At 73.9% G+C, this 461373-nt stretch carries 388 protein-coding genes, 6 tRNA genes, 3 rRNA genes, 1 other RNA gene and 2 pseudogenes (2 of these 400 cut by a window edge); 252 read left to right on the forward strand and 148 right to left on the reverse strand.

All coding sequences use genetic code 11. The annotated features are described in order from the left end of the window. The 8 genes from F1D97_RS07690 to F1D97_RS07725 form a co-directional block, all read left to right on the forward strand. A protein-coding gene (locus F1D97_RS07690; protein ID WP_236123245.1) for an MFS transporter crosses the window boundary here: on the forward strand, positions 1 to 94 show its 3' end. 1226 nt of this gene lie to the left of the window's left edge; the window shows 94 of its 1320 coding nt (coding positions 1227-1320); the start codon falls outside the window, past its left edge; the stop codon is at positions 92 to 94. Beyond that, positions 91 to 1773 carry an arginine--tRNA ligase gene (gene argS / locus F1D97_RS07695; protein ID WP_236123246.1) on the forward strand — a complete coding sequence of 561 codons (1683 nt, stop codon included), beginning with the start codon at positions 91 to 93 and terminating at the stop codon, positions 1771 to 1773. Before F1D97_RS07690 ends, argS begins: the two co-directional genes overlap by 4 nt. Further along, complete coding sequence (gene lysA, locus F1D97_RS07700) at positions 1770 to 3134, forward strand: diaminopimelate decarboxylase (protein ID WP_236123247.1); 1365 nt, start codon at positions 1770 to 1772, stop codon at positions 3132 to 3134. Before argS ends, lysA begins: the two co-directional genes overlap by 4 nt. A gap of 264 nt (positions 3135 to 3398) precedes the next feature. After that, positions 3399 to 4709: a homoserine dehydrogenase gene (locus F1D97_RS07705; RefSeq protein ID WP_236123248.1), complete on the forward strand. Its 1311-nt coding sequence runs from the start codon at positions 3399 to 3401 to the stop codon at positions 4707 to 4709. After that, complete coding sequence (gene thrC / locus F1D97_RS07710) at positions 4709 to 5800, forward strand: threonine synthase (protein ID WP_236123249.1); 1092 nt, start codon at positions 4709 to 4711, stop codon at positions 5798 to 5800. Before F1D97_RS07705 ends, thrC begins: the two co-directional genes overlap by 1 nt. Before the next feature lie 7 nt (positions 5801 to 5807). Continuing rightward, positions 5808 to 6785: a homoserine kinase gene (thrB, locus tag F1D97_RS07715; protein ID WP_236123250.1), complete on the forward strand. Its 978-nt coding sequence runs from the start codon at positions 5808 to 5810 to the stop codon at positions 6783 to 6785. Positions 6786 to 7110: 325 nt separating this feature from the next. Beyond that, positions 7111 to 9093 (forward strand): transcription termination factor Rho, encoded by a 1983-nt coding sequence (rho, locus tag F1D97_RS07720; RefSeq protein WP_236123528.1) that lies wholly within the window; start codon positions 7111 to 7113, stop codon positions 9091 to 9093. Between the two features lie 149 nt (positions 9094 to 9242). Then, a complete protein-coding gene (locus F1D97_RS07725; protein WP_236123251.1) occupies positions 9243 to 9719 on the forward strand; it encodes a type II toxin-antitoxin system PemK/MazF family toxin in 477 nt (158 codons plus the stop codon). 26 nt (positions 9720 to 9745) lie between these two features. Here the strand turns inward: F1D97_RS07725 and F1D97_RS07730 are convergent, their stop codons facing one another. Together F1D97_RS07730 and F1D97_RS07735 are read right to left on the reverse strand one after the other, a co-directional pair. Next, entirely contained in the window at positions 9746 to 10342 is a 597-nt protein-coding gene (locus F1D97_RS07730; protein ID WP_236123252.1) for an NADPH-dependent FMN reductase, read from the reverse strand. Positions 10343 to 10391: 49 nt separating this feature from the next. Beyond that, positions 10392 to 11006 (reverse strand): DinB family protein, encoded by a 615-nt coding sequence (locus F1D97_RS07735; protein WP_236123253.1) that lies wholly within the window; start codon positions 11004 to 11006, stop codon positions 10392 to 10394. Between the two features lie 117 nt (positions 11007 to 11123). Between F1D97_RS07735 and F1D97_RS07740 the strand changes: the two genes are divergently transcribed. Beyond that, positions 11124 to 11492, forward strand: a complete 369-nt coding sequence (locus F1D97_RS07740) for a TfoX/Sxy family protein (protein ID WP_236123254.1) — start codon at positions 11124 to 11126, stop codon at positions 11490 to 11492. A 94-nt stretch (positions 11493 to 11586) separates the two neighbouring features. Here F1D97_RS07740 and F1D97_RS07745 read toward each other — a convergent pair whose 3' ends face one another. Further along, a complete protein-coding gene (locus tag F1D97_RS07745) occupies positions 11587 to 12753 on the reverse strand; it encodes a glycosyltransferase family 4 protein (protein WP_236123255.1) in 1167 nt (388 codons plus the stop codon). Positions 12754 to 12901: 148 nt separating this feature from the next. Between F1D97_RS07745 and rpmE the strand changes: the two genes are divergently transcribed. The 18 genes from rpmE to F1D97_RS07835 all read left to right on the forward strand — a co-directional run bounded on the left by rpmE (position 12902) and on the right by F1D97_RS07835 (position 27764). Beyond that, a complete protein-coding gene (gene rpmE, locus F1D97_RS07750; protein ID WP_048342972.1) occupies positions 12902 to 13114 on the forward strand; it encodes a 50S ribosomal protein L31 in 213 nt (70 codons plus the stop codon). A gap of 127 nt (positions 13115 to 13241) precedes the next feature. After that, complete coding sequence (gene prfA / locus F1D97_RS07755) at positions 13242 to 14327, forward strand: peptide chain release factor 1 (protein WP_236123256.1); 1086 nt, start codon at positions 13242 to 13244, stop codon at positions 14325 to 14327. Then, positions 14324 to 15259, forward strand: a complete 936-nt coding sequence (gene prmC, locus F1D97_RS07760; RefSeq protein WP_255701590.1) for a peptide chain release factor N(5)-glutamine methyltransferase — start codon at positions 14324 to 14326, stop codon at positions 15257 to 15259. Before prfA ends, prmC begins: the two co-directional genes overlap by 4 nt. Beyond that, positions 15256 to 16017 (forward strand): L-threonylcarbamoyladenylate synthase, encoded by a 762-nt coding sequence (locus F1D97_RS07765; RefSeq protein WP_236123257.1) that lies wholly within the window; start codon positions 15256 to 15258, stop codon positions 16015 to 16017. Before prmC ends, F1D97_RS07765 begins: the two co-directional genes overlap by 4 nt. Then, entirely contained in the window at positions 16014 to 17126 is a 1113-nt protein-coding gene (locus F1D97_RS07770) for an MraY family glycosyltransferase (RefSeq protein WP_236123258.1), read from the forward strand. The genes F1D97_RS07765 and F1D97_RS07770 overlap by 4 nt, the downstream gene beginning before the upstream one ends. Further along, a complete protein-coding gene (locus F1D97_RS07775) occupies positions 17123 to 17635 on the forward strand; it encodes a hypothetical protein (protein WP_236123259.1) in 513 nt (170 codons plus the stop codon). The genes F1D97_RS07770 and F1D97_RS07775 overlap by 4 nt, the downstream gene beginning before the upstream one ends. A 167-nt stretch (positions 17636 to 17802) precedes the next feature. Next, positions 17803 to 18597, forward strand: a complete 795-nt coding sequence (atpB, locus tag F1D97_RS07780; RefSeq protein ID WP_396022584.1) for a F0F1 ATP synthase subunit A — start codon at positions 17803 to 17805, stop codon at positions 18595 to 18597. 95 nt (positions 18598 to 18692) lie between these two features. Continuing rightward, positions 18693 to 18938 carry an ATP synthase F0 subunit C gene (atpE, locus tag F1D97_RS07785; RefSeq protein ID WP_317618973.1) on the forward strand — a complete coding sequence of 82 codons (246 nt, stop codon included), beginning with the start codon at positions 18693 to 18695 and terminating at the stop codon, positions 18936 to 18938. Continuing rightward, positions 18935 to 19519 carry a F0F1 ATP synthase subunit B gene (locus F1D97_RS07790; protein WP_236123260.1) on the forward strand — a complete coding sequence of 195 codons (585 nt, stop codon included), beginning with the start codon at positions 18935 to 18937 and terminating at the stop codon, positions 19517 to 19519. Before atpE ends, F1D97_RS07790 begins: the two co-directional genes overlap by 4 nt. Then, complete coding sequence (locus F1D97_RS07795; protein ID WP_236123261.1) at positions 19519 to 20331, forward strand: F0F1 ATP synthase subunit delta; 813 nt, start codon at positions 19519 to 19521, stop codon at positions 20329 to 20331. Before F1D97_RS07790 ends, F1D97_RS07795 begins: the two co-directional genes overlap by 1 nt. Before the next feature lie 55 nt (positions 20332 to 20386). Further along, positions 20387 to 22015, forward strand: coding sequence for a F0F1 ATP synthase subunit alpha (atpA, locus tag F1D97_RS07800; protein WP_236123262.1), 1629 nt, complete (start codon positions 20387 to 20389; stop codon positions 22013 to 22015). A 2-nt stretch (positions 22016 to 22017) separates the two neighbouring features. Continuing rightward, a complete protein-coding gene (locus F1D97_RS07805) occupies positions 22018 to 22917 on the forward strand; it encodes a F0F1 ATP synthase subunit gamma (protein WP_236123263.1) in 900 nt (299 codons plus the stop codon). A gap of 62 nt (positions 22918 to 22979) precedes the next feature. Then, positions 22980 to 24467, forward strand: coding sequence for a F0F1 ATP synthase subunit beta (gene atpD, locus F1D97_RS07810; protein ID WP_236123264.1), 1488 nt, complete (start codon positions 22980 to 22982; stop codon positions 24465 to 24467). Next, positions 24467 to 24745, forward strand: coding sequence for a F0F1 ATP synthase subunit epsilon (locus F1D97_RS07815; protein ID WP_236123265.1), 279 nt, complete (start codon positions 24467 to 24469; stop codon positions 24743 to 24745). Before atpD ends, F1D97_RS07815 begins: the two co-directional genes overlap by 1 nt. A 10-nt stretch (positions 24746 to 24755) precedes the next feature. After that, a complete protein-coding gene (locus tag F1D97_RS07820; protein ID WP_236123266.1) occupies positions 24756 to 25172 on the forward strand; it encodes a DUF2550 domain-containing protein in 417 nt (138 codons plus the stop codon). Positions 25173 to 25227: 55 nt separating this feature from the next. Next, positions 25228 to 25923, forward strand: coding sequence for an endonuclease NucS (gene nucS, locus F1D97_RS07825; RefSeq protein ID WP_236123267.1), 696 nt, complete (start codon positions 25228 to 25230; stop codon positions 25921 to 25923). Positions 25924 to 26006: 83 nt separating this feature from the next. Then, entirely contained in the window at positions 26007 to 26447 is a 441-nt protein-coding gene (locus tag F1D97_RS07830; protein WP_236123268.1) for a hypothetical protein, read from the forward strand. Positions 26448 to 26522: 75 nt separating this feature from the next. Further along, positions 26523 to 27764: an N-acetylglucosamine-6-phosphate deacetylase gene (locus tag F1D97_RS07835; RefSeq protein ID WP_236123269.1), complete on the forward strand. Its 1242-nt coding sequence runs from the start codon at positions 26523 to 26525 to the stop codon at positions 27762 to 27764. Positions 27765 to 27771: 7 nt separating this feature from the next. On the opposite strand, the gene tatA is transcribed toward F1D97_RS07835, so the two are convergent. Next, entirely contained in the window at positions 27772 to 28005 is a 234-nt protein-coding gene (tatA, locus tag F1D97_RS07840; RefSeq protein ID WP_236123270.1) for a Sec-independent protein translocase subunit TatA, read from the reverse strand. Between the two features lie 182 nt (positions 28006 to 28187). Between tatA and F1D97_RS07845 the strand changes: the two genes are divergently transcribed. Further along, positions 28188 to 28568 (forward strand): VOC family protein, encoded by a 381-nt coding sequence (locus tag F1D97_RS07845; protein ID WP_236123271.1) that lies wholly within the window; start codon positions 28188 to 28190, stop codon positions 28566 to 28568. Between the two features lie 2 nt (positions 28569 to 28570). Here F1D97_RS07845 and F1D97_RS07850 read toward each other — a convergent pair whose 3' ends face one another. After that, positions 28571 to 31501, reverse strand: a complete 2931-nt coding sequence (locus F1D97_RS07850; protein WP_236123272.1) for a glycoside hydrolase family 3 N-terminal domain-containing protein — start codon at positions 31499 to 31501, stop codon at positions 28571 to 28573. 424 nt (positions 31502 to 31925) lie between these two features. On the opposite strand from F1D97_RS07850, the gene F1D97_RS07855 reads away from it, so the two are divergent. The 4 genes from F1D97_RS07855 (at position 31926) to F1D97_RS07870 (ending at position 38092) form a co-directional block, all read left to right on the forward strand. Beyond that, a complete protein-coding gene (locus F1D97_RS07855; protein ID WP_236123273.1) occupies positions 31926 to 33593 on the forward strand; it encodes a type 2 periplasmic-binding domain-containing protein in 1668 nt (555 codons plus the stop codon). 104 nt (positions 33594 to 33697) lie between these two features. After that, a complete protein-coding gene (locus tag F1D97_RS07860) occupies positions 33698 to 34645 on the forward strand; it encodes an ABC transporter permease (RefSeq protein WP_236123531.1) in 948 nt (315 codons plus the stop codon). After that, complete coding sequence (locus tag F1D97_RS07865; protein WP_236123274.1) at positions 34642 to 35637, forward strand: carbohydrate ABC transporter permease; 996 nt, start codon at positions 34642 to 34644, stop codon at positions 35635 to 35637. Before F1D97_RS07860 ends, F1D97_RS07865 begins: the two co-directional genes overlap by 4 nt. 10 nt (positions 35638 to 35647) lie before the next feature. Next, positions 35648 to 38092, forward strand: a complete 2445-nt coding sequence (locus F1D97_RS07870; protein ID WP_236123275.1) for a glycosyl hydrolase family 95 catalytic domain-containing protein — start codon at positions 35648 to 35650, stop codon at positions 38090 to 38092. Positions 38093 to 38141: 49 nt separating this feature from the next. Here F1D97_RS07870 and F1D97_RS07875 read toward each other — a convergent pair whose 3' ends face one another. Then, positions 38142 to 39152, reverse strand: a complete 1011-nt coding sequence (locus tag F1D97_RS07875) for a LacI family DNA-binding transcriptional regulator (RefSeq protein WP_236123276.1) — start codon at positions 39150 to 39152, stop codon at positions 38142 to 38144. A 224-nt stretch (positions 39153 to 39376) separates the two neighbouring features. Here F1D97_RS07875 and F1D97_RS07880 point away from each other — a divergent pair, with 224 nt between their 5' ends. The 7 genes from F1D97_RS07880 to F1D97_RS07910 all read left to right on the forward strand — a co-directional run bounded on the left by F1D97_RS07880 (position 39377) and on the right by F1D97_RS07910 (position 48490). After that, positions 39377 to 41473 (forward strand): beta-galactosidase, encoded by a 2097-nt coding sequence (locus tag F1D97_RS07880; RefSeq protein WP_236123277.1) that lies wholly within the window; start codon positions 39377 to 39379, stop codon positions 41471 to 41473. A gap of 66 nt (positions 41474 to 41539) precedes the next feature. Then, complete coding sequence (gene yicI, locus F1D97_RS07885) at positions 41540 to 43843, forward strand: alpha-xylosidase (protein WP_236123278.1); 2304 nt, start codon at positions 41540 to 41542, stop codon at positions 43841 to 43843. A 156-nt stretch (positions 43844 to 43999) separates the two neighbouring features. Then, positions 44000 to 45445 (forward strand): glycoside hydrolase family 1 protein, encoded by a 1446-nt coding sequence (locus F1D97_RS07890; RefSeq protein ID WP_236123279.1) that lies wholly within the window; start codon positions 44000 to 44002, stop codon positions 45443 to 45445. A gap of 130 nt (positions 45446 to 45575) precedes the next feature. Then, complete coding sequence (locus tag F1D97_RS07895) at positions 45576 to 45917, forward strand: hypothetical protein (RefSeq protein ID WP_236123280.1); 342 nt, start codon at positions 45576 to 45578, stop codon at positions 45915 to 45917. Between the two features lie 14 nt (positions 45918 to 45931). Continuing rightward, entirely contained in the window at positions 45932 to 46816 is an 885-nt protein-coding gene (locus tag F1D97_RS07900) for an HAD family hydrolase (RefSeq protein WP_236123281.1), read from the forward strand. Between the two features lie 10 nt (positions 46817 to 46826). Continuing rightward, on the forward strand, positions 46827 to 47714 hold the full coding sequence (locus F1D97_RS07905) for an alpha/beta hydrolase (protein WP_236123282.1): 888 nt from the start codon (positions 46827 to 46829) through the stop codon (positions 47712 to 47714). Next, on the forward strand, positions 47711 to 48490 hold the full coding sequence (locus F1D97_RS07910) for an alpha/beta fold hydrolase (RefSeq protein WP_236123283.1): 780 nt from the start codon (positions 47711 to 47713) through the stop codon (positions 48488 to 48490). The genes F1D97_RS07905 and F1D97_RS07910 overlap by 4 nt, the downstream gene beginning before the upstream one ends. 21 nt (positions 48491 to 48511) lie before the next feature. Here the strand turns inward: F1D97_RS07910 and F1D97_RS07915 are convergent, their stop codons facing one another. From F1D97_RS07915 to F1D97_RS07930, 4 genes are all read right to left on the reverse strand, one after another. After that, positions 48512 to 48934, reverse strand: a complete 423-nt coding sequence (locus F1D97_RS07915) for a hypothetical protein (RefSeq protein WP_236123284.1) — start codon at positions 48932 to 48934, stop codon at positions 48512 to 48514. A gap of 139 nt (positions 48935 to 49073) precedes the next feature. Next, positions 49074 to 51380 carry a hypothetical protein gene (locus F1D97_RS07920; protein WP_236123285.1) on the reverse strand — a complete coding sequence of 769 codons (2307 nt, stop codon included), beginning with the start codon at positions 51378 to 51380 and terminating at the stop codon, positions 49074 to 49076. 530 nt (positions 51381 to 51910) lie between these two features. After that, a complete protein-coding gene (locus tag F1D97_RS07925; RefSeq protein ID WP_236123286.1) occupies positions 51911 to 52570 on the reverse strand; it encodes a response regulator in 660 nt (219 codons plus the stop codon). Further along, the gene (locus F1D97_RS07930) at positions 52567 to 54645 is read right to left on the reverse strand and encodes a sensor histidine kinase (RefSeq protein WP_236123287.1); all 2079 of its coding nucleotides are present in this window, start codon (positions 54643 to 54645) and stop codon (positions 52567 to 52569) included. Before F1D97_RS07930 ends, F1D97_RS07925 begins: the two co-directional genes overlap by 4 nt. 347 nt (positions 54646 to 54992) lie before the next feature. Between F1D97_RS07930 and F1D97_RS07935 the strand changes: the two genes are divergently transcribed. From F1D97_RS07935 to F1D97_RS17490, 14 genes are all read left to right on the forward strand, one after another. Further along, positions 54993 to 56015 carry an exonuclease/endonuclease/phosphatase family protein gene (locus tag F1D97_RS07935; RefSeq protein ID WP_236123288.1) on the forward strand — a complete coding sequence of 341 codons (1023 nt, stop codon included), beginning with the start codon at positions 54993 to 54995 and terminating at the stop codon, positions 56013 to 56015. A gap of 342 nt (positions 56016 to 56357) precedes the next feature. Beyond that, positions 56358 to 56735, forward strand: a complete 378-nt coding sequence (locus F1D97_RS07940; protein ID WP_236123289.1) for an RICIN domain-containing protein — start codon at positions 56358 to 56360, stop codon at positions 56733 to 56735. Between the two features lie 237 nt (positions 56736 to 56972). Continuing rightward, complete coding sequence (locus F1D97_RS07945) at positions 56973 to 59087, forward strand: hypothetical protein (RefSeq protein WP_236123290.1); 2115 nt, start codon at positions 56973 to 56975, stop codon at positions 59085 to 59087. Then, on the forward strand, positions 59084 to 60100 hold the full coding sequence (locus F1D97_RS07950; protein WP_236123291.1) for a hypothetical protein: 1017 nt from the start codon (positions 59084 to 59086) through the stop codon (positions 60098 to 60100). Before F1D97_RS07945 ends, F1D97_RS07950 begins: the two co-directional genes overlap by 4 nt. 73 nt (positions 60101 to 60173) lie before the next feature. Then, entirely contained in the window at positions 60174 to 61094 is a 921-nt protein-coding gene (locus tag F1D97_RS07955) for a tetratricopeptide repeat protein (protein WP_396022585.1), read from the forward strand. 816 nt (positions 61095 to 61910) lie between these two features. Next, positions 61911 to 63429 (forward strand): 16S ribosomal RNA (locus F1D97_RS07960). Between the two features lie 431 nt (positions 63430 to 63860). Continuing rightward, positions 63861 to 66966 (forward strand): 23S ribosomal RNA (locus F1D97_RS07965). A gap of 97 nt (positions 66967 to 67063) precedes the next feature. Further along, a 5S ribosomal RNA gene (gene rrf / locus F1D97_RS07970) occupies positions 67064 to 67180 on the forward strand. The 16S, 23S and 5S rRNA genes sit together here, the layout of an rRNA operon. A 111-nt stretch (positions 67181 to 67291) precedes the next feature. Further along, positions 67292 to 67747 carry a GNAT family N-acetyltransferase gene (locus F1D97_RS07975; protein ID WP_236123293.1) on the forward strand — a complete coding sequence of 152 codons (456 nt, stop codon included), beginning with the start codon at positions 67292 to 67294 and terminating at the stop codon, positions 67745 to 67747. A gap of 275 nt (positions 67748 to 68022) precedes the next feature. Continuing rightward, the gene (locus F1D97_RS07980) at positions 68023 to 70068 is read left to right on the forward strand and encodes a beta-galactosidase (protein WP_236123294.1); all 2046 of its coding nucleotides are present in this window, start codon (positions 68023 to 68025) and stop codon (positions 70066 to 70068) included. A gap of 102 nt (positions 70069 to 70170) precedes the next feature. Continuing rightward, a complete protein-coding gene (locus F1D97_RS07985) occupies positions 70171 to 71433 on the forward strand; it encodes a sugar ABC transporter substrate-binding protein (RefSeq protein WP_236123295.1) in 1263 nt (420 codons plus the stop codon). Positions 71434 to 71518: 85 nt separating this feature from the next. Beyond that, on the forward strand, positions 71519 to 73153 hold the full coding sequence (locus tag F1D97_RS07990; protein WP_236123296.1) for an ABC transporter permease subunit: 1635 nt from the start codon (positions 71519 to 71521) through the stop codon (positions 73151 to 73153). After that, the gene (locus F1D97_RS07995; RefSeq protein WP_236123297.1) at positions 73153 to 74061 is read left to right on the forward strand and encodes a sugar ABC transporter permease; all 909 of its coding nucleotides are present in this window, start codon (positions 73153 to 73155) and stop codon (positions 74059 to 74061) included. The genes F1D97_RS07990 and F1D97_RS07995 overlap by 1 nt, the downstream gene beginning before the upstream one ends. Before the next feature lie 217 nt (positions 74062 to 74278). Further along, positions 74279 to 77329 carry a glycosyl hydrolase 53 family protein gene (locus F1D97_RS17490; protein ID WP_317618974.1) on the forward strand — a complete coding sequence of 1017 codons (3051 nt, stop codon included), beginning with the start codon at positions 74279 to 74281 and terminating at the stop codon, positions 77327 to 77329. A gap of 96 nt (positions 77330 to 77425) precedes the next feature. Here the strand turns inward: F1D97_RS17490 and glgB are convergent, their stop codons facing one another. From glgB to F1D97_RS08035, 6 genes are all read right to left on the reverse strand, one after another. After that, the gene (glgB, locus tag F1D97_RS08010; RefSeq protein ID WP_236123298.1) at positions 77426 to 79615 is read right to left on the reverse strand and encodes a 1,4-alpha-glucan branching protein GlgB; all 2190 of its coding nucleotides are present in this window, start codon (positions 79613 to 79615) and stop codon (positions 77426 to 77428) included. 89 nt (positions 79616 to 79704) lie between these two features. Beyond that, positions 79705 to 80544, reverse strand: a complete 840-nt coding sequence (locus tag F1D97_RS08015) for a LacI family DNA-binding transcriptional regulator (RefSeq protein ID WP_236123299.1) — start codon at positions 80542 to 80544, stop codon at positions 79705 to 79707. Positions 80545 to 80554: 10 nt separating this feature from the next. Then, complete coding sequence (locus F1D97_RS08020; RefSeq protein WP_236123300.1) at positions 80555 to 83104, reverse strand: glycoside hydrolase family 2 protein; 2550 nt, start codon at positions 83102 to 83104, stop codon at positions 80555 to 80557. 53 nt (positions 83105 to 83157) lie between these two features. After that, a complete protein-coding gene (locus F1D97_RS08025) occupies positions 83158 to 83994 on the reverse strand; it encodes a carbohydrate ABC transporter permease (RefSeq protein ID WP_236123301.1) in 837 nt (278 codons plus the stop codon). Next, complete coding sequence (locus F1D97_RS08030) at positions 83991 to 84956, reverse strand: carbohydrate ABC transporter permease (protein WP_236123302.1); 966 nt, start codon at positions 84954 to 84956, stop codon at positions 83991 to 83993. Before F1D97_RS08030 ends, F1D97_RS08025 begins: the two co-directional genes overlap by 4 nt. Positions 84957 to 84964: 8 nt before the next feature. Then, positions 84965 to 86314, reverse strand: coding sequence for an ABC transporter substrate-binding protein (locus tag F1D97_RS08035; protein WP_236123303.1), 1350 nt, complete (start codon positions 86312 to 86314; stop codon positions 84965 to 84967). A 209-nt stretch (positions 86315 to 86523) separates the two neighbouring features. On the opposite strand from F1D97_RS08035, the gene F1D97_RS08040 reads away from it, so the two are divergent. Beyond that, positions 86524 to 87762 (forward strand): ROK family transcriptional regulator, encoded by a 1239-nt coding sequence (locus F1D97_RS08040; RefSeq protein ID WP_236123304.1) that lies wholly within the window; start codon positions 86524 to 86526, stop codon positions 87760 to 87762. A 34-nt stretch (positions 87763 to 87796) separates the two neighbouring features. Here the strand turns inward: F1D97_RS08040 and F1D97_RS08045 are convergent, their stop codons facing one another. From F1D97_RS08045 to F1D97_RS08055, 3 genes are all read right to left on the reverse strand, one after another. Further along, positions 87797 to 89146, reverse strand: coding sequence for a phosphotransferase (locus F1D97_RS08045; RefSeq protein ID WP_236123305.1), 1350 nt, complete (start codon positions 89144 to 89146; stop codon positions 87797 to 87799). A 1-nt stretch (position 89147) separates the two neighbouring features. Then, entirely contained in the window at positions 89148 to 90893 is a 1746-nt protein-coding gene (gene treS, locus F1D97_RS08050) for a maltose alpha-D-glucosyltransferase (RefSeq protein ID WP_396022586.1), read from the reverse strand. A gap of 71 nt (positions 90894 to 90964) precedes the next feature. Next, positions 90965 to 93178, reverse strand: a complete 2214-nt coding sequence (locus F1D97_RS08055; RefSeq protein WP_396022568.1) for an alpha-1,4-glucan--maltose-1-phosphate maltosyltransferase — start codon at positions 93176 to 93178, stop codon at positions 90965 to 90967. Positions 93179 to 93546: 368 nt separating this feature from the next. On the opposite strand from F1D97_RS08055, the gene F1D97_RS08060 reads away from it, so the two are divergent. Beyond that, positions 93547 to 94788, forward strand: coding sequence for an AGE family epimerase/isomerase (locus tag F1D97_RS08060; RefSeq protein WP_236123306.1), 1242 nt, complete (start codon positions 93547 to 93549; stop codon positions 94786 to 94788). A 4-nt stretch (positions 94789 to 94792) separates the two neighbouring features. Here F1D97_RS08060 and F1D97_RS08065 read toward each other — a convergent pair whose 3' ends face one another. The 3 genes from F1D97_RS08065 to glgX are packed head-to-tail and all read right to left on the reverse strand — an operon-like array spanning position 94793 to position 99408. Further along, positions 94793 to 96445, reverse strand: coding sequence for an FAD-binding dehydrogenase (locus F1D97_RS08065; RefSeq protein ID WP_236123307.1), 1653 nt, complete (start codon positions 96443 to 96445; stop codon positions 94793 to 94795). Positions 96446 to 96496: 51 nt separating this feature from the next. After that, positions 96497 to 97033 (reverse strand): flavodoxin domain-containing protein, encoded by a 537-nt coding sequence (locus F1D97_RS08070; RefSeq protein WP_236123308.1) that lies wholly within the window; start codon positions 97031 to 97033, stop codon positions 96497 to 96499. Positions 97034 to 97092: 59 nt separating this feature from the next. Beyond that, positions 97093 to 99408 (reverse strand): glycogen debranching protein GlgX, encoded by a 2316-nt coding sequence (gene glgX / locus F1D97_RS08075; protein ID WP_236123309.1) that lies wholly within the window; start codon positions 99406 to 99408, stop codon positions 97093 to 97095. 179 nt (positions 99409 to 99587) lie between these two features. On the opposite strand from glgX, the gene F1D97_RS08080 reads away from it, so the two are divergent. Beyond that, positions 99588 to 100367, forward strand: a complete 780-nt coding sequence (locus F1D97_RS08080; protein WP_236123310.1) for an electron transfer flavoprotein subunit beta/FixA family protein — start codon at positions 99588 to 99590, stop codon at positions 100365 to 100367. Between the two features lie 75 nt (positions 100368 to 100442). Further along, on the forward strand, positions 100443 to 101420 hold the full coding sequence (locus tag F1D97_RS08085; RefSeq protein WP_236123311.1) for an electron transfer flavoprotein subunit alpha/FixB family protein: 978 nt from the start codon (positions 100443 to 100445) through the stop codon (positions 101418 to 101420). A gap of 25 nt (positions 101421 to 101445) precedes the next feature. Here F1D97_RS08085 and F1D97_RS08090 read toward each other — a convergent pair whose 3' ends face one another. After that, complete coding sequence (locus F1D97_RS08090; protein ID WP_396022569.1) at positions 101446 to 102435, reverse strand: phosphotransferase family protein; 990 nt, start codon at positions 102433 to 102435, stop codon at positions 101446 to 101448. 105 nt (positions 102436 to 102540) lie between these two features. Between F1D97_RS08090 and F1D97_RS08095 the strand changes: the two genes are divergently transcribed. The 8 genes from F1D97_RS08095 (at position 102541) to F1D97_RS08130 (ending at position 111967) form a co-directional block, all read left to right on the forward strand. Further along, positions 102541 to 103785, forward strand: a complete 1245-nt coding sequence (locus tag F1D97_RS08095) for a cysteine desulfurase family protein (protein ID WP_255701592.1) — start codon at positions 102541 to 102543, stop codon at positions 103783 to 103785. Continuing rightward, a complete protein-coding gene (mnmA, locus tag F1D97_RS08100; RefSeq protein WP_236123536.1) occupies positions 103785 to 104999 on the forward strand; it encodes a tRNA 2-thiouridine(34) synthase MnmA in 1215 nt (404 codons plus the stop codon). Before F1D97_RS08095 ends, mnmA begins: the two co-directional genes overlap by 1 nt. Then, on the forward strand, positions 104996 to 106009 hold the full coding sequence (locus F1D97_RS08105; RefSeq protein ID WP_236123313.1) for a uroporphyrinogen decarboxylase/cobalamine-independent methonine synthase family protein: 1014 nt from the start codon (positions 104996 to 104998) through the stop codon (positions 106007 to 106009). Before mnmA ends, F1D97_RS08105 begins: the two co-directional genes overlap by 4 nt. A gap of 114 nt (positions 106010 to 106123) precedes the next feature. After that, positions 106124 to 106603, forward strand: a complete 480-nt coding sequence (locus F1D97_RS08110) for a hypothetical protein (protein WP_236123314.1) — start codon at positions 106124 to 106126, stop codon at positions 106601 to 106603. Between the two features lie 45 nt (positions 106604 to 106648). Next, the gene (ligA, locus tag F1D97_RS08115) at positions 106649 to 108961 is read left to right on the forward strand and encodes an NAD-dependent DNA ligase LigA (RefSeq protein WP_236123315.1); all 2313 of its coding nucleotides are present in this window, start codon (positions 106649 to 106651) and stop codon (positions 108959 to 108961) included. Next, a complete protein-coding gene (locus tag F1D97_RS08120; protein WP_236123316.1) occupies positions 108958 to 109788 on the forward strand; it encodes a GNAT family N-acetyltransferase in 831 nt (276 codons plus the stop codon). The genes ligA and F1D97_RS08120 overlap by 4 nt, the downstream gene beginning before the upstream one ends. A 160-nt stretch (positions 109789 to 109948) precedes the next feature. Further along, positions 109949 to 110416 (forward strand): hypothetical protein, encoded by a 468-nt coding sequence (locus F1D97_RS08125; protein WP_236123317.1) that lies wholly within the window; start codon positions 109949 to 109951, stop codon positions 110414 to 110416. A gap of 93 nt (positions 110417 to 110509) precedes the next feature. Then, positions 110510 to 111967: an SPFH domain-containing protein gene (locus tag F1D97_RS08130; RefSeq protein WP_236123318.1), complete on the forward strand. Its 1458-nt coding sequence runs from the start codon at positions 110510 to 110512 to the stop codon at positions 111965 to 111967. Positions 111968 to 112104: 137 nt separating this feature from the next. On the opposite strand, the gene nrdI is transcribed toward F1D97_RS08130, so the two are convergent. Then, positions 112105 to 112530 (reverse strand): class Ib ribonucleoside-diphosphate reductase assembly flavoprotein NrdI, encoded by a 426-nt coding sequence (gene nrdI / locus F1D97_RS08135; protein ID WP_236123319.1) that lies wholly within the window; start codon positions 112528 to 112530, stop codon positions 112105 to 112107. Between the two features lie 71 nt (positions 112531 to 112601). On the opposite strand from nrdI, the gene F1D97_RS08140 reads away from it, so the two are divergent. The 7 genes from F1D97_RS08140 to F1D97_RS08170 all read left to right on the forward strand — a co-directional run bounded on the left by F1D97_RS08140 (position 112602) and on the right by F1D97_RS08170 (position 124142). Beyond that, on the forward strand, positions 112602 to 113018 hold the full coding sequence (locus F1D97_RS08140) for a pilus assembly protein CpaE (RefSeq protein ID WP_236123320.1): 417 nt from the start codon (positions 112602 to 112604) through the stop codon (positions 113016 to 113018). Between the two features lie 21 nt (positions 113019 to 113039). Further along, positions 113040 to 113339 (forward strand): Asp-tRNA(Asn)/Glu-tRNA(Gln) amidotransferase subunit GatC, encoded by a 300-nt coding sequence (gatC, locus tag F1D97_RS08145; protein ID WP_236123321.1) that lies wholly within the window; start codon positions 113040 to 113042, stop codon positions 113337 to 113339. After that, entirely contained in the window at positions 113336 to 114850 is a 1515-nt protein-coding gene (gene gatA / locus F1D97_RS08150) for an Asp-tRNA(Asn)/Glu-tRNA(Gln) amidotransferase subunit GatA (protein ID WP_236123322.1), read from the forward strand. The genes gatC and gatA overlap by 4 nt, the downstream gene beginning before the upstream one ends. Further along, positions 114847 to 116355, forward strand: a complete 1509-nt coding sequence (gatB, locus tag F1D97_RS08155; RefSeq protein ID WP_236123323.1) for an Asp-tRNA(Asn)/Glu-tRNA(Gln) amidotransferase subunit GatB — start codon at positions 114847 to 114849, stop codon at positions 116353 to 116355. Before gatA ends, gatB begins: the two co-directional genes overlap by 4 nt. Positions 116356 to 116659: 304 nt before the next feature. Then, positions 116660 to 121720: an endo-1,4-beta-xylanase gene (locus F1D97_RS08160; protein ID WP_236123324.1), complete on the forward strand. Its 5061-nt coding sequence runs from the start codon at positions 116660 to 116662 to the stop codon at positions 121718 to 121720. A 175-nt stretch (positions 121721 to 121895) separates the two neighbouring features. Beyond that, the gene (locus F1D97_RS08165; RefSeq protein ID WP_236123325.1) at positions 121896 to 122465 is read left to right on the forward strand and encodes a GNAT family N-acetyltransferase; all 570 of its coding nucleotides are present in this window, start codon (positions 121896 to 121898) and stop codon (positions 122463 to 122465) included. A gap of 84 nt (positions 122466 to 122549) precedes the next feature. Next, positions 122550 to 124142, forward strand: a complete 1593-nt coding sequence (locus tag F1D97_RS08170; protein WP_236123326.1) for a peptide MFS transporter — start codon at positions 122550 to 122552, stop codon at positions 124140 to 124142. A 34-nt stretch (positions 124143 to 124176) separates the two neighbouring features. Here F1D97_RS08170 and F1D97_RS08175 read toward each other — a convergent pair whose 3' ends face one another. Beyond that, the gene (locus F1D97_RS08175) at positions 124177 to 125163 is read right to left on the reverse strand and encodes a LacI family DNA-binding transcriptional regulator (protein WP_236123537.1); all 987 of its coding nucleotides are present in this window, start codon (positions 125161 to 125163) and stop codon (positions 124177 to 124179) included. A 153-nt stretch (positions 125164 to 125316) separates the two neighbouring features. On the opposite strand from F1D97_RS08175, the gene F1D97_RS08180 reads away from it, so the two are divergent. From F1D97_RS08180 to ilvD (F1D97_RS08200), 5 genes are all read left to right on the forward strand, one after another. After that, the gene (locus F1D97_RS08180; RefSeq protein WP_236123327.1) at positions 125317 to 126642 is read left to right on the forward strand and encodes an ABC transporter substrate-binding protein; all 1326 of its coding nucleotides are present in this window, start codon (positions 125317 to 125319) and stop codon (positions 126640 to 126642) included. Positions 126643 to 126647: 5 nt separating this feature from the next. Beyond that, positions 126648 to 127688 (forward strand): carbohydrate ABC transporter permease, encoded by a 1041-nt coding sequence (locus F1D97_RS08185; protein ID WP_236123328.1) that lies wholly within the window; start codon positions 126648 to 126650, stop codon positions 127686 to 127688. Continuing rightward, positions 127685 to 128581, forward strand: coding sequence for a carbohydrate ABC transporter permease (locus tag F1D97_RS08190; protein WP_236123329.1), 897 nt, complete (start codon positions 127685 to 127687; stop codon positions 128579 to 128581). The genes F1D97_RS08185 and F1D97_RS08190 overlap by 4 nt, the downstream gene beginning before the upstream one ends. 21 nt (positions 128582 to 128602) lie before the next feature. Beyond that, positions 128603 to 130921 carry a beta-xylosidase/alpha-l-arabinosidase gene (locus F1D97_RS08195; protein ID WP_236123330.1) on the forward strand — a complete coding sequence of 773 codons (2319 nt, stop codon included), beginning with the start codon at positions 128603 to 128605 and terminating at the stop codon, positions 130919 to 130921. Between the two features lie 264 nt (positions 130922 to 131185). After that, positions 131186 to 133048 carry a dihydroxy-acid dehydratase gene (ilvD, locus tag F1D97_RS08200; RefSeq protein WP_236123331.1) on the forward strand — a complete coding sequence of 621 codons (1863 nt, stop codon included), beginning with the start codon at positions 131186 to 131188 and terminating at the stop codon, positions 133046 to 133048. A gap of 4 nt (positions 133049 to 133052) precedes the next feature. Here the strand turns inward: ilvD (F1D97_RS08200) and F1D97_RS08205 are convergent, their stop codons facing one another. From F1D97_RS08205 to F1D97_RS08215, 3 genes are read right to left on the reverse strand one after another with little or no spacing between them, the layout of a single operon-like run. Beyond that, positions 133053 to 133634, reverse strand: a complete 582-nt coding sequence (locus F1D97_RS08205; protein WP_236123332.1) for a hypothetical protein — start codon at positions 133632 to 133634, stop codon at positions 133053 to 133055. After that, positions 133631 to 134038 carry an ArsR/SmtB family transcription factor gene (locus tag F1D97_RS08210; RefSeq protein WP_236123333.1) on the reverse strand — a complete coding sequence of 136 codons (408 nt, stop codon included), beginning with the start codon at positions 134036 to 134038 and terminating at the stop codon, positions 133631 to 133633. Before F1D97_RS08210 ends, F1D97_RS08205 begins: the two co-directional genes overlap by 4 nt. Then, positions 134035 to 134706 (reverse strand): SRPBCC family protein, encoded by a 672-nt coding sequence (locus F1D97_RS08215; RefSeq protein WP_236123334.1) that lies wholly within the window; start codon positions 134704 to 134706, stop codon positions 134035 to 134037. Before F1D97_RS08215 ends, F1D97_RS08210 begins: the two co-directional genes overlap by 4 nt. 109 nt (positions 134707 to 134815) lie before the next feature. Here F1D97_RS08215 and ilvD (F1D97_RS08220) point away from each other — a divergent pair, with 109 nt between their 5' ends. Beyond that, positions 134816 to 136522: a dihydroxy-acid dehydratase gene (gene ilvD / locus F1D97_RS08220; protein ID WP_236123335.1), complete on the forward strand. Its 1707-nt coding sequence runs from the start codon at positions 134816 to 134818 to the stop codon at positions 136520 to 136522. Positions 136523 to 136536: 14 nt separating this feature from the next. Here the strand turns inward: ilvD (F1D97_RS08220) and F1D97_RS08225 are convergent, their stop codons facing one another. Beyond that, positions 136537 to 137793 carry a hypothetical protein gene (locus F1D97_RS08225; protein ID WP_236123336.1) on the reverse strand — a complete coding sequence of 419 codons (1257 nt, stop codon included), beginning with the start codon at positions 137791 to 137793 and terminating at the stop codon, positions 136537 to 136539. 54 nt (positions 137794 to 137847) lie between these two features. Here F1D97_RS08225 and F1D97_RS08230 point away from each other — a divergent pair, with 54 nt between their 5' ends. The 12 genes from F1D97_RS08230 (at position 137848) to F1D97_RS08285 (ending at position 151473) form a co-directional block, all read left to right on the forward strand. Next, positions 137848 to 139611 carry an alpha-glucosidase gene (locus F1D97_RS08230; protein ID WP_236123337.1) on the forward strand — a complete coding sequence of 588 codons (1764 nt, stop codon included), beginning with the start codon at positions 137848 to 137850 and terminating at the stop codon, positions 139609 to 139611. A gap of 9 nt (positions 139612 to 139620) precedes the next feature. Next, positions 139621 to 140289, forward strand: a complete 669-nt coding sequence (locus F1D97_RS08235; RefSeq protein ID WP_236123338.1) for a pyridoxamine 5'-phosphate oxidase family protein — start codon at positions 139621 to 139623, stop codon at positions 140287 to 140289. 119 nt (positions 140290 to 140408) lie between these two features. Next, positions 140409 to 141404, forward strand: coding sequence for an ABC transporter ATP-binding protein (locus F1D97_RS08240; protein ID WP_236123339.1), 996 nt, complete (start codon positions 140409 to 140411; stop codon positions 141402 to 141404). Continuing rightward, positions 141401 to 142417 carry a hypothetical protein gene (locus F1D97_RS08245; RefSeq protein WP_236123340.1) on the forward strand — a complete coding sequence of 339 codons (1017 nt, stop codon included), beginning with the start codon at positions 141401 to 141403 and terminating at the stop codon, positions 142415 to 142417. Before F1D97_RS08240 ends, F1D97_RS08245 begins: the two co-directional genes overlap by 4 nt. A 258-nt stretch (positions 142418 to 142675) precedes the next feature. Then, entirely contained in the window at positions 142676 to 143539 is an 864-nt protein-coding gene (locus F1D97_RS08250) for an ATP-binding cassette domain-containing protein (RefSeq protein WP_396022570.1), read from the forward strand. Then, a complete protein-coding gene (locus F1D97_RS08255) occupies positions 143536 to 144525 on the forward strand; it encodes an ABC transporter permease subunit (protein WP_236123341.1) in 990 nt (329 codons plus the stop codon). Before F1D97_RS08250 ends, F1D97_RS08255 begins: the two co-directional genes overlap by 4 nt. Positions 144526 to 144839: 314 nt before the next feature. Then, the gene (locus F1D97_RS08260) at positions 144840 to 146717 is read left to right on the forward strand and encodes an acetolactate synthase large subunit (RefSeq protein WP_236123342.1); all 1878 of its coding nucleotides are present in this window, start codon (positions 144840 to 144842) and stop codon (positions 146715 to 146717) included. Continuing rightward, complete coding sequence (gene ilvN / locus F1D97_RS08265) at positions 146717 to 147241, forward strand: acetolactate synthase small subunit (protein ID WP_094179497.1); 525 nt, start codon at positions 146717 to 146719, stop codon at positions 147239 to 147241. The genes F1D97_RS08260 and ilvN overlap by 1 nt, the downstream gene beginning before the upstream one ends. 76 nt (positions 147242 to 147317) lie before the next feature. After that, the gene (gene ilvC, locus F1D97_RS08270; RefSeq protein WP_236123343.1) at positions 147318 to 148346 is read left to right on the forward strand and encodes a ketol-acid reductoisomerase; all 1029 of its coding nucleotides are present in this window, start codon (positions 147318 to 147320) and stop codon (positions 148344 to 148346) included. 299 nt (positions 148347 to 148645) lie between these two features. Continuing rightward, positions 148646 to 149071: an ASCH domain-containing protein gene (locus F1D97_RS08275; RefSeq protein WP_236123344.1), complete on the forward strand. Its 426-nt coding sequence runs from the start codon at positions 148646 to 148648 to the stop codon at positions 149069 to 149071. Positions 149072 to 149144: 73 nt separating this feature from the next. Next, positions 149145 to 150203, forward strand: coding sequence for a 3-isopropylmalate dehydrogenase (locus F1D97_RS08280; RefSeq protein ID WP_236123345.1), 1059 nt, complete (start codon positions 149145 to 149147; stop codon positions 150201 to 150203). A gap of 160 nt (positions 150204 to 150363) precedes the next feature. Next, positions 150364 to 151473, forward strand: a complete 1110-nt coding sequence (locus F1D97_RS08285) for a branched-chain amino acid aminotransferase (RefSeq protein WP_236123346.1) — start codon at positions 150364 to 150366, stop codon at positions 151471 to 151473. A gap of 84 nt (positions 151474 to 151557) precedes the next feature. Here the strand turns inward: F1D97_RS08285 and F1D97_RS08290 are convergent, their stop codons facing one another. Continuing rightward, positions 151558 to 152211, reverse strand: a complete 654-nt coding sequence (locus tag F1D97_RS08290; RefSeq protein WP_236123347.1) for a DUF6069 family protein — start codon at positions 152209 to 152211, stop codon at positions 151558 to 151560. Between the two features lie 376 nt (positions 152212 to 152587). Between F1D97_RS08290 and cimA the strand changes: the two genes are divergently transcribed. From cimA to F1D97_RS08305, 3 genes are all read left to right on the forward strand, one after another. Further along, positions 152588 to 154240, forward strand: coding sequence for a citramalate synthase (gene cimA / locus F1D97_RS08295; RefSeq protein ID WP_236123348.1), 1653 nt, complete (start codon positions 152588 to 152590; stop codon positions 154238 to 154240). 123 nt (positions 154241 to 154363) lie between these two features. Beyond that, positions 154364 to 155251, forward strand: a complete 888-nt coding sequence (locus tag F1D97_RS08300; protein ID WP_236123349.1) for a sensor domain-containing protein — start codon at positions 154364 to 154366, stop codon at positions 155249 to 155251. A gap of 64 nt (positions 155252 to 155315) precedes the next feature. Continuing rightward, complete coding sequence (locus F1D97_RS08305; RefSeq protein ID WP_236123539.1) at positions 155316 to 156392, forward strand: lipoate--protein ligase family protein; 1077 nt, start codon at positions 155316 to 155318, stop codon at positions 156390 to 156392. Between the two features lie 28 nt (positions 156393 to 156420). Here F1D97_RS08305 and F1D97_RS08310 read toward each other — a convergent pair whose 3' ends face one another. From F1D97_RS08310 to F1D97_RS08320, 3 genes are all read right to left on the reverse strand, one after another. Further along, positions 156421 to 156750: a DUF202 domain-containing protein gene (locus tag F1D97_RS08310; RefSeq protein ID WP_236123350.1), complete on the reverse strand. Its 330-nt coding sequence runs from the start codon at positions 156748 to 156750 to the stop codon at positions 156421 to 156423. Then, positions 156747 to 157136, reverse strand: coding sequence for a YidH family protein (locus tag F1D97_RS08315; protein WP_396022571.1), 390 nt, complete (start codon positions 157134 to 157136; stop codon positions 156747 to 156749). The genes F1D97_RS08310 and F1D97_RS08315 overlap by 4 nt, the downstream gene beginning before the upstream one ends. 219 nt (positions 157137 to 157355) lie before the next feature. After that, positions 157356 to 158084: a YggS family pyridoxal phosphate-dependent enzyme gene (locus tag F1D97_RS08320; RefSeq protein WP_236123352.1), complete on the reverse strand. Its 729-nt coding sequence runs from the start codon at positions 158082 to 158084 to the stop codon at positions 157356 to 157358. Between the two features lie 113 nt (positions 158085 to 158197). On the opposite strand from F1D97_RS08320, the gene F1D97_RS08325 reads away from it, so the two are divergent. Next, positions 158198 to 158584, forward strand: a complete 387-nt coding sequence (locus tag F1D97_RS08325) for a YccF domain-containing protein (RefSeq protein WP_236123353.1) — start codon at positions 158198 to 158200, stop codon at positions 158582 to 158584. On the opposite strand, the gene ybaK is transcribed toward F1D97_RS08325, so the two are convergent. The 3 genes from ybaK to F1D97_RS08340 form a co-directional block, all read right to left on the reverse strand. Further along, positions 158585 to 159085, reverse strand: a complete 501-nt coding sequence (gene ybaK / locus F1D97_RS08330; protein ID WP_236123354.1) for a Cys-tRNA(Pro) deacylase — start codon at positions 159083 to 159085, stop codon at positions 158585 to 158587. It abuts the gene before it with no gap. Positions 159086 to 159107: 22 nt separating this feature from the next. Continuing rightward, complete coding sequence (locus F1D97_RS08335) at positions 159108 to 159674, reverse strand: VIT1/CCC1 transporter family protein (RefSeq protein ID WP_236123355.1); 567 nt, start codon at positions 159672 to 159674, stop codon at positions 159108 to 159110. A gap of 103 nt (positions 159675 to 159777) precedes the next feature. Continuing rightward, positions 159778 to 162336, reverse strand: coding sequence for a DEAD/DEAH box helicase (locus F1D97_RS08340; protein ID WP_236123356.1), 2559 nt, complete (start codon positions 162334 to 162336; stop codon positions 159778 to 159780). A 75-nt stretch (positions 162337 to 162411) separates the two neighbouring features. Here F1D97_RS08340 and F1D97_RS08345 point away from each other — a divergent pair, with 75 nt between their 5' ends. From F1D97_RS08345 to F1D97_RS08355, 3 genes are all read left to right on the forward strand, one after another. Continuing rightward, positions 162412 to 163146: a glutamine amidotransferase gene (locus F1D97_RS08345; RefSeq protein ID WP_236123357.1), complete on the forward strand. Its 735-nt coding sequence runs from the start codon at positions 162412 to 162414 to the stop codon at positions 163144 to 163146. A 33-nt stretch (positions 163147 to 163179) separates the two neighbouring features. After that, positions 163180 to 164076, forward strand: coding sequence for an oxygenase MpaB family protein (locus F1D97_RS08350; protein WP_236123358.1), 897 nt, complete (start codon positions 163180 to 163182; stop codon positions 164074 to 164076). Between the two features lie 105 nt (positions 164077 to 164181). Next, the gene (locus F1D97_RS08355) at positions 164182 to 165615 is read left to right on the forward strand and encodes a dihydrolipoyl dehydrogenase family protein (RefSeq protein ID WP_236123359.1); all 1434 of its coding nucleotides are present in this window, start codon (positions 164182 to 164184) and stop codon (positions 165613 to 165615) included. A 73-nt stretch (positions 165616 to 165688) separates the two neighbouring features. Here F1D97_RS08355 and F1D97_RS08360 read toward each other — a convergent pair whose 3' ends face one another. The 3 genes from F1D97_RS08360 to F1D97_RS08370 form a co-directional block, all read right to left on the reverse strand. Then, positions 165689 to 166690: a glycine betaine ABC transporter substrate-binding protein gene (locus F1D97_RS08360; RefSeq protein WP_236123360.1), complete on the reverse strand. Its 1002-nt coding sequence runs from the start codon at positions 166688 to 166690 to the stop codon at positions 165689 to 165691. Positions 166691 to 166761: 71 nt separating this feature from the next. Further along, on the reverse strand, positions 166762 to 167532 hold the full coding sequence (locus F1D97_RS08365; RefSeq protein WP_236123361.1) for an ABC transporter permease: 771 nt from the start codon (positions 167530 to 167532) through the stop codon (positions 166762 to 166764). Between the two features lie 28 nt (positions 167533 to 167560). Further along, positions 167561 to 168244 (reverse strand): ABC transporter permease, encoded by a 684-nt coding sequence (locus F1D97_RS08370; RefSeq protein ID WP_236123362.1) that lies wholly within the window; start codon positions 168242 to 168244, stop codon positions 167561 to 167563. A 106-nt stretch (positions 168245 to 168350) separates the two neighbouring features. Here F1D97_RS08370 and F1D97_RS08375 point away from each other — a divergent pair, with 106 nt between their 5' ends. Beyond that, a complete protein-coding gene (locus F1D97_RS08375) occupies positions 168351 to 169367 on the forward strand; it encodes an ABC transporter ATP-binding protein (RefSeq protein ID WP_236123363.1) in 1017 nt (338 codons plus the stop codon). A 33-nt stretch (positions 169368 to 169400) separates the two neighbouring features. Here F1D97_RS08375 and F1D97_RS08380 read toward each other — a convergent pair whose 3' ends face one another. Together F1D97_RS08380 and F1D97_RS08385 are read right to left on the reverse strand one after the other, a co-directional pair. Next, positions 169401 to 169856, reverse strand: a complete 456-nt coding sequence (locus tag F1D97_RS08380; RefSeq protein ID WP_236123364.1) for a DUF4265 domain-containing protein — start codon at positions 169854 to 169856, stop codon at positions 169401 to 169403. A gap of 75 nt (positions 169857 to 169931) precedes the next feature. Further along, positions 169932 to 171521: an aspartate:alanine exchanger family transporter gene (locus tag F1D97_RS08385; protein WP_236123365.1), complete on the reverse strand. Its 1590-nt coding sequence runs from the start codon at positions 171519 to 171521 to the stop codon at positions 169932 to 169934. Positions 171522 to 171695: 174 nt separating this feature from the next. Between F1D97_RS08385 and F1D97_RS08390 the strand changes: the two genes are divergently transcribed. Then, positions 171696 to 172277: a hypothetical protein gene (locus tag F1D97_RS08390; protein WP_236123366.1), complete on the forward strand. Its 582-nt coding sequence runs from the start codon at positions 171696 to 171698 to the stop codon at positions 172275 to 172277. Positions 172278 to 172414: 137 nt separating this feature from the next. Then, complete coding sequence (locus F1D97_RS08395; protein WP_236123367.1) at positions 172415 to 175066, forward strand: cutinase family protein; 2652 nt, start codon at positions 172415 to 172417, stop codon at positions 175064 to 175066. An 18-nt stretch (positions 175067 to 175084) separates the two neighbouring features. On the opposite strand, the gene F1D97_RS08400 is transcribed toward F1D97_RS08395, so the two are convergent. The 3 genes from F1D97_RS08400 to F1D97_RS08410 form a co-directional block, all read right to left on the reverse strand. Continuing rightward, positions 175085 to 175987, reverse strand: coding sequence for a 3-methyladenine DNA glycosylase (locus tag F1D97_RS08400; protein ID WP_396022572.1), 903 nt, complete (start codon positions 175985 to 175987; stop codon positions 175085 to 175087). 71 nt (positions 175988 to 176058) lie between these two features. Then, positions 176059 to 177225: a hypothetical protein gene (locus tag F1D97_RS08405; protein ID WP_236123368.1), complete on the reverse strand. Its 1167-nt coding sequence runs from the start codon at positions 177223 to 177225 to the stop codon at positions 176059 to 176061. Then, entirely contained in the window at positions 177222 to 177767 is a 546-nt protein-coding gene (locus F1D97_RS08410) for an RNA polymerase sigma factor (protein ID WP_236123369.1), read from the reverse strand. Before F1D97_RS08410 ends, F1D97_RS08405 begins: the two co-directional genes overlap by 4 nt. A gap of 110 nt (positions 177768 to 177877) precedes the next feature. Here F1D97_RS08410 and F1D97_RS08415 point away from each other — a divergent pair, with 110 nt between their 5' ends. Beyond that, a complete protein-coding gene (locus tag F1D97_RS08415; protein WP_236123370.1) occupies positions 177878 to 178264 on the forward strand; it encodes a DUF1304 domain-containing protein in 387 nt (128 codons plus the stop codon). Between the two features lie 6 nt (positions 178265 to 178270). Here F1D97_RS08415 and F1D97_RS08420 read toward each other — a convergent pair whose 3' ends face one another. Beyond that, the gene (locus F1D97_RS08420; protein ID WP_236123371.1) at positions 178271 to 179302 is read right to left on the reverse strand and encodes a heparan-alpha-glucosaminide N-acetyltransferase domain-containing protein; all 1032 of its coding nucleotides are present in this window, start codon (positions 179300 to 179302) and stop codon (positions 178271 to 178273) included. A gap of 170 nt (positions 179303 to 179472) precedes the next feature. Here F1D97_RS08420 and F1D97_RS08425 point away from each other — a divergent pair, with 170 nt between their 5' ends. The 4 genes from F1D97_RS08425 to F1D97_RS08440 are packed head-to-tail and all read left to right on the forward strand — an operon-like array spanning position 179473 to position 183436. Next, the gene (locus tag F1D97_RS08425) at positions 179473 to 180288 is read left to right on the forward strand and encodes a methyltransferase domain-containing protein (RefSeq protein ID WP_236123372.1); all 816 of its coding nucleotides are present in this window, start codon (positions 179473 to 179475) and stop codon (positions 180286 to 180288) included. Between the two features lie 19 nt (positions 180289 to 180307). Continuing rightward, positions 180308 to 181093, forward strand: coding sequence for a fumarylacetoacetate hydrolase family protein (locus tag F1D97_RS08430; RefSeq protein WP_236123373.1), 786 nt, complete (start codon positions 180308 to 180310; stop codon positions 181091 to 181093). A 37-nt stretch (positions 181094 to 181130) separates the two neighbouring features. Then, on the forward strand, positions 181131 to 182645 hold the full coding sequence (gene gltX, locus F1D97_RS08435) for a glutamate--tRNA ligase (protein ID WP_396022573.1): 1515 nt from the start codon (positions 181131 to 181133) through the stop codon (positions 182643 to 182645). Next, complete coding sequence (locus tag F1D97_RS08440) at positions 182642 to 183436, forward strand: HAD family hydrolase (RefSeq protein WP_236123374.1); 795 nt, start codon at positions 182642 to 182644, stop codon at positions 183434 to 183436. Before gltX ends, F1D97_RS08440 begins: the two co-directional genes overlap by 4 nt. 6 nt (positions 183437 to 183442) lie before the next feature. On the opposite strand, the gene F1D97_RS08445 is transcribed toward F1D97_RS08440, so the two are convergent. Genes F1D97_RS08445 through aroA form a run of 4 tightly spaced genes read right to left on the reverse strand, consistent with a single transcriptional unit; the run spans position 183443 to position 187450 of the window. Next, complete coding sequence (locus tag F1D97_RS08445; protein ID WP_236123375.1) at positions 183443 to 184222, reverse strand: class I SAM-dependent methyltransferase; 780 nt, start codon at positions 184220 to 184222, stop codon at positions 183443 to 183445. Between the two features lie 30 nt (positions 184223 to 184252). Next, entirely contained in the window at positions 184253 to 185050 is a 798-nt protein-coding gene (gene hisN / locus F1D97_RS08450; protein WP_236123376.1) for a histidinol-phosphatase, read from the reverse strand. A 22-nt stretch (positions 185051 to 185072) separates the two neighbouring features. After that, positions 185073 to 186149 carry a ribosome small subunit-dependent GTPase A gene (gene rsgA / locus F1D97_RS08455; RefSeq protein ID WP_236123377.1) on the reverse strand — a complete coding sequence of 359 codons (1077 nt, stop codon included), beginning with the start codon at positions 186147 to 186149 and terminating at the stop codon, positions 185073 to 185075. Beyond that, positions 186146 to 187450 carry a 3-phosphoshikimate 1-carboxyvinyltransferase gene (aroA, locus tag F1D97_RS08460; protein WP_236123378.1) on the reverse strand — a complete coding sequence of 435 codons (1305 nt, stop codon included), beginning with the start codon at positions 187448 to 187450 and terminating at the stop codon, positions 186146 to 186148. The genes rsgA and aroA overlap by 4 nt, the downstream gene beginning before the upstream one ends. Positions 187451 to 187500: 50 nt before the next feature. On the opposite strand from aroA, the gene F1D97_RS08465 reads away from it, so the two are divergent. Then, complete coding sequence (locus F1D97_RS08465) at positions 187501 to 188358, forward strand: hypothetical protein (RefSeq protein WP_236123379.1); 858 nt, start codon at positions 187501 to 187503, stop codon at positions 188356 to 188358. Between the two features lie 131 nt (positions 188359 to 188489). Here the strand turns inward: F1D97_RS08465 and F1D97_RS08470 are convergent, their stop codons facing one another. Beyond that, the gene (locus F1D97_RS08470; RefSeq protein WP_236123380.1) at positions 188490 to 188969 is read right to left on the reverse strand and encodes a DoxX family membrane protein; all 480 of its coding nucleotides are present in this window, start codon (positions 188967 to 188969) and stop codon (positions 188490 to 188492) included. Positions 188970 to 189055: 86 nt separating this feature from the next. Here F1D97_RS08470 and F1D97_RS08475 point away from each other — a divergent pair, with 86 nt between their 5' ends. Together F1D97_RS08475 and rsrA are read left to right on the forward strand one after the other, a co-directional pair. Then, positions 189056 to 189967 carry a sigma-70 family RNA polymerase sigma factor gene (locus F1D97_RS08475; protein ID WP_396022587.1) on the forward strand — a complete coding sequence of 304 codons (912 nt, stop codon included), beginning with the start codon at positions 189056 to 189058 and terminating at the stop codon, positions 189965 to 189967. Beyond that, positions 189967 to 190254: a mycothiol system anti-sigma-R factor gene (gene rsrA, locus F1D97_RS08480; RefSeq protein ID WP_236123381.1), complete on the forward strand. Its 288-nt coding sequence runs from the start codon at positions 189967 to 189969 to the stop codon at positions 190252 to 190254. The genes F1D97_RS08475 and rsrA overlap by 1 nt, the downstream gene beginning before the upstream one ends. A 105-nt stretch (positions 190255 to 190359) precedes the next feature. Here rsrA and F1D97_RS17545 read toward each other — a convergent pair whose 3' ends face one another. Continuing rightward, positions 190360 to 190434, reverse strand: a complete 75-nt coding sequence (locus F1D97_RS17545; protein WP_118766687.1) for a 50S ribosomal protein bL37 — start codon at positions 190432 to 190434, stop codon at positions 190360 to 190362. A gap of 176 nt (positions 190435 to 190610) precedes the next feature. Here F1D97_RS17545 and F1D97_RS08485 point away from each other — a divergent pair, with 176 nt between their 5' ends. Continuing rightward, a complete protein-coding gene (locus F1D97_RS08485) occupies positions 190611 to 191699 on the forward strand; it encodes a type IV pilus twitching motility protein PilT (protein WP_236123382.1) in 1089 nt (362 codons plus the stop codon). Between the two features lie 43 nt (positions 191700 to 191742). On the opposite strand, the gene F1D97_RS08490 is transcribed toward F1D97_RS08485, so the two are convergent. Both F1D97_RS08490 and F1D97_RS08495 read right to left on the reverse strand, forming a co-directional pair. After that, positions 191743 to 192966: an HAD family hydrolase gene (locus F1D97_RS08490; protein ID WP_236123383.1), complete on the reverse strand. Its 1224-nt coding sequence runs from the start codon at positions 192964 to 192966 to the stop codon at positions 191743 to 191745. Continuing rightward, the gene (locus F1D97_RS08495) at positions 192963 to 193667 is read right to left on the reverse strand and encodes a DUF2306 domain-containing protein (RefSeq protein WP_236123384.1); all 705 of its coding nucleotides are present in this window, start codon (positions 193665 to 193667) and stop codon (positions 192963 to 192965) included. Before F1D97_RS08495 ends, F1D97_RS08490 begins: the two co-directional genes overlap by 4 nt. A gap of 239 nt (positions 193668 to 193906) precedes the next feature. Between F1D97_RS08495 and F1D97_RS08500 the strand changes: the two genes are divergently transcribed. Continuing rightward, positions 193907 to 194716: a DUF4097 family beta strand repeat-containing protein gene (locus F1D97_RS08500; protein ID WP_236123385.1), complete on the forward strand. Its 810-nt coding sequence runs from the start codon at positions 193907 to 193909 to the stop codon at positions 194714 to 194716. Beyond that, entirely contained in the window at positions 194713 to 195315 is a 603-nt protein-coding gene (locus F1D97_RS08505; protein ID WP_236123386.1) for a PadR family transcriptional regulator, read from the forward strand. Before F1D97_RS08500 ends, F1D97_RS08505 begins: the two co-directional genes overlap by 4 nt. Before the next feature lie 66 nt (positions 195316 to 195381). Here the strand turns inward: F1D97_RS08505 and F1D97_RS08510 are convergent, their stop codons facing one another. Together F1D97_RS08510 and F1D97_RS08515 are read right to left on the reverse strand one after the other, a co-directional pair. Beyond that, the gene (locus F1D97_RS08510; RefSeq protein WP_236123387.1) at positions 195382 to 195975 is read right to left on the reverse strand and encodes a GDSL-type esterase/lipase family protein; all 594 of its coding nucleotides are present in this window, start codon (positions 195973 to 195975) and stop codon (positions 195382 to 195384) included. A gap of 111 nt (positions 195976 to 196086) precedes the next feature. After that, positions 196087 to 196245 (reverse strand): hypothetical protein, encoded by a 159-nt coding sequence (locus tag F1D97_RS08515; RefSeq protein WP_236123388.1) that lies wholly within the window; start codon positions 196243 to 196245, stop codon positions 196087 to 196089. 94 nt (positions 196246 to 196339) lie between these two features. Between F1D97_RS08515 and F1D97_RS08520 the strand changes: the two genes are divergently transcribed. Next, positions 196340 to 197332 (forward strand): GlxA family transcriptional regulator, encoded by a 993-nt coding sequence (locus F1D97_RS08520; RefSeq protein WP_236123389.1) that lies wholly within the window; start codon positions 196340 to 196342, stop codon positions 197330 to 197332. Positions 197333 to 197407: 75 nt separating this feature from the next. On the opposite strand, the gene F1D97_RS08525 is transcribed toward F1D97_RS08520, so the two are convergent. From F1D97_RS08525 to F1D97_RS08545, 5 genes are all read right to left on the reverse strand, one after another. Next, a complete protein-coding gene (locus F1D97_RS08525; RefSeq protein WP_236123390.1) occupies positions 197408 to 201205 on the reverse strand; it encodes a multifunctional oxoglutarate decarboxylase/oxoglutarate dehydrogenase thiamine pyrophosphate-binding subunit/dihydrolipoyllysine-residue succinyltransferase subunit in 3798 nt (1265 codons plus the stop codon). Between the two features lie 412 nt (positions 201206 to 201617). Further along, positions 201618 to 202424, reverse strand: a complete 807-nt coding sequence (locus F1D97_RS08530) for an ABC transporter permease (RefSeq protein ID WP_236123391.1) — start codon at positions 202422 to 202424, stop codon at positions 201618 to 201620. Beyond that, positions 202424 to 203437, reverse strand: coding sequence for an ATP-binding cassette domain-containing protein (locus F1D97_RS08535; protein WP_236123392.1), 1014 nt, complete (start codon positions 203435 to 203437; stop codon positions 202424 to 202426). Before F1D97_RS08535 ends, F1D97_RS08530 begins: the two co-directional genes overlap by 1 nt. 17 nt (positions 203438 to 203454) lie before the next feature. Then, positions 203455 to 204573, reverse strand: coding sequence for a sensor histidine kinase (locus F1D97_RS08540; protein ID WP_236123393.1), 1119 nt, complete (start codon positions 204571 to 204573; stop codon positions 203455 to 203457). A gap of 4 nt (positions 204574 to 204577) precedes the next feature. Continuing rightward, positions 204578 to 205399 (reverse strand): response regulator transcription factor, encoded by an 822-nt coding sequence (locus F1D97_RS08545; protein ID WP_236123394.1) that lies wholly within the window; start codon positions 205397 to 205399, stop codon positions 204578 to 204580. Between the two features lie 286 nt (positions 205400 to 205685). On the opposite strand from F1D97_RS08545, the gene F1D97_RS08550 reads away from it, so the two are divergent. From F1D97_RS08550 to F1D97_RS08565, 4 genes are all read left to right on the forward strand, one after another. Then, the gene (locus F1D97_RS08550) at positions 205686 to 207041 is read left to right on the forward strand and encodes a hemolysin family protein (protein WP_236123395.1); all 1356 of its coding nucleotides are present in this window, start codon (positions 205686 to 205688) and stop codon (positions 207039 to 207041) included. After that, positions 207038 to 208093 carry a hemolysin family protein gene (locus F1D97_RS08555; protein ID WP_236123396.1) on the forward strand — a complete coding sequence of 352 codons (1056 nt, stop codon included), beginning with the start codon at positions 207038 to 207040 and terminating at the stop codon, positions 208091 to 208093. Before F1D97_RS08550 ends, F1D97_RS08555 begins: the two co-directional genes overlap by 4 nt. Before the next feature lie 308 nt (positions 208094 to 208401). Next, positions 208402 to 210072 (forward strand): M15 family metallopeptidase, encoded by a 1671-nt coding sequence (locus F1D97_RS08560; protein WP_236123397.1) that lies wholly within the window; start codon positions 208402 to 208404, stop codon positions 210070 to 210072. Between the two features lie 52 nt (positions 210073 to 210124). Continuing rightward, complete coding sequence (locus F1D97_RS08565) at positions 210125 to 210571, forward strand: hypothetical protein (RefSeq protein ID WP_236123398.1); 447 nt, start codon at positions 210125 to 210127, stop codon at positions 210569 to 210571. A 44-nt stretch (positions 210572 to 210615) separates the two neighbouring features. On the opposite strand, the gene F1D97_RS08570 is transcribed toward F1D97_RS08565, so the two are convergent. After that, positions 210616 to 211554, reverse strand: coding sequence for an aldose 1-epimerase family protein (locus tag F1D97_RS08570; RefSeq protein ID WP_236123399.1), 939 nt, complete (start codon positions 211552 to 211554; stop codon positions 210616 to 210618). 284 nt (positions 211555 to 211838) lie between these two features. On the opposite strand from F1D97_RS08570, the gene F1D97_RS08575 reads away from it, so the two are divergent. From F1D97_RS08575 to prfB, 8 genes are all read left to right on the forward strand, one after another. Then, a complete protein-coding gene (locus F1D97_RS08575; protein WP_236123400.1) occupies positions 211839 to 213065 on the forward strand; it encodes a CpaF family protein in 1227 nt (408 codons plus the stop codon). Positions 213066 to 213067: 2 nt separating this feature from the next. Then, positions 213068 to 213928: a type II secretion system F family protein gene (locus F1D97_RS08580; RefSeq protein WP_236123401.1), complete on the forward strand. Its 861-nt coding sequence runs from the start codon at positions 213068 to 213070 to the stop codon at positions 213926 to 213928. Next, complete coding sequence (locus tag F1D97_RS08585) at positions 213925 to 214857, forward strand: type II secretion system F family protein (protein WP_236123402.1); 933 nt, start codon at positions 213925 to 213927, stop codon at positions 214855 to 214857. The genes F1D97_RS08580 and F1D97_RS08585 overlap by 4 nt, the downstream gene beginning before the upstream one ends. A 162-nt stretch (positions 214858 to 215019) precedes the next feature. After that, positions 215020 to 215280 (forward strand): hypothetical protein, encoded by a 261-nt coding sequence (locus F1D97_RS08590; protein WP_371860793.1) that lies wholly within the window; start codon positions 215020 to 215022, stop codon positions 215278 to 215280. 50 nt (positions 215281 to 215330) lie between these two features. After that, complete coding sequence (locus F1D97_RS08595; RefSeq protein WP_236123403.1) at positions 215331 to 215675, forward strand: TadE/TadG family type IV pilus assembly protein; 345 nt, start codon at positions 215331 to 215333, stop codon at positions 215673 to 215675. Further along, positions 215672 to 216178, forward strand: coding sequence for a TadE/TadG family type IV pilus assembly protein (locus F1D97_RS08600; protein WP_236123404.1), 507 nt, complete (start codon positions 215672 to 215674; stop codon positions 216176 to 216178). Before F1D97_RS08595 ends, F1D97_RS08600 begins: the two co-directional genes overlap by 4 nt. Next, the gene (locus F1D97_RS08605; RefSeq protein WP_236123405.1) at positions 216175 to 216654 is read left to right on the forward strand and encodes a hypothetical protein; all 480 of its coding nucleotides are present in this window, start codon (positions 216175 to 216177) and stop codon (positions 216652 to 216654) included. Before F1D97_RS08600 ends, F1D97_RS08605 begins: the two co-directional genes overlap by 4 nt. Positions 216655 to 216719: 65 nt before the next feature. Continuing rightward, entirely contained in the window at positions 216720 to 217835 is a 1116-nt protein-coding gene (gene prfB / locus F1D97_RS08610; RefSeq protein ID WP_236123406.1) for a peptide chain release factor 2, read from the forward strand. A gap of 45 nt (positions 217836 to 217880) precedes the next feature. Here prfB and F1D97_RS08615 read toward each other — a convergent pair whose 3' ends face one another. Then, positions 217881 to 218879: a LacI family DNA-binding transcriptional regulator gene (locus tag F1D97_RS08615; RefSeq protein ID WP_236123407.1), complete on the reverse strand. Its 999-nt coding sequence runs from the start codon at positions 218877 to 218879 to the stop codon at positions 217881 to 217883. Between the two features lie 301 nt (positions 218880 to 219180). Here F1D97_RS08615 and F1D97_RS08620 point away from each other — a divergent pair, with 301 nt between their 5' ends. From F1D97_RS08620 to F1D97_RS08665, 10 genes are all read left to right on the forward strand, one after another. Continuing rightward, positions 219181 to 220335, forward strand: a complete 1155-nt coding sequence (locus tag F1D97_RS08620) for a substrate-binding domain-containing protein (RefSeq protein WP_236123408.1) — start codon at positions 219181 to 219183, stop codon at positions 220333 to 220335. A 141-nt stretch (positions 220336 to 220476) separates the two neighbouring features. Continuing rightward, positions 220477 to 222033 carry a multiple monosaccharide ABC transporter ATP-binding protein gene (gene mmsA, locus F1D97_RS08625; protein WP_236123409.1) on the forward strand — a complete coding sequence of 519 codons (1557 nt, stop codon included), beginning with the start codon at positions 220477 to 220479 and terminating at the stop codon, positions 222031 to 222033. Further along, on the forward strand, positions 222030 to 223265 hold the full coding sequence (gene mmsB, locus F1D97_RS08630) for a multiple monosaccharide ABC transporter permease (protein WP_236123410.1): 1236 nt from the start codon (positions 222030 to 222032) through the stop codon (positions 223263 to 223265). Before mmsA ends, mmsB begins: the two co-directional genes overlap by 4 nt. A gap of 49 nt (positions 223266 to 223314) precedes the next feature. Then, on the forward strand, positions 223315 to 224517 hold the full coding sequence (locus F1D97_RS08635) for an ROK family transcriptional regulator (protein WP_236123411.1): 1203 nt from the start codon (positions 223315 to 223317) through the stop codon (positions 224515 to 224517). Positions 224518 to 224596: 79 nt separating this feature from the next. Next, positions 224597 to 225367, forward strand: coding sequence for an ATP-binding cassette domain-containing protein (locus F1D97_RS08640; protein WP_236123412.1), 771 nt, complete (start codon positions 224597 to 224599; stop codon positions 225365 to 225367). Between the two features lie 243 nt (positions 225368 to 225610). Continuing rightward, complete coding sequence (gene ftsE / locus F1D97_RS08645) at positions 225611 to 226300, forward strand: cell division ATP-binding protein FtsE (RefSeq protein ID WP_094179555.1); 690 nt, start codon at positions 225611 to 225613, stop codon at positions 226298 to 226300. A gap of 12 nt (positions 226301 to 226312) precedes the next feature. Further along, the gene (gene ftsX / locus F1D97_RS08650; RefSeq protein WP_236123413.1) at positions 226313 to 227227 is read left to right on the forward strand and encodes a permease-like cell division protein FtsX; all 915 of its coding nucleotides are present in this window, start codon (positions 226313 to 226315) and stop codon (positions 227225 to 227227) included. A gap of 2 nt (positions 227228 to 227229) precedes the next feature. Further along, the gene (locus tag F1D97_RS08655) at positions 227230 to 228621 is read left to right on the forward strand and encodes a peptidoglycan DD-metalloendopeptidase family protein (RefSeq protein WP_236123414.1); all 1392 of its coding nucleotides are present in this window, start codon (positions 227230 to 227232) and stop codon (positions 228619 to 228621) included. Positions 228622 to 228755: 134 nt separating this feature from the next. Then, entirely contained in the window at positions 228756 to 229226 is a 471-nt protein-coding gene (smpB, locus tag F1D97_RS08660) for an SsrA-binding protein SmpB (protein WP_236123415.1), read from the forward strand. Between the two features lie 43 nt (positions 229227 to 229269). Then, positions 229270 to 231180 carry a DUF2207 domain-containing protein gene (locus tag F1D97_RS08665; RefSeq protein WP_236123416.1) on the forward strand — a complete coding sequence of 637 codons (1911 nt, stop codon included), beginning with the start codon at positions 229270 to 229272 and terminating at the stop codon, positions 231178 to 231180. A gap of 6 nt (positions 231181 to 231186) precedes the next feature. Here the strand turns inward: F1D97_RS08665 and F1D97_RS08670 are convergent, their stop codons facing one another. Next, on the reverse strand, positions 231187 to 232251 hold the full coding sequence (locus tag F1D97_RS08670; protein ID WP_236123417.1) for an ATP-dependent DNA ligase: 1065 nt from the start codon (positions 232249 to 232251) through the stop codon (positions 231187 to 231189). 269 nt (positions 232252 to 232520) lie between these two features. Between F1D97_RS08670 and F1D97_RS08675 the strand changes: the two genes are divergently transcribed. Continuing rightward, positions 232521 to 232895, forward strand: a complete 375-nt coding sequence (locus F1D97_RS08675; protein ID WP_236123418.1) for a hypothetical protein — start codon at positions 232521 to 232523, stop codon at positions 232893 to 232895. 113 nt (positions 232896 to 233008) lie between these two features. Continuing rightward, positions 233009 to 233377, forward strand: a transfer-messenger RNA (tmRNA) gene (gene ssrA, locus F1D97_RS08680). Between the two features lie 120 nt (positions 233378 to 233497). On the opposite strand, the gene F1D97_RS08685 is transcribed toward ssrA, so the two are convergent. The 4 genes from F1D97_RS08685 to F1D97_RS08700 all read right to left on the reverse strand — a co-directional run bounded on the left by F1D97_RS08685 (position 233498) and on the right by F1D97_RS08700 (position 237140). Beyond that, positions 233498 to 234307, reverse strand: a complete 810-nt coding sequence (locus F1D97_RS08685) for a nucleotidyl transferase AbiEii/AbiGii toxin family protein (RefSeq protein ID WP_236123419.1) — start codon at positions 234305 to 234307, stop codon at positions 233498 to 233500. After that, positions 234273 to 235313, reverse strand: coding sequence for a type IV toxin-antitoxin system AbiEi family antitoxin (locus tag F1D97_RS08690; protein ID WP_236123420.1), 1041 nt, complete (start codon positions 235311 to 235313; stop codon positions 234273 to 234275). Before F1D97_RS08690 ends, F1D97_RS08685 begins: the two co-directional genes overlap by 35 nt. Before the next feature lie 124 nt (positions 235314 to 235437). After that, entirely contained in the window at positions 235438 to 235983 is a 546-nt protein-coding gene (locus F1D97_RS08695; protein WP_236123421.1) for a hypothetical protein, read from the reverse strand. Continuing rightward, positions 235980 to 237140, reverse strand: coding sequence for a serine/threonine-protein kinase (locus F1D97_RS08700; RefSeq protein WP_236123422.1), 1161 nt, complete (start codon positions 237138 to 237140; stop codon positions 235980 to 235982). Before F1D97_RS08700 ends, F1D97_RS08695 begins: the two co-directional genes overlap by 4 nt. 142 nt (positions 237141 to 237282) lie before the next feature. Here F1D97_RS08700 and F1D97_RS08705 point away from each other — a divergent pair, with 142 nt between their 5' ends. Continuing rightward, complete coding sequence (locus F1D97_RS08705; protein WP_236123423.1) at positions 237283 to 238434, forward strand: methyltransferase; 1152 nt, start codon at positions 237283 to 237285, stop codon at positions 238432 to 238434. Between the two features lie 40 nt (positions 238435 to 238474). On the opposite strand, the gene F1D97_RS08710 is transcribed toward F1D97_RS08705, so the two are convergent. Beyond that, positions 238475 to 239377 (reverse strand): nuclease-related domain-containing protein, encoded by a 903-nt coding sequence (locus F1D97_RS08710; protein ID WP_236123424.1) that lies wholly within the window; start codon positions 239375 to 239377, stop codon positions 238475 to 238477. A gap of 136 nt (positions 239378 to 239513) precedes the next feature. Between F1D97_RS08710 and F1D97_RS08715 the strand changes: the two genes are divergently transcribed. Further along, positions 239514 to 240410, forward strand: a complete 897-nt coding sequence (locus F1D97_RS08715; RefSeq protein ID WP_236123425.1) for an SDR family oxidoreductase — start codon at positions 239514 to 239516, stop codon at positions 240408 to 240410. Positions 240411 to 240429: 19 nt separating this feature from the next. Here the strand turns inward: F1D97_RS08715 and F1D97_RS08720 are convergent, their stop codons facing one another. Beyond that, complete coding sequence (locus F1D97_RS08720) at positions 240430 to 241815, reverse strand: hypothetical protein (RefSeq protein ID WP_236123426.1); 1386 nt, start codon at positions 241813 to 241815, stop codon at positions 240430 to 240432. A 248-nt stretch (positions 241816 to 242063) separates the two neighbouring features. Between F1D97_RS08720 and F1D97_RS08725 the strand changes: the two genes are divergently transcribed. Then, positions 242064 to 242540 carry a CoA-binding protein gene (locus F1D97_RS08725; protein ID WP_236123427.1) on the forward strand — a complete coding sequence of 159 codons (477 nt, stop codon included), beginning with the start codon at positions 242064 to 242066 and terminating at the stop codon, positions 242538 to 242540. A gap of 9 nt (positions 242541 to 242549) precedes the next feature. On the opposite strand, the gene F1D97_RS08730 is transcribed toward F1D97_RS08725, so the two are convergent. The 3 genes and pseudogenes from F1D97_RS08730 to F1D97_RS17550 form a co-directional block, all read right to left on the reverse strand. Then, positions 242550 to 242858: a DUF5808 domain-containing protein gene (locus tag F1D97_RS08730; protein WP_236123428.1), complete on the reverse strand. Its 309-nt coding sequence runs from the start codon at positions 242856 to 242858 to the stop codon at positions 242550 to 242552. Positions 242859 to 242900: 42 nt separating this feature from the next. Continuing rightward, the gene (locus F1D97_RS08735) at positions 242901 to 244430 is read right to left on the reverse strand and encodes a LuxR family transcriptional regulator (RefSeq protein ID WP_236123429.1); all 1530 of its coding nucleotides are present in this window, start codon (positions 244428 to 244430) and stop codon (positions 242901 to 242903) included. Between the two features lie 781 nt (positions 244431 to 245211). Then, a pseudogene (locus tag F1D97_RS17550) lies at positions 245212 to 245628 on the reverse strand (AAA family ATPase); the annotation flags it as partial. Between the two features lie 109 nt (positions 245629 to 245737). Here F1D97_RS17550 and F1D97_RS08740 point away from each other — a divergent pair. After that, entirely contained in the window at positions 245738 to 246823 is a 1086-nt protein-coding gene (locus F1D97_RS08740; RefSeq protein ID WP_236123430.1) for a class I SAM-dependent methyltransferase, read from the forward strand. Between the two features lie 53 nt (positions 246824 to 246876). After that, complete coding sequence (locus tag F1D97_RS08745) at positions 246877 to 249162, forward strand: alpha/beta fold hydrolase (RefSeq protein WP_236123431.1); 2286 nt, start codon at positions 246877 to 246879, stop codon at positions 249160 to 249162. 25 nt (positions 249163 to 249187) lie between these two features. Here F1D97_RS08745 and F1D97_RS08750 read toward each other — a convergent pair whose 3' ends face one another. The 3 genes and pseudogenes from F1D97_RS08750 to F1D97_RS08760 all read right to left on the reverse strand — a co-directional run bounded on the left by F1D97_RS08750 (position 249188) and on the right by F1D97_RS08760 (position 254681). After that, positions 249188 to 249925, reverse strand: coding sequence for a GNAT family N-acetyltransferase (locus tag F1D97_RS08750; RefSeq protein WP_396022574.1), 738 nt, complete (start codon positions 249923 to 249925; stop codon positions 249188 to 249190). A gap of 1811 nt (positions 249926 to 251736) precedes the next feature. Beyond that, positions 251737 to 253431 (reverse strand): annotated as a pseudogene (locus F1D97_RS17575) (hypothetical protein); the annotation flags it as partial. Further along, a complete protein-coding gene (locus tag F1D97_RS08760) occupies positions 253347 to 254681 on the reverse strand; it encodes an SWIM zinc finger family protein (protein WP_236123543.1) in 1335 nt (444 codons plus the stop codon). The pseudogene F1D97_RS17575 and the gene F1D97_RS08760, both read right to left, overlap by 85 nt. Before the next feature lie 95 nt (positions 254682 to 254776). On the opposite strand from F1D97_RS08760, the gene F1D97_RS08765 reads away from it, so the two are divergent. Then, the gene (locus F1D97_RS08765) at positions 254777 to 254971 is read left to right on the forward strand and encodes a hypothetical protein (protein WP_236123434.1); all 195 of its coding nucleotides are present in this window, start codon (positions 254777 to 254779) and stop codon (positions 254969 to 254971) included. A 42-nt stretch (positions 254972 to 255013) separates the two neighbouring features. On the opposite strand, the gene F1D97_RS08770 is transcribed toward F1D97_RS08765, so the two are convergent. The 4 genes from F1D97_RS08770 to F1D97_RS08785 form a co-directional block, all read right to left on the reverse strand. Next, positions 255014 to 255487, reverse strand: a complete 474-nt coding sequence (locus F1D97_RS08770; protein WP_236123435.1) for a hypothetical protein — start codon at positions 255485 to 255487, stop codon at positions 255014 to 255016. 376 nt (positions 255488 to 255863) lie between these two features. Continuing rightward, positions 255864 to 256448, reverse strand: coding sequence for a DUF6318 family protein (locus F1D97_RS08775; protein ID WP_236123544.1), 585 nt, complete (start codon positions 256446 to 256448; stop codon positions 255864 to 255866). Between the two features lie 233 nt (positions 256449 to 256681). Then, positions 256682 to 257197, reverse strand: coding sequence for a TM2 domain-containing protein (locus tag F1D97_RS08780; RefSeq protein ID WP_236120154.1), 516 nt, complete (start codon positions 257195 to 257197; stop codon positions 256682 to 256684). A gap of 156 nt (positions 257198 to 257353) precedes the next feature. Continuing rightward, positions 257354 to 259138, reverse strand: coding sequence for a lipase family protein (locus tag F1D97_RS08785; RefSeq protein WP_236120155.1), 1785 nt, complete (start codon positions 259136 to 259138; stop codon positions 257354 to 257356). A 98-nt stretch (positions 259139 to 259236) separates the two neighbouring features. Here F1D97_RS08785 and F1D97_RS08790 point away from each other — a divergent pair, with 98 nt between their 5' ends. Continuing rightward, positions 259237 to 260907, forward strand: a complete 1671-nt coding sequence (locus F1D97_RS08790) for a cation:proton antiporter family protein (protein ID WP_236120156.1) — start codon at positions 259237 to 259239, stop codon at positions 260905 to 260907. Between the two features lie 55 nt (positions 260908 to 260962). Then, positions 260963 to 261277, forward strand: coding sequence for a hypothetical protein (locus tag F1D97_RS08795; protein ID WP_236120157.1), 315 nt, complete (start codon positions 260963 to 260965; stop codon positions 261275 to 261277). 34 nt (positions 261278 to 261311) lie between these two features. Here the strand turns inward: F1D97_RS08795 and poxB are convergent, their stop codons facing one another. The 5 genes from poxB to F1D97_RS08820 are packed head-to-tail and all read right to left on the reverse strand — an operon-like array spanning position 261312 to position 267525. Beyond that, the gene (poxB, locus tag F1D97_RS08800; protein ID WP_236120158.1) at positions 261312 to 263033 is read right to left on the reverse strand and encodes a ubiquinone-dependent pyruvate dehydrogenase; all 1722 of its coding nucleotides are present in this window, start codon (positions 263031 to 263033) and stop codon (positions 261312 to 261314) included. Further along, positions 263030 to 263692: a TetR/AcrR family transcriptional regulator gene (locus tag F1D97_RS08805; RefSeq protein ID WP_236120159.1), complete on the reverse strand. Its 663-nt coding sequence runs from the start codon at positions 263690 to 263692 to the stop codon at positions 263030 to 263032. Before F1D97_RS08805 ends, poxB begins: the two co-directional genes overlap by 4 nt. A 42-nt stretch (positions 263693 to 263734) precedes the next feature. Beyond that, positions 263735 to 264742, reverse strand: coding sequence for a DUF2804 domain-containing protein (locus tag F1D97_RS08810; protein ID WP_236120160.1), 1008 nt, complete (start codon positions 264740 to 264742; stop codon positions 263735 to 263737). Positions 264743 to 264793: 51 nt separating this feature from the next. Continuing rightward, a complete protein-coding gene (locus F1D97_RS08815) occupies positions 264794 to 266497 on the reverse strand; it encodes an alpha-amylase family protein (RefSeq protein ID WP_236120161.1) in 1704 nt (567 codons plus the stop codon). Then, positions 266494 to 267525 carry a TIGR03885 family FMN-dependent LLM class oxidoreductase gene (locus F1D97_RS08820; RefSeq protein WP_236120162.1) on the reverse strand — a complete coding sequence of 344 codons (1032 nt, stop codon included), beginning with the start codon at positions 267523 to 267525 and terminating at the stop codon, positions 266494 to 266496. The genes F1D97_RS08815 and F1D97_RS08820 overlap by 4 nt, the downstream gene beginning before the upstream one ends. A gap of 110 nt (positions 267526 to 267635) precedes the next feature. On the opposite strand from F1D97_RS08820, the gene F1D97_RS08825 reads away from it, so the two are divergent. The 4 genes from F1D97_RS08825 to F1D97_RS08840 all read left to right on the forward strand — a co-directional run bounded on the left by F1D97_RS08825 (position 267636) and on the right by F1D97_RS08840 (position 273153). Then, complete coding sequence (locus F1D97_RS08825) at positions 267636 to 268121, forward strand: SRPBCC family protein (protein WP_236120163.1); 486 nt, start codon at positions 267636 to 267638, stop codon at positions 268119 to 268121. Positions 268122 to 268223: 102 nt separating this feature from the next. Further along, positions 268224 to 269708, forward strand: coding sequence for an APC family permease (locus tag F1D97_RS08830; RefSeq protein ID WP_236120164.1), 1485 nt, complete (start codon positions 268224 to 268226; stop codon positions 269706 to 269708). A gap of 406 nt (positions 269709 to 270114) precedes the next feature. Then, on the forward strand, positions 270115 to 271548 hold the full coding sequence (locus F1D97_RS08835) for a dicarboxylate/amino acid:cation symporter (protein WP_236120165.1): 1434 nt from the start codon (positions 270115 to 270117) through the stop codon (positions 271546 to 271548). A gap of 189 nt (positions 271549 to 271737) precedes the next feature. Continuing rightward, on the forward strand, positions 271738 to 273153 hold the full coding sequence (locus F1D97_RS08840; protein ID WP_236120166.1) for an HNH endonuclease signature motif containing protein: 1416 nt from the start codon (positions 271738 to 271740) through the stop codon (positions 273151 to 273153). 137 nt (positions 273154 to 273290) lie between these two features. Here F1D97_RS08840 and F1D97_RS08845 read toward each other — a convergent pair whose 3' ends face one another. Beyond that, entirely contained in the window at positions 273291 to 273788 is a 498-nt protein-coding gene (locus F1D97_RS08845; RefSeq protein ID WP_236120167.1) for an HNH endonuclease, read from the reverse strand. A gap of 761 nt (positions 273789 to 274549) precedes the next feature. Here F1D97_RS08845 and F1D97_RS08850 point away from each other — a divergent pair. Continuing rightward, positions 274550 to 274888: an STAS domain-containing protein gene (locus tag F1D97_RS08850; protein ID WP_236120168.1), complete on the forward strand. Its 339-nt coding sequence runs from the start codon at positions 274550 to 274552 to the stop codon at positions 274886 to 274888. Positions 274889 to 275153: 265 nt separating this feature from the next. Continuing rightward, entirely contained in the window at positions 275154 to 276635 is a 1482-nt protein-coding gene (locus F1D97_RS08855; protein WP_236120169.1) for an MATE family efflux transporter, read from the forward strand. 25 nt (positions 276636 to 276660) lie between these two features. Here the strand turns inward: F1D97_RS08855 and F1D97_RS08860 are convergent, their stop codons facing one another. The 4 genes from F1D97_RS08860 to F1D97_RS08875 all read right to left on the reverse strand — a co-directional run bounded on the left by F1D97_RS08860 (position 276661) and on the right by F1D97_RS08875 (position 282880). Next, complete coding sequence (locus F1D97_RS08860; RefSeq protein WP_236120170.1) at positions 276661 to 278316, reverse strand: ABC-F family ATP-binding cassette domain-containing protein; 1656 nt, start codon at positions 278314 to 278316, stop codon at positions 276661 to 276663. A 209-nt stretch (positions 278317 to 278525) separates the two neighbouring features. Continuing rightward, positions 278526 to 279548: a GmrSD restriction endonuclease domain-containing protein gene (locus tag F1D97_RS08865; protein ID WP_236120171.1), complete on the reverse strand. Its 1023-nt coding sequence runs from the start codon at positions 279546 to 279548 to the stop codon at positions 278526 to 278528. 55 nt (positions 279549 to 279603) lie between these two features. Further along, on the reverse strand, positions 279604 to 280848 hold the full coding sequence (dinB, locus tag F1D97_RS08870; RefSeq protein WP_236120172.1) for a DNA polymerase IV: 1245 nt from the start codon (positions 280846 to 280848) through the stop codon (positions 279604 to 279606). A gap of 103 nt (positions 280849 to 280951) precedes the next feature. Then, complete coding sequence (locus F1D97_RS08875; protein WP_236120173.1) at positions 280952 to 282880, reverse strand: DUF4914 family protein; 1929 nt, start codon at positions 282878 to 282880, stop codon at positions 280952 to 280954. Between the two features lie 213 nt (positions 282881 to 283093). Here F1D97_RS08875 and F1D97_RS08880 point away from each other — a divergent pair, with 213 nt between their 5' ends. Continuing rightward, on the forward strand, positions 283094 to 284452 hold the full coding sequence (locus F1D97_RS08880) for a glycoside hydrolase family 32 protein (RefSeq protein ID WP_236123545.1): 1359 nt from the start codon (positions 283094 to 283096) through the stop codon (positions 284450 to 284452). A 10-nt stretch (positions 284453 to 284462) separates the two neighbouring features. Here F1D97_RS08880 and F1D97_RS08885 read toward each other — a convergent pair whose 3' ends face one another. Then, positions 284463 to 286130, reverse strand: coding sequence for a hypothetical protein (locus tag F1D97_RS08885; protein ID WP_236120174.1), 1668 nt, complete (start codon positions 286128 to 286130; stop codon positions 284463 to 284465). Between the two features lie 133 nt (positions 286131 to 286263). Here F1D97_RS08885 and F1D97_RS08890 point away from each other — a divergent pair, with 133 nt between their 5' ends. The 3 genes from F1D97_RS08890 to F1D97_RS08900 are packed head-to-tail and all read left to right on the forward strand — an operon-like array spanning position 286264 to position 288936. After that, positions 286264 to 287739: a glutamate synthase subunit beta gene (locus F1D97_RS08890; protein WP_236120175.1), complete on the forward strand. Its 1476-nt coding sequence runs from the start codon at positions 286264 to 286266 to the stop codon at positions 287737 to 287739. 60 nt (positions 287740 to 287799) lie between these two features. Continuing rightward, positions 287800 to 288120 carry a DUF1905 domain-containing protein gene (locus F1D97_RS08895; RefSeq protein WP_236120176.1) on the forward strand — a complete coding sequence of 107 codons (321 nt, stop codon included), beginning with the start codon at positions 287800 to 287802 and terminating at the stop codon, positions 288118 to 288120. Positions 288121 to 288174: 54 nt separating this feature from the next. Next, positions 288175 to 288936, forward strand: coding sequence for an alpha/beta hydrolase (locus tag F1D97_RS08900; protein ID WP_236120177.1), 762 nt, complete (start codon positions 288175 to 288177; stop codon positions 288934 to 288936). An 11-nt stretch (positions 288937 to 288947) separates the two neighbouring features. Here F1D97_RS08900 and recD read toward each other — a convergent pair whose 3' ends face one another. Genes recD through recC form a run of 3 tightly spaced genes read right to left on the reverse strand, consistent with a single transcriptional unit; the run spans position 288948 to position 297639 of the window. Beyond that, the gene (gene recD / locus F1D97_RS08905; protein ID WP_236120178.1) at positions 288948 to 290786 is read right to left on the reverse strand and encodes an exodeoxyribonuclease V subunit alpha; all 1839 of its coding nucleotides are present in this window, start codon (positions 290784 to 290786) and stop codon (positions 288948 to 288950) included. Continuing rightward, complete coding sequence (locus tag F1D97_RS08910; RefSeq protein ID WP_236120179.1) at positions 290783 to 294214, reverse strand: UvrD-helicase domain-containing protein; 3432 nt, start codon at positions 294212 to 294214, stop codon at positions 290783 to 290785. The genes recD and F1D97_RS08910 overlap by 4 nt, the downstream gene beginning before the upstream one ends. Further along, positions 294211 to 297639: an exodeoxyribonuclease V subunit gamma gene (gene recC, locus F1D97_RS08915; protein WP_236120180.1), complete on the reverse strand. Its 3429-nt coding sequence runs from the start codon at positions 297637 to 297639 to the stop codon at positions 294211 to 294213. Before recC ends, F1D97_RS08910 begins: the two co-directional genes overlap by 4 nt. A gap of 60 nt (positions 297640 to 297699) precedes the next feature. Between recC and rlmC the strand changes: the two genes are divergently transcribed. Both rlmC and F1D97_RS08925 read left to right on the forward strand, forming a co-directional pair. Next, complete coding sequence (gene rlmC, locus F1D97_RS08920) at positions 297700 to 298818, forward strand: 23S rRNA (uracil(747)-C(5))-methyltransferase RlmC (RefSeq protein WP_236120181.1); 1119 nt, start codon at positions 297700 to 297702, stop codon at positions 298816 to 298818. Between the two features lie 137 nt (positions 298819 to 298955). Next, the gene (locus F1D97_RS08925) at positions 298956 to 300941 is read left to right on the forward strand and encodes a DUF7937 domain-containing protein (protein WP_236120182.1); all 1986 of its coding nucleotides are present in this window, start codon (positions 298956 to 298958) and stop codon (positions 300939 to 300941) included. Between the two features lie 22 nt (positions 300942 to 300963). Here F1D97_RS08925 and mtnN read toward each other — a convergent pair whose 3' ends face one another. Both mtnN and F1D97_RS08935 read right to left on the reverse strand, forming a co-directional pair. Beyond that, positions 300964 to 301701 (reverse strand): 5'-methylthioadenosine/S-adenosylhomocysteine nucleosidase, encoded by a 738-nt coding sequence (mtnN, locus tag F1D97_RS08930; RefSeq protein ID WP_236120183.1) that lies wholly within the window; start codon positions 301699 to 301701, stop codon positions 300964 to 300966. Further along, positions 301698 to 302162 carry an S-ribosylhomocysteine lyase gene (locus F1D97_RS08935; protein ID WP_236120184.1) on the reverse strand — a complete coding sequence of 155 codons (465 nt, stop codon included), beginning with the start codon at positions 302160 to 302162 and terminating at the stop codon, positions 301698 to 301700. The genes mtnN and F1D97_RS08935 overlap by 4 nt, the downstream gene beginning before the upstream one ends. A 118-nt stretch (positions 302163 to 302280) precedes the next feature. Here F1D97_RS08935 and F1D97_RS08940 point away from each other — a divergent pair, with 118 nt between their 5' ends. Both F1D97_RS08940 and F1D97_RS08945 read left to right on the forward strand, forming a co-directional pair. After that, positions 302281 to 304401: an acyltransferase family protein gene (locus F1D97_RS08940; RefSeq protein WP_236120185.1), complete on the forward strand. Its 2121-nt coding sequence runs from the start codon at positions 302281 to 302283 to the stop codon at positions 304399 to 304401. Between the two features lie 59 nt (positions 304402 to 304460). Then, the gene (locus tag F1D97_RS08945) at positions 304461 to 305246 is read left to right on the forward strand and encodes a hypothetical protein (RefSeq protein ID WP_236120186.1); all 786 of its coding nucleotides are present in this window, start codon (positions 304461 to 304463) and stop codon (positions 305244 to 305246) included. Here F1D97_RS08945 and F1D97_RS08950 read toward each other — a convergent pair. The 3 genes from F1D97_RS08950 to F1D97_RS08960 all read right to left on the reverse strand — a co-directional run bounded on the left by F1D97_RS08950 (position 305239) and on the right by F1D97_RS08960 (position 309370). After that, on the reverse strand, positions 305239 to 306306 hold the full coding sequence (locus F1D97_RS08950) for a glycosyltransferase family 1 protein (protein WP_236120187.1): 1068 nt from the start codon (positions 306304 to 306306) through the stop codon (positions 305239 to 305241). The two genes, F1D97_RS08945 and F1D97_RS08950, sit on opposite strands and share 8 nt — an antisense overlap. Next, entirely contained in the window at positions 306303 to 308960 is a 2658-nt protein-coding gene (locus F1D97_RS08955) for a sodium-translocating pyrophosphatase (RefSeq protein WP_236120188.1), read from the reverse strand. The genes F1D97_RS08950 and F1D97_RS08955 overlap by 4 nt, the downstream gene beginning before the upstream one ends. A 179-nt stretch (positions 308961 to 309139) precedes the next feature. After that, complete coding sequence (locus tag F1D97_RS08960; protein ID WP_236120189.1) at positions 309140 to 309370, reverse strand: hypothetical protein; 231 nt, start codon at positions 309368 to 309370, stop codon at positions 309140 to 309142. Between the two features lie 202 nt (positions 309371 to 309572). Between F1D97_RS08960 and F1D97_RS08965 the strand changes: the two genes are divergently transcribed. Both F1D97_RS08965 and F1D97_RS08970 read left to right on the forward strand, forming a co-directional pair. Next, positions 309573 to 310736: a GDSL-type esterase/lipase family protein gene (locus tag F1D97_RS08965; protein WP_236120190.1), complete on the forward strand. Its 1164-nt coding sequence runs from the start codon at positions 309573 to 309575 to the stop codon at positions 310734 to 310736. 55 nt (positions 310737 to 310791) lie between these two features. Further along, complete coding sequence (locus F1D97_RS08970; protein WP_236120191.1) at positions 310792 to 311706, forward strand: DUF72 domain-containing protein; 915 nt, start codon at positions 310792 to 310794, stop codon at positions 311704 to 311706. A 7-nt stretch (positions 311707 to 311713) separates the two neighbouring features. Here the strand turns inward: F1D97_RS08970 and F1D97_RS08975 are convergent, their stop codons facing one another. Then, entirely contained in the window at positions 311714 to 312088 is a 375-nt protein-coding gene (locus tag F1D97_RS08975) for an RNA-binding S4 domain-containing protein (protein ID WP_236120192.1), read from the reverse strand. A gap of 108 nt (positions 312089 to 312196) precedes the next feature. Between F1D97_RS08975 and F1D97_RS08980 the strand changes: the two genes are divergently transcribed. Then, the gene (locus tag F1D97_RS08980) at positions 312197 to 312649 is read left to right on the forward strand and encodes a GyrI-like domain-containing protein (RefSeq protein WP_236120193.1); all 453 of its coding nucleotides are present in this window, start codon (positions 312197 to 312199) and stop codon (positions 312647 to 312649) included. Between the two features lie 36 nt (positions 312650 to 312685). Here the strand turns inward: F1D97_RS08980 and F1D97_RS08985 are convergent, their stop codons facing one another. Then, the gene (locus F1D97_RS08985; RefSeq protein ID WP_236120194.1) at positions 312686 to 312994 is read right to left on the reverse strand and encodes a DUF2249 domain-containing protein; all 309 of its coding nucleotides are present in this window, start codon (positions 312992 to 312994) and stop codon (positions 312686 to 312688) included. Between the two features lie 91 nt (positions 312995 to 313085). Continuing rightward, positions 313086 to 313832 (reverse strand): helix-turn-helix transcriptional regulator, encoded by a 747-nt coding sequence (locus tag F1D97_RS08990; protein WP_236120195.1) that lies wholly within the window; start codon positions 313830 to 313832, stop codon positions 313086 to 313088. An 87-nt stretch (positions 313833 to 313919) separates the two neighbouring features. Here F1D97_RS08990 and F1D97_RS08995 point away from each other — a divergent pair, with 87 nt between their 5' ends. Together F1D97_RS08995 and F1D97_RS09000 are read left to right on the forward strand one after the other, a co-directional pair. Further along, positions 313920 to 315116 carry a hypothetical protein gene (locus F1D97_RS08995; RefSeq protein WP_236120196.1) on the forward strand — a complete coding sequence of 399 codons (1197 nt, stop codon included), beginning with the start codon at positions 313920 to 313922 and terminating at the stop codon, positions 315114 to 315116. After that, positions 315113 to 317878, forward strand: coding sequence for a multicopper oxidase domain-containing protein (locus F1D97_RS09000; protein ID WP_236120197.1), 2766 nt, complete (start codon positions 315113 to 315115; stop codon positions 317876 to 317878). Before F1D97_RS08995 ends, F1D97_RS09000 begins: the two co-directional genes overlap by 4 nt. 67 nt (positions 317879 to 317945) lie before the next feature. Here F1D97_RS09000 and pgi read toward each other — a convergent pair whose 3' ends face one another. Then, positions 317946 to 319625 carry a glucose-6-phosphate isomerase gene (gene pgi / locus F1D97_RS09005; protein WP_236120198.1) on the reverse strand — a complete coding sequence of 560 codons (1680 nt, stop codon included), beginning with the start codon at positions 319623 to 319625 and terminating at the stop codon, positions 317946 to 317948. A 129-nt stretch (positions 319626 to 319754) separates the two neighbouring features. Here pgi and F1D97_RS09010 point away from each other — a divergent pair, with 129 nt between their 5' ends. The 10 genes from F1D97_RS09010 to F1D97_RS09055 all read left to right on the forward strand — a co-directional run bounded on the left by F1D97_RS09010 (position 319755) and on the right by F1D97_RS09055 (position 329493). After that, positions 319755 to 320069 carry a hypothetical protein gene (locus F1D97_RS09010; protein WP_236120199.1) on the forward strand — a complete coding sequence of 105 codons (315 nt, stop codon included), beginning with the start codon at positions 319755 to 319757 and terminating at the stop codon, positions 320067 to 320069. Between the two features lie 132 nt (positions 320070 to 320201). Continuing rightward, positions 320202 to 321368, forward strand: coding sequence for an ROK family transcriptional regulator (locus F1D97_RS09015; RefSeq protein WP_236120200.1), 1167 nt, complete (start codon positions 320202 to 320204; stop codon positions 321366 to 321368). Positions 321369 to 321462: 94 nt separating this feature from the next. Continuing rightward, the gene (locus F1D97_RS09020) at positions 321463 to 322797 is read left to right on the forward strand and encodes an extracellular solute-binding protein (RefSeq protein WP_317618982.1); all 1335 of its coding nucleotides are present in this window, start codon (positions 321463 to 321465) and stop codon (positions 322795 to 322797) included. 252 nt (positions 322798 to 323049) lie between these two features. Next, positions 323050 to 323964 carry a carbohydrate ABC transporter permease gene (locus F1D97_RS09025; protein ID WP_236120202.1) on the forward strand — a complete coding sequence of 305 codons (915 nt, stop codon included), beginning with the start codon at positions 323050 to 323052 and terminating at the stop codon, positions 323962 to 323964. Beyond that, complete coding sequence (locus tag F1D97_RS09030) at positions 323961 to 324887, forward strand: carbohydrate ABC transporter permease (RefSeq protein WP_236120203.1); 927 nt, start codon at positions 323961 to 323963, stop codon at positions 324885 to 324887. Before F1D97_RS09025 ends, F1D97_RS09030 begins: the two co-directional genes overlap by 4 nt. Positions 324888 to 324891: 4 nt before the next feature. Continuing rightward, positions 324892 to 325929 (forward strand): ROK family protein, encoded by a 1038-nt coding sequence (locus F1D97_RS09035; protein WP_236120204.1) that lies wholly within the window; start codon positions 324892 to 324894, stop codon positions 325927 to 325929. Beyond that, the gene (gene nagB / locus F1D97_RS09040; protein WP_236120205.1) at positions 325929 to 326711 is read left to right on the forward strand and encodes a glucosamine-6-phosphate deaminase; all 783 of its coding nucleotides are present in this window, start codon (positions 325929 to 325931) and stop codon (positions 326709 to 326711) included. Before F1D97_RS09035 ends, nagB begins: the two co-directional genes overlap by 1 nt. Positions 326712 to 326808: 97 nt before the next feature. Next, a complete protein-coding gene (locus tag F1D97_RS09045) occupies positions 326809 to 327183 on the forward strand; it encodes a DUF3039 domain-containing protein (RefSeq protein ID WP_236120206.1) in 375 nt (124 codons plus the stop codon). Then, complete coding sequence (locus F1D97_RS09050) at positions 327180 to 328991, forward strand: DEAD/DEAH box helicase (protein WP_236120207.1); 1812 nt, start codon at positions 327180 to 327182, stop codon at positions 328989 to 328991. Before F1D97_RS09045 ends, F1D97_RS09050 begins: the two co-directional genes overlap by 4 nt. Before the next feature lie 355 nt (positions 328992 to 329346). After that, on the forward strand, positions 329347 to 329493 hold the full coding sequence (locus F1D97_RS09055; RefSeq protein ID WP_236120208.1) for a hypothetical protein: 147 nt from the start codon (positions 329347 to 329349) through the stop codon (positions 329491 to 329493). A gap of 121 nt (positions 329494 to 329614) precedes the next feature. On the opposite strand, the gene F1D97_RS09060 is transcribed toward F1D97_RS09055, so the two are convergent. Beyond that, complete coding sequence (locus tag F1D97_RS09060) at positions 329615 to 330982, reverse strand: nicotinate phosphoribosyltransferase (protein WP_236120209.1); 1368 nt, start codon at positions 330980 to 330982, stop codon at positions 329615 to 329617. 53 nt (positions 330983 to 331035) lie between these two features. Between F1D97_RS09060 and clpS the strand changes: the two genes are divergently transcribed. The 7 genes from clpS to F1D97_RS09095 all read left to right on the forward strand — a co-directional run bounded on the left by clpS (position 331036) and on the right by F1D97_RS09095 (position 336991). Then, complete coding sequence (gene clpS, locus F1D97_RS09065) at positions 331036 to 331329, forward strand: ATP-dependent Clp protease adapter ClpS (protein ID WP_236120210.1); 294 nt, start codon at positions 331036 to 331038, stop codon at positions 331327 to 331329. After that, positions 331299 to 332075: a DUF2017 family protein gene (locus F1D97_RS09070; RefSeq protein WP_236120211.1), complete on the forward strand. Its 777-nt coding sequence runs from the start codon at positions 331299 to 331301 to the stop codon at positions 332073 to 332075. The genes clpS and F1D97_RS09070 overlap by 31 nt, the downstream gene beginning before the upstream one ends. 10 nt (positions 332076 to 332085) lie before the next feature. After that, a complete protein-coding gene (gene murI, locus F1D97_RS09075; protein WP_236120212.1) occupies positions 332086 to 332901 on the forward strand; it encodes a glutamate racemase in 816 nt (271 codons plus the stop codon). A 61-nt stretch (positions 332902 to 332962) separates the two neighbouring features. Then, on the forward strand, positions 332963 to 333748 hold the full coding sequence (locus F1D97_RS09080; RefSeq protein WP_236120213.1) for an MBL fold metallo-hydrolase: 786 nt from the start codon (positions 332963 to 332965) through the stop codon (positions 333746 to 333748). Between the two features lie 65 nt (positions 333749 to 333813). After that, positions 333814 to 334596: a ribonuclease PH gene (gene rph / locus F1D97_RS09085; RefSeq protein WP_236120214.1), complete on the forward strand. Its 783-nt coding sequence runs from the start codon at positions 333814 to 333816 to the stop codon at positions 334594 to 334596. After that, a complete protein-coding gene (rdgB, locus tag F1D97_RS09090; RefSeq protein ID WP_236120215.1) occupies positions 334593 to 335240 on the forward strand; it encodes an RdgB/HAM1 family non-canonical purine NTP pyrophosphatase in 648 nt (215 codons plus the stop codon). Before rph ends, rdgB begins: the two co-directional genes overlap by 4 nt. Positions 335241 to 335269: 29 nt before the next feature. Then, a complete protein-coding gene (locus tag F1D97_RS09095; protein WP_396022588.1) occupies positions 335270 to 336991 on the forward strand; it encodes an ABC-F family ATP-binding cassette domain-containing protein in 1722 nt (573 codons plus the stop codon). 60 nt (positions 336992 to 337051) lie between these two features. Here the strand turns inward: F1D97_RS09095 and F1D97_RS09100 are convergent, their stop codons facing one another. Beyond that, the gene (locus tag F1D97_RS09100; RefSeq protein ID WP_236120217.1) at positions 337052 to 337606 is read right to left on the reverse strand and encodes an NUDIX hydrolase family protein; all 555 of its coding nucleotides are present in this window, start codon (positions 337604 to 337606) and stop codon (positions 337052 to 337054) included. Positions 337607 to 337742: 136 nt separating this feature from the next. Between F1D97_RS09100 and trxA the strand changes: the two genes are divergently transcribed. Beyond that, positions 337743 to 338114, forward strand: coding sequence for a thioredoxin (trxA, locus tag F1D97_RS09105; RefSeq protein WP_236120218.1), 372 nt, complete (start codon positions 337743 to 337745; stop codon positions 338112 to 338114). 73 nt (positions 338115 to 338187) lie between these two features. On the opposite strand, the gene F1D97_RS09110 is transcribed toward trxA, so the two are convergent. From F1D97_RS09110 to F1D97_RS09125, 4 genes are all read right to left on the reverse strand, one after another. After that, entirely contained in the window at positions 338188 to 339462 is a 1275-nt protein-coding gene (locus F1D97_RS09110) for a cellulose binding domain-containing protein (RefSeq protein WP_236120219.1), read from the reverse strand. 263 nt (positions 339463 to 339725) lie between these two features. Continuing rightward, complete coding sequence (locus tag F1D97_RS09115) at positions 339726 to 340727, reverse strand: substrate-binding domain-containing protein (RefSeq protein WP_236120220.1); 1002 nt, start codon at positions 340725 to 340727, stop codon at positions 339726 to 339728. A gap of 359 nt (positions 340728 to 341086) precedes the next feature. Then, positions 341087 to 341169: transfer RNA gene (locus F1D97_RS09120), tRNA-Leu, on the reverse strand. Positions 341170 to 341371: 202 nt separating this feature from the next. Then, the gene (locus tag F1D97_RS09125; protein WP_236120221.1) at positions 341372 to 341839 is read right to left on the reverse strand and encodes a peroxiredoxin; all 468 of its coding nucleotides are present in this window, start codon (positions 341837 to 341839) and stop codon (positions 341372 to 341374) included. Between the two features lie 208 nt (positions 341840 to 342047). Here F1D97_RS09125 and F1D97_RS09130 point away from each other — a divergent pair, with 208 nt between their 5' ends. The 5 genes from F1D97_RS09130 to F1D97_RS09150 all read left to right on the forward strand — a co-directional run bounded on the left by F1D97_RS09130 (position 342048) and on the right by F1D97_RS09150 (position 344101). Beyond that, a complete protein-coding gene (locus tag F1D97_RS09130; protein WP_236123546.1) occupies positions 342048 to 342344 on the forward strand; it encodes a GroES family chaperonin in 297 nt (98 codons plus the stop codon). Positions 342345 to 342506: 162 nt separating this feature from the next. Then, positions 342507 to 342707, forward strand: a complete 201-nt coding sequence (locus tag F1D97_RS09135) for a hypothetical protein (RefSeq protein WP_236120223.1) — start codon at positions 342507 to 342509, stop codon at positions 342705 to 342707. A gap of 66 nt (positions 342708 to 342773) precedes the next feature. Further along, positions 342774 to 342849, forward strand: a tRNA-Lys gene (locus F1D97_RS09140). Between the two features lie 133 nt (positions 342850 to 342982). Next, a complete protein-coding gene (locus F1D97_RS09145; protein ID WP_236120225.1) occupies positions 342983 to 343933 on the forward strand; it encodes an ATP-grasp domain-containing protein in 951 nt (316 codons plus the stop codon). A gap of 92 nt (positions 343934 to 344025) precedes the next feature. Beyond that, a tRNA-His gene (locus F1D97_RS09150) sits at positions 344026 to 344101 on the forward strand. Between the two features lie 76 nt (positions 344102 to 344177). Here the strand turns inward: F1D97_RS09150 and orn are convergent. From orn to F1D97_RS09165, 3 genes are all read right to left on the reverse strand, one after another. Further along, positions 344178 to 344756 (reverse strand): oligoribonuclease, encoded by a 579-nt coding sequence (gene orn, locus F1D97_RS09155; RefSeq protein ID WP_236123547.1) that lies wholly within the window; start codon positions 344754 to 344756, stop codon positions 344178 to 344180. A 99-nt stretch (positions 344757 to 344855) separates the two neighbouring features. Then, positions 344856 to 345149, reverse strand: a complete 294-nt coding sequence (locus F1D97_RS09160) for a hypothetical protein (protein WP_236120227.1) — start codon at positions 345147 to 345149, stop codon at positions 344856 to 344858. 203 nt (positions 345150 to 345352) lie between these two features. Continuing rightward, a complete protein-coding gene (locus F1D97_RS09165; protein WP_236120229.1) occupies positions 345353 to 345529 on the reverse strand; it encodes a hypothetical protein in 177 nt (58 codons plus the stop codon). 195 nt (positions 345530 to 345724) lie between these two features. Here F1D97_RS09165 and F1D97_RS09170 point away from each other — a divergent pair. Further along, positions 345725 to 345800: transfer RNA gene (locus tag F1D97_RS09170), tRNA-Arg, on the forward strand. Positions 345801 to 345846: 46 nt separating this feature from the next. On the opposite strand, the gene F1D97_RS09175 is transcribed toward F1D97_RS09170, so the two are convergent. Further along, positions 345847 to 346605 (reverse strand): endonuclease/exonuclease/phosphatase family protein, encoded by a 759-nt coding sequence (locus F1D97_RS09175; RefSeq protein ID WP_236120230.1) that lies wholly within the window; start codon positions 346603 to 346605, stop codon positions 345847 to 345849. Positions 346606 to 346678: 73 nt separating this feature from the next. On the opposite strand from F1D97_RS09175, the gene F1D97_RS09180 reads away from it, so the two are divergent. The 9 genes from F1D97_RS09180 (at position 346679) to F1D97_RS09220 (ending at position 358114) form a co-directional block, all read left to right on the forward strand. Beyond that, positions 346679 to 347398, forward strand: a complete 720-nt coding sequence (locus F1D97_RS09180) for a hypothetical protein (protein WP_236120231.1) — start codon at positions 346679 to 346681, stop codon at positions 347396 to 347398. 130 nt (positions 347399 to 347528) lie between these two features. Further along, the gene (locus F1D97_RS09185) at positions 347529 to 349346 is read left to right on the forward strand and encodes a GTPase domain-containing protein (RefSeq protein ID WP_236120232.1); all 1818 of its coding nucleotides are present in this window, start codon (positions 347529 to 347531) and stop codon (positions 349344 to 349346) included. After that, a complete protein-coding gene (locus F1D97_RS09190) occupies positions 349343 to 350947 on the forward strand; it encodes a P-loop NTPase family protein (protein WP_236120233.1) in 1605 nt (534 codons plus the stop codon). Before F1D97_RS09185 ends, F1D97_RS09190 begins: the two co-directional genes overlap by 4 nt. A gap of 138 nt (positions 350948 to 351085) precedes the next feature. Next, positions 351086 to 351613 (forward strand): single-stranded DNA-binding protein, encoded by a 528-nt coding sequence (locus F1D97_RS09195; protein ID WP_236120234.1) that lies wholly within the window; start codon positions 351086 to 351088, stop codon positions 351611 to 351613. Between the two features lie 134 nt (positions 351614 to 351747). Next, on the forward strand, positions 351748 to 353430 hold the full coding sequence (gene ettA, locus F1D97_RS09200) for an energy-dependent translational throttle protein EttA (RefSeq protein ID WP_236120235.1): 1683 nt from the start codon (positions 351748 to 351750) through the stop codon (positions 353428 to 353430). Between the two features lie 78 nt (positions 353431 to 353508). Beyond that, positions 353509 to 355425, forward strand: a complete 1917-nt coding sequence (locus tag F1D97_RS09205; RefSeq protein ID WP_236120236.1) for a dynamin family protein — start codon at positions 353509 to 353511, stop codon at positions 355423 to 355425. Further along, complete coding sequence (locus F1D97_RS09210; protein WP_236120237.1) at positions 355422 to 357053, forward strand: GTPase family protein; 1632 nt, start codon at positions 355422 to 355424, stop codon at positions 357051 to 357053. Before F1D97_RS09205 ends, F1D97_RS09210 begins: the two co-directional genes overlap by 4 nt. Positions 357054 to 357155: 102 nt before the next feature. Further along, a complete protein-coding gene (locus tag F1D97_RS09215; RefSeq protein ID WP_236120238.1) occupies positions 357156 to 357653 on the forward strand; it encodes an acyl-CoA thioesterase in 498 nt (165 codons plus the stop codon). After that, on the forward strand, positions 357650 to 358114 hold the full coding sequence (locus F1D97_RS09220) for a hypothetical protein (RefSeq protein ID WP_236120239.1): 465 nt from the start codon (positions 357650 to 357652) through the stop codon (positions 358112 to 358114). Before F1D97_RS09215 ends, F1D97_RS09220 begins: the two co-directional genes overlap by 4 nt. Here the strand turns inward: F1D97_RS09220 and F1D97_RS09225 are convergent. The 6 genes from F1D97_RS09225 to ptsP form a co-directional block, all read right to left on the reverse strand. Beyond that, positions 358059 to 359822 (reverse strand): SDR family oxidoreductase, encoded by a 1764-nt coding sequence (locus F1D97_RS09225; protein ID WP_236120240.1) that lies wholly within the window; start codon positions 359820 to 359822, stop codon positions 358059 to 358061. The genes F1D97_RS09220 and F1D97_RS09225 overlap by 56 nt on opposite strands. A gap of 58 nt (positions 359823 to 359880) precedes the next feature. After that, positions 359881 to 360882, reverse strand: a complete 1002-nt coding sequence (locus F1D97_RS09230; protein WP_236120241.1) for a DNA topoisomerase IB — start codon at positions 360880 to 360882, stop codon at positions 359881 to 359883. A gap of 10 nt (positions 360883 to 360892) precedes the next feature. Continuing rightward, a complete protein-coding gene (locus F1D97_RS09235) occupies positions 360893 to 363127 on the reverse strand; it encodes an MMPL family transporter (protein ID WP_236120242.1) in 2235 nt (744 codons plus the stop codon). 89 nt (positions 363128 to 363216) lie between these two features. Beyond that, positions 363217 to 364080 (reverse strand): acyl-CoA thioesterase, encoded by an 864-nt coding sequence (locus F1D97_RS09240; protein WP_236120243.1) that lies wholly within the window; start codon positions 364078 to 364080, stop codon positions 363217 to 363219. A 78-nt stretch (positions 364081 to 364158) separates the two neighbouring features. Next, positions 364159 to 364539, reverse strand: coding sequence for a globin (locus tag F1D97_RS09245; protein WP_236120244.1), 381 nt, complete (start codon positions 364537 to 364539; stop codon positions 364159 to 364161). A gap of 52 nt (positions 364540 to 364591) precedes the next feature. Further along, on the reverse strand, positions 364592 to 366208 hold the full coding sequence (gene ptsP / locus F1D97_RS09250) for a phosphoenolpyruvate--protein phosphotransferase (RefSeq protein WP_236123548.1): 1617 nt from the start codon (positions 366206 to 366208) through the stop codon (positions 364592 to 364594). A 225-nt stretch (positions 366209 to 366433) separates the two neighbouring features. Between ptsP and F1D97_RS09255 the strand changes: the two genes are divergently transcribed. Together F1D97_RS09255 and F1D97_RS09260 are read left to right on the forward strand one after the other, a co-directional pair. Next, a complete protein-coding gene (locus F1D97_RS09255) occupies positions 366434 to 366664 on the forward strand; it encodes a glucose PTS transporter subunit EIIB (protein ID WP_236120245.1) in 231 nt (76 codons plus the stop codon). Between the two features lie 20 nt (positions 366665 to 366684). Then, on the forward strand, positions 366685 to 367146 hold the full coding sequence (locus tag F1D97_RS09260) for a PTS sugar transporter subunit IIA (protein WP_236120246.1): 462 nt from the start codon (positions 366685 to 366687) through the stop codon (positions 367144 to 367146). 28 nt (positions 367147 to 367174) lie between these two features. On the opposite strand, the gene F1D97_RS09265 is transcribed toward F1D97_RS09260, so the two are convergent. Further along, positions 367175 to 368275, reverse strand: coding sequence for a mechanosensitive ion channel family protein (locus F1D97_RS09265; RefSeq protein WP_236120247.1), 1101 nt, complete (start codon positions 368273 to 368275; stop codon positions 367175 to 367177). Continuing rightward, entirely contained in the window at positions 368272 to 370461 is a 2190-nt protein-coding gene (locus tag F1D97_RS09270) for a prolyl oligopeptidase family serine peptidase (RefSeq protein ID WP_236120248.1), read from the reverse strand. The genes F1D97_RS09265 and F1D97_RS09270 overlap by 4 nt, the downstream gene beginning before the upstream one ends. An 83-nt stretch (positions 370462 to 370544) precedes the next feature. Between F1D97_RS09270 and malQ the strand changes: the two genes are divergently transcribed. Further along, entirely contained in the window at positions 370545 to 372695 is a 2151-nt protein-coding gene (gene malQ, locus F1D97_RS09275; protein ID WP_236120249.1) for a 4-alpha-glucanotransferase, read from the forward strand. Positions 372696 to 372699: 4 nt separating this feature from the next. Beyond that, a complete protein-coding gene (locus F1D97_RS09280; protein WP_236120250.1) occupies positions 372700 to 373272 on the forward strand; it encodes a P-loop NTPase family protein in 573 nt (190 codons plus the stop codon). Between the two features lie 18 nt (positions 373273 to 373290). Here the strand turns inward: F1D97_RS09280 and pepN are convergent, their stop codons facing one another. Continuing rightward, on the reverse strand, positions 373291 to 375882 hold the full coding sequence (gene pepN, locus F1D97_RS09285) for an aminopeptidase N (RefSeq protein ID WP_236120251.1): 2592 nt from the start codon (positions 375880 to 375882) through the stop codon (positions 373291 to 373293). Between the two features lie 213 nt (positions 375883 to 376095). Between pepN and F1D97_RS09290 the strand changes: the two genes are divergently transcribed. Together F1D97_RS09290 and F1D97_RS09295 are read left to right on the forward strand one after the other, a co-directional pair. Next, on the forward strand, positions 376096 to 376704 hold the full coding sequence (locus F1D97_RS09290) for a mycothiol-dependent nitroreductase Rv2466c family protein (RefSeq protein ID WP_255701563.1): 609 nt from the start codon (positions 376096 to 376098) through the stop codon (positions 376702 to 376704). Between the two features lie 186 nt (positions 376705 to 376890). After that, the gene (locus F1D97_RS09295; protein ID WP_236120252.1) at positions 376891 to 377400 is read left to right on the forward strand and encodes a DUF6636 domain-containing protein; all 510 of its coding nucleotides are present in this window, start codon (positions 376891 to 376893) and stop codon (positions 377398 to 377400) included. A 27-nt stretch (positions 377401 to 377427) separates the two neighbouring features. On the opposite strand, the gene F1D97_RS09300 is transcribed toward F1D97_RS09295, so the two are convergent. Then, positions 377428 to 379416: a M13 family metallopeptidase gene (locus tag F1D97_RS09300; RefSeq protein WP_236120253.1), complete on the reverse strand. Its 1989-nt coding sequence runs from the start codon at positions 379414 to 379416 to the stop codon at positions 377428 to 377430. A gap of 78 nt (positions 379417 to 379494) precedes the next feature. On the opposite strand from F1D97_RS09300, the gene F1D97_RS09305 reads away from it, so the two are divergent. Next, positions 379495 to 379941 (forward strand): ribose-5-phosphate isomerase, encoded by a 447-nt coding sequence (locus tag F1D97_RS09305; RefSeq protein WP_236120254.1) that lies wholly within the window; start codon positions 379495 to 379497, stop codon positions 379939 to 379941. Positions 379942 to 380037: 96 nt separating this feature from the next. Here F1D97_RS09305 and F1D97_RS09310 read toward each other — a convergent pair whose 3' ends face one another. The 9 genes from F1D97_RS09310 to F1D97_RS09350 form a co-directional block, all read right to left on the reverse strand. Beyond that, a complete protein-coding gene (locus tag F1D97_RS09310; RefSeq protein ID WP_236120255.1) occupies positions 380038 to 381303 on the reverse strand; it encodes a GNAT family N-acetyltransferase in 1266 nt (421 codons plus the stop codon). Positions 381304 to 381358: 55 nt separating this feature from the next. After that, on the reverse strand, positions 381359 to 381703 hold the full coding sequence (locus F1D97_RS09315) for an MGMT family protein (RefSeq protein ID WP_236120256.1): 345 nt from the start codon (positions 381701 to 381703) through the stop codon (positions 381359 to 381361). Positions 381704 to 381815: 112 nt separating this feature from the next. Beyond that, a complete protein-coding gene (locus F1D97_RS09320; protein ID WP_236120257.1) occupies positions 381816 to 382859 on the reverse strand; it encodes an LLM class F420-dependent oxidoreductase in 1044 nt (347 codons plus the stop codon). A gap of 100 nt (positions 382860 to 382959) precedes the next feature. Continuing rightward, the gene (locus F1D97_RS09325; RefSeq protein ID WP_236120258.1) at positions 382960 to 383877 is read right to left on the reverse strand and encodes a DUF1648 domain-containing protein; all 918 of its coding nucleotides are present in this window, start codon (positions 383875 to 383877) and stop codon (positions 382960 to 382962) included. Between the two features lie 188 nt (positions 383878 to 384065). Further along, positions 384066 to 384437, reverse strand: a complete 372-nt coding sequence (locus tag F1D97_RS09330) for a GntR family transcriptional regulator (RefSeq protein ID WP_236120259.1) — start codon at positions 384435 to 384437, stop codon at positions 384066 to 384068. A 41-nt stretch (positions 384438 to 384478) separates the two neighbouring features. Then, positions 384479 to 385063 (reverse strand): serine O-acetyltransferase EpsC, encoded by a 585-nt coding sequence (gene epsC, locus F1D97_RS09335; protein WP_236120260.1) that lies wholly within the window; start codon positions 385061 to 385063, stop codon positions 384479 to 384481. 112 nt (positions 385064 to 385175) lie between these two features. Beyond that, positions 385176 to 386111, reverse strand: coding sequence for a cysteine synthase A (cysK, locus tag F1D97_RS09340; RefSeq protein WP_236120261.1), 936 nt, complete (start codon positions 386109 to 386111; stop codon positions 385176 to 385178). A gap of 381 nt (positions 386112 to 386492) precedes the next feature. After that, positions 386493 to 388355 (reverse strand): bifunctional 3'-5' exonuclease/DNA polymerase, encoded by a 1863-nt coding sequence (locus F1D97_RS09345; RefSeq protein WP_396022510.1) that lies wholly within the window; start codon positions 388353 to 388355, stop codon positions 386493 to 386495. 40 nt (positions 388356 to 388395) lie between these two features. Further along, positions 388396 to 389031: an SGNH/GDSL hydrolase family protein gene (locus tag F1D97_RS09350; protein ID WP_236120262.1), complete on the reverse strand. Its 636-nt coding sequence runs from the start codon at positions 389029 to 389031 to the stop codon at positions 388396 to 388398. Positions 389032 to 389115: 84 nt separating this feature from the next. Between F1D97_RS09350 and F1D97_RS09355 the strand changes: the two genes are divergently transcribed. After that, positions 389116 to 389192: transfer RNA gene (locus tag F1D97_RS09355), tRNA-Pro, on the forward strand. 50 nt (positions 389193 to 389242) lie between these two features. Here F1D97_RS09355 and F1D97_RS17495 read toward each other — a convergent pair. Continuing rightward, positions 389243 to 392098: a helix-turn-helix transcriptional regulator gene (locus F1D97_RS17495; RefSeq protein WP_317618837.1), complete on the reverse strand. Its 2856-nt coding sequence runs from the start codon at positions 392096 to 392098 to the stop codon at positions 389243 to 389245. Beyond that, entirely contained in the window at positions 392095 to 392304 is a 210-nt protein-coding gene (locus tag F1D97_RS09370) for a hypothetical protein (protein ID WP_236120263.1), read from the reverse strand. The genes F1D97_RS17495 and F1D97_RS09370 overlap by 4 nt, the downstream gene beginning before the upstream one ends. Positions 392305 to 392577: 273 nt before the next feature. Between F1D97_RS09370 and F1D97_RS09375 the strand changes: the two genes are divergently transcribed. Further along, the gene (locus F1D97_RS09375; protein ID WP_236120264.1) at positions 392578 to 393129 is read left to right on the forward strand and encodes a DinB family protein; all 552 of its coding nucleotides are present in this window, start codon (positions 392578 to 392580) and stop codon (positions 393127 to 393129) included. A gap of 116 nt (positions 393130 to 393245) precedes the next feature. Then, on the forward strand, positions 393246 to 393923 hold the full coding sequence (locus F1D97_RS09380; protein WP_236120265.1) for a hypothetical protein: 678 nt from the start codon (positions 393246 to 393248) through the stop codon (positions 393921 to 393923). Between the two features lie 45 nt (positions 393924 to 393968). Here F1D97_RS09380 and F1D97_RS09385 read toward each other — a convergent pair. After that, positions 393969 to 394039, reverse strand: a tRNA-Gly gene (locus F1D97_RS09385). 266 nt (positions 394040 to 394305) lie between these two features. On the opposite strand from F1D97_RS09385, the gene tig reads away from it, so the two are divergent. The 6 genes from tig to F1D97_RS09415 all read left to right on the forward strand — a co-directional run bounded on the left by tig (position 394306) and on the right by F1D97_RS09415 (position 400680). Further along, complete coding sequence (gene tig, locus F1D97_RS09390; RefSeq protein ID WP_236120266.1) at positions 394306 to 395667, forward strand: trigger factor; 1362 nt, start codon at positions 394306 to 394308, stop codon at positions 395665 to 395667. A gap of 201 nt (positions 395668 to 395868) precedes the next feature. After that, on the forward strand, positions 395869 to 396465 hold the full coding sequence (locus F1D97_RS09395) for an ATP-dependent Clp protease proteolytic subunit (protein WP_236123551.1): 597 nt from the start codon (positions 395869 to 395871) through the stop codon (positions 396463 to 396465). A gap of 23 nt (positions 396466 to 396488) precedes the next feature. Beyond that, positions 396489 to 397193, forward strand: coding sequence for an ATP-dependent Clp protease proteolytic subunit (locus tag F1D97_RS09400; protein ID WP_317618839.1), 705 nt, complete (start codon positions 396489 to 396491; stop codon positions 397191 to 397193). 396 nt (positions 397194 to 397589) lie between these two features. Beyond that, positions 397590 to 398855 carry an ATP-dependent Clp protease ATP-binding subunit ClpX gene (clpX, locus tag F1D97_RS09405; RefSeq protein WP_236120267.1) on the forward strand — a complete coding sequence of 422 codons (1266 nt, stop codon included), beginning with the start codon at positions 397590 to 397592 and terminating at the stop codon, positions 398853 to 398855. A gap of 103 nt (positions 398856 to 398958) precedes the next feature. Then, positions 398959 to 399309: a chorismate mutase gene (locus tag F1D97_RS09410; RefSeq protein ID WP_317618983.1), complete on the forward strand. Its 351-nt coding sequence runs from the start codon at positions 398959 to 398961 to the stop codon at positions 399307 to 399309. Between the two features lie 168 nt (positions 399310 to 399477). Beyond that, positions 399478 to 400680 (forward strand): baeRF2 domain-containing protein, encoded by a 1203-nt coding sequence (locus tag F1D97_RS09415; RefSeq protein WP_236120269.1) that lies wholly within the window; start codon positions 399478 to 399480, stop codon positions 400678 to 400680. Between the two features lie 19 nt (positions 400681 to 400699). On the opposite strand, the gene F1D97_RS09420 is transcribed toward F1D97_RS09415, so the two are convergent. The 3 genes from F1D97_RS09420 to valS form a co-directional block, all read right to left on the reverse strand. Further along, on the reverse strand, positions 400700 to 402520 hold the full coding sequence (locus F1D97_RS09420) for an AMP-dependent synthetase/ligase (protein WP_236120270.1): 1821 nt from the start codon (positions 402518 to 402520) through the stop codon (positions 400700 to 400702). A gap of 96 nt (positions 402521 to 402616) precedes the next feature. Beyond that, positions 402617 to 403486, reverse strand: a complete 870-nt coding sequence (locus F1D97_RS09425; RefSeq protein ID WP_236120271.1) for an aldo/keto reductase — start codon at positions 403484 to 403486, stop codon at positions 402617 to 402619. Between the two features lie 105 nt (positions 403487 to 403591). Further along, the gene (gene valS, locus F1D97_RS09430; RefSeq protein ID WP_236120272.1) at positions 403592 to 406243 is read right to left on the reverse strand and encodes a valine--tRNA ligase; all 2652 of its coding nucleotides are present in this window, start codon (positions 406241 to 406243) and stop codon (positions 403592 to 403594) included. Between the two features lie 169 nt (positions 406244 to 406412). On the opposite strand from valS, the gene F1D97_RS09435 reads away from it, so the two are divergent. The 4 genes from F1D97_RS09435 (at position 406413) to F1D97_RS09450 (ending at position 409646) form a co-directional block, all read left to right on the forward strand. Then, the gene (locus F1D97_RS09435) at positions 406413 to 406706 is read left to right on the forward strand and encodes a hypothetical protein (RefSeq protein ID WP_236120273.1); all 294 of its coding nucleotides are present in this window, start codon (positions 406413 to 406415) and stop codon (positions 406704 to 406706) included. Next, on the forward strand, positions 406703 to 408259 hold the full coding sequence (locus F1D97_RS09440) for a hypothetical protein (RefSeq protein ID WP_236120274.1): 1557 nt from the start codon (positions 406703 to 406705) through the stop codon (positions 408257 to 408259). The genes F1D97_RS09435 and F1D97_RS09440 overlap by 4 nt, the downstream gene beginning before the upstream one ends. Further along, the gene (locus F1D97_RS09445) at positions 408256 to 408918 is read left to right on the forward strand and encodes a hypothetical protein (RefSeq protein ID WP_236120275.1); all 663 of its coding nucleotides are present in this window, start codon (positions 408256 to 408258) and stop codon (positions 408916 to 408918) included. Before F1D97_RS09440 ends, F1D97_RS09445 begins: the two co-directional genes overlap by 4 nt. A 77-nt stretch (positions 408919 to 408995) precedes the next feature. Continuing rightward, positions 408996 to 409646, forward strand: coding sequence for a hypothetical protein (locus F1D97_RS09450; protein WP_236120276.1), 651 nt, complete (start codon positions 408996 to 408998; stop codon positions 409644 to 409646). A gap of 106 nt (positions 409647 to 409752) precedes the next feature. On the opposite strand, the gene F1D97_RS09455 is transcribed toward F1D97_RS09450, so the two are convergent. After that, entirely contained in the window at positions 409753 to 410301 is a 549-nt protein-coding gene (locus F1D97_RS09455; protein ID WP_236120277.1) for a CGNR zinc finger domain-containing protein, read from the reverse strand. A 126-nt stretch (positions 410302 to 410427) separates the two neighbouring features. On the opposite strand from F1D97_RS09455, the gene F1D97_RS09460 reads away from it, so the two are divergent. The 3 genes from F1D97_RS09460 (at position 410428) to cofE (ending at position 413408) form a co-directional block, all read left to right on the forward strand. Then, complete coding sequence (locus F1D97_RS09460; RefSeq protein ID WP_236120278.1) at positions 410428 to 411480, forward strand: EamA family transporter; 1053 nt, start codon at positions 410428 to 410430, stop codon at positions 411478 to 411480. 139 nt (positions 411481 to 411619) lie between these two features. Beyond that, positions 411620 to 412591 (forward strand): TIGR03557 family F420-dependent LLM class oxidoreductase, encoded by a 972-nt coding sequence (locus tag F1D97_RS09465; protein ID WP_236123553.1) that lies wholly within the window; start codon positions 411620 to 411622, stop codon positions 412589 to 412591. 7 nt (positions 412592 to 412598) lie between these two features. Beyond that, entirely contained in the window at positions 412599 to 413408 is an 810-nt protein-coding gene (gene cofE / locus F1D97_RS09470) for a coenzyme F420-0:L-glutamate ligase (RefSeq protein WP_236120279.1), read from the forward strand. A gap of 82 nt (positions 413409 to 413490) precedes the next feature. Here cofE and F1D97_RS09475 read toward each other — a convergent pair whose 3' ends face one another. The 5 genes from F1D97_RS09475 to F1D97_RS09495 all read right to left on the reverse strand — a co-directional run bounded on the left by F1D97_RS09475 (position 413491) and on the right by F1D97_RS09495 (position 418959). Then, entirely contained in the window at positions 413491 to 415314 is a 1824-nt protein-coding gene (locus F1D97_RS09475; protein WP_236120280.1) for an HNH endonuclease signature motif containing protein, read from the reverse strand. Between the two features lie 84 nt (positions 415315 to 415398). Then, complete coding sequence (locus tag F1D97_RS09480) at positions 415399 to 415980, reverse strand: HhH-GPD-type base excision DNA repair protein (RefSeq protein ID WP_236120281.1); 582 nt, start codon at positions 415978 to 415980, stop codon at positions 415399 to 415401. A gap of 32 nt (positions 415981 to 416012) precedes the next feature. Next, positions 416013 to 416864: an ATP-binding cassette domain-containing protein gene (locus tag F1D97_RS09485; RefSeq protein WP_236120282.1), complete on the reverse strand. Its 852-nt coding sequence runs from the start codon at positions 416862 to 416864 to the stop codon at positions 416013 to 416015. Next, positions 416855 to 417898 carry a putative F420-0 ABC transporter permease subunit gene (locus F1D97_RS09490; protein WP_236120283.1) on the reverse strand — a complete coding sequence of 348 codons (1044 nt, stop codon included), beginning with the start codon at positions 417896 to 417898 and terminating at the stop codon, positions 416855 to 416857. The genes F1D97_RS09485 and F1D97_RS09490 overlap by 10 nt, the downstream gene beginning before the upstream one ends. A gap of 8 nt (positions 417899 to 417906) precedes the next feature. Further along, positions 417907 to 418959, reverse strand: coding sequence for a putative F420-0 ABC transporter substrate-binding protein (locus F1D97_RS09495; RefSeq protein ID WP_236120284.1), 1053 nt, complete (start codon positions 418957 to 418959; stop codon positions 417907 to 417909). Positions 418960 to 419304: 345 nt separating this feature from the next. On the opposite strand from F1D97_RS09495, the gene F1D97_RS09500 reads away from it, so the two are divergent. From F1D97_RS09500 to F1D97_RS09510, 3 genes are all read left to right on the forward strand, one after another. Then, a complete protein-coding gene (locus tag F1D97_RS09500) occupies positions 419305 to 420060 on the forward strand; it encodes an SDR family oxidoreductase (RefSeq protein WP_236120285.1) in 756 nt (251 codons plus the stop codon). A gap of 134 nt (positions 420061 to 420194) precedes the next feature. Then, complete coding sequence (locus tag F1D97_RS09505; RefSeq protein WP_236120286.1) at positions 420195 to 422084, forward strand: ABC transporter ATP-binding protein; 1890 nt, start codon at positions 420195 to 420197, stop codon at positions 422082 to 422084. Then, positions 422081 to 423916, forward strand: a complete 1836-nt coding sequence (locus tag F1D97_RS09510) for an ABC transporter ATP-binding protein (RefSeq protein WP_236120287.1) — start codon at positions 422081 to 422083, stop codon at positions 423914 to 423916. Before F1D97_RS09505 ends, F1D97_RS09510 begins: the two co-directional genes overlap by 4 nt. A 40-nt stretch (positions 423917 to 423956) precedes the next feature. Here the strand turns inward: F1D97_RS09510 and F1D97_RS09515 are convergent, their stop codons facing one another. Then, positions 423957 to 424727 (reverse strand): MerR family transcriptional regulator, encoded by a 771-nt coding sequence (locus tag F1D97_RS09515; protein WP_236120288.1) that lies wholly within the window; start codon positions 424725 to 424727, stop codon positions 423957 to 423959. A 91-nt stretch (positions 424728 to 424818) separates the two neighbouring features. Next, positions 424819 to 425469, reverse strand: a complete 651-nt coding sequence (locus tag F1D97_RS09520; protein WP_236120289.1) for an HAD hydrolase-like protein — start codon at positions 425467 to 425469, stop codon at positions 424819 to 424821. 119 nt (positions 425470 to 425588) lie between these two features. Here F1D97_RS09520 and F1D97_RS09525 point away from each other — a divergent pair, with 119 nt between their 5' ends. After that, a complete protein-coding gene (locus tag F1D97_RS09525; RefSeq protein ID WP_236120290.1) occupies positions 425589 to 426602 on the forward strand; it encodes an aminoglycoside phosphotransferase family protein in 1014 nt (337 codons plus the stop codon). Positions 426603 to 426667: 65 nt separating this feature from the next. On the opposite strand, the gene F1D97_RS09530 is transcribed toward F1D97_RS09525, so the two are convergent. Beyond that, a complete protein-coding gene (locus F1D97_RS09530) occupies positions 426668 to 427339 on the reverse strand; it encodes an HAD hydrolase-like protein (protein ID WP_236120291.1) in 672 nt (223 codons plus the stop codon). 330 nt (positions 427340 to 427669) lie between these two features. Between F1D97_RS09530 and ileS the strand changes: the two genes are divergently transcribed. Beyond that, positions 427670 to 430966, forward strand: a complete 3297-nt coding sequence (ileS, locus tag F1D97_RS09535) for an isoleucine--tRNA ligase (RefSeq protein ID WP_236120292.1) — start codon at positions 427670 to 427672, stop codon at positions 430964 to 430966. Positions 430967 to 431023: 57 nt separating this feature from the next. On the opposite strand, the gene F1D97_RS09540 is transcribed toward ileS, so the two are convergent. Continuing rightward, complete coding sequence (locus F1D97_RS09540) at positions 431024 to 432142, reverse strand: right-handed parallel beta-helix repeat-containing protein (protein WP_236120293.1); 1119 nt, start codon at positions 432140 to 432142, stop codon at positions 431024 to 431026. 139 nt (positions 432143 to 432281) lie between these two features. Here F1D97_RS09540 and F1D97_RS09545 point away from each other — a divergent pair, with 139 nt between their 5' ends. The 10 genes from F1D97_RS09545 (at position 432282) to F1D97_RS09590 (ending at position 444049) form a co-directional block, all read left to right on the forward strand. Next, entirely contained in the window at positions 432282 to 433676 is a 1395-nt protein-coding gene (locus F1D97_RS09545; RefSeq protein ID WP_236120294.1) for a bifunctional folylpolyglutamate synthase/dihydrofolate synthase, read from the forward strand. Between the two features lie 190 nt (positions 433677 to 433866). Then, positions 433867 to 434862: a dihydroxyacetone kinase subunit DhaK gene (gene dhaK / locus F1D97_RS09550; RefSeq protein ID WP_236120295.1), complete on the forward strand. Its 996-nt coding sequence runs from the start codon at positions 433867 to 433869 to the stop codon at positions 434860 to 434862. Between the two features lie 64 nt (positions 434863 to 434926). Then, positions 434927 to 435568: a dihydroxyacetone kinase subunit DhaL gene (gene dhaL, locus F1D97_RS09555; protein ID WP_236120296.1), complete on the forward strand. Its 642-nt coding sequence runs from the start codon at positions 434927 to 434929 to the stop codon at positions 435566 to 435568. 5 nt (positions 435569 to 435573) lie between these two features. Continuing rightward, positions 435574 to 436350: a dihydroxyacetone kinase phosphoryl donor subunit DhaM gene (gene dhaM / locus F1D97_RS09560; RefSeq protein ID WP_236123554.1), complete on the forward strand. Its 777-nt coding sequence runs from the start codon at positions 435574 to 435576 to the stop codon at positions 436348 to 436350. A 68-nt stretch (positions 436351 to 436418) separates the two neighbouring features. Continuing rightward, positions 436419 to 437162, forward strand: coding sequence for a TetR/AcrR family transcriptional regulator (locus tag F1D97_RS09565; RefSeq protein ID WP_236120297.1), 744 nt, complete (start codon positions 436419 to 436421; stop codon positions 437160 to 437162). Positions 437163 to 437243: 81 nt separating this feature from the next. Beyond that, positions 437244 to 439001 (forward strand): MDR family MFS transporter, encoded by a 1758-nt coding sequence (locus F1D97_RS09570; RefSeq protein WP_236120298.1) that lies wholly within the window; start codon positions 437244 to 437246, stop codon positions 438999 to 439001. Further along, a complete protein-coding gene (locus tag F1D97_RS09575) occupies positions 438998 to 439417 on the forward strand; it encodes a DUF4233 domain-containing protein (protein WP_236120299.1) in 420 nt (139 codons plus the stop codon). Before F1D97_RS09570 ends, F1D97_RS09575 begins: the two co-directional genes overlap by 4 nt. 106 nt (positions 439418 to 439523) lie before the next feature. Next, a complete protein-coding gene (ndk, locus tag F1D97_RS09580) occupies positions 439524 to 439949 on the forward strand; it encodes a nucleoside-diphosphate kinase (protein WP_236120300.1) in 426 nt (141 codons plus the stop codon). Positions 439950 to 440046: 97 nt separating this feature from the next. Then, positions 440047 to 443622, forward strand: a complete 3576-nt coding sequence (smc, locus tag F1D97_RS09585) for a chromosome segregation protein SMC (protein WP_236120301.1) — start codon at positions 440047 to 440049, stop codon at positions 443620 to 443622. Between the two features lie 91 nt (positions 443623 to 443713). Then, positions 443714 to 444049, forward strand: coding sequence for a hypothetical protein (locus F1D97_RS09590; protein ID WP_236120302.1), 336 nt, complete (start codon positions 443714 to 443716; stop codon positions 444047 to 444049). 57 nt (positions 444050 to 444106) lie between these two features. Here F1D97_RS09590 and F1D97_RS09595 read toward each other — a convergent pair whose 3' ends face one another. After that, positions 444107 to 445435, reverse strand: a complete 1329-nt coding sequence (locus tag F1D97_RS09595) for a pectate lyase (RefSeq protein ID WP_236120303.1) — start codon at positions 445433 to 445435, stop codon at positions 444107 to 444109. 220 nt (positions 445436 to 445655) lie between these two features. On the opposite strand from F1D97_RS09595, the gene ftsY reads away from it, so the two are divergent. The 18 genes from ftsY to dprA all read left to right on the forward strand — a co-directional run. Continuing rightward, positions 445656 to 446906 (forward strand): signal recognition particle-docking protein FtsY, encoded by a 1251-nt coding sequence (gene ftsY, locus F1D97_RS09600; RefSeq protein ID WP_236120304.1) that lies wholly within the window; start codon positions 445656 to 445658, stop codon positions 446904 to 446906. A 189-nt stretch (positions 446907 to 447095) separates the two neighbouring features. Next, positions 447096 to 448400 (forward strand): ammonium transporter, encoded by a 1305-nt coding sequence (locus F1D97_RS09605; protein ID WP_236120305.1) that lies wholly within the window; start codon positions 447096 to 447098, stop codon positions 448398 to 448400. Then, on the forward strand, positions 448400 to 448741 hold the full coding sequence (locus tag F1D97_RS09610; RefSeq protein ID WP_013884134.1) for a P-II family nitrogen regulator: 342 nt from the start codon (positions 448400 to 448402) through the stop codon (positions 448739 to 448741). The genes F1D97_RS09605 and F1D97_RS09610 overlap by 1 nt, the downstream gene beginning before the upstream one ends. Positions 448742 to 448746: 5 nt before the next feature. Then, the gene (locus tag F1D97_RS09615; RefSeq protein WP_236120306.1) at positions 448747 to 450564 is read left to right on the forward strand and encodes a [protein-PII] uridylyltransferase family protein; all 1818 of its coding nucleotides are present in this window, start codon (positions 448747 to 448749) and stop codon (positions 450562 to 450564) included. A 22-nt stretch (positions 450565 to 450586) separates the two neighbouring features. After that, a complete protein-coding gene (gene ffh, locus F1D97_RS09620; RefSeq protein WP_236120307.1) occupies positions 450587 to 452188 on the forward strand; it encodes a signal recognition particle protein in 1602 nt (533 codons plus the stop codon). Between the two features lie 19 nt (positions 452189 to 452207). Beyond that, positions 452208 to 453308, forward strand: coding sequence for an amidohydrolase family protein (locus tag F1D97_RS09625; protein WP_236120308.1), 1101 nt, complete (start codon positions 452208 to 452210; stop codon positions 453306 to 453308). 196 nt (positions 453309 to 453504) lie between these two features. Continuing rightward, entirely contained in the window at positions 453505 to 454026 is a 522-nt protein-coding gene (locus F1D97_RS09630) for a hypothetical protein (protein WP_236120309.1), read from the forward strand. Between the two features lie 200 nt (positions 454027 to 454226). After that, entirely contained in the window at positions 454227 to 454667 is a 441-nt protein-coding gene (gene rpsP, locus F1D97_RS09635; protein WP_236120310.1) for a 30S ribosomal protein S16, read from the forward strand. Continuing rightward, positions 454667 to 454906, forward strand: a complete 240-nt coding sequence (locus tag F1D97_RS09640; RefSeq protein ID WP_236120311.1) for an RNA-binding protein — start codon at positions 454667 to 454669, stop codon at positions 454904 to 454906. The genes rpsP and F1D97_RS09640 overlap by 1 nt, the downstream gene beginning before the upstream one ends. A gap of 120 nt (positions 454907 to 455026) precedes the next feature. Further along, positions 455027 to 455602, forward strand: coding sequence for a ribosome maturation factor RimM (rimM, locus tag F1D97_RS09645; RefSeq protein WP_236120312.1), 576 nt, complete (start codon positions 455027 to 455029; stop codon positions 455600 to 455602). A 5-nt stretch (positions 455603 to 455607) separates the two neighbouring features. Then, positions 455608 to 456381: a tRNA (guanosine(37)-N1)-methyltransferase TrmD gene (trmD, locus tag F1D97_RS09650; RefSeq protein ID WP_236120313.1), complete on the forward strand. Its 774-nt coding sequence runs from the start codon at positions 455608 to 455610 to the stop codon at positions 456379 to 456381. Positions 456382 to 456627: 246 nt separating this feature from the next. After that, positions 456628 to 456990 carry a 50S ribosomal protein L19 gene (rplS, locus tag F1D97_RS09655; protein ID WP_236120314.1) on the forward strand — a complete coding sequence of 121 codons (363 nt, stop codon included), beginning with the start codon at positions 456628 to 456630 and terminating at the stop codon, positions 456988 to 456990. Positions 456991 to 457140: 150 nt separating this feature from the next. Then, the gene (gene lepB, locus F1D97_RS09660; protein ID WP_236120315.1) at positions 457141 to 458121 is read left to right on the forward strand and encodes a signal peptidase I; all 981 of its coding nucleotides are present in this window, start codon (positions 457141 to 457143) and stop codon (positions 458119 to 458121) included. Next, entirely contained in the window at positions 458118 to 458984 is an 867-nt protein-coding gene (locus tag F1D97_RS09665) for a ribonuclease HII (protein WP_236120316.1), read from the forward strand. The genes lepB and F1D97_RS09665 overlap by 4 nt, the downstream gene beginning before the upstream one ends. Continuing rightward, complete coding sequence (locus F1D97_RS09670; RefSeq protein WP_094179733.1) at positions 458981 to 459304, forward strand: DUF2469 domain-containing protein; 324 nt, start codon at positions 458981 to 458983, stop codon at positions 459302 to 459304. The genes F1D97_RS09665 and F1D97_RS09670 overlap by 4 nt, the downstream gene beginning before the upstream one ends. 151 nt (positions 459305 to 459455) lie before the next feature. Beyond that, complete coding sequence (locus tag F1D97_RS09675; RefSeq protein ID WP_236120317.1) at positions 459456 to 459812, forward strand: YraN family protein; 357 nt, start codon at positions 459456 to 459458, stop codon at positions 459810 to 459812. A 1-nt stretch (position 459813) separates the two neighbouring features. Continuing rightward, positions 459814 to 461337, forward strand: coding sequence for a YifB family Mg chelatase-like AAA ATPase (locus F1D97_RS09680; protein WP_236120318.1), 1524 nt, complete (start codon positions 459814 to 459816; stop codon positions 461335 to 461337). Beyond that, a protein-coding gene (dprA, locus tag F1D97_RS09685) for a DNA-processing protein DprA (protein WP_236120319.1) crosses the window boundary here: on the forward strand, positions 461334 to 461373 show its beginning. 1115 nt of this gene lie beyond the right edge of the window; only the first 40 of its 1155 coding nucleotides appear in the window; its start codon is at positions 461334 to 461336; its stop codon lies beyond the right edge, outside the window. The genes F1D97_RS09680 and dprA overlap by 4 nt, the downstream gene beginning before the upstream one ends.

Consider the following 461373-nt stretch of genomic DNA (forward strand, 5'->3'; position numbering starts at 1 on the left):
CCGTCCGGAGGTCCTGGGGCACGTCCCGCGCGCGGCGCCGACGACGGACGCCGGGGAAAAGGCGCTGCGCGGTTCCCCTACCCTGGAACGGTGACTCCCGACCAGCTCTCGCAGGCCCTCGCGGCCGCTCTCGCCGCGGCCGTCGCCGACGGCACGTTCGCTCTCGACCCCGCCGACCTCCCGGCGACCGTCCACGTCGAGCGACCGAGGCAGCGGGAGCACGGCGACTGGGCGACGAACGTCGCGCTGCAGCTCGCGAAGAAGGCCGGGACGAACCCGCGCGCGTTCGCCGAGGAGCTCGCGAAGCGCCTGGGCGCCACCGCCGGCATCGCGTCGGTCGAGATCGCCGGTCCCGGCTTCCTCAACATCCGGCTCGACGCCGCGGCCGCGGGCGAGCTCGCCCGCAGCATCGTCGAGCAGGGTGTCGAGTACGGCCGCAACGAGGCCGAGGCCGGCCACGTGGTCAACCTCGAGTTCGTCTCGGCGAACCCGACCGGTCCGCTGCACATCGGCGGTGTGCGCTGGGCCGCGGTGGGCGACTCGCTCGCGCGGATCCTGCAGGCCGCGGGCGCGCAGGTGACCCGCGAGTACTACTTCAACGACCACGGCGCGCAGATCGACCGGTTCGCGCGCTCGCTGCTGGCGCGGGCCCGCGGCGAGGAGGCGCCCGAGGACGGCTACGGCGGCCAGTACATCGCGGACATCGCGGCGCAGGTGACGGCCGACGCCGCGGCGGCGGGCGAGCCGGACCCGGCGACGCTCCCGGACGACGAGGCCGCGGAGGTGTTCCGTGCGCGCGGCGTCGACCTGATGTTCGACGAGATCAAGAAGTCGCTGCACGACTTCGGCGTCGACTTCGACGTGTACTTCCACGAGGACTCGCTGCACGAGTCGGGCGCGGTCGAGCGGGCCGTCGCGCGCCTGCGCGAGCTCGGGCACGTCTTCGACGCCGACGGTGCGACGTGGCTGCGGACGACCGAGTTCGGCGACGACAAGGACCGCGTGGTCATCAAGTCGGACGGTGAGGCCGCGTACATCGCGGGCGACATCGCGTACTACCTGGACAAGCGCGAGCGCGGCTTCGACCGCGTCGTCATGATGCTCGGCGCGGACCACCACGGGTACGTGGGCCGCATGAAGGCGGTCGCGGCGGCGTTCGGCGACGACCCGGACGTCAACCTCGAGATCCTCATCGGCCAGCTCGTGAACCTCGTCAGGGACGGCGAGCCGGTGCGCATGTCGAAGCGCGCGGGCACGGTCGTGACCATCGACGACCTGGTCGACGCGGTCGGCGTGGACGCGGCGCGCTACTCGCTCGCGCGCTCGTCGACCGACAGTGCGATCGACCTGGACCTCGACCTGCTCGCGAAGGCGACGAACGAGAACCCCGTGTTCTACGTGCAGTACGCGCACGCGCGCACCGCGGCGATCGGGCGCAACGCGGCCGAGGCGGGCGTGCGCCGCGAGGACGGGTTCGACGCGAGCGTGCTGGACCACGTGACCGAGTCGGTGCTGCTGGGCCACCTCGCGCAGCTGCCGCGGGTCGTCGCGCAGGCCGCGAACCTGCGCGAGCCGCACCGCGTCGCGCGCTACCTCGAGGAGCTCGCGGGCGGGTTCCACAAGTGGTACGACGCGAAGCGCTACGTGCTGCCGCAGGGCGACGAGCCCGTCACGGACGTGCACCGCACGCGCCTGTGGCTGGTCGACGCGACGCGTCAGGTGCTCGCGAACGGCCTGGGTCTGCTCGGCGTGAGCGCGCCGGAGCGGATGTGACGACGAGCATCCCGGGCGAGCCCTGGTCGACGGGGGTCGCCCGGGACGGCTCGGGCGCGCTCGTCGTCGCCGGTGTGCCCGTCGCGCGGCTGGCCGACGAGGTCGGCACGCCCGCGTACGTGCTCGACGAGGCGGACCTGCGTGCGCGGGCGGCGGGCTACCGCCGGGCGTTCACCGCGGCGTTCGCCGAGGTGGGCGCGGGTGTGGACGTGTACTACGCCGGGAAGGCGTTCCTGTCGGTCGCGGTCGCGCGTTGGGTGCACGACGAGGGTCTGCGCGTGGACACCGCGTCGGGCGGTGAGCTCGCGGTCGCGCTGCGCGCCGGCGTGCCGGGCGCGGACATCGGTCTGCACGGCAACAACAAGTCCGACGACGAGCTCGCGCTCGCGCTGGACAACGGCGTGGGCCGGATCATCGTGGACTCGCTCGTCGAGGTGGAGCGGCTCGCTGCGCTCGTGCAGGCACGCGGGGGCGACCCGGCGCCGGTGATGGTGCGCGTGACGACGGGCGTGCACGCCGGCGGGCACGAGTACATCTCGACCGCGCACGAGGACCAGAAGTTCGGCCTGTCGGTCACGGCGCGCGACGGCCAGGACAGCCCCGCGATGACGGCGCTGCTCGCGGTGCTCGACCACCCGGAGCTGCGGCTGCTGGGCATCCACTCGCACATCGGTTCGCAGATCCTCGACCCGTCGGGCTTCGAGGTCGCCGCACGCGTGGTGCTCGAGCTGCGCGCGGAGCTCGCGCGCCGCACGGGCGTGCTGGTGGAGGAGGTCGACCTGGGCGGCGGGTACGGGATCGCGTACCTGCCGGGGGAGGTCGCGCTCGACCCGGACCGGATCGCGAAGGACGTCGCGTCGTCGGTCGCGGCCGCTGCCGCCGACCTCGGCACGCCGCTGCCGCGGTTCTCGATCGAGCCGGGGCGCGCGGTCGTCGGACCGGCGGGGTTCACGCTCTACACGGTCGGGACCGTCAAGCCCGTACGCGTGGACGACGCGACCGAGCGCCTGTACGTGTCCGTCGACGGTGGCATGAGCGACAACATCCGCCCCGCGCTGTACGGCGCGCGGTACCACGCGGAGGTCGTCGGGCGGCTGTCGTCGGCGCCGACGGTGCTCGCCCGGGTCGTCGGGAAGCACTGCGAGTCGGGCGACATCGTCGTGCACGAGGTGCAGCTGCCGGCCGACGTGCGCGCGGGCGACCTGCTCGCGGTCGCGGCGACGGGCGCCTACGGGCGGTCGATGGCGTCGAACTACAACCTGCTGACGCGCCCGCCGGTCGTGGCGGTGCGCGACGGCGAGGTGCGCACGCTGCTGCGGCGCGAGACGGTCGACGACCTGCTGGCGCTCGACCAGGGCTGACCGCGACCGGCGCCTGACCTGCACCAACCCGCCCGACCCGGGACAGGGGGCACGCGTCCGACGTGCGGGGTGTGCCCAAGGACCCTCCCCGGGGGGAGGTCGCGAGGTCCACGAGGAACGCGTCGCTCGTCGTGTCCGGACGATGCGCACGCGTCGCAGCAGCACGCCGCGTCCGGGCTCGTCCTGCCGACCGGACGTCCCGAACCGGCCGGCACGAGTGCGCCCTATCCTGTGCGCAGTCCCGACGAGAGCACCGGAGGTCGTGTGCCCGCCCCCCTGAAGGTCGCCCTGCTCGGTTGCGGCGTGGTCGGCACCGAGGTGGCCCACCGCCTCGTCGCGCACGCCGACGAGCTCGCCTCCCGTGTCGGGGCGCCGCTGCAGATCATCGGCATCGCGGTGCGGGACGCGGCGGTGCCGCGCGAGGGCGTCACCGGGACGCCGCTCGAGGCGCTGCTCACGACGGACGCGACCGCCCTGGTGCGCGGCGCGGACGTGGTGGTCGAGGTGATGGGCGGCATCGAGCCCGCGCGCACGCTGATCCTGCAGGCGATCGAGTCGGGTGCGTCGGTCGTCACGGCCAACAAGGCGCTGCTCGCCTCGGACGGCCCCACGCTGTACAAGGCGGCGGACGCGGCGGGCGTGGACCTGTACTTCGAGGCCGCGGTCGCGGGCGCCATCCCGATCGTCCGGCCGGTGCGCGAGTCGCTCGCGGGCGACCAGGTGCAGCGCGTCCTCGGCATCGTCAACGGCACGACGAACTACGTGCTGGACCGCATGGCGACCGACGGGCTCGAGCTCGAGCAGGCCGTCAAGGAGGCGCAGGCGCTCGGCTACGCGGAGGCGGACCCGACGGCGGACGTCGAGGGCTACGACGCCGCGGCGAAGGCCGCGATCCTCGCGTCGCTCGCGTTCCACACCCGGGTGTCGCTCGACGACGTCGCGCGCGAGGGCATCACGGGTGTCACGGCCGCGGACGTGGCGTGGGCGCAGCGCACGGGGCACGCGATCAAGCTGCTGGCGATCGCGGAGCGGAACGCGCACGACGAGGTCGCGGGCATCCAGGTGCGCGTGCACCCCGCGCTCGTCCCGCTCGACCACCCGCTCGCGGGCGTGCGCGGCGCGTTCAACGCGGTGTTCGTCGAGTCGGAGGCGGCAGGCGAGCTCATGTTCTACGGGCGCGGCGCCGGCGGTGCGCCCACGTCGTCGGCGGTGCTGGGCGACCTCGTGTCGGTCGCGCGTCACCGGGTGCTCGGCGGGCGCGGGCCGGTCGAGTCGTCGTACGCGGCGCTGCCGGTCCTCCCGGCGGAGGCGGCGCGCACGCGGTTCCAGGTGCGCCTCGACGTCGACGACCGCCCGGGCGTGCTCGCGCAGGTCGCGCACGTGCTCGCGGGGCACGACGTCTCGATCGAGGCCGTGCGGCAGTCCGCGGACGCGGGCGCGGGCGACGACGTCGCGCGCCTGCTCATCACGACCCACACCGCGCGCGAGAGCGCGCTCGCGGCCACCGTGGCCGCGCTCACCGACCTCGACGTCGTGCGTGACGTCGTGTCCGTCCTGCGAGTCGAAGGAGCCTGATGGCCCACCAGTGGCGCGGCGTCATCGCCGAGTACGCCGACCGCCTGCCCGAGCACCTCACGGCCCACCCGGTCACGCTGTTCGAGGGCGGCACGCCCCTGATCGCGGCGCCCGCGCTGAGCGAGCGCACCGGTGCGGACGTGCACGTGAAGTTCGAGGGCATGAACCCGACGGGCTCGTTCAAGGACCGCGGCATGACCACCGCGATGTCCGCTGCGGCGGCCCGCGGCGCGAAGGCCGTGGTGTGCGCGTCGACGGGCAACACGTCGGCGTCGGCCGCGGCGTACGCGACGCGTGCGGGCATGGTGTGCGCGGTGCTCGTGCCGGACGGCAAGATCGCGATGGGCAAGCTCAGCCAGGCGATCGCGCATGGCGCGACGCTGCTGCAGGTCGACGGCAACTTCGACGACTGCCTGATCGCGGCGCGCAAGCTCGCCGAGGCGTACCCGGTCGAGCTCGTGAACTCGGTCAACCCCGACCGCATCCAGGGCCAGAAGACCGCGTCGTTCGAGATCGTCGACGCGCTCGGCGACGCGCCGGACATCCACGTGCTGCCGGTCGGCAACGCGGGCAACATCACCGCGTACTGGAAGGGCTTCCGCGAGTACGCGGGCCTCGACGACGGTGCGGCGCACGGCGCGGTCGCGACGCACACGCCGGTGATGTGGGGCTTCCAGGCCGCGGGCGCCGCCCCGATCGTCCTGGGCCACCCGGTGAGCGAGCCGGAGACGATCGCGACCGCGATCCGCATCGGCAACCCCGCGTCGTGGCAGCAGGCCGAGGAGGCGCGTGACGTCTCGGGCGGCCTCATCGAGTCGGTGACCGACGAGGAGATCCTGCGCGCCCACCGCGTGCTGTCCGCGGAGGTCGGCGTGTTCGTCGAGCCCGCGTCGGCCGCGGGCGTCGCGGGCCTGCTGCGCCTGTCCGACGAGGGCCGCGTGCCGGCCGGTGCGCGCATCACCATCACGGTCACGGGCCACGGCCTCAAGGACCCGCAGTGGGCGCTGCGCCGCGCCGACGGCGGCGAGGTCACCCCGGTGCGCGTGCCCGCGGACGTCGTGTCCATCGCGGACGCGCTCGGCCTGGGCTGAGGCCGCCGTGCGACTGCGTGCCGACCGGGTGCGCGTGCGCGTCCCCGCGACGTCCGCGAACCTCGGTCCGGGTTTCGACGCGATGGGCGTGGCCCTCGCGCTGCACGACGAGGTCGAGGTCCGCGCGGTCGCCGCGCCGGGCGTCACGGTCGTCGTCGAGGGGGAGGGTGCCGGCGCGGTGCCGGACGACGAGCGGCACCTCGTCGTGCGCGCGATCCGCACGGCGCTCGACCACGTGGGTGCGCCGCAGGCCGGGCTGACGCTGACGTGCCGCAACGCGATCCCGCACGGCCGGGGTCTCGGCTCGTCGGCCGCGGCGGTCGTCGCGGGCATCGTCGCCGCGCGCGGGCTCATCAGCGAGCCGGAGGCGCTCGACGACGCGACGGTGCTCGCGCTCGCGACGCAGCTCGAGGGGCACCCCGACAACGCGGCGCCGGCCATCCTCGGCGGTGCGACGATCGCGTGGACCACGCCCACGGGCGCAGTGGGCGCGACGCAGGTCGAGGTGCACCCGGACGTGGCGCCGGTCGTGATGATCCCGCCGACGCACCTGTCGACGAAGGCCGCACGCGGCGTGCTCCCGGAGCAGGTGCCGTTCGCGGACGCGGCCCAGCAGGCCGGGCGCGCGGCGCTGCTCGTGCAGGCGCTCGGGCGCCGCCCGGACCTGCTGCTCGACGCGACGGTCGACCGCCTGCACCAGGAGTACCGGCGTCGCGTCATGCCGGACTCGCTCGCTCTCGTCGACGCGCTGCGCCGCCGGGGTGTCGCGGCGGTCGTCTCGGGCGCGGGGCCGACGGTGCTCGCGCTCGCGCGCCGGCTGCGCGACGCGGACGCGGCGGGTCACGGGACCGAGGACGTCGGCACGGACGCGGACGCCGCGATCGCGGACGCGTTCGGCGGCGTGCTGGGCGGTTGGGTGATCCGGCCGCTGCCCGTCGACCCCTCGGGGGTGCGGCTCGCGGTGGGCGACCACCCGATCGGGTGAGGACTGTCGAGGGAGGTCATCCGGGCCGGTCGTGAGGCCGACAGTGGTAGCATCGTCGCGTTCCCCCGGACCACATCCTCCGGGTCGCGTGCCCTCCCCGACCGGTGTTCCGCAGGACTCCGCGGGCCCGCTTCCCAGGCGAGTTGACCATCCGGGAACAACCCCAGCCTTGAACGCGTCGCCGACACGGTCGTGAGCCGCGCGTGGGCTTCCAGCACCGTCTCGTCGACGGACGTCCGTCTGACGAGACGACGGCCTCCTACCCCGTGAGGCCACCGACGAGGGGGAAGGGTCCTTCGTGACAGACACCAACCAGACCGGGTCCATGGCAGCGCTGCGCCTGCCCGAGCTGCAGGCGCTGGCGTCCGAGCTCGGCGTCAAGGGCATCTCGAAGATGCGCAAGGGCGACCTGGTCGAGGCGATCGACGCCGCGCGCGGCGGTTCGCGCCCCCGTGCCCTGGACGCTCGTCGCGAGCAGGCCGTCGCGCCCGTGCACGAGCCGGTGAAGGAGCCGGTGCGTGAGGCCGCGACGTCGCCCGCCGAGCCGGCCGCCGCGGAGCGTGACGAGGCCGCGCCGCGCACGCAGCGCACGCGTGGTGCGCGCCGGGCGCAGGGCCCCGCGCAGGACGCGCTCGCCGGACTCGAGGCCGCGATCGACGCGAAGATCGCGGGCGAGCCGGTCGACCGGCACGACCGGCATGACCGGCGGGGCGAGGGTCGTGACGGCCGGGACGACGACCGCGCGCAGCGCGCCGCCGAGGCGGCCGCCGAGGCCGTGGGCGAGGCGCTGGGCGAGGCGCTGGGCGAGGGTGGCGAGCGCCGCTCGCGCCGCGCGGGTCGCGGCCAGGGTGCCGCCGACGAGCAGGGCGAGGGCCGCCAGCAGCGCCGTCAGGGCCAGCAGGCGCAGGGCCAGGCGGGTCAGCAGGCAGGCCAGCAGCCGGGTCAGCAGCCGGGCCAGCACTCGGGTCAGCAGGGCCAGCAGGACGCCGCCGGCCAGGGCGACGACGAGGAGCGCGGCGGTCGTCGTCGTCGCTCGCGCGACCGCTACCGCGACCGGGACCGCAAGCGCGGCCGTGGCCGCAGCGGCCAGCCGGAACTCGCGGGTCTCGACGAGGTCGAGCTCGCGGACGACGACGTGCTGCTGCCCGTCGCGGGCATCCTCGACATCCTCGAGAGCTACGCGTTCGTCCGGACCACCGGCTACCTGCCCGGCCCGAACGACGTGTACGTCTCGCTCGGCCAGGTGAAGAAGAACGGCCTGCGCCGCGGTGACGCGATCACGGGTGCCGTGCGCCAGCCGCGCGACGGCGAGGCGGCGCAGGGTGGCCGGCCGAACAAGTTCAACGCGCTCGTGCGTCTCGACTCGGTCAACGGCCTGTCGCCGGAGGAGGCGCGCCAGCGTCCCGAGTTCCAGAAGCTCACGCCGCTGTACCCGCAGGACCGCCTGCGCCTCGAGACGCCCGACCCGGGCCGGCTCACGCCGCGCGTGATCGACATCGTCGCGCCGATCGGCAAGGGCCAGCGCGGTCTGATCGTCGCGCCGCCCAAGGCCGGCAAGACGATCATCATGCAGCAGATCGCGAACTCGATCACCGCGAACAACCCCGAGGTCCACCTCATGGTGGTGCTCGTGGACGAGCGGCCCGAAGAGGTCACGGACATGGAGCGGTCCGTCAAGGGTGAGGTCATCGCCTCGACGTTCGACCGCCCCGCCTCGGACCACACGATCGTCGCGGAGCTCGCGATCGAGCGCGCCAAGCGCCTGGTCGAGCTCGGTCAGGACGTCGTCGTGCTGCTCGACTCGATCACCCGCCTGTCGCGCGCCTACAACCTGGCCGCGCCCGCGTCGGGCCGCATCCTGTCGGGTGGTGTCGACGCCTCGGCGCTGTACCCGCCGAAGAAGTTCTTCGGTGCGGCGCGCAACATCGAGAACGGCGGCTCGCTCACGATCCTCGGCTCCGCGCTCGTCGAGACCGGCTCCAAGATGGACGAGGTCATCTTCGAGGAGTTCAAGGGCACGGGGAACATGGAGCTGCGCCTGTCGCGCTCCCTGTCGGACAAGCGGATCTTCCCGGCCGTGGACGTCAACGCGTCCGGCACGCGCCGCGAGGAGCTGCTGATGTCGCGCGACGAGCTGCAGATCGTCTACAAGCTGCGCCGCGTGCTCGGCGCGCTCGACCAGCAGCAGGCGATCGAGCTGCTCATCGGCAAGCTCAAGGAGACGAAGTCCAACGTCGAGTTCCTGCTCGGCGTGCAGCGCTCCACACCGGGCAGCTTCGGCGAGGAGAACGCGGGCCGCACGGTCTGACACACGCACGCGCGACGGCCGCATCCCGGGGTTCCGGGGTGCGGCCGTCGTCGTCTCCGGGGCGTCCCCGGCGCGGGCGACGGGGCTCCGCACCCGACCGCTCGAGGGCCCGCGCTCAAGAACGGTGACCCCCGCGTCGATGCCGGGGTGTGGAGTCGGTCGGGGACGCCGTCGCGTGGCTGACGGAGCGCGCGCGTGAGCTGCCGCCGTGGGCGCTCGCGGCCGCCGCGCTCGTCGTGCTCGCGCTCGTCGTCGCCCTCCTGCGCCGCGCACGGCGCCCGCGGCGGCGCCGGCCCCGGCCCGGTGAGCTGTGGTTCGCGCTCGTGCCGTACGAGGACCGGTCGGGTGCGAAGGACCGCCCGGTGCTCGTGCTCGAGGTCGACGGCGACGCGGTCGTCGTCGCGCAGCTCACGTCGCAGGACAAGAGCCGCCGGCGCGACCACGTGCCCGCGCCCGCACGGCTCACGGGCATGCGCAAGGACAGCTGGCTCGAGCTGCGGCGACGCACCCTGCGCCGCCGCGCGTTCCGCCGCCGGGCGGGTGACCTGGGCCAGGCGGGGCTCGTGTGGTTCGAGCGTGAGCTCGAGCGTGCCGGGCGCGACGACGCACCCGTCGACTGGCGCTGAGCGGCCCCTGGTCGGTCCGCCCGTCGTCAGGTCGGGTCGCCGATGTGGCCCGGTGCGGTGAGCGACAGCACGCGCTCGACGAACGCCGTGTACTCCGACATGTAGTGCCGCAGGAACTGCGCGGTGTCCTCGTCGGTCACCGTGACGCCACCCGCGCCGTCGTCGGCGTAGTGCTCCGGGTGGAACGTCAGGTAGACCTCGGGCGCGTTGAGCTGCGGCGCGTTGAGGAAGCTCAGGACGCTGCGCATCGACGACTGCATGACCGCGGTGCCGATCGCGCCGATCGACGCGCCCACGATGCCGGTGGGTTTGCGGGCGAACGAGTTGGTGCCCCACGGCCGCGACGCCCAGTCGATCGCGTTCTTCAGCGCCCCCGGGATCGACCTGTTGTACTCCGGCGAGACGAACAGGATGCCGTCGGCTGCCTCGACGGCCGCCTTGAGCGCGCGGCCCTGCGGCGGGTAGTCCTCGTCGTAGTCCGGCGAGTACAGCGGCAGGTCGCGGATGCCGATCTCCACGAGCTCGAGCTCGGGCGGTGCGAGGCCGACGAGCGCCCGCGCGACCGTGCGGTTGACGGACGTGCTCGACAGGCTCCCGACCAGGTAGCCGATGCGGTAGGTCATGGCCTTCCTCCTCCAGGTGGTGCGGGATCCGGGTGCCGCGGGTGCGACGTCAGGACGCGAACGAGTCCGCGACCTGCTGCAGGTGCGCGACGTAGCGCGTCCACTCGTCGGCGTCCTGGTCGGGCAGGTTCAGCGCCCCGGGGCGCAGGCCGGCAGCACCGTCGACGAGCTCGCGCACGATGTCCGCGTGCCCCGCGTGCCGGCTCACCTCGGTGGCGACGTGGACGACGACGTGCCGCAGCGTGACCGAACCCCGAGCCGCCGACCACCACGGCACGCGCCCGACCGTGTCGAGCGGGGCCGTGCCGACGAGCTCGTCCGCGAACTCCCACACGTCCCGGTACAGGCCGAGCACCGACTCCAGCGACTCGTCGACGTCGGCCCACATGTCCGCGTTCGCGGGCGCGTCGTCGGCCAGCCACGGCAGCTCGGGCCCCGGCCAGCGTCGCCCGAACACCTCCCCGAAGTACCCGATCTCGACGCCCGCGCAGTGCTTCACCAGCCCGAGCAGGTTGGTCCCGGTCGGGGTCAGCGGCCGGCGCGCGTCGCGTTCGGACAACCCGTCGAGCTTCCACACGAGCGACCGGCGCGCGTGGTGCAGGTACTCCTGGAGCACGCCGCGCTCGTCGAGCACTCCGCCCGGAGCCGTGGTGCCGTCCGTCATCGGTCCTCCAGCGGTGCTCCTGCGTCCTCGCGGTTGCCGCCTCCCACAGTGGCGCGCCTTCCCCCTCGGCGCACGCGGGGGCACGATGGTCCCGACGTGACGGGACGAGGGGGACCGATGGTCGACGAGGCGCTGGGGGCGCGGGTGCGTGCCGCCCTCGAGGACCACCTCGCGGGGCTCGGGCACGCGGGGGCGGACGACGAGCACGCGGTCACCGAGAAGCGCATGTTCGGCGGGCTCGCGTTCCTGCTCGGCGGGCGCATGGCGGTCGTCGTGAGCACGCGCTCCGGCGGGCTCATGGTGCGCGTCCCGCTCGAGGAGCGCGGTGCGCTCCTGGCGGGCGCAGGGGTGCGGCCGATGCGGATGCGCGGCTCGGACCTGCGCGGCTGGGTCGTGGTCGACACGGCCGAGCTCGCCGACGACGACGTGCTGCGGCACTGGGTCGAGGTCGGCGTGCGGACCGCGGCGGCGGCGCCTGTGCGCTGACGCCGGTGTTCTGACGCCCGTGTGCTGACCCGGGTGTGCTGACGCCGCACGCGCTCGGGCGATGCCCCGCGCTCGCGGGTGGGATACCGGGCGGTCAGCGAGTGCCGCGCGCGGCCGCGAGGGCCGCGCGGTAGGCGCGCTCGACCTCGTCCGCGATCCGCGGCGTGTCGAACCGCGCCGCCGCGACACGCTGGCGCTGCGCGACCTCGGCCCGCCCGTCCGGGTCGTCGACCCACCGGGCAAGCACGCGCGCGAACGTCGCGGTGTCGGACGGGTCGAGGAGCTGGCGCTCGAGGCCGGCCATCGTCGTGCGGTAGCCGGGGTTGTCGCCCGCGAGCACCACCCCGCGCGCGGCGGCGAGCGCCTCGACCACGGAGATGCCGAAGCTCTCCCCGCCCGTGGACGGCAGCGCGACGACGTCCGCGTCGGCCAGGAGCGCGGCCTTGTCCTCCTCGGCGACGAAGCCGGGCAGGTCGACGTTGGTCAGCCCCTCGCGCGCCACGGTCGCCGCGAGCTCGTCGTGCAGCGGCCCGCGGCCCGCGATCGTGAGCGTCCAGTCGTCCCGCGTGCCCGCGCGCGCCATGGCGACCGCCGCGTCGAGCAGCTCGCGCGGGCCCTTGCGCGGCACGAGCCGCCCGAGGAAGACGATGCGCACCGGGCGGTCCGCGCGCGCCTCGTCGGCGGCCGGCGGGAACCGCGTGACGTCGACGGGGTTGCCCAGCACCGCCGTCGGCACCCGGAACGTCGCGTGCGCGAACCGCGCCGCCGCCTCGGACGTCGCGAACACGTGCCGGAACCGCCGCAGGCGCCGCCGCTCGAGCAGCCCGAGCGCGCGCGTGCCCGCGCTCACCCACCAGGAGTGCGGGTAGATGTGGAACGTCCCGACGACGGCGGTGCCGGACGCGGCGGCCGACACGACGCGGCCCGCGAGGACGGGGGAGTACGGCATCTGCACGTGCAGCACGTCGAACGGCACGCGCGCCAGCAGGTCGCGCACCTGGGCGCGCGACGCGGGCAGCGGCGTGTTGAGGCGGTTGCCGTTGAACGTCACGCCCACGTTGCGTCCGACGACGTGCAGCGGCAGGTCCGTGCGCCGCGTCGTGGACGCGACGTAGTGCACGTCGTGGCCGCGGCGCGTGAGCTCGGCGCCGAGCGTCAGCACGTACTGCTGCACGCCGTCGGGGCGGTCGAGGTCGTCGTCGATCACGAGACCGACGACGAGGCGGCGGTCGTCGTCACGGGGACCAGCAGCAGGCGGCACCCCGGCATCCTAGGGACTGCACCCGGACGGGACCGCACGGGGAAGATTTCTGGGGACGGACGGGTTCTGGCACAATGGTCCGTTGGTCTGCGGTTCACCCGCGCGCGTCCGCGTCGGGACCCGGAGACACCCCACCAAGGAGATCCCCGTGAAGTCTGACATCCACCCGGAGTACGTGGTCACCGAGGTCACGTGCACCTGCGGCAGCACGTTCGTCACCCGCAGCACCGTGACGAGCGGCAAGATCCACGCCGACGTCTGCAGCGCCTGCCACCCGTTCTACACGGGCAAGCAGAAGATCCTCGACACCGGCGGCCGCGTGGCCCGGTTCGAGGCCCGCTACGGCAAGAAGGCCAACTAGCACCCTCGCAGCGCCGGTGCCTCGGCGCGGACGACTGCCCTCCATGGCAGTGTCCGCACCGGGCACCGGCGCTGCTGCATTACCCGAGGTCTCGACCCGACCCCGCCGACCCACGCAAGGAGACGCCGTGAGCGAGCAGTTCGCCGCCGCGCAGGCGCTGCTCGCCGAGCACGCGCAGATCGAGGCGCAGCTCGCCGACCCCGCGGTGCACGCCGACGCGTCGCGCGCCCGCCAGCTCGGACGCCGGTACGCGGAGCTCGGCCGCGTCGCGCACGCGTACGAGGCGTGGCGCAGCGCGTCCGGCGACGCGCAGGCCGCCGCCGAGCTCGCGGAGCAGGACGCGGCGTTCGCCGCCGAGCTGCCCGCGCTGCGGGAGGCTGCCGACGCCGCGGCCGCCCGGCTGCGCGAGGTGCTCATCCCGCGCGACCCCGACGACGCGCGCGACGTGATCCTCGAGATCAAGGCCGGCGAGGGCGGCGAGGAGTCCGCGCTGTTCGCGGGCGACCTGCTGCGCATGTACACGCGGTACGCCGAGCGCATGGGCTGGTCGACGCAGGTGCTCGAGTCCACACCGTCGGACCTGGGCGGCGTCAAGGACGTGCACGTCGCGGTCAAGGCGCGCGGTGCCGTCGCGCCCGAGGACGGCGTGTGGGCCCACCTGAAGTACGAGGGCGGCGTGCACCGCGTGCAGCGCGTGCCCGTCACCGAGTCGGCGGGGCGCATCCACACGTCCGCCGCGGGCGTGCTCGTCCTGCCCGAGGCGGAGGACGAGGGCGAGGTCGAGATCGACCAGAACGACCTGCGGATCGACGTGTACCGCTCGTCCGGTCCCGGCGGGCAGTCGGTCAACACCACGGACTCCGCGGTGCGCATCACGCACCTGCCGACGGGCATCGTCGTGTCGATGCAGAACGAGAAGTCCCAGCTGCAGAACCGTGAGCAGGCGATGCGCGTGCTGCGCGCGCGGCTGCTGGCGGCCCGCCAGGAGGAGAGCGCCGCGGCGGCCAGCGAGGCCCGGCGCAGCCAGGTGCGCACCGTCGACCGCTCCGAGCGGATCCGCACCTACAACTTCCCCGAGAACCGGATCGCGGACCACCGCACGGGCTACAAGGCGTACAACCTCGACGCGGTGCTCGCGGGCGACCTCGGGCCGGTCATCGCCTCGGCGATCGAGGCCGACGAGGCCGCGCGGCTCGCCGAGGCGGGCGCGTGAGCGCGGGCCCGTTCGACGCCGCGGCGACCCGTACGCCCGGCGTGCGCACGCTCGTCGAGGCCGCCGTGCGCGTGCTCGACGAGGCGGGCGTGCCCTCGCCGCGTGTCGACGCCGTCGCGCTCGCCGCCCACGCGCTCGGGCGTGACCGCCTCGAGCTCGCGCTCGCCCCCGACCCCGCGCCGGCGGGGTTCGTCGAGGAGTTCGCCGCGCTCGTCGACCGGCGGCGTGGGCGCGAGCCGCTGCAGCACATCGTCGGGCACACCGCGTTCCGGTACCTCACGCTGCGCGTCGAGCCCGGCGTGTTCGTGCCGCGCCCCGAGACCGAGGTCGTCGCGCAGGTCGCGGTCGACGAGGCCGCGCGCCTCGTCGGCGCGGGAGCGCGCCCGGTCGTCGTCGACCTGTGCTGCGGGACGGGCGCGATCGCGCTGTCGGTCGCCACCGAGGTGCCCGGCGCGCGGGTCGTCGCGGTGGACCTGTCGACCGGGGCCGTCGAACTCACGCGGGCGAACGCCGCCGCGGCCGGGGCGGCTGGGCTGCGCGTCGAGCAGGGCGACGTGCGCGAGCCCGGGCTGCTCGCGGACCTCGTGGGGACGGTCGACGTGCTCGTCTCCAACCCGCCGTACGTGCCGCCCGACGCGGTGCCGCGCGAGCCCGAGGTCCGCGACCACGACCCCGACCTCGCGCTCTACGGCGGTGGCGCCGACGGGCTCGACGTGCCGCGCGCCGTGATCGCCGCGGCGTGCCGCCTCCTCGTGCCCGGTGGGCTGCTCGTCATGGAGCACGCCGAGGTGCAGGACGCGCAGGCGCGTGCCGCGGCCGCCGAGACCGGCGCGTTCGTCGAGATCGCCACCCGGCCGGACCTCACCGGTCGGCCCCGGATGCTCGTCGCTCGTCGGAACCCGGGTCCGCACGTGGAAGGATCGCACCCGTGACTGCGCGCACCCTGTCCGCCCACGACCCGGCGACGTGGGGACCGGCGATCGACGAGGCGGTGGACGTCGTCGCGAACGGCGGGCTCGTCGTCCTGCCGACCGACACCGTCTACGGCATCGGCGCCGACGCGTTCTCGCCGCCCGCCGTGCAGGCGCTGCTCGACGCCAAAGGCCGTGGCCGGCAGATGCCGCCGCCCGTCCTCATCGGGGACGTGCGCACGCTCGACGGCCTCGCGACCGACGTCACCGCGCACACGCGCCTGCTCGCCGAGCGGTTCTGGCCCGGCGGCCTGACGATCGTCGTGCGCGCGCAGCCGTCCCTCGCGTGGGACCTGGGCGAGACGCACGGCACCGTCGCGCTGCGCGTGCCCGACCACCCGGCTGCGCGCGCCCTGCTGCGCCGCACCGGCCCGATGGCGGTCTCCAGCGCGAACCGCACCGGGCAGGACGCCGCGCTCACCGCGGCCGAGGCCTACCGGATGCTGGGCGACCGCGTGCGCGTGTACCTCGATGCGGGCGAGTCACCCGGCCAGGTGTCCTCGACGATCGTCGACGCGACCGGCCCCGAGCTGCGCGTCCTGCGGCAGGGGGCGATCTCGCTGGAGGCGCTCAACGAGGTCGCGCCCGTGCGCGGCACGGACGGTCGACTGCCCGGCGAGCCCGACGAGGCTGTGTCCGACGAGGCTGTGTCCGACGAGGCTGGGTCCGACGAGGCTGTGCCCGGGGGCGCCGCGACGGGGGACGGTGCCGTCGGGTGAGGGTCTACCTGCTCGTCGGCCTCATCGCGGCCGCGGTCGCCTACCTCATGACGCCGCTCGCCCGGTGGTGCGCGTTGCGCTGGGGCGCGATCACCGCGGTGCGCGACCGGGACGTGCACGCCGTGCCGACGCCCCGACTCGGGGGGCTCGCGATGTTCCTCGGCGTCGTCGTCACGATCGTCATGGCCGGCCGCCTGCCGTTCCTCGAGGGCGTGTACGACAACCCGCGCGCGCTCGTCGGGATCGTCGGGGGAGCGGGGCTCGTCGTCGCGCTCGGCGTCGCCGACGACATCTGGGACCTCGACTGGCTGACCAAGCTCATGGGGCAGGTGCTCGCCGCGGGGTTCCTCGCATGGCAGGGCGTGCAGCTCTACCAGCTGCCGATCGGCGGGGTCACCGTGAGCTCCGGCCGCATGTGGACGTTCCTCACCATCGTGATCGTGGTGGTCGCCATGAACGCCGTGAACTTCGTCGACGGGCTCGACGGCCTCGCCGCGGGTGTGCTGGCGATCGGCGGCGGCGCGTTCTTCCTGTACTGCTACCTGCTCACGCGCGCGACGTCGGGCGACTACGCGAGCCTGTCCGCGCTCGTCCTCGCCGCGCTCGTGGGCGCGTGCGTCGGGTTCCTGCCGCACAACCTCTACCCCGCGCGCATCTTCATGGGGGACTCGGGCTCGATGCTGCTCGGGTTCGTCCTCGCCGCGGCCGCGATCATCGTGACGGGGCAGATCGACCCCGAGCAGGTCTCCCGCCGGCAGTCGTTCCCCGCGTTCCTGCCGATCCTGCTGCCCATCGCGGTGCTGCTCCTGCCGCTGCTCGACATGGGGCTCGCGATCATCCGACGCACCATCCAAGGCAAGTCCCCGTTCCACCCCGACCGCCTGCACCTGCACCACCGGCTGCTCGCGCTCGGGCACAGCCACCGTCGCGCGGTGGCCATCATGTACGTGTGGACGGCCGTCTTCGCCTACGGCGTGGGCGCACTCGTCCTGTTCTCGACGGCGACCGTGCTGTGGATCTTCGCCGCAGCCGTCGTCGTCGCCGTCCTGCTGACCATCGGGCCGCTGCGCGGCCGGTCGCACCGCACCACACCGGTAGGAACCGCATGAGCGAGCCCACGAGCCCCGACCACGACGACGCGACGACCACCCCCTCGTCGTCGTCCCCCGACGCAGGCGTGCACCACGACAGCTCGGCCGAGGACGTGTTCCGCACGTCGCTGCGCACCATGCTGTGGCTGCTCGGCGCGCTGCTGGTGCTGGGTGTCGGCATCGGGTGGCTCGTCGCGGGCGCGGCGGGCGTGTGGGGCGCGTTGATCGGCGTGGGCCTCGCGCTCGTGTTCTCGGGCACGACGGTCGTCGCGATGTTGCGTACCGCACACTCCAGCGCGCAGACCATGGCGGCCGTCGTCATGGGGACGTGGCTCGCGAAGGTGGTCGTCGTGATCGCCGTGCTCGCGATCCTGCGGGGGCAGGACTTCTACTCGCGCGGCATCCTTGCGACCGTCCTGCTCGTGGGCGTGCTGGGCTCGGCGTACCTCGACTACCGGGCCGTCACGCGGGCCCGCATGCCCTACGTGGAGCCCGCGCAGGGGACGGACCGCGACACCACGCCGTGAGCCGCGAATCGTAGGACGACAGTCCCGGACGACGGCCTTCGGAGGGTCCTGGATAGGTTAGGCTTCCTCCGACCCGACGGCCCAGCGTCGAATGGCGTGCCCGCGAGGACGCGGCCCCCGACGCAGACGACCTCCAGGAGCGCACCCTGTCCAGCCTTGCGACCCTCCTGCCACTCGCGTCCGACGAGGGAGGCAACGGCTTCCACGCGCCGTCGATCGCGGACTTCTTCCCGGCACCCGTGCTGTGGGAGGGGACGATCTTCGAGTTCAACCGGATCCAGCTGATCCGGATCGTGGCCGCCGTCGCGATCACGCTGCTGTTCGTGCTCGTCGCACGCCGCGCGCGCCTCGTCCCGGGCCGTGTCCAGGGCGTCGTCGAGATGGGCCTCGACTTCGTGCGCGTCCAGATCGGCGAGCAGATCCTCGGCAAGGAGCGCGCGCGCCAGTACGTGCCGCTCCTGACGACGATGTTCTTCGCGATCCTCGCGTTCAACCTCACGTCCGTCGTCCCCGGCTTCAACATGGCGGGCACCGCGCTGATGGGGCTGCCGCTGCTGCTGGCCGTGTGGGCCTACGTCCGCTACCTGTGGGCCGGCGTGAGCGAGCACGGCGTGGGCGGCTTCCTCAAGATGAGCCTGTTCCCGCCCGGCGTGCCGTGGTTCATGTACGTGCTGCTGACGCCGATCGAGTTCCTGACGGTGTTCATCATCCGCCCTGCCACGCTGGCCATCCGACTCATGGCGAACATGGTCGCGGGCCACCTGATGCTGGTGCTCTGCTTCTCGGCGACGCAGTACTTCCTGTTCGACGCCGAGGGTCTGATGAAGTCGTTCGGGGCGCTCACGTTCGTCGCGGGCCTCGCGATGACGCTCTTCGAGATGTTCGTCGGCGCGCTGCAGGCCTACATCTTCGTCGTGCTGACGGCCGTCTACATCAGCCTGTCCGTCGAGCACGAGCACTGACACACCCGCACCACCCACCCCGGGGCCCGGCGCCCCACCCCACGAACGAGTAGCCGACCGACCGGTCGGGTACCCAACGGAAGGAACGAGCAACCGTGGCTCTTGCGGAGACCATCCTCGCAGCCGAGAACGCCGTCTCGGGCAACCTCGCGACCGTCGGCTACGGCCTTGCGGTCATCGGCCCGGGTATCGGCCTGGGCATCCTGATCGGCAAGACCATCGAGGGCATCGCCCGCCAGCCCGAGGTCGCCGGCCAGCTGCGTACCACCATGTTCATCGGTATCGGCTTCGTCGAGGTCCTCGGCCTCCTCGGCCTCATCACCGGGTTCCTCTTCCCGTGAGCGGCGCCGCGATCACCGCGGCTGTCCTGACGGCCGCGGAGAGCTCGGAGGCACCCGACGGGATCCAGCTCCTCCTGCCCGAGCCCTACGACATCTTCTGGTCGGCCGTCGTCCTGCTGATCATCGCCGTCCCGTTCTTCAGGTTCGCCCTCCCGGCCCTGCAGAAGGTGCTGGACGAGCGGACCGAGAAGATCGAGGGCGGGCTGGCCAAGGCCGAGCTGGCCCAGGCCGAGGCGGCTGCGGCACTCGACGAGTACCACCAGCAGCTCGCCGAGGCCCGCGCCGAGGCCGCGCGCATCCGTGAGGACGCGCGCACCGAGGGCGGCCAGATCGTCGCCGAGCTGCGTGCTCGCGCCCAGGACGAGGCCGCGCGCATCGCCGAGACCGCGCAGCGCCAGATCGAGGCCGAGCGTCAGCAGGCCGCGGTGCAGCTGCGCACCGACGTCGGCGCGCTCGCGACCGAGCTCGCGTCCAAGATCGTCGGTGAGTCGCTCGAGGACGAGGTGCGGCGCTCGCGCGTCGTCGACCGGTTCCTCGACGAGCTCGAGGCGACCACGGCGACGAGCGGCAAGGGGGCCTGATGCGCGGGACCTCTCGCGCGTCGCTGGCGGCGGTCGAGGAGCGGTTCGAGCCGGTTCTCACCGCCGCCGGGGCACAGGCGTCCGACCTGGGCGAGCAGCTGTTCGCGCTCGTCGACGCGCTCGACTCCTCCGGTTCGCTGCGTCGCGTGCTCGGCGACCCCTCGGTCGAGGGCGAGGCCAAGGCCACGCTCGCCGGCCGGCTCCTGGCGTCGGCCGACCCCCGGGTCGTCGCCGTCGCGCAGGACGCGGTGCGCCAGCGCTGGTCGGCGGACGCCGACCTGGCGGAGGCGCTCGAGCGGCTCGGCTTCATCGCCGTCGTCGCGCGTGCCGAGAACGAGGGCACGCTCGCGGACGTCGAGGACGAGCTGTTCCGGCTCACGCGTGCGCTCGCCGGGCAGCGCGAGGTCCGTCAGACGCTGTTCGACGCCTCGATCCCGGGCGCGGCGCGTGCCGACCTCGTGGACCGGATCCTCGCGGGCCGCGGCAACGCCGTGACCGCGATCATCGCGCGTCGTGCCGCCGCCGCCCCGCGCGGCCGGCGCTACGTGGCCACGCTCGGCCGCATCGCGGACCTCATCGCCGAGCGCCGCCGCCGTGAGGTCGCGACGGTCACCAGCGCGACCGAGCTCAGCGGCCCGCAGCGCGAGCGCCTGGCGCAGATCCTGCAGCAGGCGTACGGCCGCGAGGTGCAGCTCAACGTGATCGTGGACCCGCACGTGCTCGGTGGTCTGCGCATCCAGGTCGGTGCGCAGGTCGTCGACTCGACCGTGCTGTCCCGCCTCGCCGACGCCCGACGACGACTCGCCGGCTGAACCGGCACCCCAGAACGCTGAGCCTGCTCCGGCAGGCCCATGACAGGAGAGAGCAATGGCTGAGCTGACGATCCGGCCGGACGAGATCCGCGCCGCGCTGGACAGCTTCGTGAAGAGCTACGAGCCCACGGGCGCCGTCGCGGAAGAGGTCGGCCGTGTGACCCTGGCGGGCGACGGCATCGCGCAGGTCGAGGGCCTTCCGGGCGCGATGGCGAACGAGCTGCTGCGCTTCGAGGACGGCACGCTCGGCCTCGCGCTCAACCTCGACGTGCGTGAGATCGGCGTCGTCGTGCTGGGCGAGTTCTCCGGCATCGAGGAGGGCCAGGAGGTCCGCCGCACGGGCGAGGTCCTCTCGGTGCCCGTCGGTGACGGCTACCTCGGCCGCGTGGTCGACCCGCTCGGCCAGCCGATCGACGGCCTGGGCGAGATCGAGACCGAGGCGCGCCGCGCGCTCGAGCTCCAGGCGCCGGGCGTCATGGCCCGCAAGTCGGTGCACGAGCCGCTGCAGACCGGCATCAAGGCGATCGACTCGATGATCCCGATCGGCCGTGGCCAGCGTCAGCTGATCATCGGCGACCGCCAGACCGGCAAGACGGCGATCGCGATCGACACGATCATCAACCAGAAGGCGAACTGGGAGACCGGCGACCCGAGCAAGCAGGTCCGCTGCATCTACGTCGCGATCGGCCAGAAGGGCTCGACCATCGCCTCGGTGCGCGGCGCGCTCGAGGAGGCCGGCGCGCTGGAGTACACGACGATCGTCGCCGCCCCGGCGTCCGACCCGGCGGGCTTCAAGTACCTCGCGCCCTACACCGGCTCGGCCATCGGCCAGCACTGGATGTACGGCGGCAAGCACGTCCTCATCGTGTTCGACGACCTGTCGAAGCAGGCCGAGGCCTACCGTGCCGTGTCGCTCCTCCTGCGTCGCCCGCCGGGCCGTGAGGCGTACCCCGGTGACGTCTTCTACCTGCACTCCCGCCTGCTCGAGCGTTGCGCGAAGCTCTCCGACGAGCTCGGCGCGGGCTCGATGACGGGTCTGCCGGTCATCGAGACGAAGGCGAACGACGTCTCGGCGTACATCCCGACGAACGTCATCTCGATCACCGACGGTCAGATCTTCCTGCAGTCGGACCTGTTCAACGCGGACCAGCGTCCCGCGGTCGACGTCGGCATCTCGGTGTCGCGCGTCGGTGGCGCGGCCCAGGTCAAGGCCATGAAGCAGGTCTCCGGGACGCTCAAGCTGGACCTCGCGCAGTTCCGCTCGCTCGAGGCGTTCGCGATGTTCGCGTCCGACCTCGACGCGACGTCGCGCGCCCAGCTGGCCCGTGGTTCGCGCCTGACCGAGCTGCTCAAGCAGCCCCAGTACACGCCGTACCCGGTCGAGGACCAGGTCGCGTCGATCTGGGCTGGCACGAAGGGCCACCTGGACGACGTGCCGATCGAGGACGTCAAGCGGTTCGAGTCCGAGCTGCTGGACCACCTGCGTCGGAACACCGAGGTGCTGTCGACGATCGCCTCGACGGGCAAGCTCGACGACGAGACCGAGACGACGCTCGCGTCCGCCGTCGAGCAGTTCCGCTCGGGCTTCCTCAAGTTCGACGGCACGCCGCTCGTCGGCGGTGCCGAGGAGGACGCCGAGGTCGAGGTCGAGCAGGAGCAGATCGTCCGGCAGAAGAAGGCCTGAGCATGGCCGGTTCGCAGCGCGTCTACAAGCAGCGCATCAAGTCCACCCAGTCGCTCAAGAAGATGTTCCGGGCGCAGGAGCTCATCGCTGCGTCCCGCATCGGCAAGGCTCGCGACCGGGTGGCCCTGGCGTCGCCGTACTCGCGGGCGATCACGCGTGCCGTCTCGGCCGTGGCCACGCACTCGGACGTGACGCACCCGTTCCTCGCGACGCGGACCGACACGAACCGTGTGGCCGTCCTGCTCGTCGCGTCGGACCGCGGTATGGCGGGCGCCTACTCGGCGACCGTCATCCGCGAGACGGAGCGGCTCATCGAGCAGCTGCGCGAGGAGGGCCGCGAGGTCGACCTCTACGTCTCGGGCCGTCGTGCGGTCAGCTTCTACACGTTCCGCCAGCGCGAGCTGGCGGGGCAGTGGATCGGCCAGTCCGACGCGCCGCAGCTCGAGACCGCGCGGGAGATCGCCGACACGCTCCTCGAGCGGTTCGGTGCTCCCGCCGACGAGGGCGGCGTCGCCGAGGTGCACGTCGTCTACACGCAGTTCGTCAACATGGTCACGCAGCGGCCCCGGGTCATCCGGCTCCTGCCGCTCGAGGTGGTCGAGGGCGTCGCCCCGGCCGGTGACGGCGGCCCGCTGCCGCTGTACGACTTCGAGCCGGACGCCGAGACGGTCCTCGACGCGCTGCTGCCGCGGTACTTCCGGGCACGGATCTTCGCGAGCCTCCTGCAGGCCGCGGCGTCCGAGCTCGCCGCGCGCCAGCGGGCGATGCACACCGCGACCGACAACGCGGAGGACCTCATCCGCACGTACACCCGACTGGCCAACCAGGCCCGTCAGGGCGAGATCACGCAGGAGATCAGCGAGATCGTGTCGGGCGCCGACGCGCTCGCCTCGGCCTCCTGAGCCACGACCGACCGAAGACCACGCCGGGGTCGACCACCCCGGGACGAGAAAGCAGGCCAGACATGACCGCCACCACCGTCGACGAGACGGCCGCCGCCGCCGGCACGCCCGGCGTCGGTCGCGTCGCCCGCGTCATCGGCCCCGTCGTGGACATCGAGTTCCCGGCGGACCAGATCCCCGAGATCTACAACGCCCTCACGGTCGACATCGACCTGTCGAGCCAGGGCGAGGGCGAGGGCGAGGGCACGCTGCGCATGACGCTCGAGGTCGCGCAGCACCTCGGCGACTCGCTCGTGCGCGCCATCGCGCTCAAGCCGACGGACGGCCTCGTCCGCGGCGCGCAGGTGACCGACACCGGTGCCCCGATCTCGGTGCCCGTCGGCGACGTCACCAAGGGCAAGGTCTTCAACGTCACGGGTGACGTGCTGAACCTCGCCGAGGGCGAGACGTTCGAGGTCACCGAGCGGTGGCCCATCCACCGCAAGCCCCCGGCCTTCGACCAGCTCGAGTCGAAGACGCAGATGTTCGAGACCGGCATCAAGGTCATCGACCTGCTCACGCCGTACGTGCAGGGCGGGAAGATCGGCCTGTTCGGTGGTGCGGGTGTCGGCAAGACGGTCCTCATCCAGGAGATGATCCAGCGCGTCGCGCAGGACCACGGTGGTGTGTCGGTGTTCGCCGGTGTCGGCGAGCGCACGCGTGAGGGCAACGACCTCATCGTCGAGATGGAGGAGGCGGGCGTCTTCGACAAGACGGCCCTCGTCTTCGGCCAGATGGACGAGCCGCCGGGCACGCGTCTGCGCGTGGCCCTCTCGGCGCTGACGATGGCGGAGTACTTCCGCGACGTGCAGAACCAGGACGTGCTGCTCTTCATCGACAACATCTTCCGGTTCACGCAGGCCGGTTCCGAGGTGTCGACGCTGCTCGGCCGCATGCCGTCCGCCGTGGGTTACCAGCCGAACCTGGCGGACGAGATGGGCCTCCTGCAGGAGCGCATCACCTCGACGCGTGGTCACTCGATCACGTCGCTGCAGGCCATCTACGTGCCCGCGGACGACTACACCGACCCGGCCCCGGCGACGACGTTCGCGCACCTCGACGCGACGACGGAGCTCAGCCGTGAGATCGCCTCGCGCGGTCTGTACCCCGCGGTCGACCCGCTCGCCTCGACGAGCCGCATCCTCGACCCGCGCTACGTGGGCCAGGAGCACTACGACGTCGCGACGCAGGTGAAGTCGATCCTGCAGCGCAACAAGGAGCTCCAGGACATCATCGCGATCCTCGGTGTCGACGAGCTGTCGGAGGAGGACAAGACCGTCGTCGCGCGGGCGCGTCGCATCCAGCAGTTCCTGTCGCAGAACACGTACATGGCCGAGAAGTTCACGGGCGTCGTCGGCTCGACGGTGCCGGTGGCCGAGACGGTCGAGGCGTTCAAGAAGATCGCGGCCGGCGAGTTCGACCACATCGCGGAGCAGGCGTTCTTCAACATCGGTGGTCTCGAGGACCTCGAGAAGAACTGGGCCCGCATCCAGAAGGAGTACGGGGTCTGATGGCGGCCGCTCTCGAGGTCGACCTGGTCGACGCGGTGGGCAAGGTCTGGTCGGGCAAGGCCCGCCAGGTGTCTGCCCCCGCGGCCGACGGGGAGATCGGCATCCTCGCGGGGCACACGCCGATCCTGTCGGTGCTCCGCGCGGGCGAGCTGCGTGTGCGCACGGACGACGCGGGCGTGCTCTCGTGGCACGTCGACGGCGGGTTCCTGTCCGTCGACTCCGACACCGTCACGATCGTCGTCGACGCGCTGAGCGACCCGACGTCCTCCTCCCACTGAGGCCGGTCGCGTGCGCGGGGGGCTCGTCGTCGCGGTCGTGACGGTGGTGCTGCTCGCGCTCGTCGCCTCGCTCTGGCTCTCGCGACGGCACACGTTGGACCGCCGCGTGGGTTCCTTCCGCTGCGCGCTGCGCCACGGCACCCGCTGGCCGGGTGGCGTGGCGCAGTACGGCGCCGCGGCGTTCTACTGGTGGCGCTCGTGGTCGCTGGCCCCGCGCCCCGCCAGGCGGTGGGAGCGCGAGTCGCTCACGATCGTCGCCAAGCGCCAGGCCGACGTGCCCGGCGCTGCGGGTCAGCTCGTCGTGACGTGCCGCGCCCGGTCCGACGCGCAGCCGGTCGAGTTCGAGCTGCTGCTGTCCGCGGACGCGTACGCGGGCCTGACCTCCTGGATCGAGGCGACGCCGTCGCGCGTCGGCTCGGTCTTCTGACCCGTCGCCCGGCCCTCGGGCCGGGCTCGTCCCTCTCGTCCCGGAGGATCCTCGCGTGCGTCTGGTCGTCGCGTCCTGCGCCGCCCGCTACACGGGCCGGCTCTCGGCGCACCTGCCGCGGGCGACGCGGCTGCTCGTGGTCAAGGCCGACGGCAGCGTGCTGCTGCACTCCGACGGCGGCTCGTACAAGCCGCTGAACTGGATGAGCCCCCCGTGCTCGCTCGCCGTCGCGGAGCCGGACGACGAGTCGCGCGCGGCCGGCGTCACGCAGGTGTGGACGGTGCAGCACCAGAAGTCCGACGACCGGCTCGAGATCGAGCTGTTCGACGTGCTGCACGACAGCGCGCACGAGCTCGGTGTGGACCCCGGGCTCGTCAAGGACGGCGTCGAGGCGCACCTGCAGGAGCTCCTGGCCGCGCAGATCGGTCTGCTCGGTGACGGGCACGTGCTGGTGCGCCGCGAGTACCCGACGGCGATCGGCCCGGTGGACATCCTCGCCAAGGACCCGACGGGCGGCTCGGTCGCGGTCGAGATCAAGCGACGTGGCGACATCGACGGCGTCGAGCAGCTCACGCGGTACCTGGAGCTGCTCAACCGCGACCCGCTGCTGGCGCCCGTGCGCGGGGTGTTCGCGGCGCAGGAGATCAAGCCGCAGGCGCGGGTGCTCGCGACGGACCGCGGCATCGCCTGCCTGACGCTGGACTACGACGCGATGCGCGGCGTCGACGACGTCGACTCGCGGCTGTTCTGAGCCCGCGGTGGGCCGTTGCGCGTGCCTCGCGTCACGTGCCGAGGCCTTCCCCCGCCACGGCGCAGCCCGCCATGATGGGCGGCATGACGAGGACGACTCCTGAGGTCGACGTCCGACGCGCGGCAGCGGTCGTGTGGCGCGCACTCGTGCTGTCCTGGGTGATCGGCGCAATACTTCTTCTCGGCGCGGGGAGCGGCGGGTTCGGCCTGACGGTCGTGTCGGTGGCGGTGTCCGTCGCGGCGGTGCCGGTGCTCCTGGTCGGGGGCACGGCGTCGATGCTCGTCGAGCACCGGCTCGCGGGCGCCCGGTCGGCGGTGCGGGCGGCCGTCTACGCGCCGATCGGTGCGGTGGTGGCGTTCGCGTCCGCGGCGCTGGTCATGCAGTCCGGGTCGGCCTCGTGGCTCGGGCTGTGGATCGCGGCCGTCGGCGCGGTGTCGGCGTCGGGCGCGTCCGTCTGGGCGGACTGGTCGCGTCGGCGCGGCTTGGCCCGCCGTGCGGTCCACCCGGCGGTGCTCGGGGCCTGACGCCCGACGCCCGACGAGGCCGCGACCGGGCCCGGCGTCCCGGGCGACGGTGCTCGGGTGGGGGAGAATGGCGGCGTGAGCGACCTCCCCGACTCCGAGATCCTGCTGCGCGGCCGGGTGGTCACGCCGACCGACGTCCTCGAGGACGGTCTCCTCGTCACGCGTGGTGCGACGATCGCGTGGATCGGCCCGGCGGACGAGGCTCCCGCGCCGTGGAACGAGCGGCTGCCGGAGACCTCGGACGACACGGTGCTGCCGGGGCTCGTCGACCTGCACTGCCACGGCGGTGGCGGCGCGAGCTTCCCGGACGCGACGACACCGCAGGAGGTCGCGGCGGCCGCGGACGAGCACCTGCGGCACGGCACGACGTCGCTCGTCGCGTCGTTGGTGACCGCGCCGCGGGACGTGCTGCTGGCCCGTACCGCGCTGCTCGCGGACGCGGCGGACGCGGGGGTGGTCGCGGGCATCCACCTGGAGGGCCCGTTCCTGTCGCACGCGCGCTGCGGTGCGCAGAACCCGGGTGACATGCTGCCGGGCGACCCGGCGCTCGTGGACGCCGTGGTGCAGGCCGCGCGCGGGCACCTGGTGACGATGACGGTGGCGCCCGAGGTGGCCGGCGTGCACTCGACCGACGGGGACGAGGACGACGACGTGCTGGCCGCCCTGGTGCGCGGCGGCGCGCTGCCGTCGGTCGGTCACACGGACGCGAGCGCGGCTCAGGTGGAGGCGGCGGTCGACCGCGCGTTCGACCTGCTCGCCGCGGACCCGGCGGCGCGCTCGGGCCGACCGACCGCGACGCACCTGTTCAACGGCATGCGCCCGGTCCACCACCGCGACCCGGGGCCGGTCCTGGCGTGCCTGGCGGCCGCGGCGCGCGGCGAGCTGGTCGTCGAGCTCGTGGCGGACGGGACGCACCTGGATCCCGCGACGGTGGTGTCGGTGTTCGACCTGGTCGGCGCGGACGCGGTCGCGCTCGTGACGGACGCGATGGCGGCGGCGGGCATGGCGGACGGCGACTACCAGCTCGGCCCGATGGCGGTGCGGGTGGCGGAGGGGGTCGCGCGGATCGTCGACGGCGACGGTGAGCCGGGCGCGATCGCCGGGGGTGTCGCGCACCTGCTGGACGTGGTCCGGGCGACCGTGGACGCGGGGGTCCCGGTCGTGGACGCGGTACGCGCGGCGTCGCTGACGCCCGCGTCGGTGCTGGGGCTGCGGGACGTGGGCGGCCTGGTGGCCGGGCTGCGCGCCGACGTGCTCGTCGTGGACGGCGACCTGCGCCCGCAGCTCGTGCTGCGGGCGGGCGTGCCGGTCGGCTGACCGGCCGTCAGGCGGCGGGACGCTGCTCGGGGACGGAGCCGAGCGTCGTGGTCGCCGGCGCGGGCGCGGCCGGCTGCGCGGGTGCCGGCTCGTCGGCGGTGAGGTCCTTGACCTCGCTCTTGAAGATCCGCAGCGACTGGCCGACCCCGCGCGCGAGCTCGGGCAGCTTGTTCGCGCCGAACAGCAGCACGAGCACGGCCACGAGGATGACGATGTGCCAGGCGGACAGGTTTCGCAGCACGGGACTCTCCAGACTCGGGGCTTCGTCGTCGAAGCGCTTCAACGCCTCATCGTCGCGGAGGATGTCCGATCCGTCAAACATCGGCCGTCCGCACCGCTATTGACGGGTTCAACGGCCCGGCGTTCAATCGAATCGCCTCGAACGACCGACGTCGGTGTCGGTCCCGACGAAGGGGGAGCGCGATGGGCGCGACCGTCCCGTACATCACCGTGCACGACGCGAGGGCGGCGCTGGACTTCTACGCCGCGGCGTTCGGCGCGACCGTCGGCGAGCGGTACGACGACGAGGACGGCCGGGTCGGGCATGCCGAGCTCGACATCCACGGCGCGCCCGTCTACGTGTCCGACGAGTACCCCGACTACGGCGCCTACGCACCGCGCACCCTCGGCGGGCGGTCGAGCGCGGCGGTCGTGGTGTCGGTCCCGGACGTGGACGCGACGTACGCCGACGCGCTGCGGGCCGGCGCGACGCAGGACCGACCGCCCGCCGACATGCCCGGCGGTGGTCGCGGGGGCTGGCTCGTCGATCCCTACGGGCACCGCTGGCTGGTGCGCAGCTCCTGACCTCACGCGGTGAGCTCGACGGTCGCGACGCGTGCCGCGCCGACGAGCGTGACCCGCACGTCGGCGACCTGTGAACCGTCGGCGGCGACCGCCTCCGCGAGCGGCGCGTCGACGGCGTGCCACGTCCACCGGTCGCCGCCCTCGGGGACGTCCACGCTCGCGACCGTGCGCCACCCGGCGTGGCCCGCGTCGGCACCCCGCGCAGCCGCCGCGACCTCCATCTCGACCCGCGCGGGCCCGGGGGCGGTGCGTGCGACGACCGCGCGCAGGCCCCGCGCGCCGGTGAGCTCGCACGTGCGCAGCAGGACCGACCCGCGCGCGCGTCGCCGTGCGACCTGCACCGCGGTCCCGCGCTCGCGCGTCCGGGCCGAGAGCTCGACGTCGACGAGGTCGTCGGCGTCCGCCGCCCGGACGGCGTGCCCCACGACTGCTCGCGGCGGCACGGGCTCACCCGTGACGGTCACGGTCGTGGTGAGCGGAAGGGTCGCGGCGGACGGCCCGATGCCGAGGACGTACTCGCCGGGCTCGACCACGAACCGGTCACGCGTCACGTCCCAGGTGGCCAGGCGCGCGAGGGGGACGGCCACCTCGACGTCGCGCGACTGCCCGGGCTCGAGCACGACGCGCGTGTGCGCGACGAGGCGGTGGCCGTACGGCAGCCGGTGGCCGGGGGCGTCGGCGTAGACCTGCACCAGCTCGTGCGCGCGGCGCGCGCCGTCGTTGCGGACGGTGACGGTGACCGGGACGGTCGCCCGGCCGCCGCTCGCCAGGTCCTCGTCGGCATCCGCCGCTGCGACCGAGGCCGCCACCGAGGTGACCGACAGCGACGCGGCCACGTACGTCACGGCCCCGTACGTGAGCCCGTGCCCGAGCGCGTACCGCGGTGCGGCGGTCGCGTACCAGGTGGTGTGGCCCGCGGCGATGATGTCGTAGTCGAGCAGGTCGCCGACGTCCTCGACGAGTGCCGGCCAGGCCTGCGCGAGGCGCCCGGTCGGCTCCGCGTCGCCCACGAGCACGTCCGTGAGCCCGTGCCCGAGCTCCTGCCCGCCGTGCGAGGTCCACACGACGGCGTCGGCCGTGAGGTCGGCGGGCAGCACGTAGGGGTAGGACGAGACGACGAGCAGCACGTGCCGCGCGCCGGGCGCGGCGTCGGTCGCGACGCGCCACGTGTCGAGCATCCCGGCGGGGAGGGTGAGAGCGGGACGGTCCTGCGTCTCGCGTCCGCCCAGGTGGGGGTCGTTGCCGAGCGCGACGACCACGACGTCCGCTCCCGCGCACGCCGCACGCACGGCGGCGACGCCCGAGCCCACGACCTCGGCCGCGAACCGCTCGGCGTCGGCGAGCGTCTCGCCGTCGGCGACGAGCGTGCCCGCCTCGTCGTGCTGGACGCGCAGCCACCTGCCGGAACCCGCGTGCTGCAACGACCACGTGCCGTCGTCGTGCACGTGCCGACGGAACGTCTCCTGCGCGACCCAGCCGCCCACCCGCGTCGCGTCGGCGTGCGCGACCCAGCGCGCACCGCTCCACAGGAGACCGGTCGCGGCGACCTGGAACGTCCACATCCCGCTCTCCCAGAGCGTGGCGTCGTGCTGCGCGGCGGCGTCGCCCGCGTCGCCGTCCGCGACGAGCACGTGCGCGGGCCCGACGGCGCGCACGGCGCGGCCGGTGGTGGCCGAGCGCAGGACCAGGCGGTCCGCACCGTCGGCGACGCGGACCTGCGCGTCGCCGAGCCGCTCGCGCAGCGCGGTGCCGAGGCCCACGGTGTAGGGCGGTGTGCCGGAGTACCAGTCGTGCAGGACGCGCTCGGCGTGCGGCCCGACGACCGCGACGACCGCGTCGGGCGCGAGCGGCAGCGTGTCGTCGTTCTCCAGCACGACGACGGCGCGGGCGGCGGCCTCGCGGGCGAGCGCGCGGTGCTCGGGCAGGTCGATCGCGTCGGCGGGCACGACGAACGGGTCGAGGTCCGGGTCGAGCTCGCCCGTGCGGATCCGCAGCTCGAGCTGGCGGGCGACGGCCCGGTCCACGACGGCCTCGTCGAGCAGGCCGCGCTCGAGCGCGGCGGTGAGGCGCTGCGTCGTCGGGCCGGCGTCGGCGTCGTTGTCGGTGAAGGAGTCGATCCCGGCGCGCAGCATCGCGGCGTGCGAGGCGACGTGGTCGTCGTAGAAGCGCTGCAGGTCCACGACGAAGCCCGGGGCGGCGGCGTCGGACACCACGAACAGCTCGTCGGGCGTCGCGTCGCGCAGCAGGTCGAGCAGCTCGCCGGCGAGGTGGTTGGGCCGGCCGTCGACGAGGTTGTAGGCGGCCATGACGGCGCCGGCGGCCCGGGCGCGCAGCGGCCCGGCGAACGCGGGGAGCTCGTACTCGCGCAGCACGCGCGGGCGCAGCTGCGAGCTCGTGACGGCGCGGTCGGTCTCGTTGTTGTAGCCGAACGCGTGCTTGAGCGTGGGCACGGTGCGCCAGTACGTGGGGTGCTCGCCGCGCAGCCCGTGGGCGTACGCGGTCGCGAGCTCGGCCGTGAGGTACGGGTCCTCGCTGAACCCCTCCTCGTTGCGGCCCCAGCCGGGGTGCCGCAGCGGGTTGACGACGGGGGCCCACACGTTGAGCGAGACCGTGGGGTCGGCCGCGTGCTTGGCGCGCAGCTCGACGCCGACGACGTCCCCCACCCGGCGCAGCAGGTCCGGGTCCCACGTGGCGGCGAGCCCGACGGGCTGCGGGAAGACGGTCGCCGTGCCCAGCCATGACACGCCGTGGAGCACCTCGGCGCCGGTCGTGAAGGCGCGCAGGCCGAGCCGCTCGACGGCCGGCCCGCGCTGGTGCAGCATCGCGATCTTCTCGTCACGCGTGAGGCGGGCGACCAGGTCGAGGGCCCGCTCGCGGGGCGTGCGGGCCGGGTCGCGGTAGGGGGCCCGCTCGTCGGGGACGGAGGTGGTCACGTCGGGGTTCTCCTCGTCGGTGGTGCCGGGCGCCGGCGGGCGCGTCGTCGCGCAGGGCCGGGCCGTCGCTGTCAACGGCCCGCCGATCATTGAACCGATTCGATGACCTGGATCACAAGTCGGCTGGTACGGCCCGGTGCGCGAGATCCTCGCACACCGGGCGCGACGCCCGGGCGAACCGCCCTGACGTCCAGGTTTCGGACGGCGAACCCGGCATTCCCGGAGGTCCCCGCCTCGAACGCCAGGCATGGTTGCATTCCGCCCGCGCGGCGACTACGTTCCCCGTCGAACCGCTTCGACAGTTCGTCGACCGGTTCGACGGCCACCCGTGGCGCGACGATCGCACCGACGAGCGGCCGAGAAACCGCCTTTCCCGTGCACGAGGCGTGCACGGGCTCGTCCGCATCAGGGAGTGAGGACGCTCATGAACAGCTCCACCCCTCGAGCCGGCCGGCTCGCCGACGTCGAGGTCGGCCGCCGCGGGTTCCTCGGGATGATCGCCGCAGGCGCGGCGGTGATCGGTGTGCCGTCGCTGCTGTCCGCGTGCAGCAGCGGCGAGGGCGGCGGCGCGGCCGCCCCCTCCGCGCAGGCGACCGTCTCCGCCGAGGTCCTGCCCGCCTACTACCCCGTGGAGTACGCCAAGCCCGACGTCCCGGGTGTGGACGGGTCGACCCCGGGCTACACGACGATCCCGGAGTCGTTCGTGCAGTCCGTGCCGACGCCGCCGGGGACGGGCCTGACCTTCACGGCGATGACGCCGCTGTGGGGCACCATCCCGCCGGTCAAGGGCAACAAGTACTACGAGGCGGTCAACGGCGCCCTGGGCTCGACGATCGAGTTCCGGATCTCGGACGGCAACACGTACGGCGACAAGCTCGCGACCGTGCTCGCGTCCGCCAAGGACGTGCCGGACTGGGTCTGCGTGCCGACGTGGAACATCCCCCCGCGGTTCGGCGCGGAGATCGTGCCGAACCTGTTCCAGGACCTCACGCCGTTCCTCGCGGGCGACAAGGTCAAGGACTACCCGAACCTCGCGAACATCCCCACCGCCGCGTGGAAGTTCTGCGTGTTCGACGGCAAGCTGTACGGCCTGCCGTTCCCGGGCGAGCTCATCACGGACGCGACGTTCTACCGCAAGGACGTGATCGAGGCCAAGGGCATCACGGTCGACGTGCGCTCCGCGCAGGACCTCCTCGACCTCGCCAAGGAGCTCACGGGCGGCAACGTCTACGGTGCCGAGGACCTGTGGGTCACCGCGACGCAGATGTTCGCGGTCCCGCCCAAGTGGAAGCTCGAGGGGGACGCGCTCGTCCACCGGGTCGAGACCCAGGAGTACCGCGACGCGCTCGACTGGACCAGCAAGCTGTTCGCGTCCGGTGCCGTGCACCCCGACGCGGTCGCCGGCAACACCGGCGAGGCCAAGACCCGCTTCCAGGGCGGGCGCTCGCTCATCCTGAACGACGGCGTCGGCGGCTGGCACGAGGCGCTGCGCGACAACCTCGCCGGCAACCCGGACTACTGGCAGCAGCCGTTCGCGCCCATCGCGGCCGACGGCGGCACGCCGGTGCTGTTCCAGGGCAACCCGGCGAACATCTTCTCGTTCCTCAAGAAGTCGGACGACGAGGCGCGCATCACCGAGCTGCTGAAGCTCGCGAACCTGCTCGCGGCACCGTTCGGCACCACCGAGTTCGACCTCATCAACAACGGCGTCGAGGGCGTGCACTACACGAAGGACGAGAACGGGCTGCCCGTGCCGACGGAGCTCGCCGCCACGGAGCTGCAGCCCACGTACATGTTCCTGGTGGACCCGCCGGTCGCGCAGGCGCGCGTGCAGTACCCGGGCTTCGTCGAGGCGTACAGCACCTGGATGGCGGACGCGGCGCAGTACGTCACGGAGCCGCTGTTCTTCGCGATGCAGATCGTCGAGCCGGCGCGCTACGCGTCGATCGGCCAGCCGTTCGTGGACCTCGAGAAGGACATCGTGCGCGGCCGCAAGACGCTCGCGGACCTCGACACCGCGGTCGAGACCTGGAAGGCGTCGGGCGGCGAGGAGCTGCGCGCGTTCTACCAGGAGATCCTGGACCAGCTGTGACGGGTGCACGACTCACGCAGGGTGCCGCCGCCGCGTCGACGGCGGCGGCGCCCGCGAGCACGAAGGCCGCGGCGAGGGCCACGAAGACGTCCGCGCCGCGCGGCGTGCGCCGTTCGCGGCAGGCCGTGCCGCAGCGCAGCATCCCGTGGACGACGAAGCTGAGGCGCGACCGTTCGCTGCTGCTCATGACGCTGCCGGCCGTGGTGCTGCTCGTCGTGTTCGCGTACGTCCCGATGCTCGGCAACGTCATCGCGTGGCAGGACTACTCGCCGTACCAGGGGTTCGTCGCGAGCCCGTTCGTCGGGTGGGACAACTTCGAGCGGGTGTTCAACAACCCGCTGTTCCTCGACGCGGTCGAGAACACGCTCGCGATCACGCTGTTCCAGCTCGTGTTCTACTTCCCGGTCCCGATCTTCCTGGCGCTCCTGCTCAACAGCGTCGTCTCGCCGCGGGTCCGGACCGTCATCCAGTCGATCGTCTACCTGCCCCACTTCTTCTCGTGGGTGCTCGTCGTGACGATCTTCCAGCAGATCTTCGGCGGCGCGGGCCTGATCAACCAGACCCTGCGCAACCACGGCGTCGACCACGCGGTGACGTTCATGACGAACCCGGACACGTTCCTGGTGCTCATCACGTCGCAGTCCATCTGGAAGGACGCCGGCTGGGGGATCATCATCTTCCTCGCCGCGCTCTCCACGGTGCCGCCCGAGCAGTACGAGGCCGCCGTGATGGACGGCGCGAACCGGTGGCGCCGCATGTGGCACGTCACGCTGCCCGCGCTGCGGCCCGTGATCGTGCTGCTGCTGATCCTGCGCCTCGGCGACGCGCTGACGGTCGGGTTCGAGCAGCTGATCCTGCAGCGCGACGCGGTCGGCGCCCAGGTGTCCGAGGTCATCGACACCTACGTCTACTACCAGGGTGTCATCTACGGGGACTGGAGCTTCGCGGCAGCCGCGGGCCTGGTCAAGGGTGTCGTGAGCCTCGCGCTCGTCCTCGGGGCGAACAAGCTCGCGCACGTGTTCGGTGAGGCGGGGGTGTACCAGCGCTCATGACGGGTTCGACTCCGGAGATCTCCGCGGAGGTGGCGGTGCTGCCGCGCGACGTCGTCGACGACGCGCGCGACAGGAAGCCGCGCCGACCGCGCCGCAACAAGTACCGCGCCACGTGGGAGGAGAGGCCCAGCGTCGCGGGTCAGACGACGAAGGTCGTCGTGCTCACGCTCGTCGTCCTCGCCGTGCTGTTCCCGCTGTGGACGGTCGTCGTGACGAGCCTGTCCACCACGCAGGAGTCCATCGAGGCGGGCGGCCTCGTCGTCGTCCCCGGCGAGCTCACGCTGCGGGCCTACACGCAGATCCTCTCGGGCGGCGTGGTCACCCGGGCCGCGCTCGTGAGCGTCGGCATCACGGCGGTCGGCACGCTCATCTCGGTGGTCGTGTCGGTCCTCGCCGCGTACGGGCTGTCGCGGCCGGGGTCGTTCGCGCACCGGCCGATCCTGTTCGTGTTCCTCGTGACGATGTTCTTCGGCGCGGGCATGATCCCGACGTACCTGCTGGTCAGCTCGCTGAACATGATCGACACGTACTGGGCGCTGATCCTGCCCGGCGCGGTCTCGGCGTTCAACGTCCTGATCCTGCGCAACTTCTTCATGGGGATCGACAACGCGATCCTCGACGCCGCCCGGATGGACGGCGCCGGTGACTGGCGGATCCTCGCGCGCATCGTGCTGCCCATGTCGAAGGCCGTGGTCGCGGTCGTCGCGCTGTTCTACGGCGTCGGCTACTGGAACGCGTTCTTCAACGCGATGCTCTACATCAACGACAACGCCAAGTGGCCGCTGCAGCTCGTGCTGCGCTCGTACGTGCTGCAGGGCGTGACCCTGCCGGGCTCGGGGACCGGGCAGGTGGACGTCGGGACCGGGGCCGTGACCGGCATGCCCGTGAAGATGGCCGTGATGGTCCTCGCGGTCATCCCGATCCTCGTCGTGTACCCGTTCGTCCAGCGGCACTTCACCAAGGGCGTCATCTTCGGCGCGGTGAAGGGCTGAGGCGCGTCCGGTGGCAGGGGGTGACCGGCTCCGGTTCGCGGGGCCCGCGCGCCGGTGGGTCGAGGCGTTCCCGGTGGGGAACGGGCGGCTCGGCGCGATGGTCCACGGGGGAGTGCACGACGCGCGCGTGCAGGTCAACGACGCGACCGCGTGGTCGGGCCGCCCCGGGGGACCCGCGGCGGCGCTCGCGGACCTGAGCGCACGCGGCGTCGGGCCGGGCACGCTCGCGCGGCTGCGGGAGGCGGTCGCCCAGGGCCGGTACGACGAGGCCGCGTCGCTCGCGCAGGACCTGCAGGGTCCGTACGCGCAGGCCTACCAGCCGTTCGTCGACCTGCGCGTGGACGTGACCCGGCACGACGAGAGCGTCGGCGACGGCCTGCGGTACGGCGGGCGCGCCCTGGACCTGCGCGACGGCGTGGTCACCGAGCACCTCGAGGTGCCCGACGGTCCGGGTCGCCTCGACGTCCGTTGGTACGCGTCGGCCCCGGACTCGTGCCTCCACGCCCGCTGGCGCGCCACCGGCACCCGGTTCGGTCTCACCCTGCGGCTCGTGCCCGCCCACCCGGCGCCCGACGCGGTCGCCGAGTACGTGGCGGGAGGTGCGGTGCCCGGTGGCGCAGCCGTGCTCGTCGAGCTGCCGTTCGACGTCCCGCCCGGCCACGAGCCGGACCTGCCCGACCGCACCCCGCGCGGCGACGAGCCGAGCCTCGTCGGCGCGGCGGTGCTGCGCGTCGCGACCGACGGCCGCGTGACGTGGTCGCACGACCGCGCGGTCGTCGTCGGGGCGACGTGGGCCGAGGCGGTGCTGGCGACCGCGACGACGTCACGCTGGCCGCACCCCGGTCCGCTGCGCACCGTGCCGCAGGCGCGGGCCGACGCGAGCGCGCGGGCCGACGCCGCGCTGCCGGCGGACCCCGCGGCGGGCGACGCCGCCGAGCGTCGCCACGTCGCGGACCACCGCGCGCTCGCGGACGCCACGCGCCTGTCGTTCGGCGCGCCCGTCGACCTGCTGCTGCCCGACGCGCTCGACCGCGCCGCCGGCACACCGCTCGCGCACCGCGCGCAGGCCGCGTTCGCGTTCGGGCGCTACGCGCTCATGGCGTCGTCACGACCGGGTGCGCCGCCCGCGACGCTGCAGGGCGTGTGGGTCGACGAGCACCGCCCGCCGTGGTCGAGCGCGTACACCCTCAACATCAACCTGCAGATGGCGTACTGGCCCGCCGAGCCGACGGGGCTGGGTGCGTGCGTCGCGCCGCTCGTCGACCTCGTGCGGCTGGTCGCGGCGAACGGGACCGCGGTCGCGCGCGAGCTGTACGGGTGCGACGGCTGGGTCGCGCACCACAACAGCGACGTGTGGGGCTGGGCGCTGCCCGTCGGCCGGGGCCACGGCGACCCGGCGTGGGCCGCGTGGTGGATGGGCGGGGTGTGGCTGTGCCGCCACCTGTGGGACCGGTACGCGTACTCGCTCGACGAGGACGTGCTGCGCGACGTGTGGCCGGTGCTGCGCGGCGCCGCGGCGTTCGCCCTCGACTGGCTGGTGCCGGACGGTGCGGGCGCCCTGGTGCCGAGCCCGTCGTCGTCGCCCGAGAACGAGCGGCTGGTCGACGGCCGGCCCGTCGCGCTGTGCGCGGGCTCGACCATGGACGTCGCGCTCGTGCGGGACCTGCTGACGCACTGCCTCGAGGCGGTCGACGTGCTCGCGCTCGACGAGCCGCTCGCGCCGCGCTGGGCGGACGCGCTCGCGCGGCTCCCGCGACCGTCCGTCGGTCCCGACGGCCTGCTGCGCGAGTGGCCCGACGACGCGCCGGCGCGCGACCCGCACCACCGTCATCTCTCCCACCTCGTCGGGATCTTCCCGCTCGACGAGCTCCTCGGCGACGCCGCACGGTCGCCGCGGGAGCACCCGTCCGACCCCACCGTGCCAGGGGTCGGACGCCCCGTCGCCGAGGCGGCGCGCGCGAGCCTGGACGCGCGCGGCCCCGGGTCGACCGGCTGGTCGATGGCCTGGAAGGCCGCGTTGCGCGCGCGCCTCGGCGACGGTCCCGGGTTCGAGGAGGTGCTCGCGGACGCGCTCGTGCTGTCGCACGAGGACGGTCCGCAGGCGGGGGGTCTGCTGCCCAACCTGTTCTCCACGCACCCGCCGTTCCAGCTGGACGGCAACCTGGGCCTGGTCGCGGCGGTCGCGGAGGCGCTGGTGTCCGCGACGCGCACGCGGGTGCGCGTGCTGCCCGCCCTCCCGCGGTCGTGGCCGGACGGCGAGGTCGTCGGGATCCGCGCGGTCGGGGCGCTCGTCGTGGACGTGCGCTGGTCGGCGGGACGGCTCGTCGAGGTCGTGCTGCACGCCGCGCGCGACGAGGAGCGCGAGGTCGTGCACGAGGGGACGGTGCGTCGCGTGCGGCTGCGCGCGGGGTGCGCGACCCGCCTCGGGGCGGGGCTGGTGGACCGTGCGGACTGACGACGAGCGCGACGGCGAGCGTGCCGACGAGCGTGACGCGCGGCTGGGATCAGACGGCCGCGGGTGCCGCGCAGCTGCCGTGCTCGAACAGGCGCGGCGCGAGCAGCCGCGTCTCGACGGCCATGGGTCGCGCCTGCCGGTCGACGGCCATCGCGACCGCCGTCCGGCCGATCTCGACCGACGGGATGTCGATGACCGACAGCGGCACGGGCAGGTGCGCCGCGAGGCGCGTGGGGCTCACCGCGAGCACCGAGACGTCCTCGGGCACGCGCAGCCCCTCGCGGGCGAGCGCGTCGAGCACGCCGGGCATCGCACCCTCGTTGTGCACGACGAGCGCGGTGAGGCCCTCGACCTCGGCGCGCGCGCGGGCGACGGCGGCTGCGGCCTGCGGGTACGACTCCTCGAGGGGGACCACGGTGTGGCGCACGCCCAGGCGACCGGCCTCCTCACGGAAGCCCTCGATGATGCGCACCGCGTAGTTGGCGCTGCGCGCGAGGGCGGCCTCGCCCGCGCCGAGCAGCGCGATGCGCTGGTGCCCGTGCTCGGTGAGGTGCCGCACCGCGAGCCGGCCGGCGGCGGTGAAGTCGAGGTCGACGCACGACAGGCCCTGCGAGTCGCTGGGCACGCCGATGAGGATGGACGGCTGGCGCAGCGCGGCGAGCACGGGCAGCCGCGGGTCGTGCCGCTCGATGTCCATGAGGACGAGCGCGTCGACGCGCGAGCCTGCGGCGAGCCGGTGCACGTCCGCGACGTCCTCGTCGGTGAGGACCAGGACGTCGTCGCCGTGCTCGCGGGCGGCGGCGAGCACGCCCGCGACGATCTCCATGACCGTCGCCGAGTTGGTCTCGAGCGCGCGCAGCGGCACGACGAGGCCGAGCACGTTGGTCTGGTTGGTCGCGAGCGCGCGGGCGCCGGCGTGCGGGCTGAACCCGAGCTCGCGGATCGCGCGTTCGACGCGCGTGCGGGTCGCGGCGGAGATGGGCCGCTTGCCCGACAGCACGTAGCTGACGGTGGACGACGAGACGCCTGCGAGCTTCGCGACGTCGGCGATCGTTGCCATGCGCCGGATCCTAGCGGGACGGGCACGGTTGTCGAACGCTTTCAGCGTGGAAGTCGACTAATCGCTTCGATTCACCCGCGGACGGGGCGGACGGGTCGTTCTGTGCGGATGTGGCAGCTATGTGGACGCCGGACGTCCGCCGTGGCTAGCATCATCGACCACAGTGCGTTGAAGCGCTTCGACGATGCGCGGTCGACCGCGTTCCCCACCCGAGGAGGACCTCGATGACCGCCCCCGCGCGCCGCGGCCTCGCCTCCCTGACGCACCGCCCGGCCTGCCGGCCGGGCGGGCACCCGGGCGGGCACCCGGGCGGGCACCCGGGCGGACGCAGGGTCCTGTACGGCGCCGACTACAACCCCGAGCAGTGGCCGCGCGCGACGTGGCGCGAGGACGTCGCGCTCATGCGCGAGGCGCACGTCAACCTCGTGACCGTCGGGGTCTTCTCGTGGTCCGTCCTCGAGCCCGCGCCCGGTGAGTACGCGTTCGGCTGGCTCGACGAGGTCCTCGACCTGCTCCACGAGAACGGGGTGTCCGTCGACCTGGCGACCCCGTCCGCGTCCCCGCCGCCGTGGCTCGCGGCGCTGCACCCGCGGACCTCGTCCGTCGACGCGCGCGGGGTGCGCATGTCGGTCGGGTCGCGCAACCACTTCTGCCCGTCCGCGCCCGAGTACCGCGAGGCCGCGCTGCGCGCCGCCACGGCGCTCGTCGAGCGCTACGCCGGCCACCCGGCGCTCGCGCTGTGGCACGTGGGCAACGAGTTCGGCCAGGAGTGCTTCTGCGACCTGTGCGCCGCGGCGCTGCGCCGCTGGCTCGTCGCGCGGTACGGCGACGTCGACGCGCTGAACGACGCGTGGGGCACGGCGTTCTGGAGCCAGCGCTACCGCTCGTTCGACGAGGTCGTCCCGCCGCGCGCGGTGCCCTACCTGCACAACCCCGCGCAGCATGTCGACTGGCGCCGGTTCTCCTCCGACCAGCTGCGCAGCCTGTACCGCGAGCAGGCCGCGGTGCTGCGCGCGGGCTCGGACGCGCCCGTCACGACGAACTTCATGGGCTTCTTCGGCGGTGTCGACCAGCACTCGTGGGCCGCGGACCTCGACGTCGTGTCCGACGACCACTACGGCGACCCGCAGGACCCGGCGAGCCCGGCGCGCTCGGCGCTCACGCACGACCTGACGCGCGGCGTGGGCGGTGGCGAGCCGTGGCTGCTCATGGAGCAGGCCGCAGGCGCGGTGAACTGGCGCCCGCACAACGTGCCGAAGACGACCGCGCAGATGCTGCAGGACTCGTTGCGCGCGGTCGCGCACGGCGCGGACGGCGTCTGCTACTTCCAGTGGCGGCAGTCCACGGCCGGCTCGGAGTCGTTCCACTCGGCGCTCCTGCCGCACGCCGGCCCGGACACGCACCTGCACCGGGCGGTGCGCGAGCAGGGCCGTCTGCTCGCGGGGCTCGGCGACGTCGTCGGGACACGGGTGCCGGCGCGCGCCGCGCTCGTCGTCGACTGGCCGGCCATGTGGGCCGGTGAGCTGCCGGCGCGCCCGTCCGACCGGCTGCGCGTCGTCGAGCAGCTCGAGGCGTACCACCGGCCGCTGTGGCGCGCGGGCATCGCCACCGACGTGGTGGCGTCCGACGCCGAGCTCGACGCGTACGACCTCGTCGTCGTCCCGTCGCTCCCGCTGGTGTCCGACGCCGCGGCCGCGTCGATCGCGAGCGTCCCCCAGCGGGGCGGCGTGCTGCTCGTCGGCCCGTTCAGCGGTGTGCAGGACCCGACGACGCGCGTGCGCACCGGCCTGTTCCCCGGGCCGTGGACGGACGTGCTCGGCGTCGCGGGCGAGGAGTGGCGCCCGCTGCCCGACGCGGGCGTCACCGTGCGCAGCGCGACGTACGGCGATCACGTCGCCCGCGTGTGGTCGGAGCGGCTCACGGCGCGCGGTGCCGAGGTGCTCGCGACGTACGACGACGGTGACCTCGCGGGGTCGCCCGCCCTCACCCGCCGGGTCCTGCCCGGCGGGGGCCAGGCCTGGTATGTCTCCACGGTCCCGGACCCCGGCGTGCTGGAGCGCGTGCTGCTCGACTGCGCCGCAGCCGCGGGTGTGCACGGACCGCTGCCGCTGGTGCCCGACGGCGTCGAGGTCGCGCAGCGCGGCGACCTCGTGTTCCTGCTCAACCACGCGTCCGACGAGCGCGCGGTCGAGCTCGCCGCGCACGCGCGCGACCTGCTCGGCGCGCGCGTCACCGACGGCGTGCTGCGCCTGCCACCGGGCGGCGCGGCGGTCGTCGCGGGCGCCCGCGCGGGCGACCCGGTCGCGACCCCGCCGGGCTGACCCGCGCCCCACGAGACCCACCACCGCTTCGACACCCGCGTCGTCTCGACGAGAGAGAGCACTGCGATGAAGTTCACCGACGGCTACTGGCTCACCCTCCCGGGCGTGCAGGTGCTGCGCCCCCGCGACGTGGCCGACGTCCGGGCCGACGACGAGTCGTTGACGGTGTGGTCCTCGACCGCACCCCTGACGACGCGCGGCGACACCCTCAACCGCCCGCTGGTGACGGTGACGTTCACCTCCCCGCTCGACGACGTGATCGGCGTGCAGGTCGAGCACCACCAGGGCGCGGTGGACCGCGGCCCGCGGTTCGAGGTCGCGAGCTCCACGCCGGACCTGAAGATCACGCACGAGCCGGGCACGGGCACGGCCGAGGTGCGCTCGGGTGCGCTCACGGCGACGGTGCGCACCGAGGGCGCGTGGGGTGTGGAGTTCGCGGGCGACGGACGCGTGCTCACGTCGTCGACGCCGCGCAGCATCGGCATCGTCACGGACGCGACGGGCGAGGCGTACGTGCACGAGCAGCTCTCGCTGGGCGTGGGCGAGCACGTGTACGGGCTCGGCGAGCGGTTCGGCCCGTTCGTGAAGAACGGCCAGAGCGTCGACATCTGGAACGCGGACGGCGGCACCGCGAGCGAGCAGGCGTACAAGAACGTGCCGTTCTACCTGTCGGACGCGGGCTACGGCGTGTTCGTCGACGACCCGGGCCACGTGTCGTTCGAGGTGGGCACCGAGGTCGTCTCGCGCACGCAGTTCTCGGTCGCGGGCCAGCGGCTGCGGTACTACCTGATCTACGGGCCGACGCCCAAGGAGATCCTGCGCAAGTACACCGCGCTGACCGGCCGGCCGGCCCGCGTCCCCGCGTGGTCGTACGGCCTGTGGCTGTCGACGTCGTTCACGACGAGCTACGACGAGGCCACCGTGACCTCGTTCGTCGACGGCATGGCCGAGCGCGACCTGCCGCTGTCGGTGTTCCACTTCGACTGCTTCTGGATGCGCGAGTTCCACTGGAGCGACTTCGTGTGGGACCCGGCGACGTTCCCGGACCCGGTGGGGATGCTGTCCCGGCTCAAGGCCAAGGGTCTGCGGATCTGCGTGTGGATCAACCCGTACATCGCGCAGCGCTCGCGGCTGTTCGCCGAGGGCAAGGAGCGCGGCTACCTGGTGACACGCGCCGACGGCTCGGTGTGGCAGACGGACATGTGGCAGGCGGGCATGGCGCTCGTCGACTTCACGAACCCCGACGCCGCGGCGTGGTTCACGGGCTACCTGCGCGAGCTGCTGGGGCAGGGCGTCGACGCGTTCAAGACGGACTTCGGCGAGCGGATCCCCACGGACGTCGTGTGGCACGACGGCGGCGACCCGCACCGGATGCACAACTACTACACGCACCTGTACAACCGCGCGGTGTTCGACCTGCTCGAGGCGGAGCGCGGCGAGGGCGAGGCGGTGCTGTTCGCCCGGTCGGCGACCGCCGGCGGCCAGCAGTTCCCGGTGCACTGGGGAGGGGACTGCGAGTCGACGTTCGTGTCGATGGCCGAGGAGCTGCGCGGCGGGCTGTCGCTCGCGTCGTCGGGCTTCGCGTACTGGAGCCACGACATCGGCGGCTTCGAGGGCCGGCCCGACCCGGCGGTGTTCAAGCGCTGGGTGGCGTTCGGGCTGCTGTCGTCGCACAGCCGCCTGCACGGCTCGGACTCCTACCGCGTGCCGTGGGCGTTCGACGACGAGGCGGTGGACGTCACGCGCACGTTCACGCACCTCAAGCACCGGCTCATGCCGTACCTGGCGGAGCTGGGGGAGCAGGCGCACGAGCAGGGCGTGCCGGTGATGCGCCCGATGGTCCTGGAGTTCCCGGGCGACCGCGGCGCGGCGACGGTGGACACGCAGTACATGCTGGGCGACGCGCTGCTCGTCGCGCCCGTGTTCTGCGCGGACGGAGACGTGGACGTGTACGTGCCGGAGGGCACGTGGACGTCGCTGCTCGACGGCTCCCAGGTCACGGGGCCGCGGTGGGTGCACGAGCGGCACGGCTTCAGCTCGCTGCCGCTGTACGTGCGGCCCGGCACCGTCCTGCCGTTCGGCGCGCGCACGGACCGGCCGGACACGGACTGGGCCGACGGTCTGACCCTGCGCCTGTTCGACCTGCCCGACGGGCACCGCAGCCGCACCCGCGTGCCGTCGTCGTCGGGCGGCGCGCCCGTGTGGTTCACGGTCGAGCGCGACGGGACGCGCGTGCGGGTCGTCGCCGAGGGCACGACCGCGCCGTGGCACGTGAGCGTGGAGCCGGGTCGCGAGTCGGGAGCGGTGTCGGAGAGCGCACCCGCGGGCACGTCCCGGGTCGTGGTGGAGCTCGTCGACCCGGGAGCCTGACGTATCGTCTCGACGGACGGACGACCGCCGCTGGTCGGGCGGGGCACCCGTCGGGTATCGTAACGATTCGATCCGCCGGGACCGGTTCCGGCGGCCCGCGCGGCGTCGACCCCCTCGTCGCGCGGGGCACCTCTCAGCCACCCGAAGGACCCCGCCATGACCACGACGCGTCCGTCCGGCCGCCAGTTCCCTGCCGACTTCCTGTGGGGCTCGGCCACCGCGTCCTACCAGATCGAGGGAGCCGTCGACGTCGACGGCCGCGGACCGTCGATCTGGGACACGTTCTCCCGCACGCCCGGCAAGGTGCTGAACGGCGACACCGGTGACGTCGCCGCGGACCACTACCACCGCGTCGAGCAGGACGTCGCCCTCATGGCCGAGCTCGGCCTGCAGGCGTACCGGTTCTCCCTCGCGTGGCCGCGCATCCAGCCCACCGGCTCGGGCGAGTTCAACGAGGCGGGCCTCGCGTTCTACTCCGACCTCGTGGACCGGCTCCTCGCCGCGGGCATCAAGCCCGTCGTGACGCTGTACCACTGGGACCTCCCGCAGCCGCTCGAGGACGCGGGCGGCTGGGCCAACCGCGAGACCGCGCTGCGCTTCGCCGAGTACGCGCGCAAGGTCGCCGAGGTCCTGGGCGACCGCGTGCACCTGTGGACCACGCTCAACGAGCCGTGGTGCTCCGCGTTCCTCGGGTACGCGAGCGGCGTGCACGCGCCCGGAGTCACGGACGACGAGAAGTCGCTGCGCGCCGTGCACCACCTCAACCTCGCGCACGGCCTCGCCGCGCGGGAGATCAAGGACGTCCTCGGCGAGGACACGCCCGTGTCCATCACGCTCAACCTGCACGTGACCCGCGCCGCGAGCGAGGACCCCGCGGACGTCGAGGCCAAGCGCCGCATCGACACCATCGCGAACGAGGTGTTCCTGCGCCCCGTCGTCGACGGCGAGTACCCCAAGGAGGTGTTCGCCGACACCGAGTCGATCACCGACTGGTCGTTCGTGCTCGACGGCGACCTCGACCTCATCAAGGTCCCGCTCGCGGTGCTCGGCGTGAACTACTACTCCACGGGCCGGGTCAAGCACGGCACGCCGCCGGTCGGCGACGGAACCCCCGGCCCCGACGGCCACCGCTCGTCGGTCAACTCCCCGTGGGTGGGCGCGACGCACGCCGAGTGGCTCCCGCAGCCCGGCCCGCACACCGCCATGGGCTGGAACATCGAGCCCGAGGGCCTCGTCGAGCTGCTCGTCGAGCTGCACGAGCGCTACCCGAACCTGCCGCTCGCGGTCACCGAGAACGGCGCCGCGTTCTACGACACGGTCTCCGAGGACGGCCGCGTCCACGACGTCGAGCGCGTCTCGTACCTGCACGACCACGTCGACGCCGTGGGCGAGGCCATCGAGAAGGGCGTCGACGTCGTCGGCTACTTCGTGTGGTCCTTCCTCGACAACTTCGAGTGGGCGTACGGCTACGACCGCCGGTTCGGCGTCGTGCGGGTCGACTACGACACGCTCGAGCGCACCGTGAAGGACTCCGGCCGCTGGTTCGCCGAGCTCGTGCGCACGCGCGCCGTCCCGACGATCGAGTCCGCCGCGACGCTCTGACGCCCGCCGTACCAGCCGGCATACCACCCGCCGTGCCCGGTGACGCCCTGCGCGCCGCCGGGCACGGCCGTCGGCGGACGCACCCGGCTCCGATTCGTCGTCCACGGCCCGCATCGGGGAGGATCGGCGCATGGCCCGCCGCTCGACCAAGCGCCCGTACGGCGCCGAGCACGTCCCGCTCGACGTGCAGCGCGCCACGGGCGGCCGCACCGTGCAGGACGCGCCCGACGGCGAGTGGGTCGTGCAGCGCGTGCGCGGCGGCGAGCGCGACTACCGCTGCCCGGGGTGCGACCAGCTCGTGCCCGCCGGGACCGCGCACGTGGTCGCGTGGCGCACCGACGACTGGCGCGGCGCGGGCGTCGAGGACCGGCGGCACTGGCACGCGGCGTGCTTCGACGCCCGCGGCCGGCGCGCGCCGACGACGCGCGCGACGCCCCGCACCACGACCCGCCGCACGCCGCGGGGCGAGTGACGGTGCCGGTCCCCGTGCCTCAGCCTCGGCCCGGCCACGCCGCGACGTGGCCCACGCGTGCGCCGCGGCTGCTGGCGACCGACCTGGACGGGACGCTGCTCGACCCGGCCGGAGCCGTCTCGCCCCGCACGGCCGCAGCGCTGCGGGCGGCCGAGGACGCGGGGATCGAGGTGGTGTTCGTGACCGCGCGCCCGCCGCGCTGGCTCGCCGACCTCGCGCCGCACGTCGCCGGACACGGCGTCGCGATCTGCGCGAACGGCGCCGCGGTCGTCGAGGTCGCCACGGGTCGCGTGCTCGCCGAGCACGGCATGCCCGCCACGCTCGTCGCGTCCCTCGCGCAGTCGCTGCGCGACGCGCTCGGCGAGGTGCACCTCGCGGTCGAGAGCGTGCACGGGTTCGCGGCCGAGCACGGCTACGTCGACGCGCACGTGCTGCCCGAGCGCTTCCCCGCCGCGGCCCGCATCGAGGACGTGCTGACCCCCTCGACGCTCAAGCTGCTCGTCCGCACCCGCACCGACCACGGCGCGGGGCACGCGAGCGTCGTGCAGCGGGCGGTCGGGAGCGCCGCGCTCGTCGCCGACTCCGGGGCCGTCGGGCTGGGCGAGGTCAGCGCGCTCGGTGTCACCAAGGCGGGCGCGCTCGCCGCGTGGGCGCAGCAGCGCGGCCTGACCGCGCGGGACGTGTGGGCGTGCGGCGACGCGCCCAACGACCTGCCGATGCTCGCGTGGGCGGGACAGTCGTTCGCCGTGGCGAACGCGTACGACGAGGTGCGCGCGGGGGCGCGGCACACGTGCCCCGCCAACGCCGAGGACGGGGTCGCCGCCGTGCTCGAGCACGCCACCGCGCTCGCCCAGGGCGGGACGCGCACGACCGGTGGCCGCGTCGGGGAGCTGGCATAGGCTCGTCGCGATGAGCACGACGACCCCGACCGCGGGCCCCACCGCCGGCGGCACCACCGAGATCCGCTCCCTGACCGTCCTGCCCGCGCACCGCGAGGACGTCGAGCTGCACACGGCCGACGGCCTCACGCTCGTCGGCGAGCTCGCGCGGCCCCTCGGCCCGGACGGCGGCCCCGCGACGCCGGCCGCGACGCTCGTGACGCTGCACCCATTGCCCACGCACGGCGGTTACATGGACTCGCACGTCTACCGCAAGGCCGCCTGGCGCCTGCCGGCGCTGGCGGACCTCGCGGTGCTGCGGTTCAACACGCGCGGCACGTCGAGCCCGCGCGGGACGAGCGAGGGCGCGTTCGACGGGGGAGACGGCGAGCGCTTCGACGTGGCCGCGGCGATCGAGTACGCCGAGTTCCACGACCTGCCGCGCCGGTGGCTCGTCGGCTGGTCGTTCGGCACCGAGCTCGCGCTCATGCACGGGCACGACCCGTCGGTCGAGGGCGCGATCCTGCTCTCGCCGCCGCTGCACCGCGCGACCGACGCGGACCTCGACGCGTGGGCCGCGTTCGGCCGCCCGCTCGTCGTGCTCGTGCCCGAGCTCGACGACTACCTGCGTCCCGACGAGGCGCGGGCCCGGTTCGCACGCGTCCCGCAGGCCGAGGTCATCGGCGTCGACGGCGCCAAGCACCTGTGGGTCGGTGAGCCGGCCGTGCGCCGCGTGCTCGACGAGGTCGTCGCGCACGTCCTGCCGGGCCACGCCCCGCTCCCGACCACGTGGGACGGGCCGGCGACGACCGCGGCCGCCGTGGCGGCGACACCCATGGACGGCGCCGACGACCGTGCCGACGACGAGGCCGACGAGGCCGACGACGAGCGCGGCGACGCGGTCGAGGAGGACGCATGACGCTGCACGTGCTGCGGGACGGGGGAGACGGCCTCGCGGTCGTGCTCCTGCACGGCTTCCCGCTCGACCACCGCATGTGGCGCGCCGTCGCCGAGCAGCTCAGCGTGCCGACGCGCGTCCTGGCCGCGGACCTGCCCGGCGCCGGGGGAGCCGACGACGCCCTCCCGGAGCCGTCGATCGAGGCCGCCGCGGACCGGGTCGCGGCCGAGCTCGCGGACGCGGGCGTGACGCGCGCGGTCGTCGTCGGGCTGTCGATGGGCGGCTACGTCGCGCTCGCGCTCGCCGAGCGGCGCGCCGCGCTCGTCGCGGCTCTCGGGCTCGTCGACACCAAGTCGACCGCGGACACCGACGAGGCGCGCGCGAACCGCCTGCGCATCGCTGAACAGGCCGAGGCCACCGGGTCGGTCGAGCCGGTGCGCGGCATGGCGACCGCGCTCGTCGGCGAGTCGACGCGCTCCGCGCAGCCCGAGGTCGGCGCGCAGCTCGCCGCGTGGATCGAGGACCAGTCGCCCGCGGGCGTCGCGTGGGCGCAGCGCGCGATGGCGTCGCGCCCCGACCGCACGGACGTGCTCGCCGCCTTCGCCGGACCGGTCGCGGTCGTCGTCGGCGACGAGGACGCGGTCACGCCCGTCGAGGCGGCGCAGCACCTCGCGTCCGCCGCGCGGCAGGCCCAGCTCGTCGTCGTCCCGCGCTCAGGGCACATGTCGGCGGTCGAGCAGCCCGCCGCGGTCGCCGCGGCGCTGAGCGACCTGGTCCAGCGCGCGGCCTCGTCCTGAGGTCGCCCTCGGGACCGAGGCTCAAGACCCCGTGCGCAGCCGCGCGAGCGCGTCCTTCATGTCGATCGACTCGCCGTCCTTGCCGCCCGCACCGATGACGAGCGGCGGGTCCGACGGCTCCGGGCGCACGCCGCGCAGCCGCCCGACGACGCTCGGGGGCGTGCGCAGCACGTAGAACTCGCCGTCGGTGTCGATCGCGACGGTCTCGTCGAACCGCAGGTACCAGCCGAGCAGGGGCGTGCGGTAGCGGGCACGGCCGTCGTACGTCCGCACGCGCAGCGGCTCCGGCTCGGGGCCGTGCTCGCGCGCGTGCGCGAGGAACTCCGCGATCATCGCGCGGGCCTGCGTCGACTCCGACTCGCGGCGCCGCCGCAGGGCCTCGGCGTGCGCGTGCGCGGCCTCGCGGCGGTCCTCGCGCCAGCGCGCGGCGTCGGTGTCGCTCATGGAAGTCCTGATCGGTCGTCGGGCGCCCGGACCTGAGGCCGCGGGCGGGTGCGGGCCGAGCGGAGGTCGTGGTCCCGACGACCGCGCGGCCCGGGGTCGGTGGTGGCCGGCCCGGTCGAGCCGGCCACCACCTGGTGCGTCAGTGCGAGCCGACCTGCTCGTCGTGCTGCTCGGGCGCCTGCGCGTCGGCGTGCTCGGCGGGCGCGTCGGTGGTCTGCTCGCCGGGCTCGTCGGCGCTCGGCTCCGAGAGCTGCTCGGCCGTGCCCTCGGCGGTCTGCTCCGTGCCGCTCGCGCTCGCCTGGTCGGCCGGCTGCTCCGCCGACTGCTCGGCGGTCTGCGGCTCGTCCTCCTGACCCGCGGCGGGCTCGTCGGCCGGGGCGGCTGCCTCGACCGCGACGGGCGCGGGCGCCGCCGAGAGCGGTGCGGGCCGCGACTTCGCGCGGGCCTTCGCCGCGGGGCGGGCGGGTGCCGGGGCCTTGGCGGCCTTCGGGGCCGACGTCTGCTCCGCGGCCGGGGCGGGCGCTGCGGCTGCGGCGGCCGGGGCCTGCGCCGCGGGTGCCGCCTTCGCCGGGCCGTGCGCGGCCGCGAACTCCGCCTCGGCACGCCGGGCGCGCTCGACCGACGCGCTCGTCGGCTCGCTGCCGAGCAGGCCGCGCAGCTCGTCGAGGTACGTCGTGATCGACTCGCGCTGCCGGTTGAGGTCCTCGACCTGACGCGCCGCGGTGGTCCGCTCGCGCTCCGACTCGGTCATGGCCTCCGAGATCTGCTTCTCGGCGTGCTCGCGGGCCTCCGCGACCACCTTGTCGGCGTTGCGGCGGGCGTTCGCCAGCAGCTCCTTGGCGTGGGTCTCGGCGTCCACGCGGACCTTCTCGGCGTGCACGAGGGCCTTGGCCACGCGCTCCTCGGCGTCGGCCGCGTGCGCCTCGGCGTCGCGCACCAGGCGCTCGGTCTCGACCCGGGCCGCGTCGTGCCGGGCCGCGTCCTCGCGCTCGCTCGCCTCGCGGCGCGACGCGATCTCGAGCTCGGCGTCGGCGAGCCGCTGCTCGGCCTCGCGGACCAGCTCGTCGGCGCGGGCCTTCGCGTTCGCGAACGTCTCGGCGGCCGAGCGGCGGGCCTCGGTGAGGACGCGCTCCGTGTCGAGGCGCGTCTGCTCGCGCTGCTCGCGGGTCTCGCGCTCGGTCGTCGCCCGCAGCTCGGTGGTCTCCCGCGCGGTCGTCTCGCGCAGCTCGGTGGTCTCCCGCTCGGTGGTCTCGCGCAGGTGCGCGGCCTCGGACGCGGTGCGCTCGCGCAGCTCGGTCGCCTCGCGCTCGGCCGCCGCGCGGATCTCCGCGGCGTACTGCTCGGCCTCGGTGCGCGTGAGCGTGACCTCCTGGTCGGCCTGCTGGCGCAGCGCCGCGATCTCGTCGTTCACGCTCGCCCGCAGCTCGCCGGTCTCCCGGTCGGCCTGCGCGCGCACGAACGCCGAGTACTGGTCGGCCTCGGTGCGCAGCGCGGCGACCTCGGCGGCCACGCGCTGCTGCAGTGCGGTCGCGTCGCGCTCGGCGGCGGCCCGCGTGCTGTCGGCGAACTCCTGCGCCTGCGTGCGCAGCGTGGTGGCGGCGTGCTCGGCCTCCTGGCGCACCTGCGCGGCCTCGACGGCGACGGTCGCGCGCAGCTCGGCGGCGTACCGCTCGGCGTCGGCGCGCAACGCGGCGGCCTCGGCCTCGGTGCGCGTGCGCAGGTTCGTCGTCTCCTCGTCGGCCGTCTGCCGCAGGTCCTGCGCGTACCGGTCGGCCTCGTCGCGCAGCGCCGTCGTCTCGGCCTCGGTGCGCGTGCGCAGCTCGCTGGCGGTGCGCTCGGTCGCGACGCGCAGCTGCGTCGCCTCGTGCTCGACCGTCGCGCGCAGTGTGCCGAGCTCGCGCTCGAGCGTCGTGCGGCGCTCGGACTCCTCGGTCGTGATGGCGCTCTGGATCCGCGCGGCCTCACGCTCGGCGGAGCCGACGAGCTCCTCGGCCCGCCGCTGCGCGGCCACGAGCGTGCTCTCCGCCTCGGTCGCGGCGGTCGAACGGACCTCCTCGGCCTCGCGACGCGCGGTGGCGAGCAGCTCGGCGACCTCGTTCTCGGCGCGGGCGCGCAGCTGCCCGGCGGCGAGCTTGGCCCGCGCGAGCGCGTCGGCGGCCTGCGCGTTCGCCTGGGTGACGACGTCGGAGGACTGCTCCTCGGCGGAGCGCAGGAGCTGCTCGATGCGCGAGCCCAGGCCCGAGTAGGTGGGGCGCTCGGCCTCACGGAGCTGGCGGTGGGCCTCGGACAGCTCGCCGGCCATCTGGAGCGACTTGGCGTCGAGCGCCTCGACCTGGGCGCGGGTGTCCGCGAGCGACTGCTCGAGGCTCGCGATCCGGGAGTCGACCGCCTCGCGCTCGTACCCGCGGAAGTTGACGACGGGGAACTGCGGCCGGGCTTCGGGCACGAGACTTCCTCCTCGGTGGTGTGGGCCGGGCTGATGGCGGATGTCGCCGAGCCGCCGGCGCACGTGGACGGCAGCTCCGGGCCCTCGGCCAGGATAGTGGCTGCGCCTGCCGTGCCCCACGCTGAGCGGCTCACGCATGGCGCTCACCGCCAGCGTGGTCATCCGGTCGGGCCGGTGCCCGACCACCGGCCGCCGTTGACGACGACCGGTGAAGATCGGTGCCGAGCGTCCAGCGCCCGCCGAGGGTGCTCACGCGGACGGGCAGCCGACAGGGTCTGCTCCGGTGTCTCGTACCTCTCGCCTCGGGCGCCGGCGCCACCAGCACGTGTGCGCAGGGGACCGAGGTGACAGGCGTCGGCGTCAGAACCTTGCTGACGCGGTCCGGCCGGCCTGTTCCAGGCCCGAAGCTGACCTGCGCTGCACCGAGCCGATCGGAGCAGGCGGCCGCCCCTCGCGCGTTCGTGGCCCGGCGCGCGGCTCCGGCTCGAGCGCAGATCTGCCGACCGCGACGCAGTGAACGGGAACGAGGGTCACGTCGGCGTCCCTCGACCGAGGCCTGCCTCGCGCGCGCGGACGATGGCGTGCGCCCTGTCGGCGACCTGAAGCTTGGTGAGGATGTTGGAGATGTGGTTCCGCACGGTCTTGTCGCTGAGGTGGAGCTGGCGTGCGATCTCTCCATTGGTGCTCGCCCGTGCGACCAGGTCGAGGATCTCGCGCTCGCGCGACGTCAGCTCGGGAAAGGCGACTCGGGCAGGTGCGGACCGACCGCTGAAGGCGTCGAGCACCCGGAGGGCGACCGCGGGTCCGAAGATCGCCTCCCCGCGGCCGACGGCGTGGATGGCTCGCACGATCTCACTGGGCCCGGCTCCCTTGAGCAAGTAGCCCCGCGCACCCGCCTGGATGGCGGTGAAAACAGAGTCGTCCTCGTCGAACATGGTCAGGACGAGGACCGCGATGTGCGGGCTGGCCGACGTGATGGCCCGGGTGGCCTCGACCCCGCTCACCCCGGGCATCTTCAGGTCCATCACGATGACGTCAGGCTGGAGCTCCAGAGCCAGCTCGACGGCGCTCGCTCCGTCGGCGGCGTCAGCCACCACCTCGAGGCAGGCGTCGTCCTCCACGGCCGCGCGCAGGCCGTGGCGGTACATCGGGTGGTCGTCGACGATCAGCACGCGCATGGGCTCGGTCATGTCGGTGCCTCCAGAGGAAGTTCTGCGCGAACGTGAGTGCCCTGGCGGTCCGCACTGTCGATCTCGCACCGACCACCTACCTCGACCGCCCTCTCCACCATGGAGGACAGCCCGACGCCGCGCCGGTGCTCCGGCGGGACGCCGCGCCCGTCGTCGGTGATCTCGAGGTGGAGGCGGTCGTCAAAGCTCACGCTGACGATGCACCGCTGGGCGCCGGAGTGCCGCACGACATTGGTGAGGGCCTCGCCGACGATGCGGTACGCCGCCACTTCCACGGCGGCCGGAAGCGGCGGCGTGGTCGGCGGTGCGTCGACCCGGATCGACAGGGCTCTGGCGCCGGCTCCGGCCTCGGTCTCGAAACGCCGGGCGTCGCCGCGGATGGCCTCGACGAGGCCGAACTGGTCGAGCGCGGGTGGGCGCAGGTCGTGCGCGAGGCGCCGTACCTCCTCGATCGCGTTCTGCAGCTCTGTGCTCAAGCTCGCGAGCATGGCCGCGACGCGCTCCGGGTCGTCGAGCCGGCGGCGCGCCGTGTCGAGTCCGAGCGCGACCGCGGCGAGCGTCGGGCCGAGCCCGTCGTGCAGGTCTCGGCGGAGGCGTCGGCGCTCCTCCTCGCGGGTTGCCAGGACGTGGGCGCGCGAGCGGCGCAGGTCGTCGGCGAGCAGGTAGGCGTGCGCGGCCACGCCGGCGTGGCGTGCGAGATCGGCCAGCAGCCGTCGGTCCGGCAGCGTCAGCTCTTCGCGTACCGAGCGCGGGGCAGCCAGCAGCACCCCGACCGGCTCGCCCTGGTGCGTCAGGACGAAGCGCACCGGCGTGCCCTGTGCCTCGCCGTAGGCGACTCCCGGGAGGTCATCGTCACCGCGACGCGGTCTGATCGCGACGTACGGGAGCCTCAACGTGACGGCGACCGACCTGACGATGCCTTCGAGCACGGCGTGCGGATCGGCGGCGGCCTGCACCTGGTGACCGAGCTGCGACAGCACCTCGTACGGATCACCCCGGCTTCCGAACGTCAGCCGGTCGACCGCGCGTTGCGCCCGGGCCCGCACAGGCAGCACCGCCAAGGCGACCGCCGCCGTCGCCACCGCCTGCGGTACGCCTTCGACGTGATCGGCCAGCACCAGCGAGGCGACCACCACGACACCGAGGTACAGCACCACCAAGCAGCCGCTGACCAGCGCGTACAGCAGCGTCCGGTTGATGACCCGGTCGACGTCGTAGAGCCCGTGCCGCAGCATCGCGATCCCCACCGCGACCTGCAGGACGACGAACTGCGAGAAGAACACGACCGCGGTCACGAGCTCCGGCAGGGCGTCGCTCAGGAGAGCCGAGAGCACGAACGCAGGGGCGAACCACGCCGCTCCGAGCGCGAACCACTTCAGCTGTCGGCGCTGGACCGGGTCGGCCCTGCGCCATCGCAAGGGCACCGCGACGGCGGACGCCAGGATCAGACCGAACAGGACGACAACGCCCGCGTTCACGATGATCACGGCGATCTCGCCGAGCGCCCCGGAGGCGGCCCACGGAGAGGGCGCGGCGCCGTTCTGCGGGCCGGGTGTCAACGGGCCCGCCACGCTCGTCATCACGGCCGCCGAGAGGGCCGCCGGCATGACCCACCGCCAGCGTGGCGAGGGCGGACGGCTGTCGGGAAACAGGAGCAGGATCCCGATCACGCAGAGCAGCGCACCGACATACGACCAGCCGATCAGCATTCCGGATGCCCAGCCGAGCTGCGTGTCGGACGACGGCATCCGCGTCTCGGCGACGTCGATACAGGCGAGAAGACCGATCGCAGCCCCCAGGCCGAGCCACAGCCAGCCGTAGACCAGATGCGGGAACCTCGACACGATCAGGGCCCCGACGACCGGGGCGCCGGAGAAACCCAGGACACCCGCGACCTCCGCCCACCATGGTGGCGGGCCAGCGGGCTGTGTGATCGCGAGCACCACGCAGTCCGCGAGCACGCAGAGCACGGACAACCCGCAGACGGTCCACGCCGCGAGTCTCACGCGGTCGTCTGGCACCCGCCCGAGGACGCCGTGCAGCCCCGAGCCGGTCGCCACGGCATCAGACGCCATACTCGAAGGCTGTCACTGCCGCCGTCCCGTCGTCACGGGACACGCGTCTGCGGAACGGACGGGCCTCGTCCCGAGGTACGCGGGACATCGCCGTCCCTTGGCCGGGACAGCCTCCCGGCCCGGCAGGACCACGCGCCCTTACGGCTCTTCAGCCCAGCCGATGAGACTCGAGCATGCGCACACCTCATCCGCCCCGCGTGCTGGCGCTCGAGCCGTCGACCCGGACGCGTCGTCGGGCAGCAGCTGCTCCGGCTCTGCTCGTCCTGCTCTTCCTGCTCGCCTCGTCGTGCGGTGAGTCGGGCGGGGGACTGTCGGCGTTGGTCAAGGAGCGGTACCAGCTGACGATCATGACGCTGAACATCGCCGGCGCACTACCCGACTTCGGCGGGGACCCAGGCGTCGAGATGGCGTGGCGAGAACGGTACGCACGGATCGGTGCCGGGCTCCAAGAAGTGGGGTGGAGGCCCGACATCATCGCCCTGCAAGAGGTGACGGCACGCAAAGGGTGGTTCGGGGCGGGTGACGACCCCGACGACTACGAGGCGATGCAGGTCCTGATCCGTGGCCTGAAGGACGCCGTCGGGGTGGACTACCGGATCGCGTACCTCGGAGCGGTCGCCTCGAACCACCCCGGCCTGGTCCAGGGCCAAGCGGTGCTCTACAACGCGGCGCGCCTGCGGAACATCACCGCGCCCGGCATGACGTCGGTCCTCGAGGGCGACAAGCAGCCAGAGGTGCTCGGCGTGTACCCCCGCAAGAGCTACCCGTGCACGCCGTCGCAGGACGCACCCGACGCCTGCGCGCTCCTCGACGGGGCCGGGCTCTTCTGGACGTCGGTCTTCTTCCGGACGGATGTGAGGAAGAGGACCTTCGAGTCCGGCCACGTGCGCTTCGCGTTCGTCGCCGACGGCGAGCAGTTCACGTTCTACAACGTGCACCTGCATCCCCGGATCGTCGACGGCGCGGAGGTCAACGGCGCGTGGCGTGCACTACTCGACCTCGTCGAACGCGTCGAGGCCCACCCCTACTCGACCCGCGTGTACCCACCGATCGTCGCGGGTGACTTCAACGGAGGCGTCGAGGGCTTCCCGTCATTCCGGCAGATCGCGCCCGACGACGCCTCGGACCCCCTTCGGGGGAACGACATGGGCATCGACTTCGTCATCGCTGGCACACGGACAGGGCCGCCCACGACTGCCGGGACCACGTCCGGGACCGATCAGACGGACTACAGGTACGAGATCCGGGCCACCCGCACGGCCATCCTGCCCGAGCCGGACGTCGACGACCCGGACGGGCTGTGCGCTCCGCTCGACGTGGCGTGGTCCGACCACTGCGCGGTGCTCGTGCAGATCGAGCCGGCGACGTAGCGGTCGGTCCGGTGTCCCGCGTCCCGGGTCGGAGCCGTCCCGTGCGGACGCCCAGAAGTGCCCGGACGCTACGGGACTGCCGTCCGTTACCGACGGGATGCAGTCCTCCTCACGATCGGATCACGCAACTCACACCCAGGAGGGAACATGGCAACACACCGACCGTCGCTCGCCAGCGGCGCTCGTCGACGCACACATCGCGGCCGCGGTCCTCGGGTCGCCCTTCTCGCAGCCCTCTCGGCGCTGCTTCTTCTGCTGGCGATCGGCGCACCGGCACAAGCGGAGCCCGTTCCCGGGATCTGGTACCAGCTGGTCAGCCGCGACCGCAGCGAGTGCCTGACGGTGCAGTACGCCTCCCTCCGGCACGCCGCCGACGTACGGGTCGAGCAATGTCGCGAAGGCGCTCACCAGCAGTGGCGCGTCGTGCCCGTGGGGTACGGCTACTACCAGGTGCGGGCGAGGCACTCGGACATGTGTCTGGACGTCTACGACCGCCGCTGGGAGAACTGGACGAACGTGATCCAAGGCGTCTGCCAGGACCCCTACCTCAGCACCAGCTTCAACCAGCACTGGAGGCTCGTCGGAGTGGACGGCCACTACGAGCTCACACCCCGGCACGCAACCGGGATGTGCCTCAACAAGCACTACAACGACGCGATCATCTACCAGTGCAACCACGCGCCGTGGCAGCAGTGGCGCTTCGAGCGAGTGCCGACGTGAGCTAGTCGCACGACGCCGGCACCGCCCGTGCGGTGCCGGCGTCACGACTGCACGGACGAACGGCACCACGCATGGTCCGCACGGCTGCTTCGCGCGTCGACGCGGTGTCGGCGAGTCGTGAAGAGGACGTGCAGGTCACCTCGGATCCCGCCCGGTATCAGAGGATATGTCCGGTCATGTCGTCGTCCCGACCGGTCCTGCGCCTATCCTGGGCGTCTCCGCCCGAGAGGACTGTGCGTGCGCAAGCGAGTGATCACGGCCGCCGCCGGCGTCGTCGGACTGGTCGTCATCGGCCTCGGGGTCGCGTCCGCGACCGTGTGGCGCGCCGACGACGTCATGGTCGCGACGACGACCGCGTCGTCGCACGTCGTCGTGACCGACCCCGGTGTCCTCGAGCTCGGGGGCGACCCCGCGACCGTGCGGGTCACGGCGTCCGACGGCGCCGAGGTCGTCGTCGTGGTGGGCCGTGACACGGACGTCGACGGGTGGGTCGGCTCCGACGACTACACGCGCGTCACGGGTCTGTCGGCCTGGGACGCGCTCGCGACGACGACGGGCGCGCCCGACGCGGCCGCCGTGCCGACCGATGCGCCGACCGATGCGCCGACCGCCGCCCCGACCGACGCCCCGACGCCGGCCCCCAGCGCGGCGGCGACGCCCGCGCCGACCGGCTCCCCGACGGCGAACCCGAGCGCCGCCGCCACGGCAGCGGCGTCCGCGACCCCGTCCGCGACGCCCACCGCGAAGGCGACCGCAGGAGCCGAGGCGCCCGCCGTCCCCACGCAGGCGAGCCCGGCCGGGAACGACAACTGGGTCGCCCAGGCGACCGGCGAGGGCAGCGCCGAGCTCGTGTGGCCCGCGCAGCCCGGGCGCTGGAGCCTGCTCGCGGTGAGCCGCGGCGAGGCCGCGCCGACCCTCGAGATCTCGTGGCCGCGCGTCGTCACGACGCCGTGGCTGTGGCCGTGCGTGGTCGTCGGTGCGCTGATCGCCGCGGCCGCCGGCGTGCTCCTGCTGCGTGACTGGTCGTCGCGCCGCACCGGCACCTGGGAGCCCGTGCACACCGGCAGCGTCCCCGTGGCCGCGACCGAGGGGCAGCCCCTGACGCGCCGCCGGCTGCGCGAGGCGCAGGAGGCCGCGCGCACCGGTCGTCCGCCGACCGGACCGGTCCCGCGCGTGACCGGTCCGCAGCAGACCGTGCACGCCCCGCACGAGGAGGGACGGCACTCCTCCGCGCCGGCCCTCACACCGATCCCACCGCTCACGTCCGGCACGTCCCCGGTCACTCGGCCCGACGACGCGCGTTCCGCCTCGTCGGCCCCGGTCGGCTCGTCGGCCACGCCCCGCCCCGAGGCCTCCGAGCCCGGTGCGGCCGCGGTTCCGGGTCGGTCCGCGCCGACCACCCCGATCGGCTCGGTCGCGCCGTCGGGCGAGCAGCGGCCGCCGAGCCGCCGCGCGCTGCGCGGCAGCTCGACCCCGACGTCCGCGATCCCGGTCGTCCCCGAGACCCCGGGCCGGCCGGCTCCCGTCTCCGCGCACCCGGCGCCCGCCGCGCCCTCCGCGCCCTCCGCGCCCTCCGAGCCCCCGACGACCCGGGCCGGCCTCCTGGCGCCGCAGCCGGCGCCGCCGGGCTCGACGCCCTCCGGGGCACCGTCGAGCGCGACCCCGCGAGCGGGCCGCCCGGCACCGGTCGCGGCCACGGGGTACCCGGTGGGCGGCCCGTCCTCCCCAGCGCCGTCTCCCGCCGCGCCGCGTCCCGCGGGTTCGTCCTCCTCGGCTCCGAGAGGCTCGGCTCCCGGGGCACCGGCGCCGTCCGGGCCGGCTCCCTCCGCGCCGGTCTCGAGGGACGCGGCCGCAGCACGCCCTGTTCCCACGGGCTCTGTTCCCACGGGCCCTGTTCCCACGAGCCCGGATGCGTCCGGTCCGGCGTCGTCGGTCCCGCCCGCCTCGTCGGCGCGGCCCGCGGCGTGGTCGACGCCCGGAGTGCCCGCACCCGCACCAGCGGGCGCCGCCGGGACCTCGGCCGCGGACCACGCGGGCCGCACCCGCCCGTCCTGGCTCGGCGCCCGCACCCCCGGCGCGCCCTCGGGGACCCCGGCACCGCCTCCCACCGGCTCGACCGGCCCGGTGCTGCCGAGCCCCGGCGGCTGGGTCCCGCACACGCCGACCGCACCGACCGCACCCGGTCCGGACACCGGCGCCCGTGCCGACGGCCGGACCGGCCCCGACGCCGCCGCCGACGCGAGCCCGGGCGAGACCGCCGGGTCGCGCGCCGACGCCTGGCGCCGCGCCTGGGGCCTGCCGGCCGCACCCGGCACCGACGAGGGCGCGCCGACGCAGGAGGGACAGCGATGACCGCACCGCGCACGTCCGCGACCCGCCGCCTCGTCGGCGTGGCGTCCACGGCGACGCTCGCGCTGCTCGTCGGCGCCTGCTCGCCCGACCTCCCGCAGCCCGCGGCCCCCGCCGCGCCGGCCGTGGCACCCGCCGCGCTGTCCGTCCCGCAGTCCGAGCGCGTGCTGAGCACGCTCGGCGACGTCCTGTCGACCGCCGACGAGAAGCTCGACGCGACCGCGCTGAAGCCGCGCGTCGAGGGGCCCGCGCTCGCGATGCGCACGGCCGAGTACGTGCGCTCGTCGGCGACCGACGGCGCCAAGCAGCCGACGTCCCTGCCGACGACGGCGCTCGCGATGGTCGTCCCGCAGACGACCGCGTGGTCGCGCACGCAGCTCGTCGTGACCGAGCAGCCCGAGGACCTGCAGGCGCAGCGCATCCTCGTGCTCCGGCAGGACGCGCCGCGGTCGGTGTACAAGCTGTGGGGCTGGGCGCGCCTCATGCCCGGTGCGCAGATGCCGGCGACGGCACCCGCGGACGTGGGTTCCGAGCAGCTCGCGGCCGACGACGACAGCCTGCAGATGACGCCGGCGGACGCGCTCGAGCGGTTCATGGACGTCACGGCGAACGCCGACGCCTCCGAGTACGCGAAGCAGTTCGCGGACAGCCCGCTGGTCGACGAGATGGAGAAGGTCCGCGCGCAGGACCGCTCGTCGATGGGCACGGTCGGCGAGGCCGCGACGAGCTACACGATGGACCCGGTGCCCGCGACGTCGCTGCGGACGGTCGACGGTGGCGCGATCGTGACGGGCACGTTCTCCGCGGTCGCGCGCATGACGATCACGGGGGAGGGCTCGTCGCTCCCGCTGTCGGACCCGTTCTACGCGGCCCTCGCGGGAACCAGCACGGCGACCAAGGAGTTCAAGCGCACGTACACGGGCGTCGTCGTCCTGTACGTGCCGCCGGAGGGCTCGGACGCGCAGGTGCGCGTGCTCGCGGGCGAGCTCGTGGTGACGGCGGCGACCGCTTCCTGACACGATCGCGTCGTCCGCGGGCGACGCGTGGCGGACATTGGCACGACGCACGACGAAGGACGGCCCGATGGCGATGAACGACCCCCAGCGACCCCGGCTCGACGCGCGGGGAGCCGTCGACCTGTCGTCGCTCGCGAAGCCGACCCCGCCGCCCGGCTCGCCGGGCGGGCTGCCGACCCCGGGCGCGTACGTGGTGGACGTCGACGAGGCGTCGTTCCCGGAGCTGGTGCGCCAGTCGACGCAGTACCCGGTGCTGGTGGTGCTGTGGGCGACGTGGTCCGAGGCCAGCCAGCAGGTCGTCGCGGACCTGGGTGCGCTGGCCGACGAGGACGCGGGCCGGTGGCTGCTCGCGCGTGTCGACCTCGACGCGAACCCGCAGATCGCGCAGGCGTTCGGGGCGCAGTCGGCACCGATGGTCGCCGCCGTGCTCGCGGGCCAGCCGGTGCCGCTCTTCCAGGGCCCGGCGCCGCGCGAGCAGATCCGGCCGGTGGTCGACCAGGTGCTCCAGGCCGCGCAGGCCAACGGCCTGACGGGCACGGTCACCGCACGCGAGGTCCCGCAGGAGGCGCCCGAGCCCGAGCTGCCGCCGCTGCACCAGAAGGCGTACTACGCGATCGAGCGCGACGACCTCGAGACGGCGACCGCCGCGTACGAGCAGGCGCTGCGGGAGAATCCGCGCGACCACGACGCACGGGCGGGGCTCGCGCAGGTCGGGCTGCTCGCACGCACCCGCGACGCCGACCTCGCCGCGGTGCGGACCGCGGCGGCCGACCGACCGACCGACGTCGACGCACAGCTCGCTGTCGCCGACCTGGACGTCCTGGGCGGGAAGGTGGTCGACGCGTTCGACCGGCTCGTCGACCTGCTGCGCGCGACCGCGGGCGACGACCGCGAGCGGGTCCGGGTCCGCCTGGTCGAGCTCTTCGAGGTCGTCGGCGGCGAGGACCCGCGCGTCGTGGCGGCCCGCCGCGCGATGGCGAGTGCGCTCTACTGACCTCCACCGCCCTCGACCGTCACCGAGGTGCGCGACCGTCGCGCGATCCGTGCACGACCCCGCACGATCCCGCACGATCAGCCGCACGGCGCCGCCGGCGGCGGGCGTCCGACACGAGCGTGAGGCCGGCTCCTCCCGAGGAGCCGGCCTCACGTGTCTCGAGCCTCACGTGCGTCCTCCCCGGCCGGTCGGGGAGGGCCGACGAGGTGCTCCGGCGAGAGCGTCCGAGGGTCCGCCGAGGGGCGCGGGGCGGCCGCGGCCGACCGCAGGGAGGGTAGATCCGCGTGATCACGCGGATCAGGACGCGGTGACCGGCGTCACCACGTCACGGATTTGATCTGGGCGCCGTCCGCTGCGTAATGTTCTCGATGTCGCCCGGCAGGGAGGAACGGACACCGCGGATCGAACCGCGATGGCTGGTCCCGCAGGTGACACCCCCCCGGAGCTCTTCGAGCCGACGACCATGTCGCCGGCCATGAGAAGCGCGCCGGATGCGGGCCCGACCGATCAACGAACCCTCGAACACGGGGTTTGACGAGCGGAACTGGAACCGCTAAGTTAGAGAGGTTGCCTCCGGGCCGCGATCGAAAGATCGCGAACGGATGCGCGTCTGTTCCTTGAGAACTCAACAGTGTGCCAAGTAGTCGATGCCATATGGCTCGCTTCGCGTTTGCGGGGTGGGTTGATGGTTGAGATCTGGATTCCTGCGTCCACCCCGTGGATGTGGGGTCCTTTTTGAAGCCGAATCTACGCGGCCTTTCGGGGTCGTTCGTAATGTTTGTTGCTGGTGCTTTCGGGTGCTGGTGGCGTTGAACATTGACGGAGAGTTTGATTCTGGCTCAGGACGAACGCTGGCGGCGTGCTTAACACATGCAAGTCGAACGGTGAAGACCAGCTTGCTGGTTGGATCAGTGGCGAACGGGTGAGTAACACGTGAGCAACCTGCCCTTCACTCTGGGATAAGCCCTGGAAACGGGGCCTAATACCGGATATGACACTGCTACGCATGTGGTGGTGTGGAAAGATTTATCGGTGGGGGATGGGCTCGCGGCCTATCAGCTTGTTGGTGGGGTGATGGCCTACCAAGGCGACGACGGGTAGCCGGCCTGAGAGGGCGACCGGCCACACTGGGACTGAGACACGGCCCAGACTCCTACGGGAGGCAGCAGTGGGGAATATTGCACAATGGGCGCAAGCCTGATGCAGCGACGCCGCGTGAGGGATGACGGCCTTCGGGTTGTAAACCTCTTTCAGCAGGGAAGAAGCGCAAGTGACGGTACCTGCAGAAGAAGCGCCGGCTAACTACGTGCCAGCAGCCGCGGTGATACGTAGGGCGCAAGCGTTGTCCGGAATTATTGGGCGTAAAGAGCTCGTAGGCGGTTAGTCGCGTCTGCTGTGAAAACTCGAGGCTCAACCTCGGGCTTGCAGTGGGTACGGGCTGACTAGAGTGCGGTAGGGGTGACTGGAATTCCTGGTGTAGCGGTGGAATGCGCAGATATCAGGAGGAACACCGATGGCGAAGGCAGGTCACTGGGCCGCAACTGACGCTGAGGAGCGAAAGCATGGGGAGCGAACAGGATTAGATACCCTGGTAGTCCATGCCGTAAACGTTGGGCACTAGGTGTGGGACCCATTCCACGGGTTCCGTGCCGCAGCTAACGCATTAAGTGCCCCGCCTGGGGAGTACGGCCGCAAGGCTAAAACTCAAAGAAATTGACGGGGGCCCGCACAAGCGGCGGAGCATGCGGATTAATTCGATGCAACGCGAAGAACCTTACCAAGGCTTGACATACACCGGAAAAGTGCAGAGATGTGCTCCCCGTAAGGTCGGTGTACAGGTGGTGCATGGTTGTCGTCAGCTCGTGTCGTGAGATGTTGGGTTAAGTCCCGCAACGAGCGCAACCCTCGTCCCATGTTGCCAGCGGGTTATGCCGGGGACTCATGGGAGACTGCCGGGGTCAACTCGGAGGAAGGTGGGGATGACGTCAAATCATCATGCCCCTTATGTCTTGGGCTTCACGCATGCTACAATGGCCGGTACAAAGGGCTGCGATACCGTAAGGTGGAGCGAATCCCAAAAAGCCGGTCTCAGTTCGGATTGGGGTCTGCAACTCGACCCCATGAAGTCGGAGTCGCTAGTAATCGCAGATCAGCAACGCTGCGGTGAATACGTTCCCGGGCCTTGTACACACCGCCCGTCAAGTCACGAAAGTCGGTAACACCCGAAGCCGGTGGCCCAACCCTTGGGGGGGAGCCGTCGAAGGTGGGACTGGCGATTGGGACTAAGTCGTAACAAGGTAGCCGTACCGGAAGGTGCGGCTGGATCACCTCCTTTCTAAGGAGCATCTGGCAGCTGGTCGGCCCTGTCGTGGGGTCGGGGTGGTTGTCCAGGCCCATGCCCGTGCCGAACGTGTGCGGGGTGGTGCTCACGGGTGGAACATCGACTACGGCTCATCTGGTGGTGGGTGGCGTCTAGTACGCCTGCGGTCTTCGGGTCGCGGGGAGGGAACGACGTTCGTCTGGTTGCTGGGTGGGCTTGGCACGCTGTTGGGTCCTGAGGGAACAGCCGGTTGGTTGTTGTCTCGGGGCGATGCCCGAGCCGGCGCCCTTGTGTGGGGTGTCGTGCTGGGGGGTGGCCTTCGGGTCGTCACGGGTTCACGTACCACGCCAGCTCTTCGGGGTCGGTGTCGGCGGGGCCGGGTGTGGCGGGTCGGTCGTTGCTTGAGAACTGCACAGTGGACGCGAGCATCTTTGTAAAGTCTTTGTGGTCAAGTTTATAAGGGCACAGGGTGGATGCCTTGGCACTAGGAGCCGAAGAAGGACGTTGTAGCCTGCGATAAGCCTCGGGGAGTTGGCAAACGAACCGTGATCCGAGGATCTCCGAATGGGGAAACCCCGCCGCAGTCATGTGCGGTGACCCACACCTGAATATATAGGGTGTGTGGAGGGAACGCCGGGAAGTGAAACATCTCAGTACCGGCAGGAAGAGATATTCCGTGAGTAGTGGCGAGCGAAAGCGGATCAGGCCAAACCGATCGCGTGTTCAAGCCGGCAGGCGTTGCGCGTTCGGGGTTGTGGGACCTTTCAGTCAGGACTGCCGTCCTGGCAGGGAGTCAGAAAGTCGCGTCATAGTCGAAGGGCATTGAAAGGCCCGGCACAGAGGGTGGTACCCCCGTAGACGAAATGGCGTGGCCTCCCGAGAGGGATCCCAAGTAGCTCCGGGCCCGAGAAACCTGGAGTGAATCTGCACAGACCACTGTGTAAGCCTAAATACTACCTAGTGACCGATAGCGGACAAGTACCGTGAGGGAAAGGTGAAAAGTACCCCGGGAGGGGAGTGAAATAGTACCTGAAACCGTGTGCCTACAATCCGTCGGAGCCTCCCTAGCAGGGGTGACGGCGTGCCTTTTGAAGAATGAGCCTGCGAGTTAGTGGTACGTGGCGAGGTTAACCCGTGTGGGGAAGCCGTAGCGAAAGCGAGTCCGAACAGGGCGTTTGAGTCGCGTGCTCTAGACCCGAAGCGAAGTGATCTAGCCATGGGCAGGTTGAAGCGCGGGTAAGACCGCGTGGAGGACCGAACCCACCTGGGTTGAAAACCGGGGGGATGACCTGTGGTTAGGGGTGAAAGGCCAATCAAACTTCGTGATAGCTGGTTCTCCCCGAAATGCATTTAGGTGCAGCGTCACGCGTTTCTTGCCGGAGGTAGAGCTACTGGATAGCCGATGGGCCCCACCAGGTTACTGACGTTAGCCAAACTCCGAATGCCGGTAAGCCAGAGCGTGGCAGTGAGACTGCGGGGGATAAGCTCCGTAGTCGAGAGGGAAACAGCCCAGACCACCAGCTAAGGCCCCTAAGCGTGTGCTAAGTGGGAAAGGATGTGGAGTTGCACAGACAACCAGGAGGTTGGCTTAGAAGCAGCCACCCTTGAAAGAGTGCGTAATAGCTCACTGGTCAAGTGATTCCGCGCCGACAATGTAGCGGGGCTCAAGCACACCGCCGAAGCTGTGGCATTCACACTTTCGACAAGCCTTCGTGGTTCAGTCGTGTGGATGGGTAGGGGAGCGTCGTGTGGCGGGTGAAGCAGCGGGGTAACCCAGTTGTGGACGCCACACGAGTGAGAATGCAGGCATGAGTAGCGAATGACGGGTGAGAAACCCGTCCGCCGAATGACCAAGGGTTCCAGGGCCAGGCTAATCCGCCCTGGGTAAGTCGGGACCTAAGGCGAGGCCGACAGGCGTAGTCGATGGACAACGGGTTGATATTCCCGTACCGGCGAAGGACCGCCCATACCGAGCCCGGTGATGCTGACCGTCCGAGCCGACGCACCGCACCTTCGGGTGCACCGCGTCGGGGAGCACGGGACCCGAACCGGTAGTAGGTAAGCGTATTAACAGGGGTGACGCAGGAAGGTAGCCAAGCGTGGCGATGGTTGTCCACGTCCAAGGTCGTAGGGCGAGGTGTAGGCAAATCCGCACCTCATGAAGCCTGAGAGCTGACGGTGACCGCGATAGCGGGAATCTGGTGATCCTATGCTGCCTAGAAAAGCCTCGACGCGAGGTCCTAGCCGCCCGTACCCCAAACCGACTCAGGTGGTCAGGTAGAGAATACCAAGGCGATCGAGCGAATCGTGGTTAAGGAACTCGGCAAAATGCCCCCGTAACTTCGGGAGAAGGGGGGCCTGAAGCGTGAACCGACTTGCTCGGGGAGCGTGGAGGGCCGCAGAGACCAGGGAGAAGCGACTGTTTACTAAAAACACAGGTCCGTGCGAAGTCGCAAGACGATGTATACGGACTGACGCCTGCCCGGTGCTGGAAGGTTAAGAGGACGGGTCAGCCGCAAGGCGAAGCTCAGAATTTAAGCCCCAGTAAACGGCGGTGGTAACTATAACCATCCTAAGGTAGCGAAATTCCTTGTCGGGTAAGTTCCGACCTGCACGAATGGCGTAACGACTTCTCCGCTGTCTCAACCGCGAACTCGGCGAAATTGCACTACGAGTAAAGATGCTCGTTACGCGCAGCAGGACGGAAAGACCCCGGGACCTTTACTATAGCTTGGTATTGGTGTTCGGTGCGGCTTGTGTAGGATAGGTGGGAGACTGTGAAGCCGGCACGCCAGTGTCGGTGGAGTCATCGTTGAAATACCACTCTGGTCGCTCTGGATATCTAACCTCGGTCCGTGATCCGGACCAGGGACAGTGCCTGGTGGGTAGTTTAACTGGGGCGGTTGCCTCCTAAAATGTAACGGAGGCGCTCAAAGGTTCCCTCAGCCTGGTTGGCAATCAGGTGGCGAGTGCAAGTGCACAAGGGAGCTTGACTGTGAGACAGACATGTCGAGCAGGGACGAAAGTCGGAACTAGTGATCCGGCGGTGGCTTGTGGAAGCGCCGTCGCTCAACGGATAAAAGGTACCCCGGGGATAACAGGCTGATCTTGCCCAAGAGTCCATATCGACGGCATGGTTTGGCACCTCGATGTCGGCTCGTCGCATCCTGGGGCTGGAGTAGGTCCCAAGGGTTGGGCTGTTCGCCCATTAAAGCGGTACGCGAGCTGGGTTTAGAACGTCGTGAGACAGTTCGGTCCCTATCCGCTGCGCGCGCAGGAAACTTGAGAAGGGCTGTCCCTAGTACGAGAGGACCGGGACGGACGAACCTCTGGTGTGCCAGTTGTTCCGCCAGGAGCACGGCTGGTTGGCTACGTTCGGAAGGGATAACCGCTGAAAGCATCTAAGCGGGAAGCCTGCTTCAAGATGAGGTTTCCACGCCCTCAGGGGCGAGAGGCTCCCAGCTAGAACACTGGGTCGATAGGCCGGATGTGGAAGGCAGGACTAACGACTGCCGCAGCTGACCGGTACTAATCAGCCGACAACTTCACCACAACTTACTTGCTACGCGTCCACTGTGCGGTTCCCGAGAAACGAACGACACCCGTTCGACCACGGTCGAACCGGTTCCCGTTCACAACTCGACAAAGTTACGGCGGTCATAGCGAAGGGGAAACGCCCGGTCCCATTCCGAACCCGGAAGCTAAGCCCTTCAGCGCCGATGGTACTGCACTCGCCAGGGTGTGGGAGAGTAGGACGCCGCCGGACACCATTCAGAAGAAGCCACCCCACACGGGGTGGCTTCTTCTGTTTCCCGCAAGTTCCCGCTGCTGTTGGTACGGGTCGTTGTCGACGGTGTCGTTCGGGAACACTGGTGCCATGACGGTGACGGTGCGTGAGGCCTCGCCTGCCGACCGCGCGCTCGTCGGCCGGCTCCTCGACCTGTGCCTGCACGAGTTCTCCGAGTTCGACGGGCTGGACATCGGCTGGGATGGCTCGTACGCGTACCCGTGGCTCGAGGCCTACTGGGTCGATCACGACCGCCAGGCGTACGTCTTCGACGTCGAGGGGCACCCTGCGGGCTTCGCTCTCGTCCGCCTGACCAAGCCCGTCGAGCTCGCCGAGTTCTTCGTCCTGCGCAAGTACCGGCGGCAGGGTGTGGGGACCGACGCCGCGGGCCAGGTGATCGCCAGGCATCCTGGTCGCTGGGTCATCTCCCAGGCGGGCGCGAACGCGAGGGCCACGGCGTTCTGGCGCAGGGCGGTCCCGAGTCCGTTCGTCGAGCGTCGCGAGGCGGACGGCCGGGTCGTGAGGACGTTCGAGACGGTCTCGTAGGGCCGGGCGGCGCCGGCGCGGTCGCAGCTCGGGGCCGCGCCCGGTTCTCGGGTGCTCGGCGTCGTCGCGGTGTGTCCTGGCCCTCTAGATCGGACGGGTGACGCGCCGGTGCGGCGCCGTCCCCCGTTCGGACTGTGCACGATCACAGGATCGTAACGATGGGCTGCATTCGGCTGGACGGGTCTTTCGGTCACGTGGTTGCCGTGCTTGAGTTGTGCACGTTCACAGGCGGTGACCGTGCACAGCGATGTGCCGGGGCGATACGACGGAGTGTCATGACCTTTGCGAGCTGGCCCACGGGCAGCGCGATCTCGTTCGGCGGCGACTACAACCCCGAGCAGTGGTCGCGTGACGTGTGGCGCGAGGACATGGCCCTCATGCGCGAGGCGGGCGTCAACCTGGTGAGCGTCGGGATCTTCTCCTGGGGCCTCCTCGAGGTCGCCGAGGGCGAGTTCGACTTCTCGTGGCTCGACGAGGTGCTCGACCTGCTGCACGCGAACGGCATCGCGGTCGACCTCGGGACGCCCACGGCGTCACCGCCGGCGTGGTTCTTCGCGGCCTACCCTCAGGCGCGCGTCGTCGCCAAGGACGGCCAGGTGCTCGGGTTCGGCTCGCGCGGCATGGCGTCGCCGAGCTCGCCGGAGTACCGGGCGGCGGCGGTGCGGGTCGCGTCGGCTCTCGCCGAGCGGTACGCGCAGCACCCGGCGGTCGTCATGTGGCACGTGCACAACGAGTACGGCGCGCCGGTCGGCGAGGACTTCTCCGACTACGCCGTGGCCGCGTTCCGCGAGTGGCTGCGCGAGCGGTACGGGTCGCTCGACGCGCTCAACGCGGCGTGGGGCACGGCGTTCTGGGGCCAGCACTACACGGACTGGGCGCACGTCGCTGCGCCGCGCGCGACCCCGAGCGTCGCGAACCCCGCGCAGAAGCTGGACTTCGCGCGGTTCTGCGACCACCAGCTGCGGGCCTGCTACGTCGCCGAGCGCGACGCGATCCGGGCCCACGCGTCGCAGCCGATCACGACCAACTTCATGGCGAACGAGTGCCCCACGACGGACCTGTTCGCGTGGGCGCGCGAGGTCGACGTCGTCTCCAACGACCACTACCTCACCGCGGCCGACGAGCGGAACCACGTGGGCCTCGCGCTGGCCGCGGACCTCACGCGGTCGGTCGCGGGCGGCGCGCCGTGGATCCTCATGGAGCACTCCACGTCGGCGGTCAACTGGCAGCCGCGCAACGTGGCGAAGCGGGCGGGGGAGATGGCGCGTAACTCGCTGTCGCACGTCGCGCGTGGTGCCGACGGGGTCCTGTTCTTCCAGTGGCGGGCCTCGCGCTCGGGCGCGGAGAAGTTCCACTCGGCGATGCTCCCGCACGCCGGCACGTCGTCGCGCGTGTGGCGCGAGGTCGTCGAGCTCGGCGACGCGCTGCGGACGCTCGCGCCGCTGCGGGGTTCGCGCGTGCGGGCTCAGGCCGCGATCCTGTGGGACGCCGAGTCGTTCTGGGCGCAGGACCTCGAGTGGCGGCCCTCGGTCGACGTCCAGCACAAGGAGCGCGTGCGCGCGTATTACGAGCGGCTGTGGCGCGACGGCATCACCGTGGACTTCGTCCACCCGTCGCAGGACCTGTCGGGCTACCGTCTCGTCGTCGCGCCCGCGTCGTACCTGCTGCGGCAGGCGGACGCCGACAACCTCACGGGCTACGTCGAGGCCGGCGGGACGCTGCTCGTCTCGTTCTTCTCGGCGATCGTCGACGAGCACGACGCCGTGCACCCGGGCGGGTTCGCCGCGCCGCTGCGCGACGCGCTCGGCGTCGTCGTCGAGGAGTTCCTCCCGATGCGCGCGGGCGACACCGCGACGCTCCGCTGGGCGCCGCAGGGCGCGGAGCCGGTCGCACTGACCGCGGACGTGTGGCAGGACGACCTCGTGCTGCACGGTGCCGACGCCGTCGCGACCTACGTCGACGGCCCGGCCGCGGGCGGACCCGCGATCACGCGCCACGTCCACGGTGCCGGTAAGGGCTGGTACGTGTCGACCCGTCTCGGCGTCGACGAGCTCGCGCCGGTCCTCGCCGCGGTCTACGCGGACGCGGGCCTGACACCCGCCGGGCTGCCCCTCGACGTCGAGGTGGTCACCCGGCACGGCGAGGGCGAGGACTTCGTCGTCGCCATCAACCACACCGCGGACGAGGTCAAGGTCGACCTCGGTGCGGGCCAGGAGCTCCTCGGCGCCACTGCGGTCGCCGGGAACCTCGTCATCCCCGCCGGATCGGTCGCCGTGCTGCGCACGACGACCCCGCAGCACGGAGGTGATGGCCAGCCGTAGAGCCCCGGGCGCCCCGGGGCGTCCGTTGCAGTTCGGTTCACCACGTCGCAGCGTCGCGTCGCACTCCAGGGCAGCGCTGTGGCACCTACCGGAAGGACCCTCATGCGCAAGACCCTGTTCCGCACGGCGGCCGCACTCGCCGCCGTGACGATGCTGGCCGCCTGCAGCGGTGGCGGTGACACCCCGGCCGACCCGACGACGCCCGCGGCGCCCGAGACGAGCGCCGCCCCCGCCGGTGCGTCCGGCGCGTTGACCATCTGGGTCGACGAGAACCGCAAGCCCGCCGTGCAGGCCGCGGTCGACATCTACAACGAGACGAACCCCGACGTCGACGTCGAGCTCGTCGTGAAGAACTTCGAGGACATCCGCGCCGACTTCCTCGCCCAGGTCCCCACCGGTGAGGGCCCGGACATCACGATCGGTGCGCACGACTGGCTCGGCTCGTTCATCGTGAACGGCGTCGCCGAGCCCATCGACATGGGGGCGAAGGCCGCCGAGTTCGAGACGGTCGCCACGCAGGCGTTCACGTACGACGGCCAGATGTACGGCCTGCCGTACGCGCTCGAGTCGATCGCCGTCGTCCGCAACACCGCGCTCGTCGACTCCACGCCGGCGACCTGGGACGAGATGATCGCCAAGGGTAAGGAGGCGAAGACCAAGTACCCGTTCGTCATCAACACGAACGGCACGACGGGTGACGCCTACACGTACTACGGCCTGCAGACGTCGTTCGGCGCCCCCGTGTTCAAGCAGAACGCGGACGGCTCGTACACCAGCGAGATCGGCATGGGCGGCGACGCGGGGCTCGCGTACGCGAAGTTCCTCGGCGAGAACGGCATGAAGGGCGCGGGGAACTTCAGCACCGACTGGACGTACGACGTCGCGAACCAGGAGTTCGCGGACGGCAACGCGCCGTACACGATCGCCGGCCCGTGGGCCATCGCGACGTTCACGGGTGCGGGCATCGACGTCGCGGTCGACCCGATCCCGTCCGCCGGTGGCCAGCCCGCCGCCCCGTTCGTCGGGGTCCAGGGCTTCTACCTCTCGTCGCAGAGCGACAGCAAGCTCATCGCGAACGACTTCCTCGTGAACTACGTCGCGACGGCGAACGTCATCAAGGCGCTCTACGACGCGGACCCGCGCCTCCCGGCGATGACCTCGGTCGCGGACCAGGTCGCGTCCGACCCGATCGTCGCGGGCTTCCTGGCCTCCGCGAAGCAGGGCGCCCCGATGCCGTCGATCCCGGAGATGGGCGACGTCTGGGAGTACTGGAACGCGGCCGAGTCCTCGATCATCTCGGGCTCGGCCGAGCCCGAGGCCGCGTGGAACAAGATGCTGGCCGACCTCGAGGCGAAGCTCGGCTGACGGACCGGGTCGGCGGCGAGGCCTGAGGCGTAGCCCTCGCCGCCGACCCTTCCTCTCCTGACCCCTCCCTCCCCCCGGAGAAGACATGTCGACCCAGCAGTCGTTCAACGCCGTCGTCGCCGGCGACAGCCCGCCGCCCCCGCGGCGAGCCCGCGAGTCCCACGCACGGTCCTGGGACGGGCTCGGCGTCGGGTTCCTCGCGAAGCTCGGCCTCATGGCCGTCATCAACGCGCTCGGCCTCGCCGCGATCTGGTCCGCGTTCGTGGGCGGCGCCTGGGTCCTGCTCGGCGCGATGGTGGTCCTGCTCGTCGTCGCGGACTGGATCTACTTCACCAAGCGGCAGGTGCCGCTGAAGTACCTGTTCCCGGGCCTGGCGTTCCTCGCGGTGTTCCAGCTGTTCACCATCGGCTACACCGGCTACGTCGCCCTCACCAACTACGGCACCGGCCACAACGTGAGCCAGGAGCAGGCGGTCGACGCCCTGCTCAGCCAGAACGAGAAGAAGGTCCCCGACTCGCCGAGCTTCCCGCTGACGATCGTCCGGCAGGACGGCGAGCTCGGCTTCGCGATCGTGCAGGGCGGCGCCGCGAAGGTCGGCACGGCCGACCAGCCGCTCGAGCTCGCCCCCGACGCGACGATCAGCGACACCGTGGTGACCGCGGTCCCCGGGTGGGAGGTCGTCCCCAAGAACCAGGTCCTGTCCGACGCCGCGCTCGCCGACGAGGTGCTCGCGCTGCGCGTCCCGCTGTCCGACGACGCCGCGGACGGCTCGCTGCGGACCGGCGACGCGACCATCGGCGCCGTGTACCGCTCGGTCCTGACGTACGACGCCGCGGCGCAGACCATGACGAACACCGAGACGGGCGTCGTCTACCACGCGACCGACCAGGGCCAGTTCGTCGCCGACGACGGCAGCGCGCTCCCCGTCGGGTGGAAGGTGTTCGTCGGGCTGGAGAACTTCGGCAAGGCGTTCACCGACGACACGTACGCGGGCCCGCTGGTCAAGATCATCGCCTGGACGTTCGTGTTCGCGATCGCGAGCGTCGTCGTGAGCTTCTTCTTCGGCCTCGTGCTCGCCCTGATCTACAACGACCCGCGCGTGCGCGGCCGGGCGGTGCTGCGGACGCTGTTCATCCTCCCGTACGCGTTCCCCGCGTTCCTGTCCGCGCTGCTCTGGCGCGGCATGCTCAACGCCAACCCGGACTACGGGATCATCAACCAGCTGTTCTTCTTCGGTGCCCGCGTCGAGTGGCTCGACGACCCGACGCTCGCCAAGGTCTCGCTGGTCCTGGTGAACCTGTGGCTGAGCTACCCGTACTGGTTCCTGGTCTGCACGGGGGCGCTGCAGTCGCTCCCCGACGACGTGCAGGAGGCCGCGCGGATCGACGGTGCCGGCCGCTGGCGCACGTTCCGGTCGATCACGCTGCCGCTGCTGCTGGTCTCGACCGCGCCGCTGCTGATCGCGTCGTTCGCGTTCAACTTCAACAACTTCACGCTGATCTACATGCTCACGGGCGGTGGGCCGCGGTTCACCGACACGTCCGCGACGCTCGGTCACACCGACATCCTGATCTCGATGGTCTACCAGATCTCCGGGGTCTCGGGAGGCCGGGCCGACTACGGCCTCGCGAGCGCCCTGTCGCTCATCATCTTCGTCGTGATCGGCGTGATCTCGACGCTGATGTTCCGACGCACGCGCCAGCTCGAGGAGGTCAACTGATGAGCACCGTCCACGTCACGTCCCCGGTGATGGCGCGCAACGCCCAGCTGCGTGCGCGCGGCCGGCGCCGCCGGTGGCTCACCGAGGTGAGCTGGAAGTACCTGCTCGCGGTGGTCGTCGTGGTGTACGCGGCGTTCCCGCTGGTGTACGTGCTGTCCGCGTCGCTCGCCTCGGGCGGGACGCTCACGGGCTCGACCCAGCTGTTCCGGTCGGTCTCGGGGGAGAACTACCAGGCCCTCGACGCGACGCGGTTCTGGGACTGGGCCGGCAACAGCCTGCTCGTCGCCACGGTCACCGCGATCGGGTCGGTGCTCATGGGTGCCGCGGCCGCGTACGCGTTCTCGCGGTTCCGGTTCACCGGGCGCCGCACCGGGCTGACCACGCTGCTCATCATCCAGATGTTCCCGCAGATGCTCGCGTTCGTCGCGATCTTCCTGCTGCTGCTGTCGCTCGGCGAGATCGTCCCGGTGCTCGGCCTCAACAGCAAGCTCGCCCTGATCGCGGTGTACCTGGGCGGCGCGCTCGGCTCGAACACGCTGCTGCTGTACGGCTTCTTCAACAGCGTGCCGCGCGAGCTCGACGAGGCAGCCAAGATCGACGGCGCGTCGCACTCGCAGATCTACTGGACGATCATCCTGCGCCTCGTGACCCCGATCCTCGCGGTCGTCGGCCTGCTGTCGTTCATCACCGCGTTCGGCGAGTTCATCCTGGCCCGCGTCATCCTCACCTCCGAGAGCAACTGGACGCTCGCGGTGGGGATGTACGGGTGGGTGTCCGACCAGCTCAACGCCAACTGGGGCCTGTTCGCGGCGGGTGCCGTGCTCGCGGCGCTCCCGATCCTCGTGCTCTTCCTCGTCCTGCAGAAGTACATCGTCGGCGGCCTGACCGCCGGCTCCGTGAAGGGCTGACGAGCTCCCGGTCCCGCCGTCCGCCGCACGCCCCCTGATGTGCGGGCGGCGGGGCCGGGTTCCACCGGCGACGACGACGTCGTCGCCCACCACGCAGCGCGGTACGCCTCGCGTCGGCCGTTCCCCTCGTCGGACGACGCCCGCGGTGATGCAGTGCGCCGTCGCCCGTCGGGGACGGCCGTCCGACCGAAGACGATCGAACGAAGGGACACTCCCCGTGTCTGCACCGCTGAATGCACGATCTCGCCGGTGGGCCGCGTTCGCGGCCGCCGGCTCGCTCCTGGTCCTGTCCCCGCCGCTCGTCGCGGCCGCCGCCGACGGCCCGGTCCCCGCCGGCGTCGTCGTCGAGCCGGTTGCCGGCCTGCCCGCCGACTTCGCGACCGGGGTCGACGTCTCGTCGGTCCTGTCGCTCGAGGAGAGCGGCGTGGTGTTCCGTGACGCGTCCGGGCAGCCCGCCGACATCTTCACGACGCTCGCCGCCGCGGGCGTGACGGACGTGCGCGTGCGCGTCTGGAACGACCCGTACGACGCGCAGGGCCACGGCTACGGCGGCGGCACGGTCGACGTCGAGCGCGCGGTCGAGATCGGTGAGCGGGCGACCGCCGCCGGCATGGGCGTGCTCGTCGACTTCCACTACTCCGACTTCTGGGCGGACCCCGGCAAGCAGTCCGCGCCGAAGGCCTGGGAAGGCTTCACCGTCGAGCAGAAGGCCGACGCGATCGAGGACTTCACGGCCGCGAGCCTGCAGCAGTTCGAGGACGCGGGCGTCGACGTGCGCATGGTCCAGGTCGGCAACGAGACCACCAACGGCATGTCCGGCGTCTGGCTCGCGGACAACGACTGGGACTGGGGCGAGGTCGCGCAGCTGTTCGACGCGGGCAGCAGCGCCGTGCGCGAGGTGCTGCCCGACGCGCTCGTCGCGCTGCACTTCACGAACCCCGAGAAGGCCGGCTCGTACGCGTGGATCGCGGACGAGCTCGCCGAGCACGAGGTGGACTACGACGTGTTCGCGTCGTCGTACTACCCGTTCTGGCACGGCACGCTCGCGAACCTGACGGACGTCCTGTCCGGCATCGCGACGGAGCACGGCAAGCAGGTCATGGTCGCCGAGACGTCCTGGGCGTACACGCTCGAGGACGGTGACGGGCACGCGAACACCGTGCGCCCGGGCCAGAACGACGCGAACCCGCGCTACCCGTTCAGCCCGCAGGGCCAGGCGACCGCGTTCCGCGACGTGGTCGCGGCGGTCCACGCGGTCGGCGACGCGGGCATCGGCGTCTACTACTGGGAGCCGGCGTGGCTGCCGGTCGGCACCCCCACGCAGGACAACGCGTCGCTGTGGGAGCGGGACGGCTCCGGTTGGGCGTCGAGCTTCGCGGGGGAGTACGAGGACGACGCCGCGCAGTGGCACGGCGGCTCCGCGGTCGACAACCAGGCGCTGTTCGACTTCGACGGTGTCCCGCTCGCGTCGCTCGGCGTGTTCGACTACGTGCGCACCGGCTCGACCGCCCCGCGTGCGGCGTCGTCCGTCGAGACCGCGACGGTCACCGTCGACCAGGGCGACGAGCTCGCGCTGCCGGCGACGGTGCGCGTGCACTACAACGACGGTGACAGCGCGGACGTCGCGGTCACGTGGAGCGACTCGGCCGACTGGATCAGCGTCCCCGGCCGCTACACGGTCTCGGGCGTGACCGCCGACGGCGACGCGGCGACCGCGTCCGTGACGGTCGTGGCCGTCTCGTCGGGCGTCAACTTCGTCGCGAACCCGAGCTTCGAGACGTGGGGCTGGCCCGAGTGGGCGCTCACCGACTCCGGCACGGACGTCAAGATCGAGTGGAAGGACTCCGGCGACCCGTACGACGGCTTCTACGCCGTCAACCTGTGGTCCGGTGCGGACCACGCCGGGTCCGTCACGCAGGAGGTCACGGGCCTCGCGCCGGGCACGTACGTGCTGTCGGCGACGACCCAGGGCGACGGCGAGGCCACCGACGACACGTTCGAGCTGGTCGCGACGACCGCCGAGGGCACGGTGTCCGCGCCGTTCTCGCTCGACGGCTGGAAGGTCTGGAACACCCCGTCGGTCGAGGTCGAGGTCGGCGAGCCCGGCACGGTCACGGTCGGCGCTCGGTGGGACCTGCAGGGCGGCGCATGGGCGTGGCTCGACGCGTTCTCCCTCACGGCGAAGGTCGAGCCGTCCGACACGGCCGAGCTGGTCGCCGCGCTCGACGAGGCGGGCGACGTGCTGCGCGCCCGCCACACGCCGGCGACGGTCGCGGCGCTGGACCGCGCGGTCGAGATCGGCCGGGTCGTCCTCGCCGGAGGTGACCTCGCCCCCCAGGACGACGTCGACGAGGCCGCCGCGCTGGTGCGCGACGCGATCGCCGCGCTCGTCGTCTCGCCGGACGCGCAGCCGACGGTCACGGCGACGCTCACGTCGGCGTCCGTCCCGCTGGGCACGCGCGGCGAGGTCACCGTGCGCGTCGCGGCGGGCACGACGCCGCGCCCGACGGGCGACGTGACGGTCACGGTCGGCGGCAGCACGGTCACCGGCACCATCCGGCCCGGGCACGACGGCGAGATCACCCTGGCGCTGCCCGCGCTCGCGGTCGGCACCCACCCGGTGACGGTCGCCTACGGCGGCGACGTGCGCGTGGTGCCGGGCACGGCGTCCGCGGGGTCGCTCAAGGTCGTCAAGCTCACCCCGGTCGTCACCGGCACGCTCCGTGCGAAGACGATCACGGCGGGCCAGCAGCCGACGGTCGACGTCGTCGTCGACGCCGGCTCGGTGACGGCCACGGGCCAGGTCCGGGTCTCGATCGGCAGCTACAGCAAGAGCGTCACGCTCACGGCGGCGAGCAAGGGCAAGGCGTCGGTCACGGCGCCGCGCCTCGCCGTCGGGTCCCACGCGGTCAAGGTCCAGTACCTGGGCGACGCCAAGGTGTCCGCGCGGACGGTCTCGGCCGGCACGCTCAAGGTCACGAAGGTGACGCCGAAGGTCGCGCTCTCGCTCGCGAGCAGCACGGTGAAGAAGGGCGCCCCGATCGTGCTGACCGTCAAGGTCACGTCGGCGGGCGTCAAGCCCACCGGCACGGTGCGCGTGACGATCGACGGGAAGTCGCGTGTCGTGTCCCTGCCGTCGAACGGCTCGGGCGTCGTCACGGTCACGCTCGCGGGCCGCGCCGCCGGCTCGTACGCGATCGAGGCGCGCTACGCGGGCACCGACAAGATCGCCGCCGCGACCGGGAAGGTGACGGTCCGCGTGCGATGACGCACCGGTGACGCACGACGAAGGGCGGTGACCGCGTGGTCACCGCCCTTCGTCGTCCTGCGAGGGAGGACGCCGCGCGGCCGCCCCCGGACCGCCTCAGTGCTCGCCGGGCTGCAGGAGGATCGCGCCGTACGGCGGCAGGCTCACGAGCGCCGAGTACGGGCGGCCGTGGTGCGGGTCCGGCAGCGCCTCGACCGTGCCGAGGTTCCCGACGCCCGAGCCGCCGTACTCGTGCGCGTCGGTGTTGAACACCTCGCGCCAGCTGCCGCCTGCGGGCAGCGCGAGCCGGTAGTGCTCGTGCGGCGCGCCCGCGAAGTTCACGACGACGACCACCGGCGGCGTGCCGTCGTGACCCTTGCGGAGGTAGGCGAGCACGTTGTGGTCGGCGTCGTCCGAGTCGATCCACTCGAACCCGTCGGGCGTGTGGTCGAGCTGCCACAGCGCGGGCGTCGCCTTGTACAGCGCGTTGAGGTCCTTGAGCATGCGGTGCACGCCCGCGCGCAGCGGGTCGTCGAGCGCCCACCAGTCCAGCGAGTGCGACTCGGTCCACTCGTCGGCCTGCGCGAACTCCTGGCCCATGAACAGCAGCTGCTTGCCGGGGTGCGTCCACTGGTAGGCGTACAGCGAGCGCACGCCCGCGCACTTCTGCCAGTGGTCGCCCGGCATCCGCCCGTACACCGACCCCTTGCCGTGCACGACCTCGTCGTGCGAGATCGGCAGGACGTACTGCTCGGAGAACGCGTACACCAGCGAGAACGTGATCTCGCCGTGGTGGTAGCGGCGGTGGACCGGCTCCTCCTTGAGGTACCGCAGCGTGTCGTTCATCCAGCCCATGTTCCACTTCAGCCCGAAGCCCAGGCCGTTGTGGTCGGTGGGGGCGGTCACGCCCGGCCACGCGGTCGACTCCTCGGCGATCATCATCGTGCCGGGTGCGCGGCGGTACGCGGTCGCGTTCGTCTCCTGCAGGAACGCGATCGCCTCGAGGTTCTCGCGGCCCCCGTGGCGGTTGGGGCGCCACTGGCCGGGCTGGCGCGAGTAGTCCAGGTAGAGCATCGACGCGACCGCGTCGACGCGCAGCGCGTCCACGTGGAACTCGGTCAGCCAGAACACGGCGTTCGCCACGAGGAAGTTGCGCACCTCGTTGCGGCCGTAGTTGAAGATGTACGTCCCCCAGTCGGGGTGCTCGCCGAGCAGCGGGTCCGGGTGCTCGTACAGCGGCGTGCCGTCGAACCGCGCGAGGGCCCACTCGTCCTTGGGGAAGTGGCCGGGGACCCAGTCGACGATCACGCCGATGCCCGCGCGGTGCAGCGTGTCGATCAGGTAGCGCAGGTCGTCGGGGTGCCCGAACCGCGACGTCGCGGCGTAGTACCCGGTGACCTGGTAGCCCCACGACGGCGCGTACGGGTGCTCGGCCACGGGCAGGAGCTCGACGTGCGTGAAGCCCGTCTCGAGCACGTACTCGGTGAGCTGGTGCGCGAGGTCGCGGTACGACAGGCCCGCGCGCCACGAGCCGAGGTGCACCTCGTACACCGACAGCGGGCCCGAGTGCGGGTCGGTCTGCGCGCGGCGCGCCATCCACTCGTCGTCGCCCCACGTGTAGGCGGACTCGACGACGACCGACGCCGTCGCGGGCGGTACCTCCGTGCCCTGCGCCATCGGGTCGGCCTTCTGCCGCCACGAGCCGTCGGGCGTGAGGATCTCGTACTTGTAGCGCGCGCCCGCCGTCACGCCCGGCACGAACAGCTCCCACACACCCGAGTCGCCGAGCGAGCGCATCGCGTGCGCGGCGCCCTGCCAGTAGTTGAAGTCGCCCACCACGCGCACGGCGCGCGCGTTGGGCGCCCAGACCGCGAACGACGTGCCGTGCACCTCGCCGAGCGCGCTCGGGTACGTGCGCACGTGCGCGCCGAGCACGTCCCACAGCTCCTCGTGCCGGCCCTCGCGGATGAGGTGCCGGTCGAGCTCCTGCACGGTCGGCAGGAACCGGTACGGGTCGTCGACGAGCGTCGCGGTCCCGTCGTACGTGACCTCGAGGCGGTAGTCCGGCACCTCCTCGACCGGCAGGACCGCGACCCAGATGCCGTCCTGCTCGTGCCGCGCGGGCACGCGCGTCTCGCCGGTGATGACGACGACCGACTCCGCGAGGGGGCGCAACGTGCGGATCGTGACACCGCCGCCGCCCGGGTGCGGGCCGAGGACACCGTGCGGGTCGTACCAGGTGCCGTTCGCGACCGCGTGCAGCGTGTCGGGGGCGGCGGGGACCGGGGTGGGGGCGGTCGCGCTCATGCGCCTAGCCAACCACCCCGGCCGCGAGTGCGCAGGTGTACCTCGCCGCGTGACCTGCTCGGACGTGCCCGAACCGCGCGGACGGCCGCTCAGTCCGGGGCGGACGCGGTGCTGCCGCGGGACACGAGCCGCGGCAGGGGAGCGGTGTAGGAGCGCACCGGGCCGTCGGCCAGCACGTTGAGGACGCAGTCGGCGACCTGCATGCCCATCGCGTGCACGTCGAGGCTCATCGCGGACAGCGGGGGGTGCGCGAGGCGGCACAGCGCCGAGTCGTCCCACGCGAGCAGGGAGAGCCGCTCGGGCACCGGGACGCCCATCTCGCCGGCGACGTGCAGGCCGGCGATGGCCATCACGTCGTTGTCGTACACGATCGCCGACGGCGGCGTGCCGCGGCCGAGCAGCGAGCGCGTCGCGCGGGTGCCCGACTCCTCGAGGTAGTCGCCCTCGACGACCACGCCCTGCACGCCGAGCCGCTCGCACTCCGCGACGAACGCGTCGGTGCGCGCCTGCGTGTGCGCGAGCGTCGCCGGGCCGGACACGCGCGCGAGGCGCTTGTGCCCGAGCGCGGCGAGATGCGCGACCGCGTCGCGCATCGCGCGCGCGTTGTCGATCCAGACGTTCGAGAACGGCAGGTCGCGCGTGGGGCCGCCGACGACGACCGTGGGGATGCCGAGCTCGGTGAGCACGTCGAGGCGCTGGTCGACGAGCGCGACGTTCACGACGACGACCGCGTCGACCCCGCCCGACGCCCAGCGGCGGTACGCGGCGATCTCCGCCTCGTGGTCCGGCACGACGTGCAGCAGCAGCGACCGGCCCTCGGTGGACAACCGCTCCTCGATGCCCGAGATGAGCTCGGCGAAGAACGGCTCGATCCCGAGCAGGCGCACCGGTCGCGCCAGCACGAGCCCCACGGCGTCCGTGTGCGTCACGGGCGAGAGCCTAGCGGCGGGCACGCCCCAGACCGCCTCCTACCCGGACGGCCGGGACCACGACGTCGTTGGCGCTGCGCAGCACGGGCGGCGAGGTCAGGGCGTCGAGGTCGAGCACCGCACCGGTGCGCACGCGGAACGTGACGCTCGTGCCCGCGGGGAGGTCGACGAGCGCGTCGTCGACCGTCGCGTCCGGGTCGAGGCGGTCGACGAGCAGCGTCACGTCGCGCGCGAGCGCGTGCGCCGTGACCGTCACGGCGTACCCGCCGGGGACGGGGGTCGCGCTCGCGGTCAGCGGGTCCGGGTCGAGGTCGAGGTCGACGTCCTCGGCGAACAGGTGCACCGCGGCGGCGTCGTCGAGCCGCACGACGAGCGCCTCGCTCGCCGCGTCCAGCGGTCGCGCGACGTCGTCGGGCAGCGCCACGACGCGCACCTCGCGCGGCGGCACGTCCACCGCGAGCCGCGCGGACGCACGCTCGTCGCCGTCGAACGTCTGCCGCGACACCGCCAGGTGCCCGTGCCACGCGTCCGCGGTGTCGTTGACGACCGCGACCACGGGCGCACCGTCGCGCTCCTGCACCGTGAGCAGGCGCGGCGCGTTCGCGTGCCGCAGCGCCCACCACAGCGGCTTGACGCGCTCGTCGCCGTCCACCGCTGCCCACGACGTCACGGGCCAGCAGTCGTTGAGCTGCCACACGACCGACCCGGCGGTGCGCGGCCACCACGAGCGGTGGTGCGTCGTGGCGTACGCGACCGCGCGCGCCTGGTTGAGCTGCGTCGCCCAGTGCCAGTCCGTGAAGTCCTCGGGCACGCCGAGGTGCGGTGCGAGCCCGCGGTCGAGCTTGCCGTTGCCGTCCTCGGCCTTCTGGTGCGCCAGAAACGTCGGGTGCTCCTTGTCGACGACGAGCGCGCCCTGCTCGTCGCGGACCGCGCGGGTCAGCGTCGACCACGTGGGCGGGCCCTGGAACCCGAACTCGGAGCAGAACCGCGGCACGTCGTCGCGGTAGTGCGTGTAGTCGACGCGGTTCCACACCTCCCACTGGTGGTGGGTGCCGTGGGCCGGGTCGTCGGGGTGCACCTCGTCGGGCGCGAACCCGGGGGAGTACGGGCTGTTGTCGGCGTACGGGCGGCTCGGGTCGAGCTCCGCGACGACCGCGGGGAACAGCTCCGTGGCGTACCGGTGGCCCCACGTGCGGCCGTCGAGCTCGTCCTTCCAGCCCCAGTCCTCGTGGCCCCACACGTTCTCGTTGCCGCCGTTCCACAGCACGAGGCTCGCGTGCGACGCGAGCCGCACGACGTTCTCGCGCGCCTCCGCCTCGATCTCCTCGAGCAGCGGGGACTCCTCCGGGTACGCCGCGCACGCGAGCAGGAAGTCCTGCCAGACGAGCACGCCGCGCTCGTCGCACACGTCGTAGAGGTCGTCGGACTCGTAGATGCCGCCGCCCCACACCCGCAGCAGGTTGAGGTGCGCGCCGAGCGCCTGGTCGACGCGACGCTCGAGGCGCTCGCGGGTGATCCGGGTGAGCAGGTGGTCGTCGGGGATCCAGTTGGCGCCGCGGACGAACACCGGTCGGCCGTTCACGACGAACGTGAACCGCGTGCCGTGCTCGTCGCGGCTGCGGTCGACGCGCACGTCGCGGAAGCCGAGCCGCCGGTGCCAGCGGCCGAGGTCGTCGTGGCCCGCCGCCGCGAGCGTCACGGTCGCGTCGACGAGCGGCTGGTCGCCGTGGCCGACGGGCCACCACACGGGCGCGTCGGGGACCTCGACGACGAGCGTCGCCGCGTCCTCGTCGGGCGCGAGCGACGCGACCGCGACGACGCCCGCGACCTGCGCGCGGACCGTGAGCGGGGCGTCACCGCCGGGCAGGCCCGAGCGCTCCACGGTGACGTGCAGCTCCGCGCGGCCCGTGCCGTCGGCGCCCAGCGTGACGACGGGGCGCACCTGCGCGAGCCGCGCGACGCGCCACCGCTCGACGCGCACCGGGCGCCACAGCCCCGCGGTCTGCAGGTCGGGTCCCCAGTCCCAGCCGAACGAGCACGCCATCTTGCGCACCATGTTGAACGGCTGCGGGTACGCGAGCGGGCGGTGCCCCAGGCGGGCCTCCTCGGCCTCGGCGTGGTGCAGGGCCGAGGCGAGGTCGACCCGCAGCGTCGTGCCGGCGCGGCCGACCAGCGCGCGCACGTCGAACCGGTAGGAGCGGTGCTGGTTGGCGGTGCGGCCGAGCACGTGGGCGTCGCCCGCGACGACGAGCGAGGTCGTCGCGACCGTGTCGATGCCGTCGAACGCGAGGTCGACGCGCTCGTCGTGCGCGGCCGCGGGCTCGTCGAGCGGGCGCTCGTAGCGCCAGTCGACGTGCCGCATCCACGCGAGCGCCTCCTCGTTCCGGTCGAGGTACGGGTCCGGGATCAGGCCCGCGTCGAGCAGCGCCGTGTGGCTGGTGCCGGGGACGGCGGCGGGGACGCCCGCGGCCAGGGCGGCCGCCAGCGCCGGGTCGAGGTCGCCGGGCGTGCCCGCCGTGGCGGTCAGCAGCCAGCCGTCGGCGAGGTCGGTGAAGGTCATGAGTGTGCTCCGGGTGGTACGCGGTGAGCGGGTCCAGGTCTCGTCGTCGCGGGCTACTTGGTCGCTCCTGAGGTGAAGCCGTTGTAGATGAACCGCTGCAGGAACAGGAACAGGACGAGGATCGGCACGATCGTGATGACGACGCCCGCGCTGATGACCTCCCACTGCGAGCCGAACGGCCCCTTGAACGCGAACAGCGCTGTGGAGATGGGCCGCTTCTCCGGGTCGGTGATGTACAGGAACGGCAGGAAGAACTCGTTGTAGATGCCGATCCCCTTGATGATCACGACCGTCGCGATCGCGGGCTTGAGGTTGGGCAGGATGATCCGGAAGAAGATCCGCAGGTGCCCGGCGCCGTCGATCGTCGCGGCCTCGTCGAGCGAGCGCGGGATGCTGCGCACGAACTGCAGGAAGATGTAGATCGAGATGATGTCCGTGCCCATGAACAGCAGGATCAGCGCGGCCTGGCTGTCGTAGAGACCCAGCCAGTTGATGATCTGGAACGTCGCGACCTGCGTGGTGACGCCCGGGACGAGCGTCGCGAGCAGGAACAGGTTGAGCACGCCGCGGCGCCCGACGAACCGGAACCGGTCGAGCGCGTACGCGGTCGCCGCACCGATGAGGATCGTGCCCGCGATGGCCACCGTGAAGATGAGCACCGTGTTGACGAAGCCGCGCGCCATACCGCCACGGGTGAACGCCGTGACGTAGTTGGAGACGTTCGTCCAGCTCTCGGGTGCCGTGAACGGGCCGGTGGACAGGAACTCCTGGTTGGTCTTGAAGGAGCCCATGACGATGAGCACGATCGGCAGGATCATCACGAGCGACGCGACCACCAGGGACACGTACTTCACGGTGCTCGCCAGGCCGGCGGTCAGGGTGCGGGTCATGTCAGGTCCACCTCGTCGTCGGGGAGCACCTTGCGCTGGACCCAGGTGACGATCAGCACCACGACCAGCAGGACCACCGCCATCGCGGAGGCGAGGCCGACCATGTTGCGGTTGAACGCCATCCAGACCGTGCGCATGACGAACGTCTCGGTGCCGTTGCCGCCGTCCGTCATGACCTTCGGGATCTCGAACACCGACAGGGAGCCGGAGATCGCGAGGATCAGGGAGAGCCCGACGATCGGGCGGATGGACGGCAGGATGATGTACCGGAACTCGTGCCAGCGGCTCGCGCCGTCGATCTCGGCGGCCTCGTAGATCTCCGAGCTGATCGACTGGATCGCGCCCAGGAACATCACGAAGTTCAGCCCCATGTAGCGCCAGACCGAGACGCTCGCGAGCGTCGCGTTCGCGATGTCCGGGTCACCCGTCCACTGCTGGACGAGCGACTCGAGCCCGAGCGACATGAGCACGGTGTCGAGCCCGCCCTCGGGGCGCAGGAAGTTGAGGAAGATCAGGCCGATCGCGACGCCGTTGATGAGGTACGGGAAGAACAGGATGCCCTTCCACAGGTTCTTGAACCGGATCCTGAACGACAGGATCGTCGCGAAGTACAGCGCGATCACCATCTGCACGAACGACGCCACGAAGTAGTACAGGGACACGTAGAACACGTGCAGGTTCTCCGGGTCGGTGAAGACCTCGGTGTAGTTCTCGAACCCGACGAGGTTCTTCGTCTTGTCCAGGCCGTCCCAGTCGGTGAACGAGTACCAGAACATGTTCACGACGGGGACGTACGTGAGCAGCACCAGCAGCGCCACCGGCACGAGCAGGAACAGGTAGGGGACGATCCGGCGGCGCCAGCGGGGTCCGGCCGCGCCCCCCGGGGAGGAGGTCCCGGGGGCGCGGCCGGTCGGGGCGGCCGCCGTCGTCGGGCGCCGCACGCCCGTCTCGGCGGTGGTCATCCGCTTCCTCAGGCGCCGGCCTCCGCGCGGCCGTCGGCCCACGCGGCGTTGAGGTCGTCGAAGATCTCCTGCTTGGTGCGCGCACCGGAGCGGGCGTCGTCGACGATCTTCTGGCGGTACTTCGGGTCGGTCGTCACGATGCCGGACGCGGTGTCGATGTCCGCGAACAGCGACTCCTTGCCCGCGGGCGCGGGGTTCAGCGTGATGAGCTCGACCTCGTCGACGAAGCCCTGCAGCGCGGCCGGCACCTCGCCGTCGATCAGCGGCGACAGACCGACCTGCGACTCCGAGAACCCGGACTCGTGGTTGAACCAGTCGATCCACGCGCGCGCGGTGACCTTGTTCTTCGAGTGCACGTTGATGCCGAGGTTGTAGTCACCGCCGGCGACCGCGTGGAACGTGCCGTCGACCTGCGCGGGGAACGGCATGTAGCCGATGTCGTCCGCGCTGGCGCCCGCGGCCTCCGCGGCCGCCTGCATCTGCGGGATCGCCCACGAGCCGAGGACCATCGTGGCGATCTCGCCCGTGCCGAGCAGCTGCTTGGACTGCTCCCAGTTGGTGGTCGTCGGGTCCGCCTCCGTGAGGCCCTTCGCGACGACGTCGTAGATCAGCCCGTCGATGACGCCCGAGTCGGAGTCCTCGGTCCACGGCGTGTCGGTCGCCGTCATCTCGTTGACGTAGTCCGGGTTCGCGGTGACGGCGCCGCGCGCGCCGTTCCACTGGGTCAGCGGCCAGCTGTCCTTGTAGTTGGTGTAGAGCGGGGCGACCTTGATGCCCGCGTCCTTGATCGCCTGCAGGTCGGTCAGGAACTCCTCGGGTGTCGTCGGGAAGTCCGTGACGCCCGCGGCCTCCCAGACCTTCGTGTTGTAGACGATGCCCTGCACGTTGCCGACCACGGGGATGCCGTAGGACTTGCCCTCGAACGTCTTGTCCGTGATCCAGCGGTACTCCTTCGCCATCTCGTCGTAGTCGCCGAGGGGCTCGAAGAAGTCGCCGAGCTGGTCGGGGGTCACCGAGCCGGGGATCGCGAGCACGTCGCCGTAGTTGTCGGTGTTCATGCGCGTCTTCACCTCGCCCTCGTAGTCGGTGATGCCCTCGATCTTCACGTCGGTGACGTCGGGGTACGTCGCCTTGAACTGCGCGACGTACTCGTCGAACGTGCCGTCCTCGACGAGGTCCGTGCGCCAGGTGAGCACCGTGATGGCGCCCGAGGGCGTCGCGTCGGCGTCGGGCGTCGAGTCGGCGGGCGGGTCGTCGGAGGCCCCGGAGCACGCGGCGGTCAGGGCCAGGACCGCGCTCGCCGCGGTGAGGCCCATCGCGAGGCCCAGCGGTCGGCGGCGTCGGTGGTGAGGGAACATCGGTGATCCTCTCGTCGTCCCGGCACCTCGCCGTGCCGGCCGTGGGGGGTGGGCGTCGTCGCCCAAACGGGATCTTCCGACCCCGTCGACATTCTTAGACCAGTGAATAAAGTAAGTCAACGCATCGGTGTCGCTCAGCAGCCGGGCGTTCCCGGATCGTTACCATGGGGCCGCGCGCCACCGCCGTGGCCGGCGACGACAGGAGGGCTGTGAACAGCACCCAGGAGGGCATCGGCGCCGCGCACGCGAGCAGCAGGTCCGCGATCCTCGACCTGATCCGCGCCGCCGGCACGGTCTCGCGCGTCGAGCTCACGCGCGTCTCCGGCCTCACGGGCGCCACCGTCTCGACCGTCGTGCGCCGCCTCATCGACGACGGGCTCGTCGTCGAGGTCGGCCGCGCCGAGTCCACCGGTGGCAAGCCCCGCATGCTGCTCGAGCTCGACCCGTACGCGCGGTTCGCCGTCGGCGTGCACCTCGACCACGCGGGCATCACCTACGTCATCGCCAACCTCGGCGGGGCGGTCGTCGCGCGCTGGCGGCGGCCCGGCGCGGGATCCGACGACCCGCGCGAGGTCGTCGCGCGCATCGCCGCCGAGATCCGCGCGACCGTCGCGCGCACCGGCGTCGACCCCGAACGCATCCTCGGCCTCGGCGTCGTGTCACCCGGACCCATCGCCGCCACCACCGGCATGACCCTCACGCCGCCCGTCATGCAGGCGTGGACCGAGTTCCCGCTCGCCGCCGCGCTCGAGGAGGCCGTCGGCCTGCCCGTGCTGCTCGACAACGACGCGACCGCCGCCGCCATCGGCGAGTACTGGTCCGGGGGAGTGCCCACCGGCAGCGCGTTCGCGGCGCTCTACATGGGCACCGGCATCGGTGCGGGCATCCTCGTCGACGGCACCGTGTACCGGGGGTCGAGCTCCAACGCCGGCGAGGTCGGTCACGTCTGCGTCGCCGTCGACGGGCCCACGTGCTGGTGCGGCAGCAAGGGCTGCGTCGAGGCGCTCGCGGGCCCCGCGGCCGTCGTCGCGCAGGCGCGCGAGGCGGGCTTCGAGCTCGCGGGGCGCGGCGTGTCCGAGGACTTCGCGCAGATCGCCCGCGCCGCCGCGCGCGGGGAGGCCGACGCGATGGCACTGCTCGAGCGGTCCGCGCAGTACCTCGCGGTCGCCGCGCAGACGCTCGCCAACGTGCTCGACCTCGCGCACGTCGTCCTCACCGGGCCGTCGTTCGCGATCGCCGGGTCGCTCTACCTGCCCGTGATCCAGGAGCGCCTGTCGCGCACGTTCTTCGCGCGCGGCAGCCACGGCGTGCGCGTCGCGATCTCGTCCCACGCGCCCGAGGCCGCGGCGGTCGGCGCCGCCGCGCTCGTCCTGCAGGCCGAGCTCGCGCCCCGGCGGCGCGGCATGCGCATGGTCCTCGAGCCCGCCGAGGTCGTCGCGCAGGGCTGACGGGCAGGGTCGACGGGCAGGGTCGACGGACGGGTCAGCCCGCGAGCCGGTCCAGCCCCGCGAGCGGGATGGGCAGCCAGCTCGGGCGGTTGCGTGCCTCGTACACCGCCTCGTACAGCGTCTTGTCGAGCTCGAGCGCGCGCGTCAGGAGCGCAGCGTCCGCCGGGTCGACCGACGACGGCGGCGAGGCCTGCGCGTAGCCCGCGAGCAGCGCCTCGCGCGCGGCGGTGACCCAGCGCTGCGCCGCGTCCCCGGTCGCACCGCCCACCGCGGCGGCGTAGTCGAACGAGCGCAGCAGCCCCGCGACGTCCCGCACCGCGAGGTCCGGGCGTGTGCGCGCCTCGAGCGGGGCGAGCGGCTCGCCCTCGAAGTCCAGCACGAGCCAGCCGTCCGCGCCGTGCAGCACCTGGCCCAGGTGCAGGTCGCCGTGCACGCGCTGGCGCGCCGGTGTGGCGCGCAGCGCGCGCACCTCGTCGGCCGCGCGGACGACTCCCGCGTGGTACGGCTCGACCGCAGACGTCGCCGCACGCGCCCACGCGTACCGGTCGAGCAGCGCACGTGCGAGCCGCTCGGGCCCGTCCGGGTCCGTGACCGTCGGGAACGCGCGGGCGAGCGCCGCGTGCATGCGCGCGGTGACCTCGCCGAGCGCGTGCGCGTGCGCCGCGAACGGCGTCCCGGTCCCCGCGAGCTCGCACGCGAGCTCGAACCCGTCGCGCGCACCCGAGACGAACGCCGCCGCGACCCCGAGGTACCCCGCCGCCACCTCGCCCGTCGTGGCGTCCGGCCACGTCGCGCGCAGCCACGCGAGCGGCGCCGGGACGCCCGTGTACCCGTGCTCGACGAGCGCGCGGGGGACCTCGACGTCCGGGTTCTCGCCGTGGTGCAGCGTGCGCACGACCTTGAGGATCGCCCGGCCCGGGTCGCCCGGCGCGCCCAGGACGACGGACGAGTTGGACTGCTCGCCCGTGATCGCGTGCACGTGCGCGAGGTCGACGGCCGCGGGTGCGCCGCCCGGGCCCTCCGCCGCCGCGAGCCACGCGCGCAGGAACGCGGGGTGCGCCGCGCCGTCGAGCACCGTGCGGCCGTCGCCCAGCGGGGCGCCCGCCTCCTCGTCGCCGGTCACGACGACGAGCGGCACCTGCAGGAGCGAGGTCGCGCCCCCGGACCCTGCCGTGCCGGTGCCCGTACCGGTGCCCGTGCGGGCCGCGACCAGCAGCACGCGCACGTCCGCCGCGCGCCGCGGGTCGACCAGCGGGACCACGGCGTGCACCGTGAGGTCGGCCGACGCGCCCTTGACCGGGAACCACCGGCGCCCCGGCAGGTCGGCCGCGACCGTCGCCAGCAGCCGCTGGTCGGCGGACGTCGGTGCCTGCGCGGTGAGCACGTCAGACCGCCGGGCCCGGGGCGGGCGTCACGACGAGCCAGAAGAACTCGCGCGAGCCGAGCGTGAACCGCGTCGAGCCCGTCGCGTCGAGCGTCCCGAAGGACGCACCGCCGAACACGTCGTGCAGCTCGGCGCCCGCGTGGGCCGGCAGCGTGACGCTCGTCGAACGTGCGGTCGCCGCGAGGTTGGCGACCACGAGCACGGTCTCGTGCGCCGACGAGCGGGTGAACGTCAGCACCGAGTCGTTGTCGCTCGCCACGACGCGGAAGTCGCCGACCCCCATCGCGGGATGCTGCTTGCGGACCGTGAGCATGCCGCGCACCCAGTGCAGCAGGCTCGTCGGCTGCGCGAGCTGCGCCTCCACGTTCGTGTGCCCGTAGTGGTACACGAGCGACTGCACGAGCGGCAGGTTGAGCTTGCCCGGGTCGGCCACCGAGAAGCCCGCGTTGCGGTCGGGGGTCCACTGCATCGGCGTGCGCACCGAGTCGCGGTCCGGCAGCCAGATGTTGTCGCCCATGCCGATCTCGTCGCCGTAGTAGAGGCACGGGCTGCCCGGCAGGCTCAGCAGCAGCGCGTGCGCGAGCTCGATCTCCTTGCGGGAGTTGTCCAGCAGCGGCGCGAGGCGGCGCCGGATGCCCACGTTCGCGCGCATCCGCGAGTCGGGCGCGAACCACCCGTACATCGACGCGCGCTCCTCGGTCGAGACCATCTCGAGCGTGAGCTCGTCGTGGTTGCGCAGGAACGTGCTCCACTGGGCGCCGTTGTCGGGGATCGGCGGGGTGTCGGCCAGGATGTCGACGATCGACGTCGCCCGCTGGTCGCGCATCGCGTAGTAGATGCGCGGCATGACCGGGAAGTGGAAGCACATGTGGCACTCCGGCTCGTCCTCGGTGCCGAAGTAGTGCACGACGTCCTCGGGCCACTGGTTCGCCTCGGCGAGCATGATGCGCCCCGGGAACTCCGCGTCGATCATCGCCCGCACCGTGCGCAGGAACGCGTGCGTCTCCGGCAGGTTCTCGCAGTTCGTGCCCTCGGCCTCGAACAGGTACGGCACCGCGTCGAGGCGGAACCCGTCGATGCCCAGGCCCAGCCAGAACCGCGCGACGTCGAGCATCGCCTCGCGCACGCGCGGGTTCTCGAAGTTCAGGTCCGGCTGGTGGCTGAAGAACCGGTGCCAGAAGTACTGCCGCCGCACGGGGTCGAACGTCCAGTTGGACGTCTCGGTGTCGACGAAGATGATGCGCGCGTCCGGGTAGCGCGTGTTGTCGTCGGACCACACGTAGAAGTCCCCGTACGGGCCCTCCGGGTCGCTGCGGGACGCCTGGAACCACGGGTGCGCGTCGCTCGTGTGGTTCATCACGAGGTCGACGACCACGCGCATCCCGCGCCGGTGCGACTCGCGCACGAGCTCGGCGAACTCCTCGAGCGTGCCGTACTGGCTCGCGACCGCGGTGTAGTCCGCGACGTCGTAGCCGCCGTCCCGCATGGGGCTCGGGTAGAACGGCGGCAGCCACAGGCAGTCGACGCCGAGCCACTGCAGGTAGTCGAGGCGGTTGATCAGGCCCCGCAGGTCACCCGTGCCGCTGCCGGTGGAGTCGGAGAAGCTGCGTAGCATGACCTCGTAGAAGACCGCGGTCCGGTACCAGTCCGGGTCGTCGAGCAGGCCCTCCTCGGCCACCGGGGGCACGGCGGGCTGGCGGCCCGCCGGCAGGCGGATCTGCGACGTCGTCGGCGCGGGCTCCCGCACGCGCGGCAGCTGCGCCGTGGGCGGCTGCGCGGCGTGCCCGCCGGTCGTCGCCGACGTGCTCGTCGGGGGCTTCACGCGTGCTCCAGCACGACGACGTGCGCGGGGCGCTCCGCGGGGTCGATCCGCACGTACACCTGCGGGCCCCACTCGTAGTGCTCGTCGCGCAGCACGTCGTGCGCCGCGACCGGACCGTGCGCCGGGAGGCCGAACGCGGCGAGGTCGAGGTCGACCATGCCCTCGCGCACGTTCCACGGGTCGAGCGACACCACGACGACGACCGTGCTCGCGCGCCCCGTCGGAGAGTGCTCCGCCGCGAGGTGCCGGGAGAACGCGACGGTCGCGTCGTCCGTCGTCGGGTGCACGCGCAGGTTGCGCAGCTGCTGCAGCGCGGGGTTCTCGCGGCGGATGCGGTTGAGCTCGCCGAGCAGGGTCGCGATGCCGAGGTGGTCCGCGCGCGACCAGTCGCGTGGCTTGAACTCGTACTTCTCGTTGTCGATCTGCTCGTCGGCGCCCGGCCGGGGGACGTTCTCGAGCAGCTCGTAGCCCGAGTAGATGCCCCACGTCGGCGAGCCGAACGCCGCGAGCACCGCGCGCACCGCCCACGCCTGACCGCCCGCGCCCTGCAGGTACGGCGGCAGGATGTCGTGCGTCGTCGGCCAGAACGCCGGTCGCATCCACGCGCCCTGGTCGCCCGAGACCTCCGCGAGGTACTCGCTGACCTCCGTCTTCGTGTGCCGCCACGTGAAGTACGTGTACGACTGGTGGAACCCGACCTTCGCGAGGTTCTGCATCATCGCGGGGCGCGTGAACGCCTCCGACAGGAAGATCACCTCGGGGTGGTCCTTCGCGACGTCCGCGAGCAGCCACTGCCAGAAGTCGAGCGGCTTGGTGTGCGGGTTGTCGACGCGGAACAGCGTCACGCCGTGGTCGATCCACACCTGCAGCACGCGCCGGACCTCGGCGTACAGCCCCGCGGGGTCGTTGTCGAAGTTCAGCGGGTAGATGTCCTGGTACTTCTTCGGCGGGTTCTCGGCGTACGCGATGGAGCCGTCGACCCTCGTCGTGAACCACTCCGGGTGCTCGGCGACCCACGGGTGGTCCGGCGAGCACTGCAGCGCGATGTCGAGCGCGACCTCCATGCCGTGCTCGCGGGCGCGCGCGACGAACGCGTCGAAGTCGTCGAACGTGCCGAGCGTGGGCTCGATCGCGTCGTGCCCGCCGTCCTTCGAGCCGATCGCGTAGGGCGAGCCCGGGTCGCCCGGCAGTGCGCCGAGCGAGTTGTTGCGGCCCTTGCGGTTCGTCTCGCCGATGGGGTGGACCGGGGTGAGGTACACGACGTCGAAGCCCATCGCCGCGATGCGCGGGAGCTGCTCGGCGGCGGTGCGCAGCGTGCCCGAGCGCCACTCCTGGGCGCGGTCGTCCCACACCGCGCCGTGCGAGCGCGGGAACAGCTCGTACCAGGACCCGTACAGCGCGAGCGGGCGGTCGACGACGAGCGGGTACGCGGGCGACGCGCTCACCTGGTCGCGCAGCGGCTCGCGCGCGAGCGCCTCGCGCACGTGCGGCGACAGCGCCCACGCGAGCCGCTCGCCGGGGAACCGGTGCGTGTCCCTCAGGGCGGTGACGGCCTCGCGCAGCGTCTGCACGCCGTGCTCGCTCATCGCGTCCTCGCCCGTGCGGTCGGCCGCGCGCGCGAGCAGCCGCGCGCCCTCCGCGAGCATGAGCTCGACGTCGATGCCCGCCTCGACCTTGATCGCCGCGTCGTGCGCCCACGTGGCGTACGGGTCCGACCAGCCCTCGACGCGGAACGACCACAGGCCCGTGCGGTCCGGCTGCAGCCGCGCCTCGTACCGGTCCAGCCCGGGGGCGACGTCCACCATCGGCACGCGCTGGTGCACGTGGCCGTCGGGGTCGACGAGCACCGCGGTCGCGGCGACCGCGTCGTGCCCCTCGCGGAACACGGTGGCGCGCACGGGGAACGCCTCCCCGACGACGGCCTTGGCGGGGAACCGGCCGGCCTCGGCGACGGGGAACACGTCGACGACCGGGATGCGGCCGATCGGGGGTCCGACGACGACCTCCGCGACGGGTGCGGTCGCGGGGGCGGCGGCCTGCCGCGGGGTGGTCGGGGCGGGGTCGGCGGCCGTGGTCGGGGCCGGGCTCGAGGCCGCCGGCGAGGCCGTGGCGGCGGACGTCGCGCGGGGGGTCGCGGACGACGACGCGGGGCTCGTGCGGGCGGAGGGCTTCGCAGGACGGCGGCGCGGACCGGCGGGGGAGCTCGTCACGCTCCGAACCTACCGAGCGGGGACCGGTGTCAGCATCCGCAGCGCCGGACAGGTGCGCACGACCTGCCGCGCTCGGCCGACGGCGCACGAGCCGTGAGCCGTCCGGCGCCCGTCCACCGCCGAGGTCCAGCCCGGGCGCCGCGCCGCCCGGACATCCGCCAGGATGGGTCCGACGGCACCGACCGGATGCGGTCCGAGGAGCCTGTGGCGGGGGTCGTGGCGGTGGTCGTCGTCCCGCCGTCCGGCGTCACGGCGCCGGCGGGCTGCTAAGTTCGGCGCGTAAACAAAGTGCGGCAGGCTGCGGACGGCACCGTCGGGACCTCGACGGCGCCTCGGCTCGGGGGCCGCGGGAGACCTGCGGAGGGCACATGGGCTGGCTCGCGAGCGCCGCGCACGCGCGGTGGCTGGAGACCGAGACCGACCGCCTGCTCGCGTTCGGCCGGGCCTCGGCGCAGGGCGTCGGTGCGGGCGGCGCCTTCGCGCGGCAGGACGACGAGGGCCGGCCCGTCGACGGCCCCTGGGAGCTGTGGATCGCGTGCCGCATGACGCACGTGTACGCGCTCGCCCACCTGCTCGGCCGGCCCGGCTCGGCGCCACTGGTCGACCACGGCCTCGCTGCGATCACCGGGCCGCTCGCGGACCCCGAGCACGGGGGCTGGTTCGAGCAGGTCGGGCGCGACGGCGTTCCCGCCTCGTCGACCAAGTCCGCCTACCCGCACGCGTTCGTCGTCCTCGCGGCCTCGTCCGCCACCGCGGCCGGACGGCCCGGCGCGCGCGAGCTGCTCGCCTCGGCGCTCGCGGTGCAGGAGCGCCGGTTCTGGGACGACGAGGCCGGCATGGTGGTCGAGGAGTGGGACGCGGCGTTCACCACGCTCGACGGCTACCGCGGCGTCAACGCCAACATGCACACCGTCGAGGCGTACCTCGCGGCGGCGGACGTCACGGGCGAGCGCGTCTGGCTCGACCGCGCGGTGCGCATCACCGAGCGCGTGGTGCACGGCTTCGCGCGGGAGAACGCGTGGCGGATCCCCGAGCACTTCGACGACGGGTGGCGCCCGCTGCTCGAGTACAACGCGGACACCCCGGCGCACCCGTTCCGCCCGTACGGCGCGACGATCGGGCACTGGTTCGAGTGGGCGCGCCTCACGCTGCACGCGCGTGCCGCGCTCGAGGCGCGCGGCACGCCCGCGCCGGCGTGGATGCTCGACGACGCGGTCGCGCTGTTCGACGCGGGCGTCGCGCAGGGCTGGGCGGTCGACGGCGCGCCCGGCTTCGTCTACACGGTCGACTGGTCCGGCACCCCGGTGGTGCGCGAGCGCATGCACTGGGTCGCCGCGGAGGCGATCGGCGCGGCGGCCGCGCTGCACGCCGCGACGGGTGACGCCCGGTTCGAGGACCGGTACGCGACCTGGTGGGACTACGTCGACGCGCACGTGATCGACCGCACGGGCGGCTCCTGGTGGCACGAGCTCGGCACCGACAACGCCGTGTCCCGCACCGTGTGGGCGGGCAAGGCGGACCTGTACCACGCGGTGCAGGCCACGCTCCTGCCGCGCCTGCCGCTCACGCCCGCGCTGGCCCCCGCGCTCGCGGCGGGCCTCCTGCGCTGAGGGTTCAGTCCTTCGCGGCGAGCGCGCGCCCGACCGTGCGGCCGGTGAACAGGCAGCCGCCGAGGAACGTGCCCTCGAGCGCGCGGTGCCCGTGCACGCCGCCGCCGCCGAAGCCCGACGCCTCGCCCACGGCCCACAGCCCCGGCAGGACCTCGCCGTCGGGGCGCAGCACGCGGCCCTCGAGGTCGGTGTGCAGACCGCCGAGGGTCTTGCGGGTCAGCACCGACAGGCGCACCGCGAGCAGCGGGCCGTGCGCCGGGTCGAGGAGGCGGTGCGGCTTGGCGACGCGGATGAGCTTGTCGACGACGTACGTGCGCGCCTGGTTCGTCGCGACGACCTGCAGGTCCTTGGCGAGTCCCGAGGTGACCTGACGGTCGCGCTCGACGATCGTGCGCTCGAGCGCGGCGGCGTCGATGCGCTGGTCGCCCTGCAGCGCGTTCATCTTCGCGGCCAGCTCGGCGGGGGTGTCCGCCCACACGAACTCGGGCGAGTCCTGCGCGAACGCCTCGACCGGCCCGACGGCGCCGGGCTTGACGCGCTGCAGCAGCAGCTTGACGTCCTTGCCGGTCAGGTCCGGGTTCTGCTCCGAGCCGGACAGCGCGAACTCCGACCCGAGGATCGTCCTGTCCAGCACGAACCACGAGTGGTCGTCGCCGCGCCGCGTGACGTGCTGCAGCGCGCCCAGCGCGTCGAACCCGGGGAACAGGGGGACGGGCAGGCGGTGGCCGTCCGCGTCGAGCCACAACGACGACGGCCCGGGCAGGATGCGGATGCCGTGGTTCGTCCACACCGGCGAGTGGTTGGTGATGCCCTCGGGGTAGTGCCACATGCGGTCGGAGTGCACGACGGCCGCGCCCGCGTCGCGCGCCGCCTCGATCCCCGAGCCGTCCACGTGGTCCGGGACACCCGAGAGCATGCGCTCGGGCAGGCGTCCCGCGTCCGCGGGCCACGTCGCGCGCACGAGGTCGTGGTTCGCGCCGATGCCGCCGGTCGCGACCACGACCGCGTCGGACTCGACCTCGAACGTGCCCGTGACCTCGCGCGACGACGGCACGGCCCGGGCCACGCGGTCGTCGCGCAGCACGTCGCCCCGCACGCCCGTGACCCGTCCGTCCGTCACGACGAACCCGGTCACGCGGTGCCGGAACCGCACGTCGACGAGGCCCGAGGCGCGCGCGTCGAGCAGCGCGCGCACGAACGGCTCGAGGATGCCCGGGCCGGTGCCCCACGTGACGTGGAACCGCGGCACGGAGTTGCCGTGCCCGCCCGCGGTGTAGCCGCCGCGCTCGGCCCACTGCACGAGCGGGAACCACCGCACGCCCTGGCCGTGCAGCCACGAGCGCATCTCGCCCGCGGCGAAGTCGACGAAGCCCTCGGCCCACGCGCGGCCCCAGCGGTCGGAGCCGTCGTCGGCGAACTGCGCGGAGCCGAACCAGTCGGCGAGCGCGAGCTCGGCGCTGTCGTGCACGCCCAGGCGGCGTTGCTCGGGGGAGTCCACCAGGAACAGTCCGCCGAACGACCAGAACGCCTGCCCGCCGAGGCTCGCGGCGTTCTCGGCGTCCAGCAGGAGCACGCGGCGGCCCGCGCGGGTCAGCTCGGCTGTCGCGACGAGCCCGGCCAGGCCGGCGCCGACGACCACGACGTCGTGGGTACGCATGCCGCAGCCTAACCCGCTGGACGAGCGTCCAGAAGGGGGGCGGGCGAGGCGTCAGGCGCTGTGACCGGCGGGCGCCCCGACCACGTGCGCCGCGATCGACGCGCCCCACACGCGCGCCAGGTCGACCTGCGCGTCGGTGATGGTCGCCCGACCGCCGTCGCCGCCCTCGACGCCGAACGCCTGCGTGGGCGCCACGAGCTCCGCACCGCGGCGGTGCAGCAGCTTCTCGATGCGCGAGCCCGCCGACCCGGCGAACCGCGACCAGGACCGCGTGTCGAACACCGCGACCGCGCGCCCCTGCAGGCCCGGGAGCGCGTCGAGCCAGTCGTGCACGCCGAGCCCGGGCTCGGCGTCGGCACCGCGGGCACGGGCGAGCGCACGCGAGCGCGCCGTGCTCAGGCCGCGCATGTGCGTGGGCGCCCCCACGACGAGCAGCCGGGCGCGCGCCACGAGGTCGTCGTTGGCGAGCGCCTCGTCCACCGGCAGGACGACCGTCTCCAGGCCCGCGGACGTCATGCCCTCGGCGACCGCGGTGGCGACCGCACGCGTGCACCCGAACATCGACTCGAAGACGACGACCGCAACCATGTCACCAGGATCGCCGCGCGCGCCCGCAGGTGGGTGGGCCGGAGGTCCCTGCGTGCCGGTCAGGCCGCCCCGCCCGCGTGCTGCTCGGGCCTCGGTGCCGGCTCTGGTGTCGGCTCGGATGTCGGCTCGGGTCCGCTCGTCGCCGGCTCGGGCTCGAGCACGTACAGGCGCAGGCTCAGGGGCTCGAGGACGATCTCGTCGCCCGCCGCCGCGTGCAGCGCACCCGCGATGGCCGACGAGCGCGCCTCGTCGGGGTGGTCCCACACCGAGTCCCACGCGAGCCGCCACCGGTCGCCGGGCCGCCCCGCGAGCGTCACGTCGACCTCCTGCAGCGACCCGTTCACGACGACGAGCACGACGTCGGGCTCCGTGCCCGCGTCGTCGTCCGTCGCGCGCGCCATCTGCAGCGTGCGGATGCTCGGGTCGTGCCAGCGGTCGTGGTCGAACGACGTGCCGTCCGCGGCGAACCACGCGAGGTCCGGCCGCCCGCCCGGACGCAGCGGCCGGCCCGAGTAGAACCGCGTCGCCCGCAGCGCGCGGTGCTCGCGGCGCAGCGCGAGCAGGTACCGCGCGGTCGCGAGCAGGTCCTGGCGCCACGGGGACAGGTCCCACGACACCCACGCGAGCTCGGTGTCCTGGCAGTACGCGTTGTTGTTGCCGCGCTGCGTGCGCCCGAGCTCGTCGCCGGCCGTGATCATGGGCGTTCCCGCGGCGACGACGAGCGTCGCGAGCAGGTTGCGGATCGAGCGGCGGCGCAGCGGCAGCACCGCGGCGGCAGGGGAGTCGACCTCCACGGGGCCCTCGACGCCGTGGTTCCACGAGCGGTTGTCGTCGCTGCCGTCGCGGTTGCCCTCGCCGTTGGCGAGGTTGTGCTTGTGGTCGTACGCGACCAGGTCCGCGAGCGTGAACCCGTCGTGCGCGGTGACGAAGTTGACCGACGAGCCCGGGCCGCGCACGAGCGGCGGGTCGCCGTGCCCGAACAGGTCGACCGAGCCGGACAGGCGCGTCGCGAGGTCGCGCACCCGGTGCCCCGGCAGCCCGTGCGCGGCGCGCGCCGGGTCCGCGAGCCAGAACGAGCGCACCGCGTTGCGGAACCGGTCGTTCCACTCCGCCCACGGCAGCCCGAACTGCCCCGTGCGCCACCCGCCGGGGCCCACGTCCCACGGCTCGGCGACGAGCTTGAGCCCGTGCAGCGACGGGTCGGTCGCCGCGCCGACGAGCAGGGGGTGGCTGGGCGTGAACCCGTCCGGACCGCGCCCGAGCGTGACCGCCAGGTCGAACCGGAAGCCGTCGACGCCCACCACGTCCGCCCAGTAGCGCAGCGAGTCCAGCGTCATGCGCACCACCTCGGTGCGCCGGAAGTCGAGCGTGTTGCCGGTCCCGGTGACGTCCGCGAGGGTCGCGGGCACACCGCCGTCGTGCCAGTAGTACAGCGTGTTGTCGAGGCCGCGCCACGACACGTGCTGGCCCGGGTTGCCGCCCTCGCAGGTGTGGTTGTAGACGACGTCGAGGAGCACCTCGATCCCCGCCTCGTGCAGCGCGTGCACCGCGCCCCGCAGCTCCGCGAGCACCGCCGCCGGGCCGGCCGCGCGCGCCGCCGCGGTCGCGTACCGCGGCTCGGGCGCGAAGAACCCGAGCGTGCTGTAGCCCCAGTAGTTCGTCAGGCCCTTCTCCACGAGGTGCGGCTCGGACGCCGCGGCGTGGATCGGCAGCAGCTCGACGGCGGTGACGCCCAGCCCGACGAGGTGGTCGACGACCGCCGGGTGCGCGAGGCCCGCGTACGTGCCGCGCAGCTCGGGCGGCACGTCGGGGTGCAGCATCGTCAGGCCCCGCACGTGCGCCTCGTAGACCACCGTGCGCTCCCACGGCACCCACGGGCGGTTCGCCGCCGGGTCGGGTCCCGGCAGCGCGGCGGTGTCCACGACCACCGAGTAGGGCACGTGCCCCGCCGAGTCGCGCGGGTCCGCCGGGCCGTGCACGTCGCCGCGGCACCCGTCGTCGACCACGTGCCCGTACGTGTGCGGGCCGTACGACAGCTCGCCCTCCAGGCCGCGGGCCCACGGGTCGACGAGCAGCTTGGCGGGGTTGTGCCGCAGGCCGTGCACCGGGTCCCACGCGCCGTGCGCGCGCAGCCCGTAGCGCGTGCCCGGCGCGACGTCCGGCACGAAGCCCGAGAACACCCCGTGCACCGGCCCGTCGAGCGCGACGCGCCGCTCGGTCGTGTGCGGCTCGTCGCCGTGGCCGTCGAACAGGCACAGGTCGACGCCGGTCGCGTGGGTCGCGAGCACGGCGACCTCGACGCCGCCGCGCACCGGGTGGACGCCCAGGCGCGCCGGGCGGCGGGAGCTCGTCGGTCGCGCGTTCACGCCGGACATTGTGACGGACCGTCGTGTCGGGCGGGTGTCGTGGCCGGGACGTGGTGCGCGCGCTGGTCCGGGGCCCCGCGGGCATGGGCGCCGGCGGGCGGGCGGCTGACCTGCGACGACCCGTGGGGGCGTCCGGCAGGCGAGCAGCACCGGACGCGACGAGCCGTGCGACGGGTAACGTTCCGGACGTGAAGATCGTCGTCTGCGTGAAGTACGTCCCGGACATCCAGTCGGACCGCCGTCTCGTCGACGGCCGCACCGCCCGCGACGGCGGCGACGGGACGCTCAACGAGCTCGACGAGAACGCGCTCGAGGCCGCCCTGAGCGTCGTCGAGGCCGCGGGCGAGGGGTCGGTGGTCGTCGTGACCGTGGGCCCCGACGACGCGGTGGACGCCGTGCGCAAGGGCCTGCAGATGGGCGCCGACGAGGCCGTGCACGTGCTCGACGACGCGATCGCCGGCTCCGACGCGCTCGGTACCGCGCGCGTGCTCGCGGCCGCGGTGCGGCACGTCGGCGGCGCCGACCTCGTCGTGACGGGCATGGCGGGCCTCGACGGGCTGACCTCGCTCGTGCCGACCGCGCTCGCGTCGCTGCTCGACGTCCCGGCGCTCCCGCTCGCCGCGAGCCTCGAGGTCACGGGGTCGACCGTGCGCGTCACGCGCAACCTCGACCACGCGAGCGAGGTGCTCGAGGCGGACCTGCCCGCGCTCGTCTCGGTGACCGACCAGGCCAACGAGCCGCGTTACCCCAACTTCAAGGGGATCATGGCGGCCAAGAAGAAGCCGGTCACGACCCTGACGCTCGCCGACCTGGGGCTCGACGCGACGCTCGTCGGCGACGCCGGCTCCCGCACCGAGGTGCTCGAGGCCGCGCCGCGCCCCGCGCGCGAGGACCGCGTGCTCGTCAACGACACGGGCGACGCGGGCGTGAAGCTCGCGGCGTACCTCGTCGAGAACCAGCTCGTCTGACCCCTTCTTCTCCTGCGTGACCCCGCCACGAGCCGCCGCGAGCGGCGCGTGGCCCGGCAAGAACTGAGGACCACCGTGAGCGACACCCTCGTCCTGCTCGACCACACCGCGTCCGGCGCGCTGCGCACGCCCGTGCGCGAGCTCGTCACGCTCGCCCGCAGCCTCGGCGGCGGCGTCACCGGGGCATGGGCGGTCGACGGAGCCGAGCCGAGCGCGCAGACGCTCGCCGAGCTCGGCGCGCTCGGCGTCACGCAGGTCTACCGCGTCACCGCCGACGGCGCGGACCTGCACGCGGCCGCGGTGCTCGCCGAGGGCCTCGCGGGCCTGCTCGAGGCGACCGGCGCGAGCACGCTGCTCGCGACCTCGTCGTTCGAGAACAAGGAGGTCGCCGCGCACCTCGCGGTCGCCACCGGTGCGGGCGTCGTCACCGACGCGGACGCGCTCGAGCGCGTCGACGGGGCGCTCGTCGCCGGCAAGACGGTGTTCGCCGGCACGTGGACCACGCGCTGCGCGGTGCGCGCCGCGCTCGCGGTCGTGCTCCTCAAGGCGAACAGCGTGGTCGCGGCCGACGCGGACGCGCCCGTCGAGCCGCAGGTCACCGAGCACGCGTTCACCGCGTCGGCCTCCGCGACGCGCGTGCGCGTCGTCGAGCGGACGGAGCGCCCGGCCACGGGCCGCCCCGACCTGGGCAGCGCGCACATCGTCGTGACCGGCGGACGCGGCACCGAGGGCGACTTCACGCCGCTCGAGGAGCTCGCCGACGTGCTGGGCGCGGCCGTGGGCGCGACGCGCGTCGCCACCGACGAGGGCTGGATCGGCCACGACGCGCAGATCGGCCAGACCGGCGTGACGATCTCCCCGCGCCTGTACATCGGCGCGGGCGTGTCCGGCGCGGTGCACCACCGCGGCGGCATGCAGGCGTCCGGCACGATCGTCGCGATCAACTCCGACCCCGACGCGCCGATCTTCGAGATCGCGGACTACGGCGTCGTGGGCGACCTCACGACGGTCGTCCCGCAGCTCACGGCCGAGCTGCGGCGCCTCAAGGGCTGACGCGCGGTTCGTCGGGACGGGTTCGTCAGGTCCCGCGCAGCCAGTCGAGCGTCGCGTACGCCTGGGCGCGCTGGAACGCGCGCAGGTTCGGGATCCCCGGGGGAGCGGGCTGCAGGCTCGCGTGCGCGAAGTAGCCCGCGAGCCCCGCGAGGCACGCCCGCAGCTCGTCGTCGGACACACCGACCGACAGCGGGTGGTCGCGGAAGACGCGCGCCGGGTCCCCGCCGCCCTGCAGCGCGACGCTCGGCAGCATGAACGCCAGGTCCAGCCACGGCGCGCCGACCGACGCGTGCGGCCAGTCGATGAGCCACACCGTGCCGTGGTCGGAGTCGATCATCACGTTGTCGGCCCGCAGGTCGCCGTGCACCAGCGCGTCGCCCGCGCACGCCGGCAGCGCGTCCTGCTCGAGGAGCACGAGTCGCTCGAGCGAGTCCGCGGCCCAGCGGCCCAGGTCCCCGCCGTCGCGCGCGAGCGCGTCCACGTCCGCCCCGGGTCCCGCGGCGAGCCGGCGCCAGCCCTGGAAGTCCTCGGCCAGCAGGTCGTCGGTGCGCGGCAGCGCGTGGCCGGGCAGGGGCTCCGCCTCCGCGAGCCGGGTCAGCGTCGCGAGCACCTCGCCGAGGTCGTCCGGCCGCCACGGCAGCTCAGGCGAGCGCCCGTGCACGACCTCGAAGCCGAGGACGACCCACTCGCCGTCGTCGTCGGACCACAGCAGGCGCGGAGCGCTGGCCTCGGGTGGGAGCGCTGCCGCGTTGCGGATCTCGGCGCGCGCGAGCTGCGGCGAGTGGGGGTTCTGCTCGGGCGAGACGGCCTTGACGAACACGTCGAGACCGTCGGCGAGCTCGAGCACCGCGGCGAAGCCGGGGGAGAAGCCGCTCGTCGCGTCCGTCTCGGCGGTCACCGCGGCGCCGGCGAGCTCGCTGATGCGGGCGCGCACGTGACGGGGGAGGTCGCGCCAGTCCAGCCGCTGCCCGCTGAAGGCGAGCGGCATGGCCAGGACGTCGTCGTCGGCGCTCACGGCCGACATCCTGCCAGGTCCGGCCCCGCGGGTGCGTCCCCCGTCCGGGGAGCGCGTCGCTGCCGCCCGCGCCGGCGCCTCGGACGGGGTTCGTAGACTCCTGGGGTGACCGCTGCCCGCCCGACCGTGTACCTCGACCACGCGGCGACCACGCCGATGCTGCCGGAGGCGGCCCGCGTGCTCACCGACGAGCTCGCGCGCACCGGCAACCCGTCCTCGCTGCACGCCTCCGGGCGCGCGGCGCGGCGCGTCGTGGAGGAGGCGCGTGAACGGTTCGCGGCGGCGCTGGGCGCGCGCCCGAGCGAGGTGCTGTGGACGTCGGGCGGCACGGAGGCGGACAACCTCGCGATCAAGGGGCTGTTCTGGGCGCGCCGCACGCAGGACCCCTCGCGCCGGCGGATCCTCGTCTCCGCGGTCGAGCACCACGCCGTGCTCGACCCCGCGTTCTGGATGGCCGAGCACGCGGGCGCGGAGCTCGTGCTGCTGCCCGTCGACCACGAGGGCGTCGTCGACCTCGACGCGTTGCGCGCGGAGCTCGACGCGAACGCCGAGCACGCCGCCCTGCTGTCGGTGATGTGGGCGAACAACGAGGTGGGCGCGCTGCAGCCGCTCGGCGACGTCGTCGCGCTCGCGCGGCGGTACGGCATGCCGGTGCACGCCGACGCCGTGCAGGCCGTGGGCCAGGTGCCCGTGGACTTCGCGGCGAGCGGGCTCGACGCGCTCACGGTCTCGGGGCACAAGGTCGGCGGGCCGGGCGGCACGGGCGCGCTGCTCGCGCGCCGCGGCCTCGAGCTGACGCCCGTGCTGCACGGCGGCGGGCAGGAGCGCGGCGTGCGCTCCGGCACGCTCGACGCGGCGCTCCTCGCGTCGTTCGCGGTCGCGGTCGAGGAGGCCGTGGCGTCGCGCCAGACCGCGGCCCCGCGGCTGGCGGCGCTGCGCGACGAGCTCGTCGCGGGTGTGCGCGCGATCGACCCGACCGCCGTGCTGCGCGGCCCCGCCGACCCCGCGCGACGCCTGCCCGCCAACGCGCACCTGACGTTCCCGGGCTGCGAGGGCGACTCGCTGCTCTACCTGCTCGACTCCGCCGGGGTCGAGGCGTCCACGGGCTCGGCGTGCCAGGCGGGCGTGCCGCGGCCGTCGCACGTGCTGCTCGCGATGGGCGTCGACGAGGACGACGCACGCGGTGCGTTGCGGTTCTCGCTCGGGCGCACGTCCACGTCCGACGACGTCGCGGCGCTGCTCACGGCGCTGCCGGGCGTGCTGGAGCGCGCGCGGGCCGCGGGCCTGACGAGCGTGTCGCACGCGGCCCCGTCGGGGCGGGGCACGTCGCACGACGAGGAGGTGGCGTGATGCGCGTGCTCGCGGCCCTGTCCGGCGGCGTGGACTCGGCGGTCGCCGCCGCGCGCGCGGTCGACGCCGGGCACGACGTCGTCGGCGTGCACATGGCGCTGTCCCGCACGCGCGACCAGTTCCGCACGGGCTCGCGCGGCTGCTGCTCGATCGAGGACGCGGGCGACGCGCGCCGTGCGGCCGACGTCCTCGGCATCCCGTACTACGTGTGGGACCTGTCCGAGCGTTTCGAGGAGACGGTCGTCGCGGACTTCCTGTCCGAGTACGCGGCCGGCCGCACGCCCAACCCGTGCGTGCGCTGCAACGAGCACATCAAGTTCGCGACGCTGCTCGACAAGGCGCTCGCGCTCGGGTTCGACGCGGTGTGCACGGGGCACTACGCGCGCGTCGTCGAGCGGGCCGACGGCACACGCGAGCTGCACCGCGCACGCGATGCGGCGAAGGACCAGTCGTACGTGCTCGCGGTCATGGGACCCGAGCGCCTCGCGCGGTCGCTGTTCCCGCTCGGGGACGTCGCGTCCAAGGAGGAGACGCGCCGCGAGGCCGCCGCGCGCGGGCTGTCGGTCTCGGCGAAGCCCGACTCCTACGACATCTGCTTCGTCGCCGACGGCGACACCCAGGGCTTCCTGCGCGACCGGCTCGGCGCCCGGCCGGGCGAGGTCGTGGACTCCTCCGGCGAGGTCGTCGGCACGCACGACGGTGCGTACGCCTACACGGTCGGGCAGCGGCGCGGGCTCGCGCTCGGGCGGCCCGCCGCGGACGGGCGGCCGCGCTACGTGCTGCGCGTCGAGCCCGTGGCGAACCGCGTGGTCGTCGGGTCGGCCGACGAGCTCGTCGTCGACCGCGTGGTGGCCGACCGGGCCGTCTGGTACGACGAGGTCGGGCGCCTCGGCGGGGGCGCGACGCCGTCGGCCGGGCCCGCGGCGGAGCCCGTCACGGTGCAGGTGCGCGCGCACGGCGCACCCGTGGCCGCGTCGGTCGAGACCGCCGACGCCGGCCGCGTGGCCGTGCGGCTGCTCGAGCCGCTGCGCGGAGTCGCGCCGGGGCAGTCGCTCGTCGTGTACGCCGGCACGCGCGTGCTCGGGCAGGCCACGGTGACGTCCGCGGAGCGGACCCGGCCGGCCGGCGTGCCCGCTGCCGAGCCTGCCGACGTGCCCGCCGACCTGCCCGCCGACATGCCCGCTGACGATCACGCGGCGCGGGCCACCGCGTGATCGGGGTCAGCGGCCCCGGGGCGTGGCCCGGCGAGGACGTGCTCGAGGCGCAGACGACCGTGCTCGGCGACCTCGTCGACGTCCCGTCCGAGGTCCGGGGGCTGCCGTTCGCGGTCCACCTGCCCGCGCGCGGACCGTGGGCGACGCTCGCAGGGCGCACGGTCGGGCTGCTCGTCGACGTGCCCGCCGAGCTCGGCCCGCACGGCTGGAAGCTCGCGGACCGGCCCGGCGGGGACCTGGCGCGCACGCACGCCGTGACACGTGAGGACCTCGACGCGCTCGCCATCGCGGGCCACGGGTACGCGGGGCCGCTCATCGTGCCCGTGCTCGGACCCGTGACGCTCGCGGCGAGCGTGTACCTCGCGCGCGGCGACCGCGCGCTCGCGGACGCCGGCGCCCTGCGCGACCTGGCGGAGTCGCTCGCGGCGGGCGTCGCCGACCACCTGGCGGCCGTGCGGCGCGCGGTCCCGGGAGCCGAGCCCGTCGTGCTCGTGCACGAGCCGCTGCTGGCGCAGGCCGTCGCGGGTGTGCTGCCGAGCTTCTCCGGATACGCGCGGCTGCGCCGGGTGCCCGGCCCGCTGGCCGCCGAGCGCGTGGGGACCGTGGTCGGCGGGGCGCGCACGGGCGGTGCGAGCACGGTCGTCGTGCACGGCGGCGCCGCGTGGACGACCGTCCCCGCCGTGCGCGCGGCGGGTGCGGACGCGGTCGCGCTCGAGGTCGCGGCGCTCGACGAGCCGGGCTGGGAGCGCGTCGCGGAGGCCGTCGAGGCGGGCACGGGCCTGTGGGCGCACGTGCCGCCGCAGCGCTCGTCGCAGTGCGCGGGCCCGGACGCGGTGGGCCAGGCACGCACGCTCACCGAGCCGTGGCGGCGGGTCGGGCTGCCCGTGGCCGGGCTCGACGACGTCGTGCTGCTCGCGCCCGAGCCCACGGGTGGGCCCGACGACGCGCGCGGCGCGCTCGCGGGCGTGGTGCGAGCGGCGCGCGTGGTGGCTGAGGTCGTGCACGGCTGAGGTCGTGCACGACCGGCCCGCGGCGGGTCCGGGACGGGTCCTGGGGCTCACCGGAGGGTCGAGGATTCGTCGTACGCTGCACGGGCGCGACGAGCGCGAGAGGCGAGGAGAGACGTGGACCAGGCAGACGCGCGCAGCGCGACACCGGACGGCGCGACGGCGTCGGGCACGACGAACGGCAGCCGCCCCGCGGCCGGTGCGACGGGGAGCCCCGCGGGCGCGCGCCCGAGCCTGGTGCGACCGCTCGTGCAGCTGGTCGCGAGCGCCGCCGCGCTCGCCGGCATCGTCATGCTGCTGACCACCCTGATCACGCTCGGCTCGCAGTCGCTCGACGCGAGCGAGTCGGGCGACGTGCCGTGCCTCGAGGCCGTGAGCGGCATGGTCAAGGGCGCGTCCGTCGACAACGAGTACCTGCCGCCGCGCGCGACGTGCACGTGGCTCGTCGACGGCGCGCCGGAGACCGTCGTGGTCGCGCAGCCGTCGCCCGTGGTGTTCTGGGTCGGGCTCGTGCTGGCGGTCGGCGGCGTGCTCACCTGCGCGGGCGTGCTGATCGCCGCGCGCCGGGCCAAGCCGGGCCAGCGCGAGAAGCGCTGACGGGCGCCCTCGGCGCGTGTCACCGGTCGCCGCCACAATGGGCGGGTGACGCAGACGAACGAGGAGATCCCGCCCGAGGCACGCCACCGCTGGGACGAGCTCGCGGAGCGCATCCGCGCCGACCAGTTCGCCTACTACGTGCGGGACGCCCCGAGTTCGTCGGACGCGGAGTACGACGCGCGGCTGCGGGAGCTCGGCGAGCTGGAGGAGACGTACCCCGGACTGCGCACGCCCGACTCGCCGACGCAGCTCGTCGGCGGCACGTTCTCCACCGAGTTCGCCGCGGTCGACCACGTCGAGCGCATGCTGTCGCTGGACAACGCGTTCTCCGACGAGGACGTGCACGCGTGGGCGGACCGCGTGCAGCGCGACCTGGAGACCGACGAGCCGCCGCACTACCTGTGCGAGCTGAAGATCGACGGCCTCGCGATCGCGCTGCTGTACGAGAAGGGCCGCCTGGTGCGCGCCGCGACGCGCGGCGACGGGCGCACGGGCGAGGACGTGACGCTCAACGTCCGCACCATCACGACGATCCCCGACGTCCTGGCGGGCGACCCGGCCACGCACCCGGACCTCATCGAGATCCGCGGCGAGGTGTTCCTGCCGGTCGAGGCGTTCTCGGCGCTCAACGAGACGCAGGTCGCGGCGGGCAAGGCGCCGTTCGCGAACCCCCGCAACGCCGCGGCGGGCTCGCTGCGGCAGAAGGACCCGCGCGTGACCGCGTCTCGGCCGCTGCGGATGTACGCGCACGGCATCGGCGCGCTGCGCTGGGCCGACGGCGCGCGCCCCGCCGACCTCACGCGCCAGTCGCAGGTGTACGAGCTGCTCGCGGGCTGGGGCGTGCCCACGTCGTCGCACACGCGCGTGGTCCAGGGGCTCGACGGCGTGCGCGAGATGATCGCGTACTACGGCGAGCACCGGCACGACGTCGAGCACGAGATCGACGGCATCGTGCTCAAGGTCGACGAGATCGGTCTGCAGCGCCGGCTCGGCGCGACGAGCCGCGCACCGCGCTGGGCGATCGCGTACAAGTACCCGCCCGAGGAGGTCAACACGCGCCTGGTCGCGATCGAGGTGGGCATCGGCCGCACCGGGCGGGCGACGCCGTTCGCGGTCATGGAGCCGGTGTTCGTCTCGGGCTCGACGGTGCGTCAGGCGACGCTGCACAACCAGGACGTCGTGCGGGCCAAGGGCGTGCGGGTCGGGGACATGGTCGTGCTGCGCAAGGCGGGCGACGTGATCCCGGAGATCGTGGGCCCCGCGCCGCAGGCCCCCGACGACACCGTGCCGCGCGTCGAGTGGCACATGCCCGCGGACTGCCCGGAGTGCGGCACGCCGCTGCGCCCCATGCGCGAGGGCGACGTGGACCTGCGCTGCCCGAACGCCGAGACCTGCCCGGCGCAGGTGCGCGGACGGGTCGAGCACATCGGGTCGCGTGGCGCGCTCGACATCGAGGCGCTCGGTGAGGTCACCGCCGCGGCGCTCACGCAGCCCGACGTGCCCGCGACGCCGCCGCTGCGCACCGAGGCGGACCTGTTCGACCTCGTGGGCTACCAGACGGACGCGTCCGACGAGGAGCGCGAGCGCGTGCGGTCCGCGAGCCTCGCGAAGCTCGCGGAGATCGAGGTCGTCGTACGTGACCCGGAGACGGGCCTGCCGCGCGAGGACGAGGACGGCAACGTGCGGCGGCGCACACCGTTCCGCCGGCGTCTGACGTGGAGCCGCGCGCAGCGCACCGCCGCCGAGGCGGAGGGGCGTGAGCTGCCCGACTGGGAGCCGTCGGAGGCCGCGCGGACGTTGCTCGACCAGCTCGACCTGGCCAAGACCAAGGAGCTGTGGCGGGTGCTCGTCGCGCTGTCGATCCGCAACGTCGGCCCGACGGCGGCACGCGCGCTCGCGCAGGAGTTCCGCTCCATGGCCGCGCTGCGCGAGGTCGTCGAGGGAGACCCGCAGGCGGCGGCCGAGCGGCTCGCGGGCGTCGAGGGCGTGGGCCCGACCATCGCGCAGTCGCTCACCGACTGGTTCGCGACGCCGTGGCACGCGCAGGTCGTCGACCGGTGGCGCGACGCGGGCGTCGTCATGGCCGACGAGGCCGCCGCGGGCGTCGAGCGCACGCTCGAGGGCCTCACGGTCGTGGTGACGGGCAGCCTCGAGCGGTTCTCGCGCGACGAGGCGAAGGAGGCGATCCTGGTGCGCGGCGGCAAGGCGGCCGGCTCCGTCTCGAAGAAGACCGACTTCGTCGTCGTGGGGGAGAACGCGGGGTCCAAGGAGACCAAGGCGCGTGAGCTCGGCCTGACGATCCTCGACGAGGCGGGCTTCGAGCAGCTGCTCGCGGACGGCCCGGAGGGTCTCGCGTGAGCGCGCGGGACGTCGGGGCGGCCGCGCAGGTCGACCCGGCGCTCGTCCCGGGCGTGGAGACCGAGATGGCCACCTGGCCGCCCGTGCGCCTGGTCGTCACCGGCCAGGGCTGGCGCGCGGGGCTGTCGGGCGGGCTGACGCGGCGCGCGAACAGCGCGGTGGCGCTGGTGGCGCCGCCGGCGGGCGTCGCCGCCGCGGTCGACGAGGTCGAGGCGGTGTACGCCGACGCGGGCCTGCCCGCGGTCATGCGCGTCGGGCGGGCCGGGCTGCAGGACGAGGTGCGCGCCGAGCTCGACGGGCGGGGGTGGGTCGAGCGTTCCCTCGCCCACGTCCTCGCGCGCGACCTCGCCGGCCTCCCCGGCACGGCGTCCACGGGTCCCGCGCGGACCGTGGTCGCGCACGATCCCGACGACGCGTGGCTGGACCTGCACCTGGACGTCAAGACGGGCGGCGCGGCGAACCCCGACGACCGGCGTCGCGCGACGGCGCGGGCGATCCTCACGGGCGGCGACGCGTGGCACCTCGCGGCGTACGACGGTGACGCGCTCGTCGGCATCATCCGCGTCGCGCGCGCGGGCCGGTGGGGTGCGCTCTCGTGCCTCGCGGTGCGCCCCGAGCACCGACGTCGGGGGCTGGGGCGGCTCCTGACGCTGCGCGCGCTGGAGGTCGCGCGCGAGCACGGGGCGTCGCACGCGTTCCTGCAGGTGGAGGCGCACAACGCGGGTGCGGCGGCGCTGTACGGCGACCTCGGCTTCGACCAGGTGGACGTGTACAGCTACCTCGAGCGGCCCGCCCGCGACGGGTCGTCGACCGGCGGGGGCTGCTGAGGCGAAGGCCGTCGGTCCGAGGCGATCTGGGGAAATCGCCCACGGTCGCTCTTGGCCTCTGTCATACTGCTCCGTTACTCACGGCTGGGACGCTCTTCACGGACCGCCGCAGAGGACGCACGCCCCGCCATCCCCGGCGAGACAAGAGAGGTAGCTCCCCGTGACGGTCTTCTTCGTGGTCGGTGCCATCGGCCTCCTGCTGCTCGTGCTCTCGCTGGTCGTCGGCGAGATCTTCGAGTCGTTCGAGATCGGCGACGGCGGGATCTCCGGCCTCGCGGTGGGCATCGGCGCCGTCGTGTTCGGCGCCTCGGGCGTGCTCGCGCAGTCCGCGGACCTCGCGGACGTCTGGGCGTACGTGATCGCGGCGGCCTTCGCGGCCGTCGCCGGATTCGTCGCGCAGACCGTCATCAACAGGCTCTCGGCGTCCGAGGACGCCCCGCCGCCCCCGCTCGAGGGGGCCTTCGGGGTGCTCACGGCGACCACGGGGCCGGAGGGCGGCGAGGTCCGCCTCGAAGGGGTGCGGGACCTGGAGAGCCGGCTCGCGTGGGCGGACGAGGAGCTCTCGGCGGGGACGCGCGTCGTCGTCGTCGGGGTCTCCGGCTCGCGTGTGCACGTCCGCCGCGTCTGACGCGTCCGCACCACCAGCACCACCCGCCGTCCACCCTCACCCACGGCAGGGGCCGTGGGCCGACAGAGAGGAGCCCGGGGCGACCCGGACACCATGCCCGACTTCCTCAGCAGCGGTTCGGCGGTCCTCGCCGTCCTCGCGCTCGTCATCGCGTTCGTCGCGGTCATCACGCTCATCACCAAGCGCATCCGGCGCGTGCCGCCCAACGAGGCGCTCATCATCGTCGGCCGCGGCGCCGGCAAGAACGCGGGGGACGGCGGCCAGCGCGTCGTCGTCGGCGGGCGCGTCTTCGTGTGGCCCGTGCTGCAGCAGGGCTTCCCGATCTCGCTCGAGCAGCGTCAGATCGGCATCACGGTCGAGGGCGTCGACAAGAACCGCATCAAGCTCGCGATCAAGGCCTCGATCAACTTCAAGGTCCGCGGCGACGAGGAGGGTGTGCGGCGCGCTGCCCAGCGCTTCCTGTCGCAGCAGGCGACGCTGACGGATGTCATCAAGGAGTCCCTCGAGGGCTCGCTGCGCTCGATCATCGGCGACATGACGATCGAGCAGATCATCTCCGACCGCAAGTCCCTGCAGGACGCGGTCGTCGCGTCGACCAAGACGGACCTCGCGGAGCAGGGTCTGCAGGTCGACCTGCTCAACATCTCGGACATCTCCACGCCCGGCTCGGACTACCTGGCGAACCTGGGTCGTGCCGAGGCCGCTCGTGCGCGTCAGGTCGCCGAGGTCAAGGAGGCCGAGGCGCAGCAGGTCTCCGAGTTCGCGAAGATCGTCGCCGCCGAGGCGATCGCCGAGCGGCAGCGTGACCTCGCCCTGAAGCAGGCCGCGATCAAGGCCGAGACGGACCGCGCCAACGCCGAGGCGAACGCGGCCGGTCAGCTGGCGCGCGCCGAGCAGGACAAGCTCGTCGCGCTGCAGGAGCGCGACGCGCTCGCCGAGAAGGCCAAGGTCACCGAGGAGCAGCTCGACATCGACGTCCGCAAGCCGGCCGAGGCGTCCGCGTACGCCGCGGTCCAGCAGGCGAACGCCGAGCGCGACGCCGCGAACGCGGCCGCGGAGGCCGACGCGTACCGCCGCATGAAGGTCGCCGAGGCGAATAAGATCGCGACCGTCCAGGACGCCGAGGCCGCGGCCGAGGCGACGATCCGCGCGGGTAACGCCGAGCGCGACCGCCAGCTCGCCGAGGCGAAGGCGATCGAGGCGCTGGGTCTGGCCCGTGCCGCGGCCGCGAAGGCCGAGGGTCTCGCGCAGGCCGAGGCGACGCGCGCGCAGGCCGACGCGCTGCGCGAGCAGGGCCAGGCGGTCCTCGCGCAGCAGGTCATCGCGCTGCTGCCGGAGATCGTGCGGGCGGCGGCCGAGCCGATCGGCGCGATCGACCAGCTCACGGTCGTCTCGACGGACGGGGCGTCCGCCGTCACGAAGACCGTGGGCCAGGTGCTCGGCGAGGGCCAGGAGGTCGTGAAGTCCCTCACGGGTCTCGACCTCAACGCGCTCGTCGCGAGCATCGCGGGCGGGGCGGTGAACGGCACCCCGGTGAACCACACGAGCTGACGACGCACGACGAGGGCCCGGGCCGACCGGCAACGGTCGCCCCGGGCCCTCGTGCTGACCGCGCACGTCCGGTCCCGACTGCGCACGCACGGCGGGCGCGCTCGCGCAGGGACGTGCGCGCTCGCCGGGACGGGGGGTCAGACCGCGGGGGCGGCGGCGAGCGCCGCGTCGAGGTCGGCCAGGATCCGGCGGCACTCCTCGACGTCCCACGGGGTGCCCGCGAGCTCGAACTCGAACAGCACGGGGCGGCCCGACGCGCGTGCGACGTGCCGCGCGGCGTCCTGGTAGTACCGCCCGAAGTTCCGGTTCCCGGAGCCGATCACGCCGACGAGCCGGCGGCGGTTGACCTCGGAGCGCAGGAACCGGCGCACGGCCTCGGGGATGGTGTCGTTCGCGTCGTTGCCGGTCTTGTACGACGGCGTGAGCAGCACCCACGGCCCGTCGGCCTCGGACAGCCGGACGTCGCGCTGCGCGAGGTCGTGCACGGGGCGCTCGAGGCGCTGCGCGAAGGACCGCACGAGGCCGCTCGCCGACGAGTAGTAGTAGACCGGGGTGACGCGCACGTGCGTCAGGATCGCGCCCGGTCCCGGCGCGCGCGCAGGCAGATGGTCCCGGTCCACCCGATACTGGGCGCGTGATCTCACGCGACCTCGCCCTGCGGCTGCGGACCACCGGCCTGCACTGGCACCCGACCTCGGGCGACCGGTTCGGCATGCTCGTCGACGGGATGGACGAGGTCTTCACGGTCAGCGAGATGACGATCGAGGCGCACCACTACCCGACGGGCACGGTGCTGGGGTTCAACGGCACCACGGAGTGGGCCCTGGACTCCGTGGCGCTGCAGGACGCCGTGTGGCTGCCGCGTGAGGACCAGCTGCGCGAGCTCCTGGGCGGGACGTTCCGCTCGCTCGCGCGCTCGACGGACGGCAGCTTCCAGGTGCTCGTGGAGCGGGCGGGCCGCCCGGAGCAGGTGTTCACCGCGGCGCACGCGGAGGACGCGTACGCGCTCGCGCTCCTCTCGCTGATCGAGGCGGCCGTCGACCGGACCTGACGCACGTCTAGACTCCGTGGCATGTCCACCCTCTCCCGCGACGAGGTCGCGCGTGTGGCGGGGCTGGCCCGGATCGACCTGTCTCCTGCCGAGCTCGACCGGCTCGCGGGAGAGCTCGACGTCATCGTCGAGTCGGTCGCGCGCGTGAGCGAGATCGCCACCCCGGACGTGCCCGCCACCAGCCACCCCCTTCCGCTGACGAACGTGTTCCGCGCCGACGTGCCCGAGCCCTCGGTCGACCGTGACGCGGTGCTCGCCGCCGCGCCGGCCAGCGAGGACGGCAAGTTCCTGGTGCCGCAGATCCTGGGGGAGGACGCATGAGCGACCTGACCCGGCTGTCCGCGGCGGACCTGGCCGAGCGCCTGCGCGCGGGCGAGGTCTCGTCCGTCGAGGCGACGCGCGCGCACCTGGACCGCATCGCGGCCGTCGAGCCCGTGGTGCACGCGTTCCTGCACGTGTCCGACGAGGACGCGCTCGCGACCGCGGCGGACGTCGACGCGCGCCGCGCGGCGGGCGAGGAGCTGCACCCGCTCGCGGGCGTGCCGATCGCGGTGAAGGACGTCGTCGTCACGCGCGGTGTCCCGACGACCGCGGGCTCGCGCATCCTCGAGGGCTGGCTCCCGCCGTACGACGCGACGCTCGTCGAGCGCATCAAGGCCGCGGGCCTGCCGATCCTCGGCAAGACGAACATGGACGAGTTCGCGATGGGGTCGTCGACGGAGCACTCGGCGTACGGCAACACGCACAACCCGTGGGACCTGGAGCGGATCCCGGGCGGCTCGGGCGGTGGCTCGGCCGCGGCCGTGGGCGCGTACGAGGCGCCGCTCGCGATCGGTACGGACACGGGCGGCTCGATCCGTCAGCCCGCGGCGGTCACCGGCACGGTCGGCGTGAAGCCGACGTACGGCTCGGTGTCGCGGTACGGCCTGATCGCGCTCGCGAGCAGCCTGGACCAGGCCGGCCCGGTGACGCGCACGGTGCTCGACTCGGCGCTGCTGCACGAGCTCATCGGTGGTCACGACCCGCGTGACTCGACGTCGATCGCTGAGCCGCTGCCGCCGCTCGTCGCGGCCGCGCGCCAGGGTGCCTCGGGTGACCTGTCGGGTGTGCGCGTCGGCGTGATCACCCAGCTGCAGGGCGAGGGCTACCAGCCGGGTGTGCTGGCGCGGTTCCACGAGTCGCTCGAGCTGCTGCAGCGCGCGGGTGCCGAGCTCGTCGAGGTCTCGTGCCCGCACTTCGAGTACGCCCTCGCGGCGTACTACCTGATCCTGCCCGCGGAGGCGTCGAGCAACCTCGCGAAGTTCGACGGCATGCGCTTCGGCCTGCGGGTCGAGCCGTCCGAGGGCCCCGTGACGGCGGAGCGTGTCATGGCCGCGACGCGAGGCGCGGGCTTCGGCGACGAGGTCAAGCGCCGCATCATCCTCGGCACCTACGCGCTGTCGGCGGGCTACTACGACGCGTACTACGGCAGCGCGCAGAAGGTCCGCACGCTCATCCAGCGGGACTTCTCGGCGGCGTTCGAGAAGGCGGACGTGCTCGTCTCACCGACGGCGCCGACGACCGCGTTCAAGCTGGGCGAGAAGCTCGACGACCCGCTCGCGATGTACCTCAACGATGTCGCGACGATCCCCGCGAACCTCGCGGGCGTCCCGGGCCTGTCGGTGCCCGCGGGCCTGTCGGACGACGGCCTGCCGGTCGGGTTCCAGGTGCTCGCCCCGGCGAAGGCGGACGACCGCCTGTACCGCGTGGGCGCCGCGCTCGAGGCCCTGCTGGAGAACGAGTGGGGCGGTCCGCTGCTGGCCAAGGCCCCGGAGCTGGAGGTGGCGCGATGAGCCACGCGACCGCGGCCCTGGTCGACTACGACGACGCGGTGGCGCGCTTCGACCCGGTGATCGGTATCGAGGTGCACGTCGAGCTCGGTACGCGCACGAAGATGTTCGACGCGGCGCCCGCGGGCTTCGGCGAGGAGCCGAACACGTCGGTGACGCCGGTCTCGCTGGGACTGCCGGGCAGCCTGCCGGTGGTCAACGGCACGGCGGTGGAGTACGCGATCCGCATCGGTCTGGCGCTCAACTGCTCGATCGCGGAGAGCTGCCGGTTCGCGCGCAAGAACTACTTCTACCCGGACGTCCCGAAGAACTTCCAGACGTCGCAGTACGACGAGCCGATCGCGTACGACGGGTACGTGGACGTCGAGCTCGAGGACGGGACGACGTTCCGGGTCGAGATCGAGCGCGCGCACATGGAGGAGGACGCGGGCAAGAACACGCACGTGGGCGGCTCGACGGGCCGCATCCACGGCGCGGAGTACTCGCTCGTCGACTACAACCGTGCGGGCATCCCGCTGGTGGAGATCGTGACGCGCCCGATCACGGGTGCCGGGGAGCGGGCGCCGGAGGTCGCGCGCGCGTACGTGCAGACGCTGCGCGACCTGTTCCGTGCCCTGGAGGTGTCCGACGCCCGCATGGAGCGCGGCAACGTGCGGGCGGACGTCAACGTGTCGCTGCGACCCACGCCGACGAGCGCGCTCGGTACGCGCACGGAGACCAAGAACGTCAACTCGTTCCGGTCGGTCGAGCGCGCGGTGCGCTACGAGATCTCGCGGCAGGCCGCGGTGCTCGACGCGGGCGGCGCGATCGTGCAGGAGACGCGCCACTGGCACGAGGACACGGGCACGACGACGAGCGGGCGCGTGAAGTCCGACGCGGAGGACTACCGCTACTTCCCGGAGCCGGACCTGGTGCCGATCGCCCCGGACCGCGCGTGGGTCGATCAGATCCGCGCGGCGCTCCCGGAGCTGCCGGCGGCACGTCGTCGTCGCCTGCAGGGCGAGTGGGGGTTCGCGGACGCCGAGATGCGCGACGTCGTGAACGCGGGCGCGGTCGAGCTCATCGAGGCCACGGTCGCGGCGGGCGCGGCGCCCGCGGCGGCCCGCAAGTGGTGGATGGGCGAGCTGGCGCGCACGGCGAAGGAGCGGGAGGTCGAGCTGGGTGACCTGCCGATCACGCCGACGCAGATCGGCGAGCTGCAGGCGCTCGTCGACTCGGGCCGGATCAACGACAAGCTCGCGCGGCAGGTGCTCGAGGGCGTGCTGGCGGGGGAGGGCGGCCCGGAGCAGGTCGTCGTCGCGCGCGGGCTCGAGGTCGTCTCCGACGACGGCCCGCTCCTCGAGGCGATCGACGCGGCGCTGGCGGCCCAGCCCGACGTGGCGGACAAGATCCGTTCGGGCAACCTCGGGCCGGTCGGCGCGATCATCGGCGCGGTCATGAAGGCGACGCGCGGTCAGGCGGACGCCGCGCGCGTGCGCGAGCTCGTGATCGAACGGGTCTCCGTCTGATCGAAACTTTCTCCCACGGTCGCTCGGAACGGTGACCTGTGCTCGACGAAGACCCCGGTCGGCTGTCCGCCGTCCGGGGTCTTCGTCATCCTGCGCGTGTGCGCCGTTCGGGTGTTCTTGCTGATGATGACGCCGAACGCGGTGCTCCGCGTCGCCGTGGCGGCTGTCCGGTATGCGCCTTGTGTGTCGGCACCAGGTGTGGAACGGTATCGAAATCGTTACCGAAAGATCGTTCCCCCGGGTCGCAAGGTGACGTTAGCCTCGCGGCCACCGACATCGGTACACGTCACGCAAAGGAGCGTCGATGTCCCCAACCCCCACCAGGAGACGCGTCTCGGCCTGGACGGCCGTCAGCGCGCTCGTCCTGTCCTCTCTCACGGCGGTCGCCGCTGCCACCTCGGCATCGGCGGACGACGTCACCCTGCTCTCGACGGACTTCTCCGACAGCTCGTGGGAGGAGACCTGGCAGGCCAGCGGCTCGCCCTCGCTGTCGGTCGTCGACGTCGACGGCAACCCCGCGCTGAAGGTCAGTGGTCGCACGGCGGACTACGTCGGCATCCAGTCCGCCGCGGGCACGTTCACCGACCTCGTCCCGGGGTCGACCTACACGTTCTCGATGAAGGCGCGCCTCGCCGACGACGTCGCCGGCTCGACGGGCGTCCGCCTCGTCATGAAGCCCGCCTACGACTGGATCGGCAACACGACCATGTCGGCGGGCGCCTGGACCACGGTGTCCGGCTCGTTCACCGTGCCGGCCGGCGCGGCGACGGGTGACCTGCAGGTCTACGTCGGCACGGCCGACATCACCGGCCTGACGACCTACGACTACCTGGTCGACGACATCACGGTGACCGGCCAGCCGGCCGCGCCGCAGCTCGAGACCATCCTCAGCACCGACTTCTCCGACGAGTCGTGGTCGACGAGCTGGCGGCAGAGCGGCTCGGCGACCCTGTCGGTCGTCGACGTCGACGACAACCCCGCCCTCCTCGTGGCGGGCCGCGGCGCCGACTACGTGGGCATCGAGACGGTCCCGGGCGCCCTCGCGGCGCTGCAGCCGGGCAAGTCGTACACGTTCACGGGCAAGGCGCGTCTCGCGGACGGCGTCGAGGGCTCGACGGGCGTGCGCTTCGTCATGAAGCCCGCCTACGACTGGATCGGCAACACCACCATGTCGGCCGGCGAGTGGACGACGATCTCGGGTGTCTTCACGGTGCCCGCCGACACCAGCGAGCTGCAGCTGTACGTCGGGACGGCCGACATCACGGGTCTGACGACGTACGACTACCTGCTCGACGACCTCGCGATCGTCGGCGAGGTCGGTGGCGACGACTACGTCGAGACCGACCCCGACTTCGTGCCCGGTGGTGCGCTCAGCCCGAGCGTGACCCCGGTGACGTCGGCGCGCGGCACGGACAAGACGTCCGCGCTCACGTTCGACGACGGCCCCAACGGTGCCACGACGACCGAGCTGCTCGACTTCCTCGAGGAGAACGACGTCAAGGCCACGTTCTGCGTCATCGGCCAGAACGTCCAGGCGCCGGGCGGTGCGGACGTCCTCAAGCGGATCGTCGCCGACGGCCACACGCTGTGCAACCACAGCACCGACTACAACGGCATGGGCTCGCTGACGAAGGCCCAGGTCGCGGACAAGCTCAAGGCGAACCTGGCGATCATCCGTGACGCGCTGGGCGACCCCGAGGCCGAGGTGCCCTACTTCCGTGCGCCGAACGGCGACTGGGGCAAGACCAACCAGGTCGCGGTCGCGCTCGGCATGCAGCCGCTCGCGGTCACGAACCTCGTCATGGACTGGGACGGCGCCGAGAACGCGGGCGACGAGGCGAAGCTGACGGCGGCGCTGCGCGACGTGATCACCTCGAACCCCGGTGAGATCGTCCTGGTGCACGACGGCGGCGGCGACCGCACGGCGGGCGTCAACGCGGTCAAGACCGTCGTCGCCGAGCTCCTCGAGGACGGCTGGACGTTCACGCTGCCGGCCGGCGGCGCCGCGCCCAAGGGCGTGACGCTCGTCGAGTCCGACTTCGAGGACGGCACGCTGCAGGGCTGGACGGCGCGTGACGACGGCAACGGCGTCCCGACGCTGACCGTGCAGGACGAGGTCGCGCACGAGAGCACCTACGCGGCGCGCGTGTCGGACCGCGCCTCCCAGGGCCAGGGCCTGCAGTTCGACGTGACGGACACGGCCACCCCGGGCGCGTCGTACGACGTGTCGGCGTGGATCAAGTTCGAGGGCACGCCGGGCGACATGACGCTCTCGGCGCGCACCGCGACGGGCGACGGCCAGTCGTTCTCGAACCTCGCGCAGTTCACGGGCCTGTCCTCGAGCCAGTGGGTCAACGTCACCGGCACGTTCACGATGCCGGCGTTCGCGGACGCCGCGGAGCTCTACTTCGAGACGAAGTGGGACAACGGCGCCGCGGGCAACACCTCGACGTTCGTCATCGACGACATCTCGGTGAAGTCCACGCCGGTCTCGGAGATCCAGGACCTCACGCCGCTCAAGGACACGGTCGAGTTCCCGACGGGTGTCGCGATCGACTCCCGCGAGATGAACGGCTCGGCCTCGCAGCTGCTGCTCAAGCACTTCAACCAGGTCACGGCCGAGAACTACATGAAGGTCGAGGCGTGGTACTCGGGCACCAGCGTGGACACGTTCCGGATGCACCCCGAGGCGAAGGCTCTCCTGGACTACGCCCAGGAGAACGGCCTGCGGGTGTACGGGCACGTCCTGGTCTGGCACAGCCAGACGCCGGACTGGTTCTACCGTGACGCCGAGGGTGAGCTGCTGGACGCCGAGGCGATGCGCCAGCGTCAGCGTGAGCACATCTTCAACGTCGCGGAGGCCATCGCGGACGAGTACGGGCCCTTCGGCTCGGACACGAACCCGCTCGTGGCGTGGGACGTCGTCAACGAGGTGATCGACGACGGCACCTCCTACGAGGACGGCATGCGCCGCTCCACGTGGTACCAGATCCTCGGCGAGAGCTTCGTGGACTCGGCGTTCGAGTACGCGAACGAGGCGTTCAACGACGTCTACGCGGCCGAGGGCGCGGAGCACCCCGTCACGCTGTTCATCAACGACTACAACACCGAGCAGACCGGCAAGCGCGCCCGCTACAAGGCGCTCGTCGAGCGTCTCATCGCGCGCGACGTGCCGATCGACGGCGTGGGTCACCAGTTCCACGTCGCGCTGTCGACGCCGGTCAGCACGCTCGGCGCCGCACTCGACGACTTCGAGGGCATGACCACGGCGAGCGGTGCGGACCTCGAGCAGGCCGTGACCGAGCTCGACGTGTTCGTCGGCTCGGCCGACGCCGCGAAGTCCGTCGACCAGGGGTACTACCTCAAGGCGGCGTTCGACTCGTTCCGGGCGCACTCCGACTCGCTGTTCTCGGTGACGCTCTGGGGTCTGACGGACGGTCGCTCGTGGCGGGCGTCGAACAACGGCAAGCCGCTGCTGTTCGACGACTACTTCAAGGCCAAGCCCGCGTACTACGGCGCGGCCGGTCTTGAGCTGCCCGCGGCGATCCGCAGCGCGAACGCGTTCGCGGCCGACGCGGACGGTGACTACTCGGTCGGCTCGGACGAGTGGCGTCGCCTCCCGCTGCACCAGGTGGGCGAGATCGGGAAGTTCCAGCTGCGCTGGACGCCGGACGGCCTGGTGGTCTTCGTCGACGTCGACGACGCGACGGCCGACTCCGGCGACGCGGTCCTGCTCGAGACGCCGGACGGCGTGGTGACGGTCGCGCGTGGCTCGTCGGGTGCGGTGGAGCGTGACGGCGGCTGGTCCGTGGTCACGACCCTCCCGCTGACGGACGCCGCGAACGGCGACGTGGTCGAGCTCGACGTGCGCGTGGTCGACCAGGCCACGACGTCGGCGTGGAACACGCCGGGCGTGCTCGGCAGCGTCACGCTCGTCGAGGCGCTGTCGTTCACCGAGGTCCCGGCCACCACGACCGCCCCGACGATCGACGGTGACGTCGACGCCGTGTGGTCCGGTGCCGGCTCGGTCACGACCGAGAAGGTGACGTCGGGCGCGAACGGTGCGCAGGGCACCTTCCGCACGCTGTGGAAGGACAACACGCTCTACGTGCTCGCCGACGTGACCGACCCCGAGGTCGACACGACGGGCAGCGACCCGTGGACGAAGGACTCCGTCGAGCTGTACGTCGACGGCGGGAACTTCAAGAACGGCGCGTACCGCTACGACGACACGCAGATCCGGATCGACGCGACCGGTGCGGTCTCGTTCGGCACGGGTGACGAGACGTTCCAGCGCAACCGCCTGACCAGCGCCGTGGTCCCCACGGCGACCGGGTACCGGGTCGAGGCGGCGATCAGCCTCCTCGAGTACGGCGGCCTCGGGACGTTCCACGGCCTGGACTTCCAGGTCAACGACGCCGCGGGCGGCAGCCGGCACGCCATCACCAACTGGGCGGACCCGACGGGCACGGGCTACCAGTCGACGGCCCGCTGGGGCGTCGGCAAGCTGGTCGCCGCGCTCGAGCCCCCGGCCGAGACGGCGCCGGTCGTCACGACCCACCCGGCCACGACGACGGGCAAGCTCAACTCGACGGTGACGTTCACGGCGGCGGCGACGGGCAACCCGACGCCGACGGTGCAGTGGCAGCGCAAGCTGGCCGGCACGACGACGTGGACGAACCTGGCGGGTCGCAGGGGCACCTCGCTCACCGTCAAGGCCGTCGAGGTCAACGACAAGGCGAGCTTCCGTGCCGTGTTCACCAACAAGAACGGCACCGCCTACACGCGCAACGCCCAGCTCAAGGTGGAGCGCGTGGCTCCGAAGGTCACGGTGCAGCCGAAGTCGGTCACGGCTCCGGTGCGTTCGGTGGTCAAGGTGACGGCCCAGGCCTCGGGCTACCCGACGCCGCAGGTCCAGTGGGAGCGCAAGCTGCCCGGGTCGTCGTCGTGGACCAAGATCAACGGGGCGACCAAGACCACCGTGAGCGTCACGCTCACGCCCTCGGTCGACGGCGTCCAGATGCGTGCGGTGTTCAAGAACAGCGCGGGCACGGTCACGACCAAGGCGGCGACGGTCACGGCCAAGAAGGTCGCTCCGACGATCACGTCGCAGCCGACCTCGGTGGTGGCGAAGTCGGGCACGGTCGCGACCTTCACGGTGACGACGACGGGCTACCCGGCGCCGAAGCTGCAGTGGTACGTCCAGCCGAAGGGCTCGACGAAGTGGTTCGCCATCTCGGGTGCCACGGGGTCGACCCTGCGGATCAACGCGACCGCGTCGCGTGACGGCTCGGCGTTCCGGGCCGTCGCGACGAACGCGGCCGGCAAGGTCACGAGCAAGGCGGCGCTGCTGACGCTGCGCTGACCCGACGGGACCGGCGGCGTCGCCGCGGAGCATGGCTGAGCTCCGCGGCGACGCCGCCTCGTCGTCCCCGGGCCGGGTGCTTTCGGCGGGTCGTCGGCGGGTCGTCGGCGGGTCGGTGCGGGCGCGCGGACCGGTGCAATAGCCTCGCCTCACCGAGTCGGGAGGGGCGTCGCGCATGACCGAGCAGACGACGAGCAGCGAGAAGCCGACCCTGCAGGGCGAGATGCTCACGCTGCGGCCGATCCGTGCGTCGGACGCCGAGGCCGTCTGGGAGGTCGTCACGGACCCCGAGGGCAAACGGCTGACGGGCACCACCCGGACGTTCGCCCGCGAGGAGGTCGACCACTGGTGCGCGACGGTCGGCGACCTGCCGGGGCGCGTCGACCTCGCGATCACGCTCGCGGGGCAGGACGAGTACCTCGGCGAGATCGTGCTGAGCGACATCGACGAGGTGGTGCGCAGCGCGAACCTGCGCCTCGTCATGCGTCCCGGCTACCGGGGACGCGGGTACGGCACCGAGGCGATCGAGCTGGTGCTCGGGTTCGCGTTCGACGGGCTCGGGCTGCACCGCGTGGGGCTCGACGTGCTGTCGGTCAACGCCCGTGCGCTGTCGCTGTACGAGAACCTCGGCTTCCGGGTCGAGGGGCGGCGCCGCGACGCGTACCGCGACGGCGACCGGTGGTGCGACGCGATCGACATGGGCCTGCTCGAGGACGAGTACCGCGCGGGGCAGCTCAGCGCCTGACGCGCCGGGCGGCCGCCCGCCGACGAGAGCACGCACACCCGCGGTCGATTGGTGCCGTGCGGGCGCCGCCACCACGATGGGGGCATGAGCGCACCTGACGAGCCCACGGGCCCGGGTCGGCGCATGGAGCCCCCCGACACCGCACCCGGTGACGCGCACGCCGACGGGACGTCGGTGCGCGTGGGCGAGGCGCACGGCGTCGTGCCGCGCGACCGCGCGTTCTTCGGGCACCCGCTGGGCCTGATGACGCTGTTCGGCACCGAGCTGTGGGAGCGGTTCAGCTACTACGGCATGCGCGCGATCCTGCTGTACTTCCTCACCGACACGCTCGCGAACGACGGCCTGGGCCTGGCCGACGACCTCGGCAACGCGGTCGTCGCGGTGTACGGGGCGTCGGTGTACCTGCTGTCCGTCATCGGTGGCTGGCTCGCCGACCGCATGATCGGCGCGCGGCGTGCGGTGCTGTACGGCGGTGTCGTGATAGCGGCGGGCCACGTGAGCCTCGCGGTCCCGGACGCGCGGTTCTCCTACCTCGGCATCGTGCTCGTCGCGCTCGGCACGGGCCTGCTCAAGCCGAACGTCTCGAGCATGGTCGGCGAGCTCTACTCGCGCGACGACCCGCGCCGCGACTCGGCGTTCTCGATCTTCTACATGGGCATCAACATCGGCTCGTTGCTCGCGCCGATCCTGGTGGGCATCGCGCGCGAGATCGGCGGGTACCACGCGGGCTTCGCGGTCGCCGCCGTGGGCATGGGCATCGCGCTCGTGTTCTTCGTCCTCGGCCGCCCGCTGCTGGGTGGCGCGGGCGACGAGCCGCCGAACCCGCTCACGGGCGCGGACACCGGTCCCGTGCTGCGCCTCGTCGTCGCGGTGGTGGCGGGTTGCCTCGTGGCGCTCGGCATCGCGGTGGTCGTCTCCGGCGGCTTCACGACGACGACGTTCATCGACGCGCTGTCGTACATCGCGCTCGGGGCGCCCGTGGCGACGTTCTGGGTGATGTTCCGCTCGCCCAAGGTCACGCACGCCGAGCGCACCCGGCTGCGCGCGTACATCCCGCTGTTCGTCGCGGCGATGCTGTTCTGGATGATCTTCGAGCAGGCGGCGAGCACGCTCTCGGAGTACGCGCGCGACCACACCGAGCTGACGATCTTCGGCGTCGAGGTGTCGCCGGCGTTCTTCCAGTCGGTCAACCCGGCGGCGATCATCGTGCTCGCGCCCGTGTTCGCGTGGCTGTGGGTGCGGCTCGACGACCGGCCGCCGACCGCGGTGAAGTTCGCGATCGGGCTGACGTTCGCGGCGCTGTCGTTCCTGTTCCTGGCGGGCGCCTCGGCGGTCGCGGGGGACGGGCGCACGCCGTGGTGGGTGCTGGTGCTCGTCTACGTCATCCAGACGGTCGGCGAGCTGTGCCTGTCGCCCGTGGGCCTCGCGGCGACGACGCTGCTGGCGCCGCGCGCGTTCCGCGGCCAGGCGATGGCGTTGTGGTTCCTCGCGACGAGCGCGGGCAACGCGATCACGGCGCAGGTCGTGCAGGCGACGAGCGACGTGGGTCCGACCGCCTACTTCGGCTGGATCGGGGCGGTGGCGCTGGTGTTCGCGGGCGGGATGTTCGCGATCGCGCCGTGGGTCACGCGGCACATCCGCGAGGGCTCGCGCGAGGAGGACGCCGCGGTCGCGTGACCTCCCGCGCGGGCGCCGCGGCGGGTTCGGTGCCTCAGGCCAGCGCGCGGCAGGACGAGCGCTCCACGAGCGCCGTGGGGAGCTGCAGGTGCATCGGCGCGTCCTTCTCGTTCTTGTCGTCGAGCAGGTCGATCAGCAGGTGCAGCGCGCGGGCGCCGATGTCGCGCAGCGGCTGGCTGATCGTGGTGAGCGGCGGCTCGCACAGCGCGGACTCGGGGACGTTGTCGAACCCGATGACGGACAGGTCGTCGGGCACGCGCAGCCCGAGCTCGCGCGCGACCTCGATCGTCCGGATGGCCGAGAGGTCGTTGGCCGCGAAGACGGCGGTGGGGCGGTCGGGGCGGTCGAGCAGCTCGCGCGCGGGCTGCGTCGCGGTCTCCTGGCGGAACCCGCCGTTGACGACGAGCGCCTCGTCGACCGCGAGGCCCGCGGACCGCATCGCGGCGCGGAAGCCGGCCTCGCGCAGCCGTGCGGACTCCAGGTCGGGGCGTCCGCCCATGAGACCGATGCGCCGGTGGCCGAGGGAGATCAGGTGCTCGGTCGCCATGACGGCGCCGGCGAAGTTGTCGGAGTCGACGGTCGGCAGCCCCGTCGGGCCGGTGTGCGGGTCGATCGCGACGACGGGGATCACGCTGTGCGCGTCGACGACCGTGGGGGTGACGATGATCGCGCCGTCGATGAGCGTGCCGCCGAGCCGCGACAGGTAGCGCCGCTCCCAGCCGACGTCCGTGCGACGGCCGCCGCCCGAGTAGGCGAGCAGCTCGTAGTCGGTCGAGCCGATGGCCTCGGAGGCACCCTTGAGCAGCTCGGTGCTGAACGGCTCGAACTCGGCGACGAGGATCCCGACGACGTGCGTGCGGTGCGAGCGGAGGCTGGACGCGCCGAGGCTGGCCTCGTACCCGAGGTCGGCGATGACCTGCTGGACACGGTCCAACGTGGCCTGCGCGACCCCGTACCGGCCGTTGACGACCTTCGACACGGTCGCCACCGACACGCCCGCTTTCCGGGCGACATCGGACATCTTGACCCGACCAGAGTGCTCCACGCGGTGACTATATGGCATCGGTTTCATAACGGTGTCGATATCGGTTTCGATAACGATTGACACTCGCGTCGGAACTTTGGCAGTCTCATCGCCGTCCAGGTGGGTCAACGAAGACTGAAGGGACCGAACATGGCACGCATGCGCCGTGCGGGCGCCGGCATCGCGCTCGCGACGACGATCGCTCTCCTTGCCGCCTGCAGCAGCGGGGGCGACACCCCGTCGGGCGACGGCACCACCGCTGGTGGTGGCAACAAGGGCGAGGCCGTCACGCTGCAGTGGTGGCACAACTCGAACACGGGTGACGGCAAGGTCTACTACGACAAGGTCGCGGACGACTTCGAGGCCGCGAACCCCGGCGTCACCATCGAGGTGAACGCCATGCAGCACGAGGACATGGTCGACAAGCTGGCTGCTGCCATGCAGTCCGGCGACATGCCCGACATCTACATGGAGCGTGGTGGCGGCGAGCTCGCCGACCACGTCGCGGCGGGCCTGACCAAGGACCTGTCGGAGGGCGCCGCCGACACGATCGCCAAGCTCGGCGGTACGGTCTCCGGCTTCCAGGTGGACGGCAAGACCTACGCGCTGCCGTTCTCGATCGGCGTCGTGGGCTTCTGGTACAACAAGGCCCTCTTCGCCGAGGCCGGCATCGACAACCCGCCCACGACGTGGGACGAGATGTACGACGCCATCGACAAGCTCAAGGCCAAGGGCATCGCGCCGATCTCGGTCGGTGCGGGCGACGGCTGGCCGGCGGCGCACTACTGGTACTACTTCGCGCTGCGCCAGTGCAAGCAGGACGTCCTGGTCGACGCGGTCGGCTCGCTCGACTTCTCCGACCCGTGCTTCGTCCGTGCGGGCGAGTCGCTCCAGGAGCTGCTCGACGCGCAGCCGTTCAACGACGGCTTCCTGTCGACGGTGGCGCAGAAGGGTGCGACGTCCGCGTCCGGCCTCCTCGCCACGGGCAAGGTCGCGATCGAGCTCCAGGGTCACTGGGAGCCCGGCGTGATGCAGGGCATCACCGACGAGATCGGTGAGGCCGGCATCGGCGAGAACCTCGCGTGGTTCGCGTTCCCGGCCGTCACGGGTGGCGAGGGTGACCCCGCCGCGCAGCTCGGTGGCGGTGACGCCTGGGCCGTGTCCGAGAAGGCGCCCGACGCCGCGGTCGACTTCGCCGCGTACCTGCTGTCCGACGAGATCCAGAAGGGCTTCGCGGAGCTCGACATGGGTCTGCCGACCAACTCGTCGGCGTCGAAGTACGTGTCCGACGCCGCGCTGGCGAGCCTCCTCGAGGTCCGTGACGCGTCGCCGTTCGTCCAGCTGTACTTCGACACGGCGTTCGGTCCCGCGATCGGTGACGCGATGAACGCGAAGATCGTGGACCTCTTCGCCGGCAAGGCCAGCCCGCAGGACATCGTCGACGCCACGCAGGCGGCGGCTGACCTGGAGAAGTGATCGACGTGGCAGACGAAGCGACCGCCCGCCTGGGCGTCACCGCCTCGCCTGCGACGTCCACCCCGACGGTTCCGGTCGCCGGTCGCGCTTCGGCGCGGCCGGCGGCCGGCCGGCCGGGCGGACGCCGCGGGAATGGTGCATCCATCCGCAAGGGCCTCGAGATCACGCTCTTCGTGGCGCCCGCCCTCGCACTGCTCACGCTGTTCGTCGCGGTCCCGATCGCGAGGGCCGTCCAGATCTCCTTCTTCAAGTGGAAGGGGTACGGCGACTTCGAGAAGTTCGTCGGGCTCGACAACTACCGGCGCGTCCTCGAGAACACGGAGTTCATCGAGGCGTTCCAGCACAACATGATCATCGTGGTGGCCTCGATCGCCATCCAGCTCCCGCTGGGCCTCGCGATCGCGCTCCTGCTGAACCGCAAGATGCGCTTCCAGGGCACCATCCGGACGCTGATCTTCGTCCCGTACGTGATCTCCGAGGTCATCGCGGGTGTCATCTGGTACCAGATGTTCGTCCCGAACGAGGGCCTGATCGACACGGTCCTCGACAAGGTCGGCCTCAGCGGACCGCAGCAGGGCTTCCTCGGCACGCTCGAGACCGCGCTCCCCGCGCTCGTCGTCGTGCTGACCTGGAAGTACCTCGGCCTGGCGGTCATCCTCTTCCTCGCCGGCCTGCAGGGCGTGCCCGAGGAGCTCTACGAGGCCGCGCAGCTCGACGGCGCCTCGTGGTGGCAGATCCAGCGCCGCATCACGGTGCCGATGCTCGGCCCGACGCTGCGCACCTGGGCGTTCCTGTCGATGATCGGCTCGCTGCAGCTGTTCGACATGGTCTGGGTCCTCACGAGGGGCGGCCCGGCCAACGCGACGAGCACGATGGCGACCTTCCTGGTCCAGCAGGGCATGCAGCGGTCCAACTTCGGGATCGCCGCCGCCGCCTCCGTGATCCTGTTCGTCGTCGCCCTCGTCATGGCGCTGACCTACCAGCGCTTCATCATGAACCGCGACAACACCGTCACGGTCGTCCGTCGGAAGAAGGTCCGTCGATGAGCACCGCTCTCGCCGCACCCAAGGGTGCCGCCGCGGCAGCGGCCCAGAAGTCCGGTCACCGCGGACGTTCCACGAACGCGATGCGCGGCGGCAGCCCGATGATCTACTTCGTCGCGCTCGTCGTCATCGCCCTCTCGATCGGCCCCGTCCTGTACGGCGTGATCTCGGGCTTCCGCAAGAACGGCGACCTGATCCTCAACCCGTCCGGGATGCCGAACCCGTGGATCCTCGACAACTACGTCGGGGTCTTCAAGAACCCGCAGTTCTGGACGTACACGGGCAACTCCGTGGCGATCGCGGGGATCACCACCCTGCTCGTCGTGATCTGCGGCGTCATGGCGGCGTTCCCGCTGGCGCGCTACCAGTTCCCCGGGCGTGAGGCGATCTTCACGGTCTTCGTCGCGGGACTGCTGTTCCCCGCGACCGTGGGCGTCATCCCGCTGTTCATCCTCATCCGCGACCTCGGGCTGTCGAACACGTGGTGGGGCATCGCCCTCCCGCAGGCCGCCTACGCGCTGCCGCTGACGGTCGTCATCCTGCGTCCGTTCCTCGCGGCGATCCCGCACGAGCTCGAGGAGGCGGCGCAGCTCGACGGCGCCAGCCGGCTCGGCTTCTTCTGGCGGGTCCTGCTGCCCCTGTCGGGTCCGGGCCTGGTCACCGTGGGCGTGCTCGCGTTCGTCGGCTCGTGGAACGCGTACATGCTCCCGCTGCTCCTGCTGCAGGCCGACAACAAGACCCTGCCGCTGGGCGTCGCCGACTACTCGGCGGAGCACTCGACCGACATCGCGGGCGTGTTCGCGTTCACGTCGGTCGCGATGATCCCGGCGCTGATCTTCTTCCTCGCGATGCAGAAGCGGATCGTCAGCGGTCTCCAGGGCGCGGTCAAGGGCTGAGCCACGATGACGGAGAGCACCATGGCTACACCTGTGCCCACGACCGACCCGCCGACGGCGCCCGAGGGGCCCGTGTCGGACGCGGAGCGTGTCGCACGGATCCTCGAGCGGCTCACGCTCGAGCAGAAGCTCGCGCAGATCGTCGGGTTCTGGGAGAAGGGCGACGGCGAGGTCGTCGCCCCTCTCCAGGGCGAGTTCACGCGTGACGGCGGTCTGGACGACGCCGTGCGCGACGGGCTCGGGCACCTGACGCGGGTGTACGGAACGCGCCCGGTCGACCCGACCGAGCGTGCGGCGTGGCTCTGGCGTCGCCAGCGCGAGCTCGTCGCGAAGGTCGGGATCCCGGCGCTCGTGCACGAGGAGTGCCTGACCGGCCTGTCGGCCTGGCAGGCGGCGACGTTCCCGACGCCGCTCGCGTGGGGCGCGTCGTTCGACCCCGAGCTCGTGCAGCGCATGGCCGCCCTGATCGGCGGTTCGATGCACGCGCTCGGCGTGCACCAGGGGCTCGCCCCGGTGCTCGACGTCATCCGCGACCCCCGCTGGGGCCGGGTCGAGGAGTGCATCTCCGAGGACCCGTACCTGGTCGGCGAGATCGGCACGTCGTACGTGCGCGGCCTGCAGGGTGCGGGCGTGCACGCGACGCTCAAGCACTTCGTCGGCTACTCCGCGTCGCAGTCGGGCCGCAACTTCGGGCCCGTGCACGCCGGACCGCGCGAGATCGCGGACGTGCTGCTCGTGCCGTTCGAGATGGCGGTGCGTGACGGCGGCGTGCGGTCGGTCATGCACGCGTACACCGAGATCGACGGTGTGCCGACGGCCGCGGACCCGACGCTGCTCACGGACCTGCTGCGCGGGCGGTGGGGCTTCGACGGCGTCGTCGTCGCGGACTACTTCGGCGTCGCGTTCCTCGACATCCTCCACCACGTGGCGGACGGCCTGGGCGAGGCCGCGGGCCTCGCGCTCGCCGCGGGCGTCGACATCGAGCTGCCCACGGGTGACGCGTACCTCGAGCCGCTGGCCGAGGCGGTGCGCTCCGGGAAGGTGGACGAGGCGCTCGTCGACCGGGCGGTCACGCGCGCGCTCCTGCAGAAGGCGGAGCTCGGCCTGCTCGACGCGACGTTCGAGGGCGAGCCGCCCGCGGGCGTCGAGCTCGACTCGGCCGCGCACCGGCAGGTCGCGGCGCGGCTCGCGGCCGAGTCCGTCGTCCTGGTGTCGAACGACGGCGTGCTGCCGCTGCTGGGCGGTTCGCGCCCGGCGCCGCGGCGGGTCGCGGTCGTGGGGCCGAACGCGGACCAGCACGAGGCGATGTTCGGGTGCTACTCGTTCGTCAACCACGTGCTGGAGCACCACCCCGATGTCGAGACCGGCATCGACGTGCCGACCGTGCTGGCGTCGCTGCGGGCCGAGCTCGCGGACGTCGAGGTCGTCGCCGAGCGGGGCTGCGACGTGGACACCGACGACCGGTCGGGCTTCGCGGCCGCGGTCGAGGCCGCATCCGGTGCGGACGTCGCGGTGCTCGTCGTCGGTGACAAGGCGGGCCTGTTCGGCCGCGGGACCGTGGGTGAGGGCTGCGACCGTGACGACCTCGAGCTGCCGGGTGTGCAGCGCGAGCTCGTCGAGGCCGTGCTCGCCACCGGCACGCCCGTGGTGCTCGTGCTCCTGACGGGGCGGCCGTACGCGATCGGCTGGGCCGTCGAGCGGTGCGCCGCCGTGGTCCAGGCGTTCTTCCCGGGCGAGGAGGGCGGTCCCGCGGTCGCGGGCGTCCTGTCCGGCCGCGTCAACCCGTCCGGCCGGCTCCCCGTGAGCCTGCCGCGCTCGGCGGGGTCGCAGCCGTACACGTACCTGCACCCGGCGCTGGGCGGCGACGGCGACGTCACCAACCTGCCGTCGAGCCCGGTGCGACCGTTCGGCTTCGGGCTGTCGTACACGACGTTCGCGTACGACGACCTCGTGGCCGAGTCGGGCGAGGTCGCGACGGACGGGCGCGTGCGCGTCGCGGTCCGCGTGACCAACACGGGTGACCGGGACGGCGAGGAGGTCGTCCAGCTGTACGCCCACGACGTCGTCGCGACGCTCACGCGGCCGGTCGCGCAGCTCGTCGGGTTCCGCCGTGTGGCGGTCCCGGCGGGAGAGTCGGTCGTCGTGCGGTTCGACGTCCCGACGACGCGGGTCGCGTTCAGCGGACGCGACCTGTCGCGCATCGTCGAGCCAGGGGACCTGGAGCTGTGGGTCGGCACGAGTGCGGAACGTGCCGCCTCCACCAGCGTCCGCCTGGTCGGGCCCGTCCACACGGTCGACGACGACGACCGGTGGACGGCCACGGAGGTCCTCGCGCCCTGACCGTCCACGGTCGCGAGCCTCCACGGCCCCGCACCCCGCACCGCCACTCCTCCCACGGGTGGTGCGGGGGCGGGGCCCCCGCGTGTCCGGAACCTGTGCGGGACCGGGACCTGTGCGGGACCGGGACCTGTGCGGGACACGGCGGGTCGAGTGGTGGACGTCGTCCATCCGCGCGCTGAGACGGACGTAGTCTTTCCGCAGCGCACCGACCCCCGCGGTCCCCGACCCGTGCAGACCCAGGTGCGTGACGAAGGAGTGAACACGATGAGCCGTCCGCTGCGCTCTCGGACCTCGACCCACGGCCGCAACATGGCCGGCGCCCGCGCGCTGTGGCGCGCCACCGGCATGGGCAGCGAGGACTTCGGCAAGCCGATCATCGCGATCGCCAACTCGTACACCCAGTTCGTCCCGGGCCACGTGCACCTCAAGGACATGGGCGACCTCGTCGCCGGCGCGATCCGCGAGGCGGGCGGCGTCGCGAAGGAGTTCAACACCATCGCGGTCGACGACGGCATCGCGATGGGCCACGGCGGGATGCTCTACTCGCTGCCGAGCCGTGACCTCATCGCCGACTCGGTCGAGTACATGGTCAACGCGCACTGCGCGGACGCGCTCGTCTGCATCTCCAACTGCGACAAGATCACGCCCGGCATGCTCAACGCGGCGCTGCGGCTGAACATCCCCGTGATCTTCGTGTCCGGCGGGCCGATGGAGGCCGGCAAGGCCGTCGTCGCGGACGGTGTCGCGAAGACGCACCTCAACCTCATCAACGCGATCAACTACTCGGCCGACGACAACGTCTCGGACAAGGCGCTCGACGCGGTCGAGGAGAACGCGTGCCCCACGTGCGGCTCGTGCTCCGGCATGTTCACGGCGAACTCGATGAACTGCCTCACCGAGGCGCTCGGTCTGTCGCTGCCGGGCAACGGCTCGACGCTGGCGACGCACGCCGCTCGTCGTGACCTGTTCCTCGAGGCGGGGCGCACGATCGTCGAGCTCACGAAGCGCTACTACGAGGACGAGGACGACACCGCGGCGCCGCGCGGCATCGCGACGAAGGCCGCGTTCCGCAACGCGATGACGCTCGACGTCGCGATGGGCGGCTCGACCAACACCGTGCTGCACATCCTCGCCGCCGCGCAGGAGGCCGAGGTCGACTTCACGCTCGCGGACATCGACGCGCTCTCGCGCCAGGTGCCGTGCCTGTCGAAGGTCGCGCCCAACCACCCGGACTTCCACATGGAGGACGTGCACCGCGCCGGCGGCATCCCCGCGCTGCTCGGCGAGCTCGACCGCGCGGGTCTGCTGGACCACGACGTGACGAGCGTGCACACCCCGACGCTGCGCGCGTGGCTCGACGACTGGGACATCCGCGGCGGCAAGGCGACGCAGCGCGCGCATGACCTGTTCCTCGCGGCGCCCGGCGGCGTGCGGACCACGCAGGCGTTCTCGACGACGAACGTGTGGGAGTCGCTCGACACGGACGCGGTGAACGGGTGCATCCGCGACGTCGCGCACGCCTACACGGTCGAGGGCGGCCTCGCGGTGCTGCGGGGCAACCTCGCCGAGGACGGCGCCATCATCAAGACCGCGGGCATCGACCCCGACGTCTTCCACTTCGTCGGGCGCGCGCTCGTGTGCGAGTCGCAGGACGAGGCGGTCGAGAAGATCCTGTCCAAGCAGGTCGAGCCCGGCCACGTGGTCGTCGTGCGGTACGAGGGCCCCGCGGGCGGTCCCGGCATGCAGGAGATGCTCTACCCGACGTCGTTCATCAAGGGCCGTGGGCTGGGCAAGGTCTGCGCGCTCATCACGGACGGCCGGTTCTCGGGCGGCTCGTCGGGCATCTCCGTCGGGCACGTGAGCCCCGAGGCGGCGGCCGGCGGCACGATCGGCCTCATCGAGGACGGCGACGAGATCGAGATCGACGTCGAGACGCGGCTGATCCGCGTGAACGTCCCCGACGAGGTGCTCGCGGAGCGCCGCGCGAAGATGGAGTCCCGCGAGAACCCGTGGCAGCCGCTCGACCGCGACCGCTACGTGTCGCCCGCGCTGCAGGCGTACGCGGCGATGGCGACGAGCGCGGACCGCGGCGCGGTCCGCGACGTCAGCCGGCTGCGTCGGGGCTGAGCCCTCAGCACCGCTCCTCGGAGCGCTCGTCGAGCACCCAGTGCCCGGCGCCCGGGACGAGGACGACCTTCCCGCAGTCGCCGCTCGCGTACGCGACGTCGAGCACGGCGTGCTCGTCGGTCTCCTCGACCAGCGCGACCTCGACGTCGGCGGACTGGCCGACGGCGGCGTACAAACCCGCGGTCAGCTCGATCATCGACGGGCAGTCCGTGATGCCGGGCAGGCCCTGGGCGGTGAGCTCGCCGAGCATGCGGTCGGTGAGCTCGGGCGTCATGTAGGCGCACGCGGTCGCGGTGTCCGGCGCGCGGCTCGCGGCGAGCCAGGTGCGGAAGCTGTCCTCGGGTCCCTCGTCGCCCGCGGGCGCGGCGGTCGCACCGGCGGCGGGGGACGTGGTCGCGGCGACGGTGGGGGACGGGCTCGTCGTGGCCGTCGTGGGCGACGCCGTCGCGCCGGAGGAGGTCGTGGCCGCGTCGGTGGTGGCGGCGTCGGCGGGCTCGTCCGAGGAGCACGCCGTCAGCAGCGCGGCGCACAGGAGCGGGACGACGGTCCAGGTCAGGGGGCGGCTGTGGTGAGGAGTGCGGTTCACGCGGACATGGTGCCACCGGTTGCCGTAGGCGACGACGAGGCCCGACGTCGGGCGCTGCGGCCGCGCGCCACCTCGGTCGCGAGCGCGTCGAGCGGCTGGTCGATCGTCGCGAGCGGGTCGACGAGGTCGTCGAGCCAGGCGTGCACGCCGGCCACCGCGTCGAGGTCGAGCGCGTAGATACGGCGGGTGCCCTCGGCGCGCACCGTGACGAGTCCCGCGTCGCGGAGCACACCGAGATGCTGCGACACCGCGGGCTGCGACACCCGCCGCACCGCCTGCACGCCGCGGACGAGCTCGCCCGCCGGCCGCTCGCCCGCGGCGACGAGCCGCACGAGCAGCCGGCGGACGGGGTCGCCGAGCGCGTCGAGCGCCACCTCGGCGCGGGGCACGGGGCTGGTGCTCACCTCGCCTGACCGTCCGCACCGGGCTGCGGCTCGGGTGCGACGGTGTAGAACGCCACGGCTCCCTCGGACGCCGCGGCCATCGCCTCGGGGTCCTCGCCGGCGGCGACCGCGGCGGCGGTCCACGCCTGCGCGGCCGCCCGGACGAACGTGGTGCCCTCGGGGGTGAGCGGGTATCCCGCACCCTCGTCGGGGTCCACGGCCGCGCCGCTCGCCAGGTGCAGTCCCAGCCCGACGAGCGCGAGGTCCCACCCGATCCCGACGGCGCCCGGGCCGAACTGCGCCCACAGCTCGGGGTCGACGTGCGCCTCGTGCCGCAGCTCGAACGTGGTGCCGCCGGGGCTGGGCGTGAGCTCGACCTCGAGCCACGAGACCTGGGGGCCCATCTCCCAGGTGAGCGCGAGCAGGCGGGGTGCGTCGCACCGCTCGACCACGCCGGACGCGTTGCCCGCGAGCGAGTACCGGCCGCCGACGCGCAGGTCGCCCGTCACCGGCAGGAACCACCGGGGGATGCGCTCGGGGTCGGTGAGCGCGTTCCACAGGTCCGCCGGGTCGGTCGGGTACTCGCGCCGGGCGACGGCGATCTTCGTGGGGGCGCCCGAACGCTCGCTCGGACGGACCTCGCGCGTGACGAGGCCGGCGGTGGCCACGGGGTCGATGGGGAGCGTCATGACGACATCCTTTCGATAAGTAGACACTTATATTCGCACGCCGACGGTCGCGAGGGGAAGCCCGTCGTCTCGTCGCGCGCGCGAGCCGCACCCCTCCTACCGTGAGCGCATGGACCGAACCGCGGACGGCGTCGACATCAAGCCGCGGTCGCGGCAGGTCACGGACGGGATCGAGGCGACCGCCGCGCGCGGCATGCTGCGCGCGGTCGGCCTGGGGGACGAGGACTTCGCGAAGCCGCAGATCGGCGTCGCGAGCTCGTGGAACGAGATCACGCCGTGCAACCTGTCGCTCGACCGCCTCGCGCACGCGGTCAAGGCGGGCGTGCACTCCGCGGGCGGCTACCCGCTCGAGTTCGGCACGATCTCGGTGTCCGACGGCATCTCGATGGGCCACGAGGGCATGCACTTCTCGCTCGTGAGCCGCGACGTCATCGCCGACTCTGTCGAGACGGTGATGATGGCCGAGCGGCTCGACGGGTCCGTCCTGCTGGCCGGGTGCGACAAGTCCCTGCCCGGGATGCTCATGGCCGCGGCGCGCCTCGACCTCGCGTCGGTGTTCCTGTACGCGGGCTCGATCATGCCCGGCTGGGTCAGGCTCTCGGACGGCACCGAGAAGGACGTGACGATCATCGACGCGTTCGAGGCGGTCGGCGCGTGCGCACGCGGGCTCATGAGCCGCGACGACCTGGAACGCATCGAGCGCGCGATCTGCCCCGGCGAGGGTGCGTGCGGCGGCATGTACACGGCGAACACCATGGCCTCGGTCGCCGAGGCGATGGGCATGTCGCTGCCGGGCTCCGCCGCACCGCCCTCGGCGGACCGCCGCCGCGACCAGTTCGCGCACCGGTCGGGGGAGGCGGTCGTCAACCTGCTCCGCCTCGGCGTCACCGCACGGCAGATCATGACGAAGGAGGCGTTCGAGAACGCGATCGCCGTGGTCATGGCGTTCGGCGGCTCGACGAACGCGGTGCTGCACCTGCTCGCGATCGCGCACGAGGCCGAGGTCGACCTCACGCTCGACGACTTCTCCCGGGTCGCGCAGCGCGTGCCGCACCTGGGCGACCTCAAGCCGTTCGGCCGGTACGTCATGAACGACGTCGACCGCGTGGGCGGCGTCCCGGTGGTCATGAAGGCGCTGCTGGACGCGGGCCTGCTGCACGGCGACTGCCTGACGGTCACGGGTCGCACGGTCGCGGAGAACCTCGCGGACATCCGGCCTCCGGACCCCGACGGCAAGATCCTGCGGGCGCTCGACGACCCCATCCACCGCACGGGCGGCATCACGATCCTGTCCGGGTCGCTCGCCCCCGACGGCGCGGTCGTGAAGTCCGCGGGCTTCGACTCGGACGTGTTCGAGGGGACCGCGCGCGTCTTCGAGCGGGAGCGCGCGGCGCTCGACGCGCTCGAGGACGGCACGATCCAGGCGGGCGACGTCGTCGTGATCCGCTACGAGGGCCCCAAGGGCGGTCCGGGGATGCGCGAGATGCTCGCGATCACCGGAGCGATCAAGGGCGCCGGGCTCGGCAAGGACGTGCTGCTCGTGACGGACGGGCGGTTCTCGGGCGGCACCACGGGCCTGTGCGTCGGGCACCTCGCGCCCGAGGCCGTGGACGCCGGTCCGATCGCGTTCGTGCGGGACGGCGACCGCGTCCGCCTCGACGTCGCGCACGCGCGCCTCGACCTGCTGGTGGACGACGACGAGCTCGCGCGCAGGCGCGAGGGATGGGCGCCCCTGCCGCCGCGCTACACGCGCGGGGTGCTCGCGAAGTACGCCAAGCTCGTGCAGTCCGCGAGCCGCGGCGCGGTCCTCGGCTGACCGCACGGGCCCGCTCAGGCCAGGGCGGCGCGCACGAGGTCGTCGGCGACGAGCACGACCCACGCGGCGCCGTCGTCGCCGAGGTCGAGCCACGGCTCCCGCTCACCGGTCGTCGTCTCGACGAAGCACGCGGTGACGGCGCACGCCGACCGGCTCGTGCCCGCCTCGGCGAGCCGCCCCCCGACGTACCCGAGCAGGTTGCCCAGGTCCGGCACCGTGACCGGCTGCATGTCGCCCGTGACGACGTCGAGGAACACGTGGTCCGACGGACCGGTCCACTCCTCCTCCCACGCGAGGACGGTGCGCTCGTCGCGCCAGGAGTCGCCGTCGACGAGGTACGTGCCCGGCCAGAAGTGGCCCGGCCCGTCGGGCCCGAACACCCGCACGCCCTGCGTGTCGGTCTCCGACGTGCCCCAGCCCGCGACGAACACGTCGCCGGACGGCGCGTAGCGCGGGGGTGACTCGCCGGTGTACCCGTCCGAGTCCTGCACGACGCGCTCGCTGCCGTCGGACAGGTCGGTCTCGACGGCCAGGTGCCGCTCGACGAGAGGGTCGTGCGTGTCCCGGTCGACGAGCGCGCAGCCGTAGACGGCGAGGACCGTGCCCGCGGCCGCGTCTGCAGCGCGGCCGGCGCCGCGCGCCCAGGCCGCGCCGTGCGCGAAGCACTGGCCCCCGGCGTGCTCGCGCGGCCGGACGGAGGGGAAGCGCAGGGGGTCCGGCGCGGGCTCGAGCACGGTCGTCCGGCCGCCCGCGAGCGGCAGCACCTCGAGGTCGGGCGCCGTGCGCAGCAGCCGCGTGCCGTCGGGGGACAGCGAGACGCCCGCGTCGAGCCACACGTCCGTGGGCAGCACGAGCCGCACCCACTCCCCGGTGTCCGCGTCGAGCGCGACGGGACGGTCGGAGCCCACGACGACCGCCGCGCGCCGCACGGCGCGCTCCTCGAGCCGGGCGGGGTCGAGCGTGACCGGGCCCCGCAGGGCGGCGCGCAGCGCGGCGGCCGCGTCGTCGGACAGGCCGGTGGGCACCTCGTCGGGCGGCTCGTCGCTCGGCGTGCCCGTGGAGCTCGGCGTGCCCGTGGCGCTCGGCGTGCCCGTGGAGCTCGGCCTGCTCGTGGCGCTCGGCGTGCCCGTGGCGGTCGCGGCGGCCCCGGGCTCGTCGTCGTCCGTCGGCCACCACGGGGACGACCCGTAGACCGCGGCCGTCACGGCGACTGCGACCACGGCACCGATCGCGACCGCACGCACGTCGAACCGTCCGCCGAACCAACCCATGTCGGACCTGTCGGCATCGCGTGCGCCGAGGTTGAGCCGTCCCTACGGTGAGGCATGGCCTTCACGCAGCAGGACGCGCCGTGGTGGACGCGCGCGGTGGTCTACCAGGTGTACCCGCGCTCGTTCCAGGACTCGGACGGCGACGGGGTGGGCGACCTGCGGGGCGTCCTGCAGCGCGTCGACCACCTCGCGGCGCTCGGGGTGGACGTCGTGTGGTTCTCCCCGGTGTTCCGCAGCCCGCAGGACGACAACGGCTACGACATCAGCGACTACCAGGACGTCGACCCGCTGTTCGGCACGCTCGCGGACCTCGACGAGGTGATCGCGGCGCTGCACGCGCGCGGCATCAAGGTGCTCATGGACCTCGTCGTGAACCACACGTCCGACGAGCACCCGTGGTTCGTCGAGTCCCGCTCGTCGAAGGACAGCCCGAAGCGCGACTGGTACTGGTGGCGGCCCGCGCGCCCGGGCATGGAGCCCGGGACCCCGGGCGCCGAGCCGACCAACTGGGGCAGCTTCTTCTCCGGCCCCGCGTGGGAGTGGGACGAGTCGACGGGCGAGTACTACCTGCACCTGTTCAGCCGCAAGCAGCCGGACCTCAACTGGGAGAACCCGCAGGTCCGCCACGCGGTCTACGACATGATGCGCTGGTGGCTCGACCGCGGCGTCGACGGCTTCCGGATGGACGTCATCAACCTCGTCTCGAAGGCCGTCCACGACGACGGCTCGCTGCCCGACGGCATCACGCACGACGGCCGGCTCGGCGACGGGAGCCCGTTCTACACGTGCGGCCCGCGCATCCACGAGTTCCTCGCGGAGATGCACCGTGAGGTCTTCGCGGGCCGCGAGGGCGCGTTCCTCACTGTGGGGGAGACGCCCGGCGTGACGCTCGAGGACGCGCAGCTGTTCACCGACCCCGCGCGGCGCGAGGTCGACATGGTGTTCCAGTTCGAGCACGTCGGGCTCGACCACGGGCCCGGTGGGAAGTTCGACCCGCGTCCGCTGCGGCTCACGGACCTCAAGGCCAGCTTCGGCCGGTGGCAGGCAGGTCTCGCGGACAGCGGCTGGAACTCGCTGTACTGGGACAACCACGACCAGCCGCGCATCGTGTCGCGGTGGGGCGACGACGGGCTGTACCGCCGCGAGTCCGCGACGATGCTCGCGACGCTGCTGCACCTGCACCGCGGTACGCCGTACGTCTACCAGGGCGAGGAGCTCGGGATGACGAACGCGCACCTGACGTCGTTCGACGGCTACCGGGACATCGAGACGCTCAACTACCTGGCGCAGGCGCGCGCGTACCGCACCGACGACGAGCTGCTCGCGGCGTTCGCCGCGATGAGCCGCGACAACGCGCGCACCCCCGTGCAGTGGGACGAGTCGCCGCACGCGGGCTTCACCACCGGGACGCCGTGGATCGACGTCAACCCCAACCACGTGACGATCAACGCGGCCGCCGAGCGCGCCGACCCGCGCTCGGTGTTCCACCACTACCGGCGGCTGATCGAGCTGCGGCACACCGAGCCCGTGGTCGCGCTCGGCGACTTCACGATGCTGCTGCCCGACGACGAGGCGGTGTACGCGTTCACGCGCCGCCTGGACGACGTCGAGCTGCTCGTGCTCGGGAACGTCTCGGGCGACGAGCAGCTCGCCCTGGTCGACCCGGTGTGGACCGACGCGCCGGTCGTGCTCGGCAACTACGACGACGCGCGCGTCGTCGAGGTGCCCGTGCGGCTGCGGCCGTGGGAGGCGCTCGTCGTGCGGCGCACCGTCTCCGTCGGCGGGACGGGGGTCGGCAGCGGGGGCCCCGGCGCTTAGGTTCGCGGCATGGGAAAGGTGCACGAGCGGATCGACGACCGGCTGCGCGCGTTCATCGAGCGGCAGCACGTGTTCTTCGTCGCGACCGCGCCCAGCGGTCCGGACGGGCACGTCAACGTCTCGCCGAAGGGCGTCGGCGGCACGTTCGCCGTGCTCGACGAGCACACGGTCGCCTACGTCGACATCACCGCCTCGGGCGCGGAGACGATCGCGCACCTGCGTGACAACGGGCGCATCACGGTCATGTTCTGCGCGTTCGAGGGCCCGCCGAACATCGTCCGGCTGCACGGTCGCGGCCGGTTCGTGACGCTGTACGACGACGGGTTCGACGAGCTGCTCGGCCGGTTCGACGCGCCGCTCGACGAGTCGCAGGGGGTGCGCGCGGTCGTCGTGGTCGACGTCGAGCGCGTCTCCGACTCGTGCGGGTTCGGGGTGCCGCTCCTGTCCTACGAGGGGGAGCGCGACCTGCTGCCGCCGTACATGGAGCGCAAGGGTGTCGAGGGTCGGGTCGAGTACCGCCGCCTGAAGAACCGCACGAGCATCGACGGCCTCCCCGCGTTCGACATGGACCCCGAACCCGGCGCGCACGGGCCCGCGCCCGACGTCTTGCCGTCGGACGCCGTGCCGTCGGACGCCGTGCCGTCGGACGCCGTGCCCGCGCCGGACGTCGTGCACTAGGCGCACGAGATCGGGTGATCTGTCCGTTCACCTGCGCATTCGCGCCCGCCGGGGGTGCCCGACCCGCTACCGTGCGCTGACGCGCCCGACCGGGCCGCGGCACGACGGGGGGCACGGGCATGACGTTCACGGGCGAGCTCGCGATCTCGACGCGTGGTCTGCGCAAGACGTACCGGCGCCGCGGCGCGCGGCACGTCGCGGTCGAGGGGCTCGACCTGGACGTCCCGGTGGGCGGAGTGCACGCGTTCCTCGGCCCCAACGGCGCGGGCAAGACGACGACGATCCGCATGCTGCTGGGCCTGGTGCGCCCGGACTCGGGCACGATGCGGCTGTTCGACGAGCCCGTGCCCGAACGGCTGCCGCACGTCGTGGGTCGCGTCGGCGCGATCGTCGAGCAGCCGAAGTTCTTCCCGACGATGTCCGCGCGGCGCAACCTGCGCCTGCTCAGCGGCGCGATCGGCGCGGACGCGACGCTCGTCGACACCGTGCTCGCGGAGGTCGGCCTCGCCGACCGTGCCCGAGACGCCTACCGCACGTACTCGCTCGGCATGAAGCAGCGCCTCGCGATCGCCGCGACCCTGCTCAAGGACCCCGACCTGCTGATCTTCGACGAGCCGACCAACGGCCTCGACCCGGCGGGCATCAAGGAGATCCGGCAGACCATGCGCTCCCTCTCCGCCGGCGGCAAGACCGTGCTCGTCTCGAGCCACATCCTCGCGGAGGTCGAGCAGGTCGCGGACACGGTCTCGATCGTCGCGCGCGGGCGGCTCGTCGCGGAGGGCTCGGTCGCCGAGCTCATCGGCTCGGGGTCCGCTGCGAGCGTGCGCGTCGGCATCGAGGTCCCGGGCACCGCGGGCGCGGTCCTCGAGGCGCAGGGCTGGACCGTGCGCCGCGACGGCCACCACCTGCTCGTGGACGGCGCCCCCACGGCGGCGCGCATCACCGAGGTGCTCGCGCGCGAGGGGCTGTTCGTCGACGAGCTCGTGACCGTGCGCGCCGACCTCGAGTCGGTGTTCCTCGACCTGACCGCCGGACAAGGCCCAGGGACCAGGCCGCCGGACCGGGCGCCCGACGCCCTGCCGACCGGCCGACGCGCGGCCGGAGGTGCGGCGTGAAGCGGCTCGTGACGACCGAGGTCGCGCGCTGGTTCGCGCGCCGCCTGCTGTGGGTCGCGGGTGCGGCGACCATCGCGCTCATGGTGCTCGGGCCGGTGGGCGCGTTCACCGGCTCGCGGGCGCCGAGCCCCGCCGAGATCGCCGAGGCCCAGCAGTGGCTCGACGAGTGGGAGGCGCCCTCGCAGGCGGACGTCGACACGTGCCTCGCCGACCAGGAGAAGGAGCGCGAGGCGCAGGGCGACCCCACGATCGACTTCGGCTGCGTGTGGGAGGAGCCGAGCCTCGAGAACTACCTGCCGTGGCGGCAGTACTGGGACACCGACGCGTCCGCCACGCTCTGGGGCAGCGTCACGTTCCTCGCGCTCGCGTCGCTGCTCGCGGGGGCGTCGTTCGTCGCCGCGGAGTTCGCCACGGGGTCGATCGGGAACTGGCTGACGTTCGCGCCCCGCCGCGGGCGCGTGCTCGCGAGCAAGCTCGTCGCGACCGTCGTGGGCTTCGCGCCGACCGCGGTGCTCGCCGCGGGCGTCCTCGTCGGCGGGACGTGGACGGCGTTCGCGGCGAACGACGCGCTGCGCAACCCGCAGGTGCCCCAGGGGCCGGGCGGCGAGTACTTCGGGTTCACGGTCGCGGACGCCGTCGGAACCGGCGGACGCGCGGTCGTCCTCGCGCTCGCCTTCGCCGTGCTCGGCGCGGCACTGGCCTTCCTGCTGCGCCACACGGCGGCCGTGCTCGGCGCGGTCCTCGGTTGGGCGGTGGTCGTCGAGCTGATCGCGGCGTCCCAGTTCCCCGGTCTGAAGTCGTGGCAGCTCCAGACGAACATCGACGCGTGGGTCCGTGACGGCACCGCGTGGTACGAGGAGAGGTGCGCGTTCGACGCCGAGGTCGGCGACCAGGTCTGCACGTCGATCACGCACGTCGTGTCCCTGGGGCACGGCGCGGCCGTCCTCGGCGGGGTCGTGATCGTCGTCGTCGCGCTCGCGGCGGTCGTGTTCCGCCGACGTGACGTCTCCTGACGGCGGTGTCGTGACGGCGGTGTCGAGACGGCGCTGAGGCCCGCCCCCGACTGGTCCGGTCGGGCGAACCTGCCGCGAGCGGCTCGTGCCGCTCTCGTCGTGAGCCGTTGCAGGACGTGACGCACGTCGAGCACGAGGGGGCACGCCATCGCCGGCACACCCGCGGGGGAGCCCGCGATCTCGACGCGCGCGCTGCGCAAGACGTTCCGCCGGTTCGACCTGTCGCAGGTCGTCGCGGTCGAGGGCCTCGACCTCGACGTGCCCGCGGGCGGGGTGCACGGGTTCCTCGGGCCGAACGGCTCGGGCAAGACCACGACGATCCGCATGCTGCTGGGCCTGGCGCGGGCGGACTCGGGGGAGATCCGGCTGTTCGGCGAGCCCGTGCCGCAGCGCCTGCCCGCCGTGGTCTCGCGTGTCGGCGCGATCGTCGAGCAGCCGAAGTTCGTCCCGACGTTCTCGGCGCGGCGCAACCTCGAGGTCCTCGCGGCGGCGATCGACGTGCCCCGCACGCGTGTCGACGAGGTCCTCGAGCAGGTCGACCTCCGGGTGCGAGCGCGCGACCCGTTCCGCCGGTTCTCGCTCGGCATGAAGCAGCGGCTCGCGATCGCGGCGACGCTCCTCAAGGAGCCGGACCTGCTGATCTTCGACGAGCCGACCAACGGCCTCGACCCGGCGGGCATCCGCGACGTGCGCGCGACGATGCGCCGGCTCGGCGACGAGGGACGCACGGTGCTCGTGTCGAGCCACATCCTCGCCGAGGTGCAGCAGATCGCGGACACCGTCTCGATCGTCACGCGCGGGCGGCTCGTCGCGAGCGGGACGGTCGCGGAGCTCGTGCACGGACGCGGGCAGGTGCGCGTCGTGGTGCGCGACGTGGCGACGGCGCAGGCGGTGCTCGCCGCGCGCGGCTGGCGTGCGACGCCCGAGGGCGACGCCCTGCTCGTCGCGGGTGCCGACGACCCGGCGCTCGTCAACGAGACGCTCGCCCGGGCGGGGCTGTTCGCGTCCGAGGTCGGCACCGTGCGCGACGACCTGGAGTCGGTGTTCCTCGAGCTCACGGCGCACGCGGGCGTCGGCGGGACCGACCGTCCCGTCGCGGCGCCCGCCGAGGTGGGCGCATGAGCGGCCTGCTGCGTGCCGAGCTGATGCGTGTGCGCGCCCGGTCGGCGGTGTGGGGGACCGCCGTGGTCCTCGTGGTCGCCGCGCTCGGCTTCGTCGTCGCCGCGTGGGACGACACGCGCCCGCCGTCCGCGGCGCAGGTCGCGGAGGCGCACGAGCAGCTGGCGCTCGCGACGCAGGTGTGGGAGCACCTGCACGAGCTGCGCGAGCAGGAGTGCGCTGACGGGTCGGCGGACGGGGCGGCGGACGGGACGGCGGTCGAGTCCTCCTGCGAGCCCCTCGGTCCGCCGCCGCTCCTCGACGAGTTCATCCCGTACCGTCCGGGCCTCGTCGAGACGCTCGAGGTGCGCTACGAGCCGATGGCGGTCGTCGTGGTCCTCGGGCTGCTCGTGATGGGCGTGACGCTCGTGACGGCCGACTTCGGCTCGGGGGCGATGGGCACGTGGCTGACGTTCGCGCCGCGGCGGGGCCGCGTGCTGGTGAGCCGCGTCGTCGCGTCGCTCGCGGCGGCGGTCCCCGTGGCGCTGGGCGCGCTGGGGACGGGGCTGGTCGGGGTCGTCGTGGTGGTCGCGGTCAACGGAGCCACGGGGGACGCGTCGGGGGCGGTGCCGCTCGTCGCGCTCGCGACGGCCCGCGCGCTCGCGGCGGGCTTGTGGGCGACCGCCGTCGGTGTGGGTCTCGCGTTCGCGCTGCGGGTCGGCGCGGGCGTCGCGGGGCTCGTGGTGTGGTGGGTCGCGGCGTGCGAGACGGCGCTGCCGCTGATCGTCCCGGTGACGCGCCCCATGACGCTGGGGACGAACCTGCGGGCCTGGCTGGACGGCGGGACGACCTACGTGGTCGACGAGTGCGTCGACCTTCCGACGGAGACCGTGTGCGCGCCGGTCGAGCACGTCGTGGGCTGGACGCAGGGCGGTGGCGTGCTGCTCGTCGTCGCGCTCGTCGTCGTCGGTCTGGGCGCGCTGTCGTTCCGGGTGCGGGACGTCGCGTAGCCGGACCTGTCGTGCCCGCGCCGGACCGTCGGGCCACTTCCGCATGTCCGCATCGCGGTCGTGTGCACCACGATGTGAGACGGGGTGTCGGTGGCGTGACACGGAACCGACGGAGGCGTAACCTCGCTGCCGTGCAGACGATCCTCGTAGTACTTCCTGAGCGCGCCGGCTGAGGCCAGCAGCACAGGCTTCGTCAGCGCGCGCACCCCTCGCACCGTCGGTCCCGCCGACGCGAGGGGTTTTGTTTTACCCGGCTCGCACCGGCCGGCACTCGAGCACCACACGCAGCACCCACCAGCAGCAGGGAGACACCGATGGTCCAGGGCCCCCACCCGGCACCGCCGCGGACGCCCGTGAGCCCCGCCGTGGTCGCGACGCCGCGCCCGGCGCCCCCGAGCGCACCGACGCCGGTCGTCCCGTCCGACCGGGTCGAGCGCGTCACCGAGCAGGTGACGGGCGCGAAGTCGATCGTGCGCTCGCTCGAGGAGGTCGGCGCGGAGGTCGTCTTCGGGATCCCCGGCGGGGCGATCCTGCCCACGTACGACCCGCTCATGGACTCGACCCGCCTGCGGCACATCCTGGTGCGGCACGAGCAGGGCGCCGGCCACGCCGCGACGGGCTACGCCGCCGCGACCGGTCGCGTCGGCGTGTGCATGGCGACGTCCGGCCCCGGCGCGACGAACCTCGTCACCCCGATCGCCGACGCCAACATGGACTCGGTGCCCATGGTCGCGATCACCGGGCAGGTCGGCGCCGCGATGATCGGCACGGACGCGTTCCAGGAGGCCGACATCGTCGGCATCACGCTGCCGATCACCAAGCACAACTACCTGGTGACCGACCCCGCGGACATCCCGCGGGTCATCGCCGAGGCGTTCCACGTCGCGGCATCCGGCCGCCCCGGCCCCGTGCTCGTCGACATCGCGAAGTCCGCGATGCAGGCGACGACGACGTTCTCCTGGCCGCAGGACATCGCGCTGCCCGGGTACCACCCGGTCACCAAGCCGCACGCCAAGCAGATCCGCGAGGCCGCGCGTCTGCTCGCGACGTCTCGCCGCCCGGTGCTGTACGTCGGCGGCGGCGTGATCCGCGCGCGCGCCGCCGAGCAGCTGCGCAAGCTCACCGACCTGTCGGGTGCGCCCGTCGTCACGACGCTCATGGCGCGCGGCGCGCTGCCCGACACGCACCCGCAGCACCTGGGCATGCCCGGCATGCACGGCACGGTCGCGGCGGTGGCCGCGCTGCAGAAGGCGGACCTGATCGTCGCGCTCGGCGCGCGGTTCGACGACCGCGTGACCGGCCTGCTCTCGTCGTTCGCGCCCCACGCGACCGTCGTGCACGCCGACATCGACCCCGCCGAGATCGGCAAGAACAAGGCCGTCGACGTCCCGATCGTCGGGGACCTGCGCGAGGTCATCTCCGACCTGCTGCCCGAGCTCGAGCGCGAGCACGCGCACCACGGCAAGCCGGACCTCGAGGCCTGGTGGCGCCAGCTCGACGCGTGGCGCGAGACCTTCGGCCTCGGCTACGACGAGCCGTCCGACGGGCACCTCGCGCCGCAGCACGTCATCCAGCGCATCGGTGAGCTCAGCGGCCCCGAGGCGACGTACGTCGCGGGCGTGGGGCAGCACCAGATGTGGGCCGCGCAGTTCATCAAGTACGAGCGCCCGAACTCGTGGCTCAACTCCGGCGGTCTCGGGACCATGGGCTACGCGGTGCCCGCGGCCATGGGCGCGAAGGTCGGCGAGCCGGACCGGACGGTCTGGGCGATCGACGGCGACGGCTGCTTCCAGATGACCAACCAGGAGCTCGCGACCTGCGCGATCAACGAGATCCCGATCAAGGTCGCCGTCGTCAACAACTCGTCGCTCGGCATGGTCCGCCAGTGGCAGACGCTGTTCTACGAGTCGCGGTACTCGAACACCGACCTGCACACGGGCCACGGCACGCGTCGGATCCCGGACTTCGTCAAGCTCGCCGACGCGTACGGCTGCGTGGGCCTGCGCTGCGAGACGAAGGCCGACGTGGACGCGACGATCAAGCGCGCCCTCGAGATCGACGACCAGCCCGTCGTCGTCGACTTCACCGTCTCGCGCGACGCGATGGTGTGGCCGATGGTCGCCGCGGGCGTGAGCAACGACGACATCCAGTACGCGCGCGGGATCTCCCCGGCGTGGGACCGGGAGGACTGATGAGCCGCCACACCCTGTCCGTGCTCGTCGAGAACAAGCCCGGCGTGCTCACGCGCGTCGCGGGGCTGTTCGCGCGGCGGGCGTTCAACATCCACTCCCTGGCCGTGGGCCCGACGGAGCACGACGAGATCTCGCGCATCACCGTCGTCGTCGACGTCGACGAGCTGCCGCTCGAGCAGGTGACCAAGCAGCTGAACAAGCTCATCAACGTCATCAAGATCGTCGAGCTCGAGGACGCCGCCTCCGTGCAGCGCGAGCTCCTGCTCGTCAAGGTCAAGGCGGACGTCACGCAGCGCACCTCGGTGCTCGAGGTCGTCCAGCTGTTCCGTGCGCACGTCGTCGACGTCGTGCCGGACACGGTCGTCGTCGAGGCGACCGGGTCGCCGGGCAAGCTCGACGCGCTCCTGACGGCCCTCGAGCCGTTCGGCATCCGTGAGATCGTGCAGTCCGGCACCGTGGCCATCGGCCGGGGGTCGCGCTCGATCACGGACCGGGCGCTCGAGCGCGTCACGCGCTCCGCCTGATACACCGTTCCCAGACACGCAGTCCGCACGACCCGCTCGGGACCCCGAGCGACCCCATCTGAAGGAGAGACCCATCGTGGCCGAGCTGTTCTACGACGACGACGCCGACCTGTCGATCATCCAGTCCAAGAAGGTCGCCGTCGTCGGCTACGGCAGCCAGGGGCACGCGCACTCGCTCAACCTGCGCGACTCCGGCGTCGACGTGACCGTCGGTCTGCGTGAGGGCTCGCCGTCGCGTGCCAAGGCCGAGAACCAGGGCCTCAAGGTCGCGTCCGTGGCCGAGGCCGTCGCGGGGGCCGACGTGGTCGTCATCCTCGCGCCGGACCAGGTCCAGCGCATCGTGTACCGCGAGGAGATCGAGCCGAACCTCAAGGACGGCGCGGCGCTCGTCTTCGGCCACGGCTTCAACATCCGCTTCGGCTACATCCAGCCGGCCGCGGGTCACGACGTCCTCATGGTCGCCCCCAAGGGCCCGGGCCACCTGGTGCGTCGCGAGTACGTCGACGGCCGTGGCGTGCCGGTCATCGTCGCTGTCGAGCAGGACGCGTCGGGCGCCGCGTGGGACCTCGCGCTGTCGTACGCGAAGGCGATCGGTGGCCTGCGCGCCGCCGGCATCAAGACGACGTTCACCGAGGAGACCGAGACCGACCTGTTCGGTGAGCAGGCCGTCCTGTGCGGTGGTGTCTCGCAGCTCATCCAGTACGGCTTCGAGACGCTGACCGAGGCGGGCTACCAGCCCGAGGTCGCGTACTTCGAGGTGCTGCACGAGCTCAAGCTCATCGTCGACCTCATCTGGGAGGGCGGCATCACCAAGCAGCGCTGGTCGGTGTCCGACACGGCCGAGTACGGCGACTACGTCTCGGGCCCGCGCGTCATCACGCCGGACGTCAAGGCGAACATGCAGGCCGTCCTCGCCGACATCCAGAACGGCGCGTTCGCGAAGCGCTTCATCGACGACCAGGACGCCGGCGCGCCGGAGTTCAAGGCGCTGCGCGAGAAGGGCCAGAACCACCCGATCGAGCCGGTCGGCCGCGAGCTGCGCAAGCTGTTCGCGTGGGTGAAGCCCTCGGACAGCGACTACACGGAGGGAAGCGCTGCGCGCTGACCGGAGGTAGGGGTCGCGCGCAGCGCGGCACCTGCCGGAGGGCGGTGCGCAGCACTTCCCGACCAAGAAGTACGGAGGGAAGCGCTGCGCGCTGACCGGAGGTAGGGGTCGCGCGCAGCGCGGCACCTGCCGGAGGGCAGTGCGCGACGCTTCCCGACCACCAGGTACCGAGGGTTCTGCCGCGCGCTGATCCTCGTTCTCGACGAACGCCGCACGACTGCGCCTCGCGCGCGGACGTGTGGCGTTCGTCGTCCCAGGGCAGGATGGGCGCACCAACCGACTCCGGAGGGGGCAGGGCGATGAGCGAGCACGACGAGGGTGTCGACGAGCACGCGGAGGTCGCGTCGGACGGCGACCACCGGATCACGGCGTTCTGGCAGGCCGCGCGGGGCCACGTGGGGTTCGGCAAGCTCGAGGGCATCATCGGGTCGGTCCCGCTGGACGTGGTGCCGCCGCCGTCGTTCTCGTACGGGTCGGGTGCGGAGGCGGACGACGCGGCGCGGGAGATCCTCGCGGGGCGTCGGACGCGGACGACGAGCGCGCGCGGCGACTTCGCCGAGGGTGCGGACCTGCCGCGCGTGGGTGACCTGGCGATCGTGCTGGACAGCCTGGGGGAGCCGCGCGCTCTGGTCCGCACGACGCAGGTGACGGTGACGGACGAGGTGGTGGACGAGTCGTACGAGCTCGTCTACCCGACGCACGGGCCGACGCCTCCGGTCGACTGACCGGTCCACCTGAGCCGGGTCGGATCGTGAGATGGGTGTCCGGGTGCTGGGACGTCACGCGTAGGGTGGGGGCATGAGCAGCAACGCCACGCAGGTCAACCTCGCCGTCGTCGCGGGCGACGGCATCGGCACGGAGGTCGTCGAGCAGGGTCTCCTCGTGCTCGACGCGGCCCTGGCCGGGTCGGGCGTCGGCGTGAGCACGACGGAGTTCGACCTGGGCGCGCGCCGCTGGCACGCGACGGGCGAGACGCTCACCGACGCGGACCTCGAGGCGATCCGCACGCACGACGCGATCCTGCTGGGCGCCATCGGCGACCCGAGCGTCCCGTCGGGCGTCCTCGAGCGCGGCCTGCTGCTCAAGCTCCGCTTCGCGCTGGACCACTACGTCAACCTGCGCCCGGGCAAGCTGTTCCCCGGCGTGACGAGCCCGCTCGCGAACCCGGGCGACGTGGACTTCGTCGTCGTGCGCGAGGGCACCGAGGGCCCGTACGTCGGCAACGGCGGTGCGATCCGCGTCGGCACGCCGCACGAGGTCGCCAACGAGGTCAGCGTCAACACGGCGTTCGGCGTGGAGCGCGTGGTGCGTGACGCGTTCGCACGTGCCGCGGCCCGCCCGCGCAAGAAGCTCACGCTCGTGCACAAGCACAACGTGCTCGTGCACGCGGGCCACCTGTGGCGCCGCACGGTCGAGGCCGTCAACGCCGAGTTCCCGGACGTCACCGTGGACTACCTGCACGTGGACGCGGCGACGATCTTCCTGGTCACGAACCCGAGCCGGTTCGACGTGATCGTCACCGACAACCTGTTCGGCGACATCCTCACCGACCTCGCCGCCGCGATCACGGGCGGCATCGGGCTGGCGGCCAGCGCCAACATCAACCCGGACCGCACGGCGCCGAGCATGTTCGAGCCCGTCCACGGCTCCGCGCCCGACATCGCCGGCCAGGGCAAGGCGGACCCCACCGCCACCGTGCTCTCGGTCGCGCTCCTGCTGGACCACCTCGGCCTCCACACCCAGGCGAAGGCCGTCGAGGACGCCGTCGCGGCCGACCTGGCCGAGCGCGGCTCCGCCGAGCGAGTACGGTCGACGGCCGAGGTGGGCAAGGACCTCGCCGCGCGCGTCGCGGGCTGACCTCCTCCTCCCGCCGAGGCCGTCGTTCCCCGTCCCGGGTCCCCGGTGACGGGACGGCCGGCCCGTCCCTGACGCCCGTCGCACGCGACGTTCGTCGGGGCAGTGCACCAGGCCGCCACCGCCGGGTACCGTCAGACCAGCCCAGGTGAAAGGCCCCTCCATGAGCACCGTCGCTTCCACCACGTCCGCGGACCTCTTCGAGGTGCACGCGACGACGAACCCTGTGCCCGACGCCGAGCGCGCCGAGCTGCTCGCGGCGCCCAAGTTCGGCACCGTCTTCACGGACCACATGGCCCGCATCTCGTACTCCCAGGGCGAGGGCTGGCACGGCCGGCGCGTCGAGCCGTACGGTCCGCTCCAGCTCGACCCCGCGACCGCCGTGCTGCACTACGGCCAGGAGATCTTCGAGGGGCTCAAGGCGTACCGGCACGCCGACGGCTCGGTGTGGACGTTCCGCCCGCACGCGAACGCCGCGCGGTTCGCGCGGTCGGCCGAGCGCCTCGCGCTGCCCGTGCTGCCCGAGGCGGACTTCCTCGGGTCGATCGAGGCGCTCGTGCGCACCGACGCCGCGTGGATCCCCACGGGCGACGAGACGAGCCTGTACCTGCGCCCGTTCATGTACGCCTCGGAGTCCTTCCTCGGGGTGCGGCCGTCGCTCGAGGTGGAGTACCTCGTCATCGCCTCACCGGTGGGCCCGTACTTCTCGGGCGGCGTGAAGCCCGTGGCGATCTGGGTCGACCAGGAGTACCACCGGGCCGGTGCCGGCGGCACGGGTGCTGCGAAGTGCGGCGGCAACTACGCCGCGAGCCTCCTGCCGCAGCAGTTCGCGTACGAGCAGGGCTGCGAGCAGGTCTGCTTCCTCGACGCGTCGACCAACACGTACCTCGAGGAGCTCGGCGGCATGAACGTGTTCGTCGTGCGCGCCGACGGCTCGGTCGCCACACCGCCGGTCTCGGGTTCGATCCTCGAGGGCGTCACGCGCTCGTCGATCCTGCAGCTCCTCACGGACGCGGGCCACGAGGTCTCCGAGCAGCCGATCGCGCTGGCGGACCTGCGCGCGGGCCTCGCGGACGGTTCGGTCACCGAGGTGTTCGCGTGCGGCACGGCCGCGGTCATCACGCCCATCGGCCGCCTGAAGAGCACGGACTTCGACCTGACGGTCGCTGACGGTGGGGCCGGCCCGGTGACGTCGCGCACGCGCGCCGAGCTCACCGACATCCAGTACGGCCGGGCGACCGACCGGCACGGCTGGTTGCACCGCCTGGTCTGAGCCGGCCGGTCCCGGACCACTCGGCACGACGACACAGGGGACGCTCCGAACGGGGCGTCCCCTGCGTCGTGCGGCGTGGCCGCGTCAGGTCGGGACGACCGCGGTCGTGCGCACCAGCACGCCGGCGAGCAGGGACCAGATCGCGACGCCGACGAGGAGGTTCACCAGCCCCGTGCACAGCGCGGACGTCACGTCGTCGGTCCACGTGAGCGGCAGGAGAGCGACGACGACGATGGCGAGCGCCATGATCCAGCCGAAGAACGCGCGCGGGCGCGGCGTCGAGACGACGAGCAGGTGGAGCAGTGCGGCGGCGGCGAGCGCGGCGACGAAGCCGCCGAGCGCGTACGCGAGGTAGTCGTCGTCGACGCCCGCCGGGTCGTGCACGACGAGGTCGACGTCGAGGATCGACTGCAGCACGAGCACGCCCACGACGCCGACGAGCGCGGCGACGAGCGCGGTGGCGAGGGCGCCGCCCCAGAACGGTCCGGCCCGCAGCACGACGCGCGACTGCGGGGGCGGCGCGGACCCGGGAGCCCACGCCGGCGGGACCGCGGCCGCCGGCGTCACGGCGGGTGGGACAGCGGCGGACGGGACGGCGGCGGGTGGGACAGCGGCGGGTGGGACAGCGGCCGGGGGAGGGACCGACGAGGCGGGTGTGCCTGAGACGGGCGCCACCGGTGGCAGCGGGCGGGTGGCCGGGCGGCGCTCGGGCGGGGTGTCGGGGGGCAGTGCGCTCACGCGGGCCTCCAGGTGTGCGGACGACGGACGTCGTCGTCCGTTCACGCTAGTGACCCGGGCGCCGACCGCATCTCGAGCACGTGCCCACCCGGTGCCGACGGGTTCCGCGCGGACGTCCGGGGCGTCCCCGCTCCCGGACGACGTCCGAGGAGTGGAACCGGGCGCGCCGGGCGTGACCGCAGGCGGTGGCGTGTGTCACCATGGCCGCATGTCCCCGTGGACCTCGATTATCGACTAGCGCGTCAGCACACCCGCTGACGCGCAGACCTCCCGTACCCCGGGGGGTCTTTTTGTTGGTACGGGCCGGTCTCACGAGGACGCGCCCGTCCGACGAAGCCCGTCCCGCAGTCCCGCACCGCCTGAAGAGAGCACTCCCGTGACCGCACCGACTTCCGACGCGACCGTGACCCCCGCCCTGCCCGCGGGTGCGTTCCAGGTCTACGACACGACCCTGCGTGACGGCGCCCAGCAGGAGGGCATCGCGCTGTCCGTCGCGGACAAGCTCGTGATCGCGGGCCTGCTCGACGAGCTCGGCGTCGGGTTCATCGAGGGCGGCTGGCCGGGTGCGGTGCCCAAGGACACCGAGTTCTTCAAGCGCGCGGCCAAGGAGCTCGACCTGCGCAACGCGGAGCTCGCGGCGTTCGGCGCGACCCGCAAGCCGGGTCAGCGCGCGTCGCAGGACCCGCAGGTCCGCGCGCTCGTCGACTCCGAGGCGCCCGTCGTCGCGCTCGTCGCGAAGAGCGACATCCGGCACGCGGAGCGCGCGCTGCGCACCACGGGCGAGGAGAACCTCGCGATGATCGCCGACACGGTGTCGTTCCTCGTGGGGGAGGGGCGCCGGGTCGTCCTCGACGCGGAGCACTTCTTCGACGGGTTCCGGTTCGACGCGGCGTACGCGCGGGCCGCGGCGCTCACGGCGTTCGAGGCGGGCGCGGAGGTCGTCGCGCTGTGCGACACGAACGGCGGCATGGTGCCGTCCTGGGTCGCCGAGATCGTCGCGGACGTGCGCGCGGCGGTCGGCCCGGAAGCGGTGCTGGGCATGCACGCGCACAACGACTCGGGCTGCGCGGTGGCGAACACGCTCGCGGCTGTCGAGGCGGGCTGCCGGCACGTGCAGGGCACGGTCAACGGGTATGGCGAGCGCACCGGCAACGCGGACCTGCTCGCGGTCGTCGCGAACCTCGAGCTCAAGTACGGCCTGCCGGTGCTCGCGCGCGAGGCGGACCGTCCCTCGGGGCTCGCGGAGCTGACGCGCATCGCGCACGCCATCAGCGAGGTCACCAACATCTCGCCGTTCGCGCGCTCCCCGTACGTGGGCGCCAGCGCGTTCGCGCACAAGGCCGGGATCCACGCCTCCGCGATCAAGGTCGACCCGGACCTCTACCAGCACACCGACCCGGCGTTCGTCGGCAACGACATGCGCATGCTCGTGTCCGACATGGCCGGCCGCGCGTCGATCGAGCTCAAGGGGCGCGAGCTGGGCTTCGACCTGTCGCAGCGCCCCGAGGTGCTCTCGCGCGTGACCGAGCGCGTCAAGGACGCCGAGGCACGGGGGTACACGTACGAGGCGGCGGACGCGTCCTTCGAGCTGCTGCTCGTCGAGGAGATCGAGGGCGCGCGGCCCCAGTACTTCACCGTCGAGTCGTGGCGCACGATCGTCGAGCGCACCGGCGGCCGCGGCACGCCCGCGAACGCGGAGGCCACGGTCAAGCTGCACGCGGGCGGTGAGCGGTTCGTCTCGACGGGCGAGGGCAACGGCCCGGTCAATGCGCTCGACCACGCGCTGCGCCAGGCGCTCGTCGGCGTGTACCCCGAGCTCGAGGACTTCGAGCTCATCGACTTCAAGGTCCGCATCCTCGACTCGATGCACGGCACCGACGCGGTGACGCGCGTGCTCATCGAGCACACCGACGGGCAGGCCGTGTGGCAGACCGTCGGCGTGGGGCCGAACCTGCTCGAGGCGTCGTGGGAGGCGCTGACCGACGGGACCATCTGGGGGCTGCGTCAGCGCGGCGTCTCCCCGCGCTGACGCGCGTCCGGGGGACGGCGTTAGCGGCGCGGCGCGAACCGGCCTAGCCTCGGACCAGGCGGCCGGTGCGGGTCGGCCGGCGGGCAACGAAGAGCCTGGTGGACCGGGCGAGGAGGGACGCGCGTGACGAGCTCGGAACCGGTCGGTCCCGGCGTCCCACCCGCGCCCGACGACGAGTCGGGCGGCAGCCGCTGGTGGGTCGTGGTGACGCTCGTCGTGCTCGCCGTCGTCGCCGTCGCGCTGCTCGTCGCGCAGCCGTGGGTGGACCACGAGACCGAGCCGATCGTCGTCCCGACGAGCACGGGCGCGCCGTCCAGCCCCGCCGCCACGACCCCGCCCGCGCCGTCGCCGACGCCCAGCGCGACGCCGACGACACCGCCCGTCCCGGGAGCCGATGCCGTGTTCGACGACAGCAACGTCCGCAGCCTCCTCGTGCGCAAGGCCGACCTCGAGGCGGACGTGCCCGCCGCCGCGGACGGGATCGACGTCGGCATCCCGACCGGCGAGCTGCTGTGGGGGCTGCCCGAGGGCTCGTCCGTGGAGCCCGCAGAGTGCACGATCGCGGTGACGGTCGTGGCGACCGAGCCCCCGGGGTTCGTCGGGCGCTCGTACGTCAACGACCGCGTCGACTTCGTGCAGCAGGTCGTCCGCCTCGCGGACCCCGCGGCGGCTCAGGAGGCGTTCCGCGAGCTCGTGACGACCGTCGACGGGTGCCCGCAGTACTCGCAGGTCAACCCCGGCATCGACGGCGCGACGTGGACGGCGGAACCGGCGATCGAGGGCCAGGGTGTGTACCCGGCGGTCGTGCAGGAGGTCCTGCACAGCGCCGAGGGGGTCGACGCACCGTCGTACCGCGGCCACGTGCTCGTCGGGAACACCATCGTGACCTGGACGGCCACGGCGCTCGGCGAGGGGGACCGCGAGGAGCTGCTCGCGTCGCTCGGCACGCCCGAGTCGCTGTCGACGATGGTGCAGAACCGCGCGCACGAGGCGGTCCAGGCGCTCGGCTGACCCCCTCGTCGGTGTGCCCCGTGCGCGGACCTAGGCTGGTCCCGTGACGCCTGACGAGACCCCGCTGCACGGCGAGTACAAGGTGGCGGGCGGCAAGCTCGTCACGGTCGACCTGACGGTCCGCGACGGCGTGCTCGCCGACGTGCGGGTCGCGGGGGACTTCTTCCTCGAGCCCGACGAGGCGCTCGCCGAGATCGACGCCGCGCTCACCGGCCTGCCGCGCGACACGACGACGAGCCGCCTCTCCGACGCGGTGCGCACGCGCCTGGCCGACGCGCAGGACACCGGCCGACTCGTCGGACCGGTCGCGATGGTCGGGTTCGACGAGCGCGCGGTGGCCGTCGCGGTGCGCCGCGCGCTGGGGCTGTCGACCACGTGGGACGACCACACGTTCGAGGTGATCCGCCCGGGCCCGCTCCCGCCCGCGCTGCACACCGCGCTCGACCAGGTGCTCACCGAGGACCTCGCCGCAGGGCGCCGCGGCCCGACCCTGCGGTTCTGGGAGTGGGACGAGCCCGCGGTGGTCATCGGGTCGTTCCAGTCGCTGCGCAACGAGGTCGACCTGGAGGCCGCCGAGCGCCACGGGATCACCGTGGTGCGCCGCATCTCGGGCGGCGGGGCGATGTTCATGGAGGCGGGCAACTGCATCACGTTCTCCCTCGTCGTGCCCGTGTCGCTGGTCGACGGCATGACGTTCGAGGAGTCCTACGCGTTCCTCAACCAGTGGGTGCTGGGTGCGCTCGCGGACGTGGGCGTGCAGGCGTCGATCACGGGGCTCAACGACATCGCGTCGCCCGCGGGCAAGCTCGCCGGGTCGGCGCAGAAGCGCGTGGTCGGCGGCGCGGTGCTGCACCACGTGACGATGTCCTACGACATCGACGCGGCGAAGATGCTCGAGGTCCTGCGCATCGGCCGCGAGAAGGTGTCCGACAAGGGCACGCGCAGCGCGGCCAGGCGCGTCGACCCGGTGCGCTCGCAGACGCAGCTGCCGCGCGAGGCGGTCATCGACGCGTTCGAGGCGCACTTCCGCACGCACTACCCGAGCGTGTCCGGGGAGCTGCGGCCCGACGAGCTCGAGCGCGCCGAGGAGCTGCGACGCACGAAGTTCGCGGACCCGTCGTGGACCGCGCGCGTGCCGTGACCGGTGCGACCCCGCGCGGGACGGACGGCTAGACCAGCCGCGCCTGCCCGGACAGCACGACGAGCAGCGCGACCGCCCCGACGACCGCGGACCCCGCCGCGACGGTCGCGACGAGCCCGCCGCCCGCGGCACGCCACGCGTCGCCCGCGTACCGCCGCAGCGCGACGCGCACGACGAGGGCCGCGGCGACGAGCCCGAGCACCGCGACGACCCACGACACGGGCCCGACCAGCTCCTCCAGGAGCCGACCGGCGGCGACGGACCCGGCCGCGAGCCCCAGCGCGGTGCGGCGCCACGCGAGACGCGTGCGCTCGAGCGCGAGGCCGTGCTCGGACGTGCCGGGCGCGTGCCCGCTCATCGCAGCAGCAGCCCGAGCAGCACGAGCGCGCCGGCCAGCAGCACGCCCACGACGAGCGCGACGAACCCGACCGGCGCGGGCAGGGGCGCCCCGCGTCGCACCGCCCGCTCGGCCCGCGCCCAGCCCCACCACGCGAGCAGCGGCGTGAGCGTGCCGAGCACCACGAGCACCACCGCGGCCGCGAGCCGCAGCCGCTCCTCGACGGGCAGGTCGAGGGCCTCGAGCGCGACCCCGCCCGCGAGCAGCGCGAGCGACGTGCGGACCCACGCGAGGAACGTGCGCTCGTTCGCGAGCGAGAACCGTGCGTCGGGCTCGTCGCCCTGGCCGTACACCCAGGCGGGACGACGGCGGTCGGGTGCGTCGCTCACGCCGCCATTGTGTGCCATCGCGGAGGTGTCTGCGCTGGTCGGGTATCTGGACACCGGCACGGTGCCCCTCGTGTGCAGGAGTCGGCGGTCAGCCGACACGTAGGGGTCGAGGAGACGGAGGGGACCGATGCAGGAGAGCACGACGCTGGACCGCGAGCTGCGCCGGATGGCCGTGCTGCACGCGCGCGAGCTGGCGGCGATGCGCCGCACGCGCCCCCAGGCGCGACGCGCCCGCGTTCAGCGGGTGATCGCGGGCCGGCTGCCGAACACCGCGGTGCCGACGCGCACGATCGTCGCCCCGTGAGCGACGGCGACCTCCAGGTCGCCGCTCATGCCCATCGACAGCTCCACCGCGTCCGCCGTGCCCGGTGCGCCGCTGCCCGTGACCTCGTCGCGGATCGCCGCCAGCCGGTCGTAGCCCGCGGCGACCACGCGCTCGTCGTCGGACCGTGCGCCCACCGTCATGAACCCGACGAGCCGCAGCCCGTCCAGCGCCGCGACCTCCCGGGCGAGCGCGGGCGCCTCGTCGGGCGCCACGCCGCTCTTCGTCGGTTCGCCCGACACGTTGACCTGCACCATGACGTCCAACGAACCGGTCGCGCGCGCCGCGAGGCGCTGCGCGAGGTCGAGCGAGGCGACCGTCTCGACGCACGTCGCCCAGCGCAGCGCGGCGTTCACCTTGTTCGACTGCAGCGGCCCGATGAAGTGCCACGCGGGGGAGTGCTCGACGAGCGCGGGTGCCTTCGCGACGAGCTCCTGCACCCGGTTCTCGCCGAGCAGCACGGGCGTGAGCGCGGGGTCGGCCGCGCGGGCCGCGGCGTCGGCCTCCAGCACCGCGCGGACCGTCTCGAGCGGCTGCGCCTTCGACGCGAGCAGCAGGCGCACGTCGTCGCGCCCGGCGGCCGCGCACGCGCGCGCGACGCGCTCGCGGACCGCGGCGAGACGTGCGGGCAGGTCGTCCTCCACGGCCAGCGAACCTAGCCCACCCGGCGCCGCTGCGACCAACGCGCCCGGGACCGGGGACGGACCAGAGTGCTCACCGATCCCGTCGCGACCGCGCGCTGTGGGAGCCTACCGACGTGAAGACGCTGCTCAACGTCATCTGGCTCGTGCTCGCCGGGCTCTGGCTCGCCCTCGGCTACGTGGCCGCGGGCATCATCTGCTGCGTGCTGGTCGTGACGATCCCGTTCGGCATCGCGTCGTTCCGGATCGCCGGGTACGCGCTGTGGCCGTTCGGCCGCACGGTCGTCGACAAGCCCACCGCGGGCGCCTGGTCGACCATCGGGAACGTCGTCTGGCTCGTCGTGGCGGGCATCTGGCTCGCGATCGGGCACGTGCTCACCGCCATCCCGCTGTTCCTGTCGATCATCGGCATCCCGCTCGGCATCGCGAACCTCAAGATGATCCCGATCTCGCTCCTGCCGCTGGGCCGGCACGTCGTGCCGAGCGACCGGCCCTTCGCCTGATCAGTCCTTGGCGATGTCCGCGACGACCGCGCCCGTGAGGCGCACGAGGTCGCCGGGCGCGAGCTCCACGTCGAGGCCGCGTCGGCCGCCCGAGACGAAGACGGTGTCGAACAGCCAGACGGTCTCGTCGACGACCGTCGGGTGCGCCTGGCGCTGCCCGAGCGGGGAGATGCCGCCGACCACGTAGCCGGTCGCGCGCTCCGCGTCGGGCTTCGGGGCCATCGCGGCCTTCTTGCCGCCCGCCGCCGCGGCGAGCGCCTTGAGGTCGAGCTGCCCGGTCACGGGCACCACCGCGACCGTGAGCGTCCCGTCGACGACCGTCATGAGGGTCTTGAAGACCTGCTCGGGCGGCACGCCCAGCACCTGCGCGGCCTCGAGACCGTAGCCGACGTCGGACGCCGGGTCGTGCTCGTACGGGTGCGCGGTGTGGGCGACACCCGCCGCGGCGAGCGCGACGAGCGCGGGCGTGCCGGTGGGGGCGTGCTTGACGTTCTTGGCCACGCGACCAGGGTAGGGCGAGGCGTCAGAGCGCGAGGCCGACGAGCGTCCCGATGCCCCACGTGACGATCATCGCGACCGATCCGCCGACAACGTTGCGCCGCACGGCCGGCCACCGTGGCGACCCGGCGATGCGCGCGCTGACCGCGCCGGTCACGACGAGCGCCAGGACGACCGCAGCGAACACGGCGGGCACCAGCGCGGCGCCGCTCCACGGCAGGAGCGCGACGAGGAGCGGCACGACGCCGCCGACGAGGAACGCGCCCAGCGAGGCGAACGCCGCGTGCCACGGGTTCGTGAGCTCGTCGTCGGCCACCTGGCCGACGCGCTCGGCGTCCCGCTGCGAGCTCACCGAGACGTACTCGCCGGCCGCCATCGACAGCGCCCCCGCGACGAGGCCCGCGACGCCCGCGGTGAGGATCGCGGTGCTGCCGGGGTTCGCCCCGGCGACGCCGACGACGATCGCCGCGACCGACACGATGCCGTCGTTCGCGCCCAGGACGCCGGCGCGCAGGCCGTTGAGCCGCGCGCCGTCCACGCCGCCCGTGGTGGAGGCGGTGGGGTGCAGGAGCGTCGACAGAGCCGTGGTCATGCGGCCACGCTAAGCCGCCCCCGAGCTGCTGTCACCGTTGGAAAGGCTGGCCTGACCTGCGACGACGCAGGCATGCCTACCCTTGGTGACCCGTTCCGCGGGCCTAGAGAGCACCCACCTCGAGCACGCGCAGGACCACCTCGCCGGCCTCGTCGGACGCCGCCAGGTCGACCACGGCGTCGACGCGCCAGTCGTGGTCGCCCTCGGGGTCGTCGAGCAGCTGGCGCACGCGCCACGTCGTCGGGCCCGTCGTGACCTGGAACAACGCGGGACCGCGCGCGGGTGCGCCCGTGAGCACCTCGTCGTGGTCGTCGTAGAACGGGTCGAGGGCGGCCGACCAGCGCTCCGCGGTCCACGGCGCGCCCTCGTCGTCGACGTCGCCCAGTGCCGCGAGCGCGCCGTACTGCTCGCGCGCGACGAGCTCGACGCGGCGGAACAGCGCTCCGCGCACGAGCGCACGGAACACGCGCGGGTTGTCGGTGATCGGCTGTGGCGTGTCGTCGTCGACGCCGCCCGGGGCGTCGGCGCCGTGCTCGTCGAGCGGGTTCGCGAGGCGCTCCCACTCGTCGAGCAGGCTCGAGTCCGTGCGGCGTACCAGGTCGCCCAGCCACTCGATCAGCTCCCACAGCTCCTCGGTGCGCGCGTCCTCCGGGACCGTCTGGCGCAGCGCGCGGTACGCGTCCGCGAGGTAGCGCAGCAGCACGCCCTCGGTGCGGTCGAGGCTGTAGACGCTCACGTACTCGGCGAACGTCGCGGCGCGCTCGTGCATGTCGCGCACCACCGACTTGGGCGACAGCTCGAGGTCGGCGACCCACGGGTTCGTCGTGCGGTACGTCGCGAACGCCGCGGCCAGCAGCTCCGCGAGCGGGCGGGGGTAGGTGACGTCCTCGAGCAGCGCCATGCGCTCGTCGTAGTCGAGACCCTCGGCCTTCATCGCCGCGACCGCCTCGCCACGCGCGCGGTTCTCCTGCGCCGCGAGCACCTGGCGCGGGTCGTCCAGCGTCGCCTCGATGACGGAGACGACGTCGTGCGCGTAGCCGGGGTCCGCCTGGTCGAGCAGCTCGAGCGCGGCGAACGCGAACGGCGACAGCGCCTGGTTGAGCGCGAAGTTCGGCGGCAGGTCGTGCGTCAGGCGCACGCTCCGGCGACGTCCGCGGGGAGCCGACGCGTCCTCGACCTCCACGCGCTCGACGACGCCCGCGGCGCGCAGCGACCGGTAGACGGCGATGGCCCGCCGCACGTGCAGCCCGCGCGCACCCTCGGGCTCGTGGTTGTCGGTGAGCAGCCGCGTCATCGCCGCGACCGGGTCCTCGCCACGCGACCCGCGTGCGAGCACGTGCAGGACCATCGCGTGCGTCACCGCGAAGCTCGACGTCAGCGGCTCGGGCGGCGCGTCGCGCAGGCGCTCGAACGTCTTGTCCGTCCAGTTCACGTGCCCGGGCGGCGCCTGCTTGCGGACGATCTTCTTGAGCTTCTTCGGGTCGTCACCCGCCTTCGCGAGCGCCTTGCGGTTCTCGATGACGTGCTCGGGCGCCATGACGACGACCTCGCCGACCGTGTCGAAGCCCGCGCGCCCCGCACGCCCCGCGATCTGGTGGAACTCGCGCGCCGACAGGTGCCGCATGCGCTGGCCGTCGTACTTCACGAGGCTCGTGAGGACGACCGTGCGGATCGGGACGTTGATGCCGACCCCGAGCGTGTCCGTGCCGCACACCACGGGCAGCAGGCCCTTCTGCGTGAGGCGCTCCACGACGCGGCGGTACTTGGGCAGCATGCCCGCGTGGTGCACGCCCACGCCGTGCCGCAGCAGGCGCGACAGCGTCCTGCCGAACCCTGGGCCGAACCGGAACGCGCCGAGCTCGGCGGCGATCGCGTCGCGCTGGTCGCGGCTCGTGAGGTTCGCCGACAGCAGCGACTGCGCGCGCTCCACGGCCTCCTTCTGCGTGAAGTGCACGACGTACACCGGCGCGCGCCGCGTGGTCACGAGCTCGTCGAGCACCTCGTGCAGCGGTTCCACGACGTACGAGAACGTCAGCGGCACGGGGCGCTCGGCGTTCGTGATGACCGCGACCTCGCCGCCCGTGCGGCGCCGCAGGTCGTCGGCGAAGAACGTGACGTCGCCGAGGGTCGCCGACATGAGCACGAACTGCGCGCGCGGCAGCTCCAGCAGCGGCACCTGCCACGCCCAGCCGCGCTGCGGGTCGGAGTAGAAGTGGAACTCGTCCATGACGACCTGGCCCGCGTCGGCGTCCACCCCGTCGCGCAGCGCGAGGTTCGCCAGGATCTCCGCCGTGCAGCAGATGATCGGCGCCGTCGGGTTCACCGCCGAGTCGCCCGTCATCATCCCGACGTTCTCCGAGCCGAACGCCGCCACCAGCGCGAAGAACTTCTCGCTGACCAGCGCCTTGAGCGGAGCCGTGTAGAACGTGCGACGCCCGTGCGCGAGCGCGACGAAGTGCGCGGCCGTCGCCACGAGCGACTTCCCGGAGCCCGTGGGCGTCGACAGGATGACGTGGCTGCCCGTCACCAGCTCGAGGAGCGACTCCTCCTGGTGCGGGTACAGGCGCAGCCCCTGCTCGGCCGCCCACCCCGTGAACGCCTCGTACAGCGCGTCGGGGTCGGTGGGGTCGGAGGGGATCCGGTCGGCGAGCGTCACGGGCACCGGCCGATCCTCCCATCCCGCGCGCACCCGCCGCCTCGACCGGCGGGCGGCGCGGGCCCGACCTAGCCTCGGAGCATGAAGCCGTTCGTGCTCCTGGCTTCGCGCGCCGAGGACGACGCCGCCGACGACGAGTACGCGCAGGTGCTGCGCTTCGGCGGGCTCGACGAGGGCTCGCTCGTCCGCGTCCGGATGGAGGCCGGGCCGATGCCCGCGATCGACCTCGACGCGATCAGCGGGATCGTCGTCGGCGGGAGCCCGTTCGACGCGAGCACCCCGGCGGACCGCAAGTCCGCCACCCAGGTGCGGGTCGAGCGCGAGATGTCCGCGCTGCTCGACCAGGTGGTGCCGCGCGACGTCCCGTTCCTCGGCGCGTGCTACGGCGTCGGGACGCTCGGCACCCACCAGGGCGGGGTCATCGACCGCACCTACGCCGAGCCGATCGGCGCCGTGCGCGTCACGCTCACGCCCGAGGGCCGGCGCGACCCGCTGCTCGCCGACGTGCCCGAGGCGTTCGACGCGTTCGTCGGGCACAAGGAGGCGTGTCGCGTGCTGCCGCCCACCGCCACGCTGCTCGCGAGCTCGCCGACCTGCCCGGTGCAGATGTTCCGCGTGGGCCGCAACCTCTACGCGACGCAGTTCCACCCCGAGCTCGACGTCGCGGGCATCTCCGCGCGCATCCGGATCTACGGCGGGTACGGCTACTACGAGCCCGGTGAGCAGGAGCAGGTCCTCGCACGCGTCGCGTCCGCCGACGTGTGGGCGCCGCCGCGCATCCTCGCCGCGTTCGTCGAGCGGTACCGGCGTCGCTGAGCGCTCGCGGCCCGGACACCGCACGATGGACGGGTGATCCTCGAGTCGTCGCGCCGCCGTGCGGGCACTGCGCTGTTCCTGCGCGTCGCCGGCCCGGACGGGATCGCCACCCGCGAGCGGATCCACTTCACGCCCGGGCCGCGCTGGTTCGCGCCCGACGCGGCGATCCGCCGCGTGCACGGCGACGCGTCGATGTTCGTCGGCGGCCTGCGCGCCCTGCTGCTGCAGTCGCTGCACCCCGCCGCGATGGCGGGCGTCGCCGGGCACTCCGGCTACCGGGGCGACCCGTGGGGGCGGCTCGCGCGGACCAGCACGTTCCTCGCCGTCACGGCGTTCGGCACGGCCGACGACGCGCAGGCGGCAGTCGACCGAGTCCGGACCGTGCACGCCCGCGTCCGTGGGCGCACCCCCGACGGTGTGCCGTACCGCGCGGACGACCCCGAGCTGCTGCGCTGGGTGCACGTCGCCGAGGTCGACTCGTTCCTGCGCGCGCACCAGCGGTTCGGGGCGCACCCGCTCGACGCGGCAGGGGCCGACGCGTACCTGCGGGACGCCGCGGTCGTCGGGCGCGCGCTCGGGGCCGACGACCTGCCCGAGACCGTCGCCGACCTCGCGGCGGCGATCGACGCGTTCCGACCCGCGCTCGCGGCCGGCGACCAGGCGCGGGACACCGCGCGGTTCCTGCTCCACGAGCCACCCGTGCCGGCGACGCTGCGCGCGGGCTACACGCTGCTCAGCCGGGCGGCCGTCGCGACGCTGCCGCCGTGGGCCGTCACGGAGCTCGGGCTGCGGCGCCCGGGACCGGTGGGACGCCCGGCGGCGCTCGCGGGCGGGCACGCCGTGACCCGCACGATCCGGTTCGTGCTCGGGCCCGACGACGCGCGTCGGGTCACCCGGGACCGAGGCGCGGTCGCGCCGTCCCACGGCTGACGTCCCGGCCCGCCGGTCCTGCGCGAGCCCTTGCGGCCTGCCACCGGACGCGCGACCGTGTCGACGGGACCGGTCGACCCGGCCGGCGCGGACACGGGAGAGCCCATGACGCAGGCGCAGCGGACGTTCGACGTGGTCGTGGTCGGCGGGGGAGCGGTCGGGGAGAACGCCGCCGACCGGGCCTCGCGCACCGGGCTGCAGGTCGCGCTCGTCGAGGGTGCGCTCGTCGGCGGCGAGTGCTCCTACTGGGCGTGCATGCCGTCGAAGGCGCTGCTGCGCCCGGACGCCGCGCGGGACGCCGCGCGCCGCACACCGGGCGTCGCCGACCCCGGGGCGCTCGACGTGGCGGCCGTGCTCGCGCGGCGCGACGCGATCACGCACCACTGGGACGACTCGTCGCAGGCCGACTGGGTCGCGAGCGCGGGACTGACGCTGCTGCGCGGGCACGCGCGGTTCACGGGCACGCGCAGGCTCGTCGTCGAGTCCGACGAGGGGACGGTGCAGGTCGAGGCGCGGCAGGCCGTCATCGTCGCGACCGGCTCGCTGCCGACCATCCCGTCCGTCGAGGGTCTCGCGGCCGCGCACCCGTGGACGAGCCGTGACGCGACCGCCGCGCAGCACGTCCCCGCGCGGCTCGCGGTGCTCGGCGGGGGAGTCGTGGCGTGCGAGCTCGCGACCGCCTTCGCGAGCCTCGGCAGCGAGGTGACCGTGCTGGTGCGCGGCGAGCGGTTGCTCGCCGGGGCCGAGCCCTTCGCGGGGGAGGCGGTGCTGGGGTCCCTGCGCGGTCGCGGCATCCGTGTGCTGCTCGGGGCGCGGGTGAGCCGGGTGCACCGCGACGACGCCGGTGTGCACGTCACGCTCGACGACGAGGTCGTGACCGCCGACGAGCTCCTCGTCGCCACCGGCCGGCACCCGCACACCCGCGACCTCGGCCTCGAGACGGTCGGCCTCGAGCCGGGCGCGCCGCTCGACGTCGACGACGCGCTGCAGGTCCGGGGCGTCCAGTGGTTGTTCGCCGTGGGCGACGTGACCGGTCGGACGGGGACCACCCACCAGGGCAAGTACGACGCGCGCGTGGCCGGGGACGTCGTGGCGGCGCGGTTCGGGTCCGACGAGGCCGCGCGGGCCGCCGAGGCCGACGCCGGACCGTGGAGCCGGTACCGCGCGAGCGCCGACCACGCCGCCGTCCCGCAGGTGGTGTTCACGCAGCCCGAGGTCGCGTGGGTGGGGCTCACCGAGCACGCCGCGCGTGAGGCGGGGCTCGACGTGCGCGTCGTGGCGTACGCGCTGGAGGACGTGGCCGGGGCCAGCGTGATCTCGCCCGACTACGCCGGGCGCGCACAGCTCGTGCTCGACTCCGCGCGCGGCGACGTGGTCGTCGGCGCGACGTTCGTCGGGCCCGACGCGGCCGAGATGCTGCACGCGGCGACCATCGCGGTCGTCGGCGAGCTGCCGTTGGCCCGGCTGTGGCACGCCGTGCCGTCGTACCCGACGGTCAGCGAGGTGTGGCTGCGGTTCGCCGAGACCGCCGGACTCTGAGCGGGGCGCCCAGAGAGCAGGCGCACAGCGACCGGCGGCCCCGGCGACGTCAGCCGTCCGACCCGGCGGTGGGTCAGCCGAGCGAGCCGTCGCTCGACAGCACGAGCCCGATCGCGGCCTCGCCCTTGCGCACGGCCTCGCCGATGAGCGCGAAGTCGTACGCGGTGAAGCCGGTGAACACCAACCCGTAGGTCTTCTCGAGCCCCGGCTGGCAGAACGGACGCTCGGGGCACTCGGCGGGGCCCGCGAGGGTGAGCCCGCCCGCGCACGCCTCGGCGAGCTCCGACAGCGTGGTGACCCCGTGCTCGTCGGCGAACTCCTGCGTGACCGCGAACGCGTTCTGGTCCTGCGCCGCGGACGCCTTGCCCACGACGAGGCCGCGCTCGTCGGCGAGCGGCTCGAGCGCCGCGACGGTCGCGTCCACGTCGCCCGAGGCGACGGGCTCGGCGTCCGGGCCGTTGACCGTCGTGTTGAGGAACTCCGCGAGGGTGGCCGCGTACTCGGGGACCACGGCGAGCTCGCCCGACTCGAGCGCCGGCAGGTACGTCTCGCGCGCGCCGATCTCCCGGACCTCCGCGGAGTACCCCGCGCTGCGCAGCACCTCCGCGTAGATGTTCGCGAGCGTGCTGCTCTCGGAGAAGTTCGCGGCGCCGATGACGACCGACGTGCCGTCGCCGGACTGCTCGGTCGCGGCCAGGCCCTCGTCCGCGACGAACGCCTTGGCGACCTCGCTGGACGTCCGGCGGTCGATGTCGACGGCCTTGTTGAGCGCGATCAGACCCTCGGTGTCGAGCGCGTCGGAGACGGTGTCGAGGAGCGGGACGAGCGTCGGGTTCGCCTCCGCGACGGACGCGCTGACCGCCGGGATGACGTTGTCGGCGTTCTGCAGCGTCTTGTCGTCCTCGAGCACGACGAGCTTCTCGCCGGCGACGGGCTCGCACGCGCCGCCCGTGGCGGACGACGCGGGGGTGGGGTCGGCGACGCCGCCTCCCGATCCGGGGTCGCCGCACGCGGCGAGCGTGAGCAGGGTCGCGGCGACGGACAGCACGGCGAGGCGCTTGCGGTTCGGGGACACGGTGCCTCCAAGGCGGCGGATGAGCGGGGCGGGCGGTGCGTCGGGGGAGGGCAGCGGAGCAGCACGGGCGGTCATCGCGCGGTCCCATTCGAGCGGCGGCTGCCCGCGGCGGCAACCCCTGGGACGGGATCCGCGGCCGTGAGGGCGCGGCGGGTGCGTCGCGACCCGGTGCGTCGGGCCGCGTCGCGGACCCCGCGCGGCGTGACCGCGCGCTGCGCGAGTGCGAGCAGCCCCTCGGCGACCAGGCACAGCGCCGCGACCAGCAGACCACCCGCGAGCACCTGCCCGTAGCGCTGCGTCGCGAACCCCGACACGACGACCGAGCCGAGGCTGCGGCCACCCACGAGCGCGGCGAGCGGCACGGTCGCGAGCACCTGCACCACCGCCGTGCGCACGCCCGCGGCGACCAGCGGGACCGCGAGCGGCAGCTCGACGAGCCACAGCCGGCGCCCGCCGCTCATCCCGAGCCCGCGCGCGGCGTCGAGCACGTCGCGGTCGACGCCCGCGAGGCCCGTGACGGTGTTGGTCAGCAGCGGCGGGACCGCGAAGACCGCGCACGCGAGCACGGTCGCGGTGTTGCCGAACAGCCCCGCCGAGGCGAGCAGGGTCAGCAGCGCGAGCGTCGGCAGCGCACGTGTGGTGTTCGCGACGACCACGCCGAGCGTCCCCCCGCGCCGCGCGCGCCCCAGCCACACGCCCGCGGGCAGCGCGACGAGGCCCGCCAGCAGCACGGCGAGCAGGGTCACCTGCAGGTGCGCGGCGGTCAGCGCCAGCACGCCGTTGCGACCCGACCAGTTCAGGGGGTCGTTGAGCCAGGCGAACGCCTCGGTCAGCAGGTCCACGTCGCCCCCACGGGGTCGTCGGCGCGCCTCATGCGACCGCCCTGTCGACGCGCCACGCACGCCACGGCATCAGCAGCCGTCCGACGAGCACGACGAGCAGGTCCGCGACCAGCGCCAGCAGCACGCACAGCACCGTCGCGGTCATGATCTCGGCGTGGTAGTCGCTGCGGAAGCCGCGGAACATGAGCTGCCCCAGCCCGCCGTACCCGACGACGACGCCCACGGTGACCAGGGCGACGGTCGTCACGGTCGCGACGCGCACGCCCGCGACGACGCTCGGCAGCGCCTGCGGCAGCTCGACCTGCAGCAGCATCCGCACGCGCCCGTACCCCATGCCGCGTGCCGCGTCCGTGACCGCGGGGTCGACTCCGGCCAGCCCGACGAGCACGTTGCGCACGAGCACGAGCAGCGCGTACAGCACCAGCCCGATGAGCACGGTCGTGCGCCCGATGCCCGTGTACGGCGCGAGCAGCGCGAACAGCGCGAGCGACGGGATCGTGTAGAGCACGCCGGCGGTCCCGACGACCGGCCCCGCGAGCCGCGGCCGCAGGTGGGCGACCCCCGCGAGCGGGAGCGCGACGACGAGCGCGAGCACCACCGCCTGGACCGTGAGCGACACGTGCTGGCCGAGCGCACGCTGGATGTCGTCGGCGTTGCGCTCCACGTAGTCCCACGAGAACCACGGGTTGGGTGGCGCGTCGGTCGCGGACATGGCAGCGAACGTAGACCCGGGCTCCGACACCCGCCCGGCGAGCGTCCCAGCAGGGAGGCGTCGCGGGCGGTCGCGGTTGTCGGTGCGCGCCGTTAGCGTCCCTCGCGTGGACGACGAGCGGGCGATCCGGTTCGAGCACGCGGCCAAGACCTACGCGGCGGGCTCGTCGTCGGGCGACGCCCCCGCCGCGGTCGACGACCTGACGCTCGACGTGCGCACCGGCGAGGTGCTCGTGCTCGTCGGCCCGTCCGGGTGCGGGAAGTCGACCACGCTGCGCATGGTCAACCGGCTCGTCGAGCCGACGAGCGGGCGCGTGCTCGTCGAGGGCCGCGACGTCGCGTCCCTCGACGTGGTCGAGCTGCGGCGGCGCACCGGCTACGTCATCCAGAACGTGGGCCTGTTCCCGCACCGCACGGTCGCCCAGAACGTCGCGACCGTCCCGCGCCTGCTCGGGTGGGACCGCGCGCGCACCCGTACGCGCGTCGCCGAGCTGCTCGAGCTCGTCGGCCTCGCGCCCGACCGGTACGCGCGCCGGTACCCGCACGAGCTGTCCGGCGGCGAGCGTCAGCGCGTCGGCGTCGCCCGCGCGCTCGCGACCGACCCGCCCGTGCTGCTCATGGACGAGCCGTTCGGCGCGGTCGACCCCGTGGGCAGGCGTCGGCTGCAGGACGAGTTCGCGCGTATCCAGCGCGAGCTCGGCACGACGGTCATGCTCGTCACGCACGACGTCGACGAGGCGGTCCGCATGGCCGACCGCGTCGCCGTCATGAGCACCGGCGGCCACGTCGAGCAGCTCGCGGCCCCGCTCGAGATCGTCGCCCGGCCGGCCACACCCGCGGTCGCCGACCTCGTCGGCCGCGGCCGCACCGCGCGTCTCCTGGCGCTCGGCCGACTGACCCGCGACGACCTCGACCCCTCGACGACGGCCCCCGCGGACGCCCCGGTGGTGCACGTCGGCGACGAGCTCGGCGAGGTCCTCGACGCCCTCGCCCGTGACGGCGTGACGTCAGCCGCCGTGCACGCCGACGGCGTCCTCGTCGGCGCGGTCACCACCGCCCACGTCCTGACGGCCCTGCGCCGCCTCGTCACCCCCGCGCCCCAGGTGCAGACCACGGCTCCCTAGGTCGGCGCCGCGGATGCGCCGACGTCGTGGCGTTCAGCCGAGGGCGCGCCACTCGTCGTCGACGCAACCCTCGTCGTAGTACCACCGGCCATCGGCCTGGCCCTCGACCAGAAGCCGCTTCGCCGCCGCGCGGTCGATGCCCGGCCCGATGTCGAGCGCGACCAGCGGGTAGGCCGGGTCCGCGCCTTCTCCGGTCACTCCGAGCGGCGCGAAGGCGTCGAGAACCGCTCGGAGGTCGCCGCCCAACGGCCCGTCCCGCCGAGGGACCACGCGGGCGACGACTCGTCCGCCCATCTGCACGACGCGGACGAACTGCCGGTTCCCGTCCTCGTCCGCGGCGGCCTCCACGACGTCGTCGGGCGCGACGCCCGTGACGAAGAACGGTGCGTTGTCGAGCCGGTACAGACCCGGCCCGACCGGCTCGGCCCAGAGCCCTTCGGAGTACACGGGCGGCCAGCCGTCCTCGTCGGGCTCGAGAGGGAAGTGCACGCGGACCCATCCGCTCGGCGCCGGGGAACCAGTCACGCGGGTGATCGTCTCAGAGGCACCGGCCGCGCGGGACCGTCACAGGCCGCCCAGGATCCGGCCCACGACGATCTTCGTGATCATCGCCGCCGGGTACACCAGCGCGTACCCGAGCGCGACACGCGCGTCGTACTGGGTGCGCGCGTTGGCGAACGCGAGGATCGCGGGCTGGGTCTGCGCGCCGGACATGATCCCGGACAGGCGCGTCCCGCCGACGCGGAACACCCGCCGCATGACCAGGTAGAGGCCCGTCGACACGAACGTCGTGACGACGACGCCGAGCACGAGGATCTTCAGCCACTCGCCGGACGTGAACGCGGCGCCGATCTGCGTGCCGGCGCGCGACCCGGCCTGGGCGAGGAAGATCAGCAGGCCGAGCTCGGACATCGCCTGCGCGGCCGTGTAGGGCATCGCGGTGACGACCGGCCCGATGCGCCCGATCTTGCCGAGCACGAGGCCGACGAGCAGCGTGCCGAACGCCGACCCGATGGTGAACGCGCCGCCCGGGACGGGGAACTTGACCGCGCCGAGCAGGATGCCCGCGGCCATCCCGAGGCCGAGCACGACGGGCACGATGTCCGACAGCCCGCGCGAGGAGTCGCCGAACCACGTCGAGACCTCGGCCATGCGCTCGCGCGGGGCGATCACGCGCACCCGGTCGCCGAGCTGCAGCTGCAGGTCGTCGGTGGCGAGCATGTCGACGTCACCCCGTCGGACGCGCGAGACGGTCGCGCCGAAGCGGTGCAGCAGGTCCAGCTCGGCGACCGTGCGACCTGCGGCGTGCTCCGCGGAGACGGTGATGCGCCGCATGTCGAGGTACTGGCGGTCCGCCTCGAGGTGGTGCGACGACGTGTGGCCGAGCTCGCGCGTGACGGCGTCGATGTCCTCGGACGGTCCGACGACGGTCACGAGGTCGTCGAGCAGCAGGGTGTCGGTGCCGTTCGCGGTGCGGATCGGGGCGGTCTCGCCGTGTCGCACGCGCGAGAACTTGATGCGGTCGCCGTGCAGCTCCTCGAGCTCCTGGACGCTGAGGTTGGCGTCGACCTCGACGCGCACCGTGCGCGTCACGAGCATGGGCGGCGCGTCCGCGTCGTGCTTGCGGTGGCGCAGCGCGGCGGACACGCCGGCGAGCATCCCGACGACGCCGAACAGGTAGGTCACCGCGTACCCGATGGTCGGGCCGGTGTCGTCACCCGCGGCGTCGCGCGCGGCGGCGAGCGCGGGCGTGTTCGTCACGGCCCCGGCCCACGACCCGGCGACGACCGGCGAGTCGAGGTCCAGCAGGCCGCCCACCGCCACGGCGACGGCCGCGCTCGCGACGAGCACGCCGGCGACGGCCAGGATCGGCCCGAGGCTGCGCTTGAGCGACGAGAAGAACGTCGCACCGGAGATGATCCCGACGCAGAACGTGAACAGCGCGAGCCCGAGCGTGCCCATCGCCTCGGGGATCTCCAGGTCCACGTCGTACGACGCGGCCCAGGCGGCCAACCCGATCGACAGCAGCAGGACGGCCGCGGCACCCAGCCCGACTCCGCGCACCTTGAGGTGCCCGATCGCCGAGCCGATGCCGATGACGACGAAGAGGAGCAGCACGGGCTGCTGCGAGAGGAAGTCGAAGACCTGGGACATCAAGCGCTCCGGGGATCCGTGGGCGCCGCGCTGCGGCGACGTTGCCGACCTCATTCAAGACCGGGGCCGAGGCCGCCGAGTGGTCCCAAAGCCCTGGGTGGTGCCGTCGGGCTCAACCGCCGCACGTGCGCTGCCGATGACGTCGGCACCGCAGACATGAGCAAGGAGACCGCCGTGCGACGACGAACCGCCGTGCTGCTCGCCGTCGTCCTGGCGACGACCACCGCCGGCTGCACCCAGGACGACACGCGCGTACCCGACCCGACCCCGGCCGCGGGTATCACCGTCGAACCCCTCGCGCCGCCCGCCGACAGCACACCTCTCACGGTCGAGGGCGTGACCCTCGCGCTCCCCGCGGGCTGGCGCAGCGACCGCCAGGAGCACGACTCCGGCACGGGCGTCCGTCTGTTCGAGCACGGCGACCCGAACCCCGTCGTGTTCCTCAGCGCCGGCCCGCAGCCCCAGGCGAACGCGACCGCCGTCCGGGCCGCGCTCGACTCGGCGACCCGGGCATGGACCGGGGTCGCACGCGACGTGGTGCGCTCCCAGGTCTCGTGGGCGGACGCGCCTGACGCCGCGGGGATCGAGTTCCACTTCACCGACCCCAACGGCGTCCGCGGCGAGTGCGACGGCCTCATCATCGCCACCCGGAACCCCGAGGGAGACACCGTGGCCGTCGTGGGTGCCATCGCACCCGTCGGCACGCTCCGCGAGTCGGCTGCGTACGACGTGCTGCGCACCTTCCGCTTCCACTGACCGGGCCCGTGGTGGTGCGGGTGTCGTGGTCCCCGCGTCGCGCAACGTGCAGGAGCGGCTCGGGGTCGTTCGACAGGGGGACAGAGGTAGGCAAACCGCCGGGCTGTCGTTAGCGTGACGGCGTGCCGACCCTGCGCGTGAGAGCCGCCGCCCCGCTGGCCCTGTTCGCGCTGGTCATGGCGCTCGTCGCGGCCCCTGCGGCCGCCGCGTCGACCCCGGGAGCCGCCGCCGTGACGGCCGTGCCGCCCGCGCCCACGGGACGGTGCACGGACCTGCTCGTGCTGAGCGTCGTCGGGTCGGGGGAGTCGGCGGTCACGACGAAGACGAGCACCATCCGCGAGGCGTTCCTCGACGGCGTCGGCGAGCGGCGCACGACGACCGTGGAGACGCTGCCGTACCCGGCGGCGGCCATGTCCGTGCTCGCCGACGACTTCCGGCAGCTCATCGACTTCGGCCTGCCCGGCACGTCCGACTGGAGCTACTTCCGGTCGATCGAGACCGGTGCACAGCTGCTGCGTGAACGGTTGGGCACCGCTCGGCGGACGTGCCCGGACCAGAAGTGGGCGCTCATCGGGTACTCGCAGGGCGCGATGGTGATCAGCGAGGTGCTGCCCGAGTTCCCCGATCCCCGGCTGTACGCGGGCGTCATGCTTCTCGCGAACCCGTCACGGTCGGTGGGCGACCGGCAGGACAACCTCGGTACCGCGCTGCCGGGCAACGGGTTGAACTCGTGGGTACCGCCGGCCGGGCTCGGCTACGACGCGGTGCCGCACGCGCTCGCGGGCGTCACGACGGACCTGTGCGCCTCGCAGGACCTCGTCTGCGACACGAGCGGGCTGTTCGCCAACCTGGCGGCCCCGGTCACGGGGGTGCCGTGGGAACCGGTCGTCGGGATCGCCGCGCTCGTGGCGTACGGGGAAGCCGTGCACACCGCGTACGACACCCCTGAGCTGAGGACGCTCGCCGCACGCGCGGTCGAGCGGGCGCTGAGGTTCGCCGTGCCCGAGCACCGGACGGTGACGGTCCTGGCGTGCGGACCGTCGGGGGAGGTGTCCGCCGAGGTGCCTGTCAAGGAGCTGGGTGCCACGGGCGCTGCGGCCCAGCGACGGGCGGTCGTGCCCGCCTCGCTGACCGGCGCCCTGGCGGGCGCGACGTTCACCGAGCACGGCTTCACGCGCGGCCCGTACCGGCTCGACCTCGACGACGAGGGTCGCCTCACGGGCTCCCTGCCCGAGGGCCGGTGGGAGCTGGACTCCACCGTCACCACGGGGCTGGAGCCGGCCCGCACCATCCGCGTCGTCGTGCACGTCGACACCGACGGCGCGTGCGGGGGCGTGTCCGGGTACGTCACGGACTCCCAGGGGGAGCCCGTCGGCGGGGTCGAGGTCTGGCTCGAGCGGACGACGAGCGGGTGGGACGGCGAGTCGGACCGGCGCCTGGCGATGAACCGCACGACCAGCGACGGGTACTACTCGATCGCCGGCAGCTACGACGGTGAGTACCTGCTGTTCTTCAGCGACGGGCCGCCCACGGCGCGGACCTGGGAGGAGTCCGTGGCCGAGGGGTACGTCGACCACCTCGACCAGTACCACGCGACGCACACGCGGCTCAACGAGCTCGACGACCCCCGACAGGCGTCGCGAGTCCGCGTGGGCGGCTCGCTCGGACGGATCGACCAGGTGCTCCGGCGGGCGTCCAGCGTGCGCGTGCACGCCTTCGACGCGGCGACCGGCCGGGCGCTCGAGGGTATCGGGGTCAGTGGGACGGGGTGGCGTGCGACGACCGGTGGCGACGGCTGGGGCTTCCACGCGGGCAAGGCCGAGTACGGCGGGTGCCTCGGCTACCACGACTCGAACGCGGTGTACGTCCAGCGGGCCGCCTACCCGTGGGGCTCGCCCCGCGAGCTGTCGGTGCGCATGTCCCGGGGCAGCTCGATCTCGGGGACGGTGACGGACGAGAAGGGTCGACCGGTCCCGGGCGCCAGGGTCGACTACAACAGGGAGAGGTCCTGGGACCCGCAGGCGCCGGACGTCGACTGGGGCGCCGGTTCGGGCTGCTACGCGGGTCTCGGGACGGCCGAGAGCGGGTACGTGACCACGGACGCGAACGGCCGGTACCGCATCGGGGCGCTGTACGGCGGTGTGAGCCCCTACGTCGTGCACGCCGGTGTCGGCGGCACGACCCTCGGCTCCGCGTCGCTGACGCTGCCGTCGGCGCGCGACGCCTACCAGGACGTGACGCTCGACCTCGGGTTCAGGACGCTCACCGCGTCCACGCCGACGATCACCGGAACTGCCAAGGTGGGTGCCACGCTGACCGCCAAGCGAGGCAGCTGGACGAGCGGCACGACGTTCGCCTACCAGTGGCTGGTGAACGGCAAGCCGGTGACCGGCGCGACGGGCACGACGTTCAAGCCGCGCGCGTCCGACGTCGGCAAGAAGGTCACCGTCAAGGTCACGGGCGCCAAGAGCGGGCACACGACCGTGACCCGCACGTCCAAGGCGACGAGCGCCGTCGTCAAGGGCACGCTGACGACGTCGCGCCCGACGATCACGGGGACCGCCAAGGTCGGGGCGAGGCTCACGGCCCGCCGCGGGACGTGGACCGCCGGGACGACGTTCTCCTACCGCTGGTACGCGAACGGGAAGGCGATCAGCGGGGCGACCGCGACGACGTACAAGCTGAGGGCGGCCGACAGGGGCAAGGTCGTCACGGTGAAGGTCACCGGCACCAAGGCCGGCTACGTGACCGCGACGACGACCTCGAGCAGGACCGCCGCGGTCCGCTGAGCACGGCCGACGCCGCGGTCAGCCGAGCGTCGACGCGCCGGCGGAGCAGGCGTCCAGGAGTCGCTTCCGGAGCACGTCCGAGCGGGTCGCGTAGTCGCGCTGGCGGCGGACGTACTCCGCCTTGCCGTCCGGGGTCTCGATCGCGACGGGTTCGAGCCCGTACGACGAGACGTCGTACGGAGACGCCTGCATGTCCGTGACCCGGATCTCGCGAGCGAGCTCGAACGTGTCGAGCAGCAGGCCGCCGGGGACCAGGGGGCCGAGCTTGAGCGCCCACTTGTACAGGTCCATGTTGGCGTGCAGGCAGCCGGGCTGCTCCATCGCGGGCTGGGTCTCGCGCGACGGCTGCAGGGTGTTGCGGGGTGCGGCGTCGGGCGTGAAGAAGCGGAACGCGTCGAAGTGGGTGCACCGGATGCGGTGCGCCTCGACCACCTCGTCGGTGCCGCGGCCGCCGAGCCGCAGCGGCAGCGGGTGCCGGTGCTCGTCCTCGCGGTAGACCATCGCCCACTCGTGCAGCCCGAAGCACCCGGTCGCGGCGGGACGCGCGGCGGTCGCTCCGACGATCGCCGCCACGTACCGGACCGTGTCGCCCCGCTCGGCGAGGAACGCGTCGACGTCGAGGCGCGTGCGGCCCTCGTCGTCGACGGTGTACCAGCGCCACGCGGCGTGCGGGGCGGGGCCGTCGGGGCCGGGCTCGAGCGCGACGCCCGCGCCCGGGTGCCAGCGGCGCAGCAGCGCCGGCTTGGTCGGGTAGTACTCGAACAGGAAGTCCTCGATCGCGTGCCGCTCGTGGCGCGAGCGGCGTTCGCGGTGGCCGGCGGTGCACGCGTCGGCGCGCTCGGCGTGCGCCTGCGCGGCCGCGGTCCACGTCTCGTGCGGGAGCACGACGAGCGCGGGGGCGTCGGGTCGCAGGGCGGTCACCGCCCCAGGGTACGAAGCCCCGCCCCGGTCCGACGACGCGGTGCGTCGCGGACCGGGGCGGGACGGTCGACTCAGGCCCGGGGCCCTCGCAGGGTCACCTGGACCGAGCCGCCGACCTCCAGGTCGACCCGCGTGCACGAGGCCTGCGGGTCCTCGACCACGACGGTCGGCCAGTGGTGCTCGGCACCGATGGCCTCGGCCGCGATCTGCTCGGCCGTGGTGAGGTCGACGCACTCGTCCGCGATCTGCGCGCGCAGCGCGTCACGCAGCTGGTACACGAACGGGTCGGTCTGGTCCCGCAGGCTGTCGGGGTGCGGCCTGTGGTGCGGGATCACCGCGAGCGTGCGGGGGACCGAGGTGACCACGTCGTCGGTGGGCTGGGGCGCGGGGGCGCTCGACTCGTCGTCGGTCGCGGGCGAGTCGGTTCGCGCCGCGGCGGACGACCACGGCTCCGGGCTGGACGCGGGGTCCTCGTCGGCCGGCACGGCGACCGGCGTCCGGCGGGGGCCGGGGTCGGCCGGCTCCTGCTGCTCGGGCACGACGTCGAACGCGTAGGTGATCTCCGCGCACTCCTGCTCGGGCTGGCTCGGGTCGCGCTCCTGGACGCGGACCGCCCAGTCGTCGAGCCCGAGCCGGTCGAGCTCCGCGCGGGCCGCGACGACCGCCGCCTGCTCGTCGAGGCACTGCGAGCCGAGCCCGTCGACCTCGTCGCGCAGGCTCGCCTCCAGCTCGCGCAGCGCGAGGCTGTCCGGGTCCACCGGCTCGAGCGTCGCGCCGGCGGGCACCTCGCCGCGCGGCCCCACGATGAGCCGGCCGTCGACCCGGAACGCCACCGGGTCGGCGATCGCCGGCAGGCCGGTGAGGGCCTGGTACTCCTCGCAGTCGGCGATCGGGTCGCCGGTGAGCAGCGGCCCGCCGGAACGCTCCGTCTCCGGCGAGTCCCACTGCGTGAGGCACGTGAGGCCGTCGTGCGGGCCGGTGCCGCGGTTCCACTCCCAGCCGCCGACCGCCGCGTAGGCGACGCCACCGCCGACGAGCGCGGCGGCCAGACCGCCGGACAGCACGACCCGCCGTCGTCGGCGCGCGCGTCCCGCCCGTGCCTCGTCCTTCGCCTGACCGCTCGTGACGTCCGTGTGGTCCGTCGTCATGATCGCCTCCCGCATCGCGTCGTCGGCCGCCAGGCCGAGCCGCGCGGCCGGGTCCGCCGCCCGCAGGCGTCGCATCGGGTCCTTGCTCATCTCGCCTCCTGGGGTCCGGGACGGGCTGGTGCCCATCCGTTGCTGACGTGTCCGGCTTGCGTGGTGCGTTGCAGGGCGGGTGGTGGGTCGGTCTGCGCCGGCTCGAGCTCCGCGAGCAGCGCGGTCAGCCGGCGGCGCGCGCGGTGCAGGCGCACGCGCACGGTCGCGCGCGGGACGCCGAGCACGAGGGCGATCTCGTCGCGCGCGAGCTCCTCCCACGCGACGAGGCGCAGCAGCTCGCGGTCGTCGGGCGGGAGCCGGTCCATGGCCTGCAGCAGCACCGGGTCGTCGGGCTCGTGCGCGGGCACGGCCTCGACGACCTGCTCGCGCAGCCGTTCGGCGAGCGCGAGCCGCCGGCGCTCGCCGCGGTAGTGGTTCGCGAGGACGCGCCGCGCGACGCCGAACAGCCAGGGCCGTGCGGCGTCGGCCGGGTCGGCGACGCGGCGGACGGCGTACGCGAGCAGCGGGGCGTGGGTGCGGTCGAACAGGTCGGTGAACCGTGCGCGACGCGGGTCGTCCGGCGCAGGGTGTGGCGGGCTCACAGGCATCCCTCGGTGGGTGGACGGGTTCACCCGCCACGTGTCCGGCACCCTCACGGGCGTTACCGGCGCAGTGCTCGTCGCGCTCGCGACAGGCTGCCATGCTGGCGGACATGGTGGTCGTCGTCGCGGTCCTCGCGCTGCTGTCCGCGGTGCTGCACGTCGTGATCTTCGTGTTCGAGGCGGTGCTGTTCCGCCGCCCGGACGTGCACCGTCGGTTCGCGACGAAGCCGCAGGACGTGGAGGCGGTCGCGCCGTGGGCGTTCAACCAGGGCTTCTACAACCTGTTCCTCGCGGTGGGCGCGGGCGTCGGGGCGGTGCTCACGCTCGCGGAAGGCCCGCGAGCGCCCGGTCTCGCTCTGGTGCTGCTCGCGTGCGGGTCGATGCTCGCGGCGGCCGTGGTGCTCGCCGCGACCGACCGGCGCATGCGGCGCGCGGCGCTCACGCAGGGCGCGTTCCCGCTGCTCGCGGTGGTGGCGGCGCTCGTCTCGCTGGTGTGAGGCGTCTCAGACGAGCGGGGTCTCGCGCGGCACCAGCCGCTCGGCGACGCGCGTCGACACGCCGTGCAGGAGCCGTTCGAGCGGCCCGCGTCCCAGCCACGCGCGCCACGCCCAGCACACGAGCACGGTGCCGACGACGAACGCGACCCACGACTCCCACCGCGGCTCCCACACGACCGCCGGACCGATCACGGCGACCGCGACGACCTGCGCGGTGTACGCGGTGAACGCGAGCGCACCGACCGCAGCGACGGGCGACAGCACGCGCGGGACGCGCGCCGCGGCGGCCAGGCTCGCGCAGATCACGAGCAGCGCGACGCCGGTGTTCCCGACGACCTCGAACGTGCTCGAGGAGTGCGGCGCCGTCGAGGTCAGGGGGTGGTCGAGGACGAGCGTGCGCGCGAGCCACCCGCCCCCGTACCCGGCGACGACGAGCGCGGCGCCGAGCAGGGCGGCCCGGCGCTGCACGCCGGCCGACGTCAGGTCGCACCTGCCGAGCGCGAGGCCCGCGAGCAGGTAGGCGAACCAGACGAGCGCGGGGTAGTGCGGTCCGACGAGCAGCACGGCCAGGTCGCCGAGGAGCCCCGCACCCGGGTCGGTGTTCAGCTCGAACGCGCCGCGCACGAGCGGCGCGACGAGCGCGACCCCCGCGGCGGTCGCGACGAGCGTGCGCACCGGCCACGTGAGGACCAGGCAGCCCGCGAGGAACAGCACCGCGTACGTGGGCAGGATGACGAGGATCGGCGTGTCCAGCCGCTCGAGCAGGAGGCCCACGACCAGGACGACGACGGCACGCGCCGCGACGCGCACGCGGGCCCGCGTCAGGTCGCGCTCCACCACGGGCGACGGGCCGCCCGACAGGAGCGCGAGCGAGAGCCCCGCGAGGACGACGAACAGCGCGGACGGACGGCCGTCGGCGCTGTCGAGCACCCGGTCCAGGACCGAGCCCGGCACGGGCGCGTACGGGCCGACGTGCGCGGTGATCATGCCGAGGACGGCGATCCCGCGCGCGACGTCGATCCCCACGAGCCGTGCCACGCGTCGAACGGTACGGCGTGTGGCGCGTCCGCCGCAGGGGCGGTGGGGCGGGGGACCGCGCCAGGGCGCGAACTGCGCATCCGGGGCCGTCCGGCCACCCGCGTCTCGCATGATGGGCCAGCGCGTCCCGTGTCTTGATCATCCCCCCGCTCCCGCGCCTACCCTCGCGTGTGAGCACCCGCAACGACGTCTACGTGCACGGCCACCACGAGTCGGTCCTGCGCTCCCACCGCTGGCGCACGGCCGAGAACTCGGCCGCGTACCTGCTGCCCGTCCTGGAGAGCGGCTTCCGCCTGCTCGACGTCGGCTGCGGTCCGGGCACGGTGACGATCGACCTCGCGCAGCGCGTCGCGCCGGGCGAGGTGCACGGCATCGACGCGTCGAGCGCCGTCATCGAGATCGCCCGGAAGGCCGCCGCGGACGCGGGCGCGCTCAACGTGACGTTCGAGGTCGGCGACGCGTACGAGCTGCCGTTCGAGGACGGCGCGTTCGACGTCGTGCACGCGCACCAGGTGCTCCAGCACCTGACCGACCCGGTCGCCGCGCTGCGCGAGATGAAGCGCGTGACGCGCCCGGGCGGCGTGGTCGCGGTCCGGGACTCCGACTACTCCGGCATGACCTGGTACCCGCCGTCGGCGGGGCTCGACGAGTGGTCGGCGCTCTACCACGAGGTCACGCAGGCCAACGGCTCGGAGGCCGACGCGGGCCGTCGGCTGCTGCAGTGGGTGCGCGAGGCCGGCTTCGACCCCGCGGGCGTCTCGCCGAGCGCGGGCGTGTGGTGCTACGCGACGCCCGAGGACCGCGCGTGGTGGGCCGGCCTGTGGGCGGACCGCTGCGTCGCGTCGAACTTCGCGCAGCAGGCGATCGAGCACGGCCTGGCCGACGAGGTCGGGCTCGAGCAGCTCGCCGACGCGTGGCACGAGTGGGGCCGCCAGCAGGACGGCTGGTTCGCCGTGCTGCACGGCGAGGTCCTCGCCCGCGCCTGACGCCACCTAGGCTGGGACCGTGCGCATCGCCAGGTTCACCATCGGTTCGGATCCCCGCTTCGCCCTCGTGGAGGGGGAGCCCGGCTCGGAGGAGCTCGTGGTCATCACGGGCGACCCGATCTACACGCCCGTGCAGCCCACGGGGGAGCGCATCCCCCTGGACGACGACGCGGTGCGCCTGCTCGCCCCCGTGATCCCGCGGTCCAAGGTCGTGGGCGTGGGCCGCAACTACGCCGACCACGCCGCGGAGATGGGCAACGAGGTCCCGACGCAGCCGCTGCTGTTCCTCAAGCCGAACACCTCGGTGATCGGCCCGGACGACCCGGTGGTGCTGCCCGACTGGACCGAGGAGGTGTCGTACGAGGCCGAGCTCGCGATCGTCATCGGCAAGCTCACGAAGGACGTCGCGCCCGAGCGTGCGCTCGACCACGTCTTCGGCTTCACGGTCGCGAACGACATCACGGCGCGCGACATCCAGCGTTCGGACTCGCAGTGGACCCGCGCCAAGGGCTTCGACGGCTCGTGCCCGATCGGCCCGTGGATCGTCCCCGGGCTCGACGTCGACGACCTCGCGGTGCGCTCGCGCGTCAACGGCGAGACGCGCCAGGACGGCCGCACGTCGCAGATGGTGTTCGACGCCGCGTTCCTCGTCTCGTACGTGAGCGAGGTCTTCACACTGCTCCCGGGCGACGTGATCCTCACCGGCACGCCCGCGGGCGTCGGCAGCATCGTCGACCGGGACGTCGTGGAGTGCGAGGTCGAGGAGATCGGGGTCCTGCGGAACCCGGTGCTGCGCCGCCGCTGAGCACGGGGCCCCGACGCGCCCGACTACCCTGGGACCCGTGACCACCCCCGCTGTCGACGGCTCCGCCGTGCGTGTCCGCTTCTGCCCGTCCCCGACCGGCCTGCCGCACGTCGGCATGGTCCGCACCGCGCTGTTCAACTGGGCGTACGCGCGGCACACGGGCGGCACGTTCGTCTTCCGCATCGAGGACACGGACGCGGCGCGCGACTCCGAGGAGAGCTACCACATGCTCCTCGACGCGCTGCGCTGGCTGGGCCTCGACTGGGACGAGGGCGTCGAGGTCGGCGGCCCGCACGAGCCGTACCGGCAGTCGCAGCGCTACGACCTGTACCGCGACGTCGTCGCGAGGCTGCTCGAGGGCGGCTACGCGTACGAGTCGTGGTCGACGCCCGAGGAGATCGAGGCGCGGCACCGCGCCGCGGGCCGCGACCCGAAGCTCGGCTACGACGGCTTCGACCGTGACCTCACCGAGGAGCAGAAGCTCGCGTACCGCGAGCAGGGCCGCGAGCCGGTCATCCGCGTGCGGATGCCCGACGAGGACATCACGTTCACCGACCTGGTCCGCGGTGACGTGACGTTCAAGGCCGGCTCGGTGCCGGACTACGTGATCGTGCGCGCCAACGGCCACCCGCTGTACACGCTGGTCAACCCGGTCGACGACGCGCTCATGGGCATCACGCACGTGCTGCGCGGCGAGGACCTGCTGTCGTCGACCCCGCGCCAGGTGGTCCTGTACCGCGCGCTGCTCGAGCTGGGCCTTGCCTCCGTGATGCCGGAGTTCGGCCACCTGCCGTACGTGATGGGCGAGGGCAACAAGAAGCTGTCGAAGCGCGACCCCGAGTCGAACCTGTTCCTGCACCGCGAGAACGGCTTCACCCCCGAGGGCCTGCTCAACTACCTGTCGCTGCTGGGCTGGGGCCTGTCCGCGGACCGCGACATCTTCACGGTCGACGAGCTCGTCGCGGCGTTCGACGTGCACGACGTGAACCCGAACCCGGCGCGCTTCGACCTCAAGAAGGCGGAGGCCATCAACTCCGCGCACGTGCGCATGCTCGCGCCCGACGACTTCCGTGACCGCCTCGTGCCGTACCTGCACCACGCGGGCCTGGTCCCCACGGACTCGTTCGCGGACCTGTCCGACGAGCACCGGGCGCTGCTGACGAAGGCCGCGCCGCTCGTGCAGGAGCGCATGACGCTGCTGGGCGAGGTCGTCGGGATGCTCGGCTTCCTGTTCGTCGCGGACGACGAGCTCCACGTCGAGGAGGACGGGCGCAAGGCGCTGCGGGACGGGGCCGACCAGGTCCTCGACGCCGCGACCGCCGCGCTCGACGCGATCCCGGCCGACGGCTTCACCACCGAGGCGACGCAGAGCGCGCTGCAGGCCGCGCTGGTCGACGAGGGCGGGCTCGGCATCAAGGCGCGCCTCGCGTACACGCCGCTGCGCGTCGCCGTGACCGGCCGCCGCGTGTCCCCGCCGCTGTTCGAGTCGCTCGAGCTGCTCGGCAAGGGCTCGACGCTGGCCCGCATCGCGTCGCTGCGCGCGTCCCTGTGACGACGACCGCGCGGGACACCTCGACGACGGGCACGCCGACGGGCACGCCGACGGGCGCTCTCGTCGACGGGGTCCTGTTCGACATCGACGACACGATCGTCGACACCCGCAGCGCGTTCGTCGCGGCCCTCGCCGCGGTCACCGCGCGCTACCTCCCGCCGCTGCCGGCGGACGAGGCCGCGCGCCGCGACGAGGCGCTCCTGGCGATGTGGCGCGCCGACGTGAACGGCCACTACCGGCGCTACACGCGCGGCGAGATCGCGTACCTCGAGCAGAAGCGGGAGCGCGCCAACGAGCTGCACGCGGCGCACGGCGGCCCCGAGCTCGACGAGACGGCGTTCGCGGCCTGGGACGCGGTGTTCGACGCGGCGTTCCGCGCCGCGTGGGTCGCGCACCCCGAGACCGAGGCGGCGCTCGTCGCGCTGCTCGACGCGGGGATCTCGCTCGGTGCGCTGTCGAACGCGCAGACCTCGATGCAGACCGCCAAGCTCGCCGCCGCGGGCCTCGCCGACCGCGTGCCGCTGCTCGTCGCGGTCGACACGCTCGGCTTCGGCAAGCCCGACCCGCGCGTGTTCCTCGAGGCGTGCCGCCGGCTCGGCACCGACCCCAGGCGCACCGCGTACGTGGGCGACGAGGCGGACGTCGACGCGCTCGCGGCCCGGGACGCCGGCCTCGTCGGCGTGTGGCTCGACCGGCCCGGCTCGCGCCGGCACCCGGTCGACGAGCAGACCGTCACGGGCGTCGCCGTGATCCGTTCGCTCGCCGAGCTGCCCGGCGTCCTGGGGCTCTGAGGACCGTCAGGGCGCGGTGACCGTGCGTGCGCGCCAGCAGCGCGTGACGTACGGCAGCTCGGCGGACGTCCGGCCGACGAGGTCGGGGTGGGTGCGCCACAGCGCGTCGACCTCCGCGAGCAGCACGTCGCGGTCGGGCGGGGACATCGCGATGAGGTGGCTGCGGCTCGCGGCGAGCGCGCGCAGCTCCTCGGGACGGATGGTGCGCGTCCAGACGACCTCGGTGCGCTCCCACGGCCCGACCTGCGGACCCGCGACCGGGTCCTCGCGGCGCGAGTAGTCGAGCGTGTCACCACGGTGCACGATCTCGAAGTAGGCGTCCGCCCACGCGCTGACACCCTCGGCGAGCACGTTCCAGACGAGCGCGAGCGTGCCGCCGGGCCGCAGCACGCGCGCGACCTCGCGCGTCGCCGCCTCGGGGTCGAACCAGTGCCACGCCTGCCCGACGGTCACGACGTCCGCGCTCGCGTCCGGCAGACCGGTGTCCTCCGCGGTGCCGCGTCGCGCGTCGACGTCCGGCAGCGCCGCGCTCAGGGCGGCGCGCATGCACTCGTCGGGCTCGACCGCGGTGACCCGCAGCCCGCCCAGCGCGACGAGCCCGGCCGTGAGCTTGCCGGTGCCCGCGCCGAGGTCGACCACGTCGCGCGCGCCGGGCGGGACGAGCCACGCGACCGCCTCGGCGGGGTAGGAGGGTCGCGCCGCCGCGTACGCGGTGACGCTGCGACCGAACGACGTCGAGCGCACGCGGTGCAGGTCGCTGCGCCGGTCCTGGTCCGGCTCCGTCATCATCGCCCCCTCGACAGTCCCCGGACGGCCTCAGCCCGGCAGGTCGAGGCGTGCCACGACCTCGTCGTGCAGCAGCCCGTTCGTCGCGACAGCGTTGCCGCCGAACGGCCCCGGGACGCCGGCGACCGACGTGAACCGCCCGCCCGCCTCGGTGACGATCGGCACGAGCGCCGCCATGTCGTGCAGCGCGAGCTCGGGCTCGGCCGCGAGGTCCACCGCGCCCTCCGCGACCAGCACGTACGACCAGAAGTCGCCGTAGGCGCGCGTGCGCCACACGGTCCGCATGAGGTCGAGGACCTGCGGGAGGCGGTCCACGTCCTCCCAGCCGGTCAGCGAGGAGTACGAGAACGACGCGTCCTCGAGCCGGTCGACACGCGAGACGTGCAGCTGCGTGGCCTGCGACAGCGACCGCCCGGTCCACGCGCCGGACCCCTTCGCCGCCCACCACCGGCGCCCGAGCGCGGGGGCGCTCACGAGCCCGACCACCACCTCGTCACCGTCGAGCAGCGCGATGAGCGTCGCCCACACGGGCACGCCGCGCACGAAGTTCTTGGTGCCGTCGATCGGGTCGACCACCCAGCGGCGCGGCCCGTGCCCCGTGTCGGGCAGCTCCTCGCCGTGCACCGCGTCGCGCGGGCGCGTGCGCGACAGCTGCGAACGCACGAGCTCCTCGGCCGCGCGGTCAGCGTCGGACACCGGCGTGAGGTCCGGCTTGGTCTCCACCACGAGGTCCAGCGCCTTGAACCGCGACAGGGTCAGCGAGTCGACCTGGTCGGCGATCACGTGGGCGAGGCGCAGGTCGTCGTCGTACCCGGTCCGCAGGCTCATGGCGCCACCGTAGCGGTGCGGGTCACGGCGCCGCGGGCGTGTCCGCCTCGCTCGTGCCGAGCCGGCTCGCCAGGATGCGTCGGAACGAGTCGACGCGCGCCGCGCGCGCCGCCCGTTCGGTGTCGTCGTCCGCCGCGGTGACCCACTCGTCGAGCCCGCAGTCCGGCGCGTCCGCCGCGTGCGTGCAGCCGCGCGGGCACAGCTCGTCGGACGCCTCCCCGAGGTCCGCGAACGCGTGCAGCAGGTGGTCGGGGTCGACGTGCGCGAGCCCGAACGACCGCACGCCGGGCGTGTCGATGACCCACGTCGGGGCGTCCTCGCCGGGGACGCGCAGCGCGACCGCCGACGTCGACGTGTGGCGACCGCGCCCGGTGACGGCGTTGACGACGCCCGTCGCACGCTGGGCGTCGGGCACGAGCGCGTTCACGAGCGTCGACTTGCCTACGCCGGAGTGCCCGACGAGCACGGACGTGCGTCCGGCGAGCGCGGCGCGCAGGTCCGCGAGCCCGTGGATGGTGCGCGCGTCGCGCGGACCCTGCGCGTGCGTCACGACCGTGCGCACGCCCACGGGCGAGTACATCCCGACGAGCTCCGCGGGGTCGGCCAGGTCCGCCTTGGTGAGCGCGAGCAGCACGTCCATCCCCGCGTCGTACGCGGCCGCGACGCACCGGTCGATCATGCGCGTGCGCGGCTCCGGGTCCGCGAGCGCGGTGACGATCACGAGCTGGTCGGCGTTCGCGACGATGACGCGCTCGACGGGGTCGGTGTCGTCGGCCGTGCGGCGCAGCACCGTGCGGCGCTCGGTGATCCGCACGATGCGCGCGAGCGAGCCCTCCGCACCGGACGTGTCGCCGACGAGGTCCACCAGGTCACCGGGGACGACCCGCTCGCGGCCCAGCTCGCGGGCCTTCATCGCGGTCGCGGGCCGCTCGTCGGGACCGTCGGCGTCGACGAGCACCGCGTACCGGCCGCGGTCGACGCCCGTGACCATCGCGCGCTGCGCGTCCGCGTGCTCCGGGCGCTGCTTGGTGCGCGGCCGCGACCCCTTGCCGGGCCGGATCCGCACGTCGGACTCGTCGTACTGCCTCCGCCTCGTCACGAGGGGGCGTCACCCGCCAGCATCCGGTCCCACAGCCCGACGAAGTCCGGGATGGTCTTCGCGGTCGTCGCGACGTCCTCGACCTGCACACCCGGCACGCGCAGCCCGACCAGCGCGCCCGCGGTCGCCATGCGGTGGTCCGCGTACGAGTGCCACGCGCCGCCCGTGAGCGGGCGCGGCGTGATGACCAGGCCGTCGGCCGTCTGCTCCGCCTGCCCGCCGAGGCGCGTGATCTCGCTCGCGAGCGCCGCGAGCCGGTCGGTCTCGTGGCCCCGCAGGTGCGCGATGCCGCGCAGGCGCGTCGGGGAGTCGGCCAGCACCGCGAGCGCCGCGATCGTCGGCGCGATCTCGCCCGCGGCGTGCAGGTCGAGGTCGACGCCGCGGATGACGCCCGTGCCGGTCACGGCGAGCTCGTCGCCCACGAGCGCCGTGGTCGCGCCCATGCGCTCGAGGATCCCCGGCAGCAGCGCGCCGGGCTGCGTGGTCTGCGCGGGCCACCCCGGGACGCGGACCGTGCCGCCCGCGACCAGCGCCGCGCACAGGAACGGCGCCGCGTTCGACAGGTCGGGCTCGACGCGCACGTCGCGGCCCGCGACCGGCCCGGGTGCGACCTCCCAGATCGCGGGGCGCGAGTCGTCGACCTGCACGCCCGCGGCGCGCAGCGTCTCGACCGTCATCTCGATGTGCGGCAGGCTCGGCAGCGTCGGCCCGGTGTGCCGCACGACGAGGCCCTGGTCGAACCGCGCGGCGGCGAGCAGCAGCCCCGAGACGAACTGGCTCGACCCCGAGGCGTCCACGTCGACGTTGCCGCCGCGCACCGAGCCGTGCCCGTGCACCGTGAACGGCAGCCGCCCGGGCTCGCCCTCCTCGTCGACGCGCACGCCCAGCGCCTGCAGCGCCCGGATCACGGGGCCCATGGGACGCGCGAGCGCCTCGACGTCACCCGTGAACCGCACCGGGCCGTCGGCGAGCGCCGCGACCGCCGGCAGGAACCGCATGACCGTGCCCGCGAGCCCGCAGTCGATCGTCACGCCACCGCGCAGCGGACCCGGCGTGACGGTGACGTCGTCGCCCAGGGAGGTCGCCACCCCCAGCTGCCCGAGGGCCGCCGCCATGAGGCGCGTGTCGCGCGACAGGAGCGCCGAACGCAGGCGGCTGGGGCCGTCCGCGACGGCGGCCAGGACGAGGTAGCGGTTGGTGAGCGACTTCGACCCGGGGACCTCCACGCGCGCGTCGAGCGGTGCGGTCGCGGTGGGCGCCGGCCACAGCGGCAGGGACGTCGGGGGGAGGGTCGCGGTCATGGCGCCCAGGCTAGTCACGCGCAGCGGCGCGGACGGTCTAGGCTCACGCCGTGAACACGCAGAATCCGGACATCCTGCCCCTCGGCCCCGCCCCTCGTCCCACCGCGGACGACGACCTGAGCGCGCGGCTGCGCACCGCGCTGACCACGTCCGCGGGCGTCGAGCCCGCGTCCGCCGACCACCTGCGCGTGACCGCGAGCGTCGCGGGCGCGGACGTCCCGACGCTCGACGTCGACCTCACGGGCGTCACGGTCTCGCCGCGTGAGGCGCGCGCGTCGCGCGCGTCGGCGCCCGCGCTCGCTCCCGCCACGCGCGAGCGCGGCACCGTCGGCAAGCTGCGCGTCGAGGCGCACCCGGTGACGGTCGTGGGTGCCGCGGTCGACGTCGTGGTCGAGGCCGCGGGCGTGCCGTTCGAGTGGGTCGAGACCGCCGACGGGGCCCTCGGCCTCGCGTGGGTCGAGCCCGACGCGTCGAGCCCCGTCACCGGGTCCGCGCGCCTGGCGATCCCCGCGCACGCGATCCAGGCCGCCGCCGAGCGCGTCGCGGCCCAGCTCGCGGCCGCCAACGGCCTGAAGCTCGCCCGGCTCGACGTCGACCTCGCGCCGGCGGGCGGCAACGGCGTCGCGGTCACCGTCGAGGCGCAGGTGAAGAAGGCGCTGCTGTCGGCGACCGTCGAGGCCGGCATGACGGCCGTCGTCGACGACGCGCTGGGCGTCACGCTGCGCGACGTGCGCGTCACGAGCCGCAACCCCGTGGTCGCGGCCCTCCTGGTCGCGGCGCGCAGCCGCGTGGAGCGCTACGACGGGCGCCGGTTCGACCTGGTGTCCGAGCTGCCCGCCGGCATCCGGCTCGCCGACGTGCGCGTCACGGTCGGCGACGAGGTGGTGCTCACGGCTCGCGCGCAGTGACCCGTGACCGCGCAGTGACGTCCTGACGGCGACGCGCCGTCCGCTGGCCCCGTGCCGTGCGGGCGGCGCCTCCGTCGTCGTCGTGACTCGGCGGTGGGCCCGATCGCCCGGGTACCGGTGCGACCTCTGGGTCAGTCCTCGTCCGCCTTGGCGGCCACCCGGCGCTCGTGCGCGTCCTCGAGGCGCCAGCGCAGGCCGGGGCGGCCCTCGCGGTCGGCGGCGACGAGCACGGCGCCCGCGGCGAACGCCAGCGAGCGGACCAGGCGGTCCCGGCGCGCCTTCTTCTGGTGCGGCGTCCGCTCGGCGCGGTCCGGCAGGTTCACCAGGACGAGCGGCGCCGTGAGCCCCGCGAGCGCGAGCGCGGCCGTGCGCGGCGCCTTGCCGACCGCCAGCGCGAGCGCGGCCAGCGCGACCGCCGCCCCGTGCGCGCGGACCAAGGCGGTGAGCTGCTCGTCCGTCAGGTCGACGCGCGCGCTCGGTGCCGCGCTCTCGACGCGGTCGACCGCTGCCCGCGCCGCGGCGACGTGCGGTGCGGGGGAGCGCAGCGCGTCGATGCCCTCGGTCAGGAACCACGAGGCGAACAGCGGGCGGGCGATCCGGCGAAGCAGCACGGGGGGACCCCTTCCGACGGTCGGCGGTTGGCCTCACGCTACTGCGCGCGGGAATCGAGCGCCGCCCGCGCGTGTTGCGCCCTGACATGACGTGTGTCGCCGAGCCCGCCACGGAGCCCGCACCGGGGCCCACCCCAGCGGTCGTCGTCGACCCCCACGGCGGGACGTCCGCGTGCACCGGAACGGGCCGCGGCCTGGTCGGTGCCCTCGTCGACCTGGTGGCGGCGCTGTCCGTACCGCGACCCTCGTCCGGTGACGCACGGGTGGCGGGCATAGGCTCGGCCCCGATGAGCGACGACACGCCCGACCCCCAGCCGGTCGGCGCCACGAGCCCCGACGCCGAGTCGATGATCGAGCCGGTCATCGAGCCGATGCCCGCGGGCGGGTCCCGCGCGCCCGACGCGGAGGACGAGGCCGCGCGCGCCGCGCGGTTCGAGCAGGAGGCGCTCGTCTACCTCGACCAGCTGTACGGCGCGGCGCTGCGCATGACGCGCAACCCCGCCGACGCGGAGGACCTGGTCCAGGAGACGTTCACCAAGGCGTTCGCGGCGTTCCACCAGTACAAGCCGGGGACCAACCTCAAGGCCTGGCTGTACCGGATCCTCACCAACACGTACATCAACACCTACCGCAAGAAGCAGCGCGAGCCGCAGCAGTCGCACGCCGAGGAGATCGAGGACTGGCAGCTGGCGCGCGCGGCCTCGCACACCTCGGCCGGGCTGCGCTCGGCAGAGGCCGAGGCGCTGGACCACCTGCCGGACTCGGACGTCAAGGACGCGTTGCAGCGCATCCCGGAGGAGTTCCGGATCGCGGTCTACCTCGCGGACGTCGAGGGCTTCGCGTACAAGGAGATCGCCGAGATCATGGGGACGCCGATCGGGACCGTGATGTCCCGCCTGCACCGTGGCCGCGGTCAGCTGCGCGAGCTGCTCGCGGACTACGCGCGGGAGCGCGGGCTCGTGCCCGCCGCGCACGGCTCGTCGAAGGAGGGCGAGTGATGACCGGGAGCGACTGGACCGAGCCGCGGGTGTCGGCCACGGGCTGCGACTGCGACGAGGCGGTCTCGGAGCTGTGGGCCTACCTGGACTCCGAGCTGGAGCCCGTCGAGGCGGAGCGCGTCAAGGCGCACCTCGAGGGCTGCTCGGGGTGCCTGAGCGAGCACGACGTCGAGCTCGTCGTGAAGAAGCTCGTGCGTCGCTGCTGGCAGCAGGAGGACCAGGCGCCGGCCGAGCTGCGCGCGCGCATCCACGCGACGCTCACGACGATCCGCATCACGCAGGCCTGAGCGGTCCCGGACGAGGGACGTCACGCACGACGAAGGCCCCGCCACCTGGACGGTGTGCGGGGCCTTCGTACGGGTGCGTCGGCGGCGACCCTGCTGAGCGTGCGCTCAGGCGTTGGGGCGCTTGCCGTGGTTCGCCGCGCTCCCGGCGCGGGAGCGGCGCTTGCGGCCACGCTTGCTCATGGGGCTTCCCTTCGTCGGCCTCGGTCGCGGAGTTGCATGCCATCGTCCCACACCTGGCGACCCCTCCCGGACGGGTGCGCACTCGGTGGACGCGCGGGCGCACGTGGGCGGCGTCCGCGGTGCGGGAAGGTGCGTACCTCTCAAGTCGCTCGCGCGGCGGGCCGATGACATCCCTCGTGAGCGCGCCCACGCAGTCCGTCATCCCGTTCCTGCACGCCCTGGCCAGCACGGGCGGCTCCGACCTGCACTGCAAGGTCGGCTCCGCCCCGCGGGTGCGGGTCGACGGCCGCCTGCGCAAGCTGCAGGTGCCCGACCTCACGCCGCGGGACACCGAGGCGATGCTCGAGGAGGTCCTTCCCGACGACCTCGTGCAGGCGTTCCGGGAGTCGCACGAGGCGGACTTCGCGTACTCGCTGTCGGGAGTGGGTCGGTTCCGCGTCAACGCGTACCAGGCGCGCGGCACGTACGGCCTGGTGTTCCGGCGCGTCGCGGTGGGTGCGCAGCCGCTGGGCGAGCTCGGCATCCCGGAGGTCGTGGGGGAGCTCGCGCTCGAGCCGCGCGGCCTCGTGCTCGTGACCGGCCCGACGGGGTCGGGCAAGACGACGACGCTCGCGTCGATGGTGGACCTCATCAACAGCTACCGCGAGGTCAACATCGTCACGATCGAGGACCCGATCGAGATCCTGCACCAGGACAAGAAGGCGATCGTGTCGCAGCGCGAGGTGCGTCAGGACACGGCGGACTTCACGGTCGCGCTGCGTGCCGCGATGCGTCAGGACCCCGACGTCATCCTCGTCGGCGAGATGCGTGACATCGAGACGGTGCGCGCGGCGCTGTCCGCGGCCGAGACCGGTCACCTGGTGCTCTCGACGCTGCACACGATCGACGCGCCCGAGACGATCAACCGCATCGTCGACTTCTTCCCGCTGCACGAGCAGAAGCAGGTGCGTGTCGCGCTGTCGCAGGCGCTGCGCGGTGTCGTGTCGCAGCGTCTGGTGCGCAAGTCGGACGGCTCGGGCCGGCGCGCCGCGGTCGAGGTCATGGTCAACACGGGCCGCACGGCCGAGGCGATCCTCGACCCGCAGAACAGCCCGCCGCTGGTGGACCTGATCCGCGAGGGCGACTACTACAAGATGCAGACGTTCGACCAGCACCTGTTCCGTATGGTGCGCGACGGCGACATCACGTACGAGGAGGCCATCGGTGCGTCCTCGAGCCCGCACGACCTGACGGTCGAGCTGCGGGCTGCGGGGATCGTCTCCTGACGCTGCACGCAGTCTGCGCGGCGGCTCCGCGCGACCGAGGGCCTCAGGACGTCGATGTGCTTGCCGCCGTGTGCCGCCCGTCGACCCCGTGCGCAGCGAGGCGGTCCAGCAGCGCGTCGTGGCCCTCGCCGACCGCCCAGCGGACCGCGGTCATGCCCGCCGTGCGCGCGGCCTCGACGTTGGCGAGCGTGTCGTCGATGAACAGGATCGACGCAGGCGGCGCGCCGATGCGCCGGGATGCCTCGACGAAGAACCTCGCGTCAGGCTTGATGACGCCGAGGTCGTAGGAGTAGCAGCTGACGTCGAACACCGCGTCGTACCCGAGGGCCGTGCGCATGTGCTCCCCTCGTTCGCGCTCCTGGTTCGTACCGAGGTGGACGCCGTACCCGTTGCGGCGCAGCGCCTCGACGATGTCGAAGGTCGCCGGGACGCGTTCGATCCGGAGCCAGACGTCGGCATACACCTGCTCCGTCGGCGCCGTCACACCGAACTCGCCGAGGATCGCCTCGAGGTACGGCAGGTACGCACCTCCGGCGCCGGCGAGCAGCGGCTTCTCGGACTCCCACGCGCGGTGCAGCAGCTCGCGAGCGCGATCCCCGACATACGGTTCCATGGCGCCGTACCAGCCCACGTCGGGCTCGAGCTGGAGCACGCCGTCGGCGTCGAAGAGCACGTGCCGGATCGCCGACGCCGCGACCGCCCGCTGAGGACCCGCCGTCGTCGGCGTCTGCACAAGACCGGTGGGCGAGGGCGTCGGGTTCTGGCGCTCGGGCGGGATCACGCCGACCTGGAACTGGTCCTCGTAGACCACGGCACCGGGCTCACGTGTGCGGACGACGTCGAACGGGACGCCGTGAGCGCGCAGGATGCCGCACAGCTCGTCGACACGCTCCTGCGTCGCCTCGGGGATCGGCGTCTTGAACCACGTGATCGCGCCGATGGTGTTGCCGTTGCCGTTGCCGTTGCCGTTGCCGTTGCCGTTGCCGTCGGCGTCGAAGCCGGGGTCGGGCAGGTGCGCGATGAACCAGTCTGCGACATCGAGGTACGTCGCCTCCTGCGATGCCGACAGAACCCCGGCGCGGCGCAGGTGGTCGACGGCGTCGAGAACGCCTGCCTGGACGCCGAGACGTCCGCGGTAGGTCACCTGGACACGCAGGAACTCCTGACGGGCGGTCACGACGCGAGATCGTACGGGGTGCCGCTTCTCGACAGAGCACGGCTTGACGGTCGAGCTGCGAGCGCCCGGGATCGTCACCTGACGCGTCACGGGACCGGTGCGGCGACGGCCGGGACCCCGGCGGTGCGTGCGGGGGCGGCCGCGGTGACGAGCCGGTAGGCCGGCAGCCCGCGACGGCGGATGAGCCACTCGGCGACCACGAGGTTCGGCACCCAGCACAGGAATGGCACCGGTCCGCACGCGTTCGCGAACAGCGCCTCGACGTCGGGGTCGGGTCCGGCGCCGGGGAGCTGCACTGCGATCAGCAGGCCGGTCCACGTGCGCAGCGTGACCGCGGCGAACGTGAGCGCGTAGGTGCGCAGCATCCAGGCCTCGTGGCTCGCGACGTCGCCCCGGCGGATCGCGGCCAGCGCGCGCCCGCCGGAGCCCACCCACAGGACGGCGAGCGTGCCGAACCCGAACACGCCGGCGAGCCCGGCGCTGTTGGCGGGGAGCATGACCCACGACGACACGGCGCCGACGGCGACCGCGACGACGTAGGCGCGGCCGAGCACGCGGTGCCCGCGCGGGGCGCGGCGGCGCAGCCGGGCGGAGAGCTGGGGGACCCCGGCGACCAGCGCGAACGCCGCGGTCGCGACGTGCACGAAGAACGCACCCTGGACGAGCGCGGACTCGTCCGCGTACGTGGAGGCCAGGCCGGCGTCCTCGTCGGCCAGTGCGCGCAGCGACCCCTGGGCGTAGGTGGCGATCGAGACCAGCGCGATCGCGAGCGCGGACAGGGCGAGTACCACGAACCCGGCCCGCGCGCGGGGGCGGCGGCCCACGGGCGGGACGCGGTACGGGGGGCGGGCCGGGCGTCGGTCGACGCGGTGCCGTGCTGCGCCGGGGTCGGGCGTCGCTCGCTCATGGGGTTCCCTCGAGTCGGACCGAATGTGAACGACCTTCACCCCGAACGCGATATGTCTTGACCCTCGCGCGAACGCGATATAGCGTGACTCCACGACAAGACATATCGCGATGGGGGAGAGACATGGCCACCGAGTCCTGGGTCGTCGCCGGCCCGCAGATCATCGAGGTCGAGCAGATCACGTCCTTGCGCGTGCAGCTCGTCGGGGGGCGCGTCGACGTCGTCGCCCACGACGAGCCCGGCGCGCGCATCGAGGTGCACTCGGTCGACGGTCGCCCGCTCGAGATCGGGCTGTCCGACGGCGAGCTCCGCCTCGGCTACAGCTTCACGCTCACGGGGTGGGACGGCTTCCTGGAGAAGTTCCGCAACTTCCGCGACAAGGACCGTGCCGACGTGCACATCGCCATCCCGCGATCCGTCGCCACCAAGCTCGGCACGGTCAGCGCCGACGGCCTGCTGGTGGGCGTGCTCGAGGACTCGTCGGTCTCGACGGTCTCCGGCTCGCTCGTCACCGACGGCACACGCGGCCGCCTCTCGGCCAACACGGTCTCGGGCGAGGTCGTCGTGCGCGACCACGGCGGACCGATCAAGCTCAACTCGGTCTCGGGCGAGCTCGCCGCCTCCGGCGAGCTGTCGCTCGTGCAGGCCAACACGGTCTCGGGCGCGCTGTCGCTCGACGTGACCACGGGTTCGTCGTCCGTGACGGCGACGACGGTCTCCGGCGACGTGACGGTGCGGCTGCCCGAGGGCAAGGGGCTGCACGTCAAGGCGCACTCCGTCTCGGGCCGGCTCGTCGTCGACGGCGAGGAGCACAAGGGCGGGTCCGTCGGGCAGCGGCGCGTGGACCTCGCGACCGGCGACGGCGCGTGCTACGTCTCGGCGAGCACCGTGAGCGGGCACGTGACGGTGCTGCGGGGCGAGGCGGCCCGATGATGGCGCCGGTGTTCGCGCACGGCCAGCTGCGCCTGTACCTGCTGGCGCTGCTCGAGTCGGGGCCCAAGCACGGCTACGAGCTCATCACGGCGCTCTCGGACCGGTTCGGCGGCACGTACCGCCCGAGCGCCGGGACGATCTACCCGCGCCTCGCCCGCCTCGAGGAGGAGGGCCTGGTCACCCGGTACGACGAGGAGCGCAAGAGCACGTACGCGCTCACGGAGGCCGGGTACGCGGAGCTCCAGGCTCGGCGCGGTGACCTCGCGGACCTCGAGCAGGGCATCGCCGAGACGGTGCGCGAGCGCGCGTCGCAGGTGCGCGACGACGTGCGCGGGGCGATGCACGGGCTGCGTGCGGACCTCGCGGCGGCCGCGCAGCAGGCGCGCGACCAGGCGGTGCACGCACCGCACCCGGACCCGCACGCGTCCTCGCACGTGCACCGGGTCGAGGCCGAGCAGCTCCTGTCGCGGTTCCGCGACGAGGTGCGGGCCGAGCTGCGGCGCGCGGACGCGGCGGGTCAGGTCGAGCGGCTCACGGTCGACACGATGCGCACCGTGCTCGACAGCGCGTTGGCCGCCGTGCGTTCGACGCTGCGCTGAGGTCCGGCCGTGCTCCCCGCGTGGCGGTCGGCACCGCTGCTGCTCCTGACGCTCGCGCTGGTCGCGTCAGGCCGCGTCGTCGGGGAGCCCGAGCCAGGTGTGCCAGCCCGTGTGCAGGACGAGCCAGGCCATGAGCCCGTACCCGGCCTGCCCGGGCAGCAGCCCGTCGCCCGCGGCCAGGTCGGCGAGCCACTGCTCGTGCGCGGCGAGCGGCGTGTACGTGTCGACGTAGGGCACGCGCCGGCGCGTCGCGACGTCGCCGAACGCGCCCGACAGCTCCGCGAGGCGGTCGCCGTCCGCCGCGGCACCGGGCGGCGGGCCGACGACGAACGCGGGCAGCCGCCGCTGCTCGGCGACGTCGAGCACGTTGGCGAGGTTGAGGCGGCTGCGCGCGAGCGACAGGCCTGCGCCGAGGTCGGAGCGGCCCAGGCCGATGACGAGGCGGGTGTCGACGTCGGGCACGAGCCGGCGCGCGACCTCGTCCTCCCAGCGCTGCCCGAGCTCGGTCGTCGTCTCGCCGGGGACGGCGAGGGTCAGGACCGTGAGTCGGTCGTCGGTGCGGGTGCGGGCGGCGACGCGCCCCACCCAGCCGAGCGACTTGGGGTCGCCGGCGCCCGCGACGAGCTCGTCGCCGATCACCACGAGACGTAGCTCTCCCACGGGTCCTCCTGTCCGTCGTGCCGGCGCTCATCCTCCCAGCGCGGGAGGCGTGGCACGACGAGAACGGCGGGCGAGTCGCGGACCTGTGGGCGTGGTCGCGGGCGAACCGGGTCAGAACGGGTGGCTGGGCAGGCCGTGTGCGGCGTCGGACCACGAGGCCCGGGACGCCGGGGGACGCCGCGAGCCGAGGCCGTCGCGGCGGAGCAGGAACGCGAGGCGGATCGCCGTCCAGACGGCCAGCGCCACCAGCAGCACGAGGAAGAAGGTCATGGCAGAAAGTCTGCGCCCGTAGAACATCTGCCCGACAGTGGCAGATCTGCCGGTAGGCATTGATCTTCCGCCAACTCCCTGACCAGAATGGCCCATGCTCCGCACCGTGACCGCCGTGCTCCTGCCCAACGTCGCGCCGTTCGAGCTCGGCGTGGCCTGCGAGGTCTTCGGCATCGACCGCTCCGACACCGGCGGCCCGTCCTTCGACTTCCGCGTCTGCGCGCTCGAGCCCGGGCCCGTGAGCGTCAAGGGCGGCGCGTTCGGGCTCGTCGTCGACCACGACCTGACCGCCACGCAGGACGCCGACCTCGTCGTCGTCCCCGCGTACGGCGCCGAGCCCGCGCCCGCGCCCGAACCCGTGCTCGACGCGCTGCGCGCCGCGCACGCCCGCGGCGCGTGGATCCTGTCGATCTGCAGCGGCGCGTTCGCGCTCGGCGAGGCAGGTCTGCTCGACGGGCGGGCCTGCACCACGCACTGGATGCACGCCGCCGAGCTCGCCCGGCAGTACCCCGACGCGCGCGTCGACCCGTCCGTGCTCTACGTCGACGACGACCGCGTGCTCACCTCCGCGGGCACCGCGGCCGGCATCGACGCGGGCCTCTACCTCGTGCGCCGCGAGCTCGGCGCCGCGGCCGCCGCCACGATCGCGCGGCGCATGGTCGTGCCCCCGCACCGCGACGGGGGACAGGCGCAGTACGTCGACACGCCGCTGCCGTGCGAGGCCGACACGCTCGCACCGCTGCTCGCCTGGCTCGTCGACCACCTCGACGAGGAGCACACCGTCCCCGCGCTCGCAGCCCGCGCGCTCATGTCCGAGCGCACGTTCGCGCGGCGGTTCCGCGCCGAGACCGGTACGACGCCCGCCGCGTGGCTCACGCGCCAGCGCCTCGCCCGCGCGCAGGAGCTGCTCGAGCGCACCGACGCGAGCGTCGACGAGATCGCGCGCGTCGCCGGGTTCGGCAGCGCGGCCGTGCTGCGGCACCACTTCTCGCGGTCGCTCGGCACGAGCCCGCAGGCGTACCGCCGCACGTTCGCGTGCCGCGACGACGCCGCGTGCGACGACGTCGCCGACGAGGACGTCGCCTGAGCCCGCGCCGTCGACACCACGACGAGAGCCCCGCCCCTCACGTGGAGGGACGGGGCTCTCGTCGTACCTGCTGCGTCAGCGAGCGAACGCCTGCTCGATGAGCGTCGCCTGCTGCGCCTGGTGCTTCTTGGCGGTACCCGTCGCCGGCGACGCCGACTCGGGGCGGGACACCCCACGCAGCGGGCGGCCCAGCAGCGGGGGCAGGTGCATCGACAGGTACGGCCACGGGCCCTGGTTGTGCGGCTCGTCCTGGACCCACACGAGCTCGGCGCCGTCGAACGGCGCGAGCGCCGCGGAGATCGACGCCTCGTCGAGCGGGTAGAGCTGCTCGAGCCGGACGATCGCGGTCTGCTCGTCGCCCGACTTCACGCGGTGCGCGAGCAGGTCCCAGTAGACCTTGCCCGAGCACAGGAGCACGCGCGTGACCTGCCCGGCCTTGGCCTCGGCGAGCTCGTCGCGCACCGCGGGCCGCCACGTGCCGGTCGTGAAGTCCTCGACGGCCGACGACGCCGACTTCAGGCGGAGCATCGACTTCGGCGTGAACACCACGAGCGGCTTGCGGGGACGGTTGTACGCCTGGCGGCGCAGCAGGTGGAAGTACGACGCGGGCGTCGACGGCTGCGCGATGACCATGTTCTCCTGCGCGGCGAGCTGCAGGAACCGTTCGATGCGCGCCGAGGAGTGGTCCGGCCCCTGGCCCTCGTAGCCGTGGGGGAGCAGCAGCACGACCGACGAGCGCTGCGCCCACTTCTGCTCGGCCGACGAGATGAACTCGTCGATCACGGTCTGCGCGCCGTTGACGAAGTCGCCGAACTGCGCCTCCCACAGCACGAGCGCGTCCGGACGCTCGACCGAGTAGCCGTACTCGAAGCCCAGGCACGCGTACTCCGACAGCGACGAGTCGTACACCCAGAACTTCGCCTGGTCGCCCGACAGGTACAGCAGCGGCGTCCACTCCGCACCGGTCTCGCGGTCGTGCAGCACCGCGTGACGCTGCACGAAGGTGCCGCGGCGCGAGTCCTGGCCCGCGAGGCGCACGGGCGTGCCCTCGATGAGCAGCGAGCCGAACGCGAGGATCTCGCCGAAGCCCCAGTCGATCCCGCCGTCGCGCGACATCTGCTCGCGCTTCTCGAGCAGCTGCTGGAGCTTCGGGTGGACCGTGAAGCCCTCCGGCGGCCGCACGTGCGCGCGCCCGATCCGTTCGAGCACCGACGCCGGGACGGCCGTCTGCCAGCCGACCATGACGCCCGCGTCCTCGAGCTGCGACTCGGGGCGCTCGAGGCCCGCGACCGACTCGGTCGACGGCGCCGGCGGCGCCCAGCCGTCCTCGCGCGTCTCGGCGAACACGCGCTCGAGCTGCGACTGGTAGTCGCGCAGCGCCTGCTCGGCCTCGTCGATCGTGATGTCGCCGCGCGCCACGAGCGTCTCGGTGTACAGCTTGCGCACCGAGCGCTTCGCCTCGATGAGGTTGTACATGAGCGGCTGCGTCATCGACGGGTCGTCGCCCTCGTTGTGACCGCGGCGGCGGTAGCACAGCATGTCGATCACGACGTCGCGGTCGAACTGCTCGCGGTACTCGAACGCGAGCTCCGCGGCGCGCACGACGGCCTCGGGGTCGTCGCCGTTCACGTGGAACACCGGCACCTGCAGGCCCTTGACCACGTCGGTCGCGTACTGCGACGAGCGCGACGACGACGGGCCGGTGGTGAACCCGACCTGGTTGTTGATGATGACGTGGATCGTGCCGCCCGTGCGGTACCCGCGCAGCTGCGCGAGGTTGAGCGTCTCGAAGACCACGCCCTGCCCCGCGAACGCCGCGTCGCCGTGCACGAGGATCGGCAGCACGGAGAACCCGTCGCCACCCAGGTCGATGCGGTCCTGCTTGGCGCGCACGATGCCCTCGAGCACCGGGTCGACCGCCTCGAGGTGCGACGGGTTCGCGGCGAGGTACACCTTCGTCGTCGCCCCCGACTCGGCCGTGAACACGCCCTCGGTGCCGAGGTGGTACTTCACGTCGCCCGAGCCCTGGACCGACTTCGGGTCCTGGTTGCCCTCGAACTCGCTGAAGATCTGCGCGTACGACTTGCCCGCGATGTTGGCGAGCACGTTGAGGCGCCCGCGGTGCGCCATGCCGATCGCGACCTCGTCGAGACCGCTGTCCGCCGCACGCGACAGGATCGCGTCGAGCAGCGGGATGACCGACTCGCCGCCCTCGAGCGAGAACCGCTTCTGGCCCACGTACTTCGTCTGCAGGAACGTCTCGAACGCCTCGGCGGCGTTGAGGCGGCGCAGCACGCGCAGCTGGTCCTCACGCGGCGTGCGCGCCCAGCCGGACTCGAGCCGCTCCTGCAGCCAGCGGCGCTGGCGCGGGTCCTGCAGGTGCATGTACTCGATGCCCGTGGTGCGGCAGTACGAGTCACGCAGCAGGCCGAGGACGTCGCGCAGCGTCGCGCGCGACTTGCCCGTGAACCCGCCCGTCGGGAACGTGCGGTCCAGGTCCCACAGCGTCAGGCCGTGGTTCTGGATGTCCAGGTCCGGGTGCTTGCGCTGGCGGTAGGCGAGCGGGTCGGTGTCCGCCATGAGGTGCCCGCGCGAGCGGTACGCGTGGATGAGCTCGGCGATGCGCGCGGGCTTCGCGCCCTCGGCGTCGGGGTCGCTCGGCGTGTCGCGCACCCAGCGCACGGGCTCGTACGGGACGCGCAGCGCCGCGAACACGCGGTCGTAGAAGCCGTCCTCGCCGAGGAGCTTCTTCGACAGGATGCGCAGGAAGTCGCCCGACTGCGCGCCCTGGATGATCCGGTGGTCGTACGTGCTGGTGATCGTGAGCACGCGCGAGACGCCGAGCTCGTTGAGCCGGTCGTCGGACGTGCCCTGGAACTCCGCGGGGTACTCCATCGCGCCGACGCCGATGATCGCGCCCTGGCCCTGCATGAGGCGCGGCACCGAGTGGACCGTGCCGATGGTGCCGGGGTTGGTCAGCGAGATCGTCGTGCCCGCGAAGTCGTCGACCGTGAGCTTGCCGCCGCGGGCGCGCCGCACGACGTCCTCGTACGCGCTCCAGAACTGCGCGAAGTCGAGCGTCTCGGCCTTCTTGATCGACGGCACCAGGAGCTGGCGCGTGCCGTCCGGCTTGGCGAGGTCGATCGCGAGGCCGAGGTTGACGTGCGCGGGCTGCGTGACGCCGGGCTTGCCGTCGACGAGCGTGTACGCCGCGTTCATCGCGGGCATGTCCTTGAGCGCCTCGACCAGGGCGTACCCGATGAGGTGCGTGAACGAGATCTTGCCGCCGCGGCCACGCTGCAGGTGGTTGTTCACGACGATGCGGTTGTCCACCATGAGCTTGGCCGGCACGGCGCGCACCGAGGTGGCGGTCGGGACCTCGAGCGAGGACTCCATGTTGGTGACGACGCGCGCGGCCGGGCCGCGCAGGCGCTGCACGTCGTCGGTGGCCTCGGGGCCCTCGTCGCGCGACGGCTTCTGCGCGACGGCCGCGTACGGCGCGGTCGCGGGCTGGGCCGTCGCGACGGGCGAGGCGCCGTCGGCAGGGGCCGGCTGCGCGGGCACGGCGCGGGCGGCGGCCTGCGCGGCGGCCTGCGCCGACGCCTGCGCGGCGGCCTGCGCCGACGGCTGCGCGGGGGCCTGCGCGGGGGCGGGCGCCGCGGGCTGGAACGCCCCGTCGGCGGGCGGTGCCGTGGCGGTCGTCCCGCCGTTGCCCGTCACACCGTTCGCCGCCGGACGCTCGTCCGACCTCTCACCGGGCTTGTAGCCCTCGAAGAAGTCCCACCACGCGGGGTCGACCGCGTTCTTGTCCTGGAGGTACTGCTCGTACAGCTCGTCCACGAGCCACTCGTTGGCGCCGAATACGGCACGCATCGAGTCAGGCTCCGCCTTCTGGGACACGCGAGGATCGCCCACTTCCGCTGCGGCCCCGCAGGACCGCGTCGTCGCCGGTTCTGTCGATGACAACATTACGGGTTCCGGGACCTTCGGCCCGTCAGGGGGCCGCGGTCGTGGGCTCGCCCGCGCGGGGTCCTCGCACGCCGCCGACCCGCAGGTCAACGACGAGCAATGAGCGGCCGTCGCCCAGGGCAAGGTCGCGCCTCGTGGAGGCGAAGGATCGCCGTTCGCGACCCTTGCGCGGGTAGGCGCGGACCCTGGTGCGGGTCACGTCGGACGGGGTGGTCCGTCAGGGTGAATCGCACCACGTCGATCGTCCGGATCTCACGATGCGGACCGGTGTCCGATGTGCACTCCGCGGCCCGCGCGGCGGCGGCCCGCGGGCGGCTCAGGTGATGTCGCGGCGCAGCGTCGTGAGGCGCCCGACCAGCGACAGGACCGCGACGTACGCGACCATCACCAGCAGGCCCTGCCACCACGAGAGCAGGCCGCCGGTCATGCCCGTCGACGCGTAGAACGACCCGCCCGAGACGGCCTCGCCGGCCGCGCCCGGCAGGTAGGCCGCGACGTCCGCACCCCACGAGGTCGCGCCCAGCGCGATGCGCGCGATCGGCTCGACGAACTGCGTGAACGCGAGCGCGCCGACGACCACCGCGACCTGGCTGGTGACGACCGTCCCGACCGCCACGCCGAGCAGCGCCCACAACGCGAGGGCGACGGTCGACAGGCCGAGCGTGCGCCACGTGCTCGCCTCGCCCAGGAACGTCGGCTCGCCCAGGAGCGCGAGCACGCCGCCGCCCGCGGCGACGCACGCGAGCGTGCCCGCCACGCCGTAGACGAGCCCGAGCAGACCGCCCGAGACGAGCTTCGCGCCGAGGACCACGCCACGGCGCGGCTCGGACAGGTAGGTCGGCGTGAGCGTGCTGTGCCGCACCTCCGACGGGTACGACAGGCCTCCGACGACGAGCGGGAACACGTACCCGAGCGACACCGCGATCGTGTAGACGGTGCGCACGACCTCCTCGGGTGTGAACGTGACGTCCTCGCCCGAGGGCCCCTCCGCCTGGCCCTGGCTCAGCACCCAGCCCATCGCCCCGGCGAGGAACGCCATGTAGACGACCATCGTCAGCAGGAGGATCCACCACAGGCGCGTCGTGACGAGCTTGCGGTACTCGGCGACCACCGCGGCGCGCATCAGGCGGCCCCGTCCAGGTGAGCGGGCGCGGGCGTCCCGGGCTGGTCGTCCGTCGCTCCCGGTGGTGGTGCCGTGAGCTGGAGGAACACGTCCTCGAGGCCGACGTCGCGGCCATGGAGTCCGTGCAGCTCGACGCCCGCGGCGAACGCGGCGGCGCCGACTGCGGGCGTCTCGACGTCGAGGAGCCGGTAGGCGGCGCCGGCGTCGTCGCGCCGGACCTCCTCGACCTCCCAGCCCTGGTCCGCGACGAGCGCGTCGAGCGCGGCCGCGTCGGGGGAGACGACCTCGACGCGGCGCCGCGCGAGGCGCGCGAGGTCGCCGAGCGGCGAGGCGTGCACGAGTCGGCCGCGCGCGATGATGACGACGTCGTCGACGGTCTGCTCGACCTCCGACAGCACGTGGCTCGACACCAGCACGGTCCGGCCCTCGTGCGCGAGCGCGCGCAGGAACCCGCGCAGCCACGCGATGCCCTCGGGGTCGAGCCCGTTGGCGGGCTCGTCGAGCAGCAGGACGGGCGGGTCGCCCAGGAGCGTGGTGGCGAGCGCGAGGCGCTGGCGCATGCCGAGCGAGAACCCGCCGACGCGGCGGTTCGCGACCGCGGACAGGCCGACGAGCGCGAGGACCTCGTCGGCGCGCGCGTCGGGCACCCCGACCTGCGGCGCGAACACGCGCAGGTGGTCACGCGCCGTGCGGCCGGGGTGGAAGCTCGCGGCCTCCAGCGCGGCGCCGACGACGTGCGCGGGGCGCTCGAGCTCGACGTACCGGCGCCCGCCGACGGTCGCGGTGCCGCTCGTCGGTGCCACGAGGCCCAGCAGCGTGCGCAGGGTCGTCGTCTTGCCGGCGCCGTTGGGGCCGAGGAATCCGGTCACGCGGCCGGGCCGCACCTCGAAGCTGAGGTCGTCGACCGCGCGCACCGCCTGCGGTCCGGAGCCGAAGGTCTTGGTGAGGTGCTCGACGCGGACCGTCCGGTCGTCGTCGGAGGTCGTGGGTCCGCTCGTCGGGGCTGGCTGCATGGTGTCAACCTACAGTTCTAGTTGCGGTAGAACAATGTGTTTCCGCCCGCGGGTCGCCCGCCCGGCAGCGTCACGCGCATCGTGCAGCCGTCCGCGACGTCCGCCACCTCGATCGTCCCGCCGTGCAGCTCGACCGCCCAGCGCACGATCGCCAGGCCCAGTCCCGTGCCCCCCGTCGACACCTGTCCGACCGCGGGCGTGTTGCCGCGCACGAACCGCTCGAACACGTGCGCGCGCTGCTCCCGCGCGATCCCCGGCCCGTGGTCCACGACGTCGATCTGCACGTCCGTGCCCACCCGGCGGGCCACCAACCGCACCTCGTCGTCGTGCGGCGAGTGCCGCACCGCGTTGTGCAGCAGGTTCGCGACCACCTGGTGCAGGCGCTCCGGGTCGCCCTCGACCGTGAGGTCCCCGGGCTCCACGTCGACCACGAACCGCAGGTTCTTCGACCCGCCGACGAGCGCCGCGGCGTCGGCTGCCTCCCGCAGGAAGTCGTCGAGCCGCAGCTCGGTGAGCTGCAGCGGCACGTCGCCCGCCTCGAGCCGCGACAGGTCCAGCAGGTTCGCGACCAGCCGGCCCAGCCGCTCGGTCTGCGCGAGCGCCGCCTCCATCGTCGCCGGGTCCGCGGGCGTCACGCCGTCGACGATGTTCTCCAGCTCGGCCTGCAGCGCGGTCACGGGCGTGCGCAGCTCGTGCGACACGTTCGCGACGAGCTCGCGGCGGAACGTGTCCGACTGCTGCAGGTCGTCGGCCATCGTGTTGAACGCCTCGGCGAGCTGGCCCACCTCGTCGGCGCTCGTCGCGCGCACGCGCTGCGTGTAGTCGCCCGCCGCCATCCGCCGGGCCGCGTGCGTCATCTCGCGCAGCGGTGACGTCATGCCGCGCGCCAGGACCTGGGTGAGGACCAGCGAGATGGCGATCGCCAGGGGGAACGTGCGCGACGGCCCGAGCTCGTAGGACAGGCCGATCCACGTGATGAACGACGCGAGCGTCACCGTCGCCGCCACCAGCACGCCCAGCTTGATCTTGATGGACCGGAACCGGTCGAGCGGGCGCACGTCGGGCAGGCGGGACCGCACGGCGGCCCCGCGGCCGTGCCGGGGGTTCGGCCGCGCCGCGGCGCGCGCGCTGCTCATCGCGTCAGGCGCCACTGCCCTCGGACGCACTGCCCTCGGACGCACTGCCCTCGGACGCACTGCCCTCGGCGTCGCCCGTCGTCGTCCCGTCCGCGGGCTCGAACGCGTAGCCCACGCCGTGCACCGTGCGGATGAGGTCCGCGCCGAGCTTGCGGCGCAGCGCCTTGACGTGCGAGTCGACCGTGCGGGTGCCGCTCGCGTCGACCCAGTCCCACACCTCGGCGAGCAGACGCTCGCGCGTCAGAACCGTGCGCGGCGAGGACGCGAGTGCGACGAGCAGGTCGAACTCGGTCGGCGTCAGGTGCACCTCGTCGCCGTGCCGCAGCACGCGCCGCTGCGCCTTGTCGACGGTCACGTCGCCGATCACGAGCGGTGGGGCGGGCGCGTCGGCCGCCTGCAGCTCCACCACGCGCGCCGCGCGCTCGGTGCGCCGCAGCAGCGCCTTGGTGCGCGCCACGAGCTCGCGCATCGAGAACGGCTTGGTCATGTAGTCGTCGGCGCCCACGCCGAGCCCGATGAGCATGTCGGTCTCGTCGTCGCGCGCCGTCAGCATGAGGACGGGAACGGGCCGCGCGGCCTGCACGCGCCGGCAGACCTCGAGCCCGTCGATGCCCGGCAGCATGACGTCGAGCACGATCACGTCGGGCACGAGCCGTGCCGCGGCCTCGACGCCGGCGAGCCCGTCGCCGACCGCCTCGACGCTCCAGCCCTCGGCCGACAGGCGCCGCACGATCGCCTGCGCGATCGCCGGCTCGTCCTCGACGACCAGCACCTTCGTCGGTGCGGCCTTCGCCGCCGCGCTGCTCGCAGTCCCCAGCGTCGTCATGTGCCCAGAGTGGCACAGCGGGCCGGGCTGCGTGCCTCGGCACGCGACGGACGGCACCGTATGATGTCGCCACTATGAGCAGCTCAAGTAGCTGCCGGCGTCCCACCCCCGCCCCTGCACCGGTCGAGCACCGGCAGTCCGCACACGCGGAGCAGGCGGCGTCGGGGTCCGACGATGCCGGCCCCCACCTGAGACCCGGTGCCGCCCGCGCGCGGCACTCCCACCACGTCGTCGCGCCCGGCACCTGCCGCGGCTCCCGACGGCACGCCCCCCGCCGGGGTCGCACGTGCTGACCGAGTGGCTGCTCGTCGTCCTCGGCGTCGTGCTCACGCTCGGGACGGCGCTGTTCGTCGCGGGCGAGTTCTCGCTCGTGACGCTCGACCCGGGCGTGGTCGACAAGCAGACACGTCCCGACGACCGCCGCGGGCAGTCCGTCCTCAAGGCGCTGCGCGGGCTGTCGACCGAGCTGTCGGGCGCGCAGGTGGGCATCACCGCGACGACCGTCCTGCTCGGCTACACCACGCAGCCCGCGGTGCAGACCCTGTTCTCGGGGTGGCTGGGCGACGGCCTGCTGAGCACCGCGGCCGCGACAGCGGTCGCGGTCGTGCTCGCGGTCGTCGTCGTCAACGGGTTCTCGATGCTCGTCGGCGAGCTCATCCCCAAGAACTTCGCGATCGCCAACCCGCTCGCGACCGCGCGCGCCGTGGCGCCGCTGCAGCGCGGCTTCACGCGCGCGCTGCGGCCGGTGATCGCGTTCTTCAACGGCAGCGCCAACTGGCTGCTGCGCCGCATGGGCGTCGAGCCGCGTGAGGAGCTCTCCGGCGGCCGGTCGCCGTCGGAGCTCGCCGCGCTCGTGCGCCGCTCCGCGGAGGTCGGCACGCTCGAGCAGTCGACCGCGCGCCTGCTGACCAACTCGCTCGAGTTCGAGACGCTCACCGCGGTCGACGTGATGACCGACCGCCAGCGCATGGTCGCCGTGCGGCGCGGGGACTCCGCGCTCGACGTCGTCGCGCTCGCGCGGCGCACGGGGCACTCGCGGTTCCCGGTGCTCGGGGAGGACAGCGACGACATCGTCGGGCTCGTGCACCTGCGGCGCGCGGTCGCGGTGCCGTTCGAGAAGCGCGGCGAGGTGCCTGCGGCGGCCCTCATGGACGACGCGCCGAGCGTGCCCGAGACCGTGCACCTCGGCCCGCTGCTCGTCGAGCTGCGCGGGCACGGCATGCAGATGGCGGTCGTCGTCGACGAGTACGGCGGCACGTCGGGCGTGGTGACGCTCGAGGACGTCGTCGAGGAGCTCGTGGGCGAGGTCGCCGACGAGCACGACCGCACGCGTGCCGGTGTGGCGCGCTCGGCCGACGGGACCTGGCACCTGCCCGGGGTCACGCGACCCGACGAGCTCACCGAGCGGACGGGCCTCGTCGTGCCCGACGACGGCCCGTACGAGACCCTCGGCGGGCTCGTCATGGCCCGCCTCGGCCGCATCCCGGACGTCGGGGACGTCGTGGCCGTCGGTCACGTGCGCCTCGAGGTCGAGCGGATGGCCGGGCGGCGCGTCGAGCGCGTGCACGTGTGGTCCGATCCCGACGACGAGCCCGACGAGCCCGGCACCGCCGGCGGGTCGCAGGGGCGGGGTGCCCGATGAACAGCACCGTCGCCCTCGTCCTCGCCGTCCTGCTGCTCGCCGCGAACGCGTTCTTCGTCGGCGCGGAGTTCGCGATCATCTCCGCGCGGCGCTCGTCGATCGAGCCGCGCGCGCAGGCGGGGGACCGCCGTGCGCGCACCGTGCTGTGGGCCATGGAGCACGTGTCGCTCATGCTCGCGTGCGCGCAGCTCGGCATCACCGTGTGCTCGACGAGCCTCGGCGTGGTCGCGGAGCCCGCGATCGCGCACCTCGTCGAGGACCCGCTGCACGCCCTGGGCGTGCCGTCCTCCTGGGCGCACCCCGTGGCGTTCGTCCTCGCGCTGCTGATCGTCGTCTACCTGCACGTCGTGCTCGGCGAGATGGTGCCCAAGAACCTCGCCGTGGCCGGTCCCGACCGCGCGGTGCTGTGGTTCGGCCCGCCGCTCGTGATGGTCGCGCGCGTCGTGCGGCCGCTCATCGCCGCGTTGAACTGGCTCGCCAACCACGTGCTGCGGCTGTTCGGCGTCGAGCCCAAGGACGAGGTGTCCTCCGCGTTCACCGCGCAGGAGGTGCAGTCGATCGTCGAGCGGTCGCAGGCCGAGGGGCTCCTGGACGACGAGCAGGGCCTGCTCGCCGGCGCCATCGAGTTCTCCGGGCGCACCGCGCAGGAGGTCATGGTCGACCACGACTCCCTCGTCACGGTCGACCCCGACGCCACGCCCGCGCACGTCGAGCACCTCGTCGCGCGCACCGGGTTCTCGCGGTTCCCGGTGCTCGACGACGGCGAGCTCGTCGGCTACCTGCACCTCAAGGACGTCCTGTACGCCGAGGACGACGACCGCGAGCAGCCCGTGCCGCGCTGGCGCGTGCGCGCGCTCGCGGTGGTCGCCCCGGACGACGAGGTGGAGGAGACGCTCGCGGCGATGCAGCGCACGGGGGCGCACCTGGCGCGGGTCGACGACGACGGGCGGGCCGTGGGCGTCGTGTTCCTCGAGGACATCCTCGAGGAGCTCGTCGGCGAGGTCCGCGACGCGATGCAGCGCGGTGCGCTGCGGCAGCGGCCCGCGTCCTGACGCGCACGAAACCTTCACATGACCGGGGCCGGGTGCGAGGTATGTCCGCCTTTGACGGCCCGTTCCGGACACGAGCGCCGCGCGGCCCCGCCTTCGACGGCGTGTCGCGCGGCGTGTCGTCCGCCCGGGTGTGGGAGCGCGTTCGTCCGAACGACTGGACGGGCGTCCAGGGGCTTGGACGGGCGCGGGTGAGCCGTTATGGTTTCGTGATCGCCGGCGACGATGCGGGGCACGGGGCAGACCTGCAGGCCGGCGACAGTCGTGCAGGAGGTGCCCCACGGGGCACCCGAAGGCTTCCGGGAGGTGCTGTGGTCGAGTCTCACGCCGCCGCCGCGGCACCCCTGACGCGGCGGCAGATCCGTGAGGCCGAGCGCGCCGCAGCCGAGCGCGCGGAGCGCGAGCAGGCGGCCCGCCTGTCCACCCCGACCGCCCGCACCTCTCCTGCCTCCTCCGCACCGCGCGTCGCGCACTCCGCGTGGGACCCGCGCGGCGTCTCCGCGGGACCGGACACGCCCGGCACCGGCGTCGGCCCCGACGCCGCCGCGCACACGCCCAGCTGGGTCCCCACCGACCACCGGCCCCTCGCGCACACGACGGCACCCGCCTCCCGCGCCGCGGCCACGTCCGCGATCCCGACGACGCGCGCCCAGTCGGCGCAGGCACGCCCGGCCCCGACGGCACCGCGCCCCGCTCCGGCGACCGCGGCTCCCGGCGCGTCACGAGCCGTCCCGGCCCAGGCGCTCGTCGCCGCCGCGCACGAGCTCGGCACCCGCGAGCCCGTCGCGACCGCGCTGCAGCACTCGCCCGCGGCGCGTGTCCTGCGTGTCGCGGAGCCCGAGCGCCCCGCGCAGCGCGCGGCCGCCGCTCACCCCGCAGCCACGCAGCCCGCGGCATCGTCGCGATCGACCGTCGCGCCCCGCATGCTCGACGAGACGGTCGTCATGGCCGCGCCCGTCCTCGACGACGTCGACGAGCCCGCGCAGGCGTCGCACCGCACCGCTCCCGCACCCGCCGCGCCGATCGGCCCGTCGTGGGCGTTCACGGCGGCGTCCGCGCCCGCCGAGCCCACGAAGACGGTCGAGCCCGTCGTCGAGCGCCCGGCCGAGACGCGTCCCGCCGAGGCCCCGGCGTCCGAGGCTCGCCCCGCCGAGGCGCGACCCGCCGAGACGCGACCCGCGGACTCGCGTCCGGCCGCCCGTCCCGCCTCCCGCCCCGCCGGCGACCGCGTCGTACGGGTGCACACCGGCACGCGCGCGCTCAACCGCAGCGCGCGCCACGCGGTCCGCTTCGGCGTCGTCGGCGCGCTCGCCGCGGTCACGGTCGCCGTGCCGCTCGGCCGCGGCACGTTCGGCAGCACCGAGGTCCTCTCCGGCCTGCCGAGCGACCACGGCACGCTCCCGAGCACGGTGCTGGCGCTCACCGGGCAGTCGTCGTCCGACTCGCCGCCCGCGTCGCTGTCCACCGTGGACGACGCGATCCTCGCCGCCCGCGGCGCGGAGCTCGCGAGCCGCGACTGGTCGCGCGAGCCGATCCCCGGCTGCGACTCCTCCGCCCGTGCCGCCGGCTCCAACGGCCTGCTCGCCCGCGAGGACCTGTGCACCCTGTGGGACGGGCACACGCAGATGCGTGCCGACGCGGCCTCGGCCCTCGCCGAGCTCAACGCGGTGTACGTCGCGCGGTTCGGCGCCGACATGTGCATTGCGTCCGGCTACCGCACGCTGCAGGAGCAGTACGCCGTCAAGGCGAAGCGCGGCGGGCTCGCGGCCGCCCCCGGCAAGAGCAACCACGGCTGGGGCCTGGCGATCGACTTCTGCAGCCAGATGACCACCGGCGCGCGCTGGGCATGGCTCAACGAGAACGCCGGCACGTACGGGTTCGAGAACCCGGCCTGGGCGCGTCCGGGCGGCTCCGGCCCGTTCGAGCGCTGGCACTGGGAGTACACCAAGGGCGTCCAGGCCGACGGCGAGTACTACGGCTGACGACCGCTGGCGGGACGACCCGCCGTCGCCGCTGAGCGTGGACGGCCCGCGTGTGCCCGAGACGCGCGACGAGCTGCCCGAGGTGCTCACGCTCGTCGGCCAGGGTTGGGCCCTCGCCCCCGACGCGCCCGTGTGGTCGTTCCTGCCCGCCGTCTTCCCGCGCACGCACCGCACGTGGGTGCGCGACCGGTCGACGTGGTACTGGGAGGAGTGGGTCGACGGCGTGCACAGGGGGCGCAGCGTCGCGTCCGACGAGGACGTGGCCGACGTCTACCGGCTGAACGCCGACCACGCCGGCCGGTGCGGGTTCCCCGCCTGGGACAGCACGCGGATCTGGCTGCTCCGCACCGGGAACGGGCTCACCGTCGAGCGCGTCGTCGACCGGGTCGCGCGCGCGGCGAACCGGCGCCTCGGTGGCGTCGTCGCGAGCCCGGAGCTCGGGCAGGTCGCGGCCGACGTCGTCGCCCGCGCACTCGGACCGGCAGCGGCGCGCGGCTGACCAACCTGCCGCTCGTCAGCCGGGCGGCCGCCGCCGGGAGCCGGTCAGGACTGCTCGAGCCGCAGGCCCCAGCGGGCCTCGTGCGTCGCGCCGGGCGCGAGCTCGACCAGCAGGTCGCCCGTGCGGAACGCGTCCGCGATGCAGGTCATGGGCTCGACAGCGACACCGCGACGCCGGATGCCGGGCACGTGGTCGCCCGTGCAGATCTGCCACGCGTCGAACGACTCGTCGGCCCACATGGCCGTCGTGCGGCCGTCGGGCGTGGTCAGGCGCGCCCACGTGCGGCCGGCCTCGTCGCGCACGGGCGTGAGCCACGCGTCGTCCAGGTCGACACCGCGCAGCGCCCGGGGCTCGCGCAGGTCGAAGCGACCCTCGAGCTCCTCCGCGCCCGTGGGCAGCAGGCGGTTGTCGACGGTGACGTGCCGGCTCGCGTCGAGCTGCAGCGTGCACTCGTCGACGGCCGCGTCGCCGGGGGAGAGCCACGGGTGGAACCCGAGGCCGTACGGCGCGCTCGTCGTGCCGAGGTTCGTCGCGCGCGTCGTGACGGTCAGGCCGTCGTCGGCCAGCGCGTAGGTGACGTCGATGCGGACGGGCCACGGGTAGCCGGGGTTGGGGACGATCGTCGTCGTGAGCGTCACGGCGGACTCCGTCGGCTCCTGCGCGGGCGTGAACGGCGTGAACCCGACGAGGCCGTGCAGCGCGGTGAGGCGGTCCGGCTCGGTGATCGGCACCTGGTAGGTCCCGCCGGCGTAGCCGTACAGGCCGTCCGCGAGGCGGTTGGGCCACGGGGCGAGCACCGCGCCGGAGAAGGCGGGGGCGATCTCGTCCTCGGAGTACGGGAGCACCACGTCGCGCGTGCCCACGCGGTACTCGCGCAGGCTCGCGCCGACCGAGGCGACGACGGCGACCTGGTCGCCGTGGCGCAGGGTGTGCTGCGTACCTGAGGGGGAAGGGGTCCGGACGTCGTCGGCAGGGCTGGTCACGTGCACACCGTAGCCGTACCCGGCGACGACGACCGGGACCGGCGGCCCGGTGGGACGAGCGTGCCGGTGCGCGCGGTAGGCACGGTGCACGGCGTGCGGACGGAGGGGCGCCCGATCGGGTGCACCGCACCCGGACTGTGGACAACCGACTGCGGGGGCGAGCGCCTGTCCCGTAGGGTGCGCATGCCCTGGCAGAAACGGACATGTCGGGCGATGTGCCGGGCGGACCGGCGGGACCGTCGGGTGAGACGGCGTGCTGGACGGCGGACGATGCAGGGGGATGCATGGAAGGGCTCGGGATCCTCGAGCGTGAGGTGCGCGAGCTGATCCGTCGGCGCGGCATCGACCCGGTGCGCGACCGCCCGGGGATCACGTCGCTCGTGCAGGACGCGATCGCGGACTACGACGCGCGCTCGGTGCTCGGGGTCGTGCCGCCGCTCGTCGACGGCGCCGCGGCGCACAAGGCGGTGCTCGACGCGGTCGCCGGGTTCGGGCCGCTGCAGCGCTACCTCGACGACCCCGAGGTCGAGGAGATCTGGATCAACAACCCGCAGCAGGTGTTCGTCGCCCGGCGCGGCGAGCCCGAGCTGACCACGACGATCCTCACCGCGGTCGAGGTGCGCGAGCTCGTCGAGCGGATGCTCAAGGTGTCCGGGCGTCGGCTCGACCTGTCGAGCCCGTTCGTCGACGCGACCCTGCCGGGCGGGGAGCGGCTGCACGCCGTGATCCCGGACATCACCCGCAAGGACTGGGTGGTGAACATCCGCAAGTACGTCGTGCGCGCGGACCACCTCGAGGACCTCGTCGCGCTCGGCTCGCTGCCGCCCGACGCCGCGGCGTTCCTCGCCGCGGCAGTGCGGGCGGGGCTCAACGTCCTCGTCTCCGGGGCGACGCAGGCGGGCAAGACGACGATGCTCAACGCGTTGTCGGGTGCCGTGCCGGTGCGCGAGCGGATCATCTCGTGCGAGGAGGTCTTCGAGCTGCGCCTCGCGGCACGCGACTGGGTCGCGATGCAGTGCCGCCAGCCGAACCTCGAGGGCACCGGTGAGATCCCGCTGCGCCGCCTGGTGAAGGAGGCGCTGCGCATGCGCCCCGACCGCCTGCTCGTCGGGGAGGTGCGCGAGGCCGAGGCGCTCGACCTGCTCATCGCGCTCAACGCGGGCGTCCCCGCGATGTGCACCATCCACGCCAACTCGGCGCGCGAGGCCGTCACCAAGCTCTGCACGCTGCCGCTGCTCGCGGGCGAGAACGTCTCCGACCGTTTCGTCGTGCCGACCGTCGCCTCCTGCGTCGACCTCGTGGTGCACCTCGGTCACGACTCGCGCGGGCGGCGGCGTGTGCGGGAGGTCGTGGGCGTGCCGGGCCGCACCGAGCAGGGCGTCGTGGAGACCGCGGAGATCTTCGCGTGGCGCGACGACCGGCTCGTGCGGGGCGACGGCTTCCCGCCGCACGCCGAGCGGTTCGCGCGGCTCGGGATCGACCTCGCGGCGCTCCTGCGGGCGAGGGGCTGAGCGTGGACGTCGTCGTGGGGCTCGTGCTGGGGGCGGGCGTCGGGTGCGTGTGGTGGTCGTTCTGGCCGCAGGTCACGACGAGCGAGGGGCGCTCCGCGCGGTGGCGTGCGCGACTGCAGGACGACCTCGTGCAGGCCGGGGTGCAGGGCGTGACACCCGGCGGGCTCGCGGTGGCGAGCACGGCCCTCGGGATCGTGACGCTCGTCCTGGCGATCGGCCTGACGCGCGTCCCGACCGTCTCGCTCTTCTTCGCGGCGTTCGCCGCGGCGGCACCGCTCGCGGTCGTGCGGGGCAGGGCGCGGCGTCGGCGGTCGCGGCTGCGCCAGCTGTGGCCCGAGGTCGTCGACCACCTGGCGTCCGGCATCCGTGCCGGGCTCGCGCTGCCCGAGGCGGTCGCGCAGGTCGGCGAGCGCGGCCCGGAGGAGCTGCGCGCGCCGTTCCGCGCGTTCGGCGAGGACTACCGCGCGACCGGGCGGTTCGCCGAGAGCCTCGACCTGCTCAAGGCGCGCCTGGCCGACCCGGTGGCCGACCGCGTGATCGAGGCGCTGCGCATCACGCGCGACGTGGGCGGCACCGACCTGGGCCGGCTCCTGCGGACGCTGTCCGGGTTCCTGCGCGACGACGTGCGCACGCGCGGGGAGCTCGAGGCGCGCCAGAGCTGGACCGTCTACGCCGCGCGGCTCGCGGTCGCGGCGCCGTGGATCGTGCTCGCGCTGCTCGCGACGCGCACCGAGGCGGCGAGCGCCTACGACAGCCCTGCCGGGTTCGCGGTGCTGCTCACGGGCGCGACCTGCACCGTCGTGGCGTACTCGCTCATGCTGCGCGTCGCGCGGCTCCCTGAGGACCCGCGGGTGCTGCGGTGAGCCCGGCGGTCCAGGGCGGCCTCGCCGGCCTGCTCGCGGCGTGCGGCCTGCTCGTCATCATCGCGCGCGTGCGCAGCCGCCGGATCACGCTCGACCAGCGTCTGGCGCCCTACCTGCGGCCCCGCCGCGCCGGTTCCGGCCTGCTCGGTCTGCCGTCGGTGCGCGGGCCGGTCCCCGTGCTCGAGCGCCTGCTCGCGCCCGTCCTCGCCGATGGCGTGCGGTTCGTGACGAGGATCGGCTCGCCGACGTCCGAGCTCGCGCGTCGGCTGCAGCGCGCGGGGCGCGCGGAGTCGGTCGAGCAGTTCCGTGCGGGGCAGGTGGTCTCGGGGGCGCTCGGTCTCGCGGCCGGGCTCGCGCTCGCCCTGGTGCTCGCCGCGACGCGCGGCTCGCAGACGGCCGCGCTCGTCGTGCTGGTCGGGGTGTGCGGTTTCGTCGGTGTGCTGACGCCCGACTGGATGCTCGGCCGCAGCGTCCGCGAGCGCGAGGCGCGCATCGTCGCCGAGCTGCCGACGATCGCCGAGCTGCTCGCGCTCGCCGTGGGCGCGGGCGAGGGCGCGCTCGGCGCGCTCGAACGCGTCACGCGCAGCACGCACGGCGAGCTGAGCGTCGAGCTCGAGCGCACGCTCGCCGACGCGCGCGCCGGCCTGCCGCTCGTGCAGGCGCTGGACGGCCTCGCGGACCGGACCGGTGTGCCCGCCCTCACGCGGTTCGCCGAGGGCGTCGCGGTCGCGGTCGAGCGCGGTGCGCCGCTCGCCGACGTGCTGCGCGCCCAGGCGCAGGACGTGCGCGAGGAGGGTCGCCGCCTGCTCATGGAGACGGGCGGTCGCAAGGAGGTCCTGATGATGATCCCGGTGGTCTTCCTCATCCTCCCCGTGACCGTCCTGTTCGCGGTCTTCCCCAGTGCCGTCGTGCTGCAGGTGGGCCTGTGAACCGCCCGACGAGCACCACGAGCACCGGCATGACGAGCACCGGCACGACGAACGCCGGCACGACGGACAGGCACGACCAGACCACGACGCCGCGGCCGACCCGGCCGCGCGTCGCGACCATCGGCACCCCGCCGCACGGCGGGGTCTCACGAGGAGGTACGGATGACGACGCTGCGGCACGGGAGCGCGCGGGTGGCCCGGGTGCGGGACCGCGTGCAGGACTCGACGCTCACTCTGGCGGTGCGCACGCACGGCTGGTTCACGGGGCGGCTGCGGGCCGCGGGGCGGGACCGGGGAGACGTGCCCGGCTGGGTGCTCGTGACGCTCATGACCGCCGCGCTCGTCGTCGCGCTGCTGACGCTCGCCCGCCCGCTCCTGCAGAACCTGTTCAGCAACGCGGTCGACGAGGTCAACAACACCTGACGCGCCGCGCCGCCGGGGGTGCGGACGACGGTGCGGCGGTCGTCGACTTCGTGCTGATCGGCGGCCTGATCGTCGTGATCGCCCTCGGCATCGTGCAGCTCACGCTCGGGCTGCACGTGCGCAACACGCTGGTCGACAGCGCGTCCGCGGGCGCCCGGTACGGCGCGCTCGACGGCCGCTCGACGAGCGACGCCGCACGACGCACGCGGGAGCTGGTCGCCGGCTCGCTGGCCGACGGCTACGCGTCCGACGTGACCGCGCGGCGCGTCGTTGTCGACGGCGTGGAGATGATCGAGGTCGAGGTGCGCGCGCCGCTTCCGGTGATCGGCCTGATCGGCCCTGCGGGCCGGCTCACGGTGTCGGGCCACGCGATCGCCGAGGACGACCTGCCGTGAGCGGCGGAACGCCCGTGCCGCCGGCCCTCCGCCGGCTCGTCGCGCGCCTCGCGGCGCGGGTCCGCCACGGCGACGCGCGCGACGACGGAAGCGCGATCGTCGAGTTCCTCGGCCTCGCGTTCGTCCTGCTGCTGCCGCTCGTGTACCTCGTGATGGTCCTCGCGCGGCTCGAGGCCGCGAGCTACGCGGTCGAGTCGGCCGCGCGCGAGGCGGCCCGCGTGTACGTCGCGGCGGACGACGCCACGTCGGCGGCCGCCCGAGCCGCGGCCGTCACCGGGGTCGCTCTCCAGGACCAGGGCTTCGACGACGAGCCGGCCGAGGCGCTCGTCGTGACGTGCGAGCAGTCGCCGTGCCTGCAGCCCGACGCGCACGTCGAGGCACGCGTGCAGGTCGTCGTCCCGCTGCCGTTCGTGCCCGACATGGTGCGCGACGTCGTCCCGCTCGAGATCCCCGTGTCGTCGAGCCACGTCGCGGTCGTCGACGAGTACCGGAGCATCAGGTGAGCCGGGTCTGTGAAGCGCTGCGCCGCCGCCTGCGCCGCGCGGGCGGGGCCGACGACGGCCAGGTCATCGTGCTGACGTTCGGGGTCGTGGTCTTCGCGTCGATGCTCGTCCTCGTCGTGGCGTCGGCCGCACAGCTGCACCTCGAGCACAAGCGGCTGGTCGCGCTCGCCGACCTGCTCGCGCTCGAGGCGTCCGACTCGATCGCCGAGGGCGTCTACTACGGCAACGAGGGCAAGGCCCGCCTGGCCCTCACGGACGGCTCGGTGCGCAGCGCGGTCACCGAGTACCTCGCGGCGCACCCCGACGAGACCGCGGGCTGGCGCCAGTTCGCGGTCAGCGAGGCCGTCGCCGAGGGCCCCCGCACCGCTCGGATCGCGCTCGTCGCCCGCGTCCGGCCGTCGTCGACGGCATGGGTCCTGAGCGCGTGGACCGACGGCATCACGATCCGGGCCGAAGCCAGCGCCACCGCCGACTGAGGGAGAGCGGGAGGTTCCGTGGACGTGGCGGGTCGCCGTGGAGGTTGCGGGTAACCTGGACGGTCGTGGCCACCACCGACTTTCCCGCTGAGATCCGCGAGCTGCGCACCACCCTGGAGTCCATCCAGTCGGTGAGCGACCCGACCGCGCTGCGGGAGAAGATCGCGCGCCTGTCGGAGCAGGCCTCGGCGCCGGACCTGTGGGACGACCCGGAGTCGGCGCAGAAGGTGACGAGCGCGCTGTCGTCGGCGCAGAGCGAGCTCGAGCGGGTCGACAAGCTGAAGTCCCGCATCGACGACCTCGAGACCCTGGTCGAGCTGGGGCAGGAGATGGAGGACGAGGACACGCTCGCCGAGGCGGAGACGGAGCTCGTCAAGATCCGCAAGGACCTGGACCAGCTCGAGGTCCGCACGCTGCTGGCGGGGGAGTACGACCAGCGTGAGGCGGTCGTGACGATCCGCTCGGGCGCGGGTGGCGTGGATGCGGCGGACTTCGCGGAGATGCTGCTGCGCATGTACCTGCGCTGGGCCGAGCGGCACGGCTACCCGACGGCGGTGCTCGACACCTCCTACGCGGAGGAGGCCGGCCTGAAGTCGGCGACGTTCGAGGTCAAGGCTCCGTACGCGTACGGGCACCTGTCGGTCGAGGCGGGCACGCACCGCCTGGTGCGCATCTCGCCGTTCGACAACCAGGGGCGCCGGCAGACGTCGTTCGCGGCGGTCGAGGTGATCCCGCTGATCGAGCAGACGGACAGCATCGAGATCCCGGAGTCGGAGATCAAGGTGGACGTGTTCCGCTCGTCGGGCCCGGGTGGTCAGTCGGTCAACACGACGGACTCGGCGGTGCGCATGACGCACCTCCCGACGGGCATCGTCGTGTCGATGCAGAACGAGAAGTCGCAGATCCAGAACCGGGCGGCGGCGCTGCGCGTCCTGCAGTCGCGCCTGCTCCTGCAGCGTCAGGAGGAGGAGCGCGCGGCGAAGAAGGAGCTCGCGGGCGACATCAAGGCGAGCTGGGGCGACCAGATGCGCTCGTACGTGCTGCAGCCGTACCAGATGGTCAAGGACCTGCGCACGGAGCACGAGGTCGGGAACCCGGCGGCGGTGTTCGACGGCGACATCGACGACTTCATCGAGGCGGGCATCCGCTGGCGTCGCGCGCAGGAGACGCAGTCGGCCTGACGGCTCGGTGCCGGGCGGGTCGGTGCCGGCCGGGCCAGCGGGCGGTCAGCCGACCGTCGACGCTCGCACGGTGAACGACGTGGGCAGGATGATCGGCTCGTTCGGCACGGGCGTGCCGCGGAAGCTCGCGAGCAGGGCGCGCGCCGCGGCCTGACCCATCTCGCGGATGGGCTGGTGCACGGTCGTGAGCGGCGGGTCGGTCTGCGCGGCGGACGGCAGGTCGTCGAACCCGACGACCGCGACGTCGTCGGGGATGCGCAGGCCGGCGCGGCGCAGCTCGACCATGGCGGCGGCCGCCATGGTGTCGTTGTGCACGAACAAGGAGTCGAACTCGATGCCGGCCTCGAGCGCGCGGTGCACGGCGGCCTGACCGGACTCGTAGCTGAAGTCGCCCTCGACGGTGTGCAGGGGGTCGAGCGTGCGGCCGGCGGCGGCGAAGCCCTCGGCGAAGCCTGCGAGGCGGTCCTGCACGCAGCCGAACCGCGGGTCGCCGCTGATGACCAGGGGAGCGCGGCGTCCGATGCCGAGCAGGTGGTGCGCGGCGGCGAGCGCGCCGAGCCGGTTCGTCGTCGCGACGGAGCCGAAGCGCGGCTCGTGGCCGCGGTCGTCGATGAGGACGACGGGCAGCCCCTCGTCGTGCAGCCGGGTGATGTAGTCGAGCTGGCCCTCGGGCTCGACGACGAGCAGGCCGTCGAACGCGCGCGCGGAGACGTGCTCCGTGAACCGGCGCATCGACTCCTCGCCCTGTGTGGTGGTGAAGACGAGCATCCCGTAGCCCTCGTCCTCGACGGCCTCGATCGCTGCCTGGACGACCTCGCCGATCCAGGGCCAGGTGAGCGAGGGCAGGAGCATGGCGACGACGTGCGTGGAGCCGCGTGCGAACGCGACCGCCCGTGCGTTGGGGACGTAGCCGAGCTCGGCGATCACGGCGCGGACGCGTGCGGCGGTGCGCGCGTCGAGCTCGTCGCGGCCGTTGAGCACGCGCGAGACCGTCGTCTTGCTGACGCCGGCGCGTTGCGCGACGTCGCGGATGGTCACAGCCACGCGTCGATTGTCGCGGTCGAGGGGGCATCGCGGGGGCGCGTCGGGCCCGAAACCACCCAGTGTGACGTAGAGCACATAGGATGACTTCGGGTTGCGAAGCGAAGCCAATGCACCCAATCCGTGCGTCCTGTTCGACGCGCAGGACACGCTTTGATAACGGCGCTTGCGTTCGTGCTGGCTTTGAGTCTTGAATTCAAGCCATCACTCCGGGGCAGTGGGTCAAAGACGGCTCCACGCACGGACGGAGCGGCGGCAGCCGCACCGACGCGCCCCGGACGGTGTGCCAGAGGAGTAGACGACGATGTCCCAGACCTGGAAGAAGCTGTCGGTCGCCATCGCGACCGCCGGCCTGCTCACCGCCTCCCTCGCCGCGTGCAGCAGCGAGCGCAGCGGCGACGACGACAAGCCGACCGCCGGCGCGGGTGCCACGGGCGGCGCGGCGGCGGAGGAGGGCGGCCTCATCGGCATCGCCATGCCGACGAAGGCCCTCGAGCGGTGGAACCGCGACGGCGCCCACCTCGTGGAGCTCCTCGAGGAGGCGGGCTTCGAGACGAGCCTGCAGTACGCGGACAACAAGACCGACCAGCAGATCAGCCAGATCGAGAACATGATCAACGACGGCGCCAAGGTGCTCGTCATCGCCTCGATCGACGGCACCACGCTCGGCCCGGTGCTCGAGCAGGCCGCCGCGAAGGACGTCAAGGTCATCGCGTACGACCGCCTGATCAACGAGACGCCGAACGTCGACTACTACGCGACGTTCGACAACTACAAGGTCGGCCAGATGCAGGGCACCTTCATCGAGGAGACCCTCGGCCTCAAGGACGGCAAGGGCCCGTTCAACTTCGAGCCGTTCGCCGGGTCGCCCGACGACAACAACGCGAAGTTCTACTTCCAGGGCGCCTGGGACATCCTCAAGCAGTACGTCGAGAACGGGAAGCTCGTCGTGCCGTCGGGCAAGGCGCCCAAGACGGACGACCAGTGGACGAACATCGGCATCCTCGGCTGGGGCTCGGACGACGCCCAGGCCGAGATGGAGAACCGCCTCAACTCGTTCTACGGCGGCGACACCAAGGTCGAGGTCGTGCTGTCCCCGAACGACTCGCTCGCGCTCGGCATCTCGCAGGCGCTCACCGGCGCCGGCTACAAGGCCGGCGAGGGCTGGCCGGTCCTGACCGGTCAGGACGCGGACCAGGCGAACGTGCTCAACATGCTCGCCGGCAAGCAGTCCATGACGGTCTGGAAGGACACGCGTGCGCTGGGTGACGCGGTCGCCAACATGGTCAAGGAGGTCGTCGCGGGCGGCGACGTCACGGTGAACGACACGACCACGTACAACAACAACGTCAAGACCGTCCCGACGCTGCTGCTCGACCCGCAGGTCGTCACGCCCGACACGGTCGAGAAGGACCTGGTCGAGTCCGGCTTCTACTCGGCATCCGACCTGGGTCTGTGACCCGCGCCTGACGCGGGCCGCCGGCGCACCCTCGCCAGGGTGCGTCGGCGGCCGGTCGGGCCCGCCGCCCGGGGCAGGGCGGCACCGTCAGGGTCCGCCACCCGGCGGACCGGTCGTGACCGGGCAAGGACCGAGGACCAGATGGACACCACAGCAACACCCGACTACATCCTCGAGATGCGGGGCATCACCAAGCGTTTCCCGGGCGTACTCGCCCTCTCGGACGTGAACCTGTCCGTCCGCCGCGGCGAGATCCACGCGATCTGCGGCGAGAACGGCGCGGGCAAGTCGACCCTCATGAAGGTGCTCTCCGGCGTCTACCCGCACGGGACCTACGAGGGCGACATCGTCTTCGAGGGCAGCACCGCCGAGTTCCGCACCATCCGCGACTCGGAGCACGTGGGGATCGTCATCATCCACCAGGAGCTGGCGCTGTCGCCGTTCCTGTCGATCGCCGAGAACATCTTCCTCGGCAACGAGCGCGCGCAGCGCGGCGTCATCGACTGGAACCACACCAACTCCGAGGCCGCGAAGCTGCTCGAGCGCGTCGGTCTCGACGAGCGCCCCGACACCAAGATCATCGACATCGGCGTCGGCAAGCAGCAGCTCGTGGAGATCGCCAAGGCGCTCTCCAAGGAGGTCAAGCTCCTCATCCTCGACGAGCCGACCGCGGCCCTGAACGACGAGGACAGCGCGCACCTGCTCGGCCTGATCAGCGGTCTGCGTGACCTCGGCATCACCTCGATCATCATCAGCCACAAGCTGAACGAGATCGAGTCGATCGCCGACACCACGACGATCATCCGCGACGGCCAGACGATCGAGACGCTGGACATGCGCGCCGAGGGCGTGACCGAGGAGCGGATCATCCGCGGCATGGTCGGGCGCCCGCTCGACCACCGGTTCCCCGAGCACACGCCGTCCATCGGCGACGAGGTGCTGCGCATCGAGGACTGGACCGTGCACCACCCGCTCGACCAGGCCCGCAAGGTCGTCGACGGCGCGTCGCTCAACGTGCGGCGCGGCGAGATCGTCGGCATCGCGGGGCTCATGGGTGCGGGACGCACCGAGCTCGCGATGTCGGTGTTCGGCCGGGCGTACGGCTCGCACATCTCGGGGCGCGTCTACAAGGACGGCCGCGAGGTCCAGCTCCACACGGTGGGTGCGGCGATCGACGCGGGACTCGCGTACGCGACCGAGGACCGCAAGCACTACGGGCTGAACCTCATCTCGACCATCCGGGACAACATCTCGGGTGCCGCGATCCACAAGGTCGCCTCGCGAGGCGTCATCGACCGCAACGAGGAGCTGAAGGTCGCCGAGCGGTTCCGCAAGGACCTCGGCATCCGCACGCCCACGGTCGAGGCGCTCGTCGGGAAGCTGTCCGGCGGCAACCAGCAGAAGGTCGTGCTGAGCAAGTGGATCTTCTCCGACCCGGACGTGCTGATCCTCGACGAGCCGACGCGCGGCATCGACGTCGGCGCGAAGTACGAGATCTACACGATCATCAACAAGCTGGCTGACGCGGGCAAGGGCGTCATCGTCATCTCGTCGGAGCTGCCCGAGCTGCTCGGCATCTGCGACCGCATCTACACCCTGTCCCAGGGGCGCATCACGGGCGAGGTCGCCCGCGAGGACGCGACCCAGGAGCGACTCATGCACTACATGACCATGGAGAAGGACGTGACTCCCCGATGAGCACCGACACCAACCTCGCCCCCGCGATGCCCCCCGGTGAGCAGGCCCGCGTCCCGCTGAGCCAGCGCCTGTCGGGCCTCGGCGGGAACGCGCGCCAGTACGGCATCTTCGCGGCGCTCGTGCTGATCGTCCTGCTCTTCCAGGGGCTCACCGACGGCCGTCTCCTCAAGCCGGACAACGTCGTCTCCCTGTTCCAGCAGAACGCGTACGTCATGGTGCTCGCCATCGGCATGGTCATGGTGATCGTCGCCGGTCACATCGACCTGTCGGTCGGGTCGGTCGTCGCGTTCGTCGGCGGTGTCGTGGCCGTGTCGATCACCGACTGGGGCCTGCCGTGGTGGGTCGCGGTGCTCATCGGCGTCGCGATCGGAGCCGTGGTCGGCGCCTGGCAGGGCTTCTGGATCGCGTACATCGGGATCCCGGCGTTCATCGTGACGCTCGCCGGCATGCTGATCTTCCGCGGCCTCGCGCTCGTCGTGGTCAGCCAGACCATCCGCGTCAACGACGACGACTTCAACTCGATCGTCTCCGGCTCGCTGCCGAACTTCCTCGGCTTCAGCGGAGACATGGACGTCGTCACGCTCGTCATCGGTGCGCTCGCCTTCGCGGCCTTCGCGTTCGCGCAGTTCCGCGCCCGCATGCAGCTGCGCAAGCACGACCTGCACGTCGAGGCGTTCGGCCTGTTCGTCGCGAAGCTCGTCGGCATCGCGATCGCGCTCGGCTTCCTGTCCGTGCTGCTGTCGCTGTCGGCCGGCGGCATGCCGATCATCCTCGTGATCGTCGGTGTCCTGATCGTCGCCTACACGTTCCTCATGGGGCGCACGGTCTTCGGCCGGCACATCTACGCGGTCGGTGGCAACCGACCCGCGGCGAGCCTGTCGGGTGTGCGCACCAAGCGCGTCGACTTCATGATCTTCGTCAACATCGGCGCCCTCGCGGGCGTCGCGGCGATCATCACGACCGCCCGCGGCGGTGCGGCCGTCGCGGCCGCCGGCCAGAGCTTCGAGCTCGACGCGATCGCGGCCTGCTTCATCGGTGGCGCGGCCGTCACCGGCGGTATCGGCCGGATCTCGGGCGCCATCGTCGGTGCGCTCATCATGGGCGTGCTGAACATGGGCCTGTCGATCATGTCGGTCGACCCGTCCTGGCAGCAGGCGATCAAGGGTCTGGTGCTGCTGTTCGCGGTGGCGTTCGACCTGATCAACAAGCGTCGCGCCGGCACGAGCAGCTGACACGACGGAACTGGCCGGGTCCCGGCCCGACGGACACTAGGGTGCGAGCGTGAGCAGGCGAGCGAGCACGGCCGGCTCACAGTCGTCCCTGCGCGAGGCCAACCGCCAGCTCGTCGTCGAGACGGTCAAGCGGTACGGCGGCCTGACGCAGGTCGAGCTCTCCGAGGCCACCGGTCTGTCCCAGGCGACGGTGTCGACGATCGTCCGCGAGCTCTACGCCGCGGGGGTCGTCGACACTGTCGCGACCACGCGCAGCGGGCGGCGTGCCCAGATGGTCACGCTCGCCCGCCGCGTGGGTCTCGCGGCCGACGTGCAGATCGGCCACCGGCACCTGCGCGTCGCGCTGGGCGACTTCTCGCACGAGATCCTCGCCGAGCAGACGCTCCCGCTGCCGGTGGAGCACCGGGTCGACACGACGCTCGACCGGGTCGCGCTGCTGGTGATCGACCTGCTCGAACGGGTCGGGGCGTCGCTCGGCGACGTGGTCGGCATGGGCGTCGGCGTGCCGGCTCCCGTCGACCTCGCGACGGGGATGATCTCCGTCGAGGGGATCATGCCCGGCTGGGACGACGTGCACCTCGGGCAGGTCCTGTCCAAGCGGCTCGAGCTGCCCGTGTACGTCGACAACGACGCGAACCTGGCGGCCGTCGCGGAGTCCACCGTCGGCGCCGCGCGGGACCACGCGGACAGCCTGTTCCTGCGGGCGTCGTACGGCGTGGGCGCCGGGATCGTCCTCGGCGGCCAGGTGCTGCGCGGCTTCGCGGGCACCGCGGGGGAGATCGGGCACCTCACGGTGCGCCCCGACGGCGAGCCGTGCCGGTGCGGCCGGCGCGGGTGCCTCGACACGGTCGTCGGGGCGGGAGCGCTGCTCGACGCGGTCGGGCCCGTGCCTGGGATCGCGAGCCTGCGCGACGTCGTGCAGCGCGCCAACCAGGGCGACGAGCGCTGCGGCGACGCGATCGCGGAGGCCGGTGCGGTGATCGGGGCGGCGCTCGCGGGGCTCGTGCTGGCGGTGAACCCGCAGGTGGTGGTCGTGGGCGGGGAGCTCGCGGAGACCGGCGAGACGCTCGTGGCGCCGCTGCGCGCGGCGCTCTCGCGGCACGCGCTGCCGAACCGCATCGCGCCGCTGGAGGTGGTACGCGCGAGCCTCGGCACGCGCGCGGAGATGGTGGGGGCGCTGGCACTCGCGGTCCAGTCGACCGACGTGCCTCTGAGCGTCGACGAGACCGTCGACGTCGAGGGGTTGGGATGACGTCGATGGAGGACCGTTGACGACGCAGGAGTGGGAGACTTCACTGACCGCAACACGACGACGTGAGGCAGGTGAGCACATGGACGCGGTGCCGGTGCCTCTGCTGTCCATGCGCGGCATCAGCAAGAACTTCGGCGCGGTCGAGGCGCTCGCGGGCGTCGACATCGACGTGTTCGCGCACGAGGTCGTCGCGCTCGTCGGCGACAACGGGGCCGGCAAGTCGACGCTCGCCAAGGTCGTCGCAGGTGCGTACACGCCCGACGCGGGCCTCATCGAGATCGCGGGGGAGCCCACGACGATCACGACGCCGGCCGCCGCGCACCAGCTCGGCATCGCGACCGTGTTCCAGGACTTCGCGCTGTGCGACAACCTCGACGTGACGTCGAACCTCTTCCTGGGACGCGAGGTGCGCTCGGGCGGGCTGCTCGACGACGGGTACATGGAGGCCACCGCGCGCCGCGTCCTCGACAAGCTGAACTCGCGCATCCCGTCGGTCCGCACGCCGTTGTCGACCCTCTCGGCCGGGCAGCGGCAGTCGGTCGCGATCGCGCGCACGCTCATCGGCGAGCCGCGCATCGTCGTGCTCGACGAGCCGACCGCGGCCCTGTCGGTCGCGCAGACCGCCGAGGTGCTCACCCACATCGAGCGGCTGCGCGAGCTGGGTCTCGCGGTCATCCTCATCAGCCACAACATGACGGACGTGCGCGCGGTGTCCGACCGCATCGTCGTCCTGCGGCACGGCCGCAACAACGGCACGTTCGACGCGGCGACGACGAGCCACGAGGAGGTCCTCGCGGCGATCACGGGCGCGACGGTGCGCCGCCAGCCGCGCCTGCACGCGCTGCGCTGACACCGCGCGTGGCCGCGGCGCACGTGCCCGGCACGTCCGCGCGGCACGTCCCGTCCGGTTCGTCCGGATCGGTCGCGCCCGATCGTCGACCTTCACCGGACCTCCCCGCCCGCACGGCGTGTCGCCGGACCGGGCCCACGGCGGCGGTGCCTAGTCTCGACGCGCCGGACACCCGTCCGGTGGCCGGGTGCGCCCGGTCCGGTGGTGCGGGACCCGCCGCAGCGAGCAACCCGAGCGAGCAGCGTGATCAAGTTCGAGAACGTCACCAAGGTCTACGCGCGCGGCGCACGCCCCGCGCTGGACCGCATCACGCTCGAGGTGGAGCGCGGTGAGTTCGTCTTCCTCGTCGGCGCGTCCGGCTCGGGGAAGTCGACGTTCCTGCGCCTCGTGCTGCGCGAGGAACGCGCGTCGGCCGGCAAGGTCTTCGTCGCGGGCAAGGAGCTCGGCTCGCTGTCGTCGTGGAAGGTCCCGCAGCTGCGTCGCCAGATCGGCGCGGTCTTCCAGGACTTCCGCCTGCTGCCCAACAAGACCGTGTTCGAGAACGTCGCGTTCGCGCTGCAGGTCATCGGCAAGCCGCGGCACCAGATCCTCACGACCGTCCCGGACGTGCTCGAGATGGTCGGGCTCGCGGGCAAGGAGAAGCGCCGTCCGCACGAGCTGTCGGGCGGTGAGCAGCAGCGTGTCGCGATCGCGCGCGCGTTCGTCAACCGGCCGCAGATCCTGCTGTGCGACGAGCCCACCGGCAACCTCGACCCGACGACGTCCCTGGGGATCATGCGCCTGCTCGACCGCATCAACCGCACCGGCACCACGGTGGTCATGGCCACGCACGACGACGAGATCGTCGACCAGATGCGCAAGCGCGTCGTCGAGCTCGCGACCGGTGAGCTCGTGCGCGACCAGTCGCGCGGCGTCTACGGCTCGGACCGCTGAGGCGAGGGCGACATGCGACTGCGATTCATCCTCTCCGAGATCGGCATCGGTCTTCGTCGGAACCTGTCGATGACGATCTCGGTCGTCCTCGTCACGTTCGTCTCGCTGACGTTCGTCGGCTCCGCCGCCCTGCTGCAGCTGCAGATCGGCAAGATGAAGGACGACTGGTACGACAAGGTCGAGGTCTCGGTCTTCCTCTGCCCGGCGACGTCTCCCGAGCCGACGTGCGCGGGCGGTGAGGTCACCGACGAGCAGAAGGACGCCATCACCGCGGCGCTCGACGAGCCGGAGATCGCCCCGCTCGTCGAGGAGGTCTTCTTCGAGACCAAGGAGGAGGCGTTCGACTCCTTCAAGAAGCAGTTCGGCGACCAGTCGTGGGCGTCGGTCGCGACCGTCGACGACATGAACTCCTCGTTCCGCATCAAGCTCACCGACCCGTCGCAGTACGAGGTCGTCGCGGACGTCGTGTCCGGCAAGCAGGGCGTCGAGTCCGTGCAGGACCAGCGGCGCCTGTTCGACCGCCTCTTCCTGGTGATCGACCGCGCGACGCTGCTCACGGGCGGGCTCGCCGCCGTCATGCTCGTCGCCGCCGTCCTGCTCATCACCACGACCATCCGCCTGTCCGCGATGTCCCGCCGGCGCGAGACCGGCATCATGCGGCTCGTCGGCGCGTCCACGTGGTTCATCCAGCTGCCGTTCATGCTCGAGGGGGCGATCGCGGCGACGGTCGGGTCGCTCATGGCGGTCGGCGGGCTGTGGCTCGGCGTGGAGTACCTGGTCACGGACTGGTTGGGCGGTACTGTCTCCTGGATCCCGTACGTGACCACAGCCGACGTCCTCACGGTCGCGCCGCTCCTGGTGGTTGCCGGCATCCTGCTGGCTGCGATCTCCTCGCTCGTGACCCTGAGCCGCTACACGAAGGTGTGAGCATGCGCCGACGCACGCGACCGAGCCGACCGACCGCCCCGCGGACCGACCTGCGGACCGACCTGCGGACCGACCTGCGGCGGGCACGCACCCGCGCGTCTCGCCCGGGTGCGCTGCTCGCGATCGTGGGCCTCGTCGCGACGATCGTGCTGGGCGCGGTCGCGACGCCGGCGAACGCCGACGCGATCGACGACCGCCGCAAGGCCGCCGAGCGGCAGAAGTCCGCGAACGAGAAGGAGCGCTCCGACGCCGAGGAGGTCCTCGAGGGTCTCGAGGGCGAGCTCGGCGCGGTCTCCGACCGGCTGCTGGAGGTGCGGTCGCAGCTGCCCGCCGCGCGGCTCGCCGTGCAGGAGGCCGAGGCCGAGTACGCGAAGGCGAAGCGCGAGGCCGCGATCGTCGCGGCACGCCTGCAGGACGCGCGTGAGCAGGCCGACGACCTGTCCGCGACGATCGAGGCGGACTCCGACGAGTCGGCCCGCCTGCGTGAGGCGATCGGGCAGATGGCACGCGAGGCGTACCGCGGCGGCGGCGACGTGTCGGGCGTGAGCATGGTGCTCGACGCGGACTCGAGCGAGGACTTCATCCAGCGCGCCGACCTCATGAGCCAGGCGCTGCGCACGCGCGCGCAGGTGCTCGACGACCTGCAGGCCACCGAGTCCGGCAACCGCAACTCCGCGGAGCGCCTCGAGGCGGTCCAGACGCGCATCGGCGAGCTCAAGGACGAGGCCGACGCGAAGGTCGCGCAGTCCAAGGCCGCGAAGAAGGCCGCCGAGGACGCCAAGGCGAAGCTCGACGCGCTGCTCGCCGAGGAGAAGGAGAAGCAGGCGGCGCTGCTCGCGAAGAAGGGCGAGATCACCGCGCAGCTCGCGCGCATCGAGCAGGAGGCCAGGCGCATCGAGTCCGACCTGCGCAAGGCGATCGAGGAGCAGAAGAAGCGCGACGCCGAGCGGGCGAAGGACCCGGGTGACCCGCCGCCCTCGTCGGGCACGCTGTTCGTCAACCCGACGCAGACCCGGCCGATCGTCGTGACGTCCGAGTACGGCATGCGCTTCCACCCGGTGCTGAGGTACTGGCGCCTGCACGCGGGCATCGACCTGCGCGACTACTGCGGCAACGACGTGTACGCGGCCCGTTCCGGGACGGTGGCCTGGACGCAGTACCGCTACGGGTACGGCAACCAGGTGATGATCACGCACGGCACCGTCAACGGACGGTCGCTCGCGACGAGCTACAACCACCTGTCGTCGTTCGTCGTGAAGCCCGGTGCGCACGTCAAGGCGGGTCAGCTCATCGCCCGGGCCGGCAACACCGGCACCTCGGCGGCGTGCCACCTGCACTTCGAGGTGTACGTCAACGGCTCGACGACGAACCCGCGGCCGTACCTCGGGCTCTGAGCCCGTCGCCGGCCGGCGATAAGCCCGCGAGCTCTCGGCGGGTCGGCGGGTACGCTCGTCGGGCGCACGAGCGACGTGCGCGTGCGGCTCGTCGTGACGACGGGACCGCCAGGACGAACGAGGAGGGGTGCGCGGTGGCCAAGGACTCCGGGCGCAAGCTCGTGGCCGCCAACCGCAAGGCCCGCCACGACTACACGATCGAGGACGTCTTCGAGGCCGGCGTCGTGCTGACCGGCACCGAGGTCAAGGCGCTGCGCGCCGGCCGCGCGTCGCTGGTCGACGGCTGGTGCGAGGTCGAGGGCGGCGAGGCGTGGCTGCACGGGGTGCACATCCCCGAATACGCGCAGGGCACGTGGACCAACCACGCGCCGCGCCGCAAGCGCAAGCTCCTGCTGCACCGCGAGGAGATCGACCGGCTCGAGTCCCGCACCCGCGAGAAGGGGCACACCGTCGTCCCGCTCGCGCTGTACTTCCTCGACGGCCGCGCGAAGGTCGAGATCGCGCTGGCCCGAGGCAAGAAGGACTGGGACAAGCGCCAGGCGCTGCGCGAGCGGCAGGACAACATGGAGGCGCAGCGCGCGATCCGGGAGCGCCGCGACCGCTGACGGGTCCCGGTCGCCTTGCCGCAGGTCGCGATAGGTTGCGGCGGTGCACCGAATCGCGAGCCACTCCCTGCCGGCCGGGCGCGCCGCGCGCCGCGCTGGCGTCGTCCTCGGACTGTCCGGCGCCGTGCTCGTCGGCACCGCGCTCGCCGCGACCGCCGCGCCGGACCAGACGAACGGCCGCGAGATCACGCGGTACGACGTGACCGCGACGCTCGACGCGTCCGGGGTCGCGGACGTGAGCGTCGACTTCGACTTCGACTTCGGCGACGACCCCGGCCACGGCCCGTACCTCACGCTGCCGACCCGGCAGGGGTACGACGAGACGCTCGACCGCGCGTTCGAGTACAGCGGGATCACCGTGTCGAGCCCGTCGGGCGCGCCCGCGGACCTCCACCGCGAGGAGAGCGACGGCTGGCTCACGCTACGGATCGGCGACGAGGACGTCGACGACGTGTCGGGCGTGCAGTCCTACCGCCTGACCTACCGCGTCGACGGGCTCGTGAACCCCGCGAACGAGCAGCACTCGGGCGACGAGCTGTACTGGAACGTCATCGGCGAGGGGTGGGAGATCCCGATCGGCGACGTGAGCGCGACCGTCACCGGACCCGCGGACGTCGAGGGTGCCGTCTGCTTCGCCGGTCCGTCGGGATCGACGGCGCCGTGCACGTCCGCGTCGACGCTGGGGGCGACCGCGACGTTCACGCAGGACCTGCTCGGCCGGGGAGAGCCGTTCACGACCGTGACCGGTTGGCCCGGCGGCACGTTCGTCGGAGCCGAGCCGATCCTCGTCGAGCGGCCCGACCCGGCCGCCGTGTGGGCGCCCGCCTCGCCGCTCGGCGGCGTCGCGGTGCTCGCCGCGCTGGGCGGCAGCGCGCTCGCCGTGCGGCGCGTGCGGCGCACCGGACGCGACCGCGCCTACCTCGGTCTGACGCCCGGGCTGCGGCCCGTCCACGGCCAGGACGTCGGCTCGGGGTACCGCGACAAGCGCACGCCCGTGAGCGTGCAGTTCACTCCGCCCGAGAACGTGCGGCCCGGCGAGCTCGGCACGCTCGTCGACGAGAAGGCCGACCCCGTCGACGTGACCGCGACCCTCATCGACCTCGCCGTGCGCGGCTACCTGCGCATCGAGGAGGTCCCGCGCAAGAACCCGAAGAAGAAGCCGAAGGACTGGACGCTCGTGCGGCTGCGGCCGGCCGACGGCGCACTGCTCGAGTACGAGGTGCGGCTCCTCGACGACGTGTTCGACGACCGGTCGAGCGTCACGCTGTCCGACCTCAAGCAGACGTTCGCCACGTCGATGGGCAAGGTCCAGGACGCGCTGTACGACCAGGTGACGAGCCTCGGCTGGTTCCGCGCCAACCCGAAGTCCGTGCGCGGGGCCTGGATCGCCGCGGGCATCGCGCTGATCGTCGCCGCGGGGATCGCGCTGGCCGTCGCGATCGCCGTCGGGGGCTCGTCGTCGTCCGCGCCCGGGGGGCTCGCCCTCGTGCCGGTCGCGATCGGGCTCGTCGGGGTCGTCGTGCTCGTGTGCGCCAAGCACGCGCCCGCCCGCACCGAGGACGGCACCGCGGTGCTCGCGCAGGCGCTCGGCTTCCGGACGTACCTGACGACCGCCGAGGCCGACCAGATCCGGTTCGAGGAGGGGCAGGACGTCTTCAGCCGGTACCTGCCCTACGCGATCGTGTTCGGCGTCGCCGAGCGATGGGCGCGCGTGTTCGCCGAGCTCGCCGCGCAGGGCCGCGCGATCGCCGCGCCCGGCTGGTACGTCGGGTACTACGACCCGCTGCCCGGGGTGTTCTGGGCGTCGGGCTTCGCGTCCTCGATCGACCGGTTCCAGACGGTCGCGACCGAGTCGCTCACCGCGCCCACGCCCGGCTCGTCGGGGGACTCCGGGTTCTCCGGCGGCGGCTTCTCCGGCGGTGGCGTCGGCGGGGGCGGTGGCGGCGGCTGGTGACCGCGGCTACGCGCGCAGCCCCAGGATGTCCGCGAGGTCGAACCGGACCGGCTCGTCGAGCTGCGCGTACGTGCACGTCGCCGGGTCCCTGTCCGGACGCCACCGGCGGAACTGAGCCGTGTGGCGGAACCGGTCGCCCTCCATGTGGTCGTACGCGACCTCGACGACGAGCTCGGGCCGCAACGGCACGAAGCTGAGGTCCTTCGTCGCGTTCCACCGGCTCACCGCCCCCGGCAGGCGCTGACCCGCGTGCGCCTGCTCGTCCGCCCACTGCGCCCACGGGTGGTCCTCGACGCCCTCGCGCAGGGGAGCGAGCTCCTCGACGAGGCTCGCGCGGCGCGCCATCGGGAACGACGCGACCACGCCCACGTGCTGCAGCCGGCCCTCGTCGTTCCACAGCCCCAGCAGCAGGCTCCCGACGACCGGGCCCGACTTGTGCCAGCGGAACCCCGCGACCACGCAGTCCGCCGTGCGCTCGTGCTTGACCTTGAACATCGTGCGCTTGTCCGGCTGGTACAGGCCGTCGAGCGGCTTGGCGACGACCCCGTCGAGTCCCGCGCCCTCGAACTGCGTGAACCAGCGCTGCGCCTCGTCGAGGTCGGCCGTCGCCGGCGTCACGTGCACGCGGCCGCCCGCGCCCGCCAGAGCCTCCGTCAGCCGGTCCCGACGCTGCGCGAGCGGGGTCGACATGAGGTCGTCGTCGCCGAGCGCCAGCACGTCGAACGCCACGAAGCTCGCCGGGGTCTGCTCCGAGAGGAGCCTCACGCGCGACGCCGCGGGGTGGATGCGGTTCGTGAGGGAGTCCCAGTCCAGCCGGTCACCCGAGACGATGACGATCTCGCCGTCCAGCACGCAGCGCTCCGGCGTGTGCTCCTTGATCTGCTCGACCAGCTCGGGGAAGTAGCGCGTCATCGGCTTCTCGTTGCGGCTGCCGAGCTCCACCTCGTCGCCGTCGCGGAACACGATCGTGCGGAAGCCGTCCCACTTGGGCTCGACGTGGCCCGTGTCGGGGATGTCCTTGACGGACTTCGCGAGCATCGGCGCGACGGGCGGCATCACGGGCAGGCGCATAGGGGACATCCTGCACCGGACGGGTGACAAGAGCACCGGTCCCCGGGCGCCGCTCGAAACCTGTACGGCCTGTCCATGCTGGGACCTGGCGTCTGCGCGCCCGACGTGTGAGACCCGCTGCCTGAGGCAGGCGAAGTGACACGTGTCAACGTCACCCACGGCGGGGCGCCGTGTCCGATACGCGAGTGATCTTGTTGGAGTTCCCCGTCGCGCCCCTGGCCTGCATGGATACAGTCGCAACCTGCCAGCGACGACAGGGGGGACATGTCATGGTGGGGGTGGACGTCGTGCCTGCGCTCGAGCGCGCGGTCGAGACGAAGACGCAGGTTCCGGAGGTGCTCGCGCTCGTCGGGGTGCTCGCCGTCATCGGGATCCTCGCGATCCTGGCGGTGCGCCGGAACACCGTGCGAGGGCGCACGCACGAGCCGCTGCCGGACGTCGTGCACGCGCTCGCCGAGCGCGGGTACCTCGCGTTCGAGCCGTACGACGACGACGGCACGCCCGAGTGGCTGCTGCACCGCCGCCGCCTGCCGGACCGCAACCTCTCGTCCTGCGAGCACGACTGGTACTTCGCGATCTTCGGCACGCGGCTCGCGAGCTGTGTGGTGTGGTCCGAGGTGCGCCCGCCCACGTCGGCGTCCTGACGCCCGTCGCGTCATCGCTCGGGAATCAGGGCGACCAGGCGGCTGTTGGGCAGGTAGTCTGGACACGTCCCGCTGACGCTGGTCGTGAGCCGGACACGTTGACAACTCAACACGGGGGTGATCGGTTTCGACGGTGATCGTCGAGCCAGGAGAAGCGGGTCGAGGACGCACGGTTATCTCGTAAACGCTCCGCGCAAATCATAGGTGCCAATTCCAAGAGCACCGACTTCGCCCTCGCCGCCTGAGCGAGCCTCGAAGTCCGTCGGCCTAAGTACGCTCTCGACTTAGTTCCCGGCGTCATCTAGAGAGCCACTGCTGATCCTCATCGTCAGTGTGAGGATCGGGACTTCTAGCTGACTGGGCCTGTCCGCCTTCCCGTCCGTGGGAGTGGTGGAGGCCGAGAAAATCCATCACGGACTGCACCCGGAGAAGCCCTGGTTCCACGTCATCGGACGCGGGTTCGATTCCCGCCACCTCCACCACGACGCTGCTGCGCGAGCCGACAGGCGAGCATGCGGCACGTCAGATCGCACGTCCACGAACGGCCCGCCGACACCGGCGGGCCGTTCGTGCGTCCGGGATCCCTGCCTGCGACCGCGTCCTCACGGCCTGTCTCGGGTGCGCTCGCCGAGGCCCGCGCGGAGAGCGAGCAGGATCGAGACGTCGTCCGCGACGGTGGCGGGCATGTCGGCGGCGAGCCGGACCACGTCGTCGTCTCCCAGCACCGTGAGCAGCCGTGACGTCTCGGAGCCGAGGACACCGGCGACGTCTCGGCCGAGCCGGTGCGCCGAGGCGAGGTCGGGGTCGAAGTCGTAGGCCTCGAGCAGTGCGGCGTGGGTCTCGTACAGCTCGTCGAGCAGTGTGCCGGTCGCGTACCAGCCGATGATCGTCTGGAGGTCGACGGCGTCGCGACGTGTCTCGAGCCGACGGTCCGACCACGCCATGAGCTTGAGCAGCGTGACGCCCGCGACCGAGGGAACGCGCACGCGGACGCCACCGGGGAGGGCCGCCTCGGCCGCTGCGTCATAGGCCTCGCGCAGGCCGAACGCGCTCATGCGCCCGCCGTCTCGCCAGTCGATCGTCCGTGACGACGTCTCGATCCCGCCGAACGGCACGATGTCGACCGGGAGGCCCGCGACGCGGTAGGTGTGCTCACGCCTGCCCGTGCGATCGAGGTGTGCTGCGACCTCGTCGTACGCCTCCCACGACGGCACGGCGACGGCGATGTCGACGTCGGCCGTGGCTCGGCTCGGGGGCTCGCCCGTGAGGGCGACCGAGAGGATGTCGCGGGCTGTCGCCCCGATCACCATGAGCCGTTCCCGTCGGCCTCCGATCGCCGCGTGGACCTCGGCGAGGACGTGGCTCGCGACCGCGATCCTAGGATCGGTCGAGCGCGACAAGTCGATCGTCAACGGCGCGGATCCTCTCTGCGTGCTCGCGTTGCCGGGGGTCGCCCGACGACACGAGGTCGGCGTACACGAGCGGTGAGGGGACGAGCGCGCCGGCGTCGTCGGGCGCGTGCCAGAACCGTGCGCGGAAACGGATCGCGCCGTGGTCGTCGGGGCGCAGGCGGTGCTTCACGACGAGCGGGGCGGGGACCGTGTCGACGTAGAACGTCGCGGTCGTCGGGTGCAGGTGGGCGTCGATCCGGCTCGCGGCGAGCTCGCCACCGAGCTGCGCCCCCGCGTCGAGGAGGTCGGCTTCGAGTGCGCTCAGCCGGTCCGGGTCGGCGAGCGCGAACGACGCGATCGACAGGCGCCGGGCGAGCGTGACGGTGTAGGCCTCCGCCCAGCGGCCGAGGAGCTCGCCGCCCCGGTTCAGAGTGCGGCCGTGCGCGCCGCTGCGGAGGTAGCCTGCTCCCGTCAGGTCCTGGAGCACGTTGTGCACGGTGCCGACCGCGACGCCGCTCGTCGCGGCGATGTCCCGCACGGGCCGGCTGAGCAGGCCCGGCCAGCCGAGCAGGGCGAACGTCACCATCGATCCCGCGCGGGTGAACGCGCGGGCGGCAGTGCGGTCGACGGCGTGCCGCGGGGTCGACGCCCGCGGCGGGCGACCGCGCACGTCGATGAGCACCCCGTCCCACGCGAGTCGTATGTTCCCCGCGGTGTCGGCGAAGTCGACGCCCCTCGCGCGCAGGACGTCAGCTGCCGCGTCGCCGATGTGGGGTGCGAGCAGCAGGAGCGGGCGAACCGTCGGCAGGTCCAGGGCGGTCGCAAGTCGGGCGTCGAGGCGCTTGAGCGTCGTGATGGTGGGGTACGAGGCGCGGCTGCCGGTGCCGACGTCGATCCTCAGGCGGAGGTCGGCCGCGCCCGGCTCGTCGTCCGTCGGCTCGCTGGTGATCCCGGCGTCGTGGAGGGCGCGGGTGACGTCCAGGACGAGCGTGTTCAACTCGTCCGCATGTTCATTCACATTGAACATGCAGTGATTATGAACGGTGGCCATGACATGCGCAACCGACGTGTGCCGCGAACTCAGCCAACGTGCGAACCCTGGCCTGTCGACGAGCACGTGCCACCGCGAGCGGCGAGCCGGCCTCTGGAGCTCACCCGCTTGCGCGGTCGCCCGGCTTGTTCTTTCCCTCTCCGCCGACCTTCTTGCCCGGTGGCTCGACCTTGACGCCCTTCTTGGGCTTCTTGGGCTTCTTGGGCTCTCGCGGTGGGGCCGGCTCAGACTTCGACGGCGCGGTGGCCCTGTCGACGACTGCCTTCGTCGTGGCCTGCTGCGTCGGCGTCGCATCGCCGGCCGGGGCTGCCTCCTCCGTCGCGGCGGCCTCGGCCGCGCTCGCGCGCTGCTGGGCCGCAGTGAGCTCGCCCTCGACCTCGTCGAGGGCCGCGTCTATCGCGCGGTACCGCATCGCCGAGACCTCGCCCTGCTCGACACCCTCGTCCAGCAGTGTCCGAGCCGACTCGAGCAGCGTCGAGGCCTCGCGCCAGTCGCCCTGGGCCGCGGCCCGTGTGACCGCCAGCACGGACGCCTGGAGCACGCGACCACGCTCCTCGGCGAGCTCGGTGGTGCGCCCGCAGCCCGACGTGCCGATCAGCGCGAGCGTGAGGCCGAGCGCCACGAGGGTCGTGCGCAGACGTCTCATGGCTGCACGCTCTCCTGGAGCTCGGTCAGGGCATCGCCGAGACGTCCGTCGACTGCGGGGTACGACGGCGCGTCGGACGGCTCGTCCGACGCCGACACCTGCTGCGCGACGAGCAGGCCGCCGACAGCGAGCAGCAGGGCGGCACCGGCGGAAAGCAGCGCGCGGCGCGGGTGGCGCCGGCGAGTCCCGGTCGGCGTGGGAGCTGCAGGGACGGCGTCCGTCGACTGCTCCTCGCTGGGCGGTGCCGCGGCGGCGGGGAGGGCGAGCGTGCGGTCCGGCGACGCGAGCGCCGCGAGAGCCGCCGCGACCTCGTCGGCGCTCGGTCGCTCGTCGGGCGTCATGAGCGTCATCCGCGTCAGCAGCGCCGCCAGCTCGGCGTCGATGTCCTCGGGGATGCGCGGCGGGGAGACCAGGCGCGCGATCGCGGACTCCGTCGTGGTACCCGCGAAGGCGGGGCGGCCGGTCAGGCACTCGATGAGCACGAGACCCAGCGAGTAGATGTCGCTCGACGGGGCCAGCGCCTCCCCGCGCGCCTGCTCCGGGCTGAGGTAGAGCACGGTGCCGAGCGTCTGGCCGGTCATCGTCAGCCGGGTGCCGTCGATCAGTCGCGCGATGCCGAAATCAGCGAGCTTGACCGCGGGTTCGCCCGCGTCGCCGGTCTCGAGCGCGTCGGGGCCGGTCAGCAGGATGTTGCCAGGCTTGATGTCGCGGTGGATCACGTCCTGGGCGTGGACCACCGCGAGCGCCTCGGCGATGTCGCGGCCCACGCGGGCGGCCTGCGCGTGGTCGAGCGGGACGCGGCGCAGCCGCTCGGAGAGGGTGGGGCCGCCCACCAGCTCCATGACGAGGTAGTCCTGCTGTCCGCCGTCGGGTCGCAGGTCGGTCCCCGCGTCGTACAGCATGACGAGCGCGGGGTGGCTGAGCGCCGCGAGCACGAGCACCTCGGCGCGGTTGCGCATGAGCTCGTCCTCGCCGTGGACCTCCGGGAACACCTTGAGGGCGACGTCGCGCCCCAGGAGGATGTCGTGAGCGCGGTGGACGGTCGCCATGCCGCCGCGGCCGAGCACGCCGTCGAGCCGGTAGCGACCGTCGACGACGATCGGCTCCGGTGCGTCCGACGGAGGCACCGTCGGAGGCAGGTCAACGTGTCCCAGCATGTCCTCGACGCTAAGCACGCTTCGGGCGACCCGCACTCCGGGAGGCCCGATGTCGCCCGATAGGGGGTTGACACACGGCCCCGACGAGGGGGCGAGCTCTGCGCGTGCAGGGGCGTCGTGCCCGACGGGCTAGCCTCGGGCCGTGGACTCAGACGCGGGGGCGGAGGACCTGCTGACCCGGCTCCGGCGGTACCCCGATCTCGAGGCGCCGAACCTGCACGCGGTCGACGCGACCGACCGGCTGATCCTCGACGAGGCCTCGTCGGCGCTGGACTCCACAGCCGGCGAGGACGTCGTCGTGATCGGCGATCACCACGGCGCGCTGACGCTCGGTGCGATCGCCCGGCACGGGCTGTCCGCGGTGCGCAGCCACCAGGACCGGCTGCTGGGGGAGCGGGCGCTGCTCGCGAACGCGGAGAGGCTCGGCGTCGGCGGGTTCGCGTCGCTCGGGCTGACGCCGGACCTCGTCGCCGGGGCGCGGTTGGTCCTGCTGCAGCTCCCACGCTCGCTGGACGCGCTCGACGAGGTCGCGGGTCTGGTCGCCGCGCACGCCGACCCGGACGTGCTCGTCGTCGCCGGTGGGCGGGTCAAGCACATGACGACGGCGATGAACGACGTCCTGCGGCGGCACTTCGGTGACGTGCGGGCGCGACTCGCCCGGCAGAAGTCCCGTGTCCTCGTCGCGTCACGGCCGCTTCCCGCCGACGAGCGTCCGGCGTCGTCCTGGCCGCGGCGCGAGACCCACCCGGACCTCGGGCTGACCGTCTGTGCCCACGGCGGTGCGTTCGCCGGGACGGGGATCGACATCGGCACCCGTGCGTTGCTCCAGCACCTCGAGGCGATGCCGGCCGATGCGACGTCGGCGCTGGACCTGGGCTGCGGCACCGGGGTGCTGGCGGTCCTCCTGGCACGGGCCCGCGCAGGGCTGACGGTCACCGCGACGGACGAGTCCGCGGCCGCGGTGGCCTCCGCCCGGGCGACGGTCGCCGCCAACGGCCTCCAGGACCGGGTCGTCGTCGAGCGCGCCGACGGGGCCGACGTCCTGCCCGACGCGAGCGTCGACCTCGTCGTGCTGAACCCGCCGTTCCACGTCGGGGCCGCGGTGCACGCCGGGATCGCCCAGGTGCTGTTCGCCGAGGCCGCGCGCGTGCTGCGTCCCGGTGGGGAGCTGTGGGCGGTGTGGAACTCGCACCTGCGCTACCGGTCCACGCTCGAGCGCGTCGTCGGACCGACCCGCCAGATCGACCGCGACCCGAAGTTCACCGTGACGGCCTCCACCCGCACGACCCACTGAGCAGAGTGCCGCCCTGTGGTGGCTGCCGTAGCGGGCGGGCTCAGGCGACCGGGAACGCCTGGGCGAGCAGACGGTGAAGCTCCTCGACGGCGGCGGGCGCGAGCGGGCCGGGCGCCGTCAGGTGCTCGTAGGCCTTCTTCGGCCACAGGACGTCCACCTCGTCGATCTGGAACGCGCCCCCGATGAGTGGCCAGTCCGCCTCGACGAAGCACAGCATGCCGCGCACAGGAACCTCGCCGTGGCCGGCCGCGGCGAGGGCATCCTGCACCAGCCCGACCTGCTTGTGGACGCCCTGGACGAGAGACGTGCCGTCGCGCGAACCCACGACGAGCCGGGCAGTACGGGGCCGGAGGATGCCGCCCTCGACCCGCAATGTCGGCCGGCCCTTGTAGCGCTTCGCGTCGATGACGAACACGCCGGACGCGGTCACGGCGACATGGTCGATGTTGGCGCGCGTGCGTGGGATGCGGCGGTCGTGCAACGTCCGGACGCCCTTGTCGGCGAGCGAGTCGAGCCCACGCCCCAGCATCTCCTCGCCCTTCGCGCCGCGCGCCCATGCGGTGGTGCTCTGGGGTTCGTCGGACACCGCGAGGATGAGCCCACCCAGCCGCGGGTGCGCCTCGCGGATCCGCTTCTCGCGTGCGGCGCTCCGCCGCTCGTACTCGCGTCGCGCGCTGCCTCCCGCGTGCCCGGCGTCGACCTCGACCTCGACCGACGGAGCGGCAGCAGGTGCGGGCACCTCGACGGTCGGCGGCACCTTGCCGGCCGACGACGCGTCGGGCGCGGCGGTGACGCACGGCAGGCAGGTCACCGCCTTCGCGCTCGGGTCGTAGACCGCTCGCACGCCGGCCGCGAGTGCCGCTCCGCAGGCTCGACACGTCCCGGCGTAGCGCAGCCGCATCGTCTTCGGGGCCGGGGAGGCCGCGTCGTCGCTCGTCGCCATCCCTGGGCATCGACAGGTACCGGTCGTCGCTTGACCCGCCGCTCGTGGGTGACGATCCGGCCATCCGTCCAGATCGTCGTTATCGTCACCGCACGAGACCGGTGCCGCCGGCGGCCCTGCACCCAAGGAGACGACGATGTCCTCTGACCAGCTCACGTTCGACAACCCCGTCGAGCGGCACAAGCACATCAAGCCGCACGCCTCGTGGCAGCCGCTGCCGGGACTCGACGCGGAGCTCGACCCGAAGGCCGACCACGGAGAGACGAGCTACCGCGGCACGGGCCGACTGCCCGGCCGCAAGGCGCTCATCACCGGCGGGGACTCGGGGATCGGCGCGGCGGTGGCCATCGCGTTCGCGCGCGAGGGTGCAGACGTCGCGCTCAGCTACCTGCCCGAGGAGCAGGTGGACGCCGAGGCGATCGCGGCGGTGGTCCGCGCCGAGGGCCGCAGAGCCGTGCTGCTGCCGGGCGACATCCGCGACCGCGAGTTCTGCCGGACTCTCGTCGCCGACGCCGTCGAGGGGCTGGGCGGGCTCGACATCCTCGTGAACAACGCCGCGCACCAGGTGTACCACCCGTCGTTCGACGAGCTCGACGAGGCGGACCTGGACCGCACCATCCAGACGAACGTGTACGCGATGTTCTGGATCACGCGAGACGCGCTTCCGCACCTGCCTCCGGGGTCGACGATCATCAACTCCACGTCCGTGCAGGGCTACAACCCGTCGCCGATGATCATCAACTACGCGTCGACGAAGTTCGCGATCATCGGGTTCACCAAGGCGCTCGCGGCGGACCTCGCACCGCGCGGCATCCGCGTGAACGCGGTCGCACCGGGGCCGGTGTGGACGCCGCTGCAGGTGTCCGACGGGCAGCCCGCGGAGAAGCTGAACGGGTTCGGTGAGTCGTCGTGGCTCGGCCGCACGAGCCAGCCGGTCGAGCAGGCTCCGGCGTACGTGTTCCTCGCCTCGCCGGAGTCGAGCTTCGTCGTCGGGGAGGTCATCAACGTCAACGGCGGCGCGAACGTCCCGTGACGGCTGTGCGTGGCGTCCTTCAGGCGTCGACGGAGATTGCGGGAGCTCGAGAGTCGGCGAGCTCTGGATCGTCCTGGGACGAGAGAGCCGTGGAGACGAGCGCGGGTGGGACGCTCGGGTCCTCCGTCACGACGACCTCAGTCTCCGACCGCAGGCGAGGTGGCGCCGCGGCCCAGGCCTTGAGGTTCTGCACCACCTCGGCGTAGAACGTGTCGATCGCGGTGAGCACCGAGTCGATGAAACAGCCACGGCCACGTCCACGCTTCGAGCCCATCGGCGCGCTCAGCGCGACACGGAAGGACCGCAGGTCCTTGCCAGGGTCTGCGATCAGGAGAGCCGGGGTCTCGCGCACGTTCTTCAGGAGCTCCGCCGCGCCCGGGCCGCGCTCGTGCGCGGCCCGGGCTTCGATCCTGAGCGTCTCCGGCGAGGCCTTGAGCTGACGGACGAGCCAGTTGACCCGGGTCGTCGCCCTGCCCTCGCGGGGAGCGTCGATGTCGAGGTGACACGTGATCGTGCTAGCCCGGAGATCCGCGGTCACGACGATGTCACCAACCGTCGACGGAATCCTGATCGCCCCGGCGAGCTGGCTGGTCCGTGCAAGCTCGGCGACCAGGGTCTGGGTTCGCAGCGTGGGGTCGGCGAGCTCCTTCCGGGAGAGCACGGGTGTGACCTCGGTGCCGAGCTGTCGACCGAGGCTGAGGCACGCGAAGCGGAGGAGAGCGTCAAAGCGCGACGAGACCTCCTTGACCCCCTTGTCCGTCGCTCGCAACGTGCCTGCCTTCACCGCGTCGCGCACCGGCACCCAGTGCTCGCCCATGTCGCTGAACTCCATTGCCCCTGAGCGGGGGTGTTCGAGGTAGCGGATGAGTTCGCCGAGGATCCAGGCCTGGTCGGGGTCCGCGACCCCGCGGAACTCCTTCTGCAAGACCGCCTCGGAGAGCACCTGAGTCCACGGCAGGTGGTGCAGTGCGACCTTGCGGAGCTTTCGCTTGTCGACGGTGGTCGGATGCTGACCCGCGATCGGCGGAATCTCGTTCGAGATCGTGATGACGGCGTCAAAGCCGGCCTCGCGAGCAATGTCGAGGTAGTTCTCGATCTGCTGCGGTTCGAGTGGGTTGTCGCCCGTCTTGACCTCGACCAACGCCGTCCAGGACTTCTGACCGCGTGTTGCACGGACGAGCCCATCGGGAAAGAGCCGGCGCTCGCCGACGAGGAATGGGACCTCGACATAAGTCTCCAAGCGACCCGCGGGCGCTCCGAGAGGCTTGGTGAGTGCTCTGCCGAACTCGGTCACGGCTGACATGACGGCGAGCAACGCTGATGTCGCCCGTCGCTCCTGCTCGTCCGCGCCGTTGATACCCGACGTCGGGATCAACCGCGCCTCGTGCCACGACTCCTCAGCCATCTCATCCCCTTCGACGAGTTCCGCTGTGGGAGGTATCGGTCCTCGACACGCGGTCCATGAGGCCGAGGCGTGCTCCAGGGCGCATCGCCCCATGCTGCGTCAATCGCTCAAGATACAGCGGCCGTGCAGCACGTAGACGGACGGAGGTTCCCTGAGCGGTCCGCTACGACGGACCGTTGGTCCCGTGCCGACGGCAGGGAGCCGTCACTAGCGTCGGTCGGAGGACTCGACCGGCGTGGGGGCGGACGATGACGAGCACCAGGCAAGCGGCACAGCGTTTCCTCGACGCGCGGCGGATCGCCGTCACGGGAGTCTCACGGACCCCGGCGAACCACGGCGCGAACGTCGTCTACACACGGCTGCGGGACCTCGGCTACGAGGTGTTCGCGGTGAACCCGAACGCGGAGTCCGTCGAGGGGGACACGGCGTACGCGAGCCTCGCCGCGATCCCCGGCGGGGTCGAGGCGGTCGTGATCGCGACCGCTCCCCGGCACGCGAAGGCGACCGTGCAGGAGGCGATCGACCTGGGCGTGACGCAGGTGTGGATGCACCGCTCGGTGGACAAGGGCAGCGTCGACCCCGAGGCGACGAGGCTGGGCCGCGAGCACGGGCTGACGGTGATCGACGGAGGGTGCCCGCTGATGTACGGGCGCGCGTCCGACCCGGGTCACCGGGTCATGTGTCGCCTGTTCACGTGGACGGGCCGGGTCCCGCGCACGGTCTGAGGGGACGGCTCAGTCCGACGAGACCGCGCGGCGTGCCAGCGCGTACACGCGGCCCAGGTTGAGGGTCCAGCCGACGCCGAAGACTCGCGGGCCGATGAGGTGGTCGGACTCGGGGTCCCACACGCGCTCGCGGAACCGGGAGATCGTCGGCGGTCGCAGCTCGTACGGCACGAAGCCGGCCACGACGCCGTGCCACGTGCGTTCCGCGCTCGGCTTGCGCAGCTCCTTGACGACGGCGGCGACGGCCAGCGCCACCCCGACGGCCCGGACGACGTCCTTCGCACCGACCTTGCGCTCGCTCTTGCCCTTGCTGGTCATCGGGCCCCCTCGTTCGCGGTCTGCACGGCCATCATCCAGTGCTCAGACGCGCTCGGCCAGTGCGGTCGCGAGGTCGGTGCGGGTGCGGACGCCGAGCTTCGCGTAGACGTTGCGCAGGTGGTACTCGATGGTCTTGGGGGACAGGAACAGCGCGGCAGCCGCCTCGCGGGTGGTGCGTCCCGCGGCGAGCACACGGGCGACCTGGAGCTCCTGGGGCGTGAGGTGGTCGAGGCCGGTGAGGTCGCGGCGGTGCGCGGTCTCGCCGGTGGCGCGCAGCTCGGCGGCCGCCTGCTCGGCCCAGGGTGCGGCGCCGAGTGAGTCGAACGTGGCGAGCGCGGCGCGCAGGTGCCCGCGGGCGTCGGTCCGACGACGAGCGCGGCGCAGCCGGGTGCCGTACGCGAGCCGGGTGCGCGCGGTCTCGAACGTGTCGGGTGTGCGCGTGTGCAGCTCGAGCGCCGCGTCGAAGTGCGTGTCGAGCTCCTCGTCGGCGCAGGTCAGACCGCGCGCGCGGGCGGCGCGTGCGAGGGACCACGGCTGGCCCTTGTCGACGGCGCGGGCCGTCAGGCGCGCGGCGAGGGAGGCGGCCTCGTCGTGGCGGTCGAGACGGACGAGCGCGTCGACCATCTCGGCGGCGGGCCAGGTGTCCACGTCGTCGAACCGCAGGGACGTGACGTGCGCGTCGACGGCGGTGTACGCGTCGAGGGCGTCCTGTGCGCGCCCGGCGCCGAGCGCGAGGTCGCCGAGCGCGGTCAGCGCCCAGGTACGGAAGAAGCCCAGGCGGTGCGTCGCCGTGAGCTCGAGCGCCTCGTCGGCGTGCGCGCGGCACGCGGCCTCGTCGCCGCGGCGGGCCTCGAGCCACGCGAGGCCCGCGAGACCCGCCGCGACGTCCGTCGCCTGACCGGCCTCGCGGGCGAGCGCGACCCCCTCCGTGTAGGTGGCCACCGCGTCGGTCCACCGGTCGGTGGTCGCCTGGTCGCGCGCGACGAGGAACAGCAGGATCGGCAGCCCGCCGAGGTCGGCACGTCGGCGCAGGTTCGCGACGACGGTGCGGATCACGGACCGCTCGTCGCCGTCCTCCCGCAGGTACAGCGGGCCGAGGACGAGCCACGGTGCGAGCTGCGGGTCGGCGAGGAGCGACGGGTCCTGCGCGATCTCGGCCATCGCGGCGCGGATCCGGTCGGGGCCGCCCTCGCCGGTGATGACGCCCGCGACGCCGGTCGCGAGCGTGCCGATCCAGCGGGCACGCGGGGACCGGACGCGGGGGAGGAGCGCGTCGACGCGGGCGGCGGCCCGCGCGGCGGCGGCCGTGTCGCCCGCGTACTGCGCGGCGAGCACGCCGTCCGCGAGGAGCGGCACCGCGCGGTCCGGGTCGAGGTCGGCGACCGACGTGCCCGCGGCGATGAGCACGTCGCGCGCACGTTCGCTCGACCCCGTGCGCGCCGCGACCGTGCCCTCGAGCGCGGCGGTGCGTAGTCGGACCTCGGGCGGACGCGGCAGTGTGCTCGCCCGCGCGAGGAGGTCGAGCGCGGCCTCGGGCTGCCCGGCGCGCCACCGGAACTCCGCCGCGGACACCAGCCGTTCCGCGCGGTGCCGCGCCGTCGGGGGTGAGCCGGGCGGCGCGCTCGCACGACGCGGCGGCCACCGCAGGCGCGCCGCGTTCCCCGGCGCGTCGCGCGGCCGCGTCGATCGTCGCCGCGACCCGCTCGTCGGGTTCGGTCGTCGCCTCGCCCAGGTGCCACGCGCGCCGGTCGAGGTCCGCGGGCGGGACCGCGGCGGCCAGCGCGCGGTGCACCGCGCGACGTTCGGCGGGTGCCGCCTCGGCCCACACGGCCGAGCGGACCAGGTCGTGCCGGAACGTCACGCGCCCCGCGTCGACCGTCACGAGTCCCGCGGCGGCGGCCTCGTCGAGCTCGTCGGGACCCACCCCGAGCGTCGCGCACGCCGGGACGGTCGTCGCGAGGTCGCCGCCGGACGCGGACGCGACGAGCAGCGCCGTGCGGGCACCGGTCGACAACGTGTCCGCGCGGGCCGCGAACGCGCGCGCGAGCGACGCGGGCACCGGCAGCGGCGCGGCGTCCGGCAGGGCGTCGAGCGCCGCGTCGCCCGACAGCTCGAGCAGCGCGAGCGGGTTGCCACCGGTCGCAGCGAGCAGCCGGGCGCGCGCCAGGTCGGACAACCGCCGTCCGACCAGCAGGGCGGCCGCCTCGTCGGGACCCAGGCCGTCCAGCGCGAGCGTCGGCAGCCCCGCCTGCGTGACGACCGACACCGCCTCCTGCCGCACCGCGAGCGCGACCGCGACCGGGTCCGCGCCCAGGCGGCGCGCCGCGAACGTCAGCGCCTGGGCCGTGGGCGGGTCCAGCAGGTGCGCGTCGTCCACGACGAGCAGCACGGGCTCGTCCTCCGCGACGCGACTCAGCAGCCCCAGCACCGCCGCGCCCACCGCGAACCGCTCGTCGACCGAACCCGGTCGCAGCGCGAGCGCCGCCCCCAGCGCGTCGGCCTGCGGCGCCGGGAGCGCGTCGAGGTGCTCGAGCACCGGCCGCAGGAGCTGCAGCAGCCCGCCGAACGGCACCTCCCGCTCGGCCTCGACCCCCGCGGCCTCGAGCACGCGCATCCCGGCCGCAGCGGCCGTCGTCGCCGCGTCACGCAGCAGCGCGGACTTGCCGATCCCGGCCTCACCGACGACGACGAGCGTGCCGCCCTCGCCCACGCGCGCGGCCGCGGCCAGGGACGTGAGCACCTGGCGCTCGCGCTCGCGGCCGACCAGCACCTCGTCAGTCTAGGGAGCACCCCAGGGGGACCCCCTGATGCGAGCGCGCGCGGCGCCCGACGAGGGTCGAACCGGACAGATCGTCCACCGAACCCTCAAGGAGACCATCGTGACCCTCCAGGCGGACGCGCCGCAGCGCGCCATCGACCCCGACAAGCTCATGTCGTTCGTGTTCCGCGCCGTCGACGAGGTCGGCGCGACCCGCAACACCGCGCTCGTCGTCATGGGCGACCAGCTCGGGTACTACCGCGCCCTCGCCGACGGCCGCGCGGTGACCCCCGCGGAGCTCGCCGAACGCACGGGCACGGGTGAGCCGTACGCCCGCGAGTGGCTCGCCGCGCAGGCCGCGGGTGGGTACGTCGAGTACGACGCCGAGACGCGCCGGTACACGCTGCCCGCGGAGCACGCGGTCGCGCTCGCGGACCCGACGAGCCCCGCATACCTGCCGGGGTTCTTCCAGCTCGCGCACGGCACGGTCCGCGACGCCCCGGAGATCCTGGCCGCGGCGATCGACGGTGACGGCCTGGGGTGGCACGCGCACAACCGCGACGTGCACCACGGCTGCGAGCGGTTCTTCCGCACCATGTACAACGGCCACCTCATCGGTGAGTGGCTGCCCGCCCTGGAGGGCGTGGTCGCGAAGCTCGAGGCCGGCGCGCGCGTCGCGGACGTCGGTTGCGGGCACGGGGCGTCGACGATCCTCATGGCGAAGTCGTTCCCGAGCTCGACGTTCGTCGGTTCCGACTACCACGCGCAGTCGATCGAGGTCGCGCGTGCGCGCGCCGCCGAGGCGGGCGTCGCGGACCGCGTGACGTTCGAGGTCGCCCCCGCGACCGGGTTCTCCGGCACGGGGTACGACCTGGTCGCGATGTTCGACTGCCTGCACGACATGGGCGACCCGGTCGGGGCGGCCCGGTACGTGCGTCAGGCGCTCGCCGACGACGGCACGTGGATGGTCGTCGAGCCCATGGCGGGCGACCACGTCGAGGACAACCTCAACCCCGTGGGCCGCACCTACTACGGGTTCTCGACGCTGCTGTGCACGCCCGCGTCGCTGTCCCAGGATGTCGGGCTCGCGCTCGGCACGCAGGCCGGCCCGGCGCGCATCCGGGACGTCGCGACGACGGGTGGCTTCACGCGGTTCGGCACCGCGGCGGCCACGCCGTTCAACAACGTGTTCGAGATCCGGCCGTGAGTCCCTTCACCGAGAGTGGTGACCCGGGGGCCGTGGCGGCGCACACTGCCGGTGTGAGCCACGGCCCCCGGGTCGCCCCGGTCGTCCAGCCGACGGTCGTCGGCGGGGCGCCCGTGCGCACGGGTCACGACGAGCGTGCGGGCTCGTCGTCGGGTCTGCCGTCCGCGAGCCGGGCGGCGGACCCGGACCGCGTCGGGGTGGTGGAACGTGGGGCCGACGGTGCGGAGCCCGTCCGGATCGCGTACCGCGTCTACGGTGACGCGCGGCCTGGCCCGACGGTCGTGCTCGTCCCGACGTGGTCGATCGTCCCGTCGGACTTCTGGAAGCTGCAGGTCGGGTACCTCGCGCGGCACTTCCGGGTCGTGACGTTCGACGGGCGCGGCAGCGGCGCGTCGTCGCGTCCCCGGGGCGCCGCGGCGTACACCGACACCGAGTACGCCGCCGACCTGCTCGCCGTCCTCGACGCGACGACGACGAGCGCCGCCGTGCTCGTGTCGCTGTCCTGCGGTGCCGCGTGGTCGGTGCACGTCGCCGCGAAGCACCCCGAGCGTGTGCTCGGGCTCGTCGCGATCGCGTCGTCGTGCGGCGTGTCCGTCCCGACGCCGGGCCGTGACCACGTCCCGTGGGACGTCCCGCTCGACACCACCGACGGGTGGGCGAAGTACAACAAGCACTACTGGCTCGGCGGCGGCTACGACGAGTTCGTCGAGTTCTTCTTCGGCCGGATGTTCTCCGAGCCGCACTCGACCAAGCAGATCGAGGACTGCGTCGCGTGGGCGCACGAGATCACGCCGCAGGTCCTCGCGGACACCACCGCGGGGCGGCTCGGCTGCGACGGCGCCGTGTGCGAGTCGATCGAGCCGCTCGCGCGCGCCGTGACGTGCCCCGTGCTCGTCGTGCACGGGTCCGACGACCGCATCCGGCCCCTCGCGTTCGGCGAGCGGCTCGCGGAGCTCACGCGCGGCGAGCTCGTGGTGCTCGACGGCGCGGGGCACGGGCCGCCCGCGCGTGACCCGGTCAAGGTGAACCACCTGCTCAAGGAGTTCGTCGAGCGCGTCGCGCCGCCGCTGCCCTCGTCGGACCCCGCGTCCCCGCCGCCCGCTCGGCGGACGTGGACGCACGCCGCGCGCCGGACCCCGCGAGTGCTGTACCTGTCGTCCCCGATCGGGCTCGGCCACGCGCAGCGCGACGTCGCGGTCGCCGGCGCTCTGCGCGAGCTGCGCCCCGACGTGCAGGTCGACTGGCTCGCGCAGCACCCGGTCACCCGCGTCCTCGCGCAGCACGACGAGCACGTGCACCCCGCGTCCGCGTGGCTGCGCAACGAGTCGCGGCACGTCGAGCACGAGGCCGGCGAGCACGACCTGCACGCGTTCCAGACGATCCGACGGATGGACGCCGTCCTGGTGAGCAACTTCATGGTGTTCGCGGACGTCGTCGCGGACGGCGAGTACGACCTCGTCGTCGGCGACGAGGCGTGGGAGGTCGACCACTTCCTCCACGAGAACCCCGAGCTCAAGCGGTTCTCGTTCGCGTGGATGACGGACTTCGTCGGCTGGCTGCCGATGCCGGACGGCGGTGCGCGCGAGGTCGCGCTGACCGCCGACTACAACGCCGAGATGATCGAGCACCGGGCGCGGTTCGCCCGGGTGCGCGACCGTTCGGTGTTCGTCGGGTCGCCGGACGACGTCGTGGACGAGGAGTTCGGGCCCGGTTTGCCGTCGATCCGGTCGTGGACCGCGGAGAACTTCGACTTCGCGGGCTACGTCACGGGGTTCGACGCGGTGGCGGCCGCCGCCGGGGCCGCGACCGTGCGGGAGTCGCTGGGCGTGCACCCGGGCGAACGGCTGTGCCTCGTGTCCGTCGGCGGGTCGGGGGTGGGGGAGCCGCTGCTGCGGCGCGTGCTCGCGGCCGTGCCGGCGGCGCGTGCGCTCGTGCCGGACCTGCGGTTCGCCGTCGTCGCCGGACCCCGCATCGACCCCGCGTCGCTGCCCGTCCCCGACGGCGCGACCGTGCTCGGCTACGTGCCGGACCTGTACCGGCTGTCCGCCGCGTGCGACGTCGCCGTCGTGCAGGGCGGGCTCACCACGTGCATGGAGCTCACCGCGCTGCGCAAGCCGTTCGTGTCCGTGCCGCTGCGCCACCACTTCGAGCAGACGTACCACGTGCGTGCCCGGCTCGAGCGGTACGGCGCCGGCCGGTACCTCGACTACGACGACGCGCTCGACCCGGACGGCCTCGCGACCGCGGTCGCGGACGCGCTCGCCGGGGACGTGGAGTACCGACCGGTCGAGACCGACGGTGCGCTGCGCGCCGCGCGGCTGCTGGCCGACCTCGTGTGACTCGCGGGCGGCTCGGTCGTGCGAGTCAGTCGCGCGGGGCGCCCGGCGTGCGGACCACACCGAAGGTCGTGCGGCGGCGCAGCCGGAAGCCCAGCCGCTCGTAGATCGCGATGGCGCCCGTGTTGGACTCCGCGGCGTGCATCAGCGCGCGGTCTCCGCGCTCGTGCACGTGGTGCGCGACGTCCAGCACGAGTCGCGTGGCGAGCCCTTGACCGCGGTGCGCGGCGTCGGTGCACACCGCGCTGATCTCCGTCCAGCCGCCCGGCTGGAGGCGCTCGCCCGCCATCGCGACGAGCCGGCCCTCGCGCCGGATGCCGACGTACCGGCCGAGCTCGTGCGTGCGCGGCGCGAACGGGCCGGGCTGCGTGCGCTTCACGAGCGCGAGCATCTCGGGCACGTCGTCGGCGCCGAGCACCACGGCCTCGTCGTCGGGACGGGGCTGCAGGGCGTCGGTCTCGACGAGCTGCACGCCGCCGAGCTGTCGCTCGACCACCCAGCCGTCCGGGAGCGTCGGCGCGTCGCCCGAGACCGGGAACAGCGCGCCGGGACCGACGAGTTCGACGATCGCGTCCCACACGTCCGGGTGCCCCCAGTCGCGCACCGCGGTGAACGGCGACACCTCCGGGTCGTAGCGGAGCACCAGGTCGTTGCCCCGCGCGAAGCGCGCGTGCGCCCCGGTCAGCGAGTGCCACGCGGCGTTGTCGAGCACGTGGACGTCGCCCGCCGTGCGCTCGTCTGCTGCGCTCACCGTCTCGGTCGCCACGTGCATCCCCCTCGTGTTCGTGCCTGCTCCCGGGATGCTAGGCGGGGTCTCCCACGAGGCAACGGTCCGGACGCGACGTCCCGCGCACTGAGACGCGGGTCTCAGCGGTCGTCGAGCAGCTGGGCCACCAGCGCACGGGCCTTCGTCGGGACCGTGGACGAGCCGGGCCGGGCGGCGAGGTCGGTGAGACCCGGCCAGGACGCCGCGTCCGCGGGGAGCGCACCGCGGTCCGCCGCCTCGCGCAGCAGCGGGGCGTGCACGAGCGCGACGTCGAGGACCCGGTTGAGCCAGCGCGGCACCGTCCCGGGTGTCGCCGCGGCATGCCGGACGGACTCGACCAGGACCGGCCAGAGCACGGGCAGGAGCGCCGGGTCCTCGACGACCTTGGTGAGCCGCGCCGGGCTGAAGTCGGGGTGGGGGAGCAGCGCGCGCATCGCGACGGTCACGGACGCCGATCCGACGAGCCCGCTGCCCAGCAGCTCGCGCGGGTGGTGGACCTCCGCCGCGTCGTGGCACAGGCTCGCGAGCACGACCGCCACCATCGACGTCGTCAACGGAGGCACGGGACCGCCACCGGCCAGCGGACCGTCCGTCCCGCCGCGCCAGTTGCGGTGCGGGGAGACGACGACGCGCTCGCCCTCCCACCGCAGCCACACCCGGCCCGCGGCACCGGTCGCCGCGCACTGGCCCTCGGCCTCGAGGTCGTAGAACCAGCTCTTCACCACCCGGAACGGCCCGCCCGGCGTCCCGGGGAGCTCCACGTCGACCGCGAGCCACTTCGTCGACGCCGCCGGGTCCGCCCACTGCGCGGTGAGCGTCGCGCCGTCGTCGACCGCGGGCCGCGTGCCCGCGCCGGCGGGCCAGGCCTCGTCGAACGGGCGGGTCGGCCGGGCGGGCGGCTCGACGGGCACGGCCGGGCCGTCGGCCGCGGGCAGGAGCGCGACGACCGCGCGCGCCGCCGTCGCGGCACGTGACGAGCCGGAGCGGGCCGCCAGCGCGCGCACGCCCGGGAGCGCGAGCGCGTCCTCGTCGGCGGCGCCCGCCGCGACGGCCGCCAGCACGGCCGGGAGCAGCGACTGCACCGCCTCCGCGACCTCCGCGGTGCCCGCGACGAGCCGCGGTGCCCGCAGGGAGGCGCCCAGCAGCGCGTCGAGCACCGGCCACACGACGCTCAGCAGACCCTCCGCGGCGAGCTCCCCGCACGCCCGCGCGAGCGGGGCGAGGTTCGACGGTGCCTCGTCCCAGTCGAGCAGCCGCACGTCCGCGACGCCGGGGAGCAGCAGCCCGCGCTCCCACGCCTCGAGGACCGCGACGGTGCCGTCCGGCGCCGCGACCGGGTGGAACGAGCGCTGCGAGCCGAGCACGTTGACCGCCAGGCCGGGGGAGAGGGGCGTCGCGCGTCGGACGAGCTGGCGCAGGACGAGCCCCGCGCACGCCTCGCCCGAGCTGTGCGTGCTGATCCCGTTCCCGGCCGCGTCACCCCAGGTCGGGAACGTCTCCGGGCCGGGCATGTCGTAGCGGTCCTCGTCGCCGAGCCGCGCGGGGAACGCCGCGAGCGAGGCAGGCACCGCGAGGCGGACGGGCTGCCACCAGCGCCAGCGGCCGCCGGGCCGCACGGCGGGCTCGACGAACGGGTCGAGCAGGTACGCCCGGGCGGCCGGACCAGCCGTGAACGTCGCCTTGCTCCCGTCCTGGAGCACCACGGGCACGTCGAGCACGTCGAGCGCGGACAGCATCTCGTCGGACGCCAGGGAGACGTCCGTGCGCGTGAGCGCGAGGTACAGGTCGGCCTCGCTCACCGCCGCGCCCGCGGCCGCGTGCGCGCGCAGCCGGTCGACCAGGTCCGCCGGGTCGACCCGCAGGTCCACCCACGTCGGCGTCGACAGCAGGACCGGCGCCTCGCCGAGCCGCCGGACCACGGACGCCTCGCGGGCCGTCGCGGGCGGGTACACGAGCTCGCGCCCGTTCCACGCCCGGCGCGCGGGCCGGTCGACCAGCGACGACGCCTCGCCGGCGATCCACGCCGGCACGCAGCGCAGACCGTCGACCGAGGACCCGCGCACGCCGCCGAGCGCGGTGCGTGCCGCCTCGCGGTCCGCGTGCGCCAGCGCGTTCGCGAGCGCCAGGAACCGCTCGACCTCGACGTCCACGACGCCCTCGGGCCGTCCGGTCAGTGCGGCCGCCGCGGCGCTCACCGTCTCGACCGTCGCCTCGCCGACGACGAGCCGCGGCACCTCCCACACGGGAGGCGTCGCGCGCCACAGGTCGCCCGGCACCTCGGTCACCGCGGGCTCGTCCGTCGCGGCCGACAGGTCCCAGGCCGTCACCAGCTGCTGCGCGGCGCGCGCGAGACGACGGTCGGTGGCCGTCGTGCGCGGCACGACGAGCGGCGCGACCGATTCGACGACCGACGACGACGGGCGCAGCCGGGCCGCGGCGGCAGCGAGCACCGCGAGCTGGACCTTCTTGGCCCGCACGGGCAGCGAGACCGCGAGGACGTCGCCCAGCACGTCGTCGGGCGCGCCCGCGGGCCACGCGGCCAGCAGGCGCGGCGCCAGCGCCTCGACCACCGGGCCGTCCCCGTGCGCGAGGACCGTCACCAGGGCGTCGGCGTGCGCGACGAGCTCGTCGTCCGTCAGCCCGAGCGGGCCGGTCAACGCCTGCACCCACGCGCGCCGGTCGCCCGGGCGCTGCGCGGCGTCGAGCGCGGTCAGCACCAGGCGCACCGCCTCGTCGCGGTCGACCCAGCCCGCCGCGACGGCGTGCGGCACCACCGACCCGAAGGGACCCGTCGCGGGCACCCCCACCGCGACGCCCGCACGCAGGTGGTCGAGCGCGCGGCGCGCGACGACCTCCGGCGGGCACCAGCCGCGCTCCTGCGGGTACAGCTCACCCTCACCGGTCAGCGCGCCCAGCGCGTACACCGACCAGTCCTTGAGGTACTCCACCTCGTGCGGCACTGGCAGGTCCAGCGCGTCGACGACCCGCACCACCGCACCCGCGTACGCGCTGGTCGCGTGCTCCCACGGACGCCGGTTCGACCGGCACGCAGCCGTCACGAACGCCGCCCCGAAGCGCGCGCCGCGCTCCGCCAGCAGGCGGGCCGCACGCTCGTCGTCCAGGACGTGGCTGGACGGCAGGATCCGCGCGGCGCGCTTCGCGTCGACGCCCACCCGCACCGCGAACACCGCGAGCACGTCCGTGTCGACGTCGACCCACGGGACCCAGCCCCAGGTCGAGTCGCCGATCTGCCCGAACTCGCCCCACGCGCCCGTCGCGAGCCCGTCACGCGCGACGCGCTGCTGCTCGGGCGTGCCGAGGGGCCGCTCGAGGGCGTCGGCGAGGGTCGCCTCGCGCCAGCCCAGGTCCGTGAACACGTCGATCGCCGCGACGAGCCTCGCCGGCAGGGTCGGGGTCTCGGTCACGCGGTCTCCTCCAGGATGCGAACGGCGAGCAGGTGCGCGCACGGGCCGCGCCCGGTGCCGTGCCGCAGGAACCACGGGCACGTGCAGCGCCCGGACGACAGATGCCCGGACGACAGATGCCCGGACGACACGCGATGGTCGGGGCCGCCCGTGCGGCTGCGCACCGACCAGCCGCCCTCGACGGGCCTCACCGCACCGGCCTCGACGAGCCGGCGGGCGCTCACCAGGCGCGGGTTGTCCTTCTCGACGCGTTCCGGGTCGTGCGGCAGCTCGCGGTGGAAGTACGCGCCGTCGTGCAGGTCCCAGCCCACGCGACCGTCCGCCGCGAGCACGGCCAGCGCCGCGTGCACGCGCTCCTCGTCGAGGTCGGCGCCGCGCGCGAGCCGCGGCACGTCGACCACCGGCTCGAACGCGAGCAGCGCGCTCACCAGGTCGGCGTCCTCCGCGACGGTCGGCCCCGCGAGCGCGGTCAGCAGCGACCCCTCGCCGGAGTGACCCCGCCATGCCTCGTCGGTGAGCCCGAGCACCAGACGCGCACCGGGCAGCGCAAGCTCGACCACGACCGGCCCGGGCTCCGCCGCGCCGTACACGGTGAGCCCGGTGACGTGCGGGAGCAGGCGCTTGGCCGCGCTCAACCGGTGCAGCCCGGCGACGAGCACCCCGCCCGTCGTTCGTCGGTTCGACAGCCGGACGCCGACACGGTCGGGGACGAGCCACGCGGTGCGCGCCGTGCTCGTCGCAGCGGGCAGGCTCGCCACGAACGCCTTCGCCGGTGCGGCGCCGACCGTGAACGCGGGGTCCAGGCCGCGGTGCAGCTCCGCGACGTTGCCCAGCGCCCGCACCCAGCGCCCCGGCATCTGGACGGGACGCTCCGTCGCGGTTGCCTCCGGGCTCGACACCGTCAGCCCGCCGCGCCCCACGTCCAGATGCAGCAGCCGGTCGCGCCCCACGCCCGACAGCGCGACCCGCGTCTCGACCCCCACGTCCACGTTCGTCGTCCCGTGCGACAGCTCGCCCGAGTCGAACGCGTCGGGCAGCAGGTCGAGCCGCGCGTACACGCCGTTGCACGACGAGAAGCACTCGGCGCGCAGCCGGTCGCCGTGCGCCGTGAGCACCGGGTCACGCAACGACGAGGGCGTGTACTGGAAGTACCGGGTCGCCGTGACGTCCGCGAGCGTCAGCAGGCCGCGCGCGAGGACCTGCGGGTGCGCCGCGAAGCCGTGGAAGAAGCTCGGGTCCTCGACCACGCCCTCCGGCGTGAGCGCGGGCGCCAGGCCGAGCGCCACCCCGTCGCCGTCGACACGCGACCTGCTCGTGAACGCCCTGGTCATCACGTCGCGGAGTCTAGGGGCGGGCTCCGACACGATGGGGCGAACGGGACTATCCGAGACCGTGCGGGTGTTGCGGACGACGTGAGGAGGCTGACATGACGCAGACGGACACGACTCGGACGACGACCACCGGGTGGGTCGACCCGCGCGAGCAGATCGAGTTCAGCGTGCTCCTGGCCAACGGTCGGCTCGCGGGGCGCACGTTCTCCTCGCGCCGCGAGGCGGAGGAGTGGGCGCAGGACGACGAGCAGGTCGTCGAGTACAACCTCGTCTGCGAGTGCGCCGTCTGACGAGTCCCCCCGTCGGAGACGGACGACGCATCACCTGTCCGGTCAGCCCGTGAGGGTCGAGCGGAGCTCGATCACGTCGAACGGCGCGCTCCGGGACTCGGTCACGGCCGTGCCCTCGATCGCGCGCCACTTGTGCAAGGGATCGGCCGCGACGCGATACCGCCCGCTCCAGGACGTGGTGAGCCCGACCGTGCTGCCCTTCAGCGGAGCGAGGAGCGTGTGCGTCACGTCGAACGCCGGGTAGGGCGCGCCCGGGACGTCCGTCACGAGCCGCTCGCCGTCGTCGAACGTCCACTCCCACGAGGTCGGCTCGGCGACGATCTCCACGTCGAACCCGGAGATCGCGACCTCGAACGACTGCGCGTCGTCAGCCGTGAAAAGGATCGCCGGCTTGTTCACGAGCATCGCGCCGGCCGGCTGGACCCCCACATCCGGGGGCGCGATGTCCAGCACGCGGAAGTCCTCGACGCCGACGGGCGGAAGCTGGTGCTCCGGGCAGGACCAGCCGACGAGCATCTCCCAGTCCGACCAGTCCGCCTGGGGGTCGCCCGGAACTGGAACCAGAGCGGCTCGAGCGCCGGGCCGTCCTCGCACGGGGGACCGGTGATCTCGACCTCGGGCGGGACGTAGCACTGCTGGTCGATCCCGGGCTCGTCGATCCCGGGGTCGTCGTCGCACCGCGCCGCGCGCTTGTAGTTCTCCAGTCGCAGCTCGGGCGGGACTGCGGCAGCCTTCCACGCCCGTTCTGCCTGAGCGGCCGCGAACGCCCGCGCGTGCAGCGTCTCGTCGCCGGGCGCGACGATGACGACGTCCTCTCCTCGGGCCGCTGTCCCGGTTCCCCGCAGCAAGAGCAGCGCCACCCCCGCGACGGCACCGGTGGGCGACACGAACCTCACAGCGACTCGACTTTCCGAGGATCGACGCCGATCACGGACCAGGTCGAGCCGTCCCACGCCAGGGTGACCTGAGCCCGGACCCTTGTGGTGTCCGGGAAGTCCTCAACCACCGTGCCTGACCCGTCGAGTGCGCGCGATGGGTGCTGGACGAAGACGACCCACGCGAAGAACTCCTTGTCGTCGAAGGTGGAGGACCCGCGAGCCTCGAACTCGAACTGACCGCCCTCGGCGTGCCTGCCAACAGAGACCTTCGCGCTCAGGTCCGTCAAGGCTCCCGAGCAGTATCCGCAGCTCTCGCCGGCGAGGCGTTCCCACTCCGAGGAGTTCCCCGTCGCGTACATGTACGGGAAGAGGGACATGTAGTACTCGGCGACGGCGGCCGCGTTCTCCTCGGTCGGGGGACCGTCGAGGGCAGCGGGCGGCGTCGGTGCGACGGTGACGTCGGGAAGTCCGACCGTCGGCCTCGGTGACGGGTCGGGCGTCGGGGTCGGGGATGCGGTGGCGTCCGGGGTCGCGGCTGCCGAGGTGGTCGCTGGTGCTTCGGGAGGGCTTGAGGTCCCCGTGTCGGTGCATGCTGCCAGGACGAGACCGGCACCGAATGACGATCGTGGCTACGCGCGCGCGAGTCCTGCCCCCTGAGTGACCCATGGCGGGCAAAGCACCCGAAACGGGCAGGGGGCGGGTGTGGCGCGTACCGGGTTGTGGACAGCGTCGTGCCGGCCGCCCGACACCAGCCACGAGCGCAGACGAGGCGCAGATGACGAGGGCCGGTCACGCGTCGTTGCGTGACCGGCCCTCCGCTGGGAGCGGTCGGTCAGTCCTGGACCTGGACGACCGCCGCGGCGTTGTCGTTGAGGCTGCTGAAGTCCGGCGGGTTGAGCGCCGAGGACACGATGCCGAGGGCGACGAGCACGCCCGTGACGATCCACGCGAGCTTCTTGTGCTGCTCGTAGCCCTGCAGCGTGCGGCCGAACTTGTCCTTCTGGACGCCGGCGAGCACGAGGATCAGGTCGACGAGCGCCCAGATGCCGCAGCCGCCGAGCGTGAAGAGCTTCGCGAGGCCGGTGCCGACCTTGCCGAGGTAGAACCGGTCGACGCCGAAGATGCCGAGGAAGTACGCGAGGAGCCACGTCGCGATGAACGACTTGTCGGACTCACCGACGGGCGCACCGGGGTACACGGGCGGACCCTGCGGGGCGCCGTAGGCGGGGGCACCGTAGACGGGCGCGCCGTAGGTGGGCGCGCCGGAGGGGTACGCCGGCGGCTGGGCCGGGTAGGGCTGGCCGTCGCCGGGGGGCGGCGTCGGGGGGCCGGGGTAGTCCGTGGACACGTGAGCTCCGGTGGTCGTCGGTGGTGCCGCGGACCTGAGCGCCGCAGTCCCGCGGAACCGTAGCGGTCGGTGCGAGCCGCCGTGCGCGGTTCGGGACGCGATCGCGCGACGGTGACCGGATCGTTACCGACGTGCCGGATCTATCCGGCCCGGTGGTCAGCTGCAGTTCGTGGTTGCCGGCTCGCGCGCGAGCCGTGCGCTCGTCCAGGCGACCAGGTCGGCGCCGAGCGGGGAGTCGGCACCCAGCACGTCGAGGTGCGAGCGGCCCTCGTACGCGTGGGGCTCGACGTCCGCACCGGACGCGCAGAGCGCGGGCAGGTACTCCTGCGTGAGCCGGTAGGGCACGACCCCGTCGTCGGTGCCGTGCCCGACGAACAGGGGCGCGGACCAGGGACCCGTCGGGACGTTCTCGCGCAGCCGCTCGCCGATCGCACCGGTCGTGGGCGCCGAGCGCAGGATCGGCTGGTCGCGCGCGACGGCGAGGCCGGTGAGGACGGTGAGCAGGGTGCTGGCCTCGCTCGTGCAGCGGGTCGCGGCCTCGCGCACGATCGTCCGGGCGGACGGTGCGACGACCTCGTCGAGGTCGATGTCGGGGTAGGTCTGCGCGTACGCGGTCGCGACGAACGACACGGCGAGCGCGGTGCCCGCGCCGGGGTTGTCGTGGACGACCTGCGCGAGGGCGAGCGGGTCGGCCGCGGGGGACAGGGCGGCGGTCCCGACGACGTCGAGGTCGGGCGCGTACGACGACGCGAGCTGACCGGCCCACAGCGCGGCGTGTCCGCCCTGCGAGTGCCCCCAGACCACCGTCTCGTCGGCGAGCCGGACGCCGGGGACCTGCCGGGCGGCGCGTGCGGAGTCGAGCACCGAGTGCCCCTCGCCGGTCCCGACGAGGTACGGGAACCGGCCTTGCGTGCCCATGCCGGTGTAGTCGGTGGCGACCATCGCCCAGCCGCGCTCGGCGAGGGCGTCGGTCGCGGGGATGCTGTCCGACGAGATCGCGTCGCGTCGCAGCGAAGGTGCGCAGCCGCGCGCGACACCGACGGTCCCGTGCGCCCACGCGACGAGCGGCGCGGGCTCGTCGTCGGCCACCGGGACGGCCAGGACACCGGACGCCAGGGCGTCTGTACCATCGCTCGCCGTCGTGGTGTACAAGATGCGGTATCCGCGCAGACCCTCGGGCAGGTCGCCGGAGTACGCGTCCCAGCGCACGAGCCGACCGGGCTCCGCCGGGACCTCGGTGGGCGCGTCGTAGAACGAGTCCGCGACCGGGACGCCCGCGCGGAACTGGTGGCTCACCCACAGGGCACCGCCGGACACCAGCACGACGAGCACGCCCGCGGCCCACCGCAGCCCCGGCAGCCGCCTCCCGCCCTCGTCGGACCGTGCGGCGGGCCGCACCGACTCCCGTACGGTCGCCCGCCACAGCAGCCCGACCGCGAACACCACCGTGCGCGCGCCGAACAGGATCGCGATCACGACGAGCGCGACGTCCGGCCACCACAGCGCCATCACGCCCCACGCGACCTGCGCGAGGCCGAACAACGCCCCCAGCACGCGGTCGGCGGAGCGGTCACGCACCAGCGCGACGAGGTCGAGCACGCCCGAGACGACCAGCAGCACCGCGACCGCGGGCACGAGCAGGTCGACGTCCCGCCCGAGCCAGACCGCGACCAGGAGCCCGCCGACGAGCCACAGGACCCCGCCGACCCACGACCACCGCCCCGGACCACGCTCCAGCAGGTCCGCGACGCCGGAGGCCATCGCGCTCAGCCCGACGTACAGCCCGAGCGCCCCGAGCGCCGTCAGCGGACGCGCCACCAGGAACAGCCCCAGCCCGAGCAGCGCCACGCCCACCAGCACCCGGACCCACCGCGGCGCACCCGCGACGAGCCACGGGACCGCGCGCCACCGCTGACGCGCCGTCGGCTGCGAAGGGCTCACGTCGCGAGGCTAGCGCGCACGGGACCGGCGCCCGCGGCAACGACCTGCCCCGGCGGGACGGCAGAATGGGTCCACTGCAATGACGTCGAGGGGATCTCGTGGCCGATATCGCCCTGTACCTCGGTGCGGCACTCGCGGGAGGCCTCATCGCCGTCCTGCTGCGCCTGCCCCCGCTCGTCGGTTTCCTCGCCGCCGGCTTCGCGCTCGGTGCCGCGGGCGCGCCGCACCTGCCGTACCTCGAGCCGATCGCGGACCTCGGCGTGGTGCTGCTGCTGTTCGCGATCGGCCTCAAGCTCGACGTGCGGTCGCTGCTGCGGCGCGAGATCTGGCTGACGACCGCCGTGCACATGCTCATCAGCGTCGCGATCGCCGTCGGGCTGCTCGGGTTGCTGTCCGTCATCGGGTTCGGGTACGTCGCGGCCGAGTCGTTCGGCGCGCTCGCGCTCGTCGGCTTCGCGCTGTCGTTCTCCTCCACGGTGTTCGTCGTGAAGGTGCTCGACGACCGCTCCGACACCACGTCCCTGTACGGCCGCATCGCGGTCGGTGTGCTCGTCATGCAGGACGTCGCCGCCGTCATCTTCCTGTCGCTGTCGAGCGGCGAGCCGCCGAGCCCCTGGGCGCTGCTGCTCGCGCTCCTGTTCCCGAGCGCACGGCTGCTGCACCGGATCTGGGACCGCGTCGGGCACGGCGAGCTGCAGGCGCTGTTCGGCGTCGTCGTCGCGGTCGTCCTCGGGTACGGGCTGTTCGAGCTCGTCGGGATCGACGGGGACGTCGGCGCGCTCGTCGTCGGGGTGCTGCTGTCCACGCATCCTCAGGCGGGCGAGCTGTCCCGCTCGCTCATGACGTTCAAGGACCTCATGCTCGTGGCGTTCTTCGTGCAGATCGGTCTGCACGGCACGCCGCACCTGCTCGAGATCGGCCTCGCGCTGATCCTCCTGCTCCTGCTGCCGCTGCAGGTCGGCGCGTACGCCGTCGTGCTGTGGTTCATGCGGCTGCGGCGGCGCACGTCGTTCCTCGCGGGGCTCGTGCTGTCGAACTTCTCGGAGTTCGGCATCATCGTCGCCGCGGTGGGCGCGAGCACGGGGCTGCTCGACGAGCACTGGGTCGTCGTCGTGTCGCTCGCGGTGGCGTTCAGCTTCGGCGTCTCCGCGATCGTGAACCGCCGCGGTGTCGAGCTCGCGACGTGGCTGTCGCGCCTGCTGCCGTCGCGCGACGCCGAGCGCCTGCACCCCGACGACCGGCTCGTCGACATCGGCAACGCCGACGCGCTGGTGCTGGGCCTCGGCCGCGTCGGCGCGTCCACGTACGCGCGGCTGCGCGACGAGCACGGGCTGTCGGTCGTCGGCGTCGAGCACGACAGCACGCGGTACGCCGCGCTGCGCGACGAGGGCTACGACGTGGTGCGCGCCGACGCGACCGACCTCGAGTTCTGGGCCCGCGTCAAGCGCGCCGGACGGGTCAAGGTCGCGGTGCTCGCGATGCCGTTCCACAACGCGAACCTCATCGCGCTCGCGCGGCTGCACGCGGCCGGGTTCACGGGCAAGGTCGCGGCGATCGCGCGGTACGACGACGACGTCGCCGAGCTCGAGCGGCATGGCGCCGACTCCGTGTTCCACCTGTACGGCTCCGCGGGGTTCGCGCTCGCGGACCACGCCGCCGAGGTGCTGCTCGCGCAGCCGCCGGGCAGGTCGGGGCCGCACCCCGTGGTCGACCCGGAGGACGAGCGCGACGTGCTGACCCCGTTGACGCGGGACGTCGAGTCCGCCTGAGGGGCCGGTGAGACGGCGAGGGACGGGGCGCCGCCCGGTGCCCGATGCTGGTGCCATGGATCGCAGGGACGGCTCGTACGTCGCCGGCGCCGTGCTCCCGCTCGTCCTCGCGGCCGTGGTGCTCGGCGTCGGTCAGCTGGTCTGGCTGGGCGTCTCGTGGCGCACGGTGCTCGTGCTCGTCGCGCTCGTCGGTGCGGCGTGGTGCCGTACGCGGTCCGCCCGGGCGGTCGCCCCGCCCGCGCGCGTGACGCCGGGTGAGCCGGACCCGCCGCCGGAACGACCGGGAGCGGGCGTGCTGTGGGCGCTCGGCTCGGCGGTGCTGCTCCTGGGCGCGATCGTGCTGCTGCTGTCCGCGGCGTCGACGCGCTGAGCCCGGGGAGCGGGTGCTCCCCGGGCCCCGGGCGTCAGAAGACCTGGCGCAGGTTGGCGCGCGTGAGGTCGAGCAGCTCGTCGCCGCGCCCCGACAGCAGGGTGCGCAGCGCGTAGAGCGCGAAGCCCTTGGCCTGCTCGAGCTTGACCGACGGCGGGATCGTGAGCTCCTGCCGCTCGGTGACCACGTCGACGAACGCCGGGCCGTCGTACGCGAACGCCTGCTCGAGCGCCTTGCGCAGGTCCTTGGACCGCTCGACGCGGAACGCCTTGAGCCCGGCGGCCTCGGCGATCGCCGCGAGCGACGGGTTCTCCAGGTCGGTCGCGCTGGTGACGAAGCCCGCGGCCTTCATCTCGAGCTCGACGAAGTTCAGCGACGCGTTGTTGAACACGACGATCTTCACCGGGAGCTTGTTCTGCGTGAACGTCAGCAGCTCGCCGAGCAGCATCGCGACGCCGCCGTCGCCCGACATGGCCACGACCTGACGGCCGGGGTGCGACGCCGCGACCCCCACGGCCTGCGGCAGCGCGTTCGCCATGGAGCCGTGGATGAACGAGCCGATGACCCGGCGCTTGCCGTTCATCGTGAGGTAGCGCGCGGCCCAGATGACCGGCGAGCCGACGTCGGGGATGAACACGGCGTCGTCGGACGCGATCTCGTCGATCAGCCTCGCGACGTACTGCGGGTGCAGCGGCTGGTCTCCCTTGCGAGGGGTCGCGAGGTCGTCGAGCTTGGTGCGCGTCTTGGCGTAGTGCGCGAGCGCGTCCTCGAGGTGGTCGCGGTCGTCGTGCCGGCGCAGGAGCGGCTGCAGGCCGAGCAGCGTCTCGCGGACGTCACCGACGAGGCCGAGCTCGAGGTGCGCACGGCGGCCGAGGCGCTCGCCGCGGATGTCGACCTGGATGACCTTCGCCTTGTCGGGCAGGAACGGCTGGTACGGGAAGTCCGTGCCGAGCATGAGGAGCGTGTCGCACGACTCCATGGCCTTGTAGCCGGACGCGAAGCCGAGCAGGCCGGTCATGCCGACGTCGAACGGGTTGTCGTGCTCGACGAAGTGCTTGGAGCGCAGCGTGTGCACGATCGGCGCACCGAGCGTGTCGGCGAGCGCGATGAGCTCGGCGTGCGCACCCTCGGTGCCCGCACCGGCGAGGATCGTCACGCGCTTGGCGTCGTTCAGGAGCTGCGCGGCCTGCGCGAGCTCGTCGTCGGACGGGATGACGCGCGGCTTCGACGCGCGGACCGCGGTGGCGGTCTCGTCGAGCGCGTCGGCGAGCGCGACGTCACCGGGGATGACGACGACGGCGACGCCCTTCTTCTCGACCGCGGCCTGCATCGCGGCGCGCATGACGCGCGGCATCTGCACGGGCGACGCCGCGTACTCCACGTAGACCGAGCACTCGCGGAACAGCTCCTGCGGGTGGGTCTCCTGGAAGTAGCCGGAGCCGATCTCCGAGGTGGGGATGTGCGCCGCGATCGCCAGCACGGGGACGCCCGAGCGCTGCGCGTCGAACAGGCCGTTGATGAGGTGCAGGTTGCCCGGGCCGCACGAGCCGACGCAGACGGCGATCTCGCCGGTGAGCGCCGCCTCGGCGCCGGCTGCGAACGCCGCGGCCTCCTCGTGGCGCACGTGCACCCATTCGATCCCTGAGCCTCGCAGGGCGTCGGTGAAGCCGTTGAGCGAGTCGCCCGGGATACCGTAGACGCGCTTGACGCCTGAGGCGACGAGCGTGTCGACCATGTTCTTCGCGACGGTGGTCATGCGTGATCTCCTCGGTCTGGAGCCGGTGGTGCGGCGGGGTCTGCCGCGGGTCGTGGGGTGGCGACGGCGATCGCGGGCCAGACGAGGGTGCACACGGTCTCGGCGAGGTCGTCGTCGAGCGGGGCGTGCCCCCACACCAGCCTGTGGTACGCGGGCGCGAACAGCGCGTCGACGACGAGGTCCGCGTCCGCGTCGGGACGGATCTCACCGGCGGCGACGCCGCGCTCGAGGTGGTGCAGGGCCGCCTGGCGGCGGGGCTCCATCCACTGGTCGAGCAGCGCGGTGGCGGTCCCGGCGTCGGCCATCGAGGCCGCCATGAGCTGGCGGATCAGACCTCCGGCGGGGGTGTCGCGCAGCAGTCGCACGAGCGCGTCGACCTGGGCGGTCAGCGCTTCGCGCACGGGCATCGCGTCGTCGAACTCGATGCTCGCGTGGAACCGCTCGAGGAGCCCTTCGAGCAGCACGGCGGCGGCGGACGGCCACCACTTGTAGAGCGTGGTGCGGGAGACGCCGGCCCGCGTGGCGATCGCGTCGACGGTGGGGAGCGAGGCGCTCGAGAGTGCGAGCTCCGCCGCCGCGTCCAGGACGGCCCGTCGTCGTTCGACGGACCGCGGGCGGCCGCGCCGGGACGACGGAGAATTTGTGGACACGTCGTTCACTATATCCCTGCGGTGCGCGCGATGCCGGCCGCACGCCGGCGGTCACCAGCGCTGGGTGACGTCCTCCGCGGAGCCCAGGACGTCACGGACCTCCAGCCGCGTGCCGTCGTCGAGCGCGACCCACCCGGACCAGTGGCCGAAGCACTGGTGGGTCGACGAGCGCACGACGCGCAGGTCGGTGTGGGAGACCCGGTCGTGGAACGGCGTGAACGTCAGGTCCGCGCACGTGCCGCGCACCGTCCACGGGTCGGTCCAGCGGCCGTCCGCCCACGTCCAGGTCAGGTCCTCGCGCAGCTTGTGGAGACGACCGTCGACGACGACCGCGTTCTCGGTCGACCCCGTGCCGTCGGTCCACCGCCCGCCGAGCTGCAGCCCGACGACGCGCCCGTCGACCACGCCCGCACCGAACCCCCAGCTCCACGACAGCTCGCGCGGCCAGTACCCGCGCCCGTGGTCCAGCACCGCGAACGACCCCGCCGGGACCTCGTACGTCACGCCGTCGACCTCGAGCCGCCCGGTCACGGGCCGGGCGACGTCCTTGACCGTGTACTGGAACGTCCGGTCGTCCCACGGGACGACGACGCCGAGCCGCTCGTGACCGGCCGGCAGCGCGGCGGTCACGTCGAGCCGCACGCGGGCGGTGCGGGCGCGCAGGCGGGTGCCGCGCTCGTCGTCGTCGAACCTGGCGTTCACGGCGCGCGTCGACACGGTGGCCGGTCCGCCGCCCAGCGTGCCGGGCAGGTGCGTGCCGATCGCGAACGGCACGATCGCGACCGCGTCGACCTCCTCGCCCGTCGCACGGTCCAGCACCCACACCTGCGCGAGCCCCGCGTAGTCGAGCGACGAGATCGTCACGCCGACGACGTGCGTCGGCGTCAGGACCGCCCAGTACTCCCACCGCTTGGCCCGGCCCCAGCGCCGCGCCCAGCGACCGACGCGGTCGGTGCCGTGCAGGGGAGTGCGGGTCCAGCCCACCGCGTCCGGGTTGAGCCGCCCCGACGACAGCTGGAGCGGGACGGGGCGGGTGATCTCCTGCGCGTCGACGAGCACGGCGGGATCGTCGCAGACGAGCGAGGACCCACGCCGACGGCACGCAGGGGCCTAGACCAACCTGCGCTCCGTCTCGTGGACGACGCGCAGCCAGCGGTAGCCGAACCCCGGCAGCTCGAGCTCGACGCGGCCGCGCTCGTCGACGACGGTCTCGGCCGTCTCCAGCAGGTCGACGAGCCGCACCGGCGCACCCTCGCCCGAGCAGTCGTGCAGCTCGAGCGGCACGACCACGGGCTCGGGCGCGAGGTTGTGCAGCGCGACCATCGACCCGTCGTCCCACGTCGAGCGGTGCGCCAGCACCGCGTCGTGCGGCTGGTCGAGGATCTCGACCTCCCGTGCCCAGCCGAGCTCGGGGCTCTCCCGGTACCGCCGCACCAGGAGCCGGACGAACGCCAGCAGCGAGTCGGGGTCGAGCCGCTGCGCCGCGACGTTGACGTGCGCGGGACCGTACCCGTCCTCGACCACCGGTCCGGGCAGGCGCGACGGTGCCGCGCGGCTGAACCCGCCGTTGCGCTCGTCCGTCCACTGCATCGGTGTGCGCACCGCCAAGCGGCCCTCGGCGGCGAGGTTCTCGCCCATGCCGATCTCCTCGCCGTAGAACAGCACGGGCGTGCCGGGCAGCGAGAACAGCAGCGAGTAGACCATCCGGACGCGGCGCGGGTCGCCGTCGAGCATCGTCGGCAGCCGGCGTCGCAGGCCGCGGCCGTACAGCTGCATGTCCTCGTCGGGACCGAACGCCGCGAACACCTCCGCACGCTCGTCGTCGGACAGCTTGTCGAGCGTCAGCTCGTCGTGGTTGCGCACGAACGTCGCCCACTGCGCGTCGCGCGGGATCGTCGGGCGTGCGGCGAGCGTCGCTGCCAGGGGGCGGGCGTCGCGCCGCGCGAGAGACAGGTAGAGCTGCTGCATCGCGACGAAGTCGAACTGCAGCGTGAGCTCGGTCCCGTCGGCGGTGCCGTCGCCGTCGTCGTCGCCGAAGAACAGACGCTGCTGGTCGTACGGCAGGTTCACCTCGCCCATGAGCACCGCGTCGCCCGACCGCCGCGACAGGAACGAGCGCAGGTCGCGCAGGTAGTCGTGGGGGTCCTGCAGGTCGTCGCCCGGATGCTTGGCGGTGTCCTCCAGGAAGAACGGCACCGCGTCGACGCGGAAGCCCGACAGGCCCAGCTGCATCCAGTAGCCGACGACCTTCGCGATCTCGTCGCGCACCCGCGGGTTCGCGGTGTTGAGATCCGGCTGGTGCCGGTAGAAGCGGTGGCGGTACCACTCGCCGGTCGCCTCGTCGAGCGTCCAGATCCCCGACTCCTGGTCGGGGAACACCACCTGGTCGCTCGTGTCCGGCGGCTTCGTCGCGCTCCAGACGTAGTAGTCGCGGTACGGGGAGTCCTTGCTGCGCCGGGCGGAACGGAACCACGGGTGGCGGTCGCTCGTGTGGTTCACGACGAGGTCGGCGATGACCCGGATGCCGCGGTCGCGCGCGGTGCGGATCATCCGCACGAGGTCGCCGACGTCGCCGAGGCGCGGGTCGACACCGAGGAAGTCGGTGATGTCGTAGCCGTCGTCGCGGTCGGCCGTCGGGTAGAACGGCATGAGCCACAGGCACGTCACGCCCAGGTCCGCGAGGTGGTCGATGCGCTGCGTCAGGCCCTGCAGGTCACCGACGCCGTCGTCGTCCCAGTCCATGAACGTCTCGACGTCCAGGCAGTAGATCACCGCGGTCTTCCACCACAGGTCCCCGGTCTCGCGGATCCTCACGCCGACACCTCCCGCAGCATCGGCAGCAGGTGCTCGCCGGCCATGTCGAGGAACCGGTCCAGCGTCGCGTCGCGCGGCGTCGCCGTCGCGTCCGCGCTCGGGTGCTTGTCGTCCGACGGGCGCGGGTCGGTGGCCACCTGGTGCACGTACACGGCGTCGAACCCGATCCCGACGAGCGCGGCCAGCCGCTCGGCGAGGCGAGCCGGGTCGTGCTCGACGAGCACGCTCGCGCGCACCGCGTCGTCGGACACGTGCGGCGCGAGCGAGTCGAACGCCTCCGGGGTGTCCAGGTCCCACGCGAGCGGCGGGCCGAACACCTGCACGCCCCACTGCTCGCGCGCCACCGCGAGCGCCTCCGCCGGGTCGGGCGACCAGCTCACGTGCACCTGCAGCGCCACAGTCCCGCGCCCGCCCGCGTCCCGGTACGCGCCGACGACCTCGCGCAGCCGGTCCGGCGGCTGGTTCACCGTCACCAGGCCGTCCGCCCACCGCGCGTGCGCCGCGGCCGTCGCGGGGGAGACCGCCGGACCGATCAGCGCGGGCGGCTCGTCGGGCAGCGTCCACAGCTTCGCGCGGTCCACGCGGACCAGACCGTCGTGCGACACCTCCTCGCCCGCGAGCAGCGCCCGGATCACCGCAACCGACTCCCGCAGCCGTGCGTCGCGCTCGTGCTTGGGCGGCCACCGGTCGCCCGTGACGTGCTCGTTGACATTCTCACCCGACCCGAGCGCGACCCAGAACCGGCCCGGGAACATCGCGGCGAGCGTCGCCGCCGCCTGCGCCACGATCACCGGGTGGTACCGCTGACCCGGCGCGTTCACCACGCCGAACGGCAGGCTCGTCGTCGCGAGCGCGGCACCCAGCCACGACCACGCGAAACCCGAGTGCCCCTGCGTCGCGCTCCACGGAGCGACGTGGTCGGAGCACATCCCCGCGTCGAAGCCGACCTCCTGCGCGCGCTGCGCAGCGGAGAGCAGCCGTCCGGGATGGACCTGCTCGTGCGAGTGATGGAACCCGATCGTCACCATGGTCGTCGTTCCTACCTGCACTCGTCCGGTTTCGCGCGTCGAGAGCGTCCCGGTCGCGGCCGCACGGCCCGGGACGCACGATGGACCCCACCCGGACGGACCCAACCCAGATGGACCCACCCACGGGCACCGGCGGCGACGAAGGGGGAACGATGATCACGGTCGTACGACGCATGGACTGCGCACCCGCCGCGGTGCTCGACGTCCTCGCCGACGGCTGGAGCTACGTCGCATGGGTCGTCGGGGCGTCCCGGATCCGGTCGGTCAGCCCCGACTGGCCCGCGGAGGGTGCGCGGATCGAGCACTCCGTCGGGCTGTGGCCCGCGCTGCTCGACGACGTGACCGACGTGAAGGCGTGGGACCCCGAGAACGGCATCGACCTCGTCGCGCGCGGCTGGCCCGCCGGCGAGGCGGCCGTGTCGATCCGGGTCAAGGCACGGCCCGACGGGTGCGTCGTCCGCATCGACGAAGACGTCGTCGCCGGCCCCGGCACCCTCGTCCCGCGTCCCCTGCGCGCCGCGGTGCTGCGCGCCCGTAACACCGAGACCCTGCGGCGCCTGTCGTACCTCGCCGAGCGCCGCACCTCGTCGGACTAGCACGTCCGTCGCGACGAATCACGACAACTGTCGCGCATCGGTTGGGCTGCTGGGCCAGACTGGCTCGCATCCGGCGGGGTGGCACGGGCGAGGGGACGGCGCATGAGCTTGCTGCGGACGAAGACGATCGAGCAGTCGCTGGCCGACGCGGACGAGCCGGAGTACCAGCTCAAGAAGTCGCTCGGCGCGCTCGACCTCGTCGTGTTCGGTGTCGGCGTCGTCATCGGCGCGGGGATCTTCACGCTCACGGGCCGCGCGGCGCACGAGACCGCCGGACCGGCGATCGTCCTGTCGTTCGTCGTCGCGGCGGTCTGCTGCGGGCTCGCCGCCATGTGCTACGCCGAGTTCGCTTCGACCGTGCCGGTGTCCGGGTCGGCGTACACGTTCAGCTACGCGAGCCTCGGCGAGCTGCTCGCGTGGATCGTCGGGTGGGACCTGCTGCTCGAGATGTTCCTCGGCGCGAGCGTGGTCGCGCAGGGGTGGAGCGCCTACCTCGGGACGTTCCTGTCGCAGGTCGGGTACGACATCCCGGAGTCGATCGCGTACGGCGGGGTGGTCGACGTGCCGGCCGTGCTGCTGATCCTCGTGCTCGGCGGGCTCATCACGATCGGCATCAAGGAGTCCATGCGGGTCAACCTCGTGCTCGTCGGGATCAAGCTGTTCATCGTGCTGTTCGTGATCTTCGCGGGCATCCAGTTCGTCTCGACGGCCAACTACGACCCGTTCATCCCGGAGTCGCAGGCCACCGAGTCGACGTCGGGCCTCACGCAGCCGCTGCTGCAGGCGATGCTCGGCATCGAGCCTGCGGCGTTCGGCGTGGGCGGGATCTTCGCGGGCGCGGCGCTCGTGTTCTTCGCGTACATCGGGTTCGACGTGGTCGCGACGACCGCGGAGGAGACGCGCAACCCCAAGCGGGACCTCCCGATCGGGATCATCGGCTCGCTGCTCATCTGCACGGTCCTGTACTGCGCGGTCGCGCTCGTCGTCACCGGGATGGTGCCGTACGACGAGCTGTCGCCCGAGGCGGCGCTGGCGAACGCGTTCGAGGTGCACGGGCAGAACTGGATGGCCACGGTCATCTCGGCCGGTGCGGTCGCGGGCCTGACGACCGTCGTGCTGACGCTCATGATCGGCGCGTCCCGCGTGATGTTCGCCATGAGCCGCGACCACCTGCTGCCGCCCGGTCTCGCGAAGGTCCACACCACGTTCCGCACGCCGTGGGTCATCACGGCCGTCGTCACGGCGGTGTGTGCGGTCGTCGCCGGGCTGACGCCCGTGGGCGTCCTCGAGGAGATGGTCAACATCGGGACGCTGTCCGCGTTCGTCCTGGTGAGCATCGGCGTGATCGTCCTGCGGCGGACGCGGCCGGACCTGCCCCGGGCGTTCCGGGTGCCGTGGGTCCCCGTGCTGCCGATCGCCTCGGCCGCGATCTGCCTCTACCTCGCGCTCAACCTGCCGGTCGAGACCTGGCTCCGGTTCGTGGTCTGGCTGGCGATCGGGTTCGTCATCTACTTCGCGTACTCGCGCGGCCACTCGCGGGTGGGGAAGGCCGCCGCATCGGCGGACACGCCGGTTCGCCCGGGCTGACCTGGCCATTTGATGGGATGAATCGGGCGACGTACACTCGTCAGGCGCTGTCAATCCCGACAGGGATGACGACGCGCAGTCCCGACGAGTTCTCGACGAACTCCCGTCCCCCGAGGAGCTGCTCCGCGTGAGCGCGTGGAACCTGACCGAGCGCCGTGCCGTCGACCTGTCCCTGGTCGCCAGCGCGCTCTGTCGCCGCGCCCGGAGCTGTTGAGCCGTCCCGGCTCCCTCGTCCGCGCGCCGGCCTGACGTCGCGCCGCAGGACCGCGCCGACCCCGTCGGCTGACCGTCGTCCGCCGTGCCCTCGCACGGCCTCCGCACCCTCGTCGGGCCCCCTCCCGCCCCGGGTGACGTCCCCCTGATCGCGTCACGACGCGCGTCGTCGTGCGCCCTCGAAAGGTCACACGTGTCCGACACGACCATCCAGCAGCCCGCACGCAAGCGGCTGCGGTTCCCGTCCTTCACCGTCCAGGTGGTGCTCGGCCTCGCGCTCGGCGTGCTGCTCGGCTGGATCGCCCTGCAGGTGGGCCCCGTCGCGGACGGGTCCGCGAACTGGCTGACGACCACGCTCGAGACCATCGGCTCGTCGTTCGTCACCCTGCTCAAGGCGATCGTCCCGCCGCTCGTGTTCCTCGCGATCGTCGCGTCCATCGCGAACCTGCGGCACGTCACCAACGCCGCGCGCCTCGCCGGGCAGACGCTGCTGTGGTTCGCCATCACCGCGGCGATCTCCGTGGCCGTCGGCATCGGGCTCGGTCTGCTGTTCCAGCCGGGCTCTCGCTCCACGCTCGACCCGGCCACCGGCTCCGAGCCCGCCAAGACCGGCTCCTGGATCGACTTCCTCAACGGCCTGATCCCCGGCAACTTCCTCGGCCTCGGCGCCTCCACGCAGGTCGAGGACGGCGCAGCGACCACGTCGATCTCGTTCAACGTCCTCCAGATCGTCGTCGTCGCGCTCGTCGTCGGGATCGCCGCCCTGCGCTCCGGGAAGGCCGCCGAGCCGTTCCTCGCGTTCAACCGCTCCGCGCTCGCCGTCGTCCAGAAGGTGCTGTGGTGGGTCATCCGCCTCGCACCGCTCGGCACGCTCGGCCTCATCGGCAAGGCCGTCGCCACCTACGGGTGGGACCTGCTCTCGCCGCTCGCGACCTACGCCGCCGCGATCTACACCGGCCTGCTCGTCGTGCTGCTCGTCGTGTACCCCGTGATCCTGCGCGCCCACGGCCTGCACGTCCTGTCGTTCTTCCGCGGCGCCTGGCCCGCCATCCAGCTCGCGTTCGTCTCGCGGTCCTCGGTCGGGACGCTCCCCGTGACGCAGCGCGTCACCGAGCGGAACCTCGGCGTGCCGTCGTCCTACGCCTCGTTCGCCGTGCCGCTCGGCGCGACCACGAAGATGGACGGTTGCGCCTCGATCTACCCGGCCATCTCCGCGATCTTCGTCGCGCAGATCTTCGGGGTCGACCTCTCGGTCACCGACTACCTGCTCATCGCGTTCGTGTCCGTCGTCGGGTCCGCCGCGACCGCCGGGCTCACGGGGGCCGTCGTGATGCTCACGCTGACGCTCTCGACGCTCGGCCTGCCGCTCGCCGGGGTCGGCCTGCTGCTCGCGATCGACCCGATCCTCGACATGGGCCGCACCGCGGTGAACGTCGCCGGGCAGGCGCTCGTGCCGACCGTCGTCGCCCGGCGGGAGGGGATCCTCGACCTCGAGCGGTACCGGTCCGCGTCGGTGGAGGACCTGTTCTCCGACGACGAGCCCGCGTCGGTGGCCTCGGCGCCCGTCGAGGCGTCCGTCGACGCCGAGTCGACCCGTGCGTCGCGGGAGCCGGTCGCCGTGGCCTGACCTCGCCACGGTCTCTCCCGACGAGGGCCCCGATCGCATCCGTGCGGTCGGGGCCCTCGCGCATACCGGGGTGACGCCTGGTGAAACCGGTCATCCACAGATGTCGCAGGGGGCCTTGCGTGACTGCTTGACGATGGAACACTTGTTCGAGTCCAGTCGGAGTCGAGGGTGGTGGGGTGGATGGGTGTCGTGCTGGAAGCGCCCACGCGCGTGCTCGGCCCCGGGCGGACGCTCGTCGAGTGGCCGTTCCACCCGCCTCGGTTCCCGCGGGCCGGTGCGACCGCCTCCGAGCTCGCGGTGCTCCTCGACGCCGCTCCCGTCGGCGACGCCGACGACGTGGACCTGCTCGAGCAGGTCGTCGGGTGGCAACAGCTGATCGGGGTGGCGCTCGCCGCCCAGGCGCGTGCCGTGCGCGAGCTCGTCGCGCGCGGCCACGACGCGATGGGGTCGCTCTCCGACGAGATCGCCGCCGTGCTCGCCAGCAGCCGCACCGCGGCGCAGGTGCTCGTGTCCCGGGCTGCTGGACTCGGCGAGCTGCCCGCCGTCGAGACCGCGCTGCGTGACGGCGCGATGGACACCCGAAAGGTCGACGTGGTGCTCGACGAGCTCGCCTCGCTCGTCGTCGGGACGGATGCGCTGCCCGATCGCGACGCCGTCGACGCCGCCGCCGGCGCGGTGGCGCAGGTCGCTGCGGAACAGGCCGGCGACCTGACCCCGACGCAGCTGCGGCGGCTCGTGCGCCGCGAGATCATCGCAGCCGACCCCGCCGCCTCACGCGAACGGGCGCGGCGCGCGCTCGAGCAGCGACGAGTCGAGACCGGATGGGCGCCCGACGGCATGGCGTGGGTCTCCGCCTTCCTGCCCGCTCCCGACGCCATGCTCGTGCGCGCCGTGCTCGACGCGGCGACCGAGGGCGGGGACGCGCACGACCAGCGGTCGCGTGACCAGCGGCGAGCCGACGTGTTCGTCTCCGTGTTCCGCACGATCGCCGACCAGGGCTCGCTGCCGTGCGGCGCGCTCGTGCCCGCCAGGCGAGGCGCCGTGCCCCATGTCCAGGTCACGGTCGCCGCCTCGACGCTGCTGGGCCTCGACGAGAACCCCGCCGAGCTCGCCGGCTACGGGCCGCTGCCCGCCGACATCGCCCGGCACGTGGCCGAGGACGCCACCTGGCGACGCCTGCTGACCGACCCCGTCGACGGCACGCTCGTCGAACGGTCCACCCGCGCCTACCGCCCGGGCCGCGTGCTCGGCGGCCACGTGTCGGCTCGGGACCAGACGTGCACGTTCCCCGGGTGCGTCCGGCCGGCCTCGACGTGCGAGCTCGACCACGTCGAGCCATGGCGCGGGTCTCGGGGCGACGCCCCGCCGAGCGGAGACCCGCCCCCCACACGCGCCGACAACCTCCAGCCGCTGTGCAAAGGCCATCACGACCTCAAGACGCAGGGGCTGTGGAAAGCGCGACGCGACCTCGACGGCGGTGGGGTGGAGTGGACCTCCCACCTGGGCGTCCGCTACCTCGTCCGCCCGCAGCCCGTCCTCCCGGAGGCGCGGGACCCCGGTGACGGAAGGCGCCGGCTCGGACACGGCGGGGCCTCGCCCGACTAGCGCGGTCGTGTCGCGTACAGGTGGATCGGCCATGGCGTCGCGCCGACGTCGCGGGTGCGCGACCACTACGTCGCGCCGACGTCGCGGGTGCGCGACCCATGCGCCGCGCCGACGACGCGGGGTGCTCGACCTCTGCGTCAGGTGGAGGCGACGAGATCCTTCCAGCGGCGTCGGGAGGACTCGTGGTGCTCGGCGAGCAGGTCCGTCGACGGTCGGAGGTCGACCGGGACCTGCACGGGTGCGGCATCCAGGCGACCGAGCCCGGGGTACCGCTCGAGGAGCGGCGGCGCCACGACGGATCGCCACGTCAGCGGGTCGATCGTCACCAGGAGACGGTCGAACAACCGGTGCACGTCCGCGCGGAGGAGCAGGCCCCCGTCGACGTGGTGCTCGCCCCGGTCGGCATACGAGTACAGGTGTGCGGCGTCGAGGATCTCCCGCGGCTGCTCCCCGGTGACGGCGCAGGTGGTGCCGAACCGCGCGAACATCGCGTCGCGGAAGCGCGCCTGACCGACCCGCTGCCGCACGACCACGTCGACGTGCCCGCCCGGCAGCTCGACGTCCGACGCGAGCAGCTCGAGCTGGAGCATCCCCTCGACATCGCTGTGGAACGCGAGCATCTCGACCGCGCGCACGGGGTCGAGTCGGCGGATCGCGTTCTGTCGATCCCGGCCCTGGTAGACGCTCTCGAGTGCGCGGACGGGAGCGGTCGAGGCGAGGGGTGACCACCAGGCTCCGTAGCTCGCGGAGAAGACCGTGACCTCCTTCAGCTCCGTCCGGGGCTCGTCGAACTCTGCCTTGCAGTCGTTGCACCGGTATCGCGGGAGTGCTCGCTTGCGTTCCGAGAGGTCGGCCGAACGGCATCGGACGCAGCGCCGCATCGGCTTCTGGTCCGCGCGCGTCGTGATCTCGTCCTCGATCCCGATCCCAGGACCAGGTGCCCGTCGCGCAGGACGAGCACGTCACCGACCGACACCTGCGTGCTGTTCACGACGTGGGAGTCGTACTCGTACCGCGTGCCCAGGACGTCGCCGTAGAGGTTGGCCAGGGGGTCCGTGGCCCGTGTGAAGCAGCTCCAGAAGCTCCGGTCGGGTGACCCGAGGAGCTCGGCGAGGTGTGACGGGGCGGCTGCCACGTGTCGAGCTCAGCACGCGCGGGCGACGCCGGCAAGGAACGGCGCGGCGCTTCACCCGACGCGATGTCGGACCTGTCCGGGAACATCCGGTGCGTGCGAGGAGTTGAGCAGGTGTCGGCGTCGGTCGCGCATGCGTGTGACCGGCGTCGCGGCCGTTCCGATGGCGGTGCGGCGGCGAGCGCGTACTCTCGCAGCGGCCGTGACCGTGGTCGACGGCGAGAGGACCTGGCCCTGGGGGCCGACGACGGACGAGGAGACGATGTGGTCGCTGCGGGAGAGATCCGCGTCGAGGCCGAGCCCGGTCTCACGGTCGTCCGGATGGTCGGGGAGATCGACGTCGCGCTGCGTGAGCAGGCGAGCAGTTCGATGGTCGCGGCGCTCACGGGCGACGGGGCGATCGTCGTCGACGCGTCGGACGTGACGTTCATCGACTCGTCCGGCCTGGCGTTCGTCATGCAGCTGCTGCGCGCCGCGCGCGAGGCGGGCATCGCGGTGTCGCTGCGCGACCCGAGCCGCGCGGTGCGCGACGTGCTGGAGATCGTGGGGGCGGCGTCGCTCCTTCCTGAGTCCGACGACGAGGTTGCCGCGCCCGTCGGCTGAGCGCCGGCCGAGTTCGCGCCCGTTCGGCTCCGTGCTCACGGGGCGGGTGGCGCGAGTCGGGCGATCGCGGCCCGCTCGACCTGGTGCGCTTGTCGCGTGCGCGACATCCCAGGTCGTGGAGTCGAATCGTTGCGACAATAGCGGTCGCGGGCGCTAGGATCACGCCGGTCGAATCGATCCGATCCTGCTCGACGGTCGCGCGGGACGGGATCGCGCCGACCCAGCCCTCGCCCGCACGACTCACACCCCGGAGCGCTGTTCTCCCATGGCCAAGGTCCTCACGACCGGCCGCCCCTGGCGCGTCATCCTCGTCTTCTGCATCCCGCTGCTGATCGGCAACGTCGTCCAGCAGCTCTACCAGGTCGCCGACGCCCTCGTCGTGGGGCGCACGCTCGGCGTCGACTCGCTCGCGTCCGTCGGGGCGGTGGGCGGCCTGCTGTTCCTGCTGTTCGGTCTCGCGTGGGGCATGACCTCGGGGTTCGCGATCCCCACCGCGCAGGCGTTCGGCGCCGGCGACCCGGCCGCGGTCCGTCGCTCGGTCGCCACGGGGACCGTGCTGACCGCGGTCGCGAGCGTCGTGATCTCGGTCGCCGCCCTGCTCCTGGCGGGCCCGGCGCTGCGACTCCTGCAGACGCCGCCCGAGCTGTACGACGAGGCGTACACGTTCGCGTGGGTGAGCTTCGCCGGCGCCGCGTCGACGATGTTCTACAACTACCTCGCCTCGGTGATCCGTGCGATCGGCGACTCGCGCACGCCGCTCGCGTTCCTCGCGCTGAGCTGCGGGCTCAACATCGTCCTCGTCCTCGTGCTCGTCGGGCTCGCCGGCCGGGGCGTCGGCGGTGCCGCGCTCGCGACCGTCATCTCGCAGGCCGTGTCCGTGGTGCTCTGCCTCAGCTACGTCCGCCGGCGCGTCCCTGTGCTGCACGTCGGCCGGGCGGACTTCCGGCTGCGGCGCACCGACGTGACCGAGCACCTGCGGCTGGGGATCCCGCTGGGCTTCCAGTCGTCGGTCATCGCGATCGGGACGCTCGTGGTGCAGCTGCGCCTCAACGAGCTCGGCGCGGACGCCGTCGCCGCGTACACGACCGCGGCCCGGGTCGACGGGCTCGCGGTCGCCCTTCTCGCGTCGCTCGGCCTCGCGGTGTCGACGTTCGCCGCGCAGAACCTCGGCGCCGGACGGGGCGACCGGATCCGTCGCGGCGTCGTCCAGGGCGTGTGGATGTCGCTGGCCGGCGCGCTCGTGCTGGCGGTCGTGCTCATCGCGTTCGGGGCGCAGCTCGTCGAGCTGTTCGTCGGACCCGGCGAGCACGAGGTCGTGGAGATGGCGGCGCTGTTCCTCACGGTCAACGGCGGGATGTACGTCGTGCTCGGGGTCCTGTTCGTGCTGCGTGGCGCGCTGCAGGGGATCGGGCAGGCCGCGGTCCCGACGCTCACGGGCGTGGTCGAGCTCGTCATGCGTGTCGGCGCCGCGCTCGCCCTCGGGGCGACCTTCGGGTACGCGGGCGTGGTGTGGAGCAACCCGCTCGCGTGGCTCGGGGCTGTGCTCCTGCTGATCCCCGCGTACATGAAGGCGCACCGGGCGTTGGCAGCCGTCGTACCGGCAGCATCGTCGGGCGGGGCCCCCGACGTCGAGCCCGTCCTGGTGGAGGGGCCCGCGGAGGGGTCGCTCGTCGTGGAGGCCGTCCTCCCGCTCCCACGCGCACCCGAGCAGGACGCGTCCGACGACGTCCCGCTGCCCATGCGCTAGCGGTCGGGGCAGCGGGACGGCGCGGTCACGACGACAGGGCGACCTCGCGCAGCGCGCCGTCACGCCCGAGCTCAAGCACGCGGTCCAGGCCGAGCCGGCCGAGGAAGTGCTCGTCGTGGCTCACGACGAGCAGCGCTCCGCGGTACGCGCCGAGCGCGCCGACGAGCTGGTCGACCGTGGTGAGGTCGAGGTCGTTCGTCGGCTCGTCGAGGACGAGCAGCTGCGGCGTGGGGTCGGCGAGCAGCAGCCGTGCGAGCGCGACCCGGAACCGCTCGCCCCCGGAGAGCGTCCCGACCGGCCGGTGCACGGTGTCCCCGCGCAGCAGCAGCCGCGCGAGGCGGTTGCGCAGCTCGCGGTCGGGCACGGCGGGGGCCGCCGCGCCGACGAGCGTCAGGGCGCTCTCGTCGTCGTCCAGGTGCCACGACCGTTGCGGCAGGTAGCCGACGAGGTGCGTGAACCGGCGCACGCGCTCGGGGTCGACCGGCACGCCGGGCCGGTCCACCGCGGTGCCGACGAGCAGCTCGAGCAGCGTCGTCTTGCCCACGCCGTTCGCACCGACGATGCCGAGCCGCTCGGGTCCCTGCACCCGCACGACACCCCCCGCGACCTCGGGCGCACCGGGCAGCTCGGCGATGCGCCGACCGCGCGGCACGTCCGGGTCGGGGAGGTCGAGATGCACGGCCTCGTCGTCACGCAGCCGGGCCGCGGCCGCGTCCGCCGCCGCGCGGCTCGTCGCGAGACGTTCGTCCATCGTCCGCCGGTGGCGGCCGGCCGTGACCTCGGACTTCGCGGCCCACGCGTTGAGGACGATCGGCGCCGCCTTCGCGTTGGCTGCCATCGTCCTGCCCTGCCGTGCCCGGCGCGCGAGCTTCGTCTCGGCCTCGACGCGCTGCCGCTTCTCGACCTTGACCTGCTGCTCTGCGGCACGCACGGCGCGCGCCGCCGCGGCCTGCTCGGTCTCGAGCCGGGACCGCCACGACGAGTACGACCCGCCGTGCACGGACAGCCGGTGCGCGTAGAGCTCGGCGATCTCGTCCATCTCGTCGAGCAGCGCGACGTCGTGGGACACCACGACGAGCGCGCCGGGCCACGTGCGCAGCTGCTCGCGCAGCGCCGCACGCGCGTCGCGGTCGAGGTTGTTGGTCGGCTCGTCGAGCAGCGTGACCGCCGCCCGCCGCAGGCGCAGACCGGCGACCGCGACGAGCACGGCCTCGCCGCCCGATAGCGACGCGGACGCCCGGTCCAGGTCGCGGGCCTCGAGCCCGATCGGGTGCAGGGCGTCGGCCGCGCGGGACTCCACGTCCCACGCGTCGCCGACCGTCTCGAAGTGCTGCTCGGCGGTGTCGCCGGACTCGATCGCGCGCAGCGCGGCGAGCGGCGGGCCGACGCCCAGCAGGTCGGCGACGGTCGACGTGGTGTCGAGCGCGACGTGCTGCGGGAGGTACGCGACGTCGCCCGCGACGACGACCGTGCCTGCGGTCGGCGTGAGGCGGCCCGCCGCCAAACGCAGCAGGGTCGACTTGCCGGAGCCGTTGGCGCCGAGCAGACCCGTGCGGCCGGGGCCGAACGACCCCGTGACGTCGTCGAGCGTGACCGCGCCGTCCGGGTGGACGAACCTGACGTCGGTGAACGTGACGCTGGAGCGCGCGTGGGCGCGCGCGGAGGTGGTGGGCGTGGACATACGAGCTCCCGGGGTTCGACGTGTGCGCGAACCCGGTGCCCTCGCCGACGCGGCGGGGCCCTCGGGTCAGCGCGGCTGGTGCGGCGCGAACCGGGTGCCCGTCATGATCACCACCTAGGTCGACGACAAGGACGGCCGAGGCTCGCACGAGCGGGACACCGCGGGCCAGCGAATAACTCGAACCATGGCGGCGTCCGTCGCGAGCCGCCTTACTCGCAGGCGATCCCGTCGCCGTCGCCGTCGAGCCCGGCGCGGTAGCCCGGGTCGCCCGCGTGCAGGGGCGCGGCGCCCGCAGCGCGTGCCTCCGCGCAGCTCGCGAAGGGACCCTCGGGCGCGACCGTCGCGGCGGGGAGAGGGCTCGGCCCGGGGGTCCGCCGCGGCGTGACCGTGCTGACCGGCGGGAGGGGCTCGTCGGGGCACGTGTGCAGCACGCGCGCGATGGCGTCCCGCTCCGCCGTGGTCACCCACAGCCCGTACGCGTGCTTCACCGCGACCTGCCGCGCCACGTACGCGCAGCGGTACCCGCGGGCGGGTGGCAGCCAGGTGGCCGCGTCGCCCGAGCCCTTCGCGGAGTTCAGCCCGCCGTCGACGGCCAGCAGGTTGAGCGGGTCGTTGGCGAACGCCTGACGCGTCTCCTCGTCCCAGCGCTGCGCGCCCTTCTGCCACGCGTCGGCGAGCGCGACGACGTGGTCGACCTGCACCGCGGCGGACGTCGCCGCGCCTCGCTCGAACGGGATCGTCGCGCCGGAGTACGGGTCGACGAGGGTGCCCGCGCGCACCACGCACCCGCCGGGGCGCAGCACCGCGTCGTTGAGGTCGCGGCGCAGGATGTCATTGCGCGTGTCGCAGCCGTTGCGGTCCGCGTCGACGGCCCGGTAGCCGAACTCGTCGCGGTCGTAGCCGGTCAGGGGTGCGCGGCCCTTGACGGCGAGTGCGTCGAGGGCGGCGAGTGCTGTGTCGTGGTTCGCCGGCTGGGTGGCGGTCGACTGGGTGGCGGTCGGGTCGGTGGCGGCGGGGTCGGCCGTGGCAGGGTTGGTGGGCGCTGGATCGGCGGTCGCTGTCGCGACGGTCGGCGTCGGCGTGCTCGTGGCGGCATCCGGTGCGCCCGGGTGGGACCCGGCGAGCCCGACGTCGGCACACCCGGCGGCGGTGACCGCGGCGAGCAGCGCTCCGACGAGCAGACCCGTGGCGGCCCGCGCGCGCGACGTCCGCCCTGCCCTCCTGCCGCGCACCCGTCCCCGACCTCTCGACGCCCGGCGCGCTCACGCCCGCGCGCCACCCACCAGATCATCGACGCCGCCGCCCACCGTCGTGAGCAGGCGCGCGCGCCGACCTCGTCACGTCGTCCAGCTGAGGCGCCTCGAAGCCGTCGCCGACGACGAGCAGGCTCGCGCGCCGCACGGCGCGTGAGCCGAACCGGTCCGCGAGCGAGTCGACGGCGCGGTCGAGGGAGTCGTGCGCGGGACCGAGCGGCAGCGGCGGCTGCACGACGGCGTCGCCGGCCAGGCCGGTGAGCGCGACCCCGACGAGCGTGATCCCGCGCGTCGAGACGAGGTCCCGCGCGGCCTCCAGCAGCCCGAGCGCCGCGTCGCGCAGCTCGTCGCCCGACGCGGTGCCGAACGCGAGCGTGCGGGACCGCGTCGCACGAGTGAAGTCCGCGAAGCGCAGCCGCAGCACGACGGTCCGTGCGGTGAGGTGCCCCGCGCGCAGCCGACGGCACACGCGGTCGACGAGGCCGAGCAGCGCGGCGCGGACGGCGTCGGGGGAGTGCGGACCGCGCCCGAGGGCGCGCTGGGCGCCGACCGAGCCGCGCGTCCGGTCGGTGACGACGCGCGCCGGTGTCCGGCCGTGCACGACGGCGAACAGGTGCGACCCGGCCGCGGGTCCGAGCAGGCCGCGCAGCACGCGCTCGTCGAGCGCCGCGACGTCGCCGGCCGTGCGCAGCCCGTACCCGCGCAGCTTCGTCGCGGTGCTCTCGCCGACGCCCCACAGGGTCTCGACGGGCAGCGGCGCGAGGAACGCGTCCTCCGCGTCGGGCTCGACGAGCAGCAGCCCGTCGGGCTTGGCGACCCGGCTGGCGACCTTCGCGAGGAACGGCGTGCGCGCGACGCCGACGGTGATCGGCAGCCCCACCTCGTCGCGGACCCGGGCCCGCACGCGCGCGGCGTGCTCGACGGGTGTGGTCGTGTCGGCGCGCCGCAGCCCGCGCACGTCGAGGAAGGCCTCGTCGATCGACACGCCCTGCACCTGCGGCGTCACGTCCCGGAAGATCGCGAACACGTCGCGGCTCGCCTCGACGTACGCGTCGAACCGCGGCCGGACGACGATCAGGTCGGGGCACAGGCCGCGCGCCTGGCGACCGCCCATCGCGGTGCGCACGCCGCGCCGCTTCGCCTCGTAGGACGCGGCGAGCACGACCCCGCCACCGACGGCGACCGGCCGGCCCCGCAGGCGCGGGTCGTCGCGCTGCTCGACCGACGCGTAGAACGCGTCGAGGTCGGCGTGCAGGATCGTCGCGCACCCTGTGTCCACGAACGCATGTTCGACCCGACCGCCCACACGCGCCAGGGGCAGGTCGGGCAGAGCGAGGTGGCGGCGGGGGACACGTCGATGGACCCCGCCGCCACCCCGGGTCTCAGAGGTGCATCGGCGTGAGCGCCTCGTAGTCCTCGACCGAGCCGTCCTTGAGCACCACGTCGATGATCGCCCGGCCGAGCGGGTCGAGGTCGTCGGTGAGGTACTGCTCGAGCTCGGAGCGGAAGAACGCCGAGATGATGCGCGCACCCTCGTCGTACGCCTCGACGCCCACCTGGGACTGCATCTCGGGTGCGAGCCACGTGGGCCGCACGAGCTGCCCGTCGAGCTTCATCTCGCGCAGCGTGTAGCCGAACAGCGGGCAGCGCGCGGGCGTGAGCTGGTCGCGCCGCACCCGGCCACCGCCGCGACGGGCGAGGTACTCGCGCGTCATCCACTCGGCCGCGAAGCCGACCTGGTAGGCGCCGATGTGCTGGTTCGGCGTGAGGACGTACCGCGTGCGGTGCGCGTCGACGAGCTGACGCAGCAGCAGGTTCGCAGCCTCGACCTTGGTGCCGGTCGAGAACGGCCAGTACGACCCGACGCCCTCGGACACCATGCCGCCGTGCTTGATGGTCTTGCGCTCGGACGCGGACTCGCCGATCGACGGGTTCTTGTCGCCGCGCGGCGCGATGAGGCGCCACACCCACGCGAGGGCCGGCGGGACGAAGTGCGTGACGCCCATGATCCCGTAGGTCGGGTTCTCGCGGGTGCACGCGGGCATCCGGACGCCGAACGTGCGGACGTCGACGTGCTCGGGCTTCGACACGACGTTGCGGATCATCGAGCGGTCGATCACGACGCGCGGGTTGGGGCACGGCTTGCCGTTCGAGTCGAGCGTGTGCTCCCACGGCAGGACGGTCGAGTCGGGCACGCCCGCGATGTTGAAGAACACGAGCGGCTTGTCGGGGTGGATGCAGGCACGCTCGAAGTTCGGGTCCTCGCCGTACGCGCGCATGTTGTCGACGCGCACGAACCAGCCGGCCTCGGCGTCGGCGATGACGAGCCGCCCGTCGTTGTCCTGCAGCGACGAGTGGCACAGCGTCATGTCGTCGGTGACGGGGGCGAGCGCGCTCGACTCGGCGAGCGTGATGACGTACGGCTCATTGGTGACGACGTTGGTGCCGAGCAGGATGCGACCGTCCTCCTGGCGGCGGAACTCCTGGCACATCTCGGACTTGCCGCCGCCCGAGGCGCCCTCGTGCATGACGACGGTCTCGTTGTCGTACGGCGTGGTGACCCGCACCGACGAGGCGTGCGCGGTGATCCAGCCCTCGCGCTCGCCGATGTCGAGCAGCACGGAGAACACGCCCTTCTTGGCGCTCGGCCCCGGGTAGAGGTTGTACGCGAAGACCTCGTGCAGGTCGGGCGTGCGGTCGTGCACGACGACCTGGCGGCCGTGGAACGCGGTGTGCCGGAACGGCGGCGCGACGTACAGGATCGAGCGCGGGGCGAACTCGCCGTGCTGCTCCGTCAGCTCCTCGAACGTGACCCAGCCCTGCAGGTCGACGAGCGCGAGCGCGAAGAACGCGGCGTTGACGGGGACGAGCGCGAGGGACGGGTAGCCGAACGTGGGGCCGCCGGCCTTGAAGGGGACGACGACGAGGTCCTGGCGGCCGAGCCACTCGAGCGTCGCGGACTTGGTCGGTGCGAACTCCTCGCCGAAGACGTCGCGGTAGCGCGGCTTGTCGGTGGGCAGGTCGTCGGCGATGCGCATGCAGTCGGGGTCGCGCCGACGCATGTAGTCCTCGGGGTAGTTCACCGCGATGCCGTTGCGGCAGCGCGTGACCGTGGCCTCGACGATCCTGCGCACGCCCTCGTCGGTCTCGACGTCGTAGGCGACCTCGTGGATCGGCCCGCCCACGGGACCGAGCGTGAGCCGGTACAGCTCCTCGCGCGTCTGCGGGACGAGCACGCGCGGGCTCGCGTCGAGCGCGGCGCGCACGGCGGGCGGCAGGTGGACGGCGGACAGGGCCGAGAGGGTGTCCACGGGTGCTCCCTTCGTCGAGGACCGCCCGGGGAGCCCGACGAGGTCGGGCGCGACAACACCGGTACACGGTCCGCACTTGACTCGGAGATTACGTGGCGCGGATCGGGGCGAAGTGGGACCTGGGTCACAGGCGCGCCCGTTCCCGCAGGTCGGCCTACTGTGACTCGCAGCGGCACCGCCGGCGGACGCCGTCCACGAGAGGGGGTGGCGACGATGCCCTGGCCCGTCGCGCACTTCACCACCGGTCGGACCTGGATGAACGACCCCAACGGGCTGGTCCACCGCGACGGCGTGTGGCACCTGTTCCTGCAGCACAACCCGCACGGCGACGACTGGGGCTCGATCGGGTGGGGGCACGCCACGTCGCGCGACCTCGTGACGTGGCGGTGGGAGGGGCACCCGCTGCCCGCGACCGCGGACGCCATGGCGTTCAGCGGGTGCGTCGTGTCCGACCCGCTCGACACCGCCGGGTTCGCGCGGGACGACGACGGGCCCTGCGGGCCGATGGTCGCCGTGTTCACGAGCCACCACGAGCCCGGCTCGCCGCGGGCGGGCACCGAGACGCAGTCGCTCGCGGTCAGCCACGACGAGGGGCGGACGTTCACGCGGTGGTCCGGCAACCCCGTGATCGACGTGGGCCGCCAGGACTCGCGCGACCCCCAGGTCCGCTGGGACGCCGACGCCGGGCACTGGCGCATGGCGCTCGCGGACCCGCGCGGGCGGCGCGTCGAGCTGTGGACCTCGCCGGACCTGCGCACGTGGGAGATGGTGTCGACGTTCGGGCCGCAGGGCTCGGTCGAGGGGCAGTGGGAGTGCCCGGACCTGGTGCGGATGCCCGTGGCGGGCGCGGGCGGCGACGGGACGGCGTGGGTGCTGCTCGTCAACGTCGACCGCGGCGGACCCGCAGGAGGGGGCTCCGCGACGCAGTACATGGTCGGCGACTTCGACGGCACCACGTTCACCGCGGCGCACGACGAGGTGCGCTGGCTCGACCACGGGCACGACCACTACGCCGCCGTGACGTTCGCCGACGCCCCCGGCGGCCGCGCGGTGTCGCTCGGCTGGGCCGGGTCGTGGCTGTACGCGCGCGACCTGCGCGACGAGCCCTGGGGCGCGACCATGACCCTCGCGCGCGACCTCGAGCTCGTCCCGGCGGACCCGGGGTCCGAGGTGCGCTCGCCGGCCGACCTCGTCGTGCGCTCGACCCCGGTGCTACCCGCCGGCCCGCTGCCCGCAGGCCCTCTGCCCGGCGTGGCGGTCCACCGCGTGGACGTCGCGGCCGGGAGCGCCCGCGAGCTCGCGCTGCACGCCGCCGGCGACCCCGCGTTGCGCCTCGAGCTGCGGGTCGAGCGGGATGCGGGGCAGCGCGTGCTCGTCGTCGACCGCGCGCGCTGCTCCCCGGCCGCGATCCCGCCCGCGTACCACCGCACGGTCGTCGCGCTGCCCGACCGGGACGTCGACCTGCTCGTCGTCGCGGACGCGGGCCTCGTCGAGGTGTTCGCCGACGAGGGGCGTGTCGCGGTGACGGAGCAGGTGACGCGCCGGGCGGTGCTGAGCGAGCTCGCGGGCTGACGCCCATTCCTCACCCGTCGGCGGGTCCCACCGTGTCCGCGCGGACGCCGAGGAACGTCGGCCCACCCTTCTCCGGGACCAGGACGGCCACCGCGAGCACCTGGTGCAGGTCCAGCGAGCCGTGCCGGCCAGGCTGCCCGACCGCACGCGCGAACGCCTCGTCGCTGAACGCGAGCGTCGCTCCGACGTCCGTCGCCGCGTGCGTGTAGTCGACGCTGTACGTCGCGGTGACGAGCACGCCGCCGTCGACCGCCGCGACCTTCGGCGCGCCGTCACCCGGGTCGCTCGGGTCGTCGCCCGACCCGACCGCGCGGACCGCCGCGTGGATGAGCCGGGAGGTCTCGCCGTCGCCGACGATCTGCTCGCGCAGCTCCTGGAGGTCCTCGGGCACGGTGAGGTCGCCCTTCTCGCCGGTCTCGAGGTAGGCCGCCACCTGGTCCGACACCGCCTGCGCCCGCTTGACCTGCGCGGGGGTCGGCTGCGACGCCGCCCCGGGTGCGAGCGCGTGGAGCTCGGCGTCCTCGAGCGTGAGGTGCGTGCTCATGCGCCACGGGTCGAGCACGCCGTCCCGTTCGTACACGAGCAGCGCGCGCTGCGGCTTCTTCGCGTCGGCCTCGGCGAGCGTGCCGGTGACCGCGAACCACATGGGGTACTGCGTGAAGGCGGGCGCGACGAGCGAGTCCTTCTCGGGCGTCGTCGTCAGGGCCGTGCCCGGGGCCTTCGGCTCGCCGCTCTCCTTCGCGTACCGCGTGTCGTGCAGGTCGGTGCGCAGGATCACGCCGCGGTCCGCGGACGCCCAGCCCTTCGGGTCGTGCTCGCGCGACGCGAGGTCGATGGCCGCGTTGTTGCGCTCGTCGTAGGACGCCAGCGCCGCGGCGAGGTCCTCGCGCTCGATCCCGGGCCGGGTGATCTCCGGTGTCGAGACGCGCTGCGGGATCGCCGCGCAGCCCGCGAGGGCGACGACCGACACGGCGGGCACGACCCACCGCAGCGGGCGGTGCGCGGTGCGCAGGCGGGCGCCGACGGGCTCGGTCGTCGGCGTCGTGGGCTCGTCCACGGCCGAGGCGGCCCGCGCCTGCGCCCGCTCGCGCCGACGACGCCGACCGCGCGCGAGGAACGGCAGCGAGAGCAGGGCGAGCCCGACGACCGCCGCGACGACCCCGGCGACGAACGCGTGCGCGACGACGATCCCGAACGTCACCGAGACGGTCCCGCGCTCGCCCGCGGCGAGCACGACGACGCTCGTCGGCGTCCCGTCGAGCTCGAGCGTGAGCGACTGCGGCCCCTTGCCGTGCGCGGAGCGGTCCCAGAAGTCGGCCGACGACGCCGCGGCGGCGGGCTGCGGCGCGCTGCCGCGGACCGTCCCGGTACCGCCGTCCTGCGGCGTGACCGTCGTGACGCGCAGCTGCCGGGTGTCGGCCAGGTAGCTGTCGACGTCGATCGGGTTCCCGGTGCCGACGAACACCGCGCCGCCCGAGCTGCGGGCGGTGACACGCAGCGTGGCGTCGCGGTACCCGAGCAGGTCCGGGACGGTCGACGCCGCCCGCACGCCGCTCGGCAGCGAGGTCGCGGGGGCGTCCGCCGTGTCGTCGGGTCCGAAGACGACGGCGACGGCGGAGCCGACGACGAGGAGCAGGCCGCCGAGCACGGCGGCGAGGACGAGGAGCGTTCGACGCATGAGGTTCCCCCTGGTTGATGGTCGACGCCGGACCTTAGCCGGGATGAAAGCCGCGGATCGGGCGTTGTCCACAGGGGTGCGATCGGGACCTTCGGCGCGTCTCGCCGCCCGGTCCCGGGTCTACGGTCCGGCCATGGCCGATCCCCGTGGGTTCCTGCGCACGCGTGAGCGCGAGCTCCCGTGCGACCGCCCGGTCCCGGTCCGGATCCTCGACTGGGCGGAGGTGCACCGGCACCCGACGGGCGAGCCTGACGCGCTCGCGGTGCTGCACCGCCAGGCCGGACGGTGCATGGACTGCGGCGTGCCGTTCTGCCACCACGCGTGCCCGCTGGGGAACCTGGTCCCGGAGTGGAACGACCTCACGTGGCGGGCGCAGTGGCGCGACGCGTCGGACCGCCTGCACCAGACCAACAACTTCCCGGAGGTCACGGGGCGGGTGTGTCCCGCGCCGTGCGAGTCGGGGTGCGTGCTGGGCATCAACCAGGCGCCCGTGACCATCCGGAACGTCGAGCTGTCGATCGTCGAGGAAGCGTTCCACCGTGGCCTCGTCACGCCCGCGGTGCCGCAGCGCATGACCGGTCGCACGGTCGCGGTGGTCGGCTCGGGTCCCGCGGGGCTCGCCGCGGCGCAGCAGCTCACGCGCGTCGGCCACACCGTCACGGTGTACGAGCGCGCGCCCGCGCCCGGCGGCCTGATGCGCTTCGGCATCCCGGAGTACAAGCTGCCCGCGGCGGTGCTCGAGCGGCGCTTGGACGTCATGCGCGCCGAGGGCACGGTGTTCCGGTGCGGGGTGGAGGTCGGCCGCGACATCGGGGGCGACGAGCTGCGGCTGCGGCACGACGCGGTCGTCGTGACCGTGGGCTCGACGGTCCCGCGCGACCTCGACGTCCCGGGACGCGAGCTGCGCGGCGTGATGCCCGCGATGGACTACCTGGTGCCCGCGAACCACGCGGCCGTGGGCGAGCCGCTGCCGGGTGCGCCCGTCGCGACGGGGCTCGACGTCGTGGTCGTCGGCGGTGGCGACACGGGTGCGGACTGCGTCGGGACCGCCGTGCGGCAGGGGGCGCGATCGATCACGCAGCTCGAGATCATGCCGCCCGCTCCGCACGAGCGCCCGTCGGACCAGCCGTGGCCGACGTACCCGACGGTGTTCAAGATCTCGACGTCGCACGAGGAGGGCGGCGAGCGGCTGTTCGCCGTGAGCACCACCGAGCTCGTCGGGGACGACGACGGGCGCGTGGCCGGCCTGGCGCTCGTGGACGTGCGACGCGGTGACGACGGCGCGTTCGTCCCGGTGCCCGGCACGCGGCGCGTGCTGCCCGCGCAGCTCGTGCTGCTGGCGCTCGGTTTCACCGGGCCGGAGCGCGGTTCGCTCGCCGACGAGCTCGGGCTCGAGGTCGGCCCGCGCGGCGCGTTCGTGCGTGCCGACGACTTCACCACGGGCACGCCCGGCGTGTTCGTCGCCGGGGACTGCGGGCGCGGGCAGTCGCTCGTCGTGTGGGCGATCGCGGAGGGCCGCGCGGTCGCCGCGTCGGTGGACCGGCACCTGACCGGGAGCACGCAGCTGTCCGCGCCGATCGCGGCGAGCACGGTCGCGATGCGCGCCTGACCTGCCCGCGCGGTCGGCCCGGCGCGGTGCGTGTCGGACCCGCGCGGCATGATCGGGGCCGTGGACGTCGAGTTCGAGACCCGGTTGCGTCTGTGGGACGCGCGCAAGCACGACTCGTGGACCTTCGCCGACCTGCCGACCGACGTGGCGGACGACATTGCGGACGTCGTCGAAGGGTCGTCGCGCGGGTTCGGTTCGGTCCGCGTCGAGGCGACCATCGGGACGACGACGTGGCGCACGTCGATCTTCCCGGGAGCCGAGACGTACGTGCTGCCCGTCAAGGCCGCGGTGCGGCGCAAGGAGTCCGTCGAGGCGGGTGACCTGGCGCGCATCCACCTGCGGCTCGTCGACGTGGACGGCGCGCCCGACCGGCTGGGCTGACCGGGGCGTCCGCACGCGCATGGCAGGCTGGGGCTCTCGACCCGGAGGTCCGCGATGGCGCTGCTCACCTGCCACTTCTTCTCCGACGCGCTGCGCGTCAGCACGGCGGTCACCGTCGTCCTCCCGCAGGCCACGCAGGCCCAGATCGGGATGCGAGGCGTCGCGGACGACGCGCCGCCGCCGGTGCTGTACCTCCTGCACGGCCTGAGCGACGACGAGACGATCTGGACCCGTCGGACGTCGATCGAGCGGTACGCGGCACGTCACGGTGTCGCTGTCGTGATGCCGCGCGGCGGGCGCTCGTTCTACGCCGACGAGGTGCACGGCGGCGCGTACTGGACGCACCTGACCGCCGAGCTGCCGGCGGTCGTCGCGTCGTTCTTCCGGGTCTCGACGCGTCGGGAGGACACGTTCGTCGCGGGGCTGTCGATGGGTGGCTACGGCGCGTTCAAGTGGGCGCTGCGCCACCCGGAGCGGTTCGCGGCGGCGGTTTCGCTGTCCGGCGCGCTGGACGTGGTGAGCGACGCGCACCTGTGGGACGAGGAGGTGCCGCAGGTGTGGGGCGGGCAGGTGCCCGGCCCGGGCGACGACCTGATCGGCCTGGTCGAGCAGGCCGACCCGGCCACGCTGCCGGCGCTGTACGTCTCGTGCGGCGCCGAGGACTTCCTGCACGGCGCGAACCTCCGCTGGCTGGAGGCCGCGCGTGTGCGGGGGGTCGAGGTCACCACCGACGTCGACGGTCCCGGCGACCACGACTGGGAGTACTGGGACGCGAAGATCCAGGACGTGCTGGAGTGGCTGCCGTTGCGGGGCTGAGTCCCTGGGCCCTAGGCCGACGGTGACCCGAGCCCGGTCGCGCGCTGCACGCGGCGTCGTACCGCGGCGCGCACGGCGTCCTGCGTCCCGACGACACGCAGGTGCTCGCGCGCTCGCGTGACGGCGGTGTAGAGCAGCTCGCGCGTGAGCAGGGGCGAGGTCGCGGGCGGCAGCAGCACGCTCACGCGCGTGAACTGGCTGCCCTGCCCGCGGTGGACGGTCATCGCGTGCACGCCCTGGACGGGCGGCAGGCGGTGCGTCGGGACGAGCCGGTGCCCGTCGGAGGTCGCGAACGCGACGGCGACCCCGTCGGGCGTGGCGACCACGACGCCCGTGTCGCCGTTCGCGAGCCCGGTGGCCCGGTCGTTGCTCGTGACGATGAGCGGCCGGCCGGGCGGGAACGGCGCACCCGAGCGGCCGCCGGTCTCCTGCGCGACCCACTCCTCGGCGAGCGCCGCCCAGTGCGCGACCCCCGCCGGACCGCGGCGGTGCGCGAGCAGCAGCCGGTGCTCGCCGAGCGCCGCGAGCGCGCCGTCCGCGTCGCCCGCGCGCGCCGCGGTGACGAGCCGGCGGCCCGTGGTGCGCACGTCCGCCTCGAGCGTCGCGACCTCGGTGGGCGTGGCGACGTCGCCGACGGTCTCGACCCACTCGACCGACGGCCCGCCCGCGCGCAGGAGCGCGACCGTGCGCTCGTCGTCGCCGTCGCGGATCGCTCGGGCCAGGTCCGCGAGCGCGCGACCGAACCGGTGCTCGCGGGTCAGCTCGACGACGCCGTGCGGCAGCGACACGACGAGGTCGCCCAGCACCGCGCCGGCCTCGACGCTCGCGAGCTGGTGCGCGTCGCCGACGAGCACGACGCGCGCCTGCGGGCGCACGGCCTCGAGCAGTCGCGCCATGAGGGACAGCGACATCATCGACGTCTCGTCGACCACGACCACGTCGTGCGGCAGCCGGTGCCCGGCGTGGTGGCGGAACCGCGTGCTGCTGCCCGGACGACGACCGAGCAGGCGGTGCACGGTGCTCGCGCGCAGCTCGCCGACGCGCTCGCGGTCCGCGTCGAGCGCGAGCGCCGCGACCTCGGCGTTGACCGACTCCTGCAGGCGTGCGGCGGCCTTGCCCGTGGGCGCTGCGAGCGCGACGCGCAGCCCGGGACCGGCGACGTCCTGCAGCGCCGCGACCAGGCGCGCGACGGTCGTCGTCTTGCCCGTGCCCGGGCCGCCCGTGAGGACCGTGAGCCGGGACGTCGCCGCGGTCCGCAACGCGGCGCGCTGCCGCTCGTCGTCGGGGGACGGGAAGAGTCGGTCGACCGCGGCCTCGAGCCGTCCCTCGTCGACCTCGACGCGTGCGAGCCGCTGCGTGACCTGCGAACGGACCTCGACCTCGTCGCGCCAGTAGCGGTCGAGGTACAGGCGCCCGCCGGCCCACCGCAGCGGGCGGTCGTCGGGGCCGTCCGGGCCGTCGGCGACGGCCGGGCTGGCCCGCACGGCCGTGACCCACGCGTCGAGGTCGGGCCACGGCAGGTCGACGAAGGCGGTGGGGGAGACGGCGCCCTCGTCCTGCGTGTCCTCGTCCTGCGCGTCCTCGTCCTGCGCCGGTTCGACGAGCGTGCGGGCGTCCGCGAGCACGACGCACACCGACCCGGCGCGCAGCGCCCGCACCGCGAGGGCGGCCGCGAGCCGGACGCGGTCGTCGTCCTCGCCGCACAGGCCCGCGACCCGGCGCGCCACGTGCACGTCCGCCGAGGTGAGCACGCGTGCGGCGACGAACGGCGCGAGCAGGCCGGTGACGCGCCAGGGCACGTCCGGGCCGGTGTCGGCGCCGGGCGTCACGAGAGTGGTGAGGTCGCTCATCGGGATCCCGCCAGGAGGTCGGACAGCGCGAGCACGAGCGGCGTCGGGGCACGCCACGCGAGCACGCCCGTGGGGGCCGGGCCGGCCGGGCCGTCGAGCACGGGGGTCTCGGGTCCGAGCATTCCGCGCACGAACAGGTACAGCCCGCCGCCGAGGTGCGCGTCGGGGTCGTAGCCCGGCACGCGCCAGCGCAGTAAGCGGTGCAGCGCGACCGAGTACAGGACGAGCTGCAGCGGGTAGTGGTGCTCGACCATCGCCGCCAGCATCGAGGCGGGTCGGTAGTGCCACGCCGACAGCGGCTCCTCCCACGGGCCGAGGCGGTTGGTCTTGTAGTCGACGACGAGGTAGCGGTGCCCGCCCGGGGCGTCGTCGGACGGGACGCGCAGCACCGCGTCGATGCTGCCCGTGAGGTAGCCGCGCAGCGCGCTCGCCGCGAGCACGGGGTCCGCGAGCCGGTCGGCGTAGCCGGCGAGCGCGTCGTCGTCGGCCACGTGCGCGCGCCACAGCGCGGCGACGTCCCGCAGCGACGCCGCGGCCGGCGCGTCGGTGGCGGCCCGCACGCGGTCCCCGCCGGCGAGCGGCAGCTCGAAGTCCAGCTCGGGCAGCCGGTCGGCGGGCGCGACGTCCGCGAGCGTCAGCCCGTCGGCGAGCGTGCCGAGCGGGGTGCGCAGCGCGGGCAGCAGGCGTGCGGCGAGCTCGTCGGGACCCACCGGCAGCGCGCGGCCCGGGTCGGCCTCCGCGCAGCGCAGCGCGACCTCGGCGGTCAGGTCAGGGGCGCGCGTGTCGACGTTCTCGAGCACGTGGTGCACGAGCGTGCCGAACGCGGTCCCCGCGGGCAGGTCCGCCATGGGGGAGCCGAGCCCGCGCAGCGCGGCCTCCTCCGAGCCGTCGTCGGCCTGCGCGGTGTCCGACGACGCGAGCGGTGCGCCCTCGGGCTCGTCCTGCACGCCCGTCGTCTCGGGCTCCGACGACGGCGCGTGGTGGTGCGCGTCGTACGCCGCGGCCGTGAGACCGGAGTACGAGGTGCGGCGCCACGCGGTGTCGAGCGCCCGGTCGAACCTCGCGAGCTCGAGCCGCGGTGCCGGCACGGGCGGCGGTGACCACCGGGCCCGCGGCCGGGCCTGCGTGACGAGCTCGTGCACGAGCGCCCCGCCGGTGGTCGCGGCGAGGCCGGCGAACGCCTGGGCCGCGTCGTCGTCGGACGGCACCGGCACGACCGCGGCGGGCGTGCCGTCCGCGTCGCGCGTCGCGAGCAGGAGGCGGGACAGCGGGGAGCGTTCGGAGTTGCGGCTCGGTGCCCACCAGACGACGACCTGGCTGTGCGCACGCGTGAGCGCGACGTACGTCAGCCGCAGCTGCTCGCCCGCCTCGTCGTCCTGGTGCGCGCGCAGCCCCTCGGCGTACCCCGGGCTGCCAGGACCGCCCACGTGCAGCGTGCGCGCGTCGTCGCGGTGGAAGCGCAGCACGGGCGGGTCCGACGGCACCCACGTGTCCCACGCGAACGGCACGAGCGTGACGGGGAACTGCAGGCCCTTGCTCGCGTGCACCGTGATGACCTGGACGGCGGCGGCGTCCGTCTGCAGGCGGCGGCTGCGCTCCTCGGCGTAGTCGCGCGCGGCCTCGTCGATGCGCGCGCGCAACCACTCCAGCAGCGCGGACGCCCCGAGCCCCTCCTGCACCGCGACCGCGTGCAGCGCCTCGCCCACGTGCCGCACGTCGGTCAGCTCGCGCTCGCCGTCGGCCCGACGCATGACGCGCTCGCGGATCCCCGCGGCGGCGGCGGCCTCGAGCAGCGCGGCGACGCCGTGCGACGCGAGCGTCGCCGACCAGGTGCGCACGCGCTCGGCGAGCCGGTCGCGAGCCTCGTCGTCGGCCAGCGCGAGGTCGGCCGCGGTCCAGCCCAGGAACGGGGTGAGTGCCGCGCCCGCGGCGAGCCGTGCGTCGTCGGGTCGCGCGAGCGCGGACAGCAGCGTGAGCCAGTGCTGCGCGGAGCGCGTGCCGAACACGCTCGCGAGCCCCGAGATCACCGCGGGGACGCCCGCCTCGGCGAGCGTGCGCTGCACGGCCTGCGCGTCGCGGTTGCGGCGCACGAGCACCGCGACGTCGCCCGGCCGCACGGGTCGCTCGCCGTCGTCCTCCACCACCCGGTGCGTGCGCAGCGTCTCGACGACCTGCGCCGCGACGTCCGCGTAGAGGAAGTCGCGCACGGCACCGACCGGCGGCGCCTTCGTCGGCGACGTCCGCAGCGCCTCGCGCGTGACCTGCCGCAGGACGACGGGCGGCCCCCCGCGCAGCCGCCGCCCCGTGCGACGTGCCTGCACCGGGCGCACGACGATGCGCGGGTCGCCCAGCGCAGCGCCCTCGAGCACCGGGCGCAGGCCGGCGAGCACGTCGGGGTCCGCGCGGTGGTTGTGCGCGAGCGTCGCGCGGCGCGCGTGCTGCGCCGCGACCAGGTACGTCGCGACGTCGGCGCCGCGGAACGCGTAGATCGCCTGCTTCGGGTCGCCGATCAGGACGAGCGTGCGCTCGCCCGCGAAGGCCGCCTCGAGGATCTGCCACTGCACCGGGTCGGTGTCCTGGAACTCGTCGACCATGACCACGCGGTACGCGCCGCGCACGCGCTCGCGCGCCGCGGGCCCGGTCACCGGGTCGGTGAGCGCGTCACGCAGCAGGGTGAGCAGGTCGTCGTAGTCCACGACGCCGGACGCCCGCTTGCGCCGCCGCATCTCGGCGCGCGCGACGTCGGCGAGCTTGAACCGGTGGAACGCGCGCGTGCCCGGCTCGGCGTCGGTCGGCTCGAGCGCCGCGGCGTGGTCGGAGATCGCCGCGTGCATGAGCTCGCGCGCCTCCGGGACGGTGACGAGCGGCTCCGCCTGCGCCGCGTACGTGCGCAGGTACAGGTCGTCGACGACGTCCGCCTCGAGGTCCGCGACGTCGGGCACGAGCACCGCGTCGTGGTCCATGTCGGCCGTCGTGCCGAGCATCGCGAGCATCTGCTGGCAGAAGCCGTGCGTCGTCGTGATGGTCGCGGCGTCGAACTCCGCGACGGCCCGCGCCACGCGCGCGCGGCGCCTTTCGGCCTCGCCGGGCGGCACGTCCGCGAGCAGCGCCACCACCTCGTCCGACGACGAGCGCGCGGTCGCCGGTGCGCGCAGCGCGCGCTCGACCTCGACGAGACGCGAGCGCACGCGGTCGCGCAGCTCGGTGGTCGCGGCCCGGCCGAACGTCACGAGCATGAGCTCGGGCAGCCGCACGTCGAGCTCGGCGACGTACCGCACGGCGAGCGACGCGATGGTCCACGTCTTGCCCGTGCCGGCGCTCGCCTCGAGCACGACGGTCTCGACGCCGGGCAGCGGGCCGCGTACGTCGAACACCGGCACGTCGAACACCGGGACCTCGACGACGTGCCCGGGAACCGGCTGGCTCACACGGCCTCCTCGAAGCGCTCGTGCTGCAGCAGCGCGTCCCACACGCGGGTCGCGAGTGCCCCGAACCTCGTGGGTTCGTGCGGGCGCAGCGTCCGGTCGAGCTCGGTGGGTTCACCGAGCACGTCGTCGAGCTCGAACCCGTCGCCCCACGCGAGCACGTGGTACGCGTCGACCCGCTCGAACCCGCCGCGGCCGTTCTCGGCGTCGTCCAGGGAGCCGAGGCATCGGCGCGCCGCGCGCAGCGCGTCGGACGTCGAGCCGCGTTCCCACCGGCTCGTCGCGTACGCGTGGCTCGTGCGCGTGATCAGCGGGATCGGCGCGAGCAGCGCCTCGTCGCGCACCGCGACGAGCTCGCTCAGCAACTCGCGCGCGTGCTCGGCCTCGGGGGCGCGCAGCACCGACCGGGCGGCGTCGCCCCGGCCGCGCCCGATCGTCACCGCACGCCGCACCCGCGCGCCGCTCGCGGCGAGCGCGAGCAGGTGCAGCCAGGACGCGAGCAGGTGCTTGGGCGCGAGCCGGGAGTACACGACGCGGACCAGGTCCTCCCCGCGCAGCCCGGCCACCGTCCCGGTGACGGCCCGGCCCGCGTGGGGCAGCGCGACGCGCACGTCGCACGACGAGGGCTCGGCCGCGAGGTAGGGGGCGGCTGCCTCGAGGATCGGCCGCGCCTCGTCGAGGATCGCCTCGAGCGCCGCGCCGCCGAGCTCGCGCGGTGGCAGGTGCCCGCGGCGTCGCTCCGCGGCCGCCGCGGCGGCCAGGTCGGCGCCGTCGAGCGCCGCGGTGAGGATCCGGTCGCCGATCGCCCAGCGCGTCAGGGCGTCGGGCTCGAGCGGCATGCGGTCGTCGAGCTGCGGCTCGTCGCGGGGGAGCGTCGCATCGAGGCGCTGCGTGAAGAACGCGCGAGGCGCGTGCTGCAGCGCCGCGACGAGGTCGGTGAGGTCGACGTCGGCGCCTGCGTCCTCAGGCACGGGAAGCGGCGACGGGACGAGGACGTCGGACGCGGCGCGCGGGCCGGTCGCGGCCCGGGCCGCCGCGAGGTCGAGCGCATCGAACCCGAACGGCCCCGGCCGGCCGAGCGCGCCGGGTGTGAACACGCGCGGGTCGACGGGCTGCAGCGGGTGCTCGACGACGAGCGCGCCGCGCGCCCCGCCGAGCAGCTCGACGGCCTCGTCCACGGCGTCGAGCAGCTCGCCCACGGGCACGCACGGCGGGCGGTGCGCCCCGGTGCGCTCGTCGGCGCCGGTGTGCAGCACGACGAGGTGCTCGGTCGCCGACGTGACGGCGTCGAGGAACAGCTGGCGGTCCTCCTGCCGGCGGTCGCGCTCGCCGACGAGCGGGTCGCGCGCGAGCAGGTCGTCGCCGTCGCGGCGTCCGCCGCGCGGGAACGCGCCGTCGTCCATGCCGAGCAGCACGACCACGCGGTGCGGGACGGCGCGCATGGGCGCGAGCGAGCAGACCGTCAGCGCACCCGTGCGGAACCCGGCGCGCGTCGGCCGCCCCTCCAGGCGCGGCGCGAGAAACGCGACCACGTCCGGCAACCGCAGCACGCTCGTGCGGCCCGCGGCGTCGGTGCGCGCGTCGGCGAGCACGCGCTGCGCCTCGGCCTGCTGCCACCGGTCGGCCGGAGCCACGTCGGTGAGCAGCAGCAGCGCCCGGTCGATCGCGTCGAACCAGTGCGCGGCGGGGTGCGCGCCGGACAGGTCGGCGAGCACGCCGGTGAGCCGGTCCAGCAGCTCCGCGACGCGCCCGACCAGCGCGACGTCCGAGGAGCCCACGTCGTCGACCGGCAGCACGGCCCCGACGTACCGCTGGCCCTCCTCGGCCATCGCGACGCCCAGGAGCAGCCGGTCGAGCGCGGCGGACCACGTGCCCTGCGGGACCGACCCGAGCCGGTAGCGGGCGCGCCGCTCGACGTCCTCGCCCCAGTGCACGCCGGACTCGAGCGCCCACGCGCGCAGCCGGTCGAGCGCGTCGTCGTCCAGCCCGAACCGCCGCCGGACGGGGGCGGTCTCCGCGAGGTCCACGACGGCCGACGCGGTGACGCGGGAGCCCGCGAGATCCAGGAGCGTGGTGAGCACCGCGAGCACGGGGTTGGCGCGCGCCGGGGACCGGTCAGCGATGCGCACGCGCAGCGTGCGGCCCGGGTGCTCGGGCGTGGGGGAGCCGTCGGGCTCGTCGGGCGCCGGCCCGAACACCGCGTGCACGAGCGGCGCGAACGCCTCGACGTCCGGGCACATGACGAGCACGTCGCGCGGCTCGAGCGTCGGGTCGTCCGCGAGCAGCCCGACGACGACGTCGCGCAGCACCTCGACCTGCCGCGACCGTCCGTGGCACGCGTGCACCTGCACCGAGCGGTCGGCGGGGTCCGCCGGGACACGCGACGACGAGCCCGGTGGTGCGTCCGCGCGCACGCGCGCCTGCAGGGCGCCGAGCACGCTCGCGGCGGGCGGGGGAGTCGCGACCTCGTGCACGACCGGGTCGAGCGCCTTGACCCGCGCGGCGAGCTCGGACGCGTCGTTCGCCATCGAGCGCAGCAGCGGGTGCCGCGCGGGCGAGGTGGTCTTGCGCCGTCGGCGGGTCCCGTGGACCGGTTCGACCGCGCGCCACAGCGCGAGCGACGGCTGGGGGAGCCACACGTGCACGTCCCGCCGCGCCGCGAGCGCGTCGAGCACCGCGAGGTGCGCGGCGGGCAGCGACGTCGGTCCGAGCACGTGCAGCCGCTGCGGCAGGTCGACCAGCTCCGGCTGCTCGACGAGCCGGGCGACCGCGTCGTCGACGCGCAGCGCGGGCGGCGGGCCGAGCCGCTCGACGAGCAGGCGCCACAGCTCCGCCTGCCACGCGAGGTCGTCGGGCAGCGGACCGCCCGCGCCGTCGCCGGCCGGTGCCGAGCCCCAGTCGCGTGCGAGCGACGGCCGACGCGCGTCGTACGCCCACAGCAGGCGCGCGACGCGCTGCGCGAGGTGCAGCCGGCGCCCGGCGCGCAGCTCGTCGTCCTCGCCGCTCGTGCCGCTGGCGTGCGGGTGCGTGCCCAGGTGGTGCGCGACCGTCGCGAGCCACGGCTCGTGCGCGCGGGAGTCCAGCACGTCGAGCACGTCCCACTGCAGCGCCTCGGGTCGCCACGGGTCGGTGCGGCGGTCGACGCCGGCGACGGCCGCGAGCACGTCGGCGACGACGCGCGAGGGCGGGTCGAACCGCACGTTCGCGCACACGCCGTCCTCGGCGCCCGAGCCGCCCGCGCCGAGCCGGTGCGCGAGGCGCTGCGCGACCCACCGCTCGACGCCGCGGGTCGGCACCGCCACGAGGTCGGGCGCGAACGGGTCCGCGGGCGGCGTCCGGAGCTCGTCGGCCAGCGCCGCGACGAGCGCGTCGGCGCGCTCCGCGACGTGCACGTGCAGACGGCCTGCTGCGCTGCGTTCGTCGCCCACGTCCGCACCCTAGCCACCCGGACCGACGGTCGCCGGGACGCGGGCCCGTACCCTGTGGACGTGCAGTGCTCCTACTTCGACGCGGGGCTGTGCCGGTCCTGCGGCTGGATGGGACGCCCGTACGACGAGCAGCTCGCCGCCAAGGAGGCCCACGCGCGCGGCCTGCTCGCCGACCACCCCGAGACCCGATGGCTCCCTGCGGTCGCGAGCACCGAGTCCGGCTTCCGCAACAAGGCCAAGATGGTCGTCGCGGGCACGGTCGAGCACCCGACGCTGGGCATCCTCGACGCCGCCGGCCGCGGCGTGGACCTGCAGGGCTGCGGCCTGTACCCCGACGAGCTGCGCGCGGCGTTCCCCGCGGTCGCCCGGTTCGTGACCCGGGCCGCGATCGAGCCGTACGACGTGCCGGCCCGGCGCGGCGAGCTCAAGCACGTCCTGCTCACGCGCGCCCCCGACGGACGCCTCATGATGCGCCTGGTGCTGCGCTCGCAGGAGGCGGTCGCGCGCATCCGCAAGCACCTGCCGAGCCTGCTGGCGGAGCTGCCGTCCCTCGCGGTCGCGAGCGTCAACGTCCTGCCGGAGCACAGGGCCGTGCTGGAAGGCGACCTGGAGCTGCCGCTCACCGAGCGGCAGGCGCTCACGATGGACGTCGACGGCGTCGCGCTGCACCTGCGCCCGCGCTCGTTCTTCCAGACGAACACCGAGGTCACCGCCGCGCTGTACCGCCAGGCGGCCGCGTGGGTGCAGGCCGCGGCGCCGACGAGCGTGTGGGACCTGTACTGCGGGGTCGGCGGGTTCGCGCTGCACGTGCGCGCGCCGCACGTCGTCGGCGTCGAGACGAGCGAGGAGGCGGTCGCGAGCGCGCGCGCCACCGCGGCCGAGCTCGGCCGGAGCGCGACGTTCGTCGCGGCGGACGCGACCGCGTGGGCGCTCGCGCAGGACGCGCCGCCGGACCTCGTCGTGGTCAACCCGCCGCGGCGCGGTATCGGTCCGGTGCTCGCGGACTGGCTCGAGGGTTCGGGCGTGCGGCGCGTCGTCTACTCGTCGTGCAACGCGGTCTCGCTCGCGCGCGACCTGGCCGCGATGGGCTCGTTCGCGGTGCGCGAGGCGCGCGTGTTCGACATGTTCCCGCAGACCACGCACTACGAGGTCGCCGTCCTCCTCGAACGTCGCGCCTGAGCCGGGACCCGGACCGGACCTGACCGCCGGGCGGTCGGCCGATCGGGCGTGAACCGGACGAACCGGGCACCCGCGCACGGCTAGGCGGCTACAGTCACGTCGGCACCCGCCCGCGAGGACGACGAAGGAGCGCGACGATGAGCAGCCCGGACGAGCAGCCCGGCGGGCACCCGTACGCCCAGGGCGGCTACCCGCCGCCGCCCGCCAAGCGCCCGAGCGCGTTCGCGAGCGTCCCCGTGCGCGACTACCTGACCGACGCCCTCGCGCTTCTCCTGCTGCTCATCAGCCTCGGGCTCGGGTGGGACTACCGGTACACCGCGGGCGAGCGCATCGAGGTCGTCCTCGTCACGGTCGTCTCGATGCTGTCGCTCTCGCTGTTCTACCTCGCACGGTTCGGGGCGCTGCCGCGCGGTTGGACCAACCGCACGGTGCTCGGTGCGCGGGCGCTCGCGAACCTGCCGTACGTGCTGCTGGTGGCCGTGTACCTCGTGCTCGACACGGGTGTCGCGTTCCGCGAGCAGGTCGTGGGGGAGGTCGTCCCCGGCGGCATCGGTCCCGCGGTCGCGGTCGGTCTCGCGGGCGTCGCGGTCGCCGCGGGACCGCGGGTCGCCGAGCTCGGCAGCGCGCGCACGGTCGAGGCCGTCACGGCCTGGACGCGCCGCGCGCTCGTCGCCCTGCTGGCCGTGGCGGTCGCGCTGCAGGTCCTGAGCCTCGCCGAGCTCACGACGAACCTCGACCTCCTGCTGCGGGTCGACGGCGGGTGGGGTCTCGCGCTGGCCTCGTTCGTCGGGATCGTGCTGGTGACGGTGGTCGTGGGGCTGCCCCTCCTGCTCGTCGTGCGGCACTCCGCGCCGTGGCGGTGGGTGCTGCTGGCGGTCGCGATCACCGCCACCGTCTGGTTCGTGTTCTACGGCCCGTACCACGGCGAGCAGCCCGGCTCCGGCTTCCACACCGCGGCGTCGGTCGCGTCCGGGCACGTCGGCTACGTCGTGCTTCCCGCCGCTGGCGCGGTGATCCTGTTCCCCGTGTGGCCGCGGCTCGTGCGGCCCGTCGCGCCGCCCGAGCGCGAGTGGTTCGGCGTGGCCGAGCGGTCGTGGCTGTCCGTCGTCGCGGTCGCGGCCGGCTCGGCGCTCGTGCAGCTGCTGGTCGTCGTGACGTCCGGGACGACCGGTGCCGGGATCGAGGGCTGGCGCGTGGTGGCCGTCGTCGTGCTGCTCCTGGCGGGGCTCGCGGCGTTCGTGGCCCGGACCGTGCACACGGGCGACCCGGCCGCGGGCCGACCGGCGGCGATCGTCGCGACCGTCGTGGTCGCCGCGCTCGGGATCGTGGTCCTCGCGCTCACGGGCGAGGACCACGCGCGCGACATCGGCACGGTCGACCTGACCCTCCTGCTCGTGGCCTTCGGGCTGCCCGTGCTCGCCGCCGTCGCGCTGCTCGGCCCCGCCCCGGTGCGGGCGTGGTACGCCGTGCACGGCGGGGCCGTGCGCGAGCCGTGGACCGGTGAGTCGCAGCCGTCGTTCGCGCACCCGGTGCCCACGGGGGTCCCCACGCAGGCGTCCGCGCCGGTGGTACCCGTCGCCGAGCCCACGCCGGTCGCCGAGCCGGTGGCGGCGCCCGTGCCCGAGCAGGTCGACGAGCTGACGCACCCGCGCTCGACCCCGCCCACGGGGTCGCTGCCCGCGGTCGCGGACCCCGCGGCGCCCGAGCCCACCCCGACGGTCCCGCTGCAGCGCACGGAGCCGGACGTCGCGGGCGTCGGAGAGGTCGCCCAGCCCGTGCCCGAGGCGGAGCCCGTGCCCGAGGCGGAGCCTCTGCCGGAGGAGGAGCCGACCTGGTTCGACGAGTACGCCGACGTCGAGCCGGTGGGGGAGCCGCCGGTGGCCGCGCCCGTCGCCGCGCCTGTCGCCGCCGTCCCGCCCGTGGCGCCCGCGCACCCGTTCACGGCCGCGCAGGCGAGCGACCCGGCCACGGACCTCGAGGTGCTCGCCGCGATCGCCGCGCAGGCACCCGAGCTGCGGGTGCACCTCGCGTCGAACCCGTCGACCTATCCCGATCTGCTGGAGTGGCTCGGTCGGCTCGGGGACCCGGCGATCGACGCCGCGCTCGCGAACCGGCGCCGCTGAGGCGGCGCCGGTCCGCGAGCCGTCAGGAGTCGGCGGGCAGCGAGCGGAGCAGCTCGCGCACGACGGCCGCGGAACGGTCCGCGGCGTCGTCGACGTGCGTGGTGAACTCGCCGGCCTCGACGGGGCTGCACAGGTCGCTGATGCCGCGCACGGACAGGAACGGCACGCCGAACAGGTGCGCGACCTGCGCGAGCGCGGCGGACTCCATGTCGGTCGCCAGCGCCGCGGGGAACGCGGCGCGCACGCCCGCGACCCGCTCGGCGTCGACGAACACGTCGCCCGAGACCACGTCGCCGCGCAGCACGCGCACGCCGGGCTCGACCGGCCACGCGGGCAGCGTGCCGGCCGCGGCGAGCGCGCGGTCACGGAGCTCCTCGTCGGCCGGGTACGTCGCGGGCATGCCGGGCACCTGGCCGAGCGCGTAGCCGAACGCGCGCGCGTCGGCACCGGAGTGCGTGTGCTCGTCGCCGACGACGACGTCGCCCACCCGCACGCCCGCGCCGAGCCCGCCCGCGCTGCCGCCGCTCACGAGCACGCGCGTGCGGTGCGCGGCGAGCGCGACGGCCGCGGCGGACGCGGCGTTGACCAGCCCGATGCCGGCGCGCACGAGCAGCACCCGCCGTCCGCCGAGCCGCAGCGACGTGTGCTCGCCGCCGCCGGGGGCCAGCATCGAGCCGCCGACCTCGTCGGCCGCGTCGACGAACGCCTGCGCCTCGACGGGCATCGCGACGACGACGACCGCGTCGAGCCGTGCGCTCACGCGGTCACCGTCGACCACTCGGCGCGGTGCGCGAGAAACTCCCGCGCGGCGTCCTGCGCCCCGCTCAGCGTGTGGTTGGCGCCCCAGCCGCACTGCACCTCGTTGGCGGCGGGCACCTCGGTCGCGTCCAGGACGTCGCGCAGCGTCGCCTCGACGAGGTCGAGCACCTCGTCGTACTCCCAGCGCCCGGCGAGCGTGAGGTAGAAGCCGGTCTGGCAGCCCATGGGGGAGAAGTCGATCACCCGGTCCGTGTGGTTGCGCGAGTGCTCGGCGACGAGGTGCTCGAGCGAGTGGATGGTCGGCATCTCGAGGTGCGCGACGTTGGGCTGCGTGAAGCGCACGTCGTACTTCTCGATGACGTCGCCTGCGGGCAGCACCTTGGTGTCCGCGAGGCGCACGTAGGGCGCCGCGACGGTGCGGTGGTCCAGGTTGAAGGACTCGACGTTCATGCGGTCGGGCATCGGGGTCTCCCAGGGTCGACGACGGCCGCCATTGTCTCCCGCGCCGACGTGCGGTCCGGCCCCCGCGGTGCGTCGTCTCACCGTGCGGCACCCCGCCGCGCGGGGCTAGGGTCCCCGGGTGCCCGCTCCCCAGCCGCTCACGCTCGCCGAGGCCGCCCCGCGCCCGGCGGTACGCGAGCCTGCCTCACCGGGTGCCCCCGCGGGCGCCCGGCAGGGCTTCCGGCGCGACGTCCAGGGGCTGCGTGCGGTCGCGGTGCTGCTGGTCCTCGCGTTCCACGCGGGGCTCCCGGTGCCGGGCGGGTTCGTCGGGGTCGACGTGTTCTTCGTCGTCTCGGGCTTCCTCATCACGGGGCTCGTGGCCGACGAGGTCGCGCGCACGGGCCGCCTGCGGCTCGGGAGGTTCTACGCGCGGCGTGCGCGCCGCCTGCTGCCGGCCGCGGCGCTGACGCTCGTCACCGTCGTCGTCGCGACCACGGTGTGGCTGCCGGTGACGCGCTGGCGCGACGTCGCGGGTGACGTGGTCGCGACGTCGCTGTACGTCGTCAACTGGCGGCTCGCGGACCGTTCGGTCGACTACCTCGCGCAGGACGCCGCGGCCAGCCCGGTGCAGCACTTCTGGTCGCTCGCGGTCGAGGAGCAGTTCTACGTCGTGTGGCCCCTGCTCGTGGTCGCGCTCGTGGCGCTCGCGCGTCTGCGCGGGCGCCCGGCCTCGCGGCGGGGCCTCGTGCTGGGCGTCGCCGCGATCGGTGCGGCGTCGCTCGCGTGGTCGGTCGCGCTGACCGTGGCGGACCCGTCGCGCGCGTACTTCGTCACGACGACGCGCGCCTGGGAGCTCGCCGCGGGCGCCCTGCTCGCGCTGCTCACGCACCGCGTCACGCGCCTGCCGCAGCGCGTGCTCCTGGCCGGCGGATGGTGCGGGCTCGCGCTCGTCGCCGTCGCGGCGTTCACGCTGAACGGCTCGACGCCGTTCCCCGGGGTCGCGGCGCTCCCGCCGGTCGGCGGGACGGTCCTGGTCCTGGCCGCGGGCCTCGTCGGTCCCGGCCTGCGTCCCCTGACCGCACGCGTGCTGCAGCCCGTGGGCGCGACGTCCTACTCGCTGTACCTGTGGCACTGGCCCGCGGTCGTGCTCGCGACGAGCCTGACCGACGGACCGCCGCCGACGAGCCTGCTCGTGGTGGCCGTGGCGCTCTCGGTGCTGCCCGCGGTCGCGTCCTACGTGCTCGTCGAGAAGCCGCTGCACACGTCCGCGCGCCTGCGCGCGAGCGCGGGACGTTCGGCGGTGCTCGGCGTCGTGTGCACGCTCGTCGGCGTCCTGGCGGCGGGCCTGCTGCTGCGTGCCGTCGCAGCCGCTCCCGACCACTCCGCACCCGGAGCCGCGGTCCTGCGGGACGGCACGTGGACCGGACCGGACCAGGCCACCGACCTGCGCAGGCTCGTGCCGGCGCTCGCGGACGCGACGCTCGACGTCGCCGACCTCTACGCCGGCGACTGCCACCAGAACGCGCTGGGCACCGATCCCGCGGCGTGCACGTTCGGCGACGAGGACGCGAGCACGGTCGTCGCGCTCGTCGGCGACTCGCACGCGGGGCAGTGGCAGCCGCCGCTCGCCGCGATCGCGCGCGAGCAGGGCTGGCGCCTCGACACGTACACCAAGGGCAGCTGCGCGCTGACGTCGGCGCCCACGTGGCTCGGCACGGTCGACGGCCCGTACACGCAGTGCACGCAGTGGAACGCCGCGGTGGTCGAGCACCTGCTCGCCGACCCACCGGACGTCGTCGTGACGAGCAACAACCAGGTCGAGGTCGCGGCCGACGACGGCTCCCGGCTCACCGGGGCCGCGGGCGACGAGGTCGCGGTCGCCGGTCTGCAGGACACCTGGCGCACGCTGGCCGACGCGGGGATCACGGTCCTCGTCGTGGGGGACACCCCGTGGGTCGGCATCGACGTGCCCGAGTGCGTCGCTCGGCACGAGGGCACGTGGGCCACCGAGTGCAGCGTCCCGAGCGACGTGCCCGAGCGACGCTCGGGGCTCGCGCAGCAGCGCGCCGCCGCGGCCGCGGCCGACGTCCCGCTGCTCGACCTCACCGCGCACGTGTGCCCCGACGGGACGTGCCCCGCGATCGTCGGCGGCGTGCTGGTGTGGCGCGACGTGAGCCACGTGACCGCGAGCTACGTGCGCACGCTCGAACCCGAGCTCCGTGACTGGCTGCTCCCGCTCGTCCCGACGCCCACGGGGTAGACCCGTGAGCGCGCGTGGAGGGGGACATCCCGCGCACGTCGTCCGTTACCCTCGCGGGCGTGGCTACGGAGGACCTGGCAGGCGTCCTCGCGGACCGGTTCGCGCGGCTGCGGGCCGGCCCGGGGCGCCGCACGTGGACCGCGGCCGGCGCGGTGCTGCCCGTGACCGCCGTCGCGACGATCGCGGGGTGCTGCGCGGCCGCGGGTCTGGTCCGGGCCCCCGCGCGGCAGGTCGCGGTCGCGGCCGTCCTCGTCGTCGGCGTCGTGGTCGGTGCGCTGTGGCAGCGGGTCGCGGGCGTCGGCGCGGCGCACGCCCGTGTGGCGTCCGCGCGCGCCGCGTTCGCGCGGACGTGGCGCGGCGCGGGCCTCGATCCCGACGGTGCCGCCGACCCGCGCGACACGGCACTCGCACTTCCCCGCGGGTGGCAGGTCGAGGCCGCGCGCGGCAGGCTCCACCTCCCGGTCGCGGGCGTGCCGGTGCGCTGCGAGACGTGGGTGCTGCGCGCGCTGCCGGGGTCGCACCGCGCTCGTCGGCGCCGCGAGGTCGTCGTCACCCCCGCGCCCACGGGCGCGGCGCGCGTGTGCGTGCCGATCGGCACCGCTGCCGACTCGATGCTCGTGACCCCTGCGTGGGTCAGCGGTCGCGGGCAGGCCGAACCGGGCTGGCTGCCCGCCGTGCGCGAACGCGTCGCCCGGCATGAGGACCTGCTCGCGGCGCTCAGCGTCGGTGACGACCGCGTGGTCCTCCTCGCGCTCGACGACCCGAGGCCGGAGACGACGGTCGCGCGTGCCCGACTCGTGCGTGACGTCGCCGCCGTCGTCGGCGCGGACGGACGCGTCAGCTGAACCAGCGCTCGACGTGCTCGACGACCGCGTGGTCGAACGCGTCGTCGTCGTGGCGTGCGCGCAGCCACTCCTGGAACGAGCCGCCCGCGGCGTCGTCGAGCTCGCGGCGTACGGCCGCGGTGTCGGTGAGTGCGCGTTCGAGCATCGACTCGGCCTCGGCGGTGGTCCGGTAGAGCAGCGGGTACGACGAGGGAAGCAGCGCGCGCGCCCAGGGCCGGTCGGGGAACACACCCACCGCGCCCGCGACGAGCGCCTCGACGTACTCGAGGCCGTAGGACTCGTCGGTCGCGGTCGCGAGGAACGCGGTGGTGTGCGAGAGCGCCTCCCAGTAGTCGTCGCGGCTCGCGGTGAGCGGGCCGAGCCACACCCAGTCGTGCCGAGACAGGCGCATGGCCTCCTCGGACACCAGGTGCGACTCGACGAGGCGTGCCTCGACACGCAGCGGCACGCGCTTGTGCACGCGTTCGACGACGTCGACGAACACCTGCGGCTGCTTGCGCTCCGACAGCCAGATCGCGGGGTAGAGGACCACGGGGACCTCGGGCTCGTGCCGCGGGTGCACGTGCTCGAGCCGGATGCCGAGGTTGACCCACCCGATGCGCGCCTGCTCGGCGAGCTGCTGGACCGTCCACTGCCCGACGATCTCCCGGATCTCCGTCGCGGTGCGCTCGGAGTTGGCGAACGTGGGGAACAACGCGCACGACAGGCCGAGGCACGCGCGGTCGACCGGGTGCGTGAACTGCGAGGTGGTCCACCACACGAAGTTCATGACGCGCGGCTCGGTGCCGGTCCGGGCGGTTCCGGAGCGGGCGAGCGTGCGCCAGACCGCGGCGGAGTCGACGACGTCCATGTTGATGACGACGGTGTCGCTCGCGTCGAGGAACTCGAGCGGCAGGACGTCGAACCCGTCGCAGCGGCGGGGCCCGTCGCCCACGAGCACCGAGCCGGGGAACACCCGCAGGAGCCGGCGCACGAGCGTCGCTCCCGCGTCGTGGCCGGCGACGTGGCCGTCGGGGTCGACGAGGACGTCGCGGTAGCGGACCGCGATGCGCGTGCTCATGAGACGGTCGCCTCCTTCGTGGTGGGCAGCTCGTCGTCCAGCGGGCGGCCTTGCGCCGGGACCTCGGACGCGGCGGGCCCGGTGGTGCTCTCGTCGGCCGGGGGCTCGTCGACGGGCGCGGGGCGGGCACCCTCGTCGTCGTCCTCGAGCGACGTACGGATCCGCATGCCGTAGAACGAGCGGTGCACGAAGTACGCGGAGACCACGAAGAACACCGCGGCGAGGCTCACGACGAGCGTGCCCCGGCCCTCGTCGGTGAGCGACACCGCGAGGTCCACGGCGAGCAGGCCGAACAGCGTCGTGAACTTGATGACGGGGTTGAGCGCGACGGACGACGTGTCCTTGTACGGGTCGCCCACGGTGTCGCCGACGATCGTCGCGTCGTGCAGCGCGGTGCCCTTGGCGTGCAGGTCCGTCTCGACGATCTTCTTCGCGTTGTCCCAGGCGCCGCCGGCGTTCGCCATGAAGATCGCCTGGTAGAGGCCGAACGTCGCGATGGACACCAGGTAGCCGATGAAGAAGTACGGCTCGACGAACGCGAACGCCAGGGTCGCGAAGAACACGCCCAGGAACATCGTGAGCATGCCCTGCTGCGCGTACTGCGTGCAGATCTCCACGACGCGGCGCGAGTCGGCCTCGGACGCCTTGGTGACGCCGTCGAGCTTGATGGTGGTCTTGATGAACTCGACCGCGCGGTGCGCACCCGTGGTGACGGCCTGGATCGAGGCGCCGGTGAACCAGAAGATCACCGCGCCACCGGTGATGAGGCCGAGCAGGAACGGCGGGTGCAGCAGCGAGAGCTTCTCGACGCCGTCGGTCAGGCCCGCGGTGAGGCCCATGATGATCGAGAAGATCATGGTGGTCGCGCCGACCACGGCCGTGCCGATGAGCACGGGCTTCGCGGTCGCCTTGAACGTGTTCCCGGCGCCGTCGTTCTCCTCGAGCATGAGCTTGCCGCGCTCCCACTGCGGCTCGAAGCCGTAGTCGCGCTCGAGCTCGGCGTCGATGTCCTCGATGTCCTCGATCACCGACAGCTCGTAGACGCTCTGCGCGTTGTCGGTCACGGGACCGTAGGAGTCGACCGCGATGGTCACCGGGCCCATGCCGAGGAAGCCGAACGCGACGAGGCCGAACGCGAACACCGCGGGCGCGACCATGAGGTCACCGAGGCCCTGCTCGCTCATGAGGTAGGCGCCGCCCATGAGCCCGACGATCGCGATGCCCAGCCAGTACGCGGAGAAGTTGCCCGCGACGAGCCCGGACAGGATGTTGAGCGACGGGCCTCCCTGACGGGAGGACTTCACGACCTCACGCGTGTGCTTCGAGCCGGTCGACGTGAACGCCTTGACGAGCTCGGGGATGAGCGCGCCGGCGAGCGTGCCGCACGAGATGATCGTCGCGAGCTTCCACCACTGGTCGGCGGCCGCGGTGTCCGCGAGCACGAACCACGTCGTCAGGAACGTCGCGACGATGCACGCGGCCGACGTGAGCCACACGAGGTTCGACAGCGGCCGCTCGAAGTCCATGCGCTCGGCGTCGCGGTAGCGGCGCGCGGTCCACAGGTCGTTGAGCTGGTAGGACGCGGCGGACGCGACGATCATCACGGCACGCACGACGAAGATCCAGACGAGCAGGCTCGCCTGCACCGCCGGGTCGTGCACGCCCAGCAGCACGAACGTCACGAGCGCGACGCCGGTGACGCCGTACGTCTCGAAGCCGTCGGCGGACGGGCCGACCGAGTCGCCCGCGTTGTCGCCCGTGCAGTCGGCGATCACACCGGGGTTGCGCGCGTCGTCCTCCTTGATCTTGAAGACGATCTTCATGAGGTCGGAGCCGATGTCGGCGATCTTGGTGAAGATGCCGCCCGCGATGCGCAGCGCGCTCGCGCCGAGCGACTCGCCGATCGCGAACCCGATGAAGCACGCGCCCGCGATCTCGCGCGGCAGGAACATCAGGATGACCAGCATCATCAGCAGCTCGAGGCTGATGAGCACCATGCCGATCGACATGCCGGCCTTGAGCGGCATGCGGTGCAGCGGCAGAGGCTTGCCGCGCAGGCTCGCGAACGCGACGCGGCTGTTCGCGAGCGTGTTGACGCGGATGCCGAACCACGCGACCGAGTACGACCCCGCCATGCCGACGAGGCTGAACGCGATCACCACGGCGACGCGTCCCCAGCCGAACCCGACGAGGACCTTGTAGTACACGACGATGACCGCGGCGATGAACGCCCACAGCACGACGAGGAACTTGCCCTGCTGCGACAGGTACGCCTTGCAGGTCGAGTAGATGAGCTCGGAGACCTCACGCATCGACGCGTGCACCTCGAGCCTGCGCATCTGCAGGTACGTCGCCACGCCCATCGCGAGGCCCATGACGCACACGACGAGCCCGAGGCCCAGCAGCGCACGCCCGGACATCCCGCCGAGGACGGTGACCTGGCTCAGGTCGGGCAGCGCGAGGCTCGCCTCGCCGCCGTGGGTCGTCCCCTCACCGGTCGACGCCTGCCCGCCGCAGCCGGCCAGCAGCAGCGGCAGGGCGAGCAGCGCGAGCGCGCGGAGCCGTCGTGGTGGTGTGGACCCGGGCCGGGCGGGCGACCCGCCCTCGGCGGCGGCGATGGTGCGGGCTCGTGCGGTGCGGGCGGCGGTGTCCACGTTCTCCCCCGAGAGGTGAGGTGCTCTTGGGGTCGACGCTAGGAGCGCAGGTCAGGCCCGGCGTGAGTCGAAGGTCACACACACCCGGGTCGTCGCGTGCGATGCGGGTGGAACCACGAGAGCCGCCGCCCGGGGGACGGGCGGCGGCTCTCGGCGCTGGAGGACGTGCGGGGTGACGGTCAGCGGTCCTCGAGGGCCGGCACGATCGTCGTGGGGATGGCGAACGCGAGGCTCACCGCGGCGATGCCGCCGAAGAACACCCAGGCCTTCGCGGCGTCGGCCACCGAGAACGCGACCGCGAACAGCGCGAGGCCGGCGAAGAACAGCAGGAACGTGAAGAAGACGGTGACCGCACGCTCGGCGGAGCCGGAACGGTCGTCGTCACGACGCTGCAGGACGGGTTCGCTCATGCGGGCCAGCCTACCCGGGACCTTCGTCCCTGGTCGGCGTGTCCGGCAGGCGTGCTCGGCGCGCGGTTAAGCGATTCGACGAATGTCGTTCATCGAAGGAGGTGCGGGAACGTGCCCTGCAGGACCGGACGCGGATGCGGACGCGGCGAGGCGGTTCGACGCGACGCCCGCGACGGGGCGGGCCCGACAGCCGGAGGAGACCATGCGAACCACTCGGACGACGACGTCCGCGGCCCCGCGGCGGCTCGCGAGCACGCTCGCCGCGCTCGCGGTCGGCGCGCTGGCGGCGGTGCTGGGGCTGGTGGCGACCGCACCCGCGGGCAGCGCGGCGGACCCGGTGCGCATCATGGCGCTGGGCGACTCGATCACCGGGTCGCCGGGCTGCTGGCGCGCGCTGCTGTGGCAGCGGCTGCAGGCCGCGGGGATCACGGACACCGACTTCGTCGGGACACTGCCCGGTGAGGGCTGCGGCTTCGCGTACGACGGCGAGAACGAGGGCCACGGCGGCTTTCTCGTCACGAACGTCGCCGCGCAGGGGGAGCTCGTCGGCTGGCTCGACCAGACCGACCCCGACGTGGTGCTCATGCACTTCGGGACGAACGACGTGTGGTCGAACCGCTCGACGACCGAGATCCTCGCGGCCTACACGACGCTCGTGGACCAGATGCGCGCGAACAACCCCGACATGGTGGTGCTGGTCGCGCAGATCATCCCCGTGGCGCCCGCGACGTGCGCCGAGTGCCCCGCGCGCACGGTCGCGTTGAACCAGGCGATCCCGGCCTGGGCGGCGGGCCTGTCGACGTCGCGCTCGCCCGTGACCGTCGTCGACCACTGGACGGGCTGGGACCCGGCGGTCGACACGTACGACGGCGTGCACCCCGACGAGGACGGCATCGCGAAGATGGCGGACCGCTGGTACGCGCCGCTCGCCGCGGTGCTGACCGGCAGCACGCCCGAGCCGACGACGACCACGACGGTCCCGCCGTCGTACGAGCCCACCCCGGCGCCGACGATCTCGGCGCCGAGCACGTCCCCGTCGCCCACGCCGACCGCGACACCCACCCCGCCGCCGACGAAGGGCTGCACCGCGACCTGGACGGTGCAGAGCCGCTGGCCCGGCGGGTTCGTCGTCGGCGTGCGCGTGACCGCCGGCTCGTCGGCCCTCACGTCGTGGACGGTCACGGCGACCCTGCCCGACGGTCAGGTCGCGAACGCGTGGAGCTCGCAGGTGGTCCAGTCCGGTTCGACGGTGACCTTCACGCCCGCCGCGTGGAACGCCGGCCTGCCCGCCTCGGCGTCGACGGACGTCGGGTTCCAGGGCACGGGGGCACCCGAGGCGACGTCGGTGACCTGCACGGGGTCCTGACGCGTCGGCACGCGCCCGGCCTGCCGATCTCGGGGCGGGACGGCAGGCTGGGCGCGTGGCAGTGCGCATCGGGATCTCGGGCTGGCGGTACGCGCCGTGGCGCGGCGTGTTCTACCCGCGCGGCCTGCGGCAGCGCGCGGAGCTGGAGTACGCCGCGCAGCGCATGACGAGCATCGAGGTCAACGGCTCGTTCTACGCGCTGCAACGCCCCGAGAGCTACCAGGCGTGGGCGCAGCAGGTGCCGGCGGACTTCGTGTTCTCGGTCAAGGGTCCGCGGTTCGTCACGCACCTCAAGAAGCTCGCGGACGTGCGGACGCCCCTCGCGAACTTCTTCGCCTCGGGCGTGCTGGCGCTCGGGCCGCGGCTCGGTCCCGTCCTGTGGCAGCTCCCGCCGACCCTCGGCTACGACGCGGACCGGCTCGCGGCGTTCTTCGACCTGCTGCCGCGCAGCACCGAGGCTGCGGCGGCCCTCGCCGCGCAGCACGACGAGCGGCTCGACGACCGCGCGTGGACGACGACCGACGCCGACCGCCCCGTGCGCCACGTGCTCGAGGTGCGGCACCCGTCGTTCGAGGACCCCGCGTTCGTCGCGCTGGCCCGCGCGCACGGCATCGGGCTCGTGGTCGCGGACACCGCGGGCCGGTGGCCGGTGATCGAGGACGTCACCGCGGACCTCGTGTACGTGCGGCTGCACGGCGACACCGAGCTCTACACGTCGGGGTACGACGACGCCGCGCTCGACCGGTGGGCGCGCCGCGTCCGCACGTGGGCGGCGGGCGGCGAGCCCGACGACGCGCGCCGGCTCGGTCCACCGGCGCCGCCCGCGCTCGGCGGGCGGGACGTGTTCGTCTACTTCGACAACGACACCAAGGTCCGCGCGCCGGTCGACGCGCAGGGGCTCATCGCGCGGCTGCCGGGCCTCGAGCGGGACCTCGAGCGGGGCCTCGCTCGGGACCTCGAGCAGGACTGAGTGCGTGTCAGGCGCGGCCGCGCAGGCGGTCGAGCCGGCGACGGTCGCGCTTCGTCGGACGCCCGGCGCCGCGGTCGCGCACCCCGGCCAGCGCGACCTGCGCCTTCGGGACGGGCGCGGGGGAGCGGTCGAGGTAGCACTCCACGGCGACCGCGGCGCCCACGCGCTTGACGACGGTCCGGCGTACCTCGACGATCCGCTCGCGCTCACCGCCGCGCACGTGCACCTCGTCGCCCGGCACGACGATCGTCGCGGGCTTCGCGCGCTCGCCGTTGACCCGCACGTGGCCGGCACGGCACGCGGCACCCGCCGCGGACCTCGTCGGGAACAGGCGCACGGCCCAGCACCACGCGTCGACGCGCGCCCGCACCACCTCCGCCATGTCCCCAGGTTGGCACACGCCGCGGCGTGCCCGGCGCCGGCACCGGTGGCGCGCCCGTCCCGGGCGCGAGAGGGTGCGCGAGACGGTGCGCGGCGACGGGGAGGTGCCATGGACATCGAGCAGGTCGAGCTCGCGACGGCGACGCTCGCAGCGGTCCGCGAGCGGGTGCGGATGGACGCGCTCCCGGCGTTCTACGACCGCGCCTTCCGGCAGGTCGCCGAGGCGCTCGGCGCGGCCGGTGTGACGCCCCTGGGGCCGGCCGTCGGCTGGTTCGCGGACGCGCCGACCGACACGATCGACATCGCCGTGGGGTTCCCCGCGCCGCCGTCGGCGGTGCTTGACGGCGTCGAGCTCCTCACCGTGCCGGGCGGACCCGCCGTGGTCGGCACCTACCAGGGGTCCTACGACAGGATGGCGGACGCCTGGGGCGAGGTCGCCGCGTGGTGCCGCGAGCAGGACGTCCAGGGCCGCGGCGACTTCTGGGAGGAGTACGTCACCGAGCCGAGCCCGGGCGGCGACCCCGAGCAGAACGTGACACGGCTCGTGTCACCCCTGCTCTGAGGCGCCGCCCGGACCCCGTGGGCACGCGCCGAGGGATCAGGCGCGGCGCGTGATGCGCACCGTCCACGCCTCGGGGCCGTCGACGAGCACCTCGGTGTCGATGTGCGCACGCTCGGCGAGCTGCGCGAGCAGCGGGCGCGGCAGGTGCGGCGCGACGAGCACGAGCGAGCTCCCCGGGGCGATCGCCTCGAACGCGCCGAAGACGGTCGCGTGCCGGATGGCGTGCGGGATCGCGCGCACGTCCAGGACGGGGTCGGCCTCGTCGTGACCGCCGCAGCCGCACGAGTGCGGCTCTCCCGCGGGCTCGGGGGCGCTGGGGAGGATGTCGACGTCCTGCGTGGTCATGGCGACCTCCGGGGTGGCGGGAACGGTGTGTCGCCGACGAGGTTGTCACGGCCTCGGTCGTGGAAAAGGGGACCTACGGCCCTGGTCGACGTCAGCGCCTCGGGACGGACCCGTCGGCGCGCCGCAGCTCGAGCACGCAGTGCTCCCGGCCGACGAACGGGCGCAGCCGCTCGGCCGTCAGCGGTCCGCCCACCGTGTCGAGGACGCCGCTCGCCAGGCCCAGGTGCACGCTGCACACGACGTCCGGGCGCTCGCGCGCGAGCTCGAGGAACGGGCAGCGCCACAGGTCGACGCGCAGCGCCTCGTCGTCGCGCTCGGGGTCGAACCCGAGGCGGTCGAGGTGGCCCTCGAGCGCGTCGAGCTGCCGCTGCTCGGCGGCGGTCGCGGTCTCGTCGTCGACGTCGGACCCGACGTCGAGGGAAGGTTCCAGGACTCCTCCGGGAGCGGTGAGCGCGCGACCGGCCGAGCGGGCGGCGTCCCGCGTGGGGCCGAGGTCGCGGCCGAACCCGCTGATCAGCACCTTGGTGAGCGCGACGTGCGCGATCGACTCCTCGAGCCGCCCCATCGCGATCGGGTCGCTGCGCGCGTCGTCGGGCGACGCGATGCGGTAGAGCATGCGCGGCCGCCCGCGCACGGTGCGGCTCTCGGGCGCGCGCACCGCGTAACCGTCGGCGACGAGACGCGCGAGGTGCTCGCGCGTCGTGTTCTCGTGCAGCCCGGTCGCGGCGGCGAGCGCGCCGACGGTGTGCGACCCGCCGCGCTGCAGGATGCGCAGCAGGTCGACGCGGCTCGCCGCGGCGAGCGTGCGCTCCGCGGGGGTGCGTCGGGGTGCCGGCATGTCGTCAGTATCGGGCCACGCTCCCGGGGGGACGGGCAGGACCTCGGTCCCGCGCGTCCGGGGGAGCGGGTTAACTACGGTCCTGTCGTGGAAAAGACGTCACGACGCACGGGCCCCGGCGTGCGCCTGGCCCTGCTGCTGCCCGCGGGGGTCGCGATGCTCGCGGGCCTCGACGCCGCGCTCACGCTCCTCGGCCTGCCCGCGCCCGTCCCGTCCGACCGGCTCGCGGACGTCCACGGTCCGCTCATGGTCCTGGGCTTCGTCGGCACGCTCGTCGCGCTCGAGCGTGCCGTCGCGCTCGCACCCGGCGGCACCGACGAGCGAGCCCGCCCCTGGGCGTGGGCCGCACCGGGGCTGCTGGGGCTCGGCGGACTCCTGCTCGTCGCGCCCGCACCGCTCGTGGCCGCCCGCGCGTGCCTCGTCGTCGGGGCCGCCGTGCTGGTCGCGCTGTACGGCGCGGCCTGGCGGCGGCGGGCCGACGCCGCCATCGCGGTGCAGGGGCTCGGGGCGCTGGGCGCCGTCGGCGCGGCGGTCCTGTGGGCCGCGGACGTGCCCGTGCCCTACCTCGCGCCGTGGCTCGTCGCGTTCCTCGTCCTCACGGTCGTCGGGGAGCGGCTCGAGCTCATGCGGATCGTCCCTGTGGCGCCGCTCGCCGAGCGCGGCATCGTCGGCGGGGCGTGCGCGCTCGTCGGCGGCGCGGCGCTCGCGCTCGTCTGGCCGGGTGTCGGCACCGCCGTGCTCGGGGCGGCGCTCGTCGGGATCGTGGCGCTGCTCGCACGGTTCGACGTCGCGCGGCGGACCGTGCGCGGCACCGGGCTGCCGCGCTACATGGCGGTCGCGATGCTCGCGTCGTTCGCCTGGCTCGCCGTGGCCGGCGGCCTGTGGCTCGTCGCCGGTCCGACGACGAGCGGGGCGCGCTACGACGCGCTCCTGCACGCCGTGTTCCTCGGGTTCGTCATGTCGATGGTCATGGCGCACGCGCCCGTGATCCTGCCCGCGGTGCTGCGCCGGCCGCTGCCGTACCGACCCGCGATGTACGCGCCGCTCGCGCTGCTGCACGTGACGCTCGCGCTGCGCGTGGTCGGCGACGCGCGCGACGCCGCGGTCGTCGTGCAGGTCGGCGGGGTCGGCAACGTCGTCGCGGTCCTCGCGTTCGTGGTCGTCGCGGTCACGAGCGTGCTGCTCGGCGCACCGGCCCGGCCGGGTCGCGACCAGCGCGCCGAGCCACCCGCAGCAGCACCCCCGTCGCCCACGGCGGCGAACCGGCTGGAGGTCGTGGCATGACGCGCGCCACCTGGCACGTGCGGGCCAACGCCCTGGTCCTCGTCTGGCTCGCCGCGGCCGCGGCGCTCACCGTCGCGCATCGCTGGGTGCCCGCGTCGCAGTGGCTCATGGTGCACCTGCTGCTGCTCGGCGCCGTGAGCACCGCGATCCTGCTGTGGAGCCAGCACTTCGCCGACACGCTGCTGCGCTCACCCGCGCCCGGCGGCCGGCGCGGGCTGACCGTGCGGCTCGCGGCGCACACCGTCGGGGCGCTCCTCGTCGTCGCGGGGCTCGCGCTGCCCGCGTTCGCGCTCGTCGTCCCGGGCGGCGTGCTCGTCGGCGCCGCCGGGCTCACGCAGGCCGTCGTGCTCGTGCGGCAGATGCGCGGCGCGCTGCCCACCCGCTTCCGCCCGCTGGTGCGGTGGTACGTGGCCGCAGGTCTCACGTTGCCGCTCGGTGTCGCGTGCGGCGTCGTGCTCGCGCGCGGCGCGCTGTCGGACGTCGCGCACGGACGCCTGTACGTCGCGCACGTCGTCCTCACGCTCGTCGGCTGGGTCGCGACGACCGTGCTCGGCACGCTCATGGTCCTGTGGCCCACGGTGACGCACGCGCGCATCGAGGAGGCCGACGAGCGTGCCGCGCGCCGTGCGCTGCCCGTGGTGCTCGCCGGGCTCGCGGTGCTCGTGGCCGGGGCGGCGAGCGGGCTGCAGGCCCTCGTGCCCGTCGGGTCCGTCGCCGTGGCCGTCGGTGCCGCGTTCGTCGGCGCGGTGATGTGGCGGCAGCACCGTCAGGCGGTCCCGGTCGTCGCCGCGAACGCCGCCCGCGACTTCCCCGTGCGCACGGCACCCGTCTACGTCCCGCCGACGTATGCGCCCGGGTCGCTCGCGGCGTCCGTGCTGTGGCTCGTCGGGTCGCTCGTCGCGTTCGGCGCGGTCGTCGCGGCCGCACCCGGCTGGGACGTCGCCGCCGACCGCGTGCGCGGGCTCGTCGCGCCGTTCGCCGTCGGGTTCGCCGCGCAGGTGCTGCTCGGCGCGCTGTCGCACCTGCTGCCCGTCGTGCTGGGCGGTGGCCCGGCGACGGCGCGGCGCACCGCGGCCGAGCTCGAGCGCGGCGGCGTGGTCCGGCTCGTCCTGGTCAACGGCGGGCTCCTGCTGTTCTGCGCCCCGGTGCCCAGCTCGGTGCGCGTCGTCGTGTCGATGGTCGTGCTGGGCGCGCTCGCCGCGTTCGTCGTGCTCGCGGTGCGTGCCGTCGTCGTCGCGCGCCGGGCCGCACGCGAACCGTCCGCCGGCTCGCCGTCCGCGAAGGTCGCGTCCGAGGCCGCCGCGCCGGGCCCTCGCCACCGCTCCGGTGCGCTCGCGGTCGGGGTGGGTGCGCTCGCGCTCGCGCTCGTCGTCGGCGTCGCGACCGACCCGCCCGCGGCCGGAATCCCCACCGCGGCCGCGGTCGGGGCGGGCTCGGGCGACGTCGTCGCGAGCGGGCGGACGACGACGGTCCGTGTCGAGGCGCACGACATGCGGTTCGTCCCCGCGCGGGTCGAGGTCCCCGCGGGGGACCGGCTCGTGATCGAGGTGACCAACGTCGACGACGACGTGCACGACCTGGTCGTCGCGAACGGCGCGACGAGCGGGCGGCTCGCGCCCGGGGAGTCCGCGCGGGTCGACGTGGGCGTCGTCGGGGCCGCGCTCGACGCGTGGTGCTCGGTGGCGGGGCACCGGCTCATGGGCATGACCCTGGACGTCGTCGTGACCGGTGAGGCCGAGGTCGCGGCTCCGCAGGACGGGCCGCAGGAGATCCCCGCGCACGGCGACCACGGCACGCACGGCGACGACGGCACGCACGGCGACGGCACGTACGGCGACGACGCGGGGTCGGGCGCGACGGGCTCGGCCGCGGACCTGCTGGACCTCATGGCGGCGCCTGACGACGGGTTCGTCGCGCGCGACGCGGCGCTCGAGCCGCTCGGTCCCGACGAGGGGCCGGTGACCCACCACGTCACGCTCACGGTGCAGGAGGTCGTGCGCGAGGTCGCGCCCGGAGTCCGGCAGCGGCTGTGGACGTTCGGTGGCACGGCGCCGGGACCCGTGCTGCACGGACGCGTCGGGGACCGGTTCGTCGTGACGCTGGTCAACGACGGCTCGATCGGCCACTCGATCGACTTCCACGCCGGCGCGCTCGCCCCCGACGACGTCATGCGCACCATCCAGCCCGGCGAGTCGCTCACGTACGGGTTCACGGCCGAGCGGTCGGGCGTGTGGATGTACCACTGCTCGACCATGCCGATGTCGGTGCACATCGCCAACGGGATGTTCGGCGCGGTCGTCATCGAGCCCGACGGGCTCGCGCCGGTCGACGCGCAGTACGCGCTCGTGCAGTCCGAGCTGTACCTCGGCCCGCAGGACGGCGAGGTCGACGCGGCGCGCGTCGCCGAGCAGGACCCGGACCTCGTCGTGCTCAACGGCTACGCGAACCAGTACCGGGACCGGCCGCTGACGGCCACCGCGGGGCAGACCGTGCGGTTCTGGGTGCTCGACGCGGGACCGAACCGGCCCAGCGCGTTCCACGTCGTCGGCGGGCAGTTCCGCACCGTGTTCCGCGAGGGCGAGTACACGCTGCGCGACGGCGGCTCGACCGGCACGGGTGGTGCGCAGGTGCTCGCGCTGCAGCCCGCCGAGGGCGGGTTCGTCGAGGTGGCGTTCCCGCAGGCCGGCACGTACCCGTTCGTCACGCACGTGATGTCCGACGCGGAGAAGGGCGCGACGGGCCGGGTCGTCGTCACACCCTGAACTGAGCAACGGGTGGAGAAGCGCTCGTGAGGTGAGCGCTTCTCCACCCGTTCGTGGTGGCGGAACCTCAGTCGCGCAGCGAGAGGTACGTCTCGATCAGGTGCTTCGTCGACGGGTCCTGGGACTGCAGGGCCGTGGCGTCACCCTCGACCGCCGGGGCGATCTCGAGCGCGAGCTTCTTGCCCAGCTCGACGCCCCACTGGTCGAACGAGTCGATGCCCCAGACCACGCCCTGCACGAACGTGATGTGCTCGTACAGCGCGATGAGCTGGCCCAGCACCGACGGCGTGAGCGCCGCGGCGAGGATCGACGTCGTCGGGCGGTTCCCGGAGAACACGCGCGCCGGCACGATCGCCTCGTCGGTGCCCTCGGCGCGCACCTCGTCGGCCGTCTTGCCGAACGCGAGCGCCTTGGTCTGCGCGAAGAAGTTCGCCAGGAACAGGCCGTGCACGTCCGTGCCGCCGTCCTGGAGCGGGTGGGCGGGGTTCGCCACGGCGATGAAGTCCGCCGGGATCAGGCGCGTGCCCTGGTGGATGAGCTGGTAGAACGCGTGCTGGCCGTTGGTGCCGGGCTCGCCCCAGAACACCTCGCCCGTGTCGGTCGTGACGGGCGCGCCGTCCCAGCGCACCGACTTGCCGTTCGACTCCATGGTGAGCTGCTGCAGGTACGCCGGGAACCGGTGCAGGTACTGCGCGTACGGGAGGACCGCGTGCGTGTGCGCGCCGAGGAAGTTGACGTACCAGATGTTGAGCAGGCCCATGAGGACCGGCACGTTCTGCGCGAACGGCGTCGTCGCGACGTGCGTGTCGACCGCGTGGAAGCCCGCGAGGAAGTCGCGGAACGCGTCCGGGCCGATCGCGATCGCGACCGACGTGCCGATCGCCGAGTCCACCGAGTAGCGCCCGCCGACCCAGTCCCAGAACCCGAACGCGTTGGCCGGGTCGATGCCGAACGCCGCGACCTTGTCGAGCGCGGTGGACACGGCGACGAAGTGCTGCGCGACGGCGGCGGTGCGCGCCTCGTCGGTGTCCTCGATCGCGCCCGCGGCCGCGAGCTGCTGCCACAGCCACTCGCGCGCCAGGCGCGCGTTGGTCAGCGTCTCGAGCGTGCCGAACGTCTTGGACGCGACGATGAACAGCGTGGTCGTCGGGTCGAGGCCCTTGACCTTCTCCGCGAGGTCGGTCGGGTCGATGTTCGAGACGAACCGCACCTCGAGCCCGTCCTGCACGTACGGCTTGAGCGCCTCGTAGACCATGACCGGGCCGAGGTCCGAGCCGCCGATGCCGATGTTGACGACCGTCTCGACGCGCTTGCCGGTCACGCCCGTCCACGCACCCGAGCGGACCTTGTCGGCGAACGCGTAGACCTTCTCGAGCTCGGCCTGCACGTCGGTGTCGACGTCCTGGCCGTCGACGACGAGCGCGGGCGAGGCCCCGGCCGGGCGGCGCAGCGCGGTGTGCAGCACCGCGCGGTCCTCGGTGACGTTGATGTGCTCGCCGCGCAGCATCGCCTGAAGGCGGTCGGCGACCCCGGTCTCCTCGGCGAGGCGGACGAGCAGCGCGAGCGTCTCGTCGGTCACGAGGTTCTTCGACAGGTCGACGTGCAGGTCCGCGAGGCGGAACGTGAGCCGCTGGGCGCGCTGCGGGTCCGCGGCGAACCAGCCGCGCAGGTCCGGCGTCAGCGTCGACTCGTGCTCCGACAGGTCCTGCCAGGCGCTCGTCGTCGTGGGGTCGATCGGGGTGGTCACGGTGGGTCCCTCCGGGAAGTTGCGAGGGCTCCCAACCTAGTGCGCGGCCGCAGGCGGCCGCACGGGACGTCCATGGGACCCGCGGGCGCACCCGTGCTCGCGGCGGTGCGGTCGACGTAGGGTCCACGCGTGCACCGTCGAGTCCCCGTCGCCGTCCTCGCCGCTCTGTCGCTCGTCGTGTCGTTCGCCGTGGCGCAGCTCAGCGGCGTCCGGGCGCTGGGGGGAGCGGTGCTGGTGCTCGGCGCCGCGTGGTGCGTGGTGCGCGCGTGGCGTCCGGCCGGGCCGGCGAGGTGCGCGCTGCTCGTGGTGCTCGGCGCGGTGTGCTTCGTCGCGTCGCACGTGCTCGCGCGCACGGCGCTGGGGCCGTGGGCGTCGGTCGCGCTGGTCGCGGCGGTGCTGGGCGTCGTCACGTGGTTCGTGGTGGACGCGCGCTCGCGCGCCTGAGACCCCTGCGCCCGGCCTGGAACCGCCCTCCGCCGCGCGGTGTGAGTCGGGCGGGTGAACGGACGGTCACGATGTGATCACAGTCACGGCATCCCCTTGACCGCGATTAATAAGGAAGGTCTACTAACAAACATGCCAGCGACCACCACGCAGCCCGGAGCCCGGGGCCGAGCCCTGCGGCCCACCGCCAAGGTGCTGCCCGGGCACGCGCGCGTGCACAACCGGTCGCTCGTCCTCGCGCACCTGTTCCACACCGGCCCCTCGTCGCGCGCCGACATCGCGCGCAGCACCGGACTCACGCGCGTGACGGTCTCGACGCTCGTCGGCGACCTCATCGAGGAGGGGCTCGTCGAGGAGCTCGGCGTCCGGTCCGAGGGCAAGGTCGGCAAGCCCGCGACGCTCGTCGGGATGCGCACCCAGGCGTTCCAGGTGGTCGCGGTCGACCTCACCGACGACGCCACGATCCTCGGCGCGGTCCTCACGCTCACCGGCGAGGTCGTCTCGCGCCACGAGGCCCCGCTCGACGGACGCACGGGGGAGGCCGCCGTCGTCGCGCTCGAGGGCGTGTGCCGCGCGCTCATCGCCGCGGCCGACCAGCCCGTGATCGGCGTCGGCATCGCCTCACCCGGTGTCATCCGCACGGACGGTCACGTCGTGCAGGCACCCAACCGTGGCTGGTACGACCTCGACCTCGCCGCCCTCCTGCACCAGCGGCTCGGCGTCCCGGTGCACGTCGCGAACGACGCGAACGCCCGCGCGCTCGGGGAGTTCACGTACGGCAAGGCGTCCGGCTCGGGGTCGATGGTCGTGACCGTCGGGCAGGGCGTCGGCGCCGGCCTCGTCGTCGACGGCGCGCTCGTGCTCGGCCGCAACAACGCCGCGGGCGAGATCGGCCACGTGACGGTGGTCGACGCGACGACCCCCGGCGAGACACCCGCCGCGTGCGCGTGCGGCCGCGCCGGCTGCCTCGAGACCGTGCTGAGCGTGCCGGCGCTGCGCCGCCGCGTCGCCGGCCTGTCCCCCCAGGAGTCCGACGCCGCCCTGGCGTCGGTCGGACGGATGCTGGGCATCGCCCTCGCACCCGTCGTCAGCGCGCTCGACCTCACGGAGGTCCTGCTCTCCGGCCCCACGGAGCTGCTGGACGGTCCCCTGCGCGAGGCGGCGCTCACGGCCATCCGGACCCGGACCATGCCCGTCATCGGGCGCGGGCTCACGGTGCGGATGGGTTCGCTCGACGAGGACGGGGCGCTGGCCGGTGCGGCGGTGCTCGTCCTGTCGGGGCAGCTCGGGGTCACGTGACGACCCCGAGCCGCCCCCTTGCAGTGTCACGGCACCACCCGGCGAACGCCGCCCCGGCGCTCGCCTCGCACTCGGGAGGAACCCCAACGTGAAGATGCTACGGTTCGCGGCCCTCGGCGTGGCGGCGACGCTCGCGCTGACCGCCTGCAGCTCCGACACCGACGACCCGTCGGGCGCCGCGACGACCGCGGGCGGCGACGGCACCCAGGCCGCCGAGGCGGCCGACATCACCCTGTGGCTGGCGGGCGGCGACACCAACGCCGACCTGCGCAAGTACCTCGTCGACACGTTCGCCGAGGAGAACCCGGGGTCGACGCTGACCATCGAGGAGGTCGCGTGGGGCGACCTCGTCACCAAGCTGACGACCGCGCTGCCCGACGCGGCCAACACGCCCGACGTCGTCGAGATCGGCAACACGCAGTCGCCGACCTTCACCACGGTCGGCGCGTTCCGTGACCTCACGCCGCTGTACGACGAGCTCGGCGGCGACAAGCTGCTGCCGTCCTTCGTCGACGTCGGCTCGGTCGACGGCAAGAACTACGCGCTGCCGTACTACTTCGGCTCGCGCTACATGTTCTACCGCAAGGACATCTGGACGGCGGCCGGCGTCGAGGTGCCGAAGACGCTCGCGGAGTTCACCGAGGCGGTCGCGAAGCTCAAGACGGACACGCAGTCCGGCTTCGCGATGGGCGGCCAGGACTGGCGCAACGGCATCTCGTGGGTGTTCGCCAACGGCGGCGAGCTCGCGACGGTCGACGGCACCACCTGGACCTCCACGCTCTCCGACCCGAACACCATCAAGGGTCTCGAGCAGTGGCAGGAGGTCTACCGGACCGCCTCGAACCTGCCCTCGACCGAGCGTGACGTCGCGTACTGGGACTTCCTCAACGACGGCACGGACGGCACGGGCCCCGACGCGGTGACGATCATGGCGCCGGGCTGGGCGCGCTGGTCGATCGGTGACATCACCAAGAACGACGCGGGCGAGGAGGTGCGCGACGGCATGGCGGACGACACGAAGTTCGACATCTTCGCGCTCCCGGGCGTCGACGGCGGCATCGCCCCGGTGTTCGCGGGTGGCTCCAACATCGCCGTCTCGGCGAAGTCGCAGCACCCCGAGCTCGCCGAGAACCTCCTGCGGATCATCTTCTCGGAGGAGTACCAGACGATGCTCGGCGGCGCGGGCCTCGGCCCGGGCAACTCCGACTACGTGTCCTCGCTCGGCGACGACAAGTTCGCCCAGACGATGATCGACACGGCCGCCGCCTCGAAGCTCACCCCGGCCGCGCCCGGCTGGGCCGCGATCGAGGGCGCGTTCGTGTACGAGGAGCTGTTCCAGAAGATCGCCGACGGCGGTGACGTGACCGCGCTGGCGAAGGAGTACGACGCCAAGCTCACGCCCATGCTCAACGGCGGCGCCGCGGGCTGAGCCCGCCCCGCCCGAGCCACCGGTCAGCCGTCCGCGGGGGAGCCCCTGCACCCCCGCGGACGGCCCCGGGCCGCGACGCCTCGCGCCCGCGGCCTCGGACCCCAGGAGACCCCCATGTCGAACGACGCCGACCTCGGCGTGCCCGCGCACACCGCCGGTGCGCCCACCCCGCCGGCCACTGCGCCGGCCACTGCGCCGGCTACTGGGCCGGCCGCTGCGACCGCCACCGCGCCCGCCACCGTGCCTGCCACCGTGCCTGCCACTGTGCCCGCGCCGCGCCGGCGCCGGACGCCCTCCGCCCCCTACTTCCTGCTCCTGCCCGCGGTCGTCGCGCTGCTCGCCGGCCTGGCGTACCCCGTCGGTCGCCAGATCGTCATGTCGATGCAGAAGTACGGGCTCGAGCAGCAGTTCGGTCAGCCCCCGGAGTTCGTCGGGCTGGACAACTTCACGCGCATCTTCACCGACGACAGCCTGTGGGCGGTCGTGCTGCGGTCGGTCGTGTTCTGCCTCGTGAACGCGCTGCTGACGGTCGTCATCGGGCTCGCGCTCGCGCTGCTCATGCGTGCCGTGCACACCGCGGTGCGCCTCGCGCTCCAGGTCTGCCTGCTGCTCGCCTGGGCGATGCCCATGGTCGCGGGCGTCACCGTGTTCAAGTGGCTGTTCGACTACCGCACGGGCGTCGTCAACTGGCTGCTCGTGCGGCTCGGCCTCGACGGCTTCCACAACTTCTCGTGGCTCTCGCAGCCGTTCACGTTCTTCCTCGTCGCGACGCTCGTGATCGTGTGGATGTCGGTGCCGTTCGTCGCGCTGTCGATCTACGCGGGCCTCACCGCGGTGCCCGAGGAGGTGCTCGAGGCCGCGCGCATCGACGGCGCCAACGCGCGCCAGCAGCTGTGGCACGTGCTCCTGCCGATGGTCAAGCCCGTGCTGTCGATCGTCCTGCTGCTGCAGGTCATCTGGGACCTGCGCGTGTTCGCGCAGATCCGCCTGCTGCAGGACGCCGGTGCGCCCGTGTCCGAGACCAACCTGCTCGGCAACTTCATCTACGAGCTCGGCATGAGCCGCCAGGACTTCGGCGGCGCGGCCGCCGTCTCGATCTTCGTCCTGGTGCTCACGATCCTGCTGAGCTGGCCGTACGTCCGCAGTCTCCTGAAGGAGGACGCATGAGCGCCGTCGCGCCCGCCCAGCCGTCGCGTCCCGCCCCGGTGGCCGACCGGTCCACCGCCGCCCGCAAGCCCCACACCCCGGGCCGGACCCGCCGCCGCGTGCGCGCCGTCGCGCTCGGTGCGCTCGGCATCGCCGCCGCGCTCGTCTGGGTGTTCCCCGTGTACTGGATGGTGCTGTCGGCGTTCACGCCCGCGGCCTACCTGCGCGCGTCGACGCCCGAGTTCCTCCCGCTGCACGCGACCGGCGTGAACTTCGCCCGCGTGCTCGAGGGCGGCGGGTTCACCAACGCGCTGAAGATGAGCCTCGCGGTCACGTCGATCACTGTCGTCGCGGTCCTGGCGTTCGCGTTCCTCGGGGCGCTCGCCATCAGCCGGTGGCGGTTCCGCGGGCGGCGCTCGTTCGTCCTCGCGGTGCTGTTCATCCAGATGCTGCCCGCCGAGGGGCTGTTCATCGCGCAGTACAAGATGCTCGCGGGCGTCCACCTGCTCGACTCGGTCATCGGCGTCTCGGTGCTGTACGTCGCGGCGATCATCCCGTTCACGGTCTGGATGCTGCGCGGGTTCGTCGCGGGCGTGCCCGCCGAGCTCGAGGAGGCCGCGATGGTCGACGGGCTCTCGCGCACGCAGGCGTTCCTGCGCATCACGTTCCCGCTGCTCGCGCCGGGGCTCGTGGCCTCGGGCGTGTACGCGTTCCTGCAGGCGTGGAACGAGTTCACGGTCGCGCTCGTCGCGCTGCCGTCGCAGTCCAGCCAGACGCTGCCGCTGTGGCTGCGCGAGTTCCTGTCGGCGTCCGCGAACCGCGGCGTCGACTGGGGGCAGGTCATGGCCGCCTCGACGCTCATCGCCATCCCGGTGATCGTGTTCTTCCTGGTCGTGCAGGGCCGCATGACGTCGGGTCTGGTCTCCGGCGCGGTCAAGGGCTGACGCGATGACGGACCAGACGACGGCCGGCCCCGCCACGGGACGGCCCCCGACTCCCGCGCGCCCGTCCGCGCGCCCGTCCGTGGGCGTGGACGTGGGCGGGACGAGCACCGTGACGGTCGTGCTCGACGGCGACGGCCGCGTGGGCGAGCGTGACACCTCGCCCACGCCGAGCGGCGCCGCCGCGATCGCCGCGCACACGGCGCAGGCCGTCCGGCGCACCGCGGCGCGCGCGGGCCTCGCGCTCGACGACCTCGCGGGTGTCGGGATCGGTGTGCCCGGCGTGGTCGACCCGGGCCCGGGCACAGTCGCGAACGCGGTCAACCTCGGGATCGACGGCAGCGCGCCGCTCGCCGCGCTCGTCGCGACCGCGCTCGGTGCTGCCGGGCTCGGTGCTGCCGGGCTCGCCGACGACGGCGCGCCGCGCGTCGTCGTCGAGAACGACCTCAACGCCGCGGTGCTCGGCGCGGCGCACGTGCTGCACGAGCGGACCGGGACGGCGGTCGACGACCTCGCGTTCATCGCGCTCGGCACCGGGCTCGCCGCGGGGATCATGCTCGACGGTCGCCTGCGCCGCGGGCCGCACCGCGCCGCGGGGGAGATCGGCCACCTGCGCTACGTGCCCGACGGGCTGCCGTGCAAGTGCGGTCAGACGGGCTGCCTCGAGCGGTACGGCTCCGGCTCGGCGCTCGACGCCGCGTGGGGCCCGTCGCGCTCGGGCCGGCCCGCGCCCGTGGAGGTGTTCGAGGCCGCCGCCGCGGGGGACGCGTTCGCGGTGGGGGTGCGCGACGAGTTCGTCGCCGCGGTCGCCGCGGCGGTCCGGGTGCTCGTGCTCACGTGCGACGTCGGGCGCGTCGTCATCGGCGGCGGGGTCGCGCAGCTCGGTGAGCCGCTGCTGCGGGCACTCGTCACCGAGCTCGACCGGCAGGCCGCGTCGTCGCCGTTCCTGGCGGCCGCCGACCTGCCGAGCCGGGTCCAGCTCGCACCCGCGGGGCTGCCCGTGGGTGCCGTCGGGGCGGCGCTCGTCGCCCGGGGAGGTCGTTGATGGAGGTCGTCATCGCACCCGCGCCGCAGCTCGCGCGGCTCGCGGCCGACGCGGTCGAGCGGCTCGTGCGCCGCCGGCCCGCGGCCGTGCTGGGGCTCGCCACGGGGTCCAGCCCGCTCGCGGTGTACGACGAGCTCGTGCGCCGCCACCGCGAGGACGGGCTGTCGTTCGCGCACGTGCGCGCGTTCATGCTCGACGAGTACGTGGGCCTGCCCGCCGACCACCCGCAGCGGTACCGCACCGTCATCGAGGCCGAGATCGCCTCGCGCGTGGACCTCGCGCCGGGCGCCGTGCTCGGGCCGGACGGCCTGGCCGACGACCTGGCGGCGGCGTGCGCGGACTACGAGCGCGCGATCGCGGACGCGGGCGGCGTGGACCTGCAGCTGCTCGGCATCGGGACGGACGGGCACGTCGCGTTCAACGAGCCGGGCTCGTCGCTCGCGTCGCGCACGCGCATCAAGACGCTCACGCGCCAGACGCGCGAGGACAACGCGCGCTTCTTCGACGACGACGTGGCGCAGGTGCCCACGCACTGCCTCACGCAGGGGCTCGCGACGATCATGTCGGCGCGCCACCTGGTGCTGCTCGCGCAGGGCCGCGCCAAGGCCGAGGCCGTCCACCAGCTCGTCGAGGGTCCGGTGTCCGCGCTGTGGCCCGCCACGGTCCTGCAGCACCACCCGCACGTCACGGTGCTCGTCGACGACGCGGCCGCGAGCCGCCTGCAGCTCGCCGACCACTACCGCGAGACGTACGCCGCCAAGCCCGCGTGGCAGACGCTCTGAGGCGCGCCGGACACGCCCGGCTGCACGTCCCGGGCCCGTCCCGCTGCGCGAGACCGGCCTCCCGGTCGTGTCGGGCGCGCGACGTAGACTGCGCGCCATGAGTGAACCGCAGTTCCCGCCCGCCGGCCCCGACGACCCGTTCGGCCCGGACCAGGCGACGGGGACGAGCGTCCTCGAGCGCACGGAGACGACCGAGCAGGTCGAGCCGGGCGACCACGAGCGGTTCGCGCACTACGTGCGCAAGGAGAAGATCACCGAGTCCGCGGTGACCGGCAAGCCGGTCGTCGCGCTGTGCGGCAAGGTGTGGGTCCCGGGTCGGGACCCGAACAAGTTCCCCGTGTGCCCCACGTGCAAGCAGATCTACGACGGTCTGCGTCCGCCGCAGGACGGCGACGGGCAGTCCGGCGGTGACGGCGGCTCCGGTGGCTCGGGCGGCGGGCGCCGCTGGGGCTTCGGGCGCGGCGGGCGTTGAGCGCCGCCTTCGAACCGTCCACCACGCACGCGTCGACGTCGGCGGCATCGCACCTGCCGCCGGCCTTCCCGTCGCGTGCGCCCTGGGGGACGGCGGGCAAGCTGCGCGCCTGGCAGGCCGAGGCGCTCGAGCTGTACCGGGCGCGTGAGCCGCGGGACTTCCTCGCGGTCGCGACGCCGGGTGCGGGCAAGACGACGTTCGCGCTGCGCATCGCCACCGAGCTGCTCGAGCGGCGCGTGGTGCGCCGCGTGACGGTCGTGGCGCCGACCGACCACCTCAAGCGGCAGTGGGCGGACGCCGCCGCGCGCGTCGGGATCCGGCTGGACCCGAACTTTTCGAACGCGCAGGGGCGCCACGGTCACGGCTTCGACGGCGTCGCGGTGACGTACGCGCAGGTCGCGAACAAGCCCGCGCTGCACGCCGCGCGCACCACCGCGGCGCGCACGCTCGTCATCCTCGACGAGGTGCACCACGGCGGCGACGCGCTGTCCTGGGGCGACGGCGTGCGCGAGGCGTTCGAGGGCGCCGAGCGGCGCCTGGCCCTGACGGGCACGCCGTTCCGCTCGGACACCGCCGCGATCCCGTTCGTGACGTACGAGCGTGACGCGCACGGCATCCGCCGTTCGGTCGCGGACTACTCCTACGGCTACGGCGACGCGCTGCGCGACCACGTCGTGCGCCCGGTGATCTTCCTGTCCTACTCGGGCAGCATGCGCTGGCGCACCAAGTCGGGCGACGAGGTCAGCGCGCGGCTCGGCGAGGCCATGACCAAGGACATGACCGCGCAGGCGTGGCGCACGGCGCTCGACCCGGGCGGCGAGTGGATCCCCGCGGTCGTCCAGGCCGCGGACCGCCGCCTGACCGAGGTGCGTCGCAGCGTGCCGGACGCGGGCGCGATGATCATCGCGACCGACCAGACCGACGCGCGCGCGTACGCGGGCCACATCGCGCGGATCACGGGCACCTCACCGACCGTCGTGCTGTCCGACGACGACGGCGCGAGCGACAAGATCGACGAGTTCTCGGCCGGCGACTCGCGCTGGCTCGTCGCGGTGCGCATGGTGTCCGAGGGTGTCGACGTGCCGCGCCTCGCGGTGGGCGTCTACGCGACGAGCACCGCGACGCCGCTGTTCTTCGCGCAGGCCGTCGGGCGGTTCGTGCGCGCGCGCAAGCGCGGCGAGACCGCGTCGGTGTTCCTGCCGTCGGTCCCGCAGCTGCTCGAGCTCGCCAACACGCTCGAGGCCGAGCGGGACCACGCGCTCGACCGTCCGAAGACGGCGGAGGAGGAGGGCGCGGGCTACAACCCCGAGGACGCGCTCCTCGCCGCGGCGAACCGCGAGCAGAACGGTCCCGACGCGATCGGGTCGGACGGCCTGCAGGGCACGTTCGAGGCGCTCGAGGCGCAGGCGTCGTTCGACCGCGTGCTGTTCGACGGCGGCGAGTTCGGCACGGGTGCCGAGGTCGGGTCCGACGAGGAGCTCGACTTCCTGGGCCTGCCGGGGCTGCTCGACGCCGACCAGGTGTCCGCGCTGCTGCGCCAGCGCCAGGCGGACCAGCTCAAGGGCCGCCGCTCGGTGCGCACGGCGGCGCCGGACCTCGAGGAGATGGACCACCGCAAGCAGGCGGAGCTGCGCAAGGAGCTCGCTCAGCTCGTGGGCGCGTGGTCGCGGCGCAGCGGGCAGCCGCACGGCTCGGTGCACTCGGAGCTGCGGCGCCGGTGCGGGGGGCCGGAGGTCGCGCTCGCGGACCCGGCGCAGCTCGAGGCGCGGGTCGCGATGCTGCGGGGCTGGTTCGTCGGCAAGCGCTGAGGCTGCGACCCGGATCGGTCTGTCGCGCACCCGGCGCGGGGCCTAATCGCTTGACGTTTCCCCTGATCGGGCGACCACACAAGTACCGTCTCAAATCGTGGACGGCTCGCCGACCGCGACCGGCGGAGCGAACCCGCAGGTCAGGACGGGTGGACGCGCGTCCACATACCAGCGGCACCGTCGCCCGCAAGTCGTGCGCTCGACGTGCCGAACGGGCCGGGGCGGGGGAGTGTTGACGTGCTCGAGAGAGCGAGAACCACCAGACCGCTCCACCTGACGAACGGGCGCCCGGACTCCGGGGGAGCCCGCTCCCTCCCGCCGGCAGCCCCCTGCCGGCCGACGAAAGGGGTACGCGATGCCCTCGTGGCTCATCCTCGTCATCATCGGCGTCGTCCTGCTGATCATCGGCTTCAGCGGCGTCGGTCAGTTCCTCATCTGGATCGGCCTCGCCGTGCTCGTCGTGAGCCTGATCCTGGCCCTCGCGGGCCGCCGCCGCGTGTAGCGACGCGACCACGGCCGGAGCACCACGCCCGGCCGGCACGACTCGACGGACGTCGACCCTGCGGGGGTCGGCGTCCGTCGTGCGTCAGGGGGCGTGCCTCGGAGGTCTGAGGGGGTCGGCGTCAGGCCAACGTCAGCGCCACGGTCGGCACGGCCGCCTCGTCGGCCGACAGGCGACGCGCGCCGCGCGGCAGCTCGGCACGCGACTCGCGGTGCCGCTGCGCCGCGGCGGTGACGCCCTGCGGTCCCGTCCACCGGGCGTCGACCTCGCCCTCGACGACGAGCGGGACGTGCAGCGGGCGCAGCTCACCCGGGCCGTCGTCGCCGGCGAACGCCGCACGCGCCGCCTCCGCCGACGCCGAGACCTCGCGCACGCGCTCGTCGCGACCGCCGACCAGCACCTCCTCGACGTCGCGCCCCTCGACCGTGCGCCGGGCGGCGGCCTTGCGACCGCCGACGCTCGTCTTCGCGGTCGACGCCTTGGCGACCGGCTGCATGACGCCGTCGCGGTCCTCCCGCGCGACGAGCTTGTAGACCATGCCGCACGTGGGCGCGCCCGAGCCGGTGACGACCGACGTCCCGACGCCGTAGGAGTCGACGGGCGCGACGGCGAGCGCCGCGATGGCGTGCTCGTCCAGGTCGGAGGTCACGGTGATCTTCACGGACCGCGCCCCGGCGGCGTCGAGCTGCGCACGCACCTCCTGCGCGAGCGAGGCCAGGTCGCCCGAGTCGAGCCGCACCGCTCCGAGCGACGTCCCTGCGGCCTCGAGCGCCGCCGCGACGCCACGCTTCACGTCGTACGTGTCGACCAGGAGCGTGGTGCCCACGCCGAGCGCGTCGACCTGCGACGCGAACGCGGCCGCCTCGTCGTCGTGCAGCAGCGTGAACGCGTGCGCGGCCGTGCCGATCGTCGGGATGCCGTAGCGCCGCCCGGCCTCGAGGTTCGACGTGCCCGCGAACCCGGCGACAGCCGCCGCGCGCGCCGCCGCGACGCCCGCCCACTCGTGCGCGCGCCGCGAGCCCATCTCGAGGCACGGCCGGTCGAGCGCGGCGCTCGTCATGCGTGAGGCCGCGGACGCGACCGCCGAGTCGTAGTTGAGGACGGACAGCACGAGCGTCTCGAGCAGCACCGCCTCGGCGAACGTCCCGTCGACGACGAGCACGGGGGACTGGGGGAAGAACACCTCGCCCTCGGCGTACCCGACGACGGACCCGGTGAACCGGTAGCCCGCGAGGAACTCGAGCGTCGCGTCGTCGACCACGCGCTCGTCGGCGAGCCAGTCGAGCTCGGCCGCGCCGAACCGGAACCGCTCGAGCTCCTCCAGCACGCGACCCGTCCCGGCGACCACGCCGTACCGCCGACCGGGTGGCAGGCGACGGGTGAAGACCTCGAACACGCACCGCCGCCGGGCCGTGCCGTCACGCAGCGCGGCCTGGAGCATGGTCAGCTCGTACCGATCTGTCAGGAGTGCGCTCGTGGCCTGCGTCATGGCCACACGGTAGGCCGAAGCACCATCGCCGCGCGCTGCCTAGAGTGGTCCCCGTGAGCTCGGCACCGCACCTCGACGAGGCCGTCGCCTCCGACACGCAGGCGGAGGTCGACGACCCCTGGGTGACGATCGTGTGGAACGACCCGGTCAACCTCATGACCTACGTGACGTACGTGTTCGAGACGTACTTCGGGCACCCCCGCACGGTCGCGGAGCAGCTCATGCGGCGCGTGCACACCGAAGGCCGGGCGGTCGTGTCGCGCGGCACGCTCGAGGCGATGGAGGTCGACGTGCAGGCGATGCACGGGTTCGGGCTGTGGGCGACCCTGCAGCGCAGCGGACGCTGATGCGCGGGTTCGTCGCACGTCAGCACGAGTACGTGGCGCGGCTCGACGCCGACGAGCGCGCGGTGCTCGCGGGCATCGCGTCCGAGGTCGCGGTGCTGCTCGGCGCGGAGAAGTTCCGCACGGCGGGTCGGCTGCGCGCGGACGCGGGCACGGGCGCCGAGGGGTCCGACGAGACCGCCGACGACGACGAGCTCGCCGACGAGCCGCCGCTGCACGCGCTCGGCTGGCCGTGGCAGCGGCCCGTCGAGGCGCCGACGGACCCCGCGGTGCGCCGGATCCTGCCGGACGCGAGCGACGACCCGGAGCAGGCCGCGGAGTTCCGTCGGCTGACCGACGCGGACCTGCGGGCGCGCAAGATCGCGGGGCTGCGCACGTGGTGGCACGCGCTGCGCACGCCGGGCGGTCGGCAGGGTGACGCGGTGGCGATCACGGCGGCGGAGGCACCCGCGGTCGCGGCCGCGATGACGGACGTGCGGATCGTGCTGGCCGACCGGCTCGGGATCCGCACCGACGAGGACGGCGAGCGCATCTACTCCGAGCTGCAGGCCCCGTCGCCCGCCGACGGCCCGGGTCCGGACGGCGGGGAGGCCGCTGCGGTCCGACGCGCGTTCGTGGGCGTGTACGCGATGCTCTCGGAGCTGCAGGAGACGCTCGTCGTCGCGATGCTCGCGCGGGCCCGCTCACGTGACACGACACACGGCCGCCCGGGCTCCGGCCCGGACGGTCGCGCCGGATCCGCGGGCTAGGCTCGTCCGCGTGAACGACGCGCCCATCGGGATCTTCGACTCCGGCGTCGGGGGCCTGACGGTCGCGAGAGCGATCCTCGACCAGCTCCCGCACGAGTCGACGCTCTACATCGGCGACACCCTCAACACGCCGTACGGCACCAAGCCGCTGGCCGCGGTGCGCGCGTTCGCGCTGCAGGTCATGGACGACCTGGTCGACGCGGGTGTCAAGCTGCTGGTCATCGCGTGCAACACCGCGTCGGCGGCGATGCTGCGCGACGCGCGCGAGCGCTACACGCTGCGCCGCGGCATCCCGGTGGTCGAGGTGATCCTGCCCGCGGCGCGGCGCGCGGTCGCCGCGACGCGCACGGGTCGCATCGGCGTGATCGCGACGCGCGCGACGGTCGAGTCGCTCGCGTACGACGACGCGTTCGCGGTCGCCCCCGGGCTGAGCCTGATCACGCAGGCGTGCCCGCGGTTCGTGCCGCTCGTCGAGGCGGGCGTGACCTCGGGCCCCGAGGTGCTGGCCGTCGCGCACGAGTACCTCGACCCGGTGCGCGAGGCCGGCGTCGACACGCTCGTGCTGGGCTGCACGCACTACCCGCTGCTCACGGGTGCGATCTCCTACGTCATGGGCGAGGAGGTCACGCTCGTCTCGAGCGCCGAGGAGACCGCGAAGGACGTGTACCGCACGCTCGTCGCGCACGGGCTCGAGCGTTCGGTGGACGCGGGCCCGCCGCAGCACCGGTTCCTCGCCACGGGCGACCCGGACTCGTTCCGGACGCTCGCCCGCCGCTTCCTGGGCCCCGAGGTCGACGCCGTCGAGCCCGCCGGGGCGCTGCGGTGAGCGCCCGGACCCGCCCCACCAGTCCCGAGACCTGGCGCGACCGCGCCGCGGAGGCCCCGAGATGAGACTCGTCGTGATCGGCTGCGCCGGCTCGTACCCGTCGGCGGACGCCGCCGCGTCGTCGTACCTCGTGCAGGCCGACGACGCCGACGGGCGCACGTGGAACGTGCTGCTCGACATCGGCAACGGCGCGCTGAGCCCGCTCCAGAGGTTCGGCGACCCGGCCGCGCTCGACGCGGTCGCCGTGTCGCACCTGCACTCCGACCACGTCGCGGACCTCGTCGTGCTCAACGTGCTGCGCCGCTACCGGCCCGACGGCGCGCTGCCGCCCATCGACGTGTGGGGGCCGCAGGGGACCGAGCAGCGGCTCGCGGACATGGCCGGCAAGGACCCGGCGACCGAGCTCGACGGGCAGTTCCGGTTCCGCACGTGGGACCCGGCCGCGCCCGTGCACGTCGGGCCGCTGACGATCACGCCCGTGCCCGTCGAGCACCCCGTCCCGGCGTTCGGCCTGCACGTGTCCGGCCCGTCGGAGGACGACCCGTCCCGCGCCGTGACGCTCGGCTACACGGGCGACACCGACGAGTGCGACGGCCTCGACACGCTCGCCGCGACCGACCTGCTGCTGTGCGAGGCGGGCTTCCGGGACGGTCTGGACGACCACCTGCGGGGCATCCACCTGACCGGGGGTCGCGCGGGCGCCGCGGCGGCGCGCGGCGGCTCCGGGCGGCTCGTGCTGACGCACCTGACGGCGTGGGAGGACCCGCGCGAGGTCGTCGCGCACGCGGCGAGCGCGTACCCGGGTCGGATCGACGTCGCGCGTCCGGGCGCGCTGTTCACGCTCTGACGCCCGCGGCGTCGGCGGCAGCACCCACGGCGGGACGCGGGCGCCCGGGTCGTTAGGCTCGGGGCATGTCTGCCACCCCTGTGACCTCCGCGCGCCCGGACGGGCGTGCCGCCGACGAGCTGCGGCCCGTCACCATCACGCGCCGGTTCCTGACCGCGGGCGAGGGCTCGGTCCTCGTCGAGTTCGGCGGCACCAAGGTGCTGTGCGTCGCGTCGTTCACGGAGGGTGTGCCGCGCTGGCGCAAGGGCTCGGGCGAGGGCTGGGTCACGGCGGAGTACTCGATGCTGCCGCGCGCCACGGACAGCCGCTCGGACCGTGAGTCGGTGCGCGGGAAGATCGGCGGCCGCACGCACGAGATCTCGCGGCTCATCGGCCGCTCGCTGCGCGCCGTGGTGGACGTCGCGGCGCTCGGCGAGAACACGATCGTGCTGGACTGCGACGTGCTGCAGGCCGACGGGGGGACGCGCACCGCGTCGATCACGGGCGCGTACGTGGCGCTCGCGGACGCGGTGGCCTGGGCCGTCGGCCAGCGCATCATCGCGCCCGGCCGCCAGGTGCTGCGCGACTCGGTGTCGGCCGTGAGCGTCGGGATCGTCGACGGCGTGCCGGTGCTCGACCTGCCGTACGTCGAGGACGTGCGCGCGGAGACCGACATGAACGTCGTCGTGACCGGCTCGGGCGCGTTCGTCGAGGTGCAGGGCACCGCCGAGCACGCGCCGTTCGTGCGCGGCGAGCTCGACGCGCTGCTCGACCTCGCCCTCGCGGGCACGGCCCGGCTCGCCGAGCTGCAGGCCGCCGCGCTCGCGGCGCCGCCGTCGGACGGCTCGGCGACGCGGGGGCACGCGTGAGCGTCCCGGCCGGCGCGCGGCTCGTCCTCGCGACGCACAACGCGCACAAGGTCGGCGAGCTGCGCGCGATCCTCGCGCCCGTGCTGCCGGACCTCGCACCCGACGCCGTCGTGGGCGCCCGGGACGTGGGCGCGCCCGAGCCCGTCGAGGACGGTGTGACGTTCGGCCAGAACGCGCTGCTCAAGGCGCGTGCGCTCGCGGCGTTCACGGGGCTGCCCGCGGTGGCGGACGACTCCGGGCTGTCCGTCGACGTCCTCGGCGGCGCGCCCGGCATCTTCTCCGCCCGCTGGGCGGGGCGGCACGGCGACGACGCGGCGAACCTCGAGCTGCTGCTCGCGCAGCTCGCGGACATCCGCGAGCCCCACCGCGGTGCGCGGTTCGTGTGCGCCGCCGCGCTCGTGACGCCCGACGGGTTCGAGCACGTCGAGACGGGTGCGCTCGTCGGGACGCTCGCGCTCGCGCCGCGCGGCGCGGGCGGCTTCGGGTACGACCCCGCGCTCGTCCCGCTCGGCGAGACGCGCACGTGCGCCGAGCTCACGCCGGAGGAGAAGAACGCGATCAGCCACCGCGGCCAGGCGTTCCGTGCGCTCGCGCCGGTCGTCGCGCGCGTCCTGGCGGGTCCCGACGAGGGTGCCGGCGGTTGACGCCCGAGCCTGACGTCCGGCCGGGGTCGGTGCAGCTCGTGGCCGACGCGGTGTCGTTCGGCTACCCGGGCCGTCCGGTGCTCGACCGGCTCGACCTGACGGTCTCGGCGGGGGAGCGGGTCGGCCTCGTCGGCGAGAACGGCGCGGGCAAGACGACGCTGCTGCGCGTGCTCGCGGGCGAGCTGGCGCCCACCTCCGGCACGGTGCGGCGCTCGGGCTCGCTCGCGGTCGTCGACCAGGAGCTCGTCGTGGGTCCCGACGACACCGTCGGGACGCTCGTGCGCGCCACGCGAGCGAGCGTGCGCGCGGTCGCGGCCGAGCTCGAGACGGCCATCGCGGCGTTCGACCACGAGAGCGGCGACCTGGCGGCGCTGACCGCGGCGATGACGCGCTACGAGCAGCTCGCGGCGTGGGACGTGGACCGCCGCGTCGACGAGGCGCTCACCCGGTTCGGCGCGCCGCGGCAGCCGGACCGCCGCCTCGCCGAGCTGAGCGTGGGCGAGCGGTACCGCGTGCGCCTCGCGTGCCGCGTCGGCGAGCGCTCGGACGTGCTGCTGCTCGACGAGCCGACCAACCACCTCGACGCGGCGGGCATCGACTACCTCACCGGCCTGCTGCGCGAGTGGCCGGGCGCGGTCGTCATCGTCACGCACGACCGGCAGCTGCTCGACGACGTCATGACCGCGATCCTCGACCTCGACCCCGCGATGGACGGGCGACCGGCGCTGTACGGCGCCACGCGCTACGCCGACTACCGGTTCGCCAAGGACCAGATGCTGCGCCGCTGGCGCGCGCGGTACCGGGCGGAGCGCAAGCGCGCGCTGCAGCTCGCGCAGCGGCTCGACGCCTCGTACGAAGGCCTGTCCGACGAGTGGCGCCCGCCCAAGGGCTCGAACAAGCACCGGCGCGGCACGCGTGCCCGCATCCACGTCAAGGCCGCCGACCGGCTCGTCCAACGGCTCGAGGCGCAGGCCGTCGCGGTGCCCGTGCCGCCGCCGACGCTCGCGTTCCCCGACCTGCCGAGCCTGCCGCGTCGCGCCTCGACGGGCGCCGACCCCGACCGGCCGCTCGACCCCGACGCCGACCGTCGTGCGGCGCACTCCGGGCCGTTGCTCGAGCTGCGCGCGCCGCGCGTCGTCGGCCCGCACGGCGTGCGGCTCGACCTGCCGGGGCGCCGGATCGACGTCGCGCCCGCGTCGCGCCTGCTCGTCGTCGGGCCCAACGGGTCCGGCAAGTCCACGCTGCTCGCCGCGCTCGTCGGCACGCTGCCGCTCGACCGGGGGACGCGCACGGTCGCGTCGGGCGTGCGGCTCGGCGTGCTCGGCCAGGAGGGGCCCGCGGAGCACGCCGACGTCACGGCCGGCCCCGCCGGGCTCGTCGCGGACGCGCCGCGCGGCCCGTCCGCGTTCGACGCGTACGCGCGCCACGCGCTCGACCTGCTGGAGGCCGGGCAGCTCGACCCCGAGCAGCTCGTCCCGGTCGCGGCGCTCGGTCTGCTGACCGAGGAGGACCTCGAACGCCCGGTGCGCGAGCTGTCCGTGGGTCAGCGGCGCCGGTTCGACCTCGCGTGCGCGCTGCTCGCCGCGCCGCACGTGCTGGTGCTCGACGAGCCGACCAACCACCTGTCGGTCGGGCTGGTCGACGAGCTCACGGCCGCGCTGCGCGCGACGTCCGCCGCGGTCGTCGTCGCGACGCACGACCGGCGCATGCGCGCGGACCTGGCGGACTGGCCGGTGCTCGACCTGTCCTGACGCCGCGGACGCGCGGCTCCTGGACAGGCGAGCTGACAGGCGAGCTCAGGGCAGGCGAGCTCAGGACAGGCGGCCGACGTGCGCCATCGCCTGGCGCAGCAGCACGCCCTGACCGCCGGTCATCTCGACCTGCACCTGCTCGGCGCACGCCTCCTCGGGCGTGAGCCACGCGAGGTCGATCGCGTCCTGCTGCGGGCGGCAGTCACCCAGCACCGGCACGACGTACGCGAGCGACACCGCGTGCTGACGCGGGTCGTGGTACGACGTGACGCCCGGCGTGGGGAAGTACTCCGCGACCGTGAACGGCTGCGGGGAGGCGGGGATCTGCGGCAGCGCGACGGGGCCGAGGTCCTTCTCGATGTGCCGCACCAGGGCGTCGCGCACGCGCTCGTGGTACATCACGCGGCCCGAGACGAGCGCACGCGACATCACGCCCTCGCGCGTGACGCGCAGCAGCAGTCCCACGGCGACGACGTCGCCCGAGTCGTCCACGCGCACGGGGACCGCGTCCACGTACACCAGCGGCATGAGGCCGCGCACGCGCGCGATCTCCTCGGGCGGGAGCCAGCCCGACGGGCGATCGGGGGAGGGCGGGAACTCGGCCGTCTCGGTCACCGTGCCGTTCTACCGTGCCCGCCCCGGAACCGGTCACAGGCGCGCGCAGGGAGCCCGAATCGCCCGTGCACGGGAATACCTGGACCGGCCGCGGGCTTCTACCCGGCGGAACCCCCGAGACCCCGAGGAGGGCCCTGTGGCCACCACGACGCTGACCGCCGACACCATCGGCCAGACCATCAACGACAACGACATCGTCCTCGTCGACTTCTGGGCGGAGTGGTGCGGACCGTGCAAGCGGTTCGGCCCCGTCTTCGAGGCGTCGTCGGAGACCCACCAGGACGTGGTGTTCGGCAAGGTCGACACCGAGGCCGAGCAGCAGCTCGCCGCCGAGCTCCAGATCTTCTCGATCCCAACGCTCATGGCGTTCCGTGAGGGCATCCTCGTCTTCAACCAGGCCGGCGCGCTGCCCGGACCCGCGCTCGAGCAGGTCGTCCAGGCGGTCAAGGGCCTCGACATGGACGAGGTCCGCGCGAAGATCGCCGCGGCCTCCGACGGCCAGGCCTGACCGGCCCCGACCGCACGACGCCGGCCCGTCCCCACGCAGGGGGCGGGCCGGCGTCGTGCGTCGTCAGCAGTCGTCAGCAGCCGACGCGCGTGCCCGCGACGACCACGTCGTCGAACCACAGCGTGTCCGCGCCGTCGCCGTAGGACTCCCACCCGAGCCGCAGGTCCGTCAGACGCGGCGACCACGCCTTGTTCGACCACTGGCCGTCGACGTCGTGCGTGGGTGTGCCGTCCGCGACGAGCCCGGTGACGAGCGACCCGTCGAGCCACGTCGTCAGGCGTCCCGCGCCCTCGACGAGCGCCTCGACGCAGTGCCACGTCCCCGTGGGCAGCGGCGCGGACAGCGCGACGCCCGCGGGGCTCTGCTCGGGCAGCGTCGCGTCGTCCGACGAGCGGTTCCACTGCAGCGCGGAGTTCTGGCCGCCCATGCGCAGGTCACGGTTGCCGTCGTTCGCGTCCTTCATCGCCAGGAACGTCGTGTGCGACACGGGCTGCGGCGTGGAGTGCCGCACCCAGAACCGCACGTAGGTGCTGCTCGTCAGCGCGGTCAGCGGCTGCGTGGCCTGCACGAAGACGTGGTTGCAGTAGCCCACCGCGCCGTCGATGCGCAGCGAGCGCGAGCCCGAGTGCGCGACGCCCGAGTCGACCGCCGCGCGGCCCGACCCGGAGCAGTCGGGGTACACGGTCGTCCACGCGCCCGTGGGCGTCGACGACGTCTGCGTCTCGAGGCCGTCGCAGAACACCGCGCTCGCGCAGTCGACCGGTCCGCCCGTGGGCTCGTCGGTGGGCTCGTCGGTCGGGCCCTGGGTCGGGTCGTCCGTGGGGTCCTGGGTCGGCTCGTCCGTCGGGTCGTCCGTGGGCTCCTGCGTCGGCTCGTCCGTGGGGTCCTGCGTCGGCTCGTCCGTCGGGTCCTGCGTGGGGGTCGTGCCGCCGTTGCACGCGACGCCGTTGAGCACGAAGTCCGTGGGGTCGGCGTTCGCGCCCGCCCACGTGCCCTGGAACCCGAACGACGCCGTGCTGCCCGCCGCGAGCTCGCCGTTCCACGGCGCGTTCGTGACGGTCACCCGCGACCCGGACTGCGTGATGCTCGAGCTCCACGCCTGCGTGACGTCCTGGCCCGAGGGCCACGTCCAGGTGAGCGTCCAGCCGTGGGTGGCCTCGCCGGGCGTGACCCGGACGTCGGCGGTGAAGCCGCCGGGCCACGAGCTCGTGCTCCACGCGACCTGGCAGCCCGCGGCCTGCGCGGCCGTCCCGGTCGCTACTGCCGCGACCGTCGCGCCGAGCGCGGCCGCGAGCGCCGTCGTCGCCGCCAGGGCCGCGCGCCAGAACCTCGTCGTGCTGGGGTGCATGCGTCGTCCTCTCGATGGGGCCCACCACGCGGTGGCCCGCGCCGGCGGGCCGTCTGCCCCTCGAGGGCAGCGTCACCACCGGGCGTGGGCCTGCGGAACCCCTCAAACGCTTCACACGCACGAGCGCGCGGACGCCGGCGCCACGATCCCGGCGGCTCGCGGCCGCCACGACACCGCCGAACCCGTCGGTGGCCGTCGGCGGTGTCCAGGGAGGCAACCCGGCCCGGCTGTGGTGAGAGCGTTCTCACCACAGCCGGGCCAGGTCAGTACGGTCGGGAGGCGACGTCGGCCTGCGTCACGGTGGAGTCGAACGCGCGGTCCATGACGATGAACCTGCGCGGGAGGTCCTCGCCCTTGTGGGCCTTCATCACGGCGTCGAGCACCTGGTCGCCGAACGCCGGGTTGCACTCGACGACGTACCCGATCGTCCCGTCGACGACCGCCTGCAGGCTCTCGCGGCCGCCCGCGACCGCGACCACGACGACGTCCTCGCCCGGGACCTTGTCCGCGGCCTCGACGGCCTCGACCGCACCCAGGGCCATCTCGTCGTCGTGCGCGAAGACGAGGCCGAGCTCCGGGTGCGCCCGCAGTGCGGCGGCCGTCGCGGTGCGGCCGCCGTCGCGGGTGCCGTGCCCCGTGGCTCTGCCGACGATATTCCTGGCGCCGACGGCGGACGCGAAGCCGGCGTCGCGATCCCGCTGCACGCTCGAGCCGGGCGTCCCCCCGACCTGGAAGGCCGCCACGTCGGGGTGGTGCGCGACGACCCACTCGCCGACGGTGGCGCCCTCGCCCTCGAAGTCGTGGCCGATCCACGTGATGTAGGGGTCGATCACGAGGGTCTCGATCGTGCCGTCGACCAGGACGAGCGGGATGTCGGCGTCCTTGATCTCCTGCAGGACCTCGTCCCACCCGGTCTCGGCGCCGGGCGAGAACGCGATCACGTCGACCCCCTGCTCGACGAAGTCGCGGAGCGCGGCGATCTGGCCGGCCTGGTCCTGCTGGGTGTCGGCGACGAGCAGCTCGACGCCGTTCGCCGCCGAGAGGCTGGACCGGACGGACTCGGTGCTCGCGGCACGCCACCCGGCGTCGTCGCCGGGCTGCTGCGAGAACCCGACCTTGACGAGCCCGCCGGTGCCGCTGCCGGCGACGATCGACAAGGTGGACGGGTCAGCGCTCGCGCTGCTGCTGCACGCCGCGAGGGCGGACGCGAGGACCCCTGCCGTGAGAGCGAGGGCGACGCGGGCGTGCAGGGACGTTCTGGGCATGCGAACTCCTCATCGGTGACGAGTCGCGACGGACTCGCGGGACGAACCGGCGGGGGACGGCGACGCGCGTCCGCATCGTCGACGCCGGTGTGTGAGCGCTCCCACGGAATGCTATTGACCACTTTGTGCGGTCGGGGGCGATTGCGGAGGTGAGAATTCAAGTGAAACGTGAAAATGCGCCGATTTCTTCGTTTCGCTGGGCAATCGTCCGCTTGTGTCCCACGGGGTCGGTCCGCATGGCGAGACCCGTGTCCTCGAGGACGCGGCGGGGGCGGGGACGTGCCGGCAGGCTGCGCGACGACGTGGCGTGCGCACGGCGCGTCGCGCCGGCATCGGCCCGGGTTCCGGGGCCGGCTCGGTGCGGAAGACGGGAGTCGAACCCGCACGCCCGTGAGGGCACCAGGACCTAAACCTGGCGTGGCTGCCGTTTCACCACTTCCGCCGGGGCGCCGATCCTCCCACACCGCCCGTGCGCGCGTCCGGCCGCGGGTCCGTGCGCGGCGCCGACCGGTGCGCCAGGACTCGTCGGTCCGCTCGTTCACCCGTACGGGGTGCGCTCGGGCGGGCGGACAGGTCGTCGTGGCGTCGGCGCCACGCGGGTGCGCGCGTCCGTGCGGCGCACCGCGTGCATTCCTCGCGGGGCGTCAGGCGATGCCGAGGTCGCGGCGGAGCTTGGCGACGTGACCCGTCGCGCGCACGTTGTACTGCGCGAGCTCGACCACGCCGTCCGCGTCGAGCACGACGGTCGAGCGGATGACGCCCGTGACCGTCTTGCCGTACAGCTGCTTCTCGCCGTACGCGCCCCACGCCTCGAGCGTCCCGCGCGACTCGTCGGACACCAGCGGGAACGTCAGGTGCTCGTCGGCTGCGAACGCCGCGAGCTTCGCCACCGGGTCGGGCGAGACGCCCACGACCGCGAACCCCGCGCCCTGCAGCGACGCGAGCGAGTCCCGGAAGTCGCACGCCTGCTTGGTGCACCCCGGCGTACCCGCAGCCGGGTAGAAGTACACGATCACCCGGCGCCCGCGCAGGTCGGAGAGCGTCAGCGAGCCGCCGTCCGCCGTGGGCAGCGTGAACTCGGGTGCGGTGTCGCCGGCGGCGAGGCGGGGCATGAGGTCTCCTTGCGTGCGAGCCGGTGCGCCGGTGTCGGGCCGGCATCGGTCCGGTGTCAGATCCGGCGTCAGCCTACGGGCGCGCGCGAGGTAGCGTCGGCGCGTGAGCACGACGCCCGAGTCCCTTCCTGCGACGACCCCGCCGGTGACGACGACGAGCCCGGCCCCCGCCACGGCGCGGGCAGACGCCGGGCCGCTGCCGATCCGGATGCTCAACGACCGGCTCCTCGTCGAGCTCGACGGTGAGGCGGCCGAGCGCCGGTCCGCGGCCGGCATCGTCATCCCCGCGACCGCGGCGGTCGGCAAGCGCCTCGCGTGGGCGCACGTGCGCGCCGTCGGCCAGCACGTGCGTCAGGTCGAGGTGGGGGACCGGGTGCTGTTCGACCCGGAGGACCGTGCCGAGGTCGAGCTCGAGGGCGCGACGTACGTGCTCCTGCGCGAGAAGGACGTGCACGCGGTCGCCGCGCCGCGCGCGACGGGCGAGGGCACCGGCCTGTACCTCTAGGCCCGGCTGCCTCTGGGCCCGGCCGGTCGCATCCGCCACTGGGCGGTTTGTGTGGATCTCGTGGAGGTCGGTCGACTGCCGGGACATCCACGGCCGCCGATGCTGTGCTGACCTGCGCGGCCCGGGGGGAGAGGTCGGTCGCCGGACCTGCAGGAGGTGTCGATGAGCGACCCCGCCGCCGACTCCCGCGTGCCCCCGGAGCGCCCGCGACGCGCGTCGGACGTGGACGTGAGCCCCGAGCGGATCCGCGCGCTCGTCGCGTCCCGCATCCCGCTCTCGTTGGTCGCGGACCTGACGATGCCCGCGCCGACCGCGGCCCAGCTGCTGCGCGAGGAGGCGTCCGGCGAGGCCGCGGACCCGTGACCCTCGTCACGACGACCGGAACGAGTTCGCAACCAGTGCCGCGGGGCTGCTAACGTTCTTTCCCGCGCGGCACTAGCTCAACTGGCAGAGCAGCTGACTCTTAATCAGCGGGTTCAGGGTTCGAGTCCCTGGTGCCGTACCACCTCACGAGGCCCCCGGTCGATGCCGGGGGCCTCGTGCGTCCTCCGGGCCAGCAGCTCCGCGAGCCTCCGGCGGGCACCTCGTCGTGACGTCCGTCACCTGGCCGGCGCAGCGCGCGCCGGTACGCTGCGATCGTGACGACGACCCCCGCAACGGCCTCCGGCACGCAGGCGCGACTCGCCCTCGTGACGTGCGCCGAGCTGCCCGACCTCGACCCCGACGACGCCCCGCTGCGCGCGGCGCTCGAGGCGCGCGGCATCGCCACCGACGTCGTCGTCTGGGACGACCCGACCGTGGACTGGGGCACCTACCCGCACGTGCTCATCCGCTCGACGTGGGACTACACGCACCGGCCAGCGCAGTTCGCCGACTGGACCCGCCGCGTCGAGGCCTCGAGCGTGCTGCTCAACCCCTCGGCCGTCGTGACGTGGAACATCGACAAGACGTACCTGCGCGACCTCGAGGCCACCGGGGTCCCGACGGTCCCGACGATCTGGCTCGACCCCGCGCGCAACTTCAACGCCCGCGCGATCCACACGCGTTTCCCCGCGTTCGGCGACTTCGTCGTCAAGCCCACCGTGAGCGCCGGGTCGCGCGACACGGGCCGGTACCGCGCCGACGAGACGCCGCAGCGGTCGCAGGCGATCATGCACGCCAAGAACCTGCTCGGCGTCGGCCGCTGGGTCATGATCCAGCGCTACCTGCGTCAGGTCGACACCGTCGGCGAGATCGCGCTCGTCTTCGTCGAGGGGGAGTTCTCGCACGCGGTGCGCAAGGGCGCGCTGCTGTCCGGCCCGTACAAGGAGGGCTCGGACGAGGGCGTGCTGTACCGCGACGACAAGATGAGCCCCGCCGAGCCCAGCGACGCCGAGCTCGCGCTCGCGCGCCGGGTGGTCGGCGAGCTGCCCGGGATCCTCGACCTCGACGCGCCGCTGCTGTACGCGCGCGTCGACCTCATCCCCGACGACGACGGCGAGCCGGTGCTCCTGGAGCTCGAGCTCGCGGAGCCGAGCCTGTTCTTCGAGCACTCCGCGGGGTCGGTGGAGCGGTTCGCCGACGCGGTGGCCGCGCGCGTCCGGCCCTGAGCCCCGCCCGCCGCGCGGGCCGGCACTCGTGTGCGAAGTACTGCTCGCGAGCCGGTACACTTTTCGACGGCCCGGTTCCGACCGGGACAGTGGTGGCTATAGCTCAGGTGGTAGAGCACCTGGTTGTGGTCCAGGGGGTCGCGGGTTCAAGTCCCGTTAGCCACCCCAGTACGACGAAGGGCGCCGATCTCGAGTCGGCGCCCTTCGTCGTCGCACCGGGTGTCCCCGCAGGTCAGGGGCGGTGTCAGCGCTTCGCGACCGAGCTCGCGGCGATCTCCGCGGAGATGCGTCGGGCGGTGGCCGAGTCCGGGCCGGGGGCCGAGGGGAACAGCGCGGCGCGGTAGTAGCGCAGCTCGTCGATGCTCTCGAGGATGTCCGCGAGCGCGCGGTGGCCGCCGTTCTTGGGCGGCGAGGCGAAGTACACGCGCGGGTACCAGCGGCGGGCGAGCTCCTTGATCGACGAGACGTCGATCACGCGGTAGTGCAGGTGGGCGACGAGCTCGGGCATGTCGCGGTCGAGGAACGTCTTGTCCGTGCCGACCGAGTTGCCCGCGAGCGGGGCCTTGCCCGGCTCGGGCACCCAGGTGCGGACGTACTCGAGCACCTGACGCTGCGCGTCCTCGAGCGTGGTGCCCGTCGTGAGCGCGTCGAGCAGGCCGGAGGTGGTGTGCATCGTGCGCACGAAGTCGCCCATCTGCTCGAGCGCCTCCGGCGGGGGAGCCACCAGCACGTCGACACCGTCACCCAGCACGTTGAGCTCGGAGTCGGTGACCACCACGGCGACCTCGACGAGCGCGTCGGCCGTGAGGTCGAGCCCTGTCATCTCGCAGTCGATCCACACGATCCGGTCGCTGCTCTCGTGGCCGTTGGGCTGCGTCGTCGTCACGCGGGTCAGCCTAGGACGACGAGCGAGCGCGCGACGTCACGGCCCGCCGTGCGGACCGGGGTGCGGACCGGGGTGCGGACCCGGCTGCGAGCCGGCGTGCGGGGCCTCGTCGTCGCTGCCCTGCGGCACCGTGGACGCGACCCACGCGGCGACCGGGACGAGCACGAGCACCGCGACGCCCACGGTCACGGCTGTCGAGACCGACGTCCCCGCCCAGCGCAGCACCACGGCGATCACGCCGGCGGCGCCGATCCCGACGAGCAGACGCTCGAGCCACGTGGTGAGCCGGGTGCGCAGGTCGACGCGCTCGCGTCCCGCGTGGCGGCCCATCAGCGCCGGCCCCCGGGTACGGCGAGGTCACGACCCTGCCCGTGGGGGACCGGCACGTGACCTGCGTACATGCGGACATGGTGGCACGCCCCGGCCGCGCGCACCGGCAGCGACGGGGGTGACCCGCGGACGCGAGAACGGCGGCCCCCCGGGTGGGGGACCGCCGTTCTTCTGGGTCGTGCGTGCCCGGCGCATCGGACGGGTCAGTGCGCGCGTGCGTACAGCAGGAGCAGCGCGAGGCCGAGCCGGCGTTCCGGTGGATGGCTCGCGGCGTGCTCACGGGATCTGGCCTGCTCGGCGCGCGCCAGGGCGACCTGGGTGTCGCGCTCGCGCTCGTCGTGCTCGATGCGGGCGAGGTCGGTGGACATGAGGGCGTGCATGAGGAACTCCTCGGTGGGTGGGTGAAGGTGCGGGGATCCGCGACGGCACGGGCCGGGGCGGGGCTGACCGCTCTCGACCACCGTGCAGGACAACCAGACCACGGCCCAGATACGCCCGTCACGGGATTATTCGGCGCCGGTGCGGGCGAGACGGCCCGGGTCCGCGGGCCGCGTACCGGTACCCTGCGGCTGCCGGCCCCCGTAGCTCAGTGGACAGAGCAGCCGCCTTCTAAGCGGTCGGTCGCAGGTTCGAGTCCTGCCGGGGGCGCCAGCAGGGGGCGCCGCCCGGGGGGACGGGCAGCACGGGTGCCGTCGGTTCAGAACGTGGCGTCGACGACGAGCGCGCGGTGGTCCGAGAGCCCGAGGTCGAGCGCGCGGGCGTCGGTCGCGCGGACGTCCGCGGTGCCGAGCACGTGGTCGAGCTGCCGGTCGGGCTGGTCCACGGGGAAGGTCGCGGCGCGCGCGAGGGGGTGCAGCCCGGTGACCCGTGCGGGCCGCTCGCCCTCGAGGTTGAGGTCGCCCATGACGACACGCGGCCCGGGCATCGGGTGCGTCGCGCGCACGACGTGCCGCAGCTGGCGCACGTTCCAGCCCGGGATGAACGTCAGGTGCGTCCCGACGACGGTGCACGGCCCCTCAGGGGCGTGCACGACCGCCGCGATCGCGGACCGCGGCTCGTCGCGCACGAGCGTCGGCCACCGGCGACCCGGGAACAGCACGGGCGCGCGGCGGCGCAGCGCGGGCAGCGCGACGACGCGCCACTCCAGCACCGGCAGCCGGGACAGCAGCGCGATCCCGTACGCCGCGCCGGAGGGCTGGGCATCGCCGGTGGCCGCGACCCACAGGTCCGGCTCGCCGTGCAGCGTCGCCGCGAAGCGGTGGTGGCGGGCGCCCAGGGCGTCGGCCGCGACGGCCGTGAGGTCCGCGCCGTGCGAGCGCGCCTGGTCGCGGTCCACCTCCTGCAGCGCGAGGACGTCCGCGTCGAGCCGGCGCACCGCGGCGGCGAAGCGGTCGAGGTCCACCCGGCCGTCGGACGTCGAGCGCCCGTGCAGGATGTTGAACGTCGCGAGCCGCACGCCGCGATTGTGACCCGGCGCCGCGCGTACCGCTCGGGCTGCGGGACGCCGCCGCCCGGTGTACACACGCACCATGTCCGTCCCGACGCCCGGCCCGACGTCCGGCCCGGCCCCCGCCGCCGACGACGCGGCCGCGCCCCCGCTCGTCGGGGCCGCGCCCGCGCCGCTGCCGCCCGCGGCCGGCGCCGAGACGCCCGACGCCAGGCTCGCGCTGCAGGACGCGGTGCGCCGCACGGCGGTCGCGCTGATCGACGCGCAGGTGCCGTTCGCGCTCGTCGGCGGGTACGCGGCGTGGGCGCTCGGGGCGCCCGAGCCGAACCACGACGCCGACTTCGCCGTCGCCGAGCAGGACGCCGACCGGGCGCGGCAGGTGCTCGCCGCGGCAGGGCTCGACGTGCAGGAGCCCGCGGAGAACTGGCTGTTCAAGGCATACCACCACGGCCAGCTCGTCGACGTCATCTTCCGCATGGTCGGCGAGCCCGTGACGCGCGAGCAGCTCGCGCAGGCCCAGGAGCTCGAGGTGCTCGCGGTGCGGATGCCCGTGATCGGGGCGACCGAGATCGTCTCCGCGAAGCTGCGGGTGCTGGGCGAGCACTACTGCGACTTCACGTTGCTGCTGCCGATGGTGCGCGCGCTGCGCGAGCAGGTGGACTGGCCGCGGGTGCGGGCCGAGGTCGCCGAGCAGCCGTACGCGCGCGCGTTCCTGTTCCTCGCGGACGAGCTCGGGCTGACCTCCGACGGCGGGCGGCGGTTCGCCGCGACCCCCGGGCGCGGCGCGCCGGACGAGCCCTGACCGGCGTGACGGCGGACGGTGCGGGGGCCACCCGGACGGTCGGCGCACGACCGGATGACCCCTTTCGTGCCGCAGCCGCCTCGGCCACCCCCGCGTGGCGCGTTTGTCCAGGTCATCAGACGACGCGAGAATGGGCGCCGTGAGCGCCAAGCCCGGCACCACCACGGCGCAGCCCGCCGGGTACGCCCCCGACGACGCGCACCCCGGCGCGCCCGCGAGCGCGCCGGACGCCTCGGCGAGCGCGCCGGACGCGTCGGCGAGCGCCGGACCGGCCGTGCCCGACGAGCCCGCCCGGCACGCGGGGCGGCACACGGCGGACGACCCGCGCGAGATCCTCGCGCGTCCGCTCGCGGCGGGCTCGCTGCTCGACGCGGTGCGTGACCTGCGCCGGGACGTCGAGCGCACCACGTTCCCGCTCGACCTGCCGGGGACGGACGCGGCGCGCGCGTCGCGGGCGCGTCTGGTCGACCAGCTCACCGAGCACCTGGTCCCGCGCCTGACGGAGCTGTCGGCGCCCGCCGTCGTCGTCGTCGCCGGCTCGACCGGTGCGGGCAAGTCGACGCTGGTGAACTCGCTCGTCGGTCACGAGGTGACGACCGCGGGCGTGCTGCGGCCCACGACGCGCGAGCCGGTGCTCGTGCACCACCCGGGCGACGCGGACCTGCTCGAGGCGCACCCGCTGGTCGGGACGGCGCGCGCGGTCGCGCACGACTCCGTGCCGCGCGGGATCGCGCTGCTCGACGCCCCGGACCTGGACTCCGTGCTCGACGCGAACCGCGAGGCGGCGCACCGTCTGCTCGAGGCCGCGGACCTGTGGCTGTTCGTCACGACCGCCGCGCGCTACGGCGACGCGTTGCCGTGGCGCGTGCTGGAGGACGCGGTGGCGCGCGGCGCGTCGATCGCGATGGTGCTCAACCGCGTCCCCACGGCGTCGCTGCCCGCGGTGCGCGGCGACCTGCTCGCGCGGTTGCGCGAGCACGGGCTCGCGGGGTCGCCGCTGTTCGTCGTCCCCGACCAGGGGCCGCACGAGGGTCCCCTCGAGCCGCGCGTGGTCGCGCCCGTGCAGCGCTGGCTGCTCATGCTCGCCGGGCCGGACCGTGCGCGGACCGTGATCGGCCGGACGCTGCGGGGCTCGCTCGCGGCGCTGCGGCTGTGGGTCGACGAGCTCGCGGAGGCGGTCCAGGCGCAGGCCGACGCGGCCGCGCAGGTCGGGGCGCTGCTCGACGAGGCGACGCGCGCACCGTTGGAGCGGGCGAGCGCCGCGGTCGCAGGCGGTGACGTGGCGCGCGGCGCCGTGGGTGTGCGGTGGGCCGAGCTGACGTCGCCGCGCGGGGCGATCGGCTCGGCCGTGCGCGGCGGCAAGGTCCGCGGGTCCGCGCGGGGGCGCGCCGACCGCGAGTCCGCCGTCGGCGCGCTGCGCGCCGAGGTCACGCACGCCGCGACGACCGTGCTGACCGCGGCCGCGACCGACGCGGACGCGGACCTGCGCGCGGCGCTCGCGGCGGGTCCCGCCGGTGCCGTCGCCGTGCTGGAGCGCTGGGCGCTGCGCTCGACCGGCCCCGACGGCGCGTCCGAGCAGGCCGCGCGCGCGTGGGTGGGGCAGGGTGTGCGCGCGGTGCGCGGGGCGCTCGCCGACCCGTCGCTCGACAAGGCCGCCGCCAAGCGCCGCGACAAGGCCGTGCGCGTGCTCGGCGAGGAGGTCGTCGCGACCGTCGCGCTGGCCGCCGCGGGCGGGGTCGACGACGCGCTCGGCACGCTGACGACGCTCGTCGGCCCGGCCGCCCAGGACGTCGTCGCCGAGCTCCGCGCCGACCTGGAACGCCGCGCGCGTGCCCGGGTCTCGCTCGTGCGGGACGACGCCGCGGCGCCGCTCGCCGACCCGGACCTCGCCTCCGACGCCGCGTCGCGACTGCGCCTGCGGCTCGCCGTCATCAAGGGGCTGACATGAGCGTGCCGACGAGCGCCGACCCGCAGGCCGTGCCGGGGACCGGACCCGCTGCGGAGCCCGGCCCGGGCCCCACCACGGGCACCTCCACGGGCACCTCCACGGGCATCACCGGCGCCGCGGCGGATCCCACCGCGAGCGTGACCGTCGGCGAGGAGACGCTCGCGCTGTCCGCACGCGTCGAGGCGCTCGAGTCCGCGCTCGACGAGGCCGGCGAGCGCCTCGACCCGGACGCGTCCGCCGAGGCCCGCGCGGCCATCGCGCGGCTGCGCGAGCGGCTCGCGCTCGGCGTGGACCACACGGTCGTCGCGCTCGCGGGCGGCACCGGCTCGGGCAAGTCGAGCCTGTTCAACCGGGTCAGCGGGCTGCAGTTCGCCGAGGTGGGTGTACGCCGGCCGACGAGCTCGCAGGTCACCGCGTGCGTGTGGGGGCCGGGCGGCGACGCGGTGCTCGACTGGCTGGGCGTGCACCCGGAGCTGCGGATCCAGCGCGAGAGCGTGCTCGACGGCGAGAGCGAGGCGGCGCTGCGCGGCCTCGTGCTGCTCGACCTGCCCGACCACGACTCCGTCGAGCCCGCGCACCGCGAGGTCGTCGACCGCCTGCTGCCGCAGGCCGACCTGCTGGTGTGGGTGGTCGACCCGCAGAAGTACGCCGACGAGGCGCTGCACGCGGGCTACCTGCGCTCGCTCGCGGGCCAGGACACGTCGATGCTCGTCGTGCTCAACCAGGTCGACACCGTGCGGCCGGAGGAGCGCGCGGCGCTCGTCGCCGACGTGTCGCGCCTGCTCGCCGAGGACGGGCTGCCCGACGTGCCGGTGGTGGCGGCGTCCGCCGCGACCGACGAGGGCGTGCCGGACCTGCGGGCCGGGCTCGCGACCGTCGTCGCGGGCCGCTCGCTCGCCGCGCGCCGGGCGGAGCAGGAGGTCACGGCCGCCGCGCGGCGGCTGACCGGCGGCGTCGCGGGGCACGAGCCCGCACCCGCCGCGCTCGCGACGGGCCCGATCGTCGCGGCGCTCGCGGAGGCGTCCGGCATGGACGCGGTGACCGACGCGGTCGCGGCGGCCGTGCGCGGGCGCGGCGTGCGCGTGCCGCAGATCGTGCCCGTGCACCCGGACGCGGTGCGGCTCGCGCGCGGTTCGTGGCTCGCGGGCGCGACCGCGGACCTCCCCGAGCGGTGGACGGCTTCCGTGCACGAGCGCGTGGCGTCGGCCGACGCGCTCGGGCGGCACGTGGGCTACGCGCTGGGCGACGTGACCGTGGCGGTGCGGCGGTCGCGCGCCGCGGCGGTGCTGGTCGGGCTCGCGGCGGCGCTCGGGCTCGCAGGGCTCGTCGTCGGTGGTCTGGGGGTGGGCGAGCTCGTCGCCGGTGCGGGCGTGACGGGGTCGCTGCGGTTCGGCGCGGGGCTCCTGCTGCTCGGGCTCGTGAGCCTCGTGGTGGCGCGCGTGGTGCGTGCGCGTGCGGCGCAGCGCGCGGCGGCCCGCGTGCGCGACGAGGGGCGCGCCGCGATCGAGGAGGTCGCGCGGCACGACCTGGTCGAGCCCGCCGCCGCGGTCGTCGCCGAGCACCGGCGCGTGCGCGGGCTGCTCGAGGCCGCGCGGGGCTGACGCGACCCGACCCCAGCCCTTCGCCGGCAGCGGGTCGTCCCCAACCCGGCCGCAGGCCGCCCCACGAGGGCGCGCACCGCCGGGACGCTGCCCGGACACGCCCCGGTCCCACGGGGCGACCGGCCAGGAGGAGGCAGCATGAGCAACGGGACTCTCGACATCACCGTCACCGGGTGGGTCGGCAGCGAGATCACGGCCCTGCCCGCGCACGACGGGCGCGCGGCGTACACGACGTTCCGCGTCGGCAGCACGCGGCGGTGGTGGAACCGCGCGACCGGGCAGTGGCAGGACTCGCGGACCGAGTGGTTCCAGGTCAAGGCGTGGCGGACCCTCGCGGTCAACGCCGGGGCGTCGCTGCGCAAGGGCGTGCCCGTCGTCGTGCAGGGGCGGCTCTCGACGCGCGAGTGGCAGGACCAGGGCGGCGCGACGCGCACGTCGCTCGTGCTCGAGGCGACGGCCATCGGGCTGGACCTCACGTACGGGTCGGTGACGTTCGAGCGCACGCTGTCCGGCGCCGCGGCGGTCTCGCCCGACGAGGTGCGTGCCGAGCGGCCCGTGGACGTCACGCGCCTCGTCGAGCTCGACGAGGACGAGCCCGACGAGGGCCTGGTCGACGAGGGGCACGTGCTCACCGAGGAGGCCGTGCTCGCGAGCGCCGGCCGGTGAGCGTCTAGGCTGGTGCACCGCGATCCCGACGACGACCGGCCGCTGCACGCGCGCGGCCGGCGTCGGCGGGTGGTCGCCCGTCGCGTCCCGCGACCCCCAGCACCCCCGAGCACGTGAGGCGGAGAACCGAGCCCGTGGCTGAGTTCATCTACACCATGTACAAGGCGCGCAAGGCGCACGGAGACAAGGTCATCCTCGACGACGTCTCGCTGAACTTCCTGCCCGGCGCCAAGATCGGCGTCGTCGGGCCGAACGGCGCGGGCAAGTCGACGATCCTGAAGATCATGGCCGGGCTCGACCAGCCGTCGAACGGCGAGGCGCGTCTGAGCCCCGGCTTCACGGTCGGCATCCTGCAGCAGGAGCCGCCGCTCAACGACGACAAGACCGTCCTCGGCAACGTGGAGGAGGGCGTCGGCGAGATCAAGGCCAAGCTCGACCGGTACAACGAGATCTCGGCGCTCATGGCCGAGCCCGACGCGGACTTCGACGCGCTGCTTGCCGAGATGGGCCAGCTGCAGGAGGCCATCGACGCGGCCGACGCGTGGGACCTCGACGCGCAGCTCGAGCAGGCGATGGACGCGCTGCGCTGCCCGCCGCCGGACGCGGACGTCAAGGTCCTGTCCGGTGGTGAGCGCCGCCGCGTCGCGCTGTGCAAGCTGCTGCTCGAGAAGCCGGACCTGCTGCTGCTCGACGAGCCCACCAACCACCTGGACGCCGAGTCCGTGCAGTGGCTCGAGCAGCACCTCAAGGCGTACCAGGGCGCGATCCTGGCCGTGACGCACGACCGGTACTTCCTCGACAACATCGCCGAGTGGATCTGCGAGGTCGACCGCGGTCGCCTCTACCCGTACGAGGGCAACTACTCGACGTACCTGGAGAAGAAGCAGGAGCGCCTGCAGGTCCAGGGCAAGAAGGACGCCAAGCTCGCCAAGCGCCTCAAGGACGAGCTCGACTGGGTGCGCCAGAACGCGAAGGGCCGCCAGACCAAGTCCAAGGCGCGCCTGGCGCGGTACGAGGAGATGGCGGCCGAGGCCGAGCGCACCCGCAAGCTCGACTTCGAGGAGATCCAGATCCCGCCGGGCCCGCGCCTGGGCAACGTGGTGCTCGAGGCGAAGGACCTCCAGAAGGGCTTCGACGGGCGTCAGCTCATCGACGGCCTGAGCTTCACGCTGCCGCGCAACGGCATCGTCGGCGTGATCGGCCCGAACGGCGTCGGCAAGACGACGCTGTTCAAGACGATCGTGGGCCTCGAGCCGCTCGACGGCGGCGAGCTCAAGATCGGCGAGACCGTCTCGATCTCGTACGTCGACCAGTCGCGCGGCGGCATCGACCCGAAGAAGACGCTGTGGGAGGTCGTCTCCGACGGCCTCGACTTCCTCAAGGTCGGCAACGTCGAGATCCCGTCGCGTGCGTACGTCGCGTCGTTCGGCTTCAAGGGCCCGGACCAGCAGAAGCCCGCGGGCGTGCTGTCCGGCGGTGAGCGCAACCGCCTGAACCTGGCGCTCACGCTCAAGCAGGGCGGCAACCTGCTGCTGCTCGACGAGCCGACCAACGACCTCGACGTCGAGACCTTGGGCTCGCTCGAGAACGCGCTGCTCGACTTCCCGGGCTGCGCGGTCGTCGTCTCCCACGACCGGTGGTTCCTCGACCGCGTGGCCACGCACATCCTGGCCTACGAGGGCACCGAGGAGGACCCGGCGAACTGGTACTGGTTCGAGGGCAACTTCGCGTCCTACGAGGAGAACAAGGTCGCGCGCCTGGGCGCGGACGCCGCGCGCCCGCACCGCGTCACCTACCGCAAGCTGCGCCGCGACTGAGCGACGCGCCGCCGCGTCGCGCGTGCCCCGGTCCCGCTCGTCGGGCCGGGGCACGCGTGCTCGGGCAGACTGTCGCCCGTGACGGGACCCGAGGTCGCGGGCGCGTCGGGCGGCCGCGAGGGCCCGCTCGTCGAGGCGCTCGAGCGCGTGCGCAGCCGGCTCGTCGCGCTCGAGCTCCCGCTCGAGACCCACGGCGTCGCGGACGCGCGCGCGGACCGCGCGGCCGCGCTCGACCAGCTCGACGACTACCTGCTGCCGCGCCTGCGCGCGCACGGGGCGCCGCTGCTCGTCGTCGTCGGCGGCTCCACGGGCGCGGGCAAGTCCACGCTCGTGAACTCGCTGCTCGGCGTGCAGGTGTCCGCGCCGGGCGTGCTGCGGCCGACCACGCGCGCGCCCGTGCTGGTGCACCACCCGCTCGACGAGCGCTGGTTCTCCACCGACCGCGTGCTGCCGGGGCTGGCGCGTGTGGCCACGTCCGGCGACGGGGGCCACGGGGCTGCCGACCTGCGGCGTGCGCTGCGGCTCGTGGCGTCCGACGTGCTCCCGCCCGGGCTTGCGCTGCTGGACGCCCCCGACGTCGACTCGGTCGAGGAGGCCAACCGCCGGCTCGCGGGGCAGCTGCTCGACGCCGCGGACCTGTGGCTGTTCGTGACCACCGCCGCGCGGTACGCCGACGCGGTGCCGTGGGAGCTGCTGCACGTCGCGGCGCGACGGCACACGCAGGTCGCGCTCGTCGTCGACCGCGTCGACGCCGGGGCTGAGGCGGTCGAGTCGGACCTGCGGCGACTCATGGACGCCCACGGGCTCGCGGACGCGCCGCTGCTCGTCGTCCCGGAGTCCGGGCTCGTCGACGGGCTGCTCCCCGAGCGCGCGGTCGCCCCGGTCGCCGCGTGGCTCACCGCGCTGGGCGCCGACGCGCCCGCGCGCGAGGCGGTCGCGCTCGCGACGCGCGACGGCGTGGTCGACGACCTCGCGCGTCGTGCTCGGGCGATCGCGGACGCGGGCGATGCGCAGGTCGCCGCCGACGCGCGGCTGCGCGCGGCGGTCGCGATCGCCTACGACGAGGCGGCACGCACGGTGTCCGACGCGACCTCGCAGGGCGCGATGCTGCGCGGCGAGGTCCTCGCGCGCTGGCAGGACCTGGTGGGCACAGGGGACCTGCTGCGCTCGGTCGAGGCCGGCGTGGGGCGGGTCCGGGACGCGGTCGGCCGGTTCCTGCGCGGGCGCCCCGCACCCGCGCCGCTGGTCGAGCAGGCGATCGCGACGGGCCTGCAGGCCGTGCTGCTCGACGCCGCGGACACCGCCGCGGAGCGCACGCACGCGGCGTGGCGCTCCGACCCGGCCGGCGTCGGGCTCGCCGGGCTCGCCCTCGCGCGCGGGTCGGCCGCGCTGCGCGCCGCGGTCGACGACGAGGTGCGGGGCTGGCAGGGCGACGTGCTGGAGCTCGTGCGCGAGCAGGGCGTCGCGCGCCGCGGCACCGCGCGCGGGCTCTCTCTCGGCGTCAACGCGCTCGGCGTCAGCCTCATGGTGCTCGCGTTCGCGTCGACGGGCGGGATCACGGGCGTCGAGGTCGGGATCGCGGGTGGGACGGCACTGGTGGCGCAGAAGCTGCTCGAGGCGGTCTTCGGCGACGAGGCCGTGCGCCGGCTCGCGGCGCAGGCGCGTGACCTGCTCGACGCGCGCGTCGGGCGGCTGCTCGACGCCGAGTCCGCGCGCTTCACGTCCCAGCTCGACGCGCTCGGTGCGACGCACGCGGCCGGGGGCGCGCTGCGCGCGGCGGCGGACGAGGTCGAGCGCGCCGCGCGTGACGAGCGGCGCGGCCGGCCGGCGCCCGCTGCCGGGTCCACCCCCGCAGGGAGCGGGCGGCGCCTGCGCGGCGCGGACGCCGCCGACGAGCCGACCGTGGCCGACGAGCCCGAGCGGGCACCACGGCGTGGGCTGTGGCGACGTCTGCTGGGTCGACCGGCACCCGGTGACGACGAGGAGCGCGCATGAGCCTGACGCTCGAGCAGCGCGCGGACGCCCTGGAGGCCGCGCTCGACGCGGGAGCCGAGCGTCTCGCACCCGACCTCGTCGACGACGGCCGTGCGCTCGTCGCGCGCGTGCGGGAGCGGGCCGGGCTGTCCGCCGAGCACACGGTCGTGGCGCTCGCCGGGGCGACCGGGTCGGGAAAGTCGTCGCTGCTCAACGCGCTCGCGGGGGCGGACCTCGCCGCCACCGGGGTGCAGCGCCCCACGACGTCCCACCCGCTGGCGCTCGTCGTCGCGCGCCGTGCCGGGTCTGATGACGGCGGGCAGGACCCCTCCGCGCTGCTCGACTGGCTGGAGGTCGACCGCCGCCACGTCCTGCCCGCTGGTCCCGCGACGTCGCCGGCGCCCGCGCTGCCGCCCGGGCTCGTGCTGCTCGACCTGCCCGACCACGACTCGGTCGTCGTCGAGCACCGCGTGCGCGCCGAGCGGCTCGTCGCGCGCGCCGACCTGCTCGTGTGGGTCGTCGACCCGCAGAAGTACGCGGACGCCGCGCTGCACGAGGGGTTCCTGCGCGCGCTCGTCGGGCACGACGAGGTCGTCGTCCTTGCGCTCAACCAGGTCGACCGGCTGACGTCCGACGACACGGCCGCGGTGCTCGCCGACCTGCGCCGCCTCGCCGCCGCGGACGGCATCGGCGCGGCGCGTGCGCTCGGCGTCTCGGCGGCGACCGGTGCGGGCGTCGACGCGCTGCGCACGCTCGTCGCCGACGCGGTGCGCCGGCGCGAGGCGAGCACGCGGCGGTTCGGCGCCGACCTGCGCACCGCCGCCGCCGCGGTGCTGGACGCGTGCGGACCCGCGGCGCGGAGCCGTGCCACCGACACCGGCGCGCTCGTCGACGCGCTCGCCGACGCCGCGGGCGTCCCGACGGTCGTCGACGCGGTGCGTCGCTCGACGGTGCGTGCCGCGACCGCACGCACCGGCTGGCCTCCCGTGCGCTGGGCCGCGGGCCTGCGCGCCGACCCGCTGCGCCGCCTCGGACTCGCGCCCCGGCCTGCGCCCGAGGCGGAGCTCGCGCGCACGTCGCTGCCGCCCCCGGGGGCGGGTCAGCGTGCGCGGGCCGCGACCGCGGTGCGCGACCACGCGGACGCGGCGCTCGCGGGCGCGCCCGACGCGTGGGTCCTCGCCGCGCGCTCGAGGATCGACACCGGCGCGCTGACCCCGACGCTGACCGACGCGCTCGACCACGCGGTGGCGCGCACGCCGCTGCTGCCGCGGCGCTCGCCGTGGTGGTGGCGGGCCGTCGGCGGTCTGCAGTGGCTGCTGCTCGCGGCCGCGGTCGTCGGCGGGCTGTGGCTCGCAGGGCTCGCGCCCATGGGCTACCTGCGGCTGCCGGAGCCGGACGTGCCGCAGTGGGGCCCGTTCCCGGTGCCGACCGCGCTGCTGCTCGGCGGCGCGGTCGGCGGGGTGCTCGTCGCGCTGCTGGCCGGGCTCGCGGCGCGGCTGGGTGCGCGACGTCGCGCGCGGGCTGCGGGACGGCGGCTGCGCGCGGAGGTCGCGCAGGTCGCCCGCGCGCTCGTCGTCGAGCCGCTCGCGGCCGAGACGGACGCGCTCGACCGCTGCCGCGCGCAGGCCGCACGGGCGGCGGCCCGCTGAGGGGCGACCACCCACGGGACGGACGTCGCGCCTGCGGGGGTCGCCGGCGGGGGAGGATGCGACGGACGCGGCGACGCGCCCGCAGGAGGAGGAAGGACTCGCATGGCCAGGCTCGAGGTGCCGGTGCAGCTGCGCTGGTCGGACATGGACGCGTACGCGCACGTCAACAACGTGGAGATGCTGCGGCTGCTCGAGGAGGCGCGCATCGAGGTGTTCTGGCAGCACCCCGCGGGTCCCGACGGCGTGAGGCCCGAGACGCGCCCCACGGCCGTGCTGGACGCCGGCCCGGGTACGCGCGTGTCGACGTTCATCGCGCACCAGGAGATCCAGTACGTCAAGCCGCTCGGGTACCGGCGCTCGCCCGTGGTGGTCGAGCTGTGGATCGGGCACCTCGGCGGCGCGAGCCTCGACGTCTGCTACCAGGTGCGGGACCTGCCCGCGGCCGACCCGGCGTCGGTCGTGTACGCGCGCGCCGTCACGACGATCGTGCTGGTCGACTCGGAGACCGGTGCGCCCACGCGCATCGGTCCCGACGAGCGCGCGGCGTGGCAGCCGTACCTCGAGGAGCCCGTCGCGATCCGCCGCCGGGGCGGGCGATGAGCGCGTCGGACGCCGACGTCCCCGTGCCCGGCCAGGTGCTCGAGCACACCGGCGTCTTCCGGCTGCGCGTGCCCGCGGGCTGGGCCGCGAGCGGGCTGGAGGGCCACCGCTACCGGGTGCGCGGCGAGGACGTCACGCTCGACGTGTCGGTGCACCGCGGCGCGCAGCCGGCCCCCGACGCGCGGGCGACCGTGCTGGCCCACGCGCGCGACGCGGGCGCGCCGGACGGGCTGGCGACGCTGCCGCTGCACGGCGACGACGAGCCGACCGAGCAGCGGGCGGGCGTGCGGTGGTCCGACGACGAGGGCTGGCACGTCGCCGGCGCGCTGTGCCGCGGGCACGACGTCGTCCTGGTCACCGCGCTCGCCGCGGACGACGAGCAGCGTGCGGCGGTCGAGCGCGTGGTCACGACGCTCGAGCCGCACGACCGGCCGGCCCGGTGGTGGCGGCGTCGCCGCTGACGTCGCCACTGACGTCGCCGCTGACGTCGCCACTGACGTCGCCACTGACGTCGCCACTGACGTCGCCACTGATCCGCATCGAGCGCTGCGCGCGCTCCGCCGCCGCGGCGATGTTGCGCTGCATGCCGCCGAACACCACGCCGTGGAACGGCGCGACGGACCACCAGTAGAGCTGGCCCGCCAGCCCGCTCGGGTGGAACAGCGCGCGCTGCGAGAACACGACGGGCGCCGTCGTCCACGCCTGGCCGTCATCACGGTCGTCATCGCGGTCGTCACCCTGGTCGTCGTCGTTGTCGTTGTCCTCGCGCTCGACGCGCAGCTCGAGCCACGCGAGCCCCGGCACGCGCATCTCGGCCCGCAGCCGCAGGAGCCGGCCGGGCTCGACGGCCTCGACGCGCCACCAGTCGACGGCGTCGTCGACGAGCAGGCGCCCGGGGTCGCGGCGGCCGCGGCGCAGCCCGGGCCCGCCCACGACCGTGTCGAGCAGGCCGCGCACCTGCCACGCGAACGGCCACGAGTACCAGCCGCGTTCGCCGCCGACACCCTCGATGACGCGCCACAGCGCCGCGGGGGACGCGTCGACCTGCACGCGCCGCTCGTCGACGTACAGCGAGCCGCCCGCCCAGTCCGGGTCGCTCGGCAGCGGGTCGGACGGTGCGCCGGGCAGGGACGCCGACGACCAGCGGGTCGCCACCGACGCCTCCTGCACGCGTCGCAGCGCGAGCCGGACCGCTCGTCGGAACCCCACGAGGCCGTCGGGCGGGTCGGGCACGTACCGCGCGACGTCGTGCTCGCGGCAGACGACCTCGTGCACGAGCGACCCGACGAGCGGCCGCGCGAGCCCGCCGGGCACGGGCGTGACGAGCGACACCCACAGGCTCGACAGGCGCGGCGTGAGCAGCGGCACGCCCACGATGACGCGGTGCCGCAGCCCGGCCTCGGCCGCGTAGCCCTGCATCATGTCGCGGTACGTCAGGACGTCCGGGCCGCCGATGTCGAAGCCGCGGTTCACGTCGGGCGGCATCGCGGCGGCGCCGACGAGGTAGCGCAGCACGTCGCGCACCGCGATCGGCTGGATCCGGTTCTCGACCCAGCGCGGCACGGTCATCGCGGGCAGCCGCTCGGTGAGGTAGCGCATCATCTCGAACGACGCGGAGCCCGAGCCGAGGATCACGGCGGCCCGCAGCACGGTGGTCGGCACTCCGCTGCGCAGCAGGATCTCGCCGACCTCGGCGCGCGACGCGAGGTGCTCCGAGAGCTCCTCGTCGTCCGGCGTGAGACCGCCGAGGTAGACGATGCGCCCGACGTGCTCGGCGGCCGCGGCGTCCGCGAACGCCTGCGCCGTGCGGCGGTCCCGCGCGGCGAACTCGCGGCCGGTCCCGAGCGAGTGGATGAGGTAGTAGGCGACGTGCGCACCGCGCAGCGCAACGGCGATCTCGTCGGCGTCGGCGGCGTCGGCCTGCACGACCTCGACGTCGTCGAACCACGGGCGCCCGCGCAGCCGGTCGGGCGTGCGCGCGACCGCCCGCACGCGGTAGCCCGCGGTCAGCAGCTCGGGCACGAGCCGGCCCCCGACGTAGCCCGTGACGCCCGTGACGACGGCCAGTGGCGCGTCGGGGCGCGATCGGCCGTCGTCGCCGAGGCCGGGCACGAGCCCGGGCAGGCTGTGCGCGACGGGCTCGGGCGCGAGGTCGTCGTCGGTCGTCATCGTGGCAGTCTGCGGCACGGGTGCGCGGCCCGCACGGCGGGCGGACCGGCGTGAGCGGTCAGCCGAGGAGGCGCAGCGTCTCGCGCTCCGCGACGGCCTGCGAGCGGGTCGGGCGGATCGTCTCGCCGCGTTCCCACAGGTCGACGACGCGCGGGTCGATGTAGGACGCGCGGCACACCGCAGGCGTGTTGCCGAGTTCCTCGGCGACGTCCCGCACCACCTGCGTGACCACGCGGCGGCGTGCGCGGTCCGACGCGGGGGCCGGTCCGGCGGCCGCGAGGCCGCGTGCCGCGAGCACGGTCGCGTGCCACGTGCGGAAGTCCTTGGGCGTCGCGTCGTCGCCCAGGCGCTCCTTGACGTACGCGGCGACGTCGGCGCTCGTGACGTCGCGCCACACGTGCGCCGCCTCGTCGCGCCACGCGAGCAGCTCGGGGGAGTCGTCGCGCCGGCGCACGAGCGTGCGCACGAGCTCGGCGACGTCGTCGTCCTCGACGACCGTGTCGCGCACCTGCCCGGACTTGGCGGGGAAGTGCAGATGGACGCGTCCGGGGTCGGCCTCCGACTCGGGCGCCAGCACGCGCACGTGGTCCTTGCGCAGCGTCGCCAGGCCGTACGAGCCGTGCTTGAGGGCGTACCCCTCGCCGCCGACGCGCAGGTACGCCAGGTCGAGCAGCCGGAACGCGAGCGCGAGCGCCTTGTCCCGCGGGAAGCCGTCGAGCTGCAGGTCGCGGCGCACGCGGCGGCGGGCCGCGGGCAGCCGCCGCGCGACGTCGAGCACGTGGTCGTGCTTGAGCCGGTCGCGTCGCACGCGCCACTGCGGGTGGTACAGGTACTGGCGGCGCTGCGCGTCGTCCAGCCCCGCGGCCTGGATGTGGCCGTGCGGCAGCGGGCAGATCCACACGTCCTGCCACGCGGGCGGGATCGCGAGCGCGACGATGCGCGTCAGGTGCTCGTCGTCGGTGATCCGGACGCGCTCGTGGTCGAGGTACACGAACCCGCGGCCCGCCCGGCGGCGCGTCCACCCCGGTGAGTCGATGCGGACCCGACGCAGCCGCACCACGAGCGCCGCCTCAGCGCTCCGCCGACGGCGCGCGCCGTCGGGACAGCCGCGACGGCCACCACGTGCGGTGGTCGAGGTCGTGCACGAGCGCCGGGACGAGCAGCGTGCGCACGACGAACGTGTCGAGCAGCACGCCGAACGCGACGAGGAACGCGATCTGCGCGAGGAACAGCAGCGGGATGACGACGAGCGCCGCGAACGTCGTCGCGAGCACCACGCCCGCCGACGTGATGACGCCGCCCGTCACGGCGAGCCCGCGCACCACGCCCGCGCGCGTCCCGTCGCGCAGCGACTCCTCCCGGACGCGGGTCATGAGGAAGATCGAGTAGTCGACACCGAGCGCCACGAGGAACACGAACGCGAACAGCGGGACGGTCGGGTCGGCGCCCGGGTAGTCGAAGACGTGCTCGAACAGGATCGCCGCGACCCCGAGCGTCGCCGCGAACGACAGCACGTTGGCGAGCAGCAGCACGAGCGCGGCGGTGACCGCCCGCAGCAGCAGCGTGAGGATGACGACGATCACGACGAGCACGACCGGCACGATGACCCGCAGGTCGCGCTGCGCCGCGTCGACCGAGTCGACCTGCTCGGCGGCGGCACCGCCGACGAGCGCGTCCGGCGCCACGGCGTGCACGGCCGTGCGGACGTCGCGCACCGCGTCCTGCGCGTCGCGCGAGTCGGACGGCGCGGTCGTCGCGACGTCGAGGCGCACGAGGCCGTCGACGACGAGCGGCTCGGCGTCGTCGCCCGTCGGCGCCCCCGACGGCGTGCCCGTGAACGCCGCGACGGACGCGACGCCCTCGACGCCCTCGGCGGCCTGCGCGGCGGCGTCCGCGTCGTCCTGCGCGACGACCACCGTGATGGGCTCGACGGCCCCTGCGGGGAAGTGCTCGGCGAGGACCTCCTCGCCCGCCACGGAGTCGACCTCGGTGCGGAACACGTCGGTCTCGCTCGTGCCGGACGCGGAGAACGTCGGCAGGAACGCGGCGAACGCGACGAGTACCGCCGCGGTCGTCAGCCACACGGGGCGCGCGTGCCGGCCCACCCACCGGGCGAGCCGGCCCCACAGGCCCGTGAGGTCGACCGGGTCGGCGGGCCGGCCGGGCGTGGTCGGCACGGCGTCCTCGACGAACCGCGGCGTGCGCGGCCAGAAGAAGAACCGCGAGCGCCGCCCGCCGAGCAGCAGGATCGCGGGCAGGAGCGTGAGGGCCGCGAGGAACGCCGACGCGATGCCGATCGCGGCCACGGGCCCGAGGTTGCGGTTGGAGCCCAGGTCGGACAGCAGCAGGCAGAGCACGCCCGCGATGACGGTCCCCGCCGAGGCGGCGATCGGCTCGAGGCACGCGCGCAGGGCGCGGCGCATCGCGGCGGCGGGGTGCTCGTGGTGGCGCAGCTCCTCGCGATAGCGCGCGACGAGCAGGAGCGCGTAGTCGACGCTCGCGCCGACGACGAGGATCGACAGGATGCCCTGCGCCTGCCCGTTGAGCACGAGGGTCCCGGCGTCCGCGAGCAGGTAGACGACGAGCCCCGCGAGCGACAGCGCGAACACGGCCGTCAGGATCACGACGAACGGCAGCAACGGTGAGCGGTAGACGACGACGAGGATGAGCAGCACCGCGACGAGCGCGACGACCAGCAGGATCCCGTCGACGCCGCCGAACGCGGTCACGAGGTCGGCGACGAAGCCCGCGGGCCCGGTGACCCACGCGTGGAGCCCGGTGTCGCCCGCGGACGACGCGGTCGCGCCGAGCTCGTCGTCGAGGGTCGCGCGCAGGTCGGTGACGAACGCGTCGGTGACCGAGTCCTCGTCGCCGACGAGCTGCTCGGCGGACTCCGCGTCGAGCGAGTAGACGACGAGGAGCGCCTCGCCGTCCTGCGACGGCGTGACGACCGGGTCGGCCGTGAGGTAGTCCGCCCACACGTCGTCGGTGCCGGGCACGGGACGCTCCGGGAACCCCTGCGCGACGGCCGTGACCTGCTCGACCTGCTCGTCGGTCACCTGGCCGCCGCCGGCGGGCGTCAGGACGACGAGCGCGGGCAGCGCGGGCGACTGGACGAACGCGCGGCCGGCCTCGGCAGCGAGCGTCGACTCGGCCGAGGACGGCAGGAACGCCGCGGTGTCGTTCGTCTGGACCTGGGAGAGCTTGCCCTGCGCCTGACCGCCGAACGCCCCGACCGCCATCCAGGCGACGAGCGCGACGGCGACGAGGACGGCACGGACGAGGGCGGGGCGGCGCGACGGCATGTCCCGCATCCTGAGGCACGGCGGCCGTGCGCGCACGGCGAGCGCGCGAAGCGCCCGGGTTCTCCCCGTGCGGCGTGCGTCACGCCTGGTCAGGGGACGCGGACCATGCCCTCCTGGGCGATCGTCGCGACCAGCACGCCGTCACGCGTGAACACGCGCGACGTGCCGAGGCCGCGCCCGCCCTGCGCGCTCGGCGACGCCTGGACGTACAGCAGCCAGTCGTCGACCCGCACGTCGCGGTGCCACCAGATCGCGTGGTCGAGGCTCGCGATCGACATCCCGGGCGTCACCCACGAGCGGCCCGCGCGGCGCAGGACCGGCTCGAGCATCACCTGGTCGCACGCGTACGCGAGCAGCGCGCGGTGCAGCAGCTGACCGTCGGGCAGCGGCGAGCGGGACCGGAACCACACCATCTGCTGCCCGGTCCGCTCGGGTGCGGGACCCAGGTACAGCGAGCCCTCGACGTGCCGGACGTCGAACGCCGCCTCCTGCGTCCAGAACCGCGCCACCGGGTGGTCGATCGGCCCGAGCACGTCGAACACCGAGCGCACGTCCTCGGGTTCCGGGACGCCGGGCGGCATCGCGTCGGCGTAGTCGATGCCGTCCTGCTCGGTCTGGAAGGACGCGATCATCGACAGGATCGGTGCGCCCTTCTGGATCGCGTGCGTGCGGCGGGCCGTGAACGACCGGCCGTCGCGCAGCCGCTCGACCGCGAACGTGATCGGCTCCGCGACGTCCCCGGCGCGCAGGAAGTAGCCGTGCAGCGAGTGGGGGAGCCGGTCGTCCTCGAGCGTCGCGCCGGCCGCGAGCAGCGCCTGCGCGAGCACCTGCCCGCCGAACACGCGCCCACCGGGCTGCGGCAGGCTGCCCGCGGTGAACGTGTCGGGCTGGTCGGGGTCGGGCCGCAGGCGCAGCGCGTCGAGCACCGCGTCGACCCGGTCGGGCGTCTCCATGCCCCGCAGAATCTCACGCGGACGCCACCCGATCGCGGCCGGGCGCGCTGTGACGTCCCGCTCAGCCGGTGCGGGTGGTCAGTCCTCGAACGTGTTGAGCATCGAGTGCGCCGCGCGCTCCAGGTAGTCCCACAGCTGGGCCCGGTGCAGCGGGGCCAGGTCGAGCGAGTCGACCGCGTCGCGCATGTGCGCGAGCCAGCGGTCGCGCGCGTCCGGGTTGACCTTGTAGGGCGCGTGCCGCATGCGCAGGCGCGGGTGCCCGCGCTCCTGCGAGTACGTCGTCGGGCCGCCCCAGTACTGCTCGAGGAACAGCGTCAGGCGCTCGGCCGCGGGGCCGAGGTCCTCCTCGGGGTACATGGGCTTGAGCACCGGGTCGTGCGCGACCCCCTCGTAGAAGCGGTCGACGAGTGCGACGAACGTGTCGTGGCCGCCCACGGCCTCGTAGAACGTCTGGCTCACGCGCCCATCCTCACACGCGCGCGGGACGCCCCGGCACGCCCGTCCGGTCCCGTCACAGCCCGAGGTCGGTGAGCACCGGCAGCGCCGCGCGCACCGTCTCGCGCGCGTCCGCGGCGGACTCCGCCGCGAGCGCGAGCTGCGCGAGCCGGCGGCACTCGTCGAGCGTCGTCGCCTGCAGCACCGCGGCGACGTCCGCGAGCGCGCGCGGCGTCATCGACAGCGACGACACGCCCAGCCCGACGAGCACGGCCGCGAGCGCCGGCACCGCGGCGGCCTCGCCGCAGACGCCGACCGGCCGCCCCTGCGCGGCGCCGCCGCGGCACGTCTCGGCCACGAGGCGCAGCACCGCGGGGTGCCACGCGTCCGACAGGTGCGCGACGCTGCCGAGCAGCCGGTCGGCCGCCATGGCGTACTGCGTGAGGTCGTTCGTGCCGATGCTCGCGAACGCCGCGTGCGCGAGGATCCGGTCGGCGACGAGCGCGGCGCTCGGCACCTCGACCATGACGCCCGCCGTGCTCAGGCCGTGCGCGGCGCAGCGGGCGACGAACTCCTCGGTCTCCGCGACCGTGGCGACCATGGGCGCCATGACCCACACGTCGGCGGACTCCGCCTGCGCGGCGCGCGCGATCGCGGTCAGCTGGTCCTCGAGCACCTCGGGGTGCGTCGTCGCGGTGCGCAGGCCGCGCACGCCGAGCGCGGGGTTCGCCTCGTCGTCCGCCGTGAGGAACGGCATGGGCTTGTCGGCGCCCGCGTCGAGCGTGCGGATGACGACCTTGCGGCCCGGGAACTGCGCGAACACCTCGCGGTACGCAGCGACCTGCTCGTCGATGCTCGGTGCCTCGTCGCGGTCGAGGAACTCGAACTCGGTGCGGAACAGCCCCACGCCCTGCGCGCCCGCCGCGGCGGCGGCCTGCGCGTCCGCGGGTGCGCCCACGTTGGCGAGCAGCTCGACGCGGTGACCGTCGGACGTGCGGCCGTCGCCGTCGAACGTCCGCTCGACCGCCGCGAGCGCCTTGGTGCGCGCGACCTGCTCGTCGTCCGGGTGCAGCGTGACCGTGCCCGCGCCGCCGTCCACGACGACCACGTCGCCGTCCGTGACCTGCGCGTCGAGCCCGCGCGCCGCGACGACGGCCGGGATGCCGCGCGCGCGGGCCAGGATCGCCGTGTGGGCCGTGGGGCCGCCCGCCGACGTCGCGATCGCCAGCACGCGCTCGGTGTCGAGCGTCGCGACGACCGCGGGCGCGAGGTCCGGCGCGACCAGCACGAACGGCTCGTCGCGCTGCGGCACGCCGGGCGCGGGCCGGCCGGTGAGGTCCGCGACCAGGCGGTCACGCACGTCGTGGATGTCGCGCGTGCGCTCCGCGAACAGCCCGCCGAGCGCCTCGAACTGCTCGGCGACCGACTCGGCCGCCTCCCACACCGCACGCTCGGGCACGAGGTGCTCGGTCATGACGCGCTGCACGGCGTCCGCGACGAGCGTCGGGTCGGCGGCGATCGCGGCGGTCGCGTGCAGGACGTCGGCGGAGTCGCCCTCGGCCGCGTCGGCCGCGGCGTCGAGCGCCGCGCACACGCGCCGGGACGCCTCGCCGATGCGGTCCGCGGCGGCCTGGTGGTCCGCGCCGGGGGGCAGGCGCCGCCCGGACGGGGGCTCGGTGACGGGCGGCGGCATGAGCACCGCGGGCGCGACCACGCGACCGGGGCTCACTCCGAGACCGTGCACCACCGTGGGGGGCGGCGGGGTGGGGCTCACGTGGGACGACCTCCTCGACTGACGCCGTCAGTCTGGCCCGCCGCGCACCCGCGCCGCCAGCCGGACACGCGCGAGGCGCGACGCGCGGGGCGCGTTAGGCTGGGCTGACGCGACGACCGGTCGCGAGAACCCCCGGGAGTGGCATTGAGCAAGGCAGAGCAGATCCTCGCCGCACTGGGCGGCGACGCCAACGTCGTCGACCTCGAGCCGTGCATCACGCGCCTGCGCGTGGAGGTGACCGACGCCCAGCTCGTCGACGAGGCCGCGCTCAAGGCCTCGGGCGCGTTCGGCGTCGTACGCTCGGGCCGGATCGTCCAGGTCATCGTCGGCCCCGAGGCGGACAACCTGGCCGCTGAGCTCGACTCCCTGCGCTGACCCCGCCCAGCCCGCCCGAGATGAGCGAGCTGAGGGTCGTCGCGCCCGTACCCGGGGTCGTGCACGCGATCGGTCGCGTCCCCGACCCGGTGTTCGCCGAGCAGATCGTCGGCCCCGGCATCGCGATCGCTCCCGACCACGTCGCACGCCTCGACGTCGTCGCGCCGTGCGACGGGGTCGTCGGGGCGCTGCACCCGCACGCGTTCGCGCTCGAGGTCGACGAGACGCGCTCGGTGCTCGTCCACCTCGGCATCGACACCGTCAAGCTCGCCGGGCTCGGCTTCGACCTGCACGTGCGGCGCGGCGAGGCCGTGCGGGCGGGCCAGCGGCTCATCACGTTCTCGCCCGTCGACGTCGCCGCGTCGGGCATGTCCACGGTCTGCCCCGTCGTCGCGCTGCAGGCCGACCCGGCGCTCATCACGTTCGACGCGGAGCCCGGCTCGCGCGTCGCGGCGGGGGACCCGCTGCTGACCTGGCGGTGAGCCCCGCGTCGTCCGGCACGGGGCCCCGTCAGTCCTCGGGCTTCGGCGGCCGCACGGCGTCGTCGACGGGCGTGTCGTGCGGGTCGGCGTCCGTGACGTCCTCGCGCGTGCCGTCCGCCGGCGCCTGCGCCGCACGGTGGGCCGTGAGCGCGTCGCGCTGGCCCGCGAGCGGCACGTCAGCCTGCTCAAGCACGCGCCGGGCCGCGACACGCAGCGCCCGCGCGACCTCCCACTGCCGCGCGGGCGAGGTCCGCACCCGCATGCGCAGCGTGATCGCCTCCGCCGTGAGCCGCTCGATGCCCGTGATGGTCGGCTCGCCCTGCACGGCGTCGCCGAGCTCGGCCGCGACGTGCGCGGCGGCCTCCTCGAGCAGGCGCTCGACCTGCTCGAGGTCCGCGAAGTAGTCGACGTCGACCTCGACGACCGCGGTCGCCCAGCCCTGCGTCTTGTTGCCGACGCGCACCATCGTGCCGTTGGGGACGTACCAGAGCGTGCCGTCCGCGTCGCGGATCTTGGTGACGCGGAGCGTGACCGCCTCGACCGTGCCCGTCGCGGGCCCGAGGTCCACCACGTCGCCCACGCCGTACTGGTCCTCGAGCAGCATGAACGTGCCCGTGAGGAAGTCCTTGACGAGGCTCTGCGCGCCGAAGCCGAGCGCGACGCCGACGATCCCCGCGGAGGCGATGAACGGCGCGATGTTGACCCCGAGCGTGTCGAGCACGAGGAACACCGCGATCGCGCCGACGAGCACCGCGGCCGTGGAGCGCAGCACCGAGCCGAGCGTGCGGGCGCGCTGCGCGCGGCGCGCGGTGGCCAGCGGGTCGACCTTGAGCAGCGTCTGCGCGACGCCCTTGTCCGCGAGGGGCTTGAGGACGCCGCGCTCGGTGACGGGCGTGCCCTCGGCGATGTGGTCGGTGATGCGGCGGATCAGGCCCTGCAGCAGGACGAGCACGACCGAGCTCACCCCGACGATCAGCAGGATCGTCAGCGGGATGCCCGTGAACCAGTCCCACCACGACGACGGCGAGCTCAGGTCCTCGGGGACGAGCTCGTCCGTCGTCGGCGTGGGCGTCGGGTCGGGCGCCGTGGCGGCCGGGGCGAGAAGGTGCGCGAGACGGTGCACGGTCACTCGGTCTCCTGCGTGACGGGGTCGACGAGCCCGGTGTGCCGGGCCACGAACTGGAGCTGCTCGACGCTCAGCGCGATCGAGCGGGACAGGGCGCGGCCGCCGTGGCCGACGCCGGTCTCGCGACGCACCAGCACCGGCGCGTCCGCGGGCGGTGCGCCGGTCGCGTGCTGGAGCGCGGCGGCGAGCTTGCGGGCGTGCAGCGGGTCGACGCGCGTGTCGCCCTCGAACACCGTGAACAGCGTCGCGGGGTAGCGCGTGCCGTCGACCACGCGGTGGTACGGCGAGTAGCCGAGCAGCCAGCCGAGCTCGGTGGGGTCGTCGGCATCGCCGTACTCCTCGGTCCACGTGACGCCCAGACCGAACCGCTGGTAGCGGACCATGTCGAGCAGCGGCGCCGAGCACACGACCGCCGCGAACAGGTCGGGGCGCTGCGTGAGCGCGGCGCCGACGAGCAGGCCGCCGTTCGAGCCGCCCCAGCACGCGAGCCGTGCGGGCGTCGTCCAGCCGTCCGCGACGAGCAGCTCGGCCACCGCGTGGAAGTCGTCGAACACGTGCTGCTTGTGCTCGCGCATGCCCGCGCGGTGCCAGTCCTCGCCCTCCTCACCGCCGCCGCGCAGGTTGGCCACGACGTACACGCCGCCGGCCTCGACCCACGCGAGCGTCGACGCCGAGTACCCCGGGTCGAGCGAGATCTGGAAGCCGCCGTACCCGTACAGGATGGTCGGCCGCGGCGCCGTCGGGCGCCCTTCGTCGTCGACGAGGTCGGCGCGCGCGACGACGAACGCGCGCACCGCCGTGCCGTCGGCGGACGTCGCCTCGACCTGACGCACCCGCACGTCGGGCACGTCCGCGACGACGCCCGGGGGCGCGGCCCACAGCGAGAGCTCGCGCGTCGTCGCGTCGAACCGGTGCACGCTCGGCACGGTCGTGTGGTCGGTGTACGAGAACCAGACCTCGGGCCCGCCCTCGGGGCGCGTGACCAGGCCGGACACCGAGCCCAGGCCCGGGAGCGGGACCGTGCCCGCGCCGCCCGGCAGCTGCTCGCCCGTCGCGGGGTCGTGGACCGTCACCGACGAGACCGCGTGCCGGCGCCACGACGCGAGCAGCAGGAGCGGCGTCGTGTCGTCCCCGCCGCCGTCCGTGACCGCGACGTCCTCGAGCACGGCCGTCCCGTCCTGCTCCAGCAGCGTGCGCCAGCGGTCCACGCCCGGGTCCGTCGGGTCCGCGACCGCGAGGCGGCCGCGCGGCGCGTCGAGGTCCGTGTGCACGTACAGCCGACCGTCGCGGCCCACCCACACGCCCGTCTGCGCGTCGAGCCCGACCGCGACCTCCACGAACGCGGGCGCCTGCGGCGACGACGCCGTCAGGTCCGCGATCCACACGTCGTTGCGCGGCGCGGTCCCCGCGGACGCCGAGACCACGAGCCAGCGGCCGTCGCGCGAGACGCTCACGCCGTAGTAGCTCGTGACCGGCTGCCCGGCACCGAACACCTCGACGTCCTCGTCGGGCGAGGTGCCCACGCGGTGCAGCCACACGCGGCGGTGGTACTGCCGCTCGTCCTCGGGCAGCAGCTCGGGCGCCAGGCGCCGCACGTAGAAGAACGCCTCGCCGCCCGGCAGCCAGGCGACGGGGGAGTACCGCGCGCGGTCGACCGGCCCGTCCACGACCTCGCCCGTCGCGACGTCCAGCACGCGCAGCACCGACTCCTCCGTGCCGCCGGTCGACGTCTGGTACGCCAGGAGCGTGCCCTCCTTCGAGGGCTGCCACGAGTCGAGCGTCGTCGTGCCCGCTGGGTCGATCGCGACCGGGTCGACCAGCACCCGCTCCGTCGTCGTCCCGTCCGGCCCGGGCTCGACGACCACCACCACCGCGTGCTCCTGGTCGCCCGCGCGCCGCGAGACGAAGCGCCGCTCGCCCCGCCACGCCGGTGCGCTCACGAACCCCGCGCCGAGCAGCGCCTGCAGGCGCGCCGTGAGCCGGTCGCGCGCGAACGGCGTGCCCGCCAGCGCCTCGGCGCCCGCCTCACGTGCCGCCTCGTAGAGCTCGTCCTGCGCGCGCGACCACTCCCGCGTCGCGTCCGCGTCGGCGTCCTCCAGCCAGCGGTACGGATCCGGCACGCGATGGCCGTGCAGGTCCTCGACGAGGTCGTCGCGGGGCGCGGGCGGGTACGTCGCGGGGAGCGTCATGGTCCGCAAGGCTACGACGACCAGCCGACTCGCCCGTGACCTTCGGCCGCGTCCCGGTCGCCCGGCTCTGGCAGGATCGACGTGTGGTCGCCGACTTCACCGCTCCGTCGGACTCCCTGCTGCGGCTCGCCGCGGCGTACGGGGTCGTGCCCGACCACTGGGGGTTCCACGGCGACCTGCAGCGCGCGTCCGCCGGGACGCTGCGCGCGGTCCTCGCCGCACTGGGGGTCGACGCGAGCTCGCCCGAGCGCGTCGAGCTCGCGCTCGCGCACGTCGACGACATGCCGTGGCGGCGCACCGTCCCGCCGACGACCGTGCTGCGCGCCGGCCACGAGCGGCACGTCCCCGTGCACGTCACGCACGGCGACCCGGTGCACGTCTGGCTCGAGCTCGACCCCGAGGCCGTCGCGGCCGGTTCGCCCGGGCGCCGTGACCTGCACCAGGCCGACGTGTACGTCGAACCGCGCACGGTCGACGGCCGCCTCGTCGGGCGCGCGACGTTCGTCGTGCCCGGCGACCTCCCGCTCGGCTGGCACTCCATCCACGCGTCCGGCCCGTCGGCGGCCGCGCGCGGCGTCGTCGTCGTGACGCCCGACCGCCTCGAGCTGCCCGAGCAGCTGCGCGACGGCGGACGCGCGTGGGGGTACATGGCGCAGCTCTACTCGGTGCGCTCGCGCCGGTCGTGGGGCGTCGGCGACCTCGCCGACCTCGCGGACATCGGCTGGCTCGCGGGGCACGAGACGGGCGCCGACTTCCTGCTCATCAACCCGCTGCACGCCGCCGAGCCCACCGCGCCGCTCACGCCGTCGCCGTACCTGCCGAGCACGCGCCGGTTCGTCAACCCGATCTACGTCCGGCCCGAGGCGGTCCCCGAGGCCGCGTACCTCGCGGCCGCCGACCGCTCGCTCGTCGAGTGGGCCGCGGAGTCCGTCCTGCCGCTCGACCTCGACGCCGGCCCGATCGACCGCGACGCCGCGTGGGAGGCCAAGCGCAGCGCGCTCGACGTCGTGTTCGCCCACCCCCGCACGTCCGCCCGCCAGGCGCGGTTCGACGCGTTCGTCGAGGAGCAGGGGCCCGGGCTGCGCACGTTCGCGCTGTGGTGCGCGCTCGCCGAGAAGTACGGCGCCGAGACCATCCCGCCCGAGCTGGCCGACCCGTCCTCGCCCGCCGTCGCCGCCGAGGCCGAGGCGCTCGCGGACCGCGTCGCGTTCCACACCTGGCTGCAGTGGGTGGCCGACGAGCAGCTCGCCGCCGCGCAGCGCGCCGCGCGCGAGGGCGGCATGAGCATCGGGATCATGCACGACCTCGCGGTGGGTGTGCACCCCGCCGGCGCGGACGTCTGGTCGCTCGGCGACGTGCTCGCGCGCGGTGCGACCGTCGGCGCGCCGCCCGACATGTACAACCAGCAGGGCCAGGACTGGTCGCAGCCGCCGTGGCGGCCCGACGAGCTCGCGCGCGCCGGGTACCTGCCGTACCGCGACATGCTGCGCACCGTCCTGCGGCACGCGGGCGCGATCCGCATCGACCACGTCATCGGCCTGTTCCGGCTCTGGTGGATCCCGGACGGCGCGGCCCCCGGGGAGGGCGCGTACGTGCGCTACGACCACGAGGCGCTCGTCGGCATCCTCGCGCTCGAGGCTCACCGCGCGGGTGCGGTCGTCATCGGCGAGGACCTCGGGACCGTCGAGCCGTGGGTGCGCGACTACCTGTCCGAGCGCGGGATCCTCGGCACGTCCGTGCTCTGGTTCGAGAACGGCGACGACGGCAACCCGCTGCCGCCCGAGAGCTACCGCCCGCTCGTCCTGGCGACCGTGACGACGCACGACCTGCCGCCCACCGCGGGCTACCTCGCGGGCGAGCACGTCGCGATCCGTGAGCGTCTCGGGCTGCTCACCGACCCCGTGCCCGTCGTGCGCGCACAGGCCGAGGCCGAGCGCGACCGCATGCTCGCGGCGCTGCGCTCGCGCGGGCTCGTCGGCGCCGACCCCTCCGAGCGTGAGGTCGTCGAGGCGCTGCACCGGTACGTCATGGCGACGCCCGCCGTGCTCGTCGGCGTCGCGCTCGCCGACGCCGTGGGGGAGCGGCGCGCGCAGAACCAGCCCGGGACCGACCAGGAGTACCCGAACTGGAAGGTGCCGCTCGCCGACTCCGTCGGGCAGGTCGTGCTCGTCGACGACCTGTTCACCAACGCGCGCCTGCGCAGCCTCGCCGCGGTCCTCGACGCCGGGCGCTGAGCCCGTGGAGGCGGTGCGCCGGGTCTGGGTGGTCGGGAGCGCGGGAGCGGGCAAGACGACGCTCGCGCGCGCGGTCGCGGACCGGCTCGGGGTACCGCACGTCGAGCTCGACGAGATCTACTGGGACGCGGGCTGGCGGCATCGTGACCCCGACGAGGCCCGCGCCCGGCTCAGCGCGTTCCTGGCGGGTGCGGGCGCGCGCGGGTGGGTCGTGGACGGGAACTGGACCAGCCGCGGCCACGGGCTCGGTGAGGTCGCGGACGCCGTCGTCTGGCTCGACCCGCCGCGACGGGTCGTCATGCCGCAGCTCGTCCTGCGCACCCTGCGCCGCGGCGTCACCCGCACCGAGCTGTGGCACGGCAACCGCGAGAACGCGCTGAGCCTGCTGCGCCGCGACCCCGAGAAGAACATCGTGCGGTGGTCGTGGACGCACTTCGCGTCGACGCGCGAGCGGTACGCCGACCTTGCGGGTCGCGACCCGCGCGTCGTGCGGATCGCCACGCGACGGGAGGCCGCCGCCTGGCTCCGGTCGCTCGACCGCGCGGTCACCGGCGGGCCCCCGGGGCACACCCCCTGAGGACCCGCCGGCGGGGAGTCAGGCGCGGCGGCGGTCCGCCTCCTGAGCCGCGAGCGCGCGGCGCACGCCGTCCCGCGACTCGAGCACGAGCCGGCGCAGCGCGGGCGCCGCGTCCGGGTGCGACTCGAGCCACGCGTCCGTGCTCGCGAGCACGTCGGCCCGCTCGTCGCCCGCCAGGGCCGTCGGGAACAGGCCCACGACGACGTTCTGCGCCATCTCGTTCGTGCGCTCGGCCCACACCTTCTCCAGGCCCTCGACGTACGGGCCGACGAACGGCAGCAGCAGGCCGCGGTCGTGCACGCGCGCGAAGCCTGCGATGGTCGCGGCCTGGATCGCGTTGGGCAGGTCGCCCTCGACGGCCGCCGCCCACGCCGCGGCCTTCGCCGCCGGGGTGGGGATCGCGGCGCGGGCCTGCGCGGCGGCGCGCTCGCCGGTCGCCGTCGGGTCCGTGGCGAGCTGCGCGGCGATCTGGGTCTCATCGGCGCGGCCGCCCGCGACGAGCGCCGTGAGCAGCTCCCAGCGCAGGTCGGTGTCGAGCGTCAGGCCCTCGAACGACGTGCGGTCGTCGAGGATCTCCACGACGACGTCGAGCTGCTCGGGCGTCACCGCGCGCGCGGCGAACGCCTTGACGAGCTGGAGCTGCAGGTCGGAGCCCGCGGGGGCGTCCTGCGCGAGCGCGAGCAGGCGGTCGGCCGCCGACGCGGCGGTCGCCGCGCGGTGCTCCGGGGCGACGTACAGGTCGAGCGTCGTCGTGAGCTGGCGCAGCAGCACGAGCACGACCGTCGAGTCGGTCTCGTGCGCGATGTTGCCGAGCACGAGGTCCACGTAGTCACGGCCCGGGGTCTCGCCGTCGCGCGTCGCGTCCCACGCCGCGGCCCACACGAGCGTGCGGGGGAGCGAGGAGTCGAACTCGCCGAGGTGCTCGATCGCCGCGGACATCGACAGCTCGTCGAGCCGCACCTTGGCGTACGCGAGGTCCTCGTCGTTGAGCAGGATCAGCAGCGGGCGGTGCCGGCCCAGCAGCTCGCGCACCTCGGTGCGCGGGCCGTCCACGTCCAGCTCGACGTGCAGCGTGCGCGCCAGTCGGCCGTCGACCAGGTCGTACCCACCGATCGCGAGGCGGTGCGGGCGCTGCACCGGGTGCTCGTCGGGCACCTCCTGCAGGACGGCGAACGAGGTGACCGTGCCGTGCTCGTCGAGCTCGACCTGCGGGCGCAGCAGCGTCACGCCGGCCTTCTCGAGCCAGAGCGCGGACCACGGCGACAGGTCGCGGCCCGAGGTCGCCTCGAGCTCGGTCAGCAGGTCGCGCAGCTCGGTGTTGCCCCACGCGTGCTTGGCGAAGTACGCCTGCACGCCCGCGAAGAACTCGTCCTGCCCGACCCACGCCACGAGCTGCTTGAGCACGCTCGCGCCCTTGGCGTACGTGATGCCGTCGAAGTTCACCTCGACGTCCTCGAGGTCGCGCATGTCCGCGACGATCGGGTGCGTCGAGGGCAGCTGGTCCTGGCGGTACGCCCACGACTTCTCGAGCGAGGAGAACGTGGTCCACGCGCTCGTCCAGCGCGTCGCCTCGGCGGTCGCGAGCGTCGAGGCGTACTCCGCGAACGACTCGTTGAGCCACAGGTCGTCCCACCAGCGCATCGTCACGAGGTCGCCGAACCACATGTGCGCGAGCTCGTGCAGGATCGTCACCGCGCGCCGCTCGACCGTGGCCTCGGGGACCTTGGAACGGAACACGTACGACTCGAGGAACGTCACCGCGCCCGCGTTCTCCATCGCGCCCGCGTTGAACTCCGGGACGAAGAGCTGGTCGTACTTGGCGAACGGGTACGGCGCCGCGAACTTCTCCTCGTAGAACGCGAACCCGCGGCGCGTGACGTCGAGGATCTCGTCCGTGTCGAGGTACTGCGCGAGCGAGCCGCGGCAGTACACGCCCAGCGGGATCTCGCGGCCGTCGCTGCTCGTCAGGGAGCCGTGCTCGTGGTGGTACGGGCCCGCGACGACCGCGGTCACGTACGACGACAGGCGCGGCGTGGTCTCGAACGTCCAGGTCGCCGTGCCCTCGTCGCGACCGCCGTTGCGGTTCACGCCGCCGGCGACCGGCGCCGGCTCGCCGACCTGCGGGTAGTTCGACACGACGACCCAGTGCGCGGGCGCCGTGACCGTGAACGAGAACGTCGCCTTGAGGTCCGGCTGCTCGAAGACCGCGAACACGCGGCGCGAGTCCGCGACCTCGAACTGCGAGTACAGGTAGACCTCGTCGTCGACCGGGTCGACGAAGCGGTGCAGGCCCTCACCCGTGTTCATGTACGCGCAGTCCGCCACCACCACGAGCTCGTTCTCGGCCGCGAGGCCGTCGAGCCGGATGCGCGAGTCGGCGTAGACCTGGGCCGGGTCGAGCGACGTGCCGTTGAGCGTGACCTCGTGCACCGTCGGCGCGATGAGGTCGACGAACGTGCTCGAGCCCGGGATCGCGGAGAACCGCAGGACGGTGCGGGACGCGAACGTCGTGGGGCTCGTCGTCAGGTCGAGCGTCACGTCGTACGCGTGCGTCGTCACGGTGGCGGCGCGGTCGCGCGCCTCGGCACGCGTGAGGTTCTCGGCGGGCACAGGTGCTCCTTCGCTGGTGTCGCGCTCGGTGCTGTCGCACTCGGGTGGGCCCGGGGTACGGGCCGGCCCGATCATCGCACGCGGCACCGTCACGGCCCGGGCAGGCCCTGGTCGGGGCCCGGTGTCTCACGCAGCGACCTCCGGGAATGCGGGCGGCCCGTGCGCGATTGTCCCGAGCACGACCACCCACCGCTTCCACCGATCGGAGCTGCCGTGACCGACTCGCGTCCCGTCGTCGACTTCTGGTTCGACCCCGCCTGCCCCTGGGCGTGGATGACCTCCCGGTGGGCCGACGAGGTCGCCGCGCACCGCGACGTCGACCTGCGCTGGCACGTCATGAGCCTGTCCGTGCTCAACGAGGGCCGCGACCTGCCGGCGCACTACCGCGCGCTGATGGAGGAGTCGTGGGGTCCCGTGCGCGTGATCGTCGCCGCGGCGCGCGACCACGGCGACAAGGTGATCAAGCCGCTGTACGACGCGATGGGCACCCGCCGTCACCCCGGTGGCCGCAAGGACACCGACGCGATCATCGCCGAGTCGCTCGCCGAGGTCGGCCTGCCCGCCGAGCTCGCCGACGTCGCCGGCACCGACGAGGTGGACGACCTGCTGCGCGCGTCGCACCAGCAGGCGATCGACCTCGTCGGCGACGAGGTCGGCACGCCCGTCGTCTCGATCGACGGCGTCGCCTACTTCGGCCCCGTCGTGACGCCCGCGCCCACCGGGCAGGCGGCGCTCGACCTGTTCGACGGTCTCGTCCTCATGACCCGCGTCCCCGGGTTCTACGAGCTCAAGCGCACCCGCACCGCCGGCCCCCAGCTCTGACCGCTGCGCCGGCGCGGTCCTTCCGGGCGGCTGCGCGCGTTCATCCACGAGCGGGACGAAAGGTACTCTGGCGGACGTTCGCCCCGCGCCGATCGCGGCGGGTCGTGATGTCATGCCGGGTGGCCGCGTGGAGCATCGCGGCCCGAGGACACCCGGCCGACGCACGGAAGGACGGCTCGCCGCACCATGTCGCAGCGCTCGATCCGCTGGTGGATGGCCGCCGACGCGGTCCTCGTCATCATCTTCATGGTGCTGCTGGTGGTGCGGCTGAGCGGCGACGGCGGCGAGCGGACGGCAGGGCCCACGCCGACGGCGACGGTGTCGGTCAAGGGTCCGACGACCCCGTCGGGCGCCGACGCGAGCTTCCGGCTGCCGAGCGGCAACATCGCGTGCACGATGTCGACGGCGGGGGTGACGTGCACGATCGCGTCCGTCGCGTACGACCCGCCGGCGGTCGCGGGCTGCGACGGCCGGACGGGTCACGTGCTGGTCCTCAACGAGGACGGCTTCTCGTTCGCGTGCGTCCAGGGTCCGGCACCGACGGTGGCGGGTGACGACGTGCCGACGCTCGAGTACGGCTCGTCGGCGGAGGTCGGCGGCTACACGTGCCGGAGCGCGACCGACGGCGTGCGGTGCACGGACGCGGACGGGGTGGGGTTCCATCTCGCGCGCGCCGCGTGGCGCGAGCTGCCCTGACGCCGTCGCGCCAGGGCGGCTCGGGCGTCACCAGATCCGGACGCGCTCCTCGGGAGCGAGGTACAGCGCGTCGCCCGGCTGCACGTCGAACGCCGCGTAGAACTCGTCGACGTTGCGCACCACGCCGTTGCAGCGGAACTCGTCGGGCGCGTGCGGGTCGGTCGCGAGGCGGCGGACGACCTCCTCGTCGCGGCCCTTGGTGCGCCACGCCTGCGCCCAGCCGAGGAAGAACCGCTGCACGCCCGTGAGCCCGTCGATCACCGGTGCCTCGTCGAGCGGGCGGCCGAGCGCGATGCGGTAGGCCTTGAGCGCGATCGACAGCCCGCCCAGGTCACCGATGTTCTCGCCGACCGTCAGCGCGCCGTTCACGCGGTGCGAGCCGCCCAGCTGCGCGGGGGAGAACGCGTCGTACTGCGCGACGAGCGCGCTCGTGCGGCGCTCGAACTCCGCGCGGTCGTCCGCGGTCCACCAGTCCTCGAGCCGGCCCGTGCCGTCGTACTTGCTGCCCTGGTCGTCGAACCCGTGCCCGATCTCGTGGCCGATGACCGCGCCGATCGCGCCGAAGTTCACGGCGTCGTCCGCCTCGGCGTCGAAGAACGGGGGCTGCAGGATCGCCGCGGGGAAGACGATCTCGTTCATCCCGGGGTTGTAGTAGGCGTTGACGGTCTGCGGCGTCATGAACCACTCGTCGCGGTCGAGCGGCTTGCCGATCTTCGCGAGCTCGCGGTCGAGCTCGAACGCGTTCGCCGCGCGCACGTTCCCGACCAGGTCGGCCGCGTCGACCTGCAGCGCCGCGTAGTCGCGCCACCGCACGGGGTAGCCGATCTTCGGCGTGAACGCGTCGAGCTTCGCGAGCGCCTTCGCGCGGGTCTCCTCGCCCATCCACTCGAGCGACGTGATCGACTCGCGGTACGCCTCGACGAGGTGCGCGACGAGCTCGTCCATGCGCTCCTTGTGCGAGGGCGGGAAGTGCCGCGCGACGTACACCTCGCCGACCGCCTCGCCCAGCACGCCCTGCACGAGCGACACGCCGCGCTTCCAGCGGTCGCGCAGCTCCTGCGCGCCGGTCAGCGTGCGGCCGTAGAAGTCGAAGTTCGCCTCGACGAGCTCCTGCGTGAGGTACGGGGCACGGTCGGTGACGACGTGGTACGCGAGCCACGCCTTCCAGTCCTCGAGCGGCTCGGACGACCACAGCCGCGCGAAGCCCTCGGCGAACTGCGGCTCGCGCACGACGAGCTGGTCGAGCGCACCGGCGGGGGCGCCGAGCGCCTGCGCCCACGCGTGCCAGTCGAAGCCGGGCGCGCTCGTCGCGAGATCCGCGAGCGCCGTCGGGTTGTACGTGAGGTCGGCGTCGCGGTCCTTGACGACGTCCCAGTGGTGCGCGGCGAGCGCGGTCTCGAGCGCGACGACCCGCGCGGCGAGCGCGCTCGCCTCCGCCTCGTCCGCGGCGACCTGCGCGAGGCGCAGCATGCGGGCGACGTGCGGTGCGTACGCCGCGAGCACGGCGGCGTACTGCTCCTCCCGGTAGTACGCCTCGTCGGGCAGGCCGAGGCCGCCCTGGTGCAGGTAGACGACGTAGCGCTCGGGGTCGTCGGCGTCGTTGTCGACCCACATGCCGACCGCGCCGCCCGCGCCCGTGCGCTGCAGCGCGCCGAGCACGCCCGTGAGCTCGGCCTGCGAGGTCGCGCCCTCGACGAGCGCGAGGTCGAGCCGCAGCGGTGCGAGCCCGGCCCGCTCGATCGCGTCGGTGTCCATGAAGCTCGCGTACACGGCCCCGACCTTCGCGCCCGCGCTCGTCGCGTCGCCCTCGCCCGCGGCGTGCGCGCCCAGGTCGGCGATGATGTCGCGGACCTGCTCCTCGGCCGCGTCGTGCAGCTTGCGGAACGTGCCGTCCATCGCGCGGTCCGCGGGGATGACGTGCTGGGCGTACCAGCGACCGTTCACGTGGCGGTACAGGTCGTCCTGGGGGCGGACGGTGGGGTCGAGGTCGGTCAGGTCGAGGCCGCTTCGCGTCATGGGCACAGCCTACGGACCGCGCACCCCAGCCCACGGACAGCGTGCGGCGCGGCCCGCGCGCTGCGGCAGGATGTGCCCATGCGCATCCACATCGGTTCCGACCACGCCGGCTACGAGCTCAAGGTCGCGCTCGTCGAGCACCTGCAGGCCGCAGGGCACGACGTCGTCGACCACGGCGCGCACTCCTACGACGCGCTCGACGACTACCCGCCGTTCTGCTTCGCGGCGGGCGAGGCCGTCGTCGCGGAGCCGGGCTCGCTCGGCATCGTGCTCGGCGGCTCGGGCAACGGCGAGCAGATCGCCGCGAACAAGGTCACGGGCGTCCGCGCGGCCCTCGCGTGGAACCTCGAGACGGCGACGCTCGCGCGCCAGCACAACGACGCGAACGTCATCGCGATCGGCGCGCGCCAGCACTCCGTCGACGAGGCGATCGGCTTCGTCGAGGCGTTCCTGGCCGAGCCGTTCAGCGGCGACGCCCGCCACCAGCGCCGCATCGACCTCCTGGCGGAGTACGAGTCCCGCTGACCCCTTCCGCCGAGCGCGCACGTCCGTGCGCGAGTGCGCACGACGAGCGTGCGCACTCGCGCCGGACCGTCCGCACTCGGCGGTGACGCCGTGGGGTCAGAAGACCCAGGGGCAGAGGGGGGCGAGCGGCCAGGAGAACGCCGCCGCCGTGGGGCGCAGCGTGCCGGGGGTGAGCTCGGTGACCAGGCCCGCGTCCGCGTAGGCCGCCAGGGACCGGCCGCCCAGGTACGCCGCGCCGAGCTCGCGGACGTCGACGCGCACGTCCGGCTCGTCGTCGGTGCGGCTCACCTCCGCGGCCCACCCGTCCGCGCCCTCGTCCGTCGTCGCCAGGCGCCACCGGCCCGCGTTCGCGGGCAGCCGCGCGTCGTCGACCTCGAGGACGACGTCGACGGGTGCGCTGTACCGGCGGGCGGCGAGCGCGACCGGCAGGTCGAGCAGGCGCACCCACAGGTTGTCGGTCAGGCGGGGCTGGGCGCCGCGCCGGTCCACCAGGAGCGACAGGAGCCGGTCGTCGACCGGGAGCATGTTGGTCGTGACCTCGCTCGTGAGGTCGAGGTCGAGGACGAACGACCACAGGCGGTGCGCGGCGGCCGCGTCGACCGCCGCCGAGTCGCGGACCGTGACGGGGTAGCACGGGCCCGCGTCGCCCCACGTCTCCTTGCGGCGCAGCAGCGCGTACGCCCGCGGGTCGCCGGACTCGTCGTGCACCGCCACGATGCGCAGCGGCTCGCCGCCGTCGCGCCACGCGGGCGGGTCGGCCAGGCGGGAGCGGCGGTGCGCGTCCGACGCGCGCACGATCCAGCCCGGACGCCCGGCGCCGGCCGCGGCGTTCACCGACTGCACGAGGTCACGGTGCCGCTCCATGTCGGCCGTGTCGATGCGCACCGTGAGCGCGTCGCTGCCCGGCACGTCGCGCAGCGCGGCGCCGCGCGGCATCTTGAGGCGCACGTCGTCGCTCGCGGAGCCGTAGCCGAACCGGCCGTAGATGGCCATCTCCGCCGCGAACAGCGCGGAGACGGGCTCGCCGCGCTCGAGCGAGCGCGCGAAGTGGAAGTCGATCATCGCGGACAGCAGCCCGCGGCGGCGCTCGTCGGGCCGGACACCGACGAACGTCAGGCCCGAGCACGGGACCTCGCCGCCCGGCACCGGCAGGTCGAAGTCGAACGAGCCGTGCACGCCGCCGAGCGTCCCGTCGGGCCGCTCGACGCCCGCCGTGCGGTCCCACTCGAGCGTGTCGGGGACGATCTCGCTGGTCTTCTCGTCGGGCTCGAACGCGAACGCGAGGTGGTCGACGGCGAGGAACTCGGTCTTGCGGTCGTGCGGCACCGCCACGGTGCGGTACCCGTCGGGGAGAGGCGTCATGGCGTCATCGTCACCCCCGCCCGGCGCATTTCACCAGCGCATATGCGGGTTTCGCTCAGCCGGACGCCAGATCGTCGTCCGGGAACCAGATCGCGCGGCGCAGGGCGACCCGCGTCCCGTCCGCGACCAGCGGCGTGCCCTCGGCGCGCAGCTCGTCGAGCGCGCGGTGCAGGTGCCGCGGGGGCGGCGCGCCCGACGCGTTGACGACCCGCCACCACGGCACGCCCGACCCGGCGCGGGCCATGACCTGCCCCACCTGGCGTGGGCCGCCGCGCGGCCGCTCGCCCGCGGCCGCGAACCGGTCCGCGACCACCTCGGCGACCGTCCCGTACGTCATGGCGCGGCCCGGCGGGATCGTCTCGACGAGGTCGAGCACCGCCTCGAGGTACGCGTCGTCCACGACGACGAGTGTGCCGCAGCGCGTGGTGTCGCAGGGCGCCGTGCCGCAGCGGGGGATGCCGCAGCGGGTGGTGTCGCAGCGGGTGGTGTCGCAGCGGGTGGTGTCGCAGCGGTCAGTCGGCGTCCTGCGTCAGGACCGCCGCGACCGCGGGCAGCGTGCGCGGGTCGCCCTGCACGACGAGCGTCGTGATCGCCGTGGCGCGCCACGCCGGCAGCTGCGCGCGCACGTCGTCGGGCGTGCCGACGAGCGCGACGTCACGCACGAGCTCGACGGGCACGGCGGCGGCCGCGCGCTCCTTGTCGCCCGCGAGGTAGTGCGCCTGGATCTCGTCGCACACCGCGGAGTAGCCGAGCCGGTCGAGCACGTTGCGGTGGAAGTTCGCGCCCTTGGCGCCCATGCCGCCCGCGTACAGCGCGACGAACGGCCGGATCTGCTCGGCGGCGGCCTCGACGCTCGCGGCCATCACCACCGGCACGGGTGCGACGACCTCGAACACCGCAGGGTCGCGGTCGTCGGAGCGGGCCGCGAAGCCCTCGGCGAGCAGCGTCCGGTACTCGTCGTCCATGCGCGGCGAGTAGAACATCGGCAGCCAGCCGTCGGCGATCTCGGCCGCGAGCGCGACGTTGCGCGGCCCCTCCGCAGCGAGGTGGATCGGCAGGTCGGCCCGCAGCGGGTGCACGGTCGGGCGCAGCGCCTTGCCGAGCCCCGCACCCTCGTCGGGACCCAGCGGCAGACGGTAGAAGTCCCCGTCGAACGTCACGGGCGCCTCACGCGCGAGCACCTGGCGCACGACGGCGACGAACTCCCGCGTGCGGGCGAGCGGACGCGGGTACGGCTGGCCGTACCAGCCCTCGACGACCTGCGGCCCCGACGCCCCGAGGCCGAGCACGAACCGCCCGCCCGACAGGTGGTCGAGCGTGAGCGCGGCCATCGCGGTCGCGGTCGGGGTACGGGCCGAGATCTGCGCGATCGCGGTGCCGAGCCGGACGGTCGAGGTGCGCGAGCCCCACCAGGCGAGCGGGGTGAACGCGTCGGAGCCGTACGCCTCGGAGGTCCAGACCGAGTCGAAGCCCAGGCGCTCGGCGGCGACCACGGTCTCGAGGGCACCCGGCGGCGGGCCTGCGGACCAGTAGCCCAGCGAGTACCCCAGGCGCATGGCGGCCTCCGTGACGTCGTCGTCGCGGCGGCCGGTCGGCCGCGGCGCGGTCAGGTTACCCGCGAGTAGCCCGCGGGGTCGCGGTCCGCGCCCGGTCGTCTCACGCGCGGCGGTGGTCGGCGAGGGTGTTGAGGAGCGCGGCGGCCGTCGCGGCGTCGTCCACCGTCACGACGAGCACGCGCGACCCGGTCCGCCGCACCTCGATCGCCTCGCCCGCGCGCAGCACCAGCCCGGAGCGCCCGTCGCGGCCCAACCGGTAGCCCCAGCCGCCGAACTGCCGCAGCGGCTGCACCTGCACCACGTCCGCGCGCTCCACCTCGTCCACCGGCACCCGCACGCGCGGCCACCCGACCACCGAACGCGCCTCGAGCCCGCGCGAGTCGACCGTGACGCGCCACAGCAGCGTCGCCGCGAGCAGCACGGCGAGCCCGAAGGGGATCAGCAGCGCGGCCCACTCGTCGAGCACCACGGCGAGCACGGTGGTCATCGCGACGGCCGCGCCGGCGGGGACCAGCGCCGTGGGGGAGCCGACCGTGCGGCTCCACGCCGCGCGCTGCGAGCGGGACAACGGCACGCGACGCGCGTCGGCGTCGACGGGTCCCTGCGCCGGCATCGGCGGGTCGGCGGGAGCCAGGAGGAACGCGAGGCCCGCCACGACGACGGCGACGACGAGCCCCAGGACCACGGTCGAGGTCTCGCCCGGCGCCAGCGCGCCATCGGCGAGACCGCGCTGGCTCGCGAGGGTGCCGGTCTCGACGACCGCGAACAGCGCACCCAGCCCTGCGGAGGTCGCGATGAGCCCGCGGCGCGTCACGCCGTCGTGCCCGCGCCAGAACGCGAAGGCCCACTGCCCGGTGCACACCGCGACGCCGATGAGCAACGGCACGAACGCGCCCGCGAACGACGAGAACCCGTCCGGGCCGTCGGTGCCCCAGTGCGTCGCGATGCGCTCGGGCAGCTCGTCACGCCAGCTCAGCACGAGGAGCGCCGCGACCGCCATGAGGGCCAAGGGGAGCACGAGTCCGAGCAGCGTGGTCGAGCGGCGGTGGGGGACGGGCGTGCGAGGTTGTGTGCCGGCCACACTGCCGACGGGGGCGCCGGCGGGGGTGCGCAGCGGCGGTCCTGGCTGGCGGCGGCTCGGGCCACGGTCCGGCACCTGGGTCGGCCCGCGGTCGGGCACGTGGTTCGGGGTGGTCGGCGGCGTCGTCATCGGCCCTCCGTGGTCGTCGGGCGGGCGAATGCGGCCTGCAGGAGTGCGGTCGCGGCGGTCGCCGACACGCCCGCGCGGCGTGCGGCGTCGACGAGCGCGGCGACCGGGGCGGCGAGCGCGGCGTAGTCGGCGTGCTCGGCGATCACGGCGCCTCGCCCACGGCGCAGGTCGAGCAGGCCCTCGTCGCGCAGGTCCTGGTACGCGCGCAGCACGGTGTGCAGGTTGACGTCGAGGGACGTCGAGAGCACGCGGGCCGGGGGCAGCCGGTCGCCCGTGCGCAGCTCGCCCGACGCGACCGCGTCGCGCACCTGCGCGGCGATCTGCGCGAAGAGCGGCTCGTCGCGCTCGGGGTCGACGGTCCAGAGCACGGCGTCAGGCTAGTTGTTCGGCGCCGACTAGAACAGGGACCTCAGATGTAGATCGCGGGGTCGTCGATCTCGGCGTCGAACGGCGCGGCGGCCGGACGCAGGCGGATCTGCGCGGGCACACCCACCGCGATCGCACCCGCCGGGACGTCGTGGATCACGACCGCGTTCGCCCCGACCTGCACGCCGTCCCCGATCCACACCGGACCGAGGATCTTCGCGCCCGCGCCGACCACGACGTTGTCGCCGAGCGTGGGGTGCCGCTTGCCGTGCCGCATGGACTTGCCGCCGAGCGTCGAGCCGTGGAACAGCACCACGTCGTCGCCGACCTCGGCGGTCTCGCCGATGACCACGCCCATGCCGTGGTCGATGAACAGGCGCCGCCCGAGGCGCGCGCCGGGGTGGATCTCGATGCCCGTGAGGAACCGCACGAGCTGCGACAGCAGCCGCGCGGGCAGACGCAGGCCCGGCTCGCGCCACATCGCGTGCGCCACGCGGTAGGTCCACACCGCGTGCACGCCCGGGTAGGCGAGCGCGACCTCGAGCGCCGACCGGGCCGCGGGGTCGCGACGACGCGCGGCCTCGAGGTCCTCGCGGAACGTGGCGATGAAGTGCTGCAGGGAGGGCATGGGACCTGGCTCTCGAGAGCTCTCGAACGGGGGACGGCCGCCGTGGGGCGGACCAGGGACCGGGGACCGTGCCCCGGGGTGCGTGACCCCGGGGCACGGCGCGGGCGGTGCGTCAGTCCAGCAGGTCCGCGTACAGCACCGTCGACAGGTAGCGCTCACCGAACGACGGGATGACCGCGACGATGAGCTTGCCCGCGTTCTCGGGGCGCTCCGCGAGCTGCTTCGCGGCCGCGAGCGCGGCACCCGACGAGATGCCGACGAGCAGGCCCTCCTCGGCGGCGGCGCGGCGCGCGTAGGTCACGGCCGTCTCGGCGTCGATGTCGATGACCTCGTCGTAGATCGACGTGTCGAGGATCTCGGGCACGAAGTTCGCGCCGAGGCCCTGGATCTTGTGCGGTCCGGGCTGACCGCCGTTGAGGATCGGGGACTCGGCGGGCTCGACCGCGACGATCTTGACGTCCGGCTTGCGCTCCTTGAGCACCTGGCCGACGCCCGTGATGGTGCCGCCCGTGCCGATGCCGGCGACGAGGATGTCGATCTGGCCGTCGGTGTCGGCCCAGATCTCCTCGGCGGTCGTCTTGCGGTGGATGGCCGGGTTGGCCTCGTTCGCGAACTGGCGGGCCAGGATCGCGCCCGGACGCTCGGCGACGACCTCGTTCGCGCGGTTGACCGCACCCTTCATGCCCTCGGAGCCCGGCGTGAGGATGAGCTCGGCGCCGAACGCGCGCAGCAGCGCACGCCGCTCCTTCGACATGGTCTCCGGCATGGTCAGGACGACCTTGTAGCCGCGCGCCGCGCCGACGAACGCGAGCGCGATGCCCGTGTTGCCGGACGTCGCCTCGACGATCGTGCCGCCCGGCTGCAGCTCACCCGACGCCTCGGCGGCGTCGATGATCGCGACACCGATGCGGTCCTTGACCGAGTTGGCCGGGTTGTAGAACTCGAGCTTGCCGACGACCGTGGCGGGGGCGCCGTCGGTGATCTTGTTGATACGGACCAGCGGCGTGTTGCCGATGAGCGCGGTCGCGTCGTCGTAGATGCGTGCCATGGTTCCTCTTCGGTCGAGCCGCCCGGGTGGCGGCGGATACGGGGGACTTGCCTTGCGGGTGCTGCAGGGTGCCCGGTTGATGGTGCGGAGGCACGTGTGCGGTCGGTGCCCGGGTAGGGGCGGGCCGCCGGGGCGAGCGCTGGCGGACCTGGCACGGACCGTCAGGGTCGGGGTGCCGTCGCGCGCGGGAGCCAGCGCTCTACCGACAGCGACAACACCGCGCCACGAGGGCACGGCAGGAGGAGGCGGGGGCGGACGTCCGCTCGCTCATCGCTCTCCTCCTCAGGCGGCCAGGACGGCCGCAGACGCAGGTGACGCTATCGCCAACGCGACTCCGCGCGCAAAGGTTCCCGCCCTGCGGGACGGCGACGACGAGCGGGTTCACCCGCCGGCTCGCGCGGGGTACGTCGTCGCACCCGGGACGCCCACGACGAGCCGCGCCGCCTCCTTCGCGTCCGCGTAGGTCGCCGCGACGCCCACCGAGAGCGGGAAGTCGACCGGGAAGTCGCCGAACAGCAGCCGTCCCGCGGCCGTCGCCGCGCCCGCGACCTGCACCGCGACCTCGTCCGCGCACGACACGGGCGTGTGCACCACGACCTCGTCGTGCAGGAAGTACACGAGGTGCGGGCGCCCGACGAACGGCGCGCGCACCAGGCCGGGCGCGCCCTCGTCGGCCCCCAGCGCCCACAGCCGCCGGCGGAGCTCGGCGAGCCAGCACAGCGCCCACTCGGCCGCGGTGCCCTGCACGACGAAGTTGCGCGTGAACCGGCCCCACGAGCGCGTCGCGGACCTGGCACGGGACTGCGCGCGCTCGGTCGCGTCCGGGTCGAGCGCGTCCGCCTGCGCCTGCGCCCACGACTCGCCCGGTCGTGGCGAGCTGCGCCCCAGGAGCGTCGAGACGACCTCGCCGCGCTCACCCGCGCGCGCCGCGTCCTCCACCAGCCCCACCGCCGCGGGGAACGCCTGCAGGAGCCGGGGGAGCACCGCGGCGCTCGCGCCCGTCGTCCCGCCGTACAGCGCGCCCAGCATCCCGACCTTCGCGAGGGCGCGCTCGGGCACGACGCCCGCGTCGACGATGCCGACGTACAGGTCACGCCCCGCACCCGCGGCGGCCATCCGCTCGTCGTGCGCCATCCCCGCGAGCACCCGCGGCTCGAGCTGCGCGGCGTCCGCGACGACGAGCCGCCACCCCGGGTCCGCCCTCACCGCGGTGCGCAGGCGGCGCGGGATCTGCAACGCGCCGCCGCCGCTCGACCCCCACCGCCCCGTGACCACACCACCCACCACGTACTCGGGCCGGAACCGGCCGTCCGGCACCCACTGGTCGAGCCACGCCCAGCCGTTCGCCGAGTGCAGGCGCGACAGCTTCTTGTACGCGAGCAGCGGCGCGATCGCGGGGTGGTCCACGCCCTCGAGCTCCCACTGCCGCGTCGAGGACACCGCGAGCCCCACGCGGCGCAGCGCGCGCAGCACGTCCGGCAGCGAGTCCGGGTTGAGGGACGGCGCGTCGAGCTCCGCGCGGACCTGCGCGGCCAGGCGCGCGAGCTCGGGCGGCCGCTCACCGCGCGGCGGGCGCTCGCCCAGCAGCTCGCGCAGCACCTCGTCGTGCACGTCGGCGTCCCAGGGCAGGCCCGTGTGGTGCATCTCGGTCGCGACGAGCGCGCCGGCGGACTCGCCCGCGACGAGCAGCCGCAGCCGCCCGGGGGACATGCTGCCCGCGACCGCGGCGTGCTGCGCGTCCAGCTCGGCGACGCACGCGTCCAGGTCGGGCGTGCCCGCGGGACCCCGCTCGTCGAGGCGAGGTCCTGCGGCATCAGGCGCGCCGTCGGGGTCGTCGAGCATCGCGTCGAACAGCGTCTGGTCCGTCGAGGCAGGTGCTGTCGGCGACGGGTCCAGGGGCGCGGCCTCGTCGAACGGCCCGGCCGGCGCGTGCGCGAGGTCGGAGGTCGCGCACGACGACGACGCGCGCAGCAGCCGGTGCGTGAGCCGCAGGTCCAGGCAACGCTCCACGCGCACGCCGTCCGCGAGCAGGCGCGGGTACCACGCGTGCGTGTCCGCCCACGCCCAGCGCACCGCACGCTCGGGCCCGAGCACCGCGGCGTCGCGCTCGCGGACGGCGACCACGCCGGATGGTGCCTCCTGCGCCGACGGTCCCGACTGCGCCGACGGTCCCGCCTGCGCCGACGGTCCCGACTGCGCCGACGGTCCCGCCTGCACCGACGGGCGCGCGACGACGACGATCACGGCACGAGCCTGCCGCACGCCGCCCACACGCGGCGTCCGCTCAGGCGGGCATCCCCAGCTCGTCGAGCCACGCCTCGGCGAGCAGCCCGTTGCCCGCGGGCGTCAGGTGCACACCGTCCGACGACCAGTGCGCCGCACCCGCGGCCTCCGTCGCCTCGGTGAACAGCAGGTCCGCGGCGAGCAGCCGCGCGCCGTACTCCTTGGCGAGCGACCGCACGACCGCGATGCGGGGGTCGAGGTCCTCGCGCCACGCCTCCTGCTCGGGCGACTGCGGCAGCAGGAACGGCTCGACGAGCACGAACCGCACGTCGAGGCGCTCGTGCGCGGAGTCGAGCATCGCGCGGTAGTGCTCCTCGTACTCCTCGGTGCTCGTGGTCCGGCCGCTGTCGTAGCGCCGCCACGTGTCGTTGATCCCGACGAGCAGCGAGATGACCGTGGGCTTGAGCGCGAGCGCGTCCTCCTCCCACCGGTCACGCACGAGCCCGGCCGTGTCACCGCCCACCCCGCGGTTGGTGAACGTCAGCTCCAGATCGGGTCGCCGGGCCCCGGCGAGCGCGGCGGCGATCGCGACCCACCCGTGGCCCAGGCTCTGCGGGTCCTCGCGGTCGCGGCCCCAGTCGGTGATGGAGTCGCCCTGGAACAGGACGCGGTCCGCGTGGGTGAAGAACGTCGTCACGCGCACATCCCACCACAGGGGGACCCGAACGGGTGACAGCGACGCGTCCCCTAGGCTGGGCGTCGCGCGAGCACCCTCGCGCGACGGGGTGTGGCGCAGGTTGGTAGCGCGTCCGCTTTGGGAGCGGAAGGTCGCCGGTTCGAATCCGACCACCCCGACCACCACCGTCGGAGGCCCGACGGACGCGCACGGGCGACGTCCCGACGACCGCTCAGCGGACGCCGATCAGGCCGCGACGGTGCGCGACGTCGACGGCCTCCGCGCGGCCCGACGCGCCGAGCTTCGCGAGCACGTTCGACACGTGCACCGAGACGGTCTTTCCGGAGATGAACAGCTGCCGGCCGATCTGGTTGTTGGACAGCCCCTGCGCGACGAGCGCGAGCACCTCGGCCTCGCGCGCGGTGAGCACGTCCGCACCCTGCTCGGGCACGCCGCCGACGGGCAGCCGCGCGCGGCGTGCGAGCTCGTGCAGCGCGCGCGCGAGCGGCGCGGCGCCCATGGCCTCGGCCTCGTCGAGCGCGCGCTGCGCCTCGATCGCGGCCTCGTCGCGCTCGCCCGCGAGCACGAGCGCCTCCGCGAGCCGCCAGCGGGAGCGCGCCTGCTCGTAGCGGTGCCCGTACCCGAACGCGTCCACGGCGGCGCGCCACAGCTCGACGGTCCCGGGCGGCGAGCCCTGCAGCCGGGCGTGCTCGGCGTGCGCCCGCGCGATCCACGCGAGCCCTTCGGGCCCGATCCTGCGCCCGGGCGGCAGCGGCCGCGCCGCGGTGGTCTCGACGCGCTGCGCGAACGGCTCGCCCGCGGCCACGAGCGCGGCGGTGTCCTGCCCGCGCACGCGCGCGTCGGCGGCCGCGTCCGCGAGCGCCGCGAGTGCGAGGGACGAGAGCCAGATGCCGCCGAAGAACTCGGGCAGCCAGGCCTTGGACAGCAGGCGGATCGCGCGGTCCGCGCGGTCGACCGCCTCGTCGTACCGGCCCAGCCAGGTGAGCGCGTCCGCCGCGCAGCCGCCCGCCGCGAGCGCGACGTCGGGGATGTGCCGCCACAGCGGGTCGAGCGCGACGCACCGCTCGACGACGTCGGCGTCGCCGCGCGCGGTCGAGGAGTACAGCACGACGAGGTCGATGAAGCCGCCGTCCTCGACGCGCTCGCGCGCGGGCACCTCGACGGGGGACAGGTCGCCGCGCACGTACGCCGTGAGCGCGGCGTACCCCGCGAGCTCGAGCCCGTAGCCGGAGTCCGTCATGCCCATCTCCCGGGCGCGGGCCAGTCCCGCCGCGGTGAGCTCGGCGGTGCCTGTCAGGTCCCCGGCGTCGTAGCGGCCGGCGGCCATGTTCGCCAGGATGCGCAGCTCGGTCTCCGCGTCACCCACGGACCGGGCGGCCGCGAGCGCCTCGGCGAGGATCGCGTCGGCCCGGTCGGCGTCGTCGGACACCACGAGCATCGCGAGCGACGCGAGCGCGTCGGACTCGGCGTCGATCGCGCTCACGTTGCGCGCGGTCGTCAACGCCTCCTGCACGACGTCGAACGCCTCGACGTCCCTATCGAGCTGGACGAGGGAGCGGCCGTGGGTCGCGAGCGCCCACGCGCGCGTCGCGGACGGGGTGGGCGGCAGCTCCTCGAGCGCGAGCGCGGTCTCGGCGAGGGCCGCGGCCGCGCGGTCGTACGCCTGCAGGTGGCGTGCGAGGCGGATGCGCAGCTCGGGGCGCTCGTCGTCGTCGGCGATCTCGACGGCGGACCGCGCGATCTGCACCGCGCGGTCGCGGCGTGCGGTGTTCCCGGCGGCGTCGGCCGCCGCCGCGAGCACCCCGACGCGCGAACCCGCGTCGGGCACGGCGTCCCACAGGCTCAGCGCGACCTCGAGGTGGCGCAGCTCCTCCTGCGGGGCGAGCAGCTCGTGGGCGGCCGCGGCGGCGTCGAGCGACGCGCGCAGCGCGACCGGCAGGTCGGGCGCGGCGAGCGCGTGGGCCGCGAGCTCCGCGGGCGTGCCGAGCGACGGGTCCTCGCTCAGCACGCGCACGTACGCGTGGTGCAGCGCCGACCGTTCGCCCGGCAGCAGGTCGCCCGCGATCGCCTCGCCGAGCAGCGCGTGCCGGAACGCGAGGTGCCCGTCCTCGACCCCGAGCACGTGCTGCCCGACGGCCTCGCGTAGCGTGGCGTCGACGTCCAGGCCGGGCGAGCTCGCGCGGGCGGCGGCGCGCAGCAGCGGCTCCCCGACGCGGCGCCCCGCGACGGCCGCGACGCGCGCGAGCTGCTGCACCGCGGGGTCGAGCTGCTCGACGCGGGCGCGCAGCACGTCCGCGAGCGTCCACGGCAGCGCCTCGTCGTCGCCGCCCTCGAGCAGCTCCTGCGCGAAGTACGCGTTGCCGCCCGAGCGCTCCGCGATGCGGCGCACGCGCGGCTCGGGCACCGCGTGGCCCGTGAGCGCCGAGGCGAACTGGGCGAGCTCGTCGGGCGTGAACGGCGCGAGCTCGAGGCGCGTGACGCGCGGGTGCCGCGCGAGCTCGGCCGCGACCGGCCGCCACGGGTGACGACGGTGCAGGTCGTCCGTGCGGTACGACACGACGAGCAGCACCGGCTCGCGCGTCATGCGCGTCACCAGGAACCGCAGCACGTCGCGGCTGGAGGCGTCCGCCCAGTGCGCGTCCTCGACGACGAGCAGCAGGGGGCGCTCCGGCCGGGCGACCGCCGCGAACAGCTCCGACAGCCCCTCGAACAGCTGCAGCTGGTCACCGTCGCCCACCGTGTCCGACGACGTCCCGTGCACGAGCCGGCCCAGCGCGGGCCGCGCCTCGAGCGTCGCCGCCACGGCGTCGGGCGCGATCTCGCGCAGCCGGCTCACCGCCTCGGCGAACGGCAGGTACGGCAGCCCGATCTCGCCGAGCTCGACGCAGTGCGTCACGACGACCGTCGCGTCCGTGCTCGTCGCGGCCACGTGCCGCAGCAGCGCCGACTTGCCGACGCCCGCGTCGCCGGCGAGCAGCACGGCGCCGGGCATGCCGGAGCCCGCCAGGTGCAGCGCGTCGGCGAGCGCGACGACCTGCTCCTGACGGGCGACGAAGGGGGTGCTCATCGGGCCGCGGACCACGCCCCCGATCCTCGCAGCGACCACCGACGCGCGACAGACCCGCGCATGCCGCCCGTGCTCTCGCCGCGGCGCGCGGCCCTGCGGTCACGTCGCCGCTGCGCGCCCACGCGCGTCGCGCGCAGCCCCGCCTCCAGCTGCTCCCGGCGGTACTCGAGCTCCGCCTCGTACCCGGGTCCCCACTGCTCGCTCATGTCCGTCTCCCTGCCCCTGGGCGGGTGGTCCCGCCGTGATGTCCTCGACTCTGCTGCTGAGTCGCGAGTCGGCGGATCGGGAGGTCGTCGGGTTGTGCCTCACGTCGTCGTCGGTGTCGCGTCTGAGGTACCTCAGACCGGGGGGACGGGTGGCGAGCGGGTACGACGACGAGCGCGAGGACCGCGTCGAGCCCGCGGACCTTCCCTGCCCTCCCCGACTCCTGGCGTGCACTTGCGGTGGACGGCGTCGCGGACCTCGCGCAGGATCGGCCCATGGACGCGCAGCCCGGCAGGGCCTTCGGCTGGTCCGACATGTGGGCCGCCCCTGAGGACGACCCGCGCGAGCAGGGCGGCCCGGTCGAGGGCGAACGCGCGACGCTCGTGCGCTACCTGCGCGACCGGCGCCTCACGCTCGAGATGAAGTGCGAGGGCCTCAGCCCCGAGCAGCTCGCCCGGCGCTCAGTCGAACCGTCGGACATGTCGCTGCTCGGCATCGTCCGGCACCTCGCCGAGGTCGAGCAGTACTGGTTCCGCATCGTCATGGCGGGGGAGCACCCCGAGCGGCACTTCCGCGGCTCGTCCGTGCTCGCGTTCCGCGAGGCCGTCGGGGACGACGAGCACGTCACCGACGCCTGGGCCCGGTGGCGCTCCGAGGTCGCGTACGCCGAGCGCCTCGTCGACGAGAGCGACCTCAGCCGCCGCGGCACCGGCCCCGAGCAGCCCGAGCTGCGCGAGGTCGTCGTCCACATGATCGAGGAGTACGCCCGCCACCTCGGCCACGCCGACCTCCTGCGCGAACGCATCGACGGGCGTATCGGCCAGTGACCTCCGCCGACGCCACGGGCGCGATCGTCGCGTCGGCGGGAGGCGTGCGTCGATACTGAGAGCTCCGAGGTCGAAGCAGGGCCTCTCGCTCTCACCCCGGAGGACGTGGTGGACGGATGTATCGCGCACTCGAGGAGCTCGATCTCGTCCGTGTACTCGCCGCACTCGCAGCACGTCGCCCTGTGTTCCACTCCGAGGCAGACATGCAGCAGGAGCTCGCGTGGCAGATCCATCTCCTGCACCCGGCCGTCGGAGTCCGTCTCGAGGTTCGTGTCCCGGAGCCGTCGAGGCCGGGACGCAGGGAGCGGGTGGACGTCCTCCTCCACACGGAGCTCGGTCGGGTCGCGATCGAGCTGAAGTACCCGACCGACGCGCTGAGCGCACAGATCGCCGACGAACTCGTCGTGCTCCCGCGGCAAGGGGCGCAGGACGTCACGACGTACGACGTCGTGAAGGACATCCATCGCGTCGAGCACTTCGTGCGGACAGGGCTCGCCTCCGCTGGAGCCGTGATCGTCATCAGCAATGACCGCTCGTACTGGACCGATCCAGGCCATGGTCGTGCTACCGCTGCCTCGGCGTTCAGGCTCTATGAGGGCACGGTGCTGAGTGGCTCGCGGTCGTGGGGTGCCGCTGCGGGGCCCGGCACGACGAGAGGCCGCGAGCCAGCGTTGGAGCTGTCCGGTGAGCACCGCCTCGCGTGGGGGCCGTTCAGCCGGATCGAAGGCGCCTCGCGGGGGGAGTTCCGTTCGCTTCTCGTCCCGGTGCATCCTTCTGATCCCGCGCGAGCCTGAGGGAGACCAAGCCGTTGGGGCTGGGGACCGCGGGGTAGGACTGGGAGCGGACGACGGGAATCGAACCCGCGTAGCCAGTTTGGAAGACTGGGGCTCTACCATTGAGCTACGTCCGCGCGGGCCGCACTGGTGCGGCCGGCGGCGTCAAGGGTACCGGCTCGCTCCGGTCCGTCCGAACCGCGCGCCGCGAGCGTGCGGGGGAGTGTGCGACAGGTCGTCGGTGGCACCGGGATTCGTCCGTGCTCCGGCGCGTGACGTACCATCGAGGGTCGCCCGTGCGCGCACCAGACCTCGAGCAGCACCTCGTGCCTGACGCCGCGCCGGAGCCCTCGCACCGCCGCCGGGAACGGCGAACCACCCCGATCAGTTGGAGAGCATCGAAGTGAAGAGCGCCGTCGAGACCCTGGAGCCGACGAAGGTCAAGCTGACCGTCGAGGTGACGTACGACGAGCTCCGCCCGAGCATCGAGCACGCGTACCAGCACATCGCGGAGCAGGTGACGGTGCCGGGCTTCCGCAAGGGCAAGGTGCCGCCGCGCATCATCGACCAGCGCGTCGGCCGTCCGGCGGTCATCGAGCACGCGGTGAACGAGGGTCTGGGCGGGTTCTACGCCGAGGCGGTCCGTGAGAACAAGCTGCGCCCGCTCGGCCAGCCCGAGGTCGAGGTCACCAAGGTCCCCGGTCTCGTCGCCGGCGAGGAGGAGGGTGAGCTGCACTTCTCCGCCGAGGTCGAGGTGCGCCCCGAGATCGAGATCCCCGCGCTCGACGGCCTGGCCGTCGAGGTCGAGGGCGTCGAGGTCCAGGACGCGGACGTCGAGGGTCGCCTGGACGCGCTGCGTGAGCGCTTCGGCACGCTGGTCGGCGTGGACGCCCCGGCGCAGGCGGGCAACTTCGTCGTGATCGACCTGGTCGCGAAGATCGACGACGCCGAGGTCGACTCGGTGTCGGGCGTCAGCTACCAGATCGGCTCGGGCAACATGCTCGAGGGTCTCGACGAGGCGCTGACGGGCCTGTCGGCCGGCGAGACGACGACGTTCGAGACCGAGCTGGCCGGCGGCGAGCACGCGGGCGAGAAGGCCCTGGTCACGGTGACGGCGACGACCGTCAAGGAGCGCCAGCTCCCCGACGCGGACGACGACTTCGCGCAGCTCGCGTCGGAGTTCGACACGCTGGAGGAGCTCAAGGCGGACCTGCGTGAGCAGGCCGCGCGCATCAAGGTCTCGAACCAGGCGGTGCAGGCGCGTGACCTGCTCGTCGAGAAGCTCGTCGAGAGCATCGAGATCCCGGTCCCGTCGGGTGTCGTCGAGGCCGAGGTGCACCGTCACCTCGAGTCCGAGGGTCGTCTCGAGGACGACGAGCACCGCACCGAGGTCACGGAGCAGGCGCAGACCGCGCTGCGCAACCAGATCCTCCTGGACACGCTCGCCGAGAAGCTCGAGGTGAAGGTCTCCCAGCAGGAGCTGATCGAGTACCTCGTGCAGGCGTCGCGCCAGTACGGCATGGACCCGAACACGTTCATCAAGACGCTCGACGAGGGCGGTCAGATCCCGGCGATGGTGGCCGAGGTCGCGCGTTCGAAGTCGATCGCCGTGGCGCTGCGCCAGGTCAAGGTCACGGACCCGTCGGGTGCGGCCGTGGACCTGTCGGACTTCATCGGCACGGACGAGGACGACGCGGCGGAGTCGCAGGACGACGCGGCCGCTGCCGCCGCCGTCGCGGACGCCGCGGTGGACGCGACCGCCTGACGTCCCACCATCCCGACCGGGAGCCCGTCACCGCACGTCGGTGGCGGGCTCCCGTCGTCGTGCCGGGTGCCACCGGCGCGGGCTGCGCCGACAGCGAAACGGGCCGTGGCCGGGCCGGATCTGCGGCGGCCGGGCGTTAGTGTCACTGCGACGCAAGGACGCCGCTTCGACCAAGGAGCCTTCGTGAACGACTTCCCGGCCATGGCCCGGGCCGATTCCCCCGGACTCGGCCTGAACGACCACATCTACAACCGGCTGCTGCGCGAGCGGATCATCTGGCTCGGTTCCGAGGTGCGCGACGAGAACGCGAACGCGATCTGCGCGCAGATGATGCTCCTGGCGGCGGAGGACCCGGACAAGGACATCTGGCTGTACATCAACTCGCCGGGCGGCTCGATCACGGCCGGCATGGCGATCTACGACACGATGCAGTACATCAAGCCGGACGTCGCGACCATCGCGATGGGCATGGCCGCCTCGATGGGGCAGTTCCTGCTCTCGTCGGGTGCGAAGGGCAAGCGGTACGCGACGCCCCACGCCCGCGTGATGATGCACCAGCCCTCCGGCGGCATCGGCGGTACGGCCACGGACGTGCGCATCAACGCGCAGCTGATCCTGCACATGAAGACCGTGCTCGCGGAGCTGACGGCCGCGCAGACCGGCAAGTCGGTGGAGCAGATCAACTCGGACGCGGACCGTGACCGGTGGTTCACGGCGCAGGAGGCGCTCGAGTACGGGTTCATCGACCACGTCGTCGAGGCTGCGAGCTCCGTGGCGGGCCGCGGCGGGACCGCCTGAGCGTTCGAGACCGAGGAGAACCAGTGAGCACCGAGTCCCAGTTCATCGCCCGGGCGGGCGCGCTCGCGGGTGGCTTCGGCCGCCCGGCCGCGGCGGGTCCGTCGGCCCGCTACGTGCTGCCGCAGTTCGAGGAGCGCACGGCCTACGGCTTCAAGCGCCAGGACCCGTACACCAAGCTGTTCGAGGACCGCATCATCTTCCTCGGCGTGCAGGTGGACGACGCGTCCGCCGACGACGTGATGGCGCAGCTGCTGGTCCTGGAGAGCAACGACCCGGACCGTGACATCACGCTCTACATCAACTCGCCCGGTGGCTCGTTCACCGCGCTGACGGCGATCTACGACACGATGCAGTACATCAAGCCGGAGATCGCGACCGTGTGCCTCGGGCAGGCGGCCTCCGCGGCGGCGGTGCTGCTCGCGGCGGGCACGAAGGGCAAGCGCCTGGCCCTGCCGAACGCGCGCGTGCTGATCCACCAGCCCGCGATGGAGGGCGGCGGCTACGCGCAGGCGTCCGACATCGAGATCCACGCGAACGAGCTCATCCGCATGCGCGAGTGGCTCGAGGAGACGATCGCGCACCACACGGGACGCGACGTCGGGGTGGTCCGCCAGGACATCGAGCGCGACAAGATCCTCACGGCGCAGCAGGCGCTCGAGTACGGCCTGGTCGACCAGGTGCTCGCGAGCCGCAAGGGCGCGCGGCCGACGGTCATCGAGCCGTCCTGAGCCGTCGGGGGGCGGTCGCGGTCGGTGCTGCCAGCCGGCGTCCCCTCGGGTGAACGGCGAGCGTGCACGAGCCGGACGACGACGGCGGGCGCAGACGGGTGATCCTGCCCGGCGGCACCCGCCGTCGTCGCGCTCGGCGGGTCCCGTACGGGCGGCCTGGCTCGTCCGATAGCCCAGATCGGGCGCGCCAAAACGTTTCGTACGGGCAAGAGTGCCCAGACGAGCGAGGACACGCCGCGACACGATGCGGGGTACGCCTGACACGGTGCGCGGCGTAGTGTCCAATGGGACACCGGCGTCGACGCACGCAGTGCGACGAGGCAACCGGACGGCACCAGCCGACCGACGCAGGACGCAGGCCGCGAGGGGCGGCGCAGGGCGAGGAAGGGACGAGACGTGGCTCGGATCGGGGACGGTGCCGACCTGCTCAAGTGCTCCTTCTGCGGCAAGTCCCAGAAGCAGGTCAAGAAGCTCATCGCCGGGCCTGGCGTGTACATCTGCGACGAGTGCATCGAGCTGTGCAACGAGATCATCGAGGAGGAGCTCGCCGAGGCCAACGAGACCGGCCTGGTCGAGCTGCCGAAGCCGCGCGAGATCTTCGCGTTCCTCGAGCAGTACATCATCGGGCAGGAGTCGGCGAAGCGCGCCCTGTCCGTCGCCGTGTACAACCACTACAAGCGGATCCAGGCCGGCGAGGGCGTGCGCAACGCCGACGACCAGGTCGAGATCGCCAAGTCGAACATCCTGCTCGTCGGCCCCACGGGCACGGGCAAGACGTACCTCGCCCAGACGCTCGCGCGGATGCTGAACGTCCCGTTCGCGATCGCCGACGCCACGGCGCTGACCGAGGCCGGCTACGTCGGCGAGGACGTCGAGAACATCCTCCTCAAGCTCATCCAGGCCGCCGACTACGACGTCAAGAAGGCCGAGCAGGGCATCATCTACATCGACGAGATCGACAAGATCGCCCGCAAGAGCGAGAACCCGTCGATCACGCGCGACGTCTCCGGCGAGGGCGTGCAGCAGGCGCTGCTGAAGATCATCGAGGGGACCACGGCCTCGGTCCCGCCGCAGGGCGGGCGCAAGCACCCGCACCAGGAGTTCATCCAGATCGACACGTCGAACGTCCTGTTCATCGTGGCGGGGGCGTTCGCGGGTCTGGACGACATCATCGCGGCCCGGGCGCGCAAGCGCGTCGTCGGGTTCGGCGCACCGCTCGTCGACAACCACGAGGAGGGCGACCTCTTCTCGGAGGTCCGCCCCGAGGACCTGCAGAAGTACGGGCTCATCCCCGAGTTCATCGGGCGCCTGCCCGTCGTCGCCGCCGTGGGCCGGCTCGACCAGGACGCGCTCGTGCGGATCCTCACCGAGCCGCGCAACGCGCTCGTCAAGCAGTACCAGCGGATGTTCGAGATCGACGGCGTCGAGCTCGAGTTCGAGGACGACGCGGTCGCCGCGATCGCGGACCAGGCCCTGCTGCGCGGCACCGGCGCGCGCGGGCTGCGGGCCATCATGGAGGAGGTCCTCCAGCAGGTCATGTTCGACGTCCCGAGCCGCGACGACGTCGCCCGCGTGCTCATCACGCGCGACGTGGTGCTCGAGAACGTGAACCCGACCCTCGTGCCGCGTGAGAAGCGACCGCCCCGCGAGAAGAGCGCCTGACCCGCTCCGCCCGCGGCCTAGGATCGCGAGCGTGACCGACGCGAGCCGCCCCGCCGAACCGGACCTCGAGAGCGGGGGAGCGCCCGCGGGCGAGCCCTCGGGCATCCCGCCGGAGCTCGCGCGGCTGCGGCACAGCATCGACAACATCGACGCCGCGCTCGTCTACCTGCTCGCGGAGCGGTTCAAGGCGACCAAGCAGGTCGGCGTGCTCAAGGCGCAGCGCGGCCTGCCACCGTCCGACCCGGGCCGCGAGGTGCGTCAGGTGGCGCGCCTGCGCGAGCTCGCGCAGCAGGCGGACCTCGACCCGGTGTTCGCGGAGAAGTTCCTGGCGTTCATCGTCGAGGAGGTGATCCGCCACCACGAGGCGATCGCGCAGGACCGAGGGCACGACGCCGGGGACGAGCCGCAGGGCGAGGCCGGGCACGAAACCGCAGGTGGCGGCGCCCCGTCGTGACGGCCCCGCGGCGACCTCGCACACGGCCCTCGCCAGGGGTGGCGGGGGGCGCGAACGTGCGGTTGGTTAGGAGTGGTCAGCGAGGCTCGAGACGCGCAGCCGCTGCTGTCGGCGTCCCGGGCACCGTCCACTGCACGGCCCACCTCGTGGGCCGAAGGAGGTTGCCGCATGGACCTGCACTGGCTCAAGCCGCTGCTCGGCCGGACGTCGCCGTTCATCACCGTGTTCCTCGACGCGACGAGAGCCGAGTCGGCGGGGGAGTCGGAGGCGGCGGACCGGTGGAAGGCGGCGAGGCGGTCGCTCGAGCGCGACGGCGCGCCGGGTGCCGTGCTCGACGAGATCGCCGACCTGGTCGCGGTGCCGACCGGGGTGCGAGGACCGCACGGCCGGGTCGTCGTCGCGGACGGCCACGGTGTCCTGGTCGACCGTGTCGTGGCGGAGCCGCCCGCGCAGACGGTCGCGACGTTCGGCCCCGTGCCGGACCTTCTGCCGGCGGTCCGGGCCGCCGACGAGGCGGTCGCGCTGCTCGTCGTCTCCGTGGACCGCACGGGCGCGGACCTCGTCTGGAAGTCCGCGGGCGGTCCGCGCCCCGGGACGGGCGAGGACGGGGAGCCGCTGCACGAGACCGTGGAGGGCGGCCACGACGACGTGCACAAGACCCGGGAGAACGGGCTGTCGCGCCGCGGCCAGACGCGCGCCGAGGACTCGTGGCAGCGCAACGCCGAGGAGGTCGCGGCGTTCCTCGACAAGCGGGTCGCGGAGCGCACGCCCGAGCTCGTCGTGCTGACGGGTGACGTGCGCGCGGTCGCGCTCGTGTGCGAGAAGGTCGGGCAGCAGGTGCGCGAGCTCGTCGTCGAGGTGCCCGGCGGCTCGCGCGGCGCGGGTGCCAAGCCGGACGCGTTCGCGCAGCGCGTGCACGCCGCGGTCGACGAGCTGCGCGCGAAGCGGCGCCGGGCCGTGCTGGACCGGTTCGGGCAGGCGCTCGGGCGCGGGGAGGCCGCGGTGACGTCCCTCGACGACGTCGTCGAGGTGCTGCGCCGGGGCCAGGTCGCCGAGCTCGTGCTCGGTGAGGCGGCGCTCGGGACCCTGCAGGAGCGCGAGGTGCTCGTCGGCCTGCAGCCGCTCGAGCTCGCGACCAGCCAGGCGGACCTCGACACCCTGGGCGTGGCCGAGGCGCGGCGCTACCCGGCCGGTGTCGCGCTCGTGCGGGCCGCGCTCGCGCAGGACGCCGGCGTGACGTTCTCCCCCGACGGCGCCGCCGACCTCGTCGACGGTGTGGGGGCGCTGCTGCGCTGGTCCGACGAGTCGACGCCCAGCGAGCAGCTGCTCACGCAGTCGGCGGACGCGCGGCGCGTGCGCGCGATCCCGTAGGGGACCCGCCCGGGTCGCGTCAGTCCTTGGTCGCGCGGGTGTCGGTGTAGAGCTCCTCGATCGTGTCCGCGAAGTCCGCGAGCACACGCGCGCGCTTCACCTTGAGCGACGGCGTGAGGTACCCGTTCGCCTCGGTGAGGTCCGTGGGCAGCACCGTGAACTTGCGGATGGACTCGGCGCGCGAGACCGCCTCGTTGGCGCGCGCGACCGCGCGGTCGAGCGCCTCGAGCACGGACGGGTGCGCGCCTGCCGTGACGGCGTCCATGGCGGGCAGGCCGTGGTTCGCGAGCCAGCCGGGCAGCATCTCCGCGTCGAGCGTCACGAGCGCGCCGATGAACGGCCGCTGGTCGCCGACGACGACGACCTGGCTGACGATCGGGTGCCCGCGCAGGCGGTCCTCGAGCACCGCGGGGGCGACGTTCTTGCCGCCCGCGGTCACGATGATCTCCTTGGATCGGCCCGTGATGCGCAGGTAGCCGTCCTCGTCGAGCGAGCCGAGGTCGCCCGTGCGGAACCAGCCGTCGACGAGCGCGACCTTCGTCGCCTCCTCGTCGTGCCGGTACCCGCGGAACACGTGCGGGCCCCTGATCCAGATCTCGCCCGTGTCGTCGACGCGGACCTGCGTCCCGGGGAACGCCGGTCCGACCGTGCCGACCTTCGTGAGGCGCGGCAGGTTGACCGCCGTCGGCGCGGTCGTCTCGGTGAGCCCGTAGCCCTCGAGGACGCGCACGCCGATGCCCCGGAAGAAGTGTCCGAGCCGGTCACCGAGCGGAGCGCCGCCGGAGATCGCCCACTCGACGTGCCCGCCGAGCGCGGCGCGCAGCTTCGCGTGCACGAGCCGGCCCGCGAGGCGGTGCTGCGCGCGCAGCGACGCACTCGGGCCCTGCGGGGTGTCGAGCGCGCGCGAGTACTGGATGGCGACCTTCGCCGCCCACCGGAACACGCGCAGCGACGCGCCCGTGCCGGCCTTCTGCTCGGCCGAGTTGTAGACCTTCTCGAACACGCGCGGCACGGCCAGCAGGAACGTCGGGTGGAACGCCGCGAGGTCGGGCAGCAGGTTGCGCGTGTCGGGCGTGTGCCCGAGCACCGCGCCCGAGGGCACGCACAGCACCTGGATGAACCGCGCGAACACGTGCGCGAGCGGCAGGAACAGCAGCGTGCGGGAGTGCGGCTGCGCGTACACCTCGCCGAGGTCGTCGATGCCGAGCAGGCAGACCGCGATGAAGTTGCCGTGCGTGAGCTCGACGCCCTTGGGGCGGCCCGTGGTGCCGGACGTGTAGATGACCGTCGCGAGGTCGTCGCGGTCCGCCAGCGCGCTGCGCCGCTCGATCTCGGCGTCCGGGACGTCGCGGCCCGACAGGACGAGCTGGTCGAGCGCGCCCGCGTCGATCACGAGGACCTCGCCGAGGCCGGGCAGGTCGTCGCGCACGCTCTCGACGACGCCCGCGTGCGCCTCGGTCTCGGCGACGAGCAGGCGGATGCCCGCGTCCGCGCAGATCCACCGGACCTGCTCCGCGGAGTCCGTCTCGTAGACCGGCACGCCGACCGCGCCCGCGGCCCAGGTCGCGAAGTCGAGAACCGTCCACTCGTACCGCGTGCGCGACATGATCCCGACGCGGTCCCCGGGGGCGATGCCGCGCGCGACGAGCCCCTTGGCGACCGCGGTGACCTCGGCGACGAACGCGCGCACCGTCACGGGTGTCCACGCCGAGCCCATGCCCGACGAACGCTCGGCGAACGTGCCGTCGGGGTCGCGCGCCAGGCGCTGCGCGAGCATCCCGGGGATCGACCGGGGGGCGTCGGCGGGCAGGGTCCTCGTGGGCTGGGTGCTGGCGGACATGTCTCTCTCCGTGGGGGTACGACGAGACCCTATCGCTCGGTTACCGGTCGGTAGCCGAGGTGCGCCCGGTCCTCGCGGCACGGCCCCGGCCCGGGGTCACAGCTCCTCGTAGACCGCCGGGTCCTGGCCGTTCGTGCGCCCGTCCGGCCGCGACAGCCCGCTGATCGCCGCGACCTCGTCGGCCGACAGCGCGAAGTCGAACACCGCCAGGTTCTCCCGCCGGCGCTGCGCCGACCCGGACTTCGGCAGCGGGACCGCACCCAGCTCGACGTGCCAGCGCAGCACCACCTGGCCGGGCGTGCGGCCGTGCGCCCGGGCGATCTCCTGGATCACCGGCTCGTCCAGCAGCGGGCCGCGGGCCAGCGGGCTCCACGACTGCGTGAGCACGCCGCGTGCGTCGTCGGCGCCACGCTGCTCGGGCTGCGCGAAGTGCGGGTGCAGCTCGACCTGGTTGACGCTCGGGAGCTCACCGGTGACGCGCTTGAGGGAGTCGAGGTGCTCGGGCAGGAAGTTCGACACGCCCACCGAGCGGATCAGGCCCGCGTCACGCAACGAGAGCAGCGCCGCGAACGCCTCCGCGTACAGCCCGCGGCCCGGGTTGGGCCAGTGGATGAGGACCAGGTCCCAGTGGTCGAGCCCGGCGCGCAGCAACGACTCCTGCACGGCCGTGACCGCGTCGTCGTGCCGGTGGTAGCGGCCCGGCAGCTTGGACTGCAGCACGAGCTCGTCGCGCGGGACGCCGGACTGTCGCACGCCCGCGCCCACCGCGCCCTCGTTCTCGTAGTTGTACGCGGTGTCGATCAGGCGGTACCCCGCCGCGATCGCGTCCGCCACCGCGTCCCGGCCGGCGAACCCCTTGAGCGGGTAGGTGCCGAACCCGATCGCGGGCAGCACGAGTCCGTCGGCGAGAGTGCGGGTGGGGATGTCCTCGGGGGCGGTGGGGCGGCTCGTCGAGGTGTCGGTCATGCCCCGCACGCTACGCCCGGACCGGCCGGGCGGGCACGACGAGAGCGCCGCCCACCCGTGGGGGAGCGGCGCTCTCGGCGTTCCGGCGCGGCGAACCGCGTGGCGTCAGGACCCGCGCTTGACCGGCTCGCCGAGCTGCGCGTCGTGCGCGACGGCCTGCTCGACCTCGCCGGCGACGAGCTCGAGCGGGCCCGTGGCGCGGCCCGCGGCGCGCACGTCGTCGAGCGCGGCCTCGACGTCGCCGAGCTGCGCGGCCGGGACCTCGAGGCGCGCGGCGAGGATCTCGGTGCGCATCGAGACCTTCGCCTCGGACTTCACCTTGCGCAGCGCGGCGAGCGCCGCGCCGGCGGCGGTCACGGTCGCGAACGACGCGTCACCGGTCGCGGTGCGCAGAGGCGCCGAGGCCGGCCACGGCGCGCGGTGCACCGAGCCCTCGCGCCACCACGACCAGACCTCCTCGGTCGCGAACGGCAGCACCGGCGCGAGCAGGCGCAGCAGCACGTCGAGCGCCAGGCACAGCGCCGTGCGCGCGCTGTCGGCACCCGCGCCCTCGCCGTACGCGCGGTCCTTGACGAGCTCGAGGTAGTCGTCGCAGAACGTCCAGAAGAACGTCTCGGTGAGCTCCAGCGCGCGCGTGTGGTCGTAGGACTCGAGCGCGGCCGTGGCCTGGTCGACGACGTCCGCGAGGCCCGCGAGCATCGCGCGGTCGAGCGGCACGGTGACGAGCGCAGGGTCGAGCGACGGCGCGGCGTCCTCGGCGCCGAACGACAGCGCGAACTTCGACGCGTTGAGCACCTTGATCGCGAGGCGGCGGCCGATCTTCATCTGGCCGATCTCGAACGCCGCGTCCGTGCCGAGCCGCGCCGACGCCGCCCAGTACCGGACCGCGTCCGAGCCGTGCTCCTCGAGCAGACCCATGGGCGTGACGACGTTGCCCTTGGACTTCGACATCTTCTTGCGGTCCGGGTCGAGGATCCACCCGCTGATCGCCGCGTCGCTCCACGGCAGCGAGCCGTGCTCGAGGTGCGAGCGCACGACCGTCGAGAACAGCCACGTGCGGATGATGTCCTGGCCCTGCGGGCGCAGGTCCATCGGGAAGACGCGCGCGAACAGGTCCGGGTCGGAGCGCCAGCCGCCCGCGATCTGCGGGGTCAGCGACGACGTCGCCCACGTGTCCATGATGTCCGGGTCGCCGATGAAGCCGCCCGGCACGCCGCGCTGGTCGGCCGTGTAGCCCGCGGGCACGTCGGACGACGGGTCGATCGGGAGCTGGTCCTCGGACGGCACGAGCGGCGCGTCGTAGACCGGCTCGCCGTCCGCGTCGAGCGCGTACCAGACCGGGATCGGCACGCCGAAGAACCGCTGGCGGCTGATGAGCCAGTCGCCGTTGAGGCCGCCGACCCAGTTCTCGTACCGGACCTGCATGAACTCGGGGTGGAAGTCGAGCTCGGCGCCGCGCGCGAGCAGCGCGTCGCGCAGCTCGGCGTCGCGACCGCCGTTGCGGATGTACCACTGGCGCGAGGTGACGATCTCGAGGGGCTTGTCGCCCTTCTCGTAGAAGTTCGCCTTGCGCTGCGTGGCGGTCGGCTCGCCGTCCAGGTCGCCGCTCTCGCGCAGCCCGGCGACGACGGCCTCGCGCGCCGAGAACGTCGTCTTGCCCGCGAGCTGCGCGAACACCTCGCGCCCCTGCTCGGACGTGATCCACTCCGGCGTCTCGCGCAGCAGGCGTCCGTCGCGCTGCACCACCGAGCGCGTCGGAAGCTGCAGCTCGCGCCACCACTGCACGTCGGTGAGGTCACCGAACGTGCAGCACATCGCGATGCCCGCACCCTTGTCCGGCTCGGCCGCCGGGTGCGCGAGCACCGGGACCTCGACGCCGAACAGCGGCGTGGTCACCGTGCTGCCGAACAGGTGCTGGTACCGCTCGTCGTCGGGGTGGGCGATGAGCGCGACGCACGCGGGCAGCAGCTCGGGACGCGTCGTCTCGATGTGCACCGGGCCCTCGGCGCCGTGGAACGCGACGCGGTGGAACGCACCCGGGTAGTCCCGCGCCTCGAGCTCGGCCTGCGCGACCGCGGTCTGGAACGTCACGTCCCACAGGCCCGGCGCCTCGGCCTGGTAGGCCTCGCCGCGTCCGAGGTTGCGCAGGAACGCCTGCTGCGCGACCGCGCGCGACTCGGCCGAGATGGTCTGGTACGTCATCGACCAGTCGACCGACAGGCCCAGCCGGCGCCACAGCGCCTCGAACTGCCGCTCGTCCTCGACCGTCAGGCGCTCGCACAGCTCGACGAAGTTGCGGCGGCTGATCGGCACCTGGTCCGACGCCTTGATGGTCTTGCCGTCCGTGCCCTCGTGGGGCGGCGTGAAGTCCGGGTCGTACGGCAGCGACGGGTCGCAGCGCACGCCGTAGTAGTTCTGCACGCGGCGCTCGGTGGGCAGACCGTTGTCGTCCCAGCCCATCGGGTAGAACACCTCGGCCCCGCGCATGCGGCGGAAGCGCGCGACGACGTCGGTGTGCGTGTACGAGAACACGTGACCGACGTGCAGGGACCCGGAGACCGTCGGCGGCGGGGTGTCGATCGAGTAGATCTCCTCGCGCGACCGCGTCCGGTCGAACGAGTACGTCCCGAGCTCGGCCCAGCGCTGCGACCAGGTCTCCTCGATCCCCTCGAGGCCGACCTTGTCCGGTACACGACGGCCGGGTGCGGTCGTCGGGACGTCGGGCCGGGGGGTCGCCGGAGGGGTCAGGTCGCTCATGAACGCCTATCTTCCCAGACGACGAGCGCAGCCTCGCACCGCTTTCGCGGGCCGGACCGCGCGGGTGTCCGCGGGTATCCGTCGCGCGTCGCCGGGCTCCTGCTCGTCGAGGCCCCGACGCCCGGCGCGCTCTGCGAGGATGGCGGGCGCCGGACGCGCGAGGAGTGACATGGGCGACGACGAGGTCGAGCTGCAGGCGGCGGCCGTGCGCGCCATGGCGACACGGTTCCGCACCGCCGGGACGACGCTCGCGCGCGCCCGCGAGGCGCACGAGGACGCCACGCGCGCGCCGGTCGAGGCCCTCGCCGCCGCGCACACGCGCGTCGCGCAGCGGTGGACGCAGGGGCTGCGGGTCGCCGCGGCGGCGCTCGTCGAGGTGGGCAACGAGCTCGACGCGTGCGTGCGGGCGTCGAGCGACCGTGACGCCGCGACCGCCGTCGAGTTCCGGGGGATCCGGCCGTGAGCCCGCGCGAGCAGCCCGCCTACGCGCCCGTCGTGCGCGGGCTGTGGCGCACGCTCGACAAGGTCGACGAGGCCGGGTTCTCGCTCAACCCGCTCGAGGTCGTGCAGAACGTCAAGGCCGCGGGTGCGCTCGTCGCGCAGGCGCGCCGCGCCGCGTCGCAGGCCCCGCCGGGAGACCCCGACGAGAGCCGTCGCGCCGCCGCCGCGTGGCGCGGGCTCGAACGCGCGCTCGTCGACGCCTCGGGGGACGTGTCCGACGACCGCTCGCGACGCCGCACCGTCTGGACCGGCACCGCCGCGCGCGCCTTCGACGCGACCGCGCGCACGCTCGAGGACCGGCTCACGCAGGCAGGCGTCGGCGCTCGTCGCGCCGCGGCCGCGCTCGAGGCGCACGCGTCCGCGCTCGAGGCCGCGCAGCGCCGGCACGCCGACGTCGCCGGCTCGCTCGCGCGGGCCCGCGACGACGTCACGCAGGTCCCGCCGCAGCTCGACGACTGCGTGCGGCACCTGCGCGCGGCCGTCACGGCCGCGATCGACTCCTGGCAGGCCGCCGGCGCGGCCGCCGACGCGTGCGAGGCCGAGCTCGCGGCCGTCGAGGCCGCCATGCCGTTCCCGGACGGGACCGCGCCCGGCACGCGCGCGCTCGACGGGCTGGGCCAGCACGACGTCGGCGCCGGCCGCCGTCCGCTCGTCGGCGACGTCCTGCGCCGCGCGCGAGACCGGTACGACGCGCTGTCGCCGGCCGACCGCGCCGCGCTCGACGCGCTCCTGGCGGCCGCGCGCTCGCAGCGGCACCGCGCGTGGCTGCTCGCGACCCTCGCCGCCGGGCACCCGCTCGTCGTCGTGGACCGGCTCGCGGCCCGCCTCGCGACCGTGGAGGACCCCGACGCGCTGCTCGACCCGTCACGCCTGCTGCGCGAGCAGGCCGGATCGTCGTACGCCGACCTGCGGGCGCTGGGCGACGACGACGCCCCGCTGCGCCAGTCCACGGGCACCACGTGCGGCTCGTCGTCGCTCGTGTACGCCCGGCTCCTGCAGGACCCCGCCGCCGCCCTGCACGTCCTGACCGGCTACGACCCCGTCACCGGCTCGACGCAGGACGGCACCGCCGCCTCGCGGTTCCACGAGCAGGAGGCCGCGATGAAGCGGCGCACCGACGACCCGCGCCTGCACCCCGACCGCGAGGGCTCGCGGCGCTCCATGCCGTGGATCCCCGCGCTCGGGACCGCACCGTGGGCCGCCGCCGAGGAGCTCGAGACCATGTCCGGCACCGGGTACGGCGTGCACCTCGTCGACCAGGACTCGCAGCAGGACACCGCCGAGGCGTTCCGCACCGCCGTCGAGGCCACCGATCGCGGGCACCCCGTCGCGCTGTTCATCGGCGACGAGGCCTCGCCGCGGCACGTCGTGCTCGTCTACGGGCACGGCGACGGCACCCTCGACGTGTACGACCCCGCCTACGGCGTGCACACCGTCATCACGCGCGACCAGCTCGTCTCGGGCGGGTTCTCCGTCGCCGGCTGGGACCGGCCGTGGGCGGTGATCGCTCCGTGAGGTCCCGGGCGCGTGCGGCGGCCGTCGTCGCCGCCGCGGCGGGCGTTGCTGCGCTCGTCCTCGGGCTCGTCCTCGCGCTCGGGGCCTGCGTGCCCGGCTCGCCCGACGACCAGACGACGGACGTCGACGTCGCGCGCTACCAGCAGCTCGCCGCGGACCCGTGGCTCGGTGCGACCGAGCTGGGCGTCGGGCGCTGGGTGTTCGGCACCAACCGGCAGTTCCGGGGTGGTCACGCGGCGTTCACGCGCACCATGACCGGCTCCGTGCGTGCCGTGCTCGACGCCGAGACGGCCGCGGCCGCGCGCGTCGGCTGGGACGTCGTCGGCGCGCGGTGCCCGGGCGAGGACGTCGTGCACCCGTGGCGGTACGCCGTGACCGTGCGGCTCGCGCGCCCGCTCCCGGACGGGTCGGCGGCGTTCGCGACGATCGGCGTGCTCGCGGACTCGCCGCTGGGCGCGGCGCCCGATCCCGGCGACCCGACCGTCGTGCGGACCGTGCGCGGCTCGGCCGCCGTGGCGCACCACGCGGACCCGGCGGTCGAGGTCCCCGACGCGCTCGGGACCGGCGCGCTCGGGTCGCTCGCGTGCCTCGGCGGGGCGGGCGGGACGAGCGTGGGGGACACCGCCGCGCTGCACGTGGCCGCGGGAGCCGGCTCGTGACGCGCGTGCGGGGCTCCGCCGCGCCGATGCGGCGGCCGGGACGACCCGTGCGGGTGCTGGCTCGGGTCCTCTCTGGGATGGTCGGTCGGGTCGTCGGTCGCGCGGTCGCGGCCGGGATCGCGGCGATCGGGATCGTCGCGGTCGGCCTCGTGGGGCTGGCGGGGTGCGCGGACCGAGGGCCGAGCACCCGCGACGTCGCCCGTGCGCTGGGCGACCAGGCGTGGCCGGGCGGGACGGTCGAGGTCCCGCGGTCGCCCGGCGGACGCGCGTACGGGCGTCCGACGACCGCGCGGTCGAGCGCCGTGGCCGGCGCGCCGTGGCAGGCCGTCGCCGACGAGGTCGGGCGGGCCGTGGACGCCGGGTGGGTGCCCGTCTACGCGCAGTGCGCGGGACCGCGGGACTCGGTGCGGGTCGATCTCGTGCGGGCCCTCGACGAGAAGCGCGCGCAGGGGGCGATCGCGGTCGCCACGGTCGCGACCGTCCCCTCCGTCGCCGGCGGCTTCGAGCGCGGCGAGGAGTCGGCGGCGACGACGACGCTCACGGTCGAGGCCGTCGCGCCCGCCGCGCAGGACCTCGCCGACCCGGTGCTCCTGCCGGACGCGCTGCGCGCCGTGCCTCAGGGCATCGACCCGGGCGCCTGCCTCGACGGACCGCCCGCTCACGACGCACGCACGTGGGTGGGGAGCCCCGCGTGGATGCCGGCGACGGGAGGACCGCTCCCGCGCTGACGCGCGGCGGGCGGTCGGGCGGCCGTCGCGTGGGCTCGTGCGTCCGCGGAGTTGGGCGTCGCGTGGAGTCGGGCGTGGCGTGGTCTCGAGCGGGTCAGGCTCAGGCTCAGGCGTCGCGGTGGCGTGCGCGGTACGCCGCGACGTGGGCACGGTTGCCGCAGTTGTTGACCTCGCAGAACCGCCGCGAGCGGTTGCGCGACAGGTCGACGAGCACCGCGCGGCAGTCCTCGCCCGCACAGCGACGCATGCGCTCGTACTCGTCGGACCGGATCACGTCGACGACACCCATCGCGGTCTCGACCAGGATCACCGTCGCGAGCGGGGCGTCCGGGACGGTCGCGTGCAGGTGCCAGTCGAGCGCGTCGTGCCGGGTGAGGAACGGCACCGCGTCCGACTCGCGCAGGATCGCGTTGACCAGGTGCGCGGCCTCGTCGCGCTCGACGTCCCACAGGTGCGCGACCTGGTCGCGCGCCGCGCGGACGTCGCGGAGCTCGGCCTCGTCGCCGTCGTGCCGGACGCTGTAGCCCCAGCGCTCGTAGAACGCGCCGAGGTCGGCGACCGTCGACATCGCGTCGCGGCCGTCGCGGCGGCGCGCGGTGTTCACCAGGTCGACCGCGGCCGAGAGGTTCGCCTCGGTGTCACGAGCGAAAACCACATTGACTCCTGTCGTCGGCGGACGTACCGTCGCGTGATCCGTCCGTCATGAGCATAGGAGCGCTTCGCTCCTGACTCGGCGGGCGCGAGGTCAGGGTCGGACCGGACGAGTGTGAAGGGTGTACCTGTGGCTGGGCACACGCGCGTGGGCGCACGCGGCCTCGGCATCACCGCGGGCCTCGTCGCCGCGCTCGCGTTCGCGACCAGCGGGCCCGTCGTCAAGCCGCTGTTCGCCGCAGGGTGGACACCCGGAGCGGCCATCGTCGTGCGCCTGTGGCTCGGCACCCTCCTGCTCGCCGGCCCCGCCGCGTGGGCGCTGCGCGGACGCTGGCGCGTGCTGCGCACCGACTGGCCGACCGTCGTCGGGCTCGGCCTGCTCGGCGTCGCGGGCGCCTCGGCGCTCTACTTCCTGGCCGTCGACCGGCTCCCCGTCGCCGTCGCGCTGCTCGTGGAGTACACCGGCCCGCTCCTGCTGCTCGCCTGGTCGTGGCTGCGCAGCCGCCGCACCCCCGCACGCGCGACGCTCGTCGGCGCCGCGCTCGCGACCGGCGGGCTCGTGCTCGTCCTCGACGTCACGGGCACCCTCGAGCTCGACGCGCTCGGCCTCGCGTTCGCGTTCGCCGCGGCCGTCGGCAACGCCGCCTACTTCGCGCTCACCGCGCGGCCGCTGGCCCTGCCGCCCGTCGCGCTCGCGGGCAGCGCCATGCTCGTCGGTGCGCTCACCGTCAGCCTCCTCGCGCTCGTCGGCGTCCTGCCCGTCGCCGCGCCGCTCGTCGACGTGACGCTGCTCGGCGCGCACGTGCCGTGGTTCGTCCCGCTGCTCGTCGTCGGCGCCGTGCCCACCGCCTTCGCCTACGGCGTCAGCGCCGTGTCCGTGCGGCTCCTCGGCGACCGGCTCGCGTCGTTCCTCGCGCTCGCCGAGGTGCTGTTCGCCGTCCTTCTCGCGTGGGTCCTGCTCGACGAGACCCCGATGCCCGTCCAGGCCGCCGGCGCCGTGCTGGTCGTGGTGGGCGTCGCCCTCGTCCGCACCGGGGCCGCGTCCGACGGCGAGCTGCGGGACGGGCTGACGACCACCCGCGAGGCGGACGTCGCCCGGTCGACGACCGCCGGCGAGGACGCCACCTCCCGGCCCGGCGCCGAACCCGCACCCGCGCACGCCGAGATCGCCACCGTGCCGTGACGCGGACGCCCGGCCTGCAGGGTTAGGGTCGAACGCGCACCGGCCGCGCTGCCCGCGGCCGCGAGACGAGGACGAGGACCACGTGACTGGTGTGACGACTGGTGTGACGGCGAACGGCCTGACGGTCGGGTACGCGGCGATGCTCGAGCAGTTCCACCCCACCGAGGCGGTCGCGCTGTCCGCGTACGCCGAGGAGCACGGCTTCTCCGGCGTCATGGCCGCCGACCACTTCCAGCCGTGGGTCCCCGCGCAGGGGCAGGCCGCGTTCGTGTGGAACGTGCTCACCGCCATCGGCGAGCGCACGACCGGCGACATGGGCCCCGGCGTCACCGCGCCCACCTTCCGCTGGCACCCCGCGATGGTCGCGCAGGCGTCCGCGACGCTCGCCGCGATGTACCCCGGCCGGCACTGGCTCGGGCTCGGCTCCGGCGAGGCGCTCAACGAGCACATCACCGCGCAGTACTGGCCCGAGGCGCCCGAGCGGATCAACCGCATGTTCGAGGCCATCGAGATCATCAAGAAGCTCTTCGGGGGCTCGCTCGCCGGCAAGGACGTCAAGCACTCCGGCGAGTTCTACAAGCTCGAGTCGACGCGCCTGTGGACGATGCCGGCCGAGGCACCGCCGATCCTCGTCGCCACCGCCGGACCCATCACCGCCAAGCGCGCCGGCCGCCACGCCGACGGGCTCATCACCGTCGGGGCGCCGCTCGAGAAGATCGAGGGGCTGTTCACCCGGTTCCACGACGGCGTGCGCGAGTCCGGCCGCGACCCGCAGGCGCTGCCCAAGGTCCTGCAGCTCCACCTGTCCTGGGCCGAGACCGACGAGCAGGCGCTCGCGAACGCCATGCACGAGTGGCCCAACGGCGGCATGAAGTTCCCCAAGGCCGACATCCGCTCGCCGTTCGAGTTCGAGCAGATGGCCCGGCTCGTGCGCCCCGAGGACTTCGACGGCCGCATGGTCATCTCCTCCGACCCCGACGTGCACCGCGCCGAGATCCAGAAGTACGTGGACCTCGGCTTCGACCGCATCTACCTGCACAACGTGGGCCGCAACCAGCGCGAGTGGATCGACGTGTTCGGCGAGCAGGTCCTGCCGAAGCTCGTGCGGTGAGCGCGCTGTGAGCGGAGACGAGCTGCGGGTGTGGGCGCCCGCCGGACTGCGCGAGGTCGTCCCGGGCGACGACCTCGTCGCGCTGCTCGTCGACCTCCTGCGCGACGACGCCGCCGCGCGCCCCGACCGCGCGCTCGCCGACGGTGACCTGCTCGTGCTCACCTCCAAGGTCGTCTCGAAGGCCGAGGGGCGCGTGGTTGCCGCCGACGACCGCGAGCAGGCCATCACCGACGAGACCGTGCGTGTCGTCGCGACCCGCGAGCACGCGGCGGGCGTGACCCGGATCGTCGAGAACCGACTGGGCCTCGTCATGGCCGCCGCGGGCGTCGACGCGAGCAACACCCCCGAGGGCACGGTCCTGCTGCTTCCCGTCGACCCGGACGCGAGCGCGCGTGCCGTCCGCGCCGGGGTCACGTCCGCGTTCGGCGTGCGCGTCGGGGTGCTCGTGACCGACACCGCCGGGCGGCCGTGGCGCGACGGCGTCACCGACATCACGATCGGCGCCGCCGGTGTGCGTGTCCTCGACGACCTGCGCGGCGAGGCCGACTCGTTCGGCCGCCCGCTGACGATGACCGTCACCGCCGTGGCCGACGAGGTCGCCGCGGCCGCCGAGCTCGTCAAGGGCAAGGCCGAGGGGCGGCCCCTCGCGATCGTCCGCGGCCTCGCCGACCACGTCCTCGACGACGACGACGGTCCCGGCGCCCGCGTGCTCGTGCGCACGGGGGAGCAGGACATGTTCCGCCAGGGCAGCGCCGAGGCCTACGCCCAGGGCTGGAAGGACGCCCTGGACGCACGTCCCGAACCCGAGGCTCCCTGACCAGGCTGGGTGCCCGACCGGTCCACGACCGGCCCACGACCGGCCCACGACCGGCCCCGACGCCACCTGACCGGGCTCCGCCTCACCTGATCGGGCTCCACCGAGCGGCATCCGCCGCTCCTCGCCGCTCGCGACGCCCCGAGTCCTCACGACGCTGCGCCGACGCAGGCGCGTTGACAGCCGCTCCCGTCCGGTCACGGAAGACGTACCTGGCGGTCGGCGGTGCGCCGGCCGCTGGCTCGGCACCCGACGCCGAGGGCTCGCCCGGCGGGTGGGCCGTCCGGGCGATCGTCAGGTCCTGCTCGTGCACGTGGTGGTGATGGTGGCTGCACAGCAGCACCGCGTTCGCGAGGTCGGACCGCCCGCCGTCGCGGTGCCACCAGCGGATGTGGTGGACCTCGCAGAACCTCGGGACGACGGCGCAGCCGTTCCACGCGCACATCCGGTCGCGCGCGACCAGCGCGGTGCGCTGGGCGGGGGTGAACATCCGTCGTGTCCGGCCGACGTCGAGCGGCAGCCCGCGCTCGTCCATCACGACGCGCGTCATGGCGCAGTCGCACAGCGCGGCGGCGAGCTCGGTGCGGCTGAGCACGGTCCCGTCCTCGGTCGTGGCGGGCGGCACCGTGGTCGCCCCCTCCTCGGCCGTGGCGAGCGGCACCGTGGTCGTCCCGTCCTCCGTGGCGGCCGGCGGCATCATCACCCCGGTGCGTTCCTCCAGCGTCTGCTGATGCGCCAGCCCGGGAGAGTCGCACCGGTCCGCACGCGCGCCTCCGCCGGTCCGGCCTGCGCGGCGTCCCTGCTGTCGTCGGACCTCGGCCCACGTCGCTGCCGGCACGAGGAGGGTCACCTGCGCCACCGGGGCGCTCGCGGTCCCGCGGACCGTCTCGCCGTCGCGAGCCACCGCGGGACTCTCGACGGCGCCGTCCCGGGCTGCCGGGGCGTCGTCGTCGCAGCCGCCCCGGCGCGCGACGCGCTCGCTCGTCGTCCCGCCGCCCGCCTCGCCACCCGCCTCGCCGCCCGCCTCGCCACCCGCCTCGCCACCCGCCCCCGCCTCGCCGACGGACACCGTCCCGGTGACCTCGTCGGACACGCGGCCGCCGACGCGCAGGGTGTGCTGGGCGAGGGTCGTCAGGGCGTCGGCGCGGGCCTGCTGGTGGGTGCGCTCGTCGTCCTCGCGGTGCCCGGTGGCGTCGAGGGCGCGCGCAAGGATCTCGCCGCTCACCGGGTCGAGACGCCCCTTGAGGAACGTGCCCTCGGGGTAGTGGGTCACGTGCAGGAACCGCGCGCGCCGGGCGGCTGCGCGGGTGTCCTCGAGGTGGTCCTGGTCGTGCGCGGCCACGAGGGCGGCGAGCGACCGGGAGAACTCGCGGACCTCGGTGCCGCGCGCGAGCTCCACGACCTGCGCCTGCGTCGCGTCGTCGCGCAGCACCGAGGCCACCGTCTCGCTCGCGCCGTGCAGCGTGCGTGCGAGCACGTCCGCGTGCCTGACGGGCATCACGTTGTGCCCGACGGCCTCCCGCACCTGCCCGAGCTCCGCGAGCGCCTGCGCGGTGCCGACCTCGCGCGCCGCCTGGAACCGCGACGCGCCGGTCAGTCGCGCCCGCGTGTCGAGGAACGCCCTCTCGCCGCCGACGGCAGCCGCCGCGTCGCGCTGCGCGACGAGCACGGGGGAGCGCAGCGTCGCGACGACCCCCGGCACGTGGTCGAGGACCCGGAGCACCCGGGCGCGCACCGCAGGGCTCCACGCCGCCGCGCCGCGCGCCCGAGCACCGACGTCCGCGAGCTGCGTGACCACGGACTCGAGCGACGCGAGCACGGCCTCGCCGTCCTCGTCGGGACCACACGCGGGGGGCAGGCCACGCACGACGGCTGACCCGCCGACCTCGACCCGACCATCCTCGAACATGTGTTCGATCCTACGCGGAACCGGACAACCCGGTCGTCGTCGTCCACAGTCCGGACGCCATACCCGGCGAGCGGCGGGCCGGTCTCAGCGCGCCTTGCTCGCAGCCTTGGCCGCCGCCTTCGCGGCCTTCTTCGTCTCACGCACCTGCGCGAGCGACTCGGCGTCCGTGACGTCCGCGATGGACCGCCGCGACCCCTCCTCGCCGTACGCGCCCGCGACCTCGCGCCAGCCCGCGGGCTGGACGCCGCGCTGCTTGCCGAGCAGCGCGAGGAAGATCCTGGCCTTCTGCTCGCCGAACCCGGGCAGGGCACGCAGCCGCTTGAGCACGGTCGCGCCGTCCGGGTCGCCGTCGGTCCAGATGCGCGTGACGTCGCCGTCGTACTCGTCGACGACCGCCCGCGCGACGGCCTGGATGCGCCCGGCCATCGAACCCGGATACCGGTGCACCGCGGGCGGCGTGGCGCACAGCGTGGAGAACTCGTCGGGGTCCGCGTGCGCGATCGCCTCGGGGGACAGCGTGCCGAGCCGGTCGAGGATCTTCGCGGGCCCCGCGAACGCCGCCTCCATCGGGTACTGCTGGTCGAGCAGCATCCCGACGAGCAGCGCGAACGGGTCGGTGTCGAGAAGCTGGTCCGCGGCCGCCTCGCCGGTCATCCAGAGCGCCATGCGTGCCATTGTTCCCGGGTCGGCGTCGGGCGTCACGCGCGTCCGGTGAGCGCGATGACCGGGCGGCCGGTGCGCGGGTGCACCAGGACGTCCGCGTCGACGCCGTACACGTCCCGCAGCAGCGCGGGCGTGAGCACGTCGGCGGGCGGCCCGGCGGCCACGAGCCGGCCCTCGCCCAGCACGAGCACGTGCGCGCAGAACGCGGCGGCGAGGTTGAGGTCGTGCAGCGCGGCGACGGTGGTGACCCCGAGGCCCGCGACGAACGCGAGCAGCGAGAGCTGCGCGGACACGTCGAGGTGGTTGGTGGGCTCGTCGAGCAGCAGCAGCTCGGGCTCCTGCGCGAGCGCCCGGGCGATGTGCACGCGCTGGCGCTCGCCGCCGGACAGCGTGGACCACGCGCGGTCGACGAGGTGCGCGGCGCTCGCGGCGTCGAGCGCGCGCAGCACCGCGTCGTCGTCGGGGTCCGTGCCCCACAGGGAGCGGTAGGGGATGCGGCCGAGCGCGACGACCTCGCGCACCGTGAGCGGGACGCTCGCGCTGGACTCCTGCTCGAGCAGCGCGACGCGCCGGGCGCGCAGGCGTCGGTCGAGCGTGTGCACGGGCTGGAGGCCACGGTCCGGCGAACGGTCCGGCGAACGGTCCGGCGAACGGTCCGACGAACCGTCCGACGACGAGGCCTCCGACGCATGCGGCCCCGCGGGCACGAGCACCGCCCCCGCGTCCGGCGGCAGCAGCCCCGCGACGAGCCGCAGCAGCGTCGTCTTGCCCGCACCGTTCGGCCCGAGCAGCCCGGTCAGCGCACCGGCCGGGGGAGTGGCGTCGACGCCGTCCACCACCCACCGCCCGCCGAGCCGCACGCCGACGCCCGAGATCGTCAGCTCCACGCCGTCACCCGTCCCCGCCGCAGCAGCACGGCGAACACGGGCACGCCGACCATCGCGGTGACGATCCCGACGGGCAGCTCGCGCGGCGCGAACACGGTGCGCGCGAGCGTGTCGGCCCACACGAGGAACGTCGCGCCGGTGAGCGCGGCGACGGGCAGCAGCCGCCGGTGAGTGGGTCCGGTGACCACGGACACGGCGTGCGGGAGGATCAGCCCGACGAACCCGATGGCGCCGCTCACGGCGACCATCGCGCCGGTGAGCAGCGCGACGAGCGTCATGAGCGTCCAGCGGGTGCGGTCGACGTCGATGCCGAGCGCGGCGGCGGCGGTGTCGCCGAACGCGAACGCGTCGAGCCGGCCGCCGGTGACGACCAGCACGGACCCGACGACGAGCAGCGCGGACCCGGCGATCGCGACGGACGGCCAGGTGGCGCCCGCGAGCGAGCCGAGCAGCCAGGACAGGATCTCGCGGTAGGAGTCGCCGGTCGCGGTCCAGAAGATGACGAACGACGTGCCGGCCGCCGCGAGCTGGGAGACGGCGAGACCGGCGAGGACGGCGCGCGTGGGCGTGACGGACCCCGCGGTGCGCGCGAGCGTGAGGGTCGCGACGAGCGCGGCGATCGCGCCGGCGAACGCGGCGACTGGCAGCAGCAGGGACACGCCGACGACGAGCACGGCGACGGCCCCGAGCGACGCGCCCGACGAGAGCCCGAGCAGGTACGGGTCGGCGAGCGGGTTGCGCGTGAGCGACTGCATCACGGCGCCGGCGATCGCGAGCCCTGCGCCGACGGCGGCCGCGGTGAGCACGCGCGGCGCGCGCAGGTCCCACACGATCGCGTCGTGCAGCGCGGGCACGTCCCCGACGAGCCCGAGGTGGTGCCCGACGACGCGCGCGACCTCCCCGACGCCGAGCGAGGCGGGTCCGATGGTCACGGTCACGAGCAGGCTGACGACGAGCAGGAGCAGCCCGCCGACGACGAGCGCGACGAGCGGCGGTCGCCGCGGCGGGGAGTCGGTCCTGGTCGCGCGTGCCACCCGGCCCGTCAGCCCCCGATCCCCAGCGCGCGCGCCTGCTCGACGATCGACGCGACGGTGTCGGCGTTGCGCACGCCGGCCTCGCTCGCGGCGAACGGCACGACGACGTAGCGCTCCTGCTGCACGGCCTCCAGCGCGGCGGTCGCGGGGTTCGCGGCGAGCGCGGCCTTCTTGTCGGCGGCGGTGTTCCACGTCGAGTCGACGAGGACGAGCACGTCGGGGTCGGCGGCGACGACCTGCTCCCAGCCGACGGACGTCCACGTGTCGCGGACGTCGGCGAACACGTTGGTCAGCCCCGCGGCGTCGAGCAGCATCGCGGGCGCACCGATGCCCGCGCCGACGAACGGCGTGTCCGTGCCGGAGGACCACCACACGACGCTCGCGCCGCCGAGCGGCTCGACCGCGTCGAGCGTGGCCTGCTGCGTCGCGACGACCTGTTCGGCCGTCTCGCGCTCGTCGAGCAGCTCGCCCGCCTCGAGGATGTCGGCGAACACGTCGGCGAACGTCAGCGGGTCCGGCTGGTAGCCGGGCTCCTTGCAGGCCGACGGCGCGACGTACGTGCCGATGCCGTAGCCCGCGAGCGTGTCGCGCTCGCCGACGCCGTCCGCGGAGAAGTTCGACTCCCACCCGCCGATGACGAGGTCGGGCTCGACCGCGAGCAGCGCCTCCTGACCGGGCACCTTGTCGGAGATCACGGGCACGTCGGCGAGCGCGGGCGCGAGGTCGGCGGGCGGCGGCCCGTCCAAGAACGCGGTCCCGACGAGGCGGTCGGCGGCGCCGAGCGCGGCGACGAGCTCGGTGGTCGACGACTTGATCGTGACGATGCGCCGCGGCGCGGCGTCGATCGTCACCTCGGTGCCGCAGTTGTCGACGGTGACGGGGTACGAGGCGGGCGGCGCGTCTGTCGACGCGGTCGTTGCGGTCGTGGCGGCGGCCGTGGTCGGGCTCGCGGCGTCCGACGAGCTCCCGCACGCGGCGAGCAGCAGCAGCGGGGCGGCGAGGACCGCGCCCGTCAGGCGGTGGGGCCGAGGACGACGGCGCGGGTGGACGGGCGTGGGCATGGGTCTCCTCCGGTGGGCGACACGCCGCGCACGCCGTCGGGCGCGGAGCAAGGGTGTGTCGGCGCACGTCGCGCCGCGGAGGACCGTCCCAGTCGAGGGCGGTGCGACCTGGTCGAACGTCCGACCCGGTTCCGTCGCAAACCCTAAGGAGCCCCGGCCCGCGCACGCAAACCCCTGCCCGCGCGGGTGCCGCGGGCGGAGGCGACCGGCTCGCGGGTGTCCACGTCGTGAGCAGCCCGCGCGGCACGTGCGCGCCGCCCCGCGCTCGTCGTACCGTGCGACCGACCGCCGCACCGACGGCCCGCGGGCGAACCCGCACCCGCGCAGTCGACCCCAGGAGCCACCATGACCAGCACCCTCCGCCGCGTCGTCGTCACGGGCGCGTCGTCCGGCATCGGCGCGGCGACCGTGCGCCGCCTGCGCGCGGACGGCTGGGACGTCGTCGCGACCGCGCGCCGCGCGGACCGGCTCGAGGCGCTGGCCGCGCAGACGGGCGCCGAGGCGTTCGTCGCGGACGTCACGTCGGACGACGACGTCGCGGCGCTCGTCGAGCACGTGCGCGCGACCGGCGGGCTCGACGCGGTGGTCAACAACGCGGGCGGCGCGTTCGGACTCGACCCCGTGGAGTCGGGCGACCTCGCGCAGTGGCGCGCGATGTACGAGCTCAACGTGCTCGGCACGCTGCGGGTCACGCAGGGCCTGCTGCCGCTGCTGCGCGAGCGCGGGGCGGGGGACGTGCTCGTCGTGACGTCGACCGCGGCGCACGGCGCGTACCCCGGCGGCGCGGGCTACACGGGTGCGAAGTCCGCGGAGCACCTGCTGGTCGAGACGCTGCGCTGGGAGATCGTCGGCCAGCCGGTCCGGGTCATCGAGATCGCGCCCGGTGCGGTGGCGACCGAGGAGTTCTCGCTCGTGCGGTTCGACGGCGACGCCGAGCGGGCCGCGGCGGTGTACGAGGGGTACCAGCCGCTCGTCGCCGACGACGTCGCGGACACGATCGCGTGGTCGCTCTCGCGGCCCGCGCACGTGAACGTCGACCTGCTGGTCGTGCGGCCGCGCGCGCAGGCGAACAACACGACGGTCGCGCGCACGGGGGTCTGACCGGCGCGCACGTCGTGCCGATCCCACCCCGCGCCGCGCCCACCCCGCGCCGCGCCCACCCCGTGCCGCGCCCACCCCGTGAGACGCCGGCGTCCGCGGGTGGGTCCGTCGGCGGTGCGACGTAGTGTGACGGGATGCCCCCGGTTCGTCCCTCGCGCAGCGTGCTCCTGCGCCTCGTGCACTGGGGGCGTCCGGCTGTCCCGCGCATCGTCGTCGGCGGCCTGACGGCGCTCGGCGCGAGCCTGCTCGCGCTCGCGGTGCCGCAGGTGCTGCAGGGCGTGGTCAACGGCCCGCTGCTGACGAGCCGCTCGCGCACCGGGGTCGTCGAGGCCGCACTCCTGGTGCTGCTGCTCGGCGTGCTCGAGGCGTTCCTCGTGTGGTGCCGCCGCGCGCTGATCCTCACACCCGGCACGGGCGTCGAGCTGGCGATGCGCCGCGACCTGTTCCGCCGTCTGCTCGACCTGCCGGTCGAGTTCCACGACCGGTGGTCGGGCGGGCAGCTTCTGTCGCGCTCGATGGGGGACCTGTCGGTCATCCGGCGGTGGATGGTGTTCGGCCTGGTCATGCTGTGCGTGAGCGCGACGACGGTCGTGGTCGGCGTCGGCCTGATGATCGCGACCGCGCCCGTGCTGGGTCTGGTGTACCTCGTGGGCGCGGTGCCGGTGGTCTGGCTCGGCTTCCGGTTCCGGCAGGACTACAAGGTCGTCGCGCGCCGCGCACGCGACCAGGCGGGCGACCTCGCGACGACCGTCGAGGAGTCGGTGCACGGCATCCGCGTGCTCAAGGCGTTCGGCCGCGGCGAGGACGCGCTGGACGACTTCGTCCGCCAGGCCGACGAGCTGCGCGCGACCGAGGTCGCCAAGGCGCGCACGCAGTCGCGCGTGACGTTCGCGCTCGGTGCGATCCCCGAGGCGGTTCTCGCGGTGTCGCTCGCGGTCGGCGTGCCGCTCGCCGCCGCGGGGCACGTGACGGTCGGGGCGCTCGTCGCGTTCTTCGCGACCGCGGCGATCGTCAACGCGCCCGTCGAGCGCCTGGGCCACCTGCTGGCGATGACGCTCGACGCGCGGGCCGCCACGGAGCGGTTCGTGCAGGTCGTCGACACGGTCCCCACGGTGCAGGACCCCGCGCTCCCGGTGCCCCTGCCGCCGCGGCCGGCGGGCGGTTCGCTCGTCGAGCTCGTCGGCGTGCACTTCGCGCACGCGACGCGCGGGTCCGCGCCGGGCGCGGAGGTGCTCGCGGGCGTCGACCTGCGCCTCGAGCCGGGCACGACGACCGCGCTCGTCGGCCTCACCGGCAGCGGCAAGACGACGCTGCTCCAGCTCGTCCCGCGCCTCTACGACGTCACGGCGGGCGCGGTGCGCGTCGACGGCGTCGACGTGCGGGACGTGACGCGCGCCGAGCTGCGCGCCGCGGTCTCGGTCGCGTTCGAGGACCCGATCCTGTTCTCCGCGTCCGTGCGCGAGAACGTGCTGCTCGGCGCGCCGGCCGACCTGCCGGCCGACGAGGCGGAGGACCTGCTGCAGCGCTCGCTCGACGTGGCGCGCGCGGGCTTCGCGCGTGACCTGCCCGACGCCCTGGCCACCGTCATCGGCGAGGAGGGGCTCAGCCTGTCCGGCGGGCAGCGCCAGCGCGTCGCGCTCGCGCGCGCGATCGCCGTGCGCCCCCGCGTGCTCCTGCTCGACGACCCGCTGTCGGCGCTCGACGTCAGCACCGAGGCGGAGGTCACCGCGCGGCTGCGCGAGGTGCTCGCGGGCACGACGACGCTCGTCGTCGCGCACCGACCGTCGACCGTCGCGCTCGCGGACCGCGTCGCGGTGCTCGAGGGCGGCCGGGTCACGGGCGTCGGCACGCACGCCGAGCTGCTCGCGACGCACGCGCACTACCGCTACGTGCTCACGGCCCTCGAGGCGGAGGACGACGACGCGCGCGCGACGGCCCGGGCCGCGCAGGACGCGCAGGTGCGCGAGGACGAGGAGCTCGTGGCCGACGAGGTCGCCGACGAGACGGTGGAGGTCGTCCGATGACGGCCCCCACGAGCCCGGCCCCGGCGAGCCCCGCATTCGCGACCGCGGCGTCCGACGACCTGCTCGAGGACCCGCGCGTCGTGCGCCGACGCTCGCTCGGCCTGCTCGGCTCGCTGCTGCGGCCCGTCGCGCGCCCCGCGTGGTGGACGGTCGCGCTCGTCGTGCTCGCGCAGCTCGCCGTGGTCGCGGGGCCCGCGCTCGTCGCGTTCGGCGTCGACTCCGCGCTGCCCGCGCTCGCGGACGACGGCGACGCGCGTCCGCTCGTGCTCGCCGCGGGCGTCTACCTCGTGCTCGCGGTCGGGGGAGGGCTGCTGTCGGCGCAGGTGGTGCGTGCGTCGGCGCGCGTGAGCCAGGCGGTGCTGCTCGACCTGCGGGGCCGGCTGTTCCGGCACACGCAGCGCCTGAGCCTGGAGTTCCACGAGCGGTACACCTCGGGCCGGATCATCTCCCGTCAGACGTCCGACACGGACGCGCTGCGCGAGCTGCTCGACGGCGGCGTCACGACGCTCGCCTCGAGCGGGCTCGCGATGGTGTTCACCGCGACGTCGCTCGCGCTGCTCGACTGGCGCAGCGGCCTGGTGCTGCTCGTCGCGGTGGTGCCGGGCGTGGTGCTCACGCGTTGGTTCCAGCTGCGCTCGCAGACGCAGTACCGCCTCAACCGCACCGCGGTCGCGCGGGTGATCGTGCGGTTCGTCGAGACGATGACGGGCATCCGCGCGGTCCAGGCGTTCCGCCGCGAGCAGGCCGCCGACCGCGTGTACGGCGACGAGGCCGAGGTGTACCGCCGCACGACGGCCGAGGCGATCCGCGTCAACGGCGTGTTCGACACGGGCCTGACGCTGATCGGGAACGTCACCGTGGCGGCGGTGCTGCTCGTGGGCGGGCTGCGCGTGCTCGACGAGGGCCTGGACGTGGGCGTGCTCGTCGCGGCGGTGCTGTACGCGCGGCGCTTCTTCCAGCCGCTGCAGCAGATCGGCATGTTCTACAACTCGTTCCAGTCGGCGACGGCGGCGCTCGAGAAGCTGTCCGCGCTGCTCGCGCAGGAGCCGTCGGTGCCGGACCCCCAGCACCCGGTCGCGCTGCGCGAGGTGCGTGGCGACGTGCGGTTCGCGGGCGTGGAGTTCGGGTACGGCGACGGCCCGAGCGTGCTGCCGGCGCTCGACCTGCACGTGCCCGCGGGGCAGTCGCTCGCGCTCGTCGGCGAGACCGGTGCGGGCAAGTCCACGGTCGCCAAGCTGCTGGCGCGGTTCTACGACGTCCGCGCGGGCGCGGTGCTGCTCGACGGCGTCGACGTGCGCGACGTCGCGCCCGACGACCTGCGCCGCGCCGTCGTCATGGTCACGCAGGAGGCGTACCTGTTCTCGGGGTCGGTCGCGGCGAACATCGCGCTCGGCCGCCCGGACGCGTCGCGCGCCGAGATCGAGGCGGCGGCGCGCGCGGTCGGCGTGCACGACCTGGTCACGTCCCTGCCGGACGGCTACGACACGCTCGTCGACAAGCGCGGCGGGCGCCTGTCGGCGGGACAGCGCCAGCTCGTGTCGTTCGCGCGTGCGTTCCTGGCCGACCCGGCGGTGCTGATCCTGGACGAGGCGACGAGCTCGCTCGACGTGCCGGGGGAGGCGCTCGTGCAGCGCGGGCTGCGCACGCTGCTCGCGGGCCGCACCGCGGTGGTGATCGCGCACCGGTTGTCGACCGTCATGGGCTCGGACCGCGTGCTCGTCGTGGACGGCGGACGCGTGGTCGAGGACGGCCCGCCGGAGGTGCTCGCGACCGGGGGCGGTCGCTTCGCGGAGCTGTACGACGACTGGCAGGCGACGCTGCGCACGGACTGAGCCCGCGCGGGTGGTCCGTCCCGGTCGTCAGCCCTGGTCGTCAGCCCTGGTCGTCAGGCTGGTCGGCGGCCCACTCCTGCAGCGCGGCGCGCACGAACGCCGCGCCCTGCGGTCCGCCGTACGCGGCCGCGAACCGCTCGTCGGCGACGTACATGTCGGCCAGGCCGAGCACGTAGCCGACGAGCGCGTCGGGGTGGTCGTGCGCGGGCGTGCCCGGGATGGAGCGCAGCCACGCGACGTGCCGCTCGGCCAGTGCGCGCGCCTGCGGCGAGGCGGGGTCGGTGCCCGCCTGCGCGGCGGCGGCCCAGTCGGCGTTCAGGGCGCCCGTGCGCTCCTGCCAGGACGCGCGCTCGTCGTCGGGCATGCCGCGCCACCAGGCGTCCGAGCGCGCGTACGCGTCGGCGCCCCAGCGGCGCTCGACCTCCTCGCGGTAGGTCGTGTGGTCGAAGCCGTCCAGCAGGTCGTCGGCCATGAGGGGTTCTCCGTTCTCGCGTGCGGCGATCGTCCGCTCGACGGTCGCGACGAGGCGCGACAGCCGCTGCTGCTCGGTGCGCAGCGTGGTCAGGTGGCGGCGCAGGGCGGCGAGCTCGTCGCTCTCCTCGTCGAGGACGCGCGCGATCTCACCGAGCCCGAGGCCGAGCCGGCGCAGCAGCAGGATCCGCTGCAGCCGCACGAGCGCGTCCTCGTCGTACCAGCGGTACCCGTTGGCGGCGACGCGCGACGGCGGCAGCAGCCCCACGGCGTCGTAGTGACGCAGCGTACGGCTCGTCGTCCCGGCGAGCCGGGCGACCTCCTGGATCGACGCCTGCATCCCGACGACCTCCTGACGTGCGGACCTGCTCCACGGTAGAAGTTGACGTCGCGTCAAGGTCAAGCGTCCGCGACGAGCATCCGCGTGACGCTCACGCCGCGTCGAGGTACCCCAGCACGGCCGCGACGAGCGCGTCGGGGGAGTCGACGACCGCATGTGCGCCGGCCGTCTCGAGCTCGGCCCGGTCGCCGAAGCCCCACAGCACGCCCACGCAGTCGACGCCGTGCTCGCGCGCGCCCTCGACGTCGTGCACGCGGTCGCCGACCATGACGACCCGCGCGCCCTCGGGCAGGCTCGCGAGCGCGCGGCCGATGATCTGCCCCTTGGTCTCGCTCTCGTCGTCGGGCGCCCCGAACACCGCGTCCACCAGCGGCGCGAGGTCGAGGTGCGCGAGCACGGGCACGGCCGAGGCGTGCGGCTTCGCCGTCGCGACGACGAGCCGCGCCCCCGCGGCGCGCAGGTCGACGAGCGCGTCGCGCACGCCGTCGAACGCCTGCGCCATGAGGGTCCCGCGCTCGTCGAGCGCACGCTGGTAGCCGGCGACGAGCGCGGCCCGCAGCTCGTCGGGGACGCCGGCGCGCCGCACGGAGTCGTGGATGGGCGGCCCGATGAACGAGCGGAGCACGGCCTCGTCGGGCAGGTCGAGCCCGACGCCGCGGAAGCCGTCGGTGAGCGCGTGCAGCGCCCCGGGCCACGAGTCGATCAGGGTCCCGTCCAGGTCGAGCAGCACCACGCGTTCCACGCGGTGATCCTGCCACCCGGGAGGGCGCCCGCCGCGCGGGTGACCGTGTGAGAGCGATGTGCGCTGATGGGCACGTGGCGGCAACCTCGCTGCAACACCTGCTGCCTAGCGTGCGGGACGTGACGACCACCGCCGTCCGCGACCGCGTGCGCGACGACTTCGGGCTCGACGTCGAGACCCTCGAGCCCGTGACCACGCACGCCACCGCCCGGCTGTGGCGGGCGACCGTCGGGGCGTGCCGCTACGCGGTGCGCTGGACGTCGGCGACGACGCCCGCGGCGCAGGTCGCGCTCGCGCTGGCCCGCACGATCCCGCAGCGCCCGCAGGACGTCGTGCCCGGCCCGGCCGCGCTCGCCCCGCCGCTCCTCACGCGGCGCGGAGCCCCGGCGACGGACCACGACGGGGGGCGGTTGTCGGTCGCGCCGTGGCTCGACGGCCCGAACGGCCGCGACGTGCCGCTCACGCCGCCGCAGTGGACCGCGTTCGGCCGGCTCGTCGCGCGGGTGCACGCGCTCACGCCGACGAGCGTGCCCGGCCTGACGCGCGAGTCCTTCGACCCCGGGCCGGAGCTCGCGCGGGCCGCCGCGGTGGACGACGAGGTGGCGCGCGCGGCGCAGGGCGCGGCGGACGTGGTCACCGACGTGGTCACCGAGGTGGCCGCCGAGACGTGGCTCGCGGCCCGGCCCCGGACCGCCCTCGTGCGTGCCCGCGCGGAGCGCGTGGGGCACCGCCTGCGCGACCAGGGCCGCGACGTTCCGCTCGTCGTCTGCCACGCCGACGCCCACGTGGGTCACGTGGTCGCGACCGGCCCGCGCGACGTCGCGCTGCTGGACTGGGAGCGCGCGTACCTGGCACCCCCCGAGCACGACCTGCTCTTCGTGCTCGGGGGAGTGCTGCCCGGCCTGCCCGTGACGGTCGAGCAGTCGGCGGCGTTCTTCACCGGCTACGGCCGCGTCGACATCGACGCCGAGCGGCTCGCGTACGCCCGGTGCGTCCGCGCGCTGCAGGACCTGGCGGCCGCTGTGCGCACCGCGCTCGACGTCGAGGTCCCCGACGAGCGTCGCGTCGCCGCGCTCGGCGACCTGACCGGGCACCTCGGGCCGGGCGGCGTGGTCGCGGCCGCGCTCGAGTGAGACCGCGGGTCGACGCGAGCTCGTCGGGTCGCCGTCGCGTCGCCGTCGGGTCGCCGTCGGGAGAGTCAGGCGTACGCGCGCGCCAGCAGGTCGAGCGCGGCGCGCGGCAGGTCCGCGGTGTCGTCGACGAGCGCGTCGGCGTCGGCGAGCTCGCCGGGCTCGGCGTAGCCCCACGTGACCCCGAGGCACGGCAGGCCGTGCGCGTGCGCGCCCACGACGTCGTGGCTGCGGTCGCCGACCATGACCGCGGGCCCGTGGCCGGGCACGCTCGCGAGCGCGTCCGCGATGACGAGCGCCTTCGAGCTCGGCACCTCGTCGGGCGGGGCGCCGAACACGCCGTCCACGAGCGCGTCGACCCCCAGGTACGCGCACACCGGGTCGGCCCGGACCTGCGGCTTGGACGTGGCGACCAGCAGCGTGCAGCCCGCGGCGCGCAGCGCCCGCAACGCGTCCAGCACCCCGGGGTACGCGCGCGTCAGGCGCAGCGCGCCCGCGTCGTAGTGCGCGCGGTACGCGGTCAGCGCGTGCGGCACGAGCTCGTCGGGCACGCCGTGCGCGCGCAGGCTGTCCGGCAGCGGCGGGCCGACGAACGAGAGCAGCTCGGCGGGCGTGGGGACGGGCAGCCCGAGCGCGCGGTAGGCCACCGCGACGCTCGCGGTGATGCCGGGTGCGGACTCGCTGAGGGTGCCGTCGAGGTCGAGCAGCACGACGGGCGGGGCGCCGAGGTCGGTGGTCACAGTCGAGCACTATGCCAAGGACTGTCCGCGGGGCGTGGTCGGGGCCCTGGGCTACCCTGGTCGCACAGGCACCGATCCGGCCATCACCGGGGAGCCTCCGGAAGAACGGGTCGCCCGCACGGGCGGTCTCACTAGAACCGGACGGGTAGGCCCGTCACAGCCGTCACGAGTGGTCGACACGCCGTCGTCCGCCCGGTGCGACGCACCGGTCCGGGCACGACGAGCCGGCAAGCGGGGTGGTACCGCGGTGGTCCCGGGCGGTCCGGGGCGATCGTCCCCGTGGCCGAGCGACGCACGCACCAGCACGTGCCGACCACAGGAGACACCCCGGTGACCGATCGTCACTACCCGTTGCACCGCGACGAGCCCGTCGCGCCCTCTCCCGACCTGCCCGCGCTCGAGCGTGAGGTGCTCGCGCACTGGGAGGCCGACGGCACGTTCCAGGCGTCGATCGACCGGAGGGACGCGGGTGAGAACGGCAGCAACGAGTACGTCTTCTACGACGGCCCGCCGTTCGCCAACGGCCTGCCCCACTACGGGCACCTGCTGACGGGTTACGCCAAGGACGTCGTCCCGCGCTACCAGACGATGAAGGGCCGCCGCGTCGAGCGTCGGTTCGGCTGGGACACGCACGGTCTGCCCGCGGAGCTCGAGGCGCAGCGCCTGCTGGGCATCAAGGACAAGGCCCAGATCGAGGAGATGGGCATCGCGGCGTTCAACGCGGCGTGCCGCGACTCGGTGCTGAAGTACACCCAGGAGTGGCGCGAGTACGTGACGCGCCAGGCGCGCTGGGTCGACTTCGACAACGACTACAAGACGCTCGACGTCTCGTTCATGGAGTCCGTCATCTGGGGCTTCAAGCAGCTGTACGACAAGGGGCTGGCGTACGAGGGCTACCGCGTCCTGCCGTACTGCTGGGTCGACGAGACGCCGCTGTCGAACCACGAGCTGCGCATGGACGACGACGTGTACGCGAGCCGCCAGGACCCGGCGCTCACCGTCGGCGTGCGGCTCGAGTCCGGCGAGCTCGCGCTCGTCTGGACGACGACGCCGTGGACGCTGCCGAGCAACCTGGCGATCGCGGTCGGCCCCGACGTCGAGTACGTGACGGTCGAGCCCGCGCCCGACTCGCCGTTCGGCCAGGCGCACCCCGGCGAGCGCGTGCTGCTCGCGGCGCCGCGCCTCGCCGCGTACGCGCGCGAGCTCGGCGAGGCCACCGTCGTCGCGACCACGCTCGGCCGTGACCTCGCGGGCCGGCGCTACACGCCGCCGTTCGACTACTTCGTCGGGCACGAGAACGCGCACCAGGTGCTGGTCGCGGACTTCGTGACGACCGAGGACGGCTCGGGCCTGGTCCACCTCGCGCCCGCGTTCGGCGAGGACGACATGACGGCGTGCGACGCGGCGGGCATCGCCGCGGTCGTGCCGGTCGACGACGGGGGCCGGTTCACCGCGCTCGTCGGCGACTACGCCGGGCAGCAGGTGTTCGACGCGAACAAGCCGATCATCGCGGACCTCAAGGCGGGCACGGGCCCGCTCGAGCGCGTCGCGGCGGAGCGGCGCGCGCTCGTCGTGCGGCACGAGACGTACGAGCACTCCTACCCGCACTGCTGGCGCTGCCGGAACCCGCTGATCTACAAGGCGGTCTCGTCGTGGTTCGTGCGCGTCACGGACTTCCGCGACCGCATGGTCGAGCTCAACCAGGAGATCACCTGGGTCCCGGAGCACATCAAGGACGGCCAGTTCGGCAAGTGGCTGTCGGGTGCGCGCGACTGGTCCATCAGCCGCAACCGCTACTGGGGCACGCCGATCCCGGTGTGGGTCTCGGACGACCCGACGTACCCGCGTGTCGACGCGTACGGCTCGCTCGCCGAGCTCGAGCGCGACTTCGGGCGCGTCCCGACGAACGAGGCCGGTGAGCCGGACCTGCACCGCCCGTTCATCGACGAGCTCACGCGCCCGAACCCGGACGACCCGACGGGCGCCTCGACGATGCGCCGCATCCCGGACGTGCTCGACGTCTGGTTCGACTCGGGCTCGATGCCGTTCGCCCAGGTGCACTACCCGTTCGAGAACCGCGAGTGGTTCGAGCACCACTACCCGGGCGACTTCATCGTCGAGTACATCGGGCAGACGCGCGGCTGGTTCTACACGCTGCACGTGCTGGCCACGGCGATCTTCGACCGCCCGTCGTTCCGCAACGTCATGTGCCACGGGATCGTGCTGGGCGACGACGGCCGCAAGGCGTCCAAGTCGCTGCGCAACTTCCCGGACCCGGTCGAGATGTGGGACGTGTACGGCTCCGACGCGGTGCGCTGGTCGCTCATGTCGAGCCCGATCCTGCGCGGCGGGAACCTCATCGTCGCGGAGGAGGGCATCCGTGACGGCGTCCGCCAGGTGCTGCTCCCGCTGTGGAGCACGTACTACTTCTTCACGCTGTACGCGGGTGCCGCGAACGGCGGGGCGGGCCTGACGGCGCGCCTCGTCGACGAGCAGAGCGCGGGAGCGCTGCGCACGGCCGACCGTGACCTGCTGGCGCGCACGCGCGAGCTCGTCGTGGCGGTGACCGAGCGGCTCGACGAGTACGACGTGTCGGGGGCGTGCGAGGCGGTGCGCCAGCACCTCGACGTGCTGACGAACTGGTACGTGCGCACGCAGCGGCAGCGGTTCTGGGACGAGGACGCCGCGGCGTTCGACACGCTGTACACCGCGCTCGAGACGCTCACGCGCGTCATGGCCCCGCTCGCGCCGCTCGTCACGGAGGAGATCTGGCGCGGCCTGACCGGCGGGCGCAGCGTGCACCTGACGGACTGGCCGACCCCGCAGGAGATCGTGACGAGGCCCGGTCAGGGTGCGTCGAGCCTCGCGGACCACGCGGCCCCCACGGGCGCGGAGTTCACCGACGCCGAGCTCGTCGCCGCGATGGACCGCGTGCGCGAGATCGTCTCGACGACGCTCGGCCTGCGCAAGGCGAGCGGGCTGCGTGTGCGCCAGCCGCTGCGCGAGCTGCGCGTCGCGATCCCGTACCCGCGGCTCGCGCTGCCGTTCGCGGACCTCATCGCGTCCGAGGTCAACGTCAGGAACGTCGTCGTGCACTCCGTCGACGACGCGGCGGCCTCGGAGTACGGGGTGTGGACGCGGCTCGACGTGAACGCGCGTGCGGCCGGCCCGCGCCTCGGCAGGGCCGTGCAGGGCGTGATCCGTGCGGCCAAGGCGGGCGACTGGGAGCAGACGGCGGACGGCGTCGTCGTGCGCACGCCGGACGGCGACGTGCCGCTGCTCGAGACCGAGTACAAGCTCGTCGCGGCGGTGCGGGACGAGGAGGGCGACGAGGTCGCGGCCGCCGTGCTGCCCGAGCGCGGGTTCGTCGTGCTCGACATCGCGCTCGACGACGAGCTGCGCGCCGAGGGCTACGCGCGCGACGTGGTGCGTGCCGTGCAGGACGCGCGCAAGGCCGCCGGCCTGCACGTCGCGGACCGGATCGCGCTCGCGCTCACGGTCCCGGCCGAGCACGTCGCGGACGTCGAGGCGCACCGCGGCTTCGTGGCCGACGAGACGCTCGCGGTCCAGCTCACGGTGACGGCGGGCGCGGCGCTCGACGTCGCGGTCCGCAAGCACGAGGCCTGACCAGGACGGCGGCGCGGGAGCCCACCGTGGCCCCGCGCCGTCGTCCTGCGCCCGGGCTCAGCTGATCGTCGAGCCCGAGCGGACGAACTGCTTGCCCAGGTAGAAGATGCTGCGGTACTTGTACGTCCAGAACCGGGCACCCGTGTTCTTGGTGACCGTCGAGTCGGTGATCGTCAGCGTGCCCGTGCGGTCGTTGCTCACGTAGAACACGCCGGGTCCGCCCTCGGGCGCCACGTTGCCCTGGATGGTCGAGCGCTCGATCGTCACCGACTGGCGCGTGCCGTCGAAGTAGATCGCGCCGCCGTTGCCGCCCTGCCCGCTCGACGCGCCCGTCCCGGTCGCGGTGTTGCCCGTGAACGTCGAGTCGCGCACCAGCAGAGGTGCCTGCAGCGACGACACCGCGCCGCCGTTCGCGCACGCGTTGTCCTCGAACGTCGACTCCAGGACCCGCGCCGACTCCTTCTGGCCGACGACGCGGATCGCGCCGCCGCCCGCGTCGGAGTGCTTCTGCATGCAGTGGTTGTCGCGGAACGTGGCCCGCTGCACCGTGAGCCGCCCGCCGCGCATCGCGATCGCGCCGCCGCCGCCCCCGCCGCCGACGGACGCCTTGCCCGACGGCGTGCTGCTCGCGTCGCCGCGCGTGAACGTGATGTCCTTGACCAGCACGTACGGCGTGGTCTGGGTGTCGCAGTGCGCGTCGAGCCAGCCGAACGACTTCTCGCACGTGTTGGCGTACAGGATCCCGCGCGCGCCCTTGCCCGAGAGCGTGACCTTGCCGCCGCCGTCGAGCACGAGCTGCTGCACGACCTTCGCCTTCGGGTCCTGCCACGGGTGCTTGCACGTGGTGGTGTTGCACACGAACAGCGTGCGGTCGAGCGCGATCGTCACCTTCTTCGGTCCGCAGTCGAAGCGCACGGTGCCGCCGGACTTCACGGCGTACGCGAGCGCGGCGGGCGTGCAGGACGCGGGCGTGCCGGTGCCGACGACCTTGACGACGGCGGCCGTGCCGGGGGTGGCGGCCGACGCGGTCGCGGCGAGCGCAGCGGGCGCGGCGAGCGCAGCGGTCGCGGCGAGCGCAGCGGTCGCGACGAGCACGGCGGAGCCGACGAGCGCGGCCGCGCGGGTGCGGCGGGCACGGCGCCCGCGGCGGGACGACGAGCGGGGGGCGGTCATCATGCGCCGACGGTAGCCGCAGCGCCACGCACCCGGGAACGGCCGGACGGACGACCGCGGCCCTCGCGCGCACCGCACGGCAGAATGGCCGCATGACCCCTCGCGCCGCCCTCGTCGTCCCCTGTGCCCTCGAGGTCGCCCGGTGAGCCCCGCCGACCGCGCACGGCGCGAGGCCGACCGTCGCGCCGCCGAGCGCGCCCGGGCCGCGCGCGAGGAGGCCGACGCGGTCTACCGCGAGATCCTGCGCCGCACGCCCGAGCACGAGCTCGACCCGTCGTTCCGCCGCGTGCAGGAGGTGTGCGAGCTCCTCGGCGACCCGCAGCGCGCCTACCGCGTCGTCCACCTGACCGGGACCAACGGCAAGACGTCGACGAGCCGCATGGTCGAGCGGCTCCTGCGCGAGCACGGCCTGCGCACCGGGCGGTTCACGAGCCCGCACCTCACGCGCGTCAACGAGCGCATCGCGGTCGACGGCGAGCCGATCGACGACGAGACGTTCGTCGCGACGTACCGCGACGTCCTGCCGTACGTCGAGATGGTCGACGCGCGCTCCGCCGAGCGCGGCGAGCCGCAGCTGTCGTTCTTCGAGGTGTTCGTCGTCATGGCGTTCGCGGCGTTCGCGGACGCGCCGGTGGACGTCGCGGTCGTCGAGGTGGGCATGGGCGGCTCGTGGGACGCGACGAACGTCGCGGACGGCGAGGTCGCGGTCATCACGCCCGTCGGTATGGACCACGACCGGTGGCTCGGGGACACGCTCGTCGAGATCGCCGAGGTCAAGGCGGGGATCGTCAAGGACGGCGCGACCCTCGTGCTCGCGGAGCAGGACGAGGAGGTCGAGGGCGTGGTCCTCGCCGTCGCGGCAGAGCGCGGGGCGCGCGTCGTGCGCGAGGGCGTCGACATCGCGGTGGTCGAGCGTCAGGTCGCCGTGGGCGGGCAGATGCTCACGCTGCGGGGCCTGGGCGGCGTGTACGCGGACGTGTTCCTCCCGCTGCACGGCGAGTTCCAGGCCCACAACGCGCTGCTCGCGCTCGTCGCGACCGAGGCGCTGCTGACCGGCGGGGGAGCGCTCGACGGCGACGTGGTCGGCGCCGCGTTCGCGGACGTCACCTCGCCCGGGCGGCTCGAGGTGGTGCGGTCGAGCCCGACCGTGCTGGTCGACGGCGCGCACAACCCGGCGGGTGCCACGGCCCTGGTCTCCTCGCTCGACGAGGCGTTCGCGTTCCAGCGCGTCGTCGGCGTGGTCGGCGTCATGGCGGACAAGGACCCCGAGGGCATCCTGTCGGTGCTCGAGCCGGAGCTCGCCGAGGTGGTCGTCACGCAGGCGTCCACGTCGCGCGCGCTGCCCGCCGACGAGCTCGCGCAGGTCGCCGTCGACGTGTTCGGCGAGGACCGCGTGCACGTGGTCGAGCGGCTCGACGACGCGGTGGCGCTCGCGGTCGAGCGCGCCGAGTCCGAGGTCGAGCGCGGCGCCGCCGTGCTCGTGACGGGGTCGATCCTGCTCGTCGCGGAGGCGCGCATCCTGCTCGGCCGTCCCTGACCGCTGCGACCCCGGGAACGGGGTCGCCGGTCACCCGTCGGTGCGGCCCGTGCACAAACGTGCAACGCTCGTGCACGCCCGCCACTTGCCGCGCCGCAGGCCCGACGCGAAGGTGAGGGACGAGCGGGGGCGTTGGTCGACCCGGGCCCGGGACGGGACCGGACGAGGGCCCAGAGACAGGAGAGCGGGAGTGAAGAAGCTCATCAACGACCCGGCACAGGTGGTCAGCGAGACGCTCGACGGGTTCGGTGCGGCGCACGCGGACGTGGTCGCCGTCCACCACGACCCGGACTACGTCACGCGGGCCGGCGGTGCCGTGAGCGGCAAGGTCGGGCTCGTCAGCGGCGGCGGCAGCGGGCACGAGCCGCTGCACGCGGGCTTCGTCGGCGCGGGGATGCTCGACGCGGCCGTGCCGGGCGCGGTGTTCACGAGCCCGACGCCCGACCAGATCCTGCCGGCGCTGCAGGCCGCCGACGCGGGCGCGGGCGTGCTCGCGATCGTCAAGAACTACACGGGCGACGTGCTCAACTTCGAGACCGCCGTCGAGCTCGCCGAGGCCGAGGACGTCGCGGTGCGCACGGTCGTCGTCGACGACGACGTCGCGGTGCAGGACTCGCTGTACACGGCCGGGCGGCGCGGGGTCGCGGGCACGGTCGCGGTCGAGAAGATCGCGGGCGCGGCCGCGGAGCGCGGCGACGACCTCGACGCGGTCGAGGCCGTGGCGCGCAAGGTCGTCGCGAACGTCCGCTCCATGGGCGTGGCGCTCACGGCGTGCACCGTCCCGCACGCGGGCAAGCCGTCGTTCGACCTGCCCGAGGACGAGATCGAGATCGGCATCGGCATCCACGGCGAGCCCGGCCGCCGGCGCATCCCGCTCGCGAGCGCCGACGAGATCACCGAGCTGCTGCTCACCCCGGTCGTCGACGACCTCGGGCTCGCCTCCGGCGAGGACGTCCTGCTGTTCGTCAACGGGATGGGCGGCACGCCCGCGTCCGAGCTGTACATCGTCTACCGCAAGGCGCGCGCGCTGCTCGAGGAGCGGGGCGTGAACGTCACGCGCTCGCTCGTCGGGAACTACGTGACGTCGCTGGAGATGCAGGGTGCGTCGGTCACGGTGCTGCGGCTCGACGGCGAGCTCACCACCCTGTGGGACGCCCCCGTGCACACCACGGCCCTGCGCTGGTGACCCGGTCGGCAGTGCGAGGATGACCGGGGCAACCCCTGGCAGGGACCGACTTCGAGGAGGTGGCATGGCGCTGGACGTGGCGTGGGCCGTGGACTGGGTGCGCGAGAGCGCCCGGACGGTCGTCGAGCACCGTGACGAGCTGGTCGAGCTCGACCGGCAGATCGGCGACGGCGACCACGGCGAGAACCTCAAGCGCGGGTTCACCGCCGTCGTGGGCAAGCTCGACGCGCTCGCGGAGCCGCCCGCCGCGGTCGGTGACGTGCTGAAGCTCGTCGCGACCACCCTCATGTCGACCGTCGGTGGCGCCGCGGGCCCCTTGTACGGGACCGCGTACCTGCGCGCCGCGAAGGCCACCGCCGTCCCCGCGCTCGACCCCGCGGGTGTCGTCGCGCTCGTCGAGGCCGCGCTCGACGGCGTCGTGGCGCGCGGCAAGGCCACGACGGGCGAGAAGACGATGGTCGACGCCTGGTCGCCCGCGGCCGAGGCCGCCGCGGCGTCCGCCGCCGCGGGCGGTGACCCGGTCGCGGTGCTGACCGCGGCGGCGCACGCGGCGGCCGAGGGTGCGGACTCGACCGTGCCGCTCGTCGCGACCAAGGGCCGCGCGAGCTACCTCGGCGAGCGCTCGGCCGGCCACCTGGACCCCGGCGCCCGCTCGACGCAGCTGCTGCTCGAGGCGGCGGTCGTGGCCGCCGGGCGGGCGTCGTGACGACGGTGCCCGACGAGCGCGCCGCCGACGGGCCCGACGAGGAGCCGCGCACGCTCGCCGCGGTCGCGCTCGTGCTCGTCTCGCACTCGGAGGCGCTCGCGGCGGGGGCCGCCGAGCTCGCGGGCCAGATGGCCCCGGGCGTGCTGATCGTGCCCGCCGGCGGGCTCGAGGGCGGCGGCCTGGGCACGGACTACGGCCGCGTCGAGGCTGCGCTCGCGCGCGCGGCCGAGGGCGGACGGTCGGTGGCCGTGCTCGCGGACCTCGGCTCCGCGGGGCTGACCACCGAGTCCGTGCTGGAGCTCGCCGAGCCGGACCTCGCGGCGCGCGTGCGCGTCGCGGACGGACCGTTCGTCGAGGGTGCCGTCGCCGCCGCGGTGACGGCGCACGGCGGCGCCGACCTGACGGGCGTGCTCGCGTCCGTCGCCCATGCGGGGTCGATCTTCGGTTCCGCTCCCACCTCGGACAGCTCAGGAGGATCCGTGCCCGGTCAGACCGTCGACACGACGGACGAGGTCGACGCGGGCGGAGTGGTGCGTGCGACGCGCACGCTGCTCAACCCGCTCGGCCTGCACGCGCGGCCCGCGGCGGTCGTCGCCCGGATGCTCGCAGGCTTCGACGCGACGGTCTCGGTCAACGGCGTGAACGCCGCGAGCGTGCTCGAGCTCATGAAGCTGGGCGCGACGCAGGGCGCGGAGCTGCACGTCGAGGCGAGCGGGCCGCAGGCGCAGGCCGCGGTCATGGCGCTCACGGACGCGATCGACGCGGGGTTCGGCGAGATCTGATCGCGGGCGTGACGCACGTCGCAGGAAATGCATCGACTGCAAAGTTGCAGTCGATGTAATCTCGCCGGGTGATCGACGCCCGTCCCGCTGCGCCCACGCAGCCCGCGCAGCCTGCGCAGCCCGGGGCCCCGCCCGAGCACCACGGGCGGCCCACGCTGGCGGAGCTCGCGCGTGCGCTCGAGCCCACGGGCGACGTCGGGCTGCGCGAGCGCAAGAAGCGCGCGCGACGCGAGGCCCTCATCGACGCCACGCACCGGCTCGTCGCGCGCGACGGGCTCGACGCCGTCACGGTCGAGGCCATCTGCGAGGCCGCGGGCGTGTCCACCCGCACGTTCTTCAACTACTTCGAGTCGAAGGACGACGCCGTGCTCGGGCACGCGCCGTGGGTCCTGTCGACACCCGCGACCGGCACGTTCGTCGACGGCGGACCCACGGGCGACCTGCTGACCGACCTGCAGGAGCTGCTCGCCGACGCGATGCGACACCCGCCCATGGGGCAGGAGCGCTTCCTGCGCACCCTCGAGCTGGCGTCGCACGACCCGCGGCTGCTCGCGCGGCACATCGCGTGGGTCGAGGCGCACCGCACCCAGATGGCCGAGCTCGTCACCGAGCGTCTCGCCACCGAGCGTCTCGCCACCGAGCGCCTCGCCACCGCCGACGACCGCGCGCCGGCCGTCGACCCGGACGTCGTCGCGTCGCTCGCGCTGTTCCTCGTGCACTCGACCGCGATGCGCTGGGAGGCGAGCCCGGGCACCGACCCGCGCACGCACCTCGCGGCGCTCGTCGACGGCCTGCGCGCGCTCGTCGTGTGACCCACCGACGCCTCTCGGCGTCCGACCCCCGCTCCCGGACCGTCCCTCGGCCCGGGCCGTACGACCCTGAACGAGGTACCCATGGCCGTGGCCACCACGCCCGAGCAGACGAGCGGCGCACCGCTCGTCGTGCTCACCCAGCGCCGAGTCTGGCTGATCTTCGGCGCGCTCCTCGCGAGCATGTTCCTGTCCTCGCTCGACCAGTCCATCGTCGGCACCGCGATGCCGACGATCGTCGGCGAGCTCGACGGCGTGGCCCACCAGGGCTGGGTCGTGACCGCGTACATCCTGGCGATCGCGATCGTCATGCCGCTCTACGGCAAGTTCGGCGACATCTGGGGCCGGCGCTGGCCGTTCCTCGTCGCGATCGGCCTGTTCACGCTCGCGTCGGCCGGCGCGGGCTTCGCGCAGTCGTTCGGCGAGCTCGTGTTCTGGCGCGGCGTGCAGGGCCTCGGCGGCGGCGGTCTGATGATCCTGTCGCAGGCGATCATCGCGGACATCGTCCCCGCCAAGGACCGCGGCAAGTACATGGGGCCGATGGGCGCGCTGTTCGGCATCGCGGCCGTGATCGGCCCGCTGCTCGGCGGCCTGTTCACGCAGCACGCCGACTGGCGCTGGTGCTTCTGGATCAACATCCCGATCGGCATCGCGGCCTTCGTCACCGCGTGGGTGACGCTGCAGCTGCCGTCGCACCGCTCGGAGCGGCCGGTCGACGTCGCGGGGATCTTCTTCCTGGTCGTCGCGACGTCGGGCCTGGTGCTCGCGAGCTCGTGGACCTCGTTCTCGGGCAACCGCGACTACGACTGGTCGGACCAGCGCCTCGTCGCGCTCGTCGCCGGCACGGTCCTCGCGATCGTCGCGTTCGTCGTCGTCGAGCTGCGGTTCGCGCGGGACCCGATCCTGCCGCTGCGGCTGTTCCGCAACCCGACGTTCACGATCGCCACGCTCATCGGCTTCATCCTGGGTGCGGGCATGTTCGCGGCGCTCGCGTTCCTGCCGACGTTCCTGCAGATGTCCACGGGCGTGGGGGTCACGGAGTCCGGGTTCCTGCTGCTGCCGATGATGGCGGGCGTCATGCTCACCGCGATCGGCTCGGGCGTCGCGATCACGAAGACCGGCCGCTACAAGATCTACCCGGTCGTCGGCCTGCTCGTGACCGCGCTCGGCCTGATGTGGCTCACGCGCATCACGGGAGACATGTCGCTCGTGCTGTTCGGCGCGATGATCTTCGTCCTCGGCGCCGGCATGGGCCTGGTGATGCAGACGATCGTGCTCGCGGTGCAGAACGCGGTCGACCCGCACGAGCTCGGCACCGCGACGAGCGCGAACAACTTCTTCCGCGAGATCGGCGCGGCCGTCGGGACGGCGATCTTCTCGACGATCTTCACCACCGCGCTGTTCGCGAAGCTGACCGACGTGTTCGCCGGTGCCCCGGAGGGCGGCGCCGGCGCCTCCGACATCACACCGGAGGCCGTCGCAGCGCTGCCCGAGCCCTACAAGTCCGGCGTGATCGACGCGTTCGCGAGCACGCTCGCCCCGTCGTTCTGGTACTTCGTGCCGCTCGTGCTCATCGGGCTCGTGCTCGCGCTGTTCCTCAAGGAGGTCACGCTCTCCGACGTGGCCGGCATGGTCGCGCGCGGCGAGGCCGTGGCCGCCGACGGGTCGGGCGCACCGTCCGCGACGGTCGTCGACGAGCTCACCGAGCACGTCGAGACCGTGGCCGAGGGCACGGCCGAGGGCACGGCCGAGGGCACGGCCGAGGGCACGGCCGAGGGCACGGCCGAGGACTCGGTCCGGGGCACGGTCGACGACGAGCGCGCGGGTAGCCTGGGCCGGTGACGTCCCCTGCGCCGGCCGTGCGCCGCAAGCGACCCGCGAAGCCGCAGTTCACCCAGACGATCCTCGTGCTGGAGGCGTGCTGCGTGCTGTTCGCGACCCTCGTGGCGTACGGCCTGCGCGTGGCCCCGACGCCCGTCGTGTGGGCCGTCGGGGGCGGGCTCGCCCTCCTGCTGGTGGTCGCGTCCGGCCTGGTCACGCGCCGCGGCGGGTACCTCGTCGGCTGGGTGCTGCAGGGCTGGCTCGTCGCGGCGGCGATCGTCCTGCCGGCGGTCGCGCGTGACATCGCGGTGCTCGTCGCGCTCGTGTTCGTCGGGCTGTGGGTCGCGGCGCTGCGGATCGGCGGGCGCATCGACCGGGAGCGCGCCGAGTACGACGCCGCGCACCCGTTCGAGCCGGGCGGCACCGCCACGGCCTGACCCCGTGCGCCCGACGACGGACCCGGACGAGACGTGACGAAGGTGACGTCCGACGAGCGTGGACGACCGGGCCGTCGGGCGGCCGCCCGACACTAGGGTGGGCGCCATGACCGTCTCGCAGCGCACCCTCGTCCTCGTCAAGCCCGACGGCGTCGCGCGCGGCCACGTGGGGGAGGTCCTGCGTCGCATCGAGGCGAAGGGCTACACGCTCGTCGCGCTCGAGCTGCGCCGGGCGACGCCCGAGCTGCTCGCGGAGCACTACGCCGAGCACGCGGGCAAGCCGTTCCTCCAGCCGCTCGTCGACTTCATGCTCTCGGGACCGGTCGTCGCGGCCGTGGTCGAGGGCCAGCGGGTCGTCGAGGGCTTCCGCTCGCTCGCCGGTGCGACCGACCCGACGACGGCGGCGCCCGGCACCATCCGCGGCGACCTCGCGCGCGACTGGGGCAAGAAGGTCATCGAGAACATCGTGCACGGCTCGGACTCCCCGGAGTCGGCCGAGCGGGAGATCGGGCTCTGGTTCCCGAACCTGTGACATCCCGGACGGGCCGGACGGGGGCGCGCGCCCCGGTCCGGCCCGTTCGCCGTCCACGTCCCCGGCTCGGGACCGCGCGCCACCTACACTCGCGGACGTGCACCTCAAGACGTTGACCCTGCGCGGGTTCAAGTCGTTCGCCTCGGCGACGACGTTGAGCTTCGAGCCGGGCGTCACGTGCGTCGTCGGGCCGAACGGGTCCGGCAAGTCGAACGTCGTCGACGCGCTCGCATGGGTCATGGGGGAGCAGGGCGCGAAGTCGCTGCGCGGCGGCAAGATGGAGGACGTCATCTTCGCGGGCACCGCGGGGCGTCCTCCGCTGGGCCGCGCCGAGGTGTCGCTGACGATCGACAACACCGACGGCGCGCTGCCGATCGAGTACACCGAGGTCACGATCAGCCGGACGCTGTTCCGCAACGGCGGCTCGGAGTACGCGATCAACGGGCAGGGCTGCCGCCTGCTCGACATCCAGGACCTGCTCTCGGACTCCGGCCTGGGCCGCGAGATGCACGTGATCGTCGGGCAGGGCCAGCTCGACGCGGTGCTGCGCGCGACGCCCGAGGAGCGGCGCGGGTTCATCGAGGAGGCCGCGGGCGTCCTCAAGCACCGCAAGCGCAAGGAGAAGGCGCTGCGCAAGCTCGACGCGATGCAGGCCAACCTCACGCGCCTGGGAGACCTGACCGCCGAGATCCGCCGCCAGCTCGGACCGCTCGGCCGGCAGGCGGAGGTCGCCCGCAAGGCCGCGGTGGTGCAGGCGGACCTGCGCGACGCCCGCGCCCGCCTGCTCGCGGACGACCTCGCGCAGCTCACCGCGCAGCTCGAGCAGGAGATCGCCGACGAGACCGCGGTCGCGCGCCAGCGCGAGCAGGTGGAGGCCGCGCTCACGCAGACGCGCGCCCGCCTCGCGACGCTCGAGCGCGAGGCGGCCGAGGCCGCACCGGCCCTCTCGGAGGTCAGCGAGGTCTGGTACCGGCTGTCGTCGCTGCGCGAGCGCCTGCGCGGCACCGCGTCGCTCGCGGCGGACCGCGTGCGGCTGCTCGGTTCGGCGGCGCCCGAGCGCACGGACGGTCGGGACCCCGACGACCTCGCGGCGCAGGCCGAGCGCGTGCGTCAGGCCGAGGCGGAGCTCGCCGCGGAGGTGGACCTCGCGCGCGGCGCGCTCGAGGCGGCGGTCGCCGCGCGCCAGGAGGTCGAGCAGCAGGCGGCCGACGCCGAGAAGGAGCTCGCGACCGCGCTGCGCGGTGCCGCGGACCGCCGCGAGGGCGTGGCGCGGCTCGCGGGCCAGGTCGCGGCGCGGCGCAGCCGCGTCGAGGCGACGCAGGCCGAGCTCGGCCGCCTGCGCGAGTCGCTCGTCGCGGCCGAGCGCCGCGGCGCCGAGGCGACCGCGCAGTTCGCGGCGCTCGAGTCGCAGGTCGCGGGTGCGGAGGAGGGCGAGGAGGGCCTCGACGCCGCGCACGAGTCGGCGGCCGAGGCGCTCGAGGCCGCCACCACGCGCCTCGCGGAGCTCACCGAGGACCTGGCCGCGGCCGAGCGCGAGCGCGCCAACCAGGAGTCGCGCGCCGAGACGCTCGAGCTCAGCCTCACGCGCAAGGACGGCGCGGGAGCGCTGCTCGCGGCGGACTCGCTGCCCGGGACCATCGGCTCGGTCGCGGCGCTGCTCGCGGTCGACGAGGCGGACGAGGAGGCGGTGGTCGCCGCGCTCGGCGCGACGGCCGACGCGGTCGCGGTCGAGTCGCTCGAGGCGGCGGTCGACGCGATCCGCTGGCTGCGCACGGAGGACGCAGGTCGCGCGAGCCTGCTCGTCGGCGGCGGGACGTCCGCGGCGCACTCCCTCCCGACGGACCTCCCGACGGACCTGCCCGCAGGTGCCGTGCGCGCGGTCGACCTGGTCCGAGCGCCCGAGAACGTGCGCGGCACGGTGCACGCGCTGCTCGCGGACGTCGTCGTGGTCGACGACCTCGCGGGGGCGCGCGCGGTGCTCGCGCAGGCGCCCGACCTCGTCGTCGCGACGCGCGCCGGCGACGTCCTGTCGGCGACGCGCGCGTCGGGCGGCTCGGCGAGCGCGCCGAGCGCGCTGCACCTGCAGGCCGCGCTCGACCAGGCTCGCCAGGCGGCGCAGGCCGCGACGGCCGACGCCGAGCGCCTGCGGTTCGAGGTCACGCGGGCCACGCAGGACAAGGCCGAGGCCCGCACGCGGTACGACGAGACGCTCGAGCGGCTCAACGAGTCCGACGCGCAGCTCGCGGCGGTCGCCGAGCAGCTCGGCAACCTGGGCTCGACGGCGCGCGCCGCGAAGGCCGAGGCGGAGCGTGTGCAGGCGTCGCTCGACGCGGCGTCCCGCACGCTCGAGGAGGACACGGCGCAGCTCGCCGAGCTCACGGCGCGGCTGGCCGCCGCCGAGGTCGAGCCGGTCGAGAGCGAGGCGCAGATCACGCAGGGCACGGCCCGCCGGGACACGCTGCTGGAGGCCGCCACGAGTGCGCGCCAGCGCGAGACGGAGGCCCGGCTGACGCTGCGCACGGCCGAGGAGCGGGCCCGCGCGCTGGCGGGGCGTGCCGAGTCGCTCGAGCGTGCGGCCCGCACCGAGCGTGTGGCCCGGGAGCGCGCCGCCGAGCGCGAGCGCGAGCGGGCACGCCAGGCCGCCGTCGCGGAGGCGGTGCGCGAGGGCGCCACGCGAGCCCTGGCGCTGCTGGAGGGCTCGCTGCGGCGGGCGTCCGACGAGCGCGAGTCCGCCGAGGCTGCCCGCGCGCGGCGCGACGAGGCGATCTCGGCGGCGCGCGTGACCGTCGAGCAGCAGGCCGCGGAGCTGGGGCGGCTGACCGACGTCGCGCACCGCGACGAGGTCGCGCGCACCCAGCAGCGGCTGCGCATCGAGCAGCTCGAGACGCGCGCGGTCGAGGAGCTCGGGCTCGACCCGGCGGTGCTGCTGGACGAGTTCGGTCCGCACCGTGACGTGCCCGTCGTCGTCGCTCCCGGCACCGAGCCGGACCCCGACGCCCCGACGCACGTGCCGTACGTGCGCGAGCAGCAGGAGAAGCGGCTGCGCGCCGCCGAGCGCGCTCTCTCGCTCCTGGGCCGGGTCAACCCGCTCGCGCTCGAGGAGTTCGCCGCGCTCGAGGAGCGGCACAAGTTCCTCGCCGACCAGCTCGCGGACCTCAAGAAGTCCCGCGCCGACCTGCTCGAGATCGTCAAGGAGATCGACGAGCGCGTCGAGCAGGTGTTCGCGGAGGCCTACCGGGACACCGCGGCGGCGTTCGACGACGTGTTCCCGCGCCTGTTCCCGGGCGGCGAGGGCCGGCTCGTCCTGACCGACCCGGGCGACATGCTCACCACGGGCATCGAGGTCGAGGCACGTCCCGCGGGCAAGAAGGTCAAGCGGCTGTCGCTGCTGTCGGGCGGTGAGCGTTCGCTGACCGCGGTCGCGCTGCTCGTCGCGATCTTCAAGGCCCGGCCCAGCCCGTTCTACGTCATGGACGAGGTCGAGGCCGCGCTCGACGACGCGAACCTCGGGCGGCTCCTGGAGATCTTCCGCGAGCTGCAGGAGGACTCGCAGCTCATCGTCGTGACGCACCAGAAGCGCACCATGGAGATCGCCGACGCGCTGTACGGCGTGACCATGCGCGGGGACGGCGTGACGACCGTCGTGAGCCAGCGGATGAGGGACTCCGCCTGACGCGCACGCGGGCGTGAAGATCGTGTGTGGGAACGCGAGCGAAGTCCTCCCACGGAGGGCGTTCCCGCGAGCACCGGGCGACACTTGTCCCGTGCTTCCCGTCATCATCGGAATCCTCGTCGCCCTCGTCGTGGCGGGTGTCGTGCTGCTCGTCGCCAGCGCGTCCGACGCTGACGACCGTCGCGACGACGAGTCGCCCCTGCAGGCGTTCCGCCGCGGCTGGAGGGCGCGCAAGAACCCCGCCCCGGACCAGGTCGACGCCGCGATCGCCGCCGAGGCCGAGCCCGTCGACCTGTCGCTCGCCGACTTCCTGCGCGCGACCGCCGAGCAGGGCGAGGGCTACCTGCACGTCGACGACCTGCAGGCCGGTCTGCACCGCGCCCGTGAGAAGGCCGCGCGCGCGAACCCGCTGCGCCGCCACGGCTGACCCCGCGCCGCCCCGGGAGCCGGGCGACGCGGGGCCGTGCGGGTCACCGGTGGGACGTCACCGGTAGACGACCGCCGACGCGGTGTACCCGCACGCGGCGCTCGGACCGGAGCCGACCTTCGACGGCTCGCCCGAGGTCACGCCCTTGTACTCCTCGCAGATCGCGACCTTGCGGGAGGAGTCGCCGACGATCGTGATCCCGGACAGCGTCGCCCGGTCGCCGAGGTTGGGGTTGATCCCGACGAGCGACTTCGCCGGCACCGTCACCGTGACGTCCTGCACGACGACCGTGCGCGCGTACTGCTTGGAGCAGTTGCCGCACGAGCGGTAGAGCTTGCCGATGTCCGACGCCTGGAAGTTCTTGATGACGAACGTCCCCGGGCCGTTGTGCTGGAACACCTTGTCGGACGCGGAGCGCGCGCCGCCGCCGTCGATCGTCATGACCTGCGAGGACGAGCTGCCCTTGAGGGTCGCGGCGTCCTCCTCGACGTCCTCCCACCACACGTTCTGCAGCGTGCAGGTGCCGGTGCAGTGGACGCCGTCGCCCGCCCCCGACCCGAGGATGACGTTCTTGAGCACGGCACCGTCGGAGAGCTGGAACATGGGCGGCTGCGACTCGTCCTGACCGCCGGACGAGATGCCGTAGTAGCGCACGAGCCTGCCGTCGAACGTGCCGCTGACCGCGATGGTGGAGGAGACCTTCTGCTGGCCGGTCGCGCTGGGCCAGGAGGTCGAGCCGCCCGTCCCGGACGTCGGCGACGATGTGGGCTTCGGCGACGACGAGGCCGACGCGGTGGCGGTCGGAGCGCTGCCGCTGCCCACCTTCACGAGCTGCCACTGCTGGTGGTACGACTTGCCGTCCGTGCCCTGCACGATCGCCGCGCCCTCGGCGGTCGAGGCGCCCGCGACCTGCACGACCTTGCCGGAGTGCTGGTTGACGAGGCGGACGTAGCCCGACTGGTCGACGAGCCGGAACCGCTGGTTCGCGCCGTCGAGGTCGGTGAACAGCCGGAACGTGGCGCCGTCGGCGGTGCTCCACTCCCACAGGTCGACGACCTTGCCGGACCTGCGGTTGAGCAGCTCGTACCGGTCGTCGCCCACCGCGACGAGCCTGAACTGCTGGCTCGTCGCGTCGGTCCGGGTGGCCTGGACGAGGGGTGAGCCGTCGCTCGTCGCCTGCCCCTGGACGTCGAGGACCTTGTCGCTCTTGCGGCTGACCAGCACGTACCAGGCGCTCGGGTCGACCGTGGCCGCGGTGGCACCCAGGGCGGACACGAGGCCGAGCGTGCCGGCGAGCGCCCCGACGACGACCGCGGCGAGGGTCAGGCGCGCGCGTCTGAGCGTGGGCGGCACCCGGTGAGCGGGTCCGGCGTTCTTGCGGGTCATGGCGTACCTCCGTCGTGGATGGCGCTTTCCCAGCGCGACCGAGAGTCGGCCGCATCGGTCTGTGAACGTACCCACCCGGTGCGACCGCGACCACGAGGCGAAACGAATCGCCCGGCCGGACCCGGTCCCGGATCCTGCGTCGCCGCCGCGCGCCGCCGCGGCGGTCCCGACGTGCGGCCCGGGTTCGCGTCCCCGCCCCGTGCCCCGTCAGACTGTGGGGGTGAACCCCGACGTCCTGACCACCCTCATCGCCGCCGGTGTGCCGATCGCGCTCGTCGCGGTCGTCGCGACCCTGTTCGTCTCGCGCCGCCGCTCGCGCGACGACGAGACCACGTCGCCGACCTCGTCGACGACCACGACGGTCGAGCGCGTCCCCTCGCAGGCCGCCGCGCCCGACGACGACGCGTCCGGCGTCACGGTCGACGTCCCGCCCACCGCGGGGCTCGGCACCGACGAGGTCCCGACGCCGGTCGAGGCGCCCGAGGCCGTCGACGTCGGAGCGCTCGAGGAGGCCGTCGCGGTCGAGGTCCCGGCGCCCGCCGCGGGGCGGCTCGCGCGACTGCGGGACCGGCTGTCGCGCTCGGGCTCGCCGCTGGGCACGCGCCTGCTCGCGGTGCTCTCCCGCGACCACCTGTCCGAGGACGACTGGGACGAGCTCGAGGAGACCCTCCTGCTCGCCGACGTCGGTGCTGGTCCCACGGGCGAGCTCATCGAGGCGCTGCGCACGCGCGTGCGCGTCGAGGGCCTCAAGGACCCCCTGCAGGTGCGGGCCCTGCTGCGCGCCCAGCTCCTGGAGCTCGTCGACCCCACGCTCGACCGCGAGCTGCACACCGCGCCGAGCGTCGCGGACGACGGCACGCGCACGCCCGCCGTCCTGCTCGTCGTCGGCGTCAACGGCACGGGCAAGACCACGACGATCGGCAAGCTCACGCGCCTGCTCGTCGCCGAGGACCGCTCCGTCGTGCTCGGCGCCGCGGACACGTTCCGCGCCGCCGCCGCCGACCAGCTCGAGACGTGGGGCTCGCGCGTCGGCGTGCCGACCGTGCGTTCCGAGCGCGAGGGCGCCGACCCCGCGTCGGTCGCGTTCGAGGCCGTCCGCACGGGCAAGCAGGCCGACGTGGACGTCGTCGTCGTCGACACCGCCGGCCGCCTGCAGAACAAGGCGGGCCTCATGGACGAGCTCGGCAAGATCACGCGCGTCATCACCAAGGAGGCGCCGCTCACCGAGGTCCTGCTCGTCCTCGACGCGACCACCGGTCAGAACGGCCTGCAGCAGGCGCGCGTGTTCGGCGAGGTCGCCGGCGTCACGGGCATCGTGCTGACCAAGCTCGACGGCACCGCCAAGGGCGGCATCGTCGTCGCGGTGCAGCGCGAGCTGGGCGTGCCCGTCAAGCTCGTCGGGCTCGGCGAGGGTCCCGACGACCTCGCGCCGTTCGACCCCGAGGCGTTCGTCGACGGCCTCCTGCAGTAGCCCGCGCCCGTCGAGCCCCCCGGGAACGCTTCGGTCATGCGGGACGAGCGACCCGCTGCGAAACCGAACGTTTACACGAGGGTGGCCCTTGTCACCTGCCGGTAACGCTCGCAGCGTCCTGGTGAAACGCCGCTCCCCGAATGTTGTCCGCGACCAGCCACCCCGGGCTGGCGAGGGGAGAAGCGACTCATGGAGCTGGACACCGGAGCGACAGCCTGGATGCTGACGTCAGCGTCCTTGGTGCTGCTCATGACGCCTGCGCTGGCGTTCTTCTACGGCGGCATGGTCCGCGGCAAGTCCGTCCTGAACATGATGATGATGTCGTTCGGCGCTATCGCCGTCACGGTCATCGTCTACGTGCTCTGGGGCTGGTCGATGTCGTACGGCAGCGACGTCGCCGGAATCTTCGGCAACCCGTTCGACCAGTTCGGTCTGGCCGGGACGCTGTGGGACGACTCGGGCGAGTTCATCATCGACGGCTTCGGCGTCCCGCAGGCCGTGGGTGTCGCCTTCCAGGTGACGTTCGCGATCATCACGGTCGCCCTGATCAGCGGCTCGCTCGCCGACCGCGTGAAGTACGGCACCTGGCTGGTCTTCGTGGCCGCCTGGGTCACGCTCGCCTACTTCCCGATGGCCCACATGGTCTGGGGCGGCGGCCTTCTCTCGGGTGCCGAGGGCTCGATCGCCGCGTCGATCTTCGGTGTGACGGACGAGGTCGCGAACACGACCCCGATCGACTTCGCCGGTGGCACGGTCGTCCACATCAACGCCGGTGTCGCGGGCCTCGTCCTCGCGCTGATCATCGGCAAGCGCAAGGGCTTCGGCAAGGAGCCGATGCGCCCGCACAACCTGCCGTTCGTCATGCTCGGTGCCGCGCTCCTGTGGTTCGGCTGGTTCGGCTTCAACGCGGGCTCGGCGTTCACCGCCGACGGCAACGCCGGTCTCGCCTGGATCAACACGACGGCCGCGACGGCCGCCGCGGTCATCGGCTGGCTCGTCACCGAGAAGATCCGTGACGGACACGCCACGTCGCTCGGTGCTGCTTCGGGCATCGTCGCCGGCCTCGTCGCCATCACGCCGGCCGCCGGCTCGCTGCGCCCGGTCACCTCGATCATCCTCGGCGTCATCGCCGGTGTGCTGTGCGCCCTCGCGGTGGGCCTGAAGTACAAGTTCGGCTACGACGACTCGCTCGACGTCGTCGGCGTCCACCTCGTCGGTGGCCTCGTCGGCACGGTCCTCATCGGCTTCCTGGCCGCGGACACGGGCCTGTTCTTCGGCGGCGGCTTCGACCAGCTGCTCATCCAGGTCATCATCGCTCTCGTCGCGATCGTGTTCTCGGGTGTGGTCACCCTCGTCATCGGCCTGGTCCTCAAGGCCACGCTGGGATGGCGGGTCAGCGAGGACGCGGAGGTCGGCGGTATCGACCTCGCGGTGCACGGTGAGTCCGCGTACGAGACCCTGGGCGGCGCCCGGGTCGTGACGGAGGTGAAGTGATGACGAAGCTCGTGACGGCGGTCATCCAGCCGCACCGGCTGGACGACGTGAAGTCGGCCCTCGAGGCGGCGGGTGTCCGCGGTCTGACCGTGAGCGAGGCGAGCGGCTACGGCCGTCAGCGCGGTCACACCGAGGTCTACCGCGGCGCGGAGTACACGGTCGACCTGGTCCCGAAGGTGAAGATCGACGTGCTGGTCGCGGACGAGGACGTCGCCGGGGTCGTCGAGGTGGTCGTCCGCGCGGCGCAGACCGGCAAGATCGGCGACGGCAAGGTCTGGGTCGTGCCGGTGGAGGACGTGGCTCGCGTCCGCACCGGTGAGCACGGCGACGACGCGCTGTAGGCCCGATGTCCGACGAACGGTCGCCTGTGGGGGGCGCGGCCGGGGACGAGAACGACACGCAGGTCCCGCACCCCGCTCGTGGGGTGCGGGACCTGCGCGTCGAACGGCTCGACCTCGCGACGCGGCTGACGGGTCCGACGAGTGACGGCGTGGCGCGCCGCAGCCGGATCGCCGGCCTGGTGCGCACGCGGCTCGCGGAGCTGTGGGACGAGGCCAGCAAGGGCGAGGACTCCACGGGGGTCGCGCTCGGCGTGGTCGGCTCGGTCGGTCGCGGTGACGCGAGCCCGGTCTCCGACCTGGACCTGCTGCTCGTGCACGAGGGCCGCTCGCGGTCCGCGGAGGACCTGCAGTCGCTCGCGCAGCGCCTGTGGTACCCGATCTGGGACGCGGGGCTCGACCTCGACCACTCCGTGCGCTCGCTGGCCCAGTGCCGCCAGGTCGCGTCCAAGGACCTGCCGGCGGCGGTGGGGATGCTCGACCTGCAGCACGTCGCGGGGGACCCCGTGGTGATCGCGCGCGCGACGTCCGCGCTGCTGGAGGACTGGCGCGCGGCGGCGCGTCGGCGCCTGCCCGAGCTGCTCGCGTCGACCCGCCAGCGCGCGGAGCGGCACGGCGAGCTCGCGTACCTGATCGAGCCCGAGCTCAAGGAGGCGCGCGGCGGGATCCGGGACGCCGTGGTGCTCTCGGCACTCGCGGCCACGTGGCTCACGGACCGCCCGCACGGCGCGGTGGACCACGCGTACGCGCACCTGCTGGACGTGCGCGACGCGGTCCAGGTGGCGACGCGCCGGCACACCAACCGTCTGCTGCTCGCGGACCAGGACGAGGTCGCCGAGCTCGTCGGCTTCGACGACCGCGACGACCTGCTCGCGAGCGTCGCGGAGGCAGCCCGGATCATCTCGTACGCGCTCGACACCACGGCGCGCAACGCGCGTCAGGCGCTCGAGCGTCCGGCGCGCGGGCCCCGGCTCGTGCGGGGTCGTCGGCTGCCGCCCCGGCTGCGGCCCATCGCCGAGGGCCTGGTGCAGCACAACGACGAGATCGTGCTCGCGGTCGACGCCGAGCCGGAGAACGACCCGCTGCTCGCGCTGCGCGCGGCGGCGACCGCGGCGCGCACGGGCCTGCAGCTGTCGCCCGTGTCGGTGCAGCACCTCACGGTGACGCCGCCGCTGCCGACCCCGTGGCCGCGGCAGGCGCGCACGTACCTGCTGCAGGTCCTCGGCGCGGGGCACGCCCAGGTGCCGATCTGGGAGGCGCTCGACCTGGCGGGCGTCGTGACGACGTGGATCCCCGAGTGGGCGGGCGTGCGCAACCGCCCGCAGCGCTCGCCCGTGCACCGGCACACGGTCGACCGGCACCTCGTCGAGACCGCGGCGAACGTCACGGCGCTCGCGCAGGGCGCGCCCAGCGACACGCTGCTGCTGACGGCCGTGCTGCACGACATCGGCAAGCGCGCGGGTGCGGGCGACCACTCGGTCGAGGGCGCACGGCTCGCGGGGCCGATCGTCGAGCGCATGGGGTTCGGCGAGCACGTCGCGGCGGACGTCGCACGGCTCGTGCGCGAGCACCTGACGCTCGTCGAGCTCGCGACGAGCGCGGACCCGGACGACCCGGCGACCGTCCAGCGGCTGCTCGACGCGGTCGACCACCGCGGTGACCTGCTGCACGCGCTGCGCCTGCTCACCGAGGCCGACGCCGTGGCCGCGGGTCCCGCGGCGTGGAGCCAGTGGCGTGGCACGCTCGTCGACGACCTCGTCGCGCGGGCGCGCGTGCAGCTCGGCGACCGTGCGGCGGGCGCCCCGGGTACCCTGGGACGACCCTGATCCCTCTCCCGCGAGGACGCACGTGTTCGCCACTCTGTCCGACCGTCTGACGTCGACGTTCAAGAACCTGCGCACCAAGGGCCGGCTGTCCGAGGCGGACGTCGACGCCACGGTGCGCGAGATCCGTCGCGCGCTGCTCGACGCGGACGTCGCGGTGCCCGTGGTGCGCCAGTTCACGGGTGCGGTGCGCGAGCGCGCGCTGTCCGCCGAGGTGTCGCAGGCGCTGAACCCGGCGCAGCAGGTCGTCAAGATCGTCAACGACGAGCTCGTGTCGATCCTCGGCGGCGAGACGCGCACGCTGCGGTTCGCGAAGACCCCGCCGACGGTCATCCTGCTCGCGGGTCTGCAGGGTGCCGGCAAGACGACGCTCGCGGGCAAGCTCGCGCTGCAGCTCAAGGGCGAGGGCCACACGCCGCTGCTGGTCGCGGCGGACCTGCAGCGTCCGAACGCGGTCACGCAGCTGCAGGTCGTGGGGGAGCGCGCGGGCGTGCCGGTGTTCGCGCCGCACCCGGGCAACCAGGGCGCCGACGACGTGCTGCCCGCCGGGGCGGACCCCGTCGCGGTCGCGCGCGCGGGCCTCGAGGCGGCGCGCGCGCGACAGCACGACGTGCTGATCGTCGACACCGCGGGCCGCCTGGGTGTCGACGCCGAGCTCATGGCGCAGGCCGCGGACATCCGCGACGCGGTGCAGCCGGACGAGATCCTGTTCGTGATCGACGCGATGATCGGCCAGGACGCCGTGAACACGGCGCAGGCGTTCGCGGACGGCGTCGGCTTCACGGGAGTCGTGCTCTCCAAGCTCGACGGCGACGCGCGCGGTGGCGCCGCGCTGTCGGTCGCGTCGGTCACCGGCCGCCCGATCATGTACGCGTCCACGGGCGAGAAGCTCACGGACTTCGAGGTCTTCCACCCGGACCGCATGGCCTCGCGCATCCTCGACATGGGCGACGTCCTGACGCTCATCGAGCAGGCCGAGAAGGCGTTCGACGAGCAGCAGGCGCAGGAGATGGCCGGCAAGCTCGCGAGCGGCGAGGGCTTCACGCTCGCGGACTTCCTGCAGCAGATGCAGCAGCTGCGCAAGATGGGCTCGCTCAAGAAGATGTTCGGGATGCTCCCGGGCATGGCGCAGATGCGCGACGCGCTCGACAACTTCGACGAGCGCGAGGTCGACCGCATCGAGGCGATCATCCACTCGATGACGCCCGCCGAGCGCGACAACCCGAAGATCATCAACGGCTCGCGCCGGGCGCGCATCGCGCGCGGCTCGGGCACCACGCCCACGGACGTCAACCAGCTCCTCGAGCGGTTCGACGGCGCGCAGAAGATGATGCGCCAGATGGCCAAGTCGGGGGGGATGCCCGGCATGCCGGGCGGGATCCCGGGCATGGGGAACCTGCCGGGCATGGGCAAGAAGGCGCGCGGCAAGTCCGCGCCCCAGCGCAAGGTGCGCGGCAAGTCGGGCAACCCCGCGAAGCGCGCCGCGCAGGAGAAGGCCGCGCTCGAGGGGCGCCCCGCGACGAGCGCGCCGGCCGGGTCGGCGTTCGGCCTCGGCCGGCAGGCGCCCGAGCCGGACCCGGCGTCGCTCGAGCTGCCCGCGGGCCTCGAGAAGTTCCTGGGCCGCTGACGACGGGCACCCGCACCCGATGAGCCGGTCCGAGGTCCTGCACCTGTCGGGGACGGTCGTGCTCGACGACGAGCGCGAGGTCGGCGACGCGTGGGTCGTCGACGGCCGGCTCACGTTCGAGCGTCCGGCGGGCGGCGCGACGACGAGGATCGAGGGCTGGGTGCTGCCCGGGCTCGTCGACGTGCACTGCCACATCGGGCTGGCGGCGGACGGCGCGGTCGACGCCGCGACGGCCGAGCGGCAGGCGGTCGCGGACCGCGACTCGGGCGTCCTGCTCGTGCGCGACGCGGGCTCGCCCGCGGACACGTCGTGGGTGCACGCGCGCCGGGACCTGCCGCGGCTGATCCGCGCGGGCCACCACCTGGCGCGCCCCAGGCGCTACCTGCGGCACTACGGCCGCGAGCTCGCCGCCGTGCACGACCTGCCCGGGGCGGTGCACGACGAGGCGGTGCGCGGCGACGGCTGGGTCAAGCTCGTCGCCGACTGGATCGACCGCGACCTGCCCGGCGGCGGTGACCTCACGCCGTTGTGGCCCGACGACGTGCTCGTCGACGCGGTGCGCGCAGCGCACGACAGCGGCGCGCGCGTGACCGCCCACACGTTCGCGACCGAGTCGCTCGACCCGCTCCTGGACGCCGGCGTGGACTGCCTCGAGCACGCCACGGGCGCGACGCCCGAGCAGATCGAGCGGATCGCGTTGCTCGGCGTCCCGGTGACGGCCACGCTGCTGCAGGTCGCGCAGTTCGACGCGATCGCGGACCAGGGTGCCGCGCGCTTCCCGCGGTTCGCGGCCCGCATGCGCGCGATGGGCGCCCGGCGCCACGCGCACGTGCGCGACCTGCACGACGCGGGCGTGCCGGTGCTCGTCGGCACCGACGCGGGCGGCACGATCGGGCACGGCCGGATCGCCGACGAGGCCGCCGAGCTCGTCGCCGCGGGCATCCCGGCGCGCGAGGTCGTCGCGGCCGCGAGCTGGCGCACGCGCGAGTGGCTCGGCGTGGACGCGATCACGGAGGGGGCGAGCGCCGACGTCGTGGTCTTCGACCGCGACCCGCGCCGGGACGTGCGCGCCCTCGCCGAGCCGTCGGCGGTGGTCCTGCGGGGCGTCCGGTACCGCTGACGTGTCGCTCATCGGTCGCTGACGGGCGGCTGACCTGCCGCTGATGGGTCGCTGACCAGCATGGACGCCGGGAGGTCGCGTTCACCTGCACGGTCGGCCCCGTCGCGGCGTACGGGTGAGGCCGCGCCGTGCGCCTGCCGCGCCGCCGGTGGCCGTGGTTGCATCGTGTGACCGCAGCACGCAGGCCGGAGGGACCATGACGACCAGCACGCCCGCCGCACCGCCGGCCCCCACGACGCGGGCGGGAGACCCCGACGCGACCCGGACCCGCGCGCTCGTCGCAGCCGCGGTGCTCGTGGTCGGCTCGGTCCTCGGCGTGGTCGCGAAGGTCGCGTTCTTCGGGTGGAGCGGCGTCGCGCTGCTCATGTGGTGGCCGGTGACGGTGGTGCTGCCCGTCGCCGCGGTGGCGACCGTGCTGCGCCCGCTCGTCGGGCTGGGGACCGTCCGGTCCCACCTCGGCCACGCGCCGCGCCGGTACCGGGTGCTCGGGTGGGGTCTCGGGCTCGGCGTGCTCCTCGGGTACGGAGGCTTCGGCGACGACGTCGAGGACGAGCAGGTGACGTCCGGCCTGGCGTTCCTGCTCGGGTCGGTGCCGGACTGGCTCCACGCGCTCGCCGTGGCCGTGCTCGTGGTCACCCTCGCCGCGTGCGCCGCGGCGCTCGTCGTGTACACCGTCGACCGCGTGCGGGTGGGACGCGCCGCCGCGCACGAGGTGTGACGCGGACGGCCCGCGGAGCGTCGAGGCTCGCGTCGGGCCGGCTTGGGGCCGGGTCGCGACGTCTGGCATGATGGTCGGCTGTACTCGTCGTGCGCAGCCCCTCTACCTGCGCTCGACGCGTCCTTCGTCGCCACGTGCATGCCCAACCCCACGGGAAGGCGCTGTGCGACACCCCAGCTGAACCCAGGAGAGACCACACAGTGGCCACGAAGATCCGTCTCAAGCGTCTCGGCAAGATCCGGGCGCCGTACTACCGCGTCGTCGTCGCGGACTCGCGCACCAAGCGTGACGGCCGCGTCATCGAGGAGATCGGCAAGTACCACCCGACCGAGGAGCCGTCGCTCATCGACATCTCCTCCGAGCGTGCGCAGTACTGGCTCGGCGTCGGCGCGCAGCCGACCGAGCAGGTCCTCGCCCTCCTCAAGGTCACGGGTGACTGGCAGAAGTTCAAGGGCCTTCCGGGCGCCGAGGGCACGCTGAAGGTCAAGGCCGGCAAGGCCGACCCGAAGGCCGCCGTCGAGGCCGCGGCCGCCGACGCCGAGAAGGTCAAGGCGAAGGCCTCCGAGAAGAAGACCGTCGCCGACGAGGCGCCGGCGGACGAGGCGCCGGCCGAGGCCGCCGCCGAGGACGAGCAGGCCTGATGCTCGCCGACGCGCTCGAGCACCTGGTGCGCGGCATCGTCGACCACCCGGACGACGTCCGGGTGAGCTCGGTGGCGCTGCGTCGCGGTGAGCTGCTCGAGGTCCGGGTGCACCCGGACGACCTCGGGCGCGTGATCGGCCGCAGCGGCCGCACCGCGAAGGCGCTGCGGACCGTGGTCGGCGCGCTGTCGACCGACGGTCCGGTGCGCGTCGACGTGGTCGACGTCGACCGCCGCTGACCGGCGGAGCCGACGAGCACGAGCCGTCGCGCGGCCGCCGAGCCGCGTGACGAGAGGCCCGGCCCCTACCCTGGGGCCGGGCCTCTCGTCGTCCCGAACACCCTTGAGGAGAACCCCCACATGCTGCTGACGGTGGCGCGCGTCGGACGCGCGCACGGGCTGCGCGGCGAGGTCGCGCTCGACCTGCGGACCGACACCCCCGAGGAGCGCCTCGCCGACGGGACGGTGCTCGGCACCGACCGCTCGGGCGTCGGCCCGCTGACCGTCGTGCGCACGCGCATCCAGCAGGGCCGCTGGTACGTGACGTTCGCGGAGGTCACCGACCGCACGGGCGCGGAGGCGCTGCGCGGGGTCTCGCTCGTCGTCGAGGACGACGCGTCCGACGAGGAGGACGCGTGGTACCCGCACGAGCTGCGCGGGCTGCGGGTCGAGCACGTCGACGGGCGCGTCCTGGGTGAGGTCGTCGGGCTCGAGCACCTGCCGGCCCAGGACGTGCTCGTCGTGCGGGAGCCCGACGGCGCGCGCACGCTCGTGCCGTTCGTGCGGGCCATCGTGCCGGTCGTCGACGTGCCGGGCGGACGGGTCGTGCTCGACCCGCCGGGCGGTCTGCTCGCCGCGGACGCGGCGAACCTCGTGGTGTCCGACGAGACGGCGGGCCCGGACGACGCGCCGGACGCCGGCGGGCAGGACGGCTGACGCCCGTGCGCATCGACGTCCTGACGATCTTCCCCGACTACCTCGCGCCGCTCGGGCTCTCGCTCGTCGGCAAGGCGCGTGAGGCCGGGATCCTCGACCTGCGCGTGCACGACCTGCGGGACTGGACCACCGACCGGCACCGCACGGTCGACGACACCCCGTTCGGCGGCGGTGCGGGCATGGTCATGCGACCCGACGTGTGGGGCACGGCGCTCGACGACGTGCTCACGCCCGGCGCGCACCTGCTGCTGCCGACGCCGTCCGGCGAGGTGCTCGCGCAGCGCACGGCGCACGCGCTGGCCGGCGAGGACCACCTGGTGATCGCGTGCGGCAGGTACGAGGGCATCGACGCGCGCGTCGCCGAGCACTACGGCGCGGCAGGGGTGCGCGTGACCGAGTACTCCATCGGCGACTACGTGCTCAACGGCGGCGAGGTCGCCGCGCTCGTGCTCGTCGAGGCCGTCGCGCGGCTCCTGCCGGGCGTCGTGGGCAACCCGCACTCGCTCGTCGAGGAGTCGCACGGCGAGGCCGGGCTGCTCGAGTACCCCGTCTACACCAAGCCGCCGTCGTGGCGCGGGCTCGACGTGCCCGACGTGCTGCTCTCGGGGCACCACGCCCGGATCGCCCGCTGGCGTCGCGACGAGGCCCTGCGCCGCACGGCCGCGCGCCGGCCGGACATGCTGGCGGTGCTCGGTGACGACGCGCTCGACCGGCACGACCGCGAGGTGCTCGCGCAGCTCGACGACCCGGGGGCGGACGCGGCGCCCGAGGGCGGCTGACGCGGGACACCCGGGTCGCACCGGCGTCCGATTACCGGGCGTCACCTGCCCTGTGGCAGACTTGTCCGCTGGTGCGCGCGCGGTCGCGTCTCTGCCACGGGGGAGACGACCGACGACCCACCGGTCCCGGCGCAGCCGGTCCGGACGCACCGCCGAACCAGACCACCGGGGCGAGCCCGCGCACGACGCGCTGCGCCCGCCCCCGACATCACGCTCCTGACCCGTGCGCAGGACGAGGAGAACACCATGCACACGCTGGACCAGGTCGACGCCGCCGCGCTGCGGTCCGACATCCCGGAGTTCCGCCCGGGCGACACCGTCAAGGTCAACGTCAAGGTCGTCGAGGGCAACCGCTCGCGCGTCCAGGCGTTCCAGGGCGTCGTCATCGCCCGCCAGGGCTCCGGTGTCCGCGAGACGTTCACCGTCCGCAAGATCAGCTTCCAGGTCGGCGTCGAGCGCACGTTCCCGGTGCACGCGCCCTCGCTGGAGTCCATCGAGGTCGTCACCCGTGGTGACGTCCGCCGCGCGAAGCTGTACTACCTGCGTGGCCTGCGGGGCAAGAAGGCCAAGATCAAGGAGAAGCGCGAGAACACGGCCGCTCAGGCCTGAGTCGACGCGCACGACTCCCGTCCGTGAGGGCGGCCACCTTCCGGGTGGCCGCCCTCACGGTCTCCGCCGTCGGGATGTCGTCGGGCGAACCGCCCGACCACGTCGCGATCCGTGCACCCGGCACACGGGTCGACGTGCGAGAGTGTCCCGGTGACCCTGCGACCCGACGACGAGCAGGCGCCCTCCGGCGCGTTCGGCTGGCCGCCGCGTGACCAGGAGACCGGGCAGGGGCAGGCCGGGGCGGCGGTGCCGTCGGGGCGCGGGGAGACGGAGCAGGAGAGCATGCACGAACCGGACACGTGGACCGCGGACGGCGCGGCGACGGCTGTCGAGGGACCCGGCGACCCGAACGGGAACCGACCCGACGAGGGCGGTGCGCCGGGCGAGCAGCCGGCAGAGCCCCTGAGCAGGGCCGACCGGCGCCGCGCCGAGCGCGGCAAGGGCCCGCGGCGCAGGACGAGCGCGGGCGGATCGCTGCTGCGCGAGACCGGCATCATCCTGGTCTCGGCGCTGGTGCTGTCCTGGCTCATCAAGACGTTCCTGGTGCAGGCGTTCTTCATCCCGAGCTCGTCGATGTACGACACGCTGCTCGTGAACGACCGCATCATGGTCAGCAAGCTCACGCCCGGCCCGTTCGACCTCGAGCGCGGCGACATCGTCGTGTTCAAGGACCCGGGCGGCTGGCTCGAGGGCCAGAAGCCCGAGGAGACCACGGGCTGGCGGCACACGGTGAACGACGTGCTCACGTTCATCGGCCTCTACCCGCAGGACGCGGGCGAGCACCTGGTCAAGCGCGTGATCGGGATGCCCGGCGACCGCGTCGCGTGCAAGGGCCCGGGTGAGCCCGTCACGGTCAACGGCGTCGCGATCGACGAGCCGTACCTCGCGGCGGGCGCGATGCCCAGCCAGCTCGCGTTCGACATCACCGTCCCGCCGGACAGCCTGTGGGTCATGGGCGACAACCGGCAGAGCTCGCGCGACGCGCGCGCCCACCTGGGTGACGCGGGCGGCGGTTCCATCCCGATCGACAACGTCGTCGGCAAGGCGTTCGTGCTCGTCTGGCCTCTCGACCGGGCCGAGGTGCTGCGCAACCCCGCCGACACGTTCAAGGACGTCCCCGACCCGTCATGACCGCGCTCGACGACCGCTCGACGACCGCGCCGGACCGGCCGACCGGTCCCGTGCGGGCGCGCGCACCGCGACCTGGTCCGCACCTGCGGCTCGAGCGCACGCTCCTGCGGGACGGCGCACGGCTCGTCGCGGGCATGGACGAGGTGGGTCGCGGCTCGCTCGCGGGTCCGGTCTCGGTCGGCGTGGTCGTCGTCGACGCCGGGACGCGCTCGGCGCCGCAGGGTGTGGCCGACTCCAAGCTGCTCACCCCGGCCGCGCGCACCGCGCTGCTGCCGCGGCTGCGGCGCTGGGGACTGTCGCGGGCCGTGGGTCACGCGAGCGCCGCGGAGATCGACGAGATCGGGATCATCGCCGCGCTGCGGCTCGCCGGTCACCGGGCGCTGGCCGCAGCGTGCGCGACGACCGGGCCCGTGGACGTCGTCGTGCTCGACGGCTCGCACGACTGGCTCACGCCGCCCGCGCAGCGCGACCTGTTCGACCTCGACGCGCCGGTGCTCGCGGCGCCGCGCGTGCAGATGAAGGTCAAGGCGGACCGCACGTGCGCGAGCGTCGCCGCCGCGAGCGTGCTCGCGAAGTGCGAGCGCGACGCGCTCATGGTCGAGCTCGCGGCGCAGCACCCGCACTTCCGCTGGGACGAGAACAAGGGGTACGCGAGCCCCGACCACCTGGCCGCGCTGCGGGAGCTCGGGCCGTGCGTGCTGCACCGCCGCTCGTGGCGCCTGACGGGCCCGGCGGCGCAGGACCCGGCCGCCGCCGACGCGGTGCCGCTCGTGGCGGGCTCCCCGCGCTCGGCGCGGCTGGACGACGACGGTGCGGCGCGGTGGGACGACGAGGCCGTCGCGTGGGGGATGATGAGCACGTGAGTGCCGAGGACCTGGAGAACTACGAGACCGACATGGAGCTCGCGCTCTACCGCGAGTACCGGGACGTCGTGAACCTGTTCTCGTACGTCGTGGAGACCGAGCGCAGGTTCTACCTGGCGAACCACGTGGACCTGCAGGTCCGCTCGGCGGCCGGTGAGGTGTACTTCGAGCTGACGCTCGCCGACGCGTGGGTGTGGGACGTGTACCGCTCGGCGCGCTTCGTGAAGTCGGTCCGTGTCGTGACGTTCAAGGACGTCAACGTCGAGGAGCTCGCGAAGGCGGAGCTCGACCTGGGCGGCGGCGCGGGCTTCCCGCGCTGACGCCTGCCGGCCGGGGCGGGCCGGCGCCTCGGCGCGGTTCGTCGCCACCCGACCCCAGCCCCCTGCGCGGCGCTGCCGCTCCACAGCAGGGGCTCGCCCCCCGCGGCCCGGGGCGTCCACCCCGCCACGATCGGCGGCGGAGGTGGTGCGCGTGCGCGCGAAGGACGCCGTCGGGCGGTACGGGGAGGACGTGGCCGCTGCCCACGTCGAGGCGAGCGGGTGGCGGGTGCTGGACCGCAACTGGCGGTGCCGGCACGGCGAGCTCGACCTCGTCGGGATGGACGGCGACGAGCTCGTCGTCGTCGAGGTCAAGACGCGTCGCTCCACCGCGTACGGGACGCCCGCCGAGGCCGTGACGTGGCGCAAGCTCGCGCGCGTCCGGCGGCTCGCGGCGCAGTGGCTCGCGGAGCACGACGTGCGCGTCGCGTCGGTCCGGGTCGACGTGATCGCCGTGCTGCTGCCGCGCGCGGGGGCCGCGCAGGTCGAGCACCTGCGGGGGGTGTGCTGACGTGGCGCTGGGCGGCACGCTGAGCGTCGCGCTCGTCGGCATGGTCGGGCACGTCGTCGAGGTCGAGGCCCACCTCGCGGCGGCCCTGCCCGCGTTCACGCTGGTCGGGCTGCCGGACACCTCGCTCGCGGAGTCGCGCGACCGCGTCCGCGCGGCCGTGACGTCGAGCGGGCTCACGTGGCCGAACCGCCGCGTGACCGTGAACCTCTCGCCCGCGACGCTGCCGAAGTCCGGCTCGGGGTTCGACCTCGCGATCGCGGTCGCAGCGCTCGCGGGGGCGGGCGTGGTGGACCCCGAGCGTGTACGCGGCGTCGTGCACCTGGGTGAGCTCGGCCTCGACGGGCGGCTGCGTCCCGTGCGCGGCGTGCTGCCCGCGGTCGTCGCCGCGGTGGCGGCCGGCCGGCCCCGGGTCGTCGTCCCGGAGGCCAGCGTCGCCGAGGCGGCGCTGGTGCCGGGTGCGCGGGTGCACGGCGCCCGCACGCTCGCGCACGTGCTCGCCGCCCACGGCGCGGACGTCGAGGTGCCGGACGTCGCACCCACGGCGCCCGAGCCGGTCGCGGCGTCGCCGGCGGCCGTCGTGCCCGACCTCGCGGACGTCGTCGGCCAGGACGAGGCGCGGCTGTGCCTCGAGGTGGCCGCGGCGGGCGGGCACCACCTGCTCATGGTCGGCCCACCCGGGACGGGCAAGACGATGCTCGCGTCCCGCCTGCCCGGCCTGCTGCCCGACCTCACCGAGGACGAGGCCGTCGAGGTCACCGCGATCCACTCGGTCGCGGGGACGTTCGACGCGGGCGAGGGGCTGCTGCGCCGCCCGCCGTACGAGGACCCGCACCACACGGCGACGCCCGCGAGCGTCATCGGCGGGGGCTCGGGCGTCCCGCGTCCCGGGGCGGCGTCGCGCGCCCACCTCGGCGTGCTGTTCCTCGACGAGGCGCCCGAGTTCACGACCGCCGTGCTGCAGACCCTGCGCCAGCCGCTCGAGCACGGCGAGCTCGTGCTGCACCGGGCGCAGGGGACGGCGCGCTACCCCGCCCGGTTCCAGCTCGTGCTCGCGGCGAACCCGTGCCCGTGCGGCATGGCGGTCGGCAAGGGGCTGGCCTGCACGTGCCGCCCCGAGCAGCGTCGCCGGTACCTCGGCAAGCTCTCCGGTCCGCTGCTCGACCGCGTCGACCTGCAGGTCGAGCTGCAGCCGTCGCGCGCGACCGACGCGAGCGGGGAGCCGACGCGCCTGGTCGCCCGCCGGGTCGCCGACGCGCGCACCGCGCAGGCCGAGCGCTTCGCCGGGCTGCCGTGGCGCACGTGCGCGCAGGCTCCGGGGCCGTGGCTGCGCGAGCGGCTGGGACCCGACCGCGCGCTCGTCGCGGACCTCGACCGGGCCGTCGACCGCGGCACGCTCAGCCGGCGCGGCGCCGACCGCGTGCTGCGTGTGGCGTGGACGCTCGCGGACCTCGCCGGTCGGACCGCGCCGGGCCGGACCGAGGTGGGCCGGGCGCTCGCGCTGCGGACGCGAGGGAGGGGCGCGTGATCGCCGACGAGGAGCGCTGGGCCCGCGCGGCGTGGA

Source organism: Cellulomonas palmilytica, from assembly GCF_021590045.1.
GTDB lineage: Bacteria > Actinomycetota > Actinomycetes > Actinomycetales > Cellulomonadaceae > Cellulomonas > Cellulomonas palmilytica.

Excerpts from the sequence above, each read along its gene's own strand:
- thrC (WP_236123249.1), top strand. The coding sequence starts at position 4,709 with ATGGCCCACCAGTGGCGCGGCGTCATCGCCGAGTACGCCGACCGCCTG.
- rho (WP_236123528.1), top strand. The coding sequence starts at position 7,111 with ATGGCAGCGCTGCGCCTGCCCGAGCTGCAGGCGCTGGCGTCCGAGCTC.
- F1D97_RS07730 (WP_236123252.1), bottom strand. The coding sequence starts at position 10,342 with ATGACCTACCGCATCGGCTACCTGGTCGGGAGCCTGTCGAGCACGTCC.
- F1D97_RS07735 (WP_236123253.1), bottom strand. The coding sequence starts at position 11,006 with ATGACGGACGGCACCACGGCTCCGGGCGGAGTGCTCGACGAGCGCGGC.
- F1D97_RS07740 (WP_236123254.1), top strand. The coding sequence starts at position 11,124 with ATGGTCGACGAGGCGCTGGGGGCGCGGGTGCGTGCCGCCCTCGAGGAC.
- F1D97_RS07775 (WP_236123259.1), top strand. The coding sequence starts at position 17,123 with ATGAGCGAGCCCACGAGCCCCGACCACGACGACGCGACGACCACCCCC.
- F1D97_RS07795 (WP_236123261.1), top strand. The coding sequence starts at position 19,519 with ATGCGCGGGACCTCTCGCGCGTCGCTGGCGGCGGTCGAGGAGCGGTTC.
- atpA (WP_236123262.1), top strand. The coding sequence starts at position 20,387 with ATGGCTGAGCTGACGATCCGGCCGGACGAGATCCGCGCCGCGCTGGAC.
- F1D97_RS07805 (WP_236123263.1), top strand. The coding sequence starts at position 22,018 with ATGGCCGGTTCGCAGCGCGTCTACAAGCAGCGCATCAAGTCCACCCAG.
- atpD (WP_236123264.1), top strand. The coding sequence starts at position 22,980 with ATGACCGCCACCACCGTCGACGAGACGGCCGCCGCCGCCGGCACGCCC.
- F1D97_RS07815 (WP_236123265.1), top strand. The coding sequence starts at position 24,467 with ATGGCGGCCGCTCTCGAGGTCGACCTGGTCGACGCGGTGGGCAAGGTC.
- F1D97_RS07830 (WP_236123268.1), top strand. The coding sequence starts at position 26,007 with ATGACGAGGACGACTCCTGAGGTCGACGTCCGACGCGCGGCAGCGGTC.
- F1D97_RS07845 (WP_236123271.1), top strand. The coding sequence starts at position 28,188 with ATGGGCGCGACCGTCCCGTACATCACCGTGCACGACGCGAGGGCGGCG.
- F1D97_RS07855 (WP_236123273.1), top strand. The coding sequence starts at position 31,926 with ATGAACAGCTCCACCCCTCGAGCCGGCCGGCTCGCCGACGTCGAGGTC.
- F1D97_RS07865 (WP_236123274.1), top strand. The coding sequence starts at position 34,642 with ATGACGGGTTCGACTCCGGAGATCTCCGCGGAGGTGGCGGTGCTGCCG.
- F1D97_RS07875 (WP_236123276.1), bottom strand. The coding sequence starts at position 39,152 with ATGGCAACGATCGCCGACGTCGCGAAGCTCGCAGGCGTCTCGTCGTCC.
- F1D97_RS07880 (WP_236123277.1), top strand. The coding sequence starts at position 39,377 with ATGACCGCCCCCGCGCGCCGCGGCCTCGCCTCCCTGACGCACCGCCCG.
- yicI (WP_236123278.1), top strand. The coding sequence starts at position 41,540 with ATGAAGTTCACCGACGGCTACTGGCTCACCCTCCCGGGCGTGCAGGTG.
- F1D97_RS07890 (WP_236123279.1), top strand. The coding sequence starts at position 44,000 with ATGACCACGACGCGTCCGTCCGGCCGCCAGTTCCCTGCCGACTTCCTG.
- F1D97_RS07895 (WP_236123280.1), top strand. The coding sequence starts at position 45,576 with ATGGCCCGCCGCTCGACCAAGCGCCCGTACGGCGCCGAGCACGTCCCG.
- F1D97_RS07905 (WP_236123282.1), top strand. The coding sequence starts at position 46,827 with ATGAGCACGACGACCCCGACCGCGGGCCCCACCGCCGGCGGCACCACC.
- F1D97_RS07910 (WP_236123283.1), top strand. The coding sequence starts at position 47,711 with ATGACGCTGCACGTGCTGCGGGACGGGGGAGACGGCCTCGCGGTCGTG.
- F1D97_RS07915 (WP_236123284.1), bottom strand. The coding sequence starts at position 48,934 with ATGAGCGACACCGACGCCGCGCGCTGGCGCGAGGACCGCCGCGAGGCC.
- F1D97_RS07925 (WP_236123286.1), bottom strand. The coding sequence starts at position 52,570 with ATGACCGAGCCCATGCGCGTGCTGATCGTCGACGACCACCCGATGTAC.
- F1D97_RS07930 (WP_236123287.1), bottom strand. The coding sequence starts at position 54,645 with ATGGCGTCTGATGCCGTGGCGACCGGCTCGGGGCTGCACGGCGTCCTC.
- F1D97_RS07935 (WP_236123288.1), top strand. The coding sequence starts at position 54,993 with ATGACGCTGAACATCGCCGGCGCACTACCCGACTTCGGCGGGGACCCA.
- F1D97_RS07950 (WP_236123291.1), top strand. The coding sequence starts at position 59,084 with ATGACCGCACCGCGCACGTCCGCGACCCGCCGCCTCGTCGGCGTGGCG.
- F1D97_RS07955 (WP_396022585.1), top strand. The coding sequence starts at position 60,174 with ATGAACGACCCCCAGCGACCCCGGCTCGACGCGCGGGGAGCCGTCGAC.
- F1D97_RS07975 (WP_236123293.1), top strand. The coding sequence starts at position 67,292 with ATGACGGTGACGGTGCGTGAGGCCTCGCCTGCCGACCGCGCGCTCGTC.
- F1D97_RS07980 (WP_236123294.1), top strand. The coding sequence starts at position 68,023 with ATGACCTTTGCGAGCTGGCCCACGGGCAGCGCGATCTCGTTCGGCGGC.
- F1D97_RS07985 (WP_236123295.1), top strand. The coding sequence starts at position 70,171 with ATGCGCAAGACCCTGTTCCGCACGGCGGCCGCACTCGCCGCCGTGACG.
- F1D97_RS07990 (WP_236123296.1), top strand. The coding sequence starts at position 71,519 with ATGTCGACCCAGCAGTCGTTCAACGCCGTCGTCGCCGGCGACAGCCCG.
- F1D97_RS07995 (WP_236123297.1), top strand. The coding sequence starts at position 73,153 with ATGAGCACCGTCCACGTCACGTCCCCGGTGATGGCGCGCAACGCCCAG.
- glgB (WP_236123298.1), bottom strand. The coding sequence starts at position 79,615 with ATGAGCGCGACCGCCCCCACCCCGGTCCCCGCCGCCCCCGACACGCTG.
- F1D97_RS08020 (WP_236123300.1), bottom strand. The coding sequence starts at position 83,104 with ATGACCTTCACCGACCTCGCCGACGGCTGGCTGCTGACCGCCACGGCG.
- F1D97_RS08025 (WP_236123301.1), bottom strand. The coding sequence starts at position 83,994 with ATGACCCGCACCCTGACCGCCGGCCTGGCGAGCACCGTGAAGTACGTG.
- F1D97_RS08030 (WP_236123302.1), bottom strand. The coding sequence starts at position 84,956 with ATGACCACCGCCGAGACGGGCGTGCGGCGCCCGACGACGGCGGCCGCC.
- F1D97_RS08035 (WP_236123303.1), bottom strand. The coding sequence starts at position 86,314 with ATGTTCCCTCACCACCGACGCCGCCGACCGCTGGGCCTCGCGATGGGC.
- F1D97_RS08060 (WP_236123306.1), top strand. The coding sequence starts at position 93,547 with ATGGGCTGGCTCGCGAGCGCCGCGCACGCGCGGTGGCTGGAGACCGAG.
- F1D97_RS08065 (WP_236123307.1), bottom strand. The coding sequence starts at position 96,445 with ATGCGTACCCACGACGTCGTGGTCGTCGGCGCCGGCCTGGCCGGGCTC.
- F1D97_RS08070 (WP_236123308.1), bottom strand. The coding sequence starts at position 97,033 with ATGGTTGCGGTCGTCGTCTTCGAGTCGATGTTCGGGTGCACGCGTGCG.
- glgX (WP_236123309.1), bottom strand. The coding sequence starts at position 99,408 with ATGTCCGGCGTGAACGCGCGACCGACGAGCTCCCGCCGCCCGGCGCGC.
- mnmA (WP_236123536.1), top strand. The coding sequence starts at position 103,785 with ATGCGCGTGCTCGCGGCCCTGTCCGGCGGCGTGGACTCGGCGGTCGCC.
- F1D97_RS08130 (WP_236123318.1), top strand. The coding sequence starts at position 110,510 with ATGCCCGACTTCCTCAGCAGCGGTTCGGCGGTCCTCGCCGTCCTCGCG.
- gatC (WP_236123321.1), top strand. The coding sequence starts at position 113,040 with ATGTCCACCCTCTCCCGCGACGAGGTCGCGCGTGTGGCGGGGCTGGCC.
- gatA (WP_236123322.1), top strand. The coding sequence starts at position 113,336 with ATGAGCGACCTGACCCGGCTGTCCGCGGCGGACCTGGCCGAGCGCCTG.
- gatB (WP_236123323.1), top strand. The coding sequence starts at position 114,847 with ATGAGCCACGCGACCGCGGCCCTGGTCGACTACGACGACGCGGTGGCG.
- F1D97_RS08160 (WP_236123324.1), top strand. The coding sequence starts at position 116,660 with ATGTCCCCAACCCCCACCAGGAGACGCGTCTCGGCCTGGACGGCCGTC.
- F1D97_RS08165 (WP_236123325.1), top strand. The coding sequence starts at position 121,896 with ATGACCGAGCAGACGACGAGCAGCGAGAAGCCGACCCTGCAGGGCGAG.
- F1D97_RS08170 (WP_236123326.1), top strand. The coding sequence starts at position 122,550 with ATGAGCGCACCTGACGAGCCCACGGGCCCGGGTCGGCGCATGGAGCCC.
- F1D97_RS08175 (WP_236123537.1), bottom strand. The coding sequence starts at position 125,163 with ATGTCCGATGTCGCCCGGAAAGCGGGCGTGTCGGTGGCGACCGTGTCG.
- F1D97_RS08180 (WP_236123327.1), top strand. The coding sequence starts at position 125,317 with ATGGCACGCATGCGCCGTGCGGGCGCCGGCATCGCGCTCGCGACGACG.
- F1D97_RS08190 (WP_236123329.1), top strand. The coding sequence starts at position 127,685 with ATGAGCACCGCTCTCGCCGCACCCAAGGGTGCCGCCGCGGCAGCGGCC.
- F1D97_RS08195 (WP_236123330.1), top strand. The coding sequence starts at position 128,603 with ATGGCTACACCTGTGCCCACGACCGACCCGCCGACGGCGCCCGAGGGG.
- ilvD (WP_236123331.1), top strand. The coding sequence starts at position 131,186 with ATGAGCCGTCCGCTGCGCTCTCGGACCTCGACCCACGGCCGCAACATG.
- F1D97_RS08215 (WP_236123334.1), bottom strand. The coding sequence starts at position 134,706 with ATGACGCTCCCCATCGACCCCGTGGCCACCGCCGGCCTCGTCACGCGC.
- ilvD (WP_236123335.1), top strand. The coding sequence starts at position 134,816 with ATGGACCGAACCGCGGACGGCGTCGACATCAAGCCGCGGTCGCGGCAG.
- F1D97_RS08225 (WP_236123336.1), bottom strand. The coding sequence starts at position 137,793 with ATGGGTTGGTTCGGCGGACGGTTCGACGTGCGTGCGGTCGCGATCGGT.
- F1D97_RS08230 (WP_236123337.1), top strand. The coding sequence starts at position 137,848 with ATGGCCTTCACGCAGCAGGACGCGCCGTGGTGGACGCGCGCGGTGGTC.
- F1D97_RS08235 (WP_236123338.1), top strand. The coding sequence starts at position 139,621 with ATGGGAAAGGTGCACGAGCGGATCGACGACCGGCTGCGCGCGTTCATC.
- F1D97_RS08240 (WP_236123339.1), top strand. The coding sequence starts at position 140,409 with ATGACGTTCACGGGCGAGCTCGCGATCTCGACGCGTGGTCTGCGCAAG.
- F1D97_RS08255 (WP_236123341.1), top strand. The coding sequence starts at position 143,536 with ATGAGCGGCCTGCTGCGTGCCGAGCTGATGCGTGTGCGCGCCCGGTCG.
- F1D97_RS08260 (WP_236123342.1), top strand. The coding sequence starts at position 144,840 with ATGGTCCAGGGCCCCCACCCGGCACCGCCGCGGACGCCCGTGAGCCCC.
- ilvN (WP_094179497.1), top strand. The coding sequence starts at position 146,717 with ATGAGCCGCCACACCCTGTCCGTGCTCGTCGAGAACAAGCCCGGCGTG.
- F1D97_RS08275 (WP_236123344.1), top strand. The coding sequence starts at position 148,646 with ATGAGCGAGCACGACGAGGGTGTCGACGAGCACGCGGAGGTCGCGTCG.
- F1D97_RS08280 (WP_236123345.1), top strand. The coding sequence starts at position 149,145 with ATGAGCAGCAACGCCACGCAGGTCAACCTCGCCGTCGTCGCGGGCGAC.
- F1D97_RS08285 (WP_236123346.1), top strand. The coding sequence starts at position 150,364 with ATGAGCACCGTCGCTTCCACCACGTCCGCGGACCTCTTCGAGGTGCAC.
- F1D97_RS08310 (WP_236123350.1), bottom strand. The coding sequence starts at position 156,750 with ATGAGCGGGCACGCGCCCGGCACGTCCGAGCACGGCCTCGCGCTCGAG.
- F1D97_RS08315 (WP_396022571.1), bottom strand. The coding sequence starts at position 157,136 with ATGGCACACAATGGCGGCGTGAGCGACGCACCCGACCGCCGTCGTCCC.
- F1D97_RS08335 (WP_236123355.1), bottom strand. The coding sequence starts at position 159,674 with ATGACCACGGCTCTGTCGACGCTCCTGCACCCCACCGCCTCCACCACG.
- F1D97_RS08345 (WP_236123357.1), top strand. The coding sequence starts at position 162,412 with ATGAAGCCGTTCGTGCTCCTGGCTTCGCGCGCCGAGGACGACGCCGCC.
- F1D97_RS08355 (WP_236123359.1), top strand. The coding sequence starts at position 164,182 with ATGACGCAGGCGCAGCGGACGTTCGACGTGGTCGTGGTCGGCGGGGGA.
- F1D97_RS08370 (WP_236123362.1), bottom strand. The coding sequence starts at position 168,244 with ATGTCCGCGACCGACGCGCCACCCAACCCGTGGTTCTCGTGGGACTAC.
- F1D97_RS08385 (WP_236123365.1), bottom strand. The coding sequence starts at position 171,521 with ATGTCCCAGGTCTTCGACTTCCTCTCGCAGCAGCCCGTGCTGCTCCTC.
- F1D97_RS08405 (WP_236123368.1), bottom strand. The coding sequence starts at position 177,225 with ATGAGCAAGGACCCGATGCGACGCCTGCGGGCGGCGGACCCGGCCGCG.
- F1D97_RS08415 (WP_236123370.1), top strand. The coding sequence starts at position 177,878 with ATGGTGGTCGTCGTCGCGGTCCTCGCGCTGCTGTCCGCGGTGCTGCAC.
- F1D97_RS08445 (WP_236123375.1), bottom strand. The coding sequence starts at position 184,222 with ATGACGGAGCCGGACCAGGACCGGCGCAGCGACCTGCACCGCGTGCGC.
- hisN (WP_236123376.1), bottom strand. The coding sequence starts at position 185,050 with ATGAGCCTGCGGACCGGGTACGACGACGACCTGCGCCTCGCCCACGTG.
- aroA (WP_236123378.1), bottom strand. The coding sequence starts at position 187,450 with ATGACCGCGACCCTCCCCCCGACGTCCCTGCCGCTGTGGCCGGCGCCC.
- F1D97_RS08475 (WP_396022587.1), top strand. The coding sequence starts at position 189,056 with ATGACGTGTGTCGCCGAGCCCGCCACGGAGCCCGCACCGGGGCCCACC.
- rsrA (WP_236123381.1), top strand. The coding sequence starts at position 189,967 with ATGACCGGGAGCGACTGGACCGAGCCGCGGGTGTCGGCCACGGGCTGC.
- F1D97_RS08500 (WP_236123385.1), top strand. The coding sequence starts at position 193,907 with ATGGCCACCGAGTCCTGGGTCGTCGCCGGCCCGCAGATCATCGAGGTC.
- F1D97_RS08505 (WP_236123386.1), top strand. The coding sequence starts at position 194,713 with ATGATGGCGCCGGTGTTCGCGCACGGCCAGCTGCGCCTGTACCTGCTG.
- F1D97_RS08515 (WP_236123388.1), bottom strand. The coding sequence starts at position 196,245 with ATGACCTTCTTCCTCGTGCTGCTGGTGGCGCTGGCCGTCTGGACGGCG.
- F1D97_RS08520 (WP_236123389.1), top strand. The coding sequence starts at position 196,340 with ATGCTCCGCACCGTGACCGCCGTGCTCCTGCCCAACGTCGCGCCGTTC.
- F1D97_RS08525 (WP_236123390.1), bottom strand. The coding sequence starts at position 201,205 with ATGCGTGCCGTATTCGGCGCCAACGAGTGGCTCGTGGACGAGCTGTAC.
- F1D97_RS08530 (WP_236123391.1), bottom strand. The coding sequence starts at position 202,424 with ATGCGCGCCGCGGTGGTCGCCGAGTACCGCAAGCTCGTCACGACGCGC.
- F1D97_RS08535 (WP_236123392.1), bottom strand. The coding sequence starts at position 203,437 with ATGCAGCCAGCCCCGACGAGCGGACCCACGACCTCCGACGACGACCGG.
- F1D97_RS08540 (WP_236123393.1), bottom strand. The coding sequence starts at position 204,573 with ATGAGCAGCGCGCGCGCCGCGGCGCGGCCGAACCCCCGGCACGGCCGC.
- F1D97_RS08545 (WP_236123394.1), bottom strand. The coding sequence starts at position 205,399 with ATGACGACGCTGGGGACTGCGAGCAGCGCGGCGGCGAAGGCCGCACCG.
- F1D97_RS08555 (WP_236123396.1), top strand. The coding sequence starts at position 207,038 with ATGAACAGCACCGTCGCCCTCGTCCTCGCCGTCCTGCTGCTCGCCGCG.
- F1D97_RS08575 (WP_236123400.1), top strand. The coding sequence starts at position 211,839 with ATGGAAGGGCTCGGGATCCTCGAGCGTGAGGTGCGCGAGCTGATCCGT.
- F1D97_RS08590 (WP_371860793.1), top strand. The coding sequence starts at position 215,020 with ATGACGACGCTGCGGCACGGGAGCGCGCGGGTGGCCCGGGTGCGGGAC.
- F1D97_RS08620 (WP_236123408.1), top strand. The coding sequence starts at position 219,181 with ATGTCCCAGACCTGGAAGAAGCTGTCGGTCGCCATCGCGACCGCCGGC.
- mmsA (WP_236123409.1), top strand. The coding sequence starts at position 220,477 with ATGGACACCACAGCAACACCCGACTACATCCTCGAGATGCGGGGCATC.
- mmsB (WP_236123410.1), top strand. The coding sequence starts at position 222,030 with ATGAGCACCGACACCAACCTCGCCCCCGCGATGCCCCCCGGTGAGCAG.
- F1D97_RS08640 (WP_236123412.1), top strand. The coding sequence starts at position 224,597 with ATGGACGCGGTGCCGGTGCCTCTGCTGTCCATGCGCGGCATCAGCAAG.
- ftsX (WP_236123413.1), top strand. The coding sequence starts at position 226,313 with ATGCGACTGCGATTCATCCTCTCCGAGATCGGCATCGGTCTTCGTCGG.
- F1D97_RS08655 (WP_236123414.1), top strand. The coding sequence starts at position 227,230 with ATGCGCCGACGCACGCGACCGAGCCGACCGACCGCCCCGCGGACCGAC.
- F1D97_RS08670 (WP_236123417.1), bottom strand. The coding sequence starts at position 232,251 with ATGCGCCTGCCCGTGATGCCGCCCGTCGCGCCGATGCTCGCGAAGTCC.
- F1D97_RS08675 (WP_236123418.1), top strand. The coding sequence starts at position 232,521 with ATGGTGGGGGTGGACGTCGTGCCTGCGCTCGAGCGCGCGGTCGAGACG.
- F1D97_RS08690 (WP_236123420.1), bottom strand. The coding sequence starts at position 235,313 with ATGTTCAATGTGAATGAACATGCGGACGAGTTGAACACGCTCGTCCTG.
- F1D97_RS08695 (WP_236123421.1), bottom strand. The coding sequence starts at position 235,983 with ATGAGACGTCTGCGCACGACCCTCGTGGCGCTCGGCCTCACGCTCGCG.
- F1D97_RS08700 (WP_236123422.1), bottom strand. The coding sequence starts at position 237,140 with ATGCTGGGACACGTTGACCTGCCTCCGACGGTGCCTCCGTCGGACGCA.
- F1D97_RS08710 (WP_236123424.1), bottom strand. The coding sequence starts at position 239,377 with ATGGCGACGAGCGACGACGCGGCCTCCCCGGCCCCGAAGACGATGCGG.
- F1D97_RS08715 (WP_236123425.1), top strand. The coding sequence starts at position 239,514 with ATGTCCTCTGACCAGCTCACGTTCGACAACCCCGTCGAGCGGCACAAG.
- F1D97_RS08720 (WP_236123426.1), bottom strand. The coding sequence starts at position 241,815 with ATGGCTGAGGAGTCGTGGCACGAGGCGCGGTTGATCCCGACGTCGGGT.
- F1D97_RS08725 (WP_236123427.1), top strand. The coding sequence starts at position 242,064 with ATGACGAGCACCAGGCAAGCGGCACAGCGTTTCCTCGACGCGCGGCGG.
- F1D97_RS08730 (WP_236123428.1), bottom strand. The coding sequence starts at position 242,858 with ATGACCAGCAAGGGCAAGAGCGAGCGCAAGGTCGGTGCGAAGGACGTC.
- F1D97_RS08760 (WP_236123543.1), bottom strand. The coding sequence starts at position 254,681 with ATGACCAGGGCGTTCACGAGCAGGTCGCGTGTCGACGGCGACGGGGTG.
- F1D97_RS08765 (WP_236123434.1), top strand. The coding sequence starts at position 254,777 with ATGACGCAGACGGACACGACTCGGACGACGACCACCGGGTGGGTCGAC.
- F1D97_RS08770 (WP_236123435.1), bottom strand. The coding sequence starts at position 255,487 with ATGCTCGTCGGCTGGTCCTGCCCGGAGCACCAGCTTCCGCCCGTCGGC.
- F1D97_RS08795 (WP_236120157.1), top strand. The coding sequence starts at position 260,963 with ATGGATCGCAGGGACGGCTCGTACGTCGCCGGCGCCGTGCTCCCGCTC.
- poxB (WP_236120158.1), bottom strand. The coding sequence starts at position 263,033 with ATGACCACCGTCGCGAAGAACATGGTCGACACGCTCGTCGCCTCAGGC.
- F1D97_RS08820 (WP_236120162.1), bottom strand. The coding sequence starts at position 267,525 with ATGGTGACGATCGGGTTCCATCACTCGCACGAGCAGGTCCATCCCGGA.
- F1D97_RS08825 (WP_236120163.1), top strand. The coding sequence starts at position 267,636 with ATGGACCCACCCACGGGCACCGGCGGCGACGAAGGGGGAACGATGATC.
- F1D97_RS08830 (WP_236120164.1), top strand. The coding sequence starts at position 268,224 with ATGAGCTTGCTGCGGACGAAGACGATCGAGCAGTCGCTGGCCGACGCG.
- F1D97_RS08855 (WP_236120169.1), top strand. The coding sequence starts at position 275,154 with ATGGCCAAGGTCCTCACGACCGGCCGCCCCTGGCGCGTCATCCTCGTC.
- F1D97_RS08860 (WP_236120170.1), bottom strand. The coding sequence starts at position 278,316 with ATGTCCACGCCCACCACCTCCGCGCGCGCCCACGCGCGCTCCAGCGTC.
- F1D97_RS08880 (WP_236123545.1), top strand. The coding sequence starts at position 283,094 with ATGCCCTGGCCCGTCGCGCACTTCACCACCGGTCGGACCTGGATGAAC.
- F1D97_RS08885 (WP_236120174.1), bottom strand. The coding sequence starts at position 286,130 with ATGCGTCGAACGCTCCTCGTCCTCGCCGCCGTGCTCGGCGGCCTGCTC.
- F1D97_RS08890 (WP_236120175.1), top strand. The coding sequence starts at position 286,264 with ATGGCCGATCCCCGTGGGTTCCTGCGCACGCGTGAGCGCGAGCTCCCG.
- F1D97_RS08900 (WP_236120177.1), top strand. The coding sequence starts at position 288,175 with ATGGCGCTGCTCACCTGCCACTTCTTCTCCGACGCGCTGCGCGTCAGC.
- recD (WP_236120178.1), bottom strand. The coding sequence starts at position 290,786 with ATGAGCGACCTCACCACTCTCGTGACGCCCGGCGCCGACACCGGCCCG.
- F1D97_RS08925 (WP_236120182.1), top strand. The coding sequence starts at position 298,956 with ATGAGCAGCCCGGACGAGCAGCCCGGCGGGCACCCGTACGCCCAGGGC.
- F1D97_RS08935 (WP_236120184.1), bottom strand. The coding sequence starts at position 302,162 with ATGCCCGACCGCATGAACGTCGAGTCCTTCAACCTGGACCACCGCACC.
- F1D97_RS08950 (WP_236120187.1), bottom strand. The coding sequence starts at position 306,306 with ATGAGCACGCGCATCGCGGTCCGCTACCGCGACGTCCTCGTCGACCCC.
- F1D97_RS08960 (WP_236120189.1), bottom strand. The coding sequence starts at position 309,370 with ATGAGCGAACCCGTCCTGCAGCGTCGTGACGACGACCGTTCCGGCTCC.
- F1D97_RS08965 (WP_236120190.1), top strand. The coding sequence starts at position 309,573 with ATGCGAACCACTCGGACGACGACGTCCGCGGCCCCGCGGCGGCTCGCG.
- F1D97_RS08975 (WP_236120192.1), bottom strand. The coding sequence starts at position 312,088 with ATGGCGGAGGTGGTGCGGGCGCGCGTCGACGCGTGGTGCTGGGCCGTG.
- F1D97_RS08980 (WP_236120193.1), top strand. The coding sequence starts at position 312,197 with ATGGACATCGAGCAGGTCGAGCTCGCGACGGCGACGCTCGCAGCGGTC.
- F1D97_RS08985 (WP_236120194.1), bottom strand. The coding sequence starts at position 312,994 with ATGACCACGCAGGACGTCGACATCCTCCCCAGCGCCCCCGAGCCCGCG.
- F1D97_RS08990 (WP_236120195.1), bottom strand. The coding sequence starts at position 313,832 with ATGCCGGCACCCCGACGCACCCCCGCGGAGCGCACGCTCGCCGCGGCG.
- F1D97_RS09000 (WP_236120197.1), top strand. The coding sequence starts at position 315,113 with ATGACGCGCGCCACCTGGCACGTGCGGGCCAACGCCCTGGTCCTCGTC.
- F1D97_RS09015 (WP_236120200.1), top strand. The coding sequence starts at position 320,202 with ATGCCAGCGACCACCACGCAGCCCGGAGCCCGGGGCCGAGCCCTGCGG.
- F1D97_RS09020 (WP_317618982.1), top strand. The coding sequence starts at position 321,463 with ATGCTACGGTTCGCGGCCCTCGGCGTGGCGGCGACGCTCGCGCTGACC.
- F1D97_RS09030 (WP_236120203.1), top strand. The coding sequence starts at position 323,961 with ATGAGCGCCGTCGCGCCCGCCCAGCCGTCGCGTCCCGCCCCGGTGGCC.
- F1D97_RS09035 (WP_236120204.1), top strand. The coding sequence starts at position 324,892 with ATGACGGACCAGACGACGGCCGGCCCCGCCACGGGACGGCCCCCGACT.
- nagB (WP_236120205.1), top strand. The coding sequence starts at position 325,929 with ATGGAGGTCGTCATCGCACCCGCGCCGCAGCTCGCGCGGCTCGCGGCC.
- F1D97_RS09045 (WP_236120206.1), top strand. The coding sequence starts at position 326,809 with ATGAGTGAACCGCAGTTCCCGCCCGCCGGCCCCGACGACCCGTTCGGC.
- F1D97_RS09055 (WP_236120208.1), top strand. The coding sequence starts at position 329,347 with ATGCCCTCGTGGCTCATCCTCGTCATCATCGGCGTCGTCCTGCTGATC.
- F1D97_RS09060 (WP_236120209.1), bottom strand. The coding sequence starts at position 330,982 with ATGACGCAGGCCACGAGCGCACTCCTGACAGATCGGTACGAGCTGACC.
- F1D97_RS09080 (WP_236120213.1), top strand. The coding sequence starts at position 332,963 with ATGAGACTCGTCGTGATCGGCTGCGCCGGCTCGTACCCGTCGGCGGAC.
- rph (WP_236120214.1), top strand. The coding sequence starts at position 333,814 with ATGTCTGCCACCCCTGTGACCTCCGCGCGCCCGGACGGGCGTGCCGCC.
- F1D97_RS09110 (WP_236120219.1), bottom strand. The coding sequence starts at position 339,462 with ATGCACCCCAGCACGACGAGGTTCTGGCGCGCGGCCCTGGCGGCGACG.
- F1D97_RS09115 (WP_236120220.1), bottom strand. The coding sequence starts at position 340,727 with ATGCCCAGAACGTCCCTGCACGCCCGCGTCGCCCTCGCTCTCACGGCA.
- F1D97_RS09125 (WP_236120221.1), bottom strand. The coding sequence starts at position 341,839 with ATGCCCCGCCTCGCCGCCGGCGACACCGCACCCGAGTTCACGCTGCCC.
- F1D97_RS09130 (WP_236123546.1), top strand. The coding sequence starts at position 342,048 with ATGCTCAACGACCGGCTCCTCGTCGAGCTCGACGGTGAGGCGGCCGAG.
- F1D97_RS09135 (WP_236120223.1), top strand. The coding sequence starts at position 342,507 with ATGAGCGACCCCGCCGCCGACTCCCGCGTGCCCCCGGAGCGCCCGCGA.
- orn (WP_236123547.1), bottom strand. The coding sequence starts at position 344,756 with ATGACAGGGCTCGACCTCACGGCCGACGCGCTCGTCGAGGTCGCCGTG.
- F1D97_RS09160 (WP_236120227.1), bottom strand. The coding sequence starts at position 345,149 with ATGGGCCGCCACGCGGGACGCGAGCGCGTCGACCTGCGCACCCGGCTC.
- F1D97_RS09165 (WP_236120229.1), bottom strand. The coding sequence starts at position 345,529 with ATGCACGCCCTCATGTCCACCGACCTCGCCCGCATCGAGCACGACGAG.
- F1D97_RS09180 (WP_236120231.1), top strand. The coding sequence starts at position 346,679 with ATGTCCGTCCCGACGCCCGGCCCGACGTCCGGCCCGGCCCCCGCCGCC.
- F1D97_RS09185 (WP_236120232.1), top strand. The coding sequence starts at position 347,529 with ATGGGCGCCGTGAGCGCCAAGCCCGGCACCACCACGGCGCAGCCCGCC.
- F1D97_RS09190 (WP_236120233.1), top strand. The coding sequence starts at position 349,343 with ATGAGCGTGCCGACGAGCGCCGACCCGCAGGCCGTGCCGGGGACCGGA.
- F1D97_RS09195 (WP_236120234.1), top strand. The coding sequence starts at position 351,086 with ATGAGCAACGGGACTCTCGACATCACCGTCACCGGGTGGGTCGGCAGC.
- F1D97_RS09210 (WP_236120237.1), top strand. The coding sequence starts at position 355,422 with ATGAGCCTGACGCTCGAGCAGCGCGCGGACGCCCTGGAGGCCGCGCTC.
- F1D97_RS09215 (WP_236120238.1), top strand. The coding sequence starts at position 357,156 with ATGGCCAGGCTCGAGGTGCCGGTGCAGCTGCGCTGGTCGGACATGGAC.
- F1D97_RS09220 (WP_236120239.1), top strand. The coding sequence starts at position 357,650 with ATGAGCGCGTCGGACGCCGACGTCCCCGTGCCCGGCCAGGTGCTCGAG.
- F1D97_RS09225 (WP_236120240.1), bottom strand. The coding sequence starts at position 359,822 with ATGACGACCGACGACGACCTCGCGCCCGAGCCCGTCGCGCACAGCCTG.
- F1D97_RS09235 (WP_236120242.1), bottom strand. The coding sequence starts at position 363,127 with ATGCCGTCGCGCCGCCCCGCCCTCGTCCGTGCCGTCCTCGTCGCCGTC.
- F1D97_RS09240 (WP_236120243.1), bottom strand. The coding sequence starts at position 364,080 with ATGGAGACGCCCGACCGGGTCGACGCGGTGCTCGACGCGCTGCGCCTG.
- ptsP (WP_236123548.1), bottom strand. The coding sequence starts at position 366,208 with ATGCCGCCGCCCGTCACCGAGCCCCCGTCCGGGCGGCGCCTGCCCCCC.
- F1D97_RS09260 (WP_236120246.1), top strand. The coding sequence starts at position 366,685 with ATGAGCGAGCTGAGGGTCGTCGCGCCCGTACCCGGGGTCGTGCACGCG.
- F1D97_RS09270 (WP_236120248.1), bottom strand. The coding sequence starts at position 370,461 with ATGACGCTCCCCGCGACGTACCCGCCCGCGCCCCGCGACGACCTCGTC.
- F1D97_RS09295 (WP_236120252.1), top strand. The coding sequence starts at position 376,891 with ATGTCGCAGCGCTCGATCCGCTGGTGGATGGCCGCCGACGCGGTCCTC.
- F1D97_RS09300 (WP_236120253.1), bottom strand. The coding sequence starts at position 379,416 with ATGACGCGAAGCGGCCTCGACCTGACCGACCTCGACCCCACCGTCCGC.
- F1D97_RS09305 (WP_236120254.1), top strand. The coding sequence starts at position 379,495 with ATGCGCATCCACATCGGTTCCGACCACGCCGGCTACGAGCTCAAGGTC.
- F1D97_RS09310 (WP_236120255.1), bottom strand. The coding sequence starts at position 381,303 with ATGACGCCTCTCCCCGACGGGTACCGCACCGTGGCGGTGCCGCACGAC.
- F1D97_RS09320 (WP_236120257.1), bottom strand. The coding sequence starts at position 382,859 with ATGCGCCTGGGGTACTCGCTGGGCTACTGGTCCGCAGGCCCGCCGCCG.
- epsC (WP_236120260.1), bottom strand. The coding sequence starts at position 385,063 with ATGCCCTCCCTGCAGCACTTCATCGCCACGTTCCGCGAGGACCTCGAG.
- cysK (WP_236120261.1), bottom strand. The coding sequence starts at position 386,111 with ATGGCACGCATCTACGACGACGCGACCGCGCTCATCGGCAACACGCCG.
- F1D97_RS17495 (WP_317618837.1), bottom strand. The coding sequence starts at position 392,098 with ATGAGCACCCCCTTCGTCGCCCGTCAGGAGCAGGTCGTCGCGCTCGCC.
- F1D97_RS09370 (WP_236120263.1), bottom strand. The coding sequence starts at position 392,304 with ATGAGCGAGCAGTGGGGACCCGGGTACGAGGCGGAGCTCGAGTACCGC.
- F1D97_RS09375 (WP_236120264.1), top strand. The coding sequence starts at position 392,578 with ATGGACGCGCAGCCCGGCAGGGCCTTCGGCTGGTCCGACATGTGGGCC.
- F1D97_RS09380 (WP_236120265.1), top strand. The coding sequence starts at position 393,246 with ATGTATCGCGCACTCGAGGAGCTCGATCTCGTCCGTGTACTCGCCGCA.
- F1D97_RS09395 (WP_236123551.1), top strand. The coding sequence starts at position 395,869 with ATGGCCCGGGCCGATTCCCCCGGACTCGGCCTGAACGACCACATCTAC.
- F1D97_RS09415 (WP_236120269.1), top strand. The coding sequence starts at position 399,478 with ATGGACCTGCACTGGCTCAAGCCGCTGCTCGGCCGGACGTCGCCGTTC.
- F1D97_RS09420 (WP_236120270.1), bottom strand. The coding sequence starts at position 402,520 with ATGTCCGCCAGCACCCAGCCCACGAGGACCCTGCCCGCCGACGCCCCC.
- F1D97_RS09425 (WP_236120271.1), bottom strand. The coding sequence starts at position 403,486 with ATGACCGACACCTCGACGAGCCGCCCCACCGCCCCCGAGGACATCCCC.
- valS (WP_236120272.1), bottom strand. The coding sequence starts at position 406,243 with ATGAGCGACCTGACCCCTCCGGCGACCCCCCGGCCCGACGTCCCGACG.
- F1D97_RS09435 (WP_236120273.1), top strand. The coding sequence starts at position 406,413 with ATGGGCGACGACGAGGTCGAGCTGCAGGCGGCGGCCGTGCGCGCCATG.
- F1D97_RS09450 (WP_236120276.1), top strand. The coding sequence starts at position 408,996 with ATGGTCGGTCGGGTCGTCGGTCGCGCGGTCGCGGCCGGGATCGCGGCG.
- F1D97_RS09465 (WP_236123553.1), top strand. The coding sequence starts at position 411,620 with ATGCTCGAGCAGTTCCACCCCACCGAGGCGGTCGCGCTGTCCGCGTAC.
- F1D97_RS09475 (WP_236120280.1), bottom strand. The coding sequence starts at position 415,314 with ATGTTCGAGGATGGTCGGGTCGAGGTCGGCGGGTCAGCCGTCGTGCGT.
- F1D97_RS09480 (WP_236120281.1), bottom strand. The coding sequence starts at position 415,980 with ATGGCGCTCTGGATGACCGGCGAGGCGGCCGCGGACCAGCTTCTCGAC.
- F1D97_RS09495 (WP_236120284.1), bottom strand. The coding sequence starts at position 418,959 with ATGCCCACGCCCGTCCACCCGCGCCGTCGTCCTCGGCCCCACCGCCTG.
- F1D97_RS09500 (WP_236120285.1), top strand. The coding sequence starts at position 419,305 with ATGACCAGCACCCTCCGCCGCGTCGTCGTCACGGGCGCGTCGTCCGGC.
- F1D97_RS09505 (WP_236120286.1), top strand. The coding sequence starts at position 420,195 with ATGCCCCCGGTTCGTCCCTCGCGCAGCGTGCTCCTGCGCCTCGTGCAC.
- F1D97_RS09510 (WP_236120287.1), top strand. The coding sequence starts at position 422,081 with ATGACGGCCCCCACGAGCCCGGCCCCGGCGAGCCCCGCATTCGCGACC.
- F1D97_RS09515 (WP_236120288.1), bottom strand. The coding sequence starts at position 424,727 with ATGCAGGCGTCGATCCAGGAGGTCGCCCGGCTCGCCGGGACGACGAGC.
- F1D97_RS09540 (WP_236120293.1), bottom strand. The coding sequence starts at position 432,142 with ATGATGACCGCCCCCCGCTCGTCGTCCCGCCGCGGGCGCCGTGCCCGC.
- dhaL (WP_236120296.1), top strand. The coding sequence starts at position 434,927 with ATGGCGCTGGACGTGGCGTGGGCCGTGGACTGGGTGCGCGAGAGCGCC.
- F1D97_RS09570 (WP_236120298.1), top strand. The coding sequence starts at position 437,244 with ATGGCCGTGGCCACCACGCCCGAGCAGACGAGCGGCGCACCGCTCGTC.
- ndk (WP_236120300.1), top strand. The coding sequence starts at position 439,524 with ATGACCGTCTCGCAGCGCACCCTCGTCCTCGTCAAGCCCGACGGCGTC.
- F1D97_RS09595 (WP_236120303.1), bottom strand. The coding sequence starts at position 445,435 with ATGACCCGCAAGAACGCCGGACCCGCTCACCGGGTGCCGCCCACGCTC.
- F1D97_RS09605 (WP_236120305.1), top strand. The coding sequence starts at position 447,096 with ATGGAGCTGGACACCGGAGCGACAGCCTGGATGCTGACGTCAGCGTCC.
- F1D97_RS09610 (WP_013884134.1), top strand. The coding sequence starts at position 448,400 with ATGACGAAGCTCGTGACGGCGGTCATCCAGCCGCACCGGCTGGACGAC.
- F1D97_RS09615 (WP_236120306.1), top strand. The coding sequence starts at position 448,747 with ATGTCCGACGAACGGTCGCCTGTGGGGGGCGCGGCCGGGGACGAGAAC.
- F1D97_RS09625 (WP_236120308.1), top strand. The coding sequence starts at position 452,208 with ATGAGCCGGTCCGAGGTCCTGCACCTGTCGGGGACGGTCGTGCTCGAC.
- F1D97_RS09630 (WP_236120309.1), top strand. The coding sequence starts at position 453,505 with ATGACGACCAGCACGCCCGCCGCACCGCCGGCCCCCACGACGCGGGCG.
- F1D97_RS09640 (WP_236120311.1), top strand. The coding sequence starts at position 454,667 with ATGCTCGCCGACGCGCTCGAGCACCTGGTGCGCGGCATCGTCGACCAC.
- rimM (WP_236120312.1), top strand. The coding sequence starts at position 455,027 with ATGCTGCTGACGGTGGCGCGCGTCGGACGCGCGCACGGGCTGCGCGGC.
- rplS (WP_236120314.1), top strand. The coding sequence starts at position 456,628 with ATGCACACGCTGGACCAGGTCGACGCCGCCGCGCTGCGGTCCGACATC.
- F1D97_RS09665 (WP_236120316.1), top strand. The coding sequence starts at position 458,118 with ATGACCGCGCTCGACGACCGCTCGACGACCGCGCCGGACCGGCCGACC.